This is a genomic window from Pseudomonas sp. PDM05 (assembly GCF_014851685.1).
Classification (GTDB): domain Bacteria; phylum Pseudomonadota; class Gammaproteobacteria; order Pseudomonadales; family Pseudomonadaceae; genus Aquipseudomonas.
Genome location: NZ_JACVAC010000001.1, coordinates 57,295 through 514,695 on the forward strand (window position 1 = coordinate 57,295; position 457,401 = coordinate 514,695).

A 457,401-nucleotide genomic window follows, 5' to 3' on the forward strand; every position below is an offset into this window, starting at 1 on the left:
CCAGCAAACGATGAGCATGGGCGCGTGTTTGCGCCTCTTCGTCGCGGGCGCTGCGGTGCTGACTCAAGGCCGCCCACAAGCCATTGCGGGTGCGCACATGGCGTCCGACCATGACGTTTTCCAGGGCGCTCATTGCATTGAACAGGCGGATATTCTGAAAGGTGCGCGCAATGCCGGCCTCGGCCACCTGATGCACACTGGTGGGCTGGTACTCCCGGCCTTCGAGCTGGAAGCGCCCGGAGTCCGGGGTATACAGCCCCGTCATCACGTTGAAAAAGGTGGTCTTGCCCGCGCCATTCGGGCCGATCAATCCGTAGATCTCGCCGGGCTGGATACTCAGGCTCACGTCGGTCAGCGCCATCACGCCGCCGAAGTGTTTGTTGACCTTGTCGATCTGCAACAGCGGTGCGTTCATCGTGCCACTCCTTTGGGCCACAATCCGGCGGGTCGGTACAGCATCGCGAGAATCAGCGCCAGGCCGTAGAACAGCTGGCGGATGATCTCCGGGTCCACCAGCACCTGGCCGAACAGCGCCTGTTGCAGCGGCCCCATGCTGGCGCGCAAGGCTTCGGGCAAGGCAGCGAGCAGTACGCAGCCAAGAATCACGCCCGGGATATGCCCCATGCCGCCCAGCACCACCATCGCCAGCACGGCGATGGACTCGTTGAGGGTGAAAGACTCGGGCGAAACAAAGCCCTGGAACGACGCAAACAACGCACCGCTCACCCCGCCAAACGCGGCGCCAATCGCAAACGCCAGCAGTTTGAGGCGCACGGTGTTGATGCCCATGGCCTGGGCCGCGTCTTCGTCTTCACGGATCGCTACCCAGGCGCGGCCGATGCGCGAATGCTCCAGGCGGATGCAGGCGAACAGGATCAGCAGCACCAGCGCCGCAAACAGGTAGTAATAGAGATACACCGAAGGCAGGCGCAGGCCGAACAGTTCCTGGGTGCGGCCCAGGTTGACGCCGAGCAGGTTGACCGGGTCGACCTGGGCGATGCCCTTGGGCCCATTGGTGATGTTTACCGGGCGATCCAGGTTGCGCAGCAGGATGCGGATGATTTCGCCGAAACCCAGGGTGACGATGGCCAGGTAGTCGCCGCGCAGGCGCAAGGTCGGCGCGCCCAATACCACGCCGCACCCGGCGGCGAGCAACGCGCCCAACGGCAGGATCAGCCAGATCGAGGTGTGCATGCCCGCCGGCAACCACGCCGCCAACACGGGAAACTGTTGCAGCAGATGGGGCGACGAGAGCAGCGCGGCGAGGTAGGCGCCCACCGCGTAGAACGCGATGAAGCCCATGTCCAGCAGCCCGGCGTAACCGACCACGATGTTCAACCCGAGGGCGAGCATGATGTACAGCAGGGCAAAATCCAGGGTGCGCACCCAGGTGTTGCCGCCGGCGTGGCCGACGATCCACGGCGCCAGCACCAGGGCCACGGCGAACAGCAGCAGGCCCAGGCTCGCGCGCTGGTTGGGGGTCAGGGCGTTGATCATGCGCGGCTCGCCAAACGTTCACCCAACAACCCGGAAGGACGCAATACCAGCACCGCGATCAACACGATGAAGGCGAACACATCCTGGTAATTACTGCCAAACACGCCGTTGGTGGCCGCGCCCAGATAGCCGGTACCGAGGGCTTCGATCAACCCCAGCAGCAAGCCGCCCAGCATGGCGCCCTTGAGGTTGCCGATGCCACCCAGCACCGCAGCGGTGAAGGCCTTGATGCCCGGCAAGAAGCCCATGTAGAAATGCGCGCTGCCGTAGTTGCTGGCCATCATGATCCCGGCGAGTGCTGCCAATGCGCCGCCGATGGCAAAGGTGATGACGATCACGCGATTGGGGCTGATGCCCATCAGGCTGGCGACTTGCGGGTTCTCTGCCACGGCGCGCATGGCGCGCCCGAAGCGCGTGCGCTCCACCAGCACCAGCAGCGCGGCCATCACTGACAGGGCGATGGCAATCGTCGTCAGCGCCGTGACGTTGGTGATCGCCGGATGCGCGCTGGCGCCGGGCAACACTTCAATCGGCTCCAGCGGCAACAGTTGCGGGAACATCTGCGGGTTGCGGGTCCACACCAGCATGGCGATGGTTTGCAGCAGCAACGACACACCGATACCGCTGATCAACGGCGCCAGACGTGGGGCATGGCGCAGGCGACGGTAGGCGACACGTTCGATCACCACCGCGAGAACTGCGCAAAACGCCATGGCGACGACAGTGGCGCCGAGCAGCACCAGCACTGGCGGCAAAGCGGGCCAGGTCGCCTGCAACAAGCGGATCACCGACAGGCCCACCAGCGCGCCGATCATCAACACATCGCCATGGGCAAAGTTGATGATGCGCAAGATGCCGTAGACCATGGTGTAACCCAGGGCCACCAGCGCGTAGAGACTGCCCGTCATCAAACCATTGAGCAGTTGTTGGATAAACCCATCCATGAAAACCGTCGACCTCAGTGCGTACAGGGGCGGCACACTAAGCATCTATTCTGTTTTTATCAAATAACAGAAAGTCATATGGTTATATCAAGCTTAAAACAGGCTATTTATGCCGAAAATACGGCACTTATGGCTCTTTATTTGCGAATTTAGTTGGTATTTAATTCAACACATGAATAAATCAGAACAGTTAGCCAATGACCCTCCCCTGCGCGCCGTGCGCACGTTCGAAGCCTTTGCCCGTCATGGCGGGGTGAATGCCGCCGCGCGCGAGCTGGACGTTTCCGCCTCGGCCATCAGCCATCAACTGCACTTGCTGGAAGACTTCCTGCAGCAGCCGCTGACGTTGCGTCAAGGTCGCAACCTGGTGCTTACCGACGAAGGCCGCGAGTACTACCGCGCCATCCGTTCGGCGTTTGCGGTGCTGCGCAGCGCCACCGAACATGTGCGCGAAAAAAGCGCTACGCGCCAGGTGACCATCAGCCTGATCCCACTGTTTGGCATCAACCTGTTTATCCCGCGCTTGGCGAGTTTTCTGAAGGACCACCCGGCACTGGACATCAACGTGACCTATGCCAACCACCGCAGCTACCCGAGCGACGCGGCCGACCTGTCGATCCGTTTCGGCACCGGGCACTGGCCGGGCTATCACAGTGAGCCGCTGATTTCTGGCGCGGTCACGCCCTATTGCAGCCGCGCCTTCCTGGCGCAACACGGGCCGATCGACACGCCCGCGGCGCTGAGTGAACTGCCGCTGCTGCACGACGAAGAGCGCGGCACCTGGGGCCAATGGTTCGAGGCCGCCGAGGTGGATGCCACGGCGTTGAATGGGTTGTTGCTGGAAGACGGCCAACTGGCGCTGACCGCCACCCTCACCGGCCTGGGCTGCGCACTGCTGCGCGAGCCGCTGGTGGCACCGCTGGTGGCCAGTGGCGAGCTGGTGAAGCTGTTTGAACTGGAAGTGAATGATGGCCGCCAGTACTACCTGTGTCGGCGGGCCAACAGTGAGTTGTCGAGCGAGGGCAATGACTTGTATGACTGGATCAAGCGCAGTTTGATTGCCGCCTGAGCCGTGTGAAGATCCGCGTCTTGAATTGAGCCAGAGCCGAATTTAGCTGCTATTGTGCCGCGCTCTGAAAAACCGCCGAACCTGCGAGGAAATGCACGTTGAACACTGACGAAAAAATGACCGGGGACCTGTTCGAGGTGGATAAGCGCCTGTCACTCAAACCCGTGGTGGACTTCAACAGCTACCTGCGCACAGCGTTCGGCGACGGCCCGTGCACCTGCATCCGCTGCACCGCCAGCCAGGGCGATGAAAGCGGCTATGCGTTCCAGCACACCTTTACCTTTGACGGCAAACCCACCCACCGTCGCTTCGCCACCACCTCGGGCAGCGATGTATTGCAGGTGCTGAAGAAGGCGTGGTTGTCGTACACCAAGGCTGAGTTGCCACTCAGTGGCGTACTGGCACTGGAGACGGTGAAGGAGTTTGTCGAGCCGCAATTGCACAAGCGTCTGGTGCCGCTGTTTTTGGCTAGCGAGCTGGTCAAGGAAGTGGACGGTGAGTTGCACATCCAATTGCAGGACTGAACAACCTGAATAATGTCGCAGGGGGTTGGCGAATGCGCTGACGGCGGCGCAGCCCCTCGCCAACAACCAAAATCTGTAGTGAGCGGGCTCGCCCCGCGCTGGGGGGGCGAAGCCGCCCTAAAACCAGACACCTCGGTCTTTCTGATACACCGCGGCGCCTGGGTTTGGGGCGGCTTCGCCACCCAGCGCGGGGCGAGCCCGCTCACTACAAGTTGTTACTTACGGGCGGCCTCCCATTGTTTGAGCAGGTCGCCGTAGGCCACGGTCTCGCCTTTGGGTTTCTCGTTGGCCAGTTTCGGCTTCGGTGCACCCGGCTGGTCGAACCAGTATTGCGCGTCACGCTCGGGGTTCATTTTCGGGCCGCACGTCGTTTGCACCTTGGAACGCTCCAGGCGCGTCATGATTGCGTCTTGCTCCTTGGCCAGGTTATCCAGCGCCTGTTGCGGGGTCTTCTCGCCGCTGGCGGCGGCGGCGATATTGCTCCACCACAGCTGCGCCAGACGCGGGTAGTCGGGCACGTTGGTGCCGGTTGGCGACCACTGTAGTCGAGCCGGACTGCGGTAGAACTCCACCAGGCCACCCAGCTTCGGCGCCAGGTCGGTCATGGCCTGGGAGTTGATGTCGGACTCTCGGATCGGCGTCAGGCCGACGATGGTTTTCTTCAGCGAGACGGTTTTTGAGGTCACGAACTGCGCGTAGAGCCAGGCCGCAAGCTTTTGCTTCTCTGGAGTGGACTTCATGAAGGTCCAGGAGCCTACGTCCTGATAGCCCTTCTTCATACCTTCTTCCCAGTAAGGCCCGACCGGCGACGGCGCCATGCGCCATTTCGGCGTGCCGTCGGCATTCACCACTGGCAGACCCGGCTTGACCATATCGGCGGTAAACGCGGTGTACCAGAAGATCTGCTGGGCGATATTGCCCTGGGACGGCACCGGGCCGGATTCGGAGAAGGTCATGCCCGCTGCTTCCGGTGGCGCATAGGCCTTCATCCAGTCCACGTATTTCTGCGTGGCGAATACGGCGGCCGGGCCGTTGGTGTCGCCGCCACGGGTGACACTGGAGCCCACCGGATGGCAGTCCTCGACGCGAATGCCCCACTCGTCCACCGGCAGGCCGTTGGGCAAGCCTTTGTCGCCGCCACCGGCCATGGAGAACCAGGCATCGGTGAAGCGCCAGCCCAGGGACGGGTCTTTCTTGCCGTAGTCCATGTGCCCATACACGCGCTTGCCGTCGATCTCCTTGACGTCTTCGCTGAAGAATTTGGCGATGTCTTCGTAGGCCGACCAGTTGACCGGCACGCCGAGGTCATAACCGTACTTTTCCTTGAACTTGGCTTTGAGGTCCGCACGTTCGAACCAGTCGGCGCGGAACCAATACAGGTTGGCGAACTGCTGGTCAGGCAGTTGGTAGAGCTTGCCGTCCGGCGCGGTGGTGAAGGACAGGCCGATAAAGTCCTTCAGGTCCAGCGTCGGCGAAGTGAAGTCCTTGCCTTCGTTGGCCATCAGATCGGTGATGGATTCCGTCTTGCCATAGCGAAAGTGCGTACCGATCAAGTCGGAATCGTTGACCCAGCCGTCATAAATGTTCTTGTCGGACTGCATCTGGGTTTGCAGCTTCTCCACCACGTCGCCTTCCTGCAGCAGGTCGTGGGTCAGCTTGATCCCGGTGATTTCACTGAAGGCCTTGGCCAGGACCTTGGATTCGTACTCATGGGTGGTGAGGGTTTCCGACACCACGTTGATCTTCATCCCACGGAACGGTTCGGCCGCCTTGATAAACCACTTGAGTTCCGCCAGCTGCTGCTCGGCCGTGAGGGTGGATGGTTTGAACTCGCTGCCGATCCATTTTTTCGCGGCATCTTCGTACGCATCGGCCCAGGCCGAAGCGCTCAAACCGCTGAGGGCCAAGACGGCGGCCAATGAAATGCTATGTCGCAGCTTATTGTTTTTATCGAACATAGAGACCTCCTGGTTGTTTATTCATAAGGGCACTAGCCCCAACGCATCACGCTCAACAGCCACACCAGGGACAGCGCAGTCGCCACCCAGATGCTCCAGCCGGTGACGCCGATTACCAGCAAATGCAGGTAGGCGCTGCCGAGAAGACCGATAAACAGGCGATCACCACGGGTGGTGCTGATCGGTAAAAAACCGCGCCGGGGGATACTCGGCGAACGCAGTTCCCAGGTGGTCATGCCCGCCAGAATCAGGGCAATGCCGCCGAAGAACAGTGCAGTGGGGGTGGTCCAGGCCATCCATTCCATCATCGACTCCTCAGACCCGGCCCAGGGCAAAGCCCTTGGCCACGTGGTTGCGAACAAACCAGATCACCAGCATGCCGGGCAGGATGGTCAACACCCCCGCCGCTGCCAGTACGCCCCAATCGATGCCCGATGCCGAGACCGTACGGGTCATCACTGCCGCAATCGGCTTGGCGTTGACCGAGGTCAGAGTGCGCGCCAGCAGTAGCTCGACCCAGGAAAACATAAAGCAGAAAAATGCCGTCACGCCGATGCCCGAGCCGATCAGCGGGATAAAGATCTTCACGAAAAACTTGGGAAACGAGTAGCCGTCGATGTAGGCGGTTTCGTCGATCTCCTTGGGAACGCCGGACATAAACCCCTCAAGAATCCACACCGCCAGCGGCACGTTGAACAAACAGTGAGCCAGTGCCACGGCGATGTGGGTGTCAAACAAACCGATCGACGAATACAGCTGGAAGAACGGCAGTAAAAACACCGCCGGCGGCGCCATGCGGTTGGTCAGCAGCCAGAAGAACAGGTGCTTGTCGCCGAGGAAGCGATAGCGCGAAAAAGCGTAGGCCGCCGGTAGCGCCACCGTAAGAGAAATCACCGTATTCAGGCTGACGTAGTACAGCGAATTGAGGTAGCCGGTGTACCAACTCGGGTCGGTGAAGATCACCTTGTAGTTGGCCAGGGTGAAGTCCTGCGGAAACAGCGTCAGCCCGCCGAGGATTTCGGTGTTGCTCTTGAAGGACATGTTCAGCAGCCAATAGATCGGCACCAACAGGAACAGGATGTAGATCAGCAGCGGGATAACCTTGCGCTTGCTCATATCTGCGGCCTCAGCGGTTGGCGTCGGAGTGGGTCATGGCGGTGTAGAACAGCCAGGACACCAACAGGATGATCAGGAAGTACACCAGGGAAAACGCTGCCGCCGGCCCCAGGTCGAATTGACCTACGGCCATCTGGGTCAGCGTCTGACTGAGGAAGGTAGTGGCATTCCCCGGTCCACCGCCGGTCAGTACGAACGGCTCGGTGTAGATCATGAAGCTGTCCATAAAGCGCAGCATCACCGCGATCAACAGCACGCTTTTCATCTTCGGCAACTGGATATGTCGGAACACCGCCCAGGCGGATGCGCGATCGATCCGCGCGGCCTGGTAGTACACATCCGGAATGGCCCGTAGCCCCGAGTAGCAGAGCAGCGCCACCAACGAGGTCCAGTGCCATACGTCCATGACCAGCACAGTGACCCAGGCGTCTGCCGTGTTGGCCGCGTAGTTGTAGCTGATGCCCAGCGCGTTGAGGCTGTAACCCAGCAAACCGATGTCGGCGCGGCCGAAGATCTGCCAGATGGTGCCCACCACGTTCCATGGGATCAGCAACGGAATCGCGAGGATGATCAGCACCAGTGACGACCAGCGGCCCTTGGTCGGCATGGTCAAGGCGATGGCGATGCCCAGAGGGATTTCGATCAACAGCACGCAGGCCGAGTAGATGAACTGGCGCAACAGTGAGTCGTGCAGGCGCGGGTCGAGCAGCACCTGCTTGTACCAATCGGCACCGACGAAGTAGCGGCTGGATTGGTCGAAGATGTCCTGCACCGAGTAGTTGACCACGGTCATCATCGGGATCACCGCACTGAACGCCACCAGCAGGAACACCGGCAACACCAGCCACCAGGCCTTGTTGTTCTGCACCTTGTTCATGGCTGTACCTCCAGCAGGTAGTCGTCGGCGTAGAGCATCAGCCATTGCGCGGGGAAGCTGATGCAGGCCTGGCCTTCCGGCACCGGTTTGTCTTCGGCCAGGCGGACCTTCAACAGCGCGCCGTCGAGGTTGAGGGTGATGATCTTGTAGGTGCCGAGGTCTTCCAGATGAGTGACATCGGCGTGCAGGGCGTCAGGGTTGTACTCATCCCATACGTGGATAAATTCCGGGCGGATACCGACCTGGAGTTTTTTGTAAGGCGTGTTGCTGATGCGCTGTTGAAGCGCCTCGGACAACGGCAGATGGGTGCCAGCAAAACGCACCCCGCCCGCCTCGGCCTGCACCTCGATCAGATTCATCCCAGGGCTGCCGATGAAATAGCCGACAAAGGTGTGGCTGGGGCGCTCGAACAGTTCACGCGGCGTACCGAACTGCACGATCTGCCCGCCGTACATCACCGCGATCTTGTCGGCGAAGGTCGAGGCTTCCAACTGGTCGTGGGTCACGTAGACCATGGTGATATTGAACTGCTCGTGGATCTGCTTGAGCTTGCGCCGCAGCTTCCACTTGAGGTGCGGGTCGATCACCGTCAGCGGTTCATCGAACAGGATCGCCGACACGTCGTCACGCACCAGGCCACGGCCCATGGAGACTTTCTGCTTTTCGTCGGCGGTGAGGTTGCGCGCCTTTTTCGTCAGCAGGTTTTGCAGGTCGAGGACTTCGGCAATTTCCTGCACCTTGCTGTGAATTTTCGCCTCGGCCATGCCCTGATTGCGCAGTGGGAACGCCAGGTTGTCGAACACGGTCATGGTGTCGTACACCACCGGGAACTGAAACACCTGGGCAATATTGCGTTTTTCCGGGGTGAGGTCGTTGACCACTTTGGTGTCGAACAGCACCTGGCCTTCGGAGGGGCTGAGCAGGCCGGAGATGATGTTGAGCAAGGTCGACTTGCCGCAACCCGACGGCCCGAGCAACGCGTAGGCACCGCCCTGCTCCCAGACGTGGTTCATTTCCCTAATTGCGTAGTCCTCAGGACCACTCGGCGTAGGGCTATAGCTGTGCGCCAGGTTCTGCAAATGGATCTCGGCCATCAGGCAACCCTCGCAACACGTCGCCCGGGAGCCTGGACCAAGCAGCCCTGGCTATCGAACACAAACAGTTTATGGGTGGGGATATACACGCGGATCGGTGCGTCGACGTCGTACTCATGTACCCCCGGCAGGTGCAGCACCAGTAGGAAATGTTCGCTGCGCACATGTAGAAAGGTTTCCGAGCCGCTGATCTCGGCGACTTCCACAGTCACCGCCAGCTCCAGGTCATCATCGTTGCTCGGCACCAGGCTGATATGGCTGGGACGCACGCCAAAACGGAATTCGCCTTCACCGATGGGGCGCAAATCGACATTGAGCGGGAAGTGCACAAAATTCGCGAAGCTGACTTCGTTGCCGCTGATGCGCCCCGGCATCAGGTTGATCGGCGGTTCGGAAAACAGCTCGGCAGCCAGCACGCTCTGGGGTTGGTGATAGACCTCGGCGGCCTTGCCGCTCTGAATCACCCGACCTTCGTGAAGGATGGTGGTGGTGCCACCCAGCGCCAGGGCTTCGTTGGGCTCGGTGGTGGCGTAGATGGCGATGGTATGGCGCGCCTTGAACAGCTCGCGCATTTCCTGACGCAGCTCTTCGCGCAGTTTGTAGTCCAGGTTCACCAGCGGCTCATCGAACAGGATCAACTCGGCGTCTTTCACCAAGGCCCGGGCCATGGCCGTGCGTTGCTGCTGGCCGCCGGACAATTCCAGCGGGTGGCGCTGCAGGAATTTCTCGATGCGCAGCATCTTGGCGGTTTCCAGCACCTTGCTCTGGATCAGCTCGTTGGCCATCCCCGCCTGGCGCAAGGGCGAGGCGATGTTTTCGAACACGGTCATGGTCGGGTAGTTGATGAACTGCTGATACACCATCGACACGTTGCGCAGGCGCACCGGCTTGTGGGTGACATCCACGCCGTTCATCAGAATGCGGCCGCTGTCGGGCTTGTCCAGGCCGGCCATCAGGCGCATCAGGCTGGTCTTGCCGGACAGGGTGCGGCCGAGCAACACGTTGAAGGAACCGGCTTCGAAACGCAGGGTGGCGTCGTCGATCCAGGTTTGGCCTTCAACGACGCGGGAGACATGTTCCAGGGTCAATGACATGACACGACCTTTTTTATTATTGGAATGAATCTGGCCATTCGTCAGAGCGAGTTTCGTGCCAAAACTGCAAGTGCTTGATGTATGAGGAAATGGCTTGAATGGGATGTTCGGGAGTGAACAATCCGACTGAACAACTGAACAGTTCGGGGGTTGACAATGAACAGTTCTGAACAACACTCTCTGGGCTTGATTCAATGACCAACCCAGGCAACTTGTGGGAGCGGGCTTGCCCGCGATGACGGTGTATCAGCTTGCATATTCAGTGACTGAACCCGCGCTATCGCGGGCAAGCCCGCTCCCACATCGGGGCTGCGCAAGGCTGTATAAAAATAACAATAAAAGAAGGTCACACCATGGCCGAACCCTTGACTCACGACACCCTTATCCAGGAATCCTGGCGCCGTTGCCGCGCATTCGGCCTGGACCATCAAAGCGCCCCCAGCTTTGATCAACTGCCCGCCGCAGGCATCAGCCAACTGCTCGAAAGCCAACATTCCCTGGTGCAGACCACCCACCAGGAAGTGTTGCCGTACTACGAAAACATCCTGAGCAATTCCAACTGCCTGATCATGCTGGCCGACAACCAGGGCCAGGTGCTGACCTCGTGGGGCACCCAGCGGTTCATCGAGCCGAAACTGGCCCGCGGCTTCAACCCTGGCGCCAGCTGGCAGGAGCGTTCCAGCGGCACCAATGCCATCGGCACCGCGCTGGCCTGTGCCCAGGCGGTGCATATCGAGCACGACGAACACTTCCTCAAGGCCAACCGCTTCATGACCGGTTCGGCGGCGCCGATTTTCGATGCGCAGCGCGAGATCATTGCGGTGCTGGATGTGTCCAGCGACAGCTACCTGCCGCCCTCCCACACCTTGGGCATGGTCAAGATGATGAGCCAGACCGTGGAAAACCGGCTGATCCTCAACCTGTTTCGCGGTGAACACTTCCAACTGACCTTCAACACCGGCCTGAACAACCTCGACAGCCAATGGGCCGGCCTGCTGATCTTTGATGACAGCGGCCAGGTGCTCTCGGCCAACCGCCGTGCAGACAACCTGCTGGGCATCAGCTTGTCGCGGGTAATGATCGACCGTTTGTTCAAGGTGTCGCTGCTGGAGTTGTTGAACCAGCCGGAAGGCTTGCCGTTTTCGTTGCAGGCGGCGGGACGCAATCGGTTCCAGTGCCTGTTGAAACGCCCCAAGCAGATGCCGGTGCAGGCGCGAGTATTCACACAACCCGCAGCGCCAAAGCCGACAGCGGTTGGCCTGAAAACCTTGCACTTCGGCGACCTGCGCGTGGAGAAGGCCGTACGCCAGGCCGAGCGGTTGCTGGAGAAGGACATTCCGCTGCTGATCCACGGCGAAACCGGCGTGGGCAAAGAGGTGTTCGTCAAAGCCCTGCACCAGGCCAGTTCCCGCAGCCAGCAGGCGTTTATCGCGGTGAACTGTGCGGCCATTCCGGCTGAGCTGGTGGAATCGGAACTGTTCGGCTACGAAAAAGGCGCGTTCACCGGGGCCAATCAGAAAGGCAGCATTGGCCTGATCCGCAAGGCCGACAAGGGCACGTTGTTTCTTGACGAGATCGGCGATATGCCGCTGCCGACCCAGGCGCGTTTACTAAGGGTATTGCAGGAGCGTTGTGTGCAACCAGTCGGCAGCAGCGAGCTGTTCCCGGTGGATTTGCGCATTATCTCGGCCACCAACCGCGCCCTGCGCGAATGGGTGCAAGCCGGGCGTTTTCGTGAGGATTTGTACTACCGCATTGGTGGCTTGACCCTGGAGTTGCCGCCGTTGCGCGAGCGCACCGATAAGCAGGCGCTGTTCCAGCAACTGTGGCAACAACACCGCGAGCCGACCCAATGGGCCGGGCTGAGCGCCGAGGTGCTGGCACTGTTTGAGCAGCATCCGTGGCCGGGGAATTTGCGCCAGGTGAGCAGCGTGTTGCAGGTCGCGCTGGCGATGGCCGAAGAGCAGCCGATTCGCGCGGAGCACTTGCCGGATGATTTTTTTGTCGACCTGAACCTGACGCCGCCGCTGCCCGCCAACGAGTTTCTGGATGACAACATCGACCTGAACCAGCGCTTGAAGGCGCTCGGCGGGAACATTTCCCACCTTGCGCGGGAACTCGGCGTCAGCCGCAACACCCTGTACAAACGCCTGCGCCAGAACGAACCCTAGCGCGGCTTGACCACCACCAGCAGGTCGGTGAAGTACTCCACCTGGATCGGCAGGTTATCCGCCAGTGCCGCAAGCGCCGCTGTCGTGTCATCCAGCTTGAACACCCCGGACACCCGCAGGTTGCGCAGGGCCTCGGGATCGAAACGCAGCATCCCGTGGCGATAGCTGGCCAAGGTTTGCAGGACGTCGCCGAGGGGTTGGTCATTGACCTTGAGCAGGCCACGGGTCCAGGCGTCCGCATCGGCATTGCCGGTGGCTTGCGCAGGCTGCGCGTGACCGTGGTCAAGCACCGAACGCTGGCCGGCCATGACCTTGACGCTGTCGCGGCTGTCGCCCTGCACGGCCACGGTGGACTCGATCACCGTGACCACAGTCGTTCCGTCGGCCGCACGCTTGACCAGATAACGGGTGCCCAGTGCCGTCGCCGTGCCTTGGTCGGTGCGCACTACGAACGGTCGCTGCGCATCCTTGGCCACATCGACCCAGAGTTCGCCTTGCAGCAACTCGATCACTCGCTGGTGGCCGTCGAATTTCACGTCCACCGCCGAGTTGCTGTTGAGCTGCAGTTGGCTGCCATCGTCGAGGGCGATCTGCCGGCGTTCGCCGACGCCGGTGCGCTGGTCAGCCATCCACACCGGCAGGTGTTGCAGGCCCAGCCAGGCGCAGAGCACCACGCCGAGCAAACCGACCGCCTGGGCGCCACGCCGGCGTTGGGGCGCAAACGCACGGTTGAGGGCGCGACGCGCAGGCTTTGCCGGCAAGGTGTCGAGGCTGCCCCACAGGCCGCGCATGCGCTCGATGGCGACGGCGTGGCGCGGGTCGGCGTCGCACCATACGCGGAAGGCCTGGCGCTCGGCGTCGCTGACGTCTTCGTCGTGCAGGCGTGTCAGCCAATTCGCCGCTTGCTGGATGATGTGTTCGCAGTTCATTAGAGCGGGTCGGCCCCGTGCAGGCTGTGGTAACAGTGCACCAGGGCGCTGGAGATGTAGTTTTTGACGGTGCTGGAGGAAACGTCCAGGCGCGTGGCGATTTCACTGTAGGTGAGCCCGTCGAGGCGACTTAACAGAAAGGCCTGGCGAGCCTTGGCGGGCAAGCCGGCGAGCATCTCGGCGATGCGTTCCAGGGCTTGCAGCGCGACATGGATCGCCGCTGGGTCGGGCATGCCGGCGTCTTCGCACTGGACGGCGAGGGCCTCCATGTAGGCTTTTTCGATACGGCGACGACGGGCACTATCGATCAGCAAGCGCCCTGCCGTGGTGGCCAGGAACGCCCGGGGTTCCTTGATATGTTGCGGTTCGGCGAGCATGAGGACGCGGATAAACGCATCGTGAGCCAGGTCGGCGGCGTGTTGCGAGCAACCCAGCTTTTTGCGCAGCCAGCCGTGCAACCAGCCGTGGTGCTCGCTATACATTGCCGCAAGGGTCTGCTGACGGGCTGAACCGTCCAGCGTGGCCGGAATGTCATGCATGCGCAAAAGAGTCTCAAATGGGAAATATTACCAATTGCGCAAACAATGCCAGTAAAACGAAGTAGGAGCAAGAACCACTGAGCAGCACCTATCACTGTTGACTGACGGACCGCCATCGCGGGCAAGCCCACAGTTGATTGATGCTGATAGGGAGTGAGTGCTCGGCTGGAGATCGCCCAGGCACTGCTAGTCCCCTGTGGGAGCTGTCGAGCTTTAGCGAGGCTGCGAAGGCGGCGGCACTGCTAGTAGAGGTGTTGGCTGAACCACCGCTTTCACGGGCAAGCCCGCTCCCACAGGTGATTGGGGTTGCTGGGATGTCAGTGTTCGGCTGGAGATAGCCTAGGCACTGCCAGTCTCCTGTGGGAGCTGTCGAGCTTTAGCGAGGCTGCGAAGGCGGTGGCACTGTTGATAGAGGTGTTGGCTGAACCACCGCTTTCGCGGGCAAGCCCGCTCCCACATTTGAGCTGTGTTGCTGGGATGTCAGTGTTCGGCTGGAGATCCCTCTCACACCGCCAATCCCCTGTGGGAGCTGTCGAGCTTTAGCGAGGCTGCGAAGGCGGCGGGACTGTTGGTAGAGGTGTTGGCTGAACCGCCGCTTTCGCGGGCAAGCCCGCTCCCACAGGTGATTGGGGTTGCTGGGATGTCAGTGTTCGGCTGGAGATAGCCTAGGCACTGCCAGTCTCCTGTGGGAGCTGTCGAGCTTTAGCGAGGCTGCGAAGGCGGTGGCACTGTTGATAGAGGTGTTGGCTGAACCACCGCTTTCGCGGGCAAGCCCGCTCCCACATTTGAGCTGTGTTGCTGGGTTGTCAGTGCTTGGCTGGAGATCCCTCTCACACCGCCAATCCCCTGTGGGAGCTGTCGAGCTTTAGCGAGGCTGCGAAGGCGGCGGGACTGTTGGTAGAGGTGTTGGCTGAACCACCGCTTTCGCGGGCAAGCCCGCTCCCACAGGTGATTGGTGTTGGCGGGCTGTCAGTGCTCGGCTGGAGATAGCCCAAACACTGCCAATCCCCTGTGGGAGCTGTCGAGCCCTAGCGAGGCTGCGAAGGCGGTGGCACTGTTGGTGGAGGTGTTGGCTGAACCACCGCTTTCGCGGGCAAGCCCGCTCCCACAGGTGAGCTGTGTTGTTCGGCAGAACGCGTCTGGCTATAGATCTCACAGCCAACGCCAATCCCCTGTGGGAGCTGGCTTGCCTGCGATGACGGTCTGTTAGCCTCAGCGCCAGCTCCAGGACACGCCGGTGTAGATGCCGCGACCATCGCCCGGTGTGGAACGCGCCATGTCTGTGCCCTTGTCGTCGTAACCTGGCGTGACGGTATTGGCGTAGCGACGGTTGGTGAGGTTGCGCAGGTCAACCCAGGCTTGCCAGTCGTGCTTGGGGGCGTCGTAACCGAAGGTTGCACCCAAGAGGGTGTAGGACGCAGTCGTGTAGGAATTGGCATAGTCCACTGCCACTTTTGACGAATGCTCGGTGTTGAAGCTGGTGTAGAAACCGGTCGGATGGCTGTAGCGCAACTGCCCCTGGTAGTAGTGCCTGGGGATGCCCGGCAAGGTGTTGTCGCCGAAGCGCTCATCGTCGCGGTAGTGGAAGTCGCTGAAGGTGTATGCCTGGCGCAGGTCGAGCTTGCCACTGCCGCCGCCGTCCCACAACGGGCTGAGCAGGCTCAGTTCGATGCCTTGGTGGATGGTCGGGCTAGCGTTGTTTTCGGCGACGATGGCGTTGGTTGTGGCAGTCTGCGCCTGGGTTTCGACGGTGAGCAGTTCGTGACGCACTTCGGAGCGGTACAGCGCCAGATCCCACTGACCGAACCAGTGTTCGCCACGCCCACCGACTTCCAGGGTGGTGGCGGTCTGATTTTTCAGGCTGACACCTTCGCGGGCCATGCCGTTGGCCGGTCCGCTCGTAAAGTACTTGTTCGAACCCCAGATCATCGACCACGCATGCGGCGGTTCCACCGAGCGGCTCAGGTTGCCGTAGACCTGCAATTGCGGCGTGAAGTCGTAACGCAGGCCGACCCGTGGCGCGTAGTCCCAATCGTGCTGGCTCAGCGGTGCGTGGGCGTCCGGGTAGGTCACTTCGGTTTCGCGGCGGGTATAGATTGCCGCGAGGCCGGTGGTCAGCCACAGGTCTGGCACCAGCTCCAGGTCGTTGCCGATGTGCAGCACGGTGTCGGAGCCCAGGTAGCTGTAGTCGCGGGTCTTGGTGCCGGGGGCATAGGTTGCGGTGTTGCCGGCCGGTATGCGCACGTATTCCGCACCACCGTTATTGGGCATCGCCTGGGTAGTGCGCAGGCCGATGGTGGTCTTGCTGTCGTGCCCGAACAGCGTGTCCTGGCGGATGTAATTGAGGGTGCTGCTGATGTCGGTGTAGGCGACTTTCAGGCGGATGGTGCCTTCGCGCAGGTCCATCGGGTAATCGTGGTAAGCCAGGCCGAATTCGACGCGGGAGTTGTCGTCCAGCTGCAAGGTGGTCTTGTTGGCGATCCAGGTCGAGCCCGGTTGCAGGCGCTTGGAGTCACGGGCGGCGTTGAGGCTGTTGGCGGCGCGGGGGTCGTGGCTGATCTGGTTGCGCGTCAACTTGCCGGGGGTATCGTTGGTGGTTTCGCGGTAACGGATGTAAAAACGCGTTTCCAATTCCGGGCTGAAGCGGTAGCCGAAGTTGGCGGCGAAGCCTTTGCCGGTGGCTGCGCTCTGGCGTTGGTAGCCGTCGGATTCGGAGTCGGTGAGGCTGATGTAGTAGTCGGCATCCCCCAACACCTGGCCCGAGCTGATCTCGCGCTGGGCGTAACCTTTGCTGCCCACTTCATAGCGCAGTTGCAGTTTGGGCGCATCGTAGCCGGTGCGGGTCACGTAGTTGACCGCGCCCCCCAGGGCCAAGGCGCCCCGGTCGAAACCATTGGCGCCGCGCAGCACTTCGACGCGGCTTTGCCACAACGGGTCTTTCAATTCATAGGGCGTGCCGCCGGGGCCGGTCAGCGGCAGGCCGTCGAACATTTCATACAGGCCCGAGCCATGGGCACCGGGGCTGCGGTTCAAACCCGAGCCACGGATCGACAGTTTGATCCCTTCGTTGTTCGCTGCCTTGGCGTACACCCCGGCCTGGTACTTGAACACGTCCTCGTTGGTGCTCAACCTGCCCTGTTGCACGCTGTCCATGTCGATGTAGTTGGTGCCGCCGGGCACGCTCTTGAGCTGCGCCTCGGCGATTTCGCCGGCGCTGGCTTCGCTGCTGGTGACTTCGACCGGGGCCAGTTGCAGACCTTCGGCGTGCACCAGTGAGCCAAAGGTCAGGGCAGCGAAAAGGAGCGGAGGTTGACGCAGCAACATGGGGTGGGTCCTTGGAAATCGGGGAGGCGAAAATGGCGGGGCCCTGATGGGAAGACAAGGATCGCGCTCAAGTCACGCCTGATCAACCGGGTATTTACCTGTGGCGTACAAGCGATCAGCAATGGCGGCCTGCCAGAAGGAAAGGACCGATCTAACCGCGGCTGAGATTCAGCGTCTGCAACAGCTCATCGGCCTCTGAACCGGGAGGAAACCGTAAACCGTACATTTCATCGGTCGCCAAAATCTCGGCCAGGGTGTCGTGCAACTGCGCCTCTGTCGGCGATTCCCGCAGCAGTTTGTGCGCGGGCAATAACAATTCCGCAGAAACGCCTTGAACGCTCGCGGCATTGATGACGGCAAACAGGATAAATCGCAGGCGAATCTCGCGATCAGTCGGCCAACGCGTTTTTTGCTTACCCAAGGCAGCCACTCATGTTTAAGAAAAGTCCGAGGCTATTGCCGAGCCGAGAGCGTTTCAAGCAGCGTCCGTGCACTTAGGCCCGTTCCTACACCGGAAAGCGAAACAACGTACTGGCTCAGGCCGTTGAACGCGCCCGCGTTGCCTGCCAGCACATCAGCGAGCCCAACGTTACCAGGACTGCGCCTTGCCAGAACTGTGCAGTGAGATGCGCACCCAGCCACACAGCGGCAAATGCCGAAGACAACACCGGCGCAGAGTACGAGGCAGTGGCGAGCAAGGTCAGGTTGCCGCGCAGTATTCCGACGTTCCACAGCGCATAACCGCCGGCCATGGCCACACCGGCCGCCCCCAGTTGCAGGCTGCCATTGAAAGTGAATGCCGGCAGCACTTCGCTGCTCAGCGCGTATTTCAACCAGAGCACACTGGCGGCCAGGATAAAAAACAGCATCACCAGATTTTGCCCGCCGGCGTAGCGTCGGGTGACATTGCAGTAAAGCGCAAAAGTGACTGCACAGCCGAGCGCGAGGCTATAGCTCAGGGGATTGCTGTTCACATTGGCGACGATGGTGGCCAAGGCCAGGCCATCGCCGCTCACCACCCACACGATGCCGAACAACGCCAGCACGGTGCCAGGCAGGATCAGCCAACGGGCCTTTTGCCCATTCATGACGATGGCGAGCAGTACGGTCAGGCATGGCCAGAGGTAATTCACCACACCCAGCTCAATCGCCTGGTTGTGATTGCTTGCGTAACCCAATGCCAGCGACAGGCACAATTCGTACGCCACAAACAGCGCACTGCCCACAATCAGGTAGAACCAGGAGGTGGCGCGCACCCGCGGCCGTCCCAGAAACATCACCAGCAGCACCGCTCCCAGTGTGTAGATCAACGCCGCACCGCCCAATGGGCCGAACAGTTCACTGACGCTGCGGATAAGCCCGGCGGCGGTACTCCACAGGAGAATCGCTACCAAACCGCATGCAGTGGCTGCACGCTCGCTGTTGATCTGCATTGAGGCCTCTTGGGCAAAGCGGATGGGGTGCTAGGCGGCTGAAGCCGTCTATCACGGGGCAATTGGACATTTTTAGCCACAAGGATGTAAAGCAAGACGAGGATAACGCCATGCTTTTTTCCTGCTACGGCGTACGCATGTGGCTCACTGTACCGGCAGAAAATTCATCAGCAACAAGCTCTGCGCATAGTTGACCCCGATCCGCCGGTAGCGCTCATCCAGCAGTTGGGTCAACAGGTCGAGCCGCGCGACGACCTTGCCAAACTCCACGGCAAAACTGAGGTTGCTGCCCTCCTCCGAGATTTCGTTGGAGAACAGCAGCAACACGCCATTGGCATCCTGGCGCTGGCTGAGCAGCCAGGTGGCCTTCTCGATGTTGCGTGCGGCGTTGCTGACGAATTGCGGGTTGATTGAATCGGTGAGGTAAAACTCGGTGCGCCCGCCGTGGGCGGTGACGATCATGCTGCCGATGGCATAGATAAACGCACCGACACGATCGCCGCGAAACTCCGGGCTCAAGGAGTAGCTCAACGCCGCCAGGTCGCGCCGCTCGCCAAGGGCAGGCAACGGGCGACGGTTTTCGATCGCCAGGCGGATTTCCCGGGCCGCGCTCACCGCATCCGGGTATCCCGATTGCCGCCATTGGCTGGGGTTGCGCAGGTAGAGTTTGTTCATCAGCAAATACAGACTTTGCAGATTGGCGCGCATGCCCAGGGTCGCCATGCGATCAACGCTGGTCTGAAAGAACTCATCCGGCTTGCCGTTGCTCAATTGCTTGGCCACATCTCGCGCCTGCTGCTGGCTGCAACCGACAGTACAGAGCATGAACGCGGCAGCCAGTAGCAGAGGCTGACGCGTCCAGCGACGCTTGCATGAAGTAAACAGACGAACTATCGGCACCAGGTCTCGCTCTTGTGACCACAGGGAGTATTTATGTGATGGGGTCAGAGATAGAGCGAGGAAATGCAAAAAAGTGCGATAGGCGCTTGCTTAAACAGCGGCCTCAAGCAACAAGACCGTGGAAGGCCCGGCGCGGAACGTAGGATTGTGCCGGCTCGCCGCGATCATATGGGGCGTGGCGTGGTGGGCTTCGAGCGCAGCTTTGGACGCCCACTTCTCGATCAGCACGAAACTGTCCGGGTTGCCGGAGACGGGGTGCAGGTCATATTGAATACAGCCTTGCTCGGCCCTGACCAGCGGCGCCAGTTGCTCGAACGCTGCCAACTGGTCCGGCCCGCGGCCCGGTTGGGTCTGGATAATCACGACAAGCCGTACTTCATCTGACATGGATAACACCCTTCACTGTGGGAAAAATGAACCGACACAGTACGCCAGCTGACCAGCGAGGCACAGTCCTACAAAAAAGTGCGTATTGCAGGCTTTCCTTTCACGCCGTTTTCACAGACGGAGGCTTATGGTTAATCCAGCTCCTAATGAACATCCCTTTAGCCCGTGCCCCCATCGCGGGCTTTTCTTTGTCTGGGATTTATCAGGCAATGTGCGGCAGCGCCGCGAGCCGGCTGGCCCATCAGCGGCGGATGGCGGCCTACGGTTCCTTGCTCGATGGAAGCGAGGTGACCAGGCCTACGCAGCGATTCAGCATCTGGACGCCGAAGGCTTCGGATACTGCCACGTGTTCTTTTTCGGTGTTGGCAACCTGAACATTTTTTGCCTCTCGAATGAAATAGGCTCGCATCTTTTTTTGCTCATCGGAGGGCTCAGAGTAGGCGTCATCAGGGTAAGTCGGCGTGGGTTGCCCCTTCTGCCGGGCGTACATCACCAAAGTGCCGTCGTTCTGCCAGGTCCGACAGAACGCGATTTCGCCCTCGGTCAACTTGATCTTGTCTCCGTCGCTGCTCCACGCCCAGGTGTTGGAAGCGCAAATCAGGCTGGTGCCGGCGAGCAGGAGGCTGGCGGTCAATCGTTTCATCGGGTGTGATCCTTCACGGTAGAGGGTCGATGCCATCGCGGGGCGCAGTCGTTCGGACCGCGTGTTCGACAGTGGGTTCCGGGCTAACGTGGCAGCGCCTGGATGACATCCGCCGCCATCTTTTGCGCATCCCGCGTTCCATCAATGCGCAACACCTGCGCCGTTTGCTCCGACAACCACCTCTCGTGCCACGCGCGGTTGCGCCCTGAAAAGCCCGGATCGTCATACTGCGAAGCCCACTCCCGAAAGGCCACATGGATCTGGTGCATGTCGCCACCGGGCGCGATCCGATCGCCAAAGCGCTGTTTTTCACGGGCCGCCTGTTGCACATCGAGCCGCGTGGCAAGGTTCTGGCCCAGGGTGGTGACACCTGCGCACGAGGCGCCAGTGATGTAGATCCGCATGTTTTCCTCCGTGAACGAGCGACCAGCCTACAGCAGATCACCGAGGGGGATTGTTCACGGCTAACTACGCCATCCACTTCCGCACGCCTATCAAGGTTCGTATCGTCTTAGAAGCGTTTGAAAAGCCGAAATGGAAAATCCGTAAATGGATGGATGTGCTTTGCTCATTTGTCCAGATTCAGTAGTTCATGCATCCGTTCGCCGATGATTCCCCGCAACCACTTCGCATGAAACTCCATGTTTTCCAGAGAAGTGCCCTGCGCAAACCGGAACTCGAATACCTTGTTCTTTTGTCCCTGAAACACCACGCTAAAATGGCCCTCGCGGTCAAACGCAGCGACCACATAGGGGCAGATGTAAATGATGTCGCTGAATGGCACGCGCCATTGAGTGGGTTTACGTCCGCGCCGAGTGACCGTGAGGGTCAGCAGTCGCTGGTTTTCGTCGAACGTGAAGGCCTCCACGCTAGGCTCAGAAAATATCCACGCAAAGACCAAGCCCATAAGCACGACAAAACCAAGCAGGAACAGGATGAACGACGACGTTGTGAAACTCGACTCATCCCCGGATGGCACGTCCTGCATCGCACCGAGCCCGACAAAAAGCAGTATCGCCAGGCAGAAGGCTGGCAACAGCATAAGCACCGCGGAGCAGAAGCCCAAAATGGCCGAACCGGTGTTGCTAATGGTCAAGAAGTCCGGACCGCTATGCCAAACAGGCGGATGGGCGGCGGTGCTTTCAGTGCTTGGTGCGGCGGGAGGTGTTGCGAAGTGATCAGGTGGACGTTGACGGTTCATCCAGCAGGCTCCAAGGGTGCGGCGTAGACATTTTCGCTGCACTAGCACCGATATATGTAAGGATACTTTCCATCACACGGATGAAAAAAGGAAGACGCCATGGAAGCAGTAGTCCGGCTTGCCAAACTTGCCGATGTCGATGCGATTTTCAAGATTCGAACCAGCGTTCAGGAAAATCACTTATCTGAAGATCAGTTAGCGGATATGGGGATAACACCTGAAGCCATAAGTCAGGCAATTTCAGAGACTCCGTGCGCTTGGGTCGCGCAGGTCTGTGGTGTTCCAGTAGGTTTTTCGATGGTCGATATTGAAGATGGCTGCGTATTCGCGGTCTTCGTCCTACCGGAATTCGAAGGATACGGGTTGGGGCGTAATCTGATGCACAAAGCAGAGTCTTTCCTGTTTCAAAGCCATCAGAAGATATGGCTAGAAACCGCTGAAGCAAGCCGTGCGAGCGGATTCTATAGAAACCTTGGCTGGCAGCCCGTGAAGAATCTAGGGCAAGGGGACATTCGTTTTGAGAAGCAACGGAAGTAAAGCCTGCAAAAGATCAAGATTTTACTCTTGACGACTACCCGAGCTACCAGACCCAGCCTTTATGGCAAGAGCCTACATCTCTAGCGGAAACAGACTACTGACGAGCACACCGAAAAGACCTCCTACTTAAGCATCCGCCTACCGTAGCGGAGCCATAACAATAAAAAGAGGTCATGATCCATGAACGAAGCTACCAGTCTCGCCCGCGTCGCCGTTGTGCAATTCGATCCGCAAGTCGGCACACAAAATCGCCAATCCAACCTCGATAACAGCCTTAGCCTGGCCCTGCAAGCCGTGAACAATGGCGCCAACCTGATTGTGCTGCCGGAGCTGGCCAATACCGGTTACCTGTTCAGCAATCGCCAAGATGCGTTCGAGCATGCCGAGTCCATTCCGGACGGCCCAAGCATCCGAGCCTGGATGGATTTTGCGCGAGACCGGCAGGTATACCTCGTCGCCGGGCTGGCGGAGCGCGAGGGCATGCAACTGTTCGACACGGCGGTGCTCTTGGGCCCGGATGGTTTGATCGGCAAGTACCGCAAGGCCCACCTGTGGAACAAGGAAAAGCTGTGGTTTACGCCGGGAAATCTTGGTTTCCCGGTGTTTGAGACGCCCATCGGCCGTATCGGCTTGCTGATTTGCTGGGACATCTGGTTCCCTGAAGTCCCGCGCATACTGACCCAGCAAGGCGCCGACATCATTTGCAGCTTGAACAACTGGGTGTGGACTCCGCCGCCGCTGTTCGATGAAGCGGGCAAATGCATGGCCTCCTACCTGACCATGACCGCCGCCCATGTCAACAACGTATTCATCGCCGCCGCCAACCGGATCGGTGAGGAACATGGGGGGCGGTACCTTGGTTGTTCGCTGATCGCTGGCACCAACGGTTGGCCAATCGGCAAAGTCGCCTCGCCGAATGAGCAGGCCATTTTGTATGCCGACATCGATCTGTCCAGCGCCCGCAGCGCACCGATCTGGAATGATCTGAACGACCTGCAGCGGGATCGCCGCATCGACCTGTATGACGGCATGCTCGGCTATCGCCACCACCCGTGCCTGCCACGTTGATGGGGGCAGGATCATGGACTTTATCTCGACGAAACCGTCATCGGACTCGGCTGCTCGCCATCTGACGATCCTGATTGCTTTTACACTCGTCACCATCGGAACGATCACCGCACTGTCGGTGATGTATTCATCGTCCGCGCCGGGCTATTGGCCCGCCTATAACGACATGGTAGCCGGCCTGCCTTCACCGACTGCCTGGTTGCGCTGGGTGGTCGGTGATGTCAGCGAAGTGGCGTTTTACAAACATGAGTTTGCATCTATTGGCTTGCTGCTTGGCGGTGCATTCGGTTACTGGACCAGCCGTTACGCCCAGGGCTGGCAGGGTTTCAGCATCAGCTATGGCACGGGTCTTTGGCCTTGGCTGGTGACTAGCTCATTGCTTGGGCTCTTGCTGAGCAATGCACTGTGGGGCTGGACGGTTAGTGCCGAATCCTGGCAGCCCACGTTTGCGGCATTTGTGTCGTTACCGGCGGCCATGGTGTTGCTGTTTGGAGGTGGCTGGAAGGTCACACTGAATGGTGCCCTACTCGGTGCGATTCTAGTGACGCCAAGTTGTCTGTTGTTCGTGAATTACTTATGCCTCCCGTTGGGATTGCCGGTGGTGATCGGGAATGTCCTGGGTATGGCACTGGGCAGCGTGGTGGCGTTTTTGCTGTGTCGGGCATTGCCAGGGTTGGTTAGCCGTAAACCTGAGAGCAGGGTCAATGTCCCCCCTACCACGACCGTTGCTCCACCGGACTACGGAGTTCGCTGGACATTGCGCCGAGTGTTGGCCGACTTTTCGGAAGCGCCGTTTTTTGGCAATGAATGGGCGAGCCTGGGGTTGCTCGCCGGGGTTTTGCTGGCCTATGCGTTGAATCCCTTAAGCCCTGCCTACGGGTCGGGATGGTTGCCCCATTTGGTCACGGGTCAGGCGCTGGCCTCACTACTGGGCGTCCTGTTGTGGCGTCAGCAATGGCGAAAGCGTGGGTGGTATCCGACCTATGTGCCGTTGGTGTCCGTAGTACCTGCGGCGGTGTTGACCCATGGAGGGAGCGCGAGCGTGATTGTGCTCAGTGCTTTGCTGGGAGCGCTGATCGCACCGCCATTGGCCTGCGCGATCGCCGGGAGGCTGCCAAAGCACATGCATCCGTATATTGGCAATGTGTTGTCGATGGCGATCAGTACCGTGTTGATCGTGCCGGTAGTTGGTGCTCTGACTGCTAACTGACTCTGGGGAAATGACGAGTGTCTTTGTCAATGCACTCGTCATCCGGAAGGTCTCAGCCTGCCTGGAAACACCGGGCCGATTCAATCAAATCGCTTCTGCATAAAAAACCGGTTGTATCCAGCGACAGGATAATCCTTAAGTTCTCCAAATAGGCTGAAGCCCAAGCGGCGGTAAAAGTCCGGGGCCTGGAAAGAGAATGTGTCCAGCCAGATACCTTGGCAGCCTTTCTCACGCGCCTGAGCTTCCGCCCTGGCCATCAACTTTGCGCCCAGGCCCTGCCCTCGCGCCGCTTCGGGCACCACCAGCAATTCAACGAATAACCACTGTCCAGAAATTCTCGCGTATAGCCCACCTTGAGTGGCGCCCACGTCATCCTTGATTAAAAGCGCAAACTTTTCAGTTTCGATAAGGCCCGCTTGGGCTTGGTTGTATTCTTTCAATGGAGCCAGAATCGCTTGGTAGTCGACCTCTTGCGGCGCGTCATTCAGCTCTATCCGTAAGCCCACGGGGTTCTCCATTCAAGTAGTTTGTGGTTAAACGACTGCCCAACCATTGCTCCGGTTGCGTTTCGACGACACACGCGACAAAACAATTACGAAAACCAGAGAAAGGAGACAGGGGAGATACGCATCCAGCATCCGCTGGTGTGCAGTTCCCACGACATTCGCCCGAAAACGCGCAAGCGGATTCCAGATATGGGCGATGCCAGCGGCATTGTTAGAAGCCGCCTGACCTCTCTGGACCAAGAAGCCGATCAGGCGCTTATATTTGCCCGCCAATTCGGCAGCAGCGCAGGCACTCTGCGTCATTGGCGCTTAACCGTGCGATTCCCGTGAGGCGAACATTTCATCAGAGATGGAAACCTTTTTAGTGCTTCCGTGACTGGTAAAAGACGCCCCCGAACATTAAATCGTTATTTGGCTTGGCGAAGCACAAGCTCTGACAGACGGGTCTTAACCCGGAAGCAGAATTCACGGATTTGAAATTGATAAGCCGGCATAACCATGTAGTTCAAATCAGGACCCAGCGAGTCTTTGATTTCCATGTATTTTGCAGTCTTGGCCGCAATGCCTTGGTATTCCGCCTCGTATTTAGCGTAAGACGCTTTGTTGTAAACCTTCAAAACATCCAACTCTTTACGGCATTGCTCAGCGCGATTTTGGTTCAAGTTTGTTTCAGAGTCTGACTGATCGGCCTCAGCAGAAGCGTGGGCTTGCGCGCCAGCACTGGCGGCGGGTGCAGCCTCATATCGCACAGTATAGGGTGTCGAAGGTGCGGCTTCAGGTGGAGCTTGTTGTACTACGGCAGGAGGCGGCGTCACTTCTTTAGGTTTTTCTGGAGTTTTCGTAGCGCATCCCGAGAGGGCAAGTCCTACCACTACAACGATGCCACACATTTTATCCATCGGTTCCACCAAAAAGTAATTACGGCTGGCTGAGTCGTTAGGTTCTGGGTAAAAGTAAAAACTCACTCAATGATCGAGTGTAAATTTTCTACCAGCCTCAAGGCGCTCAGCCCCTCTTCCTTGAGTACACAGATGAAGGATAGTAGTAAAAAAACAAAGACATGACGAGAAAAAGCTCGCCAGAAAAGCCACAGAGTTAGTGGGACATTTTCGGTGGGACCAAGCTGCGCATATACCCTGATTGCATCGCGCCTGGTTCCTACATTTGCGAGCATCACCGTCGTCAGTGATCGGGGATGGTGGGCGTCCACGACCACGAGTCTGCAAAGTGTCTGGAGAATTCGGGGCGATTTACTTAGAAACTGCGGGTAACACAGTCAATCAACAACTCGCATAGTTTGCTGTTAAAACGGCCCCAACAGCTCTTCATCGGTGCGCCTCACCATGAAACAACAGTCCCCCGCTCATTCATCCAATGCTTGGTATTGGATCGGTAAACTCACCCCTCCACAGCCAATGCTCACCTCAGTTGTGCGTGAGGCCTTGCTGGCTTCCATGCAAACGAACGCCCTTGTCCCATTGACACTGCTGACGGCCCCCGCTGGTTACGGTAAAACCACGCTGCTGATGCAATCGCACGCAGCCATACGGCAGCAGACACCCAAGGCAATAGTGGCCTGGTTGTCACTGGACGAGTCTGACGCAGACCCCAATCGCTTCCTCGCGTACCTGATCCTTTCGCTGGACCATGCCGGTGTTGCGCTGGCGCACTTGCCGCGCCTGGCAGCCTTGCAAGCCTTGGATGTACAACCACAACGCACGATCCAGGCGCTACTGCGCGCGCTTGCCGAGGAAGATCGGGCGATCACGCTTTTTTTGGATGACTATCACCTTGCCGCCAGCCCGGAAGTGAGTTCGATACTAGGTGTATTAACAGAGCAAGCCGCGTCGGGCTTGCGTTGGGTGGTCGCCAGCAGGACCCGTCCGGACTGGCCGCTGTCACGCTGGAAAGCCAAAGGCTGGGTACACGAGATCAGCGCCCGGGAGTTGATCCTGTCCTTGCACGAGGTGCGTGGCATTCTAGGCAATGGACTGGATGAGAACGACCTATGTCGCGTACACATCGCGACCGAGGGATGGGCCGTGGCAGTGCAATTGGCACGCCTCTGGCGTACCAGCATTGACGGCTCGGTGTATGGCTTGACAGCGTTCTCCGGGGGAGTGACGGACGTTGCGAACTACCTCACCGCGCATGTATTCAACAGCCTGTCCGCGGACTGCCAATCACTGCTGCTACAGACCTCTTTGTTGCAACGGTTCAATGCCGATTTGGCAGATGCGGTGCGCGGCCGCCATGACAGCGCAGACCTCTTCAGGCAACTATCGCACCTCGACACGCTACTGATTCCCCTGGACCCCGAACGCCAGTGGTTTCGCTATCACGCATTGCTACGTGACTTCCTGCGCTTGCGTATCGACAGTCATCAAGCCCAGGCAATTCACCGCGCCGCCGCACATTGGTTGGCGCAGCAACAGGACTGGAGCCAAGCCATTCATCACGCGCTCAAGGCGGGGGACATCCCACTGGCGGTGAACCTGGTGGTCAGCGCAGGCGGCTGGGAACTGGTGCTGCACCATGGCATTCGTTACGCCCAGGGTTTGTTGAGTCAGTTCGACGCCGCTACCTGCAATACCCAACCGGACCTCCTGCTGCTCCAAGCCTACCTGCACGCCAAGCTGGGCGATCACAAATTGTCCACACAGCTGTTGCACCTGGCCCGTGGTTCGGTGGTCGGGGATGCACGACTGGCCCGAGACTTTCATGTTATCCAAACCTTGGCGAATGCTTACCAGGACTGCTTTGAGTGCCTTGATGCTGATGTTACGACGTTCCATAGCAGCCCCTATCCCCTTGACCAGACCCTCGCGCAAGCCACGCTGGAGTGCGTGCACGCACTGGCGGACCTGACGCGCGGCGAGTTGGTTGCGAGCCTGCGCACCATCAGGGACGCTCACGTCAAAATGCGCGTGATCGCCAGCCCGCGTGGCGAAAACTACTGCCGGATCCATGAAGCCCAGGCCCTGGCGTTATCAGGGTCTATCAACGAAGCCGCTACATTGGTGGACGAGGCACTGACATTTGCCGACGGCCATTTTGGTCAGGAGAGTTCGCTGCGGGCCCTGGTCGGCTGCTTCAAGGCACGCCAGCTCTATTGGCAAGGTACTTGGTCCGAAATCCAGCCGTGGCTGGACGACGGCTGGGCTGCATTGGAACACGCCGATGGCTGGCTGGATGTGGTTGCGATGACGGCGGAGGTAGCGTGGCGTTCGCGGTTACGCAGCCATGGGTTGCATGCCGCACTGCAGGAGTTGGACCATGCCGACCACCTGGCGCACGCGCGCCAGTGGCCACGGTTATTGTGTCTGGTACAGGCCTGGCGCATCGATGCCCAGGTACAGAGTGGGCAACTGCATGCCGCTCGCCAAGCGCTCCTGCAGGCCAATCTGGAACAGATTGCAGGTCAGCGCGAAGACTGGCGTAGTCAGGAAGCTGCCAGCCTGGCATTGGGCCGCTTGCGATTGCTCAGCGGTCGCTCGGGCGCCGCATGGACCGACCTTCAACGAACCGCTGAAGAGATGGAGAACAAAGGTCTGCGTCTACCCGCCTGGCGCTTGAGGTTGATGGCCCTGGCCGCGGCGAAAAACGGCCGGCAGCTCCAAGCCGAAGAACTCGACATGGCCCTTGCCCCGATCATGCAGTACGCCCTGCCCGGCCTGTTGCTGGAAGTCGGCCCCAGCCTGCTGCCGGCACTGGAAGCCTACCCCAAACCCACAACACTACTGACCACAGCCATCACGCGACTGCGCGGCTGGCGCTCGCACCCAACGCCGGCGCACATGGCCCTGAGTGGCAAGGAAGCGCAGATACTGGAGCTGCTTGTCAGCGGTCAATCCAACAAGGCCATCGCCCTCGCCCTGGACATCTCCGAGAACACGGTAAAGTTCCACCTCAAACACCTGTTCGCCAAGCTGGGCGTGGACAACCGCACCGCGGCAATCAGCGCTGCAATACGCCAAGGCCACCTCGACACCACGTTCTAAGCCACCAACCCACCCAGGCGGGTAGGTCTTGCCACCTATCGGCCTGCGACCTACCCGCCCCATCTGTGGCCCCCCGCCCAGCGCCCTGCCTAGCATCGTGACCATCAGCAATGAGGGGCGCCATGCCGTCCTTCTCCTGCTTGCGACAAGACACGATCCAGGAGACGAACCGTGCAGAAAAGCCGAAAAACCGTGCGCGTAGCCACCGATGTGGGCGGCACCTTTACTGACCTTGTGTACTTCGAAAGTGATCCCGTCACCGGCCAGCAGACCCTGCGTACGGCGAAGGTGGACACCACGCCACCGAACTTTGCCCAAGGCATTCTCAATGTCATCAAAAAGGCACGGGTAACGCTTTCGGAAGTCGACTTCCTCGCCCACGGCACCACTGTTGTCATCAACGCGCTTACCGAACGGCGTGGGGTCAAGACCGCGCTGATCACCACCCGAGGCTTTCGCGACATCCTGGAAATTGCCCGGGCCAACCGCCCAGACTATTTCAACCTGAAATGGGTCAAACCTGCGCCGTTTGTGCCGCGCTACCTACGCCGGGAAATCACCGAGCGCCTGCACACCGACGGCCGTGAGCGCGAGCCTGTAATACTCGATGAGCTGCCCGCCATCATCGACGCCTTGCGCGCCGATGGCGTGCAAGCCATTGCTATTTGCCTGCTGCATGCCTACGCCAACCCCAGCCACGAGCAGGCGGTATTGGCCGAAGTGAAGCGGCTGTGGCCTGAAGTATCGGTGGTCGCTTCACATCAGATCACCCGTGAATGGCGCGAGTACGAGCGCTCCAGCACCACCGTGCTGTCGGCCTACGTGCAACCGATAGCGGCGCGCTACCTCGATGAACTGGAGGCGGGTCTGCGCAGCGCAGGTTACGAGGCGCCGCTGTATATCATGCAGTCCAATTGCGGCGTTGACAGTGTGGCCCACGCCAGGGACATCCCGATCACCATGGTCGAGTCCGGACCGGCCAGCGGTTTCTGGGCGGCCGCCGAGTTGGGACGCTTGATTGGCGAACCCAACCTGCTGGGGCTCGACATCGGCGGCACCACGGCCAAATGCGCACTGATCCGCGATGGCCAGGTCGCGATCAAGACGGACTACTGGATCGAACGTGACCGCCTCAATGCCGGTTACCCCATCATGGTGCCCGTGGTGGACCTGGTGGAAATCGGCAACGGCGGCGGCTCCATTGCCTGGGTCGACGGGTTTGACAAGCTGCATGTCGGCCCGCAATCAGCGGGCGCCCTGCCCGGCCCGGCGGCGTACGGTAACGGTGGTACCGACATCACCACCACGGATGCCAACCTGGCACTCGGCCGGATCAACCCGGCGTACTTCTGCGGCGGCGAAGTGGTAGCCGACCTACAAGCAGTAGCGGACGGCTTCAGCCTGCTCAGCGAACGCTTGGATCTGCCTGCCGATGAAATTGCCCGTGGTGTGGTGCGCCTGGCCAATAACAACATGGTCAACGCCCTGAAGCTGGTGTCGCTCAGCCGTGGTCACGATCCCCGGGACCTGACCCTGATGGCCTTTGGCGGCGGTGGCGCGCTGCATGCAGTCGCCTTGGCTCAAGAGCTGGGCGTCAAAAAAGTCATCGTCCCGCGCGGCGCCTCAGTGTTTTCAGCCTGGGGCATGACCCTGTCGGACTTACGCCGCGACCTGTTTATCAATCGTTTTGTCGACACCACCCAGCCACAGGCACAGGCGCACACCCAGGCGTTCCTGAACGAACTGATGGCCTCGGCCCGCGAGCAGTTCATTGCCGAGGCTGTGCCCCCGGAACGGGTCGAATTGAAGGTCAATTGCAAGCTGCGCTACCAGAACCAGGAACACTCGGTCGAAGTGCCGCTGGACGCCGATGAACACCTCGAACGTGACTGGGCACACATCGAGCATCGTTTTCACACCCTGTACGAACAGCATTACACCTACTGCCTGGACGCTCCCGTGGAGATCGTCGGCTTCCACCTGGTCGCCATCGCGCAAATTGACAAGCTGATTCCCGAATCGCTTGCAGTGACAGGGCGAACGCTTGAGGCCGCACGCAAGGGCCACCGCGTCGTCGACTACGCAACCGATGGCATCCACGACGCGGCCATCTACGACTACGCCCTGCTGGAACCCCAAATGTGTTTCCACGGCCCCGCCATCATTGAAGACGCCGGCACCACCGTCGTCGTTCATCCACAAAACCGGGTGCATGTGGATCGCTTCGGCAATCTGCACATCACGATCAACGGCTGACGGGAGTCTCGCCATGCATACGCTCGACATCTTCACCCGAGACATTATCCAGAATTCGCTTCAAGCCATTGCTGACGAAATGTTCGTGGCGATGCGCAAAGCTGCCATGAGCCCCGTCATTTATGAAGTGCTGGACATGGGCACCGGCATCACCGACGCCAATGGCGAGATTGCCAGCTCCGGCGCCGGTATCCCGGCCTTCGTAGGCGTGCTGGACAAGGCCGTCAAACAGATCTTGCTGCAACATGCCCGCCCAGGGGAAATCGAAGACGGCGATGTGTTCATCTGCAATGACCCCCACGGTGGCGCAGTCACTCACCTGAACGATGTGGTGCTGGCCATGCCCGTGTTTGCCGAGGGCAGGCGCGTGGCCTGGACCGCGAATATCGCCCACTGGAACGATGTCGGCGGCATGGTCCCCGGATCGATGTCCACTGAGGCTACCGACATCTTTCAGGAAGGGTTGCGCCTGTGCTCGGTCAAGCTGATCAGCCGTGGCCAACCGATCCGCTCAGTGCTGCAGATACTGCGGGCCAACACGCGCATGCCGGATTTCATGGAAGGCGATCTATGGGCTGGCGTAGCGGCGGTGCGCGGCGGGGCCCTGCACCTGCGTGAGTTGACCGCCAAATACGGCACTGACCTGTTTTTGCTGGCGATGCAGGACTTCATGGACCTGGGCGAAAAGGTATCGCGCAAAGCCCTGGCCGAACTGCCCAATGTCAACCTTTCCCTGGTGGAGCCGCAAGACGACGGCAGCCTGTATTCGGTGTCGGTGCAGATCCATGACCGTGCAATGACCGTGGACCTGCGCGACAACCCCGACCAATGCACCGGGCCCACTAACCTCAGCCGGGATGGCGCGGTGGTTGCCGCCCAAATGGCGTTCAAATCCCTGACTGCCCCGCAAGGCATTACCAATGGAGGCACGTTCCGTCCGTTGAATGTGCTGACACGCCCCGGTTCGCTATTCGATGCGCAACTGCCCGCCGCAGAGGGGTTTTACTTTGAAAACCTGATTCGCGTACACGACCTGATCTTGCGCTGCCTGGCCCAGCATTTTCCCGACCGCTTGCCGGCGGGCAATTTCTCCTCGGTATGCGCCACTGTTATCGGCGGCCGGCATCCGGATACCGGTCGGCTGTTTACCCTGGTGGAGCCGGAAATCGGTGGTTGGGGCGCCGAGCCCGGACGTGACGGCAACAACGCCGTTTATTGCGGCCTGCATGGCGAGACCTACAACTGTCCAGTGGAAGTCTGTGAGGCCCGTTACGGCCTGTATGTCGAGCGCATGGCGCTGAATGACGAACCCGGTGGGCACGGCCAGTTCCGCGGCGGGCGAGGCATCTGCATCGACTATCGCGTACGGGCCGATGACAGCTTTCTGACCTGTGGTTACACCCGCTCGGTCGTTCCACCCTGGGGCCTGCAACAGGGCCAGGATGGCACCCCCAATTACGTCGAAGTGCTGCGCGGCGACAACCCGCCGGAACGCTACGCCATGGCCAGCAGCATCCCTCTCAACGCCGGCGACCTGGTGCGAGTACGCACGGGGGCCGGCGGTGGCTACGGCGCACCCGCAGCCCGTGACGCGGCGGCCGTGCGCGACGACTTGAAGAATGGCTACCTCGACGCGCAAACCGCCCGCGCCGTGTACGGCGTCATGCCCTGATCCCAATACACCGCCGTGCGGCGGCTTTCCATGCGTTGACCTAAAACAATAAGAGAGAACCGTCATGTTGCAACTTCCACTCTCGCGCTTCGGCGCTGCGTGCTCGCTGGCGTTGGTGTTGGGCAGCAGCCCTTCAACCCAAGCCGAACAATTCATCGGCTTCGGTCAACCAGGGCTGCCGGGACGCTGGGCTTTGGAAACCTTCCCGGTCTTCAACCGCAACACCGACGGCAATGTACGTGCCGGTGGCAATACGGTGCTTGCGTACTTTTCCGAGACCGGCTTTACCGACACCACCCGCGACCAATTGCAGTTCTGGGTCGGCGCCGTTCCCGGATACGCCAGCACCAACGACGCGAAAAACGTCAGCCCCTGGGGCATCGCCTCACCCAATCTCGGCTTTGCCTACTACTACAACGTGGTCGAGCCCACCAGCGCCTATGGTTCAGAGGACTACACCACGTTCTGGACCAACCCGACGCTGACGGTCGAGTTCCCCAACGGTAACAACGAAGTTGCCGGTTACGGTGCCTTTGCCAACCGCTATGCGCTGAGTTTCAGCCTCGCCAATTACCTGCGTGTCGGAAAATTCGCCGCGACCTTCACCCCAATTGGCATCCATTACGCCGCACGTAACCGCAACACCACAGATCTCGGCAGCGGCGATCCCAAGCGCTTGCAAGGCGGTGTCAGCCTATGGCTGGCCAACGTCGCCGCCGGCTACCTCGTCACCGATGACCTGTGGCTGGGCGCGCATCACGTCTACCACATCAACAATCGAACAGCCTCGGACTATGACGAGTCGCGGGTTGGAAAAATCGGACCGTCGATGACCTACACAGGCTTTTCCCAACAGGGACTCTACCTGTCTGCAAATCTGAATTTCGACTACTACCACAGCGCCAACCTGCCCCATTCCAATGAGCTGACCATGGCGCTGGTGAAGTTTTTCTAGCGCCAATTGGCCCCCTATCCGAGGAAATAACCGATGCAAACCCCAACCCCCACTCCCCCACCACACGATGTGCCGGTGACAGTGCGCTGGCTCAACCCGATTGGTTGCTCGATGTTCGACGCACCGATCGCCGACTTGCTGCACGGCATCAAGCACCCCTCGACACACCTGGAAGTGGTGTCGTTCGATATGCAGCCCAGCCCGACACACCTGGAGTACCGGGCCTACGAGGCAATGACCTACGAGCGCACGGTACGCATTGCCCGCGATTGCGCCCAGCAAAACATCGATGCCCTGGTGATCGGCTGCTTCTACGATCCGGCCCTGGAGGATGCCCGGGAAATCTCCGGCAACTGCCTGGTGGTTGCTCCCTGCCAGGCCAGCCTGCAGATCGCCGACCAACTGGCTAACCGTTATTCGATCATCGTAGGGCGAGATAAATGGATGGAGCAAATGCGCGAGCGCGTTCGCGGCTACGGCTCGGCGGATCGACTCGCCTCTATGCGCGCGCTGGGCATGGGCGTCGATGAGTTCCAGAAAGACCCGGCCCTCACCCGACGCCGAATCATTGAACAAGCGTTTTTGGCGGTCGAGGAAGATGGCGCGGAAGCGATCATTTTGGGCTGCACCATCGAATTCGGTTTCTTCGAACAGGTGCAGCGCGAGGTCGGCGTACCCGTGATCGACCCGGTGGTCGCCGCGTTCAAGATGGCCGAAGCCATGGCGGGGATGAAGCAGCGCTTCGGCTGGAGCCCCAGCCGTGTCGGCAGTTGCGAGCCTCCACCGGAAGCCGAAATCAAAGCCTTTGGCCTGTTTCAGGGCCCGGTGCCCATCGGTAACCGTGTGCAAGCCTAGCCCTAACTTGGAGCAATCCCTATGAGCGACGTCACGCCAATGCCCGCACAAGCCAACTACACCTCCACTCGGCAAGTGGGCGATGTATTCAGAGACGTACCCCTGACCCGCGAGCACCTCAAGTGCTGCTTGGCGCTGTTTTTTGTGTTCGCCATTGAGGCGTGGGAGATGATGATCATCGTCTACACCGCGCCGCTGATCGCCCAGGATTTTTCCCTGGATGCACTTGCCGTCGGCCACCTGATCGGCGCCATGTTCATCGGCATGCTGTTGGGCTCGTTAGTCTGGGGCAAGCTCGCCGAACGTATCGGCCGCAAGGGCGCGGTGGTCTGGAGCCTGGCCATTTACGGCGTGATCTCGTTGGCGAGTGCGTTTGCCCCCGACTACGCCTCGCTCTACGCGTTACGGCTGTTCTCGGGCGTGGCCGCAGTTGGCATGATGGTGGTGACGTTTGCTCACTATCAGGAGCTATTGCCCGTGCGCCATCGCGGCGCGCTGACCGTGTACCTGGCCTCGGGATGGCCAATCGGCATGCTACTGGCACTGGGGGCGACCGTATGGCTGATGCCCTATGGTTGGCGCACAATCATTGCGGTGAGTTCACTGGGTGGGTTGTGGGCTTTGGTGGTGGCGCTCTGGGTGCCGGAGTCGCCGTACTGGCTGGCCAACGCCAAGCGCCAAGCGCAGGCCCGAGCGGTCATCACGCGATTAAGCCGAGGCACCGTGCAAGTGCCTGAGGATTGCCTGCTGCAAGTGGACCAAACGACGTCAGGGCGCCAGCGGGAGCTGTTTTCACCGGCGCTGTTGAGGATCAGTGCGTTGCAGATCCTGGTGAATTTTACGTTCTCCTGGGGTTACTGGGGCTTGCAGACCTGGCTGCCGACGCTGTTGCAACAACGCGGGCTGAGCCTGCCGCAAAGCTACGGTTTTATTGCACTGTCGGCACTGTGCATGATCCCCGGCTACATGGCGGCGTCGTGGCTCACCCATCGTTATGGCCGCAAACACGTCATTATCGGTTTCATCAGTGCCTCGGTGCTCGCTGGCTACGGCTTTGCCAACGCTCAAAGCCTGGAAATGCTGTACCTGAGCAACTTCGCCCTGGCGTTCTTCAGCCTGGGGGCATGGGGGGTGTGGGGCACCTGGATCGCCGAGCTGTACCCGACCCCATTGCGTACCATCGGTTACGGGTGGGCGATTTTCGCGCAACGCGTGGCCAATATCCTGGCACCGTCTTTGATCGGCGCACTGGTGGCTTACGGCGCCTCCTTCAATATGACCACCACCTTTATCAATGCCTTCATGCTGGTAACCGTGTTGCTCGCACTGTTCATTCCTGAAACCGAGGGCAAGGCGTTGGATTAGCACAATGCCCATCGTGCTTTCAGGCATATGTAATCCATCGTGACTGACAGCCCACGCCCTGCCCCCTGCGTTTGAATAACCCCAGACCTCGAGCGGGTCATCCAACCGGATGCCCCATCAAATTGCAGACACGGAATTCACTATGGACAGTCAACAATGGAGTGACGGAGTCACCTTCACCATGCAACGCGGTCCCTTTCAGAACAACGGCGCCACACCTTGGTACACCCGTGTACAGGTAGGCACACCAGGGCAATCCCTGAAGGTGTCGATGGACACCGGAACCAATATCACCTGGATAACCTCCAGCCTGTGTTCGCCCGACCGATGCCAGCACTTCAGCGCAGGCCGGTTTGACCATCAGGCGTCCAGCACCTTCACCTTCACGGATTGCCTGCAACGGCCCTACAGCTTCGGGCCCTGGGGCACGATGCAGGTAGAATCCGGTTCGGATGTATTGACTCTGAACAACACCCCATTGCCCATTCAACTTCTACTGGCGGCAGACTACACCGGAACGCAGTTTCGCCAATTGGACTGGGACGGTGGCATGGGCTTGCCCAGCAGCAGCGCCTATGTCGACGGGAAAAGCTCGTTTGTGTTTCAGGCGTTGATGAATGCTGGAAAAATCGATCCCCATCAACCCTTCGTTGCCTTCGACTGGGACCCTGCTTCGCGTCGGGGCGTGTGCCAGATGGGGGCAGTGGATGCGGCTAAAACCCGTGGTCCGCACCTGTTTCTTCCGTGGTCGCTCTACAGCAAAGTGCGTGGTGTGGAATACATCTGGTCGACCCCGCTGGCGTCCTACACCGTAGGCGGCGACGTCTTGGCCAGGAACATAACCTTCGCGCTGGACTCTGGCTCATCCCAATTCAAAGGGGATGACCGGCTGATGCGCCAGACCCTTGAGCGTATTGCCCAGGGCGGCAGCCCAACGGTCGTCCTGGGCTTCGCCGATGGCGAAATCACCCTGGGTGCCGACCTGTACAACGTTTTGATCGAGGACGGTCCAGACAAGGGTAAAACCCTTCCTCAATTCGAGCCGCTGGGACTGACCGACCTGGTGTTGGTGGGTTCGCTGGTGATGGAGTATTGCTACACCGTCTATGAATATCGTGTGGTGCAATGTCGAGCGGGCACTTACTCACTCGCGCCGGTTGGGATATGGCTGTTTAATCGCCCGCAGGGGCCCCAGATTATCAGCCGCTCATCTTCACGGCGCTTTGAGGCAAAGCCGCGCACGCTTGTCAGTGGAAAGCTGGTGCTCCGCCCGCCCCTAGCGACTGCCCATACAGCGCCGCCGCTTTGCGCCGCCGGCACCTGGAAAAATGACTACGGCTCGGCAATGACGTTGACGGTCACCGGCAATGTCATTACCGGTTCGTATCAGTCATCCACGGGCTCAACGGGCCGATACGCAGTGACGGGTTATCAAGCGAGTACAAGCCCTTCACGGGAAAAAGGGCTGCCTGTGGCATTGGCTATAGACTGGCACTCGCTGGATGAGCAGCAGGCCGACCCGAGTTGGCATTGGGTGTCGGGGTTGTGCGGACAGCTCCATCGGATCGCAGGCGAGGATCGGCTCAATCTATCGCACGTGCTCATCGCCACCGGGGATTTTCCCGATCTGGCTAAACAAGGAGCGTATCTGGACAAACTGAGCTATCGACGGGTTGCAGATGAGGCCATAGGACTACGTCCTATCACCCCCACCTTGGCTTCGGAGCACGACAACCGGTTAAATGGCACTTGGATGGCAGCGCAAGGATATAACCTGAAACTGCACGTTAGAGCGTCAAGCCAGCATGCTTTAGGTTGTGTCAGCGGCACGTTGACGACGCCTACCGGGCGGGTCGAGGTATCCGGTTTTACTGACATCAACGCGAACTCGGGCGGGCTGTCACGGCAATCGGTAAGCCTCGCCGCACCGCAAAAGAGCGGTGAAGCGGTACTGGCCCTGGCGGGTTCGCTGGATCTTCAAGTGGATGAATTGACCTTGCTGGCGCTGCTCACGTCCTCCACAACAGCGTCACAACGTTATGTGCAAACACAGGTCCAGTCGCTCATGTTCAGGAGGACGCTCGGCGCGGGTGCCAATGAAATATAACCAAGCAATCACCGTAGGCTGGAGAGGTCTATGGTGCCGAGGGCAGTCCAGTGTGAGGAATCTGGTCACCCAGGGTTCATCCGTCGCCTCACTAAATAATCCGCTTGGATTCAACCTGGCTTGCTACCGGGCCCATTGGAGGAAACTCCAAACGAAAGCTCGTTCCGGATGAATTGCTGTCTACGCTGACCCGACCACCATGCAACTGCATAATTGAGCGAACGATGGCCAAACCCAGCCCGCCAGAGTCGTCCGGCTGACTACGTGACGGATCGCAACGGTAGAAGCGCTCAAACAGTCGAGGGAGATGCTGCGCTGAAATCGGCTGGCCTTGGTTATGCACAATAATGTCAATCCTGTCCCCTAAAGCCATACTGCTAATGGTTACTGGCGTAGCAGGAGAGCCATAACGCAGCGCATTGGCCAGCAAGTTGGCCAGTGCTCTGCGGATCAAAGCAGGATCAGCACGCAATTGATCATGGGCCTGATTGATCAGCGCGACATCACGTTCTTGTGCAACACCTTCAAAATACTCACACAGTTGCTCCACCAGATCGTGCAGGTTGATGAGTTCATCACTGACACATGCGTGCGACTGCTCGGTGCGCGCGAGAAACAGCATGCTATCGACCATTCGCGCTAGACGCTCATACTCTTCCTGATTCGAAACCAGCAAGTTTTGATAGTCTTCGATTGAACGACAATGCCTCAGGGCCTGCTGGGTGTGCCCCATCAGATTGGTGAGCGGGGTGCGCATCTCATGGGCGAGATCCTCCGAGAATCGTGATAGCTGGGCGAACCCCTCTTCGAGGCGTGCAAGCATCTGATTAAGCGCTTGGCTGAGTGCTTGTAGTTCACTCAGTTCGTTGAACTCATCCAGCCGCAGATGCAGATGGTGTACATCAATTGCGGCAGCGCGCTTCGCCAGTAAGCGCACAGGTCGTAAGCCTCGCTGACTTACCCACCCGCCGAGCACAAAAGCCAGCAGCGCACCGACCGACATCGCGAGCCAGAGCTTGAGTCGGTAAGCCCCCAGCATCTGCTCGCGCTCGCTCAACAACTTGCCAGCAATCAGGGTCAAGCCGCGATCACCTTGCATGACATGCTGCCAGGCAAAGCGTACTGCCACCGAAGAGTTACCGTCACTCAGCTGAGCCTGGGCTACAGCCGGTAACGCGGGCAAGCTCATGCCGACGGGGTTGATTTCGATCAGCACCTGACCTGTGTCATCGATGATCCACAGCAAGTTGTCGCGATTGCCCAGCATATTTTCGTATAGCTTGGGCCGATCTCTGAGTTGCTCGACGCTGATACTGTCGTTGATCAACGCATGCATGCGCTCCAGGCGCCCGAGCAGGGCCTGGTCATCGCGCCAGGCGATTTCTCGCTGTAATGACTGATAAAGATAAAAACCAATGGACCCCAGCAGCAGCGCACTGACTAACGCGAACATGAGCGCCAGGCGCAAGCTCAGGTTACGCGCAAACAGTTTCAGGATTGCACCTCAAGCATGTAACCGATGCCACGCACTGTATGTATCAACTTTAGTGGGTAAGGATCGTCAACCTTGGCGCGCAGTCGTCGGATGGCAACATCGACCACATTGGTATCACTGTCAAAGTTCATCTGCCAGATTTGCGAAGCAATCGAGGAACGCGATAGCACCTCTCCTTCCCTACTGACTAACAGGTGCAACAGGGCAAACTCCTTGTTGGTCAGGGTCAGGCGTTCACCCTGGCGCGTGACCTTACGGCTCAACAGATCCACGCTCAGGTCTGCAACCAGGAACTGTTCGACCTCACGGGGCGGCCCCCTGCGCAGGAGCGTACGTACGCGTGCCAATAACTCGGCATAGGAAAAGGGTTTGACCAGGTAATCATCGGCCCCTGATTCAAGCCCCTTGACCCGATCCTCCACAGAGTCCCTAGCAGTAAGAAAAAGCACCGGGGTTTGCCACTTGCGTCGAATAATCTGAAGCAATTGCCAACCGTCCAGGCCCGGCAGCATGACATCCAGGATGATCAAGTCGAACTCACTTTCCTGCGCCAGATACTGGCCCTCCAGGCCATCTAAGGCGACCTCGACCACGTAGCCCGATTCAGTCAGGGCTTTGTGGAGGTAATCCGCTGTTTTCGCTTCATCTTCAACGACCAGGATACGCATCTTTTTCTCCAGAATTGGAGCATAGGCTAGCGCGCTTGGCCGTTTTGGCACATTACATCTTGGTAATCATGAGGCAATCATTCTGACGGTGCGCACGGGGCATCATGCCTGGCTATGACTCAGCCAGACAAAACAAAGGAAAAAAGCATGCGTATACGCCTGTCAGCTTCATTGCTCAGCTCACTTGCAATGAGCTCTGCGCTCGCCGTTGCAGCCCCGGGTCAAGTTGTGCAGCGCAACGACGTTTCATTGGCAATGGCCAATGATTTGCTAACTACCGCGCTGGCAGCGTGTCACGCCGAAGGCCGCACAGGTGTTGCTGCAATTGTCGACAGTGGCGCAAATCTAGTCGCCTTGCAGCGCGACGATAACGTGGGCCCACACAATACATTAGCCGCCCAACGCAAAGCCTATACCGCCCTATCGACCAAGACGCCTACACGACTGTTGGCAGAGCGTGCTCGCAGTACCCCCGATGCGGAAAACCTCAACACCCTGCATGAGCTATTGCTGCTAGGCGGCGGCGTGCCGTTGATGTTTGAAGGGCAAGTCATTGGCGCGATCGGAGTGGCCGGTGCCGGCGGAGCAGCAAACGATGAAGGTTGCGCATTGGCCGCTATCAACAAAATTTTACCTACCGTCAAAAACTAAGGACATCATCATGACTGGATTGAAAACAATCTTCGCTGGCGTTGTATTGAGTGTCGCATCGTCACTGGCATCAGCGGCAGGAAACCCGCTGAGCGTGCATGTCCTCAACTTACAAGATGGCCTGCCCTCCCCTGGTATCAATGTCACATTGGAAAAACAAGACGGTAAGCACTGGGACATGCTCAACAGCGCTTCGACAAATGAACAAGGTCGTATTCCCGGGCTATACCCCGAAGGTCAGGCTCTGGAGAAAGGCATCTACCGTGTAACCTTCAAGACAGGCGAGTGGTTCAAAGCGCATAAGATTCCAAGTTTCTTCCCTGAGGTACCGGTAATCTTTGAGGTAGACGGTGCCGTTGCGCACTACCACATTCCATTACTGCTCAGCCCCTATGGTTTCTCTACCTATAGAGGTAACTGAGCCTCTAACGGGGGCAGTCCAATGAGCTTGCAAGGTGTCTAGAGAATCCGGGGCGGTTCATTGCTGAGTTTCCCGATCACGATAAAAATGAGGTATACGACCATTAAGGGAGGGCAAATAACTCCACCGATAAGGACGCGCAGAGGAGGCTGGTTGTCGATGCAGCCATGCCAAAATCGCCTCAGCGGCGATAGTCAATGCAAGTTGCTGGCCTGGACATTCATGTCGTCCTGATCCGAAGCTGAAGGTTCGTCGTTGCGTTCGTTTGACCAAGAGTCTATCGGGGTCTGGGTTCGCGTAGGGATCCCTATTGGCTGAAGCGAGTAACACTAGAACGGTATCGCCCGCCTCCAAGACGCTGCCCCCGATAGTGCATCGCTTAGCAACGAATCGCCGGGTGTTTTGCACGGGCGAGTCGTAGCGCGCTACCTCTTCCACCAAGTCTGCAACGAGCATCTGCGTAGGTAGCATGTCTTTAATCAGATCAGGGTTACGATGGAGCGCTACAAGGGTATTGCCGATCAGGCCTGCGGTGGCTTCGCAGGTCTGTGACAACAGGCCGATCAGGTTAGCGATCAATTCATCATGATCTCTCCAGGCGGTGGCTTCGCATCCACTCCAGATATGGCTCAAGAAGCGGCTACTTTCATCGTCGTTGCTCAGCAGCGCGCTGACTAATTGACTAAGTCGGGTGGCCCCGGAATCAGCTTCACCGAGTTGAATTTCGTCGCTTAACGGCGACAGGCAGGCGACAAAATCCCGCGTCAGCCTCGCTACTTCCTGTAGCCGGCTGGATGGAAAGCCTATCAAAGCGGCAATAACGGAAACCGGTAACGTGAACATCAACTCATCTGGGTTTTCGACCGGGTTATCGAGGGTCTCGACCACACGTGACACGATGTCTGCGATGCTATCTGTTTGGACAGAGGCCAAGGCAGGTTCGATAACCATCCTGGGGCACAGGTGCTGTGGGCCTTCGTTCATGCGCATCAAACGACCGAAAATCATTCCTGCCACGCCTTGCGCAATGGCAGGAGGTATCGGCTCGTTTAGCGGACGCACCCGACAGTCTGGATGCCCCAGAATGGCTTCGACAGCTTCGGCACTACTTGCAATCCATAAACGAAGATCTGCATCGAATAGCAGACCGTTTTGTCGCCTGAGACCTGAGTAATAAACGTAGGGATCAGTATGGGTAGCGGCTTCAAAAGGCGTCATTGCGTAAGTCCTGTTCACAAAGAACGGCTACTATCGAGCATCCCTCATGGTGACGATTCGCTCAGGAACGAAATATGGACGCTCGAAGCAATGACACCGCGATTTCTCGGGTAGCCGGCGCTATTGCCGAACCAGCGAGGACGAAAATGCTGTGTTCGCTGATGGACGGCCACGCCCGTACCAGCACCGAAATGGCCGTCATCGCCGACGTCAGTGCGTCCACGGCGAGCGCGCATTTGGCAAGACTAAAAGAGGACGGGTTGGTAAAGTTGCACACGCAAGGCAGGCATCGTTACTACAGTCTGGCTGACGCGCAAGTGGCCCAGGCTATTGAGGCCCTCATGGTGATCAGCCAAAACGCAGCTACACGATATGTGTCCACGACCCCAACCCGATTGCAGTTCGCGCGTACCTGTTATGACCACATGGCAGGAACACTGGCTGTACAACTGCACGATCATTTCATGGAGTCAGGCTGGTTGACCGTGCCAGTTTCCGGGGAGCTGTATCAGCTTACGATGAGCGGCGAAAAAGCCATGACCGGGCTCGGTATCGAGATAGAAAAGGTAAGGGCACAGCGGCGTCGTTTCGCGTGCTCCTGCTTGGACTGGAGCATGCGGCGCCCTCATCTTGCCGGAGCACTCGGAGCGGCTTTTCTACAGACGGTCATAAGCCGCAAGTGGGTTATCCAAGACCTTGATAGCCGGGCACTCGCATTGACATCCAAGGGACGAAAGGAGCTGTCTGGCCTATTCGGGATCATTTTGGAAAACAATGAGAGGGAGAGATCAGTCGCGCGGAATGCGACACCACCCGCCGAACCGGCTCTGCCGGGAGGATAATTACTTATTCCTTCAACTAAGCATCTATCAAGAAGCAGGCATTGCTTCGCGTGCCATATCGAAAATCAAGGTGTATTGGCGGGACGCTTACCTTTTTCTGGATTTAAGCACCACCGGAGCTTCAACATCGAAGGATAGGGATATGAATCACATCTACAAAACGTTTCTACTACCTACGGGTATCGGTATTGCGGTGTTGTGCTCGATGAATGTCGAAGCTATAACGCGGGAAGAAATGCTCAAGCTCAATGCCGCATACCCGCCCGGTAGTGTTATTAGCTGTGAGACGCGGCTTGAAGGAAACGGGAAAAATTTATTGCCAACGCTCCTGAAAACTCGCGCGCACATCAAAGAAAGATCGGGGAACCTGACCCGTACTGATGTGAGCGTAACGTTTGTCCCGCAGGGATCATCAACCACCACAATGACCGTGAATTACCAGTCGCGAGCAACCATGGAAGATGACGGTGAGTTAGTTGATATTGACCCAGATAGCCTAACTGTCTCATTCAGCCCTTCAAATCCAGCCAGCGAGTCCATTGTGGCGAACAAAATGCGCAGTACTCTCCCCCCTACTGGAAGCGATCTAAGGCTATACAAGACGGTAACAATCACCGATTTCCCTTCCTTCATAATCACTCCCCAAGATCAGCCTCCGATCTACTGTTTTAAGGAAGAATAAGCAGTGACACTTTGCATCATCGATGCCGTGTCAGACTTGGAATACGCTAGCCCTTGGTCGATCTGATGGAGTGGTCTGGCATTACTGAGCAGAGCGAGGCGATGACGTTGATTATTGGCGACGCGAACCTGCTGCTGGCACAGCGGACAGGAAATTACCAAGCGGGTTTACAGGAGGATCGGCGCGACCGCGAAGCCGTCAAAATAGAAAAGTTCTGGAACACGTCCACAATAGTTATGGAATACCTATGAAAAGACGCCTCCCGCTTCCCGAATGCCAGAAACACGAAAGCCCCGTAAGAACGGGGCTTTCGTATGAATCTTGGCGGGAAACCAGGGATTCGAACCCTGGGAACGCTATTAACGTTCGCCGGTTTTCAAGACCGCTATGCGAATTCACACGGGCTGATGCCCTGAAAGCCGTCGGCGTTCCATTACTCATGGAAAGCGGTCAGGCTACAGACCGCATTCTGCAGGGGGTACGTTTTGAGTTTGGGAACCGTGTTTGCCCTCCTAGGCATCCTGTCGAATGAAAGCAAGCCACAGAATTGCCAAAGATTTACGAAATACATCGTGAATGCTTTCGGCCGACCCTGTTGAAAAAGTTAGCGTGCCCAAAACGCTGGAATATTGATGGATGAAAACATCTCGCTTGCACGCTCCTTCGTGAAATCAGACTCCTGAACCTACTACGCAAAACTCAGATTTAAATCTCAGGCGCGTACTTTTCTCGCGCAGAATTCGAAGCCGACTGTTTTCAATAGAATCGGCCGAGAGCTGACGCTCAGTGAAAATGGAAAAGCTTTGGTATCAGGGCGGAGGCCTTCTCTCTGTCGGCCTCGTATAGGCCGCACAATGAAGCTTGGTCGGTGAGATTGTGCAAGTTGAAATGGTTATAGAGCGCTTGGCCTAATTTCTGACGCGTAAAGCTCCCTATGGCCCACCGCCGGGTAAACCCCTCATAAGCGGCGCGTCCGATCTGCAGCGAGAAATTGCTTTCCATCTTCAGGCAACCACCGTAAAGGGGCTTAAGCGTAAAAACGGTCTGTCAATCCTTCAAACTCGACGTTTTCACACAGACAGGCGCCTCTCGCCGACGCTGTGTAAAAACGTTTTCGAACGCGACAGGTACTAAGAACCGCACTGAAAATCGCGCATTCGCGCGAAATCTACACCTGTTGACATGCCGATAAAATCCAGATCTGAGGTAGACGAACGCACTTCAATTTTGACGAAGCTTTTTCACACACTCGGGGCCAGAAGCGGACACTCCAAATCGTCTATATGATCAGGGGATTTCATAACAACACTTCGTACCTATCTCCAGATCAGGTAATCTTCGACACGACGTTGCATTGAGCGAACCTGATAGCCTTCCACTATTTAAAGCAAGTAGTCAATTACCAAAAACTACCGCCATTGCTAAAAAGGACTTGCGATTTGAATAAAGATTTGCGTAATGCTATTGAAAAAGGCGAACTTATACTCTTTTTGGGGGCTGGAGCCTCCAGGGACTGCGTAAGTAGAAGCGGCGAAAAAGTCCTTGATGGTTGGGGCCTCGCAAAAAATTTGGCCGAATTTGCGGGTTATGAATATTCTGACGACCCCCTTGACGAAGTATACGCGGCAGTGCGCGCCAAGGAAGCCTCTAGACTAGATCCCCATCTGGAGTCGCTTTTTCGAGACGTCCAACCTTCTCCAGAATATTTGGAACTCACCTCATTCGCATGGCGTCGCATATATACACTTAATATTGACGATGCGCTGGAAACATCCATCCGACAAAACTCGGTCCAAAATCTTAGGGTGCGTCTAGCAACAGACCCGCTGGAAGATCAAGATAACTTCTTTAAAGTTATAGACTTAATTAAGTTAAATGGTAGTGTGGACCGTATTCCTGCGGGTATCATTTTTTCGGCGAGCGATTACGCAAAAGCAACATCTAAATCTTTACCTTGGTACGAGCAATGTGGTTCTGATTTCGTAAGAGCCCCCGTTTTATTCATTGGCACCAAACTCAACGAGCCGTTATTAAAATTTCATATCGAGAGATACAAATCAATTAGCGGCCGCTTTCCGGGTAGAAGCTTCGTCATAACGCCAAATGCAACCGAATTTCAAAAAGCATCGCTAGCCGATTATAATATTGAACATATCAGCGGAACGCTTTCGGATTTTGTTAAATGGCTGAAAATCGAGTTCCCCATACCCCTATCACCATTAAACTTGTCTCTTAAAAGCCTGCCTCACCTGGTAGAACTTTTGAAGTCTACTGACAGTAGGCGTTACATTTCATTGTTCGACCATGTAATACCTGTCAAAAAGAATATAACATCCAATTACAAAACCAATGACACGAAAGCCGAAGCCGCCATCTCAAATTTTTATAAAGGTTTCAAACCTTCGTGGTCGGATATTGTCGATGAAGTGCCCGCAATATTGGACATATTCAAAGAGTCAGATGTCAGATTGCGATCCGAACACAAGAACAACAAACTCCTGCCGCTAATCGGCCCCGCAGGTTCGGGAAAAACGACTCTTCTAATGCAGCTTTGCTTTAACATCTCTCTTACTTCGGATTGGGATGTGTACTTCATAGAGCAGCCCATTAGCCACCTTGCAGAGACTTTGGAGGCAATCGAAAACGCCTCATCGGCAAATAACGTCCTTGTTGCATTTGATAATCTCGATTTCTTTGCGGAGGATCTTAAAGAAATTTTTGCGTCAAAACGCCTTCAGAAAACCATGTTGTTGGGAGCTGAACGTGAAAATATTTGGAAGAAGAAAACGGTTAACAAGCTCCAGGATAATAGTCTGCGACCTGTGCTTGTAGACAAATTTACTGATACAGACGCTGCAAAGATATTAGAAAAGCTGGAACGGTATGGCTCATGGACACGACTTGGTCAACTGCACCCGAAAAAGCGCGTGGCTGAGTTGGTAGACAGAGCACAGAAACAACTTTTGATTGCACTTCTGGAGGCCACATTCGGCCTAGGCTACGGGGAAATAATCGCGAGTGAATTCTCAAGCCTAACAAGCGATGAAGAAAAGCTATGCTTTCTGGTGGTTGGATTGATTACTGACCGAAAACAAGATGCCCCCTCGCCACTAGTTGACAGGGCATTAGCGACTATCGGAATTACTACACCAGCCAATATCTTTTCTACAAGTTTAGCGGGAATCGTCGTCGAGAGATCGGGAAAGCTTTCCGTCCGTCACCCCGTGTACGTTCGCTATGTACTAGACCATTTAGTCGATCCAACGCTAACAGTGAAAGCCCTATCCGCTTTGCTAGAGGCGTTTGCACAATATGACTCACCAGTTATCAAACATGTAGATAAGCTTCAGGCCATTATTTACAAAGCATTAATCAACCACTCTTTCTTGCGTGAGGTTCTGAAAGGGCACAAAAGCCTGGTTACTTCGCTTTATAGGTCTTTAGAGAAAAAATTTGAGCAAGATGGACTATTTTGGCTGCAATACGGTCTCTCAATGAGAGACTTTAGCGAGCACTCAGAATCTCTCGAGAAGCTGAGGATTGCGACTCAAGCTTACCCAATGCCACATACGTTGCATGCTTTAGCGCAGCAACTCCTTATTGTGGCACAGCGCCTTGAAGACAAACAAACTGCACTCACCTTTGCGGAGGAAGCGAAAACCATTCTTGAGAATCTTGACGGCACGCTTGAAAGTGATGACACTTTCCCGGTAGTTACCCTCAGCGAAGGCTATACAAATGTGCTTAGAAAACACGAGACTGAAGCAGTGGCCCGTAATCAAGCTCGTATATTCTCTGAGCGGCTCAAGGGCAGAAAAGACTCTCTTAATGAGGATCAACGTCTAGCTAGAGCATACGAAAAAATGTTCAGATACTCTGCAACGGGCACTTGGATTGACAATGATGAGTTTTAAACATTACGCCATCTTTTGTCCCGTTAGCACGCATCAATGATACCAAAACTGATCAAGGTGCCTGATTAAGTATTTGTGCTTTATCTCTTACCCTTTAGAGATCTCCCTTGTGAAAAAGTTCGGTAGTGTTCAATATAGAAGTTGATACTACCGAGCTTAATTCCAAAAACACCCGTACGTATTTTCGCTGTAGACGATGGCAATATTTCCTTGAGTATGCGCAGGATCAAATTGAGTTCCACGGCTGCATGAGCAATGATTTGTCCCATTTTTTGCACCGCGTTCGGTGTTCGGTGCTCGACATTCCAGAGAAACGGTCCGTCCAATTATGGACAGTATGTAACACTCTCCATAAACGCCGCTACCTCTGCTTCGAGGCATTGAGCAGCCATTCTCGTAGCAATTTCTCAAGCAAGCACCAATTTACTCGGCCACTGCTATGCTTAGCCTTTTAGGCGGAATGACAAACATGGCTCGGGAATATTCACTCTCAGATTTGCTTGAACGAATGTACGAGAATCAGCTGGCGTTGGAAGCAGCTCTGATGGAATTGACCCTCCAAAGCGAAAAGCAAGGCATGAACGAGGTTGGTAACAACGTACGTGGCGCTCTATTCGTGATCGGCGAAAACGCTGGGCACATCAAGCAAGGCTTGGCTAAGCTACGAACTAATCAGTTCTAATAAAGCACACCCCAATTGTGTAGGGGTATGTGGGGGATTTGGGGGGGAAGGCCTGTGGTTGCTGGCTGTAATGCGTGCATACAGACGGTTGCAAAACTGCATAATTAGCATTGAATGGCATAGATTGGCGTGCGGTTTGCCCCATTTTTGCCCCAAAGCTCGACGCTCGTAGCTCCACAGGAACGATCCGGCCGATAATGGATTGGACGTACGCCTCCCTAAAACTCCCGCAGACTCTGCATACAGGTTGTTGTGCACCTGCTCCTGTAGCAATTTCTAAGTAATCACCCTTTGATCAGCCCGCCGCTACGCCCAGAATTTGCGGTCGTATTAGGCATGCGAAGCGGTGGGAAATATTAATTTGTGCGACGGACTGCTTTCGGCCAAAGGAGACCATTCGCACTCGACACTACGCACCTTCTAGCTTGTCTCTTAGAAACTCAATAAACCTTTGGGTTTTCGCCGGAAGCAGGCGCGTTTCGGTCAGTGCATAGACCGACACTGGTGATGCCTGCCATTGCGACAGGACTTTGCAAAGCTTTCCGTCTGCGACGTCCTGCCCCGCGATGCCCTCAGGCAGTAATGCAATACCTAGATCCAACGACGCCAAACGCCTTAGCATACCTACGCTATTGAGTTCGAACCGCCCCCCTACATCGACATCCACGCTCTCGGAGGCGCGTGACAGCGTCCAACGGTCGGCACGTGCGCTACGCATTCGCAGGCATTCATGATTAACCAGGTCGGCTGGGTGCTCAGGCTCGCCGGAAACCTCGAGGTATCGTGGAGATGCATACAGTCCGCGCCCTAAACTCGCGAGTTTGCGAGCGATCAGGTTCGAGTTTGGCGGCTCGCCCATACGGATTACTACATCCACCGGATCGCTGATCAGATCGACCTGACGCGGGCTCAGGTCAAACTCGAAACTGATACCGGGATAGAGCCTGGCGAAGTCTGCAATCAGTGGGGCCAGGTAGACCGTTGCGAAGTCAACCGGTAGCGAAGCTCGCAACAGCCCGCTGGGCCGGGCCAGCATTTCCCCCAGCTGCTCATGCGCCAGACGGGCTTCATCGACGAGTCGTTTACAGCGTTCAAAGTACAACTGACCCGCTTCGGTCGGCTCAATCTTGCGAGTCGTGCGGTGCAGCAGCCGCAAGCCAATCCCTTTCTCCAGCTCACTGATACGTCGCGACAACGTCGAGTTGGGTATCCCCAGCGTTTCCGCCGCACGCGTGAAACTGCGCGCCTTCACCACCTCGACAAACAGAGCCATGTCGTTGAGAAAATCCAAAGCATTATCCCATTTATGGATTAGTTATTTCGATTTTAGGGCATTTATCCCAACTTCGGCTTGATGAATCATAGCCACATCACTTCTGAGGTGCACCGAAATGAAATCTCTTTTTTCCGAAGTCCAAGTAGGACGCTACACCCTGTCTAACCGTATGGTCATGGCACCGATGACCCGCTCGCGCTCCGATGATGCTGGTGTGCCCAGCGAACTGGTTGCCACCTACTACGCACAGCGCGCCACTGCCGGGCTGATCATCAGCGAGGGGGTGTTTCCGGTTGCGCTGGGCAAAGGTTACGTTCGCACCCCTGGTATTGAAACCGCCGAACAAATCGCGGCCTGGAAGAAAGTCACAGATGCCGTGCATGCTCGTGGAGGTCGCATCTTCATGCAGCTGATGCATTGCGGACGGGTTTCTCACCCTTCTTTGCTACCCGAGGGCGCACAACCGCAAGCACCGTCTGCAATTAAGGCCGCTGGCCAGACCTACACCGCCACCGGCTTGCAGGATTTCGTGACACCGCACGCTCTGACCGTCTCTGAAATCGCCGAGGTGGTTGAAGGCTATCGTCAGTCTGCTCGCCGAGCCATTGAAGCCGGTTTCGACGGTGTTGAATTGCACGCTGCCTCAGGCTATCTGCCTGAGCAGTTTCTCTCCACCGGCAGCAACCAGCGCAACGACCGGTACGGTGGCTCGGTTGAAAACCGCACTCGCTTCGTACAAGAAGTGCTCGCCGCCATGGTGAGTGAAGTGGGCGGTGACCGTGTCGGTATCAAGATTTCCCCGGAGATGAACTTCAACGACATCGTTGATGCAAATCCGCAGGAAACCTACAAGTACCTAGTCAAGCAGCTTCGCGGCCTCAAGCTCGCTTACCTGCACGTCGCGCTTTTCGGGGCCAAGTTCGATTACCACGCGGCGCTGCGCCCACTGTTCGACGGCAGCTACCTGATCGGCAGCGGCCTGACCAAAGACAGCGCCGAGTCATTGATCAACGAAGGCAAAGCAGACGCTGCAGTGTTTGGCAGCACCTTCCTGGCCAACCCAGATCTGCCTGAGAGGTTCCGCGCCGACGCGGAGTTGAATACGCCGGATAAGGACACTTTTTACGCCCCAGGTGCAGAAGGCTATATCGATTATCCAACTATGTCCCAAGGGGCCTGAGGAGCTTCGTCATGCAACCCACCGCACGCTTACAGCGCATGAACCACGGCAGCCAGTTTCGGGCATTCAGCCTGCGTGGTGATCAGAATGCGAAACCCATCGACCCGTTTCTCGGCGTAGACCATGCCTGGATCAGCGGACCGACGTTCCCCCCTCATCCTCATGCAGGTTTTTCAGCAGTCTCTTATCTGTTTCTGGACTCGGAAACAGGCATCGACAACCGTGACTCGCTGGGCAACCGCAACGTGATTCAACCCGGTGGTTTGCACTGGACGGCGGCGGGTGAAGGCATCGTTCATGAAGAGGTTCCAGCCCAGCCAGGCAAGACCGTTCACATGCTGCAAATCTTCATCAACCTGCCCGAAGACAAGCAAGCTGATGCACCCTTTGTCTTCAGTGTGGAGGCTCAGGATGTCCCCACTGTTTATTTGGCGGGTGTAAAAATCAGAGTCCCCTTGGGCAACTTCGAAGGACTGGCCTCTCCGCTATTACTGCCTACGGACGTAAGGCTTCTGGACATATCCCTTGAAGCCGCAAGCGAAGTGAAAATTCCAGTGCCAGAAGGACACGTGGCATTCGTTATGCCAATTGACGGCGAGGTCTACGTCGACGGTCGGGCCTTCAACCTGATCGACCCGAAGGCACCAGTCAATCTTCCTCAGGGCGCGGATCGAGTTGTCACCCTGCAAGCGAAGAATGGAGATGCCAAGGCCGTGCTGTTCTCCGGGACTCCGTTAAATCAACCCGTGTATTGGCAAGGGCCCATGGCCCTCGCTTCGATGGACGCGCTGGCCGCAGCAGTCAATGGCTACCAGCGCGGTGAGTTCGGAACACTGCAAGCGCGTTAAGCGATTTATATACCCAAAAACCGGGGTATGTGCCCCATCGTAGTTGCCAGGAGAATCACCATGTCATTCGAAAACTTCAATGCTGATAATGCTGCTTTGCTGCTGATTGACCATCAGGTCGGAACCATGGGCTGGGCTAAATCCATGCCCTTTGAAGAACTGAAGCGCAACGCTCTGATGCTGGCCAAAGCAGCCCGCATCCTGAAGCTCCCCGTGGTACTTACCTCCAGCATGGAAGAGTATGCCCAAGGCCCGCTATTGAGCGAACTGGAAGAGATTCTTCCAACTGAGTTTGCCGGTCGAATCAAACGTATGGGCATCGTCAACGCCATGGACGATGAGAACTTCGCCGCAGCAGTGAAAGCGACAGGCCGCAAGAAACTGATCATTGCAGGTGTAACCAATGATGTTTGCACCGTCTACCCTGCGCTCTCGCTGGTCCGTGATGGCTATGAAGTCCAAGTCGTAGCAGACGGTGGCGCTTCACCCACCGCCATGGCCGATGACATCGCTCTGCGCCGCATGGACAAAGCTGGTGTAACACTGACCACCACCAACCAGTTGATTGCAGAACTGGCTGGCAGTTGGGCAACACCGGAAGGCGGCGAACTGGTTCAAGTGCTTATGGAAGCCTTTGGCGAGTAAGCACGCTTGAAAAGGCCCGGAACGTTCCATTCAGGGTGTCCGGGCCTTTCTCGACAGTTAAAGAATGTGTTTCTGGCGAGACCAGAACGCTGACTTCTCAGGCTATACACAAAGTATTTCTCTCACCTATATATCGCCGATCGCCAAAACACCCTGTTTATGCCCTTAGGGGATAGTCAATGCGAAAAGTCCGCTAATGGCCGAAAGCAGCCGCTACTTACAGGCTACAGACCAGAGCTGATTCAGCTTCGTCGTATAACTCTGGCTCATCATATCGCGGCGCATGCCCCAATCAGGATGTGCGGGTACACCGGCCAAGCGAAGCGTCCCTCTACCCCACCGCTCATTGATCTGGTCCAGAACTGTCATAACCCTAGTCGCCTCTGTGGACTGTGACGTAGCAAACAAATCATCGGTGTACTCACCTGGCTGGCAGAGATTCAGCAACATCACCTCAGCCTTGCTGTACTTAAAACCTGGTCGAAATATCCGATCAAGCGCACCTACCGCCGCTAGAGTCAGCAGCCGCACGTCGTCGGTGGGATATGGCATATCAACCACGACCCCATTGGCATACTTAGCCTCCTCCGGATTGAACATGCCAGTACGGATACACACGCGCACCTTCTTGCAAAGCGAGTTCTGAGCGCGGAGCTTCTCAGAGGCACGCATCATGTAGGTGGCCACCGCCTCCTTGATGGGCCGCAGCTCTGTCAGCCTCATACCGAACATGCGGCTGCAGCAGATCTCCTGCTTTGGCGGATCCGGCTCATCCAGCTCCAAGCAAGGCGTGCCGCCCAACTCTCTAGCTGTCTTCTCGATCACAACGCTGAACTTCTTACGGAGTGTCCACGGATCGGCCTTAGCCAGGTCCATAGCCGACTTGATACCCATGGCATCAAGATGGAGTTTCATCTTGCGGCCAACGCCCCAAACTTCCGCCACGTCCGTATTGCGTAGCACCCAGTCACGCTTAACCGGATCGGTGATGTTGACCACCCCGCCGGTTTGAGACTGCAGGCGCTTCGCGGTATGGTTTGCCAGCTTCGCCAAGGTCTTTGTGTGGGCGATACCAATTCCGACCGGGATGCCTGTGCAGCGAAGCACCTGGGCACGAATCTGTCGGCCCAATGCATCCAATCCACCGATACCCGTCAAGTCGGCAAACGCCTCGTCGATGCTGTACACCTCAACTGCCGGCACCATCGCCTCGATCAGGCTCATCACGCGCTCGCTCATGTCGCCGTACAGCGCATAATTCGAGGAGAACGGCACAATCCCGTGCTCCTTGAGCTTGTGCTTGATCTGGAAATACGGCTCGCCCATTTTGATGAACGGCTTGGCATCGTAGCTACGGGCGATGACACAGCCATCGTTGTTGCTCAGCACCACGATGGGCACCTTCGCAAGATCAGGCCGGAATACTCGCTCGCAACTGGCGTAGAAACTGTTGCAGTCGATCAGTGCAAAGGTCGGCTCTGGCTTAGACATGGCTGCGCACTGTGCTGGTGATCACGCCCCAGATCGACAGCTCGTCGCCTTCGAGAACGTAGCGCGCTGGGAATTTGGGGTTCTCGGAAAGCAGTACCACCTCCTGGCCGCGCTTACATAGGCGCTTGCACACGGGCTCATTGTTGAGTAATGCCACCACCACATGCCCGTGGATCGGCTCGAGGGCACGATCCACCACGGCGAGGTCTCCATCGAAAATCCCGACGCCTTGCATACTTTCACCAGTGATAGCTACCAAGTACACATGAGGCGCACGGATGTTCAAAACCTCATCCAGCGAGATGTGCTGCTCAATGTGATCCGCTGCCGGCGATGGAAAGCCGGCCGGAACCTGGAACGAGCACAAAGGCAGCTTCGCGCCGACTTCAGCGATGGGACCTAAAATGGTAAAGCTCATGGCGCGACCTTTTACAAATACTGTACGAATGTACAGTTAACTTTGCGGAACGCTTGCGGTCAATTTTTCTGTAGGGGATTTCGACAAGCGGAGAGGTGCGTATGTGTGGGCGATTCGTGCAGTACGAAGGGATGGCGATTTTTATCGAAGAGCTAAACCCACAGATAGAGCTGTTCAGTGGGTACGACGCCGTGCCGATCAACCGCTACAACGTCGCTCCAACGACACGAGTGCAAGTGCTTCACACCGCAGAGAATGGCCTGCATATCGATGCAGTCAAATGGGGATGGGCGCCGTTCTGGGCCAAGGGCAAACGCCCCGATCCGATCAACGCCCGCGTGGAGACGGTCACTACGGGCAAGTTTTTCAAGCAACTCTGGCCGAATGGCCGAGCCGTGGTGCCGAGTGAAGGTTGGTATGAGTGGGTCAAAGATCCCGACGATCCGAAGAAGAAACAGCCTTACTTCATTCGCCTGAAAAGTCAGAAACCCATGTTTTTCGGGGCGCTCGCCCAAGTGAGCCTTGGCCTGGAGCCCACCGAAGGAGACGGATTCGTGATCATCACCGCCGCCAGCGACCAAGGGATGTTGCACATCCATGATCGCAAGCCTTTGGTGCTGACGCCTGAGCATGCCAGGGAGTGGCTGGATCCAGGACTTGCGCCAGAGCGCGCTCAAGAAATAGCCACTGAGTGCTGCCAGCCAACCGAGGATTTTGAGTGGTATGCCGTTGGCAAAGAGGTAGGGAACGTGAAACATCAGGGAGCCGAGCTACTGCTCCCATTTTCATCAGAGGATGATTAACCCTGTAAGTGCTGCTCGAGCAGCTGAGCGGCCGCCGGGAAACCTACCCAGGTTGCGTTGTGATCAAGCCCACGACCAGCCAACACAACAGCAGCCAATTCGTTAAGGTCAATATCTCCTCGCGAGGCAGCCGCAAGAAGCTGCGAGGGCAGGACATTCAAATGGTGGGAGGCAGTTTCCATGGGGTTCATCCTTCGTTTGCGTGACCACAGTAACGCTCGACCATAAACACATAGCAAGCCAATCAGATCGAACATGGCGACCATCAAAACAGCCCCCCTAATGCGGCTGGCTCCCAGTTCATGATCACCAACTCCCCACTGACATCGGCCCTTCCCTGCCGCTGGTTGGTAGTGCTGTAGCGAATATCAACGGTTTCAAAATGGAAACCGTCAAAGACCTGCCGAATGTCCGGGTGATCATTGATGCTGACCATGACCTTGCCTTTGCAGCGACGCATAAAGTCAGCCATGCGCTCGTAATTCTCAAAGGGAAAATCCACGCCATACCCGGCGGTCTGCCAGTAGGGTGGGTCCATGTAGTGGAAGGTATGGGCACGGTCGTAGCGCTCAGCACAAGCAAGCCAGGGTAGGTTTTCAACGTAGGTGCCGGACAACCGCTGCCAAGCTGCAGACAGGTTTTCTTCGATCCGCAGCAGGTTGATTGCCGGTCCAGTCGTCGCGGTGCCGAAAGTCTGCCCTGTCACCTTGCCGGCAAAGGCATGGTGCTGCAGATAAAAGAACCGGGCGGCGCGCTGGATGTCGGTCAGGGTTTCAGGACGGGTCATCTTCTGCCACTCGAACACCTGCCGAGAACTGAGCGCCCATTTGAACTGGCGCACGAATTCTTCCAGGTGGTTCTGCACCACGCGGTACAGCGTAACCAGGTCGCCATTGATGTCGTTGAGGACTTCAACCGGCGCGGCCTGGGGACGCATGAAGTACAGCGCAGCTCCGCCCGCAAAGACTTCGACATAGCATTCGTGAGGTGGGAAGAGCGGGATAAGGCGGTCGGCCAGGCGGCGTTTGCCGCCCATCCAAGGGATGATGGGTGTGGACATATAAAAGCAAGACCTTTGCTGTATGGATAAACAGTGCTAGGCTCGCTCCGCTTTGTGCACGAAGCAGGAGCCTTGGCTGGACTTGCAGGAACGATCTGCGGGAAAAGCGGCCAGGAAGGATGTTGACGCATCCTCTCCAGCCGCTCCTTTTACTTGTCGATGAGAGATTTTTACTAAGGCACCTATCCTCCCTAAACATGGTTGTGACGGGTGTATCCTGTATGTATCAGCCTGACATCCATTCAAGACACAGGTAGAATCGCCGCGCCATCACGGGTATGAAAGCTCGTGAAATAGGACCCAGCGCCCAGAGAGTGCGCCAAACGGACGGATCTACACTTGCTCAACAACATCCAGCTTCTACGATTCATTGCGGCCGCTCTTGTCGTGGTCGCTCACGGTGCCATTGCGCCTTTCGGTCTTCCCGCTGAGTTTTACAACACTGGACGATTTGGCGTAGATGTATTCTTTGTTATCAGTGGCTTTATCATCCCCTATATTTTATTTGGAGGATCGCACACTGAAATCTCTAAGGTAAAACTTTCAGGCTGGGATTTTTTTATCCGTCGGCTAGCCAGAATATGGCCCATGTACTTTATTGTTACCTTATTAGTTTTCGTCTGCGTTTATATAGTCGGCAGTGGCTGGTTCAAACCCAACCCTGATTTAGCCTTTGCGTTCAGCTCCGCAAAGCTAAATATGCGATTATTGTTGGAGTCATTGACCTTCACTCATTCGTTTGTGGCCCCGACACTCAATGTTGGATGGACGCTTCAGTTTGAGTTTATGTTCTATACAATCATAGCAATATTGCTGATTGTAGGTGTCAAGCGCTTGGAAAGCTTTGTCATTTCCACCGCAGCCATTATGCTAATTTCCTACTTCATCCTGAATTCAGCTGCAAAGCCATATCTAGACTGGATCGCCCCGGTCAAACTTATCGGCTCATCAATGATGTTTGAGTTTCTATTTGGGCTTGTTCTTTATCGAATTCACTCTGCTGGAGTTCATCTAGCGCGCATTCCTTCTATCATTATTCTAGCGACTGCAATTCCGCTACTGCTCGTGATTCAGTTAAACAATCTGATTCCAGGCTTGAACGGACAAGTTTTCTATAGACCTATTGTTTGGGGGAGCCTAGCCTTCCTGATGGTATGGGCAGCACTGAGCCTGGAAGGTATATACACACCTCCAAAATTTTTGGTACTTCTCGGTGACGCGTCTTATAGCCTATACCTAATTCATTGGATACTGATGCCGTGGGTTGCGCACTTTTTCGACACGCTCGGGCTATATAGCTTGGGGGTTGTCTTTTTCTATGTCGTCTACTTCGCCATCTGTCAGGGTGCCGCTATTGCCCTACACCTGTATGTTGAAAAACCTCTCAACACAGCAATCAGAAAGCACATCCGCTGAACCAACGGCCTGGATGTCTTCCAGGCCGATACCAGGCGACTTTAGGTCATCAGATCATCCTGGCTCAGGGTACTAGAGATCTGATGTACGCCTGGCAAGCACGCAGTGCGATCAATCCTTGATCGCCGGCATCGGTGATTCCGATAATTCGTTGAGCATGCGCTGGGTTAAGTTGGGCTCTTGTGGGGCCATGAACCATGCAGCCGGTGGCGGTGGTGGCTGGCACTGCACAGCTGCCGGTGGCTTCGGTGGCGGCGAGAACGACTGACAGCCGCAGATCAGCAGTAGCCAGGCGATCACGCAGACGAGCCTGCTTCGTTTGCTCATCGGTCAACTCCTTGTAGTGGGTTTCATCGTTGTTGTGCAGGCGCTGCTCCAAGGCGAAGCGCTTGTCCTGCTCTTTGCGTTGCAGGGCGGCGGCGGCTTGGGATAACTCGCCGAGGGTGTCGGCATGGAGCCGGGCCTGGTGCTCCAGCTGCTTGCCGTAGCGCCAGTCTTGGGCGGCCCAGGCCAGGGCAGCAGATCCGGCGGCCAACATCACCAGCAGCAGGCCGACCGCCGCAATCCGATATTGCGTGGGGATCAGGTCGAAGAGACGCATAACACCGCCCTCGCCCTGGCCCACAGTTGCAGCCGATCCTCCAAGCCGTTGAGGCCGCCGTTGATCCGCCGGGTGATGGTGTTGAATTGCTCTTGATCCGCGAGCGCGTTTAATCCGTTTATCGACCAAAACCACGCGGCCGACTCAGCGGCCCATTGCGGCAGTTCGAGCAGTTCCGGCGTGCACAGCAATCGCTCATCGCCGAACAGCGCCAGGCTGCAGCGCAGGTAATTGTCGTGGCCGGTGATCTGGATCAGCCCGCGACCGCGATAGCGTTGGCCGTCGCCATCGGCTGCCGGCGTGTTTCCCAGCTTGGCAGCCAGCGGGCCGGTGTCGTACTTGCTGAGGTACTGATCGCCGCCCAGTTCACGCACGTATTGCAGCTGGCCTGACTCGTGGCCGATCTGGGCGAGGAACGCTGCCTGCCGCTTCGGCGTATCGATCTTGCGGTTGGTCATGGCCGCGTTGAGCGCGGATACAAAAACGCCCGCTTGGCGGCGGGCGTTGGGCATGATGCGTTGGAGTTGTTGCTCGGTAATGGACATCGCTTTTTCCCAGACAAAAAAATACCGCTCGATGGCGGCGGGTGGTGAAGCAGGTACGGCCCGTTACAGCTCCAGGACTTTGACCTCCTTGGACTTCTTCTTTTTATTGCCGGCCGCCTTGGCCTTGCCCTTCTTCCCTGCATTGCATTCGACCGTGGTGCTCCAGCCGGACTGGGTGAACACCTGCTCCACGGAATCGACCAGGAACTCTCCGTCCAAGCCGTCCTTGAAGCCTTGCGCGTTGATCTGCCGTTCTGCAAACAGGTCCGTGCGCCCCACCATCTCCAGCCGCACCTCAGCGGTCGAGCGGTTGAACGCGGCGAGCCGGGCCTTCACCGCTTGCTCGGCGGCGGATTTGTTCGGGTGGATATGGCGGTCGGTGTGAACCGGCGGCAAACCGGCAGGCGCGTCATCGTTGTCCAGGGTCAGGTTGACCAGCTCGCCGGTTTTCTTGTCCTGGTACTTGGCCTTGACGGCCTTCTGAGTGGTGCGGTCGGGGAAGCGGAATTGCCAACGGCTGACGTCGCTGCGCCGGAGAGTGATCGCCGGCAGGCTCTTGCCGCTGGCGGTCTGGCCGCTTTGGCGAGGCAGCACCAGCAGCTTGCTGTCGGCGACCTTGGCTGTGCAGTCGTAGCCTTTGGCGAGCCGGGTGATGAAGTTGTAGTCCGATTCGTTCAACTGGTCGGCACGAGGTATGACCGTGGCAACCGAGCATTCGGGTTTCCAACCATTACGCGCAGCAATGTCGCTGACGATCTTGGACAGCGGAACGTTTTCCCAGCTACCGCTGCGGGTGGTCTTGCCGCTGCCGCGCATATCGCTGGCCTTGCCGCGAATGACTAGGGTTTCGGGCGGGCCGGAAACCTCGACGTCGTCGACGGTGTAACGGCCCACGCGCGCCAGTGCCTTGCTGTCGTAGCCGAGGTAAACCTCGATCCCGGCTCCCTTTTTGGGGAGCGCGACGGCGCCGTCACGGTCATCGATACGCAACTCGAATTCGTCCGACTCCATGCCGGGCTTATCGAGAGTGCGCAGCAATAACAGGCGGTCGTTGATCAGGGCAGTGATGTCTGCCCCATCCGCGACAATTCGAAACGTGGGTTTCATGGTTGGCCCTCAAGATTCAATCCCACAACTGCACCTGCTCGACCGTCGACTGCTCGATGTCGGGGAAGGTAATCAGCAGCCCGGTACGCAACGGTTGCGGCTCATCCGCCAGCAACCGATTGGCAGCCAGCACCGACTCGACCGTGCCGTTGAGATGCCCGTAATGCTGGTAACACAGGGTGTCGAGCAGGTCGCCGTCAGACGTTCTGCATATCATCGCCATAGCGCGTGAACTCCAAACTAAAGGTTTGCTTGCGCGGGATCCCGCCAGCCAGCAGCGCGCCCTGCTCTTCCTCCAGGCTACGCAAGCACCAGGTGCCCAGCACAAAGCCGTAGCCGGTGGTCAGGTTCAAAGGCAGCAATTTGGCACCGATGGAGCGCAAGACGTCGAGTTGCTTGAGCCCGCCCTTGAACGCAGGAAAGATCGCGCCCTTGAGGCTGAGCTTTTCTTCCCCCATCCCCACGGCCTGCTGCGCCGGCCGACGACTGAGTCGCTCTTGCGAGGCCCAGCGAAACTCCGTCTGCCGGCGAAGTTCGTCGAACGCAGCCGTGTCCAGATTGAAGTAGAACGGCTGCGCGTTGGTTTGCAGCGGCTGCAGGATCAGCAGATGCGGGAAGGGTTTGACCGCTTCAGCCATCGGCGTGGCATTGGGCGCCAGGGCGCTGGTGGGCAAGATGTTCGCCAACCGGGGATCGACCTTTCCGGCAACCTGGTTGATTGCCGTCCCGGCGCGATAGGCTTGTTCCTTGAGCGTGCCCATACGTTCATCGATGCCTGACAGCGCGCGAGTCGCTTTGTTGTAGGTTGCCAGCACCGTGCCGACCTTGGATTGCGCAGCACCGATCCCGCGCATGACACGCTGCAGCCTTGCCCCGACCTCAGGTGGAACGCCCGGCAGGCTGGCGATCTCATCGGCTGCGCCGGAGATCTCGCTGATCGCGCCATCCACCGGGCCGATCATGTCGTCAATGCTGTGCCGGCCAGCCTCCCCGGCCTTCACCAGGGATTTGAAGCCGGCATGCAATTGGTCCATATAAGTCATCGCTCCCCCCTAAACATGTGGAGCATCGAACAGATTGCGCCGCGCCTGCTCCCGGCTGAACTCCTCAAACAACTGACGCAGGTGCGGCATCATTTCCTGCGCCAGTTGCCGTGGATCCTTGACGTCTCCCTGCACCGTGACACCCACGGTCGGGGAGAATTGCCATTGCTGATCAATCCGAGGGGGCTCCTGCTTCGCGGCAAGCCCAGCACTGAGCAAGGCGGGAGCAACCGCCGCTGCCGGGGCAGACGCCAACGAACGCGATACGTCCCCTAGGGCTGGCCCAGGTGTGGCAGGCGCCCTGAGCATCAATGGACCTGCCGGCAGCGGCGGCGCCATCTGCGCCAAGCGCGGCATTGGAACCGCACCAGGTGGCGGCAACCGCAACGGCGAAGGCTGAACTGGCAACACCAATCGCTCGGCCGGCGAGTCCGGCCCGCCGAATGCAGCCTTGCCGACTGCACTGCCCAGCTCACCGCCGCCCCAGCTACCAAGGAAGCCGCCGATCAATCCACCGACCACGGTGCCGATCACCGGGACAACAGAACCAATCGCAGCCCCAGCTGCTGCACCGGCCAATGTCCCGGCCAACGTGCCAGCGGCATTGCCATAACCCTCGGCCTTTTCGTCGCGGGTTTCGGCGTTCTGATACGTGTCAGCGGCAATCAACCCGGCCTCGATCAGCGCCATGGGCGCACCGACCTTAGCGAAACCAAGCCCCTTGCCCATCATCGCCTTGGGTGCAAATCGGCTAGCCGTCGCACCAATCGGCGCGGCCGCCGCAGCAGCGCTACCAACAGCCCCACGACCACCGCGACCACGCTTGCCCTTGCCCCGCCGCCGCTTGCCATCCCCGACATCAACCCCACCAGCACCGCCGGAAGGGTTGGTGACGAACACCCGCTGGATCACATTCGGGTTACCCATCAGCGAACCACGGGCCACATTCACCAAGCCCTTGCCAATCTTGATCGCATTGATCGCAGCACCCAGTCCGACCACACCAGCGGCCAGCACCGTCGCCCCGCTGATTACCGTTGGAAACTTGCCAGCCAACTCCCCAAGCCCATACGCTACCTTCGCCAACCCATCCGCAGCCAGGTCAGTCAAAGGCCGCACCGCATCACCAATCCTCGTCATCGACGATTCAATGCCAGCAGTCGCCGTCGCCCACTTCCTGTTGGACGTCTCCCGCGCCTTCGCGGCATCCGCTTCGATCTTGGCCTTGCCATCCGTGCCCTTGATCACCGACATATCAGCCTTGATCTTGTCGCCATATTTGATCTGCGCGAGCAAACCCGCACTGGCACTCTGATCGCTGACAATCGTCGCCAACCCCGCAGCCTCGGTCAGCGCGACCATGGCCTGCGCTTCCTCCGCGCTACCATCCACCGAGCCCTTGATCTTGGCCTTCAGCGCCTCGATCTTCTTGGCCTTGGCCGGATCCTGTTTCTTGATCAACTGCTCGCTGAGCATGATGAACGCATCGACCGGGTTCGCCGCCTTGCCGCTTTTTGTCGCGGCGAGGATCGAGCCGGCCAGGTCATAACCTTCCTTGGCGAACCGCTCCTGGCTGGTGCTACTGATCACTGCGTTGAGCAGGTTGTTCATGTTGGTGGCCGCAGCCGCCGCGTCCTGGGTTTGCGAGAACTGCGATTGCAGGCTGGCACCGAGGAAGCGCACCGCCTCGGGGCCTTCCATGCCCAGGCGCTTGATGTTGCCGAGCATGGCCGGCAGGTACTTGGCCATCTCCTTGGGGCCGAACGCGCCGATGTCACCAGCGGCGGCCACCTGCCCCAGCGAGGCGGCCATGTCAGCCTGCTTTACCCCGGCCTCCTTGAAGGCGTTGATCAGCGTGGCGATGGTTTCGGGCTCCATGCCCTGGCCGTCGATCAAGTCGGCGATCTGCCCGGCGTAACCGGCGGCCACGTCCCAATCAACGCCTTTTTCGATCAAGGCGCCGACCGACTTCGCCAACAGTTGCTGGCTGATGCCCTTTTCTGACGCGACCTTGCTGATGCTTGCTGCAAGCTTGGCCTCATCGCCGGTGCCGGCGGTGTGCGCCCACAACGACATCTGCCGGATCTGCGCCTGGTAATCGCCGGAGACCTTGGTCGGGATCGCCAACGATGCCGTGAGCGCCGCCGCTTTGCCGAGGGAATTCTTCATCCCCTCCTTGCCCTGCTGGATCTGCGTGTGCCCCAGCGCCTTGAGTTCGGCGCCCCGCGCTACCTGGCCGAGGGCCTGGTATTCCTTGCGCAACTTGCCGACTTCAATGCCCTGCTCTTTCAGGGTTTTGAGGTTGCCCTCCAGCTTTCGCAGCAGGTCACCGGCCGAGGCTGAACCGGTGTCGTGGGCTTTTTTCCATTCGTCGCGCAGGCGGATCGTGTCGCCGATGGTGCTTTGCAGCACGCGGGTCTTGGTGCCGGTTTCGCCGAGTTTCTTGATGCGGCCTTCAACGTCCTTGAAGGCGGCGCCGACCGTGGAGCTGACGACGCCGCCGATGACCAGGCCGAGCGCCAGGTTGTTTGCCATGAGAACACTCCAGGCAGGGATGCGGGGCTCAGTCCGTGAGCCACCAGATCATCGTGGAAAAGGGCATGGTCTCGATTTCGTTGGCGGCGAACGAATACTGCGTCGCCAAACGCTTCGCGACCTGTCGCTGCAGGGAGGCGCTAAACCCCGTCATCCTGCACCAGGCGAAAGTAGGCGGCTTGCAGCCGCTGATAGTCCGTCAGCTTGAGCCCCTCCAGATCCTTGGTGTTGGAGTCGGAAAGGTTGGCAAGCAGGATGGTGTCACGCTGATCGTCGTCACCATTGGAGGCAGAGGTCGCGGCACGCACATCGCGCACGGTGGGTGCACGCAACATCAGGCGGTCGAGCTTGATGTCGTTGACGTCATACGCCTTGGACAGCGTGACCACTGCGCCATCGGGGCCAACGACCAGCCAAGTCGGCTTGGCTCCCTTGTCTTCAGGCAAATCGGCATCCATCAGCAACCGCGAATAGCCGGACTGTACGCGGGCATAGTCGGTAAGTTTGAGTCCGTCGATGTCCGTGGTGCCGGCATCCGCCAGGGATGCGAACAACGTCACCTCGCACAGAACGGCGTCGTCGCCACCGATTGCGTCGGAGGCGCGGACCTCACGCAAGGTCGGGGCGCGCAGAGTCAACTGGTCGACCTTTACTCCGTTAACATCGCTGGGGCGCGTCAACGTGATGGTCGCGCTATCCGCCTCGACGGTGAGCCAGGACGGCAGTTTTTTCAGTGCTTTCATGAAAGCTATTTCCCTTTACAGGCCCAGGTCGCGACGAACGCTGGCAAGTTGATCGACGCCGTTGATAACCCGGACGCAGTTGATTGGATCGATTTCGTACATCAGGCGGCCCGCGACTTCGAGCTTGTAATAGCTGACCGCCACGGCGTACTTGAACTCCCCGGCCTCGCCGGCTTTCCAGTCGCCCGGATCAATCTCTTTGAGCATGCCGCGTACAGTGGCGATCACTGCCGTGGTCGCGCCTTTGTACTCCTTGAAGGAACCACGGAACACCGCGTTGAACGCGGTCTGATCGGCCAGACCGTAAAACTTCATGGCCTCCGGACGCGCACCTTTGCCGGAGAAACTGGCTTCCAGTTTCTCCATGCCTTGGTCCATCTCCACCGGGGCGTCCATGCCACCAGCGCGATGCTCTTCGGTTTTCAAGGTGAGCTTGGGGAGCGTCACACTGGTCATCTCCCCATTGAATGCAACGCCGTCGATATGGGCGTTCATGTTGTAGAGCGTTTGCGGAACCATCGGCGGCTCTCCTTTATGCGTTGGTGTCGAGGACTTCGGTCAGCCACTGGTTGGTGACCTCGACCCGGAAGTTGGGGTTTTCTGCCGGCGGCACGTCGGTAAAGCGGATGTTCCAGTACACCTTGCCCTGCTCCAGCTGGCTTGCCGTGTTCAACGTGGGGTCGGCGAACACCTCGAAGTTGATTACCGCGCCCTGGTTTTTCAGGTCACGCATGAACGCCTGGAGACCATTGGTGACGTCGCTGACATAGGTCTTGGTGATCGAGCGGTCGACCGCCCATTTGTGGCCGTAAAGGATCGCGTCCATCACGATGTCCATGGTCCGCACGCGGGTGACGAACGCCCACTTCGGATCGCTGGAACAGGTGCGGTTGCCCCACAGGCGGTAGCCGTCATCGCGGATGATCGTGGTGATCTGCGCGTTGTTGAGCAGGTTGGCCCGGCAGGTTTCGTCGCCGTCAAGGAACTCAATGGGGCGACCAGTGCCGGTGAGGCCGACGAACTCTTTGTTCGACGGCGAGGCCCAGAAGCCATACTCCGAATCGGTCCAGGCAAAGAGCCCGGCGACCCAAGCGGAACTCGGCGCATCGATGGTGGCGCTGAGTGCCGTGTCCCAGTACTGCACGCCCGGATCGACCAGAAACACGCGCTTGCTGCCGAAGTTTTCGCGGTACTCCATCGCGGCTTCGTCGGTGGTGTTGGGGCCGTCGATAATTGCCATGGCCCGCAGCTTGTCGCTCAACGCCACCAAGGCCGTGGCGACGGGCAAGGTCGCCGTGTGTTTGGGCGCAGCCAGCAAACGCGGCTGCGCGTTGAAGCGACTCTTGCCGTCGAGCAGTGCCTGCATGCCGGTACGGGTGCCGTTCGCCAGCACGCCGCCGATGATGGCTGAAGTCTGCGCTGCGGCGTCCTCCACCTTCGCCACACCACAGGCGACGATCACCGCTTTGGCGCGAACGTAGATCGCCTTGATAGCCTGGGTGATGGCCGCATCTGCGCCCCAGGCGGCGACGGCTTCGCTTTCGCGGGTGATCAGCATCAGTTGGTTGGGCAAGGCACTGGCAGCGGGGCCGGGGATGAAGGTGTCGCAAAGGCCGATGATCGACGACGACGGCACGGCGATAGGCCGCGAGCCGGTGTCGACGTTGGTCACGGTGACGCCGTGAAAAAATCCACCTGCATTACTCATGGTTGAACTCCAGAAACGAGAAAGCCCCGCATAAGCGAGGCCGTGGGATGGTTCGGGTTACGTGCAACGGGTAAGAAAACGCCCCGTCAGTGTGGGGCGCTATTCGGTTTGATCGGCGATCCAGGCAGGCGCTGGTGGACGATGCTCATGGCTCGGAAAATCCGGAGATTGAGGCCATTCACGCAGAGCCTGTCGATACGTCAGAAGCTCCGCGAATTGCTCAGTAGTCAGCGTCGTAGGCCGATCAAGGCCCTGCTCGTCACGATGTCGCGTGACCAGCCACTCGGTTGAGGCGACTGCCTGATTACGCCACTCGCGCTCAAACTCAGAGGGCAGTTGCCCATCGTCGACCACTGCCTTCGGCCGCTGGGTCAGCTCCCCGAATTCGCTGAGGTGCCACACACAACTATTGTCCTGCGTCACTTCGTACCAGCGATGATCATCGATCTGGACGGCGTTCGGAAGTATCTCATGCACGCCCTTGATCAACTGAGTGACCACTTCGCGGGCGTCATTTAGAACTAAGTATTTAGCCATGGGACCTCTCAGTAACCGAAGCAGAAAAAGAAATAGACGTTGGCTGCCGCCGAAGAGTCGGCCGAGTAGTGCGGCCGGTTAGTGATTGAAATTGAACTCAACGTGGTTCCGACGGTGGCTGAATTGTTCCCCGTGCCGACTCGAAACGCACCTGGCAATACCGCCGAGGCAGGGAAAGCGATCGGATAGTTAAACGACACGATCGAGCCACTGGGGATTGAGGTCGTCATCCCCCACTGGATGATAAACCCCCCCATCCACGTTGGTAGAACAATGGCGCCATTGGTGCCTTTGATAAGCTGAAAGCCAAAGCGCATCTTCTTTGCCGTAACGGCCTTTGCATCATCGGCTCCCGCATTGACCTCGTCCTGGGTGGCAAGCTGCACAACGCCCAATACGCCTTCTTGCGCGGCCTGCCACAACGCCGTCAAACGCGCGGCTAATGTCGCCGGTGTGACGATCGTTGTAGTCTCCGTTCCAGTGTTTACAGCTGACTGAGCCGCGATTCGGGCAATGCCGGCGACAGACGCCGTAGCCTGCACAACCTTTGCAGCGATGGCCTGCCAGACGCGCAAGGCCGTCATCGGCTTGGTTGTATCCGAACCTTGCTCAGCCTCAGTCTGGCTCGCAGAGATAATTCCATAGCCAGATAGAGTAGTGGGCGCGCCCGTCAGCGCAGAAAATGGCACAGAGTACAAACCCGCACCATTGCCGGTGATGGTGCCACCGATTTCGACCGCGCCGTCCGACTTAATGCGAATGCCCGGCCCAGTGAACCAAGGGTCAGTTCCAAGCCCAATATATGCAACCTTGAAGGCCCCATCCGCACCGCCGTAAAACCCTACCCCCCCCTTAGCCGAAGAGGACGTTCCAGCGAACAGACCGACGGCCCAAGAGGCAGTGCTTCCAGGCGCGGCATAGAGCCTGCTGTTCTCCGTCATCTGAACATTGCCGTACAGAACGCCGCCAGTGTTTGGTAGCGCGTCGGTGATCCCGTGGCCGGCCAGCGTTGTCGGGTTTGTACCTGCGATTACGCGGCCGTACTTGTCGACGGTAAGTTTGTTGTAGGAGCCAGCAACAACCCCGGTGCGACCCGCCGCCATGTCAAAGGACAGCGGGGTCGTACCAAGAACAATAGGCGCGTCAGTCACCAACTGCCAAACGCTGTCGCCGTTGACGGTGCCTGTTTCAACGCTCACGAACAGGCCAGGCGTTACCTCGATACTGGTGTCTGCGTCCAGGGCGCGCTTCCACACGCCCGCTGCGGGAACCACATACAGGCCGTTGTCCTTGGCCTGGGTCTGATTCTTTACCAACACTCGCGAGCCGGCGGACAGCAACACTCCGTCAATTGTCTGTAGGCCGCTCAGCACAATGTTTTCCGTGGTCGCGACCAGTACCGAATGTTTGAAGTCCAGCTTTGCCAGTGCCTCGATAACAGAGGTATCAACATACTCACGGGTTGCCAGCACGACGCTGGGGTCGATTTTCAGCTCAATGTTGGCCGAGCTGCTGACGATCAAGTTGATCCGGATTATTTGGGTCCGGCCTGAGCCTTGGGCAAGCAGCGATTTGTACGTTGGTGCACAGTTGGCGACCGCGACCATGTCGCCGTCCGCGTCATACAGCGCAAGCTCCCGCACCCACCAACCGCCTACGCTCTCGGGGATGATCTGCTCGGCGATGATCACATTAGCGTTGGCCGGATCTACCTTCACCTGGTTCAACGGTGCACGTCGGCGCTCATTGATCAGTTTGGTTTGTGTGCGACTGGGGATAGGGTCGGTGCCGTTGGCATCACCCACGGCCATCTGGGCCAAGATCAAGGACGTACCGAGGGCTGTAGCGTTCGCCAACTTGGCTTCGCCGATGGCAGTGAGGATCGCGAAGAACTGCGTGTTTTGGTCAGTCATGAGTAGATGTCCATCGTGTCGATATGGTGTTCGCAGCCACCGACGCGGTATACGCCGCTGACGTCTATGTCGCGCTGAGTCGGTGGGTAAACGCTGAGTTCGTCGCCCTCGTACACGCTGGCTCCGATAAACACGGTGCCGGCGGTTTCCAGGCTGATCGCCAGGCCGGTCAAGCGCCGACTGACGGGCTTGGCGTCGTCGATCAGGCGCTCCAGTTCCAGGTACATCTCTTCGGTGATGCCGGTGTCCAGCACGCCGACCTTCAAGGCGAAGGTGCCGGGGACGCCTTGGGGATTGGTCTGCCACCACTCGATGACATCGATCAGATACCCGAGCGGTTCAACCACCCGTCGCAGGGCGCCGATGGTGCCCTTGTGTGCATGCACGTAAAACGCGGAACGGATAGCCGAGCGCTTGACGGCTTCCGACCATTTGTTGTCCCAGCGGTCGACCGACCAGGTCCAGGCCAACCAAGGCAACAACTGCGCCGGGCAGGTGTCCGGGTTGTACAGCGTGCGCAACGGGATCTTGGTCTTTTCAGCGAATGCGGCTTCAACAGCGCGCTCCAGCTGCGTGCTGTTAAGGGGTAACAAGCTATTCATGTCATCCCCCAAGAACCACATCGAAGCCGGTGCAATACGCCGCCTGGTATTTGGTCGGTTTCAGGTCGACCCAGTTTTTCAGCTCGACCCTGCCCACACCGCTGATGTGCAGTTGGGCGTCGATACCAGAGCGAGCGACTTCCAGCGCCAGCCGTTTGCGCGGGTTAACCCAGGAGGCAAGACGTTTTTTGGCTTCGGCCAGGATCGCGTCATTTTCCGGCCCGGCGCCGATCATGTGCAGCACGGCGTCGATCCGATACTCCAGGATCTGCGCGCTCTGCACGGTGAGGCGGTCGCCCAGCGGGCGGATGTCGTCGTCACTGAGCTTGGCGTACACCTGATCCAGCAACGGCTGATCCGCCTGACCACTGCCGATCAGGCTGAGCACCGTCACTACCACGACGGCCGGTGATGGGCTTTCCGCCGTGGCGTCAGCCACCAACGCCGACGCGTTGCGTGCGTGGAAAATGTAGCTGTTACGCGGGCCGGCCGTGGTCAGCCCTTCGTACACCAGCTGGATTCGCTCGCGCAGCGCGTCGTCCGATTCCCGCACCTCTTCGACCGGCGGCACCGCCAGCAGGTTGGCCGGTTGAATGACCAGGCGCTGCAGCTTGACGTTGCCCGCGAGCTGATCGAGGTCTTCCTTTTCCGCGTAGGCCAGCAGCAAGGCCTTGGCCGCATCGTTGACCCGCGCTCGGTTCTGCATCTTGCCGTAGGCACCCAGCTCCACCAGCTTGACCACGGGGTCGCTCTCCAGCGCCGCCGACCAGTTGTCGCCCATGAACCCGCGAAACGCCGCAAGCCCTTCGTCGTACAGCGCTTCGTAGTCCAGGGTCTCCAGCACCTGCGGCGCCGGCAACGCCGATAAATCCACCGTGCTCATGCCGACACCTCCAACAACAGGCTTTCGCCCTGATATTCGCCGGTCAGCTTGAAGTCGATGCGGCCACCGACGATGGCGACGACCTGCACCTGTTCCAGTTTCAGCCGCGGCTCCCAGCGACCCAGCGAGCGGGCCACCTCGGCCTGGACAGCGCTTTTCCAACCGCCGTTGACCGGCAGGTCGACGAAGCGCCGGATCTGGCTGCCGTACTCAGGTCGCATCCGTCGACTGCCCACGGGCGTGGCGAGAATGTCCTCGATGGACTGCCGGAGATGGTCGAGCCCGGACAGCGGTTTGCCGGTGCGGCGATCCATTCCGATCATCGGGGTTACTCCTGTACCAGTTCCGGGTGAGCCTTGAGGAACGCGAGCTGCTCGTCGGTGGTGGCCGTCACGTGGGCCTTGGTCACCGCCAGGGTGCTGCCATCGGGCAGGATCAGGGTGCGCGAGGTGAAGAGCGTGTCGCGGAAAACGCGGCTGAGCACCTGCTCATCCTGGGTGTCGGATTTGGTCTTGCTCATGAACGGAGGCTCCTAAAACGAAAAACCCGCTCAAGGCGGGTATGGGTCAGTGTTTGTGGTTCGCCGTGTTGCCACCGGCATCGATGACCTTGCCGGCACTGTTGATGTCGCCGGTCGTGTTCAACGTGCTGTTGATCTGGGTCGCGCCGTCGATGGTGACCACGCCCACCAGGTGGATCTGGCCCGACGCCAACCGCATGCTGTCCGGCGTTATCTCCAGCACCGAGTCACCGACCTTGACCGTGACGTTGCCCGCTGGCAGATCGATGGTGTAGCTGTGTGCCGCCCAGTCGTAGACCAGCGACCCACCGTCATCGAAACGCCAGACCTCCACATGGTCGCGGTTGTCGGGTTGCGCGCCGGCATTGCCGTACAGACCGGCGATGAATGTACCCATCGCCGCCTCACCACTGGGGCTGATCAGTGCGCCCTGCTCGCCCAGGCTCGGCGCCCGCCATTGGCGCGCTTTACCAGCGGCCTGGCTGTGCCAGCGCACCCAGGCGCTGGTCCAGTCGCCCGACTTCACGCGCACCATGGCGGCGGGCAGATCCACCGCCACGACCACGCAGGGCATCACCGTGGAAGCGATCATCCGATCATGTTGCGCCGTGGCGTAGCTCATTCCAGATCCTCCGGTTTGATCTGCCCAACGCCCGGCCCCAGGTCGATGACCAAGGTGCCCGGCGGTTCATCCGGCCACGGCCATTCCTCAACGCCCAGGTAGACCGTCTGATCCCACTCCACCAGCCAGACGAAATAGCCATCCAGCTCGGGCTTGGTCCAGTCCTGGGTGGAGCGCATGAACTGCGCGCAATCCACCTCAAGGCCCCAGCTCTGCCCGCGTAAAAGCACGGCCAGTTGGGAGGCCAACTGCACCGCCTGACGTTGCGGATCCACACTGATGGAGTCGACGACAATCCGCGCTTCGAACTTGCAGGTGAGCGCGGTTTCACCCGTGCCGAGATCCTGCGCGGGCTCCATCTCGGCCATCTCCAGCAGCACCACGGGTGTGGGGAGGCTGGTGTCTGCCGACAAGTCCGGCCAGAACGAAACGCCCTGAAGGCCCGGCAACTGCTCCTGCAGGCGCTGCTCGATGGCCTCATACAAACGGTCGAGGCTGAAAGGTTGATCAGACACGGGCGGTCCCCTTGAGGTACTTCTGCAGTTCAAAGTTGAGTTCTTGCTTGAGGATCTCCAGCAAGCGCTCATCGGCCTGTTTCACCCAGTTGTCGAAGTGCGGCCGCACCTGCTCCAGCGAGACCTTGGCTTTCGCCAGCGGGAAGCGGTTGTCGCTTTCCGCGATGAAGCCGGAACTGCGTCGGCCTTGCGTACTGCCGGGGTAGTCGGCGGCGTCGAAGTGCTTGCTCGACGTGCGGATCCAGATGTCCGGACTGCCGCCATACACCTGCTTGAAGAACGCGCCCTGGTAACGCCGCCCCGCTACCGAAACCCCGGCGCGGGTTTGCCGAGCCTTGCCGATCCTGCTGGCTTCGATGGCGTTGACGCCAAACCACAACTTGCCGCGCATCGCCCCGCCGCTGACCGGGTACGCCCGCAGGCGTTGCCGGACGGCGCCGATGGCGATGCGCTCCTGCTTGCCCACAGCGCGAGCGATGTGAGTGCGCAGCCAGCCAAGCGTCTTGTTGATCGCACGCCGTTGCGCCGCTGCCGCTGCCTTGGGCACCAACTGCCCGAACTCGCGCAACGCCTGGGAGTGCACCGCTGACGGCTGGATGTTGAGCATCCCGCTGTCGCGGGTCTGATGTACGTAGCTGCCGATGCTCATGGGCGCTTCCTCAGGATCAGGGCTACCAGGCCGTTGCCGTTGGGTTCCAGTTGCAGCAGGTCGTAGTCACCGCCGCCGTCCAGGGCTGGCACATCGACCGTGACCCGCAGACCTCTGCTCAGACCTTCCGAATCCTTCACGCGAATTTCGAAGCGTGGCTCGCGGATGGCGGTCTGGACCTTGCCGAACGCCGGTTGCTTCCACGGTGCCGAGAACATGCCCAGCACCGGCTCGGCGCGGCCTTCGATCAAGGCGCTGTCGCCGAGGGTTTCAAACACCACGTCGTCGATGTCGTCGATCAGGTCGCGGAAGGCCACGGTCACATCTCCAGCAGGATCTGCGCCCGAGGTCGTGTGCACAGGTGCAGCGGGTTGGACTGCGCCTCACCGGCCACACCCTTGCCGAACTGCATTGGCTCGATCTTGCTGTAGTACGGGATGCCCTGGGTGTTGACCGTTTCCATGTAGTCAGCCGGTGCGAAGCACGAGATGTACAGGTCTGGCACGCCTTCGGGGATCAGCAGCGCCTTGTCGTCGTGGACGAACGAAACACCCGCCACCTTGCCGCGATAGCGCTCCCAGACGATCCCGCCGAACTCGAAGCTTTCACGCGCATCGCCACGGAGCGCAGCGGCTTGCATGGTGTTGAGGTAGGTGTCTTTGACCGATTTGTGGACGATCAGCTTGTTCCAGAAGTTTTTGCCGCACAGACCACGGGAACCGCTGCTGGTGACGCTACCAAGCGCCTCCTCTTGCATATCCAGCGCTTCGCCGCATTTGACCCGCAGCTCGGTGTCTGGACTGTTCAAGCCCATCGGTAGCTTCTGGCGATTCACACCGAAGGATTTATAAATATCCAACAGGACTGTCTTGCCATCGGCGTCCAGCACTTGCCCGTTCAGAGCGCCCATGCGCTGGAACTCGTGGGTCGCATCCAACTGACGGCGAGCTTTCGCCAAACGCTTGTTGACCACATCCTGCACCGCCTGCAACTCGGTGCGCGTACCGAAGGCGCGGATACCCTGGATCTCATCGGCCTTGATGGTGAAGCGTTCCGGCAAGTGCACGGTGTTGAAAGGGATCAGCGTACGCTTGGTCGCGCCGACCACTAGGCCGGACGTACCACGCTCACCCGCCGGCACCAGGGCCAGGGTGTCGCCGTCCTTCTCGATCTGCACGGTCAGGGTGCTGATGCCCTCTTCGCGGAACAGGCCCAGGCTGCTGATGCGGCCCGGCAGGTATTCCTGGTCATTGATTGCAGCAGTCAACGAGGAGACGCTGAACGCATCGTCTTCAAAAATGGCGATCTCGGCCATGGGGGTACTCTCCAGAAACGAAAAATCCCGCACGCGGCGGGATGGATAAACGGGGATGAGCGTCTTAGCGGACGATCAGGAAATTCGCGGCCAGGGCCTTTTCGGCGGCGAGGTCGAGGCCGGTCAGGTGTGCTTCGCTGACCTCCGCCAAGCGCACCACGGCGCGACCGCGACGGACGACATCCGACTCGCCGAGCGGCCCGTACAGGATCGCGACGGCGTTTTCGGTGCCGTCTTCGGCGGTCGGCTGGTACGGGGCAAACTCGCTGGTGGCGGTGATCAGGCCGAGGATCTGGCCCGGTTCAAGCGCTGCACCGGCCGCGACGTTGATCGCCTCGCGAGAAATATTGCCAGCGCCCTCGGACAGCAGGAACTCACCTGCGTGCATCGATTCGGTTTTCATGCTCTTGCTCCTTTCGAAGATCCGTTCTGCGCCGCCTGACGGGTGGTCCAGATCAAGTGGGTATCAACCTGCTTGGCCTTGACCTTGGGTACAGGGTCGTCGTCCAGTGGCAGGCTGTTGTTGATTTCAAAGCCGCCGCCGCTGCCGACCAGCTTGTCGAACAGCCGCGCACGCACGGCGGCTTCGTCGAGGCCGGCCGTGATGAATTCGCCGGTCAGCTCTGGCAGCCGGGCAGCCACACAGAGACCGTGCAGCGCTTTGGCATTGGTCAGTGCGGCCTGGATCACCGCTTCACTTTCAAGCTTGGTGACAGCGAGCAGCGGATCCACCAGGTTGCTGATGCCCGCTGCTGCACAACCTTGCGTGACCATCAGCGCGAGTTTTGCCGCGTCCAGCACCGGGGCCGGATCGGGCTCCGGTAGCTCGACGTCAGGCTCTTCATCGAGCTGGGCGAGCAATTCAGGCGGGGCATGCTGGAAACGCTGCAACACGCTGCCCTGGCCGAGACAGGCGCTGACCTTGAGGCCGTCGCCCACTTCATCGGCCAAGCCCAACGCCACCGCCTCGTTGGCCGTGAGCCAGGTTTCAGCGTTGACCATGCGTCGCAGTTCGGTTTCGTCGATGTCCGGCGCCTTGGCTTTGTAGGCTGCGATGATCGCTTCCAGGGTCTGGTCCAGCACATCCGCGACGCGGCGGAAGTCTTCGGCATCGCCGCCGGTAAAGGTGTAGGGGTTGTGGATCATCAGCATGGCGTTGGCCGCGATCACCACGCGGTGAGCGCCACACACCGCGACACTGGCCGCGCTGGCTGCCAGGGCATCAATGCGGCCGGTGCAGCGCTCGCCCAGGCGCGACAGCGCGTTGTGGATCGCCAGGCCGTCGAACAGGTCACCGCCGATGCTGTTGAACGCAACGATCACCGGCGACACGCCGTCATCCATGGCGCGCAGATCCTGTACGAACTGATTGGCGGTGACGCCCCAGGCGCCGATCTCGCCATACACGAAGATCTCGATGTCGCGCTGCTCGGCTTCGCCGCTGGCCTGGAGCGTGTACCAGCTTTTGTCCGCGACGGTGACCTGCTTGCCAGCCTTGTCATAAACGCGAGGTTTGGCTTTTTTGCTCATGGTAGTTCCTTGTCATCAATCGTCTCGATGGCATCAAGAGTCGTGTAGTTGAGGCCGAGGCCAGTCGCCCTGACGAGATCGGCGGCGTTTTCCGTGTCGACCGTTTCCGCGTCGTAGCCGGTGCGCAACACCATCTCGCTGCGTGAGGCGAAGCCCGCTTGCACTTCCATCCGCCGCGCTTGTACGTCCTGCACCGGCTGGATGTAGGCCCAGCCTTGCGGCACCCAACGTGTGCGCAGGTACTCGCGTCGACGTTGCGCGTAGTCCGACAGCACCAGAGCGCCAGACAGCACCGCCATGTCCATCCAGGCAGCTCGCACCGGGCGACACAGCTGATGCACGTACACGCCGAATTGCAGCTGCTCCAGGCGGCGCCGGAACTCGTTGAGCACCACACGCAGCGCCCGGTCGTTGACCTCCCGCATGTCGCCGGTGAGGATCTCGTAAGGCGTGCCCGAACCCGCCGCCGCAGCCATCAGCTGCTGACGCATGAAGTCCGGGTAGTTGTTGCCGGCGTCCGGTGGTTTGGAGAACTCCACCTCTTCACCTGGCCCCAGCTCCTGCATGGTGCCGGGTTCCAGGGCGACCATCGGCGTGAAGCCGTCGCGGTCGGTGGTCAGTAGCTGCCCAGTGACAGGATCGCGTGGCGTTTGCCCGCTGTCCGGCGCCGGGCGCTTGATGAAGCCCGCGAACAGATTCGCCACTTCCTGGCGGAACAGCACCGCGTCGTCGTAGTTGTCCAGACTGCGCAGGCGCTTCAACACTGGGGCCAGACGCGGCACACCGCGCAACTGGCCCGGCTCCATCGGTTCGAAGATATGCAGCACCTGCGCTGCCGGCACACGCACCAACTGGTTGTAACCGGCATTCAGCGACGACGAATCGCGGGGATGCGACAGATACATCCAATACGCCACACGCTTGCCGGCCGGGTTGAACTCGATCCCGGCGCGGATCACGTTGCCATTTTTGGCCGTTTCGAATTTGTCGTGAGGGACAAACTCAGGAGCCAGCGCCTGCAGCTGCAGCGGCACCGCCAAACCTTCGCTCGGGCTGCGTGGCCGCAATCGCACAAAGCACTCACCGGCCGTTTCAACGGTGCGCGCCACCAGGGCCTGCATGCCGTAGAAGTCGGTCAGCTCATCGGCGTCCGCTTCGTCTACCCAGTCATCCCACAGCTGCTGCTTGAGCTTGCGCAGCGCCGCGTCGTCCGTGGTCGGCCTGGGCGTGATGCCGGTGCCGATCAGGTTGCTGACGCGCTTGTCGATGACGTTGAACGCATACGGATCATTGCGCACTGCCGCCCGCGAGCGCGCCCGCAGGTTACGCAGGGCCGGGGTGTTGATGCTGTTGATGCCGTTGTCGGTGGCCTCCCAACTGGCCGAACGCCGGCCCTCCCCGGCGCCTTCATAACTGGCCTTGATGTTCGACGGCAGCAAGAATCCATTACGGGTCAGCGTCGGATAATGTCGAGCCATTAGAGTCCCTTGCCTACGTGGGTAAGCCGAACCACGCGAGAGCGCGGCCCGGCGGCTTGGCTCAGCGAGGTGCGGATCTCGTCGCGGGCCTTGAGCAGTTCGTCGATGGAGCGGTACTCCACCGTGCGGTCGCTGTAGCGCACGGTCTTTTCACCGCGTGCGATGGCGCGCTCGATGGCTTCGAGGTGCTTTTGGGTAAACGACATATCAGCGTCTCTTCAGGTAACCGCTCGTGGAGCTGCGGCGTTGTGGGGGTGCGGCAGGTCGCGGTTGGGCGACGGGTTGCGGCGCCGGTGTCGCGGGAGCCTGTTCAGCGAACGTGACACGCTCGGCAGCGACCACCTTTTCATCGAACAAACCCGACTGTGCCAGCGACTGCCTTACCCGCTCCCAGTCGTGTTCCTGGTAGCGGTTGATGCCGAGGTAATGCGCCATCGCCAGGTTGTAAACCATCAGGTCAAGCGCTTCGTTGCGCTCGGCCTTGCCCTTGATCCACTCGATCCGCTTGTGGCCCCGAACGTACTTGGCGACCTTGCGCTCGGCCACGCACTGGGCGAAGAACTCGTCCGGCAGGTCGTTGGCAAAGTGCAGCGCGCCTGGGCCTGACTCGAACGGGTAGCGGTTGTAGATCCAGTCTTTGGCCGTGTCGGTGCCGACAAACCACAGCTCGGCGCCGCCGCGTTCGGTCTGGCCCTTCCAGGTCACGTCGACCATCGACGGCCGCTGAGCAATCACCGGCTTACCGGGCTTGCTCGCGCCCTTGATCGCGAAGATGTTTCGCCAGCGCCGCACGCGGCAGAACTGGTAGACCTCATCGGTGTGGTGACCGCCGGAGTCGACGGCGACTGCGAGAATGCCCAGGCCGACGCCGCACGGGTGCCGATAGCGTTCCTTGAGCAGCTCATCCAGAACCGCCCAGGTGCGTTCGTCCGAAGGGTCGCCCGCGATCACCCGGTGATCAATGACCCAACGCTCCATACCGACGCCCCAGCCCATCGCCATGAACTCCAGGCGGTCGGCCTGCACGTCCACGGAGCCGGTGATCATCATCACGGCGGCAGGCATTGCGCCGAGGGAGAAGCCTTCCCGGCGCGCCCGTTCGATCAGCACCGACGCCTTGGTCTGCTCTTGCGCACTGTCCCAGACCTTCGCCAGGCGGGTGTTGTAGAACACCTGCATGGGCTCAAGGTCGCCTTTGGCCTGGGCCTTTTTCGCCTTCTCGAATTGCTTCGCCAGCGACTTCCAACCCGTCCAACCCAGCGGCGAATACAGCGCGTTGAGGTGGAAGCCGACCGTCTCGCCGTCACCCTTGGCATGGGCGCGCCATTCGCCACGGGCGAGCATGTCGCCCTTGTGGTGTTCCTCGATCAGCACATCGCAGTCAGGCCCGGCGCACTCGTAGTGCACCACGTTGAAGTCCTGGGAGTAATGCAGCCGTTCCCACTCCAGGGTCTGCATGTGCCCGCAGGTCGGACACGGCACGTAGTAGTAACGCTGGTCGCTGCCTTCGAACAGATCGTCGATGCGTGAGGCGCCCTTAATCGTCGGCGAGCTGGAGAAGTAGAACTTGGCGTTGCGGCCAAAGGTACTGCCCCGTGTTTCCGCCAGCTCGATGGGGTCGCCCTCCTCGCCTACGTCAACCTCCCAGCGGTCGATCTCATCGCCGTACACATAGCGCGCCGACAGCTCGGCCAGGTTGGCCGCAGAGCCGGCGGTGGTGACGTACAGCGAGCCGCCTTCGAACTCCTTGGTGTCCATGGTGTTGCGCGAGTCCCGCGAGCGGCTGGCCGCCACACGTTCACGCAGCACCGGGGTGGCCTTGATGGTTTTGCCGATCCGCGATGACACCCGCTTTGCCAGGCCCAGGCTTGGCAGCAGCGTGAGGATGTTCGACGGCACCATGTGGATCAGCGCGCCGATCCAGTTCAAGGCGATCTGGGTTTTCATCAGCTGCGAGGCGACCATGGTGACCACACGCTTGCACGGGTGCGCCGGTGACAAACACCGCATCGGCTCGCGGGCGTACGGCGTGCGCACGGTGCGATATTTCCCTGGCTCGGCGGCGCCGGTATCACGCGGGATACGCATGTACTCGTCGGCCCACTCGTCCACCCACAGGCTGGGGTCTGGGCGCAGCCCACGGAAATACGCCTCACGGTACACCTCGGCGCCGTCAGGTTTTTCCGTCTGCATGGGTTAACTCGTCGGGGTCAGATCGCGTTCAAGGTCGGTAGAGGACATGCGTTCGGCCTCTTCCAGGGAGAGCCGCAGCGCCTTCGTGAGGTGCTGTTCAATTTCCCAAGGGTCGGTCATCGCCGCCAGTTCGGGGGCCAGTTGCGGGGGCATGCTGAGCAGTTGATCGCGCAGCATGCGCCCCGCGTTGTAGGCCCCGGTGGTGACCGCCTTCATGTCCACCAACGAGCCCTGCACCTTGTGGAACTCGGCCTCGGCCAACTGGGCCAGGTAGTACTCGCGGTGTGCGCGGGCCTTCTGGAAGTCCGGTTGCCCACTCTTCGCGCCAGCCGGCTGCGGCGGCGCAGCCGTGTTCGTCGGCTCGACCAAGGGGGACAGTTGGCTGTAAACGTCACGCTGGAGCCGGTCTTGCTGGTGTCGAGCCGCGACGGCGGCCTTGCTGGGGTCGGCGGTTTCGAGGATCAGCGCTTCGGTTGCCAGCACGTCGACCTTCTTGCCGTCCGGCGACAGCACTAGGCGGTTGTTGCCTTTGAGCCAGGTGATGTAACTCGGCGTCCTGCCGATGCGAACCGCGAAAGCGCTTTTAGACAGGAACAGTGGATCCGTCATAAGCCCTCCTTTTCAACGGCTTTTAAATGGAAACCTTTCAATTTCAATGGATTGAATTTCAGTAAGCTGGAAACCCATCCGCTAACGCTTTCCCGCGGGTTTCATGCCCCGTGTCCCTCGAATGCCGCCAGGGTCCCCGGCGACTTTTCGGGGCTTCATTTTGGTGCGACTCGCTGGAGACCAAATATTCCGTGGCCTCCAGCCCATCAGACCTGACCACCACCGGAGGGCGGCACATCGCACACGCCCAACCGCTTGGCGGCCCAGCGTTCGTACAGGCCGATGGCGACATCGGCGCCGGCCATCGCGGTGAGGCAGCCGATGCTCCCCGCCGCCAGCACCGACATGCCCGAGGCGTGCAACAACATCATGGTGGAAAGCCCGCAGACCACGCAGGCCCCGGAGCGGAGCAGCAAGCGGCGAACCAAAGACCAACCGCTCACCCCCGCCTTGTCGGCCCGCCATGCCTCGCCGGAAATCCCGCCAACCAGGGACAGTACGATCACCATCCAGATTGGCATCTCAATAAGCGCTTGCTGCTCGTTCGTCATCGCCCTACCCCATAAACGCAAAAACCCGGCGCAATGGCCGGGTTCAGTGTGGTGGTGTGTCCCGCTGTCTGCGGTCGCACCTATCGAAGATGGGTACTTTTTACAGGTGGATTATCATGGCAGCAAGCAGGTTTTAATGCCACGGAGCAATAAGGGTGCGACATGGGTGTGACGCAGGTACAACGGAGGGACAACGCATTCAATCGGCTATCGCTTCTGGCGCCCTGTCTGACCTGTCCCACTATTTTGAATCGAAGTAGGACAGCTACAGACGCCTAAATTCGGGGCTCTGCCCTACTGTCCTACCTTTTCTTCTTTTTTCTTGTGTATAGAGAAAAATCTAAAAGCACGCGTGCGCGCCATGGGCGCGACTACGTGCCCGCTATGCTCATGTGTGCGTGGGGCGGGTGAAGGTTGGACGGTAGGACAGGCCAACAACAGCGCGGCCTGCGCCTGTCCAACTGCACTAAACGGCAGTAGGACAAGGCAGGACAGTAGGACAAGGGCACGCAGATTGACGCCGAGGGTCATGCAGCCTTCCCCATCAGCATGCCGTCGATGGAGACGTGGGCTTCGTGAAGACGTCGGTAATAGGTCGGCGCACTGCACCCGCAATGCAGCATCTTCTGAGAGAGGAAGCTTTCGTGGTTGCAATAGTGCTCGCGCACGACGACCGACAGCTGCGGCGGCAGGTGCTTGTTGACGATCAGCTCGATGTCGGCCGATTCATCCAGCAGCACCCGACTACCCCGCGTGCCGCGTATCAACTCCCCTTTACACTCCATCAGCATGGCGATCATGTTGCCGCCACTCGGCCCGCCCGCGTTTTCCGGCACAGGCGAATGCAGATCCTGCGCCCACAGTTTGAGCATTTCGTCGATTCGCTTAATCAAAGCAAGGCTCCTCGATCACCGACTGCTGCAACGCAGACGTGCGGCCCCAACCCGCAGGTTTCTCGTAGGCCCATGGCCGTATCCCACTTTTCGGCAATGCCGGCATGCGCCGCTTGCGCCAACCCAGCCGGTGCATGATTGCCCCGACCCGCATCTGCTCGGGCTTGCCCCAATGGCCGACGTCCAGTTTCAGTGCCTGGATCAGGATCTCGTTGCCGGTGGCGGTCTCGCCGATCTGCGACTCTTCCATCCAGGCCAGGATCGGCCCTTCCCATTCGTCGACGACGAAGCGTTCGTCCTGGGCCTCGGCGAACATCTTGGATTCGTCCTTGTTCACCCACCAGATGTCGCCCGCCTCGAAGCAGAACAACGCCTCGGCCCATAGCTGGTCGCGTATCTCACGCAATTGCTCCAGGTCGACCTTGTTGCAGAACACAGGCCAGTAGCGACGGTTGCCCGTGGCGTCCTTGAGGTACTCCTCTTGGTTGGTGGTGCCCACGAAAACACACTGGCGTGGCACGTCGTTCGTTCTGCGGCCGTAGCTCTCTCGGTAGGTGTCGGTTGACGCGGAGAAGAACTGCTTGGCCTTGGTGCTTTCAGCCTTGTTGAAGCTGTCCAGCTCGCCCAGCTCGACGATCCACTTGCCACGAATCGCCTGGAAGCTGTCCTTGTCGCCGAGGGCAAACGGCGTGTCCATGAACCATTCGCCGCCGAGTACGCCCATGGCTGTGGACTTACCGGCGCCCTGCCCGCCTTCGAGGATCATCACCGAGTCGGCCTTGCAGCCTGGGCGCATCACCCGTGCAACTGCGGAGATCAGCCAGCGCTTACCGACCTTGGCCGAGTACTCGCTGGCATTGACACCCAGCACGTCGGTCAGCCAGGTTTCGATGCGGGGCACGCGGTCCCACTCCAGTTTCTCCAGGTACTCGCGCACTGGGTGGAAGGCGTGGTCGTGGGCGACAACGCTGACCGCCTCGATCACATGGGAGGCTTTGACCCGCAGGTTGTATTGCTGCGCGAGCCACTTCATCACGCGCATGTCGTCGATGTCGGCCCAATCGCCTGCACCGCCACCGAAGGGCGCAGAACGCAACTTGACGATCTTGGAGCTGAACACGCTGTAGCCGATGACACCGGCCCAGCGCTCGTCGTTGCCCAGGATCAGCTCGACGTTTTGCATGTGCGCGATCAGGGCGCCGTTTTCGGTACGGGCGAGCTGGTCTTTCCAGCCCCCCGCTGCAGGTGGCTTGACCACCGCCAGCACCTGGCGGCGGACGGCCTCCAAACCTTCAGCGACGTGCAGGTCGTTGAAGTCGGTCCACTTGATCTCGCGCTCGCCGGAAAACACCGGAGCGACTACCTGGCCGCCGACAACCAGCGCGGCGTTGTTGGCCTTTTCTTCGCCAGGGTTCCAGGCATCACCGTTGGGGCGCTTGGTCTTCCAGTCGTCATCGCGGCAGATGATCAGCGGGCAGCCAGGAAAACGCTCGCGCATGGCCTTGGAGACCGGCAGCAGATTGCCCGCGTCGAAGGCGATGGCGACGGTGAGCGAGGTCGCCATGTGCAGGCTTGCGCCGGTGGCGTAGCCCTCACACACCAGCACCGGCTCACCGGGTTCAGGGTGCGGGCCGATCAGGTGGAAAGCGCCTTCCTTCGACATGCCGTAGGGCCAATACGCTTTGTCGCGCCCGGTGTCCTCTTGCTTCGCGGGGAAGATTACCTGCAGGCCGACGATCTGGTCTCGCACGTTGCACATGGGCACCAAAAATGCGCCGGTACGGGGCGCATAGCGGACTTTGAAGCCGACGATCTGCTTTCGATCCAAATAGGCGCTCTTGCCCTTTTCGGGCATGCGCTTGAACAGGCCGGCGGCACGGTTGGCCGCTCGACGTGAAGCGTTGGCCGCGATCTCGGCGGCCTTGCGCTTGGCGTCTTCCTGGCGGGCGCGCATGACTTCGCGCTCTTCCGGGCTCATGCGCCCGGCCTTGACCTTGATTTTTTGGGTGTCGCCGGAGCGCCAGTCACCGAAACTACCGAAGATCAGCGTCTCGTTTTTTTCGGTGCGGTGTTCGTGGATGACGTACCAGCCGTTTTTTTCCTTGCCCTTGTCATGGGTGGTTTTGCAGCGGGTGAGTTTGCCGAATATCAGGGGTTGGGCGGGTTCGAGGCCATAGTCTGCGAACTGATTGAGCACTTCATCGAGCATAACGAGAGGCCCTCAGATCATCAGCAGACTTGCAACCAATGCAAAGCGTGCAACCCGGCTGTGCCAACCGGCGCGCCTCAGGGATGGGTTCTTCACAGTCGTCACAGAACATCAGGGAATGCGGTGCCGCGCTCGACATCAGCGCCAGGCGTGCAGCCACGGCTTGATCGATCCGCTCTTGCACCAGGTCATTTGCAAAATCAGCGATGTCAGCCACGTTCCGTCCCCCGAGTTGTCTGGTTGACGTATTTGGCGCGGTTGAACATCCCCAGCAGCCCCTGAATGCCGCGAAACACCTGCAGGCGAATCTCGGCCAGTTCCTGATCACTCACAACGCCATCGCCAATGCTCTTGGCCCAGGTGTCGGCCAGATCGGCCACCTGCCGGAAGTAGCCGGCAATCCCGGTGGTCAAGGTCTCAGGCATGTCGCTGGTGTAGGTTTCAGCCAGCTCCTGCCAGGTCGTATCACCGACCAGGGCATGCACCGCGTCGAGGATGCGCCGGTCCTTGGTCAGTTCGAGGATCTCGCCGAACTCTTGAATGTTGACGGCGTGGGAGGGATGGGTGGGAGACAGCTTGTGCTGCAAGGTGGTGGCATTGCGGCCTGTGGTGGCGGCGATTGCGGCGGCACCGCCGGGATAATCCCGTGCGGCGTGGTACAGGGCTAATTCGAGCGTCAGGACTTCCTTTTGCGCTCTATCAACACAGCTTAAAGCTACTCGGCTCATGGCATTAATCCTACTAAGTTGCCAGTGCCCCGCGACATGCAGTGGTGTTACATTTGCCGCGTGGCTTGAAAGGGCCCAAACGCCGGCCAGATCTTAGGGATCGAAACCGGCACCGTGCCGAGGCGAACAATCCGTTGTTCACCTCTGGCGCAACAGCTGCCTAATCTGTGGTGGAAAAGGCAGCAACCCAAGACATCCGTGTCTTGGCAGCGCGATAAAGGGAGGTGGTTTGCATGTGGTGTGCCCTCCTACCTTCGTCGCGACCCGACAGCACTGTGGTGGTGTGTGCCGGGAGGAACTGGGCGGCCCTTGGGTCGCCTTTTTTCTGTCTACACTACCTGCCTCACTGCCGAAGTCTCAGTGATGCCGAAATGCTCTAAAACATCAGTTAGCGAGACGTATCCATCACTCTCACGACTCAAGGACTTTATCAACGAGACACTGGGGTCCTTGCTTGCGTACTTGACGTGAAGCCGTAGGTAACTCACCGCTATCCCACAGCGCTCTGCATAAGCCTTTAAAGCACCAGAATCTAACTGATTAATGTATTCGCGTAATTTCATGATTCACCTCTCGGCCAAAAATTAACCCATTGGGTTACTTTTATCAACACCAAAAAGGATATTCACCTGAAAGGTTAATCAAGCGAGAATTGAAAAATGAAAATTTCCGATACCCGCTTACAAAATTTCCGCAGGCTCCTGAGCGACAGGAACCTTCGCTTAACAGATATTGCCGAGCTCTTAGGCAAAGCACCTGCACAGGTGAGCGCGTTTGGTGGAAAAAATCCAACAAAAGGAATTGGCGACCGGATAGCTAGGGAGATTGAAAAAGCTCTAAACCTGCATAGCGGGTATCTCGACATGCCATTTGGGCTAAACGAGTTCAATAATGCGACGGTACTGAGCCACACAGGTCGCAAGCTTCCTGTCATAGGTTCAATAGCTGCGGGTGCATGGTGTGAGTCCCACGGTAGCTTCGATCCCTCTGAAGCCGAAGAATGGATTGATGCACCAGGACCGGTAGGCCCGCGTGCATTTATCTTGCGAGTTGAAGGGATGAGTATGGAGCCAAAATTTATTGAAGGAGACAAGATAGTTATAGACCCGTCTCTTGAGGCATTACCGGGACACTTCGTTGCAGCAAAGCGTACAAGTGATCAAGCAGCCACGCTAAAGCAACTTAAGCAAGAGGGCGGCGAACAATATTTATTTGCAGTCAACCCTGACTGGCCAGAAAGAATTATACGTATGACAGAAGAGTGGACAATTTGTGGTCGTGCCAGATGGAAAATATCCGACCTATAAATCACTCCAGCACGCCACTATAAAACTAAAGAAGCATCCTTATACCACGACCAATGAATCACGCGGCAAAATGGCAATCTCGCCCAAAAATAGATAAGTATGAATCACCGCCAGCCTAGCCTCTTGCGCAGAAACATCAACATGCACGCCCTTACAGGTCTTTTCATAAATAGCATCTAACCGAGCAGCTAAAAACTCTAGCTCTGAGTTCAATATAGCTTCATTACTACTGCTATCAGTCCGCTCAGCCATGTAGGCCAGAAGCCTGTTTTTATACTGTTCCTCCCCAACTTTTCTTGGCTTACCTTTAGAATCCAGCCAATCCTTAGTGCTTGCCGGAAAAAGAGAGTCTGCAACAGTCATCAACAAGCGTCTGCAAGACGTAAGTGCCGCGGTCCGTGACTCAATAGAGTCATCAGCGATACGCTCATTTATCGCCACGATTTTCTCAGCGGCCTTAGGGCAATGGGCGCGCACGAAGCTGTCAATCTCGTGCCTAGCACCTTCAAAGATGTCTTGTGCTGCATCCCCTAACTCTAACGCAAGATACATATCAGTCGCATAATTATGTATTCCAGCGATGTAGGAGACGAATAACGACTTATAATTAGTATAGATATTTTTATTATTTGTTTGAATCTTAATCTGCTGATCAAGCATTTTCTCAGTAGCATTTTTCTCGAGAAAATCTTTTACGGCCCCCACAGCGACTGGTGAAAAACTATCGAGTGTAACTTGAGCGCCATAAACTCGCGCTTCTACCTCAGACAGACTGTGAGTCCTATAGGTCCCTTCACTTAAATTATATCGACCAGAGGAAATTGCATATTTCTCACAGCTTTCCAAACTTTTAAAATTGAAATCTGAGGGATAACCTTTCGTTTCATAATCCAGCCAGAGCTGTGCATCTGTATCTCGCATCAACCTGGCTAGCCTCTTAGCTCGCATTAGAATTTTATCAATTGATAGTGAAGATGTTTCTAAATCGTCTAAGAGAGCTGAAGCTACCGATCGTGCTTCACTTATCCTTGTGCTTCTATCAGTCATACGGACCCCACAGTCAGTCAACCCAAATCCTTCGACATCATGATGACATCATAAAAAAACAAAGGGTAGTGAACGCCGAAACGCAAAAAAAACACCTCAAAGGTACTTTCTCTTGACATGTTAACCTTATGGGTTATTTTTACCTCACTCTTCCACCACAGAGCGAGGCAACACCATGCACACCACAGCCACCCTGCACGTCCACCCGGCCGCTGCTAACCCCTCCCGCATCTTCGAAATCCGCCGCCTGGCACAAGACTGCGGCTGCGCCTTCATCGCGTCAAAACCCAAGCTGAAACAGCGCTCCGCACCTGCTCCATTCAATCCGAACGGCGGAGGGCAAGCGGCATGAGTAAGTACAAACTCGACAACCGCACCCTGGCCCTGCTCAAGGCCCAGGTCAGCCTGACCGAAACCTTCAACCACCTTCTGCGCATCGAGACACAGCGCCAGGTCCTGTCCTTTCGCCTGAAAGTCGAACGCCGCATTGCCGACACGCACTTCACCGTTGAGCTGGGCAGCGAACGCCACACGCTGACCCTGACCAACAGTAAGAAGATGCACCTCAAGCTTGCAGACTTCATTGAAGAGATCGTCAACGGGCCTTCCAACCCTGCCGAAGCACCTGTCACGCCGCACGCTGATCGCCGTTACGGCGTGTTTGAAACCGAACACAGGCAACAGGTTTTCGATCTGGTGCGAACCGGCGGCGCACTCAGTCTCGACATGGGTTTTGAGCAACCGATCAACCTGGCGATCCACCGCAACAAATCCCGCGCCGGCATCACCACCATCATGAGCATCGGCGTCAGAAAGCCGCGCTCCAAGTGCTTCACGGTGTACGGCAGCGATGTGGAGATCTATTCCATGGTCGCGGAATCCATCACCCACCTGGCTGCCGTGGCGACTCCCGCCGCGCATGCAGCCTAGGAGGTCGCGATGGAGCGTAGCCTTGAAAAAGCCGCCAAGTACTTCGGCCTGACACGCCCAAAGCTGATTGCACTAATGCGCGAAAAAGGTCTGCTGAACGACCGCAACCTTCCGGCCTTCCCGGTGCGGGATCGCGAGTACCTGCGCGTCAAAGACAGCAACTGGTATCACGAGACCGCCGGCATGCAGTACAGCCAGTCGACTAAGGTCCGACAAGCCGGTATCCGCTGGCTCGCCGACCAACTGGGGCTCGAGCTGCCAGCCATCCCGGCAGACAACCGTGACGTGGCCTAGGGAGTACGCCCGCCAGATCGTCGCCATGCGCACACGCGAGGAGCGCAACGCTGCGCTCCTCGAAGTGCCGGAACATCTGCGGGAGCTGACCAAACGCCATTGCTTGAACGCCTGGAACCACCCTTCACGACTCAAACGCAAGGAGGCCGCAGCCCATGAGCAACAACAGCCAGACACCGCTACGACTGCAACCAGCGCCGGATAGCGCCACCGTCGAGATGCTGCACCAACTCTTCGGCGACGTGCTTATCCCCCTGGAAAAGCTGCGCGTGCATTACTTCAAGAACCTCAACGAAAAAACCTTCACCGAGGCGATCGCCAACGGGCGTATTCAACTGCCGGTGACCACCCTGGACCACAGCGTCAAGGCGATCCGGTATGCCCACATCAAACACGTCGCAGCACTGATCGACATCCGCGCTTACCGAGCAGACGAAGACATGCCGCGACCACAAAACGATTCAACAGAGCAAGACCAGTAACCCAGACAGCTGCCACCACCAGCCACGAAACTACCAGGAGCACACCACATGACTGCAATTCAAATTTGCGTACTGATCAGCCTCATTACCGCCGCCGCAATCCTCTATTGGGCCGGCTACCGAGGCGGCCTCAGTGACGGTAAAAATGACGGTTACGAAGAAGGCCATTCTGACGGTTTCACCATGGGGCAGGACGATGCCTCAGCCGCGTACGCACGCTCTATCGAAAAGGTGTCGACGCGTTGCCAGCGTCTTGAACAAATATTGCACCGGGAACCAAAAGACCGCTTAGACCTTCTCGCCATAGCAGAAAAGCTCAAGCTGGCCGCTGATACCTTCCGAGCGGTTAAAGCAGAAAGCCAGGCATCACAGGCCCTTGCCTTGCGTGACAAAGCCTTGAACATGGCTGCAGGGCTGGACTCCTTCTTTCAGGAGGACGCGGCATGAGCCAGGGCATCCAAACACTTCGCCTGACACCTCAAGCCGCCGGCGCACTGCAACAGCAGCACACCAAGGCGAACCAGGAGCTGCGCGCACTGACACGCTACAACAAGGAACTCGACCGCCAGTTGAAAGCACTGATCGGCCACGACGCACTGCGTCAGCTGCACAAAGCCACTGCCAACGCCCTGCTGCTGGCCGATCTTGTGAGGGAAGCCGCATGAACTGGATCCTCACCTCCACCGGCAAACGCTTCGACCTGTTCGAGCCCGACGCAGACATGATCGACCCACGGGACATCTCGCACTCGCTGTCCCACCTGTGCCGCTTCAACGGCCACACCCGCGAGTTCTACAGCGTGGCCCAGCACAGTTGCATCGTCGCCGAGCTGGTGCCGGAAGAGCACAAACTCGCGGCCCTGCTCCACGACGCAACTGAGGCGTACTTGGGTGACATGACGCGGCCACTCAAGCAGTGGATGCCCGATTACCAAGGCTTCGAGAATGTCGTCTGGCAGCGCGTTTGCGAGCGCTTCAACCTAGCCCTCGAACTGCCCACCTGCGTGCACCGAGCCGACCTGATTGCACTGGCGACAGAGCGCCGCGACCTCATGCCAACCGATCCGGCTATTTGGGATTGCTTGGTTGGCATCGAACCCATGGCCGAAACCATCCGCCCATGGCCTGCCGCAGAAGCCCGACTCACCTACCACCAGCGCCTGATGGACCAACTCGCTATCGAACACCGGAGGAAAGCGGCATGAAGAACCACCAGGACAACAACAGCACCCTGCCCGCTTTGCTCCGCACAGCCAGTGGTGGCGACGCGCTAGAAACAAACAGTCTCTGCTGCGTAGCAGCAGGCATTTCTGCTCCTATCAGCGCCAATGCCGAGGCACTTATACCCCACATAAAGCTGCGCGGGGCAGCGCTCGCTGATGCAACGCTAAACGCTCAGGAACGCCCGCTCGCGCAGCCTGCCATGGGGTATACGCAGCATTCACCCACCAGAACTATAGAAACTGAAATTTTCTCTGACGAAGAACTGGCCGACCTGACTGGATACAAGCAGCGTGCCCATCAACGAAGATGGCTCAACGACCGCAATTGGGTATTCGTTGAGAGCCGTGGTGGCCGCCCATTGGTCGGGCGCATGTACGCTCGTATGAAACTTGGCATGACCAGTCCAACGTCCGCAGAACAGAGCACACCGCCGCTGAGACCAGCTTGGACACCTGACTTCTCCAGGGTGAACTGAGATGCGACCTCGAAACACTGAAAACAGGGACTTACCGCCGGGAATGGTGCGGAGAAAACGCCCTCGCAAGAACGGTAAAGTGTGGGTTGGTTATTACTACAGAGACTCAACGGGAAAGGAGATACCGCTTGGGGGAGACTTGAGCAAAGCCCGATTGAAGTGGGCAGAGCTTGAGTCCAAGGAAAAGCCAGCCGATCTGACGATGATGAAGGGGATCTTTGATCGATACGTCCGCGACGTCATTCCTAAAAAAGGCGAGCGTACCCAGAAGGACAACCTAGCCGAGCTAAAACAATTGCGGCCCATGTTCGACGGGGCGCCCATCGACTCAATCACACCAGCCAGTATCGCCGGATACCGCGACGCCCGTACCGCCAAGGTACGGGCCAATCGGGAAATCGCCCTACTCTCCCACGTGTTCAACATGGCGCGCGAATGGGGCCTGACCGAGCGGGAGAATCCGTGCCAGGGCATCCGCAAGAACAAGGAAACACCACGTGATTACTACGCCAACGCCGCGGTTTGGGATGCGGTCTACGGGATGGCTGAGCCGGAACTCAAGGAAGCCATGGACCTGGGCTACCTGACAGGCCAGCGGCCAGCAGACGTGATCGTCATGCGCAGGGACGACGTTGAGGGCGATTACTTCTTGGTCACGCAAGGCAAGACAGGGCTGAAGCTAAGGATCCTGATGTGCACAGAGGAGGGAGAAAACAGCTTGGGTAGGTTGATTCGGGAAATTACGGAGAGGAATGCCGGTCACCTCTCGAAGTACTTGCTGATAAACAGGCACGGAAAGCGGATGACGAAGGGAATGCTGCGCTTGCGCTGGGACAAGGCGCGGGAGAAGGCATGTGCCAAAGCAATCGAACAGGGCGATCCGCTGCTCGCCGCAAAGATTGGCGGTTTTCAGTTTCGCGACATCCGACCTAAAGCAGCATCGGAAATCATCGATATTGGCGATGCAAGCTTGCTTCTGGGACACAGCAAGCAGGAGATCACGAAGCGGGTTTACAGGAGGATTGGCGCCACTGCCAAACCATCAAAATAGGCAAAGTTTCGGAACGCCTACCCAAAAGTTTCGGAACGCCTCTGAAAAACCGTCGCGCTCCACCCAAACCCCAAAAACACAAAAGCCCCGCATTGCGGGGCTTTTGTCTGAATCTTGGCGGGAAACCAGGGATTCGAACCCTGGGAACGCTATTAACGTTCGCCGGTTTTCAAGACCGGTGCATTCAACCACTCTGCCAATTTCCCTTTTGCATCACAGGATTAGAATAGACCATCCCGTCTCAGCGGGCGCCATAATACCCGAATGAAACACACTGTCAAACTCTCGCCATCGCTTGTTACAGAGCGTCTGTTATGATCTTTGCGACTGAACGTTTCAAAACTCAAGGAGTGTCGCCATGCGCGAACAGAATTACGCAGTGAATGGCAACGCGCAGGCTGAGCAGCTTGAAGTCAGCCGCGTATTGCGCAACACGTACGGCTTGCTCGCCCTTACCCTCGCATTCAGCGGCGTGATGGCGTTCGTGGCGCAGCAGATGCGTGTTGGTTATCCGAACATTTTTGTCGTGCTGATCGGCTTCTACGGTCTGTTTTTCCTGACCAACAAACTGCGCGATTCGGCCTGGGGCCTGGTGTCGGCGTTTGCCTTGACCGGTTTCATGGGCTTTATCCTCGGCCCGATCCTTAACCGCTACCTCGGCATGGCCGGCGGTGCGCAAGTGGTCAGTTCGGCGTTTGCCATGACCGCACTGGTGTTTGGTGGCCTGTCGGCCTACGTGCTGGTCACCCGTAAGGACATGAGTTTCCTGGGCGGTTTCATCACCGCAGGCTTCTTCGTGCTGCTGGCGGCTGTGGTAGCCGGCATGTTCTTCCAGATCAGCGGCCTGCAGTTGGCGATCAGCGCGGGTTTTGTGCTGTTCTCCTCGGTGTGCATCCTGTTCCAGACCAGTGCGATCATCCACGGCGGTGAGCGTAACTACATCATGGCGACCATCAGCCTGTATGTGTCGATCTACAACCTGTTTATCAGCCTGTTGCAGATCTTCGGCATCATGAGCCGCGACGACTGATTTCAGCCGACACAAAAAAAGCCCCGTATCGAAAGATGCGGGGCTTTCTTGTTTTCAAGGGATCAGTACTGGTTGGGTTCCATCTCCAGGTCCACCTTGAAGCGTTCGGCAATGTCGCGCTGGATACGTAGCGCCAGGTCTGCAATATCGTGCCCGGTGGCGGCACCATAGTTGACCAGCACCAGCGCCTGCAGCTTGTGCACGCCCGCATCGCCATCCCGAAAGCCCTTCCAGCCAGCCTTGTCGATCAGCCAACCGGCAGCGAGTTTCATCTGCCCATCTGCCTGCGGGTAGGCCACAAGATCGGGGTATAAGGCTTGCAGTTCAGCCGCAAGGGCTTGGGAGACCAACGGGTTCTTGAAGAAGCTGCCAGCATTGCCGAGCTCTGCCGGGTCTGGCAGTTTTTCGCGGCGGATGCTGCAAATGGCGCGGCTCACATCGCTCGGTGTCGCCTCGGTGATCCCCTGCCCGGCCAGGCGCTGCTGCACCGGGCCGTAGTCGAGTTTCAGGTGGCTGACGCGGCTCAGGGCGAAACGCACGCGCAGGATCAGCCAGCGCCCGATTTCGTGTTTGAACAGGCTGTCACGATAGGCGAAGTTGCATTCCTCCAGGCTGAAATCCCGCAGCTCGCCGGTTTGGCGATCCAGGGCGGTCAGGCCGGCGAATACGTCTTTGATTTCTACGCCATAGGCGCCGATATTCTGCATCGGCGCGGCACCGACGGTGCCGGGGATCAGGCTGAGGTTTTCCAGGCCACAAAAGCCTTGCTCCAGGGTCCAGAGCACAAAGGGGTGCCAGGCCTCGCCTGCTTCGGCTTCAACGATCACCTGCTGACCATCGTCCTGCAACACCCGAATACCTTGGGTGGCCATGCGCAACACCAATGCCGGTAGGTCCTGGGTCAGCAGCAAATTGCTGCCGCCGCCAATCACCAGCAGTGGCAGCGCCTGTGCGGCGGCGTAGGCCAGGGCCTCACGAACATCGGCGTCACTGCGGGCTTCGGCGAACAGTCGCGCGCGCACGTCGATGCCAAAGCTGTTGAAGGGCTTGAGCGATACCTGCGCAAGCACGTGCAAGGTCATAACCGCCCCTTAATTTCGATCACCAATAGGTCACAGGCTTGCTCGATCAGGTCAAGGACCCGCTCAAAGCCTTGTTCGCCTTCGTAGTATGGGTCTGGCACCTCGTCGACCTCAGCGCCATAGCGGCGCAGGAACAAGTCCAGCTCTGCCTTGCCCTGCCCCGGCTGCAGCGCCTTGAGGTTGCGCAGGTTGCTGTGATCCATGGCCAGGATCAGGTCGTAGCGCGCGAAGTCGGCTCGACCGACCTGCTGCGCACGCTGCGCCGAAAGGTCGTAGCCGCGCGCCAGCGCCGCACGCTGGCTGCGCTGGTCCGGCGGGTTGCCGACATGCCAGTCACCAGTGCCGGCGGACGCGACTTCAACCTGCCCGGCCAGCCCCGCATCGCGCAACTTCTGGCGCAACACGCCCTCGGCCGTTGGCGAGCGGCAGATGTTGCCCAGGCAGACGAACAGGACTTCCATCAGGCCCCCAACAGGCGACGGACGCGCTCAAGGTCTTCCGGCGTGTCAACACCGGCGGGCGGCGCTTCCAGGGCGTCGCCGACGTGGATGCGCACGCCATGCCACAAGGCACGCAGTTGTTCCAGGGATTCGGTGTTTTCCAGCCAGCAGGGGCCCCAGCTGACGAAGTCATGCAGGAATCCGGCGCGGTAGGCGTAGATGCCGATGTGGCGGCGATACGGCACACCCTCCGGCAACGCGTCAGGATGCTTGGCGAAGGCGTCGCGCGCCCAAGGCAAGGTCGAGCGGCTGAAGGTTAGTGCCAGGCCGTTGATGTCGCTGACCACTTTCACCACGTTCGGGTTGAACAGCGTAGCGATGTCTTCAATCGGCTCAGCCAGCGTCGCCATGCGTGCTTCGCCGTGGGCAGCGAGGTTGGCAGCCACCTGGTCGATGACGCTTGGCGGGATCAGCGGCTCGTCGCCTTGTACGTTGACCACGATGGCATCGGGCGCCAGGCCCAGCTGCGTGGCCACTTCGGCCAAACGGTCGGTGCCGGAGTTGTGGTCTTCGCGGGTCAGCACTGCTTCGGCGCCGAAGCCTTGGCAGGCTTCGATGATGCGTGGGTCGTCGGTGGCCACCACCACCCGCTCCGCGCTGCTCTTGCAGGCCTGCTCCCACACCAGCTGGATCATCGGCTTGTTGCCGATCAGTTGCAGCGGTTTGCCCGGCAAGCGGGTCGAGGCAAAGCGCGAAGGAATGACAACGGTAAAGGCGGTGGTCATTTATCCAGGCGCTCATCGGAGGTCAGGGTACGGGCTTCGCTTTCCAGCATGACCGGAATGCCATCACGGATCGGGAAAGCCAGGCCGGCGCCTTTGCTGATCAGCTCGGTTTTGTCGGCGCTGAGCTTGAGCGGGCCTTTGCAGATAGGGCAAGCGAGGATGTCGAGCAGTTTGGTGTCCATGAGTGTTTCCTGGAAAGAAGCGTTTTAAGGCAAGAGACGGGCGGGCAACAGTCGCATCAGTTGCGTGTCGAACCAGGCGACGAACGCCGGCGACGGCACCGCATCCACCGCAAGATACCACCAGTCGGGCCGGGCAAAGGCGCGGCACTTGACCGCGTCCTTCTCGGTCATGACCAGCGGCAATGATGGCGTGAAATTCAAGACCTCTGCGCTGTAGGGCGCATGGTCGGCAAAAGCATGGGGGATCGGCTGCCAGTGTAGCGATTCAAGCGTGTTGAAGAAACGTTGCGGGTTGCCGATGCCGGCAACCGCGTGAACCTGCTGGCCAGACGAAAAATACTCGACCGATTGACGCTCACCGGTCTTCAAGTTGATCAACGCCGTGGGCTGTAGACGGAAGGCAAAGCCATCTTCGCGATCAGCGGCGGCGCCGTTATAGAGCAGCGCATCCACGCTCTCAAGACGCTCAACTGGCTCGCGCAACGGCCCGGCAGGCAGGCAGCGGCGGTTGCCAAGGCCGCGCGCGGCGTCGATCAGCACCAGTTCCAGGTCGCGGGCCAGGCGATAGTGTTGCAGGCCGTCATCGGACAGGATCAAGTCCAGGGTTTCACTGGCCAGCAGCGCCTTGACTGCACGGCTGCGGTCGGGATCGATCATCAGCGGCACGCCACAACGCTGCACGATCAGCAGTGGCTCATCGCCAGCCACTGCACCACTGTGGCTGGCCTCGACCCGCCACGGCAACTGCGGCGGCTTGGCGCCATAACCCCGGCTGACCACCCCCACACGCAACCCGCTGCGACGGCAGTGCTCGATCAACCACAGGATCAACGGCGTCTTGCCGGTGCCGCCCACCGTGATATTGCCGACCACCACCACCGGCACCGGCGATTGATAGATCTCGCCCTCGCCCGCCAGGAAGCGTGCGCGCTTGCCCTGCACGACGCGGCGATACAGCGACTCCAGCGGGCGCAACAGCGACAGCGCCGGGTGCCCTTCATACCAGGCCTTGAGTAAACGATCGGACATGGCCATCAGGGTTGGCTCGCCGCCTCGACGGTACTCATGCGCAGATGGCTGAAACCGAGCTTGCCAGCAGCGTCCATCGCCGTGATCACCGCCTGATGCTGGGTCTTGCCATCGGCACTGATCGACAGCGGCATCTTGGTATCGCCGCCGGATTCTCGCTGCAAGGCATCCATTAGGCTGGCCAGGTCGTTTTTCTCCAGCACCTGGTTATTCACCGAAAACACCCCCTCGGCACTGATGGCGATGTCCAGTTGCTTGACCTGCTGGTCTTCTGCCGGCGAGCCGCTGACCGCTTCGGGCAAGTCGACGCGCAGCTCGGTCTGCCTGGTGAAGGTGGTGGTGACTACAAAAAACAGCAGCAGGATAAACACTACGTCGATCAACGACGCGAGGTTGATGTCGACGTTTTCCCGTTGCTTGCGGCGAAATTTCACGCTCGACCCTCGACCAGATCCACATCACGGTCGCCCTGTACCACTTCCACCAGCTTGATCGCCTCCTGCTCCATGCCCACCACCAATTCATCGATGCGCCGTTGCAGGAAACGGTGGAAGAACACCGAAGGAATCCCGACCATCAGGCCGGCGGCCGTGGTTATCAGTGCCTTGGAAATACCACCGGCCAGTACGGCAGCGTTGGTGGTCATGCCCGAGCCCATGAACGAACTGAAGATGTCGATCATGCCCAGCACGGTGCCCAGCAAACCGAGCAACGGGGCCATGGCGGCAATGGTGCCGAGGGCATTGATATAGCGCTCCAGCTCATGAATGACCCGGGCGGCGGCCTCCTCGATGCACTCCTTCATGATCTCGCGACCATGCTTGGAATTGGCCAGGCCGGCGGCGAGGATTTCACCTAGAGGTGAGTTGGCGCGCAGTTCCTTGAGTTTTTCCTTGTCGAGCTGCTTGTTCTTGATCCAGCCCCACACCTGCCCCAGCAGATGTTCGGGGGTGACGCGACTGGCGCGCAGGGTCCACAGGCGTTCGGCGACGATGCCGAGTGCGGCGATGGAGCTCATGATGATCGGCAACATCATCCAACCACCGGATTTGACCAATTCCCACACAGTGAATGTCCCCTCGAAAAAGTGCGCCACTTTACCATATCGGTTCGTCAGCGGGGTTCGCCGACCTCAGGCTCAAAGGGTAATGCATCACGCCAGAAACGACGTTGACTGCGCGCAACAATCGGCGGTGCGAAGGCGCCCAGTCGCAGACGCACGGCCCCTTGCTCGGCGCTGTCGTAGATCCGGCTACCCAGCGCCTGGTAGCGCTCCAGCACTTGCGGATGAGGATGGCCAAACGCATTGCCACGGCCGCGGGAGATCAACACCGAGCGGGGCGAAAGCCTTTGTACAAAGGGCCAGGACGAAGAACTGCGACTGCCATGGTGGGGTGCCTGCAGCCAGTCGGTCGCCACCGCCAGGGGCGACTCAAGCAAGGCCCGCTCGGCGGCGCGGTCAATATCGCCGGTCAGCAACAGGCGCTCGCCATTGGCCTGGACCTGCAACACACAGGACTTCGCGTTGCCTTCAACCGCGTCCGACCATTGCCACAACTCAAACACCACGCCGTCCCACTCCCAACGCTCGCCGCTCACACATGGCTGGGTCCCGAGAAATGTCGGCAACCTTTCGGTCTCGCCGCCCACTACCCGGCGGATGGCCAACCCACGGGCAACCGCGGCGGCCCCACCGGCGTGGTCGACGTCGGCATGGCTCAGCAGCAGCATGTCCAACCGCCCTACCCCGAGCTTTTTCAACGCTGGCAACACCACGCTGGCGCCCAGATCGGACGCTCCCGAACGCGGCCCCGCATCGTAAAGCAGGGTGTGCCGACGGGTGCGCAGGATCAATGCCTGACCCTGCCCGACATCCAACTGCAGCACCTCGACCTGCCCATGGGGCACTGATTCCCTGGGTGGAAACACCGCCAGCAACAGCAACGGCCAGCCCAGCAGCCGCAACGGCACGCCCTTGGGCAACAGCAACAACACCGCGCCCGACAGACTGATCAGCCAGCAGCCCAGCGGCACCTCGGCCGGAGTCCAGGCCGGCAGTTGTTCCGCCAGCAACGCGAGGCCGCGAAACAGTCCGTCCAACGCAGCACCGGCCAGCCACAATAGATGCTCGCCCACCCATGGCAGCGGCAAGAGCGCAGTCCCGAGCAGCGCCAACGGCAACACCACCAGGCTGATCCAGGGCACCGCGAACAGGTTGGCCAACGGCGCGCTCAGGCTGATCGGCAGCCCCAGCGCCAGCAATACCGGAAACAAACCGAGTGCAATCAGCCACTGCGCGCGGGTCCACGCCTGCCACACACTCCAAGCGCCCAAGCGCCCGCTGAACGCCAGCACCAACACGGCAACGGCCGCGAACGACAACCAGAATCCAGGCTGCAAACTGGCCAACGGCTCCAGCACCAATACCCCATTGAGCGCGAGCAGCAGCGGCCACCAGGCACCCAGATGGCGAAACCGCAAGCGCCACAGCAGCACCAGCCCGACCATCACGCAGGCACGCTGCACGGGCACACCGAACCCTGCCAGCAAGCCATAGCCCAGCGCAGCGGCAAACGCCAAGCCACACGCCCACGGCAGCCAAGGCAGGGCCCGCGGCCAATAGCCGTAGCGCGCCAACCCGGCGACCAGCGCGTAGATCAACCCCGAGAGCAAACCAATGTGTTGGCCGGAAATCACCAGCAGGTGCACCGTGCCGGTGGCTTGCAACACCTGCCAATCCTGGGGCGCCAGTGCCGAACCGTCCCCCAGCACCAACGCCGCCAACCCGGCCTCGCGCCCCTGGGCATCCACGCTCAACAGGCGTTGGCGCACGCTGTCGCGCCAGGCGTTACGCGCAGGCGACAGGCGCATGCCATCCTTTACCGAGCCTGTGGCGCCTATACGATGGGCAAGCAACCAGGCCTCGCGGTCAAAGCCATGAAAATTAAGCAACCCCGCCGGCCGCTTGAGCGTGACCGCCACGCGCCAGCGTTCACCGCTGTGCACCGCCGGCCCAGCGTGCCAGGACACTTGGATACGCTTGGGCAACCGGGCATTGCGCGAGCGACTGTCGGCCAGCTCGAACCGTACACCGCTGCCAGTCTGCTGCGGCAACCCGACGACACGCCCTTCCAGCCAGCGTGTCTGCCCATCCAGTGCTGGCCTAAGGCGATCATCCAGCGCCCACTGCGCACTCAGGCACGCCCAACTCAAGCCGAATAGAAAGAACGCCAGGCAATAGGTGCGAAATGGCAACAACATCAACGCCACCACTGGCATGGCCAGCAGCAGGCCGACCGGCGGCAACACCGGTAAAAAGCGCAGGGTCAACAACCCCAGTGCAAACGCGAACATCCCTGCTCTCATGGATCATCCCTTTCAAGTGATCCATTCAGTCTTAGCCGAGCGCCCGGTACTGCCTTTGATGTTTTGTCACAAAGTCTGAATTTTCTGTTTATAGAATGTGGGCATACTTGCCCCTCGATCTGATCTGGAAGCCTTATGCCTCGGCGCTTATTCAAACGGTACATGCCCGACCCCAGCAGTATCAGGGAACACAAGTCCTTACGATTCCTCGGCACGTTGCTGCATGACCCCAACCTCTGGCATCTCAACCGGCACTCGGTGGCACGGGCCATGGCCGTGGGTTTATTCGCGGCGTTTATCCCGATTCCGTTGCAGATGTTGTTGGCGGCGGTCCTGTCGATCACGGTACGCGGCAACATGCCCATCGCCGTCAGCCTGGTGTGGCTGACCAACCCGATCACCATGCCGGTGGTGTTCTTCTGCACCTATTTGACCGGCGCCTGGCTGATGAATGTGCCGCCACGCAGCCTGCCCGATGACCTGACCTGGGAGTGGATCAGCGGCCAGCTGAGCACCCTGTGGCAGCCGTTCCTGCTGGGTTCAGTGGTGTTGGGGTTGGTGTTGGGCGCGCTGGCCTATTGCCTGACCATGGGCTACTGGCGCTGGTGGGTGGCCCACCAATGGAAGAAGCGCAGACTACGTCGCGCTTGAGGCCTGGCGCGCCTGCAGGCGCAGGTGAATGCGCAGGCCTTGTCCGGTGTTTTGCGCCCACAGGCTGCCGTCCTGACGCTGCACGGCGTTGCGCGCGATGCTCAGGCCCAGGCCAAAGCCGCCGTCGCCGGGCCGCGAGCCATCCAGGCGGGTGAACGGCGCAAAGATACGCTCCAGATCGCGCTCATCGATACCACCGCCCTGATCCTCCAGCCACAAGTGCCAGTAATCCCCCTCGCGCCGCCCATCCAGGCTCACTGCACCTTCGACGGGCGAATGGCGTATGGCATTGCGCAGGATATTCTCCAGGGCCTGGGCCAACGCGTTGAGGTTGCCGCGCACCCAGCAATCGGCGCCCAGCAGGCACGGCAGGCGCGATGCCGGCCAATCACTTTCAAAACAGGCGTTCTCACGCAACATGTCCCACAACGCCTGCACCTGAATGTCTTCCCGGGGCAGCGGCGCACGCTCGGTATCCAGCCAGGCGAGTTGCAGACTGTCCTCCACCAGGCGCTGCATTGCGTCGATCTCCCGGCTCAAGCGCTCACGCAGTTGCGTCAGATCCTGTTCGCTGTCGCACGCCACCCGCAGCCGGCTCAGCGGGGTGCGCAGTTCATGGGACATGTCCCGCAGCAGTTGTTGCTGCAAGACCACCGTGCCCTGCAGGCGTTCGGACATGTGATCAAACGCACGCCCCAATTCGCCCAGCTCATCCTGGCGACTGATGGCCGCCTGGGACAACCGTGTATTCAACTGGTCGGCGCGCCAGGCATTGGCCTGCTCACGCAGTTGATTGAGGGGCATGATCAGCAGGCGATAGAGCCCGATGCACAGCAGCAACGTGAATAAACCGGGGATAACCCCATTGGTCACCACTCGCCAGAACACCTGATAGCGCCCCGGCATAAAACGTTGCGGCAACTCGATCACCAGCGAACCCGCCTCCGGGTTCACCGGGAAGGGAATTTTCAACCACGGCAAGCCTTTCACATGCCGGCTGACCGGCCAGTCCAGCCCACGCAGGAACGTCAGGCGTTGACTTTCCTTGTCGCTCAACGGGTAGCTGCTCAAGGACTGCAAGTCATTGCCAATCACCCCGATCCAGGTGCGCTCACGCGTGCCCATCTGCTGCAGCCACGCATCAACCCCGGCGTGCCCACCGCGGTTCCAGGCCTGCTCGGCACTGACCGCGTAACCACTCAAGGTGATCCTCGCTTCGTCGGACAGGTACTGGTTCTTCTGCTCCATGTACCGACCCCAGGACCAACTGAGCCAGATCATCAACAAACAGAAGGCGATCAACAGGCACGCCAGTTTCCAGAATAACGAGTGCTTGCCCGGCAACCGCTGCAACGGACGTTCAAAGGCCGTCATCGGCACCGCTCAGCACATAGCCCTTGCCCCACACCGTGCGTACTTCGCGCTCGCCGTAGCCAACGGCCTTGAGCTTGCGGCGGATCTGGCTGATGTGCATGTCGAGGCTGCGATCATGGGGCGCATAGCCGCGCTGCAACACGTGCTGATAAAGGAAGGCTTTACTGAGGACTTCTTCACCGTTGCGGTGCAGGGTTTCCAGCAAGCGGTATTCGCTGCGCGTCAGCCCGGCCCACTGCCCCTGATAGAGAACGTCGCACAGCTCGTCGTCAAAACGCAGGGTGGGCGCATCGTCGCGCGGCGGTGAAAGGCTCGGCAAAGGCCGGCGGTCGAGGGCCACCCGGCGCAGGATGGCTTCGATGCGCACGCGCAATTCGACCATACTGAACGGCTTGGGCAGGTAGTCGTCCGCCCCCAGGCGAAAGCCACTGATACGATCGGCCTCGGCGCCCAGGGCCGACATCAGGATGACCGGGATCGAGTGGCTCTGGCGCAAATGCGTGAGGATCGACAAGCCATCCATCCCCGGCAGCAGAATATCCATCAGCACCACGTCGAACGCTTGGTCACGGGCCATTTGCAAGCCCTGCTGACCGTTCTGGCACCACGTCACCTGGAAACCACAGCGCCCCAAATGCTCGTGGACATAGGCGCCGAGCACAGGGTCATCTTCAATGCTCAGGATACTGGGTAGGCCAACTGCTGCGGGATTCATTAGCGTCTGCAAGTCATTCTCAATGGCCGATTATTCAAGATTAACCCGCCGCAGGCAATCGCCATCCGCCCCCCAATGGCCCGAAGATTGCCTCATATCATTAATTTGCAAGATCCGACGCCGCGCAAATGGCTACACTGCGCAGGTGGCGCGGCCCGGATGCTGGCGTGGTTTATCGATAACAGTGTGGTAGCAGGAGAGTGGCGTGCTTAGAAGAATGGGGATAAAAGGCCGCGTACTGTTGCTGACCTTATTACCGACCAGTCTGATGGCCCTGTTGTTGGGGGGCTATTTCACCTGGATGCAACTGTCGGAATTGCAGACCCAATTGCTGCAACGCGGCGAAATGATCGCCGAGCAACTGGCGCCGCTGGTCGCCCCGGCCCTGAGCGCGAAGAACACCGAGCTGCTGGAACGCATCGCCACCCAGTCACTGGAGCAGCCGGACGTGCGCGCCGTGTCGTTCCTCAGCCCGGACCGCACGCCCCAAGCCCACGCCGGCCCGACCATGCTCAACCAGCCGCCCATCGGCAACAGTTCGCACCTGCTGCAACGCACCGGCAACGATGCAACGCGTTACCTGCTGCCAGTCTTTGGCCGTCATCGCAACCTCGCGGGCGAGTTGATCCCCGACGAAGCTGACCGCCTGCTGGGCTGGGTCGAAGTCGAACTGTCCCACAACGGCATGTTGCTGCGTGGCTATCGCAGCCTGTTCGCCAGCCTGCTGTTGATCGCCATCGGGCTGATCTGCACCGCAGCCCTGGCCCTGCGCATCAGCCGCACCATCAACTCGCCGATTGGCCTGATCAAGCAAGCCGTAGCCCAGCTCAAGGACGGCAACCTGGAAACCCGCCTGCCGCCGCTGGGCAGCCAGGAATTGGACCAGCTCGCTTCGGGCATCAACCGCATGGCCGAAACCCTGCAAAACGCCAGGGAAGAACTGCAGCACAGCATCGACCAGGCCACCGAAGACGTGCGCCAGAACCTGGAAACCATCGAGATCCAGAACATCGAGCTGGACCTGGCGCGCAAGGAGGCCCTGGAGGCCAGCCGCATCAAGTCCGAGTTCCTGGCCAACATGAGCCATGAAATCCGCACTCCGCTCAACGGCATCCTTGGTTTCACCCATCTGCTGCAAAAAAGCGAATTGTCGCCGCGCCAGCTGGACTACCTGGGCACCATCGAAAAATCCGCCGACAACCTGCTGGGCATCATCAACGAAATCCTCGATTTCTCGAAGATCGAGGCCGGCAAACTGGTGCTCGACAGCGTGCCCTTCAACCTGCGGGATCTGCTGCAGGACACCCTGACCATCCTCGCTCCTGCGGCCCATGCCAAACAGTTGGAGCTGGTCAGCCTGGTCTACCGCGACACCCCGCTGGCGTTGGTGGGCGACCCGCTGCGCCTTAAACAGATCCTGACCAACCTGATCAGCAACGCGATCAAGTTCACTCGCGAAGGCACCATCGTCGCCCGGGCAATGATCGAAGACGAACAGGAAGACAGCGTGCAACTGCGCATCAGCGTGCAGGACACCGGCATCGGCCTGTCCAGCCAGGATGTGCGCGCGTTGTTCCAGGCCTTCAGCCAGGCCGATAACTCGCTGTCGCGCCAGCCTGGCGGCACCGGCCTGGGCCTGGTGATTTCCAAGCGTTTGATTGAACAGATGGGCGGTGAAATCGGTGTCGACAGCACGCCTGGGGAAGGCTCGGAATTCTGGATCAGCCTGAACCTGCCCAAAACCCGTGACGACCTCGAAGACCTGCCCTCTGCGCCATTGCTCGGGCGCCGCGTGGCGGTGCTGGAGAACCACGAACTGGCGCGCCAGGCCCTGCAGCATCAGTTGGAAGACTGCGGCCTGGAAGTCACGCCGTTCAACAGCCTGGAAAGCCTGACCAACGGCATCACCAGCGCCCATCAGACCGAGCAGGCCATCGACCTCGCCGTACTTGGCATCACCGCCAATGACATCCCACCGGAGCGCCTCAACCAGCACCTGTGGGACCTTGAGCACCTGGGTTGCAAGGTTCTGGTGCTGTGCCCGACCACCGAACAGATGCTGTTCACCCAGTCGGTACCCAACCCCAACAGCCAGCTGCAGGCCAAGCCCGCCTGCACCCGCAAACTGCGCCGTGCCCTGGCCGACCTGATCAGCCCGCGGCCCTCGCGCAGCGAGCCCGGCGAGCCGCTGTCCAGCCGCGCGCCACGGGTGCTGTGCGTGGACGACAACCCGGCCAACCTGCTGCTGGTGCAGACCCTGCTGGAAGACATGGGCGCCAAGGTCCAAGCGGTAGAAAGCGGGTTCGCCGCCATTGACGCGGTCAAACGGGAAACCTTCGACCTGGTGCTGATGGACGTGCAGATGCCCGGCATGGACGGACGCCAGAGCACCGAGGCGATTCGCCAGTGGGAAAGCGAGCGCCACGGTACGCCGCTGCCGGTGGTCGCCCTCACCGCCCACGCCATGGCCAACGAAAAACGTGCCCTGCTGCAAAGCGGCATGGATGACTACCTGACCAAACCGATCAGCGAGCGGCAGTTGGCCCAGGTGGTGCTCAAATGGACCGGCCTGGCCCTGCGCAACCAGGTACCGGAGCGTGCCACCGACGGCCTCGCCCCAGCCGTGAAGCTGCTGGTGCTGGATCATGAAGAAGGCCTGCGCCTGGCCGCCGGCAAGACCGACCTGGCCGCCGACATGCTGGCCATGTTGCTGGCCTCACTGGAAGCCGACCGCCTGGCCATCACCGTGGCCCGCGAAGCCAAGGACCACAACGCGCTGATCGAACGCGTCCACCGCCTGCACGGCGCCACCCGTTATTGCGGCGTGCCGCAACTGCGCGCCGCCTGCCAACGTGCCGAGACCTTGCTTAAACAGGACGATGCAAAGGCCTTGCATGCCCTGGACGAACTGGACATGGCGATTGCGCGGTTGGCGAGCGAAGCGCGGGTCAGCGCCTGAAGCAACGCTTCAGGAAACCGCCTTATGTGGGAGCGGGCTTGTGTGGGAGCCCGCTCCCACAAGGGTCATGTGTTTTCAAATGATTAATCGCAGGGAGCATTTTTTATGCGCGTCATACTTTTCAGCAGCCAGGCCTACGACCGCGACAGCTTCCTCGGCGAGGCGCTACCCTCCGGCGTGGAGCTGCAATTCCAACCCGCCCGCCTCAACCTCGACACCGTGGCACTGGCCGAACACCACGAAGTGGTTTGCCCCTTTATCAACGATGACCTCAGCGCCCCGGTGCTGGAACACCTGGCCAAAGGCGGCACCCGCCTGATCGCGCTGCGCTCGGCCGGTTACAACCATGTCGACCTGGCCGCCGCCAAGCGCCTGGGCCTGACCATCGTGCGCGTGCCCGCCTATTCGCCGCACGCCGTCGCCGAACATGCGGTGGCGCTGATCCTCGCCCTCAACCGCCGCCTGCACCGCGCCTACAACCGCACCCGCGATGGCGATTTCAGCCTGCACGGCCTGACCGGCTTCGATCTGGTCGGCAAGACCGTCGGAGTGGTCGGCACCGGACAGATCGGTGCGACGTTCGCCAAGATCATGGCCGGTTTCGGCTGCCAGTTGCTCGCCTACGATCCGTACCCCAACCCGCAGGTGCTGGCCCTCGGCGCCCGCTACGTGAGCCTGCCCGAACTGCTGGCCCAAGCGCAGATCATCAGCCTGCATTGCCCGCTGACAGCCGACAGCAAACACCTGATCAACGCCAACTCCCTGGCGCACATGCAGCCAGGCGCGATGCTGATCAATACCGGGCGCGGCGGCCTGGTCGACACCCCGGCACTGATCGAAGCGCTCAAGGATGGCCAGCTCGGTTACCTGGGGCTGGATGTGTACGAGGAAGAGGCGCAATTGTTCTTCGAGGACCGCTCCGACCTGCCCCTGCAAGACGACGTACTCGCACGCCTGTTGACCTTCCCCAATGTGATCATCACCGCACACCAGGCGTTTCTTACCCGCGAGGCGCTGTCGGCGATTGCATGCACGACCCTCGCCAACATCGCCGCGTGGGCCGAGGGCCGCACGCAGAACCTCGTTGAAGGATGATCAGCGGTCACATACCAGGCTCATGATGGGCCGGCACCCGTGATAGGATGCCGCGCCTATTTGGAGGATCCATGGCCGAACACGATTTCCGCTTCAGCTTGCTGAGCCCGCAACACACCCTGATCGAATGCCGCGCCCTGGTGCCGGGCCGTTACCAGATCACCGGCAACGGTGGTTCGATCAAGCACGGCGACGTGCTGATCGTCACCCTGCGCGGCAGCAAAACCCTGTCGATGCGCCTCACCGTCGAAGGCGACGCGCGCTACTCCATCCGCCCGGCGGGTCAATGGGTCGCCATGGCCCACGGGCCGAAATTCGGCGAATTGGAAATTCACACCTGGAAGGTCAACTGCGACAGCTGCGACACCGTGCTGGAGTTTGAATTCGCAGTGGAAACCAAGCTGAGCAAAGAGCCGCTGCAACCGGCCGCCAATGCGCGCATCAAGGAGCTGGGCTGGGCCAGCCAGGGCGACAAGCACCGCTGCCCGAAATGCCAGCAGGCCGCACAATGAAAGGCCTGCTTCTGCTCGCCGCCGCAGGTGCGGCCCTCACGGGTTGCGCCGCTGATACGGCCAAGCTCAAGCAGGATCACAGCTACGTGGTGGAATGGATCGGTGAGCGGCCACTGATGGACTACGCGCACCTGACGGTCACCCTCGGCGAGGACGGTCGTGCCTATGGCAACGGCGGCTGCAACCATTGGTTCGCACCGTACACCCTCGAGGGCGACAAGCTTAGCTTCGGCCAGATCGGCAGCACCCGCAAACTCTGCGCCGAGGCCTTGATGGAGCAGGAACACCGCTTCTTCCAGGCCCTGCAAGGCGTGCAGCGCTGGGACATCTCGCCGATCGAGCAAACGCGTTTCTGGCCGGCAGAAGGCAAGCCGATCCGCCTGTGGCTGGAAGAAGGCTGACAGCAACCATTTCAGGATTGAACGAGGTCAAAATGTGGGAGCGGGCTTGCTCGCGAAAGCGGTGGATCAGTCACAGATGTGTTGTCTGATCAGCCGCTTTCGCGAGCAAGCCCGCTCCCACATTGGTTTGGTGTTGTTGCTTTAACCGCGTAGTGCCTTCAGCTTTGCGATCACGCCTTCCGCCGTCTGCTCCCCCATCAACTGTTCACGCACCTTGCCCTTGTCATCAATAATGTAAGTTACCGGCAGCGCCTCGCTGCGCGGTATATCAAAGATCCCTTCCGGGTTCTGCGCCAGCACCGTGAACTTGATCCCCAGCTTCTCGCTGGCGGCCTTCAATTCCTCACCCTGCACATTGTCGAAATTGACCCCGAACACCCCGACGTTCTGCCCTTTCAACTGATCCGCCAGGGCGTTCAGCTCAGGGATCTCGGTACGGCACGGGCCACACCATTCGGCCCAGTAATTGACCACGACCCATTGTTTATCCAAGCGTTCAGCCGCGACTTTCTTGCCGTACTGGTCAACGCCGTAGTCATTGCCGCAGCCGCTGAGTAGCAGGGTTGTGATGATCGCCAATGCACCGATCAGTCGACTTGTCATGGGGTAATCCTTCGTAAAAATGAACGTTGGCTGCGACCTATCGCCTCTTACGGTTTAAGGACGGGACGCTGCGCAGGTAGAATACCTGCCACCTTACGCAAGATGCGACCCGCACATGACCGATCTGACGCTTTATCACAACCCGCGCTGCTCGAAATCCCGCGGTGCGCTTGAACTGCTCGAAGCCCGTGGCCTCACCCCGACCGTGGTGCGTTACCTGGAAACCCCGCTGGACGCCGCGCAACTGAAGGCCTTGCTCGCCAAGCTGGGCCTGAGCGCACGCCAATTGCTGCGCACCGGCGAAGACGAATACAAGACCCTCAACCTGGCCGACGCCAGCCTCAGCGAAGCACAACTGATCGCCGCCATCGCCGCGCACCCCAAGTTGATGGAACGGCCGATCCTGGAAACCGCCGACAAAGCCATCATCGGCCGCCCGCCAGAAAACGTGCTGGAGATCCTGCCGTGACCACACCGTATGTGCTGGTGCTGTATTACAGCCGCAACGGCTCGGTCAGCGAAATGGCCCGGCAGATCGCCCGGGGTATCGAGCAAGGCGGCATGGAAGCGCGCCTGCGCACCGTTCCAGCGATCTCCACCGAGTGCGAAGCCGTGGCGCCGAGCATCCCGGAGGAAGGCGCGCTGTATGCCAGCCTCGACGACCTGAAGCACTGCTCGGGCCTGGCCCTGGGCAGCCCGACCCGCTTCGGCAACATGGCCGCGCCGCTCAAGTACTTCATCGATGGCACCAGCAACCTGTGGCTGACCGGCGCCCTCGTCGGCAAACCGGCCGGGGTGTTCACTTCCACTGCCAGCCTGCACGGCGGCCAGGAAACCACGTTGATGTCGATGCTGCTGCCATTGCTGCACCACGGCATGTTGATCACCGGCTTGCCCTACAGCGAACAGGCATTGCTCGACACCCAAGGCGGCGGCACGCCCTACGGCGCCAGCCACCACGCCGGGCCGGACGGCAAGCGCCTGCTCGATCAACATGAGATCGCCCTGTGCCGCGCCCTGGGCTTGCGCCTGGCGAACACCGCCACATTGCTGGAGAGCGGCCGTGGCCAGAAAGCCTAAGGTCTTGCCGCCCCAGGCGTGGTTGGAGCCACGGGTCAAGGTTGCACGGGCGTTGAGCCTGCTGGCGTTCTTTGGGCTGGTGGGGTTGCTGTGCGGCTATTACCTGTTCGTCGCCGACCTGCACGGCGCACGGCCGTGGGTGATCCTGCTGATCGAACTGGTGCCGCTGCTGTTGCTCGCACCGGGAATGCTGCTGGGCAGTGCGCGCGGGCATTCGTGGATGTGCTTTGCGGTGAACCTGTATTTCATCAAGGGCGCGCTGGCGGCGTATGACCCGAACCGCCAGTGGTTCGGGGTGCTGGAGATGCTGGCGAGCCTGGCGGTGTTTTGTACGGCCTTGCTGTATGTGCGCTGGCGGCATCAGCTCAACCGACAGCTCGCACCTTGACCTGTAGTGAGCGGGCTTGCCCCGCGCTGGGGGGCGAAGCCGCCCCAAACGGTACGCCGCGGTGTATCAGCAAGACCGCGGTGTCTGGATTTAGGGCGGCTTCGCCCCCTGGCGCGGGGCAAGCCCGCTCACTACAGGCTAGTGATTGACGGTGTAGGCCAGCATCATCGACAACTGGCACATCGGCCGCCCACTCTCGGCATGCCACTCATTGAACGCCGCCTGCACCGTCGCCAGGTCCCGCAGGCTGGTGGGTGCCTTGTCGACGATCTTCTGTGCGTTCAACGCCGCCACCACGTCAAAACTCGGCACGAACGTATCCTTGCCGACCATGCGCAAAAAGCGCGGTGCCGATAGACCGCCCAACTGGTGGCCGTGCTTGCTCAGGTACTTCCACAGCCCAACGATGTCGGTCACCGGCCAATCGGCGATAAACGCGCCGAAGCTGCCGTGTTCATGGGCGATGTCCAGGATCATCTGCGCATTGCGCGGCACACTCTTGAGCTTGCCCAGGTGGCGGATGATGCTGGTGTCCTGCATCAGCCGCTCCAGGTGCTCGGCGCCCATCAGCACGACTTTTTCCGGGTCGAAGCCGAAGAACACTTTCTCGAACGCCGGCCACTTGGCATCCACCACGCTGTGTTTCAAGCCCGCACGGAACACCCGCAGGGCCAGGGTCGACAGGTAGCGGTCGTCGCTGATCTGGCGCAACTGCGCCGCAGTATTCGGTACGGGTAGGTGGGCTTCCAGCTCGGCCGCCGAACCGAAGCGGTTCAGACAGTATTCGTGCAGCCACTTGTAATCGCGCATGCCCTCTCCCGGGATTCGAATTGAAAACGGCGCCCGCGAGCGCCGTGTGTCAGAGCATTGAAGTCGCTTAGAGGTTCACTATATTGACGAAACGCGAAGCGGCGCTTTCGTCGATCTTGAGACTGGTGAAATCGAACAGGTTGCGGTCGGCCAACTGCGACGGCTGCACGTTCTGCAGGCTGCGGAAGATGCTCTCGGTGCGGCCCGGTGTCTTGCGTTCCCACTCCACCAGCATTTCCTTGACCACCTGGCGTTGCAGGTTTTCCTGGGAGCCGCAGAGGTTGCACGGGATGATCGGGAATTGCTTGAGGTCGGAGTAGGCCTGGATGTCCTTCTCGTTGCAATACGCCAGCGGGCGAATCACCACGTTGCGCCCGTCATCCGCGCGCAGCTTGGGCGGCATGGCCTTGAGCGAACCGTTGAAGAACATATTGAGGAAGAAGGTCTCGACGATGTCGTCGCGGTGATGGCCCAGGGCCATTTTGGTCGCACCGATTTCATCGGCAAAGGTGTAGAGCGTGCCCCGACGCAGGCGCGAGCACAGCGAGCAGGTGGTCTTGCCTTCTGGAACCAATTCCTTGACCACCGAATAAGTGTCTTTTTCGACGATGTGATACTCGACACCCAGCTCTTTGAGGTAGGCCGGCAGCACATGCTCGGGGAAGCCCGGTTGTTTCTGGTCCATGTTGACGGCAACGATCTCGAACTTGATCGGCGCGACCTTTTGCAGGTGCAGCAGCACGTCGAGCATGGTGTAACTGTCTTTGCCGCCGGAGAGGCAGACCATGACCTTGTCGCCGTCCTCGATCATGTTGAAATCGGCGACCGCTTCACCGGCCAGGCGACGCAGGCGTTTCTGCAGTTTGTTCTGGTTGACTGTAAGAGTGCCCATGGCGCTTGAATCCGCAAAAGGTGTGTGACGAAAAGCGCAGCATTTTACGCAAAAATGCTTCAATGGGCGACGCCGATCCAATGTGGGGGCCGGCTTGCCTGCTCCCACACCGACCATGGCAGTTCCGACAGACTTCACCGCGATTAGGGCCAATGTTTACAGCGCGATTTGCTCTAAAGGCCTTACAGTTATTCCGGTCATCCCTTCCTATACTGCGACTTGAGGTCGCACATATATATCCAGACCTTTCAGGCCAATTGGCCCGTGGGCGCTCCGATGGGGGGCGATGGTAATAACAACAGGAGTGACTGGCATGATCCATCACGTCGTGGGGCTGTTTACCCATCCTGACCAGGAATGGCGGGAAATCCGTGGCGATAAAGAAGAAAGCATCGGCCACATGTACCTCACTCACACGCTGATTCTCGCGGCGATCCCCGCCGTATCAGCCTTTATCGGCACCACCCGGGTCGGCTGGGTCATCGGCAACCGCTCGCCCGTGATGTTGACTCAGGAAAGCGCCCTGTGGATGACCATCATGTCGTACGCGGCCATGCTCGCCGGCGTGGCGGTGATGGGCGCCTTCATCCATTGGATGGCCCGTACCTACGACGCCAACCCCAGCATGTCGCGCTGCGTCGCGTTTGCCACCTATACCGCGACACCGCTGTTTATCGGCGGGCTGGCGGCGCTGTACCCGCACATGTGGCTGGGCATGGTCGTGGGCACGGCGGCGATCTGCTACACGGTGTACCTGCTGTATGTGGGGCTGCCGACGTTCATGAACATCGATCCGGACGAGGGCTTCCTGTTTTCCAGCTCGGTGCTGGCCGTGGGCCTGGTGGTGCTGGTGGCAATCATGGCGTTTACCGTGATCGTCTGGGGCTTGGGCGTTGGGCCTATCTATACCAATTGAGCGTTTCAGACCGTGAGCAAGGCCACCGCAAGGTGGCTTTGTGCGTTATGCATGACCATTCGGCGCCTGAACCATTCGGAAACACACGGCGTTGCGGCATACTGGGCGCCTCTGGAGATAGGTACAGCATGCCCGAGCAACTCAATACCCGCGTCGAAGATTGTTTCCTGCAAGCCGAATCCTTTTTCAAACGAAGCTTCAAACGCCCCCAGGTCAGCCTCAAGCTGCGGGGCCAGAAGGCCGGTGTCGCGCATTTGCACGAGAACCTGCTGCGCTTCAACCCCCAGCTGTACCGTGAAAACAGCCAGCATTTCCTGAAACAGACGGTGGCCCATGAAGTGGCGCACCTGATTGCCCACCAATTGTTTGGCGAACGCATCCAGCCCCATGGCGAAGAATGGCAATTGATCATGCGCGGGGTGTACGAACTGCCGCCGGACCGTTGCCATACGTATGCGGTAAAGCGGCGTCAGGTGACGCGGTATATCTACCGCTGCCCGTGTGCGGACAGTGACTTTCCCTTTTCGTCACAGCGCCATGGGTTGGTGGCTCAGGGGCGGCGGTATTTGTGTCGGCGCTGTCGGCAGACCTTGGTGTTTACCGGGGAGACGCGGGTGGAGTGAAGGCCTCTTCGCGAGCAAGTCCACTCCCACATTGGATCGGTGATCGACATGACAACCCGGCCAAATGTGGGAGCGGGCTTGCCCGCGAAGGCGCCGGATCAGTCAACCAATAACCCTGGCCTGCCGCAAAGCCTCAATACGCTGAATACTGAAGCCCAACTCAGCCAACACTTCATCGCTGTGCGCGCCCACCGCCCCGCCAATATGCCGAGGCGCTGGCAACCCCTCCGAGAACTTCAACGGACACGCCAACTGCAGCTGGGTCGAACCATCGCCCCGGGGCACCTGCCTCAACAATTCCCGCGCCTTCAACTGGGGATGCTCAAGCGCCTCACTCAAACTCAACACGGGTTCGACGCAGGCATCCACCTCGGCAAATAACGCGCACAGCTCCTCAAAACTGCGTTTCTCAAACTCAACCTGCAAAGCCTGCTTGAGCACTTTTTGCCGCTCCGGCTCCGGCGACAAGCCTTGAGCCGCCAACTCCGGCCGTCCCAGCGCCGCACACAGCGACTGCATGAAAGCCGGCTCCAGACTGCCCACCGACATCCATCGCCCATCCCGGGTCCGATAGTAATCGTAGAAACTGCCACCGTTGAGCACGTGGTTTTCCCACGCCGGCTCCACCCCGCACGCCAGGTAGCCCGCTGCCGCCATGGCGTTAAGGCTGAAGGAGCAATCGGTCATGCTCACGTCCAGATATTGCCCCACCCCGCTCTGCTGCCGCGCAATCACTGCCGCGAGCAACCCCACCACCGCATGCAACGAGCCACCGCCCACATCCGCCAACTGCACGCCCAACGGCAGCGGCCCACTGTCCTGGCGCCCGGTGTAGCTGGCCACACCGGACAACGCCAGGTAGTTGATGTCATGCCCGGCGCGGTCCTTGTAGGGGCCGGTCTGACCGTAGCCGGTGATCGACACATAAATCAGCCGGGGGTTGATCGCCTTCAGCGCTTCATACCCCAGGCCCAGGCGCTCCATGACCCCGGGGCGGAACTGTTCGAGGACAATGTCGTAGTCCTTGACCAGCGCCCGCACGATCTCCAGCGCCTCGGCTTGCTTGAGGTCCAGGGCCAGGCTGCGCTTATTGCGATTGAGGTAGGCGTGGCTCGCCGAAGTCCCCCGGTCATGGGGCGGCAGCACCCGCAGCAAGTCCATGCGCGTTGGCGATTCGATGCGCAGCACCTCGGCGCCCATGTCCGCGAGCATCAAGGATGCAAACGGGCCAGGCAGCAAGGTGGAGAAATCCAACACTTTGAGGGACGCCAAGGGACCTGACATGGGCACTCCAATTCCGTTTCGATTGCCCACAGACTAGGCAGCCTTGGTCCTACGGGCAATCGTCAGAACGATCAGCAACAGTGACCGTTTTGATCACGGCGGGCTTTTTCCTGGCGGCGGCTTTATCATTGGCCCACGTTTGCTTGCCGAGTGTGCCATGAAGTTTGCGATAGCCCTGTTTTCCGCGGCCCACGCGCCCTCCTCGCGCCGCGCCTTGCTGTTCGCCCAGGCGGCGTTGGCCGGTGGGCATGAGATTGTGCGGCTGTTTTTCTACCAGGACGGCGTGTACAGCGCGTCCAATAACATCGTCACCCCGCAGGATGAGCAGGACATCGCCCGCCAATGGCGTGAGTTTGTCAGCCAGCACCAGCTCGACGGCGTGGTATGCATCGCCGCCGCCCTGCGTCGCGGGGTGCTCAACACCGAGGAGGCCACGCGTTATCAGCGCAGCGCGGTCAACCTCGATGCACCGTGGGCGTTGTCTGGCCTTGGGCAACTGCACGACGCCGCACAAACCGCCGACCGCCTGATCTGCTTTGGAGGGCCGTGAGATGTCCAAATCCCTGTTGGTGATCAGCCGCCAGGCACCGTGGTCCGGGCCGAGTGCACGGGAAGCGCTGGATATCGTGCTGGCCGGTGGCGCGTTCGATTTGCCCATCGGTTTGTTGTTCATGGATGACGGCGTGTTCCAGCTCGCACCGCACCAGAACGCCAAGGCCGTGCAACAAAAGGACCTCAGTGCCAACCTGCAGGCCTTGGGGCTGTTCGGTATCGACGATGTATTTGTCTGCCGCCACAGCATGGCCGTGCGTGGCCTGACGCCGCCCACCGAGGCGCAACCATTGAGCAACGAGGCGATTTCCCAATTGATTGACCGTTACGACCAGGTGATTACCCTCTGATGTCGACTTTACATGTGGTATCTCACTCGCCGTTTTCCGACAGTCGCCTCGACAGCTGCCTGCGCATCTGCGGCGCCGAGGACGCGATCTTGCTGTGCGGCGATGGCGCCTACGGGCTGCACGCCCCCGCCCTGCATACCAAGGGTGTGAAGGTGTTTGTGCTGGCCGAAGACATGCAGGCGCGCAACCTGCCATTACCCGACTGGGCCGACAGCGTGGACTATCCCGGCTTCGTGCAACTGTCTATCGACTATGACAAGGTCAACAGCTGGCTATGAACACCTTGACCGTAGGCGAACGCACCTATGAGTTGGACAAGGACGGCTACCTCGTCGACTTGAACGACTGGTCCACAGAAGTCGCCAGCGCCCTGGCTGCCGCCGAAGCGCTCGATCTGACGCCCGACCACTGGGAAATCCTCGAATTGCTGCGCGGCTTCTACGCCGAGTTCCAACTGTCCCCGGCAACGCGCCCGCTGATCAAGTACACCGCCTTGAAGCTGGGCCCGGAAAAGGGCAACAGCCTGCACCTCAACAAACTGTTCAACGGCACTCCCGCCAAACTCGCCGCCAAGCTGGCGGGCCTGCCCAGGCCGACGAATTGCTTATGACCGACTTTGCCCCGCTGACCCTCGAAACTCCCGCCGAACACCCGTTTGCGCTATTCGTGCGCATCCTGGGCAAAGGCAAGCGCGGCGCGCGCAATCTCACCCGTGAGGAAGCCCGCGAAGCCATGGGCATGCTGCTCGACGAAAAAGTCGAAGACACCCAGCTCGGCGCGTTCCTGATGTTGCTGCGCCACAAGGAAGAAAGCCCGGAAGAACTCGCCGGTTTCACCGAAGCCGTGCGCGAACGCCTCAACGCCCCGGCGCTGAACGTCGACGTGGACTGGCCGACCTACGCCGGCAAGAAGCGCCACCTGCCGTGGTTTCTGCTGGCGGCCAAGTGCCTCGCGCAAAATGGCGTACGCATCCTCATGCACGGCGGCGGCGCGCATACCGCGGGCCGGTTGTACACCGAGCAACTGCTGGCAACCTTGCAGATCCCGCTTTGCCGCAACTGGCAGCAGGTCGAAAGCGCTTACCAACACGGGAACCTGGCATTTATCCCGCTGGGCGACTGGGCGCCACAACTGCAACGCATGATCGACCTGCGCAACACCCTCGGCCTGCGTTCGCCGATCCACTCCCTGGCGCGTCTGCTCAACCCGCTGAATGCACGCCTGGGCCTGCAAAGCATTTTCCACCCCGGCTACCAGGGCGTGCACCGCGATGCCAGCGGCCTGCTCGGCGACAATGTGATCGTGGTGAAGGGCGACGGCGGCGAGATCGAGATCAACCCCGACAGCGCCAGCCACCTCTACGGCACCACCGGCGGCAAGAGCTGGGACGAGGAGTGGCCCGCCCTCTCCGCCCAACGCCACGTCAAACCGGCGACCCTGGAGCCTGAGCATTTGAAGGCGCTGTGGCGCGGTGAAGTCGAGGACAGCTACCCGCAACTGGCGCTGATCGCCACCATGGCGCTGGCCTTGCGCGGTCTTGGCCATTCGCGGGAGCAGGCTTTCGTGTTGGCCCAGCAGTACTGGGACGCACGGAACAAATCGATTTAATCGATAATTCACCCGCAGTCTTTGCGCTTTTAAATCGAACCCATCCCTTTAGACTGGGCTCCAACGCTTATTAGTTGAGGAGCCAGTCATGGGTTTGCTGATCGAAGGACGCTGGAAAGACCAGTGGTACGAAAGTAGCGCAGATGGCGCTTTCCAACGTGAACAGGCGCAGCGCCGCCACTGGGTGACTGCCGACGGTTCGCCCGGGCCGAGTGGCGAGGGTGGATTCAAGGCCGAAGCCGGTCGCTACCACCTCTACGTGTCCCTCGCCTGCCCTTGGGCCCATCGCACCCTGATCATGCGCAAGCTCAAGGGCCTGGAAAGCCTGATCGATGTGTCCGTGGTCAGCTGGTTGATGCTGGAAAACGGCTGGACCTTCGACAAGGCCCACGGCTCCAGCGGCGACGCCCTCGACGGTTTTGCCTTCATGCATCAGCGCTACACCGCCGATACCGCCGACTACACCGGCCGGGTGACGGTGCCCGTTCTGTGGGACAAGAAGCTCAAGCGTATCGTCAGTAATGAATCGGCGGAAATCATCCGCATGTTCAACAGCGCGTTCAATGGGCTGACCGGCAACACCCTGGACTTCTACCCCGAGGCGCTACGCCCGAGCATCGACGCACTGAACGAACGCATCTACCCGGCCGTGAACAACGGCGTGTATCGCGCAGGCTTTGCCACTTCGCAGCAGGCATACGAAAGTGCGTTTGATGATGTGTTTGCCGAATTGGATCATCTGGAGCAGCACCTGAGCGACCATCGCTACCTGGCCGGCGAGTTCCTGACCGAAGCGGATGTGCGCCTGTTTACCACGCTGATCCGTTTTGATGCGGTGTATTACGGGCACTTCAAATGCAATCTGCGGCGGATTGCGGATTATCCGAACTTGTCGAACTGGCTGCGGGAGTTGTATCAGTGGCCCGGAGTGGCCGAGACGGTGGATTTTGCGCATATCAAGGGGCATTACTACGCCAGTCACCGCACGATCAATCCGACGGGGATTGTGCCCAAAGGCCCGTTGCAAGTATTTGATACCCCGCATGATCGCTTGAAATTGAAGGGCAACGCAGTTTGGAGCTGATCCGGGCTGCTCGCTGAACTTGAAGGCCTCATCGCGGGCAAGCCCGCTCCCACATGGAATGCGATCCCCTGTGGGAGCGGGCTTGCCCGCGATGCTTTTAGGTTTCAGACCTGGGACTGGGCGCCTTCAAACCACTTGAGCTTCTCGCGCAACACCACCACTTCACCGACGATCACCAGTGTCGGCGCATGCACTTCATGCTCCGCCACCATGCGCGGCAAGTCGGCCAGGGTGCCGGTAAACACCCGCTGGTTGGACGTTGTGCCTTGCTGGATCAACGCCGCCGGGGTATCGGCTGCGCGTCCATGCTTGATCAGCTGTTCGCAGATGATCGGCAAGCCGATCAAGCCCATGTAGAACACCAGGGTCTGCGACGGCCCCACCAGGTCATGCCAGGGCAGGTCCGAAGTCCCGTCCTTCAAATGCCCGGTGATGAAGCGTACCGACTGCGCATAGTCGCGGTGAGTCAGCGGAATCCCGGCATACGCCGCGCAGCCGCTGGCCGCCGTGATGCCCGGCACCACTTGGAACGGGATGCCGTGGGCCGCCAATTCTTCGATTTCTTCGCCACCACGGCCAAAGATGAACGGGTCGCCACCTTTAAGGCGCAACACGCGCTTGCCTTGCTTGGCCAAGTCCACCAATTGCTGGTTGATCTGGTCCTGGGGCACGGCGTGGTCGGCGCGACGCTTGCCGACGTATACGCGCTCGGCATCACGGCGGCACAGTTCGAGAATCGCTGGCGCGACGAGGCGGTCGTACAGCACCACATCGGCTTGCTGCATCAGGCGCAGTGCGCGGAAGGTCAACAGGTCCGGGTCACCAGGACCGGCGCCCACCAGGTAAACCTCACCCGGCGCATGGGGCGGCTTGCCGTTGACTTTCTCCACCAACAAACGCTCGGCTTCAGCACCCTGCCCGGCCAATTGGCGATCGGCAATCGGGCCCTGGAACACCTCTTCCCAGAACGCGCGACGTTGCTGCACATCCGGGTACAAACCTTTGACCTGGGCACGAAAGCGCGCCGCCAACCCGGCCAATTGGCCGTAGGTGGACGGAATCCAGGTTTCCAGCTTGGCCCGGATCAGCCGCGCCAGTACCGGCGCATCGCCGCCACTGGACACCGCGATCACCAAGGGCGAGCGGTCGACAATCGCCGGGAAGATCACGCTGCACAAGGCTGGCGCGTCCACCACATTGACCGGCACGCAACGGCGCTTGGCGTCGCTGGACACTTGCGCGTTCAGTGGCTCGTCGTCCGTTGCCGCGATGATCAGGGTGCAACCGTCGAGGTCGGCCTCCTGATAACCGCGCAAAATCAGTTCCCCGCCACTGCCCAGTACCAACTCGCGGAGTTGGTCTTCGATCTGGGGAGCAACCACCCGCAGCAACGCACCGGCGTCGGCCAGCAGCCGGGATTTGCGCAAGGCAATCTCCCCGCCACCGACGACCAACACACGACTGCCGCGCAGGTTATGAAACAGCGGCAGAAATTCCATTTAGCCGATGACCTCAACGCCCGCCATATAAGGCTTGAGCACCTCGGGTACGCGGATGGAACCGTCTGCCTGCTGGTAGTTTTCCAACACGGCCACCAGGGTACGGCCTACCGCCAGGCCCGAACCGTTGAGGGTGTGCACCAGCTCCGGCTTGCCGGTTTCCGGGTTGCGGAAACGCGCCTGCATGCGGCGGGCCTGGAAATCGCCGCAGTTGGAGCACGACGAGATCTCGCGGTACTTGTCCTGGCTCGGCACCCACACTTCGAGGTCGTAGGTCTTCACGGCGCTGAACCCCATGTCGCCGGTGCACAACGCGAGTACACGGTACGGCAGCTCCAGCAGTTGCAGGACGCGCTCGGCGTTGGCAGTCAGGCCTTCGAGGGCTTCCATCGAGGTCGACGGCTCGACGATCTGCACCATCTCGACCTTGTCGAACTGGTGCTGGCGGATCATGCCGCGGGTGTCGCGACCCGATGCACCGGCTTCGCTGCGAAAGCACGGCGAGTGGGCGACGAACTTCAGTGGCAGCGCTTTGGCGTCGAGGATCTCGCCGGACACGATGTTGGTCAGCGACACTTCGGCCGTCGGGATCAGGTACAGGTCGGCTTCGCCTTCGCGGCTGATCTTGAACAGGTCTTCTTCGAATTTCGGCAGCTGGCTGGTGCCCATCAGCGCCGGTGCCTGCACCAGGTACGGCGTGTAGGCTTCTTCGTAGCCGTGCTCGGCGGTGTGCAGGTTGATCATGAACTGCGCCAGGGCGCGGTGCAGGCGGGCCACGGGGCCGCGCAGCAACGAGAATCGCGCGCCGGACATCTTCGCGGCGGTTTCAAAGTCCAGGCCGCCGGTCAGTTCGCCCAGGGCGACGTGGTCCTTGATCTCGAAATCGAAGGCTTTTGGCGTACCCCAGCGGCGCACTTCAACGTTGCCGTCTTCGTCTTCGCCCACCGGCACGGATTCATGCGGGATATTGGGGATGCCCAGCAGGATCGAGTCCAGTTCGGTCTGGATCTTGTCCAACTCGACTTTACCCTCGGACAGCTCAGTGCCCATACGCTCGACGTCCGCCATCAACGGCGCAATGTCTTCGCCGCGCTGTTTGGCCTGACCGATGGATTTGGAACGCGCATTACGCTCAGCCTGCAGTGCTTCGGTGCGGGTCTGGACGGTCTTGCGCTGTTCTTCCAGCGCTTCGATGCGCGCAACATCCAAGGCAAAGCCACGGGATGCCAGGCGGTCCGCTACGTCCTGAAGGTTGCTACGTAACAGTTTGGAATCGAGCATGTCGGTCTCTCGTTTATCAAAGTTTGGTCAAGGACAGGCCGGCCCAGGTGGCGAGCAGCCCGCCGAACACGCTGATACCCAGGTAACCGAAGGCTACCAGGGCCTGCCCGCTTTCCAGCAAGCGCAGCGTATCCAGTGAAAAGGATGAAAAGGTCGTCAGACCGCCTACAAAGCCGACAATCAAGCCGGCGCGAATTTCAATCGGTACTTCCGGGCGCAACAGGAACCAGCCGTACAACAGCCCGATAATCAAGCAGCCGACCAGATTGACCGCCAGGGTCGCCGCATAAAAATGCTTCGGCCAGTTGGCGCTGACCCAAGTGCTGGTGGCGAAACGCAATAATGTACCAGCGATGCCGGCTGCGGACACGGCAAGAATCGTCTTGAGCACTACTTTCTCCGCTGTTTGGGGCTGAGTCGATCAAGTTGGGCGAGGTGATTGAGCTTTTCCCCGATCTTCAGCTCCAGGCCACGGGGCACCGGCTGATAGAGCGCCAGCGGTTCAAGCGCGTCGGGGAAGTAATCTTCGCCGGCCGCATAGGCGTCTGGCTCATCATGGGCGTAGCGGTATTCATCACCGTAGCCCAATTGTTTCATCAGCTTGGTCGGCGCGTTGCGCAGGTGCAGCGGCACTTCCAGGGAGCCGTATTCGGCGGCGGCGCGCAGGGCGGACTTGAAGCCCATATACACCGCGTTGCTTTTTGGCGCACAGGCCAGGTAGGTGATGGCCTGGGCCACCGCCAGCTCGCCTTCCGGGCTGCCGAGGCGCTCCTGCACCTCCCACGCCGCCAGACACAAGCTCAGCGCCCGCGGGTCGGCGTTGCCGATGTCTTCACTGGCCATGCGCACGACGCGACGCGCGAGGTACAACGGGTCGCAACCACCGTCGATCATGCGCGCGAACCAGTACAGCGCACCGTCCGGGTTGGAACCGCGTACGGATTTATGCAGCGCGGAAATCTGGTCGTAGAACGCTTCACCGCCCTTATCGAAGCGTCGGCGCGTGTCGCCGAGCAGGCTTTGCAGCAGGTCGACGCCAATCTCGCTGCCGTCTTCGGCCAGGTCGGAGGCGTTTTCCAGCAGGTTGAGGAAACGGCGCCCATCACCATCGGCGGCAGTGAGCAGGATCTTGAAGCCTTCGTCGCTGACACTCAGCCGGCGCTTACCCAGGCCCTTGTCTTCGCTCAAGGCACGGTGCAGCAGCTTTTGCATCGCCGCTTCGTCCAGGCTCTTGAGCACATAGACCCGCGCCCGCGACAGCAAGGCATTGTTCAATTCGAATGAAGGGTTCTCGGTGGTGGCGCCGATAAAGATCAGCGTGCCGTCTTCCACATATGGCAGGAACGCGTCCTGCTGCGACTTGTTGAAGCGATGCACTTCGTCGACGAACAGGATGGTGCGCTTGCCGTATTGCCCGGCCTGCTGTTTGGCGACGTCGACGGCCTGGCGGATCTCCTTGACCCCGGCGAGTACCGCCGAGACCGTTTCGAAGTGCGCATCCGAGACTTTCGCCAGCAACCGCGCCAGGGTGGTCTTACCCACCCCTGGCGGGCCCCAGAAGATCATCGAATGCAGCGCACCTTGCTCCAGGGCTTCGCGCAGGGGCTTGCCGCGAGCGAGCAGGTGTTCCTGGCCGACGTACTCATCCAGGTTGGTCGAGCGCAAGCGCGCGGCCAGGGGTTGAGCAATCGGGTCACTTCGAAACAAGTCCATGGGCAGCGTTTGAAACCTCTGGGCAGATTATTCCTGGATCACGTCGGCACCCTTGGGGATGTCGAACTTGAACTTGGATGCGGCGACCGGCTCGTTGGCCTTGACCCCGGAGAACAGGATGTCGGTGCGCTGGCCGACGCTGTCGATCAGACGCATGTTGTTGATCACGCCGTTGCCGAACGACAGGTGCAGGCTGTCGAACAGCGTGTCCTTGGATTTTGGCTTGAGGGTGAACTCGATCACGTTGCTGGTCTGCTTGGAGGTGATCTCGAAGCTGTCGCTGATCTTCGACACATCGCCCGACAACAGCAGCGCCGGGGTCTGGTTCAGGCGCGGGTCGAGCTTCTTGATGGTTACCTGCTCCAGGTCCGGGTCCCACAGGGTGACTTTCTGGCCGTCGGAGACAATGGTCTGCTCGTTCGGCGCGTCGGTTTTCCAGAAGAACAGGCCAGGACGCTGCACGGCCATTTCGCCAGCGGTTTCCTGCAATTGGGTGCCGCCGCCGTCCAGGGTCAGCTGGGAGAAACGCGCGGTCAGGGTCTTGGATTTGTCCAACAGGTTGGTCAGGCTGGCGACCGAGGCCGGATCGGCGTGCGCCGAAACAGCAGTCAGGGCCAGTGCCGGCAACAACAGCATGCGGATAAGACGCATGGGAGTCCTCATTGAGTAGTCAGGGCGCGCCGTGTGCTGCCACACGGCACGGGATCAGTCGCGCATCTGCCCGGGGGCGATGATTTCACGCGAGCCGTTAGTGTTCATCGCGGTCACGACGCCGGCCATTTCCATGGCTTCGATCATGCGGGCGGCGCGGTTGTAGCCGATTTTCAATTTACGCTGCACGGCAGAAATGGAGGCGCGGCGGCTTTCCAGTACAAAGGCCACGGCTTCGTCGTAGAGGGCGTCGGTTTCCGCATCGTCGTCACCGCCACCGCCGCCGCTCTCGAAGCCGCTGCCGGCTTCTTCGACGCCGTTGAGGATGTCGTCGTTGTATTCCGGGGCGCCACGCAGTTTCCAGGCTTCCACCACACGGTGCACTTCATCATCGGAGACAAAGGCGCCGTGTACACGGATCGGCAGACTGGTGCCCGGTGGCATGTAGAGCATGTCACCGTGGCCCAGCAGTTGTTCGGCGCCACCCTGGTCGATGATGGTCCGCGAGTCGATCTTGCTCGATACCTGGAACGCCATGCGCGTCGGGATGTTGGCCTTGATCAGACCGGTGATCACATCCACCGACGGACGCTGGGTTGCAAGGATCAAGTGAATACCGGCCGCACGGGCTTTCTGGGCGATACGGGCGATGAGTTCTTCAACTTTCTTGCCGACGATCATCATCATGTCGGCAAATTCGTCGACCACCACCACGATGGTCGGCAGCTTGGTCAGCAGCGGTGCTTCGTCGTGGATGCTTTCGCGCTTGTACAGCGGGTCGGCCAGCGGAGTGCCGGCGTCCTGGGCTTCCTTGACCTTGGCGTTGAAGCCCGACAGGTTACGCACGCCCATCTTCGCCATCAGCTTGTAGCGGCGCTCCATCTCGGCGACGCTCCAGCGCAGGGCATTGGCGGCGTCCTTCATGTCGGTGACAACCGGGCACAGCAGGTGCGGGATGCCCTCGTAGATCGACAACTCCAACATCTTCGGGTCGATCATGATCAGCTTGGCGTCATCCGGGCCGGACTTGAACAGGATCGACAGGATCATCGCGTTCACACCCACCGACTTACCCGAGCCGGTAGTACCGGCGACCAGCAGGTGCGGCATCTTCGCCAGGTCGGTGATCACCGGCTTGCCGCCGATGTCGTGGCCCAGGGCCAGGGTGACCGGCGACTTGAAGTTGTCGTATTCCGGCGTCGACAGCACTTCGGAGAAGCGCACGATCTGGCGGTCTTCGTTGGGAATCTCGATACCCACGGTGGTCTTGCCGGGAATCACCTCCACCACGCGGACGCTGGTCACGGCCAGGGAACGGGCCAGGTCTTTCGCCAGGTTGGAGATGCGGCTGACCTTGACGCCAGCGGCCGGCTGAATTTCGTAACGGGTAATGACGGGGCCGGGGTGGATCGAGTCCACCGTCACTTCGACGCCGAATTCCTTCAGTTTGATTTCCAGCAGATGGCCGACAGCAGCCAGCGACTCCGGGGAATAGTTGAGCTGTTTCTTTTCGGCCGGGTCGAGGATCGAGATCGGCGGCAAGGTGCCTTCGACGGCGCTGTCGACAAACAGCGGCGCCTGTTTCTCTTTCTGTACACGAGCGCTCGGCTCGGGGGCCTTGGTCGGCACTGGAGCGATCACCGGCGGCACCTGCTTCTCGCGGTCCGACATGTGCTTGCTCAGGGCCTGTTCGCGCTCGATCAGGCGTTCCTTGACCTTGGCCTGCTCGCGGCGGTCAGGCGTGCTTGGCGCCACCACTTCGTTGACGCGTGTGTCCACCTCACGCAACTGGGCCACCATGCGCTTGCGCTCGACCCGGGCAGCCCACCAGCGATTGGCGGCGCCCTGGAACAGCTCCAGCAGGTCGAGAGTGATCTTGCCGGTCACATCCATCACCTTGAACCACGACAGGTCGGTGAACACCGTGAGGCCGAACAGAAACAGTGCGATAAACATCAGGGTGCTGCCCTGGATATTCAGGGTCTTGCGCGCCAGGTCACCGAGGCTTTCGCCCAGCGCCCCGCCCGCGCCCGCCGGCAGGCCGGTAGGCGCATGGAAATGGATATGCGCCAGCGCCGCGCCGGACAGCACCAGGAACACCAGGCCGATCAGGCGCCAGGAGAACAGCCAGCCGCTCCACTGCCACGGCTCGTGGCGCTGGCGGAAGATCTGCCAGGTCTTGATCGCCAGCAGCAATGGGAAGATATACGCGAAGTAACCCAGCACCATGAACAGGATGTCGGCGCTGTAGGAGCCGGCAGGTCCGCCGAAGTTCTGCACGTCGTCGATCTTGCTGTTGTGGCTCCAGCCCGGATCGTCCTTGCCATAGGTGAGCAAGGCCATCATCAGGAACAGGCACAGCGCGCCGATAGCGATCAGCGCGCCTTCCTTGAGGCGGTAATGCAGGTGCTGGCGCCAGGCCGGCACGACTGCTGCTTTGGGTGTTGCGGCGGATTTCTTCAAAACGGGTCTTTTCCTGCGCCTTTGGCGCGTCCATCTATTGAATGACTGCAACTACTGCCCAATCCGAGCAGCTGAAAAATGAACGAACGTCGTTGATTCTACGTTTAACACTGGGTGATGGATCGATGAAACGGCGATAACGCCACAATGGCCGCATTGTACGGGTTTGTGTCCCCGATGCCACGCCCTTGCCCTTCCCCCAGCAGCATAGACAATTGAAGTGTCACATCAGGGTCAATTTGAGCATGCATTGTCTTTGCTGACAAAGGCTTATGGGTTGTTTTTACCAATCAGCGCAAGCTTGGCAAATGGCCTGCATGGCGCCGACCCGATTACGACCACATCCCCGGCAGAGAGTTGCAGAAACACCTGCTCACGCTAATCCCGACCGCCACCCGATTCGGGCTGGCCCTGGGGCGCTGCGTCGACAATAATCACCGCCACGTGCGGCAGGTTTCATACCTGCCACTCCCCTCCCCTTCCATAAGCCTGGATGTCATGCTGACCTGGTTGCAACGCGATTCCCTGACTTTCCCGCCATTGGCCAAGGCCATGCGCGAACCCAATGGCCTGCTGGCCGCCGGTGGAGACTTGTCGGCCGAACGGCTGGTGCAGGCCTATCGGCACGGTTGTTTTCCGTGGTTTTCGGATGGCCAGCCGATTCTCTGGTGGTCGCCGGACCCGCGCACGGTGATTTTCCCTGAAGAGCTGCATGTATCCCGCAGCCTGGGCAAACTGCTGCGCCAACAACGTTACACAGTGACCTTCGACCAGGACTTCGCCGCCGTGATCCAGGCCTGCGCGGCGCCGCGCGCCTATGCCGATGGCACCTGGATCACCCAAGGCATCCAGAGCGCCTACCTGGAGCTGCACAGGCGCGGTTACGCGCACTCGGTCGAGGTGTGGGACGCTGGCGAACTGGTGGGCGGCCTGTACGGCCTGGCGATGGGGCAACTGTTCTTTGGCGAGTCCATGTTCAGTCGCGCCGACAATGCATCGAAGTTTGGCTTCGCCACGCTTACCCGGCAATTGCAGGCTTGGGGCTTTGTACTGATCGACTGCCAGATGCCCAACGATCACCTGCACAGCCTGGGCGCCCGCGCCATACCGCGCAGTGAGTTCGCAGATTTCCTGCGCAACCACTTGGACCAACCCAACAGCGGACCCTGGGTGGTTTCCTAGGCGACTTTCGCGCACGTGGCTTACACTTGTTTCAAAGGCTATCCCGAGGGTTGATCATGACCGAGCTGGCACGCTTGAAGTTCTATGCCACTCAAGCCCACTCTTGCAGCTACCTGCCCAACGAGCAGGCTACCACTCTGTTCCTCGACCCCAGTCAGCCGATGGACGTGCACGTGTACGCCGACCTTTCGGAAATGGGGTTTCGCCGCAGCGGTGATCATCTGTACCGCCCCCATTGCCAGAACTGCAATGCCTGCGTACCTGCACGCATTCCTGTGGGGCAGTTTTTGCCGGATCGCAATCAGAAGCGCATCCTCAAGCGCAATGCCGACCTGACGGTCACAGCGACCAAGCCGCGTTTCAGTGAAGAGTATTTTGATCTTTACCAACGCTACATCGAACAACGCCATGCCGACGGCGACATGTTTCCGCCCAGCCGCGACCAGTTTTCCACGTTCCTGGTGCGCGACCTGCCGTTTTCGCGTTTCTACGAGTTCCGCCTCGACGGCCAGCTGCTGGCTGTCGCCGTGACCGACCTGCTGCCTAACGGCCTCTCGGCGGTCTACACCTTCTACGAGCCGGCAGAAGAGCGCCGCAGCCTGGGGCGCTTTGCAATCCTGTGGCAAATCGGCGAAGCCCTGCGCCTGGAACTGGAGGCGGTGTACCTCGGTTACTGGATCAAAAACTGCAAAAAGATGAACTACAAGACCCAATATCGCCCCATAGAACTGCTGATTAATCAAAGATGGGTCACGCTTAACTAGAACCCCTTGGCTTAAACACCCTTTTTCGGGCACAATGCACGCCGCTTTTGCCTGGCGCAGTTGCACCGGGCCATTCACTGGATACCGAGGGCTTTACTGCATGTCGAAAGAAGACAGCTTCGAAATGGAAGGCACTGTCGTCGACACCCTGCCCAACACCATGTTTCGTGTGGAGTTGGAAAATGGGCACGTCGTAACCGCGCATATCTCCGGCAAGATGCGCAAGAACTACATTCGTATTCTTACCGGTGACAAAGTGCGCGTCGAGCTGACGCCCTATGACTTGAGCAAAGGGCGCATCACTTACCGCGCTCGCTAAGCAAGTCAATACAAAACGCCCGGTTATGCCGGGCGTTTTTGTGTGCGAGCGGGCTTGCTCGCGAATGCGGCGGATCAGCCAATGAATCTGTTGACTGACACTGCGCATTCGCGAGCAAGCCCGTTCCCACATTTGCTCCTCATGGTTTTCAAGACAGCAAAAAGGCGCCTTTCGGCGCCTTTTTGTTTTATTGCAGCTATCGATCAGGCCATTTCAGCCGTGGTTTCGAACTCGAAGGTCAGCTCGCCATCCTTCAAGTCGATGTGCACCACACCGCCGTGGTCGGACAGTTCGCCGAACAGGATCTCTTCGGCCAACGGCCGTTTGATCTTGTCCTGGATCAGACGCGCCATCGGGCGTGCGCCCATTGCCGCGTCGTAGCCACCTTCGGCCAGCCAACTGCGCGCCGCATCGGTCACTTCCAACTGCACGCGCTTGTCTTCCAACTGCGCCTGCAACTCGGTAAGGAACTTGTCCACCACGCTTTTGATGACCTCGTGACTGAGGCGACCAAACTGGATAATGGTGTCCAGGCGGTTGCGGAACTCCGGCGTGAAGCTCTTCTTGATCACTTCCATCGCATCGGAAGAGTGATCCTGATGGCTGAAGCCGATCGAAGCCCGCGCGGCCGTTTCAGCACCGGCGTTGGTGGTCATGATCACGATCACGTTGCGGAAATCCGCCTTGCGCCCGTTGTTGTCGGTCAGGGTCCCGTGGTCCATGACCTGCAACAGCAGGTTGAAGACTTCCGGGTGGGCCTTTTCGATTTCATCGAGCAGCAATACGCAATGCGGTTGCTTGGTGATCGCTTCGGTCAACAGGCCGCCCTGGTCGAACCCGACATAACCCGGCGGTGCACCGATCAAGCGCGACACGGTGTGACGCTCCATGTATTCGGACATGTCGAAACGCACCAGCTCGATCCCCATGGCCTTGGCCAACTGCCGCGCCGCTTCGGTCTTGCCGACGCCGGTAGGGCCGGCGAACAGGAACGAGCCAACCGGCTTGTCCGGCGACTTGAGGCCCGCACGGGACAACTTGATCGCCGTGGACAGCGCGTCAATGGCAGCATCCTGGCCAAACACAGTGAGCTTGAGGTCGCGCTCCAGGTTACGCAGCAGCTCCTTGTCGGAACTGTTGACGTGCTTAGGCGGAATCCGCGCGATTTTCGCGACGATGTCCTCAACCTGAGCCACATCAATGCGCTTCACACGTTTCTCGACCGGTTGCAGGCGCTGATAGGCACCCGCCTCGTCGATCACATCGATAGCCTTGTCCGGCATGTGCCGATCATTGATGTAGCGCGACGCCAGTTCGGCCGCCGCACGCAGCGCCTCATCGGTGTATTCGATGCCGTGGTGCGCCTCGAAACGCCCCTTGAGCCCGCGCAGGATGCCAATGGTGTCTTCAACCGAAGGCTCGGACACGTCGACTTTCTGGAAGCGACGCGCCAGGGCGCGGTCTTTTTCGAAGATGCCGCGGAATTCCTGGAAGGTGGTCGAGCCGATGCAACGGATATCACCCGAGGACAGCAGCGGCTTGAGCAGGTTGGAGGCATCCATCACGCCACCCGACGCCGCACCGGCACCAATGATGGTGTGGATCTCATCGATGAACAGGATCGCTTGCGGGCGTTTCTTCAGTTCGCCGAGCAATGCCTTGAAACGCTTCTCGAAATCGCCACGGTACTTGGTCCCGGCGAGCAATGCGCCCAGGTCCAGGGAGTAGACGACGCTATTGGCCAGCAGGTCCGGCACCTGGTTATCGACGATACGCTTGGCCAGGCCCTCGGCAATCGCGGTTTTACCCACGCCCGCCTCGCCCACCAGCAACGGATTGTTCTTGCGACGACGCGCGAGGATCTGCGCTACGCGCTCGACTTCAAGCTCACGCCCCACCAGCGGATCGATCCGCCCCTGGCGCGCCAGTTCGTTGAGATTGCTGGCATAGGCATCCAGTGGATTGCCCGAAGAAGAAGACTCACCGCCCTCGTCGTCCTGCATATCCTGCTCACCCTCGGAATGATCGCCGTGCCCAGGCACCTTGGAGATACCGTGGGCGATGTAGTTGACGACATCAATACGGGCAACGCTCTGCTGCTTGAGCAGGAACACTGCCTGGCTTTCCTGTTCGCTGAAGATCGCCACAAGCACATTGGCGCCCGTGACCTCACGCTTACCGGAGCTCTGCACGTGGAAAACCGCACGCTGAAGCACCCGCTGGAAGCCCAGGGTCGGCTGGGTTTCACGGTCTTCATCGTGGACTGGAATAAGTGGCGTTGTGGAGTCGATAAACTCCTGCAGGTCATGCTTGAGTTTGTCGAGGTTGGCGCCGCACGCACGCAAGACGGTGGCGGCAGCTTCGTTATCCAAAAGTGCCAGCAGCAGGTGTTCGACGGTCATGAATTCATGACGTTTCGAACGAGCCTCCTTGAAGGCAAGATTGAGGGTGACTTCGAGCTCGCGGTTTAACATAGCTTCACCTCATACCCAAGTGGTCGGCGTTAACCGTCCTTCTCGATTTCACAGAGTAGCGGATGCTGGCTTTCCCTGGCGTACTGGTTGACCTGCATGGCCTTTGTCTCGGCGATGTCGCGGGTAAACACTCCACATACTGCCCGTCCTTCTGTATGAACGGCCAGCATTACCTTGGTCGCCAACTCGCGGTTCAGGTTAAAAAACACCTCGAGCACTTCGACGACGAAATCCATCGGTGTGTAGTCATCATTGAACAAAACCACCTTGTACATCGGCGGCGCCTGTAGAGCAGGCTTGGCCTCCTGAACAGCAATGCCTGCAGAACCGTCGTCGTCATGTTCCTGATCCGGGCGATCCTGATTGAATGTTAGTCGAATCTGGCTGTTTGCATGCATGGAAAGAAAGGTTCGTCAGTGGTTCAAATACAGTGGTGGGGGCGACCTGTCAGAATTTCAACTCTGACCGACTGGTCGCCTTGACTATCGGCAAATCGGTGTTACAACCAATAGAACCCACAGTGGGTAAAAAAGGTCCGCGCAGTCAACCTTATTTATTCGGGTTAGGACGGATAAACTGGATGATACTCCAGTGATGGAGTCTGGTGCAGAGGGATATGGAGATGGCAAGCGGTAAGGTCAAGTGGTTCAACAATGCCAAGGGATACGGCTTCGTCAACGAAGAGGGCAAGAGTGACGATCTTTTTGCCCATTACTCAGCAATCACCATGGAAGGTTATAAAACGCTGAAAGCCGGCCAACCTGTGAGTTTTGACATAATTCAAGGACCTAAAGGGCTGCACGCCGTAAACATCTCTGCGGTTACGGCGGATACCCCTGCAAAACCTGCAACAACCACGGCTCATAAAGAAAAGAAATTAACGGCCTAACCGCCACTGAGCCTGGAGGTTGCAGTAAAAAAAACGGCCATCCCACTCAAACCGGGATGGCCGTTTTTTGTATGCCAGCCTTTTACATATGCGAAATCAACGCATCGCCAAAGCCCGACGACGACACCAACTTCGCCCCTTCCATCAAGCGCTCGAAATCATAGGTCACAGTCTTGGCCGAAATCGCACCATTGGTCCCCTTGATGATCAGGTCTGCCGCTTCCGTCCAGCCCATGTGGCGCAACATCATTTCCGCCGACAGGATCAGCGACCCCGGGTTGACCTGATCCTTGCCCGCGTACTTGGGCGCGGTGCCGTGGGTGGCTTCGAACATCGCCACGGTATCGGACAGGTTGGCGCCCGGCGCAATACCGATACCGCCCACCTCTGCCGCCAGGGCGTCGGACAAGTAATCGCCGTTCAGGTTAAGCGTGGCAATCACATCGTACTCAGCCGGGCGCAGCAGGATCTGCTGAAGCATGGCGTCGGCAATGGCATCTTTAACCACGACATTCTTGCCAGTCTTTGGATTCTTGAACTGCATCCACGGGCCGCCATCGAGCAGCGTGGCACCAAACTCCTCAGCTGCCACTTCATAGGCCCACTCCTTGAAGGCCCCCTCGGTGAACTTCATGATGTTGCCTTTATGCACGATGGTCAGGGAGTCGCGGTCGTTATCCACGACATACTGAAGCGCTTTACGCGCCAGACGCTTGGTGCCCTCTTTGGACACCGGCTTCACACCGATCCCGCAATCCTGGTCGAAACGGATCTTGGTAACGCCCATTTCCTCCTTGAGGAACTTGATGACCTTGATCGCTTCCGGAGAACCGGCCTTCCACTCGATACCGGCGTAAATGTCCTCGGAGTTCTCGCGGAAGATGGTCATATCCACATCTCCCGGCTTCTTGACCGGGCTCGGCACGCCTTCGAACCAGCGCACCGGACGCAGGCACACATACAGGTCGAGCTGTTGGCGCAAGGCCACGTTCAGCGAACGGATGCCACCGCCGACCGGCGTGGTCAACGGCCCCTTGATGGAAACCACGTAATCCTTGACCGCATCCAGGGTCTCCTGGGGCAGCCAGGTGTCCTGGTCGTAGACTTGAGTCGCCTTCTCGCCGGCATAAACCTCCATCCACGAGATCTTGCGCTTGCCGCCGTAGGCCTTTTCAACAGCTGCGTCGACCACCTTGATCATCACCGGGCTGATGTCGACGCCGATACCATCACCCTCGATAAAAGGGATGATCGGGTTATTAGGAACATTGAGAGAATGGTCTGCATTGACGGTGATTTTGTCGCCGACGGCTGGAACCTGAATCTTCTTGTATCCCATGCTGAACTCCATCTTTGGATTGAACATCTGGCTGCGCTCGAGCCTACTCCAGATACATGACGACTGAAACCTCACGCCACGGTCATTTGCGTCGAAAACAGCACATTTAGTCGTCTACAAGCCTGAAATCTAAGGCAAATTCGCCAATCTTGAGCACGCCATACGACTTTGGGCGCAATGGGGTACCTGCGACCTTTAGACCAATGGACGACACACCTTTTGTATGAAGGCTCGGCGTAAGCATAGCGACCTATGTATAATGCCGCCGCTGACCCAAGAGTCACGACGGCGGACCGCTCTAGAACACAGCCTTCCGCTACAAAGCAGGACTATTACAATAGCCCACCCGCTTGACGCTCGACTGATGCAACCCAACATCACCGCGAAGAAACCTCGACATTTCGCTCATGGATGACTTTGAACGAACGCGCTCCACCCGGCGCATCTCGAGTTTCTGCGCACGCTTTCAGCAAAGAAGAGAGTTAATCCGAATATGCCCACCCGCTCGAAGATCATCTACACCTTCACCGACGAAGCCCCGGCCCTCGCCACCTATTCACTGCTGCCTATCGTAGAGGCCTTCACCGCTTCCGCTGATATTGCCGTGGAAACCCGCGACATCTCCCTCGCCGCGCGCATCCTCGCAAGCTTCCCCGAGCAATTGGGCGCCAAGGCCATCCCGGACCACCTCGCCGAACTGGGCGACCTGGCCGTTACGCCTGAAGCCAACATCATCAAGCTGCCTAACATCAGCGCCTCGACCCCGCAGCTGCAAGCCGCGATCAAGGAACTGCAGGCCCAGGGCTACGCCCTGCCGGACTACCCGGAAACCGTAACCACCGACGCGGAAAAAGAAACCCGCGCACGTTACGACAAGGTCAAGGGCAGCGCCGTGAACCCGGTACTGCGCGAAGGCAACTCCGACCGCCGCGCACCGCTGTCGGTCAAGAACTACGCACGCAAGCACCCGCACAAAATGGGCGCCTGGGCTGCCGACTCCAAGTCGCACGTTGCCCACATGAACAGTGGCGACTTCTACGGCAGCGAAAAAGCCGTACAGATCGAAGGCGCCGATGCTGTCAAAATCGAGCTGATCGCCCAGGACGGCACCGCCACTGTCCTGAAGGAAAAGACTTCGGTACAGGCCGGCGAAATCATCGACAGCGCCGTATTGAGCAAGAATGCACTGCGTTCGTTCATCGCCGCTGAAATCGAAGACGCCAAGAAACAAGGCGTGCTGCTGTCGGTCCACCTCAAAGCCACCATGATGAAGGTCTCCGACCCGATCATGTTCGGCCAGATCGTTGCCGAGTTCTATAAAGACGCCCTGGCCAAGCACGCCACCGTGCTGGAACAGATCGGCTTCAACCTGAACAACGGCATCGGCGACCTGTACGCTCGCATCAAGGCCCTGCCGGCCGACCAGCAGGCGCAGATCGAAGCTGACATCCAGGCGGTCTATGCCGCTCGCCCTTCCCTGGCGATGGTCAACTCCGACAAAGGCATCACCAACCTGCACGTGCCGAGCGACGTGATCGTCGACGCCTCGATGCCAGCCATGATCCGTGACTCCGGCAAAATGTGGGGCACCGACGGCCAGCTGCACGACACCAAGGCCGTGATCCCGGATCGCTGCTACGCCACCATCTACCAGGCCGTCATCGAAGACTGCAAGGCCCATGGCGCTTTCGACCCGACCACCATGGGCAGCGTGCCAAACGTTGGCCTGATGGCGAAGAAAGCCGAAGAGTACGGCTCCCACGACAAGACCTTCCAGATCAAGGCCGACGGCGTAGTCCGCGTCACCGACAGCAAGGGCAACCTGCTGATGGAACAGAAAGTCGAAGCCGGCGACATCTTCCGCATGTGCCAGACCAAAGACGCGCCGATCCAGGACTGGGTCAAACTGGCCGTCAACCGCGCCCGCGCCAGCGCCACTCCAGCGATCTTCTGGCTGGACCCACAGCGCGCGCACGACGGCGCCGTGATCGAAAAAGTCCAGACCTACCTGAAAGACCACAACACCGAAGGCCTGGACATCCGCATCATGTCGCCGGTCGACGCGATGAAGTTCACCCTGGAGCGCACCCGCAAGGGCCTGGACACCATCTCGGTGACCGGCAACGTGCTGCGCGACTACCTGACCGACCTGTTCCCGATCATGGAACTGGGCACCAGCGCCAAGATGCTGTCCATCGTGCCACTGATGAACGGTGGCGGCCTGTTCGAAACCGGCGCCGGCGGCTCGGCCCCGAAACACGTGCAACAGCTGGTGGAAGAAAACTTCCTGCGCTGGGATTCCCTGGGTGAGTTCCTGGCCCTGGCGGCCTCCCTTGAGCATTTGGGTGTGACGTACAACAACCCGAAAGCCCTGGTACTGTCCAAGACCCTGGACCAGGCCACCGGCCAGTTCCTCGACAACAACAAGTCGCCATCGCGCAAAGTCGGCAACATCGACAACCGCGGCAGCCACTTCTACCTGGCACTGTACTGGGCTCAAGCCCTGGCAGCCCAGACCGAAGACACCGCACTGCAAGCGCAGTTCGGCGAACTGGCCAAGACCCTGACCGAGAACGAAGCGACCATCGTTGCCGAGCTCAACGCCGTACAGGGCAAGCCAGTGGACATCGGCGGCTACTACGCGCCGAGCCCGGAACTGACCAGCAAGGCCATGCGCCCAAGCAACACCCTCAACGCGGCGATTGCCAAGTTGAAGTAAGGTTGTAAGGATGCAAAGAAGCCCCGGCCCAGCGCCGGGGTTTCTGTTTGCGGACACCCCCGATTGCATTGAAGAAACCCAATCCAATGTGGGAGCTGGCTTGCCTGCGATAGCTGTCTGCCCACTGAGACAGCTGTAGCTGACCCACCGCCATCACAGGCAAGCCAGCTCCCACATTGACCAGGTTTCTCCGGCCACATCATCCTTGAGACTCGCTTATGACCTGGCAACCCCACATCACCGTCGCCACCATCGTCGAAGACAACGGCCGTTTCCTTATGGTCGAAGAACTCAAAAACGGCCGCGCCGTGCTCAACCAACCCGCCGGCCATCTCGACCCGCACGAAACCCTCACCGAAGCCGCTGTGCGCGAAACCCTCGAAGAAACCGGCTGGGATGTCGAAGCCACCGGCATCGTCGGCATCTACCTGTACACCGCGCCGAGCAACGGCGTGACCTATCAGCGGGTTTGCTTCATCGCCAAGGCTCTCAAACACCACCCCGACTACCCACTCGACGAAGGCATCCTGCGTGCCCGCTGGCTGAGCCGTGACGACCTGCTGGCCGTGCGCGACGACTGGCGCAGCGAGCTGATCATCCGCTGTATTGATGATTATCTGGCCGGCCAGCGTCACAGTCTCGAATTGATCCGCCCTTCTCTTTAGCCTTGAAGGCCCGAGCCTGATAGAATCGCGTCCTTTTTCAAGACACCCGTTGAAACCCTATGCGTGATCCAGCCCCTTCTGACACACAAAAGAAGCGCGTCATCGTCGGCATGTCCGGCGGCGTGGATTCTTCCGTTTCCGCCGTTCTGCTCATGGAGCAGGGTTATGAGGTGGAAGGCCTGTTCATGAAGAACTGGGAAGAAGACGATGGAACGGAATATTGCACCGCCATGGACGACCTGGCGGACGCCCAGGCCGTGTGCGACAAGATCGGCATCAAGCTGCACACCGCCAACTTCGCCGCCGAGTACTGGGACAACGTGTTCGAGCACTTCCTGGCTGAATACAAGGCCGGTCGCACGCCGAACCCGGACATCCTGTGCAACCGCGAAATCAAGTTCAAGGCGTTCCTCGACTACGCCATGATGCTTGGCGCCGATCTGATTGCCACTGGCCACTACGTGCGCCGCCGCGATGTCGACGGCCGCACCGAACTGCTCAAGGGCCTGGACCCAAACAAGGACCAGAGCTACTTCCTGCACGCCGTCGGCGGCGAACAGATCGCCAAGACCCTGTTCCCGGTGGGTGAGCTGGAAAAGCCCGAAGTGCGCAAGATCGCCGAGCAACACGGCCTGGCCACCGCCAAGAAGAAGGATTCCACCGGGATCTGCTTTATCGGCGAGCGCCGCTTCAGTGACTTCCTCAAGCAATACCTGCCAGCACAACCTGGCGAAATCAAAACCACCGACGGTGAAGTGATCGGCCGCCACCACGGCCTGATGTACCACACCATCGGCCAGCGCCAGGGCCTGGGCATCGGCGGCCTGAAAGACGCCGGCGAAGAGCCGTGGTACGTGCTGATCAAAGACCTGGAGCACAACGAGCTGATCGTGGGCCAGGGCAATGAACATCCATTGCTGTTCTCCGGCGCCCTGCTCGCTTCGGAAATCTACTGGGTCAACCCGATCGACCTGAGCACCCCACGCCGCCTGACCGCCAAAGTGCGCTATCGCCAGAGCGACCAGCCATGCACCCTGGAAAAAACCGCTACAGGCTACCGCGCAACCTTCGATGACCCGCAGCGCGCGGTCACTCCAGGCCAATCCGTGGTGTTCTATGACGGCGAAATCTGCCTGGGCGGCGGCGTGATTGAAATCGCCGAAGCCTGGAGCCAAAAGGCATGAGCCCGACCCAGGAGCAATTGACGGCACTGGGCGGGGTTTTCCTCGCCGCTGTATTGGTGGACAAGATCGCCAAGACCGGCCAGGTCACCGAGGCCGGCCTGACCTGCATGCTCGGCAGCCTGCTGATCCGCGACCCCAAGGACACCCTGGAAGTCTACGGTGGCGACGACCTGGCACTGCGCGAAGGATATCGCGCGCTGATCGGCGCCCTGGAACGCGACCCCAGCACCCTGCAGCGCGAACCGTTGCGCTACGCCCTGTCGATGCTCGGGCTGGAGCGTCAACTGGCCAAGCGCGAGGATATGCTGGAGATCATCGGCAAGCGCCTGCCGCAGATTCAGTCCCAGGTGGAACACTTCGGCCCCGCCCACGAAAACGTGATCGCGGCCTGTGGTGCGCTGTACCAGGACACCTTGAGCACCTTGCGCCAGCGGATCCAGGTGCACGGCGACATGCGCAACCTGCAACAACCGAACAACGCCTCGAAAATCCGCGCCCTGCTCCTGGCCGGTATTCGTTCGGCGCGACTGTGGCGCCAGTTGGGCGGTCATCGTTGGCAGTTGGTCATCAGCCGTCGCAAATTGCTCAAAGAGCTTTACCCGTTGATGCGCAACGAATAAGTCGCAGCAACAAGCGTTTTTCAAGCCGTTACGCGTAATACGCCGGTCAGTTGGCGACGGACCGGCGGATTTTTTCATGTATGATACGCGCCCCATTTCGTTGCCCGACTGTCCGAGAACACCCCATGCAGCTCTCTTCGCTCACTGCGGTTTCCCCTGTTGACGGCCGCTACGCCGGCAAAACCCAGGCCCTGCGCCCTATTTTCAGCGAATACGGCTTGATCCGTGCTCGCGTCCTGGTTGAAGTGCGCTGGCTCCAGCGCCTGGCCGCTCACCCTGCCATCAGCGAAGTGCCGGCGTTCTCCGCCGAAGCCAACGCTGTATTGAACACCCTGGCGGAAAACTTCTCCCTGGAGCACGCCGAGCGTGTGAAAGAGATCGAGCGCACCACCAACCACGACGTAAAAGCCATCGAATACCTGCTCAAAGAGCAAGCGGCCAAGCTGCCAGAGCTGGCCCAGGTCAGCGAGTTCATCCACTTTGCCTGCACCAGCGAGGACATCAACAACCTGTCCCACGCACTGATGCTGCGCGAGGGCCGTGATGACGTGATGCTGCCGCTGATGCGCCAGACCGCCAATGCCATCCGTGAGCTGGCGATCCGCTTCGCCGACGTGCCGATGCTGTCGCGCACCCACGGCCAGCCGGCTTCGCCGACGACCCTGGGTAAAGAACTGGCCAACGTGGTGTACCGCCTGGAGCGTCAGATCGCTCAGGTCGCAGCCGTGCCGTTGCTGGGCAAGATCAACGGCGCCGTAGGCAACTACAACGCCCACCTCTCGGCCTACCCGGAGATCGACTGGGAAGCCAACGCCCGCGCCTTCATCGAAGATGAGCTGGGCCTGGGTTTCAACCCGTACACCACGCAGATCGAACCGCACGACTACATTGCCGAGCTGTTCGACGCGATCGCGCGCTTCAACACCATCCTGATCGACTTCGATCGCGACATCTGGGGCTACATTTCCCTGGGTTACTTCAAGCAGCGCACCATTGCCGGTGAAATCGGTTCGTCGACCATGCCGCACAAGGTCAACCCGATCGACTTCGAAAACTCCGAAGGCAACCTCGGCATCGCCAACGCCCTGTTCCAGCACCTGGCCAGCAAGTTGCCGATATCCCGCTGGCAGCGCGACCTGACCGACTCCACCGTACTGCGCAACCTCGGTGTGGGCTTCGCTCACAGCGTGATCGCGTACGAAGCCAGCCTCAAAGGCATCAGCAAACTGGAACTCAACGAGCAGAAAATCGCCGCTGACCTGGATGCCTGCTGGGAAGTGCTGGCCGAGCCGATCCAGACCGTGATGCGCCGTTACAACATCGAAAACCCGTACGAGAAGCTGAAAGAGTTGACGCGTGGCAAGGGCATCAGCCCTGAAGCGCTGCAAACTTTCATCGACGGCCTGGACATGCCAGCCGCCGCCAAGGCCGAGCTGAAACTGCTCACCCCGGCCAACTACATCGGCAACGCTGTAGAGCAAGCCAAGCGCATCTGATCATCGCAAGACCCTTTGAGACGCCCGGCCGCGCCGGGCGTTTTTATTCCAGTCTGAAAAGTGCTTTATTTCAATAGGTTACACATGAATCCTGACATCCCTCTTCAACTTCTGGGCGGCATCACGGCACGGGAATTCCTGCGCGATTACTGGCAGAAAAAGCCGCTGCTGATCCGCCAGGCCATCCCTGACTTCGAAAGCCCGATCGACGCCGACGAACTGGCCGGCCTGGCCCTTGAAGAAGAAGTCGAGTCGCGCCTGGTGATCGAACACGGCGAGCGTCCGTGGGAGCTGCGTCGCGGCCCGTTCGCCGAAGATGCCTTCAGCACCCTGCCCGAGCGCGAGTGGACCCTGCTGGTGCAAGCGGTTGACCAGTTCGTACCGGAAGTCGCCGAGCTGCTGGAGCAGTTCCGCTTCCTGCCAAGCTGGCGCATCGACGACGTGATGATCAGCTTCGCCGCGCCGGGTGGCAGCGTCGGCCCGCACTTCGACAACTACGACGTGTTCCTGCTGCAAGCCCAGGGCAAGCGCAACTGGAAGATCGGCCAGATGTGCAGCTCCGAAAGTCCGCTGCTGCAGCACGCCGACCTGCGCATCCTCGCCGAATTCGAAGAAAGCGCCGAGTGGGTGCTGGAGCCGGGCGATATGCTCTACCTGCCACCGCGCCTGGCGCACTTCGGCATCGCCGAAGATGACTGCATGACCTACTCAGTCGGCTTCCGCGCACCAAGTGCCGCCGAAGTGCTGACCCACTTCACCGACTTCCTCGCCCAATACCTGACCGACGAAGAGCGCTACACCGACGCCGATGCCCAGCCGGTCAGCGATCCGCACCAGATCCAGAGCGACGCCCTCGACCGCCTGAAAAGCCTGCTGGCCGAGCACATGAGTGATGAGCGCATGCTGCTGACCTGGTTCGGCCAGTTCATGACCGAGCCGCGCTACCCTGAACTGGTTGCCGGTGAGGAACTGGGCGAAGAAGACTTCATCAGCGCCCTGCAAGACGGTGCGATCCTGGTGCGCAACCCGAGCGCGCGCATGGCCTGGTCGGAAGTGGACGACGATGTACTGCTGTTCGCCAGCGGCCAGAGCCGTTACCTGCCGGGCAAACTGCGCGAGCTGCTGAAACTGGTGTGCTCCGCCGACGCCCTGCACGCCGAGAACCTCGGCCCATGGCTGGCCGACGAAGACGGCCGCGATCTGCTGTGCGAACTGGTCAAGCAAGGAAGCCTGGGGTTTGCCGATGAATAAGATTCACGTAAGTGTCGCGGACTGGCAAAAGGACATCGCTGAGATACGGCGCATTCGTGAAGCGGTATTTATCGCTGAGCAATCGGTTCCACCTGAGCTGGAATGGGACGCGGACGACGCTGATGCGGTGCATTTCCTCGCATTTGAAGGCGACTTTCCGATTGGCACCGCTCGCCTGCTGCCCAGCGGCGAGATTGGCCGCGTCTCGGTACTCAAGGACTGGCGCGGGCTGAAAGTCGGCGACAAGCTGATGGAAGCGGTGATCGGCGAAGCCGAGAAACGTGGCCAGACCAAGCAGTTCCTCAGTGCGCAGGTGTATGCGGCGCCGTTTTACGAGCGGCTGGGCTTCAAGATCGTCAGTGACGAGTTTCTTGAAGTCGGGATTCCGCATGTGGATATGGTGCGCGAGGGCTGACTCCAGACCGCGCCGCCTGCATCGCAGGCAAGCCAGCCCCCACATTTGACCGAGGCCTCCCCTTGGAATGCGGCCAAAATGTGCGAGCGGGCTTGCTCGCGAAAGCGATATCAGCCGCACTACAAATGCCCTGCACTGCCAGGGCATTTTGCCGTCTACGATTCAACAAGCCCCCCATCCAGCCGACAAACTGGCACTATCCAGCCTAAATGACTCGCAGAGATAACGGACATGTCCCTACGCACCCTGCTCACCGCCCTGCTCCTGACCGCCAGCGTCACGGCCATGGCCGACACCGAAGTCGTCAACCTGAGCAACCGTACCAGCGCCGACCTGCTGCCAGTGGCGCAGAATTTCATTGGCAAGGACGGCACCGTGAGCGCCTACGGTAACCAACTGATCGTCAAGGCAGACCCCGCCAAGATCCAGGACCTGCGCGCCCTGCTCTCGCAGCTCGACACCCCGGCCAAGCGCCTGCTGATCACCGTCGACACCAACGAGAACAACCAGCAGAGCGGCGACAACCAGACCCGCATCATCAGCTACGGCACCGCCAGCCGTGAAGGCGGCGTGCAGCAGATCCAAGCCAGCGAAGGTGTACCCGCACTGATCCAGGTCGGCCAGAGCGTTCCGCTGACCACGACCCAGCCGGATGCCTATGGCCGCCCGCAAAACCAGACCCAATACCGCAACGTAACCCAGGGATTCTACGTGACCGCCAGCGTCACCGGCGACACCGTGCACCTGGCAATCAGTACCAACCGTGACCGCATGAGCCAGGAACGTCCCGATGTAGTGAACGTACAAAGTACCGACACAACTGTCAGCGGGCGCCTGGGTGAGTGGATCACCCTGGCCGGCATCAACCGCGAGACCCAGGCCGACAAATCCTCCACAACCCGCACCTACTCTACTCGGGGCCGCGATGACCTGACTTTGCGGGTCAAGGTCGACACCCTGAACTGAAGCACCAAAAACTGACTGATGAGTCGTCTTAGACTAAAGATGTAGTGCTTGAAAAATAGCACTACAAAACATTTGACGATCCAAAAAAGCATGGGCATGATGGCCTCGCTCCCGCTAATCAGGGGCCCTGGCAAGGGCCTTCGGATCGCGCTCCAAGCTACCCACCCGAGCCGATTCGTGTCTGTACCGCCCACAAGGTGTGTTTGACGAGGTTGCGACTGGAACGAAGTTGTCCCGAGGGACGGAAGCCAACCAGGTAACCCGGCAATACACTGATGGATCGTACAAAGGCCCACGACGCCCGAAGACCGCCCGCAGTTCGCCTCTACCTGCTCAACTCCTCCTTGAGTCAATCGTTCATCCCGTCGCATTCCCCCGCCAGACCCGACATGACCGCCTAGGCTTCTGGTCAGCGAGCAGCCCTGCCCATGCATTGAATGCACGGCTGGAAAACGGATCTTCTAAACAAGACGCGACGAGGTTTACTCCCATGGCACTGACACGCGAACAGCAAATTGCAGCCCTCGAAAAAGACTGGGCTGAAAACCCACGCTGGAAAGGCGTGACCCGCGCTTATTCCGCTGCTGACGTCGTCCGCCTGCGTGGCTCGGTTCAACCTGAGCACACCTTTGCAAAACTCGGCGCCGAGAAGCTGTGGAACCTGGTCACCCAAGGGGCCAAGCCTTCCTTCCGTCCCGACAAAGATTTCGTCAACTGCATGGGCGCCCTCACTGGCGGCCAGGCAGTCCAACAGGTAAAAGCCGGTATCCAGGCGATCTACCTGTCCGGCTGGCAAGTGGCAGCGGACAACAACTCCGCTGAATCCATGTACCCCGACCAATCGCTGTACCCGGTGGACTCGGTTCCAACCGTGGTCAAGCGCATCAACAACTCGTTCCGTCGTGCCGACCAGATCCAGTGGAAAGCCGGCAAGAACCCGGGCGACGCAGGCTACATCGACTACTTCGCACCTATCGTGGCTGACGCAGAAGCCGGCTTCGGCGGCGTACTGAACGCCTACGAGCTGATGAAGAGCATGATCGAGGCTGGCGCTGCGGGCGTGCACTTCGAAGACCAACTGGCTTCGGTGAAGAAATGCGGCCACATGGGCGGCAAGGTACTGGTCCCAACCCAGGAAGCCGTACAGAAGCTGACCGCTGCCCGTCTGGCGGCTGACGTTGCCGGCACGCCAACCATCATCCTGGCGCGTACCGACGCCAACGCGGCTGACTTGCTGACCTCGGATTGCGACCCGTACGACAAGCCGTTCGTCACCGGCGAACGTACCCAGGAAGGCTTCTACAAAGTCCGCGCTGGCCTGGACCAAGCCATTGCCCGTGGCCTGGCCTACGCTCCGTATGCCGACCTGATCTGGTGCGAAACCGCCAAGCCGGACCTGGACGAAGCCCGTCGCTTCGCTGAAGCGATCAAGAAGGAATACCCGGACCAACTGCTGTCCTACAACTGCTCGCCTTCTTTCAACTGGAAGAAGAACCTGGACGACGCGACCATCGCCAAGTTCCAGCGCGAACTGTCCGCCATGGGCTACAAGCACCAGTTCATCACCCTGGCCGGCATCCACAACATGTGGCACAGCATGTTCAACCTGGCGCACGACTACGCCCGCAACGACATGACTGCCTACGTGAAGCTGCAGGAGCAGGAATTCGCTGACGCCGCCAAGGGTTACACTTTCGTGGCGCACCAGCAGGAAGTGGGCACCGGCTACTTCGACGACATGACCACCGTGATCCAGGGCGGCACCTCGTCCGTGACCGCACTGACCGGCTCGACCGAAGAAGAGCAGTTCCACTAAGCACCGCGTACACGGCCACTGCAGCCCGAAGTAAGACCTAACCGCAGTGCCGCACAAAGATCACGCCCCGACCTGTTCGGGGCGTTTTTTTGCACAGCTGAAAATCCGACCGACACAACACCGATCAAAATGTGGGAGCTGGCTTGCCTGCGATGGCGGTACACCAACCACCGCATTCATTTGCTGACACACCGCCATCGCGGGCAAGCCCGCTCCCACAAGGGAAATGCATTCAGCCCGGAGATTTTCGGCAAAACATTGATCCAGAGCGGTATTTGCGCGCGAAAAAACGGTTAAAAGATCCCCGCCGACAACTAAGCGACAATCAAGCAAGTAACGCTAACTTTCCGCGCCGCACGAGAAACATTCGCTTAAACTCCACGCAAACAATATTCATTATCATTTGGCGCATAAAAACTTCGTTACAGGCTAAACAAAACACATTTGATAAAATGCCCGCTAATGCCCGCTACACAAGGGCTACAGCCCCATCGAGGTGCACTATGTCCTTATTCCATCGAATAATTTCGCCATAGGAATTTTACTTGCCCGGTGTTTAGCCATAAAATCACCGCGATTGATTGCAGTGCGACATATCGTCACTGCATCGTTACTTTTTCGAGCTCAGAGACCTTTGCTCTCTGTTAAGGATTTCCAGCATGACCGAAGCGACAGGACTCATGGCCCACAACTGGGGCTTTGCCATTTTCCTCCTCGGTGTTGTCGGCCTCTGCGCCTTCATGCTCGGCGTCTCCAGCCTCCTCGGGTCAAAAGCCTGGGGCCGCAGCAAGAATGAACCGTTCGAGTCCGGCATGCTGCCTACAGGTGGCGCCCGCTTGCGGCTCTCAGCCAAATTCTATCTGGTCGCGATGCTGTTCGTGATCTTCGATATCGAAGCCCTCTTTCTCTTTGCCTGGTCTGTGTCCGTCCGCGAAAGCGGCTGGACCGGATTCGTCGAAGCTCTCGTTTTCATAGCAATTCTGTTGGCAGGCCTTGTCTACCTATTCCGAGTGGGCGCCCTTGATTGGGCTCCGGAAGCTCGTCGTAAGCGGCAAGCGAAGCTGAAACAATGAGGCTTTGGCGATGCAATACAATCTCACCAGGATCGACCCGGATGCTCCTAACGATCAGTACCCCATCGGCGAACGGGAAACCGTCTCCGATCCGTTAGAAGATCAAGTCCACAAAAACATCTACATGGGCAAGCTGGAAGACGTGCTGAGTGGCGCGGTCAACTGGGGGCGTAAGAACTCCCTGTGGCCGTACAACTTCGGTCTTTCGTGCTGCTACGTGGAGATGACCACCGCCTTCACGGCTCCCCATGACATCGCGCGCTTCGGCGCCGAGGTTATCCGGGCATCACCGCGCCAGGCGGATTTCATGGTTATCGCCGGCACCTGCTTCATCAAGATGGCGCCGATCATCCAGCGCCTCTACGAGCAAATGCTTGAACCCAAGTGGGTGATCTCCATGGGTTCGTGCGCCAACTCCGGTGGCATGTACGACATCTACTCCGTAGTCCAAGGGGTGGACAAGTTCCTGCCCGTGGATGTCTACGTGCCTGGCTGCCCGCCTCGCCCTGAAGCGTTCTTGCAAGGCTTGATGCTGTTGCAGGAATCGATAGGCAAGGAACGTCGCCCACTGTCCTGGGTTGTCGGAGATCAAGGCGTGTATCGCGCCGAGATGCCTTCGCAAAAGGAACAGCGCCGCGAACAGCGAATCGCAGTCACCAACCTGCGCAGCCCTGACGAAGTCTGATCCAGCACCGCTTCTTTTATAGAACGAAACCCTGGCTTCATTCTTTACGTTGACCGAAAGCGATAAAAAAACCATGACTACAGGCAGCGCTCTGTACATCCCGCCTTATAAGGCAGACGACCAGGATGTGGTCGTCGAACTCAATAACCGTTTTGGCCCTGACGCCTTCACCGCCCAGGCCACACGTACCGGCATGCCGGTGCTGTGGGTGGCGCGCGCCAAGCTCGTCGAAGTCCTGACCTTCCTGCGTAACCTGCCCAAGCCGTACGTCATGCTCTATGACCTGCATGGCGTGGACGAACGTCTGCGCACCAAGCGTCAAGGGCTGCCGAGCGGCGCCGATTTCACCGTGTTCTACCACTTGATGTCGCTGGAGCGTAACAGCGACGTGATGATCAAGGTCGCGCTGTCCGAAAGCGACCTGAGCGTCCCGACCGTAACCGGTATCTGGCCGAACGCCAGCTGGTACGAGCGTGAAGTCTGGGACATGTTCGGTATCGACTTCCCCGGCCACCCGCACCTGACGCGCATCATGATGCCGCCAACGTGGGAAGGTCACCCGCTGCGCAAGGACTTCCCTGCCCGCGCCACCGAATTCGACCCGTTCAGTCTCAACCTCGCCAAGCAACAGCTTGAAGAAGAGGCCGCGCGCTTCCGTCCGGAAGACTGGGGCATGAAACGCTCCGGCACCAACGAGGACTATATGTTCCTCAACCTGGGCCCGAACCACCCTTCGGCCCACGGTGCCTTCCGTATCATCCTGCAACTGGACGGCGAAGAAATCGTCGACTGCGTACCAGACATCGGCTACCACCACCGTGGTGCCGAGAAGATGGCCGAACGTCAGTCGTGGCACAGCTTCATCCCGTACACCGACCGTATCGACTACCTCGGCGGCGTGATGAACAACCTGCCGTATGTGCTCTCGGTGGAGAAACTGGCCGGCATCAAGGTGCCAGACCGCGTCGACACCATCCGCATCATGATGGCCGAGTTCTTCCGGATCACCAGCCACCTGCTGTTCCTGGGTACCTACATCCAGGACGTCGGCGCCATGACCCCGGTGTTCTTCACCTTCACCGACCGTCAGCGCGCCTACAAGGTCATCGAAGCCATCACCGGTTTCCGCCTGCACCCGGCCTGGTATCGCATCGGTGGCGTGGCCCACGACCTGCCGAACGGCTGGGAACGCCTGGTTAAAGAGTTCATCGACTGGATGCCAAAGCGTCTGGACGAGTACCAAAAGGCCGCGCTGGACAACAGCATTCTCAAAGGCCGTACCATCGGCGTCGCCCAGTACAACACCAAGGAGGCCCTGGAGTGGGGTGTCACGGGTGCTGGCCTGCGTTCCACCGGCTGCGATTTCGACGTGCGTAAAGCCCGCCCGTACTCCGGCTATGAGAACTTCGAGTTCGAAGTACCGCTGGCAGCCAATGGCGACGCCTACGACCGTTGCATCGTGCGCGTCGAAGAAATGCGCCAGAGCCTGAAGATCATCGAGCAGTGCATGCGCAACATGCCGGCAGGTCCGTACAAGGCGGATCACCCGCTGACCACGCCGCCGCCGAAAGAGCGCACGCTGCAGCACATCGAAACCCTGATCACGCACTTCCTGCAGGTTTCGTGGGGTCCGGTCATGCCGGCCAACGAATCCTTCCAGATGATCGAAGCGACCAAGGGTATCAACAGTTATTACCTGACGAGCGATGGCGGCACCATGAGCTACCGCACCCGGATCCGTACCCCAAGCTTTGCCCACTTGCAGCAGATCCCTTCGGTGATCAAAGGCGAGATGGTCGCGGACTTGATTGCGTACCTGGGTAGTATCGATTTCGTTATGGCCGACGTGGACCGCTAAGCATGAACAGCACGCTTATCCAGACAGACCGTTTCACCCTGAGTGAAACCGAGCGCTCGGCCATCGAGCACGAGCTGCATCACTACGAAGACCCGCGCGCGGCGTCGATCGAAGCCTTGAAGATCGTCCAGAAGGAACGTGGCTGGGTGCCGGACGGCGCCCTCTACGCCATCGGCGAGATCCTCGGCATCCCTGCCAGCGACGTTGAAGGCGTGGCTACGTTCTACAGCCAGATCTTCCGCCAGCCAGTGGGCCGCCACATCATTCGCGTGTGCGACAGCATGGTCTGCTACATCGGCGGCCACGAGTCGGTGGTCGACGCGATCCAGACCAAACTCGGCATCGGCCTCGGCCAGACCACTGCAGACGGGCGCTTCACCCTGCTGCCGGTGTGCTGCCTGGGCAACTGCGACAAGGCGCCGGCGTTGATGATCGACGACGACACATTCGGTGACGTACAGGCAGCTGGCGTGACCCAATTGCTCGAGGGCTACCCATGACCCTGACATCTTTCGGCCCGGCCAACCTGATCAAGCGTTCGCCTGAAACCCACCCGCTGACCTGGCGCCTGCGTGACGATGCCGAGCCGGTATGGCTCGACGAGTACCAGGCCAAGAACGGTTACGCGGCAGCGCGCAAAGCCTTCGCCGACATGGCCCAGGACGACATTGTCCAGACCGTGAAGGACGCCGGCCTCAAAGGTCGCGGCGGTGCAGGCTTCCCCACTGGGGTCAAGTGGGGCCTGATGCCCAAGGACGAATCCATCAACATCCGCTACCTGCTGTGCAACGCGGATGAAATGGAACCGAACACCTGGAAAGACCGCATGCTGATGGAGCAACTGCCCCATCTGCTGATCGAAGGCATGCTGATCAGTGCCCGCGCACTGAAAACCTACCGCGGCTATATCTTCCTGCGTGGCGAGTACACCACCGCCGCCAAGCACCTCAACCGTGCCGTGGAAGAAGCCAAGGCCGCGGGCCTGCTGGGCAAGAACATCCTCGGTTCGGGCTTTGACTTCGAACTGTTCGTGCACACCGGCGCCGGGCGTTACATCTGCGGTGAAGAGACCGCACTGATCAACTCCCTCGAAGGCCGCCGCGCCAACCCACGCTCCAAGCCGCCCTTCCCTGCCGCCGTAGGCGTGTGGGGCAAGCCGACCTGTGTGAACAACGTAGAAACCCTGTGCAACGTGCCGGCGATCATCGCCGACGGCGTGGACTGGTACAAATCGTTGGCCCGCGAAGGCAGCGAAGACATGGGCACCAAGCTCATGGGCTTCTCCGGCAAGGTCAAGAACCCTGGCCTGTGGGAACTGCCGTTCGGCGTGACCGCACGCGAGCTGTTCGAGGACTACGCCGGCGGCATGCGCGACGGCTACACCTTGAAAGCCTGGCAACCAGGCGGCGCCGGCACCGGTTTCCTGCTGCCCGAGCACCTCGACGCCCAGATGTATGCCGGCGGTATCGGTAAGGTCGGCACCCGGATGGGTACGGGCCTGGCGATGGCGGTGGACAACACCGTGAACATGGTCTCGCTGCTGCGCAACATGGAGCAGTTCTTTGCCCGTGAATCCTGCGGCTTCTGCACCCCATGCCGCGATGGCCTGCCGTGGAGCGTCAAGCTGCTGATGGCCCTGGAAAAAGGCGAAGGCCGCGAGGGTGACATCGAGACCCTGCTGGGTCTGGTCGGTTTCCTCGGCCCGGGCAAGACCTTCTGTGCTCACGCACCGGGCGCCGTAGAGCCATTGGGCAGCGCAATCAAATACTTCCGCTCGGAGTTCGAAGCCGGTATCGCGCCTACCAGCGCCGCCGTCCCGCCTCTGGCGAAGCCGATCGTAGTCGGCGCGTAACGCTTAAAAAGCGAAGGGTCCGTGCCCTTCGCTTTCTCATGTGCTGACGCCTTGATGGCTGTGTAGATGCACATGAATAACAAGATTCCATTAGCCACGCCCGCTGACAACGGGCCAACGAAGAACTTTGAACCATGGCCACTATCCACGTAGACGGCAAAGCGCTCGAAGTCGATGGGGCAGACAACCTGTTACAGGCGTGTCTGTCACTCGGCCTCGATATTCCGTATTTCTGCTGGCACCCCGCACTTGGTAGCGTCGGTGCCTGTCGCCAGTGCGCGGTCAAGCAATACACCGACGAAAACGACACCCGTGGTCGTATCGTCATGTCCTGCATGACCCCAGCCACCGACAACACCTGGATTTCCATCGATGATGAGGAATCCAAGGCGTTCCGCGCCAGTGTCGTCGAATGGCTGATGACCAACCACCCCCACGACTGCCCGGTCTGTGAGGAAGGCGGTCACTGCCACCTGCAAGACATGACAGTGATGACCGGCCACAACGAGCGCCGTTATCGCTTCACCAAGCGTACCCACCAGAACCAGGACCTCGGCCCGTTCATTTCCCACGAAATGAACCGCTGCATCGCCTGCTATCGTTGCGTGCGCTTCTATAAAGACTACGCCGGCGGCACCGACCTCGGCGTGTTCGGCGCCCACGACAACGTGTACTTCGGTCGCGTTGAAGATGGCGTGCTCGAAAGCGAGTTCTCCGGCAACCTCACCGAGGTCTGCCCGACCGGTGTATTCACCGACAAGACTCACTCCGAGCGCTACAACCGCAAGTGGGACATGCAGTTCGCCCCGAGCATCTGCCATGGCTGCTCCAGCGGTTGCAACATCTCCCCGGGCGAGCGCTACGGCGAACTGCGTCGGATCGAAAACCGCTTCAACGGTTCGGTCAACCAGTACTTCCTGTGCGACCGTGGCCGTTTCGGCTATGGCTACGTCAACCGCGAAGACCGCCCACGCCAGCCACTGCTGGCCAACGGCGGCAAGCTGAGCCTGGACGAAGCGCTGGATAAAGCCGCCGACCTGCTGCGCGGCCGCAATATCGTCGGTATCGGTTCGCCCCGCGCCAGCCTCGAAAGCAACTTCGCGTTGCGCGAACTGGTCGGTGCCGAGCACTTCTACAGCGGTATCGAAGCCGCTGAGCTGGAGCGCATCCGCCTGGTCCTGCAAGTGCTGAACGACAGCCCGCTGCCAGTCCCGAACATGCGCGACATCGAAGACCACGACGCGATTTTCGTGCTCGGCGAAGACCTGACCCAGACCGCTGCCCGCGTGGCCCTGTCGCTGCGTCAGTCGGTCAAGGGCAAGGCCGAAGAAATGGCCGACGCCATGCGCGTCCAGCCATGGCTCGACGCGGCGGTGAAAAACATCGGCCAGCACGCGCTGAACCCGCTGTTTATTGCCAGCCTGGCTGAAACCAAGCTCGACGACATCGCCGAAGAATGTGTGCACGCCGCACCAGACGACCTGGCCCGCATCGGTTTTGCCGTGGCCCACGCCCTCGACGCCAGCGCGCCTGCCGTCGAAGGCCTGGACAGCGAAGCCGTCGCACTGGCCCAGCGTATCGCCGACGCCCTGCTGGCCGCCAAGCGTCCATTGATCATTGCCGGCACCTCGTTGGGTTCCAAGGCGCTGATCGAAGCCGCCGCCAACATCGCCAAGGCCTTGAAGCTGCGCGACAAGAACGGTTCCATCAGCCTGATCGTGCCGGAAGCCAACAGCCTTGGCCTGGCCATGCTCGGTGGCGAGTCCCTGGACGCCGGCCTGCAAGCGGTGATCGACGGCAACGCCGACGCCATCGTGGTGCTGGAAAACGACCTGTACACCCGCACCGATGCCGCCAAGGTTGACGCGGCACTGGACGCCGCCAAGGTCCTGATCGTCGCCGATCACCAAAAGACCGCCACCAGCGACCGTGCCGACCTGGTGCTGCCAGCCGCCACCTTCGCCGAAGGCGACGGTACCCTGGTCAGCCAGGAAGGCCGTGCCCAGCGCTTCTTCCAGGTGTTCGATCCGAAGTACATGGACGCCAGCATCCTGGTTCACGAAGGCTGGCGCTGGCTGCATGCCCTGCGCGCCACCCTGCTGAACCAGCCGATCGACTGGACCCAGCTCGACCACGTGACTGCTGCCACCGCCGCGAGCGCGCCGCAACTGGCCCGCATCGTCGACGCCGCGCCGTCCGCCGCGTTCCGCATCAAGGGCATGAAACTGGCCCGTGAGCCGCTGCGTTACTCCGGTCGTACCGCCATGCGCGCCAACATCAGCGTGCACGAACCGCGTACTCCGCAAGACACGGATACCGCGTTCGCCTTCTCCATGGAAGGTTACTCGGGGTCGGCCGAACCGCGTCAGCAGGTGCCATTCGCCTGGTCGCCGGGCTGGAACTCGCCGCAGGCCTGGAACAAGTTCCAGGACGAAGTCGGTGGTCATATCCGCGCTGGCGACCCGGGCACCCGCCTGATCGAAAGCACCGGTGATTCGCTGAACTGGTTCGCCGCCGTCCCGCGTCCGTTCAACCCGGCCCAGGGCACCTGGCAGGTTGTGCCGTTCTTCCACCTGTTCGGCAGCGAAGAGAACTCTTCCAAAGCCGCGCCGGTGCAAAGTCGCATTCCTGAAGCCTACGTGTCGCTGGCCAAGTCCGAAGCCGACCGCCTGGGCGTCAACGACGGAGCCCTGCTCAGCCTGAACGTGGCCGGCCAGACCCTGCGTCTGCCGCTGCGCATCAATGAAGAGCTGGGCGCTGGCCTGGTTGCACTGCCTAAAGGCATCGCCGGCATTCCAGCGGCGATCTTCGGCAAAACCGTTGACGGTCTGCAGGAGGCAGCGCAATGACTTGGTTCACTCCTGAAGTGATCGACGTGATCATCTCGGTGGTCAAGGCCATCGTGATCCTGTTGGCCGTGGTCGTTGCGGGCGCCCTGCTCAGCTTCGTCGAACGCCGCCTGCTGGGCTGGTGGCAGGACCGTTACGGTCCGAACCGCGTTGGCCCGTTCGGCATGTTCCAGATCGCGGCCGACATGCTGAAGATGTTCTTCAAGGAAGACTGGACCCCGCCGTTCGCCGACAAGGTGATCTTCACCCTGGCACCGGTGGTGGCCATGAGCGCCTTGCTGATCGCCTTCGCGATCATCCCGATCACCCCGACCTGGGGCGTGGCGGACCTGAACATCGGCTTGCTGTTCTTCTTTGCCATGGCCGGTTTGTCGGTCTACGCGGTGCTGTTCGCCGGTTGGTCGAGCAACAACAAGTTCGCCCTGCTGGGCAGCTTGCGGGCCTCGGCCCAGACCGTGTCCTACGAAGTGTTCATGGGCCTCGCGCTGATGGGCATCGTGGTGCAGGTCGGCTCGTTCAACATGCGCGACATCGTCGAGTACCAGGCGCAGAACCTGTGGTTCATCATTCCGCAGTTCTTCGGCTTCTGTACCTTCTTCATCGCTGGCGTCGCCGTGACTCACCGTCACCCGTTCGACCAGCCGGAAGCGGAACAGGAACTGGCCGACGGCTACCACATCGAATACGCCGGCATGAAATGGGGCATGTTCTTCGTTGGTGAGTACATCGGCATCATCTTGATCTCGGCCCTGCTGGTCACGCTGTTCTTCGGCGGCTGGCACGGTCCGTTCGGCATCCTGCCGCAGTTGGCGTTCTTCTGGTTCTTCCTGAAGACCGCGTTCTTCATCATGTTGTTTATCCTGCTGCGCGCTTCCATTCCGCGTCCACGATACGACCAGGTGATGGATTTCAGCTGGCGCTTCTGCCTGCCGCTGACCCTGATCAATTTGCTGGTGACGGCTGCCGTTGTGTTGTTGAACACGCCCGCCGGCGCGGTTCAGTGAGGATTTGACCCATGTTCAAATATATTGGCGACATCGTTAAGGGTACCGGTACCCAGTTGCGAAGCCTGGTGATGGTGTTCGGTCACGGCTTTCGCAAACGCGACACCCTGCAATACCCGGAAGAAGCGGTGTACCTGCCGCCGCGCTATCGCGGCCGTATCGTACTGACCCGCGACCCCGATGGCGAAGAGCGTTGCGTAGCCTGCAACCTGTGCGCCGTGGCGTGCCCGGTGGGTTGCATCTCCCTGCAGAAAGCTGAAACCGAAGACGGTCGCTGGTACCCGGACTTCTTCCGCATCAACTTCTCGCGCTGCATTTTCTGCGGCCTCTGCGAGGAAGCTTGCCCGACCACCGCAATCCAGCTGACCCCGGATTTCGAGATGGCCGAGTTCAAACGTCAGGACCTGGTGTACGAGAAAGAAGATCTTCTGATCTCTGGTCCCGGTAAAAACCCTGATTACAACTTCTATCGTGTTGCAGGTATGGCCGTTGCCGGTAAGCCGAAAGGCGCCGCACAAAACGAAGCCGAGCCGATCAACGTGAAGAGCTTGCTGCCTTAAGGAAGAAAGATGGAATTCGCTTTCTATTTCGCGTCCGGTATTGCAGTGGTGTCCACGCTTCGCGTGATCACCAACACCAATCCTGTGCACGCCCTGCTCTACCTGATCATTTCGTTGATCGCCGTGGCCATGACCTTCTTCAGCCTCGGCGCGCCGTTCGCCGGTGTACTGGAAGTGATCGCCTACGCTGGCGCCATCATGGTGCTATTCGTGTTTGTGGTGATGATGCTCAACCTCGGGCCGGCTTCGGTCGCCCAGGAACGCGTCTGGCTCAAACCCGGCATCTGGCTCGGCCCGGTCGTACTGGCAGCCTTGCTGCTGGGTGAACTGCTGTATGTGCTGTTCGCTCACCAGAGCGGCCAGGCCATCGGCCACACCACCGTAGACGCCAAGGCCGTGGGCGTCAGCCTGTTCGGCCCATACCTGCTGGTGGTCGAACTGGCTTCGATGCTGCTGCTCGCTGCAGCCATCACCGCCTTCCACTTGGGCCGCAACGAAGCCAAGGAGCAATGACGATGCCTGCTATCCCTTTGGAGCATGGTCTGGCGGTCGCCGGCATCCTGTTCTGCCTTGGCCTGGTCGGCCTGATGGTCCGCCGTAACATTCTGTTCGTGTTGATGAGTCTGGAAATCATGATGAACGCTGCGGCACTGGCCTTCATCGTTGCCGGTGCACGTTGGGGCCAGCCGGATGGACAAGTCATGTTCATCCTGGTGATCAGCCTGGCAGCCGCCGAGGCCAGTATTGGCCTGGCGATCCTGCTGCAACTGTATCGTCGCTTCCACACGCTTGATATCGACGCTGCCAGTGAGATGCGCGGATGAACATGATCTTTCTGACTTTCGTATTTCCCCTGATCGGTTTCCTGCTGCTGTCGTTCTCTCGCGGACGCTGGTCGGAAAACCTCTCGGCCCTGGTGGGCGTGGGTTCCATTGGCCTGTCGGCGATCGTCGCCGCCTATGTCATCTGGCAATTCAACGTGGCGCCGCCGGAAGGTGGTCACTACACCCTGGTGCTGTGGCAGTGGATGTCGGTGGAGGGCTTCAAGCCCAACTTCGCCCTCTACGTCGACGGCCTGTCGATCACCATGCTTGGCGTGGTCGTCGGCGTGGGCTTCCTGATCCACCTGTTCGCGTCCTGGTACATGCGCGGTGAAGCGGGCTACTCGCGCTTCTTCTCGTACACCAACCTGTTTATCGCCAGCATGCTGTTCCTGGTACTGGGCGATAACCTGTTGTTCCTGTACTTCGGCTGGGAAGGCGTAGGCCTGTGCTCGTACCTGTTGATCGGTTTCTACTACAGCAACCGCAACAACGGCAACGCGGCACTCAAGGCCTTTATCGTCACCCGTATCGGCGACGTGTTCATGGCCATCGGCCTGTTCATCCTGTTCCAACAGGTGGGCACGCTGAACATCCAGGAACTGCTGGTACTGGCGCCGCAGAAATTCCAGGTCGGCGACTTCTGGATCACCCTCGCTACCCTGATGCTGCTGGGCGGCGCCGTGGGTAAATCCGCGCAACTGCCATTGCAAACCTGGCTGGCGGATGCGATGGCCGGTCCTACCCCGGTTTCCGCACTGATCCACGCCGCAACCATGGTCACCGCCGGTGTCTACCTGATCGCCCGTACCCACGGCCTGTTCACCCTGGCGCCGGACATCCTGCACCTGGTGGGCATCGTTGGCGGCGTGACCCTGGTACTGGCCGGCTTCGCCGCGCTGGTACAGACCGACATCAAGCGGATCCTCGCCTACTCGACCATGAGCCAGATCGGCTACATGTTCCTGGCCCTGGGCGTTGGTGCCTGGGACGCGGCGATCTTCCACCTGATGACCCACGCTTTCTTCAAGGCCCTGCTGTTCCTTGCTTCCGGTGCGGTGATCGTTGCCTGCCACCACGAGCAGAACATCTTCAAGATGGGCGGCCTGTGGAAGAAACTGCCACTGGCCTACGCCAGCTTCATCGTCGGTGGTGCCGCCCTGGCCGCCCTGCCGTTGGTGACCGCCGGTTTCTACTCCAAGGATGAAATCCTCTGGGAAGCCTTTGCCAGCGGTAACCAGAACCTGCTGTACGCAGGCCTGGTGGGTGCGTTCATGACCTCGCTGTACACCTTCCGCTTGATCTTCATCACCTTCCACGGTGAAGCCAAGACCGAAGCACACGCAGGCCACGGCATCTCCCACTGGCTGCCATTGTCGGTGCTGATCGTCCTGTCGACCTTCGTCGGCGCCATGATCACCCCGCCCCTGCACGGTGTACTGCCGCAAAGCGTCGGCCATGCCGGCGGCGAAGCCCAGCACAGCCTGGAAATCGCCTCGGGCGCCATCGCCATCGCCGGTATCCTGCTGGCAGCCCTGTTGTTCCTCGGCAAGCGTCGCTTTGTGACGGCCGTGGCCAACAGTGGCATTGGCCGCTTCCTGTCCGCCTGGTGGTTCGCTGCCTGGGGCTTCGACTGGATCTACGACAAACTGTTCGTCAAGCCTTACCTGGCCATCAGCCATGTACTGCGCAAAGACCCGCTCGACCAGACCATCGGTTTGATCCCGCGCGCCGCCAAGGCCGGTCACACCGCCCTGAGCCGCAGCGAAACCGGTCAACTGCGTTGGTATGCCGCTTCCATGGCTGCCGGTGCTGTGCTGGTTATTGGTGCCATCGTCGTGGTAGCGGTCTGATTATGAACACTGCCAACTTTGCGAACTTGCGAAAGGAAACGAGCCTGTCATGATTCTGCCCTGGCTAATCCTGATCCCCTTTATCGGCGGCCTGCTCTGCTGGATGGGTGAACGCTTCGGCGCCACCCTCCCCCGCTGGATTGCGTTGCTGACCATGTCCCTGGAACTCGCTCTCGGCCTCTGGCTGTGGGCCCATGGCGACTATTCATTTGCTCCGGCACCGGGCGTCGATCCCACCTTCGCGCTTGAATTCAAGCATGTGTGGATCCAGCGCTTCGGCATCAACGTGCACCTGGCCCTCGACGGCCTGTCGCTGTTGATGATCCTGCTGACCGGCCTGCTGGGTATCCTTTCGGTACTCTGCTCCTGGAAAGAGATCCAGCGTCACGTGGGCTTCTTCCACCTGAACCTGATGTGGATCCTGGGCGGTGTGGTTGGCGTGTTCCTCGCCCTCGACCTGTTCATGTTCTTCTTCTTCTGGGAAATGATGCTGGTGCCGATGTACTTCCTCATCGCGCTCTGGGGTCACAGTTCTTCGGACGGCAAGAAAACCCGGATCTATGCGGCGACCAAGTTCTTCATCTTCACCCAGGCTTCCGGCCTGATCATGTTGGTGGCGATCCTGGGTCTGGTACTGGTCAACTTCAACAACACCGGCGTGATTACCTTCAACTACGCCGACCTGTTGAAAACCAAGATGTCCCTGACCACCGAGTACATCCTGATGCTGGGCTTCTTCATCGCCTTCGCGGTGAAGCTGCCAGTGGTGCCGTTCCACTCCTGGTTGCCTGACGCTCACGCCCAGGCACCGACCGCGGGTTCCGTGGACCTGGCCGGTATCTTGTTGAAGACTGCCGCTTACGGCCTGCTGCGTTTCGCCCTGCCGCTGTTCCCGAATGCCTCGGCCGAGTTCGCGCCGATCGCCATGACCCTGGGTCTGATCGGGATCTTCTACGGTGCGTTCCTCGCCTTCGCCCAAACCGACATCAAGCGCCTGATTGCCTTCTCGTCCGTTTCCCACATGGGTTTCGTACTGATCGGCATCTACTCCGGCAGCCAACTGGCGCTGCAAGGCGCGGTGATCCAGATGCTGGCCCACGGTGTCTCGGCCGCTGCCCTGTTTATCCTGAGTGGCCAGCTGTACGAGCGCCTGCACACCCGTGACATGCGTGAAATGGGTGGCGTGTGGTCGCGCATCGCCTACCTGCCGGCGATCAGCCTGTTCTTCGCCGCCGCGTCCCTGGGCTTGCCGGGTACCGGCAACTTCATCGGCGAGTTCCTGATCCTGATGGGGGCCTTCGTGCAGACGCCATGGATCAGCGCCATCGCAACGTCCGGCCTGGTGTTCGGTTCGGTCTACTCGTTGATCATGATCCACCGCGCCTACTTCGGCCCGGCCAAGTCCGACACCGTCCTGCAAGGGATGGATGCTCGCGAACTGATCATGGTGCTCGGCCTTGCGGTACTGCTGATCTACATCGGCGTGTACCCGCAACCGTTCCTGGACACTTCTGCCGCAACGATGCATGGCGTGCAGCAGTGGTTCGGCACCGCCTTCTCTCAACTCGCTTCGGCCCGGTAAGAGCGCTATGGAATTCACGATCCAACACTTTATCGCGCTTGCGCCGCTGCTGATTACCAGCCTCACCATCGTGGTGGTGATGCTGGCTATCGCCTGGCGCCGCAATCACTCACAAACGTTCCTGCTGTCCTGTGCCGGTCTGAACCTGGCCCTGCTGTCGATCATCCCGGCCCTCAAGGTCGCGCCACTGGCCGTAACGCCACTGATGATGGTCGATGACTTTGCCCTGCTGTACATCGCACTGATCCTGGTGGCGACACTGGCCTGCGTCACCCTCGCCCACGCCTACCTCGGCGAAGGCGGCACCGGCTACCCAGGCAACCGCGAAGAGCTGTACCTGCTGATCCTGCTGGCTGCGGCCGGTGGCATCGTGCTGGTCAGCGCACAGCACCTGGCGGGCCTGTTCATCGGCCTGGAACTGCTGTCGATCCCGACCTACGGCCTGGTGGCCTACGCCTTCTTCAACAAGCGTTCCCTGGAAGCCGGCATCAAGTACATGGTGCTGTCGGCCGCCGGTTCCGCGTTCCTGTTGTTTGGTATGGCCCTGCTGTACGCCGAAGCCGGCAGCCTGAGCTTCACTGGTATCGGTCATGCCCTGGCCACCACCAGCATGCCTGCGCCGATTGCCCAACTGGGCCTGGCCATGATGCTGATCGGCCTGGCGTTCAAGCTGTCGCTGGTGCCGTTCCACCTGTGGACCCCGGACGTGTACGAAGGCGCCCCGGCGCCGGTGGCTGCGTTCCTGGCTACCGCGTCGAAAGTCGCCGTGTTTGCCGTGATGGTGCGTCTGTTCCAGATCTCCCCTGCCGCCAACACCGGCGTCCTGAGCGACGTACTGACCGTGATCGCCATCGCGTCGATCCTGTTCGGTAACCTGCTGGCACTGACCCAGAACAACCTCAAGCGTCTGCTGGGTTACTCGTCCATCGCACACTTCGGCTACCTGCTGATCGCCCTGGTGGCGAGCAAAGGCCTGGCCGTGGAAGCCATGGGCGTGTATCTGGTCACCTACGTGATCACCAGCCTTGGTGCGTTCGGCGTGATCACCCTGATGTCCTCGCCGTTCAAAGGCCGTGACGCCGACGCCCTGTACGAATACCGCGGCCTGTTCTGGCGCCGTCCGTACCTGACCGCCGTACTCACCGTGATGATGCTGTCCCTGGCCGGTATCCCGCTGACTGCAGGCTTCATCGGCAAGTTCTACATCGTCGCCACCGGCGTTGAAGCCCACCAGTGGTGGTTGGTTGCCTCGCTGGTACTGGGCAGCGCCATCGGCGTGTTCTACTACCTGCGCGTGATGGTCACCCTGTACCTGATCGAGCCAAACCTGCGTCGCGTGGATGCCGAGCTGCATTGGGAACAGAAGGCAGGCGGCGTGATGCTGTTGGCCATCGCCCTGCTCGCGTTCTTCCTGGGCGTGTACCCACAACCGTTGCTCACTCTGGTGCAGCACGCGGTGTTGGGCGTTTGATCGCTTAGCAAGATGCGGTAAACAAAACGGCGCCTTCGGGCGCCGTTTTGCGTTTTAGCAGTGAGTGCATTCCAATAGGCATTCCTGTGCCCGAATCGTCACACGGCCCTCCGACACTTGAACGGATTGTTCTGACGAATGCGGTCAAAAATGTGGGAACGGGCTTGCCCGCGAATGCGCAGTGTCAGTCACAGATACTTCGACTGATCTGACGCTTTCGCGGGCAAGCCCGCTCCCACAGTTGGTCGGTGTTGATGCGCAGTAGGTAATGCCCTGTGAGAGCTGTCGAGCTTTAGCGAGGCTGCGAAGGCGGTGGCACTGTGGGTGGAGATATTGCCCTCCACCATAGAATCTCCCCCACAGGTCGGTGCTCCCACAGGGGGGACTCGGTGTGGCGTTAGAACGCGATACCGACCTTCACTCCATACTCGTCACGCTTGAGCCTGGTGTTATCTGCCAGTTCCGAATCGTCATCCAGCTTGTACTCGGTACGGGTGTAGTACAGGCCAGCAACCACCGGCAGGTCGCCCTTCTGGTTCATCAGCAGGCTGACCTCCGCATAAGGGTTGGTGCGATCCTTGAGGTCCACGGTATCGCTGCCAAGGCCATCCACCTTGATCTTGGCGCGGCCGTCGAGGGTATGACGGGCACCGGCTTCAACGCGCAAGGTCATGTCGTTGAACTGGTGGTTATAGCCCAGGGCGGCCTTGGCAAATGGCGATTTGCTGGTCAGTTCCAGGTCGTAGTCATTGGAGTCCAGCTCATAGCGGGTCCAGCTGTAGCCGCCACCGACGATCACGTCGACCGAGTTGCGCGCATCCAGCGCGGCACGCCAGCCGAGATCGAGGTCGGCCTGGCCTTCCTTGAGCTTGTTATCGCTTTTTTTGCCGTATTTGGCTTCGACTCCGGCTTGGTAGATGAAGCCGGATTCAGCGGTGAGCTTGTTGCCGAAGTTATAGAACAGGCCCACTTCGGGCATGTCGTCCTTGTCACTGCGGCTGCCGCCTTCAAGCTTGAAATCGTTATAGCTGCCCAGCAGGCCGAAAGTGGAAATCGGTGCTGTGGGTGGTGCGGCAAACACCACGGCCGGCGCTGCGACTAGCGCGAATACCGAGGTGTTCTTGAGGATCGTTCCGAATAGCCTGGACATCGTTTTACATCTCCTTGTCATTTGAACAAATCATTCCGGAACCGATTCGAACCTGAATGTAGGAAAAAGGTTCGAATTGATTTGCTCGAATCTGGAGATAAAACGGTTCAGCGAAGGCTCTATTTCAATATTTTCAGCAACCCGCCAACACCAGGCCCTCAAGTACCGGGCGAAGTTGCGGATGCACTGGCAAGCGAATGCCAAAGGTCTCATGCAGCAACGTCAGCAACTCATCAGCGCTGGCGACCACCTGTTTTTCGCTCGACCTATCCAGGTAATGCACCGCGTAGTGGCCGTTGTTCAGCGTATAGCGTTTGCCCACGGCCAACAGCGCCGCCTTCAACTGGCCCACGAACGGCGACCCCGGATGAGTGGACACGTACCAGTTGCCGATTTCGTAGTCGATGTCCGCCTGCACCTGCAGGTCGAACACATACAAACCACGCCATTGCCCCGCGACTTCGGCCCATAACGTGTAGCTGCCGTCTGCATTGTGCGTCAGCCGATACGGCTCGTGCGCCGTGGCCTGCACGGCCTCGCTGTCCAACTGCAATGGGCTGCTGGGCACCATGCCGCCAAAGCCGACATCGGTGATGTAGCGCACGCCATCTACGGTCACCAGGCTCAAGCGATGGGTGCGTGCGGTGCGCGCATCCGGCGGCCCACCCATCACCACCCGGCCGGTAATGCCGCGTGCGTCGAAACCGAGTTCCTGCAACAGCAACAGGAACATCTGGTTCAACTCATAGCAATAACCACCCCGCCCATCGATCAACACCTTCTGCTCGACACTCGCCAGATCGATGGGCACCGGCAGGCGCAGCAAGGTCGACAGGCTTTCAAAGGCAAACGTGCACACATGGCGCAACTGCAGGTCACGCAGAGTTTGCAGGGTCGGCGCGGGTGGCCTGTCGTAGCCCAGGCGTTGCAGGTACAACTGTCGATGACTCAGGTGGGACATGGCGCACTCCTTGGGCACGTGGCAGAAGCGTCACTATGCCGCGCCGAACGGCGGATTGTCATTTTGAATGAACCTTTTGGAACGCCGCCCTATCCATTTATAACAACACAGGGAGGCAACATGAGTACCGCAAAAATCTACACCATCAACTATCAGCTACACGGCCAACCGAAATCCTTTGTGGTGCGTGCCGAAGTGATGAACAACGCCGAGGCCTGGCACTGGGCGGCAGTGGATGCCGATATTGCCCATGTCAGTCGTGTCGGCCGGGTCGGACATGAACAGGTGAAAAAGACCACACGCCCTTGGGCGGAAAAGTTCGGCATCACCGAGGTGACATGGATCGCGCCGAAGTAAGTAAAAGCCCCGCTGAAGCGGGGCTCTTTCTGTGCAGTGTGCGAAGATGCCCGCCTAAGCCACTGGAGACTGCCCCCGGATGTTCGAGCTCAAACCCTGCGACCCCGTCACCTACCGCCGCCAAACCCGCCGCAGCACACTGATTGTGGCGGTGCTGTTCCTGGCCCTGGCGATGCTCTTGTCCAGCCTCGCGGTGATGCTGTTCGGCGAACCCGGCGGCGACAACTTTCGCTTCAACGTCGGCGGCGTGTTTGCCGGCGTACTGATCACCCTGGCACTGGTGCGCGGTCCTTTCTGGAGCCAAACCTGGCTTGCACCGGCCGTATATGGCTGGCAACTCAAGCGCAGCCTGATGAGCGTGACCAACGTGATGCACAAGGTCACGGAACGCGTGCAGGCGAATGACCCCAGCGCAATCAAGCTGCTGCGTTTCTACCATCTGGGCCTGACGCAAATGCATGCACTGGATGCCAACTCCAGCGCGCAAGTGCAGTTGATCGGCGAGATCGAGGCGCATAAGGCGAAGATGCAGGCACTGGGGATGGATACCGAACAAACCCGTCTCGATCCGGCCTGGTTGGACCACGTCAAGGCAGCCTGAGTCAGCGCGCCCGCCAGCAAAACAACGCACTCAGCGCAATCGCCGCACCGGCCAGGCCAAACACCAGCGGTGCCGAGGCTACCGGCAGCAGTAAACCCGCCAGCAACGGTCCGAGGCCCGCGCCGATGTCACGCCACACGGCATTCGACGCGAGCGCCGAGACGCGCATCGACCCCGGGTTGCGCTCGGCCACCAGGGTGGTCACCAACGGCAGTTGCAGCGCACGCAGCACCAGCACCGCGGCCGCGCCCGCAATCACCCAGTAGCTGGAAAACGCCGTCAGGGCCAAGGCACTCAGGAACGAAAACAGCAGCAACATCGAGGTCGCGCCAAATCGCTGGGCCGCGCGACCGCCCAACGGGCTCAGGAGCATTTCCGAGAGATAACGCAGCGCCATCAAGCCACCGGCGATCAGTACCGCGTCGCCGCCGAGAATCTTCTGCGCCTGGATCGACAGACCGAAAATAAACAACCCATCCAACGCCACGCCTTCGATAAACGACCACATCGCCACACTGTCGGGCCACTTGAAGCGGCGCCCGGTGCTGTGCAGATCATGGCCCGCAGTGGGCAAGCCGCGCGCCATCCACAGGCCCACCAGGCAGGCGCCAGCAAGAATAAGGAAGATCGGCCGCGGCCCGGCCCACAGCGTCAGCCAACCGCCCAGTGGCAGCGCCAGCATCGGCCCCAGGGCGATCACCGCCCGCGAGCGCCCGGCACGGCGTGCGGCACCGGCGGGCTCTGAGGTGGCGAGTACTTGGGTCGACAGGTTCAGCGCGGCAAAACACAGGCCCCAGATCAGCCGCAGCCCCAACAAGGCGGCGAAGCCCGACAGCATTGAATTGCCCAGGGCGCACAGCGTCGCCGCAGCGGCGGCGATCATGCAAGTCAGACGGTCGCCGTTGCGTGCGTAGAAATTCAGCACATGCCGGTAACCGAAAATCCGCACCAGGCGATTGGCCGCCAGCAACACCCCGGCCTGGGCCAGGGTGATGCCAAACGCTTGGGATTCCATTGGCAGCAACAAGTACAGCAGCACGTCACTGGGCAGGCAGAAAGCGAGGGTCAGTGCAGCCCGGCGAGAGGTCGTGTCAGCAGTACGTTGGGCCAGGCTGGTCATAAAACTGAAACATCCCGAAATATCCAGGTCGCCACGGTAGCCTTCCACACGCGTGTTTTACAACGCCCTACCCGGCCTTTTTTCCGTAGGGCAACAGACGCAGGCCGCTGGCCACCGCCCCCACCAAGGCAAAGCCACAGCCCAGCCACAATGCGACTTGCGGGCCGCTGTCGACGAACAGGTGAAAACACAATGCCACCAACGACGCGCCCAACGTCTGCCCAAGCAAGCGTGAAATCGCCACGATGCCACTGGCGCCGCCGCTGCGGGCCAACGGCGCACTGGTCATCAAGGCCTTGAGGTTGGGTGACTGGAAGAAGCCAAAACCGGCGCCACACAACGCCATCCGCCAGCCAATATCGAACGCCGACGCTCCATCGCCCAGGCTGGCCAATGCGGCCATACCGGCACTGAGCAGCAACAGGCCAATGCCGCACAACAGCCCCAGTGACACCCGGTCCGCCAAGCGTCCGGCCAACAGTGCCATCACCGCGACCACTGCCGGCCAAGGCGTCATCAGGAAACCGGTTTGCACCTGGCTATGGCCCAACACCGCCTGGAGCAGGAAAGGCAACGACACAAAGGCCAGGCCTTGGGCACTAAAGGCGCAGATCGCCGTCAGGGACGACAAGGCAAACAGCGGCCGCTTGAACAGATCCAGGGCCAGCATCGGCGCGGGATGCCCGGCCTGACGCCGCAGCAGTAACGCCCCGCAGACCAGTGCCAACGCAATCAACCCCAGCGTCAACGCCCCCTGGGCACCATGCACCGCCGTGCCCAGGCCAAGCACCAACAGGGCGAACAATCCAGCACACAACAACGCCGCGAGGCGGTCGAACGCGTGCCCGGTCATCGGCAAGGTGGGCAACGAACGCAGGCCCAAGGCCAGGGCCAACACCCCCAGCGGCACATTGATCAGGTACAGCCAGTGCCAGGTGGTGACCGACAAAATCGCCGACGCCGCCGTCGGTCCGAGGGTAAACGCCAGCCCCACCACCAGCGAGTTATAGCCCAGGCCACGGCCAAGCATGTTGGACGGGTAGATATGCCGCAGCAACGCGGTATTCACGCTCATGATCGCCGCGGCGCCCAGGCCCTGCACCACCCGCGCGGCGGTCAGGGTCGCCAGCGAACCGGCCAGGCCGCAGAACAGTGACGAGACGATAAACAGCAGCAAGCCACCGAGATACACCCGGCGGTGCCCCAGCACATCGCTCAGCGACGCGAACGGCAGCACGGTGGCGATGATCGCCAGTTGGTAGGCGTTGACCACCCAGATCACCGACGCGGAATCCGTGCCGATGCCCTGCGCCAAAGTCGGTAACGCGGTATTGACGATGGCCGTATCCAGGGTGGCCATGCCGATCCCCAAGGAAATCGCGATCACGGCCGGTAGGCGTTTATTGAGGGGCAACCCATCGGCAACAGAAGACATGAACGATCCGCGCAGGTGACAAAGGTGTCTAGAGTAAGGGCTGCGCGGAGTTTTTTCAGTGGCTGATTACAGGGCTGTCAGCATTTTCATGTTAAGCCGTGCTCAACGCGCCAGCGCGCTCAGGTCCAAACGCCCTTCGTTGATCGGCGGGCACCAGTAATAACCGCCGGTCAACGGCGTGCTGATGCGGTACAGGCCGTCGACAATTCCGTCTTCCAGGCCGCTCATGCGGCGCAGTTGCACTTCAAACGCATCGAAAGAATGGCCGAACGCGAGGAACATCAAACCCGCCTGGCCGTTCTCGGCCCAAGGCATCGAGCGGCGGACCACGAAGGCTTCCGGGGTGAAGCTTTCCTGGGCGGTGCGTTTGGTGTGGGCAGATTCAGGGGCGTCGTCGAGTTCTTCGTTGTCGCCATGGCGGCGACCGATGATGTGGTCGCGCTCCTGGGCCGGCAACGCGGCGAAGCCATCGAGGTCGTGCTGCCATTGCTGGATTGCGGCGAAGCTGGCGCCGCTGTCGGTCAAGGCGGCCTCGACGGCAGCATCGTCGTGGGGGTTTTCGGTACCGTCTTCGTAGTCGGTGAGGTCAAAGCCGGTCTTGTAGCGGAAGCCTTCAGTCGACTGCACCAGGCTGAACGCCGGGGCCAGGGCTTTTTCCAGCGCGCGGCTGCGCAACAGCAGTTCACCGCGATCCACGCCATGCAGCCAGACCCACAGCGCGTGCTGAGTGGACGGGTTGTGGGCGCCCGGGCCGCTGACGACCGGGAACGTACGCAGGCCATCGATTTGCGCGCCGAGCGCAGTCACCAGCGGTTCACCGAAACCGACCACCGCCGAATCCGTCATCTGCACCAGTGCGTCCAGGGCAACGGGCACAGCCTCCAGGGAGGCCACGGCAAAGAACAGATGACGGGCCTGCAAAGGCACCGGTGCGGCAAGAATGCCCGGCTGGTACTGACTCATGTGAACTCCTTCAAAATAAGGCGCGCAGTTTAACCGCCGCGCGCAAGCGTGAGTACAAGAATGCGCACAAGCCTTGCCTTAGAGCCTGTTGATGGGTGACTCTCTAGTCATGTTTTGCAACTATTCCAGGGGTAGCGACATGACCACCAGCAACCTGCTCGCCCAGCTGTTTCCCGCCTCCGCCGCCGAGATTCCCGAGCAATACCGCCTGGCGGCGCCTATTGAACAGCGTGAGTATCTGGTCGATGGCCAGTTGCGGATCTGGAACGGGCCGCTCGCCCAGGTGCAGAGCCCGGTGCAACTGGGTGAAAAACGCGTGCATATCGGCAGCACGCCGTTGCTGGATGCCGATACCGCCCTCACCGCCCTCGAGGCCGCCGTGCGCGCCTACAACCGTGGCCAGGGTGAATGGCCGACGATGCGCGTGGTCGAGCGCATCAGGCACGTCGAAGCGTTTTTGCACCGCATGCGCGAGCAGCGCGACGTGGTGGTCAAGCTGCTGATGTGGGAAATCGGCAAGAACCTCAAGGACTCGCAGAAAGAATTCGACCGCACCTGCGACTACATCACCGACACCATCAACGCCCTCAAGGAACTCGACCGCCGCTCCAGCCGCTTCGAACTGGAGCAGGACACCCTCGGCCAGATCCGCCGCGTACCGCTGGGTGTAGCGCTGTGCATGGGCCCTTACAACTACCCGCTCAACGAGACGTTCACCACGCTGATCCCGGCGCTGATCATGGGCAATACCGTGGTGTTCAAGCCGGCCAAGCTTGGCGTGCTGTTGATCCGGCCCTTGCTCGAAGCCTTCCGCGACAGCTTCCCGGCCGGGGTGATCAATGTGATCTACGGCAGTGGCCGCGAGACCGTCAGCGCGCTGATGGCCAGCGGCAAGATCGACATCTTCGCGTTTATCGGCACCAACAAGGCCGCCAGTGATTTGAAAAAGCTGCACCCCAAGCCGCACCGCCTGCGCGCAGCCCTGGGCCTGGATGCGAAAAACCCCGGCATCGTGCTGCCCGAGGTCGACCTCGACAACGCCGTCAGCGAAGCCGTCACCGGCTCCCTGTCGTTCAACGGCCAGCGCTGCACCGCGTTGAAAATCCTGTTTGTGCATGAAGATGTGGTGGCAGGCTTTATCGAAAAATTCAACAAGAAACTGGCCACGCTCAAGCCTGGCATGCCTTGGGAAGAGGGTGTATCCCTGACACCGCTGCCGGAAGCCGGCAAAGTCGAATACCTCGACGGGCTGGTGGCCGATGCCGCACAGCACGGCGCCCAGGTGGTCAATGAGCACGGCGGTGAAAGCCGCGGTTCGTTCTTCTACCCGGCGGTGCTGTACCCGGTGAACCCGCAGATGCGCGTGTACCACGAAGAACAGTTCGGCCCGGTGGTGCCGATCGTGCCCTACCGCGACCTGGAGACCGTGATCGACTACGTGCTGGATTCGGATTTCGGCCAGCAACTGAGCATCTTCGGCACCAATCCCGAGGCTGTCGGCAAGCTGGTGGACACCTTCGCCAACCAGGTCGGCCGCATCAATATCAACGCCCAGTGCCAGCGCGGGCCGGACACGTTCCCCTTCAACGGGCGCAAAAACTCGGCCGAGGGCACACTGTCGGTGCATGACGCGTTGCGCGTGTTCTCGATCCGCACATTGGTGGCGACCAAGTTCCAGGAGAGCAACAAGGCGTTGGTCAGCGACATCCTGAAAAACCGGGACTCCAGCTTCCTGACGACCGACTACATCTTCTAAACACACCGCTGGCCAGTCTTGTGTGGGGCTGGCTTTTGTGGGAGCTGGCTTGCCTGCGATGCAGGCACCTCGGTCTTTCAGTCAGACCAGGGTGATGCAATCGCAGGCAAGCCAGCTCCCACAGTTGACTGCACGCGTCCTGACTATTGAGGCCATTTTAGTACCAATGAACCTGTCCCTGTTCGCCCGGCGCCTGCTGCGCCCGCTGCTCGACCCGTACCGCCGCTATCGCCACGCCAAACTGATCCACGCCGTGCGCGTATCCATCGGCCTGCTGGCGACGATCCTGCTGACCACCGGCATCAACCTGCCCCACGGCGAATGGGCCTCGGTGACCATGCTCATCGTGATCGGCGGTTTGCAGCACCATGGCAATATCGGCAAAAAGGCCGTGGAGCGTGCCTACGGCACCTTGATCGGCGCCAGTGTCGGCCTGGCGCTGGTGCTGCAACAGGCCTGGTTGGGCCAGCCGTTGCTGACCTACCTGCTGATGTCCGTGGTGTGCGGGTTCTTTTCCTATCACGCCATTGGCAAGGGTGGGTACATCGCGCTGCTGTCGGCGATCACCGTGTTTATCGTCGCCGGGCATGGCGACAACCCTATATCGGATGGCTTGTGGCGCACCGTCGACATCCTCATTGGCATCGTGCTGGCCCTGGCCTTCTCGTTCGCCCTGCCGTTGTATGCGGTGTATTCCTGGCGCTACAACCTGGCCAGTGCGTTGCGTGATTGCGCCGAGATCTATAGCCGGATCATCAGCGGGCGATCGGTCACCGATGATGAGCACTTCAAACTGCTCAATCGCCTGAACGCGGCGATGCTGCAATTACGGTCACTGATGCCATCGGTGTCCAAGGAAGTACGGATGTCCATGACGGAGCTGGATGCGATCCAGCGCCACCTGCGCCTGTGCATCAGCACCCTGGAGATTCTTGGAAACACGCGACCCGATCCTCGGGATGAACAGGCCATGGCGCGCATGCAGTTGATGCTAAAGGCCGAACATCGGCAGATTCGGGTGCAGTTGGTGGGGATGGCGCGGGCGTTGAAGTCGGGGATGACAGAGCGGCTGGAGCGGCACGGCAATATCACGGCAGCAGAGCCTGTGCTGGATACATCGGTCTACGGTGCTCTGGATGGGTATCGGTTGTTGACGTTGCAGTTATTGAACAATGTCGATGCGATGCGTGCGCGGCTAGCAAAAACGGCGATCCGATGGAGCATCTAAACGAGCGAAGACCGGAACAGATACACAAGCATCTGCTCCGGTTCGCCACCTATCAGAAAATAACAAACGTCAACAGATACCCCAATTCGGACGCACTGACTTCACCCCCGGTATAAAGACTCTTACCGTAACGAGCCAGGAAGCCGGAACTGTCAGTTGACCAGAACGCTTGGTGAGCTTGCCCGCGCCAGCTCGCACCACCATAAACATCATAGATTTCCCGAAGCTCACCCAAGCTCGGCAACCGCCCACCTCGGCCACTCGCTTGCTTGACACTCTCCTGATAACCACCACCACCGCCAAAGTCCATGAAGTACTTCACACCCCCTACGCTGACGGTATACCCCAGTACCTTGTTATTGGCATCGGTCACCGTGATGTACGCGCTTCCATTGCCACGGATGCTGACCGCTCCGGTCTGCGCATTTACCCTCGCACACGCTTCATTGTTTGATCGGTAGGTGTAAGGGAGGCGCCCGCCAGTGGCCGCCCGCGTAAAGACACCTGGGCCACTGTGAGGCGGATAGTTCGCGTCATCGCGCCATATCCAGATACGTTGGTTCAGGGTAACTGCGCTGGTATTGATCGAGAGGGCAGCCCCCCGGTGAATGGTCGTGGTGCCTGACGAAGGCTGGGTGCCATATAGCCCTACTGCCCGGAAGGCATAACTACGAACCTGAGCAAGAGCACGAGGATAGCTCCAGTCGCCAGTCGGGCCCACTGGGCGATCAATCAGATGAACGTTGTTTTCGTATAGCCGGACTTGCTGGTTGGCCGTGGCTTTGCCTTTAAGCGTCACGCTAGTGTCGTAGGTCGTCGCATTGTTGGCCAGTTGCCCCCGCGAGTCATGTACGGTCAGAGTCGGCGCAATGAAAGCCAGATGCTGAACGGTGTATGTGCGCACGGGAAACATCACGGCGTCGGTCTTGTCGGCGCTGCGGTCGAAGCTGACCCAGAACATTATCTTCAGCTCCGAAGCATCCTCGAGCGCACGCAATTCAGACACCAATGCCGCGGTATCAATGCCATTCGTCACTCCGTCTTCACCCACAAGTGCACCGTCCAACAACACGCGCATGTAGTCGGGGTCATCAGTTTTTTTGCCGTGATACTCCAGCCAAACCCGTTGCGAAGCGTGGGCAAAGTGCCAGGGGTTTACCATCACCCGTTCCGTGCCGACCAGTGAGCCCGTGTTGAGCGTAGCGCCGTTTTGCCCTTGGATAACCGGCTGCGCAAACGTCGGTGGCAATAGCTCCAGGTTCAGTGCTGGCGACGGTGTGTGCCGTGCGCCGCGGATCAACCAGTACTGCACCGTGATGAACCTTCCACCCGCTTGAATGTTGGCCCCCACCGTTTCGGCCGGCACATCGAAGTCAACCGTTTTGAATGTATTGCCGGGCTTGGTTTCGCAATAGGTCCCGACGCCGTCATCACCGGTGAAACACATTTTAATGTCATCAGAGGGCAGGATCTGCGGCGTCGAAACCCGGACCGTCGCGCCGTGCAGTGCCGCCTCTGCTTGCAACTTGTCGGGGTCTTTCTGCGCTTGCAGCACCTCTGGGCGGAGCAACGTGCCTATCGCCGCACCAACGGTTACTTCAAGTACTTCAGAATGCAACGCACGCGAGCCATTCGCAGGAATCAGGGAGTAACTCAAGCGGATAGTCCCGCCGAGATTGACGTCTGCGTAGTGCCTGTCCAGTGAAAATAGAACAGGTCTACCCGCTGTCGCTGCGCTGAGACGGATTTCATCGTTGGTACTGCCGGTCGGAGCGCTTCCTACCAGGCGCCATTGAAAGAGGTCGCCGACGGCGGTCCTCAGATAAGGCAGTGTGATATCGAGCTGACCAAACAGGTCACGCGGGTCCAAGTTGTCCTGATCATCGACCCTATCGATTTCCGGCCGTGGCATTTCAGCTAATCGAGGGCCGAACTCCACGAACGTCGATTCGGACTCGCGAACGGTTTGCGTGCCCGCCCCCAGCAGGCGGATCACACCATCGTCGACCTTATAGAAAACCCTCACTGGGCCCAATCCAATGAACCGCGAAAAAATGGCGTTAGAGACCGTGCGAAAACGCGTTGGCGGCGGTGGATCGCCTGCGATGTGGCTGACTTCATAGGAGACAATCCCCCCGCCCGGCAAGTAAGCCTCCATACAGAGGGTGACCAGGAAGCCGGGGTCGTAGGGGGTGAAGGACGGGTTGGGATACTCAACGGTGACGAAAGGTTCGCTGGGGTCTACCACGCCCCCCAGGGCTTGCACCACATTGACCGCCGGCATATTCGCAATAGTGCCGGAGATCAGGATCGTCAACGACTGGGAGGTGGCTAATACCGTGCCCAGTGGGAACTCCAGCCGCCAGGTAATCCTCATCGAGCCCTGGATCAACTGCTTGATAATGTCCTCATCCACATTGAAAAAACTCGACCGCCCCGGATTTACCACGGCATCGGGCAACTCCACCTGCAAACTGGAACCATCGCCCCGGGTACCATTCAACGTCACTACGATACGAGCTCCCGCAGGCGTCGAGCTTCCATCTGGCAGCCGACGAGGAGTAACAACCTCGACCCGGAAATTGCTTCCCGCTTCTTCGTCATAGTTGACGGATGTCGCGTCCACAAAGTTGACTTGGAAGTACGCGCGTTCAAGCAGGTCTGGATCTAGCTCGGCTTGCAGGTTCACGGCTTGAGAAAAGTGTTCAACATGCCCCGAGCGATTTTCCACCTCATCAAAAACCTGATAGCGGATAGCGATAAGCCCGCTGCTGGTCCCAATGATCGCAGGGCCGACCTCCACCTCAATCGGTTTCGCGCCTGAAGCATGATCATCATCGAGCTCAAAGATCACCAAATTAATGATTGTGTCCCAGTACAGATACACCCTATCGCGCACACGTTTACCGGGGTAATCAATCGTCAACTTCACACCTAGCGCCGCACGCTCCGGGGTCAGGATTGCACCAGGGGCGGCAAGGTCATCGGGCAAAAATATCCGCAGTTTATCGTGATACCCCAGCGAAGGCTGTTCATCCAAACCAGGCCTTTCCGACTTGGCGAAAACCGTCAGATCGTCCGAGGTACTCGTGGTGCCGGAGCCATTTCGCACGACTCGTGAAAACACCGGAAATATAAAGCCACGCGGAAACCGTTCTTCCTCTATGACAAGCCGGAAGAAGTTATTGGTTTGCTCGCCGGGCCTGACAAAATCCGATGCTAGCGGTATGACATCGTCCACCGCATAAATCTCAAAAGTATCGCCGACGCCTAATCCGGTCCATCGGGAGAGCGTGACAAGCAAATAGGGCTGAAGATGGCGTGCGCCCAAGCCTATATCTGCCCCCACTACACCTAGCACCGGGTTGGAAAAAATCGGCGGTTCAAGATCATTGACGCGCGTGGAACGCTGGTAACAAACAGGCAGATGCGACCGCACCGCTGGTTCTTTAGACATGATTGAACTCCTTGAACGCGGGCCTTCAAGGCCACGAGACAAGGAAATCAGACTCCTGGGGAGTCTTAGCGTCTACCTGTCAGAACTGACAGTCACGACGAGTGGTACTGCATTGCGTGGTCACCTTGCGAGAGTGACATCCGCGCTTTGCATGTGGGTTTACATCTTTTCCTACATATTTTTCACGATTTATTCACATCTGCAGCCGTAGTGTGAAGCCTCATCCGTTACAAATGTTGCATATCAAGCCCGCCGCCCCAGCGGGCTTTTTTTTGCCTCGGATCTGCTTTAACGCGAAGCCTTGGCGACCGGCGCCGCCGCCTGTTCACGAATCGCACGCTGGGTATCCAATACCCGCGCCAACGCGGTTTCAGCCTCGGGGCTCTGTTGCGGGACACGAATGGCCGCCGACACCAGCGTGATCAACTTGGCCATCACCTCGGCATCCGTCGCGGGGCGGCCCAGGCTCATGGAGTTCATCAGCAGGCGCAATTCCGTGCCGGCCATCACCCCGGAAATCGCCTTGAGGGCAAATTGCAGACGCACGCCGAGTTCGTTGCGCGGCAGGTCCGGCAGGGCCAGGGCGAAGGCTTCGAAGAAGCGCTGGAACACCGGCTGGTAATGCACCTTGAGGTATTCCTGGATGAACGGCGAGGTGTCGCTGTAGACCCGGCCGAGGAAACGGATGAACGAGCGGCCTTCGCCACTGGCCGGATCACTGCGTTCCAGGCCCATGGCCGGGGCGAACAGCACGCCGAGCAGGGTGTCGCAATCGAGCGGGCCGTCGGATTCGGCCTCGCAGCGGGCCAGCAGCTCCAGGCGCTGCTCGTTGAGCGGCTCCAGGCGTTGCATCAACAGGGTTTTCATCAGGGAATCCTTGTCCCCGAAGTGATAGTTCACGGCGGCCAGGTTGACTTGGGCACGTTCGGTAATCTGGCGTAACAAAACCGCGTCATATCCGTACTTGATAAAGAGGGCCTCAGTCGCATCCAGCAATCGAGTTTTGGTAACGTTTGGAGCGCTGAGTTTCTTCGCGACCATAAGAGTTCCACGGCGGAAATATTGTTTTAAAAAATAATTTGATTTTTTATACCGGGGCCGCCCGTCGAAAGCAAGTAGTGACACACCGCCATGCTATCCAAAGCCTTTGAAAACGGGGACATGGAGGCGGGTCAAAGGGGTTGATGGGGGCTCGAAAAGGCCGGCGGGGACTTCGTTTCAAAGGGTAAAACCGCTCTACATCCATGGCTGGCGAAGCGCATTGAACGCGGTTACTATTCAAAGAATATTTTAAAAACAAGAAATAAAACCGGTCCATGACGCCTACCCGGCAGCACCCGATCTTGTTACAAGGCTTTACCGGGAGTACGGGGTAGCGTCGAGACTGAAGGCGTAGTCATGATGACAGATACCCCCGCGCACCCAGGCTTGATCTCCCTGCAAGGCATCGGCAAACGCTACCAGTTGGCCGGGCAGCCACTGTCCATTCTCAATGATGTGTGCCTGTCCATCGCCCGTGGCGACAGCTGCGGTATTCTCGGCGCCTCCGGTTCCGGCAAAAGCACCCTGCTCAATATCCTCGGCCTGCTCGACTTGCCCAACTGCGGCAGGTACCACTTCGCCGGCCACGACATCTTCAACGCCACGCCCGATGAACTGGCCGCGATCCGCAACCAGCAGATCGGTTTTGTGTTCCAGAGTTTCAACCTGCTGCCGCGCCTCAGCGCCCTCGATAACGTCGCCCTGCCCCTGAGTTATCGCGGCGTGTCCCGCCATGAATCGGTGGCGCAGGCGCTGCGCATGCTTGAACAGGTCGGCCTGGCCGACCGTGCCCACCACCGCCCCGCCGACCTCTCCGGCGGCCAGCGCCAACGGGTCGCCATCGCCCGGGCGCTGGTGGGCAACCCCTCGGTGATCCTCGCCGACGAACCCACCGGCAACCTCGACAGCAGCACCGCCCAGGACATCATGGACCTGCTCCTGGCCCTCAACCGCGAGCAGCACGTCACCCTGATCATCGTCACCCATGACCCGCAGATCGCCGCACGCCTGGAGCGCAAGATTCTGGTGCGCAACGGCGTGGTGCAAGAGGCCGCGCACCCATGAGCCTGCGGGTCGAGCAGAGCCTGAGCCAACTGCTGCATGAAGCGTTCCTCAGCCTGCGCACCCTGGGCAAGCGCTCGGTGCTGGCGTTGCTCGGCATCGTGATCGGCAGCTCCTCGGTGGTGGCATTGATCAATATCGGCCACAACGCGGCGGTGGATGCGGCGATGATCTTCAAGGACATGGGCACCGACACCCTGATCGCCGGGTTCCCGCCCAAGGGCAGCAACGCGGTGACCATGCGTGCGCGCCTCGACCTCGACGCCGTCCGCCAGGCCGTGCCGGGCATCGCGCATATCGGCGCGCTCAGCCTGTTCAGCGGGCCCGTCGTGTTCCATGGCCGCACCACCAACGCCAACTACGTCGGCAGCACACCGGGCCTGCAAGACGCGATGCGTTTGAGCCTGGCCGAAGGGCGTTTCCTGTCGGCGTTCGACGCCAATGAAACCTACGCAGTAATCGGCGACCAGCTCGTGCAGGCCCTGAGTGCCCCCGGCGACCCGCTGCAAGTGGGAGATCGAGTACGCATCAATGATTACCTGTTCCTGATCGTCGGCATCCTGCAGCGCCAACCGCGCGCGATGTTGATGCCGGTGCAGGGCGGCGAATCGCTGTTTATCCCGGCCGAAGGCATGCGCCGCATCTACGCCACCCCGCAGATCAACAACGTGGTGATCCGTGCCGCGCCCGGCCAGGACATGGAGCACATGGCCGCAGCCGCCAGCGCCGCGCTGCAACCGCAGCTCAGCGAACACAGCGTGGACATCACCGTGCCTCAGCAAATGATCGACGGCATGACCCGGCAAAGCCGCACCTTCGCCTACCTGCTACTGGCGCTGGGGGCGATCTCCCTGGTGGGCGGCGGGGTCGGCGTGATGAACGTGATGCTGATGAACGTGTCGCAGCGCCGCCGCGAAATCGGCATCCGCATGGCCCTCGGCGCGCGTCAGCGTGACATCCGCAACCTGTTCCTGCTCGAAGCCGTGACCCTCACCGCCGTCGGCGCGCTGTGCGGTGCGGTGCTGGGCATGGGCGCCGCGTGGCTGTACGCCTGGCTGTCCGGCTGGGAGTTTGCCCTGGCCGTCGCCGCCCTGCCCCTTGGGGTCGGCAGTACGTTGTTGGTGGGTCTGTTCTTTGGTATCTACCCGGCGGTCTCGGCCTCGCGGTTGCAGCCGGTGGAGGCCTTGCGCGATGAATAAATGGCTCGCCGTCGTCGCCCTGATCAGCCTGCCGTGCATGGCCGCCGACGTGCTGATCAACCCTTCGGCGCCCAGCAGCGCCCGCAGCGTCTCGTTGAATGCCCAGGTCACCGCCCTGACCCTGGGCGATGCGGTGTACCTGGGCCTGCGCAACAATCCGGCGATCCGCAGCGCGTACCTGCAACGGGTGGCGCAGAAGTTCGACCTGCGCGTGGCCGAAGACGTCTTCAGCCCCAAGCTCACCCTCAACAGCTACTACCGCAGCACCCGCGGTTCGGCCGACAACGCACGCAACGCCAACGTGGCGCCGGCCACCAGCCTGCTCGGCGAGTACGGCACGCGCCTGAGCATGGCCTGGACCCAGCAACTGAACAACGCCAATCGCGCCGGCCGCTACCGCAGCGACGGCCTCGACCTGGCGCTGATCCAGCCGCTGATGCGCGGTGCCGGCTGGGACGCCACCACCGCCCCGCTGCGCCTGTCGCGCCTGGCGGAACAGGCCAACCGCCTCAACCTCAAGGCCACCGTGGCGCAGACCATCAGCCAGATCATCGCCACCTACCGCGAACTGCTGCGCGCCCAGGAACAACTGAGCATCGTGCAAGATGCGCTCAAACGCTCCGGCACCCTGCTGGAAGTGAACAAAGCACTGATCAGTGCCGGGCGCATGGCCGAGTTCGAAATCGTGCAGACCGAAGCCGACATCGCCACCCAGCAACTGGGCGTCGAAGAAGCCCGGAACCAGCTCGACACCACCCGCCTGGCGTTGCTGCGCCTACTGGCCCTGGACCTGTCCACGCCGATTCGCGCCACAGAAGCCCTCGAGGCCAGCCCCATGCAGATCGACAAGGGCCAGGCCTTCAACCTCGCGCAAAACCAGCAGCCGGAATACCTCGCCGCCCTGCTCGGCAGCCAACAGGCCGACCTCAACCTGGTGATCGCCAAGGACTCCGGACGCTGGCAAGTGGACCTGGTCGCCGGCGCCAACCAGATCCGTGACGCCTATAACAACGACGCCGGCAGCCGCAACAACCGCACCTGGGACAGCTACGCCGGGGTGCAGGTGCAGATCCCCATCGGCGACATCAGCACGCGCCAGGCCGAAGTGCGCGCGCGGGTGAACGTGGAAGACCAGCAGATCCGCATCACCGACGCCCGCCAGGCCCTGGAGCGCAGTGTCAACGATGTGGTGCGCGACCTCGGCACCCGCTGGCGCCAATATGAAATCTCCCAACGCGCCGTGGAGCTGTCGCGGCGCAAGATCGAGATCGAACGGGAAAAACTCAGCGCCGGGCGCTCCACCAACTTCCAGGTGCTGAGTTTCGAGGCCGATTTGCGCAATGCCGAAAACGCGCAGCTCAATGCGCTGATCGCTTATCTGAACGCCCAGACCCAGCTCGACTTGACCCTGGGCATGACGCTGGAAAGTTGGGAAATCGCCCTCAATGACTACTAATCAAAAACGCCTGCTGGGCGCCGGGTTGATCGTGCTGTTGGTCGGCGCCGGGCTGACCTGGCGCAGCACCGCCGAAAGCCCGGCCACCGCCACCGAGCAATGGCTGGCGGTGAACCCCGAGCCGCTGGTGCATCAGATCGGCCTGGTGGGCAAGATCGAGCCCGACACCACCCTCATCCTCACCGCGCCCTTCGATGGCAATGTCGAGGCGAACCTGGTGGAGCAAGGCCAACGGGTCGACGCCGGCCAGGTGTTGCTGCGCATGGACCCGGCAACCCTCGAAGTGCAACTGCGCGAAGCCCTCGCTGCCCAACTCAAGGCACGTCGCACCGTGCAGGAGATGCAGGACTGGGACAGCAGCCCTGCCGTCAGCCGCGCGCGGCGCAGCCTGCGCACCGCCGAAATGAACGCGGGCAACACCCAGCGCAAACTCAGTGAAAGCGAAAACCTGTTCCAGCGCGGCATCATCCCGCGCAACGAACTGGACGACCTCAAGCAACAGACCCGCCAGCAACAACTCGATCTCGCCGCGGCCCGCAGCGAGCTGCAACAGGCCATCGACCAGGGCAAGGGCGAATACCGCCAGATCGCCGACATGGAACTGACCAACGCCACGGTCAAATACGACGCCCTGCGCACGCTGCTGGCAGGCCGCGAGGTCAAGGCGCCGTTCTCCGGAATCGTGGTGCCCGCCCCCGGCAATACCTCGACGCCAGGCAGCAACAACGCGCCGGTGCAGGCCGGCAGCAAGGTCAACCAGGGTCAGGTGTTGTTTGGCCTGGCGAATATCGAGCGGTTGAAGATCGTCGCCAAGGTCTCGGAGTTGGACATCAACAGGTTGCATCAGGGCCAGGCCGTGGAGGTGCTCGGCGACGGGTTTGATGGCGAACGGCTCAACGGCGTGGTCAGCGTGGTCAGCGGCTTGGCGATTGCCGGTGACAGCCAGGGCAGCGCGCAGTTTGCGGTGAGCTTGTCGATTCCCAAGCTCACGCCACAGCAGTTGCAGCGGGTGCGATTGGGCATGAGTGCGCGGTTGACCATTGTCACTTACAACAATGCACAGGCGATCGTGGTGCCGGCGCAGGCGCTCGTTGGCGGTGAAGTGGAGTACCGGGAGGCGATGGACAAGCCGGTGGAACGGGTCAAGGTCACGACCGGGCAAGCGACGGCGCAAGGGGTCGAGGTCTTCGGCCTAAAACCCGGCTTTATCAAAACCCCCAGATAACCTTGTAGTGAGCGGGCTTGCCCCGCGCTGGGGGGCGAAGCCGCCCCAAATCCCGGCACCTCGGTCTTCCTGATACACCGCGGCGGAGCGTTTTGGGGCGGCTTCGCCCCCCAGCGCGGGCAAGCCCGCTCACTACAGGGTCGGGGTCAGTTTTGCGGCGAGGGCTTTGGCTTGGAGTGCCACGTCGGTGACGGCCGTGCTTTCCCACCACAGCCCCCGCAACGGCGGGCCCATGGCGAACAAACGGCTGCTGACTTGCCCTTGCGAGTCCACCACCGCCCCACCCGCATCTGCCGCAATCCCCAGCGCCAGCGGCCCGGGCTGGATCAAGCCGCGCTTGAGCAATTGCTGTGGCAGCGGCCGGGCCACGCGGCGCCAGTCATATTCGATGCCGCTGGAGTTGATCAGCGCCGCCCCCCGAACCCGAGTGATTGCCTGCTCGCCGCGATAGCGCACGCGAATGCAAACGCCGTCTACCGACGGCTCCAGGCCTTTGTATGACGCCGCCTGAATACGCAGGCGCCCCGCTTCATGCAAGCGCGCCACCAACTGCGCGCTCAACGGCGGTGAGCGGTGGTGATGACTCTCCCACCACGGCCGCACATGCCTCACGAACTGACGCTTTTGCCGCTCACTGGCCTGGCTCCACAACCGGCCGATATGCGCACGCACGGTGTCCAGCGGCGCTTGCCAATCGATGCCCTGGGCCTGTGCGATCCGGCATTGGCGGCGCACCTCGCGCAGCAGTTGCCGAGGGCTGCGCAGGCTAGGGTCTTCGGCGAGAAAATCCACCCAGCCCGGCGGCTGCCGACGCACATGGGGCAACAACCCATGCCGTGAAAAAACCTCGATAGGCCCGCGATGCCCGGCCAGTTCCAGGGACACCACGGCGTCGACCATGGTCAGCCCGGAGCCGATGATCAGCACGGTGGCCTGCGGGTCAATCTGGGTCATGCTGCTCACGTCCCATGGGTCAACCGCCGCCGCGTTCAAACCGCTGGACTCGGTCTGCGGCGTACGCGCCGCCGGAAACATTCCGGTGGCCAGCACCGCAAAGGCGCCGCGCAGTTGCTGGCCGTTATCCAGGGTCAACAACGTCGCCGCTTCATCCACTTGCACATCGACCACTTCGCCGCGCACATGCTCGACCGTCGACGCCGACAACGCCTGGGCCTGCGCCAACCGCTGCTGCGCATACAAGCCAAAGATCCCGCGTGGCGGGAACAGCTCGCTGATCGGCACGCGCTGCTGGTGCGCCTGCGGCCAGCCACCGGCAGCGATGTAGTCGGTGAGCCATTGGGTCAGGTCATCGGCGTTGTCCGGGTCGACGCTCATGCGTGCGGCGTTGCCGTTCAACGTGTGGCCCAGCTCAACTGCGCTGTAGGCCTCACCACGGCCGAGTTCGGCGCGCGGTTCGATCACCAGAATCCGCCGCTGGCCCGGTCGGCGCAGTAGTTGCACCGCGAGCATCGTGCCACTTAGCCCGCCGCCGATGATCAAAACATCGGCGTTGCGGATGGAGTCAGTCATGCCTGTTCGCCTTTACTGTTTACCCAGATAAATGTCGTGCAAGTCGCCCCGCGCCAGCAGCTGCGCCGCGTTGCCACTCAAGGCCACGCGGCCAGTATCCAGCACGTAACCGTGGGACGCATAGGTGAGCGCGACGTTGATGTTCTGCTCGGCGATCAGGAAGCTCACCTGCTGCTCGCGGTTGAGCTGGGCGATGATCGCGAAAATCTCCTGCACGATCATAGGCGCCAAACCCATGGACGGCTCGTCGAGCAGTACCAAAGTAGGACGGGTCATCAACGCCCGGCCGATGGCGACCATCTGCTGCTCGCCACCGGAGGTCAGCCCGGCGCGGGTGTGGCGCTTGGTCTTGAGCCGGGGAAACCAGCTGTAGATACGCTCCAGGTCGTGTTCCATGTCCTGGCGACTCAGGCGCCGCACAAAGCCGCCGCTGCGCAGGTTGTCTTCCACGCTCAGTTGGCCGAACACATGGCGGCCCTCCAGGACGTGAACCATGCCTTGGCGCACGCGCTGGCTGGGGTCGACACCGGCCAGGTCGGCGCCGGCGTACTCAATCACCCCCCGGCTGACTTCGGCGCGCTCGGCGCGCACCAGGCCGGAAATCGCCTTGAGCGTGGTGCTCTTGCCTGCGCCATTGGCGCCGAGCAAGGCGACGATAGCGCCCTTGGGCACGTGCAGCGAAACCCCGGCCACCGCCAGGATCGCACCGTCGTAGATCACTTCGATGTCGTTGACCGTCAGCAGCGACGGGGTGGCGGATGCAGCGGCGGGCTGGTGCATGGTTTATTCATCCCCGGTGCAGGTGCGCGGCGTCAGGCCTTTTTCCTTGGCAAAGGCCGCGGATTTTTCGTCGATCAACGGCCGCAACAGTGCACGGTCGGCCGGGATCCATTCACTGACCAACGTCCAGTTGGCGCCGTCCCATTGCTGTACCCGCGCCGAACCGCCGCCTTCGTGGTCACGGCACGACAGCTTGAGGTTTTGCATCAGGCCCAGGTAGCCCATGTCCTTGAGGCGAGCGTCGTCGATATTCAAGTGCTCCAGGCCCCAGCGGCCTTCTTCGCCGTTGAGCGGGCGCTTGCCGAACTTGGCCTGGGCGGTACGTATGGCTTCCACCGCCACGGCGGCGTTCACCAGGCCCGAGTTGTAGTAGACGCTGCCGAAGTTTTTCAGGTCCTTGAGGTCGCTGTGGCCCTTGTCGAGGATGTATTGCTTGAGGCGTTTGTGGATCTCGAAGTCGGCACCGGCCGGGTAAGGCGTCAGCGCCAGGTAGCCTTTGGCTGAGCTGCCAGCGGGCAACACGTCTTCGCTGGAACTGGCCCAGATGTCGCCGATGATGTGGTCGACCGGAAAGCCGAAGCGTGCGGCAGTCTTCACCGCCACCGGGGTGGAGACGCCCCAGGTGCGCAGGAACACCCAGTCCGGGTTGGCCTGGCGCACCTGGCGCCATTGTGCCGATTGCTCGTTGCCTGGGTCGGCCACAGGGATCTGGATATTTTCAAAGCCGTACTTCTCGGCGAGCAGCTTCAGCGGGCCGAGGGTTTCGCGACCATAGGCCGAGTCGTGGTAGACGGTGGCGATCTTCTTGCCCTTGAGTTTGTCGAACCCGCCCTCGCGCTGAGCAATGTAGTTCACCAGCGTCGACGCCTCGCTGTAGAAGGTCAGCATCACCGGGAAGTTGTACGGGAACACCGTGCCGTCGGTGGCCTCGGTGCGCCCGTAGCCGAGGGTGATCAGCGGGATCTTGTCCACTTCCGCACGCTCGCTCAGGGCATACGCCGCCGGTGCGCCGTTGGGCTGATACACCGCCACCGGCGCGCCATCCAGGCCGTTCTTGAAGCGCTCGTAGCACTCGATGCCTTTCTCTGCCGTCCACTCGGTCTCGCACTCTTGCCACACCAGCTTGACGCCGTTGATACCGCCTTCGACCTCGTTGATATAGCGCAGATAGTCGATCATCCCGGCCCACACCTGCACGCCGCTGGACGCATAAGCGCCGACGCGATAGGTCGCCAGGGGCATAAATTGCTGATCGGCCGACGCCACGGCCTGGGGCACAGCACCGGCCAATGCCGCCAGTGCAAAGGCAGCACCGGCGAAAGAACGTTTCAAGGATGCACGCATGAAGGATTCTCTTGGGAAGTTAGAAGCGCAGCGGCCACTGCCGCACACGGTCACGCAGGTTGTGCAACAAGCGAATCAAGCCCTCGGGTTCCTTGATCAGGAACACGATGATCAACACGCCAAAGATGATTTTTTGCAGGTTCTGCAACTGCCCCTCATCCACCGCGCCGCCGAACAGCGCCTGCCCGGCATGACTGAGGAAAATCGGCAGCAAACTGATAAAGGCCGCACCGACAAAGTTGCCGGCGATGCTGCCCATACCGCCGATAATGATGATGAACAGGATCTGGAATGAGCGATTGATGTCGAAACTGCTGGCGCTCGCCGTGCCCAGGTAGGCAAAGGCCCACAGCGCACCGGCGATGCCGAGGTAGAACGAACTGACGGCAAACGCCAGGCGCTTGTAGCGCACCACCGGGATGCCCACCACGGCGGCGGCGGTGTCCATGTCGCGGATCGCCATCCAGTTGCGTCCGACCTGGCTGCGCACCAGGTTGATCGCGGTCCAGGTCAACACCACCACCGTCACCAGCGTCAGCAGATAGCGGCCCAGCGGCGTGTTGAGGTCATGGCCGAACAGCGCAAGCTTTGGCGCGGAGATGGTCCCGGAGGACCCGTAGTTGTAGAACCAGGGGAATTTGACGAACAGCCACTCCAGGAAAAACTGCGCGGCCAAGGTGGTGACCATCAAATAGAAGCCCTTGATCCGCGCGCTGGGCAGGCCGAACAACAGCCCGACCAGCGCGCTGATAATCCCACCGCCCAGCAGCGCCACCGGCAAGCCCAGTTCCGGCAGACGCAGCAGAAAGCCATAGGTGGCAAACGCGCCGACGGCCATGAAACCCGCCGCGCCCACCGAAGTTTGCCCGGTGTAGCCGGTCAGCAAGTTCAGGCCAAGCCCGGCCAGCGACAACACCAGGAACGGAATCAGGATCGCGTTCAGCCAGTAGTCATTGCCCCACAACGGCACCACGATAAACGCCAGCGCCAACAGGCCGATCAGGCCCCAAGGGAGGCGCCGCTGGGTCAGCACCAACGGCGCGAAGTGTTGCGCAACAGGGATCGACATGGTTTCAGACTCGCTCGATGGCGCGCTCGCCGAACAGGCCGGCGGGACGGATATACAGGAAGGCCAGGGCCAATACGTAGGCAAACCACGGCGTGATGCCGCCGCCGATCAACGGGCCGATATACACCTCGGCGAGGTTCTCCGCGGCACCGACAATCAGCCCGCCGACAATTGCCCCGCCAATCGAGGTAAAGCCGCCGATGATCAGCACCGGCAGGGCCTTGAGCACCACCAGCGACAGCGAAAACTGCACGCCCTGGCGCGCGCCCCACAACAGCCCGGCGACCAGCCCGACCACCCCGGCCACGGCCCAGACGATCTGCCAGATGCGGTTGAGGTTGATACCGATGGACAGCGCCGCCGTGGTGTCATCCGCCACCGCGCGCAACGACACACCGATGCGGGTCTTGTTGAACAACAGCGCCAACACCGTCACCAGCACCACCGCCACCGCCGCCGCGATCAGGTCAAACTGGCTGAGCATCAGCGGGCCGACGAACAGCGGCACATCGTCGATGCCCAGATCCAGAGCGCGCACCTGCGAGCCCATCAGGCCCTGGGCGAGGCCTTCGATGATGAACGAGAGGCCGAGCGTGGCCATGAACAAGGTGATCTGCGAACGGTTCACCAAGGGCCGCAGCACCAGGCGCTCGATCAGCAGCGCACCGAGGCTCATCACGATCACCGTGAGCAGCAACGCCAGGGCAAACGGCACCCCCTGATCATGCAGGCTGACGAAGGTCAGCGCGGCGAACAGCAGCATCGCGCCCTGGGCAAAGTTGAACACGCCGCTGGCCTTGTAGATCAGCACAAAGCCGATGGCGACCAGCGAGTACATGGTGCCGGCGAGCAGGCCGCCGAGCAGGGTTTCGAAGAAGAACGTCATCAGTGGGCCGCTCCCAGGTAGGCCGCGATCACTTCGGGGTTGGCTTGCACTTGCGCGGGCGTGCCGTCACCGACCTTACGTCCGTAGTCGAGCACCACCACGTGGTGGGACAGGCCCATCACCACGCCGATGTCGTGTTCGATCAACACCACGGTGGTGCCCAGGTCACGGTTAACGTCGGCGACGAAACGTGCCATCTCCTGTTTTTCCTCGGCGTTCATGCCGGCCATGGGCTCGTCGAGCAGCAACAGACTGGGCCCGGCGATCAGCGCCCGGCCCAACTCCACGCGCTTTTGCAGGCCGTAGGACAGGTTGCCCACCAGCACATCGCGGTGGGCTTGCAGTTCGAGAAATTCGAGCATGCCCTGGGCGCGTCGGCGGAACGTTTCGGCCTCGCGGCGTGCGCGGGGCAGGCCCAGGGCTTGCTCAATGAACGTGCTGTGCATATGCCGCGAGAGGCCGGTGAGGATGTTGTCGAGCACGCTCATCTTCTTGAACAGCGCGTTGTTCTGAAAGGTGCGGCCGATGCCGCGGCGCGCCGCACCCAATGGGTCGATGCGGTGAAAGTGCCGGTCTTCGAAGACGATCTCGCCGGCATCGAAGCGATACACGCCGTTGAGCACATTGAGCAACGAACTCTTGCCCGCGCCGTTGGGCCCGATCAACGCGCAGATCTCACCGCGCTGCACGTCAAAGGACAAGGCATTGATCGCCTTGACCCCTTTGAACGACAGCGAGATGTCGCGTACCTGGAGAATGGTTTGGCTCATGCGATGTCCCGTTTGAATTCAGCCAGCCACGTAGGCGAAGCGGTGGCTTTGAGGGGTTGCCAGATGTAGGCCAGGCGCTGGAAACCGAGCAGCTTGCGCACGCGGTTTTTCAGCAGCCGGCGCAGGCCGCTTTGCGGGTGCGCGATGGCCCACTCGCACAAGCGTCGACGCCAGGTGCCGTGGGGCGCCAGGCGGCTTTCGATTTCATCGGCCAGCAGTTGCAAGCAGGTGGCAGACAGCAACAGGCCGGTGGGCGCCACTTCGCGCCGATCACGTTGCGCCGAGGCCAGGCTTTCCGGGAAAGCCAGGCCATGACCACTGTTCAGCCATTGCTCCAGCACCACGGTCAGGCCGCCCCGCCAATGGGTGCCCTCTTCGCTCCACAGCGCGGTTTCACCGCTGGGTTGCCACCAGCGCGTGAGGTGTTGCGCCGGATCGACCGGGCCGAGCAGTTGCGCGAAGTCCAGCGGATTGAACGATGCCCAATGCCGATGCTGGCGACCGGGTGCATACACATGGGTGGGACGGATACGCCACAGCTGTTGCTGCACCGCGTCGGGCTCCAGGTCATCGGCCAGGGTCAAGACTTGCCCGCCGATGGACTGGGCAGCCAGGGCCAGCAGCAACAGGTTCGGCTCGAACGCGCCGCTCAAGGCCAGGCGCGACTGTTCGCTGAAGCCCTGTTGGCGCAAGCCGTCCGCCAGACGCTCGACATCGCGCAACGCGTCGATCCAGCGCCACGCATGCCACTGGCCCAGGCGCTTGTGGCGCAAGGCCGTATGCAGCGGTGTGATCTGTGCCCAGTGCTGCAGTTGTTCAAGGGCCTTGGGCAGGTTGCCGAGCAGCTCGGCGGGCCATTCCACGGCCAGCGGGCGTTTTAGTTCATGCACGCTCATAGGGATTACTCCTATTGGTAGTCAAGCGTGCGGTGGTCCGCTGGCCGATATGGATCAAACAATGAAGATCAACTGTGGGAGCTGGCTTGCCTGCGATGGCAGACTGTCAGTCGATGCATTTGTAGCTGACCCACCGCTATCGCAGGCAAGCCAGCTCCCACAGGGATCGGGGTGTGTCTGTTAGAGGGTGGTGGCCTTGAGATCGCGGTAGCTGGCGCCGGGGTGGTTGGCGCCCAACCGCGCGCCGTCGCCAAACAGCTTTTCGCGCAGCGTGCCCTGGGCATATTCGGTCTTGTACACACCGCGCTTCTGCAACTCCGGCACCAGCAACTCCACGGCGTCGATAAAGGTTTCGTGGGTCAGCGCATAGGCCAGGTTGAAGCCGTCCACATCGGTCTCTTCCACCCACTCCTGCAACAGGTCCGCCACGGTCTCGGGGCCGCCGACAAACAACGGGCCAAAGCCACCAATGCCAACCCAATCAGCCAGTTCATTGGGCGTCCAGACCTTGTTCGGGTCGGCGGTGGAGAAGGCTTCAACCGCCGATTGAATGGCGTTGGTGTGCACGTGCTTGAGCGGCTCATCCGGCTTGAACTGGCTGAAGTCGATACCGGTCCAGCCGGAGATCAGCGCCATCGCGCCTTCGTAGCTGACGTAGGATTTGTATTCGTCGAACTTGGCCTTGGCCTTGGCATCGGTCTCGCCGACGATCACCGTCTGCAAGTTGAAGATCAGGATTTTCTTCGGATCACGCCCGGCTTCTGCGGCACGGCGGCGGATGTCGGCGACGGTCTTTTTCAGCAGCACCTTGGACGGCGCAGCGACAAATACGCATTCGGCCTGTTCGGCGGCAAACTGCTTGCCGCGACTGGACGCACCGGCCTGGTAGAGCACCGGCGTGCGCTGCGGCGACGGCTCGCACAGGTGAATGCCGGGCACCTGGAAGTGTTTGCCGACATGGCGGATCTCATGGATTTTGCTCGGGTCGCTGAAGATCCGCCGCTCGCGGTCGCGCAACACCGCACCCTCCTCCCAACTGCCTTCCCAGAGTTTGTAGCAAACCTCCAGGTATTCCTCGGCGTAGTCGTAGCGGGCGTCGTGCTCGGTCTGGGCTTTCTGGCCGAGGTTCTTGGCGCCGCTTTCCAGGTAGGAGGTGACGATGTTCCAGCCGATACGGCCCTTGGTCAGGTGATCGAGGGTGGAGAGACGCCGCGCAAACGGATACGGGTGCTCAAAGGACAGCGAGGCCGTAAGGCCAAACCCCAGGTGTTCAGTGACCAGGGCCATCGGCGCGATCAGCGACAGGGGGTCGTTGACCGGCACTTGGGTGGCCTGGCGGATCGCCGCTTCACCGTTGCCCTGGTACACGTCGTAGATCCCCAGCACGTCGGCGATGAACAGGCCGTCGAACTTGCCGCGCTCAAGGATCTTGGCCAGGTCGGTCCAGTATTCCAGGTCCTTGTACTGCCACGAACGGTCACGCGGGTGCGCCCACAAACCGGGAGACTGGTGGCCGACGCAGTTCATGTCGAAGGCATTCAAGCGGATTTCACGGGACATCACAGCACTCCGTTGAGGTGGTAGTTGCCGACGATCTGGTACTTCGCGCGCAACGGATCATCCAGGGTCGAGGGCAGCGCGGTGCGTTGGCCGGTGAGTTCGAATTCGGCGTTGCTCGCGGCGATCAAGGCTTCGGCGGCGGCGATCTGCGCTTCGGTGGCCGCCACCGGGCCGGGATGGGTTTCGGCGCGTTCCAGCAAGGCGGCAGCCACGTCCACGCGGATCTGCAAGTCGCCGAAGCGGCTGATCACATAAGGGTCTTCGCTTTTCTCGACATGGCGGCGGGTGCTGTCCAGCAGTTGGCGCGCAAGGTTCAATGCGGTCATGGGTGAGTTCCTCAGTTCCAGGCGTGGCGCGCAGGTTTCACGCCGTTGAGCACGAAGTTGCCGATCAGGTGGTATTTCCAGCGGGCCGGGTCGTGCAGGGTGTGGGTGCGGGCGTTGCGCCAGAAGCGGTCGAGGTTGTGCTTGCCAGTGACCGAGCGGGTGCCGGCCAGTTCGAACAGTTTGCTGCTGGCCAGCAAGGCGGTTTCGGCGGACAGCACTTTGGCCTGGGCGACGACCAGCGAGGCGTGGGCGACGCTGTCTTCGCTGGGTTCGGCGAGGGCGTGGTCGACGGCGCGGCCGGCCTTGGCGAGGATGGCTTCGGTGCCGTGCACACGCCATTCCAAGTCACCGATGGCGGCGATGGTGAACGGGTCTTGCCAGCCGTACTCCTGCTGGCTGTCGATCCACGGGCGCGCCTGGCGGGCGAAGATTTTCGCTTGCTCAAGGGCCCCGAGGGCGATGCCGGTGTCGACCGCCGCCTGGATGATCTGCGAGATCGGGCCGTTGGCGGTGGGCTGGTCGAACGCTTGGTGCGCAGGGATGACGGCAGACAGGGGCACGCTGACGCCATCGAGGGTCACGCCGCCGCTGGCGGTGGTGCGCTGACCGAAGCCGTCCCAGCTGTCGATTACGTTCAGGCCCTGGGCATCACGCTCGACGAAGGCGATAAATGCCTGACCCTTTTCGTTATTGGCGACGGTGGGCACGATGTGGGCGAACAGCGCGCCGGTGCAGTAGAACTTTTCGCCATTGATTTGCGCGCTGTCGCCATGGAAGCGGATTTGCGTATCAAAGGTGCCGGCGTTTTTGCTTTTGGCTTCGGAGAACGCGTTGCCAAAGCGATAACCGGCCAGGACCTTGCCGAAGTAGTAACGCTTTTGTTCCTCGCTGGCGGTTTGCAGCAGGATGTCGACCACGCCCAGGTGGTTTTGCGGGATCTGCCCCAACGACGGGTCGGCGGCGGAGATCAGCTTGATCACCTCGGCCACGGTCACATAAGACACCTCGGCGCCGCCATAGGCCTTGGGAATGGTGATGCCCCACAGGCCGCTGGCAGAAAATTCTTCAAGCTCGGCGACGGGCAGGCGTCGCTCACGGTCGCGCTCGCTGGCCTCGACGGCAAAGCGTGCCGCCAGGCGCGTGGCGATCTCGATGGCTTGCGCGTCCGAGCGGATGATATGGGCAGGGTGTAAAGGGTGGGCAGACATGGGCCGACTCCAGGCTCCGATGGGATAACGGAGTGATTGCAGGAGTCGTGCCGGAATGTGATTGCCCGTAAAGTCGGGTGGTTTCCTGGAAAAAAATGGAGCAACACACAATTAAAATCAGCAAACTGTCTAACGAGTGTTGCTCCAGCAACAGTCTTACTTATGTTGAGTACAACGTGAAACTCACCCTTTTCGAAGTTTTAATCTTCGACGCTATACAACGCTTGCGCTGAGTAGTCGTTATTGTTGACGATATAGCTGGCAGTCGCTTGCGTTGTGGGAGATGCAAAGAGCGCATCGTACAATACAAATTCAATCATCGTATTGACATCAGTGACTGTCGCGCTCGAGAAAAACCCCCATTGGCCGTCAGTAAGGATCTGAACATTAACCTGGTCACCAATTGCGATCCCTGGATATAGCGGGATGACGAGCCGTGCTTTGTTACCCACTATTACTGCACGAGAAATAACATTGCCACTAGAGGGCACAATAGAGGGCGCAGGCAGTAAGGCTGAGCGAGATACTAGAACTCCGTTCATTAACATATCCTCTTTGATTAAAGTTGACGACACGCCCCCCACCGCATTCGGAATGAATATGGATTATAAAGTCACTGCACAAGAAGCCAAGACAGTGAAACTAGAGCGCCCACCGAATATAAACAATCAATTCAAAAGAAATAAGCTGTGAAATCTGCCAGTTGACAAACTAAATAACGACGTTCCGTACAAACTTCACGGCGACATCCCCATCATTGCGATAGGTGTGAGGCTGATGACTGGCGAACATGAAAAACTCGCCGGCGCCGATGCGGTTTTCTACGCCAGCCACGACCAGGGTCAGGCTGCCCTCGAACACAAACAGTTGCTCACTCCAGCCTTCGAGGTCGGGGTCCGGGCAGTAACGGTCGCCGGGCTCCAGGCGCCATTCCCACAGCTCCACTTCACGCCGCGCCGTGGCCTTGGCCAGCAACACCGCCTTGCTGCCGTCGATCTCACCGGCCCAGGCCAGCTCGTTGATGCGGCTGTGGTCGCGCACGTCCGGGGCCTGGATCAGGTCGCTGAACGCCACGTCCAAGGCTTCGGCCACGCGGTCCAGGGTGGACAGGCTGACATTCTTCTCGCCGGCTTCGATGGCCACCAGCATGCGCCGGCTGACTCCGGACTTTTCCGAGAGCGCGGTCTGGCTCAGGTCGGCGGCATGGCGCAGGCGGCGCACGTTCTGGCTGACGTGTTGCAGGACCGAGGCCCGTTGTGGATTTTCTTTGTGCACTATATTGCTCAATGGGTGGGTGTGCGCAGTATACTGCCCAGCGTGCGGCGCATTGTGCGGTCCGTGCCTTCCCCTTGCAAGACCGAGCCGCCATGACCACCGCCAAATCCCCCTCGCGTTTCAACCGTTTCAGCAAAGCCGAATGCATCCTGGTGTTCATCACCATGATCTGGGGCGGCACCTTCTTGCTGGTGCAACACGCCATGACCGTCAGCGGCCCGATGTTTTTCGTGGGCCTGCGCTTTGCCGCCGCGGCGATTGTGGTGGGCTTCTTTTCCTTGCGGACCTTGCGTGACCTGACCTTGTTCGAGTTCAAGGCCGGGGTGTTTATCGGCGTGGCGATCATGTTTGGCTACGGCTTGCAGACCATTGGCTTGCAGGCCATCCTCAGCAGCCAATCGGCGTTTATCACCGCGCTGTACGTGCCCTTTGTGCCCTTGCTGCAATGGCTGGTGCTGGGCCGGCGTCCAGGGTTGATGCCAAGCATTGGCATCATGCTGGCGTTCACCGGCTTGATGCTGTTGACGGGGCCTGCGGGCGCATCGTTGAACTTCAGCCCCGGCGAAATCGCCACATTGATTGGTGCAATAGCCATAGCCGCCGAAATCATTTTGATCGGCGCCTATGCCGGGCAGGTGGATGTGCGCCGGGTTACGGTGGTGCAACTGGCAACGGCCTCGGTGCTGTCGTTCATGATGGTGGTGCCGATGGGCGAGGCCTTGCCGGGGTTTTCGTGGTTGCTGCTGTTCAGCGCGGTCGGCCTGGGCTTGACCAGCGCGGTGATCCAGGTGGCGATGAACTGGGCGCAGCAGAGCGTTTCGCCAACGCGGGCCACGCTGATTTATGCCGGGGAGCCGGTGTGGGCCGGTGTGGTCGGGCGGATTGCCGGGGAACGCTTCCCGCCGATCGCAATGGTGGGGGCGGCGTTGATTGTGTTGGCAGTGATAGTGAGTGAGATGAAGAGGAGCAGCTCGAAAGTCGCCAATACCGAGAGCGCCGTCGAACCGGAAAGCCAGGGTTGATGCATGAGATTCAAGCTACAAGCTGCAAGAAATGTAGGCCCGACTACTCTCTTGTAGCTTGCCGCTTGTAGCTGCCTTCAACTGCTCCTGTAGGATCCTGCCACATGTTGCCGTTTGGTGATCGAGAAAGCGGCACGTATGATGCATCCCAAACTCCCGCAGATTAGAAGCCTATGTCCCTGATAGTTCTACTGCTGCTGCCGTTTCTTGGCAGCTGTCTGGCAGCCTTGCTGCCGCATAACGCACGTAACACCGAATCCCTGCTGGCCGGCCTGGTGGCCCTGGTCGGCACCGTTCAAGTCGCCCTGCTCTACCCCCAGATCGCCCACGGTGGCGTGATCCGCGAAGAATTCATGTGGTTGCCCAGCCTGGGCTTGAACTTCGTGTTGCGCATGGACGGGTTTGCCTGGCTGTTCTCGATGCTGGTACTGGGCATCGGCACGCTGGTGTCGCTGTATGCGCGCTATTACATGTCGCCGGACGATCCGGTGCCACGCTTCTTTGCGTTTTTCCTGGCCTTCATGGGCGCGATGCTCGGGCTGGTGATCTCCGGCAATCTGATCCAGATCGTGTTTTTCTGGGAACTGACCAGCCTGTTCTCGTTCCTGCTGATCGGCTACTGGCACCACCGCGCCGATGCGCGACGCGGTGCCTATATGGCGTTGATGGTCACCGGCGCCGGCGGTTTGTGCCTGCTGGCGGGCGTGATGCTGCTGGGGCATATCGTCGGCAGCTATGACCTCGACCAGGTGCTGGCGGCGGGCGAGCAGATCCGCGCCCACGCGCTCTACCCGATCATGCTCGCCCTGGTGCTGATCGGCGCGCTGAGCAAAAGCGCGCAGTTCCCCTTCCACTTCTGGCTACCCCACGCGATGGCGGCCCCCACACCGGTGTCGGCCTACCTGCATTCGGCGACGATGGTGAAAGCCGGCGTGTTCTTGCTGGCCCGCCTGTGGCCGTCGCTGTCCGGCAGCGAAGAATGGTTCTACATCGTCGGCGGCGCCGGCGCGATCACCCTGCTACTCGGCGCGTACTGCGCGATGTTTCAAAACGATCTCAAGGGCCTGCTGGCCTATTCCACCATCAGCCACCTCGGGCTGATCACCCTGCTGCTGGGCCTCAACAGCCCGCTCGCCGCCGTCGCTGCGGTGTTCCACATTCTCAACCACGCCACCTTCAAGGCTTCGCTGTTCATGGCGGCGGGCATCATCGACCACGAAAGCGGCACCCGTGACATTCGCAAACTCAGTGGTCTGGTGCGTTTGATCCCGTTTACCGCGACCCTGGCGATGGTCGCCAGTGCGTCCATGGCGGGCGTGCCGCTGCTTAACGGTTTCCTGTCCAAAGAGATGTTCTTCGCCGAAACCGTGTTCATCTCGGCGACCAAGTGGGTGGAAATCACCCTGCCGGTGATCGCCACCATCGCCGGTACGTTCAGCGTGGCCTACGCGCTGCGCTTCACGGTCGATGTGTTCTTCGGTCCGACAGCCACCAACCTGCCCCATACGCCACACGAACCGCCGCGCTGGATGCGCGCGCCGGTGGAACTGCTGGTGTTCACCTGCCTGCTGGTGGGGATCTTCCCGGCGCAGATGGTCGGCTCGATCCTCGCTGCCGCCGCACTGCCCGTGGTGGGCGGCGTGCTGCCGCAGTACAGCCTGGCGATCTGGCACGGCTGGAACGCGCCGATGATCATGAGCCTGGTGGCGATGTCCTGCGGCGTGGTGCTCTACCTGTTGCTGCGCAAGCAACTCAAGCGCGGGCGCTTCGATTACCCGCCGATCATCAGCTACTTCAACGGCAAGCGCGGCTTCGAGCGCTGCCTGGTTGTGATGATGCGCGGTGCACGCAAGATCGAAAAACGCATCAGCACCAAACGCCTGCAAACCCAGCTGTTCCTGCTGGTGTTGGCGGCGGTGGTCGCAGGCCTCATCCCGATGCTGCACAGCAGCCTCAGCTGGGGCGACCGGCCGAAGATCCCCGGTTCCATCGTGTTCGTTACCTTGTGGCTGCTGGCGATTGCCTGCGCCGTCGGCGCCGCGTGGCAAGCCAAGTATCACCGGCTGGCAGCCCTGACCATGGTCAGCGTGTGCGGCCTGATGACCTGCATCACGTTCGTGTGGTTCTCCGCGCCGGACCTGGCCTTGACCCAACTGGTGGTGGAAGTGGTGACCACCGTGCTGATCCTGCTGGGCTTGCGTTGGTTGCCACGGCGGATCGAAGAGGTTTCGCCCCTGCCGGGCAGCCTGCGCAAGGCGCGGATTCGCCGGGTGCGCGACTTCCTGCTGTCCACCGTGGTAGGCGGCGGCATGGCGTTGCTGTCCTACGCGATGCTGACGCGCCAGACGCCCAACGATATTTCCTCGTTCTACCTCAGCCGCGCCCTGCCCGAAGGCGGCGGCAGCAATGTGGTCAACGTGATGCTGGTGGACTTCCGCGGCTTCGACACCCTCGGCGAAATCACCGTGCTCGGCGCCGTGGCGCTGACGGTGTACGCGCTGCTGCGACGTTTCCGCCCGTCCAAGGAAAGCATGCAACTGCCCGCGCAACAGCGCCAGTTGGCCCCGGACGTAGCCACTGACCTGGTCAACCCGCGCCAGGCCAGCGACACCGCGCTGGGCTTCATGATGGTGCCCGCAGTGCTGGTGCGCCTGCTGCTGCCGATTGCGCTGGTGGTGTCGTTCTACCTGTTCATGCGCGGCCACAACCAACCGGGCGGCGGGTTTGTCGCCGGGCTGGTGATGTCGGTGGCGTTCATCCTGCAATACATGGTCGCCGGTACGCAGTGGGTCGAGGCGCAGATGAGCCTGCGGCCGATGCGCTGGATGGGCTTCGGCCTGCTGTCGGCGACGCTGACCGGGCTGGGTGCGCTGTTTGTCGGCTACCCGTTCCTGACCACCCACACCTGGCATTTCAGCCTGCCGCTGCTGGGCGACATTCATGTGGCCAGCGCGCTGTTCTTTGACGTCGGCGTGTACGCCATGGTGGTCGGCTCGACGCTGCTGATGCTCACCGCCCTCGGTCACCAATCGGTGCGCGCACACAAACCAAGCAACCAGGCCAAAGTGGTTGCCGCAACGGAAGGAGCCGCCTGATGGAAGAAGTCATCGCAATTGCCATCGGGGTCCTCGCGGCCTCCGGTGTGTGGCTGATCCTGCGGCCACGGACATTCCAGGTGGTGATGGGCCTGTGCCTGCTGTCGTATGGGGTCAACCTGTTCATCTTCAGCATGGGCAGCCTGTTTATCGGCAAGGAGCCGATCATCAAGGACGGCGTGCCGCAAGACCTGCTCAACTACACCGATCCGCTGCCCCAGGCCCTGGTGCTGACGGCCATCGTAATCAGCTTCGCCATGACCGCGTTGTTCCTGGTGGTGCTGCTCGCCTCCCGGGGCCTGACCGGCACGGACCACGTCGACGGCCGGGAGCCCAAGGAATGAATTGGGTCAACCAACTGATCATCGCGCCGATTCTGCTGCCGCTGCTCACCGCTGCACTGATGTTGATGCTCGGCGAAAAACGCCGGCCGCTGAAAGCCAAGATCAACCTGTTCTCCAGCGTGCTGGGCCTGGGGATTGCGGTGCTGTTGCTGTACTGGACGCAAAAAGGCGGCCCCGGTTCGATTGGCGTGTACCTGCCGGGCAACTGGCAGGTGCCGTTCGGCATCGTGCTGGTGGTGGACCAACTGTCGGCGCTGATGCTGGTACTCACCGGCATCATCGGCGTGAGCGCGCTGCTGTTCGCCATGGCCCGCTGGGACCGTGCCGGCACCAGTTTCCATGCCTTGTTCCAGGTGCAGATGATGGGCCTGTACGGCGCCTTCCTCACCGCCGACCTGTTCAACCTGTTCGTGTTCTTCGAGGTGCTGCTGGCGGCGTCCTACGGCCTGATGCTGCACGGCTCGGGCCGCGCGCGGGTGTCGGCGGGGCTGCATTACATCGCAATCAACCTGCTGGCCTCGTCGCTGTTCCTGATTGGCGCGGCGATGATCTACGGCGTCACGGGTACGCTGAACTTTGCCGACCTGGCGCTGAAAATTCCGCTGGTGCCGGAGGCGGATCGTGGCCTGCTGCATGCGGGCGCGGCGATCCTCGCCACCGCGTTCCTGGCCAAGGCCGGCATGTGGCCGCTGAACTTCTGGCTGGCTCCTGCCTATTCCTCGGCGAGTGCGCCGGTAGCGGCGATGTTTGCGATCATGACCAAGGTCGGCGTATACACCGTGCTGCGCTTGTGGACGCTGCTGTTCTCCGGCCAGGCCGGTGCGTCGGCGCTGTTTGGCGGTGACTGGTTGGTGTACGGCGGCATGGCGACCATTATCGGCGCGGCGCTGGCGATGGTCGCGGCACAACGGCTGGAGCGCATGGCCAGCTTGAGCATCCTGGTGTCGGCGGGGATCTTGCTGTCGGCCGTGGGTTTCGCCCAGCCGAGCCTGACGGCAGGCGCGCTGTTTTATCTGGTCAGCTCGACCCTGGCGTTGAGCGCGCTGTTCCTGCTGGCGGAGTTGATCGAGCGTTCGCGTTCGGCCAACGACTTGCCGCTGGATGAGGAAATCGATGCGCTGCCCAAGGCCATGGAATCCCTGCATCCGCGTCCGGGGGTGAACCTGGATGATGAACAGCAAGCCGTGGTCGGCCAGGTGATCCCCTGGACCATGGCGTTCCTCGGCTTGAGCTTTATCGCCTGCGCGTTGCTGATCATCGGCATGCCGCCGTTGTCCGGGTTTATCGGCAAGCTGAGTTTGCTCAGCGCGCTGATCAATCCACTGGGCCTGGGCGTGAGCGTCGACGCGCCGATCCGTCCGGCAGCCTGGGGCCTGGTGGTACTGCTGGTGCTCTCTGGCCTGGCCTCATTGATCGCGTTCGCGCGCCTGGGCATCCAGCGCTTCTGGACGCCGGAAGAGCGCCCCTCGCCGCTGCTGCGCCGCTATGAGTGCGTGCCGATCTTCTTCCTGCTCGGGTTGAGTATCCTGTTGACCTTCAAGGCCGAACCGCTGATGCGCTACACCCAGGCCACGGCCGTGAGCCTGAACAACCCCGAGCACTACGTGATGGCGGTGATGGCCACGCGTCCGGTGCCGAGCCCCGAAGCGAAGAGCGCCGCGCTGGAGGTGCAGCCATGAAACGCCTGTTCCCTGCGCCGTGGCTGTCGTTGGCTCTGTGGTTGTTATGGCTGGTGCTGAACCTGTCGGTGAGCCCCGGCAACCTGCTGCTCGGCGCGCTGCTGGGCGTTCTCGCGCCGTTGCTGATGGCGCCGCTGCGGCCGTTGCCGATCCGCATCCGCCGTCCCGGGGTGATCATCCGCCTGTTCTTCGTGGTCGGCCGCGACGTGATCGCGTCCAACCTGCAAGTGGCCTGGGGCGTGCTGACCTGCGGCACGCGCCCACCGCGTTCGCGCTTTATCAAGATCCCCCTGGACCTGCGCGACGCCAACGGCCTCGCCGCGCTGTCGATGATCACCACCGTGGTGCCCGGCACCATCTGGTCGGAACTGGCGCTGGACCGCAGCATCCTGCTGTTGCACGTGTTCGATCTGGAGGATGAAGCGGCGTTTATCGAGCACTTCAAATCCACCTACGAGCGGCCCCTGATGGAGATCTTCGAATGAGCGCCCTGCTCTCCAATGCGATCCTGTTCAGCCTGTTCCTGTTTTCCCTGGCCATGGTGCTGACCCTGGTGCGCCTGTTCAAGGGTCCCTCGGCCCAGGACCGGGTCCTGGCGCTGGACTACCTGTACATGCTGGCGATGCTGATGATGCTGGTGCTGGGCATTCGTTACGCCAGTGACACCTACTTTGAAGCGGCGCTGTTGATTGCGCTGTTTGGCTTCGTGGGCTCGTTTGCCCTGGCGAAATTCCTGCTGCGTGGCGAGGTGATTGAATGATGCCGTTATGGGTGGAAGTGATCGTGGCCGTGCTGCTGGTGTCGAGCAGCGTGTTCGCCTTGATCGGCGCAATCGGCTTGTTGCGCATGAAGGACTTTTTTCAACGCATGCACCCGCCGGCGCTGGCTTCGACGTTGGGCGCGTGGTGTGTGGCATTGGCGTCGATTGTGTACTTTTCGGCACTCAAGTCCGGGCCGGTGTTGCACGGCTGGTTGATTCCGATTTTGTTGTCGATCACGGTGCCGGTGACCACGTTGCTGCTGGCGCGCACGGCGCTGTTCCGTAAGCGCATGGCGGGTGATGATGTGCCTGCCGAAGTCAGCAGCCGCCGCTGATCGCTCAAGTGAACACAGTATAAATGTGGGAGCGGGCTCCCACATTTGGTTTTGTGCTAGGCGAAAGATCGAATTCTCGCCGCCAGTTCTGCCAACCCGTCATCATCCGCGCGCCCATGATCATGGGACGAGATATAGCCCTCATACACCTCGAAAAACTTGTCCACCTTCGAACTCAAGGGCTTGAACGTACTGTCCGACCCTGTGCCATGCATGGGGAACAACTTCGCATGCAGGTGATCTACGCCATAGCCCTCCATGATCAGCCCCGTACGCGCCACATCGGGAAACGCCCGGTCGATCTGCAAGGCCGTCTTCTTCGCCGCCACCGCGAGCGCGGCCAACACTTCGTCCGACTGGGCAAACGCATAGCTGCCGTAATGCTGCTTGGGGATCACCACGCTGAAACCCGGGGTGTTGGGGAAAATCGAGAGGAAGGCCATGTGCTGGTCGTCTTCCCAGAGGATGTGGGCTGGGGAGGTTTTGCGGACAATGTTGCAGAAAATACAATCCATTTTAATCGCTGCCATTCTAGTCATGGGATGGGTTGACGCAGCCATCTAAAGCCACGATTCGGTAGGCGTCAAAACAAATGGAAACTTTCCGAAATGTCCTAGGCCTTTTGTACCGTCGCCATTTTTATTAAGTAATAGGCCATGCATGGGTGCCTGGGAACACCAAGGCTTTGAATCTGAGTGGGTGGGCACATTTAGATTGGGGGTCACCAATGGATCGGTGGCGCAGCCGAGTAAAAAACCACAGAATTTTCCGACAGTGTTTAAGGGTTGTCCCTCGGAAGATGGCTGCCTAATCTTCGGCAGTCGCTGCAAATTCAGCGACCGGGTTTCGCAGCCCGGTTAAACTCTAGACGCACAGCGTCCACCTCAGATAGCGGGCGCTTTTTTATGCCTGATGTCATGGCGGCTGTGCGCGGGATACCTTCGGGTATGCCGGGTGCCTAGAGTCCCGGTCTGCGAACCCGCGTACAGCTGCCACCCTAGTATCGTTTCGCAGCGATGGGAGGCAGCTCCAATACTCTAGGAGCTTTGCCATGATTAAAGACAGTCCAAATCCGCCGTTAGATTCAACCGCGTTTCACGCCTCTGCTCATCGAGCAATTAACCAATATCTGAACCCCTCTGAAAACCCGCAGCCATCTGCTGAGGGCGACAACCTGTTTACCGTACGCGAAGGACTGGACGTCGAGACGCTGTTGGTCAACGCGTCAGAGGATCTAGCGTGGGTTCGTGCGTTGGCAAGCCATTTGGCTTTCGAGATCGATGGCAATCCTCGCAGCGTGGCACTGGGAATGTGTCGGATGCTGGAAGGAATCCAATTGATGGTGGATAAAACACTAAGCCTCAAAGACGAGCCCATTCACAGATCAATCTGAAGCCGAAGAATTTGCAAAGCGGGCACGGTAAAAACTGTGGGAGCGGGCTTGCTCGCGAATGCGGCGTGTCAGTCAGCACATGTGTGACTGATACACCGCATTCGCGAGCAAGCCCGCTCCCACATTTGGATTGTGGTGTGCCTGGCGAAAAAAAAGCCCCGAACCAGTCGGGGCGTTTTTTATTCAGCCTTTAGCAATCAAGCCTGATCAGCCAAGCGCCACGTCGTCCCACCCTTGCCGTCTTCCAACACCACGCCCATGGCGGTGAGTTGGTCACGGATACGGTCGGATTCCGCCCAGTCCTTGTTGGCCCGTGCGTTCAGGCGCGCCTGGATCAGCGCATCGACTTCAGCCGCATCCACACGCCCTTCGGCGCCGGCCTGGAGGAAGTCATCGGCTTGCATCTGCAACACGCCCAGCACGCTGGCCAGTTCTTTCAGGCGTGCGGCAAGGCCAGCGGCGGCGTCGAGATCGCTCTCGCGCAGGCGGTTGATCTCGCGCACCATCTCGAACAGCACGGCGCAGGCTTCTGGGGTGCCGAAGTCGTCGTTCATCACCTGGGTGAAGCGCTCAACGAACGCTTCGCCACCGGCCGGAGCAACCACCGGCAAGCCTTTCAACGCGTGGTAGAACCGCTCCAGGGCGCCCTTGGCGTCCTTGAGGTTGTCTTCCGAGTAGTTGATCGCACTGCGGTAGTGGCTCGATACCAGCAGGTAACGCACCACTTCCGGGTGATACTTTGCCAGCACGTCGCGGATGGTGAAGAAGTTGTTCAAGGACTTGGACATCTTCTCGCCATTGATGCGAATCATGCCGCAGTGCATCCAGGCATTGGCGTAGGTCTTGCCGGTGGCGGCTTCGCTCTGGGCGATTTCGTTTTCGTGGTGCGGGAACTCGAGGTCGCTGCCGCCGCCATGAATGTCGAACGTCTCGCCCAGGCAGCAGGTGGACATCACCGAGCATTCGATGTGCCAGCCCGGCCGCCCGGCGCCCCATGGCGATTCCCAGCTCGGCTCGCCCGGCTTGGTGCCTTTCCATAGCACGAAGTCGAGCGGGTCTTGCTTGGCTTCATCCACTTCGATACGCGCGCCGATGCGCAGGTCTTCGATTTTCTTGCGCGACAGCTTGCCGTAGCCCATGAACTTGGCGACGCGGTAGTACACGTCGCCATTGCCCGGGGCGTAGGCGTAACCCTTGTCGATCAGGGTCTGGATCATCGCGTGCATGCCCGGGATGTGGTCCGTGGCGCGTGGTTCCATGTCCGGCTTGAGGATGTTGAGGCGCGCCTCGTCCTCGTGCATCGCGGCAATCATGCGCTCGGTCAGCGCGTCGAACGACTCGCCGTTTTCATTGGCGCGGTTGATGATCTTGTCGTCGATGTCGGTGATGTTGCGCACGTACGTCAAGTCATAGCCGCTGAAACGCAACCAGCGGGTGACCAGGTCGAAAGCCACCATGCTGCGGCCGTGGCCGATGTGGCAGTAGTCGTACACGGTCATGCCGCACACGTACATGCGCACCTTGTTGCCATCCAGCGGCTTGAAGACTTCTTTGGTCTTGCTGAGTGTGTTGTAGATCGTTAACACGACAATTCCTTCTCTCTAGGCAAAGCCGGTCAGGCCTGCCTGATCACTGGCCCCACGAATCACGCAAGGTCACGGTACGGTTGAATACCGGAGCGCCTGGTTTCGAGTCCTTGATATCCGCGCAGAAGTAACCTTCGCGCTCGAACTGGAAACGGTCTTCCGGCTGTGCTTCGCCCAACGAGGGTTCGGCACGACAACCAGTGAGTACTTGCAGGGAGTCAGGGTTGATGTTGTCGAGGAAACTGGCGCTGTCTTCCGCCTTTTCAGGGTTCGGCGAACGGAACAGGCGATCGTACAGACGCACTTCGCACTCGATGCTGGCGGCGGCCGGCACCCAGTGGATCACGCCTTTGACCTTGCGGCCTTCCGGGTTCTTGCCCAGAGTTTCCGGGTCGTACGAGCAACGCAGTTCGACGATGTTGCCATCGGCGTCCTTGATCGCTTCGTCGGCACGGATCACGTAGCTGCCACGCAGGCGCACTTCGCCATTCGGCTCCAGGCGCTTGTAGCCTTTTGGCGGCTCTTCCATGAAGTCATCGCGGTCGATGTAGATTTCACGGGCGAACGGCAGCTTGCGCACGCCGAGTTCTTCTTTCTGCGGGTGGCGCGGCAGTTCGAGGTGGTCGACCTTGTCTTCCGGGTAGTTGGTGATCACGACTTTCAGCGGACGCAGCACGCACATGGCGCGTGGGGCGTTCGCGTCGAGGTCCTGGCGGATGCTGAATTCGAGCATGCCGAAGTCGACCACGCCGTCGGAACGGTTGGTGCCGACCATGTCGCAGAAATTGCGGATCGAAGCCGGCGTGTAGCCACGGCGGCGGAAGCCCGACAGTGTGGACATGCGCGGGTCATCCCAGCCATGTACGTGCTTTTCATCCACCAACTGCTTGAGCTTGCGCTTGCTGGTGATGGTGTAGTTCAGGTTCAGGCGGCTGAACTCGTACTGGCGCGGGTGCGCAGGAACCGGCAGGTGCTCCAGGAACCACTCGTACAACGGGCGATGGCTTTCGAACTCCAGGGTGCAGATCGAATGGGTGATGCCTTCGATGGCGTCCGACTGACCGTGGGTGAAGTCGTAGTTCGGGTAGATGCACCACTTGTCACCGGTCTGGTGGTGATGGGCGTGGCGGATGCGGTACATGATCGGGTCGCGCAGGTTCATGTTCGGCGAGGCCATGTCGATCTTGGCACGCAGCACGCGGGCGCCGTCCGGGAACTCACCGGCACGCATGCGTGCGAACCAGTCCAGGTTCTCTTCCACCGAACGGTCGCGGAACGGACTGTTCTTGCCCGGCTCGGTCAGGGTGCCACGGTATTCCTTGGCCTGTTCCGGGCTCAGGTCGTCGACGTAGGCCTTGCCGGCCTTGATCAGCTCGACGGCCCAGTCGTGCAACTGGTCGAAGTATTGCGAGGCATAGCGCACTTCACCGGACCATTCGAAGCCCAGCCACTTCACGTCGCTTTCGATGGCGTCGATGTATTCCTGGTCTTCCTTGGCCGGGTTGGTGTCGTCGAAACGCAGGTGCGTGACGCCACCGAATTCCTGGGCCAGGCCGAAGTTCACACAGATCGACTTGGCGTGACCGATGTGCAGGTAGCCGTTTGGCTCAGGCGGGAAACGGGTGACGATCTGCGTGTGCTTGCCCGAATCCAGGTCCGCCTGGATGATCGGGCGCAGGAAATTGACCGGGACGGCAGGTCCGGCCTTGGAATTCGAGGTAGGGTCGACAGTGGGCTTGCTCATAGGATCCTTGAACAGACAGGTACGTGGCCGGTTGAGGCCAGATAAAACAAAGCGCTCATAATAGCCGAAGCGGTCAAGACACTGACAGGCCACGACCCAAAACTGCTGCTTTAATTACTGCTTTAATGACGAACGCGATAAAAAACCACCTCGAAATTCCTGCCGGGCACGCTAAACTGCGCGCCTTGGCCGAAGTTTCGCCAAACCGGTAAGGCGCTAGGGCGTCCGTACCTACGAATTCCTTGAAAGAGAAACGACCATGACTCAAGTCAAACTGACCACCAACCACGGTGACATCGTCATCGAGCTGAACGCCGAGAAAGCGCCGATCACCGTCGCCAACTTCATCGAGTACGTAAACGCCGGCCACTACGAAAACACCGTTTTCCACCGTGTCATCGGCAACTTCATGATCCAGGGCGGTGGTTTCGAGCCAGGCATGAAAGAAAAGAAAGACAAGCGCCCAAGCATCCAGAACGAAGCGGACAACGGCCTTTCCAACGACAAGTACACCGTCGCCATGGCCCGTACCATGGAGCCGCATTCGGCCTCCGCGCAGTTCTTCATCAACGTGGCCGACAACGCCTTCCTGAACCACAGCGGCAAGAACGTGCAGGGTTGGGGTTACGCGGTATTCGGTAAAGTCACCGAAGGCCAGGACGTCGTTGACAAGATCAAAGGCGTACAGACCACTGGCAAAGCCGGTCACCAGGACGTTCCGGTAGAAGACGTGATCGTCGAGAAAGCCGAGATCGTTGGGTGATATTGCTGATTTCAGATTTGCATCTGGAAGAGGAGCGCCCGGATATAACCCGGGCGTTTCTGGATTTACTCCACGGCCGCGCCCGTGGCGCCCAGGCGTTGTACATTCTGGGGGACTTCTTTGAAGCCTGGATTGGCGACGATGGGATGACCCCTTTCCAACGCTCGATTTGCGCAGCCCTGCGCGAACTGAGCGACAGCGGCACCCCGATTTTCATCATGCATGGCAACCGCGACTTCCTGATCGGCAAGGCGTTCTGCAAAGCTGCAGGTGCCACCTTGCTCAAGGACCCGAGTGTCGTGCAACTCCATGGCGAGCCGGTGCTGTTGATGCACGGCGACAGCCTCTGCACCCGCGACGTCGGCTATATGAAGCTGCGGCGTATCCTGCGCAACCCGGTCGTGCTGTTTATCCTGCGCCACCTGCCCCTGCGCACCCGCCACAAACTGGCGCGCAAGCTGCGCAGTGAAAGCCGTGCACAGACACGCATGAAGGCCAACGACATTGTCGACGTCACCCCCGAGGAAGTGCCACGGGTAATGCAGCAGTTCGGCGTACGCACCCTGGTCCACGGCCACACCCACCGCCCCGCCATTCACAAGTTGCAGATTGGCGAGCAAGCGGCCAAGCGCATTGTGCTGGGGGATTGGGATAAACAGGGTTGGGCGTTGCAGGTGGATGAGCAAGGGTTTCAGTTGGCGGCGTTTGATTTCGTCAATCCGCAACTGGCGCTGCCTGGCGCCTGAACCTCAAACACCACTGATCCAATGTGAACACCGATCCAAATGTGGGAGCGGGCTTGCCCGCGATAGCGGGGGGCAGTCAACTCATGTATCGACTGAACCACCGCTATCGCAGGCAAGCCAGCTCCCACAGGGGTTTGCATTCCACACTCGCGTTTTGTGCCTACGACTCATCAGCCAAAAATATCTGTGAAGGCAGCGTGAAACCGCGCAGCTTGAGCAGTGCCAATGGCCCTGCATCCAGTTCGGTGCGCAGATGCCAAGTCAGGTCGATACCGTCAGGCGCCTTGAGCTCCATGCGATAGAGGCTGTCGCCATCGTCCAATGGCGTGACGCGGGCTTTTTCCAGCAAACGGATCAGCCCCCAGGTGCCTTGGTAATCACCCAACAGGCGTTCGCCGGCATGCACACTGGTCCAGCTCAGGCTCACCCCGGGGTAATCGCTATGGCCTGGCCAGTTGAAGCGCTGCCAACGTTCTTTTTGGTTGAAGTAGTGGTGTTTTTCGCCATTGAGAACAAAGGTGGTTTGCACCACGTCTCTGACCGCCTTGCCCTGGAGCTCGAAGCTCAGCCCCATGCCACCGTCGGTGTAGAGCACGTCCGCCAAGTTGCTGAGCTGGTTGATGGCTGACAGAAACTGCGGATTGAAACGCAAGCCCTGGCTATGCAACGGATCGACCACCCAGCGATTGCCCTCCTTGCGCAACACGCCGCTCAGTTGATGCTGCAAGAACTGCTCGATCCGCCCTGAGTCGGCACGAATCATTTGTCCCAACATCGGCAACGAGGCGTCACTGCCTGTGGCGGCAAACGGGTAGCGGCTGGCAAACGCGCTGTGCCAGGGCGTCACGATCGCGCGTTGCCACTGGCGGTTAAGACTCGCCGCTGAAGGTTGCAGCACCCGCTGCCAGGCCTGGTCCATTGGACGCACGAACAGCGCCTCGCCGAACCCGGCCCACTGCGTACCCAGGCTGGCAGCAATCAGCCTGCCGTAGGACTGGGTGTCGGTCAGATCGATACTTTTTCCCTGGAAGACCGTTTGCGCCAGGGTCTGGGTCATGGCCTGCGGGTCCGGGGCGTGACTGACTTGCTGCAGTTTCAGGCGAGCGCGGGTGATTTGGGTGAGAAAAGCATGCAAGGAGAGCTTGCTACCGTCGTCGTTGCTCATCAGTGAAAGCAGCGGACCGAAAGTGGCATCCAGGGGGCCGCTCGGCTCATGCGTCAATCCGTCGGTCACCGGCGTCTCGTCCCGGCCGATCAACTGTTGCGCCGACTGGATCAGAGAGTCTCCAAGTGTCCGGCCACGGTGACTTGCATGCGCTTGGTACGCCACTGTGCTCATCAGTGCAATCAATGGCGACTGGCGCACATCGCTCATCAACGTCAATTGGTCGATGACATCGGCCATCCGTTCGGATTGCTGCCAGCGCAGACTGTTGAGGAAGTCCAGCCACGCGCGGGCATAGTCCTGGAAGTAGCGCTCGGTAAGACGCTCGCGCAGTTTTTCTGGCGTCAGATCGGGATCAACATCGATGGGCTTGTCGCTGAGCACCCAGTCGATTTCCTCGCGTCGAGCGCTGGCAATATCGTCAATGACTTGGCGCACATGGCCCTCCCAGGCTTGGCGGGTGAACACCCCCGCGACCCTGGCGTCGGTGGAAAACAGTGCCAATGCATCGGTATCGGCGACCATCTGGTGCAGGCTCAAGTCCGGCGAATGATTGGCGGCGGCATCGAGCACCTGTTGGTACAGGCTGGCTTCGGCGTTGCGTCGACCCAACTGGCCTAGCAAGACCTGCCGGACCTGAGCGACCCGCTTCCAGTCAGCCGCGATGCGCCACTCGGGATGTGCAGCCAACTGCACGCTGTAGAACTGCCAAAGCGTCGGCGACAGGCTCTGCCAAATACCGGGTGACAAACCGGCGCGCAGCGGCTCAGCCTCGCTCAAGGTCTTGGCCAGGAAGACAGAATCGGTTTTTTCCGGGCGGGCCATCATCAGGTAAGCCTTGAGTTGATCGTAGGCAACACGGGCGTAGCGGGCGCGGTCCGGGCTGTCCGGTGCAAGGTTGATCAACGTGTCGAGTTGGCGTTGCAAATTCTCGACCGCCGGGTCGCGCATCAATCGGTTATTGCTTTCGACGTAGTGCGGCCAAAGGGTTTCAAGCAAGGCTTGGTTCTGGTTCAAGCCAAAACGTTGATACCACGGCGTGCCGTGCTCGGCGCGGTAGTCCAGCCGGGCGAGGACGCGAGTCAGCTCGTTGAGGGCCTGAAATTGCTGGTCGCCTTGAGCCGATTGCTGCAACGCAGCGAGCGACGCGTGTGCTTGAGCGACCTGCGCGCGGTTACTGGCGAAGGACAGCCACAAGCCCATTGCCCAGACCAGCATCAGCATCATCGTCACGGCGTAACAGACGCGAGCGGCGCTCCAGCCCACTCGGCGGCGTACGGGTTTGTCCGCCAGTACGCCGTTCCAGGCGGGGTCCTTCGGCCAATAATGGCCCGTCGGCTCACGCTGCACCGGCAGGCTGAACCACACACCACGCAGGGGCACTCCACGGGCGGACGGGCCCAGCAACGGCGCAAGCGCCTGGCGCCACCGGGTCATGCCTTCGACCTGCAAATCGCGAGACAGCCGGAGCAGGAAATCATGGGTAGTCTGATCATGCATCTGCGCCAGACCTGCTTGACGCAGGGGCTCGATCAAGCCTTGCAAGCACGCTTGCAGGGCGCCGATGGTCAGCTTCGTCGGCAACACACTGCCAACCGGCTCGACTCTGCGCTGGGCCTGCGGCCATGGGCTGGCACAGACTTGCCACAGGTGCAGGGGAATCTGCCAGCGCAACTCACGGGACAGTTCGCACAAGTGCCGAACGCCCTCACCCATCGCGGCATCATCGAGGCTTTGCTCCCTGCCCAGCGCCCAGACCACAGCGTCAAACGCACGCTGGCGGCTCAACTCGCGCCACTGTGCAAGGGCTGCCTTGTCCAGCCCGCAATTGACACTGCCACCCCATAACAACACTGTGCCCTGCCCTTCCAGCCAGTTTTGTGGCGTCAAGCCAGGGGCGATAGCGTTGATCTGATCCGGTTCGCCAAACACTAAAAACCAGCGGACTTTGCTGCGCCAGAAGTACCCGTGCTGGGTGCGAAGAGACTTGCGTAGCGCCTCCAGCCACGGTTTTTCTTCAGGCTCGACAGGACTCGGAAAAGCCCCCCAGGGTTCAGCCACTGTCGCCACCAACCCCGTTGCCCAGCCAACCGCAACACGGTCCCAAGCCAATACAATCAGCGGGCAAAACCAGCAAAGCGCGAGCCCGATGAACAGGCCTCGGAGTGCCAGATCCTTGAGCGCCAGCGCGGGCCAAGCGAAATAGTCACGGCACAATGCGTAGAGCACGCAGCCGAGCATGACCAGCAACCACGCGACCACCAGATAACCCAACCCCATGCCGACCAAAGAGGCCTTACGTCCACCCTTAATGATTGCCATGAGGTACCACCACTCCAATCGCCAGTCGTTTCTCGGCGTCCTGACTCAACCAGCCGCAGGGCTGAGCTGCCACCTTCGCCTGCAACAGCGCCAGCGACATACCGATGAAAGGCGCCAGGTTCCCCAGCAGGCCCCAATGCATGCTCAGTTGGTGCTCGGCTGCGCACCAGCCTCCCTGCGCAAACGTTAGCTGGCTGGTTGCATCCAATGCCAAACAGCTGGCCGGCGGCCCATCAAGGCCGGCATAACATTGCACCTGCGCGCACAGTTGAGCCGGCGACTCATGCGTTTCGCTCAATAGATACTCAGCTCGATGCAACACCTGCCTGCCTTGCCGATCCACCACCCACAGAAAGCCCGCTTCGCCTGGCTGCTCAGGGTCTGAGGCGCGTTCCAAAGACACCACGCCGGCGCACAAGAACCAATCCCCCGCCTCCTGGCAGCGCGGGTAAAAGCCTTCAATCAGCGCATCGAGGTCGGCCAGATCGGCCAATGGCACGCGAGTATCGGGCAGCCTCACGCCGGCCTTGGCCAACTGTTGAGTGAACGCGCGCTCGCTGCCCGTATCACCCGCCCAGGCAACGCCGCACAACCTTGGCCAGCGCGCAGATAACTCAGGAAGTGCAAGGGTCAACCGGGCAAGGTGGCGGGCCAAGGCAGGGCCGCGTTCGGTGAGATTGCTCAGTGACAATCGACACCGTAGCGCAGGCTGCGTCGCCCCCGGTATCAACGACGGTTTCGGGACGGGCGTGGCGGCCATCAGCCCGCGGTACTGCGCCTGCTCGTCGCCCGCCGGCCCGAGCAACAACACCTGTTGCACCGGCAACCCCAAACCACGCCGCCGCCACCAGCGCTGCAGGTCGCCATCACGGGCGCGGCGGTACACATCCGTCTGGAACTGAGCGATCTGCCAAACCAATACACGCAGCGCCAATACCAACGCCCAACTCAATGGCAGCACTGCACCCCATAACCACAGTTCTACCTGAGGCTGGCCTTCGGGCCAGAGCGCAAACAGGGCTGCCGCCTGCACGCTCAAGAGCACCAGCAACGCCAGCCACCAGCCTCGCCAATGGGGTGCTCTCGGCGCAATAACCTGCGGATACAGCGGCGGCCGAGTCATGGCGACACCCCCATCGATGCAGTAGCAAGCGTGCTCACCAAACGGCAGCCGCACTCACATCGGTGCCCGTGCAGCGCCACAGGTTTGCCGTCCATTGTGGAACCCGCAGTGCCTTCACTGATTTTGTTCAGGCCGTGCTTTTTACAGCGGACGGGGTCGCCCATGCAGGCCACCGGTTTGCCGAAGGCCAGGAAATGGCCTTGCAAAACCTCGCCGCCAAAGGGCTGCAAAGGATCACCGAGACGCACTAAAGGCAACATCAGGCCACCTCCCCGTCGATCCCAAACAAGCTGCCCGCCGCGCGCAACATGGCAGTGGTGCGTTCCAGGCGCTCGGCCAGATCCTCCTGGGCGATTTGAGTTTTCAGCTCGGCGGCCACCAAACCGATGTGCGCGGTTGGCTTGAGGATTTGCTCGGCCCCCGGCAGGAACGGCACCACCAGGCCCGTGGCCTTGTCGATAACCTGATAACCGATGGTCGCGCCGCTGATACCGGCGGCAAGGCCACCCAGGGCATTTTTTCGCTTGATGCCATACACCGTGGCCCCAACCACCATCGCCACACCCAGCATCCGCCCCGCCACCACCACCGGGGAAAGCTCGCGGCTGTTTTCATTGCCGAAATAGGTCATGCGGTAAAAAAAGTAACCGGCCCACAGCTCACGGGTTTTCAGCGCATCGTGCATGAACCAGGCGCGCGAGTCGTGGACTTGATCGTCGAACAGCGCGACCAGCAGGGCCATATTTTCTTCCGTACTGGGCGTACCTCGGTCATCCCGGAACAGCTGTTTGCAACGTCGCTCGCCCGCCGCCTTGAGTGCGGCGTGGTCCTTGGCTTCGTCATCTTCGTTGAGCAGGTAGATCGCGTCGCGCAGCACCACGTCCAGCACGTAACCCTTCAAGCTGGTTTGTTCGCGTTTGCTGCCGGTGTAGTCGGCCTTGAACTCGGCAGCGGCCTGACTCAGTTGGGTCTGGTCGATCTTCGGTTCGTAGATGGGCGGGCCCGGGAAGGTTTTGGCCGCATCAGGGGTTTGCTCGCGGTGTTTTTTGAGAGCCCTTTTCAGCGCTTCGTAGTGCTCGCGTTGTTGGCCCTCATCGTAGGCCGTGGTCTCGTGGGCTTGAGTGAAGAAGGGTTGGTGTTTGTAGCTGTCGTTGGCAAAACGGCCGACGCGCCAGCCGGTGATCCAGCCCAGTTGGTCGGCCAGGGTGTCTTCGACAGTGGTGGTGAGCTGGATGGGTTGGTAGGACCAGGGGGGAGTGGCGGTGGGTGGGTCGCAAGGGATGCCTGGGAGGGTTTGGCGCCAGGCGTTGAAGCGTTCGATAACGAGGGGGCTGATATCGAACTCCTCTTTTGTGTCCGGCCCCAACCTCCGCCAAGATTCGTTGCGCTGCAAGCTTTCAGGCAATGCCTGCTCCGGAACCTGCAACGGTGCGCCCGCAGCGAAGGCTTCGGCATACAGGTCGTGCAAAGCGATCTGTGAAACTAGTTCATTGGTACCACCGCGTGCCTTGCCCTGATCATTTTTTGGGTAGCCGCCCCCCACATCGGAATGAACGCCGGGGTAGACCACTTCGATGGTGTTGGCTGGGTACTTGCCATCCTCATTGCGTATCGAATCCAGCGGGAAACACGAGCGCTGTTCGAATCCCGCGACGAAATGGCGGCAGCACTTGACCAGATCAGGGAAACGTTGGGCGTCGGGCAATAACTGAGTGTTATCGGCCCAATCCATATGCCCTGCAAAAAACGGCGCGGCGTGAGCGATGCCGACCGAGGCCACGGTATCCAGCAGGCCGAGAAACTCGACGCTGATTGGCAGACCAATCAGGCTTTGTTCGGGGCGCTCGGCGCCTTCTGGGGTGTCGAATAGCTGGCTTAGCCAAGAGACAAAAGTGCGGGCCTCTGCGGCGCCTCGGGAGAAACCGTATACGAAGAGTTTGATTCCCAGAACCTTGGGCTGCGCTACCGGCACGCGGGCTTTCAAAGGGGCAAGCAGGCTGGTCATTACGGAGCGACGATTGCTTGTGCCAAGGGTACTCATCAAGGGCGTAGACCACGTGCTCATTTTGGTGACAGCTTCTGCACAGTCATCCTGCAACAATCGATTCCTGGTCAACGCCCAATGCAACGCATCAGCGATGGAGACCAACGCCCAGTTGATGCGATCCTCTCCACCGGTGGCGTACTTCAACCCCTTCTCGCTGTAATCCAACTCGCCTACTTCCGGAAATGGAGTGCCAACACCGGGCATGTAGTAAGAGTAATAGCCGCTCTTTTGGGCCTTTGGACCTTGAAGCGATGCATGAAATAGTTTAGCAATATTGCTAGGGTGATCCTTTTGAGTGTCGTTATTTTCGTTATTATTGGTTCCATCGAAAAACAAACTTACGTGCAAGCTGTGGCAACATTCAAAACGTTGGCTTCTTCCTTGGGAATCGCGCTGCCGGCAAAAATACCTCTCTTCAGCCATCTGCTTATTATAGTTCTCGCTTACCCTTACCGCGTCAGTTGGCAATCGACCACCGAGAGGAAAAACAGGTGGACCAAAAGCGTTGTCTTTTGAGTTGTTTTTTAATTCGGGCATACAGCTGGCTCCTGCATATCAAGTGGTTCTTGGATCGGATAGCTTGGGTGACCATATACCCAGCACGAGGTCGTCACCTCCACGCGATTACAGGTCAAAAAATGAACATTCAGACTGCAAGATTTTTTTTCAGGCCACTCCGGAATGGCAACAACAGCTCTATAAACCCTGTAGTTCTCAGCGTGCCTTGCATAAACCTCGTGAAACTTATTCGACGTAACAGATGGCATTTCTGCGGATGAATTAGGATCAACCTCCCACTCAACCTCCACTTCCAACCCCGGCCGCCACTTAACCGGCATAATGATGCAACACGAACTCCCCCCTCCGCCGTGCGCTCTATACCCATTCACCGAAAACCAATTAATCGCAGTACCTTCAACATGATTGATCGCTGCTATATTCCCGGCCACCATTTTATTTTCAGTAAACGCACACCCCAACAACACTAAAGTCGCCAGGCCGCCCCCCATAAAACCAAAGCAAAGCAAGCATCTCTTCAGGCTCATAACCTGCTCCTTACACACTCACTCAAATTACCAATATAATTTTATCGACTGACCACCAAGACTTACGAGTCGGAACAAAAACGTTATCCTTTGAGTTACTTTCTAATTGGGGCATACAGCTGGCTCCTTCATATCAAGTGGTTCTTGGATGGGATAACTTGGGTGACCGTACACCCAGCACGAGGTCGTCACTTCCACTCGCTTACAAGTCAAAAAATGAACATTCAGACTACACAATTTTCTTTCTGGCCACTCCGGAACATCAACGACTGCGCTGTAACGTCGGTAATTGGATTTATGCTTGACCATAAAGGCTTTGAACTCATTCGTTCCTATCGGAGGCGTAGCAACATCGCTGTTCGGATCAACCTCCCACTCAATATCCATCTTCAACCCCGGTCGCCACTTAACTGGCATAATGATGCAACACGAACTCCCTCCTCCGCCGTGCGCCCTATAGCCATTCACCGAAAACCAATTAATCGCAGTACCTTCAACATGATTAATCGCTGCTATATTCCCGGCCACCATTTTATTTTCAGCGAACGTACACCCCAACAATGTAAGAACCAATAACCCACACAGGCATTTCAAAACCGCGCTTATCTTTCCAATAAAACACACTACCGACCTAAGCAACGAGAAAAACAAACTCTGCCCCCTAAAAAAATTAATCATGAAACGCGTCACTTCACACATACAACTGGCTCCTTTGCGCGCCTAGGTTCTTTGATCGGATAATCTGGTCGACCATATATCGCGCAAGCAGTAGTAACTGCAACGCGATTGCAAGTTAAGAAATGCACCTTTAGGTCGCAAGATTTTTTTTCAGGCCATTCCGGAATGGCAACAACAGCTCTATAAACCCTGTAGTTCTCAGCGTGCCTTGCATAAACCTCGTGAAACTTATTCGACGTAACAGATGGCATTTCTGCGGATGAATTAGGATCAACCTCCCACTCAACCTCCACTTCCAACCCCGGCCGCCACTTAACCGGCATAATGATGCAACACGAACTCCCCCCTCCGCCGTGCGCTCTATACCCATTCACCGAAAACCAATTAATCGCAGTACCTTCAACATGATTGATCGCTGCTATATTCCCGGCCACCATTTTATTTTCAGTAAACGCACACCCCAACAACACTAAAGTCGCCAGGCCGCCCCCCATAAAACCAAAGCAAAGCAAGCATCTCTTCAGGCTCATAACCTGCTCCTTACACACTCACTCAAATTACCAATATAATTTTATCGACTGACCACCAAGACTTACGAGTCGGAACAAAAACGTTATCCTTTGAGTTACTTTCTAATTGGGGCATACAGCTGGCTCCTTCATATCAAGTGGTTCTTGGATGGGATAACTTGGGTGACCGTACACCCAGCACGAGGTCGTCACCTCCACTCGCTTACAAGTCAAGAAATGAATATTCATACTGCACGACTTTTTTTCCGGCCATTTAGGAACATCGACTGTAACTCGGTACTGTCGAAATTTAGCCTTGTGACTGGCCCAGGCGTCCTCATCAAATCCAAACCCGATTGTTTTTCTTTTTATTTTCGCAAAGCGATCAGGATCAACCTCCCACTCAACATCCACCTTCAAACCCGGCCGCCATCTAACCGGCAAAATAATGCAACACGAGCTCCCTCCTCCGCCGTGCGCCCTATAGCCATTCACCGAAAACCAATTAATTGCAGTACCTTCAACATGATTAATCGCTGCTATATTCCCGGCTACCATCTTATTTTCAGCGAACGTACACCCCAACAATGTAAGCACCAATAACCCACACAGGCATTTCAAAACCGCGCTTATCTTTCCAATAAAACACACTACCGACCTCAGCAACGAGAAAAACAAACTCTGCCCCCTAAAAAAATTAATCATGAAACGCGTCACTTCGCACATACAACTGGCTCCTTTGCGCGCCTAGGTTCTTTGATCGGATAATCTGGTCGACCATATATCGCGCAAGCAGTAGTAACTGCAACGCGATTGCAAGTTAAGAAGTGCACCTTTAGATCGCAAGATTTTCTTTCTGGCCATTCCGGAAGATCAACCGTAGCACTGTAATGCCGATATTTGGCTTTGTGCTTAACTTGTTCAGCCCTATAGCCATCACTCCCCAACGGCGGCCACTTCGAATAAGCATAAGGATCCAAGTCGACTTCCCATTCAACATCCACCTTCAACCCCGGCCGCCACTTAACCGGCAAAATAATGCAACACGAACTCCCCCCTCCGCCGTGGGCTCTATAGCCATTCACCGAAAACCAATTAATTGCCGTACCTTCAACATGATTAATCGCCGCTATATTCCCGGCCACCATTTTGTTTTCGGTAAACGCACACCCCAACAACATTAAAACCGCCAGGCCGCACCCCACAAAACCCAAGCAAAGCAAGCAACGCTTCAACCTCATAACCTGCTCCTTACATACTCATGAAAATCACCAAAATAATTTCCCCGACTGGCCTTCAAGGCTAATGAGTAGAACAAAGAGAAACGCTGCTCCCGGCCTCCAAGTGCTTGATAAAACTCTCCGCTGTTCATTAACTCCTGCGCATCGCTGATACACCCCATCAACTCGAACTGTTCGTCGCTCAATTCCAGAAAAGGTGAAACGTGAACGGCGCTCTTTCCACCCAATGCATGTCCCTTGAGCCACTGCATTTGCTCATCTCGATCAAACCAGCCCCAAAAAAAAGCCAGTTGCCGAAACTCAGTGCGTTGTTGGTCGGTAAAAATCGAAGACATCAATAAGGGAAAGCTGCGCGGGTCGTAGTAACGCAACAGGCCGGCTTTACCGCCCCAGCGGATTTGCGAAAGTGCTCGCAGCGCGTGACTCAGGGTTTCAAAGGCCAGCGGCGAGATCACCACCAACACGCGTGCGTCGGCTGCGCCGTGAGTCAGTAGTTCCTCCAGCCAGGCTTTATGCCGCCAATGGGTCAAGTCCAGGCGCATCAATAGGGGGGCCTGGTCCAACATGTGTTCCTCGGGGGTTCCCGTGAACAGTGAAAACCAGGGGATCGCTGGCCTTATTTGCTCCAGCGCCCCGATAAGGTCGGTGTGCCAGGCGGCCTGATCAAATAGCAGATCTACAGAGTGCACACCGGCGGTGGCACATACGTGTTCGACCTGGTCCTGCCATGGGATAGGTGCTGACATGTCACTCTCTCCTGATCAACCTTCACGCATCAAAAGGGTGATGGCCTTTGCGCGTGCTCTCTTAAGGCAGTCCTCACACACCGACTGCGGCAACTCACGCAACGCAAAGCTCAGGCCCGCAGGCCCCTCCCACACATGCTGCCCCTTGAGGAGCAACTTGCCTGGGCTGTGGATGTCGATTGCGCCACTCGGGTGAATCCGCAGGTAACCGCCACCACACCCCAGGGTGATGCCGTTCCTGGCGGTCAGGTGCACTTGCCCCTGCACCGACTGCACGCTGATGTCCTGCTGTGCGATCAAATTGAGCAAATCACCGTGGGACTCGATTTCCAGCGGTCCCTTGCCCGAGACCAGGCGCATGCCGTGCTGCTGAGCGAGCAGGGAAATGCCTTGGTTGGCGTGAGCCGAGAGCTGCCGGGCGGCGGCTAGATGGATGTCGTCGCGGCTTTGCAGGTACAGCGCGTCGCCGCTTTTGAGCAGCAGGCTGGACGGCGTAACCGCGCCAATACCTTGGGGAGCGCTGAGCAGGATGGCCGGGGCTGCCAGGTCTTTTGCGTCAGCCTGCAACTGCTGTAAACCGTTGATGGCCGGTTGAGGGCTTCGGTGGGCCTGGGCGATGGTCTGCCAGTCGGCCATTTGCTGCGCAGCCCCCTGTATCAGCTGCGTGGCCGGGTCCATCGCCAAGACCGCGCCAGAGGCTTTGCTCTGTTGATCCGCACTGATCAGCAGGCCTTTTGCGGCCCGCATCGCGCCCCAGCCGTCAGTGCGCAGTTCGAACCCCTCGCCGCGCTTGTTCTTTCCGGCATCTACGATATGACCGAGGTTTAGCTGGCTCTTGCCGCTGTATTCGGTGCTGAGCTTGATGTGCTCCTCACCCCGGGTGTCATCCATGCGCAATTTGTTATTGGCCGGCGTGCGCAACACATTGCGTTTGTAGTTGCGCAGGGTGACGTGATCAGGGCGTGCGCTGTCGTGCAGGGCGTGAGCGATATAAGGGCGGTCTGGGTCACCTTGCTCGAACGCCACGGCCACTTCGGTGCCCGCGATCAGTGGCAGGTGCAAGCCGTGAGTATCCCCCGCATAAGGCCGGGCCAGGCGCAGCCAGAGGCTCTCCTCGCCGCGCGTCCAAGTGTCGCGATCAAACAGGAAATTGACCTTGTAGCGCCCCTCCAGGTCGATATGCGCGTAAGGGTCGTTCACCCCCGGGTTGGAGACACGAGCCGGGACGGTGCCGGCGATACTTGGCTTGGGTTGCAACGGCGGTCGGTAACATACGGTTTCCGAATAGGGGATGGCGTCGAAGCTGACCTCAAGGCTGCGATCGCGGGCAGCACGGGTTGTCAGTTGGGTGATCACCACCCTGGGCATGAACGCCTTGGGCGCGCCGCCGGTAATGGTCAGTACCTGGCCTGGCGCCAGCGTTGCACTGGTGCTAAGCCCGCTGAGCCGGGTCTGGTTATTGAGGTAGCGTTCATGCCGCAGGCGCGCGTAGCTATAGCCGCTTTCGGTGGGCAGGTCCTCGTCAGTATCCAGCCTGTTCCCGAGCACGCTGTAGGGTTCGGCATAGTGGTATGCCTCGCCATAAGTGGTGGTGGCACCACGGGTCTGGTCGATGTCGCCGTCGAGACACGCATTGGCATCCCGGTATTGATAAGCGCGAACGTTGACGTGTTGCTCTACAACCTGATGGTGGGTTTGCAGTTTCCACACACAGTCCTGATCGCTGCCAAGCCCGGAGGGCGGTCGATAGGGCAACTCGACGTCGAACTGGTAGTAACGCTGGTGATCGTGAAACTCCACGACATCAAGATTCAATCGCTCATCGCGAACGAAGCGATACCAGATGCCAACGTCGGCCAGCAGCCGTGAAATAAAGGCCAGATCACTTTCGTCGTACTGCATGACCTGCTCGCGCCTGGGGTAGTCGCGCAGCAGTTGGAAGTAAAAATCCTGCCCTTCAAAACCGTGACGGCTACGCAGGATGTGCTCAACGATCTGCGGCACGGATTGCTGCTGGTAAATGCGAAATTGCTTGCCCTGCGCCAGCAGCGCCAGACGTGGTTCGAGGATGATTTCGTAGCGGCCTTCATCACTGGAACCAGACAGGCGTTTGAAGCCGGTGACAACGCCGGTCAGGGTGCGAAGTGGCTTGTTTTTTGGAGGTGGCTGCCAAACCAGGACAGGCTTGGGCGGCAAGGAAAAAAGGCTGAAAGTTGCGGGTTTGCCCAGCACTCGGTCGACCGCCAGATCGCGCTCGGTGCAGGTGAATTCGATGTGGTACTTGAAGGGACGGCTCAGCCGCTCTTCGCCGCGAAAAGCCAGCACGTCGAGCAACGGATCGACACCGTAGACCCTGAGTCTGTGTCGGCTGTGATCAAAGAAAGCGCTCGGCAGTACGCTCGTATTCATACCTTGTCATCCCTGGACGGTGCGAAAGTCCAGAGAGTAAAGATTTGTTATCGGCGAATAATGTCGGAAAGGTCCTCTTTAAAAGCAGGGCACTTCCCAACCTATAGCGTCAGTTGCCGATGTGAACACAGATCCAACTGTGCGGGCTTGCTCGCGAAGGCGGTGTGTCAGTCAACCAAGGCATCGACTGAACCACCGTCTTCGCAGGCAAGCCAGCTCCCACAGGGGATTGCATTCCACATTTCGTGGATCAGTGCCCGGAAGCCGCCGGCCCCGCCTTCGCCGTAAACGGCGGCTTCGCCAGCCACACCAACAGCATCAACCCCATGAACATCCACCCCAGCAACGTGAAGTAATCCACGGTGGACATCATGTATGCCTGGCTGGTGAGGATCTGGTCCAGCTGCGTGTAGGCTTTCTGCCCTGCCCCGCCCAAGGCATCCAGCGCATTGCGTGTGGCCGAGTCGTAGGTGGTCATGTTTTCACTCATGTAGGCATGGTGCTGGTCTGCGCGGCGAATCCAGATCCAGGTGGTCAGCGACGCCGCGAAGCTGCCACCCAGGGTCCGCAGGAAGGTCGCCAGGCCGGCGCCGTCGGCGATCTGGTGCGGCGGCAGGTCGGACATGAGGATGCTTAAGGTCGGCATAAAGAACAGCGCCACGCCGATGCCCATGAACAACTGCACCAGGGCGATGTGCTGGAAGTCCACCTCATTGGTAAAGCCTGCCCGCATGAAGCAGCTCAAGCCAATTGCCAGGAACGCCAGGCCCGCCAGCAGACGCAGGTCGAACTTGTGCGCGTACTTGCCCACGAACGGCGACATCAACACCGGCAGGATGCCAATCGGCGCCACCGCCAGGCCGGCCCAGGTGGCGGTGTAGCCCATCTGGGTTTGCAGCCATTGCGGCAGGATCAGGTTGATCCCGAAGAAGCCCGCATAACCGAGGATCAACACGATGGTGCCGATGCGGAAGTTGCGGTGCGCGAACAGCTTCAGGTTGACCACCGGGTGTTTGTCGGTGAGCTCCCAGATAATGAACACCGCCAGGGCAATCACCGAAATCGCCGCGCCGATGATGATGAAGTTAGATTCGAACCAGTCCAGGTCATTGCCCTTGTCGAGGATGATCTGCAAGGCGCCCACACCGACGATCAAGCTGAGCAACCCAACGTAATCCATCGGTTGGTGGCTGGTGACCACCGGGCGTTTCTTCAGCTGCGAACGCACCACCATCACTGCAAAGATGCCGATCGGCACGTTGATAAAAAAGATCCACGGCCAGCTGTAGCTGTCGGTGATCCAGCCACCGAGGATCGGCCCGGCAATCGGCGCCACCACCGTGACCATCGCCAGCAACGCCAGGGCCATGCCGCGCCTCGCCGGCGGGTAGACCGCGATCAGCAGCGTCTGGGTCATCGGGTACAACGGCCCCGCGACCAGGCCTTGCAGGACCCGGAAGGCGATCAGCTCGGGCATCGACGTGGAAATACCACAGAGGAACGACGCCAGCACAAACAGGATGGTTGCCCACAGGAACAGCTTCACCTCGCCAAACCGGCGGCTGAGCCAGCCGGTCAGCGGCAAGGCGATGGCGTTGCTCACCGCGAAGGAGGTGATGACCCAGGTGCCCTGCTCCGAACTCACGCCAAGGTTGCCGGAAATCGTCGGCAACGCCACGTTGGCGATGGTGGTGTCGAGCACCTGCATAAAGGTCGCCAGCGACAGGCCAATAGTGGCCATCAACAGGCTGGGTGGCGTGAAGGAGGCGTTATTGCTCATCAGCGTTGCACAGCCTTGGGCGCGGCGATGCTGTTGTCATGGATCAACTGGGTGATCATGGCATCGGCCTCGGCGAGCTGGCGGTCATACACGTTGGTGCTGAACGAGGCTTTTTGCGGCGCCTGTTGCGCCAGCACCGGGCCGCTCTGGTCGTGCAGGTCAACGCTGACCTGAGTCGACAAGCCCACCCGCAGCGGGTGCTTGGCCAGCTCGGTGGCGTTGATGTGGATGCGCACCGGTACCCGCTGCACGATCTTGATCCAGTTACCCGTGGCGTTCTGCGCCGGCAGCAAGGCAAATGCACTGCCGGTGCCCGCGCCGAGGCTATCGATGGTGCCGCTGAATTTCACGTCACTGCCATAGATGTCCGACTCGATGTCCACCGGCTGACCGATGCGCATATCGCGCAGCTGGGTCTCCTTGAAGTTGGCGTCGATCCACAGTTGGTTCAGCGGGATCACCGCCATCAACGCGGTGCCTGGTTGCACGCGCTGGCCCAGTTGCACGGTGCGCTTGGCGACGTAGCCGGTGACCGGCGCGATCAGGGTGCTGCGCGCATCGGTCAGGTAGGCCTGGCGCAGTTGCGCGGCAGCGGCTTGCACGTCCGGGTGGGAGCTGATCACGGTGTCATCCACCAGCGCGTTGGTGGTTTTCAGTTGCTGCTCAAGGTTGGTCAGGGCGTTCTTCGCGGCGGTCAGGCTGTCGCGGGCGTGGGACAGTTCTTCCTGGGAAATCGCGCCACCCTGGGCCAGGGTTTTACGCCGGTTGAAGTTGTCCTGGGCGGTTTGCACGTCGGCTTTCTGCGCGTTGACCTGGGCCTTCATGCCGTCGACGTTGCTGTACAGGCCGCGCACCTGGCGCACGGTGCGGGCCAGGTTGGCCTGGGCACTTTGCAGGCCGACGGCGGCGTCGTTCGGGTCGAAGTTGACCAGCACCTGGCCTTCGTGGACCAGGTCGCCATCGTCGGCGCCGATGCTGACCACGGTGCCCGTGACCAGCGGGGTGATTTCCACCACGTTGCCGTTCACATAGGCGTCGTCGGTGCTTTCGCTGAAGCGACCGTAAAGTTCGTGCCAGGCCCACACGCCGACGACGCTGAGGATGACGATCAGCGCCAGGCCGATCAGCATCACTTTGCGTTTGCGGGGGTTGTTGTCTTTCGGTTGTTCGGTTGCGTTGGTGTTTTCGGCAGTGGCCATGACAAGTACCTCAAATTATTCCGTGCGTGTGGCTGGGGTGGTCGCTGCCACGTTGTCGGCGCTGTAGCCGCCGCCCAGGGCCTGCATCAGTTGAATCGAAAGATCGATCTGCGCGGCGTTCAGCGTCGCCAGCTGGCGCTGGGCCTGCAGCAATTGCTGCTCGATGCTCAGCACATCCAGGTAGTTACCGATCCCGGAGCTGTAGCGCTGTACCCCGGTGTCGTACGACTGCTGGGCAATGTCCGCGGCATGTTGCTGGGCCTGGATCTGCCGGCCGGTGTCGCGCAGTTGCGAAAGGGTGTTGCCGATATCGCCCAGGGCTTGCACCAGGGTTTTGTTGTACTGCGCCACCGCCAGGTCGTAGTCGGCGTCGCGGGCATCGAGGTCGGCGCGCAGGCGGCCGCCGTCGAAGATCGGCAGTGAGATCGTCGGTGCAATGTTGAAGAAGCGGCTGGCCGACCCGAACATCGCATCGCCCAGCAACGACTCGGCCCCAGCGCTCGCGCTCAGGTTGAGGTTGGGGTAGAAGCGCGTCTTGCTGGCATCGATGTTCCTGCCTGCCGATTCGACCCGCCAGCGTGCGGCGATCAGGTCCGGGCGCCGCCCCAGCAGCTCGGCCGGCAGCACCGAGGGCACGGCGACCGCGCTGGGTTTCAGTACGTTGGGCCGGGCCAATTCATTGCCACGGTCCGGGCCTTTGCCGAGCAACACGGCCAGGGCGATCTTGGCGCTTTTCAGCTGTTTTTCCGCGTCGATCAGTTGCGACTGGGCGCTGGCTTCCAGGCTTTCGGTCTGCTGGTACTGGTATTGGCTGTCGATGCCCGAGTTCAGCCGGCGCTTGCCCAGGTCGAGCATCTGCCGGGTGCGCTTGAGGTCGTCATTGGCCAGGTCGCGCACGATATGGGCCTGGCCCAGATCGCTGTAGGCCTTGGCCACATTGGCGGCCAGGGTCAGGCGCGCAGCCTGCTGGTCGACCTGGGCGGCACGCGCCTCGCCCAACGCCGCTTCCCAGGCCGCACGCTGGCCGCCCCAGAGGTCGAAGGTGTAGTTGAAGCTGGCGCCGATATTGCGCACGGTCGAGTAGGCATCGCCCTGCCCGCGTGGGTCCTGGTCTTTCGCCAAGCGCGAGCGGGTCACACCGGCGCTGGCATCCAGGGTTGGCATACGCGCCGCGTCGGCGGCGTAGGCGGCGGCTTCGGCCTGGTGGGCACGGGCGCTGGCCACTTGCATGTCCGGGCTGTTTTGCAGGGCTTCCTGGATCAGGCCGTCGAGTTGCGGGTCGCCAAGGCTTTTCCACCAATCGGCGCTGGGCCAGGCGGCACTCGACAGGGTCACGTCGCTCAAGGTCTTACGCGTTTGCAAAGTGCCGGCGTCGAGGCGTTTGCCTTGGGTGTCGAGGCCGCTGTAGTTGGCGCAACCGGCCATGCTCATGGCCACCAGCACCAGGCTGAGTGCACGTATGTTCATTCTTTACCTACCCGCTGGATGACGATGGCGTCACCGGCAGCTACCAGAATTTTCTTGAGAATCCGCTCCAGGGTCTGCAGTTCGCCGGGCTCCAGGGCCCCGGCCAACTCGTTCATCGACTGGGCGCCGATGTGCGGCAGCATGTCGGCCAGGCGCTGGCCGTCTTCGGTGAGCACCAAGCGCACTTGGCGCCGGTCCTGCTCGGAACGCTGGCGCGCGAGCAAGCCTTTCTGTTCCAGGCGGTCGAGCATGCGGGTCATGGAACCGCTGTCCAGGGACAGGTGGCGGCACAGCTCTGCCGGGGTGTCCACGTCGAACTGGGCAATGATGATCAACACCTTGAACTGCGCGGCAGTGACGCCGTACGGCTCCATATGGGTGTCGATAATACGGTCCTTGAGCAGCGCCGCCCGGCCAAGGAGCAGGCCGAGGTGGCAGTTGCGAAAGCTGTCAGGGGTGAAGTGGGGCATCGGAAGTCACCTTATTACTGCCTAGGCAGTGAATGTATGACAAGATGTTACTGCCTAGGCAGCGAATGTCAAAAGAAATTATTAGCTTGCTTGGTAATTGGCGGATGAATGGTGGGGTTCTAAGGATTGCCTGATGGGGTGTGACGCCTTCGCTGAGTAATCTGAGTAGCCTTTTGGCCAGTCGACACCCTCCTTCCCATGACTTCCTTAAAACAGTTTGCTTGCCTCGCGGTCGTCACGCCGGCGGGCGCACCTCGATGATGGATGTCAGCGCCAGCTACAGCCAGGGCCGCGGGCGAGACGTTTGCACGGGTGCTAGTTCCGATCCCAACGGCAAGGCACTGGCCTTGGTCGAACAGGATACCGGCACATTGGTAATCCAATGGGGCGAGCAGCAGTGCCAGGCGAGCTATGCGTTAGGGGAACGCAACAAGGCGCTCAATTATGAGCGGGTGGACTTGAAGTGCGCCCCACAACTTCAGGAACACCCATAACTAAATGTGGGAGCTGGCTTGCTCGCGAATGCGGTGTGTCAGTCAACAGATTCATTGGCTGATCCACCGCATTCGCGAGCAAGCCCGCTCCCACATTTTTTACTGTGTATGACTCAAAAGTCGCGTTTGTAGAAGATGTCCAACGAGCTGGCCACGCCACTCGCCACTTCCAGGTACACCTTCTTGCTCAACAAATACCGCAGCGCAATCGTGCTCGCCGGCTCAAACACCCCCACCCCGTAGCGCAGGCTGAGTTTCTCGGTGATCTTGCCGCTGGCCACCACCGCCGTGGTGGTACCGCTGCCTTGGGTGTCGAGTTCAAAGTCCTGGATACCCAGGTTCTTCGCCAGGTCCGACGTAACCCCGGCGCTGCCCATCAAGCCCAGCCCCAGTGCGGCTTGGGCAAGCATGTTGTTGTCTTCGCCGGTGGTGGTCAGCGGACGCCCCAGCACCAGGTAGGACAACGCCTGCTCCTGGCTCATGGCCGGCTCGGAGAAAATTTGCGTGGTGGGCTGCTCGGCGCTGCCGCTCAGACGGATACCGGCGATGATGTCGTCGGTCTTGCGGATCGCTTCGATGTCCAGGTACGGCTGATCCAAGGGGCCTGCGAACAGCAACCGCGCGCGACGCACATCGAGCTTCTGCCCATAGGCACGGTAGCGGCCATCGTTGAGCCACAGCTCGCCACGGGTGTCGAGGTTGTCGCCGATGTGCACGTGCCCCTGCACTTTGGCGGTGAGGCCAAAGCCGGAGAAGTTGAGCTTGTCTTCGCCCACCGCCACATCAATGTCCATCGCCATGGCCATCGGCGGTTTGCCCTCTTCGGTCTGGCTGCCAATGATCACGGTGTCGCCGGAGACCTTGACCGTGGACGGCGGCAACTCCCGCACGGTGATGTCACCGCGTGGGATCTGCACCTTGCCGGCGATGGCCAGCTTGTCATCCTTGAGGCTGATTTTCAGGTCGGGCGCCACTTCGAGCACGGCGTAAGGCTCCACCGTGACCGGCAATTGCGAGCCTTGCAGGCTGAGGTCCACCGCCAGGGCGCGACCCCAGTCGATCCGGCCCTTGAGGCTGCCCTGCCCGGCCTTGCCACTGCGCCAGCCACCGTTGAGTTGCACGCTCTCGCCAGCAATCAGCGCCTGCACGTTGAGGCCCTCAAGGCTGATCGGCAGTTCCGGGCCGGACACTTCGCCCCCCACCAGATTGACGTTGCCGTTGACCTGCGGCGCGAGCAGGCCACCGGAGATACGTCCGTTGCCGTTGAGCTTGCCGCTGAGGGTTTCCACCATCGGCACAAACGGCCGCGCCACCGCCAGATCCAGCCCGACCAGGCTGAAGTTGCCGGTGATCGGCTTGTTTTTCGGCAATGGATTGATCTGCGCCTGTACCGTCAGTTCACCGAGTTTGCCGCCATGGAAGTTCAGCTGGGTGTCGATGCGCTTGGGGTTGAGGGTGGTTTCCAGCTTCAAGGTGTCGTAGGGGAAGTCCAACCACTGGTCTTTGTCCTTCACGCGCAAGGTGCCGCTGCCGGCATCCACCGCGATCACGCCCTTGGGGCCGCTGTTGGGCAGGTCCAGTTGCAGGTCGGCGTTGAGCATGCCCTGCCAGGCGAAGTCCTTGGGCAGAAACGCCGCCAGGCTGTCGATGGGAAATTGCTTGAGGTGATAACGCAGCTTGGGCTCGGGCATCAGGCGCTGATCCTCACCGCACAGGCTGGCAGAGCCGGACACCCAGCAGTGCGCGGCGAAGGTCAACTTGCCGTCGGCCATGCGTTCGATTTTCGCCGGGGCTTGCAGCTTCCAGTCCTGGCCGCCGGCTTGCACATTGCCACTGGCCAGGCGCCCGCGCCAGTTGCCTTTGTCGAGGTTGCCGTCCAACGCCAGGGCGAGCCTGACCAGCGGGCCGGCCAGGTCGAGTTGGACCTTCTGGTTCTTGATGTCGCCTGCGGCGCTGGCGGTCAGGGTGCCGACCTGGGTGTCACCGGATTGGATGCCGCTGCCCTTGAGGTCGATCTTCGCGCGCTGGGCGCTATCCAACGTGGCGTCGAGGCTCAGGCTTTGCAGGCGATTGTCGGCAAAGGCCAGTTGCTGGCCCTTGAGGCCGAGTTTGCCTTGGGGCGCGTTGAGGCTACCGGCCACGTCGAGACGCCCGTTGATTTGCCCCCGCAACTGCGGCCACAGCTGGGCCAGGCGCGCCAGCTTGATGTCGATCTGCCCGGCGAGGCGTTGTTGCAGGCTGCCGCTGCCGTTGATGCGGTTGTCGCCCAGGCGTATGTCCAGGTTGGCCAGGGTCCATTGATCAGCGGCACCTTCGGCCTTGGCCGCGAGTACGGCGGTTTGCCCACGCAGGCGCCCCTTGAGGTCAAGGTCGGCGTTCAGCTTGAGCTGCTCGTTCTTGAACTCGCCCTTGCTGCGCAACGGTCCGGCGAGGGTGCCGGGCAGTTCCGCGACCCAGTAAGCCGGGTTCAGCGCCGACAGGTCGAGTGCGGTGTCCCAGGCGATGCCGTCGGCGAACTGCACGTTCAAGTGGCCTTCGGCCTTGCCTTGGCCGGCGGTGAGCTTGAGTTCGGGCAGGAAGATCTGCTGGAGGTCGCCACTGAACGGCGTGACCACATTGAACTTGCCGGCGGGACCGTCGAGGTCGGCCTTGAGGTTGCCCAGGTAGTTGCCGTCCTTGTAGGAAATCTCACCGTTAAACGTACGCAACGCCACCTGCGGTTCGTCGATCACTGGGTACAGGCGATGCCACGGGAAGTCCAGCCAATCGATCTTGGCGTCGGCGCTGAAGCCTTGCTGCCAATCCAATTGGGCCGTGAGCTTGAGGCTTTGTTTATCGCCTGCCGTCAGGTCCAGGCCGGCGATCTGCGCGCCCTTGGCGTCGACCTTGCCTTGCAGCAGCAGGTCCACCGGGCCTTTTTCCGCGGGCAGTACGGCTTTGCCCAGCAGTTGGTAGCCGCTTTTCAGGTCGCCCTTGGCCGTGAGCTCGAGTTGATTGAGTTGCAGGGTGTCGGGCAAGTCGGCGCTGGGCTTGAAGCCATCGGCGGTGATCCGCACCTGCGCCGGGAGGTTGTCCGCCAGGGGTTGCAGCTCGCCGTTGAGCTTGGCGGGCAGGTAACCGCTGCTGTCGGCGTCGAGCTTGAGGGTCTTGAGCAGGTCGCCCTCGACTTTCAGCGCGACAGTCCAGGGCGCGCCGCCTGGCGCGTAAGGCAGGCTCAGGTTGCCGGCAACGCTCAATGGCCAATCGCCGGTGGGTTGCAGCAGGCCAGCCAGATCCAGCACCAAATCGTCGCGTTGCAGGTGCACTGAATCGATCTGCATGCCTGCGACGGTCCAGTGCGCGGCCAGTTGCAGGCCCTTGAGTTCTTCGCTGCCGTTGAACAGCAGGCTGCCGACACGAACGTCGCCCAACTGGATCGCCACGGGCAGTTTCAACTCGGGCAATTGGATCGGCCCGCTGCTTTGCTCGGTGGAGGGTGGAAATTGCAGGCTGACCTGCTCCACGTCCAGTTGGTTGACACACAATGTCATGCGCAACAGGCACGCGGGCGACCAATCCAATGTCGGCGCCTTGAGCTCGACGCGGCTGCTGTCCTGTTGCCACAACAGGTGATCGGCGCTCCAGCGACCACCCAGATGGCCCTGGAAATTCTCCACGGTCAAGCCCGGCACACGGCCCAAGGCCCAGCGGCTGCCCGCCTGGGTGCCGAGTACCGCCCACAGGGCCAGCAACAGCACGGCGAGGATCGCCACCACGGCCAGGCCCGCTATTTTCACACCACGCATCACAACTCAGGCCCCATGGAAAAGTGCAAACGAACGCCGCCCGGATCTTCGAGGGCATGGGCCAGGTCTAGGCGGATCGGCCCCACCGGCGAAACCCAACGGATGCCGACGCCCACGCCGGTCTTCAAGCTGGGCATTTCCAGGGTATTAAACGAGTTGCCCTGGTCGATAAACGTTGCGATCCGCCATTTCTCGGCGATGGAATATTGATACTCGGCGCTCAGGGCCACCATATAGCGGCCGCCAATGCGGTCGCCACGGTCGTTTTCGGGGGACAACGTCTGGTACTCGTAGCCGCGCACGCTCTGGTCGCCACCGGCAAAGAAACGCAGCGACGGCGGCACTGATTTGTAGCCATTGGTTGCACTGCCGCCGACCTGGGCGCGCGCGAGGAAGCGGTGGTTGTGCCACAAGGTGGTCAGGCCTTTGACCATGGCCGTGCCGTAAAGCAGGTTGGTGTCGGAGCCCAGGCCTTCTTTGGCCACCTTGGAATCAAATTGCAGGCGGTAGCCGTGGTGCGGGTCGATGCGGTTGTCGCTGCGCAGGTAGGAATAGCTGATGCCCGGCATCACCAGGTTGCTGAGGCCGGAATCATTGCCCAGGCGATATTCTTCGCGCTGGTATTTGAGCGAGATCACCCGGGTCCAGCCGCTGGGCAGCTTGCTGTGCCATTCGGGGCCGAGGGTGAGCAATTTACTCAGGGTGTCGGTGTTGGCCAGTTCTTCGTTCTGATAGCCACCGGCGAAGCGCAGTTTGTCGGTGAGGGGCGGGTCCAGCGGGATGTCGTACCACAGCCCGACGTTCTGCCGAGGTGCCGACAATTCGGCTTCCCAGCCGTAACTGTGGCCCTGGGGGTTGACCCAGTGACGTGTCCAGTTGGCCTTGCCACGTGGGCCGACGTCGGTCGAGAAACCCAGGCCAAGGCCCATGGTGCGTGGTTTGCGGGTCTGCAGTTGCACGGCTACCGGAATCACATCGTTGGCCGAGGCGGCGGGCGCGGCGTCCACGCGCACGCCTTCGAAAAAGCCGCTGGCTTGCAGGTTCTGGTTGAGCTCGGCGATCAGTTCGGAATCGTAGGGAGCGCCGCTTTTGAACGGCACCATGCGTTGCAGCAGTTCTTCGTCGAACGGCGTGTCGCCCTTGAAGTTGACCTGGCCCAGGGTATAACGCGGACCGCTGTCATAGATCAGTTCGATGTCGGCGACACCCGCCTTAGGGTCCACCGCGAGTTTCTGGCTGGTAAAGCGCCCACTGAAAAAGCCGTAGCGCGAGGCCTGGTTCTGGATCAGACGCTTGGCGTCTTCGTAATGGCCGTGGTTGAGCACGGCGCCGGGTTTGAGGTCGTCGCTGGCGGGCACGCGAAATGCCTTGAGGTTCGCGGCCTGGCCGTCGACCCGAATGATCACGTCGCGCAAATGCACCGGTTCGCCGGGGTCGATGGTGAGGATCAGGCGCGGGTTCTTGCCGCCCTTCACGTCGCTCTCGATCTGTGGCTGGTAGAAGCCCAAGGCCTGGGCCGCTTTACGCGCCTGCTCCTCGGCGCCACGGCTGAACCGCAGCAAGGCCTCTTCATCACGATCGCCCACCCCGCCGATGTAGCCTTCGATGTTGGCTTTCAACGCGTCGTTTGAGGGCTTGATGCGCACGTCCAATTCGCTTTGCGCCAACGCGCCGCAGCTTGTGAACAGCAGAATCAAGCCGCTGGTAAATCTTCCTGGAAACTTCATAGGCGCGGATGCTACACGAGCTTGGGAGTTTCTTAGAACTCGGATGAATCTGAAAAATTCTGCGCTAAGCCGTTGCAGCATGTAACGCCTGGGGATTGGGGTGGAAAAAAACATGTTCCAGCACAGGTCCTACGGCGACTTCACCAATCTCCTCATAGCCCTGGCGTTTATAGAACTCCAGATAGCGAGAATTCCCAGTGTCCAGCACCACACCGGATGAGTGTGGGTCTTCGGCGCACCAATTGTGCACCGCCTCCAGCAGTTGCTCGCCGTAGTGTTTGCCCTGGAATTGCGGGTGAATACCCAACAGCGGCAGCATATGCACCGCCTCGCCGGGCAGACAGGCCAGCACCGCGTGGTGGTAGTCGAGGTAACGCCGGGTGCCACGCACCCCGGTGCTCAGCCACATGCGGATCTGCCAGGCCCAGCTCTCGGTGATCCCCAGGCGGCGCTGCGGGGGGGCGATCAGCGCGATGCCGATCAGGCGGTCGTTGACGAACAGGCCGATGGCGGGAAGTTTCTGGAAAAAATGCTGCTTGACCAGTTCACGCACGGTGGCGCGTACCCGCTGTTCATAACCGGGACGTTCGGCTTCGAAGATGTAGGCGAACGTCGGCTCATGCCGATAGGCCTGGTACAACAGGGAGCGGGCCTCGCGGGAATAGCCGCTGTTGAGCAGGCGAATTTCGGCGGTGGCAGTGGACGTGTCCGGCATACAGTTGATCTCCCTGGGCGCCATTGAAAAGGATGGCGTTCTTATGGGTACGAACCTACGCGACTCCAGTCGTTCCCAGACATTAGCAGTGCATCCATCCTACCGCCACGCTGGCCCCCGCCCGACTTGTCGGCTAGCATCGCCCTTTTGCCCAGACTGGACTGCCGACCATGAAAATCGTCTCCTTCAATATCAATGGGCTGCGCGCCCGCCCACATCAGTTGGCGGCGCTGATTGAAAAGCATCAACCGGATGTGATCGGCCTGCAGGAAACCAAGGTCCACGACGACCAGTTCCCCCTGGCCGAAGTGCAGGCTCTTGGCTATCACGTGTACTACCACGGCCAAAAAGGCCACTACGGCGTGGCCCTGCTTTCGCGCAAGCCGGCGTTGAGCCTGCACAAAGGTTTCGCCAGCGATGAAGAAGATGCCCAGCGCCGTTTTATCTGGGGCACTTTCGCCGACGAGCACGGCACTCCGATCACCATCATGAACGGCTATTTCCCACAAGGTGAAAGCCGCGACCACCCGACCAAGTTCCCAGCCAAGCAGCGCTTCTATGAAGACTTGCAACAGCTGCTGGAAAGCCAGTTCAGCAATGACCAGCCGTTGGTGGTGATGGGCGACATCAACATCTCGCCGGAAGACATCGACATCGGCATCGGCCCGGACAACGCCAAGCGCTGGCTGAAAACCGGCAAGTGCAGCTTCCTGCCGGAAGAGCGTGAGTGGATGGCGCGCCTGAAGAACTGGGGCCTGGTGGACAGCTTCCGTCACCTGAACCCGGATGTGGCCGATCGTTTCAGCTGGTTCGACTACCGTAGCCGAGGGTTCGAGGATGAGCCCAAGCGCGGGCTGCGGATTGACGTGATCATGGCCTCCAATGGCTTGCTGTCACGGGTCAAGGATGCGGGGGTGGATTACGAATTGCGCGGGTTGGAAAAGCCGTCTGATCACGCACCGATCTGGCTTGAATTGAGCTGATCTCAGGTTGCACCCAGGCAACCCGTGGGAGCGGGCGGGTGTGGGAGATTCTATGGTGGAGGGCAACATCTCCACCAACAGTACCGCCGCCTTCGCAGCCTCGCTAAAGCTCGACAACTACCACAGGGGATTGGCAGTGCCTGGGCGATCTCCAGCCGAGCGCCTATTGAGCATCAACACCACTCAACTGTGGGAGCGGGCTTGCCCGCGAATGCGGTGGGTCCGTCAGTGCATATTTTTCTGACATTGCGCTTTCGCGGGCAAGCCCGCTCCCACATTTTCGCCCTGTGAACACCTGTCATATTTACGCAATCTTACTGACTTATTCTCGCGGCACTCCCTTTGGCCCAAGAAGGTGCCGGCATGCGGCTGCGCGCTCTGTTCCTGCTGACTCTGTTTCCCCTCCACGCGGTGTGCGCCGCCCTGCCCGTTCCCGATCAAGGCCCTGCTTTGCGCATCCAGGGCTCCAACACCATTGGCGCGGCACTGGGGCCGGCGTTGGTCAAGGGGTTGATGGAGCACCAGGGCTTGCAAGCGGTGCACAGCGAACCCGGCGACGGCGCCAATGAGCTGCGGGTGCTGGGCAAGAATCGCCAAGGCAAAACCGTATTGATCGAGATCGCCGCCCACGGCTCCAGCACCGGGTTTGCCGCGCTGAAAAAATCCAGCGCCGACCTGGCCGCGTCATCCCGCCCGATCAAGGACAGCGAACTGGTCGACCTCGAGCCCCTCGGCGACCTGAAAAGCCCCGACGCCGAGCAGGTCATCGCCATCGACGGCCTGGCCATCATCCTCAACCCACAGAACCCGTTGGCCAGCCTGAGCACCGAGCAACTGGCGCAGATCTTCAACGGTGAAGTGACCTCCTGGGAGGCCTTGGGCGGTGTCGGCGGCGCCATTCATTTATATGCGCGGGATGACCAGTCCGGCACCTACGACACCTTCAAGGAACTGGTGCTGCGCCTGCGCGGCAAACCGCTGGCGGCTTCGGCCAAACGCTTCGAGTCCAGTGAACAGCTGTCCGATGCCGTGAGTCAGGACCCCCAGGGTATCGGCTTTATCGGCCTGCCCTATGTGCGCCAGGCCAAGGCCGTGGCGATTGTCGATGGTGACTCGCAGTCGATGTTGCCGCTCAACAGCCTGATCGCCACCGAGGACTACCCACTGTCGCGCCGACTGTTTTTCTATCTGCCGCCGTCCAGCCATAACCCGTGGGCCAAGGCGCTGGTGGACTTTAGCCAGAGCAGCAAGGGCCAGGCGATTGTCGCCGCCAACGGGTTTATCGCGCAGCAGGTGCAGGCGATGGCCGTGGAACCGCGCCCGTCGATGCCTGAGGACTATCAACGCATCGCCCGTGAAGCCCAGCGCCTGACCGTGAACTTTCGTTTCGAAGAAGGCAGCGCCAGCCTGGACAACAAGGCACGCCAGGATTTGCAGCGAGTGGTGGCGTATCTCAAAGGCCACGACAAGCTCGACCGCCAAGTCACCCTGGTGGGCTTTGGCGATGCCAAGAATGACCCGCAGCGTGCGGCGCTGCTGTCGAAGTTGCGGGGCATGGCGGTGCGGCGCGAGCTGGTCAAGAGCGGCGTGGTGCTGAGGGATATTCGCGGGTTTGGCGCGCAGATGCCGGTGGCGGCGAATACGGCGGATGAGGGCCGGATCAAGAATCGGCGAGTGGAGGTTTGGGTGTATTGAGGCTTGGGGATGGTGTTGTAGCGACTGGCCTCATCGCGGGCAAGCCCGCTCCCACATTTTGAATGTGTTCACAAATCAAAGTGTGGGAGCGGGCTTGCTCGCGAATGCAGGCGACTCGGTCCTACTTACTGCCCGCTGCGCATCAACTCCCGGGGCACATACTTGCCAATCTCGAACTCGCCAATCGCCGCCCGGTGCACTTCATCCGGCCCATCGGCCAGGCGCAGGGTGCGTTGCATGGCGTACATGTAGGCCAGCGGGAAGTCGTTGGACACCCCCGCACCGCCATGGATCTGGATCGCGCGGTCGATCACCTTCAACGCCACGTTCGGCGCCACCACCTTGATCTGGGCGATTTCGCTTTTCGCCACTTTGTTGCCCACGGTGTCCATCATGTACGCCGCCTTCAAGGTCAGCAGGCGTGCCATGTCGATCTCCATGCGTGAGTCGGCAATCTTGTCGATATTGCCGCCCAGGCGCGCCAATGGCTTGCCGAACGCGGTACGGCTGACCGAGCGTTTGCACATCAATTCCAATGCGCGCTCGGCCATGCCGATGGAGCGCATGCAGTGGTGGATACGGCCTGGGCCAAGGCGGCCTTGGGCGATTTCGAAGCCGCGACCTTCGCCGAGCAGGACGTTTTCGTACGGAACCCGCACGTTGTCGAACAGCACTTCGGCGTGGCCGTGGGGGGCGTCGTCGTAGCCGAATACCGGCAGCGGGCGCACGATCTTCACGCCAGGGGTGTCCACCGGCACCAGGATCATCGAATGCTGCTGGTGGCGCGGTGCGTCGGGGTTGCTCAAGCCCATGAAGATCAGGATCTTGCAGCGCGGATCACAGGCGCCGGAGGTCCACCATTTCTTGCCGTTGATCACCCATTGGTCGCCCTGGCGCTCGGCGCGGGCGGCCATGTTGGTGGCGTCGGATGAGGCCACGTCCGGTTCGGTCATGGCGAAGGCCGAGCGGATCTCACCGCGCAGCAGGGGTTGCAGCCAGCGTTGTTTCTGCTCTTCGTTGGCGTAGCGCACCAGCACTTCCATGTTGCCGGTGTCGGGGGCGGAGCAGTTGAACGGCTCCGGACCCAGCAGGGAGCGGCCCATGATTTCGGCCAATGGCGCGTATTCGAGGTTGGTCAGGCCGGCACCCAGCTCGGATTCCGGCAGGAACAGGTTCCACAGGCCTTCGGCTTTGGCCTTGGCTTTCAGCTCTTCCATGATCGCGGTGGGCTGCCAGCGGTCGCCTTCGCTGACCTGGCGTTCGAACACCGGCTCGGCGGGGTAAACGTATGCATCCATAAACGCAGTGACGCGTTCACGCAGTTCCTGAACCTTGGGCGAATAGGCGAAATCCATGAGCAGCTCCCTTCTCTGAGAGGTTGTTTAGGTCATGCAATCGATGCTAGAACAGCGTTGATAATTTACCTAGCCTATTCTCGGCGTGTATTAACATTCATCACCGATATATGATCGACGTATGACCACCTAACAATAAGAGCGCAACGAAATGAATCTGAGCAAGGTCGACCTCAACCTCTTTATCGTCTTCGACGCGATCTACACCGAAGCCAACCTGACCCGCGCCGGGCAGATCGTGGGCATCACCCAGCCGGCGGTGTCCAACGCCCTGGCGCGTCTGCGCGAGACCTTCAACGACCCGCTGTTCGTGCGCACCGCCCAGGGCATGGTGCCCACACCGATGGCACAGAACATCATCGGCCCGGTGCGCAATGCGCTGTCGTTGTTGCGGGTGTCGGTGCAGGAAAGCCGCATCTTCAACCCGCAGCAAGCGGCCAAGACCTACCGCATCAGCATGACCGACCTCACCGAAGCGGTGATTTTGCCGCCGCTGTTCCAGCGCCTGCGCCGCCTGGCACCCACGGTGGTGATCGAGAGTTTCCTGTCCAAACGCCGCGAAACCACCAAGGAGCTGGCTGCCGGGCGTCTGGATTTCGCCGTGGACGCGCCACTCAACACCGACCCCCAGGTGCGCCACGTCAAGCTGATGGAAGACCGCTACGTGTGCGCGATGCGCAAGGGCCACCCGCTGGCGGGCAAGGACAAGCTGACCCTGGATGATTACCTGGGGCTGACCCACATTCATATCTCCAGCCGCCGCAACGGTTTGGGCCATGTGGACCTGGCACTGGGCAAGATGGGCTTGCAACGCAAGATCGCCCTGCGTTCCCAGCATTATTTGATGGCGTCGCAGGTGTTGCAGCAGACCGACATGGTCATGACCGTGCCCGAACGCTTCGCTCGCCGTCATGAATTGCACTGGTTCAACCTGCCGGTGAACGACGTGCCGCCGGTGGAAACCCATCTTTACTGGCACGAAAGCACTGACCAGGACCCGGCGAACCGCTGGATGCGCGAGCAGATGATCGAGTTGTGCCAGCAAGTGACGGCGCACGAAAAGAAATTGGATGGCAAGCAGGCTTGAGTGGTCTTTTTGTGGCAAGCGCTCTTGCTACGGACGGCGACCTGCTTGACGTTAACGTCAAGCAGCCATTAGCTTAGCGTCCAAGACTTCTTCCTGGGCACCGCCATGAGTACCACCTACAGCATCTCCGACCTCGCCCGCGAGCTCGACATCACCACCCGCGCCATTCGCTTCTATGAAGAACAAGGTCTGCTGGCCCCGGAACGCCGGGGCCAGGAGCGCATCTACTCGGCGCGGGACAAGGTCAGCCTCAAGCTGATCCTGCGTGGCAAGCGTATCGGCTTTTCCCTGGCCGAATGCCGCGAACTGATCGAACTCTACGACCCCACCAGCGGCAACCACATCCAACTCAACAGCATGCTCAGCAAGATCGCCGAGCGCCGTGAGCAGTTGGAGCAGCAACTGCTGGACATCGAACAGATGAAACTGGAACTGGACACCGCCGAAGAGCGTTGCACCCAGGCCCTGGCCCACACCATGAGCCAGGTTGGCCATTGACCAGAAGGTAACTGCCATGTCCCTCCCCTCCCATGTGCGCCTGGTGGAAGTCGGCCCGCGCGACGGTTTGCAGAATGAAGCCCAGCCGATCAGCGTGGCCGACAAGGTCCAACTGGTGGACGCGTTAAGCGCCGCAGGCTTGAGCTATATCGAAGTCGGCAGCTTTGTCTCGCCCAAATGGGTGCCGCAGATGGCCGGGTCGGCCGAGGTGTTCGCGCAGATCCAGCGCAAGCCCGGCGTAACCTACGGCGCGCTCGCGCCGAACCTGCGTGGTTTTGACGATGCGCTGGCCGCGGGGGTGAAGGAAGTCGCAGTGTTCGCGGCGGCATCCGAGGCGTTTTCCCAGCGCAATATCAACTGTTCCATCAGCGAGAGCCTGGAACGTTTCGCGCCGATCATGGCCGCGGCCAAACAGCACGGCATCAGCGTGCGTGGTTATGTGTCGTGCGTGCTGGGCTGCCCTTACGAGGGCGAGATTGCGCCGGAGCAAGTCGCCGCGGTCGCACGGGAGTTGTATGCCATGGGCTGCTACGAGGTGTCCCTGGGCGACACCATCGGCACCGGCACGGCGGGGGCCACGCGGCGGTTGTTCGAGGTGGTCGGCGCGCAGGTGCCACGGGACAAGCTGGCCGGGCATTTCCATGACACCTATGGGCAGGCTGTCGCGAACATCTACGCCAGCCTGCTGGAAGGGGTCCATGTGTTCGACAGCTCTATCGCGGGCCTCGGTGGCTGCCCCTACGCCAAGGGCGCCAGTGGTAACGTCGCCACCGAAGATGTGCTGTACCTGCTCAACGGCCTGGGTATCAACACCGGTATCGACCTGCAGGCATTGATTCGCGCGGGTGAGCAAATCAGCCACGTGCTGGGTCGGCCGACGGGGTCGCGAGTAGCCAAGGCGCGTAGGGCCAGTTGAGTAGCGTAGCCGTGACAATGTGTTACCGCCCGACTACACATCGAGTAACACGGGAACATATTTTGTCGCATTAGCCGTAGGCTGTTGCCCACACAAAAAACCAAGTCATTGATTTTAAAGGATTTTCAAAAGTTGGCACGGCTCCTGCTATCTCTATGGCATAACAAGAATAAAAAGCGCCAAACCTAATAAAAATAAGACGAAACGACTCTGACATAACAAAAACAACACGGCAGAGACGCAGCTAACAGATTTTTTTGGAGAAGATGTGCTTCGCAGGGAACGGCATCGCCGAAACCCGCGACCAGTAGAGAACAATAAAACTACCTTCAGGTAGCTACCCACTGGTTGGATCGCGTACGAAGAAGCAGATCAGCGCTCAAAAAAATACGTTTGCTCTTGACCCCGGATGGGGGTCGCCAAAAACAGCGGTAAAGGGTAACGGTTACCAAAAACAACAATAGACCGCCCCTCAATAATAAAAAAAGAGCACGTAACGACAAATTAAAGGGGACCTTTGGGTCCCCTTTGTGCTTTCTGCGATTCAGCGATTTGCCTGACACCGCGCTATTCAAAATGTGGGAGCGGGCTTGCCCGCGAAAGCGGCGGATCAGGCAACACACCTGTAGCTGACAGACCGCTATCGCAGGCAAGCCAGCTCCCACATTGAGCCTCACTGCGACGGGGGCTGCATGCGCAACTCTTGCATCGAAATCTCGCGCATCCGGAATTTCTGGATCTTGCCCGTCACCGTCATCGGAAACTCATCCACGAATTTGAAATGCCTGGGCGTCTTGAAGTGCGCAATGCGGCCCTTGCACCAGGTTTGCAGCTCCAGCGCGTTGGCCACATGGCCGGGATGAAACTTGACCCAAGCGACGATCTCTTCGCCGTATCGCTCGTCGGGAATGCCGATGACCTGCACGTCTGCCACCGCCGGATGGGTGAAGAAAAACTCCTCAAGCTCACGCGGATACACGTTCTCTCCGCCACGAATGATCATGTCCTTGTTGCGCCCGGCGATGCACACGTAGCCGTGGGCGTCCATGCTTGCCAGGTCGCCCGTATGCATCCAGCCAGCGTCGTCGATCGCTTCGCGGGTGGCGTCGGGATTGTGCCAGTAGCCGAGCATGACGCTGTAGCCACGGGTGCAGAGTTCGCCGATCTCACCGCGCGCAACCGTGTTGCCGTCGGCGTCGATGATCTTGCTTTCCAGTTGTGGCTGGGTGCGGCCAACCGTGGTCACGCGGCGCTCCAGGTCGTCATCCGCACCGGTTTGCAAAGACACCGGGCTGGTTTCAGTCATGCCGTAGGCTATCTGCACCTCGCTCATGTGCATCTCGCTGATCACCCGGCGCATCACTTCGATGGGGCAGGTGGCGCCGGCCATGATGCCGGTGCGCAGGGTGGACAGATCAAAGTCGCCAAGCTGCGGATGATCGAGCATGGCGATGAACATGGTGGGCACGCCATACAAGCCGGTGGCACTTTCTTCGGCGACGGCAGTCAGGGTCAACAGCGGGTCGAAGCCATCATTCGGGTAGATCATGGTGGTGCCATGGGTGATGCAGCCCAGGTTGCCCATGACCATGCCGAAACAGTGATACAGCGGCACAGGGATCACCAGGCGATCCTGCGCGGTCAGGCCCAGGCTTTCGCCGACCATGTAGCCATTATTGAGGATGTTGTGGTGACAGAGGGTGGCACCCTTGGGAAAACCGGTGGTGCCGGAGGTGTACTGGATATTCACGGCCTGATCGAAGCGCAGGCTGGCCTGGCGAGAGTGCAACTGTTCGGGCGGGATACCTGCCCCGAGCGCCGCCAACTGCGACCACGGCAGGAATCCCGACGGCGGGCTGGGGTCGAGACTGATCATGCCACGCAGGTCCGGCTTCAAATCCTGCAGCATCCCGTGGTAATCGGAGGTCTTGAACGCCCCGGCGCACACCAGCCACTGACAGCCGGATTGCTTGAGCACGTATTCCAACTCGCTACTGCGATAGGCCGGGTTGATGTTGACCAGGATCACGCCCAGCTTGGCGCTGGCGATCTGGCTGATGCACCACTCGGCGCAATTGGGCGCCCAGATCCCCAGGCGGTCGCCGGTCTGCATGCCCAGGGCGAGGAAGGCCCGGGCGTGCAGGTCAACGGTTTCAGCGAGTTGGCGCCAGGTGTAGCGACGTTGTTGATGGCGCACTACCAGGGCTTCGCCATCGGGAAACTGTGCAGCGGTTTGATCAAAGGCCTGGCCAATCGTCATGGCCAGCAAGGTCTTGTCCTGAGAACCGCGGCTGTAGCTCAGATTCGGTTGTTCCATAACGACCCCTATTGTCTTTTTTGTTAGGTTGACGTTTACGTAAACTACGATTGACAGCGCCTTAACGCAAGCTTACGTTAACGTAAAGGTGAGCGCCCTCCTCCCGGCGTTGAACCCACACAAAAACAACGCTCACATTAAGGTGCCTGTCCATGAGTTACCCGTCCCTGAACTTCGCCCTCGGCGAAACCATCGACATGCTGCGCGACCAGGTGCAGTCCTTCGTCGCCAAGGAAATCGCCCCCCGCGCGGCACAAATCGACAGTGACAACCTGTTCCCCGCCGACCTGTGGCGCAAGTTCGGCGACATGGGCCTGCTTGGCATCACCGTCCCGGAAGAATACGGCGGCGCTGGCCTGGGCTATCTGGCCCACGTGGTGGCCATGGAAGAGATCAGCCGCGGCTCGGCTTCGGTGGCGTTGTCCTACGGCGCCCATTCCAACCTGTGTGTGAACCAGATCAACCGCAACGGCAATCACGCGCAGAAACTCAAGTACCTGCCCCAACTGATCAGCGGCGAACACGTCGGCGCCCTGGCCATGAGCGAACCGAACGCCGGCTCCGACGTGGTCTCGATGAAACTGCGCGCCGACAAGCGCGGTGACCACTACGTGCTCAACGGCAGCAAGACCTGGATCACCAACGGCCCCGACGCCAACACCTACGTGATCTACGCCAAGACCGACCTGGAAAAGGGTGCCCACGGCATCACCGCATTTATCGTCGAGCGCGACTGGAAGGGTTTCAGCCGCAGCAACAAATTCGACAAGCTGGGCATGCGCGGCTCCAACACCTGCGAGCTGTTTTTCGATGACGTCGCGGTGCCCGAGGAAAACATCCTCGGCGTACTCAACGGCGGGGTGAAAGTGCTGATGAGCGGCCTGGACTACGAACGCGTAGTGCTGTCCGGCGGCCCCACCGGGATCATGCAAGCGTGCATGGACCTGATCGTGCCCTACATCCACGACCGCAAGCAGTTCGGCCAGAGCATCGGTGAATTCCAGCTGATCCAGGGCAAGGTCGCCGACATGTACACCCAACTCAATGCCAGCCGTGCCTACCTTTATGCCGTGGCCCAGGCCTGCGAGCGCGGCGAGACCACGCGCAAGGACGCCGCCGGCGTGATCCTCTACAGCGCCGAACGCGCCACGCAGATGGCCCTCGACGCGATCCAGATCCTCGGCGGCAACGGCTACATCAACGAATTCCCCGCCGGCCGCCTGCTGCGCGACGCCAAGCTGTACGAAATCGGCGCCGGCACCAGTGAGATCCGCCGGATGCTGATCGGCCGCGAACTGTTCAACGAAACCCGCTGAGGGAGCGCGCCATGGCCACCTTGCATACCCAGCTCAACCCGCGCTCGGCGGAATTTGCCGCCAACAACGCGGCGATGCGCCAGCAGGTCGATGCCCTGCACACCCTGCTCGCCCACGTCAGACAAGGCGGCGGCGCGCAAGCCCAGGAGCGGCACACCTCACGCGGCAAACTGCTGCCGCGCGAGCGCATCAACCGCCTGCTCGACCCAGGCTCGCCCTTCCTCGAACTCAGCCAACTCGCCGCCCATCAGGTGTATGGCGAGGACGTACCCGCCGCCGGCGTGATTGCCGGGATCGGCCGCGTGGAGGGCGTCGAATGCATGATCGTCGCCAACGATGCCACGGTGAAAGGCGGCTCCTACTACCCGCTCACGGTGAAAAAACACCTGCGCGCCCAAACCATCGCCGAGCAAAACCGCCTGCCGTGCATCTACCTGGTGGACTCCGGCGGCGCCAACCTGCCGCGTCAGGATGAAGTGTTCCCTGACCGCGAGCACTTCGGGCGGATCTTCTTCAACCAGGCCAACATGAGCGCCCAGGGCATCCCGCAGATCGCCGTGGTGATGGGCTCGTGCACCGCCGGCGGCGCGTATGTGCCGGCCATGGCAGACGAAGCGATCATGGTGCGCCAGCAAGCCACTATCTTTCTCGCCGGCCCTCCGTTGGTAAAGGCCGCCACGGGTGAAGTGGTGAGTGCCGAAGACCTCGGCGGCGCCGATGTGCACTGCAAGATTTCCGGGGTGGCCGACCACTACGCCGACAACGACGAACACGCCCTTGCGCTGGCCCGGCGCAGCGTGGCCAACCTCAACTGGCGCAAACAGGGCGAATTGCTGCAACGCACGCCCGTAGCGCCGTTGTACAGCGGCGAGGAACTGTATGGCGTGATCCCCGCCGATGCCAAGCAGCCGTTCGACGTGCGCGAAGTGATCGCACGGCTGGTGGACGGCTCGGTGTTCGACGAGTTCAAGGCGCTGTTCGGCACCACCCTGGTGTGCGGCTTTGCGCACCTGCACGGCTACCCGATAGCGATCCTGGCGAACAACGGCATCCTGTTCGCCGAAGCCGCGCAAAAAGGCGCGCACTTTATCGAGCTGGCCTGCCAGCGCGGCATTCCGCTGCTGTTTTTGCAGAACATCACCGGTTTCATGGTTGGCCAGAAATACGAAGCCGGCGGCATCGCCAAACACGGCGCCAAGCTGGTCACGGCGGTGGCCTGCGCCAAGGTGCCGAAGTTCACGGTAATCATCGGCGGCAGCTTTGGTGCGGGTAACTACGGCATGTGCGGCCGCGCGTATGACCCACGGTTCCTGTGGATGTGGCCGAACGCCCGCATTGGCGTGATGGGCGCCGAACAGGCCGCCGGGGTGCTGGTGCAGGTCAAGCGCGAGCAGGCCGAACGGGCCGGCAACGCCTTCAGTGCCGAGGAAGAACGAGCGATCAAGCAGCCGATCCTCGACCAGTATGAAACCCAGGGCCACCCCTACTATTCCAGCGCACGCCTGTGGGACGACGGTGTCATCGACCCATTGCAAACCCGCGACGTGCTGGCCCTGGCCCTCTCTGCTGCGTTGAATGCCCCCATCGAGCCGAGCCGCTTCGGCGTGTTCCGCATGTAAATGGAGCTGTACCCATGAGCGATTTCAATACCCTCGAACTGATCACCGACAGCCGTGGTTTCGCCACGCTGTGGCTCAGTCGTGAAGCCAAGAACAACGCGTTCAACGCCGAGATGATCCGCGAACTGATCATCGCCCTAGACCGGGTACAGGGCGATCCAACCCTGCGCTTCCTGGTGTTGCGCGGGCGCGGCAGGCATTTCAGCGCAGGCGCCGACCTGGCCTGGATGCAGCAGTCAGCCGAACTGGATTACCACACCAACCTGGACGACGCCCGCGAACTGGCGGAGCTGATGTACAACCTGGCCAAGCTGAAGATCCCGACCCTGGCGGTGGTGCAAGGCGCGGCCTACGGCGGCGCGCTGGGCCTGATCAGTTGCTGCGACATGGCGATTGGCGCCGATGATGCGCAGTTCTGCCTGTCGGAAGTGCGCATCGGTCTGGCCCCCGCGGTGATCAGCCCATTCGTGGTCCAGGCCATCGGCGAACGTGCGGCGCGGCGCTACGCCCTCACGGCCGAACGCTTTGGCGGCCAGCGCGCGCGGGAAATCGGCCTGCTGGCGGAAAGTTATCCGGTGGCCGACCTCGACCTGCATGTCGAACTGTGGATCACCAATCTGTTGCAAAACAGCCCGGCGGCAATGCGCGCCAGCAAGGATTTGCTGCGTGAAGTGGGCAACGGCGCCCTCACCCCGGCGTTGCGGCGCTATTGCGAAAACGCCATCGCACGGATTCGCGTGAGTGCCGAGGGCCAGGAAGGCTTGCGTGCCTTCCTGCAAAAACGTCCGCCCAGCTGGCAAGCACAGGAGCCGCGCCCATGAGTCCATTGACCACCGTACTAGTGGCCAATCGCGGTGAAATTGCCTGCCGCGTCATGCGTACCGCCAAGGCCATGGGCCTGACCACCGTGGCCGTGCACAGCGCCACCGACCGCGATGCGCGGCATAGTCGCGAGGCGGATATTCGGGTCGACCTGGGCGGCAGCAAGGCCACCGAGAGTTACCTGCAGATCGACAAACTGATCGCCGCCGCCCAGGCCAGCGGCGCCCAGGCGATTCATCCGGGCTATGGCTTCTTGTCGGAAAACGCCGCATTTGCCCGTGCGATTGAGGCCGCAGGCCTGATCTTTCTCGGCCCGCCCGCCTCGGCCATTGATGCGATGGGTAGCAAATCCGCCGCCAAGGCGCTGATGGAAACCGCCGGCGTGCCGCTGGTGCCGGGCTATCACGGCGCCGCCCAGGACCTGGAGACCTTCCGCGACGCGTGCGAGCGGATCGGCTACCCGGTATTGCTCAAGGCCACTGCCGGCGGTGGCGGCAAGGGCATGAAAGTGGTCGAGGACGTCAGCGGGCTCGCCGACGCCCTCGCCTCCGCACAGCGGGAGGCCTTGTCGTCGTTCGGCAATGGGCAGATGTTGGTCGAGAAATACCTGCTCAAGCCACGCCATGTGGAGATCCAGGTGTTTGCCGATCAGCATGGGCATTGCCTGTACCTCAACGAGCGCGACTGCTCGATCCAGCGACGCCATCAAAAGGTCGTCGAGGAAGCCCCGGCGCCGGGCCTGAGTGTTGAACAGCGCAAGGCCATGGGCGAAGCGGCGGTGCGTGCGGCCCAGGCCATCGGTTACGTGGGGGCTGGCACCGTGGAATTTCTGCTGGATGCGCGCGGCGAGTTCTTCTTCATGGAGATGAACACGCGCCTGCAAGTGGAACATCCGGTGACCGAAGCGATCACCGGCCTCGATCTGGTGGCCTGGCAGATTCGCGTCGCCCAGGGCGAAGCGCTGCCCATCACCCAGGAACAGGTGCCGCTGATCGGGCATGCCATTGAAGTGCGGCTATATGCCGAAGACCCGGCCAATGATTTCCTGCCGGCCACCGGCCACCTGGCGCTGTACCGCGAATCCGCACCAGGCCCTGGGCGCCGGGTAGACAGCGGCGTCGCCCAAGGCGACAGCGTGTCGCCGTTCTACGACCCGATGCTCGGCAAGCTGATTGCCTGGGGCGAAGACCGTGAACAGGCGCGCCTGCGCTTGTTGAGCATGCTCGATGAATTTGCCGTCGGCGGGCTCAAGACCAACCTGGGCTTTTTGCGACGCATCATCGGCCATCCGGCGTTTGCCGCGGCGCAGTTGGATACCGGGTTTATCCCGCGTTATCAGGATGCACTGCTACCGGAGCCAGGCGAGTTGAGCGATGCATTCTGGCAGGCGGCCGGCGCGGCCTTCATGCAGAGCCTGCCCAAGGCTGATGGGCCGTGGGCCGACACTCGCGGCTTTCGTGCCGGGCTGCCGGCCGAGGTCTCCCTGCATTTGAGCTGCAATGGCCAGGATCGGCTGGTGACACTGGCGACAGACGCGCCGCAGTTAAGCGGCGAACAGTTGCTGATCGAACACCAGGGCGTGCGGCGCGCCCATCTGGCCGTACGCAGCGCCGACACCCTGTACCTGCGCTGGGACGGCGAGATGCATGCGGTCAGCCTGTTTGACCCGATTGCGGCGGTCGAAGCCGGTCAGTCGCACCAGGGCGGCCTCACGGCGCCGATGAACGGAAGTATCGTGCGGGTGCTGGTGGAGGTCGGCCAAACCGTCGAGGCTGGCACGCAATTGGTGGTGCTGGAGGCGATGAAGATGGAACACAGCATCCGCGCGCCCCAGGCCGGGGTGATCAAGGCACTGTTCTGCGAAGAAGGCGAAATGGTTGCCGAAGGTTGCGCGCTGGTGGAGCTCGCCACGGCGGACTAAAACTTCACCGTGGCCTGCACCACCACGCCCAGGATGCGGCAATCCGCGCTGAACAGCTGCTTGGGATAGGTGGGATTGAGCGGCACCAGGTACAACTGGCCGCTCTCTTGCACCAACTGACGGAAGGTGGCCTGGGGGCTGTCGGCCCATTGTGCGACCACCAGCTTGCCCGGTTCGGCGGTGATGGCCGGGTCCACCAGGATCAGCATGCCCGCGCTGATGCTCAAGCCGCTGGGCGCGGTCATGGCGTCGCCCGTGACCGGCAGCCAGAAGGCAGCGCCCCGGGCGTGGTAATCCGTCGGTTCGAAGCGTGGCGCGGCATAGGTCCCGCGCTCCTCGCGCACTTCACACAGGCCTTTCCAATCGCTGACCGGGTAGCGGAAATACGGGTTGTACTTGCCGGTCGCGGCCGGCGCTTCAGCGCTGCGTTCGCGAATGTGCAGCGTCACCTCCAGGTCACCCAGGCCCAGCTCGGCCAGCACCCGATTCATATCTGCCACGCGCGGCGTGCGACGCTTCGTCAACCAGTGGCCGACGCCCCCCTGGCTCATGCCCAGGCGCTTGGCCAGTTCGGTTTGGGAGACCTTGGCGTCTTCCATGTTGGCTTTGACCAACGCTATCCATTTATCCATGGGGCCTGAGCATACGGCAGGCATATTCCAGGGCAATAAACAGTTTGTAGTAATCCATAAAACGACATAAATACGATACGTACTATCATCGGACATAAGGTTTTCGACCCCCACACGGAGTACCGCCCCTTATGACGACAAGCCAGTATTCACTGCCCAACACAACCGAAACCGACGACCCGCTGGACATGCGCAGCAGCGGCGCCGCCCAGCGCGCGCTGGACTATTACTTGAAAGAAGATATGTCGACATCGATCCAGGACGACATCCTGTTCCGCGTCAAATCCGGCATCAGCCAGGAGGAAGCACTGGTGCATGCCTCGGACTTGCTGCGCAGTGCGGCCGCCACCGCGTATGAATCGGCGAACAGCCATCAAGGCAACCAGCGGGACCTGGCGTTTTCAGTGGTGTATTTGATTGATATGGCAAAGGCGATGGTGGAGCGGTCGTTGCAGGTGCCAGAAGCCCAGGCGAACGTTTAGCGGGCACGCGGGAAAAATATTTCTATCCCACGGATAAAAACATTTGACTTGCAAATGATAATGATTATTATTGGACCCAGCTGATCGCGAGATCAGTCGATAGACCAAGGGACCTTAGGTCGGACTCTTGGAATATCTCCTCATCAGGCTAATCACGGTTTTTGACCCGGCTCTTTGGCCGGGTCTTTTTTTTGCCAGTTTCCCTGGCATGGCTTCAGGCTAATGAAGACTGTGTGTTGCTTGATGGCGCGCATGGTAGCAAAAGACCATCGCGAAAAGAAAGCCGAACGAACGCCCTGCGTCGGATCTCTGCGAATTAGCGCTTGAGAATCAATCTCATAGATTCTAAGCTGCTGCGGCGTCATGGACGACGCCCCCCTTCTCCATGCAACAATTTTGCATCAAGATTTTGCCCGACTCCTGTGTAAGATACCTGCCACAACACTCATACTCAGGCAATCAGACTATGACCGTGGCCTTGACCTCCATCCGGATCAGCACCGACTTCGACAGTGGCAATATCCAGGTGCTCGACGCCAGCGATTCCTATCAGTTGTTGCTCGCCATCAAACCCGACACCCGCAGCCCGCATTTCCAATGGTTCCACTTCAAGGCCGAAGGCATGCATGTGGGCCACACCCACACCTTCCGCCTGAGCAACGCGAGCCAGTCTTCCTATAAGCACGCGTGGAGCGGCTACAACGCCGTGGCGTCCTACGACCATATCAACTGGTTCCGCGTGCCAACGCGTTTTGATGGCGACCTCTTGCACATCAGCCTCGAAACCCGTGAAAAACACGCCTGGTTTGCCTATTTCGAACCCTACAGCCGTGAGCGCCACGACTGGCTGATCGAACAGGCCCTGACCCGTGCGGGCACCCAGTTGCTGGCCACCGGAAAAAGTGTCGAAGGCCGCGACATTCAGTTGCTGCGCCGTGGCAAAGGCGGCGAAGGCCGACGCAAGGTGTGGATCATCGCCCAACAACATCCCGGCGAACACATGGCCGAATGGTTCATGGAAGGCATCATCGAACGCCTGCAACAGGACGGCGACAGCGAGCTGAAAAAGCTGCTGAAAGTCGCCGACCTGTACCTGGTGCCCAACATGAACCCTGACGGTGCATTCCACGGCCACTTGCGCACCAACGCCATGGGCCAGGACCTCAACCGAGCCTGGCAAAGCGCCAGCGAAGAACTCAGCCCGGAAGTCTTCTTCGTCCAGCAACAGATGGAGAAGTACGGCGTCGACCTGTTCCTCGACATCCACGGCGACGAAGAAATCCCCTACGTGTTCACCGCTGGCTGCGAAGGCAACCCAGGTTACACGCCGCGTATAGAAGCCTTGGAAAAACACTTTCGCAGTCACCTGAGCGCCCTGACCCGCGACTTCCAGACCACCCACGGCTACACCCGCGACCTGCCGGGCGAAGCCAACATGACCCTGGCCTGCAATGCCGTTGGGGAAAAGTACGACTGCCTGTCGCTGACCCTGGAAATGCCGTTCAAGGACAACGACGACGCGCCCAACCCGCACACTGGCTGGTCGGGCAAACGTTCGATGCAGTTGGGCAAGGACGTGTTGAGCACCGTCGCCGACATCGTCAGCGTTTTGCGCTGACGCCTGTCATGCTGCGCAGCACGCCATCGCGGCGGATCAGCCCGTGGAACAACGCCGCCGCCAGGTGCAACAGCACCGTCAGGAACAACAGGTAGGCGAGAAAGCCATGGGCCTTGCGCAGCACCGCGAACAACGGTGCATTTGCCGCCACCAGCGCGGGCAATTGCACCGAGCTGCCGAGCATCACCGGGTCGCCGGCGGCCGAGATCATCGCCCAGCCCAACAGCGGCAACACCAGCATCAACCCGTACAACACCCAGTGGGACGCCTTGGCCGCCAGCACTTGCCACATCGGCAAATCGGCAGGCAACGGCGGTTGGCGCGTGGAAAAGCGCACCACCAAGCGCACGATCACCAGCGCCAGAATCGCTATCCCCAACGGCTTATGCAGGTGGATCAACCATTCGTGCCGCTGCGACACTGACGCCGCCAGCCCCGCGCCGATAAACAGCATGGCGATGACCATCAGCGCCATCAGCCAGTGCAGCAAGCGCGCCAATGGCGCAAAAAACCGCGGTTGAGTATTCATGGCTTCGACTCCTGAGGGGCACGGTGCAGCGGGCTGACTTCACCGGCACGGCGCAGATATGAACTGGCATACGCCGCCGAACGTGCGGCCAACAGCGGATCATTGGAGGCTTCGATACCGCTGGGCAAAATCAGCGGGTCGAAGTTGATGTCGCGACAATCGCCGTTCGCTTGCGGCTGGCTGCTCTGCAACACCAGCGTCCCGGCGTTCAGCACCTTGTGCGCGCCTGCCCAGGTCTTGCTCGCGTCGTCCAACGGGTCGCCGGGGTTGGCCAGGGCCATGTTCAACTGCCAACGCAGGGGGCCAGCGCCTAGCCGCTGCACCAGGTCCTGCTCAAGAAAATCAGGCCCCGCCGGCGCGGTATCACCCGCTGCATCCTGACTCAGCGGCACCATTGCCCAACGCACGGCCTGGCGCTTGCCATCGGCGTCCACCAGATAAAACGCATTGATCCCGTTGTAGGTTTCGGTCGCATAGCTGGCCGATGGCTTGGCCGTCTTGACCCACGCCAGAAACGCCGCCGTCTCCGGATGCGTGGCGAAAAATGCGGGCATGCTCGACGGGTTCGGCTTGCCGGTAGCCGGGTCCGGCGCGCCGGCCTTGAGCAGCGCGTAAAACGCCTCGGGCGTACCCACCGGGAATACCGGCATGCTGTTCATCCCGGTGCGCCATTGCTGGCCGTTGGCCTGAGTGAATTGCACGGCAAAACTGCGGATCGGCACACTGCCGTCCGGCGCATACGGGTTGCCGCTGGGCAAGGCAAAACGGCCGATGACCGGAGTCTTGGCCGCGCTGAATACCTGTGCGCTGGAATAGGCACGTGCCTCGGGGCTACTTTCGAAATAACCCGCAACGCATACGCCCTTGGCATGGTTACGCCGGAAACCCGGGTGCACACCGTTGTTGGTTTCCAAGGCATTCACCAAGGTTTTCGGACGCAGGCGTTGTGGGTCGAGCGTGCCGTTGACGTAGGCAAACGCCCCGGCCACCAGCGCGACCACGGCACCGATACCGGCGAGTCGCGCGATCAGGCTCGCCGTACTCAACGGGGGACGGGGTGGTGATGAGTGATCTACCATGAAGGAACTCCAGGGCCAGGGGCCTCAGGGGGGATGGAACATAAGGTCGGAGCATTAGGACGAACGCCAACCGCCTCTATTCCCTGGCCAACGACTTAATTTTCCGGCCCCGGGAATAACCGCCAACGCCGGACGTCTCTCTAGTCCCAGCGCAATGACCAGCCAGAACTCCATGCATGAACTCGACGCAGCGTTACGTGAACTCATCCCCAGGCTACGGCGCTTTGCCGTGTCCCTGACCCGTAACGCCAGCAGCGCCGACGACCTGGTGCAATCGACCCTGGAACGGGCGCTCACCCGCTGGGTCGGCAAGCGCAGCGAAGGCGATTTGCGTGCGTGGCTGTTTTCGATCCTCTACCGGCAGTTCCTCGACGCTCACCGGCGCACCCGACGCTATGCGCGCATGCTCGAATTGTTCACCGGCCGCGAGGAGGCGCAGCCGTCGGTGGAACGCACGGTGATCGCCCAATCCACCCTGCAAGCCTTCGACCTGCTCAACACCGAGCAGCGGGCCCTGCTGCTGTGGGTCTCGGTCGAAGGCTTGAGCTACAAGGAAGTCGCCGACATCCTGGAGGTGCCCATCGGCACCGTGATGTCGCGTCTGTCCCGCGCGCGCCAAGCCTTGCGTCAACTCAGCGATGGCGAAATTGCCAGCCCTTCCCTGCGGATACTCAAATGATCAGCCTGCCCCCCAGCGAACGCGATTTGCATGCCTACGTCGACCACCAATTGGCGGACAGTGACCGGCGCCTCCTCGACACCTGGCTGGCCGCCCACCCCGACGTCGCGGCCCAGGTCCACGCCTGGCAGCAGGACGCACAGTTGCTGCGCGCCGCACTCGGCGCAGCCCTGCAACAGCCGAGCAACCCCGCGCTGGACCCGGCGCTGATCCGCCAACGCCGCAAACGCCAGACCCGCCGACACTTCGCCACGGCGGCGCTGCTGTTGCTCGCCGTCAGCCTCGGCGGCATCGGCGGCTGGCAGGCCCGCGAAGCAACGCAAACGCCCCTGCTGCCCATGGCCGACGCCATGCAGGCGTATCGCTTGTTTGCCAGGGACGGCGTGCTGCCCGCCGACTATCACGTGCAGGACGGCGGCAGCATGCAAGCCTGGATCGACCGCTACTTCAGCCAAGCCAGCCGCCTGCCGGACTTGAGCGCAGCCGGCTACACAGCGGTCAGCGGGCGTTTGCTCACGACCGACCAAGGCGCGGCGGCGATGGTGTTGTATGAGGATCAACAAGGTCGGCGCATCAGCTTCTATATTCGCCCGCCGGGCCCGGACAACGGTTTCCTGCCCCGTGGCAGCCGCAGCGCCGATGGCTTGCAGGCCGAGTACTGGTCCGGCGGCGGCTACAACTATGCGATGGTCAGCCCAGAGGGCGAACCCACCACGGCACTGCTGAAGTTCTAGAAGCCCCTGCCCACAGTCACGTTGCGCAAGTCGATACCGGCCGGCGGCGGGAGCGGCCATCTGCTTTTGCGATCGCTGGCCAGCGCATTTTGTATTGGTTAAATTGGCGCGCTTTCCCGCAAAATAGCGCCCCTCACTAGACGGAACCCGCCCCATTGGCCCTACCCAACACCCTGCGCCGTTTATTCGCCAAGCCTGCCGCGGCCGAGGTTGACGAGGTGTCTGCGTATTTTCAGGACAAGGCCCAACGCCAGGGCTACACCCTCAGCCCCAGCCAGCAGCAGGTCATCGAACGCATGACGCTGCTGGCCGGGGCCTTGCAGCAAGCGGGGCCAGCGCCGCGCAGCCTGTATCTGCATGGCGCCGTGGGACGCGGTAAAAGCTGGTTGCTCGATGGTTTTTTCCAGGCACTGCCCCTGGCCGAAAAGCGCCGCGTGCACTTCCACGATTTTTTTGCCCGCCTGCACCAGGGTATGTTCCGCCATCGCCAGCAGCCCGACGCCCTCGCGGTGACCCTGGATGAATTGCTGGAAGACTGTCGCGTGCTGTGTTTCGACGAATTCCACGTCCATGACATCGGCGACGCGATGCTTATCACACGCCTGTTCAAAGCGTTGTTCGAACGGGGTGTGCTGGTACTGGTGACCTCCAACTACGCGCCGGCGGGGCTGCTGCCGAACCCGCTGTACCACCAGCGGTTCAAGCCGGTGATCGAACTGATCGATGCGCGCATGGACGTCATGGAGGTCAACGCGCCCCAGGACTACCGTGGCTTGGCGCAAAATCACGACCAACAGCGCTTCACCCAGGGCCGCTTCGTGTGCCCGGGCAGCCCGGCACAACGCCAGGCACTGAGCTTGCCAGCGGCCGATTGCGCCGCCCTCAGCCTGACCGTCGGCACCCGCCAGCTGCGAGTCCGTGGCCACGAGGGGCGCACCATCGCCTTTACCTTCAACGATGTGTGCGAGCAACCCACGGCGGTGCTGGACTACCTGTTGCTGTGCGACGACTTCGACCACTGGATCATCGACGGCCTGCCGGAGCTGGCGGAGTGTCCGATTGCCGTGCAGCAGCGTTTTATCAATCTGGTGGACGTGCTCTACGACAAGGACAAACACCTGATCCTGATCGGCGAACAACCCCTTGCCCACGCGTTGCGCGGCCAGGCCATCGACCTCTCTCGCACCGTCAGTCGCCTGGGGCAATTGCAACAGAGCGACGCGTAACCGTTATCATGGGCGCCGCTTGCGTCCCCACCGCCCAGAGACTGCGCCGTTCATGCATACCCTCGCCCAACTCAAGGCCGGCCAACTGGCTGGCATCACGCGCCTGGACCTGTCCTGCGGGCTGACCGAATTCCCCCGGGAAATCTTCGCGCTGGCCGACTCCCTGGAAATCCTCAACCTCAGCGGCAACGCCCTGAGCCACCTGCCTGAGGACCTGCACCGCCTGCCGCACCTGCGCGTGCTGTTCTGCTCGGACAACCGCTTCACCGAACTGCCGCCATGCCTGGGCCAGTGCGCCAAGCTGAGCATGATCGGCTTCAAGGCCAACCAGATCACGCAGGTGCACGCCGCCGCACTGCCGCCACTGCTGCGCTGGCTGATCCTCACCGATAACCAGATCAGCCAATTGCCCAGCGAATTGGGACGGCGCCCCTTGCTGCAAAAACTGATGCTGGCCGGCAACCAACTGACGCACCTGCCGGAAAGCCTGGCCGACTGCCACAACCTCGAACTGCTGCGCATCGCCGCCAACCGCTTCACCCGCCTGCCGCAATGGCTGCTGACGCTGCCAAGCCTGACCTGGCTGGCGTATGCCGGCAATCCGGTGGAAATGGCGGTGGAGCTGCCTGGCGATGACAGCACGCCGAATATCCCCTGGTCCGAACTGGAGCTGGCCGAAGTGCTGGGCGAAGGCGCCTCGGGGGTGATCCATAAGGCGCTGTGGAAAACCACGGGGCAATCCGTCGCGGTGAAGCTCTACAAAGGCACCATCACCAGCGACGGCTCGCCCCTGCATGAGATGCAAGCGTGCATCGCCGCCGGGCTGCACCCCAACCTGATCAAGGTCGAAGGTCGCGTGATCGGCCATCCTGAGGGTCAAGCGGCGCTGGTGATGGACCTGATCGACCCGAGCTACCGCAACCTCGCCGCCCTGCCGAGCCTGGCCTCGTGCACCCGTGACATCTACGCACCGGGCACCGTGTTCAGCCTGGAGGTGGCGTTGCGCATGGCACGGGGCATCGCCTCGGTCGCCGCGCATCTGCACCGGCATGGCATCACCCATGGTGACCTGTATGGCCACAATATTTTGTGGAATGAAGCCGGTGATTGCCTGCTTGGGGATTTTGGCGCGGCGTCGTTCCATGCCACGACGGATACCGAGGAGACCCGGGCGTTGCAGCGCATTGAAGTGAGAGCGTTTGGGGTGCTGTTGGGAGAGTTGTTGGCGCGGGTCGAGACCCGGGTGAGTGACGAGCTGATCGGGTTGCGCGAGCGTTGCTGCCAACCTGATGTGCTGGCGCGTCCAGGTTTCGCAGAAATCGAAACCTTGCTAAGCGCTATCGGACACCACTAACCCCATGTGGGAGCGGGCTTGCCCGCGAAAGCGGTGTGTCAGTCAAAGGTGTTCCAACTGATCCCGCGCTTTCGCGAGCAAGCCCGCTCCCAGATTTCGGATTGCATGTGGTCTGCTGGAATCAGCCAGCCAGGCCGACGAACATGTCCTGCACGTCGTCGTGGTTGTCCAGGCCTTCGAGGAAAGCCTCGACTTCGGCCATCTGCTCATCGCTCAAACCGCTCACCGGGTTCTTCGCGAGGTAGCCCAACTTGGCCGACAACACGGTGAAACCCTGCTCCGGCAGTGCTTTCTGTACCGCATCCAGGTCAGTGGTCTCGGTGATGAACAGGGTGGTGCCCTCTTCTTCACCGGCTTCGAAATCCTGGGCACCGGCTTCGATCGCGGCCATTTCAGGATCAGCGTCCGGCGTGTCCGCCGAGGCTTCGATCAGGCCGACATGGTTGAAGTCCCAGGCCACGGAGCCGGAAGCACCGAGTTGGCCCTTGCGGAACGCCACGCGGATTTCCGCCACGGTGCGGTTGATGTTGTCGGTCACGCACTCGACGATCAGCGGCACCTGGTGCGGCGCGAACCCTTCGTAGGTCACGCGGTGGTACTGCACGGTTTCACCCAGCAGGCCTGCGCCTTTCTTGATCGCGCGGTCCAGGGTTTCCTTGGGCATCGAGGCCTTTTTGGCCTGTTCCACCACCAGACGCAGGTGGGCGTTGGTGGAGGTGTCGGCGCCGTTGCGGGCAGCGATGGTGATTTCTTTCACCAGCTTGCCGAAGATCTTGCCCTTGGCATTGGCTGCCGCTTCTTTATGTTTGACTTTCCACTGTGCGCCCATGACTCACTCTCTTCTGTCCATCGCGCCCAAACGTCTACTGGCGGGCGCTTTGGGGGCAGAGTTTATAGGGCAAAAACGCAACGTTCCACCAAAAAACCGTCAGGGCGCCAACTCGAAAAATGCCTGGATCAAGCGCAATGAGCGACGCCGCTCCAGGCAGCCGAGCAGATGGCGGTTGACCAAGCCGTCACCTTGCAGGGGAATCGCCCGCACCCGTGGGTCGGGGCTGACTTCCATCGACGACACCACCCCCACGCCCAGTTCAGCGGCGACGGCCTCGGTCACCGCCTCGCGGCTGTCCAGTTCCAGCAACACCTTGGGCTGCACAGCGGCCGCCTGACAGGCCTCATCAAAAGTGCGCCGGGTGATGGAGGTCGGCTCACGCAGCACCATGATCACCCCGTGCAACTGCTCCAGCGCAATGCCCTCGGGCTGCATCGCCCAGGGGTGGCTGACCGGCACCAGCGCGCAGATCCGCGATTCACTCAACGCTTGCAGATGCAGGCCGTTGCGCGGTTCCACTTCGGTCAACACCGCCACATCCGCGTGCTCCGAGAGTAACGCCGCCAGGGTTTCCTGGGCGTTGCCCAGGCGCAGGTTGACGGTGATGCCGGGGTAGCGCGCACGCAGGCTGGCGAGCATCGGCATCACCAGATGCGGGCCGTCGGCCGCCACTTCGAGGCGCCCGCTGAGCAACTGGCGATTGGCCTCCAGCATCGTCTGCGCCTCGTCCACCAGGCCGAAAATCGCCCGGGTGATCGCCGCCAAACGTGCGCCCTCTTCGGTCAATTCCACCCGTCGCGCGGTACGGCGCAGCAAGGGGATCTGGTAGTGCTCTTCCAGGGCCTTGATGTGCCCGGTCACCGCCGGTTGGCTGATAAACAGCCGCGCCGCCGCCCGGGTAAAGCTGCCCTCGCGGGCCACGGCATCGAATGCACGCAGTTGGAACAGGTTCATGGTTATCGGCCTCACTGATAGCTCGCATAACAACAAACAATTTGATTGATAACAAGCCAAACTGCAATTTAGGCGCCGTAGCTTGAATCGATGGCTTGACGAGGATTTGCAATGACCGCGCCTGTACTGCTCACCCCCGGCCCCCTGACCACCTCTGCCCGCACCCGCCAGGCGATGCTGGTGGACTGGGGTTCCTGGGATGAGCGCTTCAACCAACTGACCGCCAGCGTCTGCGAGCAATTGCTGGCGATCATCGACGGCGCCGACAGTCATCACTGCGTACCGTTGCAGGGCAGCGGCACCTTCGCCGTCGAAGCCGCCATCGGCACGCTGGTGCCCCGCGAGGGCAAGGTGCTGGTGCTGATCAACGGCGCCTACGGCAAGCGCCTGGCGAAGATCTGCGACGTGCTGGGCCGTGCCGTCAGCACCTTTGAAACCGCCGAAGGCCAACCCACCACCGCCACCGATGTCGACCGCCTGCTGCGCGCCGACCCGCGCATCAGCCACGTTGCCTTGATTCACTGCGAAACCAGCACCGGCATCCTCAACCCGCTGGCCGCGATCGCCGACGTGGTCAAGCGCCACGGCAAGCGCCTGATCATCGACGCCATGAGCTCCTTCGGCGCACTGCCCATTGACGCCCGCGCCGTGCCGTTCGATGCGCTGATCGCCGCCTCGGGCAAGTGCCTGGAAGGCGTGCCGGGCATGGGCTTTGTCTTTGCCGACAAACAGGCCTTGGCCGCCGCCCAGGGCAACTGCCACTCCCTGGCGCTGGACCTGTTCGACCAGCACGCGTACATGGCCAAGACCGGCCAATGGCGCTTCACCCCGCCGACCCACGTGGTCGCCGCACTGCATGAAGCGCTGGTGCAATACGCCGAAGAAGGCGGCCTGCGCGCACGCCATCAACGCTATGCGCGCAATTGCCAGGCGCTGCTGGACGGCATGGCCGACCTGGGCCTGCGCAGCTTTCTGCCGGCGGCGATCCAGGCGCCGATCATCGTCACGTTCCACGCCCCGCACGACCCGCGTTACCAGTTCAAGGACTTCTACGAACGGGTCAAGGCCAAGGGTTTCATCCTCTACCCCGGCAAATTGACCGAAGTCGACACCTTCCGCGTCGGCTGTATCGGCCATGTCGACACCCCGCAAATGCGCGCCGCCATCACCGCCATCGGCGACGCACTGCGTGCCATGGGCATCACCCCTTCCTCTATTGGATCGCCAGCATGAACTATCAGACCCCCAACACCCTCCAGGCCGTGATCCTCGACTGGGCCGGCACCGTGGTCGACTTCGGCTCCTTTGCGCCCACGCAGATCTTTGTCGAGGCATTTGCCGAGTTCGACGTGCAAGTCTCCATCGAAGAAGCCCGCGGCCCGATGGGCATGGGCAAGTGGGACCACATCCGCACCCTGTGCAACCTGCCGCAGGTGGCCGAGCGCTACCGCCAGGCATTCGGGCGCACGCCAACGGATGATGACGTGACGGCCATCTACCAGCGCTTCATGCCCTTGCAGATCGAGAAGATCGCCGAGCACTCGGCGCTGATCCCCGGCGCCCTCGACACCATTGCCCGGTTGCGCTTGCAAGGGCTCAAGATCGGTTCCTGCTCCGGCTACCCCAAGCAGGTGATGGACAAGGTGGTCGCGCTGGCCGCCACCAACGGCTATTACGCCGACCATGTGGTCGCCACCGACGAAGTGCCCAACGGCCGCCCCTGGCCGGCCCAGGCCCTGGCCAACGTGATCGCCCTGGGCATCGATGACGTGGCCGCCTGCGTGAAGGTCGACGACACCGTGCCGGGCATCCTCGAAGGCCGCCGCGCCGGGATGTGGACCGTCGCGCTGACCTGCTCCGGCAATGCGCTGGGCCTGACCCATGAGCAGTTCCGCGCCCTGGACCCGAGCACCTTGGCCAGTGAACGCACGCGCATCGAAGCACTGTTCGCAGGCTCGCGCCCGCACTACCTGATCGACACCATCGCCGAGTTGCCAGCGGTGATCGCCGAGATCAACGCACGGCTGGCCCGTGGGGAAATTCCGCAAGCTCAATGATAGAGGTCAAGACAACGGCATTTACCCCAGGCAAAGTGCTCAAAACCGGCATACAGTTAAGTCACTGCGTCACCGAAGAACGCAATGCTGTTCCGTGAAGAAACTGTAGCTGTGGCGAGGGTGCTTGCTCCCATTGGGGCGCGAAGCGGCCCTGAACAGAGGGACTGCTGCGCAGCCCAACGGGAGCAAGCGCCCTCGCCACAGGTTTGCCCTGATGAGTGAGGAACACAGCGATGCCGTGGAAAAACTCCGATACGCGTTACAGCACCATGTCGATTGCGTTGCACTGGTTGATGGTGGTGCTACTGGCGGTGGTCTACGCCTGCATTGAATTGCGCGGCCAGTTCCCCAAAGGCAGCGGGGCGCGAACCCTGATTGTCGAGATGCACTTCATGTTGGGCCTCACCGTGTTTGTGCTGGTGTGGCTACGCCTGTTTGCACGCAGCCTGGGGGTGGCGCCGAAAATTGTGCCGACGCCGCCGAAATGGCAGAGCCTGTTGGCGACGCTGATGCACGTCGCGCTGTACGCACTGATGATTGGCATGCCGATCGCCGGTTGGCTGGTCGTCAGTGCCGAAGGGCACTCGGTGATGTTCTATGGCATTGAATTGCCGCCGTTGATCGCGGAGAACAAGGCACTGGCCAAAGAAATCGAGGGCTGGCATGTGTGGTTCGGCAAGGTCGGGTATTGGTTGATTGGGTTGCATGCATTGGCGGGGATTTTTCACCATTACATCCTGCGCGATAACACGGCCTTGCGCATGATACCCGGCAAGCGCGCTACCCCATGAAGCCCCGGCGGCCCTGAAGGCCGCCAGTGTGGATGAAGATCAGGCGGGTTCCGGGCCGAAAACGCCCGGCTTCGATCTGCTGCTTCAAGGCCAGCAGCGCTTTGCCGGTATAGAGCGGTTCCAGGGGCAGGCCGCAGGCCTTTTCTGTTTGCTCGATAAAGTCCAGCAGCAGCGGATCGACCTTGGCAAAACCACCTCGGCTGGCGTCCAGCAGTTCATAACCGCCCTGCACGATAGCCTCCACGTTCTGCGCCACACCATGGTCGTCCGGTACCGCCATAGCGCCGTACACCGGGTGCGCGCCCGCCTCCGCCAATGCCAATCCGGCCAACGTGGTGCCGGTGCCCGCCGCCAGCCACCAGGCGTCGTAGTCGGCCCAGCCCAGCACGTGCAACTGCGCGCGAACCTGCTCGATGAGCACGCCGCAACCTGTTGCACCGGCGAGCCCGCCGCCACCTTCGGGCACCGCATGCAGATCGGGATATCGCTCACGCCACGGCGTCCAGAACCCCGGCTCATGCCGCGCGCGATAGCCGCCATAACCCAGCCAGTGCAGTTGCATGCCGAAGGCTTTCAGGTCGAGTACGGTGGGCGTGTCCTGGGGATGGCCGCGCAGCAGGCCCACAGTCGGAAAACCAAAGCGCTTGCCCGCCGCCGCCAGCGCATGCAGATGGTTGGAGTAGGCGCCGCCCAGGCTGATGATGCCTTGGGCGTTGTGCGCCTGCGCCAGGTGCCCGCTGAGCTTGAACCACTTGTTGCCGCTGATCAGCGGGTCGATGCGATCCAGGCGCAGCACGGCCAACTCGACGCCTTGCAGCCAGTCCAGGCGCAAGGGCTCAAGGGGAGCGTGGGGAAGCCAGTCAAACGGGCCCATCAGGTGCATCTCTGTGCGCAAAGGGCCCGTAGTCTATGTGCCTTACAGCTCGGCGGCCAGTCGCGAGCCCTGGTTGATCGCGCGTTTGGCGTCCAGCTCGGCCGCCACATCTGCGCCGCCGATCAGGTGCACATGCTGGCCCGCTGCGAGCAAACCGTCCTGCAACTCGCGCAGCGGGTCCTGGCCGGCGCAGATGACGATGTTGTCCACCGCCAGCACCTGGGGCTCGCCCTCGGCGCCGATGCGGATATGTAAACCTGCATCGTCGATCTTCAGGTATTCGACGCTGTTGAGCATCTGCACCTGCTTGTTCTTCAGACCGGTGCGGTGGATCCAGCCGGTGGTCTTGCCCAGGCCGTCGCCGACCTTGGAGGCCTTGCGTTGCAGCAGGAACACTTCACGCGCCGGCGCATGCACTTGCGGCTTGATCCCGGCTACACCACCACGGGCCTGCAACTGGGTGTCGATGCCCCACTCTTTCCAGAACGCTTCGCGGTCAAGGCTGGTGGACACACCCTGATGCACGAGGAATTCCGAAACGTCGAAACCGATACCGCCCGCGCCGATCACCGCCACGCGCTTACCCACCGGCTTGCGTTCCAGGATCACATCCAGGTAGCTCAACACCTTGGCATGCTCGATGCCCGGGATCGCCGGGGTGCGCGGCGCAATGCCGGTGGCCAGGATGATCTCGTCGTAACCGCCGGCTTTGAGTTGCTCGACGTCGACGCGGGTATTGAGGCACACCTCCACATGGGTGGTTTGCAATTTGCGCTTGAAGTAGCGCAGGGTTTCGAAGAACTCTTCCTTGCCCGGTACACGCTTGGCGATATTGAACTGGCCGCCGATTTCGCTGGCGGAATCGAACAGCGTCACCTGATGCCCCCGCTCGGCGGCAACCGTCGCCGCAGCCAGACCGGCAGGCCCGGCGCCCACCACCGCGATCTTCTTGATCTGCTTGACCGGCAGGTAGTTCAGCTCGGTCTCGTAGCACGCCCGCGGGTTGACCAGGCAAGTGGTCAACTTGCCGCCAAAGGTGTGGTCCAGGCACGCCTGGTTGCAGCCGATGCAGGTGTTGATTTCATCGGCACGTCCAGCGGCGGCCTTGTTGACGAATTCCGGGTCGGCCAGGAACGGCCGCGCCATGGAGACCATATCGGCATCGCCTTCAGCAAGGATCTGCTCGGCGATTTCCGGGGTGTTGATACGGTTGGTGGTGATCAGTGGGATCTGCACCGCGCCACGCAGCTTGGCGGTGACTTTGCTGAACGCGCCACGCGGCACCTTGGTGGCGATGGTCGGGATCCGCGCTTCGTGCCAGCCGATGCCGGTGTTGATAAGCGTCGCACCGGCCTGCTCGATGGCTTTGGCCAACTGCACGATCTCTTCCCAGGTGCTGCCGCCTTCTACCAGGTCGAGCATCGACAGGCGGAAAATGATAATGAAGTTCGGGCCTACCGCCTCACGCACACGGCGCACGATTTCCACGGCCAGGCGCATGCGGTTTTCGTAGCTGCCGCCCCAACGGTCGGTACGGTGGTTGGTGTGGGCGGCGAGGAACTGGTTGATGAAGTAGCCTTCGGAACCCATGATTTCCACGCCGTCGTACTCGGCGACCTGGGCCAGCAACGAGCAGTTGACGAAATCCTGGATCTGCTTCTCGATGCCCTCTTCATCCAGCTCCTTGGGCTTGAACGGGTTGATCGGCGCCTGGATCGCGCTCGGTGCAACCTGCTTGGGGCTGTAGGCATAGCGACCGGCGTGGAGGATCTGCATGCAGATCTTGCCGCCGGCATCGTGCACGGCCTGCGTCACGATCTTGTGCTTTTGCGCCTCGTCGTCGGTGGTCAACTTGGCCGCGCCGGCATACACCCCGCCTTCATCGTTCGGGCCAATGCCGCCGGTGACCATCAGGCCCACGCCGCCACGGGCGCGCTCGGCGAAGTAGGCCGCCATGCGCTCGAAACCGCCGGGTTTCTCTTCCAGGCCGGTGTGCATCGAGCCCATCAAGGTGCGGTTGCGCAGGGTGGTAAATCCCAGGTCCAACGGGGCCAACAGGTGCGGGTAGGCAGCAGCGGTCATGGTACAGCTCCACAACGGATCATCACGGGACGTGGCGCACTCGAACGGTGTGCCATCGGTTTATGTCCCACAGACTAAGAGGCACTGGACTACGGCTCAATGACCGAAACTGACAAGTTATTGATCCAAATGCGCAGCGCCCCTTGGCAAGCCGCCCCATGGGCCCTACCCTAGTCGGCGAACCCTGCACACGGTCTGTTGTCTGTTGCCCCATGCGTAAACTTCTAGCTTTTACCGTCTCCCTGGCCCTGGTTGCCGCCGTCGCCACGTATCTGGTCTGGACCCAGGAGCGCCCTGTGGCGCATTACCTGTCGGACCTGCGCATTACCCTTGCGGTGAACGAAGGGGTGCCGGCCGATCGTGGCAACCTGCTGGGCATCCAGCCGGAATTGTTCCCTGCCGACTACCAGAGCCTGGAACGCCTGCACCTGAAGCTGGCGGCCTATCTGCAAAATGCCCGGGATCAGGGGCTGATCAACCACAAGACCATCGTGGTGCTGCCGGAACATATCGGCACCTGGCTGATGCTCACCGGCGAAAAAAATGAGGTCTACCAGGCCCTGCACGCGAAGGATGCGATGAACTGGCTGTCGGCCAGCAACCCCCTGCTGTTCGCCCGTGCCTGGATCAGCGCCACCGGCGACAACCGCATGGACGATGCCTACCTGCGCATGAAAGCCTCCGGCATGGCGCGGGACTATCAGTTGGTGTTCGGCGGTTTGGCCAAGGAGTTCGGCGTCACCCTGGTGGCCGGCTCCATTGCCCTGCCCAACCCGAGTGTGAGCCAGGGGCAACTGCAGGTCGGCCATGGCGCGCTGTACAACGCCAGCCTGGTGTTCAGCGCCGAAGGCCTGCCGGTGGGCCAGCCGCAGCGCCAGCTCTACCCGATCTACGATGAGCGCGGCTTTATCACGCCAGGCGATGAGAACGTCGTCAGCGTGGTCGACACCCCGGCCGGCCGCCTCGGCGTGCTGGTAGGCAGTGACAGTTGGTATCCGGACAACTACCGCAAACTCAACGAACAAGGCGCGCAACTGATCGCAGTGCCGGCCTTTGTGCTCGGTCGCGATACCTGGGACCGACCGTGGCGCGGTTTCAAAAGCGTGTCGACACCGCCGGAAATCAGCCTCAAGCCCGAAGAACTCAGCGAAGGCGAGGCCTGGCGCCGCCTCACCCTGATCAGCCAACAACCCATCAGCCAGGCAACCGCCGGCATGAGCGTGTTTTTGCGCGGGCAATTCTGGGACCTGGGCACCGCCGGCCACAGCTTCCTGAGCGACAACGGGCAGATCAGCGCCGACGGTGAAGCCCGTGGCGCGCGCATGTTGAATGTCTGGCTGTGAAACCGGTGCGCCTGGGGGATCTGTCGGTGGGCTTTGTGCACACCCTGGCAGATGCCATTCAAAGCCACGGCCTGGACCCGCAACCGCTACTGCTGCAATACGGCCTGGACCCTGCGCGCCTCGCCGAAGCCGGTGCGCGGTTATCGATCCCCCGTTACATGCGCCTGGGCCACGCGGCCATCCAGCTCACTGGCGACCCGAGCCTGGGCCTGCGCATGGGCCAGCTCAGCCGGCTGAGCCAGGCGGGCCTGGCCGGGGTCACCGCCGCCCAGGCGCCCAACGTTCGTGAAGCCGCACGCACGCTGACGCGTTTTGAAGCGTTGTACGGCTCCAACTATCGCGGGCAATCGAGTTTTCATGAGGACGCCGAAGGCGCCTGGCTGCGCTTCTATTCCATCAGCCCCTACAACGCCTATAACCGCTTTGTGGTGGATTCGATCATCGCCGGCTGGCTGCACCAGCTATCGAGCCTGGCCCAACAGCCGGTGCAGGCACAACGCATTGAAATCGAATTTGAAGCACCGGACTACAGCGAACAATACAACCGGCTGGGCGACAGCCCGGTGCAGTTTGGTGCCGCGTCGAATCAGCTGCGCCTGAACCAATCCACCCTGGCCCTGCGCAATCCACAGCATTGCCCCAGTACCTGGCATTTGTTGTTGCAATTGTGTGAACGGGAATTGGAGCAATTGACCCGCACCCGCAGCCTGCGCGAGCGCATTACCCGGTTGCTCGGGCCGATGCTCAATGGCGGCCGGGAACCCGACCTGGAAGAAGTGGCGGCACGCTTGAAGCTGCCGACCTGGACATTGCGCCGCAAACTGGCCGACGAAGGTACCCAGTTCCGCGCGATTCTCAACGACACCCGCCGCGACCTGGCCATGACCTACATTCGCGATACGGAGTTGGCGTTCGGCGAGATCGCCTACTTGCTCGGGTTTGCCTCGGCCCAGGCGTTTCAACGGGCGTTCAGGCGATGGAACAACCAGACCCCAGGGGAATTTCGCCGCAGTCAGCGGCATTCCGCCTGAAGTCGGTCTTACAGCTCGGTGGCATCGTCTGCGGGTTCCAGCGGGTCCAACTCAATCGCGCGATACTCGAGCAGTTCTTCCTGGTAGTCGTCCATGCTTGGCTCCTTGTCTGATTGAAAGCGGTTGCAGATAAATGACCTGCCTGACCAGCCTAAAGTGCCGTTATGACGAAAAAAAGTCAGCGTCATGACGTTCCTGCACCTCAGGATTAAACGTAGCAGCGTTGTGTCGATTTAGCACTTGGGGTTTTAGTTGCAATTGCAATTATATGTGAAACTCCATTAGGGTACGGCCATCCGTCTTCAGGGAGCCCACCCATGCCCGCCTCTACTGCCCACGCCGCACAACTTTGCATCGCGGCGCTCGATAGCGCCGCGCACTCGCACAATTCGCCGCTATACACGGTGATGTCCATGGCCAACACCCTGGAATCGAGCAGGCAGGCCTGGGTGATTCGCGCTCAGTCCCGCTCGCGGCGGGTAGGCAGCTGGCCCACCTGGTTCGCGCGCAATACCGCGGAAAAACCGCTGCTGTACCTGCACAGCGCCGCGTCGTCGGCGCAATTGTGTGCGCTGTCCGGGCAGACGGCTCAGCGCGGCATTCTGTGCAATGACATCGAAAACCATCCTTCCGCCTGGCCCAAGGGCGCACAACCGTCCTTGCCGTTGTGGCTCGCCACCAACCCGCATTGCATGCCGTACGATCCGGCTTCGGGCGCAGAAACCCGGGCGATTGTGCTGGCGGGGTTGCAGGCACTGTATGTCGACGGCAAACCTGGGTTCTATTACCTGGCGCTGCATGATCAAGACGGTGCGCGCACCTTGAGCGAGCAAGACCGTGAGGACGCGCTCAAGGGCATGTATCCGCTACAGCGAGGGCATACGGGAGATGTGCGCTTGCTCGGCGCCGGTCAGGCGCTTGAAGAGGTCGTCCACGCCGCGCGGCTGCTCAAGCAAGATTGGAATATCCGCGCACAACTATGGAGTTGCCCCAGCTACACGCGCCTAGCCCGTGAAGCGGCAGGCGCTGAACGCTGGAACCGCCTGCACCCCACAGCGCCCCGGCGCGGTTGCCACTTGCGCAGTTGCCTGTCGGGGAGTGACGCGCCGGTGATCGCTGTCACAGGTTACCCGCAGCCGATCGTTGATCAGTTGGCGGGGTATGTGGATGCCCGGTTTGTACCGCTGGGGGCGGGAACGGTGCAGGCTTCGGCGCCGAGTCGGTATTGGATTGTGGTGGCGGCGCTCAGGGCTTTGGCCGATGAGGGGCGTATAGATTCACAGCAGGTAGAAACGGCAATGGCCCGCTATCCACTGTCATGAAGTGGACTGCAAGGTTCTTCAGGTCTTGCTGCGACTGCGCACTGCCAACGTGGCCGTGCGCTCCAGGGTATCGGCAAACACCTGGCGCTGCTCCGGTTCAATTTGCGACAGGAACAACTCATCCACCGTGCTTTCGTAGATCTTCCACATTTTCTTGCGCAGCACTTTGCCCGCCTCCGTGATGGTGGCGAATGACCCGCGGCCATCGCCGTCAAAACGCGAACGCACCACCAGCCCGTCTTTTTCCAGGCGGTCCACCAGCCGCGTGAGGTTGTAGCGCTCGATGGCCAGTACATCCGCCAGTTCATGCATGCGGCGGGTGCCCTCGGGGCCGCTTTCCAGGCCCCACAAGGCGTCGTACCAGGCATACGCCGGCAATCCGGCAGCGGCCAGGCGCCGTTCGATTTCACGGATGACGGTCCTGTGGGCCCTGACAAAACGGAACCATACATCCGGCTCTTTCGACGACATGCAACACCATCCGGGGAATTTCAAGAAGGTTGCAATAGTAGCTCATCCCGCGTTAGATTCGGCCATGTAGTTGTAATTGCAACTATATGGCCGACACTCCCACAAAGAGCCCGCCACCTGACATCCACCTACCCTGGAGCCTCACATGTCCCCGAACAACGCAGTCAGACACGACGACGACCCACAGGAAACCCGCGAGTGGCTGGAGTCCATCGAATCGGTGTTGTCCACCGAAGGCCGCCCGCGCGCCCACTACCTGATCGATCAGTTGCTGGATTTCGACGTTGCGCGCCACGGTGATTTCTACGGACGGGTGACCACCCCCTACGTCAACACCATTGCGGTGGACCGCCAATTGCCCTACCCCGGCAACCTGGCCATCGAGCGGCGCACCAATGCCTACATCCGCTGGAACGCCATGGCCATGGTGTTGCGGGCGGGCAAACACTCCGGTGTCGGTGGGCATATCGCTACCTATGCGTCAGCCGCTGTGCTGTATGACGTAGGTTTCGACCACTTCTTCCGTGGCCGAACCGACACTTTTGACGGCGACCTGGTGTACATCCAGGGCCACTCCTCACCCGGCATCTATGGCCGCGCCTATCTCGAAGGCCGCATCAGCGAGGCGCAACTGGACAACTTCCGTCGCGAGGCCGGTGGCGAGGGTATTTCCTCGTATCCGCATCCACGACTGATGCCGGATTTCTGGCAATTTCCTACGGTGTCCATGGGCCTCGGGCCGATCACCGCGGCGTACCAGGCGCGCTTTATGCGTTACCTGGAATTACGCGGCCTCAAGCAGCACCAGGGCCGTAAAGTCTGGGCGTTCCTGGGCGACGGCGAGATGGACCAACCGGAATCCCTGGCGGCCATTTCCCTGGCCGGGCGCGAGAAACTCGACAACCTGATCTTTGTCGTCAACTGCAACCTGCAACGGCTGGACGGCCCGGTACGCGGCAACGCCAAAGTGATCCAGGAATTCGAAAGCCTGTACCGCGCCGCCGGCTGGAACGTGATCAAAGTCATCTGGGGCGGCGGCTGGGATGCCCTGCTGGAGAAAGACCAGACCGGCCTGCTGCGCCAACGCATGATGGAATGCGTGGATGGCGACTATCAAAACTACAAGTCCCAGAACGGCGCCTACGTGCGTGAACATTTCTTCGGCAAATACCCGGAGCTGCTGGCACTGGTTGCAGATATGTCCGACGACGACATCTGGAAGCTCTCACGAGGCGGGCATGATCCGGACAAGGTCTATAACGCCTACGCCGCCGCCATGCGTCACACCGGCCAACCCACGGTGATCCTGGCGAAAACCGTCAAGGGCTTCGGCATGGGCGAAGCCGGCGAAGGCCAGAACATCAATCACCAGCTGAAGAAAATGGGCGCTGATGCCGTGAAGGCGTTTCGCGACCGCTTCGACCTGGAAGTGGCCGACGAACAACTCGCCGAGATTCCCTACATCAAACCTGCCGCCGACAGTGAAGAGGCGCGCTACTTCGCCGCCCGCCGCCAGGCGTTGGGCGGCTATGTGCCTGCGCGTCACAGCGCCGTGGAGTCGCTGCAGATCCCTGAGCTATCGGCCTTCGGCGCCCAGCTCAAGGACACCGGCGAGCGCTCGATTTCCACCACCATGGCCTTCGTGCGCATTCTCGGCACGCTGCTCAAGGACCCGCACCTGGGCAAACTGATAGTGCCCATCGTGCCGGATGAATCGCGCACCTTCGGCATGGAAAGCCTGTTTCGCCAGATAGGCATCCACTCTGCCGTCGGACAGCTCTATACGCCGCAGGACGCCGGGCAATTGAGCTACTACAAGGAGAGCAAGGACGGGCAGATCATGCAGGAAGGTCTGAACGAGTCCGGCGCGATTTCCGCATGGATTGCGGCGAGTACGTCCTACAGCAACCACGGTTTGATGACCGTGCCGTTCTACATTTTCTATTCAATGTTCGGCTTCCAGCGCATCGGTGACCTGGCCTGGGCAGCAGGCGATGCGCGGGCACGGGGTTTCCTGCTGGGAGCCACCGCCGGACGTACTACGCTGATGGGCGAAGGCTTGCAGCATGACGATGGTCACAGCCATATCCTGTCGTCGGTGATTCCGTGCTGCGTGTCCTACGACCCAACCTTTGCCTACGAGCTCGCGGTAATTATTCGCGAGGGCATGCGGCGCATGTATGTCGAGCAGGAGGACATTTACTACTACATCACCCTGCTCAACGAAAACTACCCGCACCCGGCGATGCCAGACGGTGTGGAGGATGGCATTCTCAAGGGCATTTACCCGCTCACCCAACACGCGCAGGCCCAGGTACAACTGATGGGCAGCGGTTCGATCCTGCGGGAAGTGATTGCGGCTGCCGAGTTACTGGAGAAGGATCTCTCCGTGCACAGCACTGTGTGGAGCGCGACCAGCCTCACCGAACTGCGCCGTAACGGGCATGAGGTGGAACGCTGGAACCTGTTGCACCCGCAGAGCGAGCCCCGAGTGAGCTATGTCGAACAATGCCTGGCCGGTCAAACCGGGCCGGTGGTGGTGGCGACGGACTACATGAAATTGTTTGCCGATCAGATTCGCCCGTTCGTCCCCGGCCGCCGCTTTGTTGCCTTGGGCACCGATGGCTTTGGGCAATCGGATACGCGGGAAACCTTGCGTGCGTTCTTCGAGGTGGACCGCCACTTCATCGCACTGGCGGCGCTCAAGGCGCTGGCGGATGACGGCGTGATCGGTCGCGATAAAGTCAGTGAAGCGATCAGACGCTACGGGATCAACGTCGACAAGGCCAACCCCGTGACGGTCTGATTTACGGCGCCGGTGTCGGCAGGGGCGCAATTGCTTCTGTTGGTGCCGGTAGCGCCGGGTTGCTGGTCGCCGGTGCGGCGGCAGGCTCTTGCTGCGGCGCAATCGGCGCGGGCTCCACAGGCGGCGCAAGTGGCTCTGAAACGGCAGGCTCTTCCTTCGGCGCCTCGACCTTCTCGGCAGCCGGAGCGACTTTAGGCTCTGGCACGCCCAAGTCAGCTTTCGGCTGCTCGGGAATATGCTCGGCCTTTTTCACTTCCTGGGGCAGGAACACATCCACCAGCGCAAAGTAACGCTCGTAGAACTTCGGCGCCGAGACGGTCTCGCTTGCGACTTTGACCATCGAGTCATCGGTGGAGCCAATCGGCATCGACACCGAACCCAGCACACCAACTCCCAGGCTCGCGGAGTTGTTGACCTTCTTCAGCGCGTAGCGATCCTGCAAGGCGTTGGCGAACATCGTCGAGTGGTTGGTGCCTTTGCCATCATCGGCGCACACCACGTTGAAGCTGATCTGCAGATGGGTCTCGCCGGTCTGCTGGAAACTCTTGTTACCCACCACCAACTTCGGATCGCTGCTGGTGATGATGTAGCCCTGGCTGAGCAGAGCGCGTCGCGCCGCTTCGCACGCCGCCACATCACTGACCGGATAGGATCGGGAAAAGGTGCCGGAATCGTCGAAATTCTCATGTTCATAAATAGCGGTCTTGGGTGACGAGCAGCCCGCGGCGCCCGCCAGCACCAGCGCCAACCCAAGGCTGCGCAAGTGAAATGATGTCGACATTGAAAATCCTGAGCAAAACAGTTCGGGCGGTATTGTGCAACAGAACGAGGCCTTGGCGCGCGCATTCCTGTCGGTAAAACCTCACAGCCTTACGTCTTGGGCCCCGCAGGAAAAAGCCCTGCGCACATATGATCAATAAATACGCGCAATTTGGCCGAGGCGTGGCGACTTGATGGCCACAGCAGCCAGAAACTGCCACGGTGTTCCAGGTAGTCATCCAGCACCCGCTGCAAGCACCCTTCCCGCACGGCGTGGTTGACCATGTAATCGGGCAGGCAGGCGATGCCCAACCCCTCGTGCACCACATGGTTGAGGGACTCGATGGTGGTGCTGACCAGCGGTGCACGCAGGATCGGTTCTGCCGCGCCGGCTTCGAGGCGCAAGGGCCAGGGCTCCAGCTTGCCGGTCGCACAGAACTTGTGCCGCAGGCACGCGTGATCGTTCAAGTGCCGCGGCTGTTGTGGGGTGCCGTGTTCCTGGAAATACGCCGGCGTACCCACCAGCACCAGTTGGTAATGCCCCAGGTGGCGTGCCATCAGGCGCGAATCTTCCGGCTTGCCGGTGCGAATCACCGCGTCGAACCCTTCCTCGATCACATCCACCATGCGGTCGGAAAAATCCACATCCAGCTCGATCTGCGGATAGGCCCGCATGAAGTCACTGAGCACCGGCATCAATAAACCGCGTACCTGCGGCACACTGATGCGAAGTTTGCCCCGAGGCGTGGCGCTGGCGTCGGTCAGCTCGCGCTCGGCGGCCTCGACTTCAGCCAGGATGCGCCGTGAACGCTCAAGGAACAGCGCCCCTTCGGCGGTCAAGGTGATACTGCGCGTACTGCGGTGGAACAGGCGCACACCGAGACGCTCCTCCATGCGTGCGATGCTTTTGCCTACAGCCGAGGAGGAAATCCCTAACACTCGACCGGCAGCGGTAAAACTGCGGGCGTCCGCCACCTGCACGAATACCGAAAGGCTGCCCAGACTGTCCATGATGTGGCCCTCAATTGCGGACACTGATGTCCGATAAGTTCGGAACCTTAGCCTGTTTTTCCGCCACCCACAGCCCCCTACCCTGTCTCCTGGCCTTTTGCAGGGATACAGCGTTATGACATCACTTACCGAGTCCACCCCGACAGCCCAGCATGATGGGTTGCCGCTGGGCGGTTTATTGGCACTGGCGTTTGCCGGATTTATCACCATCCTCACCGAAGCCATGCCCGCCGGGCTGCTGCCACAAATGGGCGAAGGCCTGGGTGTGTCACCCGCGCTCGTCGGCCAATTGGTCACGCTTTACGCCTTGGGTTCCTTGCTCGCGGCCATCCCGCTGACGATGTGGACCCGTGGCTGGCGCCGACGGCCATTGCTGCTGGTGGCCATTGGCGGCTTTGCCGTGGTCAACAGCATCACCGCATTCTCCAGCCATTACGGGCTGACCCTGGTGGCGCGCTTTTTCGCCGGAGTTTTCGCTGGGTTGCTCTGGGCGTTGCTGGCGGGTTACGCAAGCCGGATGGTCGCGCCACATCTGCAAGGTCGAGCGATTGCCTTGGCGATGCTGGGGGCACCGCTGGCGTTGTCGCTGGGGGTCCCCGCGGGGACTTCGCTCGGCACCGTCGTAGGCTGGCGCCTGAGCTTTGCGATCATGACCGGGCTGACGCTCGTGCTGCTGATCTGGGCCCGCTGGACCTTGCCGGACTTTGCCGGGCAAACCGCAGGCAAACGCCTGGGGTTGCGTCAGGTACTGACCCTGCCCGGGATTCGTCCGGTGTTATGGGTAACGTTTACCTACGTGCTGGCCCACAACATTCTCTATACCTACGTCGCCCCGTTGTTGGTGCCCGCCGGACTTGCGGACGAGATTGACCGCGTACTGCTGGTGTTCGGCTTGGCCGCGCTGTTGAGCATCTGGCTGACGGGCGTGTTGATCGATCGCTGGCTGCGCAAGCTGGTGCTGACCAGTTGCGCGTTGTTCGGGCTGATCGCCCTGGCGCTGGCATTCTGGATCACTTCGCCGAGCGTGATCTACCTCTGCGTGGCCTTGTGGGGCCTGGCGTTCGGTGGCCTGCCAGCCCTGCTGCAAACGGCACTGGCCAAGGCAGCCGGCGACTCGGCGGATGCCGCACAATCGATGCTGGTCACCGTTTGGAACCTGGGCATCGCGGGTGGAGGATTGGTCGGTGGCGTGTTGTTGCAAGGCTCGGGCGTGATTGCATTTCCATGGGCGGTGGTGGTGTTGATGCTCCTGGCTCTTTGCAAACGCCCATGAAAAAGCCCCCGGTCTTTTCAGGCCGAGGGCTTTTTATTCAAGCGGGCATCAGAATTTCTTGATGTCAGCCTGGGTTTCCAACTGCTTGCGGTACGCAGCAAAGTCCTGCTGACCACTGCGGGAAGCGAGGAAGCGGCGGATTTGCGCCTTTTCTTCGTCCGTCGGGGCAACAGCCTCGTTGACGCCGTTCAAGCGCACGATCACCAGGCTACCGTCAGCCAGGGTCACGGTGGTAAAGGTCGGCTTGTCCTTGGCCGCAGGCTTTGGCATGCGGAACAGGGCTTGCAGCACGGCTGGGTCGATAGATTCCTGATTGCGGGTGGCCGCTTCAGTCACTTTCCACGCCTGGCCGTCGATGGCTTGATTCAGCGGGGTCTTGCCATCACGCAGGCTGGCGATCAACTCGTCAGCGTGAACCTTGGCCGCCGCACTGGCACGTTCCTTGGTCATCTGGGCGCGAATCGCCGCTGCAACGCTTTCCAGCGGCAGTTGCGTTGGCTTCAGATGCTCTTTGGCACGCAGTACGATGATGGTTTCCGGGTCCAGTTCGATGGCGCTGCTGTTGGCACCCTCATCCAGCACTTCCGGGCTGAACGCTGCGGTGATCACGGCACGGTTGGCCGTAATGCCTTCGCCACCTTCACGGCCAAACGGCGCGGAGGTGTGCACGGTCAGCTTCAGGTCGGACGCTGGCTGGGCCAGGTCGGAGGCTTCGAATGCCGCATCTTCCAATTGCTTGGTCGCTTCGACAAAACGCTGCTCAACCTGTTGGGTCTTGAGGTCGCGGGTCAGCTTGTCTTTCAGGCTGGCAAACGATGGCACTTGAGGTGCTTCAACGCCCAACAGCTTGATCAGGTGCCAACCGAAGGTCGAACGAACCGGCGCCGACACCTGATCCTTGTTCAACGCGTACAAGGCAGTTTCGAAGTCTGGATCGTAGACGCCAGGACCGGCAAAACCGAGGTCGCCGCCGTTGTTGGCCGAACCGGGGTCCTGGGAGAACTCCTTGGCCAGGGCTTCGAACTTCTCGCCCTTGGCCAGGCGCGCCTGGACGTCTTCGATCTTCGCCTTGGCTTGCGCGTCGGTGACCTTGTCGTTGACTTCAATCAGGATGTGCGCAGCACGACGCTGTTCAGCGAGGTTGGCGGTTTCTTTCTGATAGGCAGCCTGCAGATCTTCGTCCTTGACGCTGACTTGATCAAAGAACGATGCCTTCTTCAGCTCCAGATAGTCGATGACCACTTGGTCCGGCGTCATGAACTCTTTGGCGTGCTGGTCGTAGTAAGCCTTGACCTCATCGTCGGTGAGCTTCACCGCGGCCGGGTTGGCCTTGATATTGACGGTGGCGAAATCGCGGGTCTGTTTTTCCAGACGGGCGAATGCCAGCACTTCGGCATCGGTGACGAAACCGCTGCCGGCGATACCTGCGCGAACCTGGCCGATGAGCATTTCCTGGGTCAGCATCTGACGGAATTGCATACGGCTGTAGCCCAGCTGACGGATCACCTGATCAAAGCGCTCGGGGCTGAACTTGCCATCCACCTGGAACTCGGGAGTCAGCAGGATCGTTTGATCCAGTGCCGCCTCGGAGAAGCCGAACTTGGAGTCGGCAGCGCCTTGCAGCAACAGCTTGCGATCGATCAGCCCCTTGAGGGCCGCTTCGCGCAGCAGTTTTTCGTCCAGCAGTGAAGCATCGAAATCCTTGCCCAGCTGTTGCATCAGCTGACGGCGTTGCATGTCGACGGCCTGGCTCAATTCGGTTTGAGTAATCTCTTCACCGTTGACCTTGGCCACGTCCTGCTTGTTGTTACCCGATGCCTGGAAAATGGCCTCGATACCGGTGAACGCCATCAACGCGACGATGATCCCGATAATGGTCTTGGCAATCCAGCCTTGTGAATTGTCCCTGATATTTTGCAGCATGCGTCCCCCAGAAACGGTTGAACTTCAAAAATTGGCAACCGTGGAGCGTGGGTAGAGTACGGATATAAGAAAGGCGCATCCAAGGATGCGCCTTCTCGCAACTGGCGGAGCGGACGGGGTTGGTATCTGCCCCCGGCTTGGCGACCCGATGGATACATGGGTCTGCTGCCGCTCCGCTGCCAGGTCGAACCTGCGTTCGACCCGGGTAGGTAAAGGCTGGATCGAAGCTTAGTTAACGGCTTCTTTCAGGGCTTTACCGGCTTTGAAACCTGGTTTCTTGGCAGCAGCGATTTGCAGTGCTTTGCCAGTCTGTGGGTTACGGCCAGTGCGAGCTGGGCGGTCGGTCACAGAGAAAGTACCGAAGCCTACCAGTACTACGGAGTCGCCGGCCTTCAGAGCGCCAGTGACGGATTCGATTACTGCATCCAGCGCACGGCCAGCAGCAGCTTTCGGGATATCAGCGGATGCAGCGATAGCATCAATCAGTTCCGACTTGTTCACTCTAAGTCCCCTTATATATCTATTGAGTATGATTCTAAGTTTTTTGGTAAACAGCAAAAATCAGTGCTGAATGGCCTACAGACACTTATAAGAGCCGCTTTATAACAAGGGCTCTAAAAAGCTGTCAAGGAAGCCCCCAGGCTTATTCGCATTAATGCGTGCTAATTCTTTCCTTGGAATCAGACTCGCGCTTTTCATCCTTTGCGACTATCTCCGGAGCCACATCCGGCAAGGGCTCCGGCGCGTATTGCAGCGCAATTTGCAGGACCTCGTCAATCCATTTAACCGGTTTAATCTGCAGATCCTGCTTGATGTTGTCAGGAATTTCCTTCAAGTCGCGAACATTCTCTTCAGGAATGATCACGGTCTTGATCCCGCCACGGTGTGCCGCAAGCAATTTCTCTTTCAAGCCACCAATGGCCAGTACCTGACCACGCAAGGTAATTTCGCCGGTCATGGCCACGTCAGCTCGCACAGGAATACCAGTCAACGCCGACACCAGGGCCGTGCACATGCCTACACCTGCGCTAGGACCATCCTTCGGGGTCGCCCCTTCCGGCATGTGGATATGCGTATCGTGCTTCTCGTGGAAGTCCAGGGGAATCCCCAGGCTCTTGGCGCGGCTGCGCACCACGGTCTGTGCGGCGGTGATGGATTCGACCATCACGTCACCCAGCGAACCGGTCTTGATCAGCTGGCCTTTGCCAGGGATCACCGCGGCTTCGATGGTCAGCAATTCGCCACCCACCTGGGTCCACGCCAGGCCGGTGACCTGACCGACTTGATCCTGCTGCTCGGCCAGGCCGTAGCTGAATTTACGCACGCCGAGGAAGTGTTCCAGGGAGTCAGCCGTGACCTTCACCGAGAAGCGTTTTTCCAGTGCATGTTCCTTGACCGCCTTGCGGCAGATCTTCGCGATCTGGCGCTCCAGGCCCCGTACACCGGCCTCGCGGGTGTAATAACGCACGATGTCGCGGATGGTCCCGACCTCGAATTCGATCTCGCCCTTCTTCAGGCCGTTGGCAGAAATCTGCTTGGGCGCGAGGTATTTGACGGCGATGTTGATCTTCTCGTCTTCGGTGTAACCCGGCAGACGAATCACCTCCATCCGGTCCAGCAAGGCTGGCGGGATGTTCATGGAGTTGGAGGTGCACAGGAACATTACGTCAGACAGGTCGTAGTCGACTTCCAGGTAATGGTCGTTGAAATTGTGGTTCTGCTCAGGGTCGAGCACTTCGAGCAAGGCCGATGCCGGATCGCCACGCATGTCGCTGCCCATTTTGTCGATTTCATCGAGCAGGAACAGCGGGTTGCGCACACCCACCTTTGTCATCTTTTGAATCAATCTTCCTGGCATCGAACCGATGTAAGTACGGCGATGACCACGGATTTCCGCCTCATCACGCACGCCACCGAGGGCCATGCGCACGAATTTGCGGTTGGTCGCATTGGCAATCGATTCGGCCAGGGAGGTTTTACCCACACCCGGTGGACCGACCAGGCACAACACCGGACCACGAATTTTCTTCACGCGCTTTTGCACCGCGAGGTATTCGAGGATGCGTTCTTTGACTTCCTCAAGACCGTAGTGGTCGGCATCAAGGATGTCTTCGGCACGGGCCAGGTCCAGGCGCACTTTGGTCTGGGCCTTCCAAGGCACCTGCACCAGCCAGTCGATGTAGGAACGAACCACGGTGGCTTCGGCCGACATCGGCGACATCTGCTTGAGCTTGTTCAACTCGGCAGTGGCCTTGGTCAGGGCGTCTTTAGGCAGGCCGGCGGCATCGATGCGCTTTTTCAGCTCCTCGATTTCGTTGTGGCCTTCCTCGCTGTCGCCGAGCTCTTTCTGAATGGCCTTCATCTGCTCATTCAGGTAGTACTCGCGCTGGCTACGCTCCATTTGTTTCTTCACACGACCACGGATGCGCTTCTCGACCTGCAGCAGGTCGATTTCGGCATCCAGCAGCGCCAACACGTGTTCAACACGGGTCGACAGGTCGATGATTTCGAGGATGTCCTGCTTCTGCTCGATCTTCAGCGCCATGTGCGCGGCCATGGTATCGACCAGGCGGCTTGGCTCATCAATGCTATTGAGGGACGACAGGACTTCAGCCGGGACCTTCTTGCCCAACTGCACATACTGCTCGAACTGCGAGAGCAGGCTGCGTACAAAGACTTCGGATTCGCGCTCCGGCGCTTCGACTTCGTCGATCAGCGCCACTTCAGCGCGCAGGTGGCCGTCCACCTCCATGAAGCGCTCGACCGCACCGCGCTGCTCGCCTTCGACCAACACCTTGACGGTGCCATCAGGCAGCTTGAGCAATTGCAGGACAGTGGCAATGGTGCCGACGCGATACAGGGCATCTTCGCCCGGATCATCATCAGCGGGATTCTTCTGGGCCAACAGCAGGATTTGCTTGTCGCCCGTCATCGCGGCTTCGAGCGCCTCGATTGACTTCTCGCGCCCCACGAACAGCGGGATAACCATGTGCGGATAGACGACGACATCACGCAACGGCAGGAGAGGCAATTCAATGGTGGTCTTCATGATTTCGCCTCTATGACAGATGAAAAATAAGCTTGAAACCAAGATGGGGGCTGCATGCAAAAAAAACAAGCTTAATGCCAGCAGGAAAACGCAGGAAAAATCCCGCAATTAAAAGTGAGTGCAAAAACAAAGGGGCCCCTAGAGGCCCCTTGTTTGTAAAGCAACTGCAAAACGCTTACGCGTCTGGCGCAGCCTTGGCAGTCGGCTCACTGTTTTCGTAGATATACAGTGGCTTGGACTTACCTTCTATAACGCTTTCGTCGATCACCACTTTACTCACCTCGGACTGCGAGGGGATTTCGTACATGGTGTCGAGCAACACGCCTTCCAGGATAGAACGCAGACCACGTGCACCGGTCTTGCGCTCCAGCGCCCGCTTGGCCACCGATTTGAGCGCGTCGGTACGGAACTCGAGGTCCACACCTTCCATCTCGAACAGCTTGGCGTATTGCTTGGTCAGGGCGTTTTTCGGCTCGGTGAGGATCTGAATCAGCGCAGCCTCATCCAGCTCGTCCAACGTCGCCAGGACCGGCAGACGACCAACGAATTCCGGGATCAGACCGAACTTGACCAGATCGTCAGGCTCGACTTCACGCAGGGACTCGCCAACCTTCTTGCCTTCTTCCTTGCTGCGTACTTCCGCACTGAAACCAATACCACCACGGGTGGAACGTTGTTGAATTACTTTTTCCAGACCAGAGAACGCGCCGCCACAGATAAACAGGATGTTACGCGTATCAACCTGTAGGAATTCCTGCTGCGGGTGCTTGCGGCCGCCTTGTGGCGGTACAGAAGCAACTGTGCCTTCGATCAGTTTCAACAGGGCTTGCTGCACGCCTTCACCGGAAACGTCCCGGGTGATCGACGGGTTGTCGGACTTGCGCGAGATCTTGTCGATTTCGTCGATGTAGACAATACCCATCTGGGCCTTCTCTACGTCGTAGTCGCACTTCTGCAGCAGTTTCTGAATGATGTTCTCGACGTCTTCACCCACGTACCCAGCCTCGGTGAGGGTGGTGGCGTCGGCGATGGTGAACGGAACGTTCAGCAGGCGAGCGAGGGTTTCTGCAAGCAGGGTTTTACCCGAGCCTGTAGGACCGATCAGCAAGATGTTGCTCTTGCCGAGTTCGACCTCGTCACCTTTCTTGTCACGCTGGTTCAAGCGCTTGTAGTGGTTGTACACCGCTACGGCCAGAACCTTCTTTGCACGCTCTTGACCGATGACATACTGGTCAAGGATGCCGCTGATTTCTTTAGGCGAAGGCAATTTATGCGCACTGCTCTCGGCCTGGGCTTCCTGCACCTCCTCGCGGATGATGTCATTGCACAGGTCGACGCACTCGTCGCAGATAAACACCGAGGGGCCGGCAATCAACTTGCGCACTTCATGCTGGCTTTTGCCACAGAAGGAGCAATAGAGCAGCTTGCCGTTGTCCTCGCCGTTGCGGGTGTCAGTCATTCGTTCGATCCAAATCCGATAGGCTTGCAACACAAGATGAAGGCTTATGCGGGCTTTTTCAAGCCCGCAAGTGGTCGGGCATGCCGACCAGCCCTATTTTGAGCGGCTTAATTAAGCTGGGCGACGGTCAATCACTTTGTCGATCAGGCCATAGGCTTGCGCGGCTTCGGCACTCATGAAGTTGTCACGGTTGGTGTCGCGCTCGATTTCTTCCAGGGTGCGTCCGCTGTGCTTGGCCATCAGCGTGTTGAGACGCTCACGGATAAACAGGATTTCCTTGGCATGGATCTCGATGTCCGACGCCTGGCCTTGGAAACCGCCCAGTGGTTGGTGAATCATCACGCGCGAGTTCGGCAGGCAGAAGCGCTTGCCCTCGGCACCCGCGGTCAGCAGGAATGCGCCCATGCTGCAGGCCTGGCCAATGCAGGTGGTCGACACGTTCGGCTTGATGAACTGCATGGTGTCGTAGATCGACATACCCGCCGTCACCGAACCGCCTGGGGAGTTGATGTAGAGATGGATGTCCTTGTCCGGGTTTTCGGCTTCAAGGAACAGCAGCTGCGCACAGATCAGGTTGGCCATGTAGTCCTCTACGGGGCCAACCAGAAAGATCACTCGCTCCTTGAGCAGGCGCGAGTAGATGTCGTAGGCGCGTTCGCCACGAGCGGACTGCTCTACAACCATCGGGACCAGGCCGCCAGCGGCCTGGATATCAGAGTTCTGCTGAATATAGGAATTACGGAACATGCTCTGCAGTTACTCCCAAATAGTCATGTCTTGAAAACGCATAAGCCAGCGCGAGGCTGGCTTATGGTTGTATTTCCAACGAGTTGGACAATCAGTCGGCTTGTGCTGCTTCCGCCGGTTTGACTGCTTCTTCGTAAGAGACCGCTTTATCGGTCACCTTAGCCTTCTGCAGAACAGTATCCACAACTTGTTCTTCCAGCACAACCGAACGTACTTCGTTCAGTTGCTGGTCGTTCTTGTAGTACCAAGCCACGACCTGCTCAGGCTCCTGGTAGGCCGAAGCCATTTCCTGGATCATTTCGCGAACGCGATCTTCGTCAGGCTTGAGCTCGAACTGCTCAACCACTTTTGCCACGACCAGACCCAGCACAACGCGACGCTTGGCTTGTTCTTCGAACAGCTCGGCCGGCAGTTGATCAGGCTTGATGTTGCCACCGAACTGCTGAACCGCTTGAACGCGCAGGCGATCCACTTCGTTGGACAGCAGGGCCTTAGGCACTTCGATCGGGTTGGCGGCCAGCAGACCGTCCATGACCTGGTTTTTCACCTTGGACTTGATAGCCTGGCGCAGCTCGCGCTCCATGTTCTTGCGAACTTCGGTGCGGAAACCTTCCAGGGTCGCTTCCTTGATGCCGAATTGAGCGAAGAACTCTTCGTTCAGCTCTGGCAGCTTAGGCTCGGAAACACTGTTGACGGTCACGGTGAACTCGGCGGCTTTGCCAGCCAGGTCCAGGTTCTGGTAGTCAGCAGGGAAAGTCAGGTTCAGAACACGCTCTTCGCCGGCTTTAGCGCCAACCAGACCGTCTTCGAAGCCAGGGATCATGCGGTTGGAGCCCAGCACCAGCTGAGTACCCTTGGCGGAGCCGCCAGCGAATACTTCGCCGTCAACCTTGCCAACGAAATCGATGTTCAGCTGGTCTTCGTTCTGAGCGGCGCGATCGGTCACTTCAAAACGGGTGTTCTGCTTGCGCAGGATTTCCAGCATGTTGTCCAGGTCGGCATCGGCCACGTCAGCGCTCAGGCGCTCTACGGCGATACCTTCGAAGCTGGCAACTTCGAACTCCGGGAACACTTCGAATACGGCAACGTATTCCAGGTCCTTGCCAGCTTCCAGGGACTTAGGCTCGATCGACGGCGAGCCAGCAGGCTTCAGGTTCTGCGCTTCTACGGCTTCGTAGAAGGAAGCCTGGATCACGTCACCCACAGCGTCCTGGCGCGCATCAGCACCAAAACGACGCTTGATTTCGCTCATTGGCACTTTGCCTGGACGGAAACCAGCGATCTTGGCCTTCTGGGCAGTCTGCTGCAGACGCTTGTTGACCGCAGTCTCAATACGCTCTGCCGGCACGGTAATGCTCAGGCGGCGCTCGATAGCAGTAGTATTTTCAACAGAAACTTGCATGGATATTCCTCGTTGCACAGACGTTAGCCGGCCATTTCCGACCCCAATCAAGGGCATGCATTCTAGAGGGTCAAACTCAAGAAGTCACCCTACTGCAAATACGCCCGAAAACAGCCGGCAATTTATCGGTACGAAGGCACTGATGCACCCCGCCCCGGTGACAAATACACCCCATCACGCCAGGGCTCTGCGTCGCCCCTTCTATATATAGAAGAGGTCGTCATCCACCCCCCCTGACGGCCCACCCCGCAAACAGGGCAAGCAGACAGTGCGGTATCATCGAGACACATAAATACGATGAAACGCCCTGCCGTTGCGGCCCAGCACCTGCAGCCGCGAAAACCAGAACCGCTAAAACCAAAAAAGGCGCCAGACTGTTAAATCTGGCGCCTTTCGAATATGGGGTGGACGAAGGGGATCGAACCCTCGACAACGGGAGTCACAATCCCGTGCTCTACCAACTGAGCTACGCCCACCATATTGCATTAACAAAGAACTCAAACATCTTCTTTGTTGAACCTCACCTCACCTTGCGGCAGGGCGACGCCTTGAAATTGGTGCGGATGAAGAGACTCGAACTCTTACGCCTCGCGGCGCTGGAACCTAAATCCAGTGTGTCTACCAATTCCACCACATCCGCGCTGGAGCTCTTAAAGCAAAGGCGCCAGACGATTAATCTGGCGCCTTTCAAAATATGGGGTGGACGAAGGGGATCGAACCCTCGACAACGGGAGTCACAATCCCGTGCTCTACCAACTGAGCTACGCCCACCATCTAACGCTACTTGTGCCAAAGCTGCCTAATGGCGCACCCGGCAGGACTCGAACCTGCGACCATCCGCTTAGAAGGCGGATGCTCTATCCAGCTGAGCTACGGGCGCCTTGTTAATCTGTACTCTTGGAGGATTACAAACTAAGTGCTTCCAGCCTTGCAGAACAACACTCTATTCTGCTCGACCTTCTTAACCAGTGCTAGGCTGTGCCCGACAAGTGCGACGAATAGTATAGACGCCTCGGAAAGCCGTCAAATCTTTTTTGAAAAAAATTCATTTTATTTAAGGGGTTAGGGCAATTTGCAGACCAAGCGCCTTTGCCCTCACGCTGTGGCATGCGAGAATGCGCACACATTTCTTCCCCCTCTCGATGGTTAATCACGCGTAATGACTGCACAACTTATCGACGGCAAATCAATCGCCGCCAGCCTGCGCCAGCAGATCGCCAAACGCGTCACCGAGCGTAGCCAGCAAGGCCTGCGCACGCCTGGCCTCGCGGTGATCCTGGTCGGCAGCGATCCTGCCTCTCAGGTTTATGTCTCGCACAAGCGTAAAGACTGTGAAGAGGTCGGCTTTATTTCCAAGGCCTACGACTTGCCTTCCGACACCACCCAACAGGCCCTGACCGACCTGATCGACAGCCTTAATGACGACCCGGCAATGGACGGCATCCTGTTGCAATTGCCGCTGCCCGAGCACCTGGACGCGTCCAAGCTGCTGGAGCGTATCCGCCCGGACAAGGACGTCGACGGCTTCCACCCCTATAACGTCGGCCGCCTGGCCCAGCGCATCCCGCTGCTGCGCCCTTGCACCCCCAAAGGCATCATGACCCTGCTGGAAAGTACCGGTGTCGACCTGTACGGTCTCGACGCCGTAGTCGTGGGCGCCTCCAATATCGTAGGTCGCCCAATGGCCATGGAACTGCTGCTGGCCGGCTGCACCGTGACCGTCACCCACCGCTTCACCAAGGACCTTGCCGGCCACGTCGGTCGCGCCGACCTGGTGGTGGTTGCCGCCGGCAAGCCAGGCCTGGTCAAGGGTGAGTGGATCAAGCAAGGCGCCATCGTCATCGACGTCGGCATCAACCGCCAGGAAGACGGCAAGCTGGTCGGCGACGTGGTCTACGACACCGCCCTGCCCCGCGCCGGCTGGATCACTCCGGTGCCAGGCGGCGTCGGCCCGATGACCCGCGCCTGCCTGCTGGAAAACACGCTGTATGCGGCAGAAACCCTGCACAGCTAATAACCAGCAGCACTGAAAAAGCCCTGCCTTATCGCAGGGCTTTTTATTGCCCGGCATAAAAACCTTTTTTTCTTAGTTTTTAAGCACTTTCGTCTGGTTCTCGAAGAACATTCGACAGTTTCTGATCCATACTTCTAGAATGTAACGTAATTTTTCAAAGCACCCGTTTTCCAACGGTATTTCCTTACTTCTTAGCGAGTTCATCCGCGTGAAAATTCGTCTCTCCATCGCCAGCCTATTTTTTGTATTTACAGGCACCTTCGCGCACGCCGCCGAGACCACCCAGGCCCCGCGCGACACCTCCAAACTGCAGATCGCTTCCGGCAGTGCCATGCTCGTGGATCTGCAGACCAACAAAGTCATCTACTCCAGCAACCCCGACGTGGTGGTGCCGATTGCCTCGGTGAGCAAGCTGATGACCGGCCTGATTGTGCTCGAAGCCAAGCAGAACATGGACGAATACATCGACATCAACATCAAGGACACGCCAGAAATGAAAGGCGTGTTCTCCCGCGTGAAGATCGGCAGCGAAATGCCGCGCAAAGAAATGCTGTTGATCGCCCTGATGTCCTCGGAAAACCGCGCCGCCGCCAGCCTGGCCCACCACTACCCGGGCGGCTACCCGGCGTTTATCGCCGCAATGAATGCCAAGGCCAAGGCGCTGGGCATGACCAGCACCCACTACGTCGAGCCTACCGGCCTGTCGATCCACAACGTATCGACTGCCCGCGACCTGAGCAAATTGCTGGCCGCCGCGCGCCACTACCCGATGCTCAGCCAACTGAGCACCACCAAGGAAAAGACGGTGTCTTTCCGCAAACCCAACTACACCCTGGGTTTCTCCAACACCGACCACCTGATCAATCGCGCCAATTGGGACATCAAGCTGACCAAGACCGGCTTCACCAACCAGGCCGGCCACTGCCTGGTGCTGGTGACCAGCATGGGGAATCGTCCGGTATCGCTGGTGATTCTGGATGCCTTCGGCAAATTCACGCACTTTGCCGATGCCAGCCGCATTCGCAACTGGGTCGAGACCGGCAAGAGCGGCTCGGTGCCGGATGTAGCGTTGCGCTACAAGGCCGACAAGAATCTGAAAAACCGCCCGAACGCGGCAGAAGTGCGCCGCTAAAAGAATGTGGGAGCGGGCTTGTGTGGGAGCGGGCTTGCTCGCGAATGCGGTGTATCAGATACAGATACCTCAGCTGACCCACCGCATTCGCGAGCAAGCCCGCTCCCACATCCCACACAAGCCTGTTCCCAAATAAGGTTCGCGGCGTCCTGCTTTACTTTGTTTCTGCCAACACCTTGAGCGCCTGCGCCGCCGCCCGCTCCTGCCCGGCCTGGGCCGTGGCATTCGCCGCCTCACGCCAGCGCTGCGCGTCCACCTTGGCAGGCAACTGGCTTGGCCGTTGGGTGAGGATCGCCCAACTCCCGGCGCTCTTCCACTTCGATTCAAACTCGCTGAAGCTCATCAACAGGCGCCGGTCCATCCCGGAGCGCAGCAGCACCGTGCTTTTCTGCTGATTGAACCCCACCACGACCACGTACCGTGCGTCAGACCACAGGCTGCCGCCAATCCGCGCCATCACCGGGTAACCGGCTGCAACCTGTGCCAGCACCGCCGTCAGCTGGGTATCCAGCGGATACACCATCAACCCGTACTCACGCGCCAGCACCTGCATGTTGCGCTCCAGGTCCGCCTCGCCGCCCGGCAAGCGCAGCGGCTTATCCAGCAGACCCGGTGTCATGACAATGCCTTGTTGCGACAGCATGCTGGCCAGAGCAGCAGGGCCACTCTGATACGCCTCGCTGCGGAAAGTCGGCACGCCATTGAGCTCGACCCGCTCCGGCAGGCCCGGCAGTTTCGACGGGTACCCGGAACAGGCCGCGAGCCCCAGGGCAAAGGCCAGCAACAAGGATGTTTTTACGTTCGACCGTAACCGCAATTTTTTACTCTCTTGATCAACTGCCGGTAAGGGCCCTGATCATAGGGCGCTCCGCCACGCGGGTATAGCCTCAGGCGTCAGTTAAGCGTGCGGCATAGAGCAAACAAGTTGGACGGACACGACCATTGGTCAATAGCAGGCAACCGCCAGGTAGCTAGACTGTCCATTGAGAAGACTGTGTGTGCCCCGAGCGGGGCGAAAGGAGGCCCTGATGAGCCTTGCAACGACGATAATCCTGTTGATCTGCGGTTGGCTGGCCGTTGCCGCCGCCATGTTGTGGGGGGTGCTGCGCATTGCCCGTCGACACCACCCCCACGCCAAACCCGCCAAGCCCCACAAGGCCGCGGTGCACCACGCCTAACCAGGCATGCAGCTGAAATCCTGGGTCGCGGCAACTTCCTTGCCGTGGCCATCCTTCAGCGACGCGCGCACGGTAGTGCCCAGGCTCGACTCCACCAGGGTGTAGTGCTCACCGGCCTTGAAATTCTTGTACTCGAGCCGCCCCTGGCAGTCCTGCTGATTGTCGTCGCCCGGCTCTTCCTCGTACAACGTCACGTCCAGGCGATGGTCGCCCGGTGTCACTTCAAAAAAGCGCCCATCGTCCACGCGCTTGCCATCCACGCGTTCGGCCATCAGGTCATTCGGCGCTTCTTCCTTCAATCCAATCCATGCTTCGCTCGGGTCCGCCTTGGGGATCGGGCCGGCGCACGCCGACAACAACAGCACGGCACCGAGGGCTGGAATCAACAACAGAGGTTTAAGTGACATGGCAGGGCTCCAAAAAAGACGATGTGTCCGATGGGTTACAAGCTTGCGGAGCCGACCTGTGTTGAACAAATGAATACGCATGAAACGATCTTCAGCCCCTTCCTAAATGTTCCTTCACCTGGCTGAAAGGCGCGTGTTAGGTGGGTCGGGCAAGACTGCCGGGGTTTGCAATCCTGCTCCTTTCGGAGGTTCACGCATGCTCGGGCTGGTAAAGACCGCACTGCAAAAGCCGTACACGTTTATCGTGTTGGCCATATTCATCTGCATCATCGGGCCGATGGCGGCCCTGCGCACCCCCACGGATGTGTTCCCCGACATCGGCATCCCCGTGGTCGCCGTGGTCTGGCAGTACAACGGCTTGTCGCCGGATGCCATGGCCGGTCGGGTGATCTACACCTACGAACGCTCCCTGAGCACCACTGTCAACGACATCGAACACATCGAATCGCAATCGCTGCCCGGCATGGGCATCGTCAAGATCTTCTTCCAACCCGGCGTGGACATCCGCACCGCCAACGCCCAAGTGACCGCCGTGTCACAAACCGTGCTCAAGCAGATGCCACCCGGCATCACGCCGCCGTTGATCCTCAACTACAGCGCCTCCACCGTGCCGATCCTGCAACTGGCATTCTCCAGCCCGAGCCTGTCGGAAGCGAAGATCCGCGACCTGGTGCAGAACAATATCCGCCTGCCCCTCAGCGCCCTGCCCGGCCTGGCCATGCCCACGCCCATGGGCGGCAAGCAACGCCAGATCACCCTCGACCTCGACCCGCAGGCACTGGCCGCCAAAGGCCTGTCGGCCCAGGACGTGGGCACCGCCCTGGCCCTGCAAAACCAGATCATCCCGGTGGGCACCGCCAAACTCGGCCCCAACGAATACACGATCCTGCTCAACAACAGCCCCAAGGCGATCGATGAACTCAACGACTTGCCGATCAAGACCGTCGACGGCGCGCTGATCACTATCGGCCAAGTCGCCCACGTGCGTGACGGCTCGCCGCCCCAAACCAACATCGTACGTGTCGACGGCCACCGCGCCGTGCTGATGCCGGCCCTGAAAAACGGCAGCATCTCGACCCTGTCGATCATCGACGGCATCCGCCAGATGCTGCCGCGCATCGACGAGACCCTGCCGCCCTCGCTGAAAACCTCGCTGCTGGGCGACGCCTCGGTGTTCGTCAAGCAATCGGTGGGCAGCGTGGCACAGGAAGGCATCATCGCCGCCCTGCTGACCAGCGCGATGATCCTGCTGTTCCTTGGCAGTTGGCGCTCGACCCTGATTATCGCCGCGTCGATTCCCCTGGCCGTGTTATCAGCCATCGCGCTACTGGCCGTCAGCGGGCAAACCCTCAACGTGATGACCCTCGGCGGGTTGGCATTGGCGGTGGGGATTCTGGTGGACGACGCCACCGTGACCATCGAAAACATCAACTGGCACCTGGAACAAGGCAAGGCGGTGAAGACCGCGATCCTCGACGGCGCCGCGCAGATCGTCGGCCCCGCGTTCGTCTCGCTGCTGTGCATCTGCATCGTGTTCGTGCCGATGTTTATGCTGCAAGGCATCGCCGGTTACCTGTTCCGGCCGATGGCCCTGGCGGTGATCTTTGCCATGGCCAGCTCGTTCATCCTCTCGCGCACCCTGGTGCCGACACTCGCGATGTTTTTGCTCAAGCCGCACACGCCGGAACCGGGCGCGGGTCATCACCCGGAAGACGAGTTCATCAACCACCACGAGGGTGAGCAACACGCCAAACCGCGCCATGCCGCGCTGCAAGCGGTGCTGAATTTCCAGCAGGGTTTTGAGCGCCATTTCTCGAATATCCGCGACACCTATCACAGCCTGCTGCTGTTGGCGCTGGGCAATCGCAAGCGCTTTATCGTCGGCTTCCTGGCCTGCGTGCTCGCCTCGTTCCTGCTGCTGCCAAGCCTGGGCCAGGACTTCTTCCCGGCCACCGACGCCGGCGCCCTCGCCCTGCACGTGCGCCTGCCGCTGGGCACGCGCATCGAAGAAAGCGCCGCCGCCTTCGACCGCATCGAAGCGCGGATTCGCGAAGTGATCCCAAGCGACGAACTCGACACCATCGTTGACAACATCGGTATCCCGCTCAGCGGCATCGACATGGCCTACAGCAGCAGCGGCACCATCGGTCCACAGGACGGCGACATCCAGGTCAGCCTGAAACCACACCACGCGCCCACCGCCGACTACGTGAAAAAACTGCGCGAAGCCCTGCCGCAAAGTTTCCCTGGCAGCCACTTCGCGTTCCTGCCTGCCGACATCAGCAGCCAGATCCTCAACTTCGGCGCCCCGGCCCCGCTGGACGTGAAAATCTCCGGGCGCAACGATGCAGAAAACCGTGCCTATGCGGTGGAACTTGAACGCCGCCTTCAACACGTACCCGGCATCGCCGACCTGCGTATCCAGCAGTCCACCGGCTACCCGTCGTTGCAAGTCAATGTCGACCGCCTGCGCGCCAATGGCCTGGGCATCACCGAGCGTGACGTGACCAACAGCATGGTCGCCTCCCTCGCCGGCAGCTCGCAGACCGCGCCGACCTTCTGGCTCAACCCAGCCAACGGTGTGTCGTACTCGATCGTCGCGGCGACCCCGCAATACCGCCTCGACAGCCTGCCATCCCTGGAAGCCTTGCCGGTCACCGGCGCCGACGGTCAATCGCAGATCCTCGGCGGCGTGGCGGACATCTCCCGCGTGCAAAGCCCGGCGGTGGTGACCCACTACAACATCGAGCCGACCCTGGACCTCTACGCCAACGTACAAGGCCGCGACCTCGGCGGCGTAGCGCGCGACGTGCAAAAAGTGCTGGATGACACCGCGTCGATGCGCCCCAAAGGCGCGACCATCAGCCTGCATGGGCAGATCGACGCATTGCATGAAGCCTTCAGCGGTTTAAGCCTGGGCCTGCTCGGTGCGGTGGTGCTGATCTACCTGCTGATCGTGGTCAACTTCCAGTCGTGGGCCGACCCGTTCGTAATCATCACGGCATTACCGGCCGCTCTCGCGGGGATCGTATGGATGCTGTTCCTCAGCGGCACCTCGTTGTCGGTGCCGGCGCTCACCGGCGCGATCCTGTGCATGGGCGTGGCCACCGCCAACTCGATCCTGGTGGTGAGCTTCTGCCGCGAACGCCTGGCCGAACATGGCGATGCGCTCAAGGCCGCGATGGAGGCCGGTTACACGCGCTTCCGCCCGGTGTGCATGACCGCCCTGGCGATGATCATCGGCATGTTGCCACTGGCCCTTTCCGAAGAACAAAACGCCCCCCTTGGCCGAGCGGTGATCGGTGGATTGATCTTCGCCACCATCGCCACCCTGTTGTTTGTCCCCGTGGTCTTCAGCCTGGTCCACGGTCGTCACCCTACTCGCGCAGTTGCTGGAGAAACCCCACATGTCGCCTGATCACAAACCCTCGCGCAAGCGTCTGATGCTCATGGGTGTCGGCGGCCTGACCCTGGCCGCCCTGCTGGTCGCCAACGGCCTGCACGCCCGCACGTTACATGAACAAGCGGTGACCGCCTGGACGGAAACCGCTGCCATTCCCCAGGTGCTGGTGTTCCAGCCACAACAGAACGCCGCCGGCGATACCCTGCGGTTGCCGGCGCACCTGGAAGCGTGGAGCAAGGCGCCGATCCACGCGCGGGTCAGCGGCTATTTGAAGGACTGGAAAGCCGACATCGGCACCCAGGTCAAGGCCGGGCAGGTTCTCGCCGAAATCGACAGCCCTGACCTCGACCAGCAACTGGCCCAAGCCCATGCACGACTGGTGCAGGAACAAGCCAACGCACGCCTGGCGCAAACCACCGCCACCCGCTGGCAAAACCTGCTGGCCAGCCACTCGGTGTCACGCCAGGAGGCCGACGAAAAAACCTCCAACGCCGCCGCCGCGAAGGCCAACGCCGACGCCGCCGCCGCCGACTGCGCGCGCCTGTCGGCCCTGGCCAGCTACAAGACCATCCGCGCACCGTTCGCCGGCACCATCACCGCCCGCAACACCGACATCGGCCAGTTGATCAAGGCCGATACCGACAGCGATCCGGAGTTGTTCAACATCGCCGACACTCACCAACTGCGCCTGTATGTGCCGGTGCCGCAGAACTATGCCGCGGTGATCCACCCGGGCCTTGAAGCCCAACTGACGGTGCCCGAGCATCCAGGCCAACACTTCAAGGCACGGCTGATCGGCGACTCCACCGCCATCGACCGCCGCTCCGGCACCCTGCTCGCACAGTTCGTCGCCGACAACCCCAACGGCGAACTGCTGCCCGGTGACTACGCCGAGGCGACGCTGCCGATTCCGGCCGACACCCACGGCGTGAGCATCCCGGCCAGTGCGCTGATCTTCCGCGCCCAAGGCACTCAGGTCGCGGTGCTGGATGCGCACAACCACGTGCACCTGCAAACCATCCACATCGGCCTCGACCTCGGCGAACGCCTGGTGATCGACCAGGGCCTCAAACCCGCCGACCGAGTGGTCGACAATCCGCCCGACGCCCTGCGCGAAGGCGATCCGGTGCAACTGGCGGACGCCAGCGGAGGTGCCCATGCGCCCAAGGCTTAACCCCCTCGCCGCCTTGATGCTGCTGACCTTGCAGGGCTGCTCCATGGCACCGACCTACCAGGTGCCCTCGGTCAACCTGCCGGCGGGCTATCGCGAACAGACCCGCGATGGCCCATGGCACAGCGCGCAACCGGCCGACACATTGGCGCCGGCATGGTGGAAGCTCTACAACGATGCGCGCCTGAACGACCTGCAACAGCAACTGCTCAAGGCCAACCCGGACCTCGCGGCGGCACTGGCCCACTTCGATGCGTCCCAGGCATACGCCAGCCAATTGCATGCCGGGCTGTTCCCGCAAATCAGCGCCAGTGCGCAGCCACTGCGCCAACGGCAATCCGACTCGCGACCGCTGCGGGGTAGCACCCAGCCATCGGTGTACAACAGCAATACCGCCGGGTTTTCGTTGAGCTACGACTTGGACCTGTGGGGCAGAGTCCGCAACCAGGTCGCCGCCGGCGATGCCCAGGCACAGGCCTCTGGCGACGACCTGGCAGTGGCGCGCTTGAGCCTGCAGCATCAGTTGGCGAGCTTGTATGTGCAGCTCAACGGGCTGGATGCACAGGCACGCATTCTCAACAGCTCGCTGGAGGACTTCAGCCAGGCATTGCAACTGACCCGCAGCCGCTATGAAGGCCAGATCGCCTCGGAACTGGACCTGACCCGCGCACAAAACCAACTGGCCGAAGCCAAGGCGCAATTGGATGACATCCACGGCCAGCGCAACCTCACTGAGCATGCGATAGGCGAATTGGTCGGTGTGGCGGCCAGCGATTTCACGCTACCGCCGAGCCCACAGTTGATCGCGCTGCCGCAGATCCCAACGCAGTTGCCCAGCCACCTGCTGCAACGTCGCCCGGACATTGCCGCAGCAGAACGGCGGGTGTTCGCCGCCAACGCCAATATCGGCGTGGCCAAGGCGGCGTGGTACCCGGATTTCAGCTTGACCGGCTTGATCGGCGGGCAGACCCAAGGCGTCGGCAACCTGCTTTCGGCAGGCAATCGCTATTGGGCGCTGGGGCCGCTGGTCAACTTGCCGATCTTCGACGGTGGTCGCTTGAGCGCCAATGAACGCCAAGCCAAGGCCGAATTCGAAGAAGCCTCGGCGCAGTACCGCAGCCAGGTGTTGAGAGCCGTGCGTGAAGTCGAAGACAACCTGGCGCAACTAAGGGATTTGCAGCAGCAAGCCCAGGATGAACAAGCCGCGGCAGACGCGGCGCAGCATACCCAAGCGCTGGCGATCAACAGCTACCAGGCGGGCGCCGTGAGTTATCTGGATGTGGTGACCGCCCAAACTGCCGCGTTGCAGGCGCAGCGGACATTACAGGCGGTGCAAACGCGGCAGTTGCAAGCAAGTGTCGGCCTGCTCACCGCCCTCGGCGGCGGCTGGCGCAACACCTTGTAGTGAGCGGGCTTGCCCCGCGCTGGGGGGCGAAGCCGCCCTGAATCCAGGCACCTCGGTCTTTCAGACACACCGCGGCGTCCCGTTTGGGGCGGCTTCGCCCCCCAGCGCGGGCAAGCCCGCTCACTACAATCAGGCGGCGAGTTTGCCGTTGGCGATAGCGGCGGAGGCGGCAACCATTGCGCGCAGCAACACCGCACAGCCCGCCGCCAGATCATCCGGGGCAGCATTTTCGATTTCGTTATGGCTGATGCCCCCTTCACACGGCACAAAAATCATCCCCGCCGGGCCCAGCTCGGCGACGAAGATCGCGTCGTGCCCTGCCCCGCTGACAATATCCATGTTCGACAGGCCCAACCCGTTCGCCGCATCCCGCACCGCGTCCACGCAGCCCTTATCGAAATACAGCGGCGGGAAGTCCGCCGTCGGTACCATCTCGAACGTCAGGCCATGCTTGGCACAGGTGTCGTCGATCACCTGGCGCACCTGGGCAATCATCGAATCCAACCGCGCCGGTTCCAGGTGACGGAAGTCCAGGGTCATGCGTACTTCGCCAGGAATCACGTTGCGTGAACCGGGGTAAGCCTGCAGGCAACCCACCGTCCCACACGCATGAGGCTGATGCCCCAACGCCGCGGCATTCACCGCGGCGACCACGGCTGCCGCACCGACCAGGGCATCCTTGCGCAGGTGCATCGGCGTCGGCCCCGCATGGGCTTCAACGCCGCGCAACTTCAGGTCGAACCACTTCTGCCCCAACGCGCCGAGCACCACGCCGATGGTCTTTTTCTCGTCCTCAAGAATCGGCCCCTGCTCGATATGTGCCTCGAAATAGGCGCCAACCTTGTGCCCGCTCTCCGGCCGTGTACCCGCGTAACCAATGGCATTCAACGCATCGCCGACCGAGACGCCATCGGCATCCTGCTTGGCCAGGGTATCGGCCAAGGTAAACTTCTGCGCAAACACTCCCGAGCCCATCATGCACGGAGGAAAGCGCGAGCCTTCTTCATTGGTCCAGACCACCACTTCCAATGGCGCTTCGGTTTCCACCTTGAGGTCATTGAGGGTGCGCAGGACTTCCACGCCGGCGAGCACGCCGAAGCATCCGTCGAACTTGCCACCCGTGGGCTGGGTATCGATGTGGCTGCCGGTCATCACCGGGGGCAGGTTGGGGTTGCGACCAGGGCGACGGGCGAAGATGTTGCCGATGCCGTCGACCGTCACCGTGCAACCGGCGTCTTCGCACCATTGCACGAACAGGTCGCGGGCCTGGCGGTCGAGGTCGGTAAGAGCCAGGCGACACACGCCGCCCTTGGGCGTGGCGCCGAGCCTGGCCAGGTCCATCAGCGACTGCCACAGGCGGTCACGGTTGATGTGCTGATGGGGCGATTGCAGAACGTCGAGGGCAGCGTTCATTGGGGATCTCCTCAGGCTACATTTCTTATGGATTGAACCCTTTGCAACAGTGAAAAGAGGTCAAGTCTTGACGGCAACCGGACTGGCCCCGCGCTTGGCATTCAAGCCGTAATACAACAACCCGCCCAACGCCGAGCCGGTAAACCAGCCGTAGCTGTAGAACCAGCTGAACGCATCGCTGCCCAACGACAGCAACGTCAGCACCACCGGCACGCCAAACGCGATAAACCCGCTCCAGTTCCACGCCGGGTACACGTCATCGCGGTACAAACCGGCAAGGTCGAGTTGTTGTTTGCGGGTGATGAAGTAGTCCACCACCATGATCCCGGCGATCGGTCCCAGCAGGCTCGAATAGCCGAGCAACCAGTTGGAGTAGACGGTCTCCAGGCTCACATCGGAAACGATCAGCCCGAGCTTTTTCAGCAGTTCATGCCCCATCAACACCAGCCCCACCAACCCGGTGAGAATCACCGCCGTGGTGCGGTTGATCAGCTTGGGCGCGATGTTCTGGAAGTCATTGGTCGGCGAGACAATGTTCGCCGCCGTATTGGTGGACAGGGTCGCGATGATGATCAGCAACATTGCAATCGCCACCCACACCGGGCTCTGGATATGCCCGATCAACGTCACCGGGTCGGACACACTCACGCCGACCAGTTTCACCGACGCCGCGGTCATGATCACGCCGAGGGCGGCGAACAGGAACATGGTCAGCGGCAGGCCGAAGATCTGCCCGAGGATCTGGTCTTTCTGACTTTTCGCGTAGCGGCTGAAGTCAGGAATATTCAGCGACAAGGTGGCCCAGAAGCCCACCATTGCGGTCAGGCCGGCCATGAAGTAACCGGTGAGGCTCGCGCCTTCCGGGCGTTTCGGCGGGATCGCCATCAACTCGCTGATGGACACATTGGGCATCGCCCACACCAGCAAACCAATCCCGACCGCCACCAACAGCGGTGCCGAGAGGGTCTCCAGGCGCTTGATCGACTCGGCGCCGCGCAGCACCACCCAGAGGTTCAACGTCCAGAAAATCATGAAGCCGATCACCTCGCCGGTACCCCCGAGGGACTTCCAGCCCTCGAAAACCGAGCCCAGGAACAGGTGGATCGCGAGCCCGCCAAACATCGTCTGGATACCAAACCAGCCGCACGCCACCAGCGCGCGGATCAGGCACGGTACGTTGGAGCCAAGAATGCCGAACGACGAACGCAGCAACACCGGGAATGGAATCCCGTACTTGGTGCCAGGAAAGGCATTGAGGGTCAGCGGGATCAGCACCACGATGTTGGCCAGCAAAATCGCCATCAGCGCCTCGCCCACCGACAAGCCGAAATACGCCGTCAGCACGCCACCCAGCGTATAGGTGGGCACGCAGATCGACATGCCGACCCACAGCGCGGTGATGTGCCATTTGTTCCAGGTTCGTTCATGCACCTTGGTCGGTGCCATGTCGTGGTTATAGCGCGGGCTGTCGAGGACGTCGGGGCCGGCGTCGAGTTCGTACAGGCCGTTGCGTTCAATGACTTGCGATCTGTTCTGTTGCATGGCCGCTCCACGGTTTTTTCGAATTATTGTTGCTCACCCAGCGTGTTGCGCCGGATGGCCGGAGTACCTCGTAAACAACATGACATCACGGGCCCGGCCAGCCGCCACTGCACTCAATAACCGTGCCGACCACTGCCCCGCTACCCGCACCGCTTATATAACCAACTGATGTTTATCAGCTTTCCGATTGAACCCAGGGTACTTGCCAGGTTACTCAGGCTAAATACTCTGGAAGTTGCCCGAACTGTCAGGACTCAATCTGGTGCAACACAATTATTTTTATTTCCTAGCGCCGTCAAGCGGCATATCTCAAGCGTCTGATTTGCAATAAGAAATGTTGCTCAATTTATGAACCTGTCAAGTGCGTCAAAACGGTGAACACACGCTTCATTTTGGTGATTGTTGTTTTTTATCTTTAAAAATCATGCACTTAAACACGATATAAGCTTATGTAAATTCTGCTTGCCCAATCGAAAAACTCGGGCTAGTTTCTATTCCTGTCACCGATGACAGGAATAAACCACTCATCGGCAAGCAGCATTACAACACTTAGAACTGGCACAAGCCGGTCAAGCCTGTGAGGAACTCGACATGTCGCTGTTGATCCGTGGCGCCACCGTTATTACCCATGATGAAAGTTACCGCGCCGATGTTTTATGCGCAGGCGGTCTAATCCGGGCTATTGGTACAAACCTGGATATACCCGCCGGCACTGAAATACTCGACGGCAGCGGCCAATACCTGATGCCCGGCGGCATCGACCCCCACACCCATATGCAACTGCCCTTCATGGGCACCGTGGCCAGCGAAGATTTTTTCAGTGGCACGGCGGCAGGCCTGGCGGGGGGCACCACCTCGATCATCGATTTTGTAATTCCCAACCCGCAGCAGTCCTTGCTCGAAGCCTTTCACCAATGGCGCGGCTGGGCGGAAAAATCCGCCGCCGACTACGGCTTCCACGTGGCGATCACCTGGTGGAGCGAGCAGGTCCGCGAAGAGATGGCCGAACTGGTCAGCCACCACGGCATCAACAGCTTCAAGCACTTCATGGCCTACAAGAACGCGATCATGGCGGCGGACGACACCCTGGTCGCCAGCTTCGAGCGCTGCCTGGAACTGGGCGCGGTGCCCACCGTGCACGCCGAAAACGGCGAGCTGGTGTATCACCTGCAACGCAAGCTGATGGCCCAGGGCATTACCGGGCCGGAAGCGCATCCACTGTCGCGCCCCTCCCAGGTCGAAGGCGAAGCGGCCAGCCGCGCGATCCGCATCGCCGAAACCATCGGCACACCGCTGTATCTGGTGCATGTCTCCACCAAAGAAGCGCTGGATGAAATCACCTACGCCCGTGGCAAAGGCCAGCCGGTGTATGGCGAAGTCCTCGCCGGCCACCTGCTGCTGGACGACAGCGTCTACCGCCACCCCGACTGGCAAACCGCCGCGGGCTACGTAATGAGCCCGCCGTTCCGCCCACGCGGGCATCAGGAGGCGCTCTGGCAGGGGCTGCAATCGGGCAACCTGCACACCACCGCCACCGACCACTGCTGCTTCTGCGCCGAGCAAAAAGCCGCCGGGCGTGACGATTTCAGCAAGATCCCCAACGGCACTGCCGGTATCGAAGACCGCATGGCGGTGCTGTGGGACGAAGGCGTCAACAGTGGGCGCCTGTCGATGCAGGACTTCGTTGCGCTGACCTCCACCAACACCGCGAAGATCTTCAACCTCTACCCGCGCAAAGGCGCGATCCGGGTCGGCGCGGATGCCGACCTGGTGCTGTGGGACCCCGAGGGTACGCGGACGATTTCCGCCAAGACCCACCATCAACAAGTCGACTTCAACATCTTCGAAGGCAAGACCGTGCGCGGCGTGCCGAGCCATACCATCAGCCAGGGCAAGCTGGTCTGGGCTGATGGCGACCTGCGCGCCGAGCGCGGTGCCGGGCGGTATGTGGAGCGGCCGGCGTATCCGGCGGTGTTTGAGCAATTGAGCAAGCGGGCTGCGTATTCCAAGCCAGTGGCTGTGAACCGCTGATATCGCCTTCGCGGGCAAGCCCGCTCCCACATTTGACCGCGTTCGCCCAGGCAAAACGGGGTCGCATGTGGGAGCTGGCTTGCCTGCGATGAGGCCAGTGCAGACAACAAAAATGCCCGCCAGAGGCAATTGAAAAAAAGTGAGGCCAAACCCGTGATCCAGACCCTGACCCACCTCCCCCATCCCACCGAGGATGGACCCACCCTCGCCAGCCACTTCACCGACCTGGCACCGCCCCTCAACGCCCGCCAGGCCCAACTGGAAGCCTCGCGCTGCCTGTACTGCTACGACGCGCCGTGCGTGAACGCCTGCCCCAGTGAGATCGACATCCCGTCGTTCATCCGCAATATCCACACCGACAACGTGCAAGGCGCCGCGCAGAAAATCCTCTCGGCCAACATCCTCGGCGGCAGCTGCGCCCGGGTTTGCCCCACCGAAATCCTGTGCCAGCAAGCCTGTGTGCGCAACAACGCCGAGGAATGCGCCCCCGTGCTGATCGGCCTGCTGCAACGCTACGCCGTGGACAACGCGCACTTCAGCGAACACCCGTTCCACCGCGCGGCGTCCACCGGCAAGCGCATCGCCGTGGTCGGCGCCGGGCCCGCCGGTCTGGCCTGTGCCCATCGCAGCGCCCTGCACGGCCATGACGTGGTGATCTTCGAAGCCCGGGAAAAAGCCGGCGGCCTGAATGAATACGGGATCGCCAAGTACAAACTGGTGGATGACTTCGCCCAGAAGGAACTGGATTTCCTCCTGCAGATCGGCGGCATCGAGATCCGCCACGGCCAGCGCCTGGGCGACAACCTCACGCTGAGCGACCTGCACCAGCAGTTCGACGCAGTGTTCCTCGGCCTCGGCCTGGCTGCCAGCAAACAACTGGGTCTGCCCCATGAAGATGCCCCCGGCCTGCTCGCCGCCACCGACTACATCCGCGAACTACGCCAGGCCGATGACCTCACCCAACTGCCCCTGGCTGACCGTTGCATCGTGCTTGGCGCCGGCAACACCGCCATCGACATGGCCGTGCAGATGGCCCGCCTCGGTGCCCGCGATGTAAACCTGGTGTACCGCCGTGGCCTGGCGGACATGGGCGCCACCCAGCATGAGCAGGACATCGCCAAAGCCAACCAGGTGCGCCTACTGACCTGGGCCCAACCCGAAGAAGTCCTGCTGGATGAACAAGGCAACGTACGCGGCATGCGTTTCCTGCGCACACGCCTGGAAAACGGCCGCCTGCACCCCACCGGCGAAACCTTCGAACTGGCCGCCGATGCGATCTTCAAAGCCATCGGCCAAGGCTTCGACAACGCGGCGCTGCACGATCCACTGGCCCAGCAACTGCAACGCGTCGGCGAGCGGATCTTTGTCGACGAGCAGCTGCGCACCAGCATTCCCGGGGTGTATGCCGGCGGCGATTGCGTCAGCCTCGGCCAGGACCTCACCGTGCAGGCGGTGCAACACGGCAAGCTGGCAGCCATTGCCATGCACGCCCAACTCATGCTGAACATGGAGGCTGCGTAATGGCCGATCTCTCGATTGTGTTCGCCGGTATCAAAGCCCCCAACCCATTCTGGCTGGCCTCTGCGCCACCCACCGACAAGGCCTACAACGTAGTCCGCGCCTTCGAAGCCGGCTGGGGCGGCGTGGTCTGGAAAACCCTCGGTGAAGACCCGGCGGCGGTCAACGTGTCGTCACGTTACTCGGCGCACTACGGCGCCAACCGCGAAGTGCTGGGCATCAACAATATCGAGCTGATCACCGACCGCTCCCTGGAGATCAACCTGCGGGAAATCACCCAGGTGAAAAAAGACTGGCCCGACCGCGCGCTGATCGTCTCGCTGATGGTGCCGTGTGTGGAGCAATCCTGGAAAAATATCCTGCCCCTGGTGGAAGCCACCGGCTGCGACGGTATCGAGCTGAACTTCGGCTGCCCCCACGGCATGCCCGAGCGCGGTATGGGCGCAGCGGTCGGCCAAGTGCCGGAGTACGTCGAGCAGGTGACGCGCTGGTGCAAGACGTATTGCTCACTGCCGGTGATCGTCAAGCTCACGCCGAACATCACCGACATCCGCGTGGCGGCGCGGGCGGCCTATCGCGGCGGCGCGGATGCGGTGTCGCTGATCAACACCATCAACTCCATCACCAGCGTGGACCTGGAGCGCATGGTCGCCCTGCCCGTGGTCGGCAGCCAAAGCACCCACGGCGGTTATTGCGGCTCGGCGGTCAAGCCGATCGCGCTGAACATGGTCGCTGAAATTGCCCGCGACCCGCAGACCCAGGGCCTGCCGATCTGCGGCATTGGCGGTATCGGCAACTGGCGCGATGCGGCGGAGTTCGTGGCCCTTGGCTGCGGCGCGGTGCAGGTGTGCACGGCGGCGATGCTGCACGGGTTCCGGATTGTGGAAGAGATGAAGGACGGGCTATCGCGGTGGATGGACAGCCAGGGCTACAAGAGCTTGCAGGAATTCTCCGGGCGGGCGGTGGGCAATACCACGGACTGGAAGTACCTCGACATCAACTACCAGGTCATCGCCAAGATCGATCAGGCGGCATGCATAGGTTGCGGACGTTGCCATATTGCCTGCGAGGACACCTCGCACCAGGCGATTGCGAGTTTGAAACAGGCGGATGGCACGCACCTATACGAGGTCATCGATGACGAGTGCGTGGGCTGCAACCTGTGCCAGATCACCTGCCCGGTGGCGGACTGCATCGAGATGGTGGCGATAGACACCGGCAAGCCGTATTTGAATTGGACGCAGGACCCGCGTAATCCTTATCGGGAGGCTGTGTAGTCCTTTAAGCCGCCTTCGCGAGCAAGCCCGCTCCCACATTCAACCGCATTCCTCCAGATAAAATGCGGTCCACTGTGGGAGCGGGCTTGCTCGCGAAGAGGCCCTCAGCCCCACCACAAAAATCAGGGCTCCAACCCAATCCCGCGCAAAATCACCCCGGTCACCGTCTGGATCGCCCGCTCGAACTGCATATCCGACAACGGCTGGTGATCATTCAGAATCTTCACCTGGTGATCAAAGTCCGCGTAGTGCTGGGTCGACGCCCAGATCATGTACAGCAGGCTCGACGGTTCCACCGGCAGGATGCGCTTGTCCTCCACCCACTGGCGAATCTTCGCCTCTTTCATCTTGGCCCAGTCGTACAGGCTGGTATCCAACGCCTCACCCAGTGTGGGCGCGCCGTGGATGATTTCGTTGGCCCAGACTTTCGAGCCATACGGCCGCGTGCGCGAGCGTTGCATCTTGGCGCGGATGTAGCTGCTGAGCACCACGCGCGGATCATCGAAGGTCTCGAAGCTCAGGGCGTCCTGCTTCCACACTTCCAGCAGGTCGAACAGCACCGCGCTGTACAGCTCGCTCTTGGTGGTGAAGTAGTAGTGCAGGTTGGAACGCGGCAGTTGCACTTCTTCAGCGATGTCGGCCATGGCGGTGCTGCCATAGCCCTTTTCGGCGAAGATCTTCTCTGCCGCCAGCAGGATTTTCTCGACGTTGACCCGACGAATGCCAATCTTGTGATTGCCCATGAGGGCTCCCCGACAACAACATGGGTTAGAGACTACCACCGGCTCTAGATCGCGGCGACAGGCCATACCGAAACTTCGTACACTGCCCGCTTCTCCCCGTTGATTGGTATTGAACAATGTTGATCAAAAAGACCCTGACCACCCTTACCCTGCTCGCTTCCCTGCTGGGCGCTTCGGCGGCCTTTGCCCACGCCCACCTGAAAAGCGCCACGCCCGCCGCCGACAGCACCGTCGCCGCGCCCGCCGACCTGCGCCTGACCTTCAGCGAAGGCGTCGAAGCCACCTTCACCAAGGTCTCCCTGAGCAAAGACGGCACCGAAGTCGCCATCAAGGGTCTGGCAACCCCGGACAAGGACAAGAAAACCCTGGTGGTCACCCCTGCCGCGCCGCTGGCTGCCGGCAACTACAAGGTGGTGTGGAACGCCGTATCGGTCGACACCCACAAGAGCAACGGTGAATACAGCTTCAAGGTCGGCCAATAAGCCATGGCGACGCTGTTGGTGCTGTGCCGTTTCGTGCATTTCATTGCGGTGCTGTTGATGTTCGGGGCCTGCGTGCTCAAGCCCTGGCTGCTCGGCAACGAAGTGCAACCGGCGCTGGACCGGCAACTGCTGCGCAGCACCCGGGCACTGGCCTGGGTCGCGCTGTTGTCTGGGATCACCTGGCTGCTGCTGATCACCGCCAGCATGGCTGGCAGTTGGGACGCGGCATGGCAACCGACCACCGTCGAGTTGGTGCTGGGCAAGACGTTTTTTGGCCAGGTGTGGGTGTGGCATCTGCTGCTCAACCTGTTGCTGCTGAGCGCATTGATCAAACCCTGGCCGACGCTGCGCCTGCCGCTGATCGCGTTGCTGCTGGCCACCCTCGCCCCCGTGGGCCATGGCGCGATGCTCGATGGGCTCAGCGGGCGCCTGCTGATCCTCAATCAGGTGGTGCACCTGGCCTGCGTCGGCGCCTGGCTCGGCGGTTTGTGGGTGCTGGTGTTGATCCTGCGCCAACCCCAGGGCTATGCGCTGGAGCCGATCTTGCGGCGGTTCAGCGGCGTGGGCTATGGCTTGGTCGCAGGATTGTTGGTGACCGGGTTGATCAACGTACGCGTGCTGACTGGTCAGCTATGGCCAACGCCGCTGTTCAGCGGTTTCGCGTTGATTCTGCTGATCAAGGTGATGCTGGTGCTGGGCATGCTCGCCCTGGCGCTGTTGAATCGATTACGAATCGAACGCTGTGACGAACGCCAAGGCAGCCTGAAGGCCAGTGTGCTGCTGGAGTGGCTGCTGGGCATTTCAGCGGTCGCCGCCGTTTCCCTCCTCGGCACCCTGCCGCCGATGGTCATGACCCAGTAGCCCCCTCAAGTCGAACATCAATCCAAATGTGGGAGCGGATTGGTGTGGGAGCGGGCTTGCTCGCGAATACGGTGGATCAGCCAATACACCTGTAACTGACACACCGCTTTCGCGAGCAAGCCCGCTCCCACACTGAACCGTGCCCATTCTGTAAACGGTGGCGAGCCAGGTCATCGTATAACTTCTGATTGACAACCCCCATAAATGACGCAAATACTCAGCCCGATGTTGTACGACGACGTACGACAAATAATAAAAACAACAAAGCAAGGGAGCTCCACTGTGAGTCAATTCGCCCGCAATTCCTGCGTACGCCTGGGCCTTGTCAGCCTCGGCAGCCTGATCGTCAACCTGCCCCTCGGCGCCCACGCCGACGGCTTTCTCGACGACGCCAAGGCCACGCTCAACCTGCGCAACGCTTACTTCAACCGCAACTTCACCAACCCGAGCAACCCCCAGGCCAAGGCGCAAGAGTGGACGCAGAACTTCATTCTCGACGCCAAGTCCGGCTTCACCCAAGGCACCGTGGGCTTTGGCATTGACGTGCTAGGCATGTACTCGCAGAAGCTCGACGGCGGCAAAGGCACGGGTGGCACCCAATTGTTGCCGATCCACAGCGACGGCCGCCCGGCCGACAACTTCGGACGCCTGGGCGTGGCGCTGAAAACCCGCTTGTCGAAGACCGAACTGAAGGTCGGCGAATGGATGCCGGTGCTGCCGATCCTGCGCTCCGACGACGGCCGCTCCCTGCCCCAGACCTTTCGTGGCGGCCAGCTCACCTCCAATGAAATCGCCGGCCTGACCCTCTACGGCGGCCAGTTCCGTGGCAACAGCCCACGCAACGACGCGAGCATGGAAGACATGTTCATGAACGGCAAAGCCGCGTTCACCTCCGACCGTTTCAACTTCGGCGGCGCCGAATACAGCTTCAACGAAAAGCGCACCCAGGTCGGCCTGTGGTACGCCGAACTCAGCGACATCTACCAGCAACAGTACCTCAACCTCACGCACAGCCAGCCCGTGGGCGACTGGACCCTGGGCGCCAACCTCGGTTTCTTCACCGGCAAGGAAGACGGCAGCGCCCTGGCTGGCGACCTCGACAACAAGACCGCTTTCGCCCTGCTCTCGGCACGCTACGGCGGCAACACCTTCTATGTGGGCCTGCAGAAACTCACCGGCGACAGCGCCTGGATGAAGATCAACGGCACCAGCGGCGGCACCCTGGCCAACGACAGCTACAACGCCAGCTACGACAACGCCAAGGAAAAGTCCTGGCAGGTGCGGCACGACTTCAACTTCGTGGTGCTTGGCGTGCCGGGGCTGACGCTGATGAATCGCTACATCAGTGGCAGTAACGTGCACACCGGAACGATCACCGACGGCAAGGAATGGGGCCGCGAGTCGGAACTGGCCTACACCGTGCAAAGTGGCGCGCTGAAGAACCTGAACGTGAAATGGCGAAACTCGACCATGCGTCGCGACTTCAGCAACAATGAGTTCGACGAGAACCGACTCTTCATCAGCTACCCGATCTCACTGCTGTAAACATTCACGTCGAACCCGCCTGTGCAACCAACGCAAATCCCCCTGTGGGAGCGGGCTTGCTCGCGAAAGCGGTGGATCAGTCAGCACACCTGTAACTGACACACCGCTTTCGCGAGCAAGCCCGCTCCCACACTTGAATTGCATTCGCCGCGAGGAGCGTTGACAAGCCTGGGAATCTGTAACGATACTTTGACCTAGTCATACGACAACCTACAACAACAATGGAACGCCCATGACCACGACCACTCCCGCTCCCTTCAACCGCCTGCTGCTCACTGGTGCCGCCGGTGGCCTGGGCAAAGTCCTGCGTGAACGTCTGCGCCCTTATGCCCGCGTACTGCGCCTGTCGGACATCGCCGAGATGGCCCCGGCCGCTGACGAAGCCGAAGAAGTCCAGCCCTGCGACCTCGCCGACAAACAAGCCGTGCACCAGTTGGTGGAAGGCGTCGACGCCATCCTGCACTTTGGCGGTGTATCGGTGGAGCGCTCCTTTGAAGAGGTCCTCGGCGCCAACATCAGCGGGATTTTCCATATCTACGAAGCTGCACGTCGGCATGGGGTCAAACGTGTGATCTTCGCCAGTTCCAACCACGTGATCGGCTTTCACAAACAAGGTGAAATCCTCGACGCCCATTCGCCCCGTCGCCCGGACAGCTACTACGGCCTGTCCAAGTCCTACGGCGAGGACATGGCCAGTTTCTACTTCGATCGCTACGGCATCCAGACCGTGAGCATCCGCATCGGCTCGTCGTTCCCGCAACCGCAGAACCGCCGCATGATGCACACCTGGCTAAGCTTCGATGACCTGACCCAACTGCTCGAACGCGCGCTGTACACGCCAAACGTCGGCCACACCGTGGTCTACGGCATGTCGGATAACCTCGACACCTGGTGGGACAACCGCTACGCCGCACACCTGGGCTACGCGCCCAAGGATAACTCCGAAGTGTTCCGCGCCCAGGTCGAAGCCCTGCCACCGGTGGCCGCCGATGATCCGGCCAAGGTCTACCAGGGCGGCGCCTTCTGCGTGGCCGGGCCGTTCGGGGACTGACCCATGAGTGCAGAACTGATTGTCGACGCCCGCAACGCCGTAGGCGAATGCCCGGTGTGGGTGCCCGCAGAAAACGCGCTGTATTGGGTGGACATCCCCCACGGCGGCCTGCAACGCTGGAGCGCCGCCAGCGGCCACGTCGCCGCCTGGAAAGCCCCGCAGATGCTCGCCTGCATTGCCCGCACGACGGCGGGCAACTGGGTCGCCGGCATGGAAAGCGGCTTTTTCCAGCTCACCGCGCACAACGACGGCAGCCTCGACAGCACGCCCTTGGCCCGCGTCGAACACCCCCGCGCGGACATGCGCCTGAACGATGGCCGCTGTGATCGCCAGGGCCGCTTCTGGGCCGGCAGCATGGTGCTGGACATGGGCTTGAATGCGGCCGCAGGCATTCTGTATCGCTACACCGCTGGCCAGGCGCCCCATACCGAACTGGACGGTTTCATCACCCTCAACGGCCTCGCCTTCAGCCCCGATGGGCGCACGATGTACGCCTCGGACTCTCACCCGTTGGTGCAACAGATCTGGGCATTCGACTACGACATCGACAGCGGCACGCCATCCAACCGCCGCCTATTCGTGGACATGCACCAGCACCCCGGCCGCCCCGACGGCGCCGCAGTGGACGCCGACGGTTGCTACTGGATCTGCGCCAACGACGCCGGGCTGATCCACCGTTTCACCCCCGACGGACGCCTCGACCGCTCCCTCAGCGTCCCGGTGAAAAAGCCCACCATGTGCGCCTTTGGCGGCAGCCGGTTGGACACACTGTTCGTCACCTCGATCCGCGATGACCAAAGCGAACAGTCGCTGTCGGGTGGCGTGTTTGCCCTCTATCCTGGCGTGCAGGGTTTGCCCGAGCCGACTTTCACCCTCTGACGGGACAGCCCTGATGATCGAACTCAAAGACGCCCTCACCCGCCTCACCCTGGCCCCCGCCATCGGCGGCAGCATCGTCAACTGGCAGGTCATCGCCACCGGCCAGCCGTTGTTGCGCCACAGCGATGAGCACGCCGTGAACAGCGGCCTGCCGGGCAAACTGGGCTGCTACCCACTCGCGCCCTGGTCCAACCGCATCGCGGCAGGCGGCTTCAACAACCCCGACGGCTGGCTGGCCCTGCAACCCAACAGCCGCACCGACCCGTTGCCGATCCACGGTTCGGCGTGGCAGCAGGCGTGGCAGGTGGTCAGCCAGTCGGCGGATGAAGTGGTGATGCAGGTGTTGTGCGACACACCGTTCGCCTATCGCGCCGAGCAACGCTTTGGCTTGCGGGACGGTGAGTTGAACATCGCGTTAACGGTCACGCACCTGGCCGAGAAAGCCGCGTGGCATGGCTTGGGACTGCATCCGTATTTGCCCCGCACAGCCGGCACGCGGTTGCGGGCCAAGGCTTCGCAGGTGTGGCTCAGTGATGCGGCGAAACTGCCCACGGGCCTGGCGCCGGTGCCAGTGGATTGGGATTTCCAGCAGTTGAAAGGCCTGCCCGACGGCCTGGTCGACAACGGCTTCTGTCACTGGGATGGGCAGTGCCGCATCGAGCAACCGGACCTGGGTTACGCCCTGGAATGCCAGGCCAGCGGCGCCGATTACTTCCTGCTCTACTGCCCGCCGGGGTTGGAGTTCTTTTGCATCGAGCCGGTGAGCCACCCGGTGAATGCCCATCATCTGCCCGGCAAGCCGGGGTTGAAGTTGCTGGAACAAAACCAGTCGGCACACCTGTCATTCAAGCTGAAATACCTTCCAACCGGGGGAGCGGGCTTGCTCGCGAATACGGTGGCGCAGTAACTCATTCAGCGCCTGGCACACCGCTTTCGCGAGCAAGCCCGCTCCCACAGTTTTGCTCGCTGTTGTGTCAGTGTCACGGTGGGCTGTTTTTGAGGCGCCCTGCGGTGTCGATACTGACTACAACGGACAACCCCGGCCTCAGCCGTTCGCTCTCGGCCTGATCCGCATCCACCGTAATCCGCACCGGCACCCGCTGGGCAATTTTCACAAAGTTGCCGGTGGCATTGTCTGCCTGCAACAGGCTGAACTCCGACCCGGTGGCCGGTGAAATATGCTGCACCGTGCCATGAAACTTGCGGTGGTTCAGTGCATCCACGGTGAACGTCACGGGTTGCCCCACCTGCACGTTGTCCATCTGGGTTTCCTTCATGTTTGCGATCACCCACAACTGCGGCGGCACCAGTGCCATCAGTTGCGCGCCGGAGTTGACGTAGGCCCCCAGGCGCACGCCAATCTGCCCCAGCTGGCCGTCACGTGGTGCGGTGATGCGCGTGTTCGACAGGTCGATCCGCGCCAGTTCCACGGCTGCATCCGCACTCGCCACCGCCGCTTCCAGGGAACCGCGATTGACGATCACCGTCTGTAAATCCTGCCGCGCGATTTCCAGGCTCGCCTGGGCCTGGGCCACCGCCGCGAGGGTCTGCGCGTTCGCGGCACGGGTCACATCCAGCTCGCGCCGGGACACCGAACCATCGCTGATCAGCTCTTCATTGCGGCGCAAATCCGCGGTGCTCTTGCGCGCCTGCGCCTCGCTGTCCGCCAACGCCGCCTGGCGCAGCTTGATGGTGGCTTCGGCGCTGTTGCGTTGCTGCACCACGTTGGCCAGCGACGCCTTCTGCACCGCCAACTGTGCCAGCGCCTGGTCGAGGCGTTGTTTGTAGATGCGATCATCCAGGCGCACCAGCAGGTCGCCGGTCTTTACGTATTGGAAGTCCTGCACCGGGACTTCAAACACGTAGCCGCTGAGCTGCGGCCCGATGATCGTGACCTGCCCGCGCACCAGGGCGTTTTCGGTGGTTTCCACTGCACTGCTGAACGGCGGCAGTTGCCAGGCGTAAAGCACGATCAGCACGCCGACAATGGCAATCGCGGCAAAGCCCAGGGACGAGATGATCCGCACCCGCAGCGGGCGCAGTTCGGTGGGCACCGCGCCCGGCGGCGTGCTGCCTTCGGGGGTGGCGGCGATGGCGGTGGTGGTCGTGGTTGAAGGTTCGGTCATGTAGGTGCGCCGCTGGGTTGAACGGGAGTGGCTGCTCGAGTGGTACTCATCAGCCACAGACTGCGGATAAAGATCCAGATCATGGTCAGCATCGCGATGATCGCGATCAGCATGAACACATCGTTGTAAGCCATCACATTCGCCTCACGGGTGGCCGCCGTCGCGAGACTGCGGATGCCCATGAGGTTGCGCAACTCAGGGTCGGCGATCACACCACCGTAGGCCGAGCCACCGCTCGCCACCCGCGCGGCCACACGGGGGTCCAGCAGGGTCAGGTGTTCGACGATCATGCTCGAATGAAACTTCTCGCGCACGATCTGGAACGTCCCCAGCAGCGCCGCGCCGATCAGGCCGCCGAGGTTCTGGCAAATGCCGAACATCACTGAAAAGCTCACCAGATTGCGTGGGTTGGCCAGCACGTTCTTGGTGCCCAGCACCATGGTCGGCCCAAGGAAGAACGTGCCGCCGAAGCCTAGCAGGAACTGGCTGATGTACAGGTTCTGCGGGCGGGTCAGGTTGCTGGAGAAACTGTCCATCACCGAACCTGTGGCCATCAACGCCAGGGAAATCACCAGAGGCATCAGCAGATGCGCCGGGTTGATCGTCAACGCGCTGACCGCAAGCCCGGCAATCGCCCCGGCCAGCATCACCAGGTACAGCGTGTGCATTTGCTGGTAGCTCATGTTCAGCACCTGCATGAACCCCACAGCGCCGGTGGACTGCTCGGACAGCACCATGCGGATCAGGATCACCGCCAACGCCAGGCGGATCATCACCCCGCTGCCCAGCCAACGGGTCATCAGCATCGGGTTGGCGCGGTTATGCTCGATGGCCAGGCCAGCCATGATCAACACCAGGGAACACGCCGAGGCGACGCCGATCCACGGCGCTTCCAGCCACCAGTCGATCCGGCCCAGGGACAGCACCGCACACAGCAGGGCCACGCCGCTGGCCAAGAGGGCGAAGGTCAGGAAGTCGAGTTTTTCGAAGGTCTTGAAACGATCACCAGGCGGCAACTTGAGCAGGAACACACAGCCCAGGCAGATCAGCGCCAGGCCCAGTTCGAACAGGTACAAGCCGCGCCATTCGGCAATTTGCAGCAAGTCCTCGGAGAACAAACGCGCCAGCGGCAACGCCAGTTGTGCCGTGCCCAGGCCCAGCACCAGGGATTTCAAACGCCACTTGGCCGGGAAGGCCTGGATCATGTAATACAAGCCCAACGAACTCAGCGCCGCGCCGACCATGCCGTGGGCCGCCCGCACCGCAATCGCCGAACTGAGGTCGTTGACGAACAAGTGCCCGAAGGTCACCAGCGCGTACAGCACCAGGAACACCTCGGTAAACGCACGCAGGCCGAACTGCTGGCGGAACTTCACCAGCAACAGGTTCATGCACACGTTGGTCATCACATAGGCGGCGGGCAGCCAGGCCATTTCCGCAGTGGTCGCACCGAGGGCGCCTTGCAGGTATTGCAGGTTGGCGATGACCAGCGCGTTGCCCAAGCCGCCGGTGATTGCCACCAGCACGCCGACCAGTGCGAACAGCCAGCGCTTGGGCGTCGGGTGCAAGGGGGTGGACGGCGAACCGGGCAGGCTCGGCCGCTCGTGGGGCTGCCAGGTACGGGGGGTGTATTTGTCCATTCAACGACTCAGGTAAACCGGTACTCAGAGACAGTAAACCTGAGCGAAGTTCATCTTGCCATCGAGAAGGTACAAATGATGACTGAAGTGTGCACCAGAAAAAATGTGGAAGCAGGCTTGTGTGGGAGCGGGCTTGCTCGCGAATGCGGTGGATCAGTCACTACATTTGCTGACTGACACTGCGCATTCGCGAGCAAGCCCGCTCCCACATTAGACCTGCGGCGTGTTCTGAGTCAGATCCAGCCCAGCCAGCTCCAGTAAGTGGCAGCGAACACCAGCATCAAGCCATAGCCGATCAGCGTCACCAGAATCCCCACCTTGGCAAACTGCCGCGCCGTAAACGTCCCGGTGCCCAAACACACCATATTCTGCGGCGCATTGATCGGCAGGATAAACCCGTAGCTCATTACAAACCCCAGCAACATGGTCATGCCCAACCGACTGAATTCGCCAGGCAAGGTCTGCAACACCGCAATCAAAATCGGCAGCAACGCCGAGGTCAGCGCCGTGGCACTGGCGAAGCCCAAATGAATCAGGATCAAAAACGCCCCCAGGATCGCAAACACCCCCAGCGGCCCGACTTGATCCAGGCCGGTATGCGCCACCACCTGGGAGCCCAGCCATTGCCCGGCCTGGGTGGTCAGCAGCGCGGTGCCCAGGCTGATGCCCACACCAAACACAATCACCGTGCCCCACGGAATGCGCGACTGCACATCCTTCCAGGTCATCACCCCAAGCCCCGGCAGCAGCAGGAACACCAGCCCGGCGTAAGTGGTCGAGGTGGTGTCGAAGTTGTGCAGGCGCCCTTCGGTGGCCCAGGCCAGCAGCAACAATACCGACACGCTCAGCAGGCGTTTCTGCGGCCCGGTCATCGGGCCGATGTCCACCAGTGACTGGGCCACCGCCTCCTTGCCACCGGGAATGCTATCGGTCTCCGGCGGCAGCAGCTTGAGCACCAGGAACAACAGCACCGCCGACATGATCAACGCCCACGGCGCCCCGGCGATCAGCCAGTCGATCCACGACACGCGTTGGCCAAGCATCTTGTCCATGAAACCGACGGTGAGCAGGTTCTGCGCCGCAGCAGTCTGGATGCCGACGTTCCAGATACTGGTGCCCTGGGCCACCACGATCATGATCGCGGCGGCGATGTTCGAACGCTTGTCCACGCCGAATGCAGCGATCACGCCCATCATGATCGGCACCACACAGGCACTGCGCGCCGTGGCGCTGGGCACCACCAGGCTGAGCAGGATGGTCACGGCAATCGCCCCCAGCAGGATGCGCCGGGTGCTGGTGCCGACCCGGCTCAGCGTCACCAAGGCAATGCGCCGGTCCAGGCCAGTGTGGGTCATGGCCGCCGCGATAAACAGCGCACCCGCCACCAGCGCCAGCGCCGGGTTGGAGAACCCGGTCAACGCCATGCTGATGGCCGGGCTGGTGCCGATCAGATGCGCAGGGTCTTGCAGCGACGGCGCAGTGCCCAACAGGAACGCCATCAGCGACGTGATCATGATCGCGCTGGCCTCGTAGGACACCGCCTCGGTGATCCACACCACTACGGCAAACGCGAGGATCGCCAGCATGCGATGCCCGGCCACCGGCAAATCCGCCGGCAGCGGCAACAGCAGCACCCCGGCCATCACCAGTACGGCGATGACCAGGCCCAAGGGCAATTTGAAGGGTGCAGCGGTTGTCGCGGGGGCGTTCATGGCGGGCTCCGTCAGCCTCTAAATCAGGCCGCAAGCATGGCCCAAATTGCCGCACCCGGTGTTGACGGGTATCAATCGCTCCCACAAGGGCTTGGGTTTACGGTTCAACTGAGCAGTTGGCTCAACACCGCCCGCAGCTTGCCGGGCTTGACCGGTTTGTTCAGCAACGGCGCTTCCAGCCGACGCAAGGCGCGACGGCATTGGTCGGTGCGGTCGGCGGTGATGATCACCGCGGGGATCTTGCAGGCGAAATGCTCGCGCAACTGCTTGACCACCTCGCAGCCGACCACGCCGTGGTCGAGGTGATAGTCGGCGAGGATCAACTCCGGCGCCCTGCCCTGCAACGCCGCCATCGCACCGGCCTGGTCGGTGGCGGTGAGCACTTCGCAACCCCACTGTTCGAGCAGCGCGCTCATGCTTTCGAGGATGCTGGTTTCGTTGTCGATCACCAGCAAGCGCCGCCCCGGCAGCGGATTGCCGGTGGTCGGTTGTACCGGCAGTTGGCTGATCGCCAGGGGCATCTCGGCACTCAGCGGCACTTCGATGCTGAACATCGAGCCGCGCCCCGGCCAGGAGCGCACGGCAATCGGGTAGCCAAGGATCTCGGCGATCCGCTCGACAATCGCCAAGCCCAACCCCACCCCCTTGCGATCCGCTGCACGGCCGACATCCAGCTGGTTGAACTCAAGGAAAATCGCCTCCAGCCGATCCGCCGCAATCCCGCGCCCGGTGTCCCACACCTCCAGGCGCAGGCAATCGCCCCGGCGTCGTGCGCCGAGGAGGATGCAGCCGTCGTCGGTGTAGCGGCAGGCGTTGCTGAGAAAGTTACGCAGAATCCGCGTCAACAAGCGCAGGTCGGTGCGCACCGCGTAATGCCCGGTGTGCACGCGCAAATTCAGCCCGGCCGCCTGGGCCACCGACTGGAATTCCGAGACCAGCGGCGCGAACACTTCATCCAGGCGATACAGGGCCACATCCGGCTTGACCGCCGCCTGGTCGAGTCGCGAGATGTCGAGCAGGTCGGTGAGCAGATCCTCGGCGCCTTCCAGCGCCTGGTGCGTGCGTTCCACCAGTACCCGCTCGACATCGGGCAACTGGCGCTCACGCAAGGTGGCGATCAAAAGCCGTGCCGCGTTCAGTGGTTGCAGCAGGTCATGGCTGGCGGCGGCGAGGTACTTGTCCTTGCTGCGGTTGGCGGCCTGGGCGGCGTCGCGGGCGTCGCGCAGATCCTGTTCGATCTGTTCGCGCTGGGCGATCTGCTGCTGCAGGTTGTGGTTGGCTTCCAGCAATTCATCGGTGCGTGCGGCGACGCGCTGCTCCAACTCGTCGTTGAGGCGGATATAGCGCTTGCGCTCGGCCTCCAGCTCATCCAGGCGTGCGGTCAGCTCCGGGTAGTGACTCTTGCGCGCCGACTGGTCGCCCAGCCCCAGCAGCGCAGACAGCGCGCGTTGCGGGTCGTCAGAGTGCTTCGCCATAAACGACCTCAACATCACGCTGGCTCGACGCGCGCGGGTTGGTGAGGATGCACGGGTCATCCATTGCATGCTCGGACAAAAACGGAATATCCGCCACACGTACCCCGTGCAGGCCGAGGGTTTCGTGGAAACCGATCGCGTGCTTCAACGCGATCAGATGCTCCACCAATCGCCCGCAGATCTGCCGGTGGTTGAGGCCCCGGCAGTCGATGCCGAACGTCTCGGCAATCACCTGGAAACGCTCCGGCGCCGAGCTGTAGTTGAACGCCACCACATGCTCCACCAATACCGCGTTGCACAGCCCGTGGGGCAGGTCGAGGAAGCCGCCGAGGCTGTGGGACATGGCATGCACCGCGCCAAGGATCGCATTGGAGAACGCCAGTCCGGCCTGCATGCTGCCGAGCATGATCTTCTCGCGCAGGGCGATGTCGGTGGGGTTGGCGATCATCTGCACCAGGTTGCCGTTGATCAGGCGCATGGCTTCCAGGGCATGGGGATCGGTCAGCGGGCCATGGCCGGTGGAGACGAACGCCTCGATGGCATGCACCAGCGCGTCGATGCCAGTGCAGGCGGACAGGAACGGGTCCATGCTCGCCGTGGTTTCCGGGTCGATCAGCGACACATCCGGCACCACCGCCTTGCTCACGATGGAAAACTTCATGCGCTCCTGCTGGTTGGAAATGATCACGAACTGCGAGACATCCGCCGAGGTGCCGGCGGTGGTGGGGATCAGGATCAGCGGCGGGCTGGGCACGCGGATGGTGTCCACGCCTTCGAACTCGAGAATGCTGCGCCCGTGGGCGACCACGATACCGATGGCCTTGCCGCAGTCCATCGGGCTGCCGCCGCCGATGGCGACGATCACGTCACAGTGGTTTTCACGGTAGACCTCGGCGCCGGTCATCACTTCTTCAACGCGGGGGTTGGGGGACACGGCGGAGTACAGGCAGTAATCGATACCGATGGCTTGCAGGCTGGCTTCGACGTCGGCGACCCAACCGGCGGCGATCACCCCGGGGTCGCTGACCACCAGCACCTTACGCGCGCCGAAGGTCTTCGCGTAATTGCCGACGTTGTGCCGGCAGCCGGCGCCAAAAATGATTTCAGGCGAGACGAATTTACGCAGGAGGCTGAGGTTTGGGCTCATTGGAAAGCCTGTTTTTATTATTTTGGAAGGATGGGCTCCACACTAACCGATCCGGGGGCGATTGCAATCAGACCAAAGAGTCATGTCCAAGACCAGTACAGCCGTTACATGAATCCCCGCGGACCCGACGTGGGCTACAACAGCACAAAAAACCGGATCAACGTGACCTGGCAAAGCCCAGCTTTTAGCCCCTGACCAGCTCATCGAGTGGGTCAGGGGGCTCTTTCTCCACAAGCTCTTCGTAATTGGCAGGTTCTGACTTCAAATCCCCCGGGACCCAACTGCCATTTAGCTGTTTGTAGCTGCGGGCTCTATACGGATGCAAAATCACTACGTCTGCAATGTCTTTTTGCAGGTTCTTCTCTTCATACCAAACACTGCCGCACTCTCCACAACCCCAGAAAGGTAGGGTTTGCTCATTAATTGAATCCACCCAGCCGGCACATTGAGTTATCGGACACCGATAACTGGCTACATGGCGTGACACTTCAGCTGTTTCTTGCGCTTTAACATATTGGGTAGAGGAACCACAGCGAGGGCACTCGACCATGATGAAGCCCTGGCCTTTGGCAACAAGTGGTGCGACAAATTTCTGCTGTTGCACGTCAAGTACAAACGCCTTCTCGCACACCTGGCAACGTACCTTTTTAATTGAGTCCATATGGATTTTCCCCTTCCGGATACCAATGCAAGGCCTTGCTATTATTTTTATGGAAGGCCTTATCCATGAGAACCAAGTTGTTTTGACTGTTATCGCCGCCTCGGAATATTGGCTTTTTATGATGCACGTCAAAGCCCTCAGGGACTTGGCCTTTCGTCAGCCTGTCTACTCCAGACTGGCCATATTTTTGAATCGATTTGGGATCTTTTGCCATTTTTTTCAAATACCGTTCCTTAGCGCCGCCTTTTTTTCCGAAGTTTGCACGTATTTTTTTGATCTCACTTTTCGTTCTCTTGTGATAGCAGGTTTCAAGACCCCAAGGGTCAATCCACATAAATGGGTTAGGTGTGTACTGATAGAAATTGATTCCCCCTGACAACCCTATCGGATCCGGCGTCGTAAACCGCCCCACATCCGGGTCATAAAACCTGAACGTATTGAAGTGCAGCCCCGTCTCGCGATCCAGATACTGCCCCTGGAACCGCAGGTTCTGTTCTTCAATGTAGTCAGGCTCACGTACCTCTTCCAGCGTGCTGCCCCACACCCGATAGGTCGCGCTCCAGACCTTATGCTCGTCGGGTTCAGTCAACTGCTCCGGCAAGCCGTTGAGGTCGTTGTGCACTTCGATCAGCCGGTGCTCGGCGTCGTAGGTGAAACGTTGCAGGCCACGCAGAGCACTGCGTTTTTCGATCATTCGATCGAAGCCGTCGTAGCGGTAGCGCTTGTCCTGGTAGGTCAGCGACTTGTTGTACCTTCAAGTAAATTGAATGAAAAAATAGCCACCCACATCGCCGTTTTTCATCTTCTTCGCTCGATTATCGGCAAAAACATAGCCGATACCTCCACCGAATATCCCTTCATGACGGGGACTCACTTTAGCGATATCAGCGTCGGCTACCTGAGCCAAAAAATAATAGCGAGGGCTTTCACTCAAGGGACCTTGCAGACATGCAGGACGACCTAGAGCTTTGCTGATACCCGCACCACAGTCCAAATCCTCCAGCTCCTCCTCCATTTCTTCTGACGTCAGTGGCTGTTGGGCAATATACGTTCGCGGAATAAGGTCAACCAAGGTTGAGGTGTTAGTTCAGTCGTCGCCAGCGTGTGAAGTAGCACACAGCTACGGCCAAGTTTAAGTTTCTCCATCTCGCTTTGTTGATGCACCGCCAACTGGCGTACCGAAGACCGTGTGTAGTTTTCGTCTTTTCGCTCAACACAGATAAACGCCGTCAGTGCCATTTCAGCAGGTATAAATGGGACGTCCAGGAACGTCGAGGTCATTGTTATCACCGGAAGCATCAGTTGACCGGTTTGTGGATCTTTAGGCCAAAGATCAAGGTCTGTCAGCCACGCTCCTCCGCCTATTTGTCCAAGGTTGCGGTCTTGCTCTGAGAGAATGATTTGAGTGATGCCCATAGCCCTTGGTCCTTTAGAAACAACCTTTTCGTTTCGCGAATGAGGCGGCCGAACGCCTCGCTGTTCTGGCCTGCTGTTGAGTGATGATGCCCGTTTTGACCAGTGCATTGTGTATGGCTCCCCCGGTCCGCTTTAATGTCTCATATCAGGCACATGTAAAAGTCATAACCAAAATGAAACTCGCAGACAGGCGATTTGAGCCTGCACCAGATTTTCTCTGACTATAAGTTAAGATAAAACAGCTCCACTTCTTGCGGATCTTCGGCAGTTTTCAAGACAGCTTTATATTTTCCCTCAAGGTCTTGGATTAGCCCTCCAACACTCAGCAAATAGAGAGCAGGATAATCAGTAGAGGAGCGGATCCATTCGCCTGAATCAACCTCATCAAACCATCCCTGCGCTAGCCCAATACTACTCAGCAACTGCTCTTTCCAGTCAGCTCTTTCCTCGAGCTTTTCGAATGAATAAAGCCATATTGAAAATCGGTCATTGAAGCGCTCAAGCGTTTCTCCAGGGCTTTTCAGTGCCCGCCAATCGGTCAGTTCGACGACAACGTGGTTAGATGTGCGTATTTTTATAGTCTGCTCGATAATGGATCGCGACCAGCTTTCTGGATATGTAAACCTTTCGTCTCTAAGCGCTTTATCAAGAACAGTGTTGACGCCCGCCATCAAAGCCGGATCGGAAAGCTGGAGCGTCAGATGAAGAGAAAACCACCCCTTATTCTTGGACAAATTCATCGTATAGCGAAAGGTCCGACCACTTTCGCTTAGCCTTTCAAAACATCGTCCTTTTTTTAGCACATACCCACATTCAGCAAACGGCCCTGCTAAAAACGAAGTGAGTATTTTCAACACATCCTTTACGGTATCAGTCATTACAACAGCCTCCAAAGTGGAACCCTAGCCTCACTTACAGTGACACCTTTTGTACTTTTTCCAGACCGTCCAAATATACCTTCCCCATCAGAGATCACTTTATCTTTTGCAAGCTGTGCGTTCGACCTTACTGCACCGCCGGATTTAACTTCAACCGAAACAACTTTTCCTGACTTGTTGTTTCTTATCAAAATATCAACGTAGCGTCCTCGCCCGGCACCTGGCGTTTTGACATAAACCTGTGTACCAAGAACGGTCACATTGGGGTTATTCAGTAGTTTTTGATGTACCAGATATTCAGCTGCCTTACCGTTGGTTTTGTTCTGCTGACGCTGTGCTGAAGAACACGTCCAACCCCAGGGATCGATCCACCCAAAAGGGTTTGGTGAGTACTGATAGAGATTCAGGCCACCCGCCAACCCAACCGGATCAGGCGTCGTAAACCGCCCCACTTCCGGGTCATAAAACCTGAACGTATTGAAGTGCAGCCCCGTCTCACGATCCAGGTACTGCCCCTGGAACCGCAGGTTCTGTTCTTCAATGTAGTCAGGCTCACGTACCTCTTCCAGCGTGCTGCCCCACACCCGATAGGTCGCGCTCCAGACGTTGTGCCCGTCGGTTTCAGTCAACTGCTCCGGCAAGCCGTTGAGGTCGTTGTGGTAGTAGCGGATCTTCTGTTGCGGACCGATGCCATCGACTCGCGCCAACGGCTCGTAGCCTTCGTCTACGTAGACGTAAAGGCTGGTCTGGCGGTGTTTATGCTCCTGCAACAGGCGCAGGCCATCCCAGGTGAAGCGGGTTTCGCCCAGCAGACGACCGCTGCTGTCCCGCTCGGTTTTGGCGATGCGCCGACCCAGTGGGTCGTAGGTCATGTGCACCACATTGCCGCTGGCGTTGTGCACTTCGATCAGCCGGTGCTCGGCGTCGTAGGTGAAACGTTGCAGGTCACGCAGAGTACTGCGTTTTTCGATCATTCGACCGAAGCCGTCGTAGCGGTAGCGTTTGTCCTGGTAGGTCAGTAGCTTGTTGTGCCTCACTAAGCCGGCACTAGACTGTGCCCCGTCCAACAAGTTGGCGGCAGCGTCGTAGCCGAAGGTTTCCAGCTGGCCTTGAGTGCTGTCCTGACTAGCGATAATCCGGCCGGTTGCGTCGTAGTGCAGCAGTTGGCGTTGACCGCCTTCCAAACGACCGATCAGATTGTCAGCCGGGTCGTATTCGAAAGTCTTTTGTTGGGCTGGTGGCAACTGTCGGGGCTGGCCTGCCGGGCTGCGTTTGCGCGAGCGCAACCGACCGCAACGGTCGTATTCGCTGCGGGTGGTGATCTGGCCTTGGGTACGCAGGACTTCGCGGTGCAGGCGGTCGCGTTCGAAGTCGCTGATGACCTGGCCGTCCAGGTTGATCTGGTGCAGGTGGCCGCTGCCGTAGTGCAGGCGGTTGAGCCAGCGGCCATCGGGCAGTTGCGTCTGGCTCAAGTTGCCGAGTTCATCATAGTGGTGTTGCAGCTTGCCGGTTGCACTCTGCTCGCACGTCAGTTGGCCTAGCGCGTCATAGGCAAAACCCAGTGCTTGAGCATTGCCTTGCCGGTCGGTGGTGGTGACGTCGGTGAGTTGGTCCAACGCGTCGTAGGTGTATTCGGTTCGGCCCTCGTCAGTCTCCTTGACCCGCATACGCCCAACAGCGTCGCGTTGCAGGCGATGCACGATAGGAGATGCATCATCCAGCGGGACGTATTCGACCGAGACCACGTTATCCAGCGCGTCATAGGCATAACGCCGCACACTGCCATCGAGGTCTTGCTGTTGCGTGAGTCGATCACCCTGGTCCCAGGCGAAGCGATAGTGCTCGCCGTTTTCGTTGGTCAGGGTTTGCAATCGACCGTAGGCATCGTGCCGATATTCGATCTGGCGGCCATGGGCATCGATGCGCCGCACCAGCTGCCCGCGCCGATCATATTGGTAGCGGGTAGTGTGGCCCGCCGCATCGGTGTAGGCGCTCAACTGACCACTGGTGTTGCGCAGGTAGTGTTCGATGTAACCGTAGGGCCTTTCGATTTGAAGCAATCGGCCGCGGCTGTCGTGTTGATAACGCTGGCGTTCACCGACTGCATCGATAACGGTTTGTAAATGACCTCGACGGTCGTACTCGAACCTTGTGGCATAGCCCGAACAATCGACCTGTTCAAGCAACTGCCCGGTTTCATTCCAGCGTTGGGTCTTGTGCTTGCCCGTGGCGTCGATGATCTCCACCACCTGTCCAAACCCATCATGGTGATAGCGCGTGACGTGCCCCAGCGGGTCGGTTTCACTGAAGCAATTGCCGCGTTGATCGTATCGATACTGCCAGCTGTGGCCGGCTGCATCGGTTTCAACCAATGGCAGCGACCAGTGTTCCAGCCACACCGTCGATTCAATACGGCCCAGCGGATCTTGTGTGTTGCACAGGTTGCCGGATTCGTCGTAGCCGAATCGCCACTGGCCACCCAGAGGATCGGTAGCCCCCAACAACTGGCGCTCTTCATTCCAATCGAACTGCCAGGTGTGCCCCAGGTTGTCGGTGTATTCGGTGATCTGGTACTGCGGGTTCCACTTGCGGGTGCTGACCCGTTGCAAGCCATCGGTAATCCGCGTAAGCCCGACTAGCAGGTCGTAGTCAAACTGATAATCGTCGCCCTCATCGGTCCAGTGCCGTACCACTCGCCATTCACGGTCGTCCACACAGGCCCATTGGTAAAAGCAGCGCAGGCCGGTGGGCAGTTGGTGTTCGACCATGCGCTGGCCGCTGTCATAGGCGAAGCGGCGCTGAACATGCCCATCGGCATCGCGCACGGCTGCGAGATCGCCGCGCGTGTCGTAGGTATAGCTGGAGAGCGTTTCACGACGGTGATCGGGGTACAGGCGCTCGATCTGTTCGACACGGCGGGGCCATTGCTGGCTGTAGCTCAGCTCGATTCGCACAACGCCAAAGGTATCGCGCAACTGGCTCAGGCGGCCCTGATCGTCATAGTCGAGGAAAACGCGGTTGTCATTGCGATCTCCCCACTGGCCCAAGCGCAAATGCGCAGGGTTGTCCGGTGTGGGTTCGAACAGCCGATACAGCCCGTCGACACGCTCAATCAGCAGGTGGCCGCTGGCATGGCGGCGTACGCTCAAGCCTTCGCCGGCGCTGAACACCGCAGCACCTAGCGGGATCACGCCCATGTCGATCTGCCGAGCCTGCTCGTCGGTGTAGATCAGCCGTTCGCCGCCTTCGGGATGCGGGCCCATTTCGACGAAAACCTCATAGGCCACACTCCAACTCGCACCGAACAGACCGTTACGGCGCTCATCCCGGCTGCTGTAATAACGCTGCCACTCGATTGGCAACAGGCCAGGCAATGCAAAATCCAGGTCGTCGTCACCGTCGAGAATCTTCGCCCCCGTGGCGCAGTGCACCGGGTTGGGCGAGCCGCGCACTGCTGACGCAAGCGCGTTGCTCACCTGCCCTGTGCCCCACGACACCAACCCACCCACCGTCATACAGGGCAACGTGCTGAAGAACTTCGCCCCACCACCGCGCAATGCCAACAACGCCGTTACCGCCAGCCCTACACCCGGCGTCTTGCCGCTGCGAATCTCACGCACCACCACCGGCGCGCCGCCGATGACCACGTTGGACGAAATCTGCACCTTGCCCACCGTGGCTTCGCAGGTGCTTCTGTCCCCACTGCGTACGGCGGGCTGGCCGTTGATGAATACCTTGCTGGAACCTTCGGCGAGGTACTGCTCCGGCATGGGCGGGTGTTTAGTGCAGTCGACGGTATCGGCAGGACAAGGCACAGCGCCCGCCACCGGCGCAGCGACCGTAGGGCGCCAGAGCTGAGAGAAAAAACCTTCGGCGATATCCAGATAAGTCGGTTCACTGCCCGCTTCTGGCACGGCGGCGGCGACTTTCCCGGCCGCCCGCGCAGCAGGCTTGCCGTTGATAAACACATCCGGCGAACCGTTGCTGATGAATGCATCGATGACGGGTGGGAAGAGTGCGTTGGCGAAAGACTCACATAATCGCGAAAGGCCTTTATCGGCGCCGCTTGCACCCATGCCGAGCCCGACCACCACACCGACCACGGCCCCCAGCACAACGCAGCCCAGGCCACCTGTCGCCACGCTGATGCCGGTTGCAGCCACAACGGCCGCCGTGGCCAGTGCCGTCACGGCCACCGTCGCCGCAACTTCCAGCACGCCGCCCAACACGTCCGCCAGCATCGAGCTGTGCAACAGCGCGTCGCCCTCGCGGGCAGCCCACAGCGTATCCGTCATGCGCAACAGTCCCTGTCCGAAAAGGCAGGATCAAATCACGCAGTGCCGTTATTTCTCAGGTGAGACTTTCCGAGGGGGTCGTAGGACGGGTCCCAAAGACCGCTTGAGCACCGGCCAGCACGAGACTGGCCGGCGGTAGATCAACGGCTGGCGAAGTACATGGTCACTTCAAAGCCGATACGCAGGTCGGTAAACGCGGGTTTTTTCCACATGGGACGTTCCTCTTGTTGTGCCGGAAGATTCCGGTCGGGTCATTAATGCATGGGGGGTATGGGAGGCGAATGCTACTTTCGAAGGAGTTCGCGCACTGCAATAGTCTCAGGCATACAGGGAACCAAATGTGGGAGCTGGCTTGCCTGCTCCCACAGGGGACTGCATTTCAAGCCTGGAGGGTTAGAAGAACCCCAACGGATTGATGTCGTAGCTCACCAGCAGGTTCTTGGTCTGCTGGTAGTGATCCAGCATCATCTTGTGGTTCTCACGCCCCACACCCGACTTCTTGTACCCGCCAAACGCCGCATGCGCCGGGTACAGGTGGTAGCAGTTGGTCCACACGCGGCCGGCCTTGATCGCGCGGCCCATGCGGTAGGCACGGTTGATGTCGCGGGTCCACAGGCCGGCACCCAGGCCGAATTCGCTGTCGTTGGCGATCGCCAGGGCTTCGGCTTCGTCCTTGAAGGTGGTGATGCCCACCACCGGGCCGAAGATTTCTTCCTGGAACACGCGCATCTTGTTGTGGCCCTTGAGCAGGGTCGGCTGGATGTAGTAACCGCTGGACAGGTCCCCCTCCAGACGCTCGGCCGCGCCGCCGGTGAGCAGCACCGCGCCTTCTTCCTGGGCGATTTTCAGGTACGAGAGGATCTTGTCGTATTGCTGCTCGGACGCCTGGGCGCCGACCATGGTCTCGGTGTCCAGCGGGTTGCCGCGCTTGATCTTGACGATCTTTTTCATCACCTCGGCCATGAACGCGTCGTAGATCGACTCCTGCACCAGCGCCCGCGACGGGCAGGTGCACACTTCGCCCTGGTTGAAGAACGCCAGCACCAGGCCTTCGGCGGCCTTTTCGATGAACTGTGGCTCGGCGCTCATGATGTCTTCGAAGAAGATGTTCGGCGACTTGCCGCCCAGTTCCACGGTCGACGGGATGATGTTCTCGGCGGCCGCATGCATGATGTGCGCGCCGATGGGCGTCGAGCCGGTAAAGGCGATCTTGGCGATGCGCTTGCTGGTGGCCAGCGCTTCGCCGGCTTCGCGGCCAAAGCCCTGGACGATATTCAGCACGCCCGGTGGCAGCAGGTCATTGATCAACTCGGCAAACACCATGATCGACAGCGGCGTCTGCTCGGCCGGCTTGAGCACGATGCAGTTACCCGCGGCCAGCGCCGGGGCGAGTTTCCAGGCCGCCATCAGCAGCGGGAAGTTCCACGGAATGATCTGCCCGACCACACCCAATGGCTCGTGGAAGTGATAGGCAGCGGTGTGTTCGTTGATCTCGGCGGCGCCGCCTTCCTGGGCGCGGATGCAGCCGGCGAAGTAACGGAAGTGGTCGGCAGCCAGAGGCACGTCGGCGTTGAGGGTTTCGCGCACGGCCTTGCCGTTGTCCCAGGTCTCGGCCACGGCCAGTACTTCAAGGTGCTGCTCGATGCGGTCGGCGACTTTCAGCAGCACCAGCGCACGGTCCTGGGCCGAGGTCTTGCCCCAGGCGTCGGCGGCGGCGTGGGCGGCGTCGAGGGCCTTGTCGATGTCGGCGGCGCTGGAGCGTGGGAATTCGGCGATGACTTCGCCGGTCACCGGCGACGTATTGGTGAAGTACTTGCCATCGATCGGCGCGACAAATTCACCGCCGATGTAGTTGCCGTAGCGCGCCTTGAAGCTGACGATGGCGCCTGGGGTGCCGGGTTGTGCGTAGATCATGATGAGGCCTCTGTCGGGGTCCGGGCCTGTTGGTCAACAGGCGATGAGCCGATAGTAAAGAGCCCCCGCTACCGGGCGAATGCGCCGTTGGCAGGGGGGCTATGGTCATTTGGTCGTAGAACTAGTGCTTGGCCACCAGTTCCTTGGGCAACTTGAAGGTCCAGAGCATGCCGCCCTGGTTGAAGTCCTTCACGCGCTTGGCCACTTCACCGCCCCACAACGGCACTGCGCCACCCCAGCCGGAGACCACCGAGACGTACTGTTCACCGTCCATGTCCCAGGTCACCGGCGAGCCGAGCACGCCGGAGCCGGTCTGGAACTCCCAGACTTTCTCGCCGGTCTTGGCGTTGAACGCTTGCAGGAAACCTTCCGGCGTGCCGGTGAACACCAGGTTGCCCTTGGTGGTCAGCACCCCGCCCCACAGCGGCGCGAAGTTCTTGTGGCGCCACACTTCCTTGCCGGTTTTCGGGTCGATGGCGCGCAGCACGCCGATGTAGTCCTCGTTCAACGGCTTGATGGTGAAGCCCGCACCGAGGAACGCCGCGCCTTTCTTGTAGGCGATGCCTTCGTTCCAGATGTCCATGCCCCACTCGTTGGACGGCACGTAGAACAGCCCGGTGTCGCGGTTGTAGGCCATTGGCATCCAGTTCTTCGCACCGAGGAACGCCGGCGCTACGAACACCGAAGTGCCCTTGGTTTCACTGCCCGGCGCGCCGGGGCGGCTGGCTTCGTTGTAGATCGGCCGACCGTTTTTATCCAGGCCGGTGGCCCAGGTGATCTTGTCCACGAACGGGAAGCCACGGATGAATTTGCCGTTGGTGCGGTCCAGCACGTAGAAGAAGCCGTTGCGGTCGGCGGTAGCCGCCGCTTTGATTTCCTTGCCGCCTTCGGTGTAGTTGAACGAGATCAGCTCGTTCACGCCGTCAAAGTCCCAACCGTCGTGGGGGGTGCTCTGGAAGTGCCATTTGATGGTGCCGTCGTCCGGGTTCAGCGCCAGGCGCGAAGACGAATAGAGGTTGTCGCCCGGGCGCAGGTGGGAGTTCCACGGCGCCGGGTTGCCGGTGCCGAACAGCAGCAGGTTGGTTTCCGGATCGTAGTAGCCGCCCAGCCACGGCGCCGCACCGCCGGTCTTCCACAGGTCGCCGGGCCAGGTCTTGCCCGCCTCGCCGCCGGAAATACCGTTCTCCACCGCCTTGCCGTCCTTGTACACGTAGCCCATATGGCCTTCGACAGTCGGACGGGTCCACAGCAGGTCGCCGTTTTTCGGGTCATAGGCTTCGATCTTGCCGACCACGCCGAACTCGCCACCGGCCACGCCGGTGATCAGCTTGCCGTTGATCACCAGGGGCGCGGCGCTGATGGAGTAGCCTTCCTTGTGGTCGGCCACCTTCTTGCTCCACACCACCTTGCCGGTGTCCTTGTTCAACGCCACCAGCTTGGCGTCAAGGGTGCCGAAGAACACCAGGTCGCCATACAGCGCCACGCCACGGTTGATCACGTCGCAGCACGGACGGATGTCATCGGGCAGGCGCGCGTCGTATTGCCAGAGTTTCTTGCCGGTGCGCGCATCCACCGCGAACACCCGCGAATAGGAACCGGTGAGGTACATCACCCCGTCCTTGACCATCGGTTGCGCCTGCTGGCCGCGCTGTTTTTCACCGCCAAACGAAAACGCCCAGACCGGGCGCAGGTCCTTGACGTTGTCCACGTTCAGCGTATCCAGCGGGCTGTAGCGCTGGCCCTGCACGCCGAGGCCGTTGGTGACGATCTGCTCGGGGTTTTTCGGGTCCTGGAGAATGTCCTGGTCGGTCACGGCGGCCAGGGCCTGGCCGGATAACAGGATGGCACCGAGCAACACACTCAAGGCGAAGGGTTGGCGGCGTGCGGGTTGGGTCATGACGGCTACCTCTGCGGTTTTTTGTTATACCCGGGAAATTTTCCCGGTCTGGTGCAGATTCTTGGGCGCAGGGGCCGTCGTCACAATTGACCGCAGTATCGAGTTTGCTAGTTCCTTAGTAGCGGGTGCATCTGTTCGCGCTCGTAGCCCGGGTACAGGTGGCTGACGCTGCGGATCAATTCATAGCGGCTCAGGCTGATGGCGGCGAAGCGCTCGGGGATCGGGCTGCGGATCATCTCGGTCATGTCGCTGCCGTTGGCGGCACCGTCGCGCAACAGTTGATCGAGCCAGGTCAGGTAGTCGCGCATCTGTTCGAAGGGTTGCGCATCCGTGGCGATCGGGCCGTGACCGGGCACCACCAGGGTCCAGGGCAACCCTTGCAGAGTGGTGATGTCGGCCAGCCAGGCGGCGAGTCCGGGGCTGTTGGGGGTGGTCAGGGCGCGTTGGTAGAAGACCAGGTCGCCGGTAAACAATACGCCGGTGCTCTGGTCAAGAATCGCCAGGTCGGCGCCGGTGTGCCCGGTCAGCGCCAGCAGGCGCAGATCATGATTGCCGAAGCTGCGCACACCGGGCTCCAGCACTTGGCCCGGCAACACCACTTCTGTGCCGCGCATCCAGTCGCCGACCATGCGATAGAGGTTTTCCGCCATGCTGTCGCCTTGCTCGTGCAACAGCTTTGTGGTGTTGGCCAGGGCGCCAATGGGCACATCCTTGAACGCCTGATTGCCCAAGGCGTGGTCGGGGTGATGATGGGTCAGCAACACCTGGATCACCGGTTTGGACGTGACACTGGCGATGGCCTGGCGCAGCGCTTCGCCGTAGCGTCTGGACGGCCCGGTGTCGATCACCACCACGCCCGCCTCGGTGACGATAAACGCCACATTGACGATATTGCCGCCATTGGCCTTGGCGAAATTCTCGGTGCTGCCTTCCAGCAGCCAGGTGCCTTCGGCGATCTGCCGGGGTTTGAGGGCATAGTCCATGTCGGCCATGGCGGGCAGGCTCAGGGCCAGGCATAACAACAGTATCCAGCGCATGCCGCGCTCCTTCTGGTCAGGGGATGGCCGCGTCGAACTCGTTGCCGCTGTTGTCGCGCAGCACCAGGCGCGTCTGCCCGGCGCCCTCAATATCGAAGGCCAGGTTGGGGTTCTCGCTGACCGCCGGGAACAGCTCCAGCTCGGCCATGACCTGGCCGTTGTCCCCAAGCAGTTGGGCGTGGTTGAGGTAAAACTCGGGGATGCCGCTGACCATGCCGTTGTCCATCGGATGCGCGATCTGCACACGCACGCGGCTGTACTCGCCACGGGGGTAACGCCCGCCGAGTACCTCGCCGATATGCTCTTCCCACCCTGGCTGGGTGCGCACCACGCTCGGCGCGGTGCAGCCGCCGCCGGCGGCGTCGATCAGGGTCGAGCCGACGTGCCACACGCCGTCATCGGTCAGCACGGCGGCGCGCAGCGGCGTGGCCTGCTCGATGCGGATGCGCAGCGACAGCCAGGGCAACACCCCGGCCTTGGGCTGAAAGTCGACGATTTTGGGCAGCGGGTTCAGCTCGGCCCAGGCGAAGATGCGCACCACCCTGCCCTTGAAGGCCCGCGCATCGATTTCCAACGGTACCTGCCGCGCGTCTTCGGCGAACGGCGGCGCCAACAGCTTGACCCGCTCGTCGAACACGAACGGCGCGTCGTTCAGGAACTGCTTGTGATAGAACGCCCACATCACCGACGGCACCGGATCGACCTCACTGGCGGGCGCTGCCAACGGCAACAGGCAGGCCAGTAACACCGTCAGGCGCCAGTTCATTGGTACATCTCGGGCACTTCGTAACGCAGGCCGTAACGGCTGTAGATCGCTTGCAGGCTGCCATCGCGGATCAGGCCTTCCAGCGCTTCCTCCACGGCATAGGCCAGTTGCCGATTGCTTTCATGCACCGCCATGCCGATCTCCCAACGTTGCCGCCCCATGTTCGGGTAAGCGTTTTGCGCCAGGGCCAGTTGCGGGTCGTTGGCCTGATGCACCTGCCAGTCAATCTCGCCACGCATCGCCATCACCGCATCGATCTCCCCGGCCTTCATCGCCGCAAAGGCCTGGGGCACGTTGGGATAGTGACGGGTCTTGCGCGCCAGCATGCCGTTGAACACCGAGGTCAGGTAAAACGACGGCACGCTGTCGACTTCGACACCAATGGGGTGTTCCTCGAACACCGCCACGCTGGCGACCTTGTCCAGGCGGCGGCGGTCGTACGCCACCTGCCATTGTTCGTTCTGGTACGGCCCGAACATCACCACATGGCCGTTTTCCAATTCACCCTGGTCGTTGCGCCGCTGCGCGTATTCGTGGTCGTAAGGCGCGCGCAGCATCAGGTCGGCCAGTTGCTGGTTGTGCAACGGGCTGCCGCGCCAGATGTAGTCGCGCAGGTCGTCGTCGAGCTTCTCGCCGGCCGGCGCCCAGATCAGCTTCAGTTGCACGCCCAGGGCCTTGGCCAGCGCCTGGGCCAACTCCACGTCCACCCCGCGCGGGGTGCCGCCGTCGTCGAAACTGTAGGGGGCAAAATCCTTGTACACCGCCACCTTCAACTCGCCGGCGGCGATCATCTGGTCATAGCTGCGCACCTGGGCCTGTGCCGCCTGGCAGCACAGCAAGGCCAGGCCGAACACGACGCTGAGCAGGCGCATGGCTTACTCCTCGACGCGCACGGAATCCAGGTACGTACGCACCGCCCACAAGGCTTCCTGGCTCAGGTAGTCGGCCATTTTCGGCATGTATACACGGCCATCCCGCACCGCACCGTGGCGCACGCGCTCGACAAACCACTCATCCCCGGCGTCGCCTTCGTCGAGCATGCGCAGGTCGGGGGCGATGCCGCCGGACTTGGCTTCCAGACCGTGGCACGCGGCGCAGTTCTGGTTGTAGGCGGAGGAGCCGATTTCGACGGCCCTGTCGTGTTCAGGGGACTTGCGATACGGGTTGTTGGCGGCCCAGCCATCGGCGTCGAGCGGTACACCCGTATCCTTGATCGGCGTCAGTCCTTTGGTCTCCACAGCCTGGGGCACCACGTTGCCATGGGCCCAGACGTTACCCACACCGATCACACCCACCAACAAGCCGGCCACGAGCAAGGCATTGCGTTTTGTTGTCATTATTTTTGTCCTCAGGATTGCACGCAAACCTCATTGCAGAGGCTATGGCAACCATCTTAGGAACCCGCAGTCCCGCGCCGTATGCTGCTTTGGTGGTCGCGTCCTACTCCCTTGGTAGTAGGGCTTGTGGGGCACGTCCAAATCAGCGGCGGTTCGGGAAGTCTTCCCGGCAACAGCGGGAAATTTTCCGTATCCAGCCAGCGCCTCGGCGCACCACCCTGTGCAGGCCAAAACCTCAACTGGGAACTGCAAACCATGACAATAAGATCGCTCCCCTCCCGCTCCCCCGTAAGCCTTGCCGTGCAAGCCTTTTTGCTGGTGGGCAGCCTGTCCTTCAGTGCGGCAGGTTTTGCCGCCGCCGAACCTGCCGCCAAGCAAACGCGCAACGTCACCTGGGAAGACATCGCCAACGACCACCTGACCACCAAGGACGTGCTGCAGTACGGCATGGGCACCAACGCCCAGCGCTGGAGCCCGCTGGCCCAGGTCAACGACAAGAACGTATTCAAGCTCACGCCGGCCTGGTCTTACTCGTTCGGCGATGAAAAACAACGCGGCCAGGAATCCCAGGCCATCGTCAGCGACGGCGTGGTCTACGTCACCGGCTCGTACTCCCGCGTATTCGCCCTCGACGCGAAGACCGGCAAACGCCTGTGGACCTACAACCACCGCCTGCCAGACAACATTCGCCCGTGCTGTGACGTGGTCAACCGCGGCGCAGCGATTTTCGGCGACAAAATCTACTTCGGCACCCTTGATGCGCGCCTGATCGCCCTCGACAAAAACACCGGCAAAGTGGTGTGGAACAAGAAGTTCGGCGACCACGCCGCCGGCTACACCATGACCGGTGCCCCCGTGCTGATCAAGGACAAGGTCAGCGGCAAGGTGCTGCTGATCCACGGCAGCTCCGGCGATGAATTCGGCGTGGTCGGCCAGCTGTATGCGCGCGACCCGGACACCGGCGAAGAAGTGTGGATGCGTCCGTTCGTGGAGGGCCACATGGGCCGCCTCAACGGCAAGGACAGCACCCCGACCGGCGACGTCAAGGCACCTTCGTGGCCGGATGACCCGACGACCGAAACCGGCAAGGTCGAGGCCTGGAGCCACGGCGGCGGCGCACCTTGGCAGAGCGCAAGCTTCGATGCCGAGACCAACACCATCATCGTCGGCGCCGGCAACCCCGGCCCGTGGAACACCTGGGCGCGCACGTCCAAGGACGGCAACCCCCACGACTTCGACAGCCTCTACACCTCCGGCCAGGTCGGCGTCGACCCAAGTACCGGGGAAGTGAAGTGGTTCTACCAGCACACACCAAACGATGCCTGGGACTTCTCCGGCAACAACGAACTGGTGTTGTTCGACTACAAGGGCAAAGACGGCAAAGTGGTCAAGGCCACCGGCCACGCCGACCGCAACGGTTTCTTCTATGTGGTGGACCGCAACAACGGCAAGCTGCAAAACGCCTTCCCGTTCGTGGACAACATCACCTGGGCCAGCCACATCGACCTCAAGACTGGCCGCCCCGTCGAGAACGAAGGCCAACGCCCAGCCAAACCGTTGCCGGGTGAAACCAAAGGCAAGCCGGTGGAGGTGTCGCCGCCGTTCCTCGGCGGCAAGAACTGGAACCCCATGGCCTACAGCCAGGACACCGGCCTGTTCTACATCCCGGGCAACCAGTGGAAAGAGGAATACTGGACCGAAGAGGTCAACTACAAGAAGGGCTCGGCGTACCTGGGCATGGGTTTCCGCATCAAGCGCATGTATGACGATCACGTCGGCACCCTGCGGGCGATGAACCCCACTACCGGCAAGGTGGTGTGGGAGCATAAGGAACACCTGCCACTGTGGGCCGGCGTGCTGGCGACCAAGGGCAACCTGGTGTTCACCGGCACCGGCGACGGATTCTTCAAAGCCTTCGACGCGAAAACCGGCAAGGAGCTGTGGAAGTTCCAGACCGGCAGCGGCATCGTCTCCCCGCCGATCACCTGGGAACAGGATGGCGAGCAGTACATCGGCGTGACCGTCGGCTACGGCGGCGCGGTGCCGTTGTGGGGCGGCGACATGGCCGAGCTGACCAAGCCGGTGGCACAGGGCGGGTCGTTCTGGGTATTCAAGATTCCGAGTTGGGATCTGAAAACCGCCCAACAATAACCCTTACAAGGTGGCCGTAGTGAGCGGGCTTGCCCCGCGCTGGGCGGCGAAGCCGCCCCAAGACCAGACACCTCGGTCTCTCTGAAACACCGCGGCGGACCGTTTGGGGCGGCTTCGCCGCCCAGCGCGGGGCAAGCCCGCTCACTACAAAGGTATCGTGATGAACTATTTGCCCGTATTGCTCCTGATCGCTGTCTGCGTGGCCCACGCCGATGACGACGCCCCGCTGATCATCAACGGCTGCACCCTCGCCGAACACAGCCAATGCCCCGGCGCCAACCTCAAGGGCGCCAACCTGCGCAACCAGAACCTCAGCGGCATGAACCTGGCCGGCGCCGACCTGCGCGATGCCGACCTGCGCCACGTCAACCTCGACCTGGCCAACCTGGAAAAAGCCCAACTGCAAGGCGCCAACCTCACCCGTGCCAGCCTGCAACAGGCCAACCTGCGCCTCGCCGACTTCAGCGGCGCCACCTTGATGGCCGTACAAGGCTGGGGCCTGTTTGCCCAGGGCGCGCAATTTGAAAACGCCAACCTCAGCGCGGCCTATCTGCAATTCGCACGACTGTCGGGGGCGAAGATGCACAAGGCCAACCTGCGTGCGGCAGACCTGGAAATGACCTGGCTGAGCAAGGCAGAGCTGCAAGGGGCAGATTTGAGCGATGCCAATTTGCAGGAGGCCAAATTCGGGGAAAGCAATCTGGAGAAGGCCACCCTTACGGGTAGCCGCCAGCACTATGCGAACTTCCAGGATGCGAATATGGAGGGCTGCAAGGATTGCCCCACCACCTGGGATCGTTAGCGCACCGCAGATCTATAGGTGTGTGAGCTTGTGTGGGAGCGGGCTTGCTCGCAAATGCGGTGTGTCAGTATCAGATGTGCTAGCTGACCCACCGCTTTCGCGAGCCCGCTCCCACATGAGGCCGGTGTGCATCAGAGAGAACTCGTCACCCCGCCACCCGCACCACCCCCATATCAATCCCCACATGCACCAACTCCGCATGGGAACTCACCTGCAACTTGCTCTTGAGCAAAGTCAGGTGGTTGGACACCGTCTTGCTGCTGATACTCAGCTGTTCGGCAATCTGCCGCGCCGGGGTGCCTTTGGCGAGCATCAGGAAAATCTCCAACTCCCGTGGTGTCATGCTGTGCAAACGCGGGTCGGTGGGCTGGCAGGCGAGTTGGGTTGCCAGGGGTTGTTCAATGTAGGCGTGGCCATCGAGGATGCGCCGCACCGCTTCGATCAACACCTGGGGCGCCGAGCTTTTGGTCAGGTAGCCCGCCGCGCCGGCGTCGAGCGCCTGGCGCACCAATGGCAGTTCATCGTGCATGCTGAAAAACAGCACACGCAGTTGCGGCAAGCGCTGGCGCAGGCGCCGGGTGGTTTCCAGGCCGCTGATGCCGGGCAAACCGAAGTCCATGATCACCAGATTCGGCACCGCCTCGTGTACCCGCGCCAAGGCTTCTTCGCCGCTGGCCGCCTCGCGCACTTCAATGGCCGGCAACAACGCGCGCAACAAACTGGCATAACCCTGGCGAACCACGGCGTGGTCATCCACCAACAGAATATTCATGACGCCTCCACAGGCATGTCCAACGCCAGCGCCCAACCGGCGCCGGGATGACTGATGATCTTCAATTCGCCGCCCAAACAGCGCGCACGTTCATACATCGAATGCAGGCCCACACCGCGCCGCTGAGGCTGCTGCGCGCCGTGGCCGTTGTCGCGCACCCACAGGCGCAGGCGCGTACCGCGATGCTGCAAACGCACGCGCACCTGGCTGGCACCGGCGTGGCGCACGATGTTGGTCAAGGCTTCCTGGAGCAAGCGATACAGGTGGGTCTTGTCGGCCGGGGACAGCGGCGGCAGCGCCTCGCTGACCTGCAACTGGCAGTCGATGCCATGGCTGGCACGCCATTGCGTCACCAACATGCCGAACGCCTCGGCCATCGGCAGGTGTTGCAGGGCCACCGGGTAAAGGTCGTGGACCAGTTCGCGAAAGCCCTGCTGCAAGTGGTCGCAGTGTTCTTCCAGCAGATGCACGGTACGCGTCAGCGTGGCGGGTTGATGGGCGATCAGCGGCAACAGGCACACCTGGGCGCGAATCCCCGCCAGGTACTGGCCGAGGTCATCGTGCAGGGTCTGGGCCAGGCGGGTGCGCTCTTGTTCCTGCACCGCCAGCAGGGTTTGGGTCAGCCGGGTGTTGTCGGTGCGCGCCTGTTCGAGGGCATCGGTCATGCGGTTGAAATGCCGCGCCAGTTGCTGCGCCTCCGGCACCCCGGCGCCGCGCAGGCGCACATTGAGACGGCCGCTGCACACGTGCTGCAGGGCCAACAGCAATTCGTCCAGCACGCCCATGCCACGGCGCACCGCCCAGCGAATGGTCAACAGGCTCAGGGCCAATGCCAGCGCACACAGGCCCAGCAGTTGCTGCAAGGAATCCCAGACCTCATCGATCTCGTCACGCGGGTCGACGCCGATGGACACGCGCCGGCCATCGGCCAGGTCGAGCACCTCGGCACTGTGGCGCGCCTGGGCAAACAGCAGGCGCCCGAGCCACGCATCCAGCCCCTCTTGCTCCGGCGCGAGCGGGGTTTCATCTGCGCCCAACCAGTGCACGCGCACATGGCGCAGGCTGGCCGTGAGGCGTGGTTGCAGGCTGGCCGGATCGCGCACGGCGGTTTCACTCAGGTAATGCACCACCGCTTCGGCCGATTGCAACTCGCGCTCCACATCCGCCAGGGCCTGATGCATCAGCAACGCCGTGCAGGCGCAGGTGACCAGCGCGAAGAAACCGCACACCCACAGGTTGATCCGCCACAGCGCCGACATGCCTAGCGCGCCAGCACAGTCGGCACGAGCGCCGCCGAGCGCGGTGCGTGGGGTCGGTCGATACCGATCAGGCTGACGATCAGCAGGAACGGCAAGAGCAACGCCTTGATAATTCGCATGATCGTGCAACCCCCGCAGCGGATACTGGAGCCCCATGCTAAAACCGCACCGCGTGCGGCGGGCTACTACCTTGGTACTGCCCCAGCGCTACTTTCTGCATATTTGCAGGGGTAACCGGGCTTTATATGCTGGCGCCAACTGTCTTGGAGTGCCTTATGCGCCAGCTCGCCCCTTTCGCCGTGACCTGCCTGCTGGCACTCACCTGGGCTACCGCCGGCCAGGCCGCCGAGGCACCGTTGCAAGTGCAGATCGGCTACCTCGGCTATCGTCCGGACCCGGGGCCGTTGCTGTCCAACGTGATTGCCGAACCCACCGATGCCGGGTTGCGCGGCGCCGAATTGGCGATCATCGACAGCAACAGCACCGGCGCCTTTCTCAACCAGCGCTACAGCCTGATCGACGCAACAGTCGATAACCCCGAAGACCTGCTTGCCGCCGCGCAGAAACAACACGACCAAGGCCTGCGCCTGTTTGTCGTCAACGCCCCCGCCGCCAGCCTGCGCCAACTCAGCGCCGCACTGCCCGACAGCCTGCTGTTCAACGCCGGCAGCCCCGATGACAGCCTGCGCAGCACCGACTGCCTGGGTAACGTGCTGCACAGCCTGCCCAGCCGGGCCATGCTCGCCGATGCGCTGGCGCAATTTCTGGTGACGCGCAAATGGCAGAAGGCGCTGCTGATCGTCGGCCCCACCGCGGACGATCAAGCCTACGCCGCCGCCCTGCGCCGCGCAGCCAAGCGTTTTGGCCTGCAACTGGTGGCGGAGAAAGCCTGGCGTTTCGACAACGACCAGCGCCGTAGCGCCCAGGCCGACATGCCGTTGTTCACCCAGACCGCCGAATACGACGTGGTGCTGGTCGCCGACGAGCGCGGCGACTTCGGCGAATACGTGCCCTACCAGACCTGGTACCCGCGCCCGGTCGCCGGCACTCAGGGCCTGACGCCCACCGGCTGGCACAAGAGCGTCGAAACCTACGGCGCCGCCCAACTGCAAAAACGCTTCGAAGCCCTCGCCGGACGCTGGATGAACGACCGCGACTTCGCCGCCTGGATGGCCGTGCGCAGCGTCGCCAGTGCAGTGAGCAAGCTGCGCGAGGTCGACCCGATGAACATCCGCCAGCTGGAGATCAGCGAGCAGTTGCCGCTGGACGGTTTCAAGGGCCGCAAGCTCAGCTATCGCCCGTGGAATGGCCAACTGCGCCAGCCGATCCCCATCGTGCAACCCCGTGCACTGGTGAGCACCTCGCCCCAGGACGGTTTCCTGCACCCTTTCAACGAAATGGACAGCCTGGGCTACGACAAACCCGAGGTGACCTGCCGCTTTCCCTGAACACACAACAACAATAAGGAATACGCCATGCGCCGCACCCTGCTCTCCTGCGCCCTGCTGCTTGCCGCCGGACACGCCGTGGCCGCCACGGCCTGGGTCTCCAACGAGAAAGACAACAGCCTGAGCCTGATCGACATGCAGACCCTGCAAGTCACCGACACCCTCAAGGTCGGCCAGCGCCCACGCGGCCTGCTGCTGTCCCATGACAACAAGCTGCTGTACATCTGCGCCAGCGACTCGGACCGCGTGCAGGTGATGGACGTGGCCACGCGCAAGATCGTCAAGGAGCTGCCCTCCGGCAAAGACCCCGAGCAATTCGCGTTGCACCCCAACAACCGCTGGCTGTACGTCTCCAACGAAGACGACGCGCTGGTCACCGTGATCGACACCGAGACCGCCAAGGTGCTCGGCCAGATCAACGTCGGCGTCGAGCCCGAAGGCATGGCCGTGAGCCCCGACGGCAAGTGGGCGGTGAACACCAGCGAAACCACGAACATGCTGCACTGGATCGACACCAGCACCCAGACCCTGGCCGACAGCACCCTGGTGGACCAACGCCCGCGCTTCGTCGAATTCAACCATGACGGCACGCAACTGTGGGCCTCGGCGGAAATCGGCGGCACCGTGACCATCCTGGATGTGGCCAGCCGCGCAATCCTCAAAACCCTGACCTTCAAGATCAAAGGCGTGCACCCGGACAAGGTGCAGCCGGTGGGCATCAAGCTGAGTGCCGACGGCAAATACGCCTTTGTCGCCCTCGGCCCGGCCAACCATGTGGCGGTGATCGACGCCAAGACCTACGAGATCCTCGACTACCTGCTGGTGGGCCGTCGTGTGTGGCAGCTGGCATTCACCCCGGATGAGAAACAGTTGCTGGCCACCAACGGCGTGAGCGGCGACGTGTCGGTGATCGACGTGGACAGCCTCAAGGTGCTCAAGTCGGTCAAGGTCGGGCGCTATCCGTGGGGCGTGGTGGTCACGCCATGAACGCGCTGGACGCCAGCGCCATCAGCTTCTCCTACGGCGCGCGCCAGGCGTTGCGCGAGGTGAGTTTCAGCCTGGCGCCCGGGCGTTTTGCGGCGTTGCTAGGGCCCAATGGCGCGGGCAAATCGACGTTGATTGCGCTGCTCACGCGCTTGTATGACTTGCAGGCCGGCGACATCCGCGTGGGCGGGCATTCATTGCGCGAGGCGCCGCGTGAGGCGTTGCGCCAACTCGGCGTGGTGTTCCAGCAAAGCACCCTGGACCTGGATTTGAGCGTCGAACAGAACCTGCGTTACCACGCCGCGCTGCACGGCCTGTCGCGGCGTCAGACCGGGTTGCGGGTGGAGGCCGAACTGGCGCGCCAGGCCCTGGGCGAGCGGCGCCGGGAAAAGGTCCGCGAACTCAATGGCGGCCACCGCCGCCGCGTGGAAATCGCCCGCGCCCTGCTGCACGAGCCGCGCCTGCTGTTGCTCGACGAAGCCAGCGTCGGCCTCGACCCGGCCAGCCGCCTGGCGCTGAACCAACACGTGCGCACGCTGTGCCTGGAACAAGGCATCAGCGTGCTGTGGACCACCCATTTGCTCGATGAAGTGCAGGCTGACGACGCCTTGATGATTTTGCATCGGGGCCGCCTGGTGGCCAGCGGGCAACTCGACCACCTGCTGCTGGAGCAAGGCGACGACCTGAGCGGTTTGTTCGCACGACTGACCCACGCAGAGGTGGCGGCATGAACGCCTACTGGCAGTGTTTCAGCGGCATCGTCCTGCGCGAATGGCTGCGTTTTGTCTTGCAGCGCACACGGTTCCTCAGCGCCCTGGTGCGGCCATTGCTGTGGCTGCTGGTCTTCGCCGCAGGCTTTCGGGCAGCGCTGGGCATCTCGGTGATCGAACCCTACGACACCTACATCCCCTACGAGGTGTACATCATCCCGGGGCTGGCCTGCATGATCCTGCTGTTCAACGGCATGCAGGGCTCGCTGTCGATGGTCTACGACCGTGAGATGGGCAGCATGCGCGTGCTGCTGACCAGCCCGCTGCCGCGCACGTTTTTGCTGTGCAGCAAGCTGCTGGCGACCTCGTTGATTTCGCTGTTGCAGGTCTACGGGTTCCTGGCGATTGCCTGGGTGTATGGTGTGCAACCGCCGGCCCTGGGCTTGCTGATCGCCTTGCCGGCGCTGTTGCTGGTGGCGTTGATGCTCAGCGCGCTGGGCTTGCTGCTGTCCAATGGGATACGCCAATTGGAGAACTTTGCCGGGGTGATGAATTTCGTGATCTTCCCGCTGTTCTTCCTGTCGTCGGCGCTCTACCCACTGTGGAAGATGCGCGATTCCAGCGAGTGGCTGTACTGGCTGTGCGCGGTCAACCCGTTCACCCACGCGGTGGAACTGGTGCGCTTTGCCCTCTACCAACGCTTCGCCGGCCTGGCCCTGCTGGTGTGCCTGGGGCTGACCGTGGTGTTCACGGTGCTGGCGGTGCTGACCTTCAATCCGCAGCATGCCGCCCTGCGCAAAAACGGCTGATCTACTCCTTTAGTACTGGTTTTCGTGTCTATCGTCGCATTCCCAAGGCAGCGGGACTGACGTGTAATGGCCGCATAACGATAAGGATTGACCTGCCATGCTGCCCGCCCGACTGCCCCTGCTGGCCTTGCTGTGCCTGCTCTGCGCCAACGCCCAGGCTGAGGCGCCGTTGTTTTCCACCGACGGCTACCGCATCAGCCTGTACCGCAGCCCCACGCCGGCACAGGCGCCCGGTGCGACCATCGTCGACACCCCTGCCCTGCAAGCCCTGCTCACCCAGACCCCGGCGCCGGTGTTGATCGATGTGTACCGGCGCCAATACCTGCAAGGCCGCTTCATCGAAGACCAGCCCCACGCCAACCTGCCCGGCAGCCACTGGCTGGCCAATACCGGCGACGGCGACCTCACGCCCGAATGGCAAAGCTACTTCGCACGCCACCTGTACACATTCACCGGCGGTCAGCTGACCCGGCCGTTGGTCTTCTACTGCCGCTCCGATTGCTGGTTGAGTTGGAACGCGGTAAAACGAGCCGCCAATCTGGGCTATACCTCGGTGTATTGGTATCGCGATGGCCTGGATGCATGGGAAGCGGCAAAACTGCCAGTGATGGCTGCGACACCCGAGCCCTTTCAATAAAAAACCACAACAAGAAGGTGAACGGCCATGTACAAAATCCTGATTGCCGACGATCACCCGCTGTTTCGCGAGGCGATCCACAACGTCATCAGCGACGGCTTTCCCGGCAGCGAAGTGATGGAAACCGCCGACCTCGACAGCGCCCTCGCGCTGACCCAGGACCACGACGACCTTGACCTGATCCTGCTGGATTTGAACATGCCCGGCATGCACGGCCTCAATGGCCTGATCAACCTGCGCAACGAATCGCCGACCATCCCGGTGGTGATCGTCTCGGCCGAGCAGGACAAGCAGATCGTGCTGCAAGCCATCACCTACGGCGCCGTGGGGTTCATCACCAAGTCGTCGCCGCGCCAACAAATGACCGAAGCGATCCAGCAGATCCTCAACGGCAACGTATACCTGCCGCCCGACATCATCCGCACCCAGAAAAACCCCAGCCAACGCCGCATGAACGACACCCCGGGCTTTGCCCCGGAGCTGCTGCAGGCGCTGACCCGCAAGCAATTGCTGGTGCTGGAGCGGATGACCAAGGGCGAATCGAACAAGCAGATCGCCTACACGCTGGAGATTGCCGAAACCACGGTGAAGGCCCATGTGTCGGCGATCCTGCGCAAGTTGAATGTGCATAACCGGGTGCAGGCGATTCTGAGTGCCGGCGATATCGACTTCGGCTCCTACCTGCGCCGCTGATCCCCCTGCCCTATGGAGATCCACTGTGGGAGCGGGCTTGCTCGCGAATGCGGTGGGTCAGTCACTAGATTCATTGACTGACCCACCGCATTCGCGAGCAAGCCCGCTCCCACATTTTGATCTGCGTTTTGTCAGGGGCGGCCGAGTAAGTGACTCATCGCTGTCTTTAACTTCATCGGCCGCACGGGCTTGTGCATCAACGTATGCCCCAACTCACGAATCTGCTGCTTGAGTTCATTGCTGTAGTTGGCGGTAATCATCAACGCCGGGATCGCAGTGCCGCGCCGGGCGTTGATGCGGGCCACGGCGTCGACGCCGTTCTGGTCGTCGTCGAGGTGGTAGTCGGCGATCAGCAGGTCCGCCTCGGCATGGTAGTTGTCCACCTGCCGGGCCAGGTCCTGTTCCGACAAGGCGGTGGTCACCCGGCAACCCCAGCCTTCGAGCAAGGTGCGCATGCCCGCGCAGATCGCCGCGTCGTTATCCAGCACCCACACCCGCGCGCCCTGCAAACGTTCCAGCAGCGCTTCGCTCATGCACGGCATCGGCAGCGACTTGGGCGCGGTGGCGCTGAGCGGCACTTCCACGCTAAACATCGAGCCCTTGCCCGGCCAGGATTTGACGCTGATGCGATGGCCAAGGATTCCGGCGATTTTCTCGACGATGGCCAGGCCCAGGCCCAGCCCGCGATCCTGGTCCGGGCGCTGGACGTCACCGCGCTTGAACTCCTGGAAAATCTCCTCCAGGCGCTCCTCGGCAATGCCCATGCCGCTGTCCCACACCTGGATCAGCAAACGCTGCTGCTGGCGTCGGCAGCCCAGCACCACACGGCCCTGGTAGGTGTAGCGCAGCGCGTTGCTGAGCAGGTTGCGCAGGATTCGTGCGAGCAGCTGGATGTCGCTGCGCACCAGCGCCGAGCAGCCGACAAAGTGCAGCTCCAGGCCTTCGGCGCGGGCCAGTTCGGTGTATTCGGCGGCGAGGTTTTCCAGCAGTTCGCTGAGGGCGAACGGCGCCATGTCGGCCTTGATCACCCCGGCGTCGAGTTTGGAAATATCCACCAGGGTGCCCAGCAGGTTTTCCACGTCTTCCAGGGAGTTGCTCACGTTGCGCACCAGGGTTTCGCTGGGGCGCTCCAGCAGTGCGCTGGTAAACAGGCGTGCGGCGTTGAGCGGTTGCAGTAAGTCATGGCTGACGGCGGCGAGGAACTTGGTTTTCGACAGGTTGGCCTTTTCCGCCTCTTGTTTGGCTTCGCGCAGGCGGGTTTCCATGCGTCGGCGCTCGTCGATTTCCTGCAACAACTGATCGTTGAGCGCAGTCAGTTCCGAGGTGCGCTGGGCCACGCGCTGCTCCAGGTGCTGATAGGCCTGGTGCAGGGCCTCGGCGGTGCGGCGGCGTTCGGTGATGTCGCGGATCAGCACGAAGATCCCCACCACCTCGCCACTGGCGAGCAGGTTGGGCACGTAGGAGCGCAGCATGTAGCGCTCCTGGTTGTTGATGTTGGTTTCGGCGAATTCGAAGGTCACGCTCTCACCCGCCAGGGCGCGGGCGACGTAAGCGTCGAGGCGCTGGCAGTGCTGCTCGCTGTGCACTTCGCGCAGGCTCTGGCCGAGCATCATGCCGCGCGGCCAGCAGTACCATTCTTCGTAGACTTTGTTGGTGAACTCGTAGACCAGGTCGGCGTTGAGGTAGCCGATCAGCGCCGGCACGTTGTCGGTGATCAGACGAATCCAGCGTTCACTTTCCTGGGCTTTTTGCGCCGCGGCCTGCTCGCCGCGCAGGGTTTCGGCGCGCAGCCGCGCGTTGATCAGCAGGTGGTTGCTGGCCTTGAGTTCGGCCATCGCCTGGTTCAGCGCGTCGGTGCGTTCGCGCACCTGTTCGGCAAGCACCACCGAATGCTGGAACGTGGTGTACGGGTTGTTGCCCTGGGTCATGCCGGATTCGATGCGCTCGATCAGGGCCGCGTTGATCCGCGCCAATTTGTGATTGGCCTGTTGCAGCTGGGCGACCTGGGCGCGCAGTTCAGCGTCGGCCACGGGCAATGGCGACCCCGGTGAAGGTCTGGTTGATGTGCATGCCATTGAACTGTTCTCCGTAGGTATTGAAGCCCAGCACCCGTCTCTCGCGCAGGTAATTGCCGATGTGTTCGAGGTCGCCGTTGTCTTCCAACTCCATGCGGCGCAGGAAGCAGTCGCAGCCGATGGTCAGCAGCAGGTCGCCGAGGCGCGTGTGCAGGCCGTCGAACAGGCTTTGCAGGTTCGGCAGGATCGGCCCGGGCCGCATCACGGTGAGCACGATGCCGTTTTCCACCGCACAGTAGAAACTCAGGCTGAGGTCTTCGTGCACTTGCTGGATAGCGCGTACGTAGTACTGGTCGTGGATACGCACTGCCAACGGGTGAGCGGCGAAGACGCGGTGGTCGAGGTCGGCCACGGCTACGCCGATGTGCCTGGCGTATTCTTCGGCGGCCGGTTCGGCGTTGAGTTCGAACACCCGGCGTGACGGGCTGTCGGCGCCGGTCACCACCAGTTTTTCGGTACGCGGCAGGATGTGGTGGGTGGTGAACACCTCGAAATCCAGCCAGGTATTGACCAGCACCACCACCGCCGCGCCGCTGTGGAACACACCATTGAAGTACACGTGGGTGTGGGTGAGGAAGTTGTCGTCGCCGGCCGAACCGCCGAAGTGCGGGATGTCGCCCAGGGCCGCGCTGAGGGCGGCGAGGACCATTTCTTCCCGGCTCGACAGCCCGTCGAGCAAGGTCAGCGCGAAGGTGTTGCCCTTGATCGGCGCCAGGGTGTTGCTGCGACAGCCGCCGACCAGGCGTTCGACCATATCCTGGGCACCGATCAGGCTGAAGTGCTCGACTTGATCGATCAGCTCGGTGGCGATGGAAAAGTGCGCGTGGTTGAAGCCCATCGCGGTGATGCAGTTGCGTCCGTAACCCTGGGGCGTGATCTCGCCGGCACTGGTGCAGCCGACCACGCGCACCTTGCCGAAGCACTGTTGCAGCGCTTGGCCAAGGGCCTGCAGGTCATAGGACGCAGAGCAGAAAAACAGCACGAAACCCAGGTACGGGTGCAGCAACTGCCGGGCCAACTCTTCGGCGGCCTGCCCGGCATCGGTGGCCTGGGACATGGCACTGACTACGCCTTCACTGTTGTGCATCGTTGGTTCCCCCTCTAAGGCGTCAGTGTACGAAGGCCGAGGGGTGGGCCCTATGCTACTTGGGTACTGGGTGGGGGGATGCGTTGGGATGAATATCTCAAGATCACTGGAGATCAACATGTGGGAGGGCTTTTTGTGGGAGCGGGCTTGCTCGCGAAGGCGGTGGATCAGCCACTGAATCTGTTGACTGACACTCCGCTTTCGCGAGCAAGCCCGCTCCCACACAAGCCCGCTCCCACATTTATGACTGCGTTACCAAGTCAAGACAGCACCTACGGCAAAGGTGTCGGTGTCTTCATTCTGCGCATTGGTGTCATGGCCCTTGATCTGGAATTGGTTGTACTCCGCCACCAGCTTCAGGTTGGCATTCACATCATGGAACAGCGCAATCCCACGGGTTTCATAATCCGCGCCGCTGCCGACCACGCCATTGCCGTCGTCCTTGGTCTTGCCATAGGACAGCGCCAGACGGTTCTTGCCCAGTTTGTACGAGCCCTGCACCAGGTAGCCGTTGCTGTCGACATTACGCAACGTCGCCTCCCCGGCGTTGTTGGTGAAGAACGGGTTGATGCCCTTGGCCTGGAACCCCGAGCCGGTCAGCGACAAGCCGCCCATCTTGGCCTGCACGCCGTAGCCAAGGCCCTTGGAGGTGACGCTGGCGACGTTGGAGTCGGTGTTGTCGGAAGTCTGGTAGCTGCCGTTGAGCCAGCTGTAGATCTTTGCGCCGCCGACGTCGAACTGGTAGGTGATCTCGCTCTCGGTGCGCGGGTTCTTCTGGTAGGCCTTGCCCAGGGCACTGCTGTCGTTGGTGTCGACCGGGTCCAGGATGCCGACGGCGACGCGCAGGCCGTCCATCACCGGGGTGCGGTAGGTGATCTGCGAGCTCGGGAACGGGTACGGGTAGCCACTACCGATGTTGCCGAACGACACGCCACCGCCGTCCACCAGGCCGAGGCTGTCGCTGACCTGGCCGTAACCGGCGAGCAACTCATCGAGCAGGATGTTGGAGCGGGCGAACAGGCCGAAGTCCTTGCCGATCAGCACTTCGCCCCACTCCGGGTTGGCCACGGTGCCGTAGAACTGGCGCACGTCGATGGCGGTGTCGGTGCCGTTGGTTTCGCTGTCGTTGATGGTCACCCAGAACGAAGCGCGGGCGCCGAGCTTGAGGTCGTCGACCTGCTTGCTCATGTTGAAGCCCAGGTAGTTGGGCAAGAAGCCCATCTTCACGCGGGCCTGGCGGCGGTCGTACTTGTCACCCGCGCGGTCGACGTCGCTGTTGACGTAGAAGGCGTTGATGTAGCCGTCGGTGGAAAAGGTGGTTTCGTCCTTGTCGTACAGCATGATTTCGGCGTTGGCCAATGGGCTCAGGCCGAGGCCGACGATGAAGGCAGGCAACAGACGCAGGGGGACATTCTTATTGTTATGCATGGCGCGCTCCGCAACGGGGACTTGATGTCGGAGGCGATTATCGAAACCCCGCAAGCCACGGCCTACGCTGCCTTGGCCTTGGTTTGCGGGTGCTTTGGGCGGGCCGCGGGTGCCCGGCAAGTTCGGCGTAAGCCAGGCCCGGCACTTAGTGCGTAAGACCGGCCTTGATCAACATGCCGACCGCCACCAGTACACAGAGGCCGGCAAACCCGACCTGCAAGGTGCGCGCAGGAATCACCGAGCACAGGCGCCGGCCGGCGAGCATGCCGACGATGCTCGCGCCGATAAACACCCAGCCCACCGATTCGATCCGCACCCCGGCATGGAATGAGCCCGCAACGCCGATCAACGAGATCAGGCTGATCACCATCAACGAGGTGGCGACGATGCCGCGCATCTGTACATCGGTGAGCTGCTTGAACGCGGGCACGATCAGGAAGCCGCCACCGACGCCGAGCAGCCCGGAGACAGCGCCTGTCACCGCGCCCAACGCCGCCAGGGTCGCACTGCATTTGGCGGTCCAGGCCAGGCGTCCGGTCTGCTGGTTGAGCATGCAGTTCTTCTGGCCCCAGGATGAGGTGCCGTGATCACTTGGCCCAGGCTCGGTTTTCTCGCGCTGCAACATGCGCCAGGCCACCAGCACCATCAGTGCGCTGAACAGGCCCATCAGCACGGCTTCCGGCAGTTGATGGGCGAGGAACACACCCACCGGCGAAAACAACGCGCCCAACAAGGCGATCAGCAGCGCGGCGCGGTAGCGCACCAGGCCGTGGCGCAGACCGTCGATCGCCCCCACCGCCGCCGCCGCGCCCACCGCGAGCAAAGACACCGGCGCGGCCTGGGTCATGCTCAGGCCCAACCCCAGCACCAGCGCCGGCACCCCGAGGATGCCGCCGCCCGCGCCGGTCAGGCCCATCACCAGGCCCATCAATAATCCCAACACCGTGGCGAGCAGCATTCAGTCCACCTTGCTCAGACGGGTCAGCCATTCACGGCCCTTGAGCATGCCGTTCCAGTAGAACCACGGCAGCAACGTGGCCTTAAGGAACCACATCGAACGGCGTGCACGGGTCGGGTCCAGGGCAAAGGTCGGCAACAGCTTGCCGCCGTAGCCGAACTCGGCGAGCACCACCTTGCCCTTCTCCACCGTCAACGGGCACGAACCATAGCCGTCGTACTTGAGCGGCAGCGGCGCCTGTTGACGCAGGGCCAGCAGGTTCTCGGCCACCACCACGATCTGCTTGCGCACCGCCGCAGCGGTTTTGGCGTTGCTGGTGGAGCACACGTCACCGAGGCCGAAGATATGCGGGTAACGCAGGTGTTGCAGGCTGTGGGGGTGCACTTCGCACCAGCCGGCGGCGTCGGCCAGCGGGCTTTGGCGGATGAAATCCGGGGCGACTTGGGGCGGGACCACGTGCAACAGGTCGAAGAATCGTTCTTCCACCGTGACGGTGCCGTCAGCGTCGTGCACCTCGAACCAGGCTTTGCGGGCCGGGCCGTCGACCTTGATCAGGTTGGACCTGAAGGTCAGGCGGGCGTTGTATTTCTCCACGTACTTCATCAGCGGCGGCACGAACGTCGGCACGCCGAACAGCGCCATGCCGGCGAGGTTGAATTCGACGTCGATGTTGTTCAGGTCGCCCTGCCTGAGCCAGTGATCACAGGACAGGTACATGGCCTTCTGCGGCGCGCCGGCGCATTTGATCGGCATGGCGGGCTGGGTAAAGATCGCCTTGCCGCCCTTGAGTTGCTGCACCAGTTGCCAGGTGTAGGCCGCGTGTTCGTAGCTGTAGTTGGACGTGACGCCGTTGTGCCCGAGGGTCGCTTGCAACCCTTCGATTTGCTCCCAGGCCAGGCGCAGGCCGGGGCACACGATCAAGTTTTGCCAGGTGACGCGCTGGCCGCTGTCGAGGACCAGGGTGCGCTCGTTTGGCAGCAGTTCACTGACGGCAGCCTGAATCCAGGCAACGCCATTGGGCAACACATCGGCCAGGGGCCGGCGGGTCTTGCGCACGTCGTAGGCACCGCCGCCCACCAGGGTCCAGGCGGGTTGGTAGCAATGGTAATCGTTGGGTTCGATCAGGGTGATGTTCAGGTGGGGGTCGCGCTTGAGCAGGCTGGCCAGCAGGCCGATGCCTGCCGAGCCGCCGCCGATGACTACGATATCGCCACTGATGGTCGGTCCCCAGTGTTGGTCGGTCATGGTCTATTGCCTTTTTTTATTCAATGCACACAAGGGGCGCTGCCGGATGGCGTCACGCCCAACTTTTGATGACCGCGCCGCAGTACAGGCCGGACAGGGTCTTCATCACTTGGATCACTTCGTGACTGGCCAGCCCGTAGTAGATGTACTTGCCTTCCCGGCGGGTGGCGACCAACCCTTCATCACGCAGGATGCCCAGCTGCTGCGACAGTGTGGGCTGACGCACGCCGGTCATGGTTTCCAACTCGCCGACATTGCGTTCGCCCTGGGTCAGTTGGCAGAGGATCAGCAGGCGGTCTTCATTGGCCAGCGCCTTGAGCAATGAACAGGCCTTGGACGCCGATGCGCGCAACTGGGCGACTTCGCCTTCACTCAGAGTAGATTCCATTTGCCTCGGGTCCTTTGCGTCACTTAAGCTCAAAACATTATGTGAAAACGTAAACTGATTGTAACCACTTTTTTCTCCACCGGGGACAGCCGCCATGCCAGCGTTGATTCAAGCCTTTCTGGACGAGGCATCGTCGACCTACACCTACGTCGTCTATGAAGACCACGGCAGCCCGTGTGCCATCGTCGACTCGGTACTCAATTACGACCCGGCATCGGGGCGTACCGATACCACCCAGGCCGACAAGGTCATCGCCTTCGTGCGCGAGCAGGGCTTGCACGTGCAATGGCTGCTGGAAACCCACGCCCACGCCGATCACCTGTCCGCCGCGCCTTACCTGCGGCGCACCCTGGGCGGCAAGATCGCCATCGGCCAGTGCATCAGCACCGTGCAGGGTGTGTTCAAGAACCTGTTCAACCTGGAGCCGGAGTTTCGCGCCGATGGCTCGCAGTTCGATCATCTGTTTGCGCCGGATGAGGTGTTTCATATCGGCAACCTCACGGCCCAGGCCCTGCACGTGCCGGGGCATACGCCGGCGGACATGGCCTACCTGATCGATGGCCGGCTGATCCTGGTGGGCGACACGCTATTCATGCCCGACGTCGGCACCGCCCGCTGCGACTTTCCCGGCGGCGATGCGCGGCAGTTGTATGGGTCGATGCGCAAGTTGCTGAGCTTTCCCTTGGAAACTGAACTGTACGTCTGTCATGACTACCCACCGCAGGGCCGCGCGGCGAAATGCCTGACGACCGTGGCGGAACAACGGGCCGGGAATATTCATGTGCATGACGGGGTGGATGAGGCGCAGTTTGTGGCGATGCGCACCCAACGCGATGCGGGCCTGGGCATGCCGACCCTACTGCTGCCGGCGATCCAGGTGAATGTACGGGCGGGGAATATGCCGCCGGCGGAAGACAATGGGGTGGTGTATCTGAAAATCCCGCTCAACCAGCTCTGAATCGATGTCACTCAAAATACGACGTCTTGGAGGGGGCAAGCCCCGACCACAGTTCGTCGACGTGCTTGAAGCCCCACTCCTCGGCATTTTCCCGGCCGACAATCTTGTCGCTTTGTTCGGCCAGGTTCACCACAACCTGGGGAATCGGCAAGCGTGAACGTGCAGAGAAAAACACCTTGACCCTGGGGGTGAGCAGCGATTTCGGGCTTTGTTCGACCACCACGCCAATGCGCCCACTCTCCAGGCGCACCAAGGCGCCGACGGGATAAATCCCTACGCAGCGCACAAACGCCTGGAACACCTGATCATCGAAATGACCTTTCCATTCCGCCATTTTCCGGATCGCGTCGGCGGGCCCCCAGCCGCGCTTGTAAGGGCGCTCCGAGGTGATCGCATCGTAGACGTCGCATACCGCCCCCATCTGGGCGAACAGGCTGATCTGCTCTTGCAGCAAGCCATTGGGATAACCGCTGCCGTCAGATTTTTCGTGGTGATGCAGGCACACATCCAGCACCAAGGCACTGATCTGCGGGCAGAGACGCAGCAACCGGGCGCCTTCCACCGGGTGCTGGCGGACGGTGTGAAACTCCACCTCGGTAAGCCCGGCCGGCTTGTTCAAAATCGCCTCGGGAATCATCATTTTCCCCACATCATGAAACAACCCCGCCAGCCCGGCTTCCTGGACCAGCTCCGCAGAGAGATCCAACTGCCGTGCCAGCGCGATCATCAAGCCACTGACCGCGACGGAGTGCATGTAGGTGTATTCGTCGGCCTTTTTCAGCCGCACCAGGCTGAGCAAGGCATGGGGATGGCGCAGCATGGACTGCGAAATCTCTTCCACCAGGCCGGCCACATGATGCACATCCACCGCCCGCCCCATGCGCAGGTCGCTGAACATACTGACCACTGCACGTTTGGCGACCGCACACACCCTCACTGCGCGCGCGACCTCCGCCTTTGTCTCTGCCGGAGTCGGTTCCACCGGGCGCGTTTTGACCGGGCTGCTGAGCGTAACCTGGGCCGGTCGGGCGGGCGGCGGCGTGTCGCAGCCTTTGGCAGTGTCTATCCAGACCCGCTGGACCTGCGACGTCAACAAACGCTGCAGGTCGTCTTCGCGGTCCAATAAAAAGCTGCTCTTCCAGAACCCGTGGCCGATCCACGGGCCATCCAGTTTATGAAGGTACATGCCCAGGCTGACCTGAGAACACGCAATGCATTTGAGCATCTATAACCCCCCCCAAGGCTTGACCCGCTACATGATCAACTCACGGCGAACTTCGCGACGATCTGCTTGAGGTCCACGGCGAGTCGGGACAGTTCCTGACTGGCCACCGACGTTTGCCCGGCCGCCGACGAACTCTGGATGGACAGGTCGCGGATGCTGATCAGGTTCTGATCGACGGACCGGGCAACATGGGCCTGCTCTTCCGAGGCCGTCGCAATCATCAGGTTGCGCTCGTTGATGTCGGTAATGGCCTGGGTGATCTGGGTAATGGCCACGCCGGCTTCATGGGCGACCTTCAGCGAATCCACCGCTTCGTTGCGATTGAGGACCATGGACGCCACCGCCTCGCTCGAACAGGCCTGGATTTTCGCAATCATCTGTTCGATTTCCTGGGTCGACGTTTGCGTTCTGTGGGCCAGCGCCCGCACTTCGTCGGCCACTACCGCAAAGCCCCGGCCCTGCTCCCCGGCCCTTGCCGCCTCAATCGCCGCGTTCAAGGCGAGCAGGTTGGTCTGCTCGGCGATGGAGCGAATCACTTCGACCACCCGGGCAATGTCCTGAGCCTGCTTGGCCAGGCCTTCGACTTCCACGCCGGTCTGCTGCACCGTGGCACTGAGTTTTTCGATCGAGGCGATGGTTTGCGTGACGCGCTGCTGGCCCACGCTTGCCGAGCGCTGGGAGTCTTGCGTCGACTGGGAAGCGGAAACCGCATTCCTCGCGACTTCCTCCACTGCCGCCGTCATCTCGTTGACCGCCGTCGCCGCCTGGTCGGTCTCCATGCTTTGGCGTTCGATGCCAGCGGTGGATTCACGGGTGATTGCACTCATTTCTTCCGCAGCCGAAGCCAACTGCCCGGATGCCTCCGAGATATGCTGCAAGGTGCTTTTCAGGTTCATTTGCATGGTGGCAGTCGAGCGTTGCAGCTCGGTCAGTTCGTCCTTGCCGTTGATGGCAATCGCCACGCGCAAATCACCGTCGGCGATTTTGCCGGTCGAGATCATCAGCTCACGCACCGGGCCAATGATGCTGCGGGCAAACAACCGTGCGACGACCACCGCGATCAATACCGAACTGGCCATCAGCACCCAAGTGAACAAGCGGGCCGCATCGTGTTCGCTCGCCGCGACTTGCACGGCCGCCTTGGACCCCTGTTCATTGAGCACAATCAGGTCATTGATGGAGCCCTGCACTTCACGGGCGATAGGGCCGTTGACGTCGCGCAGGTACACCGACATTTGTTCCGGGGAAAACGTGGCGGCTTGCGCGAGGAATTCATCCATTTTCTGGCTGTAATTCTTGATCTCGCTGAGTGCGTCGTTGTACTTGGCTTGCTCCTCGGGGCTCGACACCATCGGCGCATAGCTTTCGGCAATCTGCAGTACTTCGGCGCGAACAGCCTTGAGTTTTTCCAGGGAGGCCGGGTCCTTGTCAGGGAACTCCATGGCGTAACGACGCAGATCCAGGCGAAGTTTGTAGAACGTGGAATCTATCTGGCCCGCCAGGCGAATACTGGGCAGCCAGTTACTTTCGATTTCAACCGTCGACGAATAAACCTTATCGACTTTTATCAGCGTCATCGCGCCCTGTATTAACAGCAAGAAACAAACCACACCGAAGCACAATGTGGTACGAAAGTTCAACTTCAAGGATCTCATGGACATCGTGGCTCACCCTTCCCCTTGGTCGCATGGGACACGACCTGACGGGTTTAACTTTGTTTAAAAGTATGTGAAAAAAGCGTGAGCCGTCATGCAATTTTTTATTAATTAGCGCGAATAAAAATGACCCATATCATTGCTTAGCTAAACATCAGATTAAACGCGACTGCCTTGTGCCGATATTCACACCATCAGGCCATCGCGCGGTAACGGCAGCGCAGTTTTATAACGCACTTGTTTAAGGGCAAAACTGGAGCGGATATTCGCCACGCCCGGCACTTTGGTCAAAAAGTCCATCATGAAGCGCTCCAGTGACTGGATCGTCGGTACCAGCACCCGGATCAGATAATCCGGGTCACCCGCCATCAGGTAACACTCCATCACTTCCGGCCGATCCGAGATCGCGCCTTCAAACTGCTGCAACGCCAGTTCGTTCTGCTTCTCCAGGCTCACATGAATAAACACATTCACGTGCAGCCCCAACAAATCCGGGTCCAGCAGCGTGACCTGCTCGCGGATCAAGCCCAACTCTTCCATCGCCTTGACCCGGTTGAAACACGGCGTGGGCGACAGGTTGACCGAGCGGGCCAGGTCGGCGTTGGTGATGCGGGCGTTCTCCTGCAAGGCGTTGAGAATGCCGATATCGGTACGGTCCAGTTTGCGCATGAGACAAAATCACCTGTTTATTATGTTTATGCAGTTTTTTTATCCGCAAATGATCGCGAGCGCAACGAAACACAGATAAATATTCTCCTACGCCCCGCCTATGATTGTTGTAGGACAAGATTTCCCCTACCCGGGGTCTGACTGTCAGCTAGCGCGCCCACTACAAGAAATTCACAAGATAGAGCGTAGAAAGCCATGACCCAGCAGTACGAACCACTGCGCCTGCACGTTCCCGAACCCTCGGGCCGCCCAGGCTGCAAGACCGACTTCACGTACCTGCGCCTGACCGACGCCGGCACCGTGCGCAAACCCGCCATCGACGTAGAACCCGCCGACACCGCCGACCTGGCCAAGGGCCTGATCCGCGTGCTCGACGACCAGGGCCAGGCCCTCGGCCCGTGGGCCGAAGGCGTGCCAGTGGAGATCCTGCGCAAAGGCATGCGCGCCATGCTCAAGACGCGCATCTTCGACAACCGCATGGTGGTCGCCCAGCGTCAGAAAAAAATGTCGTTCTACATGCAGAGCCTTGGCGAAGAAGCCATCGGCAGCGCCCAGGCCCTGGCCTTGAACATCGACGACATGTGCTTCCCCACCTACCGCCAACAAAGCATCCTGATGGCCCGCGAAGTGCCGCTGGTGGACCTGATCTGCCAACTGCTGTCCAACGAGCGCGATCCGCTCAAGGGCCGCCAGTTGCCGATCATGTACTCGGTCAAGGAATCCGGTTTCTTCACCATTTCCGGCAACCTCGCTACCCAATTCGTACAGGGCGTGGGCTGGGGCATGGCCTCGGCCATCAAGGGCGACACCAAGATTGCGTCCGCCTGGATCGGCGACGGCGCCACCGCCGAATCCGACTTCCACACCGCCCTCACCTTCGCCCACGTGTACCGCGCGCCGGTGATCCTCAACGTGGTCAACAACCAGTGGGCCATCTCCACCTTCCAGGCGATTGCCGGCGGTGAAGCCACCACCTTCGCCGGACGCGGCGTCGGTTGCGGCATCGCCTCCCTGCGCGTGGACGGCAACGACTTCATCGCGGTGTACGCCGCCTCCGCCTGGGCCGCCGAACGGGCGCGGCGCAACCTGGGGCCGACGCTGATCGAGTGGGTCACCTACCGTGCCGGTCCGCACTCCACCTCGGATGACCCGTCCAAATACCGCCCGGCCGACGACTGGAGCCACTTCCCCCTCGGCGACCCGATTGCACGTCTCAAACAGCACCTGATCAAGATTGGCCAGTGGTCCGAAGAGGAACACACCGCAGTCAGCGCGCAGCTGGAAGCCGAAGTCATCGCCGCGCAAAAAGAAGCCGAACAATACGGCACCCTCGCCGGCGGCCAGATTCCAAGCGCCGCGACCATGTTCGAAGACGTCTATAAAGAGATGCCGGAGCACTTGAAGCGCCAGCGTCAAGAGTTGGGGGTCTGACATGAACGATCACAACAACAGTATCGAAGTGGAAACCGCCATGACCACCACCACCATGACCATGATCCAGGCGCTGCGCTCGGCCATGGATGTGATGCTCGAACGTGACGACAACGTGGTGGTGTTCGGCCAGGACGTCGGTTACTTCGGTGGCGTGTTCCGTTGCACCGAAGGTTTGCAGGGCAAGTACGGCAGCTCGCGGGTGTTTGACGCACCGATCTCCGAAAGCGGCATCATCGGCGTCGCAGTGGGCATGGGCGCCTACGGCCTGCGCCCGGTGGCCGAGATCCAGTTCGCCGACTACGTCTATCCCGCCACCGACCAGATCATCTCCGAGGCCGCGCGCCTGCGTTATCGCTCGGCCGGCCAGTTCACCGCGCCGCTGACCATGCGCATGCCTTGCGGCGGCGGCATCTACGGCGGCCAGACCCACAGCCAGAGTATCGAAGCGGTGTTCACCCAGGTCTGCGGCCTGCGCACGGTGATGCCGTCCAACCCCTATGACGCCAAGGGCCTGCTGATCGCCTCGATCGAAAACGACGACCCGGTGATCTTCCTCGAGCCCAAGCGCCTGTACAACGGCCCGTTCGACGGCCACCACGACCGTCCGGTGACGCCGTGGTCGAAACACCCGCAAGCGCAAGTGCCGGACGGTTACTACACCGTGCCGCTGGACGTGGCCGCCATCGTGCGTCCGGGTTCCGCCGTGACCGTGCTGACCTACGGCACCACCGTGTATGTGTCGCAAGTCGCCGCCGAAGAAACCGGCATCGACGCCGAAGTCATTGACCTGCGCAGCCTGTGGCCGCTGGACCTGGAAACCATCGTCAAGTCGGTGAAAAAGACCGGCCGTTGCGTGGTGGTGCACGAAGCCACCCGCACCTGCGGCTTTGGCGCCGAACTGGTGGCGCTGGTGCAAGAGCATTGCTTCCACCACCTGGAAGCGCCGATCGAACGCGTCACCGGCTGGGACACCCCCTACCCGCACGCGCAAGAGTGGGCGTATTTCCCAGGGCCGTCCCGTGTGGGCGCGGCGTTGAAACGGGTCATGGAGGTCTGAATGGGCACGCACGTAATCAAGATGCCGGACATTGGCGAAGGCATCGCAGAAGTTGAACTGTCGGTGTGGCATGTGAAAGTCGGCGACATGGTGGTTGAAGACCAGGTGCTGGCGGATGTGATGACCGACAAGGCGATGGTGGATATTCCCTCGCCGGTGCACGGCAAGGTGATCGCCCTCGGCGGCGAGCCGGGTGAAGTCATGGCCGTGGGCAGTATTTTGATCAGCATTGAAGTGGAAGGCGCGGGCAATGCCAAGGACGCGCCGGTGATAAAGGAGGCGCCCAAAGCGGCGCCCGTGGCACCTGTGGTAGAAGCCAAGCCCGCGCCGGCTGCCGTTGTCAGCAAACCCGCGCCGGCACCTGTTTGCCGTGCAGCCGACGAACGTCCCCTGGCCTCCCCGGCCGTGCGCAAGCACGCATTGGACGCCGGGATTCAGTTGCGCCTGGTCCAGGGCACCGGCCCGGCCGGGCGAATCCTGCACGAAGACCTCGACGCCTACCTCCAACAAGGCACAGCGAAGGCTTCAGCCACCGCCAACCCCTATGCCGAACGCAACAGCGAAGAGCAGATCCCGGTGATCGGCATGCGCCGCAAGATTGCCCAGCGCATGCAGGACGCCACCCGCCGCGCCGCGCATTTCAGCTACGTGGAAGAAATCGACGTGACCGCCCTCGACGAGCTGCGTGTGCACCTCAACGAAAAACACGGCGCCACACGCGGCAAGCTGACCCTGCTGCCATTCATCGTGCGTGCCATGGTTGTTGCGCTGCGCGATTTCCCGCAGATCAACGCGCGTTACGACGACGAAGCCCAGGTCATCACCCGCCTCGGCGCGGTGCATGTGGGCGTCGCCACCCAGAGCGACGTCGGCCTGATGGTGCCAGTGGTGCGTCACGCTGAAGCCCGCAGCCTGTGGGGCAACGCCGAGGAGATCGCGCGTTTGGCCACCGCCGCGCGCAATGGCAAGGCCAGCCGTGACGAGCTGTCCGGCTCGACGATCACCCTGACCAGCCTGGGCGCGTTGGGCGGCATCGTCAGCACGCCGGTGCTGAACCTGCCGGAAGTGGCCATCGTCGGCGTCAACCGAATCGTCGAGCGGCCGATGGTGATCAAGGGCCAGATCGTGGTGCGCAAGATGATGAACCTCTCCAGCTCCTTCGATCATCGCGTGGTCGATGGCATGGACGCGGCGCAATTCATCCAGGCCATTCGCGGCCTGCTCGAACAACCCGCCAGCCTGTTTTTGGAGTAAGTCATGCAAACGTTGAACACGACGCTGCTGATTATCGGCGGCGGCCCCGGCGGTTATGTGGCGGCGATTCGCGCCGGCCAACTGGGCATCCCGACCATCCTGGTAGAAGGCCAGGCGCTGGGGGGGACTTGCCTGAATATCGGCTGCATCCCGTCCAAGGCCTTGATCCATGTGGCCGAGCAATTCCAGCAAACCGTGCACCTCAGCCAAGGTTCGCCCCTGGGTATCGATGTGGATGTGCCGACATTGGACATCCGCAAAAGCGTGGCATGGAAGGACGGCATTGTTGACCGCCTGACCACCGGCGTTGCCGCACTGCTCAAGAAACACAAAGTGCAGGTGATCCACGGCTGGGCCAGCGTGGTCGACGGCAAGACCGTCGATGTCGGCGACCAGCGCATCCGCTGCGAACACCTGCTGCTGGCCACCGGCTCGAAAAGCGTCAACCTGCCGATGCTGCCGATTGGCGGGCCGATCATCTCGTCCACCGAAGCCCTGGCACCGACCCGTGTGCCCAAGCGGCTGATCGTGGTGGGTGGCGGTTACATCGGCCTGGAACTGGGGATTGCCTACCGCAAGCTTGGTGCCGAGGTCAGTGTGGTCGAGGCGCAGGATCGTATCCTGCCGGCCTATGACGCCGAGCTGACGGCGCCGGTAAACGAATCCCTCAAGCAACTGGGGATGAAGCTGTACCTCAAGCACAGCGTCACCGGGTTTGCCGACGGCCGCCTGCAAGTGCGTGATCCGAACGGCGAGACCTTGTCACTGGGCACCGATCAGGTGCTGGTCGCCGTTGGTCGCAAACCCAACACCCAGGGCTGGAACCTTGAGGCGCTGGACCTGGAGATGAACGGCGCCGCGATCAAGATCGACCAGCACTGCCAGACCAGCATGCGCAACGTGTGGGCCATCGGTGATGTAAGCGGCGAGCCGATGCTGGCGCACCGGGCCATGGCCCAGGGCGAAATGGTCGCCGAACTGATCAGCGGCAAGCATCGTGAGTTCACTCCGGCAGCGATCCCGGCGGTGTGTTTTACCGACCCGGAACTGGTGGTGGTCGGCAAGACCCCGGATGAAGCCAAGGCCGCAGGCCTGGACTGCGTCGTGTCGAGCTTCCCCTTCGCCGCCAATGGCCGGGCGATGACCCTGGAGTCGAAAACCGGCTTCGTGCGGGTGGTGGCACGCCGCGATAACCACCTGATCGTCGGCTGGCAAGCGGTTGGCGTCGGCGTGTCCGAGCTGTCCACCGCCTTTGGCCTGAGCCTGGAAATGGGCGCGCGCCTGGAGGATGTGGCGGGCACGATCCATGCCCATCCGACCTTGGGCGAAGCAGTGCAGGAAGCGGCGTTAAGAGCCTTGGGCCACGCGCTGCACCTGTAAAACCGCCCCCCCTGTGGGAGCGGGCTTGCCCGCGAATACGATGGATCAGTCAATAAATTTTGCGCCTGACACACCGCATTCGCGAGCAAGCCCGCTCCCACACCAAGCCAAGAATGAAGTATTGTTGCGCCCATTCAGAAAAAAACCGACTTGACCAAAGATAGAGGGTGTCATGGGTAACGAAAGCATCAATTGGGACAAGCTGGGTTTTGACTACATCAAGACCGACAAGCGGTTTCTCCAGGTCTGGAAAAACGGCGAATGGCAAGAAGGCACCCTGACCGACGACAACGTGCTGCACATCAGCGAGGGCTCCACTGCCCTGCACTATGGCCAGCAGTGCTTCGAAGGTCTCAAGGCCTACCGCTGCAAGGACGGTTCGATCAACCTGTTCCGCCCGGACCAGAACGCCGCCCGTATGCAACGCAGCTGCGCCCGCTTGCTGATGCCGCATGTGCCGACCGACGTGTTCATCGACGCCTGCAAACAAGTGGTCGCGGCCAACGAGCGGTTCATCCCGCCGTACGGCAGCGGCGGCGCGCTGTACCTGCGCCCGTTCGTGATCGGCACCGGTGACAACATCGGCGTGCGCCCCGCGCCGGAGTTCATCTTCTCGGTGTTCTGCATCCCGGTCGGCGCCTATTTCAAAGGCGGCCTGGTGCCCCACAACTTCCAGATTTCCACCTTCGACCGCGCCGCGCCACAAGGCACCGGTGCCGCCAAGGTCGGTGGCAACTACGCCGCCAGCCTGATGCCAGGTTCGGAAGCGAAGAAAGCCGGTTTCGCCGACGCGATCTACCTGGACCCGATGACCCACTCGAAAATCGAGGAAGTCGGTTCGGCCAACTTCTTCGGGATCACCCACGACAATAAGTTCATCACGCCGAAGTCGCCTTCGGTACTGCCAGGCATTACCCGCCTGTCGCTGATCGAACTGGCCAAGACCCGCCTGGGCCTGGAAGTGGTCGAGGGCGAAGTGTTCATCGACCAGCTGGACCAGTTCAAGGAAGCCGGCGCCTGTGGTACCGCAGCGGTGATCTCGCCGATCGGTGGTATCCAGTACAACGGCAAGCTGCATGTGTTCCACAGCGAGACTGAAGTGGGTCCGATCACCCAGAAACTCTACAAAGAGCTGACCGGCGTGCAGACCGGTGATGTTGAAGCGCCAGAGGGTTGGATCGTCAAGGTCTGAAAATGACCTGATCCTGCTGCTCCAAAAGGCCCATTTACTGCTGAAGGTAAATGGGCCTTTTCATTTCCCTGGATCACTGGACGTCTGAACACCTGTGAGATCTGACAGTAGACGCTAAAAATCGTCGAGCCTAATTTGCAACTCTCTAGCTGATAAGACGAGGAGTGACTCATGGCCAAGTACGAACTACGTGTTTCCAGTGAGGATTTTGAAGGGGACGGCAGTAAAGAAATCGTGATGGAGACGTATATCAACAAGAATCTTGATTGGGCTGTCTACGCGTCATCCAGTCAGCAAAACGGCGTTTATGATACGGCCTCCTCTCCTGACGACGTCGACGGTGACGGGGATTACGATGATGACGACAAAAAACTGTACTTGGACGTCGCCAATGCGTTTGCCAAGATGACCGCCTACGCCATCAAGAAACGCAAAAAAAGGACTGGGAAGTAAACCGTACACGGCATGACCAGTTTGCCTTCGGTCATGCATCTGAAACCTTGATGTTTTCTAAAATCTTCTTGCCCATACTGACCCGCGGCTCTACCCCATATCCCAGGGTTTCATAAAACCCCGTCACCGCCTCATTCCCGCCGGATATCTGCAGGTTGATCTTCATGCAACCCAGGGCCGTCAACGCCTGCTCCGCATGGCGCACCAGCGAAGAGCCCAAGCCATGGCGCCGATAGTCGGCGTGTACCGCCACCGAATACAGCCAGCCGCGATGGCCGTCGTAACCGGCAAGAATCGTCCCGATCACGGCCTTCTTATCCGTGGCCACAAAAAACAGCCCATCGTTGACCGCCAGCTTCTTATCGATCGCCAGGGTCGGCAGGTTGTGCGCCGTGTCATACCCAAATGCCTCCTGCCACAACGCCACCACCTGCGCCCGGTGCTGGCGGTCGCGATACGGCCCGATGGGGTGGCGCGACAGCAGCGTCTTTTCCATTACCAGCGTCCGCTCGTTGCCGTGATAGACATCGCGCACGGTGTGAAAACCCAGCTTGGTATAGAACGGCTCGGCCGTCAGTGAAGACGGCACGTTCAATACCGTCACCCCGGCTTCTCGGGCGCGCCGTTCGATCTCGTTCATCAACAACCGGCCAATGCCCTGCCCTTGCAGCGCCGGATTGACGAATACCGAACGCACCACATTGGCGTCCAGCGCCGCCGTGGCGACGATGACGTCGTCCTGCACCGCCACCAGCACCACCCGGCGCGTCAGCAAGGCCAGGACTGCATCGGGGGTGAAGTTGCTCGCGACCCGGGCGATCACGTCTGCCGGGTAATCCTTCGCGTTGCTGCTGTGCAGGGCAGCCAGGATGACCTGGCTGATGCCCTCGGCATCGGCGGGTTGGGCGAGACGAACGGCGGTAGGCATGATTCCTCCTGGCTGACGGCGTTTTAGCAAACGCCACAATACCAATGTGGGAGCGGGCTTGCTCGCGAATGCGGTGTGTCAGTAACGGATGAGCTGGCTGATCCACCGCATTCGCGAGCAAGCCTGCTCCCACATTTTTGATTGCATTCCAGAGCTGGCAGCCGATTCGGTCGCGCCACCTCCCCTTTCAGCTTTCCCGGCTGAGCCGCCCCCTCGTTTCAGCCGGGATTCATCCCGCACAACCCACAAAATAGTCCCACAGCTCAACCTCATGGATTCGTGCACCCATGCAAACCACCAACACCGTCTTGATGATTCGCCCGGCGCGCTTTGCCTTCAACCCGGACACCGCGATCAACAACCGTTTCCAACGCCAGCCCGCCGACCCACTGAGTGCACAGCAGAAAGCGCTGGAAGAGTTCGACGGCTATGTCGACACCCTGCGCCAGCACGGTGTCGAAGTGCTGGTGGTGCAGGACACCCCGGCGCCCCACACCCCCGACTCGATCTTCCCCAACAACTGGTGGAGCAGCCACGCCGACGGCAGCCTGGTGCTGTACCCGATGGAAGGCCAGAACCGCCGGCTGGAACGCAACAAAGGCGTGCTGCAAGTGCTGGAACAACGCTTTGCGATCAACAGCACCATCGACCTCAGCCACCTGGAACAACAGAACATCTTTCTCGAAGGCACCGGCAGCATGGTGCTCGACCGTCAGCACCGCATCAGCTACGCCTGCCACTCCGGGCGCACCCATCACGACGCCCTGCGCCAGTTCGCCGAGCGCCTCGACTACCAGCTCTGCGTATTCCACGCCGTCGACCGCCACCACGCGCCGATCTACCACAGCAACGTGATGATGAGCGTCGGCCGCGACCTCTCGGTGGTGTGCCTGCAAGCCCTGCCGGATGCCGACGAACGCCTGGCCCTGGAACGCTCGCTGCGCGACACCGGCAAGGACATCCTCGCCCTCGACTTCGACCAGCTCGAAGCCTTCGCCGGCAACATGCTCGAAGTCCACGACCGCGACGGCCAACCGCTGCTGGTGATGTCGGCCAGCGCCTGGGGTGCCCTGCAGCCGGCGCAGCGTGCGCATGTGGAACGCCACACCCGGCCGGTGGTGGTGAATATCGACAACATCGAACGCATCGGCGGCGGCAGTGCCCGCTGCATGCTGGCGGAAGTGCATCTGCCAGCCCGTCCCTCATTTCAATAAGGAGTCTTGCCATGACCCGTTACATCGACGTCAATGACCTCAGCTACCTGGTGTCGCAAAAAGGCCTGCAAACCTGCATCACCGAAATGGCCGAGTACATCCGCGCCGACTACCTACGCTGGCAGGACTTCGAAAAGTGTGCACGCCTGGCCAACCATTCGCCGGACGGTGTGATCGAGTTGATGCCGGTGTCGGATGCCTCGCTGTACGCCTTCAAGTACGTCAACGGCCACCCGAAAAACACCCAGGCCGGCATGCTCACCGTGATGGCCTTCGGCGCCCTGGGCGATGTAGACACTGGCAAACCGGTGCTGCTGGCGGAAATGACCCTGACCACCGCGATCCGCACCGCCGCCACGTCGGCGCTGGTGGCGCGCTACCTGGCGCGGGACAACAGCCGCAGCATGGCGCTGATCGGCAACGGCTCGCAGAGTGAATTCCAGGCCCTGGCCTTCCACGCCATGCTCGGCATCAATGAAATCCGCCTGTTCGACATCGACGCCAAGGCCACCGCCAAGCTGGCGGCCAACCTCAAGGCGTTCCCGGCAATCAAGGTGATCCTGGCCAGCAGCGTGGCTGACGCAGTGAAAGGCGCGGACATCGTCACCACTGTCACTGCCGACAAGGCCTACGCGACCATCCTGACCGACGACATGATCGAACCGGGCATGCACCTCAACGCCGTCGGCGGCGACTGCCCCGGCAAGACCGAGCTGGACCGACGTATCGTCGAGCGTGCCCGCGTGATCGTCGAGTACGAGCCGCAAAGCCGTATCGAAGGTGAAATCCAGCACATGCCGGAAGATTCGCCGGTGACCGAGCTGTGGCAAGTGATCAACGGGCAAAAACCCGGCCGCGAAAACCCACGCCAGGTCACTTTGTTCGACTCGGTGGGTTTTGCCATCGAAGACTACTCGGCGCTGCGCTACGTGCTGGATGTGGCCACCGCCCTGGACGTGGGCAGCACCCTTGAACTGGTGCCGGACCTGGCCGACCCGAAAGACCTGTTTGCGCGTCTGGCCCAGCCGGTCGCACAGCAGAAAAAGCGCGCCTGAGACCGCTCTGGCCTGCCGCTTTGCGCAGAGGGTGGGCCAGATATTCAAGGAGCAAAAGCCGATTCAGCGGGTGTCACAGCCGATTCCGCTGCATTGCCTGTTTTAACAGCGCAATTCGCGCTTTATGCGAGGGGTAAACGACACAAAAAACGCACCACCATGAAGCATTCTCTCCGCCAACAAGAACGATTTGTTTCAACTCATTTACTGCCCTGACATCAATTACAAAATATAGGGACTACACCATGACTCCACTGCGATCACTCTTCGCTGCGTTGCTGTTGCCACTGTGCGCCACCGCCGCCCACGCCCAGGAGTGGAAAGAAATCCGCTTCGGCGTCTTCCCCGAATACCCGCCCTTCGAATCCGTGGCCGCCGACGGCAGCCTGCAAGGTTTCGACATTGATCTGGGCAACGCCATCTGCGCCAAGCTCGAAGTCAAATGCACCTGGGTGCACAACGAATTCGACGGCATGATCCCGGCCCTGCGTGCGCGCAAGTTCGACGCCATCATGTCGTCCATGGCCGTGACCCCGGCCCGCGAAAAAATCATCGACTTCACTGACCGCCTGTTCCTCAGCCCGACCTCGGTGATCACCCGCAAGAGCGCCGACTTCGGCGATACCCCCGAGTCGTTGAAAGGCAAGCAAGTCGGCGTTCTGCAAGGTTCGCTGCAAGAGGCCTACGCCCGTGCACACCTGGCCAAGCTCGGCGCGCAGATCAAGGCGTATCAGTCCCAGGACCAGAACTATGCCGACCTGCAGAACGGCCGCCTTGATGCGACCCTGACCGACAAGCTCGAAGCCCAACTCAACTTCCTGTCCAAGCCGGAAGGCGCCGACTTCAAGACCGGCCCGGCGTTCAAAGACCCCACCCTGCCGCTGGACATCGCCATGGGCCTGCGCAAGAACGACCAGGAATTGCGCGCGCTGATCAACAAAGGCATCGCGGCGGTGCAAGCGGATGGCACCTACGCACAGATCCAGAAGAAATACTTCGGCGATCAGGACATCTACAACGAGTAAGCCAACACCGACCCTGTGGGAGCGGGCTTGCTCGCGAAGGCGATGTGCCAGACACACATCCAGTGACTGACACTCCGTCTTCGCGAGCAAGCCCGCTCCCACAGGGGGATATCTGTGCCCTTCAGAGATACTCCCTCCATGAACGAATTCCTAAACTTGCAAGGCTACGGCCCCATGCTCGCCCAAGGCGCGTGGATGACGCTCAAGCTGGCGTTCCTCGCCCTGGCCCTCAGCCTCGTCCTGGGCCTGATCGCCGCTGGCGCCAAGCTGTCCAGCGTCAGATGGCTACGGGTGCCGGCCACGCTGTACACCACGCTGATCCGCAGCGTGCCGGACCTGGTGCTGATCCTGCTGATCTTCTACAGCCTGCAACTGTGGCTCAACGACCTGAGCGAAATGGCCGGCTGGGATTACTTTGAAATCGACCCGTTTACCGCCGGGGTGGTGACCCTGGGCTTTATCTACGGCGCGTATTTCACCGAGAACTTCCGCGGCGCGATCCTCAGCGTACCCGTCGGCCAACTGGAAGCGGCCACCGCCTACGGCCTGAGTCGCTGGCAGCGCTTCCATCTGGTGCTGTTCCCGCAACTGATGCGCTTTGCCCTGCCGGGCCTGGGCAATAACTGGCTGGTGCTGCTCAAGTCCACCGCGCTGGTGTCGATCATCGGCCTGTCGGATCTGGTCAAGGCCGCGCAAAACGCCGGCAAGACCACCAACGAGCCGTTGTATTTCCTGATCCTCGCGGGCCTGGTCTATCTGGTGATCACCACCCTGTCCAACCGCATCTTCAAGCGCCTCGAACGGCGCTACAACCTCGGCATCAAGGGGATGGCGCGATGATCGAACTGTTCCAGCAATACGGCCTGGCCTACCTGTTCAGCGATGGCGCGGGGTTGTCCGGCGTGGCCATGACCCTGTGGTTGTTCATCATCTCGGTGGTGTTCGGCTTTTGCCTGTCGATCCCCCTGGCGCTCGCGCGGGTCTCGGAGCACTTCTGGCTGCGCTGGCCGGTGGAGGTCTACACCTACCTGTTTCGCGGCACACCGCTGTATATCCAACTGCTGATTTGCTACACCGGGCTGTACAGCCTGGAAGTGGTGCAGGACAACGCCCTGCTCAACCAGTTTTTCCGCAACGCGCTGAACTGCACCCTGCTCGCCTTCGTGCTCAACACCTGCGCCTACACCGTGGAAATCTTCGCCGGGGCGATCCGCAACATTCCCCATGGTGAAATCGAAGCGGCCCGCGCCTACGGCCTGCACGGCTGGCGGCTGAACCTGTTTGTGGTGGTGCCCGCCGCACTGCGCCGCGCATTGCCGGCCTACAGCAATGAAATGATCCTGATGCTGCACGCGACGTCCCTGGCGTTTACCGCCACCGTCGCCGACATCCTCAAGGTGGCCCGCGACGCCAATGCCGAGACATTCCTCACGTTCCAGGCCTTTGGCATCGCCGCCCTGCTCTACATGCTGCTGTCCTTTGCACTGGTGGGCCTGTTCCGACTGGCCGAACGTCGCTGGATGCGCTTTCTTGTTCCTACCCGAGGCTAACCCATGAATCAGTCCGCGCAGGCCCTGGCCGCATACCCTCTGGATGTACCCGTGGCCAAAGCCGCCACCGCCGCCGTCAAGCTGCAAGTCGAAGGCATCCACAAACGCTATGGCGAACACGAGGTGCTCAAGGGCGTGTCCCTCAACGCCCGCAACGGCGACGTGATCAGCCTGATCGGCGCCAGCGGCTCGGGTAAAAGTACGATGCTGCGCTGCATCAACTTTCTCGAACAACCCGACGCCGGGGTCATCACGCTCGACGGCATCAGCATCGAAATGCAGCAAGGTCGCGCCGGCACCCGCGCGCCGCACCAGGCCCAACTGCAAAACCTGCGCACGCGCCTGGCCATGGTGTTCCAGCACTTCAACCTGTGGAGCCACATGACCGTGCTGGAAAACATCACCATGGCCCCGCGCCGGGTACTGGGCGTCAGCGCCGCCGAGGCGGAAAAACGCGCGCGGATGTACCTGGACAAGGTCGGCCTGCCGGGCCGCGTCGCCGATCAATACCCAGCCTTCCTGTCGGGCGGCCAGCAACAACGCGTGGCGATTGCCCGCGCCCTGGCCATGGAACCGGAGATCATCCTGTTCGATGAACCCACCTCGGCCCTCGACCCGGAACTTGTAGGAGAAGTCCTCAAAGTCATACAGACGTTGGCTGAGGAAGGTCGTACCATGCTGATGGTCACCCACGAAATGGGCTTTGCCCGCCAGGTGTCCAGCCAAGTGCTGTTCTTGCACCAGGGTCGTGTCGAGGAACAAGGCGGCGCCGAGATCCTTGACCACCCCAAGAGCGAACGCTTGCAGCAATTTCTTTCCAACCGTTTGAAGTGAAACCCATGGATACCAAGGCCAACGGACCCCATACCTCCCCTGCGCTGGATCGCATCGATGAAGCCATCATCGAAGTGCTGCGTCACCAGGGGCGCATCACCTACGAAAAGCTCTCGTCGCTGGTGCACCTCACGCCCAGGCCCTGCCTGGAACGGGTGCGCAAGCTGGAGCGACGCGGGGTGATTCGTGGGTACGGGGCGATCATCGATGTGCAGATGGTCTCGCCGGGGCTGTCACTGCTGGTGCTGGTGGCCTTGTCCAACCAAAGCGGGCGCTCGGCGCAGAAGGCGTTTGAAGCCTGTGTGAAAAACTGCCCGCAGGTATTCGAATGCCAGCTGATCAGCGGGCCGTTCGACTACAGCCTGCGCATGCGCTGCCGGGACATGGAGCATTACCGGGTGCTGACGGAGACCTGGTTGAACAATGACGAGTTGCATATCGATAAGTTGGTGGCGCATCCGGAGTTGGCCGTGGTCAAAAACACCGCTACAGAGCTGACCTGAAAGGCAACTCACCAAACACTGCATAGCCCTTGTGGGAGCGGGCTTGCTCGCGAAAGCGGTGTATCAGCCAAAGATGTTTCGACTGACGCACCGTATTCGCGAGCAAGCCCGCTCCCACACAAGCCCAATCCCACACAAGCCCGCTCCCACATTTTTATGCGTGCCCGCTTGAAATTCGTTTACCAGGTTTGGCGCCAATCAGTTTGGCCTGCCCGTCCTTCTGCTTGCCCGTGCGCGCCTCGCTGATCAACCCCGGGATCAACTTGCCCTCCGGCAGGTTCTTCCAGAACCGACTGGGCAAATGCCCCTCCATCACCTTGGGGTTCAAGCGCGCCGGATTGAAGATATGGCTGTAGTAGGTCAACCACATCTCACTGTGGGGGTCCTCGACATTCTGCGCCAACTGCCGCCACGCCTCGGGGCATTCACGCTGGTGGATCAGCTGCTCACCGTCGTAATACACCCCGTCCAACGGCGTGGCGATCATCCAGCGATGGCGCCCCATGCGCCCGACAAAATGCTGGCTGGCAGATTTCAAGATGTCGTGTGCCGGTTCATGCCACGCCACGTACTCCGGCAATTCGGGCCCAGCCCCGGCCGGCAGCGCCACAAAGCGCACAAACGCATGCAAGTGGTGCGCCTCTCGGCTGACCTGTTTGATCCGCCGCTGCAACTCGCTGCCCAATTTGTCCCCCGCCAGCATCGCCGTACGGTCGCCATGACTCACGCGCCATAACACTTCATACAACAGGCTCCAACGCTGCTCGCCGTGATAGCAGGCGGCCGACTCGAGCAATTCGAGCAGCGCCTTGGGCACCCGCGTCTGGAACGGCCCAAGCCCTGCGGGGATCGGCTCGTCAGTGGCAAACAGGTCGGCCACCTCGGCTTCGCCCCAGCTTACCTGGCTGGGATCGACCTGATGGCTGAGCAGCCAGCGCGCCTGGTCGCGCCAGGTGCTGAACAGGTTGTCGCATTCCAGGCTGATCATCCCCACAAGCCCATTTGCTGCGGCTGCGGACGATCACGCAATTGCTCGCGCAGCAGCACGCTGGTGCTGTCGGCCTGTTGCGGGTGGTAGTCGCTGGTGATGAAAAACGGCTTGGCCTTGGCTAACACGCAGCGCATGCGTGCGAGGTCTTCGAAGCGGATCTTGCGTTCACGGCGCAGGTCCACCAGCCGTTGGGTGGTGCGCAGGCCAATGCCGGGAATGCGTGCGATCAAGGTCGGTTCGGCGCGGTTGAGGTCGAGGGGGAAGACGTCGCGGTTTTCCAGGGCCCAGGCCAGCTTGGGATCAATATCCAGGGCCAGGTGACCGGGCCCCTTGAACAGTTCGGTGGCGTTGAAGCCGTAGCTGCGCAGCAGGAAATCGGCTTGATACAAGCGGTGCTCGCGCATCAGCGGTGGCGCGGCCAGGGGTACGCTTTTCGGGCTGTTGGGGATGGGGCTGAACGCCGAGTAGTACACGCGGCGCAGCTTGAAGCTGCCGTACAACGCCTCGGCACCATGCAGGATGGTGCTGTCGTCGGTGTCGTCGGCGCCGACGATCAGCTGCGTGCTCTGCCCCGCTGGCGCGAAACGCGGCGCGCGCGGCTCGTTGAATACGGTCTGCTCGCCGGTGTAGATGGTCTGCATGGCCTGCTTGATCGACACGATCTTTTTTTCCGGCGCCAGGGTCTGCAGGCTGGCTTCGGTGGGCAACTCGATGTTCACGCTCAGCCGGTCGGCATAGCGCCCGGCCTCGGCGATCAGCGCCGGGTCGGCATCGGGAATGGTCTTGAGGTGGATGTAGCCCCGGAAATCATGCTCCTCGCGCAGCAGTTTGGCGACGCGTACCAACTGTTCCATGGTGTAGTCGGAGGAACGGATGATGCCGGAGCTGAGAAACAGCCCGCTAACGCAATTGCGCCGGTAGAAATCCAGGGTGAGGGTCACCACCTCCTCCGGGCTGAAGCGTGCGCGGGGCACGTCGCTGGAGCGGCGGTTGACGCAGTATTGGCAGTCGTAGAGGCAGAAGTTGGTGAGCAACACCTTGAGCAGCGAGACGCAGCGCCCGTCCGGTGTGTAGCTGTGGCAGATGCCCATGCCATCGGTGGAGCCCAGCCCGGCCTTGCCCTCGGAACTGCGCTTGGGCGCGCCGCTGCTGGCGCAGGAAGCGTCGTACTTGGCGGCGTCGGCGAGGATGCTGAGTTTTTCGATCAACTGCATGGAAGGCTACCGATACTGGTTTTTTGTACAGTATCAGCAGCCCCCCTATGTCACAAGTGCAGCCTGTCAGCTCGCGGTAGCGAGCAGCAGGTCCTTCACCGAACGCTCCTGGCCACGGCTGCGGTCGTTTTCGTGCAACGACGCGGCAATTTCATCGGCACGGATCGGCAGGACCGACAGCAGCGTGTCGCTCAAACCATGGCTGGCCTGGCTGAAGCCCTGGATATAAATGCCGGCCTTGCAGCGCTCGTCGGTGACGATGCGGTAATCGCGGGCCACTTCGAAGTCGCCCATGTAGGCTTCCAGCGGTGCCAGCAAGGCGCGATGGGTCTGGCGCTCGTAGCCGGTGGCGAGGATCACCGCATCGTAGTGGTTGACGCAGGTTTCGCCGTTGGCGTTGTTGCGCAGCACCAGTTCGATACCCAGCGGGCCAGCCGTGGCTTTTTCGACCACGGTCATGGTGCGGAACGCCTGGCGCGCGATACCGGAGACTTTCTGGCGGTAGAAGATGCCGTAGATGCGCTCGATCAGGTCCAGGTCCACCACCGAATAGTTGGTGTTCTGGTACTCGGCGACCAGGCGTTCGCGCTCCTCGCCCACCTGCTGGAACACCAGGTCGGTGAACGCCGGCGAGAACACTTCGTTGACGAACGGGCTGTCATCCGCCGGCTTGAGCGCCGAACCGCGCAGGATCATGTCGACTTGCACCGACGGGAAGCCGTCGTTGAGGTCGATGAACGCCTCGGCCGCGCTCTGGCCACCGCCGATGATCGCGATACGCATCGCCTTGCCGTCGATGCAGGGCTGCTGGGCCATGCGCTCCAGGTACTGGGAATGGTGGAACACCCGGCCGTCACCCTTGAGCGCCTTGAACGCCTCGGGAATACGCGGCGTGCCACCGGCGCTGACCACCACCGAACGGGTGGTACGCACATGCTGCTCGCCCACTGCGTCGCGGGAGATCACGCGCAACGCTTCAACCTGCTGTTGATGCAGGATCGGCTCGATGGCCAGCACTTCCTCGCCGTAGCGCGCCTGGCTCTGGAACTGCCCGGCGACCCAGCGCAGGTAGTCGTTGTATTCCATGCGGCACGGATAGAAGGTACCCAGGTTGATGAAATCCACCAGGCGCCCGTGGGTTTTCAGGTAATTGACGAAGGAATAAGGGCTGGTGGGGTTGCGCAGGGTCACCAGGTCCTTGAGGAACGAAATCTGCAGTTCGCTCTGGGTCACCAGGGTATTGCCGTGCCAGCGGTAGTCCGCCTGCTTGTCGAGAAACAGCACGTCGAGTTTGCCCTGGGCTTTTTCGCGCTCCTGCAGGGCGATGGCCAGCGCCAGGTTCGAAGGGCCGAAACCGATACCGATCAGGTCGTGAACCGCGGGCGAAGCAATTGCCTGTGTCATTCCAGTGTCCTCTGGATAAGCCCCTTGGCGGTGGGGCGGGAATACCTTCAAGACCTGCACAACAGGTCGTGTGTTGATAGGAAACGAGGACAGTGAAAAAAAATTTAACCGATCAGCGCTCAGTGTGCGTCCCACTCGCGCATCCGTACCCGGCAGTGCTTCATCGCGTTGACGATGTGTTTTTCCACGAGGCTGCGGGAAATCCCCAGGCGCTCAGCGATTTGCGGGTGGGACAGGCCGTCGAGCTTGCGCAGCAGGAAGCTGTCGCGGCAGGCCTTGGGCAGTTCCGCCAGGGCCCGCTCCACCATCGCCAGGCGCTGCTCGTGGGCGTGGCTGGCGTGGGGCGATGAGTTGGCGAAGCGCCCTTCGGTGTCCAGCACTTCCAGCGGCTCGACCTGGCGCAACGCGTTGCGGCGGTGCCCGTCGATCACCAGGTTCAGCGCCGTGCGGTACAAAAACGCGCGTGGCTGGTCGATCGGCGTGTCGCTGGAGCGCTCCAGCACCCGGACATAAGCGTCATGCACCACATCCTCGGCCACCTGTCGGTTGCCCAGCTTGGCGTTGAGGAAACACACCAGCTCGCGATAGTAGTTTTCCAACATGACTCCCGACCGCCGGAAGAGGCGGCATCCGTTCCTTGTGCACTGTAAGAAAAGATACCCAAACGATGATGGCAGTTTGGGTGCGTGCAATTTATAGTAATTCTCATCTACTTTTAAAGAAGTGTTGTACCAACGGACGTTTTTTTAACCCATGGAGCTGTAACCGCTTGTGTAACCGCCTAAATCCCCGCGCAATCCCCTCGTTTAACAGTCAGCTCTGCGCAACTGCGCCCCGAACTTCCCTGGCTGGAACCAAAGCATGAAACGCTCTCGACCCGCCCGACGCGCGCTGCTTGTTGTCGCGTGCCTGATCCCCGTCATCGGCGTTGCCGCCTGGCAAGTGCTGCCCTCGGACCGCGACGCCCTCGCCACCGTCACCGTGACCCGCGGCAATATCGAAAACAGCGTCACCGCCCTCGGCACCCTGCAACCGCGCCGCTATGTGGACGTAGGCGCCCAGGCGTCGGGGCAGATCCAGAAGATCCACGTCGAAGCCGGCGACCATGTCAAGGCAGGCCAACTGCTGGTGGAAATCGACCCGTCGACGCAAAAAGCCAAGCTTGACGCCAGCCGCTACGGCATCCAGAACCTCAAGGCGCAGTTGCAGGAACAGCAGGCCCAACTGGCACTGGCGCAGCAGAAATACCAGCGCCAGCAACGTCTGACGGCCGGCAACGCCACCCGCGAAGAAGACGTGCAAACCGCCAAGGCCGAGCTGAGCGCCACCCAGGCGCGGGTGGCGATGTTCCAGGCGCAGATCCTCCAGGCCCAGGCCAGCCTGCGCAGCGACGAAGCGGAGCTGGGCTACACGCGCATCTATGCGCCGATGGACGGCACCGTCGTCGCGGTAGACGCCCGTGTCGGCCAGACCCTCAATGCGCAACAACAGACCCCGCTGATCCTGCGCATCGCCAAGTTGTCGCCGATGACCGTGTGGGCGGAAGTCTCGGAGGCCGACATCGGCCACGTCAAACCGGGGATGACTGCGTATTTCACCACCCTCAGCGGCGGCAACCGGCGCTGGACCAGCACCGTGCGGCAGATCCTGCCGATCCCGCCCAAGCCGCTGAACGAAACCCAGGGCAGCGGCAGCCCCAGCAGTTCCAACAAGAGCGGCAGCGGCCGCGTGGTGCTGTACACCGTGCTGCTGGACGTGGACAACAGCGACCACGCGCTGATGGCCGAGATGACCACCCAGGTGTTTTTTGTCGCCAGCCAGGTCAAGGATGCCCTCACCGCCCCCGTCGCCGCGCTGCAGGGTACAGCGAACGCCGATAAACAGATCGCTCGTGTGGTCGCCAAGAACGGCCGTATCGAGGAACGCGAAGTGCGCCTGGGTATCAGCGACCGCCTGCGCGTCGAAGTGCTCGACGGCTTGAACGAAGGCGATCACCTGCTGATCGGCCCAGCCGACGGCAACGGGGGTTGAGTTGGCCACGCCCCTGATCGAACTCAAGAACATCCGCAAATCCTACGGCGGCGGCGACAGCCCGCAAGTCGACGTGTTGCGCGGCATCGACCTGGCAATCCACGCCGGGGAATTCGTCGCGATTGTCGGCGCGTCCGGCTCGGGCAAATCGACGCTGATGAATATCCTCGGCTGCCTCGACCGCCCCACTGCGGGCGACTACCTGTTCGCCGGAGAAAACGTCGCGCACCTGGACGGCGACGCGCTGGCCTGGCTGCGCCGCGAGGCGTTCGGCTTTGTGTTCCAGGGCTACCACCTGATCCCGTCGGGCTCGGCCCAGGAAAACGTCGAGATGCCGGCGATCTACGCCGGCATCAGCGCCGCTGAACGCCACGCCCGCGCCAAGGCCCTGCTCACCCGCCTGGGCCTGGCCGAGCGCACCGGCAACCGTCCGCACCAACTCTCCGGCGGCCAGCAGCAACGGGTGTCGATTGCCCGCGCGCTGATGAACGGCGGCCATATCATCCTGGCCGACGAACCCACCGGCGCCCTCGACAGCCACAGCGGCGCCGAGGTGATGACACTGCTCGACGAACTGGCCAGCCAGGGCCACGTGGTCATCCTGATTACCCACGACCGCGAAGTGGCGGCGCGCGCCAACCGCATCATCGAGATCCGCGACGGCCAGATCATCAGCGACTCGGCCAAAGACGCCAGCTACGTGCCGGCGGTCGCCAACAGTGATGCCTTGCAAGCCGTGGACCTGCGCCAGCGCCTGGTCGACGGCGCCGAGCACAATGGCGCGTGGAAGGCCGAACTGGTCGACGCCGTGCAGGCCGCCTGGCGGGTGATGTGGATCAACAAGTTCCGCACCGCGCTGACCTTGCTGGGGATCATCATCGGCGTGGCGTCGGTGGTGGTGATGCTGGCGGTGGGCGAAGGCAGCAAGCGCCAGGTCATGGCGCAGATGGGCGCGTTCGGTTCCAACATCATCTACCTCAGCGGCTCGTCGCCCAACCCGCGTACGCCGCTGGGCATCGTTACCCTCAACGATGTGGCGGCACTGGCGGCGTTGCCCCAGGTCAAGCGCATCATGCCGGTCAATGGCAGCGACGCCGGGATCCGCTTCGGCAACCTCGACTACCTGGCATACGTGGGCGGCAACGACATCAACTTCCCGGAGATCTTCAACTGGCCGGTGGTCGAGGGCAGCTACTTCACCGAGGCCGATGAGCGCGCCGGGGCCACCGTCGCGGTGATCGGCCATCGCATCCGCGAGAAGCTGTTCAAGGATCTGCCGACGCCGATCGGCCAATACATCCTCATCGAAAACGTGCCGTTCCAGGTGATCGGCGTGCTCGCGGAAAAAGGCTCCAGCTCCGGCAACAAGGACAGCGACGACCGCGTCGCCATCCCCTACACCGCCGCCAGCGTGCGCCTGTTCGGCACCTATAACCCCGAATACGTGGCGATTGCCGCCGCCGATGCGCGCAAGGTCCACGAAGCCGAGCGGGCCATCGACCAGTTGATGCTCAAGTTGCACAACGGCAAGCGCGACTACCAGCTGACCAACAACGCGGCGATGATCCAGGCCGAGGCGCGCACGCAGAATACGCTGTCGCTGATGCTCGGTTCGATTGCCGCGATCTCGCTGCTGGTGGGCGGTATCGGTGTGATGAACATCATGCTGATGACCGTCCGCGAGCGTACCCGTGAAATCGGCATCCGCATGGCCACCGGCGCCCGCCAGCGCGACATCCTGCGCCAGTTCCTCACCGAAGCGGTGATGCTCTCGGTGGTCGGCGGCCTGTTCGGCATCGCCCTCGCGCTGCTCGTCGGCGGCGTGTTGGTGCTGGCCGAAGTGGCCGTGCAATTTTCCCTGGTGGCGGTGTTCGGCGCGTTTGGCTGTGCGCTGGTCACCGGTGTCATCTTCGGCTTCATGCCGGCCCGTAAAGCTGCCCGGCTCGATCCGGTTAAGGCGTTGACCAGTGAATAAACCGTCCCTTTACCTGCCCGGCCTGTGCCTGTTGCTCAGCGCCTGCGCCGGCCAGCCGCCGGCTGTCGACAGCGGCATCGCCGCACCCGCCGCCTGGCAATATGCCGAACGCGAGACGGCGCAGGCCAGCAATGCACGGTGGTGGACGCAGTTCGGCAGCCCGCAGCTCAACCGCTTGGTCGAGCAGGCGCGCCGCGACAGTTTCGACGTCGCCGCCGCCATGGCCCGCGTGCGCCAGGCCCAGGCCAGCGCGGTGATCGCCGGTGCGCCGCTGCTGCCCGAGGTGAAGTTCAACCTCACCGCCAGCCGTGAACGGCTGTTGCGCGGCAGCGGCAACTCAGACCTGAACGCCACTGCGAGCAACAACACCGTCAACAGTTACGACACCAACTTCACCGCCAGCTATGAACTGGACTTCTGGGGTGGCCGCGCCGCCGCCCGCGACAGCGCGGTGCAGACCTTGCGCGCCAGTGAGTTCGACCAGGCCACAGTGGAGCTGACCCTGCTCGGCAACGTCGCCGACCGCTACGCGCAGACCCTCGCCGCACGCCAGCGCCAACAGATCGCCGCGCTCAACCTGGCCAATGCGCGCAACGTGCTCGACCTGGTGCAGACCCGCTACGACGCCGGCTCCGCCACTGCCCTGGAACTGGCCCAGCAGAAAAGCCTGGTGGCCAGCCAGCAACGGCAATTGCCGTTGATCGAGCAGTTGGCCGAAGAGTCGCAGATCACCCTCGCCGCCCTGCTCGGCCAACCCGTGCAAGCCGTGGACCTGGGCAACGAAACGTTCCAGGCCCTGACCTGGCCGACCATCGGCAGCGGTGTGCCGAGCCAGTTGCTCAGCCGGCGCCCCGACCTGGCCCAGGCCGAAGCGCAACTGGCCGCCGCCAGTGCTGACGTCACCGTTGCCCGCGCCGCCATGCTGCCAACCCTGACCCTTGGCGCCACACTCGGCAGCGGCGCCTACAAGGCCAACGAAATCCTGCGCAGCCCGTTCTACACCCTGACGTCCGGCCTGATCGCGCCGATCTTCAACAATGGCCGTTTAAGCGCCGAGCGCGACAAGGCCCGCGCACGCCAGGATGAGCTGCTGCAAAGCTATCGCGGCGCGATCATCAACGGCTTTGCCGATGTGGAAAAATCCCTCAGCAACATCACCCGCCTCGACCAGCAGCGCCACTGGCAAACCGAAGAACTGCAACAAGCGCAGACGGCCTTCCAGATCGCTCAAAGCCGCTACCAGGCAGGCGCCGCGGACTTGCTGACGGTCCTGGAAACCCAGCGCACCCTGTACGCGGCCCAGGATTTGAACGTGCAGTTGCGGCTGTCGCGCGTACAAGCCAGCATCGCCCTGTACAAAGCACTGGGGGGCGGCTGGGAAAGCAATATCCGATAAACAAAACTCCATTTCCTTACAGAAGTTGTCTGTTCGCCCTACATTTTTTGACCCGGGGTCCTTGGTAAAAAAGCCGCTATCTCACGGCTGCCCGGGACCTCTTGATGACTGTTGTAAAACACCTGTTCTGCGCCTGCCTGTGGCTGACGGCAAGCCTTGCCCATGGTTTGCCGCTGATCAGCCCCACCGCCATCGACTGGCAACTGGACTGCCGCCTCCCCGCCTTCGCACACTTGGCTCCCGACGTGCTTGAGCGCACCCAATGCGGCATCGTCACCGTGCCGCGCAACCACGCCGCGCCCCGGCAAGGTAAACTGCGCCTGTACCTGACCCGCGTCGGCGCCCGCGACCCGCTGAGCCGCCAAGGCGTGGTGTTCGCCCAACCCGGAAACAGCCCCCAGACCAATCACAGCGGCACCTTCGCCATCCTCCTGGCCGGCAGTTGGAGTGCCCATTCCACCCAGGCCTATCGCACCCTGCTCAATCGCTACGATGTGGTTGAACTCACCCCGCGTGATCTCAACCAGGAGAGCGGGGTCGAAAACGCGGCACGGGACATGGAGTTCGTCCGCGCCCAACTTGAAGAGACCCAGCTCAATTACCTCGGCAGCGCCGACGCCACACGCCTGGGCAGTCGCTACGCGGCGCTGTTTCCCGAGCGGGTCGCGCGCATGGTGCTGGTCAACGCCGAGCGTGGCGAGGCGAACCTTACGCAAGTCGAGCAACTGCGCCTCAAGGCACCCCCCAAGTCTGAGGCCAGTGCATGCGTGATCCGATGGGTCGGCGACTTCCTCGCCTTCGGCAAGCAGCCGCCACCTGCCACCCAGTGCCTCGACAAAGGCGATTGGGAGTAGCGCACCGTTTGCGACCTGTTGCCGCTGAAAACGACACCTTGCGTTGACGCTCCAGGCTAATCGTTATTAAGTGCTATTTATCCGCATTAATACGATAAATCGACGCCATGCTAAGCCGCCCGCTGAAACGCAAACGCCAGAAGCTGTCCGACGTGATTGTCGAGTCGGTCAAGCGCTCCATCGTCACCGACGCCTTGAAGCCCGGCGATCGTTTGCCCACCGAGCGTGAGCTGATGGAAAGCTTCCAGTGCTCCAAAGGCTCGGCCCGCGAGGCGCTCAAGGCCCTCGAGGTCGAGGGTTTGGTGAGCACGCGCACCGGGCCCAGCGGCGGTGCATACCTCAACCAGGCCGGCACCGAACCGGCCAGCCGCGCGTTGCGTAACTATCTGCACTTTCAGCATCTGGATGGCGAGCAGGTGTACCAGTTGCGCAAGGTCATCGAAGTGGAACTGGCGGTCTCGGTGCTGGGGCGCTTGAGCGAAGATGACTACCAGGCCCTGCAAGACAACGTGGATTTCTGTAGCGCACCGGAAGACAGCGAGGCCGGTCAACGCGAACAGCGCCTGGCTGAACTGGAGTTCCACAACCTGCTGGCCAAGGCGTGCCCCAACCCGTTGCTGAGTTTCATGGCGCAGTTCCTCAATGATCTGCTGCGCGACCTGGTAGTGCTGAAAAAGGCCTACAAACCCAAGCGCAAGCAGTTCGACGCCGCCAACCTCGACTATCACAAACAGTTGCTGATTGCCTTTCGCGCCGGTGATGAAAGCGCGGTGCGCGGTTTGATGCATGAACATATGTGCGATGCCGAACACCACATGACCGCGCTTGAAGGCCAGGTCAGCCCGCATTTTCTACTGGAGTTCGATCACCGCCCCTAAAGACAACACAGCTTCCACATTTTGACCGCATTCCAACCAACACTCGCGTCATCCAATAAATAACAGGCCTGCCCACAGGCCCTTGCTCCACCGTATCGCCCTTGCCGCTCCTGCCAATAACTAAACCAGGGAGTCACCCCATGCAGCGTCGTACGTTATTGAAAGCCAGCCTTACCTTCGCCTCCGCCCTCAGCCTCCCGCTGAGCGTGCGCCACGCATTCGCCGCCGAGCCCTTTACCTTTTACGGCCTCAAGTCCATGTCCGGCGCCTTTGCCAGCTATGGCAAGTTTGCCGACATGGGTTCGCGCCTGGCGGTGGAACAACACGCCACCCTTCTCGGCCGCCCGCTGAACTACAAGGTCATCGACACCGAAGGCAACGCCGGCAAGGCCGTGCGCAAGGTGCAGGAAGCCATCCAGCAGGACGGCGCGCGGTTCTTCCAGGGCTGCACATTGTCGTCGTCGGCGCTCGCGGTGGCCAAGGAAGTGGACAAGGTCGGCGGCGTGTTCATGACCCCGGTGGGCGCCGATGAAGTCACAGGCAAGGATTGCAATCACGCGACATTCCGCTGGTCGGTGCCCACCTACGGCGCGATTCGCGAAACCATGCTGCCGCTGATCAAGCTGCTGCCGGACGCCAAGCGCTGGTACACCATCACCCCGCAATACGTGTTTGGCGAAGCGCTGCTCGAAGGCGCCAAAAGTGTGCTCAAGGACAGCGGCCTGGAACACATCGGCAATAGCTATCACTCGTTGCAGGAACAGGAATTCTCCGGTTACCTGACCAACGCCATCGCCGCCAAACCCGATGTGCTGGTACTGCTCAACTTCGGCAGCCAGTCGTCAAACACCCTGCGCCAGGCAGTGAACTTCGGCATCAAGCAGCGCATGAAAGTACTGCTGGTATGGTCCGCCGGCCTCGACCAGTTCCAGGAACTGGGCAGCGACATCCTTGAAGGCGTGTACCTGGGCGCGCAGTACTGGCATCAGGTCGACACCCCGCTCAACCGCGAACTGGTCAAGCTGACCCAGGCCAAATACGGGATCAACCCCACCTACCCGCTGGCCGCCGACTACATCAGCACCAAGGTCATGCTAGACACCATCGTCGCCACCGGCAGCTTCGACGGCCCGACCGTAGCCAAGGCCATGCAGGGCCTGAGCTTCGATGGCCCGACCGGCAAGGAATCGATCCGCGCCGGCGACCACCAGGTGATCAAGGATTACTACCTGCTCGTCGGCAAAGCCGCCAGCGAGATGGCCGACAAGGACGACCTGGCCAAAGTGCTCAGCGCCGGCCAATCCTTCCCGCCAGTGGGCGCCACGGGCTGCACGCTCGCCTGACCCCCTGAATATTGCAGGCAGGGCCGCGCAAGCGGCGTCCTGCCGAGGGTTCCTGCATGCTTAATCTTTACCTGTTCCAGATCCTCAACGGCCTCGGGCTGGGGATGATCTACTTCCTCATCGCCGTCGGTCTGACCATCATTTTCGGCCTGCTCAACTTCGTCAACTTTGCCCATGGCGCGTTCTTTTTGCTCGGTGCCTACATCTGCTACACCGCCGTGAGCCTCACCGGCAACTTCTGGCTGGCGCTGCTGATCGCGCCGCTGGTGGTGGCCGCTTTGGCGTGGGTGATCGAGCGATTATTGATCCAGCGCATCTATCACTTGCCGCACATGTTCCAGATCCTGGTGACCTTGGGGATAGCCCTGATCATCCAGGAGGCCAGCGTGATGATCTGGGGCCCGGTGGGCAAAAGCGTCGCCGTGCCGGAACTGCTGCGCGGGGTGCTGGTGATCGGTGACTTTGTGTACCCGCACTATCGCCTGTTCCTGATCGGCTTCTCCGGGCTGGTCGGCCTGGGCCTGTGGCTGCTGCTGGAACGCACGCGCTTCGGCGCCCTGGTGCGCGCCGGCAGTGAAAGCACCGAGACCGTGTCGCTGCTGGGCACCAATATTTTCCGTTTGTTCTCGATGACCTTCGCCCTCGGCGTGGCCCTGGCCGGTGTCGCCGGGGTGCTGTTCGCCCCCTTGCGCGGCGCACAGCCCTTTGTCGGCCCGGAAATTCTCGGCGTGGCCTTCGTGGTGGTGGTGATCGGTGGCATGGGGTCGTTCAGCGGTGCGCTGGTCGGCGGTTTATTGGTCGGCGTGGTGCAAAGCCTGATGACCACACTCTGGCCCCAGGGCGCGAGCCTGATGATCTACGGCGCGATGGCCGTGGTGATTCTGGTGCGCCCTTACGGCCTGTTCGGGAGAGCCTGACATGAGCGAGAAAAATCCCCTGCCGTTTGCCAAGACCCAATCCCGTGCGATGTTGCTGTGGGTGCTGGCCGTACTGATCGGCCTGCCGCTGATCTTGCCTTCGGCGACCCTGGCCACCGAGATCCTGATCTTTGCCATGGCCGCCCTCGCCTGCAACCTGCTGCTGGGCTATACCGGGCTGCTGTCGTTCGGCCAGGGCATCTTCTTTGGTGCCGGGGCATATTGCGCGGCGCTGCTGATGCTGCATTTGCAGATGGGCCTGTTCACTGCGTTGCTCGGCGCGGCCGTGGCCGGTGGTTTCCTGGCCTTGTTGGTCGGCGCCCTGGCGATCCGCCGCACCGGCATCTACTTCGTGATGCTGACCCTGGCTTTCAGCCAGATGGCCTACTTCGTCGCCTACACCCTCAGCGACTGGACCGGCGGCGACAACGGCCTGCTCAGCGTGCCGCGCCCGGAAATCCGCGTCGGTGACACTGTGCTGCTATCCCTGGCCGACGCCCGCGCCTTCTACGGCTTTGTGGCGGTGCTGTTCCTGCTGATCTTTATCGGCGCGCGCCGGGTCATCGCCTCGCCCTTTGGCAGCACGCTGATGGCGATCCGCGAAAACGAAACCCGCGCCGCGGCGATCGGCTACGACACGCGTCACTTCAAGATCCTGGTGTTTGTGCTGTCCGGCGCAGTCACCGGGATCGCCGGTGCGCTGTACGCGATGCTGCTGCACTTCGTGCCGCTGTCGAACATCGACCTGGCGATGTCCGAGAACATCCTGATCATGACCATCGTCGGCGGCACCGGCTCGCTGTTCGGCTCGTTGCTGGGTGCCGGCTCCATCGTGCTGCTGGGGGATTTCCTCTCCGACTTGTGGCCACGCTGGCTGATGCTACTGGGGGTGATCCTGATCCTGGTGGTGATCTTCATGCGCGGTGGTTTGTGGGGCGGCCTGGCGTCGCTGTTTGAAAAAGTGCGCGGCGCTCGCAAGCCCGCAGTGGTGGCCAAGGAGGAAGTGCTATGAGCATCCTGCTGGAAACAGAGAACCTGGAACTGGCCTACGGCGCCTTCCATGCGGTGAACGGCGTCAACCTCAAGGTCGAAGCCGGCACCATCCACACCATCATCGGCCCCAACGGTGCGGGCAAGACCAGCCTGTTCCATTGCCTCACCGGCGAGCGCCAGGCCACCGCCGGGGCAATCCATTTCGACGGCAAGAACCTGATGCGCAAACCGGCCCACGGCCGCGTCGGCCTAGGCATGGCGCGCTCGTTCCAGTTGACCAGCCTGTTCCAGAACCTCAGCGTGCGCGAAAACCTGCGCCTGGCCGCCCAAGGCCGTGACGGTGCGCGGGCGCTGAACTTCTGGCGCCGTGTCGACAGCAAACGCGAGCACCTGGAGATGGCCGACCAGGTCTTGGAACGCCTGCAACTCACTGCCCGCGCCGACACCCTGGCCGGCGAGTTGTCCCACGGCCAGCAGCGGGTGCTGGAGGTGGGCATGTCGATCTGCTCCAAGCCCAAACTGTTGATGCTCGACGAGCCCACCTCGGGCATGGGCATCGATGACATTCCGATCATGACCCAACTGATCAGTGACCTCGGTCGCGACCACACGGTGCTGCTGATCGAACACAACATGAGCATCGTCATGTCCATCAGCCAACGCATCACGGTGATGAGCCACGGGCAGATCCTGGTGGAAGGCACGCCGGAATTCGTGCGCGCCGATGAACGTGTGCGCACTGCGTATCTGGGGGAAGCCGCCTAATGCTGATCGTCGAGAATATCCATTCCTACTACGACAAGAGCCACGTGCTCGAAGGCGTGTCGCTGAGCGTCAACCCTGGTGAGCTGGTGACGCTGCTGGGGCGCAACGGCGCGGGCAAGACCACTACGTTGCGCAGCATCCTCGGCATCATCTGCCCGCGCCAGGGCCAGATTCACTTCAACGGCCAGGCGCTGGTGGGGCAGAAGATTTTTGAAATTGCGCGCCAAGGCTTGGCGCTGGTGCCGGAGAACCGCGGGATCTTCCGTTTGCTCACGGTCGAGGAAAACCTGCGCATCGCCGCCCGCAAGACCAGCCGCTGGCAGCTGGAAGACGTGTACGGCATGTTCCCGCGTCTCAAGGAACGGCGCAAAAATGCCGGGCATGCCTTGTCCGGCGGCGAGCAGCAGATGCTCGCCATTGCCCGCGCCCTGCTCAATGACCCCAAGTTGCTGATCCTCGATGAACCCACCGAAGGCCTCGCCCCGGTGATCGTCGACGAATTGGTGAAGATCCTGCGCAAGATCAAGGACGACGGCCTGCCGGTGCTGCTGGTGGAACAGAACCTGATGGTCTGCGACAAGCTCGCCGACCGCCATTACGTACTCGAACAGGGCCGCGTGGTCTACGAAGGCAGCGCCGCCGCCTTCCGCGCCGACCCGAGCATCAAGAACCGCTATTTGGCCCTGAGTGCCTGACCGGAGAATGCAGATGAACAGTTTTGCGCAACCGCTCCAGAGCAACGCCCCGCTGATCAACCGCGACCGCTTGTGGCAGTCGCTGATGGACCTGGCCCAACTCGGCGCCACGCTAAAAGGCGGCGTGTGCCGCCTGGCCCTCACCGACCTCGACCGCCAGGCCCGCGACCTGTTTGTGCAGTGGTGCGAAGCGGCCGGGTGCAGCGTCAGTGTGGATGCCATCGGCAATATCTTTGCGCGCCGCGCCGGACGCAATCGCGCCCTGCCCCCGGTGATGACCGGCAGCCATATCGACACCCAACCCACCGGCGGCAAGTTCGACGGCTGCTACGGGGTGATGGCCGGACTGGAAGTGATCCGCACCCTGAACGATCTGAAGATTGAAACCGAAGCGCCGATTGAAGTGGTGGTGTGGACCAACGAAGAAGGCTCGCGTTTTCCGCCGTGCATGATGGGTTCCGGCGTGTTTGCCGGGAAATTCGATTTGCAGGAGACCCTGGCCAAGCTCGATGACCAGGGCCTGTCGGTGGGTGCCGAATTGCAGCGCATCGGTTATGCCGGTTCCCGCGCGGTGCTGGGCCACCCGGTGGGGGCGTATTTCGAAGCGCATATCGAACAAGGCCCGGTGCTGGAAGATCGCGCCACCACCATTGGCGTGGTCATGGGTTGCCTGGGCCAGAAGTGGTTCGACCTGACCTTCACCGGCGTCGAAGCCCACGCCGGGCCGACACCGATGCACTTGCGCAAGGACGCACTGGTCGGCGCTGCCGAGGTGGTCAGTGCAGTCAACCGTATCGCCCATCAACAGCAACCCCACGCCTGCGGCACGGTGGGTTGCCTGAGCCTGCATCCGGGTTCGCGCAATGTGATTCCAGGCCAGGTGCACATGACCCTCGACCTGCGCCACCTGCATGCCGACAAGCTGCAAGCCATGGTCGACGAGGTACGCGGTGTGATCGAAGCCACGGCACAACAGCACGGCCTGGCTTATGAGCTGACACCGACGGCCGACTTCCCGCCGCTGGACTTCGACCCGGCCTGCGTCAACGCCGTGCGCGACGCTGCGCGCAGCCTGGGCCTGAGCCATATGGACATCGTCAGCGGCGCCGGGCATGACGCGATTTTCGTCGCGGAACTGGGCCCGGCCGGGATGATCTTTGTGCCGTGCGAAGGTGGTATCAGCCACAACGAAATCGAAAACGCCGCGCCGGATGACCTGGCGGCGGGCTGCGCGGTGTTGCTGCGGGCCATGGTCAATGCGGCGCAGGGGGATCGGGCATGAGCGATATCGGGCAACTGACGGCGGTGCAATTGCTGGAGCATTTTCGCGACAAGACCCTGTCGCCGGTGGAGGTCACCGAGGATGCATTGCTGCGTATCGAACGCTACAACCCGGTGGTAAACGCCTACTGCCATGTGGACCCGCAGGGCGCGTTGCACGCTGCGCGCGCCTCGGAACAACGCTGGTTCAAGGGCCAGCCGTGCGGCGCGCTGGACGGTGTACCGGCCTCCATCAAAGACCTCACGCTGACGCTCGGCATGCCGACCCGCAAGGGCTCGCGCACCTCATCTGCCGACGGGCCGTGGGACGTCGACGCGCCCTTCCCGGCCTTTATGCGCAAGGCCGGCGCGGTATTGCTGGGCAAAACCACCACGCCGGAATTCGGCTGGAAAGGCGTCACCGACAACCCGCTGTACGGCATCACCCGCAACCCGTGGGACACGCGGACCACGGCGGGTGGTTCGTCCGGCGGCGCGGGGGCGGCGGCGGCGTTGAACCTGGGGGTGTTGCACCAGGGCAGTGATGCGGGCGGCTCGATCCGTATCCCCTGTGCGTTTACCGGCACGTTCGGGATCAAGCCGACCTTTGGTTATGTGCCGCAGTGGCCGGCCAGTTCCATGACGATTCTGTCGCACCTGGGGCCGATGACCCGCACGGTGGAAGACAGCGTATTGATGCTGCAAACCATCGCCCAGCCGGATGCGCGGGACGGTTTGAGCGGTGCGCCGAGGACTGCGCCGTGGCTGACGCCAGGGGCGGACTTGAAGGGCTTGCGGGTGGCGTACAGCCCTGCGTTCGGCTACGTGGACGTGGACCCGCAAGTGGCTAAAGTGGTCGCCCAGGCGGTTGAGGGGTTGGTGCGATTGGGCGCCCATGTCGAACAGATCGACCCCGGTTTCAGCGACCCGCTGGAGGTGTTCAGCACCCTGTGGGCAGCCGGGGCCGCACGTTTGACCGGTTCGATGAGCGACGCGCAAAAACAGCTCTTGGACCCCGGCCTGCTGCGCATCGCGCAACGGGGCGAACGCTTGAGCCTGGATGACTTCAGCGCGGCCCTTGAAGCGCGGGCGGCGTTGGTAGCGCGGATGGCTGCGTTCCACCAACATTACGACGTGCTGGTCTCGCCAATGATGCCGATCACCGCATTCGACGCCGGGCACGACGTCCCGCCGGGCTCCGGGTTGCAGGAATGGACCGAATGGACACCGTTCACCTACCCCTTCAATCTCACCCAGCAACCGGCGGCGTCAGTGCCCTGCGGGTTGGCGGCGAATGGCTTGCCGGTGGGGTTGCATGTGGTCGGTGCGCGGTTTGCCGATGATGTGGTGTTGCGGGTTTGCCAGGCTTATTCAAAGGCATTCCCTACCCAGCACCCGCAAGCCCCAGTAACCCCGCCATGAAATGCAATTGAATGTGGGAGATTGGCAGTGCCCGGGCGATCTCCAGCCGAACACTCACTCCCCATCAACACCCATCAACTGTGGGAGCGGGCTAGCCCACGAAAGCGGAGTGTCAGTCACAGAATTATTGACTGATCCACCGTCTTCGCGAGCAAGCCCGCTCCCACACAAGCCCGCGCCCACAGTTCTGAGCGCATTCCACTACAATGCCCCCATTCATTCTCCGGGGCTCCCATGGACATCGAACTGGCACGCACCTTCCTCGAAATCACCCGCTGCGGCAGCCTCGCCGCGGCGGCCGAGAAACTGCACGTTACCCAGACCGCCATCACCGCCCGGGTCAAAAGCCTGGAAAGCCAGCTGGGCAGCACGCTGTTCATCCGCAACCGCGCCGGCGCGCGCCTGACCGCGGATGGCGAAGCGTTCGTGGTCTACGCCAACCAGTTGCTGCAAACCTGGGAAGCCGCGCGCCGCGATCTGCCGTTGCCCGAGGGCTATCGCAACGTGCTGCACATCGGTGGCGAGGTCAGCCTGTGCAACCCGTTGATGCTCGGCTGGGCCCAGGCCCTGCGTGAACACATCCCCGGCCATGCGCTGCGCACCGAAGTGCGCGAAGGCGAATACCTGCTGCGCCAGCTGGAGCTGGGGGTGCTGGATGCCGCCCTGGTGTTCCAGCCGCAATACTGGCCGGGGTTGCAGGTGGAACAGGTGCTGGAAGAAAAACTGATCCTGGTGCAACTGGCCAGCAACCCGGTGCCCTACGTGTACATCGACTGGGGCCCAGGCTTCCGCCAGCAACACGACGCCGCCCTGCCGGACAGGGCACGCGCCGCGCTGAGTTTCAACCTGGGCCCGCTGGCCTTGCAGTACATCCTGGAAAACGGCGGCGCCGGGTACTTCCGCACGCGGGTGGTACAAAGCTACCTGGACAGCGGCGTGATGCAGCGTGTGGCGAAGGCGCCGGAGTTCAGTTTCCCGACGTATCTGGTGTACTCGCGGGCACGGGATTCGGCGGTGTTGCAACACGCGCTGGAGTTGCTGCGGGGCGTGGTCAAGGCCGAGAGCGACTGGTCGCAACGCTGGGACCCGGTACTTTGAAACACACGTGCGACCAGCAGAATGTTCAGGCCGGGCTACGCTCCAACACCACAAAAACAGCCAGGAGTCGGCATGCGTACCCGCTCACGAAAACGGCGTCACCTGCTGTTTGTGTTGCTGCTGGGTGGTGGCGTTCCTGCTGCTGACGGCTTCCTGCTCAGCGGTTTGCATGACGGCCGGAAAGTGAGTTACCACTTCTGCCAAATGCCGCCGATGATCATGACAACTATCCAAATGTAAGAAATGCGATAGGGCCACAACGCCCATCGCTTGAGCGCTATGGGAACTGATGCAAGTTCGGCCTCTGAAACTAGCCCTGCCTTCAAATAGGGCTTTGGATTCGAGAGGAAATCAATCATCAGCCCCATGCGATGGAATCTGTCGATCCGCTGGTTTTTTCCCCAGAAACGCTTATGCCTTCGAACCTTTTCGTTTTCACTGAAGTATTTTTCCAACTCATCGAGCTTTCGATACTCCGCAAATAACATCAGCCCCAAAAGGATGAATACGCCGGCCATCAATACAATGCTGTAGATAAGAAAAAACGACATTGTTAAGCCCGCTCCGGTTCAAAAATCAAAACGCCATCGACCTCTACAACTTTCCCCCCCAGAAAGGCACCGCTATCACCCATCCTGTCACCGCCTAAATACCCTCCCCCCGCTCCCCCAATAACTGCGCAGACCAGTTCACTCTGTCCTTTCATCGCCACACCCAAAGCGACTGTACATAGGCGACGCGCAACTTTTGCACCTACCGCTCCGAACCAAGCAGCCCCCGCCCCACCACACACGCCTCCTTGATCTCCAATCCCGCAGCCCCGACATCCATCGCCAAACCCACATACGTGCCCTTCCCCAACCACTTCGACACCTGCGCAATCGCCCCCATGCGCTTGGCATAGCCATCGATCTCGCCCTTGTGCAAAAAGCTCTTGGTGGAAATCCCCAACACGTTCTTCAACGACTGATTGCCACGCAACCCCGTGCCAAACCGCGCCGCGCCACGCAGTTGTGTGTCGAGCAATTCAAACAACACCTGGCGCTGGCGGATAAACGTCTGACGGTTCAAGCCACCGGCCTTCAAGCGCTGATGCAACTGCTCGATGTCTTCCAGCGTGCGCAGCACTTCATCCAGGTGCCGCGCCCACGCCGAGGTCGTGCTGCCGACGCCTATCGAGCCGTACGAAACACATACGCGACCAGCAGAATGTTCAGGCCGGGCTACGCTCCAACACCACAAAAATAGCCAGGAGTCGGCATGCGTACCCGCTCACGAAAACGGCGTCACCTACCATCTGTGCCAGATGGCCCAGATGACTGCTGCAAAAAACCAAATTCCCGCTAAGCGATAAGGCCACAACACCCAGCGTTTGAGGGCTAGAGGAACAGAGGCCAGTTCGGCTTCGGTCACGAGGCCTGCTTTCACAAAGCGCTTTGAGTCAGATAGGAAGTCGACCATCAGCCCCATCCGTTGAGACTTGTCTATCGGCTGGTTCCTTCCCCAGAAGCGCTTATGTTTGCAAACCTTTTCGTTTTCACTGAAGTAGCTTTCCAGCTCGTCGAGCTTTCTATATTCCACAAAGAGCATCAGTCCCCAGATAACAAAACACCCACCCATCAACACGATGCTGTAAGCGAGAAAAAATGACATTGTCATGCCCCCTCTGGCTCAAAGATGAATTGGCCATCGACCTCTAAGACTTTCCCCCCCAAAAAGGCACCGGTATCGCCGAAAAATGAGCCTCCTGCATACCCTCCTGCAGCACCGCCAATAATTCCACAGGCCAACCCACTGCGCTCCCTAAGCCCTACCGCCAACACGATCCTGCATGCACTACGAGCAACCTCTGCGCCATACCTCCCACCAAACGAAGCCCCCGCCACACTCCCCGCCAACCGCCCACTCTCCACATACTTCGCCTGCCGACACTGCGCCTCCCGCCCCACCACACACGCCTCCTTGATCTCCAATCCCGCAGCCCCGACATCCATCGCCAAACCCACATACGTGCCCTTCCCCAACCACTTCGACACCTGCGCAATCGCCCCCATGCGCTTGGCATACCCATCGATCTCGCCCTTGTGCAAAAAGCTCTTGGTGGAAATCCCCAACACGTTCTTCAACGACTGATTGCCACGCAACCCCGTGCCAAACCGCGCCGCGCCACGCAGTTGTGTGTCGAGCAATTCAAACAACACCTGGCGCTGGCGGATAAACGTCTGACGGTCCAAGCCACCGGCCTTCAAGCGCTGATGCAACTGCTCGATGTCTTCCAGCGTGCGCAGCACTTCATCCAGGTGCCGCGCCCACGCCGAGGTCGTGCTGCCCACACCTATCGAGCCGTAGGTCAGCAGGCTTTGCAGCAGGTCATAGTCATTGATCACGGCTGTGCCGACCGATGCTTTTTGCTCCAGCTCGCGCCGTACTTCTTCGGCGCGGCGCATCAACCAGGCTTCCTCTCGGGAGCAGCTCACGCTGTAGGCGTCGGGAATCACCACCAATTGCCCCGGCGTCACCAAGCCGTGGCGCAGGTGGTGGTTCAACACGTCAAAATGGTCCGAGCGCTGGCGGCTCAGGCCGTGGCCCATCAAGCGGGTTTTCAAACTGGTGAGATCGATGGTTTCGCGGTTGATATAGCCCTGCGCCATGCCCTGCATCCCGAATCCAATGGAGATGGCGTCGAAATATAAGCAGGCACTGCCGCCCCGGACACAAGCCCAGGGGGCGACCATTCAATTTGGGAAGCGGCCTACATAGGCGCAGAAACAGTGCTGACAGAAACCAGCCTAATAACCGGTCATTTCCAGGTAACCCACCCCACCGTCGAACTGCACCGGTCCTTCCCAGTAGGGAATGCCAAGGTTCATCCAGGCGTTCGGGTTGAGCGCCGTTGGGGTGATGTCCAGCTGTTTGCCGGGAATGTTCAGTGACCAGCGCGTGGGAATCGTGCGCCCGTCGAGAGTGGTGGTCGCCAACGGTGTCAGTTGGATGTCGGCGTTGTGCAGGGTCTGGACCTGGCCCCGCTGATCGATCCAGGTGCCGGTGAGGTAACCCGCGCCGTCCTGCTGACGCACGCGGAACAGCATCAACTGTTCACCGCTGTCCAGGTGCAGGGAGAACCAGTCCCAGCCGGTCTGGCCCGCGGCGAGGGGTTGGCTGCTCCATTCGCGGTCGAGCCACGCGGGACCGCTGACCTGATAGGTGTGGCCGTCGATGCTGACGCTGCCGCTGGCGCGGAAAAACGGTTGGCTGTAGTAGTACGACGCCTGGCCCTGGTCGGATTTGCGGCTGTAGCCCTTGTCCCCTTGCAACACCAGCGGGCGGCTGGAGGTCAGGTGCAGGTCATAGGCGAACTGCGCGCCACTGGCCTTGAGTCGCATGTCGGCCAGTGGGCTCGCGGCGCCAGGTTGGCTGGCGAAATCCCAGTCGTCGATCCACGCATTGAACGGCACCGCCTGCGCGCCGGCCTGGCCGACGCCGCCGCGGGCGTAGCGTTCGGCGGCATAGTGGCGCGTGGCGGACGTGACGGCGGCGTGTCCCAGCCAAACCGCCGAATCGTGCCAGCCGGGCTGCGTCGGCCCGGCCTTGAGCGCATTGCGAAACAGCGTCCATTGCACGCCGAATTCATTGCCCTGGGCGTCCTTGAGGTTGGCGGTGACGTACCACCACTCGATGCGAAAACCGTCGTGGGGGCCATGGTCGCCAGGAAAGCTGAACACCCTGCCGGGCACCACCTGGGCAAAGTCCGCCGCCGCGCTGCCCAGGCCGGCGAAGCTTTGCTCGGGCGCCGGGACTTTGTCACACGCGCCCAACAGCAGCAAAACCGCGAACAACGTCGCTCTAATCTTCATGGGCAAAGGTCCTCAACAAGTCCGCCGGGCGACTGCGGTACAGCTGCCACAACGGCCAGGCCGACGCCAGCAAGGTGGCCAGCAGCGCCAGCGCCAGCAACTGCGCAAGCTGCCACGGGAACACCTGCAACGGCAGGCGCCAACCGAACGCCTGCACGTTGATCACCGCATCCAGGCACCACGCCAGCAACTGCCCCAGGGGCACGGCGAGGACCAGCGTGAGCACCGCCAACAGCCAGGTCTGCCCCAGGTTCAACAGCATCAATTGCCGCCGTGTCACGCCCAGCGCCCAGAGCGGCGCGAGTTGGCCGAGGCGGCTCTGGCTCTGGGTCAACAGGCTGATAAACAGCGCCACGCCGGCGACGCCGAGGGTCAGGCTGTTGAGCGCCGCAGTGGCGGCAAAGGTGCGTTCGAACACCTGGCTCGACCAGCCCTTGAGTTGCTGTTGATCGACGATGCGACTGTCCTCCAGGGCAAACCCGCGCTGCACTTCACGCACCAGCGGCGGCACATCCTGTGGCAACACCCGCAGGTTGAAACGTGCCGGCGCCAGGGTCGGCCAGTGCGCCAGCAGGTGCTTGGCATTGACCAACAGATGGCCCTTGGGGTTGCCATAGTCGGCATAAATCCCCACCAGGACGGGCGACCAGACGCCTCGGGGTGTGGGAATACTGACCGTATCCCCCAGTTTCACCGACAGTCGCCGCGCCAATTGCTCGCTGAGCATCAGGCTGTCGCCTTGCAGCAAGCGGTCCCACGGCGCGCTCGCAGCCTCGAGCAACGGCCAATGCTGGCGATAGGTCGAGTCGTCGACCACACCGAACAGATCCGCCGGCCAACCGTGCAATTGCACGGCGACCTGCCAGGTCGGCAGTACTGCCTGCACCAACGGCTGTTGCGCCAGCCAGGTGTTGAGCTGTTCGGCTTGCGCCGGGTTTTGCGGATTGAGGTACAGCTCGGCCGTCAGGCGTTGCTCCAGCCAGTTGTTGAACGTCTGGCGGAACCCCGAGGTCATGGAGCCCGCGCCGATATTGGCCGCCAGGGCCAATAACAGTGCCATCAACGCCAGGCTCAACGCGGGCAGCTGTTGGCGGCAGTCAGCGAGAAACCATTGCCCCAGCACCGAGCGACTGCGCCCCAGCACGGCCTTGAGCACGCCATTGAGCATCACCGGCAAGCCCAGCGCCGCCCCCAGCAGCAAGGCCGCCATCAGCACAAAACCGGCGGCCAGGCTGTCGCCCAGCAGCAGCGCGAGCAACGCGATCAACAGCGCGGCGGCGGCGACCCAACCCTGGCGGCGCAACCAGCGCCCATGGGCGTCGTGCCAGGCTTGGGCATTGGCCAGCGCCAGCAAGGGCAAACGTGCCGCCCGCCACACACTACTGGCGCCGGCAAGCAGCGCGCCGAGCAGGCTCAAGCCCAGCCCGGCGGCCCACCACCACGGGCTCAGGCTCAGTTGGCCAGCGACTTCGGCGCCATAGAGGCCCCGCAAGCTCGCCGCCACATCCGGCAGCAGCAGGCTCGCCAGCACATAACCGCTGGCCACCCCGAGCACGCCGCCGAGCAAGGACAATACGCCCAGTTCCACGGCCAGGCTGAGGATCAGTAGCCGCGCACTGACCCCGCAGGCGCGCAAGGTGCGCAACAGGCCACGACGTTGCTCCAGGGCCAGGCCGATGGCGGCGTGCACGATAAACAGCCCCACCACAAAGGCCAAAAAGCCCAGGGCATCGAGGTTCAGGTGAAAGCTCTCGGTAAGGCGCGACAAGTTGTTGTCTTCGCCCTGCCTGAGTTGCAACCCGGCGGGTGGCGTGGGCTGGGCGGCGGCGTAGGCCTTGTCCAGCAGCAAGCGCGACAGACGCCCGGGCATGTCCAGCAAGGGCTGGGCGAAGCCGATGTCGGTCAGCAGCACGCCGGGGGCCATGTCCTGCCGGACCTGCAACGGCGCCAGGCGATGTCCGTTGGTGGTCAACGGCTGGTCGCCCTCCTGCAACCCGAGGGCATGCAGGGTTTGCGGCGCGATCCAGGTACGCCCCGGCGGCTCGAAGAACGCCAGCATCTGCGCCTGGCTCAAGCGCTGGCCCGCCACCGCGCCGCCGCCCGGCAGCGACAACGGCTCGATGCCCATTAATTGCAGGCGCGTGTCTTCATGCCCCTGGAGCTGCACCCGCCCCTGCACCACCGGCGACACCGGCCACCCCATCCGGCGCAACTCGGCGAACAGCGCCTGGGGGAAACTCGCCCCATCCGGCGCGCTCAGGCTGGCCTGGGGCTCGCCGCCGATCAATTGGCTGGCCCGCGCGTAACTGTCCCGCGCCTGGCTGTTGAGGGCCTGCACCCCGGTCAGCAACGCCGTGGCCAGCCACAACCCGGTCAACACGCTGAAAAACTGCACGGGATGGCGCCGCCAGTGGCTCAGCAGTGCGCGCAAGACCCAGTAAAACACCGCCATCTCAAACAGCGCCCGCCGGGACAACCCGGCCACGGTGCAGCACCACTTGACGCTCCAGGCGTGCGGCGATGCGCGAGCTGTGGGTGACCATCAACAGGCTGGTGGGGCTGTCGCGCAACAGGTCCAACAGCAATTGCAGCACCTCATCGCTGGTGGCTTCGTCGAGGTTGCCAGTGGGTTCATCGGCCAACAGCAGCGCCGGACGCGACGCCAACGCCCGCCCCACCGCGACGCGTTGCTGCTGGCCGCCGGAGAGCTGTTCGGGATAACGCTTGAGCAAGTCGCCCAGGCCCAGGCGTTCCACCAATTGCGCTTGCCATCGCGGGTCAAACCGCCCGGCCAGGCGCGCCTGGAAGGCCAGGTTGTCGTCGACGCGCAGGCTGCCGATCAGGTTGAACTGCTGGAACACCAGGCCGATTTCGGTGCGACGCCAATCGGCCAGTTGTGCCTCACCGAGTTGATCAAGGCGCTGCTCACCGACGCGGATGCTGCCGCTATCCACCCGATCCAGACCGGCCACCAGATGCAACAAGGTGCTCTTGCCGCTGCCCGACTCGCCCATCAGCGCCAGGCTGCTGCGCGCCGGCAGTTGCAAGTCGACCCCGCCCAGCACCGCCAGCGGACCTTGCGGGGTTGCGTAGCTTTTAAAGACACCTTGCACCTGCAACATGGGAGCACTCACCAAAGGACTGAAATCGAGAATAACGGTTGGCCGATGGGCTCACGCAAATTTTTCACATGGATTTCACCGGTTGCCTACCCATCGCCCTCTAAATTGCCCATCACACGCCAAATACCTGCAACTTTTCCGCCGGTAGCAATGGCAACTTCTAGCACTCACATGTTCAGCGAAAAGACAGCAGCCCTGTGCCACGCTCCAGTTCCACTACGGGCTTCTATTTGTAACGTTGCGCCTGTTTGATTTAACACTGCCAACAGTGCCCATGGTGATTAGTGTGGTTGACCTTACTCTGACCAAACCGCGCTCAATCCGAGCCGTTATCAAACGCCTGCGAAGGCTCTGGATCGGCATTGCGGCCGTCGGACTGATGCTCACCGGCGCGATGTTATGGCCGTCGTCACCGCCCGATCTGGGCGTCGGCAGCCGGCTGCTCAGCTCAGGCCTGTTGGCCCATTGGCACAGCGGCGAGGTGATTGTGCTGGTGCGCCATGAAGAGCGCTGCGACCGCTCCGCCAATCCTTGCCTGGGCCCTCCCGAAGGCCTGACCGTGAATGGCAGCCAACAGGCGGTAAAACTCGGCAAAGCCTTTAATTCATTGGGCATGGAGGCCAGCGACATCCTTGCCAGCCCGGCCGTACGAACCGCCCAGACGGTGCATTTCATGTTTGGCAAAAGTGAGTTCAGCTCAGGCGAAAGAGCCATCTGCGGCGCGGCCATGGGTGAAGAAATGCTCAGCCACAAACTGCCTGGCCGCAATCTGGTCTTCGTCACCCACAGCGGCTGCATCGCCGACTTCGAAAAGACCCTGGGTTTCCCCCACGCAACGTTCCCCGAGTACGGCAGCGCACTGTTCGTGCAGGTGCTGGCGAACGGTAAGTTCAAGGCTCTGGGTATCGTCAACAACCAGGATTGGCCCGCCGTGCTCAAGCAACTCTAGAACTTAAATACTTACCTCCCCAGCCCATGTTCAGCAAAACGACAGCCAACTTCTGGCATGTTTAGTTGTGCCTGTTAGTTAAGGACGTCATGAATATTTTCAGTGACTTAGTGGAAACTTCAGTGTTTTACGCTATGACTTTCATACCCTCTCCCGCTTGCCTAGAACGTCAAGGAGCGACGTTTTCATGACCCGATTCAAACCCCTGCCGCTGCTGTTGCTGGCCGTTGTCGCATTCTATTTGTTACCCCTGGGCCTGCACGGTTTGTGGATCCCGGATGAAACCCGCTACGCCCAGATCAGCCAGGAAATGCTGCTGAGCGGCAACTGGGTCACACCGCACTTCATGGGCGTGCGTTACTTCGAAAAACCTGCCGCCGGCTATTGGCTGATCGCCCTCGGCCAGGCGATGTTTGGCCAGAACCTGTTCGGTGTGCGCATCGCCTCGGCCTTGACCACCGCCCTCAGCGTGCTGCTGGCCTATCTGATCGCACGGCGGATGTGGAACGATCCACGCAAGAGCCTGACCTGTGCGCTGCTGTACCTGAGCTTTGGCCTGGTCGCCGGGCAAGCCGGGTACTCCAACCTCGATCCGCAATTCACCTTCTGGGTCAACCTCAGCCTGGTCGCACTGTGGTTTGCCCTCGACAACACCACCACCCGTGGTCGCCTGGCCGCGTGGACAATGTTGGGCGGGGCCTGCGCCATGGGCTTCATGACCAAGGGTTTCCTGGCCTGGGCGCTGCCGGTGCTGATCGCCGTGCCCTACATGCTCTGGCAGCGGCGTCTGGGCGAGTTGTTGCGCTATGGCCCGCTGGCCATGGCGGTGGCGCTGCTACTGTGCCTGCCCTGGGTATGGGCGATCCATGTGCAAGAACCGGACTACTGGCGGTTCTTTTTCTGGAACGAACATGTCCGCCGCTTCAGCGGAGCCACCGCACAACACGCCCGGCCGTGGTGGTTCTTCCTGCCGATCATGGTGGTGGCGTGCCTGCCCTGGGCTGCGCTATTGCCGGCCACCTTGAGCAAGGCCTGGACGCAAAAACGCCAGCCGGCGGTGGGCTTTCTTGCGCTGTGGTTGTTGTTGCCGCTGTTCCTTTTCAGCCTGAGCAAAGGCAAGCTGCCCACCTACATCATGCCGTGCCTGCTGCCGCTGGCGTTGTTGATGGGGCATGCGCTGAGCGACCTGGTGCAACGGGGCAAATCGCGCTCGATCCGCGTCAACGGCATGCTCAACTTTGGCATCGGCATGGCGGCGATGGTGGCGCTGATCTACCTGCAAATCACCAGGCCGCCGTATGGCAACAGCCACGCGGAGATGTTCAGCCTGTCGCTGATGTTCATCGTGCTGCTGGGCTGGATCCTCACGAACCTGCTGCAAGCGTTCCGCCCGCTGACGCTGTGGGCGATGCCGGTGCTGGGCATCGGCTTGCTGGTGGTGCTGTTGCCGGCGAGCATGCCGGCGCAAGTCACCGACAACGAAATGCCCGACCAGTTTGTGCTGGAGCACCTGGACGAACTCAAGCAAACCAGCGCCTTGCTCAGCAACGAATTGGAAAGTGCCAGCGCTCTCGCCTGGCGCCTGCAACGGCCCGAAGTGGGGTTGTATGAGACCGAAGGCGAGCTGCGCTATGGCCTGCAATATCCGGACAGCGCGCAACGCAAGATCAGCCTGGACCAGGTTGAAGACTGGCTGAAGGACGCCCGCCGCAAAGGTTCGGTGGGCGTGCTGATCCGCGTCGGCAGTACCAGTGAAATGCGTCAAGCCGGGCAACTGCCCCTCGGTGGCAAACGGTATGACAAGGGCTACCTGCAACTGATCATTTATCCGAAGCTGCCATGAACCAGCGATTCACAGAGAAACACGGCGCCCTGCTGCTCCTGCTGGCGGTCACGGCATTGATGCTCTTGCCGGGCCTTGGCGGCCGTGACCTGTGGGGCCCGGAAACGCGCTGGGCCGACATCGCCTTGCACATGCTGCAAAGCGGCGACTACTTCGATCCCTACCTCAAGGGCGTGCCTTACTACGACAAGCCCCTGCCCTCCTACTGGCTGATCACCGGCCTGGCCCACGTGATGGGTGGCCTGGGCCCGTGGTCGTTGCGCCTGCCGTCGGTGCTGGCGGCGTGGTTGAGCGTGTGGCTGGTCTACCTGATCGGCGCACGCCTGCTGCACAAGGGCACCGGCCTGCTTGCAGGCTGGATGCTCGCCACCACCTTCTACTTCATGTTCTGGGCACGGGTCGCCACCGCAGATGTGCTCACCGTGTGCGGCGTGCTGGCGGCGGTGTGGTGGTATTGGCGCGGCCCGGATGACACGCGGCTGGGACGCTACACGGTGTTTTTCCTGCTACTGGCATTGACGTCCCTGTTCAAAGGCTTGATCGGCTTTGTGCTGCCGGGCCTGGTGCTGCTGCCGCACCTGCTCAGCGAACAACGCTACAAACGTCACCTCAACCTGCGCCTGCTGCTGGCGCTGCTGATCGCCGCCGGGGTGTATGCGGTGCCGTTCGTGCTGTCGCACTTCTACGGCACGCCAACCTATGGCCAAAGCGGCCTGGCCCTGGTGTTCCGGGAAAACGTAGTGCGCTTCTTCGACCCCTTCGACCATATGGGGCCGATCTATACCTACCTGATCTACCTGCCCGCCTACACCTTGCCCTGGACACCCTGCTGGCTGCTCGGCCTGTGGCTTGCCCTGCGCCATTGGCGCACCACGCCACCCAACGTGCGCTGGCTGGTGTGGGGCCTGGGCCTGCTGTTCATCTTCTTCACCGCCAGCGGCAGCCGCCGCAGCTATTACGTGCTGCCGCTGGTGCCGTTTGCCCAACTGCTCGGCGCCTGGTGGCTGCAGGAACACCTGTTGAAAAAACCGGCCGCCCGGCCACGCTGGCGCACAGGGTTTGGCATCGCTGCGGGCCTGTTGCTGCTGATACTTGGCGTGGCGTATCCCTGGACCAACGGCAACGGCGGCGTGACCCGCTTCGCCGAAGACGTGCGCGCCGAAGCCGTCAAACGCGCGCCTTGGGAGCAATGGCAAATGGTGCTGGTGGAAGTCGACAATAAGCTGCCGATGTACCTGCAAAACGGCGGCAAACCGTTCTACTACGTGGCCCAGGACCAGGACTTCCCGCGCCAGGGCGACAGCGCCGCGTTCATCGCCTGGCTGGACAAAACCAGCGGCCGGCACTTCGACCCGCAGCACACCCTCATCGTCGCGCAATTCAGCAAAGACGACCCGACGCCGTTGGCGTACCTGGGGGCGGATCACCAGGTGATCGTCACCCAACCGGATAACGGCGAGCGCATGTTCAAGAAACGTGAGGAAGGCAGCGTGGCGTTTCTGCCGGGGCGTTAATACGCCCCTTTCGGCAGGCTTGTAGCATGGATAAACGCTTCATCCAGCGTGCTGGCGCCATAGGCCGTCATAAAGCCGTGCCCATCGGTGAAGTGATTGAAGCAATGCGCGCGAGCAACGCCATCGGCAAGCCGTTGGCGTCGCGGTGCAATTGGGTACGCAACGCATCGCGGCGGGCCACCAGTTGCTCGACTGCGCGCTGGAGCAGCACGGGCTCCAGTGGGCCGGTCAGGTCGACGTAGCCGCCGATGTTGTAGAGCGGCGAATCGCCCTGGCGCAGTTGGTCGAGCCAGATGTCCCGTTGGGCGGGAGGGGAAAAGGCTGCATAAGATCCTTCTCATGGAGGTCTGGCACTGGCCGCGCAGAGCGGCCCACTACGGAGAAATTGCCGGATTTGAGCATGGGCCCCCGGGACTGTCTGTCAGCCGAAACCCGGACATTCAAATGGATAGCAACGGGGTTGGCGAACGACTCAGTGCTGAAACGATTAAATAGTTGTAGGAGATTGGCTACATCTTCCCGATGTCGATGAGCAACGGATGCTCTCAAAGAAAATATTTTCCATTCACTTTCAATTACTTAATTAATAAACGAGGTAATCCATGACTTTTTTTCGGCGGAATTGCCTGTCAGAAACGTCGAATTAATGACGTTATTTTTATGGCAGCTTCTGTCACGCATTTCCGCTACATACGCAGGACAAATCCCCTGGTTGAATGGATTTTCGAGCGCCGATGACTGTTCTGGAAGAACGGATGGCCCCGAACCCGCCAGGGTGTCCGCTGACGGTTTTTGACATCAAGGATGAGATGGCTATGAGTTTGACGCTGAGCATTGGCACCCCCGAGAGCCCGCATTTCTATGCCGAAATGGGTGAGTTGATTGCCAGCAGCGGCCACGGGGATTTTGCCGCGAACATGCTGCATCTGGTGGACAAGTGGGTGCCGATCCATTTGGTGGACCTCAGCGAATGGACCCTCGACGAAGCGCGCGACACGGTGCTCGACATCAAGTTGCTGGGCAGCGCCGGGATCAAGCAGGCTTTGTCAGCACCGCAGATCGTGCACCCGCCCAACGACCATCCCCTGCTGCGGGACATGTTGCACATGCAAGACCCGCTGCTGATCCAGATGAAGGCCAAGGCCCACAGCGCCCATCCCCGGGGTGGTTCGCACCAGTGCAACCTGGTGTCACGCCAGGGCAACCGGCGCTGTGTGATTTCGTTCTACCGCCCACCGACCCAGCGCGGGTTTTCCCTGACCGAGTTGTCGTTTCTCAAATGCCTGTCGGACACCCTGCTGCCGCTGATGGAGCGCCACGCGCAGATCCTGCGCCAGGCCCCCGCCGTCGACAGCGAACCGGCCCCCACCTCTCTCGAGCAGTCGCAGTTGCAACGTGAGTTCTACAAGCGCCTGGCCCTCAGCGAGGTGACCCTGTCGGCGCGCGAGCAGGAGGTGTGCCTGGGCCTGTTGACCGGCGGCACCGTGCCGCAGATGGCAGAAAAACTCAGCGTGAAAAACAGCTCGATCGAAACCTACCTCAAGCGCGCCGCCGCCAAGCTGGGCGTGAGCGGCCGGCATGGTTTGGCCAAATGGATGGTGGGCGCCTGATGCACAACCTCAGATTCTCCACGCTGGCCCTGGCCTGCCTGCTGGGCGCTGGTGGCCGAGGTCAACCTGTACACCGCGCCGGGCGGCGCGTGGGGCGTCACAGCCCCGACTGCCGCAACCGATACTCCCCCGGCGTCAGTTGCGCATAACGCAGGAAAAACCGGCTGAAATACGCCGGGTCCTTGAACCCCAGCTGGTAGCAGACTTCATTCGCCGAGCTGCCGGTAAACAGCAGCAGGCGCTTGGCTTCCTGCATCACCCGCTCCAGGATCAGGCGCTTGGACGGCAGGTCGGCCAGGCGTCGGCACACCTCGTTGAGCCTGGCCGGCGTGACGCCAATCGCCTCGGCGTAGCGGGCCAGCGGCCAGTGTTCCAGGTAGTGGGCTTCGATCAGTTCGTTGAAACGATGGAAGATGCGCAGGTCTTCATGCCGCGTCGGACGTGCCGGCAGGGAGTGGGCGCACAGACGCAGCAAGCGGATCATGATCAACCGCGTGAGGCTGTCGAGGGCGGCGGCGCGCCCTGCCCGTTCGGCGTTGATCTCGCTGCACAGTTCTTCGAAGAGTTGATCCAGGCCCTGGCTGTCAGGCGCCAATGCGACGCAAGCCGAGCCTGAGGCGAGGCTGGGGTCGGCATCGATCAATGCCCATACCAACTGCTGGCGCACCGTCAGCACGTGCCCATCGGCGTCCGCTTCAGTGACAAAGGCGTGGGGCACCGTCGGCGCCGTGAGGAAAAACATCGGCCCCGATTCGACGTACTGGCGATCGTCCAGATACACCCGCACCACGCCGCTCTTGACGTAATGCACCTGGAAAAACCGGTCATGCCGATGCACCGGCATGTTGCGCCCGAAAAATCCCGCCAGGTTGGCCAGCCGGTCGTAATGCACCTCGGCGTCGCTGTAACGCTGGTCGTAGACCTGCCCGATGTTGATGTTGGGGATCGGCTTCACGCTGCTCTCTTCTTGTTGTTTTACCGCTGCTGGATTTTGCCACGCTTGACGGTAGTTAACATATTAAATATAACGTTAACACATGAACGATCTGCCGCAAGGTCGGCGCGATTGTTCGAGGCGGGCCGCGACAGGCCCTTCTCCCCACGGCCACTCAAACAAAAAGTACAACACTATGAGCACCGTCAATTCCATCGCCAGCCGCGAGCTGGCCGAGCACGATCGCACCCATCGTTTAGTCACCTGGCGCCTCATGCCGTTGCTGCTGGTGTGTTACCTGTTCGCCCATCTGGACCGCATCAACATCGGCTTCGCCAAGATGCAGATGAGCAGCGATCTGCACTTTAGCGACACGGTCTACGGCTTCGGCGCCGGGTTGTTTTTTATCGCCTACGCGCTGTTTGGCGTGCCCAGCAACATCGCGCTGGACCGCGTCGGGCCGAGGCGCTGGATCGCCAGCCTGATGGTGGTGTGGGGCCTGTTGTCCACCGGCATGTTGTGGGTGGAAAGCGCCCGTGGCTTCTACGTGCTGCGCTTTTTGCTGGGGGTGGCCGAGGCCGGGTTTTTCCCGGGGATCCTGGTGTTTCTCAACCGCTGGTATCCGGCACGCCGACGTGCCCAGGTCACCGCGCTGTTCGCGATTGCGGTGCCGATGGCCGGGGTGTTGGGCGGGCCGTTGTCGGGGGCGATCCTCGAACACTTCCACGACGTAGGCAACCTGCGCGGCTGGCAGTGGATGTTCCTGATCGAAGGCGCGCCCGTGGTGCTGTTGGGGTTGGTGGTGCTCAAGTGGCTGCCGGATGGTTTCGACTCGGTGCCGTGGCTGAGCGCCGCGCAGAAGCAGCAACTGCACGCGCAACTGCGCAGCGAAGAACAACGCAAGACCATCACCTCGTTCAGCGGCATCCTGCGTGACCCGCAGGTGTGGCTGCTGGTCGCGGTGTACTTTGCGGTGATGCTGGCAGTGAACACCCTGGCGTTCTGGATGCCGACCCTGATCCACGGCGCGGGCATCGGCCGCGACAGCCAGGTCGGCCTGCTCAGCGCCGTGCCGTACCTGGCCGGGTGTTTTTTCATGATCGGCTGTGGGCGCTCGTCCGACCGCTTGCGTGAACGCCGCTGGCACCTGTGCGTGCCGCTGTTGATGGCGGCGCTGGGCATTGCGGTCGCCGGGCTGGCGCCGGAAAACCCGCTGCTGGTGATGGGCGGTCTGGTGCTGGCAGGCATGGGCGCGAGCGCCGCGTTGCCGATGTTCTGGCAACTGCCGCCGGCGTTTTTGTCCAACACCACCCAGGCGGCGGGCATCGCGATGATCAGTTCGTTCGGCAGCGTGGCTGCGTTCCTCGCACCGTACCTGATCGGCTGGATGCGCGATGCCACCCAGAGCGCCAGCCTGGCGCTCTACGTGCTTGCGCTGTTCATCGCGCTCGGCGGTTTGCTGGTGCTGCGCACCCACGCCGCCATCGTCAATCCGCGCTAGCGCTTGATGTTTTTCAGGTCATCGAGCAGGCCCAACAGGGTCTGCAATTTCTCGTCGCCCAATTCATCCTGCAAACGCTGGTAGTTGGCTTCCATGCACGAGCTCATGGCCTCGAAACTTTCCCTGCCCTTGTCCGCCAGGGTCACCAATACGCGGCGCTGGTCCTGCTCGGCCTTGCGGCGATGCACCATGCCGGCGGCTTCCATGCGTACCAGCACGCCGGTCATGCTCGGTTTGAGGATGCAGGCCAGTTCGGCCAGCTGGTAAATCTCCAGCTCACCGTGCTGTTCGAGGATGCGGATGATGCGCCACTGCTGCTCGGTCAGGCCGTGCTCATTCAGGGACGGGCGGAAAAAGCTCATGGCGGCTTCGCGGGCTTGCAACAGGATCAAGGTCAGGGACTGGCGAGGTTTGAGCATAGGGATCAGGGTCACGATGGATTTGATTAATAATTTAACGAAACTCTAGCATTCCCTGCCGGCAAGTGCGCGCTATACGTTTGGCGCGTGCTGCCGGTGGCGCCCAGAATCAAAACTCCGGGCACGCAGGATCAAGACTTCCACCCCGTCAGGGCCCTTAATGGAGGCATCCGCTTTAGCGCCTTCCTTCACCTTTCAGGCTGCGCCATGATCAACATCGAAACCCCCACGTATTACACCGCCACCAAGAAGTACAACCTGAGTTTCCCGACCCTGGAGCAGGACATCGACGCCGACGTCGTGGTGATCGGCGGCGGTTTCTCCGGGATCAACACGGCCCTGGAGCTGGCCGAAAAAGGTTTCACCAATATCGTCGTGCTGGAAGCGCGCTACCTCGGTTTTGGCGGTACCGGCCGCAATGGCGGGCAGATCATGGCCGGCATCGGCCACGACCTGGAGAAGATCAAGAAGGACGTGGGCGAAGACGGCCTGCGCCAGGTGTTCGAGATCAGCGACCTGGGCGCCGACATCATCAAGCACCGCATCGCCAAGTACAACATCGACGCGGATTTCTGCCACGGCTACGGCTACATGGGCTTCAACGCCCGCCAGGAAAAAACCCTGCGCGCCTGGGAGAAGGATTTCAAGTCGATCAACAGCCAGCACGAGATCCGCTTTCTCGGCGGCTCCGACGTGCAGCAGATCATCGGTTCCAAAGCCTACACCAGTGCCCTGCTGCACATGGGCGGCGGCCATGTGCACTCATTGAACCTGCTGCTGGGCGAAGCCACCGCGCTGGCCAGCCACGGCGTGCGGATTTTCGAGAACAGCCCGGCGCTGGAGGTCAGCTACGGCGAACGCATCACCGTGCGCACCGGGCGCGGTTCGGTGCGGGCCAGCAAGCTGCTGTGGGCCTGCGACAGTTTCCTCAACAAACTGGAACCGCAGCTGCACCGTTCGACCATCAACACCTATGCGTTCCAGATGATGACCGAGCCGTTGCCCGAAGAATTGATCCAGCGCATCAGCCCGATTCGCGGGGCCTACAGCGACATCCGCCCGGTGATCGACTACTACCGCGTGACCAATGAAAACCGCCTGCTGTTCGGTGCCGCAACGCCGCTGGTGGAGCATATTCCCGGCGATCTCAAGGCGTGGAACCGCCACCTTATGCTGAAGATTTTCCCGTACCTCAAGGAGGTGAAAATCGACCTCGCCTGGGGCGGCCCGATGGCGTGCAGCCCCAACCTGTTCCCGCAGATCGGCACCTTGCCGGGGCGCAGCAATGCGTTTTTCGTGCAGGGCTATTCCGGCTTTGGCGTGACCCCCAGCCACATCATCTGCAAGGTCCTGGCCGAAGGCATGAGCGAAGGCTCGGCGCGCTATGACCTGCTCAGCTCAATCCCGCGCCCGACCATTATCGGCAAGGACGCCATCCGCCCCTTGCTGCTGACGGCGGGCAAATCCTGGCACCAACTTTCCGGCTATTGGAACGGGCGCCGCTAACTATTTTTTACTCATCAGGAGCAACTGCCATGACCCTTACCACCCTCAAGCACAATATCCAGCTGTCCGAACTCGACGCCTGGGGCAGCGTGGCCGATCTCGGTTCCGAAATCCTCGAAGGCGAAGTGCGTGCCTTCGGCAAAATGACCTTTGGTGCACCTACCGACGCGATCAGCAGCGCCTACTTCGGCACGACACAGGGCAAGTTCCGCATGGTCTATCCGTTCAATGAGCAGGCCACCGTCGTGACCGGGGAAGTGGTCCTCACCGACGAGTCCACCGGCCAGTCCACACGCTTCAAGACCGGTGACAGCTGGTTCGTCACCCAGGGCACGCCGGTGTTGTGGGAAGTGGTCAGCGAGAGTTTCGTCAAACACTACTTTGCCGTTGCCTGACAACCCCTTCGCTCCTGGGACGCCCCCTGACTCTTGTAGTGAGCGGGCTTGCCCGCGCTGGGGGGCGAAACCGCCCCACATCCAAACACCGCGGATTACCTGACTCACCGCAGCGGTCTTATTGGGGCGGCTTCGCCACCCAGCGCGGGCAAGCCCGCTCACTACAATCAGAGCCAGGTGGCGTCCCAGAGTGAATAGTCGCCTAGGCGTTCAACCAAACCAGCCCGCAACGGGTTGGCCACGATATAACGCGCCATAGTGCGAATATCATCTTCCACACGCACAGCCCTATCGTAATAACCGGGTTGCCATACACGCGCTTGGCTTTGTCGACACCTGTTGATCGTCAGCGTACTGCGCGACTTGATACGACGTACCACGTCGCCCAGCGTCTGCTGCTTTAGCTCAAACAGCCAATGAAGATGATCCGGCATGATGACCCACGCCAGCGAGTCGACCAGACCAAGCTCGTGCACCTGGCGGAACTCGGCCACCAGTAGGCGACCGAGGAACAGGTCGGCGAACAAGCGCTGGCGGTGGTGAGTGACAATAGTGATGAGGTAGCTGCGTCCATGCTCCGAGTAGCGGCCGTGACGCAGACGATGGGTTTGAGGTGTTGAGCGCAATCCGTTGCTCCTGGGCAAAGTCCCTAAGAGCATTAACACTAGCCAGCGATTTACAGCCAACCAGCCCCACATAGTGACCAAATACGTCTGTCGTGAACGGGCTTGCCCCGCGCTGGGGGGCGCAGCCGCCCCAAACCCAGGCGCCGCGGTCCTCCTGAAACACCGCAGCGGTCTTATTGGGGCGGCTTCGCCACCCAGCGCGGGCAAGCCCGCTCACTACGGCGTCTTACAAATGCGCTGGTCTAGCCCGCCGCCTGCATCCGGCTCGAACGGAAATCCTTCGGCGACACTTCAAACTGCTTCTTGAACGAACGACTGAAATGCGCCGAGTCGGTAAAGCCCCATTTGTAGGCGATCGAGGTGATCGACTCGCTGCGCAAGAACGGGTTGGTCAAATCATCCGCGCTGCGTTTGAGCCGTGCACGCTGGATGTAGCGGCAGACGCTGTCGTCCTGCTCCTCAAACAACCTGTACAAGTGGCGCACCGAGATGTTCAAGCGGTTGGCCAGGCCGATCGGGCTCAGACCCGGTTGGCTGAGTGACTCGTCAATGACCTTCTGAACATAACTGCGCAGATTGTTGCCGTGCAACGACGCCACGCCCTCGCGGCCGTCATCGCCCTGCTCCAGCGCCGAGCCCAGCAGCGAGACAAAAGCCGATTGCAGGGCCTCGACTTCACCGCCGCCATCCTCTGAGTTGTCCTTGCACAGTTGATCCATCAGCACATGCAACATGCGCCCGCAGGCTTTGGTCGAGGAGATCTTGCCGAACGCACGCCCATCGCCCCCCAGGTGTTTGCACACATCGGCGCGCGACAGGGACAGCGAGGCGTGTTCGATCAGGCCGAAGGGGATGATCTCAATGGAGCCCACCGAGTCCATCAGCAGCATCTCGCCAGGCGCCAGCTGCAGGGTCTGGCCGTTCTGTACGATCTGCGAGTAACCGCTGCGCTGGCTGACCAGGAAACAGTCCTGGTCGTTGTCGTGGTCGGCGTGGTGCGCCGGGCGCTTGATCAGCCCGGCATTGGTGCGCAGCATGGCAAGGCCGCGCGGCAAGTTGCTGATCTCGCCGATGAACAGCGAGCGGTTGAACGCCAGTTCCGTATCGAAATAGCCGCACGCGGCGCGCAGCTCCCGATTCCAAGTGTCCAGCCCGTCGTGTGCACGCTGAGGGATGCTCATGGGGTGTCTCCGCAATGGCTTTTTTTTGTTGTTCTCGAGCAATAGTTAACATGTTAGCTATATGCGCGCAACAACAACCTGTCTGCCCATTACGGTTGCACTAATGATGCCAATCAGCGGCTCGACAACAGCCGTTGCAGGCCCGCCAGGCTGGCGAGCAGATGCTCGCGCTGCACAGCGCTCAACGCGATGTACCGCCGGAACGCCGGCAGGCGATTGACCACCTCACTGCCGCCCATATGCTCCAGGCGCACGCACCATTGCCCGCCTTGCAGGTCGATGCGCAGGCGCTTGAAGTCCAGGGGCATCAGCGCCGCGAACAACGCCGCATCCGCCTCGATGCACGCCTGCAGCTCACGCCCCAGCGTCGGGTCACCGCCACGCTGACGCACGCGCATCCCGCTGCGCCGAATCGCGCCGCCATGGTGCACCTCCAGGCATGCCATGCCCTGCGTCGCAGCAGGCACGCGCAGTACAAATTCGGTCAGCACCAGGTGCATCAACAACTGTGATTCGGTGCGCTCGACAATCTCGAACGCCACGCCATCCACCTCAAGCTGCGCCAGCCCGAGGTTGCGCCGCAAACGCTCAAGGGTCAGCCCCGGGCGATAGCCCGACGGCGCTCGATCGGCGCGAAACAGCTCAAACAGCTTTTGCCGCAAAGTCGCTATAACCATGGCCAGCCTGCTCCGCGTGATAACTGAATTCCTTGGCCAACACCTCTTCCACCGAGGCGGGCTTGAACGGGTTGACCCTCTGCACCACCAGGGTCCAGAACAACGCATACAGCGCCGTACCGCCGAGCATCACGCTGAACGGCACGTAGATATCGGCCGGGTTCATTCCCGGTGGCGTGATGAACCACATGCCCAGCAGGATGCCCGCACTCGACACGACCTGCGGCAGCGGGAACCACGGCGAGCGGTACGCTCGTGGCAGATCCGGGCGACGAATGCGCAGGATCACCACCGACAGCGTCACCAGCAGGTAGGCGAAGCTCCAGGCACACACCGCCGCCAGCACCAGGTGCATGATGGTGTCGGTGTTGCCGCCCAGATACAGCGCGTGCAGGCACGGGATCAGCATCGCCACCAGGATGCACAGCAGCGGCGTCTTGAAGCGCGGGTGCAAATAGGTAAAGACCTTGGGCAGCGCGCCGTCCACCGCCATGCCGTAGAGAATCCGCGGCACACCCGCCATCAGGGTGTTGATGGTCGCCGCACCGGCAAACAGAAACCCGATGCCCAGCCACAGCGGGCCGACCTGCCCCATCACCTGCTCGGCGAACCTGGGGATGGCCATCGGGGTGTCCAGCAGGTGCACGCCCGAGGCGGCGTCGAGCACTACGTTTTCCACCTGGCGCTTCATCGCCGCGCCATAGATGAACATGCACGACGCCACGCCCATCAGCCCGAGCATCATCGCGCGCGGCATCACCTTGGCCGACTGGCGCAAGTCCGGCGCCAACGGCGTGACAAACTCGCAGCCGACAAACATGAACATCGCCATGCCCACCAGCGACAGCACGGTGATCACGTCGGTGCCCACCAGCGACACACCGAACCAGCCATCCAACTGCACCGCCGGCGCGGCAATCAGGCCGAGGACGCCGAAGACCATCAGGGTGGTCCACATGCCAAAGGTGAGGATGATTTCCGCACGGCCAAACGCGCTGACACCAAACGCGTTCAGCACGCCGAACACCAGCACGAACCCCACCCCCAGCAGCCACGAGCCACCGGCCGACTCGGCCAGGGTATTGAGGTGTTCGAAGTTCACCAGCGCCATCACCCCGGCGAGGATGGTCTCGGCCGTGCCGGCAAACACATGCACGATCAGGTAGGCGGACAAGGTGCCGGTGATTGCGAAAAAACGCCCCATACCGCAGTTGATGTAGTCGTACACCGAGCCGGTGGTGGGCAGGATGGCGGCGGCTTCGGCAAAGGTCGTGGCCTGAGCCAGCATCATTATCACGGCGATCAGCATCGCCAGGGCAAACGCGCTGCCGCCGATGCCGAAGCCCATGGTGGCGGTGAGAATCACCGGGCTGGCCATGATCAGGCCGATGGTGCTGGCCAGCGCGGTGGGGAAACCTACCGTGCCCCGGTTGAGGTGCGCGGTGAGTCGGTCATTGCTCGACATGGTGGGGTCCTCGAAAGCGGTTTTCTGGAATGTGTCGGCACTCTGCGCCCCACCCGTGTCGAGCGTCTTGCCCCTGTCTGCCGCCGCTTTTGTTGCTGCCTGCCACCGCGTGTGGCGTGGCGGCCAGGGTCAATTGCCTGGCACGCAGAGGAAAGACTTACGCCTGCGCGCTGGCCCTAATGCGCCCTCACTCTTAACCAAGATGGGGACAATAACAATGGTGCACACCCTGAAAAATCGCGGCCTTGGCCTGGCGTTCGCGCTGCTGGCGGGCCATGCGCAGGCGGTCGAGCTGTATGCCGATGCCGACAGCAAAGTCACCGGCAACTTTCTCGCCGTGTACGGCCTGTTCAACAGCCCGAAAAACTATGATGGCCGCAGCGGTGGTTCCACCTGGCGTGAAGCGTTCATCAAGTACGGCCTGAGTGTCGAGCAGAACCTGGGCAGCTTATGTGGCGTCTACGGCACGGCGAATCTGGTGAGTTCCGGCACCTGGGGCGATGGCGACGCGTCCGGCGTCACCACCGGCCGCGAGCGCACCACCAAGTTTGACGAAGCCTTCGCCGGCTGGCGCTCCGGTGAGCTGTTCCCGGTACTGGGCAAGGACGGCGCGGACCTGTCGTTCGGCCGCCAAGTGCTGATGCTGGGTGATGGTTTCATCCTCAACGACGACGGCCCCAACCTCGGCAAAGGCGTCGGCGATGGCCAGTTCAATCGCGGCGGCGCCTACTACATCGCCGCGCGGCACGCCTTCGACAAGACCGCCGTGCTCCGCCTCGGCGGCAAGGACGGCGTGCACGGCAGCCTGCTGTGGTTCAAGTCCGACAACCCGGCCCAGGCCATGACCGAAATGGCCGCCGGCACTCTGGAATACAGCGCTGCACCCGGCACCCTGGGGCTCACCTATATGCATGGCATCGATGTGGACGAGCGCTACGCCACCGATGTACAGCGCCAGCGCAAGGGCATGAACCTCTACAGCCTGCGCGGCGCGGGCAATGCGGGCCTCGACAACGCGCACCTGGCGTTTGAACTGGCGCGCCAGGACCGTCGCGACAGCCAGCAAAACGCCGGTTACGCCGAAGCGGGCTATACCTTCGCCGACCTGCCGTGGTCACCCGACCTGACCTACCGCTACGCACGCTATTCAAAGAACTGGGACGCGATGTTCAGCGGTTTCAATCGCGGCCTGGGCACCTGGGTCCAGGGCGAAGTGGCGGGCAATTATTCCGGGCCGTTCAACACCAATACGACGGTGCAGCACGTGGGGCTCAAGCTCAAGCCGAGGGAAAACCTCACCCTCGGTGCGCTGTTTTTCGACTACAGCACCGTCAGCACCCGTGGCCAGTTGAACCTGGATGGCCGCGAGCTGGACCTGTACGCCGAATGGGCGGTGAACGAACACCTGATCATCACGCCGTTGCTGGGCCTGTATAAGCCCAACAAGGATGCCGAGACCGGCGGCAACCAGGTCGGTGGCAACGGCACCAACGTCTACAGCCAGTTGGTGGTCGCCGTGCCGTTCTGAACGGCGCAGGCAGGCACAGGCAGGAAACCTGGCAGGCACAGTCAAGCCACCGAGGGGGGCCGTTGGTTAACCTCGGCCTTTCCTTTGTGAACTGCCAGGAACCTGCCATGAGCGATACTCCGCTGCTGCCTCAAGTCGAAGCATTTTTGCGTCGCGACCACGGGCTGTTCATCGACGGCGCCAGCGTGCGCAGCCATTCCAGCCAGACCCTGGCCGTGGTCAACCCGGCCAACGGCGAGGTCATTGCCCATGTGGCCGATGCCGACCTCAGCGACATCGACGCCGCCGTGGCTTCGGCCAATCGCGGCTTCGCCCAATGGTCCCAGGCCGCCCCGGCAACACGCGGCCAGGTACTGCTCAAGCTCGCCGACCTGCTGGAGCGCAACCGCGAAGAACTGGCGCAGATCGAGACCTGCCAGTCGGGCAAGATCATCCAGATCGCCCGTGCGTTCGAGGTCGACCAGGCCGCGCACTTCCTGCGTTATTACGCGGGTTGGGCCACCAAGATCAGCGGCCAGACCATCACCCCGTCACTGCCCTCGTTCAACGGCGAGCGCTACACCGCCTTCACCCTGCGCGAGCCGGTGGGCGTGGTGGTGGGCATCGTGCCGTGGAATTTCTCGACCATGATCGCCATCTGGAAACTCGCCTCGGCGCTGGTCACCGGTTGCAGCATCATCATCAAGCCCAGCGAATTCACCCCGCTGACCATCCTGCGCATCGCCGAGCTGGCGATTGATGCCGGGCTGCCGGTTGGCGTGCTCAACGTGCTGACCGGCGGCGGCCACGTCGGCAAGGGCCTGGTGGAACACCCCGACACCCACAAAGTCTCCTTCACCGGCTCGGTGCCCACCGGCATCGCCGTGGGCCGCAGTGCCATGGGCGCCGGCCTGACCCGTGCCACCCTGGAACTGGGCGGCAAGAATGCCGCCGGGTTCCTGCGCGATGTGGACGTGGACAAGGCCGTGGACGGCATCTTCGAAGCCGGTTTCCTGCACGCCGGGCAGATCTGCGCAGCGGCCGAGCGTTTCTACGTGCACCGCTCGCAGCTCGACGCCGTACTGGAAAAACTCAAGCAGCGCCTCAGCCGCCTGACCATCGGCTCGCCCCTGGACGAACGCACTGAATTCGGCCCGGTCACGCACCATCAACACCAACTCAAACTCCTCGGCTACATCGCCCAGGCCCGCGCCGAACACAACACCATCATCCACGGCGGCACCCTGCTCGACCGTCCCGGCTGCTACATCGAACCTACCGTGATCCTCGCCAACCATGCCCACGACACCCTGCTCAACGAAGAAACCTTCGGCCCCATCGCGACCTTTTTGCCTTATGACGACGAAGACGAACTGCTCGCACTGATGAACAGAGGCCCCTACGGCCTCAGCGCCAGCCTGTGGACCAACGACCTGGGCAAGGCCCTGCGCATGGTCCCGGCGATCAACGCAGGGACGTTGTGGGTGAACATGCACACCCTGCTCGACCCGGCGGTGCCGTTTGGCGGCAACCGGTCCTCGGGGGTTGGGCGGGAGTTTGGCGCAGCGTTCATTGAGGATTACACCGAGCTCAAATCGGTGATGATCCGCTACTGACCCCCATCTTTGGTAGTGAGCGGGCTTGCCCGCGCTGGGGGGCGAAGCCGCCCCAAATCCAGGCACCTCAGTGTTTCTGATATACCGCGGTGGCCCGTTTGGGGCGGCTTCGCCCCCCAGCGCGGGGCAAGCCCGCTCACTACGAGGCATTGGGGTGGGGGCTGGGTTGTGGCGACGTCCAGGCTACCAACGCCCTGTTCCCAGACTGAACGGCGAAAACTCTGCAAACTGCCAGCGCAACGCCAACGCCGCCGGGCGCTTGACCACATGTTCCACGGTCAGCGTCCACAAGCGTTGCGCGCCCTCGAACTCTGCCACCTGCGGCCCGTCGAGAATCAGCGCGGTACGCCCGGCCACCTGCAGCACGTCCCCGGATTCAAAGTCGATAAACAACAACCCCGCCACCGGGTTCAGCTGCAAGTTGCCCAGGGTGTTGAAGAACAGGTTGCCGGCAAAGTCGGGGATGGTCAGCACGTCTCCCTCGACCCGCACGAAGCCGGTGTTGCCGCCACGGTGGGAGACGTCCACCGAGCGTTCGCCATCGGTGTCCACGTAGCTGGCGACGAAGAAGGTGTCGGCGTTGCGGATCAGCGTTTGTGCGCGCTCATCCAGGCTGTCGGAGCGCTCGCTCTGTACGCCGGGTTTGCGCGCAACCCCATCGACCGGGCGTACCTGGATGTATTTGGGACAGTTACCGAACGAGTGCACCACCGCCACCGAGAAACCCTCGTGATCAAGGCTGCCAATCCGTCCGTTCATGCGGTTGCGGCGCCGGGTGTTGAGATCGATCCCCAGCACCCCCACCGCCGCCCCTGGATAAAACCCCGCGCGGGCCGGGTCGTTCAAGGGCGGCAGGCTGTCGACCTGCAAGGTCTGCGGGTCCGGCGAGTGGGCGAACCCCGGCGCGCCTTCCACCATCGTCGCCCACGGGATGCCCTGCGCGTCCACCACGCCCAGCAGCAGGTAGGGCAACAACGGATAAAAATCTCGGTGTTGCTCCGGCAAATGGTCACGGATCACCTTGGGCCCGACCACCGCCATGCGGTCGGCCACGCCAACGGCGGCTTGCATCTGCCGTTCACCGGCATGCCAGGGGGAATGTTCGATCGGGTTCATGGCGAGCACCTCAGGTTGTATGTGCCGATGCTGCGCCCCTCTCGCCTGCGAGGGAATCACCACCCCAGGCAATCCACTATTACGCCAGCTGAAATGCCGGATGCTCGCGCAATGCCGCAACACAGTGATCGACAAAACTGCGCACGCGCATCGGTGCGTTGCGGCCTTCGCGGTACACCACGTGCACTGGCAACGGTGCCTGCTCATACGCCTGCAACACCCGGCGCAATTGGCCGTTATGCAGGTGCTCGTGCAGCGGATAGCTCAGGCAGCGCACCAGGCCTGCACCCTGCAGCGCCGCATTGATCGCGCCTTGCACGGTGGCGCAACTCAAGCGTGCGCGAGTCTTGAGCGGGTAGCCGGGAAACCCCCAATCCACCTGCTCGGCATTGGCGATCAGCCGATGCTGCTTGAGGTCTCGCGGATGCCGGGGTTCGCCGTGGGCGTTGAGGTAGTCGGGGCTGGCACAGAGGATTTGCCGCACCTGCCCCAGCGGCCGGGCGATCAGTGACGAGCTGGGCAGCTCACCCACAAGGATCGCCACGTCCAGCCCCTCGTCGTGCAGGTTGGGGTAATAGTCGTGGTAGCGGGCATTGAGGCGCACCTCGGGATAGCGCTGCAGATAGTCGGCCAACACCGGCGCCATCACATACCGGCTGAACAGCAACGGCAGGAACACCCGCAGATTGCCCTGGGCCTGCACATGCAAGCCCTTGGCCGATGCCTCGGCGGCATCCACGGCGGCGAGCAGGCGCAAGCAGTCAGCCAGGTAGGCGCGGCCGGCGTCGGTGAGGCTTACCCCCTGGGTGCTGCGCTCAAGCAATGCCACGCGCAGGCGCGCTTCCAAACGTGCAACCGCGCGTACCAGGGTCGGGCCCGAGACCTGAGCCCTGCGCGCCGCCGACGCCAGGCTCGGCTGCCCGGCCAGCGCGGCGAACAGCTGCATGTCGCGATAGCGCTCCATCAATTGCGCCGGTTCAGGGCGGCGTCCTGGCCCAGGCGCTCGCCCAGAAAATCCACAAAGCTGAGGATCTTGGCCGGCACCCGGGCGCTCTTCTGGAACACCACCTGGATCGGCAGCGGCGCCGGTTCAAAGGCTTGCAGCACGATCTCCAGTTCCCCCGCCGCCACCAGCGCCGCGACTTGATACGACAACACCCGCGTCACGCCCCAGCCGAGCCGCGCCAGGTTGATCGCGGCGTTATTGGCCGAAACCACCAGGCGCGGCTCGATGGGCACGCTGAGCGGCTGGCCGGCGTCGACAAACGTCCACTCACTGACCAATTGGCTGGACGACGACGTGGCGATCTGAGCGTCACGCAACTGCGCCGGATGCGACGGCCGCCCATGCCTGTCCAGGTACCCCGGCGCCGCACACACCACACGCCGCACTTCACCGACCTGGATCGCCTGCTGCCCCGGTTCGTGCAGATGACCGATGCGCACGGCCACGTCGACACCTTCGTCGGTCATGTTGACCACGCGGTCGACCAGCAGCGCGTTGATCGTGACCAAGGGAAAACGGTCCAGATACGCCCCCAGCACCGGCGCCACATACAGTTCGCCAAACAGCACCGGCGCAGTCACCGTGAGGTGGCCACAGGGGATCGAATAACTGCCCGCCGCAGCCTCTTCGGCTTCATCCAGTTCGGCCAGGATGCGCCGACAGTCTTCCAGATAACGCTGGCCCGCCTCGGTCAGGTGCAGGCTGCGCGTGGTACGCGCCAGCAATTGCGTGCCAATGCGCGCCTCCATGGCGGCGATGGCCCGCGTCACGCTCGGTGGCGAGGTGTTCAAGCGGCGTGCGGCGGCGGCGAAGCCCTGCTCCTCGGCCACCGCGAGGAACACCTGCATTTCGTGGAATCGATCCATTGTTGATCCTTCTGTGGCTTACACACGTGCTGCCTCGCCAACGGTGTCGACTTCAGGCCTGTTGTAGGCCGGCCGCCGTGCGCGGCATGCCGACAAAACCTGGCAACGCCTCGATGCTGGCCAGCCAGGCGCGCACCTGAGGGTAGTCGGCCAGCGACACATTGCCTTCCGGCGCATGGGCGATATAGGTGTAGAAGGCAATATCGGCGATGCTCGGCTGGTCGCTGGCGAGGAAGCGGCTTTGGCTCAGTTGCTGCTCCACCAGCTGCAGCAAGGCATGGGCTCGGCTGATGGCGTCAACCGTATCGATCTGGGCGCCAAACACCACCGCCAAACGCGCAGAAGCCGGACCGACATGCAGTTGACCGGCAGCCGCCGACAACCAACGCTGCACACGGGCCTGGCCCACCGGATCGCTGGGCAGCCATTGGCCTTTGCCATATCGACTGGCGAGGTACACCAGGATCGCATTGGAGTCGGCCAGTACCGTGCCGTTGTCATCGATGGCCGGTACCTGGCCAAAACTGTTGATCGTGGCGAGGAAGTCCGGCGCCTTGTGTGCGCCGTGCTTGAGGTCCACCAGGATGAATTCGGTGGGCAAGCCCAGCAGGGACAGCATCAGCTCGACTCGATGGGAGTGGCCGGACAACGGGAAACCGTACAGTTTGATCGCAGGCTGGGACATGAAAGGCTCCAAAAAGGGGTAATCGACGCCACACATGTTCCACCGCGCCCCGGATCGTTGGAATCACCAGGATTCACAATCCAGCATTTCACCCGGCGAAACAATCATTCACCAAACAATTCCACGATCAGGTTGAACAAGGTGGTCTTGACCGCGCTGTCCAACTCGGTCCAGGCCAGGCCGGTGGTGGCTTGGAACGTCCCCAACTGTAACTGGCGCGCCACGCAATTGGCCGGCAGCGCCCGCGCCGCCTGCTGCGGCAACACCCCCACGCCCAGCCCGGCGGAGACCAGTGCGAGCATGGTGGTGAACTCCCCCAACTCGGAGGCGATCTGCAAGGGCATGCCCACGGCCTGGATAAACTCGTCGTAGAAGCCCGGCGCATAACGTCGCGCCAGGATGTACACCGGCACCTGGAGCAGGTCGCCGGGGTGGATCGACGCTTGTGCCGCCAAGGGATGATCCGCCGGCAAGGCCACGCAGAAATGCTCGTGCAGCACCGCTCGGGTCTGCACCCCGGGGTGGGCGGCGGGCAGGCGCATCAGGCCGAAATCCAGCAGGCCCTGCTTTAGCGCCGCAGCCTGATCGGGCCCGGGCATGTCCTTGAGTTCCAGTTCGATGCGCGGGTAGCGCTGGTGCACCGCGCGGATCAACTGCGGCAACAGGTGCGGCAGCACCGACGACACAAAACCCAGGCGCACCCGGCCGATTTCACCGCGATTGGACGCCCGCGCCGCATCCGCCGCCCGCGCCGCCTGGTGCAGGGTGGCCTGGGCTTCCGGCAGAAACGCGCGGCCAGCGTCGGTCAAGGTCACCGAGTGGCGATTGCGGTCCAGCAGGCGCACGCCCAGACCACTTTCCAGCACTTTGATCTGCATGCTCAGCGCGGGCTGCACGATCGCCAACTGCGCCGCCGCACGGCCGAAATGCAGCTCCTGGGCAAGCACCACAAAGGCGCGCAAGTGCTTCAGCTCCATAAATTTTCCATGGTTATCACGAATATTGATCAGCCCATCACAAATGAAAATTGGACGCTGCCGCGCCCCTGCGTTGAAGTAACACCCCGTCATACACGATATGACAGGGCTTGGCCTATAACAATGAGAACAAGGAGGCACCATGCTCGGCATGGCTAACGACACTTATCTGCTACTCGATGCACTGGTCACGATTATCGGATTGATATTGTTGATCACCCACCTCAAGGTCCACCCCTTTGTTGCCCTGACCGTGGCCGCGGGTTTCTTGGGGCTCACCTCCGGCATGCCCGTGGACAAGGTGATGAAAGCCTTCCAGGACGGCTTTGGCGGCGTGCTGGGGTTTGTCGGCATCATCCTTGGCCTGGGCACCATGCTCGGCAAGTTGATGGCCGATTCCGGCGGCGCCGACCAGATCGCCCGCACCCTGATCCGTGCGTTCGGCAAGCGGCGGGTGCACTGGGCGATGATGTTTTCGGCGTTTCTGGTGGGCATTCCACTGTTTTTTGAAATCGGCTTTGTGCTGCTGATCCCACTGGTGTTCATCGTGGCGCGGCGCACCGGGCTGTCGCTGATCAAGGTCGGCATGCCGCTGCTGGCCGGGTTGTCGGTGGTGCACGGGCTGGTGCCGCCCCATCCAGGCCCGTTGTTGGCCATCGGCATCTTCGGCGCAGACATCGGCAAGACGATTTTCTACGGGCTGATCGTCGGCCTGCCCACCGCGGTGATCGCCGGGCCGCTGTTTGGCAACCTGATCTCGCGCTATGTACCCGGCACGCCGTCGCCGGAATTGATGGAACAGTTGGCCAAGGAATCCTCCGGTGAAAACCTGCCGGGCTTTGGTATCACCGTCACCACCATCCTGTTGCCAGTGGTGCTGATGCTGCTCAAAACCTTCGCCGACGTGGCCTTTGCCGCCGACAGCAGCTTGCGGGTGTGGATGGACTTTATCGGCCATCCCATTACCGCCCTGCTCGCGGCCTTGTTGCTGGCGTTCTACACCTTTGGCGCGGCGCGGGGTTTCTCGCGCGAACACCTGAGCAAACTGCTGGATGCCAGCCTCGCGCCCACTGCTGCGATTGTGCTGATCGTCGGCGCCGGTGGTGGTTTCAAACAGATGCTGGTAGCCAGCGGCGTGGGTGATGTGATCGGGCATATGGCGGTGCGTGCCGAGATTTCGCCGATCCTGCTGGCGTGGCTGGTGGCGGCGGTGATTCGCGTTGCGACCGGCTCTGCCACTGTCGCCACCATCACCGGCGCGGGCATCGTCGCCCCGGTGATCGGCTTGCTGCCTGGCGTCAACCGCGAGCTGCTGGTGCTCGCCACCGGCGCCGGTTCGCTGGTGCTGTCCCATGTCAACGACGCCGGTTTCTGGCTGGTGAAGCAGTACTTCAACATGACCGTCGTCGAAACCTTCAAGACCTGGACGCTGATGGAGACCGTGCTCTCCTTCGCCGCCCTGGGGTTCATCATGCTGCTGTCGTTGGTGGTGTGAAGCGTTAGGAGAGTGATCCCATGCAAAACGTTCTAGACAACTTCCGCCTCGATGGCCGCCTCGCGCTGGTCACCGGCTCCAGTGCCGGTATCGGCCTGGCGATTGCCCGTGGCCTGGCCCAGGCGGGTGCGCGGGTGGTGCTCAACGGGCGCAACCGCAGCACCCTGTGCGACGCGGCGGCCATGCTCACCCTGGAAGGCCTGGAGGTGCACACCCAGGCGTTTGATGTGACTGACAGCGCGGCGATCCAGGCCGCCGTGACCGATATCGAAGCGCGTCTCGGCCCGCTGGACATCTTGGTCAACAACGCCGGCATGCAACGGCGCGGGCCGCTGGAAGACTACAGCGAGCAGCACTGGCGCGAACTGCTCAGCACCAACCTCGACAGTGCGTTTCTGGTCGGCCAGGCGGTGGCGCGGGTGATGATTGCGCGCAAGCAGGGGCGCATCATCAATATCTGCTCGGTGCAAAGTGAGCTGGGCCGCCCCGGGATCGCGCCGTATGCGGCGAGCAAGGGCGCACTGAAGATGCTGACCAAGGGCATGGCCATCGATTGGGGCCCCCATGGGCTGACGGTCAACGGCATCGGCCCCGGCTATTTCAAGACCGAGTTGAACGCCAACCTGGTGGCCAACCCCGAGTTCAGCGACTGGCTGGTGCAACGCACGCCGAGCCGACGCTGGGGTGACGTGGCCGAACTGGCCGGAGCGGCGGTGTTCCTGGCCAGCGATGCGGCCAGTTTCGTCAACGGTCATATTCTGTATGTCGACGGTGGCATCACCGCGCAGCTGTAATTTTGGAGAATCTCATGCACGCCATTGTCTGCCACGCTTCGAAAGACCTGCGGGTCGAGCCCCAGGACGAACCCCAGGCCCTCGCCCCCGACCAGTTGCGCGTGCGCATCGCCCGGGGCGGTATCTGCGGCTCGGACCTGCATTACTACCAGCACGGCGGCTTCGGCACCGTGCGCCTGCGCGAGCCGATGGTGCTCGGGCATGAAGTCTCGGCGGTGATCGATGCCGTGGGCAGCGACGCCGGCACGTTCAAGGTTGGCCAGCGGATCGCGGTATCGCCCTCGCGCCCGTGCGGCGCTTGCCGCTATTGTCACCAGGGCCTGCCCAACCATTGCCTGGACATGCGCTTCTACGGCAGCGCAATGCCCTTCCCGCATATCCAGGGCGCGTTTCGCCAGAGCCTGGTGATCGAGACCCATCAGGCCCACCTGCTCGCCGACGGCGTCAGCCTGGCCGAAGGCGCCTTGGCCGAGCCATTGTCCGTGGGGTTGCACGCGATCCAGCGCGCCGGTGCCGTGTTCGGCAAACGCGTGCTGGTGACCGGCTGCGGGCCCATCGGCAACTTGCTGATCGGCAGCCTGCGCGCCGCCGGTGCCGCTGAAATCGTCGCGGTGGACTTGTCCACCAGCGCCCTCGCCTGCGCCGAAAAAATGGGCGCCACGCGCACCCACAACATCGCCGACGGTGCCGATGCGCTCAAACGCTACACCGCGCAAAAGGGCTATTTCGACGTGATGTTCGAAGTCTCCGGCAGCGCCCAGGCCCTGCGCAACGGCCTGGAATGCATCGCGCCACGGGGTGTGCTGGTCACCGTCGGCCTGGGCGGCGACGTGACCCTGCCACTCAACCTGCTGGTCAGCCGCGAAATCGACCTGCGCGGCACCTTCCGCTTCCATCCTGAGTTCGCCCAGGCCGTGGACCTGCTCAACCGCCGGATCATCGACGTCACCCCGGTGATCTCCCACACCGTGCCATTTGGCCAGGCGGTGCAGGCGTTTGAGCTGGCGGCGGACAAGAGTCAGGCGATGAAAGTGGTGTTGGATTTTGGGGTGTCGGATCGGGATTGAGTTCTACTCACCCGCGACCAAATACACGCCCTGAGCCTCAAGCATGCGAATCCTGCGATAGTCCGCCTCGACCACCGCAGGGTTGGCATGCACGAGATAGACCGTACCCGGCTGGCTGAACACATCATGAGTCGCACCTATCTGCTGCCCGTTCTCGACATAAAACACCGCATCGAAAAACGACTCGAGCTTAAGCAGCTCAGTCAGGAACAGGTCTTTATCAAAATAGCCTGCCGAACGGTTGATCAAGCACACGTTGTAGGTGTGTTGCAAACGTCGATAATCGAATGCCCTTGTCAACAATTGCACGAACATGTCGGGTTCGGTAATCGATAAAACCACCGCCTCAATTTGCCCAAGCCCCGTGGTCTGGGCGGACACATCCGGGCGCAAGATACCGTCGGTCCTTGCGGCAATTTCCACCAGTTTTGGCCCTTCCTCCGTAAACATCACCTCGGCGTGGCTCGGGCCGTTGCGGATACCCAGGCAGCGCACCACGGCTCGGGTGTAGTCCACCAGTATCGGATAGACCACAGCGTCGGGCTCGATCAGTTCATCAATGTCATAGACAGTGCCGCCCTCTTTGACACGCTGTTTTTGGTACCGCACGACTTCAGTGACTAGCTGCTGCCCCTCTAGCGAGACCATGTTCACCACATACTCCGACCCTGCCAGATACTCCTGGATCAGTACCTGCGAGTTGGGAATATTGAGTTTGTTCGTCGTTCCCAGCAGCTTTCCCACAGCCCTCTCGCAGTCAAGCAGGGTGTCACAGATATACACACCATCAGCGCCTGCACTTTCAAGGGGCTTGATGACCACCGGAAAACGCCCGTGATGCCTGATCCAGTCTTGAGCCAGTTCCCATGTGCCTGCGATGAACTGGCGCGCAGCGGGGAGTTGTGCATGGGTCACGCATTGGATCATGTCGTACTTGTTGCGACGGGCGCTGGTTTTATCAAAGTCATTGCGGTAAGGCAGTCGCAGCCGTTCATTCAACTGGTCAGCCAGCAATACACCGGTTTCGGCGCCGGCAATAATAAACTGCGGTTCGAAACGCTCGACACTTGCAAGGGTTGTGGCGAAATCGGCGTTGACGATCATTTGCTCATACAGCGCCTGATCAAAGCCTTTGTAGTAATAACCGTCCAAGTCGCCCGACGAGGCCACATGCATCAGTACACAGCCCTTTTCACTCAAGCGCCTGGCTACAAATTTCCCGGATGAAAAACCATCGACTACGACGACCCTGATCATGGTGTACCCCTCTTGATTGCATACAACGCACGCCCCAACAGCAAAAGCACGATGATGCCGACCGCGGTGACACTCGCCATGGAAAACGCCACCCTTGTATCCAGGTACTGGAGCAACAGTACAAACACCGGGAGGGTCAGCAACACCAGAGACACGTGAATTGGCGTGAGGTAGTAAATGGTTTTCTGGATCAGGAAAATCGGGAGCAAGTGCCCGACCACGACCAGAATCATCATCGGCACTATCAATTCCCTATCCAGCGCAAAGCCTGCGCCTGATACGGGAATGGCGACGACACAAACAACAATCATCGCCACGTTCCTGACGGCCAGAATTTCGTAGACTGACCATTGGCGCGCGAACATGTCCTTCGAGAAAACCGTATACATCACTGTGCCCAGTGCGCAGACGATCACGGCAACAATGCCCGACAAGCGTTGTTCCAGCGTGGTGTTGACAATACCGCTGTCCCCGGCAAAGGCGTTGAACAACATGATCCCCACCGAGATAAGCACCAGGCATGAAACCAGTGCATCTGCGAAGGCAGCCTTGGCACTGCGTTTTTTGACGAGGGACATGATCAGGGTAAGCGCAGGACCGCAGGCGACCGAAGCAACGCCGACCACCGCTGGCTCCAAATAACGCAAGGCGTAAAACAGGCCGCCCCAGTTGAGCAGCACGGAGACGTTGATGATGACGATGAGCTTCCAATCGGCTTTGAGTTTGGACCGCAAGGAAGCCGAATCGAAATACAACGCGAGTGCCAGAAAAAAGCCAGCAGAAGTAACGAAGCAGTAGAACAACACCAACTGCGTAATGAGGGTTTGCGTGATAAATGCCACGTAGACATCGAACGCGGCGCTTAGCAGGCTGAACAACAATCCAATAAAAACGCCTTGTTTGAGCACGTCGGCACACCCGTTTTGTTGTTAGTTTCGCAACCTAACAAATCAGGTGTGGATTAAATACTGACCGAACGGCTAGGTAGGGCGGGCTGTCACCGCTCTTCGAGCCGCTCCCGCAAAAACCGATGCCCCACCGAAAACAACCGTCGATACGTCAACAGCACCGCCCCCACCGTGCCCAGCGCCGATGATGCAGCAATCAGGAACATGATCACGATCTGATACCGCACCGCATCCGCCGGGCTTTCTCCTGCCAGGACCTGGCCGGTCATCATGCCGGGCAGGCTGACGATGCCGACGACGGTCATCTGGTTCAGCGTCGGGATCATGCCCGCGCGCACGGCTTGGCGGATGGCGTCTTGGGCGGCTTCCCAGCGTGAGCCGCCGAGGGCCAGGATCATTTCGATGGTGTTGCGCCCCGAGGTCAGTTCCTGGGTCATGCGCTCGATGCCCAGGGACACGCCGGTCAGGGTGTTGCCAAGGATCATCCCGAGGATCGGGATCGCGTACTGCGGTTCGTACCACGGGTGGATACGGATCACCGCGAACAGCCCCACCGCCGTGACCAGCCACGAGCTGCCCCACACCGACAATATGCTGTCGACCCGCTGGCCCTTGTACGTGCGCCGCCCGCGCCCGGCGGCAGAGATGCCGGCGATCAAGGTCATGGCGCACATCAACGGCAGCACCACGTACCAGTAGGCGAACTCGAACACCCAGCCCAACAGATAACCGATGGCCAGCAGTTGCACCACGGTGCGCACTGCCGCCCACAGCAGTTGGCGGCCCAGGCCCAGGCGCAGCAGCAGCGACAGCGCGCCGTTGATCAGGATCAGCGAGGCCGCGATGCCCAGGTCGAGGGCCGTGAGGTTCTGGTAGTTCATGGCTGGGTGGCTCCGCTCAGAACGCCCGCGTTCATGTGCAGGTGGATGTTGCTCATGCGCTGCGCCTGGTCGGGATCATGGGAAACCCAGATGCAGGCACGGGACTTGTCGGCGCAGAACCAGGCGTCAATCAGCGCTTCCACTTCGCGGGACGAGGTGGGATCGAGGGCGGCGGTAGGCTCATCCAGCAGCAGCACTTCGGGATTGAGTTGCAGGGTGCGGATCAGCGAGACGACCTGGGATTCGCCACCCGATAGGTCAGCGGCGTTCTTCGACAGAAAATCCGCTGCCTTGCCAGCGTGGCCCAACAGGGTGGTAACCGCGCCCAGGTCGAAGCTGCGATTGCGCGAGGTCTTGAGGCTGAACGGGAAGCGCAGGTTGTCTTCCACCGTGCCTTCGAGCAACGCCGGGCGCTGGGACAGGTAGCTGACATGGCAACGGTAATGGGGAATCTCGGCGTTGCTGATCGGTTGGCCGTTCCACAGGATTTGCCCGGAACTGGGCGCGTCCAGCAGGGCCAAGGCACGCAGGAAGACACTTTTGCCAGAGCCGGAGGAACCGGTGATGGAGACACGATCGGCTGCGTTCAAGATGAAATCGGTGGGCTGGAGCAACGGCACCTGGCGGCGCTCGTCCATGCGCGTGAGGGCGCGGGTTTCGATCAGTGCGCTCATGGACGCGGGGTTCCTTTCGATTCGGTTAAGCGCAATGGTGCCCCACGGGCTATACGGGGTCAAAATGTGGGAGCGGGCTTGCCCGCGAAAGCGCTGGCTCAGCCACTGAGCCTGTATCTGACACGCTGCATTCGCGAGCAAGCCTGCTCCCACCTCTGGATCTTGATCGATCAGCGTGTTGCACACCCCGACGATCCTGCCTATATTCCTCGCCTGGCGCCTTCTACGCCACCTTCCGCGGAAAGGGCTGCGCCCAGGACACTGCAACACCCTTATTTTTCTACGACTCCCGACCTTAAAGCGGACAAGGTTCAGACAAGGAGCTCGTATGTCCCAGCACTTCAACACCGACGGTCGCCTCAACCTTGAGCAACAGCGCAAGCGCGCCAAGGAACTGCTGGCGCGCCTCAAAGCCCAAGACTCCAGCGCCACCCTGTCCCAGGCGCAATGGGCGATCGCCAAGAGACTGGGCTTCAGCAGTTGGCCCAAGCTCAAGGCCCATGTCGACGCCATCGACTTCGCCGCCCGCCACCCCGACTTCGCCGCCAGCGATGAAGCCCGCACCACCCACTGGCGCTGCGGCAATGACATCGCCCACAGCCTGCAGCTGGCCGGGTTCAAGGGCCGGTTCCAGATGCTCAGCGACCCGTTGTGCATGGGCCCGGTGCGCGACCTGCCCACTGATGATTACCAGGCCCTGCGCGCGGCCTTTATCAGCCAGGCGTTTGCCCTGGACCAGAACGAGGCCACGCGCCGGCTGGCCGACGAATACCTGCAACTGGAAGCCTTGGCCCACGCCGAACACAGCGTGCTGTGGTGCGAAGCCGACGCCTACGACCAACTGTTCCTGATTCGTGCATTGGCAGGCCTGGAGCGGGTGCCAAAGAAACTGGAGCTGATCGAGGTTGACCGCATACCCGGTGTGCAGCGCTTTATCGGTATCGGCCAATTGGCGCCCGACCTGCTTGCATGGCTGTGGCCGCAACGGCGCATGATCGATGAGCAGGCCGTGCAACTGGCCAAACAAACGTGGGCCGCGTATTGCGATAGCGCGCCGATCAAATGGGCGCAGCTGGCTCACGGCACTCACTCGGCCCTGCCGTTTTTGGCGCCCGCATTGCTGCGGCAGTTGCAGGAGTTGCCCGGCGCCCGCGATGGCTTGTCGCTGACCGAGCGCCTGACCCTGAGCTACCTTGCCGAAGCCGGGCCAAAACCTGCGGGCCGGGTGTTCGCCGAGTTGATGGCCAAGCGCGAACCGCTGCCGTTCCTGGGGGACATGATGTTCTATGCGCTGTTGCGGCCGTTGATCGATGGGGCCGAACCCTTGCTGACGGAAACTCCAGCAGGATTGGCGCTGACCGAATTGGGCCGGGCGGTGCTCGATGGACAAGCGTATTGGCTGGAGCATGCCAGTCATGAGCGGTGGGTAGGTGGTACACGGGTCACACCCGGCCAACCGCATTGGGTGATTGACGCAAACCTGCACCCCCTCTGGCGCCACCCCTAAGCGCTTGCCCGCGCTGGGGGGCGAGACCACCTGGCAGGTGAAATACGCTTACGACTTTGCCTCGGTCGGCGTACCGGGCCAGAACTTCATGGGCATGTTTTAGCTACACGTGGTGATCGGCTGGCAGACGCCATCGTGCACGCGATCCGCCAGCAACTGCGCCAGTTCGATCAGTTGCGCGCTACACCACCTGGGTCGGCGATTACGCTACTGTACTGGCGCGACGAGGGTGAATCCGCAAACGACGGCCACCTGTTGCACGGCGCGGTTGTCCGCCACCTTAAAATTTCGAGGCTGATTGTTCATGCGTAATCTGATGTTTTCCGGCGTGTGCCTGCTTTCCACCGCCCTGATCGGCTGCCAGCAGCAACCACCCGCGAACGACCAGTTGGACGCAGTACTGTGGACGCAAACGTCGATCGAGCACGAGCTGATTTACCGCCAGGTCTTCGCCAGCGCCACGCGCCAGCTGGATACTGCCCTGGCCGACCCGACCTGGGACGCCCTGGCGCTGCCGCCGCGAGACCTCGCCGGTTTGCCGCCGGCCGTGGTGGTCGACATCGACGAAACCGTGCTCGACAACGTGCCGCTCAATGCGCGGGACATCCTCACCAACCAGGTCTACTCCTACGACCGCTGGAACACCTGGGTCGACCAGGCCAAGGCCCAGGCCCTGCCGGGTGCCGTCGAGTTCTTGCAGGCGGCGGACAAGAAAGGCATCACCGTCTACTACATCACCAACCGCGAACACAGCCAGGTCCAGGCCACGGTCAACAACCTGCGCCTGCGCGGTTTTCCGGTGGCGCACAACGAACAGGTGCTGGCCGCCAGCACCCCGACCGGCGGCTGCGAACAGGCTGGCTACGGTAAGAACTGCCGACGCCAATGGGTCGCCAGCCATGCCCGCGTGCTGATGCTGGCCGGGGATTCCTTCGGCGACTTCGTGCAGGCCGAACACAACACCCTGGCCGACCAACGCAAGGCCGCCGCACCGTACCTGGCCTGGCTCGGCCAGCGCTGGTTCCTGCTGCCCAACCCGACCTACGGCAACTGGTACAGCGCGCCCTATGGCGACCAGGAAAAACTGCCCTTCGAACGCAAGCGCCAGCTCAAGCAACAGGCGTTGCACCTGGAAAATTAGTTGTCAATTCTGGCGCCCGGATGCGTTGTCGATAGGGATGCAGACGCGGTATCCGGGCACGCGGTGAGGTGTCAGGCCTTTACGTTCTGCCGGATATTCCACCCAAACTTCACCGGCCCACCGTCCTTGGCACCGTCGGCCTTCTGCGGCTGGTAGCTGACATCCACGGTGGCGAAATTCAAGGCGATGCGGTCGTAGAGCAGATCATCCTTGCTTTCTGCGCTGGTGCTGTAAGACACCACCATGACTTCCTTCAACGTAATCACCAAGTACTCCACCGGGCTGGAGCCGCCCGCCTTGCGCACCACCAACCGCGCTTCGGGGTAATGTTTGCCGCTGGCGCAGGCCATCATCAGGTTGGGGCTGGATTTATCCAGCGGTTTGCTCAGGTTCAGGTTGTTGATATCGACCTTGCCCGCACCGCCCCCCGTACCCGAATGCATCGAACCCGTCTGCGACAACCCCCACGCCCATTCGGTGATGTCGATCTCGTCGCGGTGCGCCTGGTCCCGTGACTCGCCCTTGATATCGCCCAGTTTCAAAAACATATCGACGGCCATGTTGGCTCCCTGTCCTTAGTCAGCGCCGGAAATGGCGCGGGGCGAACTTTTCCTGATCCGACACGAGGGCCACAAGCCGCCACAGCAGGATCGGGAAGCGCCTGTCGGCAAACACCGAAACTTCCGACATTCATTTGCGCCAACGCGTCTTTAACCTCTCAACTCCCGAAAAACCCAGGAGTTAAGGAATGACGACCTCCCTGTTCAAAGATGGATTTCCCTCGGCCCACCGCACCACGCGCCAGCGAATTGAAAGCAGCATTGACCTGCGTCGACTGTTCTGCGCCATCGACGCCGACCCTGCGCTGATTGGTGCGGGGGTGGTGTATATCGATGAAGATTTCAATGTGCTGACACTGCGCGAGTTTCAAGCGGTGTGCAGTGTGCAGGTGAAAAAGGTGGTGTTGCGTGAGGCGCCGAGGGCGGTGGGGCCGGTGGAGTTCAAGCGGATGTTGGAGCATGAGCCGCGGGAGTCGAAGTTGGTCGCGGAGGCTTTGAAAACGGCGGTGATCTGTACAGGGGCGATATTGAGTTGGATCGTAGTGTCAAGTGGAGTGGCGTTCATGCCCTTTACAGCGGGAGCGAGTGTGGTGATTACATTTATCGGCCAGGCCGCCCTGGCTGCCAGCATCACCCAATGCGTTGCCGGGTTGGGTCGAACCAGCGTTGAAGCGTTTGCTCCGCAATACCTTGATCAATTGGACAACGACGCCTGGTATCAGGCCGTTGAGGCAGCACTGGATACCATCGCATTACTGGGCGTCGCCACCTCAGTAGTGACCACTATCCGAACAGTAAACACAGCAACCAAAGCCACCGGAAAGCCACTCAGAAAAGTCTTGAAAGGCCTGAACCGCCAAGAACGCGCAAAACTGAATGATGAATTGCTCAGGCTTCAGGACCCTCGATTAACCCCAAAAATCCTCAAGGTGAAACAGGCCAACAGAGCACTGCCGAAACGAATCAGTGCCACAGAAATGCAACTTGCTACTGCCCATCACATAAGAGAAGCCTTGGCGGCCGCAGTGGGTTTTGCTAGCAGCTCAATGCCGGGAAACATCAAGGCGTTGGCAATCGGCATCTACGAGGAGGCCAGCCAATGAGCAAGCATAAAGCAGCAAGAGAACTTGGCGAATTCAACATGGATGAAGCATGGAAAGATTGGAAAACGATGACGCCCGAGGAGCTCGCTTGCACATACCTCTACCTTGAAAACCCACTAAAATTCAGGAGGCGTTATGCGCTGGTGATCGGGGCCGATGTACTTGCCGGCTGTTTCACGATAGCGATGACTGCCGTCTTACTGTTGGTGACGTTTCTCTCGGTACTTCCAGAAGACCGTGCAATCAAAATTTCTTTCTTCGGCAGCCTCGTAGCAGGTCTTGTCCTGTTTGTTTCAAAGATTCAGGTGACCTACGGTCGAATCCACTTGGTATGGATGAGTGTCGGCATCTATGTAATCTGCTTACTGACATCCCTACCTGCAATAGCGTACCGTCCGCCGCTTTTTCTCTACTTCATGGCCCTGCTCAGCCCCCTGATCGGCCTACTCATCCTCAACAGCAACCGCAGCCGCGAACTGCGCCACAAGATGGTTGAACTCCGACACAAGCGCGAACACATCATCGCCACCCTGAAAAAACAGGGCAAATGGAAAGGGTGGTAAAGGCCGCGCTCACGCCGTTGGAACTAGTTATGCACCAACCGCCTGCAAAGGCTTCACCCCCCGCGCCGCCGTATGCCGATTGACCGGCACCGGCAACCCCAAGTGCCCGCGCAAGGTGCTGTGACTGTACTCACTGCGGAACAAACCGCGCGCGCGCAATAGCGGCAGAACTTGATCGGTAAAGCGCGCAAAGTCATCCGGCGCACCGACGTGGATGTTAAAACCATCCACCGCCCCCTCGACAAACCAACGCTCGATCTCATCGGCCACGGTCTCTGGCGAGCCGACAAAACTGGAGAACGGCTTGGCAAACCGCAACGCCGCCTGGCGCAAGGTCAGGCCCTGGTCGCGGGCGACTTGTTTGATATTTTCCGCGTGGCCACGATAGCCGTTGCTGCCCAGGTCGCCCAGTTCCGGGAAAGGTTCGTCCAGTGGGTACTGGCTGAAATCGTGGTAGTTGAACGGCCGCCCCAGTTGCACCAGGGCCTTGTCCAGGTCCAGCGCGCCGTTGCGTTCCCGGTCGATGGCCTGGGCCTGCTCGTCGGTGTCGGCAATGATCGGCGAGATGCCCGGCAGGATGGTCACGTGATCCGGATTGCGCCCCGCAGCGGCGGTGCGTTGTTTGATGTCGCGGTAGTAGGCCTGGGCGTCCTCGAAATTGCCCACACCGGCAAAGATCCCCTCGGCGTAACGGGCCGCCAGGCTGCGCCCGGATTCGGAAATGCCAGCCTGGAAGATCACCGGCTGGCCCTGGGCCGAACGCGCAATATTCAACGGCCCGGTCACTGAAAAAAACTCACCGTGGTGATCAAGGCGATGCTGGCGCTGCGGGTCGAGGAACACCTTGCTGCGCTTGTCACGCACAAACGCGTCGTCTTCATAGGAGTCCCACAGGCCCTGCACCACCTGCAGATGCTCGGCAGCCCGGCGATAACGCTCGGTGTGATCGATATGTTGCTCACGGCCGAAGTTGCCGGCGGCGCCTTCCAGGCCGGTGGTGACCACATTCCAACCGGCACGGCCGCCGCTGATATGGTCCAGGGACGCGAACTGGCGCGCCACGTTGAAGGGTTCGGTATAGGACGTGGTCAAGGTCGCCACCAGGCCGATGTTCGAGGTGGCGCCGGCGATGGCCGACAGCAGGGTCAACGGCTCCAGGCGGTTGAGAAAATGCGGCGCCGAATCCGCGGTGATGTAGGGGCTGTCGACGATGAACACCAGGTCGAACTTGGCCGCTTCCGCCTGCTGCGCCTGGGCGCGATACCAGTCGATATCGACGCTGGCATCGCCGGGAATTTGTGGGTGCAGCCATTCGTTCTGCGCAGTGCCGACACCGGTGAGAATGGCGCCGAACTTGAGTTGCCGGGATGTTGTGGACATGAAAGTGCTCCTGAAATAGATGGATATCACTGGAGAAACCGGATCAGAAATGTGGGAGCGGGCTTGCTCGCGAATGCGGTGGTTCAACTGGAACAGCTTTGACTGATACACCGCTTTCGAGAGCAAGCCCGCTCCCACAGTTTTTTACCGAGTGAGTCAGTGGGTTCTCGCGGCGATGGCTTCGACTTCAACCAAGGCACCGGGCAGTGGCAGTGCCACCACCTGCAAGGCCGTGCGCGCCGGTTTGTTCGGTTGCTCCTGTGTACCGAAGAACTGCGTGTAACCCGCCTGCAAACCGGCGAAGTCGAGCTTGCCGCCGGTCTCTTCGGCGCCGACCAGAAACACGCGCAACTGCACAATGTCACCGAGGTCCAGGTCTTGCTGGCGCAGGATCGAGCGAATCTTGTTGAACACTGAAACGGTCTGCACCTCAGTGTTGCCGTAAGCCGCTGGGGTGCCCGCCGGGGCGTTGGCATCGTGCAGGTCGGGCAAGGTGCCGCTGACGAAGATCAAGCTGGCCGACGCCGGTACGGTGACGGTCTGCGAGATCGGGAAGTGGCCGACGCTGGTCCGTTGAATGCTGTCGCTCATGGTGATGCTCCTCAAGAAGCGGCAAGCGCCGCGCGGTGTTGTTGCTCAGTGATCCGTTCGGCCAGTTGCGCGACCACATGCCGTGCCGAATTCGCCGCCGATTCCTGCCAGATACCCACGCCGCTCTGCACCAGGCCGTCACCGGCGACGTACACGCGACCGAAACCCGCTTCGAGCAAGGCGCTGGCCTCGGCCGCAAAGTGTTCGCGTTGCAGCCACGGGCCTTCGCTATAGGGGATCTGTTCCCAGGACACCGCCAGCGGGTGGCGCAGGTGTCTGGAATAGCCCGGGTGCAGCAACTCCACGGCTTCTTGCGAGGTGGCGTACTGTTCCTCCAGGGCTTTGGCGCCAAACCGGTCGGCCCCCTCGCCGGTCACATAACCCGCCACCAATAAACCGTCGCGGGTGTTGAGGTCGTTGCTCGGGTACCACAGCAGCCGCGCCGGGTGCTCGATCCACGACAGGCCGCCATAGGTGCGGTAGTCGGTCTCCCAGAAACGCGGCGACTGCCACGCGACTTTGGTCGCCTGGTCGCTGCGGGTGCTGAGCAAGGCCGCCTTGACCGGGTCGCTGAAGTCGGTATCCAGCTTGGCCAACAGCGGCAATGGCAGGGTCGAGATCAAGTAGTCGGCGCGTACCACCTGCTCGCGGCCACTGTGTTGGTCGTGATACGTCACTGCCACGCCGTCTTCCAACTGGCGGATCTGGCGCACCTGGGCGCCGAGTTGCACGTGGTCGCGAACCCGGGCGTAGAACGCATCGGTGATGCGGTCCATGCCGCCGACCGGCTGGAACATGGTCGCCGAAAATTCCGGGAATTCGGTGTGCAGCAACGCGCCCCACAACTCCGGGTGCAGCAGTTGATCCAGCGCCAACGGGCTGCGCGCAGCCGGCAACGCGCCGGGGTGCGCCGGGGAGTCCAGGTGCCCCGAACGAATCGTGCCTTCGAATGCCAGCGCTTGCGAAAGGTCGCCATACACCTGCAAAAACGCCAGCAGGCGCGTGCGTTCCTCGCGACTCAACACATCATCGAGGGCATCGCGCTGCACGGCTTTTGCCAGCAGGCCGGACAAGTGCCCGCGCGTATCGTTGAGCGCCTGGCCGACGCTGAACGCCGGTTTCTCCAGATCCGGCCGTACCTGGGCACCATGGCTGCTGTTGACCAGCACTTCCAGGGGCACCCCCAACTCACTGCAATAGTCGAGGATCGTGCGGTGCTGGCTGGGAATCCGCGCAGGCCCGGCGTTGAAGTAGTGGCCCTGATCAAACCCGGCGGTTTGCGTGCGGCCGTCCTTGTAGTCCACACGGTCGCCATGGCGAATGGTCCAGGTGCGGCCGCCGACCCGGTCGCGGGCCTCCAGCACTTGCACAGTGAACCCGGCGCGGCTCAGTTCCAGCGCGGTGACCAGACCGGCGATCCCGGCGCCCAGCACCAGCACACGGGTGCCCTGCCCCAGGCCGTCCTTGAGTTTCAGCGGTTGCGGGCGGCGGTGCGACGAAGGCCCCAGGCCCAGCGCCGCCAGCGCATCCTTGACCGCCTGCTCACCGCCCACCGCAGCAATACTCGACAGTGCTTCACGTCGTGTCAGTCCCATGCTCGCTGCTCCTTAATCCGGCAGGCCGGGTGGGTTGATCAGCGACTTGTCGACACGCTCCACGTCCAGGCCCCAGCGTTGCAGCACCTGTTCGTATTGGCCGCCGGCAATCGCGCTTTCCAGGGCGGTATGGATCGGCTTGACCAGGCCGTTGTCCTTGCGCGTGGTCACGGCGATGTCGGCCTGCAACGGCCAACCGCCGTTGACGGTGCCGACGCGCTTGATGCCGCCGGTGATCGCGGCCGAATAGGCGTACACCGAGTTCGGCCCGAACAGCGCGTCACTGCGCCCGGACTGCACCGCCAGTTGCGCGGCGGCCTGGTCGTCGAAGTACTGCAACAGCGCGGGCTTGATCCCGGCCTTTTCATTCGCTTCGTTCCAGGCCAACAGGACTTTCTCCTGGTTGGTGCCCGAACCAACGATGATCTTCAACCCGGCGATGTCCGAGGCCTGCTTGATCGCGTTGATCTTGCTGGTGCTCTTCACATAAAAGCCGAGCACGTCCTGGCGATAGGTGGCGAAGTCGAAACGTTTCTTGCGCGCCTCGGTCACGGTGACGTTGCTGATCACTGCATCGTATTTGCCCGAGCTGACGCCCAGCGGCCAATCTTCCCAGCTGGTCTGCACCACGTTGAGTTGCAGGCCAAGGCTGTCAGCGACCAACTGCGCGGTGTCGGCCTCGCTGCCGATGGTGGTCTTGTCATCGCTGGCCAGCAAAGCCAGGGGCGGCCCGGCCACGCCGGACACGGCCACGGTGAACTTGCCGGGCTGGGCGAACTTGAAGCCCGGCGGGATTTGCGCGATGGCCGCCTCGTTACGCGGCACATGGATGCGCACGCGGTCGGGGCTGAGGTCGACCTGTTGCACGGCGAACGCGCTTTGCGCGGTACTGACGGCCAGCGCCAGCAGGGCCACACGGGCAGTAGAGATAAACATGGGCAGTCACTCCTTGAGCTAAAGCACCTTGCCGAGAAAGGCCGCGGTGCGAGGATGTCGGGGTTGGCGGAAAATCTGTTCGGGCGGGCCTTCTTCGATCAACTGGCCGTCGCAGAGGAACACCACGTGGTCGGCGACTTCGCGGGCAAAACCGATTTCGTGGGTGACGATCACCAGGGTCACGCCGAGTTGGGTCAGGCCCTTGATCACGTCGAGGACCTCGCCCACCAGCTCCGGGTCGAGGGCTGAAGTGGGTTCATCGAACAGCAGCACTTTCGGGTCCAGGGCCAGGGCGCGGGCGATGGCCACACGTTGTTGCTGGCCGCCGGACAGCTGGCGCGGGTAGGCGTCGGCCTTGTCCGCCAGGCCGACCTTGGCCAGCAGCGCCGACGCCCTGGCCTGGGCCTCGGCCTTGCTCCAGCGCTGGTGGGCCAGGGGCGCTTCGGCGATGTTTTCCCAGGCGGTGAGGTGCGGGAACAGGTTGAAGTTCTGGAACACGAAGCCGACGTCGATGCGGCGTTTGAGGATTTCGCGTTCTTTCAACTCGTAGAGCAGGTCGCCCTTGCGCCGGTAGCCGACGTATTCACCGTCGATGGTGATGTGGCCGCTGTCGATCTTTTCCAGGTGATTGATGGTGCGCAGCAAGGTGGACTTGCCCGAGCCCGATGGCCCGAGAATCACCGTGACCTTGCCGGGGTCGATGGTCAGGTCGATGTCTTTCAACACCTGTTGATTGCCAAAGCGCTTGCCCACGCCCTGGATTTGAATACGACCGGCGCGGGCTTCACTCATGGGATTTCTCCTTGAGCCAGCGCGTGATGCGCTGCAACGGCGTGGGCGGCAGCACCCGCGCAGTGCCACGGGCGAAGTAGCGCTCGACGTAGTACTGCGCACTGGTCAGCACGGTGGTGATGATCAAGTACCAGACCGTCGCCACGATCAGCAGCGGGATCACCGCCTGGGTGCGGTTGTAGATGACCTGCACGGTGTAGAACAGCTCGGGCAAGGCCAGCACGTAGACGATGGAAGTGCCCTTGACCAGGCCGATGATCTCGTTGAAACCCGACGGCAGGATCGAGCGCAGCGCCTGGGGCAGGATGATCCGGAACACCCGCCGCGACGCCGGTAACCCGAGGGCGGCCGCCGCTTCGTGCTGGCCTGCGTCCACACCGATCAGGCCGCCACGAATGATCTCCGCCGCGTAGGCCGCCTGCATCAGGCTCAAGCCCAGCACCGCCACGGTGAATTGGCTGAGCACGTCCACGGTGGACCACTCGGCGAACACCAGGTCTGTGAACGGCACGCCCAGCACAATGTGGTCATACAGGTAGGCGAAGTTGTACAGGATGATCAGCACCAACAGCGCCGGCATCGAGCGAAAAAACCAGATGTAACCCCAGGCCAACGCGGCCAGCAGCGGCGAGCCCGACAGCCGCGCCAGCGCCAGGCCGGTGCCGAGGAGCATGCTGAACAGCGTGCTCAGCAGCGTCAGCAACAACGTCTGGCCGAGGCCACGCAGCACCGACGGCGAAAAGAACCACTGGCCGAACACGCCCCACTCCCAACGCGGGTTGGTGGCCAGGGAGTGCACGATGCCGAGCAGTACCAACGCGGCAAAGATCGACCCGGCCCAGCGCCAGGGATGCCGCGCGGGGACGACTTGCAGGGTCTTGATCGGAGTGGCGACACGCGCCGTGCGGACCGGGCTGGCGTGCTCGATCAGATCATAGGGTTTGGCGACGATGGGCATGTTCTCTTCCTCGCGGGTTGTGGCCTTAGAAGGCGTAAGTCAGCCGGGTGTAGTAGTAACCGCCGGTAAAACCGAAGGGCGAATAGGTGCCGTAGCTGCTGACCATGGTGCTGCTCGGCACGCCTTGTTTTTTCGGGTAGACGTCAAACAGGTTCTTGGCGCCGACGGCGACGTTGAGGTCTTTGGTGAGGTTGTAGCCAAGGTCGAGGTCGGTGATCCACTTGGCGCTGTAGACCCGGTCGAGGCTGCGGTCGGCGGAGACGTTGACCTCCTTGTAGGAGCCGTAGCGGGTCAGGGCCAGGTTGAGGTTGAAGCGCTCGATGCTCCAATCGCCGCCGAGGATCAGCTTGGTGCTCGGCTGTACGCCGGTGATCAGGTTGCGCGCCTGGCGATCCATCAGGTCGTAGGAGGTGCCGAGGATCGTGGTGGACTCCTTGTAGTTGAGGATCCTGGTCTGGTTCCAGTTGAATGCGGCGGTCCACTTCAGCGAACCGTATGCACCGAGGTCCTGGTTGTAGTTGCTGACCAGGTCGAGGCCCTTGGTACGGGTGTCGGCACCGTTGATGAAGTACTGGCCGCCGGAGGTGGAAGTGATGCCGTTGCCTTGCAGGACTTGGGTGATTTGCGGACCGAGCAAGGTGCCGGTGAGGGTGATGCGGTCGCGCAGGTTGATCACGTAGGCGTCGGCGGTGAAGCTCAGGCGGTCGGTGGGTGTGAGGGTGAAACCGAGGCTGAAGTTGGTCGAGCGCTCGGGTTTCAACTCTTGTGCACCGAGGGCCTGGGCGGCGGCCGAACCGACCGGCAGCACACCGTAGTTGATCGACTGATACACCCCGTCCACCACGCCATAGGTGGTGGAACGCGCACTGAACAGGCTGTTGGCCAGGGACGGCGCGCGGAAGCCATTGCTCACCGTGGCGCGCACGGCGAATTGTGGGGTGAAGTCATAACGGGTGGTCAGCTTGCCGCTGCGCGTGGCGCCGACGCCCTGGTTGTAGTGTTCGTAACGCAACGCGGTGCCCACGTACCAGTCCGGCACCGGGTTGAAGCCCACGTCCACATAGCTGGCCAGGCTGTTGCGCGAGGCGGTGGCTTCTTCATCCGGCGAAATGCCGTTGGTGACCTGCGCCCCGGACGACGCGCAATTGCCCGGGGCCACGCAGTAGCCGCCGTTGGCGTAGGACGCATAGTCACCGGCCTGCACCTCATAAGTGTCGCGCCGGTGTTCGAAGCCGTAGCTCAGGTCCAGCGGCTTTTGCAGGCCAATGTCGAAGCCGCGCTTGAAGTCGAGGTTGGTGGTCAGTTCGGTGGAAATCCACGTGCCCGAGGTGAAGTGATTCGGCGTGGCCTCGCCCAGGGACGGGTTCTGGTTGTGGGTGGTGCCCTGCTCCGCGTCGTTGCGCCCGTAGGTGGTGGACAAATCCCAGTCCCACTCGCCGACGGTGCCTTTGCCACCGAAGGCGGCCTGGAAGTCGTCTTCGTCGATAAACCAGGTCGGCGTGTAGCCGCCGGGGTAGCCGTTGGGGCCGGTGGTGATGGTGTTGGTGATGGTCGGCAGGCGGAAGTTCTGGCCCTGCTCGGCCTTGCGCCGCGAGTAGGTGGTAAAGGAATACAGGCTGAAGCTGTCATCGAGCGGCAGCTCGGCGTTGTAGCCCAGGGTCAGCAGATTGGTCTTGGGTGTGCCGTAGCCGCCGTAGGTAGAACGCCCCGCCTGCTCATGGGCCTGGGCGTAGGTGTAACCGTTGGCGCTGGCCTTGTTGTCATCGTTCTGGCTGCGCGCATCAAGGGCCAGTTGCACAATGCCGCCGTTGCCGATTTCAAAACCCTTGTTGAGGCTCTGTTGCACGGTCTGTTTCTTGCCGTCGTAACCCAGGCCTGCGTTGGTCACCGAGGTGCCGCTGGTGTCGGCCTTGAGGATCACGTTGATCACCCCGGCGATGGCGTCCGAGCCATATTGGGCGGCGGCGCCGTCACGCAGGACTTCCACATGGTCGATGGCGCTGATGGGGATCAGGTCAAGGTCAGCCGGCGCGGCGCCGGTGTTGATCCCGTTGATGTTCAGGGTGGCGCTGGTGTGGCGACGCTTGCCATTGACCAGCACCAGCACTTCAGCGGCGCTCAGGCCACGCAGGTTGGGCGCGCGGGCGATACCGCTGGCGTCCCAGCCGGTTTTTTCCGGCAGGGTCAGCGACGGGATCACCGCACTCAGGGCTTCCATCAAACCGGGCTTGCCGGTGTTCTGCAATTGCTTGGCGCTGACCACATCGATCGGCACCGCGCTGCTAGTGACAGTGCGCTGCTCGGCGCCACGGTTGCCGGTGACCACTACGGTCGAAAGGGTGCTGTCATCCTGGGCCTGGGCGGCGTTGGCCAGCATTGCCAGGGCCAGTACGGCGGTGGGTGTTAGCGCTTGCTTCATAGCCATTCCTGCTTATCCAAATCGCGAAGTCGGGCAGCCACGCGGTCGTGCGTGGTGCTCGTTTTTTGGGGGGTGTGGCGGCGATTGGGGGCTAAGGCGCGTGCGGGGTGTGAATCGGCAACATACGTTGAATTCCCTTCCAACGATTCTGCTACGGGCATGATTACCCGGTTATGGGAGCAGAATCTGAATCACGATGAGTACCATCCGAGGTCAGGGGTAGGCTGTTGCGATCAAACATAACGGAATGGGTTTTGAAAATATAATGCTGTTTTGGTCTAAGCTAATATTCTTGTATTTCATTATTTATGGATTTTTTATACATATAAATGATGTTTTTGAGTGCATATCCATTGCTGCGATAACGGCGGCTCACTTTTGAAAAGCGCAAACCACAGTTCCATCTGAATACATGGAGATCCAAATGTGGGAGCGGGCTTGCTCGCGAATGCGGTGTGTCAGTCAACTCATTCATTGGCTGATCCACCGCATTCGCGAGCAAGCCCGCTCCCACAGTTTTGACCCCGTTCAACCCGCACATACCGAGACGCCGGGTTAGCCGCACTGGGTCTAGGCGAGGTGCCGAGTGTTGGGGCGTGACCACTCGGCCTGTTGCGGATGCAACCTACATCCGCCTAGGAAGCATCTGACTTCTCGCGTCTGCCCTTCACGCCTTAGCGTGCGTGTCCCTGCCAAGCAAAGGACATCGCCGACATGCGCCGCTATTGGATTACCAGAGGAGCCAAGACCACCGCCGGGGGGACCGTGCTCAGCGGGTTGCAGGGCTATGCGATCAGGGGTGTAGACATCGCCCTCGAAGGCCATCCGGTGTCTTGCCCGGTGTGCGCAACCACTGGCGTCATTGCGTGCATCGGCCCACGTCTGAGCCAGAACGCGCACGGGCGAAAGGTCGCCCTTTCGGACGATCTGTGCGACTGCCAATGCGACCCGCCACCGCGCTTGATTGCCGACCAGTTCGAGCGTTATCAGACCATCACCGAAACAGCCTCTGCACAGGCCCGAGTCACGCCAGAACCCGCCTCCCTAGCTCGTGCACCAGGCTCCCGGTCATCCGCTGCGCTGCTCAACGACCAGATCGAGTCAGCCTGCGAGCGCGCCTGGCGGTTCTATCAGAAACAAGCCGAAGACCTCATCGCACCGCACGGCAAACTGATCGCCGATCCCAAGCTGCGCAATCGCGTTATCAACGCGGCCTACGCGCAGCTCTGGCAACTGGATCAGCGCTTTCAATGGGCCGGGCTTGCGGCATTTGCGTCCAAGCAAGTGGGGTGTGGCCTGCTGCATGCGTCGGACGCCATCGAGAAGATTCAGGCCGAATATGAAGCAGCCGAGCAGTTGCGCAGAAGTGCCAGGAGTGGGGTCTTCGGGCTGTTCAGTGCCGAGGGGCGCGAACGCCGCGCGCGACTGCAGGCGTACGAGCAGCGGCTGCGCGAGTATGAACAGGCGCAGCGCAACAACCCTGTGCCGGGGCTTGATTTGAGACGGGTCGGTGACGGCTTGTCGGCCGTGCAGCAGCTGTATCAGCACGTGTATGAACGTTTGGCGCTAGGCAATACCACGTTGTTTTTGGATGTATTTCCGTTGCACGCGTTCTACAAGGATCGGGGGTTGGCGTTGTTGGAGCGGTGTTTGCCGTTGCGTAAAAATATTCATGCCGATGGTCAGGCGGCGGTGTTGTGGCCGGTTGGGCAGGAGACGCTTGAGTTCGGCGCTGACCACGACGAGATCCTGCAATCTTTCCGAGCGATTGACGCCGGTAATATTGCTGAAGGGGTTGAGCATCTTGCGTGGCATGAACAACAAAACATCCTCCAACCGACACTCTATAACGACCCCAAGCTGGTAGCCCTACTGCGCAGCAACCACTTTTCATACATTACCGATATACCATCCGGAGTAGCGCAAGCTATCGAACTGACACTGGCGAGCCAGTGCAAACCATTTGATGACGAGCGCACCGTCGGTTTCAGCAAAAACCCTTTCGCTAACCTGGCAGCTATAGGGCAGCGCATGCAGTTCGTCCTGAAAGCGGCTACGCAGTTTGACAACTTGTTGAATGGCACCGAGCGTCATCAGTTAGAACGGGCACTTGAAGACATCGCTGAAGGTCGAGGTGTTCGATGAGCAGGCTCCCAAAGGGAAGCAGCCGATATGCCGTACTAGTGATATTGGCGGGTGTTTTGCTGCTGGGGATCACCCGCTTTTTTTTCAGCGATCCGGAAATTGCATTGGTGCTAGGAGAGCCTTGGGAGCAAATGCGTCGACGCTCTAGTGCCCCGATTGATCCCGCCATACCTGGGCACTCCTGGGGCCGCCTTGCGAAATCCGATGCTCACCTTCGTTTTATTGACCCTGAATACGGGTTCACAACGCCCAAGGCTCGCTTCTTTACGGTGAGTTTCGACAGAAATGAACGGGTCCGCGGTATCCGTATGTCCCCCCAAGTCGAGCCCCTTGTACTCGACGACACACTAAAGGTTGTTCTTGACCTACAAGAACAATGGCGCAAGGGCGGCTGGGTGCCCATCAGGGTCCGGTACGATCCGCCGATAGAGAACACCCCTGAATGGCGTACTCGATTGCGCGAGCGCCATTCGAACAATGTTTCGTACTGGCATGCAGGCCAGAAGTACCAAATCAGGCTGGGAGTGCGTCGTTTCCAGGACGACAGGCGCCGTGACGAGGAGCGTTTTCTCATAACACTGAGCTTGGGCAAACCATGGACTCAGCCATGAGCAGCAAGCCATTCGCCAACTTGGCCGATACGGATATACCCACCGAACCAAAGCTATCGCCCGGTGCATCTTCAATTGGACGGCCGCAGCAACTGCATCTGCTGACGATAATCATCCGTCACCTGCCGCGCCTGGCTGCCGCTGGTAATCACCCTTGGTGTGATCAACACAATCAGCTCGGTACGGTCCTTGGACTTGCTGGTGTTGCCGAACAACCAGCGCAAGCCGGGGATTTTGCCGAGGTAGGGCACCGCACTCACGGATTCGGCGTTGTCCTGCTTGATCAAGCCGCCGAGCAGCACGGTCTGGCCACTCTGTACCGCCACCTGGGTGGAGACCGAGCGCGTGGAGATGCGCGGGTTGCTCTGCGTGTCGCTGGCCGCTTGGGTCTCGGCATCGCTGACCTGCTGCTGAATGTCCATGTACACCAGGCCACCCGGGTTGATCCGTGGCACCACGTCGAGGATCACCCCGGTCTGGACGTATTCGACGCTGCTCAGGGTGGTGTCCGAGGTGCCGGTGTTCACCGTGGTCTGGCTGATGGGAATGTTGTCGCCCACCTGGATCTGCGCCGGCTGGTTGTTCATCACCACCAGCGAGGGCGCTGACAGCACCTGGGTGCGGCCGTTGGTTTCCAACGCATGCAAGGCCACTTGCAGGTTGGAGCTGACAAACGAGTAGAACAACGAATCCGTCGCCCCCAGCCCTGCCCCGCCGCCGCCCAGGGCGCCTTGGCTGCCGGCGGTGTTGGCCACGGTGGTGCTGGCGGAATTGCCCGCCAGGCGCCCCAGGTACCACTGCACCCCGAGGTCCAGTTCACCGCTGAGCTTGACCTCGAGAATGCGCGTCTCGATCTGCACTTGCAGCGGCGGGTTGTCGAGGCGTTTGATCGCCGATTCGATTTCTTTCCATTGCACCGGACGCGTGCGTACCAGCAATTGGTTGCTGCTCTTCTGCGCGGTGATGCGGGTGCCGGCGTCGAGGCTTTTGGCCGGGGCGTCCTCAGTGGCGCCCTGCTCGGGATTGTCCTGGTCGGACTCGGGTGCCTGCTCCTCATCATCGGCAACAGACGGGTCGTTGTTCAGATTGTTGCTCAGGCCGCCGGGCGTGCTGCCCGACGTGCTGTTGGTGCCTGGCGACGACAGGGTCGCCGTGCGCAAGCCCGGCGCGACCTTGGCCGGGGCATCATCCTTGATCGCGCCGGTACCGTAGATCTGCCGCAGGTATTTGGCGAGGTCGGTGGCCTTCATGTTGCGCACGTCGTACACGTACATCTGCGGCTCGTTGCCGCCGCCTTCGTCGATGGTATGAATCCAGTCACCGACCTCACTGAGGTACTGCGGCTGCGACGAGATCGCCACCACCGAGTTGGTCCGTTCGATCGGCAGGAAGCGCACCATGCCGGCCAACGGCATGCCACTGTCGGGGCCGAACATTTTTTGCAGCTCGGGCATCAACTCGGCCACCGACGCGCGCTGCAAGCCGAACACACCCACCGACATGCCTTTGAGCCAATCCACATCAAAGGTGTCGATGGTGTCCTGGTAGTTGGCCAACTCCTCCGGCGTACCCGCCAGGCTCAGCACGTTGCGCGCCGGGTCCACCAGCAGGAAGGCATTTTCCCGGGCGAAGGGCTTGAGCAGTTTCTGCATCTCGGTGGCGGAAATGTAGCGCAGCGGGAACAGCCGCGCCGACAAACCATTGGACGGCTGTGCAACACGCATCTGCGGCACCAGCTTGCCCGCCACGGCTTGGTTGGCGGGCAGGATCACATAGCGGTTGCCCTGTTTGATCATCGCGTTGTCGGTCCAGGACAACAGGGTCTCGAGGATCGACAGTGCCTGCTGCTTGTTCACCGGTTTGGAGGTGGAAAAACTGACGTTGCCTTTCACACCCTGGGCGATGCTGTAGTTCTCGTGCAGCAGGTCGCCCATCACGCTGTTGATCACCGCTTCGATGGGCTGGTCGGCGAAGTTGAACACAATGTCGCCGCCGCTCTGCTGCGCCGCTGCCGCCGTCGTGGGTGGGCGCACGAATTGCTGGTTGCCACGGATCAACTGGCGCTGCGGCGCAGCCTTGGCCTGTTGGGTGTCGGCCGCTACCGCCGGCTCACTGGCCGGGTCCTGCGGCGGACGTTGTGAGCCGGTGCCCTGCATCGCCTCGTGCATGAGCGCGTCATCGGCGTCGAGGTGGTCGGGCAGTGAGCCGCAGCCACCAAGGGAAACGGCAGTGGCCAGGCAAAACGCGGTGGTACGCAATGTATCGATCAAGGGGTGGGCTCGTGAGGAAGAGTAATCGGGGGGGTGGTCGATGGCGGCGGCAGACGCAGGGCCTTGAGGCTCAAGGTTTGCGTGCGGCCATCGAGGGCGAAGTGCGCTTCGCGGGGTGTCAGGTGTTCCAGGAGCCAGCCGTTGGGCAGGGCCTGGCCTTGGTGGATTTTCAGCGCGGGGCCGTCGGCCGGCTTGAGCAGCGCCACGCGCAGCTCGCCGTCGAGAACAATGCCGGTCAACACCAGGCTCGACAGGCTCGACGCCTGCGCCTGGCCAACCGCGCGATCAGGGCTGCGATCGGGGCTGAACAACGGCGTCTGCCAGGTGCCGGCCAGGCTTTCCAGGCTCGCCTGCGGGGCGGCCAGCACCTTGGCCGCCGCGGTGCTGCGCGCGCTCGGCGCGGGTGCCGGCAGCCACTGCGGCGCGTCGCCGATGCTGCTCAAAATGCCAAGCATCAACAGGCCCAATGCCGTCGACAAACCCAGCAAGCCCCACTCGAGGGGGCGCAATACCGGAATCATCGGGCCACCTGTCCGGCGCCAGCCGGTTGCAGATAACCGCGCACCAGCAGGTGCACCACCAGCTTCCCGGCGCCACCGCTGGCCGGCGCATCGGCGCGGCGGCGGATGCTCATTTCATCCACGAACAGGAACGGCCGCTGGTATTCCAGGGCATGCAAGATGGCGGTCAGCGGTTCGATGGCGCAGTCCAGGGTCAGGCTGAGCTTGACCTGGCGGTACGGCTCGCTGTCGTCCTGCTCCGGGGTGATCGGCATGCGCTGGGTCAACTTGCAGCCGCCGCCGAGGCTGACCTGGCTGCTGATCAGGTCGGCGACGCGTTGCATCAAATCGGCGGCCACGGCGCTGGGGTCGTCACCGGGCAACAGGCTGGTGCTGCTCGCCGGGTCCTGGCGCGCCTGCTCCAATTGCTCACGCAACGACGCGCCCTGCTGCAACAGCCCGGCGTAACGTTGCTGCTGTTCGCGCAGTTGCTCGGCGCGCTCGCCCATGTCGCGCAGCGGGCCGGCGAACCAGCTGTCGATCAACAGCCAATACGTCGCGCCCAGCACCAGGGCCAGCACCAACAGCGCGGCGCCGCGACGTTCACGGGGTGTCAGGGGTCGGCGCATCGTTGGCCTCCTGGTGCAAGTGGGCGCGCAGGGCAAACTGATCCTTGCCGGTTTGCGCATCGGGCTGGATCACCCCTTCGAACCTGGCGTTTTCCAGGCTGCGGCACGCCTTGATCCGGGTGATCAAGGCGCTGGCCTTGGCGCTTTGCCCGGAGAGCGACACCTCGGCGCCATCGGTGATTTCCAATTGCTCGATCCAGGTGTCGGCGGGCAGGCAGGTGGTCAACTCGTTAAGCAGTGCCGCCAAGGGCGGCTGGGCGGCTTTGCGGCGGGTCAGGTAGTTCGCTGCACCGCGGGTATTGAGCAGTTGCTGACGCAGCTGCTGGACCTGGGCCACCTGGTGTTTTTGCTGCTGGACGCTGGCGTGCATCACATCCAGCACGCGCTGGCGGTCGTTGAGCCACAACAGCATCGCCGCAATCACCAACGCCGCGCACAGCCACGGCAGGCTGCGTTGCAGGCCCTTGCCGCGGGCGCGCTGGCGTGGCCGCAACGGCGCGGGCAGCAGGTCGATGCCCAGGCCCGGCACATCGACCTGATGGGGATGCAAACCCAGGGCTGCGCAGTCGAGCAGGATCTGGTCGAGGCGTGTGCGCTGGATCGCCACCAGCGTCACTTTGAGGTGCGTGCTGGTGCGCCGCTCCTGGTGTGCGACGAAGTACAGTTGCTCGGCGTCGAACGGGGTGAAACGGTCAAGTTCATAACCGACCACCGCCGTCAGGTTGCGGGCCGCCGCCAGCGGCAGTTGCAGGCTCTGCACCAGCACCGTCGAAGGCGCAAGCAGCAACACCTGGCGCACATTCTCGGGCACCGGCCCTACCGGCGCCGTCAACGGCCAGGGGTAGCTGCGCTCAGGTGGCTCGTGCGCCAGCAACCACGCCGGCAGGCAGCCGCGCAGTTCGTTGAGCCACAGGCGCCAGCCTTGCAGCAACAGGCTGCCGCGCCAGCGCTGGGCAATGGGTTGAGCCCACTGCTCAAGTTGCGCCAAGGGTTTGGATAACGATCGATTCATTCTTGCCAACGCAACACCCGATACGGTTGTGCGCTTCCCTCCGATGGGCTCAATAAAACGGTGACTTGCAACCGCGCGTGGTAACCGCCAGGGCGTTCTGCCCGGCTGCTGATCACCAGCACTTCGCCGGGATCAGCCCCCACCGTGCTTTGTTGCGGCAGGTTCAAGGCCTTGCGCAGCAGTGTGCTGGCGAAGGCGGGATCGGGCCGGTCCAGGCCGCTCCATAAAGTGATCTGCGGCACCAACCGGCTGTACAGCGCCTGGGTCATGCCCGGCAACTGACGCAACTCTTCAACCACCCGGAACGGCGCCACACCTTGATTGCGGCGGGTTTCCAGGTCCTTGGCCAGGCGCGCAGCCTGGGCCGCGGAAGCGCCGCAGGCCAAGGCCACGCGGGCGAAATCAGCCGGCTCGGCACTGTTCAGATACAACTTGCCGCGCTCGCTGCGCAGGCTTACACGCAACTGCGCGTCGTCAAATACCAACGGCATTTGCCGCCCATCGGCGACCCACTGTTTGCGCTGCAGCGGATCAGCCAGCGCCTGCATCACCAGCGCGACGCCCGCCTCCGCCGCCAGCACGGCCTGGGTGTGCTGGCGATGCCACGTCGCCTGGCGCGTCTGCAGTTGCACCCACCCGGCCAGGCCACCGAGCAACAGGCTGAGCAACGCCAGCACCCACAGCACCAGCAACAAGGCCACGCCGCGTTGCTGCTTCATTGATCCGACGCTCCGCCGGACAGGTTCAGACGCAGCGCCACCACCTGGCTGACCCACGGCACCGGCCCGCCGACCGTGGCGTCGATACGCACCGCGTAAGGCAGGCGCTTGGTCCACGGCCATGTGCTGATCCAACCAGTGGCCTGGCCTTTGGGGGACACGCCGCGATAACTGAATTGCAAGGCCTCGACATCGCGCAGCAGCACCTGCGGCTCACTGCGCGCGGCCGGCACGCTGACCTGGGCGGTGGATTCAAAGCGCGCGAACGCCACCTGCAAGTCATCGCCGTGCAGTTGCAGGGTGAAGCGCTGAATTCCACCGCCAAGCACCCCAGGCAAGGTCGCGACAAACTGCAGGCGCTGCGCCGCGCCGACAAAAAAACCGGGGGTCTGGCTGTCGTCTTCGGTCACGTCCAGTGGCAGCGCTTCGCTGATCGCCGTGCGCAAAAACTGCTGCGCGGCGCGCATTTCATCCAGGCTCACCGTGTAGCGCTGGGCCTTGAGCACCGCACGGTTGGCACCCAGCAACGCGCCGCCGACCAGGGTCAGCAGCACGCCGAGCAAGCTGAGCACGATCATGATTTCGAGCAAGGTAAACCCCTGCTGGCGCCGGTTCATAACGGCACCTTGTCGCTGGCGGCGCGCAATTTCAGCGTGCTGAACTGCGCCTGGCGCGGCCCTTCGCGCACCGTCAGATCGAGGCGAAACAAACGCGGCTGGCCCAGGCGCGTGGGTTGCTGGGCGATGTGCAAGTGCCAGGCGATGCCCGCCAGGTTGCCCTGGCGGATGCCACTGGCCAGCGGCCCCGCCGCTTCCTGATCGAACACGCTGAGCGCCGCGTGGGTCAGGCGATCACTGTGCTGGACCTGCAACAACGACCGCGCGCTCTGGCCAAACGCGACCAGCAGCACCGTGCTGCAGATCGCCATGAGCATCAGGGCGGCGAGCATCTCCAGCAGGGTGAACCCCGCCTGGCGCTTCATGGCAACGCCTTGGATTGCACGCTGCCGGTCAGCCAGCCGATGTCGATGCGCCAACGCCGACTGCCACTGGCCAGCAACAGGTTGCCGCCGGTGGAGCTGCCATCCGGGTAGAACGCCACTGCAGCGCCCACTTGCTCGGCGGTGTGCAGGGTCACTTGCAGGTCGGCCGGCCAGTGCCTGGGTGGCCGGTCGGGGGCCTGCACGCTCAACCCACGCAGATCAAACACAGTCGTGGCGGTGTGCCCGCTGACAATCGCCCGCGCCCGCGTGCTGCGCAGGGCATCGACGATCTGCCCGACCGCCTGGCGCTCGCGGGCGGTCTTGAGCCCTTGTTGCAGGCCAAACCCGAGCAACCCGGCGGCGATGCTGATCAACACGATCACCACCAGCATCTCCAGCAAGGTAAAGCCGCGTTGAGGGTTGGGCATGGTCGCGGGTTATTCCCAGTTGCCCAGGTCGGCGCTGTAGCCTTCGCCGCCGGGCTGGCCGTCCTGGCCGAAGAAGATCAGGTCGAACGCACCGTGCTCACCGGGAAAGCGATAGCCGAAGGCATGCCCGAACGGGTCCTTGAGGTCCGACGGCTTGGCGTACGGGCCGGCCCAGCCTGCGGCATTGGCGGGCTTGTCGACCAGCTGTTGCAGGGTCTTGGGCGGTGAGCCGACGTCCAGCCCATAGCTTTCGATCTTCATGCCCAGGCTCGCCAATTGCGCCTTGCCCGCGCCGTATTTGCCCTTGTCAACATTGCCGCCGACCTGGCGGACCACAATGGTCGCGACGATGCCCAGCAGCACGATCACGGCGAGCATTTCCAACAGGGTGAAGCCGCTTTGGCGGCGTGCAGGTTTCAAGCGCATGGGGGTGGGTCCTCGGGGGTTCATATATTGCTGGTCAGGCTCATCAGCGGCAGCATGATCGCGAGCATGATCACCGCCACCAGCACCGCCATGACCACGGTCAGGGACGGCACCAGTGCGGCGAGCAGGCGGTCGATGCCGCGTTTGGCTTCAACGTCGAACACATCGGCGACCTTGAGCAGCATGCTGTCCAGTTCACCGGCCTGTTCGCCGACTTCAATCATTTGCAGGGCCAGGTCCGGCAGTAGCGGCTCGGCGCCGAACGCGCTGGCCAGGGTGCCGCCGCCTTTGACCGACTCGGCCGCCTGGGCGACCTGGGCTTGCAGCGCGCGGTTGGTGCAGACCTGGCGCGCGATCACCAGCGCTTGCAGCAAGGCCACGCCATTGCTCAACAAGGTGCCGAGGGTGCGGGCCAAGCGTGCGGCTTCTACGCGCTGCAACAGCGGGCCGATGACGCGGATGCCAAGCACGCGGCGGTCGTAGCGTTCACGCCGTTGCGGGTTGCGCAGGCGCGCGGCCAGGGTCCAGATCGTCACGATAGCCCCGGCCAGGACTGCCAGGCCCCAGGCGCCGAGGAACTGGCCGAGGCCAAGGATCACTTCGGTAATCAACGGGATGGGGACACCGAGGTCTTTGAAGATCGGTACGAACTGCGGCACCACGTAGGCCAACAGCAGCGCCAGCGAACCGAGCACGCCCACCACCAGGAACGCCGGATAGATCAACGCGTTGATCACCTCGCCCCTCAGGAGCTGGCTGCGCTCCAGGTAGTCGCTGAGCTGACGCAGGGTGTTTTCCAATGCACCACCGGCCTCACCGGCGCGGACCATGCTCAGGTACAGCGGCGAGAACTGGCTGCCCTCTTCTTCCAGGGCCTTGGATAACGGTTTGCCGGCCTTGACGTGTTCGCGGATTCGCTCGATCAAGGCGCGCATCTGGGGCTGGCCGGGCTGCTTGAGCAGGATGCCCAGCGAGCGTTCCAACGGTTGCCCGGCGCCCAGCAGCGTGGCCAGTTGCTGGGTGAAACTGACCAACGCCGCCGCCTTCAACTGGCCGCGCCCCAAGGCCTGGCGCAGGCCCTGGCTGCCCGCCGGCGCAATCTGCAACAACAGCAGGCCGCGCTTGTGCAGGGCGGCGACGGCAGCGGCCTGGTCCTTGGCTTCGAGGGTGCCGTTTTGCACAGCGCCCTGGTTGTCGAGGGCGCGGTATTTGAACAGGCTCATGTGCCGTCGCCCCGCGTGACGCGCAGCACTTCTTCCAGCGAGGTCACGCCCGCCACGGCCTGGCGCAGGCCCTCTTCATGCAGGGTGCGCAGGCCGCTGCGGCGCGCGGCGTGTTCAAGGGTGGTGGCGTCGGCCTGGCGCATCAGCAGGCTGCGCAGTTCGTCGTTCATCACCAGCAATTCGGTGATTGCGCTGCGCCCGCGGTAACCGCCGCCGGGGGCATCGGCACGCGGGCGGTAAAGCCGGATCGGACGCGCATCGGTAAAGCGATCCAGGCCGTGTTCGGCGATCAATTCGGGCGGTGCGTCAAAGGCTTCGCGGGTGGCCGGGTCGAGACGGCGGACCAGGCGCTGGGCGAGGATGCCGTTGACCGTCGAGGCTATCAGGTAGCTTTCCACGCCCATGTCGAGCAGCCGCGTGATACTCGCCGCCGCGCTGTTGGTGTGCAGCGTCGACAGCACCAGGTGGCCGGTCAGCGACGACTGGATCGCGATGCGGCAGGTCTCCAGGTCACGGATCTCGCCGATCATGATCACGTCCGGGTCCTGGCGCACGATGGAGCGCAGGGCTGCGGCGAAATCCAGGCCGATGGCGGGCTTGACCTGGATCTGGTTGATGCCTTCGAGCTGGTATTCCACCGGGTCTTCGACGGTGATGATCTTGCGTTCGGCGGTGTTGAGCCGCGACAACGCGGTGTACAGCGTGGTGGTCTTGCCCGAGCCGGTCGGCCCGGTGACCAGCAGGATGCCGTGGGGTCGTTCCAGCACCTGCAAAAACGCGTCGAGACGCTGGCCGTCGAAACCCAGGCTCTGGAAATCGAACTGCACGGTCTGGCGGTCGAGCAGGCGCATCACCACCGATTCGCCAAAACTGGTGGGCACCGTGGACACCCGCAAATCCAGCTCCTTGCCCTGGATGCGCAGCATGATGCGCCCGTCCTGGGGCAGGCGGCGCTCGGCGATGTCCAGGCGCGCCATGATCTTCACCCGTGAAATCACCGCCGCCGAGGAGCTGGACGGCGGCGCTTCGGCCTCGTGCAACACGCCGTCGATGCGGTAGCGCACCTGCAACTGGTTTTCGAAGGGTTCGATATGAATGTCCGACGCCCGATGTTCCACGGCGCGTTGCAGGATCAGGTTGACCAGGCGGATTACCGGCGCTTCGGAGGCCATGTCCTTGAGGTGTTCGATGTCTTCCAGCGCGCCACCCTGCTCGTCGAGGTTCTCGATCAGGGTGCCCATGGCCGAACGGCCCTGGCCGTAGTAGCGCTCGATCAGCGTGTCGACTTCATTGCGCGGGCCGATGGCCAGCCAGATCGGCACCCCACAGGCATAGGCCAGCGCCTGGAACGGGTACGCCTGCGCCGGGTTGGCGGCCAGCACGCTCAAGCCGTCATCGCGCCACCCCACCGGTACCACCTGGTAGTGGCGCATGAAGCGTTCGGTGAGGCTGGGCAACGGGTCCAGCAACGGTGGCGCGGCATCGGCGAGCAACAGCGGCGCGCCGATCAAGTCGGCCCAGGCCTTGGCCAGTTCGACTTCGGAGACCAGCCCCAGGCGGGTCAACAGGCTGAGCAACCCGGCCTCGTCAGACTCCTGGGACAAGCGCCGGGCACGCTCCAGGTCGACGGTTTTCAAACCGGCATGCTGCATCAGCCAGGCGCACACCTGTTCGGTGGTCGGGATGGGCATCTGGCAGGCATCGACGGGCGTTGCGGGACTTGGCATGAGCAGCTATCTGAGGGACTAGGTAAAAACCCTTGTGGGAGCGGGCTTGCTCCCACAAAGAGAGGGGCGCAGCCGTTAGTTAGAAGCCTTCGGCGCGACCTGCTGGCCATTCAGCGGGCGACCGCCGCGAGTGGTTTCGGCCTTCTGCTTTTTGACCGCCTTGGCGTCGTGGGCCTGGGTGATCACCGTGGAATCGGTGGCGCCGGACTTGGCATCGGCGTCGGTGGATTCAGCCGCCATGGCCGCGCCACTCAGTGCAACACCCAGGACTACACCGGCACTCAACAGGGATACTTTCATCGATTTTCTCCAGATCAAAAAACAGCGATTTGCTCGAGTGGCGTCTTGAATCGGCTCAAGACCCTACACCAAAGCGTTGTATATGACAGCACGTATAAAACATGGCCTTTTAGAACTACCGCGCAAAGCCACTAGTTCGCCATTGCTGCATATATTTTCTTAAACCAATCGACTGGTAGGTTTAGCCTTAGTTCAAAATCGTAATGAAATATTTCTTATTTCACGCAAAAAATAGCTTTTGTTTGACAGATAACCGCAAGAATTGCCTTAATTATGGCGTTTCCGCGATTCAAAATGCCATCCCGCAATATCACCAAGACATCACCCACAACAATAATTAATACAATTATTAAACTTATAAAACTGCGAAATCCGCCAAGTAATTGCAATTAGCCATCGGTTAAACATTGCGATCAAGGCGAACTATTGCCCGTAAAAAAGTGACGAGCGTGCTGTATGCGACGCACGTCTTCACGCCCTATTTTCAACACACCGCTGTTCGGAGAAACCCCATGAATAAACGCAAGATGATCGGTGCGCAGTCGGCGTTCGCCCTGCTGGCGCTGGCCGTGTCCCACGCGCACGCGGCGACCAGCCCGGCGCTGAATGAAGGCATGGTCAGCCGTGCCGAAAAGGCGGCAGACAAGACCCTGGCGAAGATGACCACGGAAGAAAAACTCGCCTACATCGGCGGCATCGGTGGCTGGGATGTGAAGCCGCTGGGCCAGTACGGCGTGCCGCAGATTCACGGTGCCGATGGCGGCGTCGGCGTGCGTTACACCAGCGAAGGCAATGCCCAAGGCGTGGTGTACCCGTCCGGGCCGAACCTGGCGGCCAGCTGGAACCCGCGTCGCGCCATCGACCTGGGCCGCGCCCTGGGCTACGACACGGCCAGCGGCGGTTACCAGTTCGTCACCGGGCCTGGCGTGAACCTGTACCGCATGCCCTACAGCGGGCGGGCGTTCGAGTACCTGTCCGGCGAAGATCCGTTCCTTGGTGCCAGCCTTGGTCCGGCGTTGATCAACGGCATTCAGTCGCGCGGGGTGTGGGCCAACGCCAAGCACTACGCGGCCAACGACCAGGAAAGCAACCGCTTCCACCTCGACGAAATCATCAGCGAGCGCGTGTTGCGCGAGATGACCTTGCCGCCGTTCGAGTCCGCCTCGAAGAACAGCAAGGTGGCGATGATGATGTGCGCGTTCCAGAAGGTGAACGGCGAGTTCGCCTGCGAGAACTCACACCTGATCCACGACATCCTCAAGACCGAATGGGGCTACCCGGGCTTTGTGCAGAGTGACTACAACGCCGTGGTCAACGGCCTGCCCGCCGCCCAGGCCGGCACCGACCTGGACATGATGGGCTACCAGATGAACAGCACGGTGCTCAAGCCGTTCCTGGACAGCGGCGAGCTGAGCGGCGCGACCCTGGATGACAAGGTGCGGCGCATCCTCAAGCAGGTCTACCTGTACAAGTTCGACAGCAAGGCACCGCTGACCAACCACAACATGAACAGCGCCACCAGCAACCGCGTGGCCCTGAATGCCGCACGCGAAGGCATCGTGCTGCTGAAAAACCAGGCCAACCTGCTGCCACTGGACGCCAAGAAAGCCAAGCGCATCGCCGTGGTCGGCAACCTCGCCAAGTATGCACCGCCGACCGGTTTCGGCAGTGCCAACGTGATGGCGGCCAACTACATCAGCGAACTGAGCGGCTTGCAGCAATTGGCTCCGGGCGCCAAGGTCGAGTTTATCGACGGCCTGTCCCTGGACCCGAGCGCCTCGGTCTGGACCCACACCGACAGCGCCGGCAACCGCGTCAAGGGCTTGCAGACCGAGTTCTTCAGCAACACCAACTGGTCCGGCGACGCGGCTGCCAGCCGCACCGACACCCACGTTGATCTGGACTGGTCCACCGACAGCCTGCCGGTCAACGGCGACACCGCCGCCACCTCGATCCGCTACAGCGGCCAGGTCACGCCAACGGTCAGTGGCGAACAGGTGTTCAAGATCCGCGCCGACGGGGCCGTGCGCCTGTATGTCGACGGCAAGAAGATCCTCGACAACGGCGACGGCAAACCCCTGCCGAACAACAGCATCCCGCCGACCATTCCGGTGTTCGCCAAGGTCAACCTGCAAGCGGGCAAAGCGGTGGACATCAAGCTCGAATACTCGCGCCGCAACGGCTACCTCTCGACCATGGGCGGCCTGGTGGGCGTGCAGATGAGTTGGGCCTCGCTGGTGGCACCAAAGGATCTGGCGCAGTACGACGCGGTCCTGGTGGCGGCCGGCAACAGCAACGAATACGAGGGTGAAGGTTTCGACCACAGCTTCGATTTGCCGGAGTTCCAGAGCCAGTTGATCCAGAGCATCGCCAAGGTCAACCCGCACACCGTGGTGACCCTGCACGGCGGCACTGGCTTGAAGATGAGCGACTGGATCGACCAGGTGCCGGCGGCGCTGCATGCGTTCTACCCTGGGCAGAACGGCGGCCAGGCGTTGGCGGAGATCCTGCTGGGCAAGGTCAACCCGTCGGCCAAGCTGCCGATCAGCATCGAGCGCAACATCGAAGACAACCCGATCTACGCGACCTTCCCGAGATTCGACAACCAGGAAACCCTGGCCGAGATGAGCTACAAGGACGACCTGTTCCTCGGCTACCGCGGTTATGAGAAGAAAGGCATCAAGCCGCTGTACCCATTCGGCTATGGCTTGTCGTACACCACCTTCGGCTACAGCAACATCAGCGTGACCCCTGGCGTCGCGGTGGCAGGTGCGCCGATCAAGGTGTCGTTCGACCTGTCCAACACCGGCAAGGTCGCGGGGGCGGAAGTCGCCGAGCTGTACGTGGGCCAGAACCATCCGAAAGTCGAGCGAGCGCTCAAGGAGCTCAAGGGCTACAAGAAGGTGTTCTTGAAGCCGGGCGAGAGCAAGCGCGTGACCATCGAACTCAACGACCGCTCGCTGGCCTACTACGACGTCAAGAGCAAGCAATGGGTAGTGGATGCCGACAGCTTCAACCTGTCGGTGGGCGCGTCCTCCCAGGACATCCGCCTGAACGCCAAGCTGGTCAACCCGTTCCGCCAGGAACTGTCGACCACCACCAGCAACCCGCTGCCGCGCTCGGCGCTGAACTCGACACTGCGTGAATTGCCCCAGGTGAAGACCGGAGGGGTGCTGCATCAGAATGAAAATGATGACAGCGACACCAGTGCAGGCGACGGCTATGACATGAGCGACGACAGCGCACAAGGCAGCGCTGCCGCTAACTGATCCCTAAGCACGGTTGCTTTTTTGTGGGAGCGGGCTTGCTCGCGAATACGGAGTGCCCTTCACCGCATAAGGGGACTGACCCACCGCTTTCGCGAGCAAGCCCGCTCCCACATTTTGATCTCCATACATCAGCTGATATCAGGGCCTGATCGCGGCTTCGACACGGGCGATATAGCTATCGAAGCGCGCCACCAGGTCCACCTGCTCGGGAAACCGCAGCCACTGGATCTGCAAGCCATCCATCATGGCCAGGATTTCTTCCACCAGCCCGGCCAGATCCACGTCCTCGCGCACCTCCCCCATCGCCACCAGCTCGGCGAACTGCCCCTGCATGCGTTGGTGAATCGCCGTGTAGCGCGCCTGGAACCAACCCCACGCCGGGTGGGAATCCAACAGGCTCTCGGCATTCAAGATGGTAAACGCACGCACCACCCCCGGTGCCGTGGCATTCGAACGGTTGATCGCCCGCAAGCTGCCGAGCAAGCCGGACAACGATTTCTCCGCACGCACTTGATCGGCAATCCGCTGATTGACCTCGTCGCGTCGTTGCAATACGCCCATCAACAACGAGATCTTGCTGGGAAAGTGATGCAGCAAGCCGGCCACGGAGATACCGACGATCGCCGCCACCTGGGCCATCGAGGCACCGCTGTAGCCTTCCAGGGAAAACACCTGCAAGGCCGCGTCCAGCAGTTCTTCGCGACGTTTTTCGCCCTTGGGCGCGCGACGGGTCTTGGGCGTGGGTTCGGTCATGGCAGCGTCCTTGAGCTTTCCCGTTCGATCAGGCGGCAGTCCAACAGGTTCAACCGTTGTACCTCATCCTCCAGCGGCAGCACACCCAGGCTTTCCAGCACGCGGGTGGCGGCGAGTACACCGATCTCCAGCGCGGGTGGCTTGATGGTGCTGAGGCTCGGCAGCAGCATTTCGGCGAAGGGGTAGTCGCCAAACCCCAGCACGGCGCAGTCCTCGGGGATTCTCAGCCCGGCGCGTTGCCCCGCCAGCAAGCCTCCGGCGGCGAGGTTGTCATTGGCGAAGAAAATCCCATCGGGCGGCGTGGCGTGGCTCATCAGCACTTGCATTGCCTGCTTGCCCGCTTCGAACGGCGCAAGGCCGGCGTCGGGGGCGAAGGTCCAGGGCTGCACGCCCAGTTCGCTCAGCGTCGCAGCAAACCCCTCGCCCCGTTCCATCGCGCTGAAATCCCCCGCCACACTGTTGTGCACGAAGGCGATGCGCCGGTAGCCCTGGGCATGCAGGTAGCGCGCGGCCGTGACGCCCACCGCGTAGTGGGAAAAGCCGATCTGCAACGGCTCACGCTCGGGTACGTAGTCCCAGGTTTCCACCACCGGGATGTCGGCGTCGGCGATCATCTTTTCGGTGGTCGCGCTGTGGAAGCGGCTGGTCAACACCAGCGCTGCCGGCGACCAGCCGAGAAACGCGCGCACCGCGCTTTCTTCCTGTTCGGCGCTGAAGTAACTCGACGCCAGCAACAGCTGATACCCGTGGCGACTGAGGGTGTCGCTGAAGCCCTGAATCGTATTGGCAAAAATCGGCCCGGAGATGTTCGGGATCACCATCGCCACGATCCGCCCCCGCGCGGACGCCAGCCCGCCAGCGACCAGGTTGGGCACGTAACCCAACTCGGCCACCACCGCGGCAATGCGCTCGCGGCGCTCTGGCGAAACCTGCTCCGGCTGGTTGAAGTAACGCGACACGGTAATCGCCGACACCCCGGCCTGGCGCGCCACGGTGTTGAGGGTGACGCGTCCGGCGCCACGGCGTTTGCGCGGTTTGTCTTCGCTCACGGGGAAATCCTGCTAGAAACCAAAAGGCATATAGGACTAATTTTTCAGTATTTGACGTTCTAAACCAGCCCCACCAATAATGCCGATGTTAGCGCTAACAAAGCGCGTTGTCTGCTACTCGCTCGAGCGAATGCCAAAGACGAATTCACAGGCGCTGCAGGTTGCGCAACAGCAGCGGTTCAGGGCATTTTTTTTGAGCGGGCACAGCATGTATCACTTCCCACGGCATACCCATCTACTGTTTCTCGCAGGTCTTACGGCACTCCCGGTGCCCGGCGCCTTTGCGGCCGATGAGCAGGAACCGACGCTCAAATCCGTGACCGTCACCGCCACTCGCCGCGAAGAATCGCTGCAAAAAGTCCCGGTGGCGGTCTCGGTGCTGGACGGCGAGCAACTGGAGCGCGACAACCGCAACGGCGTGGCGAGCATCGCGCAACAGGTGCCGTCGCTGAACTTCCGCACCGGCGCGTCGAACAAGGACACCTCGCTGTTCGTGCGCGGCGTGGGCACCATCTCCACCTCCCCCGGCGTCGAGCCGACGGTGGCCACGGTGATCGACGGCGTGGTCTACGCCCGTCCCGGCCAGGCCACCCTCGACCTGCTCGACCTGGAACGCATCGAAGTACTGCGCGGGCCCCAAGGTACGCTGTTCGGCAAGAACGCCTCGGCCGGCGTACTCAACATCACCAGCAAGGCGCCGACCGCCGAGACCCACGGCTATATCGACCAGTCCTACTACAGCGGCAACGAAAGCCGCACCCGTTTCGGCATCGGCGGCAGCCTTGTCCCGGATGTGCTCAAGGGCTCGGTCAGCACCTTGTTCGGCAGCTATGACGGCAACGTCGACAACCAGCACAACGGCCAGGAGGTCAACGGCTACAACCACCAGGGCATTCGCGGCAAGTTGGAGTTCACCCCCAACGACGCCGTGAAACTGACCCTGATCGCCGACTACATGCAGTCCCACGACGATGCACCGAACGGCGTGGTCAGCAAGTCCCTGACCCCGGCGTTCGCCAACGCCCTGGGCCCGGTGCGCGCCTCCAGCGACAACCGCGACATCAACACCGACACCCGCAGCCATGTCGAAGACACCAACAAAGGCCTGTCGGCCCAACTGGACTGGAACCTCGGCGACTACACCCTGACCTCGATCACCGCCTGGCGCGGCTGGGACAACACCCAGTACCAGGATGGCGACCGTCTCGGCACGGTGACCGCCGCGTTCCCCGGCACCGCCGACAAGGGCCAACTGGAGTTCAACCAGTACTCCCAGGAGCTGCGCCTGGCCTCGCCCAAAGGTGAATTGCTGGAGTACGTCGGCGGCCTGTTCTACATGCACGGCAAGGATGAAGAAACCTACCAGCGCACGTTGACCACCACCACGCGCACCGACCGTGGCATTGCCGACTACAGCACCACCAACGACAGCTACGCGGTGTTCGGCGAGACCACGCTGAACTTCACCTCACGCTTTCGCGGCATCGCCGGCCTGCGCTACACCCACGACGAGCTGAAATACGATCACCGCCGCGTCTCCACCTCGGCCACCACGGTCAGCGGGATTCAACCGGCCACCTCCAGCTCCGGCTCGGTGGATGAAGACGGTTGGTCAGGGCGCCTGGGCGTGCAGTACGACATCAGCGATACCGTCACCAGCTACCTGACCTACTCGCGCGGCTACAAAGGCCCGGCCTACAACGTGTTCTTCAACATGCAACCGCGTGACACCGACGCGCTCAAGCCCGAGACCTCCAACACCTGGGAAGCCGGGATCAAGGCCAGCGCCTGGAACAACCGCCTGACCACCAACCTCGCGGTGTTCCACAGCGACTACGACAACTACCAGGCGAACTTCTTCGACACCGTCGCAGGCCAAGTGGTGACCCGTTTGATCAACGCCGGCAGCGTCAGCACCGAAGGCGTCGAGCTGGATTACGCCTTGCAGGCCACCCAGCAACTCAAGCTCTCCGGCGCCCTGGCCTATACCCGCGCGCGCATCGACGAGTTCGCCTGCCCGGCGGGTGCAGCGGCAACCTGCAACGTGAATGGCAAGCCACTGCCGTACAGCCCGGACTGGAAAAGCTACGTGCGCGCCGACTACAGCATCCCGCTGGATAACGGCCTCGACATCGAACTGGGCACCGACTACAGCTGGCAGAGCGAAGTGCAGTACGACATCAGCCAGAACGTCGACACCAAACAAGGCGCCTACGGCATCTGGAACGCCAGCGTCGCCCTGGCCGACTACAGCAACGGCTGGCGCGTCGCCCTGCTGGCAAAGAACCTCGCCGACAAGTCCTACTCGCCGATGCTCGCCAGCGGCGGCAACTACATCTACCGCGCCGTACCCCGTGACGATGAACGTTACTTCGGCGTGCAACTGCGCAAGGATTTCTAGCATGAGCCGTCAACTCAAACTCGGCGCTTTCCTCATGGCCACCGGGCACCACGTTGCCGCCTGGCGTCACCCGGATGTTCCGGCGAATGCCGGGCTGGATTTCGCCCAGTACAAACACCTGGCGCGGGTCGCCGAAGCGGCGAAGTTCGATGCGCTGTTCGTCGCCGACAGCGTGGCGGCGGCAACCGGCGCGATTGCCAGCCACATGGCGCGCTCGGATCATTTCGAGCCGCTGACCTTGCTCTCGGCGCTGAGCGCGGTGACCGAGCATATCGGCCTGATCGCGACGGCGACCACCACCTACAACGAGCCGTACCATGTGGCGCGCAAATTTGCCTCGCTGGATCACCTGTCCGGCGGGCGTGCGGGCTGGAACCTGGTGACCTCGGACGCCGCCGCCGAGGCGCAGAATTTCGGCCGCGACGAACACCTCGGCCACGCCGAGCGCTACAGCCGCGCCCGCGAGTTTCATCAGGTGGTGACCGGGTTGTGGGACAGCTGGGAAGACGACGCCTTCGGGCGCGACAAGGCCAGCGGCAACTACTACGACCCGGCCAAACTGCATGTACTGGAGCATGTGGGCGAACACTTCAGCGTCAAGGGCCCGCTGAACGTGGCCCGTTCGCCTCAAGGCCAGCCGGTGATCGTACAGGCCGGCTCTTCCGAGGCCGGTCGTGACCTGGCGGCGCAAACCGCCGAGGTGGTATTTACCGCGCAGACTTCGCTGGAAAATGCCCAGGGGTTTTATGCCGATCTCAAGGGGCGCCTGGCGCAATACGCACGTGAGGCCGACTCGCTGAAGATCATGCCCGGCGTGTTTGTGGTGGTCGGGCAGACCGAGGCCGAGGCGCAGGCCAAGTTCGAGGCGTTCCAGGCGTTGGTCGAGCCCGAAGTCGGCGTCGCATTGCTGGGGCGCATGCTCGGTAACTTCGACCTGTCCGGCTACCCGCTGGATGGCCCGCTGCCGGAGCTGCCACTGACCGACAGCGGGCAGCGCAGCCGCCAGCAGTTGCTCAGCGACCTGGCCTTGCGCGAAAACCTCACACTGGCCCAGTTGGGCCGACGGATCGCCGGTGGTCGCGGGCACTACAGCCTGATCGGCACCCCCACGCAGATCGCCGATGAGCTGCAACGCTGGTTCGAACAGGGCGCGGCGGATGGCTTCAATATCCTGGTGCCGCACCTGCCCGGTGGCCTCGAGGATTTCGCCCAGTGGGTGGTGCCCGAGCTGCAACGACGCGGCCTGTTCCGCAGCGAATACAGCGGCACGACCTTGCGGGAAAACCTCGGTTTGGCACGCCCTGAAAACCGTTTCAAAAAGGACCGCGCATGAAAATTCCCGCCCTGCTGCTGGCCTTGCTGGCCGTGACCCAGACCGCCCTGGCCGCCGACCCCGCCACCCTGCGCATCGGCTACCAGAAAGGCTCCATCGCCCTGGTGCTGGCCAAGGAACACGGCCTGCTGGAACAACGTTTCCCAGAGACCGCCGTGAAGTGGGTCGAATTCCCCGCCGGCCCGCAGATGCTTGAAGCGCTCAACGTTGGCGCACTGGATGTGGGCTCCACCGGAGACATCCCGCCGTTGTTCGCCCAGGCGGCGGGTGCCGATCTGGTCTATATCGGCGCTGAACCGCCCAAGCCCAGTGCGGAAACCATCCTGGTGCGAGACGACAGCCCGCTGCATTCGGTGGCGGACCTCAAGGGCAAGAAAGTCGCGTTCCAGAAAGGCTCCAGCTCCCACAACCTGATCCTGCGTGCACTGAACAAGGCCGGGCTGAGCTACAAGGACATCCAGCCGGTGTACCTGCCGCCGGCCGACGCGCGTGCCGCGTTCGAACAAGGCAGCGTGGATGCCTGGGCGATCTGGGAACCCTACTCGTCCCTGGCCCTGAGCCAGAGCCCGAGCCATGTGCTGGCCAACGGCGAGGGGCTGGGGTTGTCGGGGCCGGTGTATACCGCGCGGCGCGAGTATGCCAAGGCGAATGGCGCGTTCGTGCATGATTTATTGAATGAGCTCAGCGCCGCCGAAGCGCTGACACGCAGCCATCGCAAAGACAGTCTGAAAGTGCTGACCGGCTTTATGGGCCTGCCGGAGAACGTGATCGCGCGGTACATGGACAATCGCCCACCGTCACCGATCCTGCCGATTGACGAGAAGATCCTCCAGGCGCAGCAGGCGACGGCGGATCTGTTCTACCAGAACCACCTGTTGCCCAAATCCATCGACGTGAAAAAAGCCGTGGAGAACAACTGAAATCAACCTGTGGGAGTGGGCTTGCTCGCGAATGCGGTGGGTCAGCCAATACATGTTGTGACTGACACTCCGCTTTCGCGAGCAAGCCCGCTCCCACATTTTGATTGGTGTGCACCCGTTAGAAATCGACAGTGGCCGAGAGCAGGTAGGTGCGCGGTGTCGCCAATGTCAGGCCTGGCTCGCTGTCGTCCGATGCACCGGCCGAGCTCCAGTAGCGTTTATCCGCGACGTTTTCCACGTTTGCGCGCAGGGTCACGTGTTTGTCGTCCACTTTGAAGGCATACCGCGCGCCCACGTCGATGCGGTTCCAGGCGTCGATTTCCTTGACGTTGGATTGGTCCAGGTACTGCGAGCTGGAGTGGATGCCGCGGCTGGTCAGGGTCAAGCCTTCCAGGCCCGGCACATCCCACTCGGCGCCAAGGTTGACGTTGTATTTGGGGGTGGCCGGGGCGCGGTTGCCGTCCCAGGCGCCGTTGGTGGTGTCTTTGAGTTTGCTGTCGATATACATCACGCCGCCAAGCAAACGCACACCCTTGAGCGGTTCGCCGAACACACTCAGTTCTGCACCGGTGTTCTCGCGCTTGCCGTTGGGCCCGAACAGCCGCGTGGTGGCGTTGGTTTCATAGGCCGGTTGCTTGATGCGGAACACCGCTGCCGTCACGGCGACGGCACCGGCGTCGTATTTGGCTCCGACTTCAACCTGGCGGCTGATAAACGGCGGGAAGATATCGTCGCTGTTGCGCGATGTGGTCGGCGCGATCTTGCCCTGGCTCAGGCCTTCCATGTAGTTGGCGTACAGCGACAGCCGGTCGGTGGCCTTGAACAGTAGGCCGCCGGAGGGCGAGACCTTTTCTTCGTCGTAGCCGGTCTTGCCTTTGACGCCGTTGCTCCAGTCAGTCACCTTGACCCGCTGCCAGCGTGCGCCGAGGGTCAGCAGCAGGCGGTCGTCAAAGAAGCCCAGGGTGTCGGACAAGGCCACGCCGCTGAATTTGTTCTCGGTATAGACCTTGGCGTCCTGGCGCGTGGCCGTGGACGGTGTCGGGGTTTGCACCGGGTTGTAGAGGTTGCTGGAGGCCGTCGCGTACCGCGCGCCGCCGTTGGTGAAATCCATGTCGAAGTAGCTGGCGGCCAGGTTGACCTCATGGCTCACCGGCCCGGTATGGAACCAGTTGCGCACGCCCGCCGTGTAGGTGCGCACATTTTCATCGCGGGTGAAGTCACGGGGCAGCACGCTGAAATCGCCGGCGGCGTTAGTGACGGAGACCGCGTGACGCAGGAAGTCATGGTTGCTTTTACGCGCACCGAAGCCACCGTAGAGCATCACGTTGTCGCTGAGGTCGTACTCGCCGTTGACCGTGCCAAAGGTGTCGTTGGTGCGCGCCTTGCTCCAGGATTGCGCATAGTTGCGGCGCACATCGTTGGCGCTGGGCACCGGCGCGGCGGCGGCGACTTGCACGCGTTCCTGAGGGGCGTCGGTGTCGCGCTCGGTGTGGCCGATGTCGGTGGAAAGGCGCAGGCGCTCGCCACGGAAATCCAGGCCGAGCACGGCCATTTCACGGTCGACGCTCTGGTGATCCCATTCGGTGTCGCCGGACTGCTTCACGCCGTTGAAGCGGATGCCGAACTTGTTGTCCTCGCCAAACCTCCGGCCCACATCCACTGCACCGCCCGCCTGGCTTTCGGAAGCCCAGGTGCCGGTGAACGAGGTGATGTCCTTGTCGGTGGCGCGCTTGGGCACTACGTTGATCCCGCCGCCCACGCTGCCACGGGGCGAGATGCCGTTGATCAACTGGGTCGGGCCTTTGAAGATGTCGACGCGGTCGGCCATTTCCATATCAATGCTGTAGGTCGGCAGCACGCCGTACAGGCCGTTATAGGACACATCACTGTTGAACAGGCTGAAGCCGCGGATGGTGAATTGCTCGTAGCGCCCACCGGCCGGGTTGGTGGCGCGTACCGATGGGTCGCTGGCGATCAGTTCGCCCAGGGTGCGTGCTTGCTGGTTCTTCACCGCGTCGGCGGTGTAGGTGGTGATGCTGAACGGGGTTTCCATGAAGTCCCGCGTACCGAGGATGCCCTGGGCGCCACGCCGCGCCACTTGGCCACCGGCGTAGGTGTCGCCGTCGTACAGGCCGGTGGTGCCGAGGATCGAGGTCGGGGCCAGTTCCAGGCTGCTGCCATCCGGTGCCGGGATGAGCATGTAGGCTGAATCGCCGACGGGTTGCAGTTGCAGGCCGGAACCTTGCAGCAGGCGTGCGAAGCCCTCCTCCACGGCAAACTCGCCGGACAAACCACTGCTGCTGCGCCCGCTGACGAGTGCCGGGTCCACCGACAGGTTGACCCCCGCCAGCCCGGCAAACCGGGTGAGCGCCGCGCTCAGGCTACCGGCGGGTACCTGGTAACTGCGGCGGGCGTCGTCGGCGTAGCTGACAGTGGCGAATAGCGGGCCGGCGCTGAGGCTCAGCAGCAGGCTCAGGTTGAGCAAGGGGCGGACTACGGGCATTGAAGGAAGCTCTCGATGATGTGCACTTACCTCAAATGACCGGTGACGCGAAAAAAAGGGACAGACTATTTCAATTATTTTTCATCCCGCGCCAAATACCTCGCTGTGTTAGCGCGCCCTATGTAGTGAGCGGGCTTGCCCCGCGCTGGGGGGCGAAGCCGCCCCAAATCCAGGCGCCTCGGTCTTTCTGATACACCGCGGTGCCTGGGTTTAGGGCGGCTTCGCCCCCCAGCGCGGGGCAAGCCCGCTCACTACAAGGTCGTCAGGGGGCACCAGAGACCGATTTGGGGCGGCTTCGCCACCCAGCGCGGGCAAGCCCGCTCACTACAGGTCGTCGGGGGTCACCAGAGGGCGATATGGGAGTCGGCCCTCGGCTCGGTGCCACCGCATAGCACGCCGCTGACCGGATCACGCAGGATGATCTGCCCGCGCCCGTAATCGGTGAGGTCGCTGGCGATCTGCACCTGATGCCCCCGCCGCGCCAGGGCATTGGCCAGGTCGCGGGAAGCGCCCTGCTCGATACCGACCTTCATGCCGCCCAACCATTGCCAGCGCGGCGCATCCAGCGCCGCTTGCGGGTTGAGGCCGAAGTCCAGCAGGTTCATCACCATCTGCACATGCCCCTGGGGCTGCATGTAGCCGCCCATCACGCCAAACGGCCCGAGAGCTTCGCCGTCTTTGGTGAGGAAGCCGGGGATGATGGTGTGGAAAGTTTTTTTGCCCGGTGCCAGGCAGTTGGCGTGGGTCGGGTCGAGGCTGAATTCCTGCCCACGGTTCTGCAACGCGATGCCGCTGTCGGGCAGTACCACGCCGGAGCCGAAGCCGTGGTAGTTGCTTTGGATGAACGAGACCATGTTGCCTTCGGCATCCGCCGTGGCCAGGTACACCGTACCACTGGCGTGGGGATCGCCCGGCGTGGGCGGCTGGGCGTGTGCGCTAATCTGGGCACGGCGGCGGCGGCTGTAGTCGTCGCTGAGCAGATCCGCAACGGCCACGCGCATGTGCAGGGGGTCGGTGATGTAGTGCAAGCCGTCGCTGTAGGCGAGTTTCATCGCCTCCAGCTGGCGGTGCCAGGTCTGCTGGCTGTCGCGGTGATCGAAGCTGAAGCCTTCAAGGATTTTCAGCGCCATCAAGGCGACCAGGCCCTGGCCGCTGGGGGGGATTTCCCAGACGTCGACGCCGCGATAGTTGATGTGGATCGGTTCGACCCACTGGGCGCGGTAGTCTTGCAGATCCGTGGCGCGCAGGTAGCCGCCCGTGGCCCTGGAATGCGCATCGAGACGTGCAGCCAAGGCGCCGCGATACAGGCTTTCGCAACGGCTGGCGGCGAGTTCCTCAAGGGTACGCGCCTGGGCCGGGTTGTGGAAAATCTCCCCCGCCCGGGGTGCGCGGCCATCGATCAGGAAAGTGTCGAACCAGGCGTCCAGCACTGCGTCGCGATGGGGGCTGAATTCGTCCAGCGCGCTCTGCCATTGCTGGGCGACCACCGGCGACAGCGGGAAACCGTCACGCGCCAGGCGAATGGCCGGTTGCAGCAACGCGGCAAACGCCAGCTTGCCGAAGCGTTGTGACAGCTCGGCCCAGGCCGACGGGCAACCGGGTACGGTGACCGGGGTCCAGCCGTACAACGGCATTTGTTCGTGCCCTGCCGCCTTGACCGCCTCGACACTCAAGGCCGCCGGCGCATGGCCGTTGCCGTTCAGGCCGTGCAACTGGCCCTTGCACCACACCAATGCAAACGCATCGCCGCCCAGGCCGCAGCCGGTGGGTTCAACCACGGTCAACGCCGCCGCCGTGGCAATCGCCGCGTCGATGGCATTGCCCCCCTGTTGCATGATTTCGATACCGGCCTGGGCCGCCAGCGGCTGGGAGGCAGCGACCATGCCGCGCCTGGCGAACACACTCTGGCGTTGCGACGGATAGGGGTACTCGTGAGCAGAAAATTTCAACATGGCAAAGGCTCTTCCACACAAGGTTTGAAGTCATAACACGCGGCTGAGAAACGCTTGGGTCCGCGGGTGGCTGGGGTGGCTGAAAATCTGTTCCGGCGGCCCCTGTTCGATCAGTTCGCCCTGGTCGAGCACCACCACGCGGTCGGCCACTTCACGGGCAAATCCCATTTCATGGGTGACCACCACCATGGTCATGCCCTCCTCGGCCAACTCCTTCATCACTTGCAGCACTTCGCCGACGGTTTCCGGGTCGAGGGCGCTGGTGGGCTCGTCGAACAGCATGGCCTGGGGTTTCATCGCCAGCGCACGGGCAATCGCCACGCGTTGTTGCTGGCCGCCGGAAAGCATCGACGGGTAGTGACTGGCCTTGTCCGCCAGGCCGACCCGCGCCAGCAAGCCACGGGCCTGTTCGAGGGCTTCGGCACGCGGTGTGCCGAGCACGTGAATCGGCGCTTCGATGATGTTTTCCAGCGCGGTCATGTGCGGGAACAGGTTGAAGCGCTGGAACACCATGCCGATGTCGCGGCGCTGGCGGGCGATGTTGCGTTCTGAGTCGCGCACCAGGCTGCCGTCGCTGCGTTCGCGATAGCCCATGGCGCGGCCGTTGACGCGGATGCGTCCGCCCTGGATGTCTTCGAGCAGGTTGATGCAGCGGATAAAGGTGGTCTTGCCCGAGCCCGAGGCGCCGATCAACACCACCACTTCACCGCGCCGCACGTTCAAGGAGATGCCCTTGAGGATCTGCAGGTCGCCGAACGACTTGTGCAGGTCCTGGGCTTCGATGATCAGTTCTTCACTTTTATGCGCCATGGTCAACGTCCCCTCAGCAGTTTCAAGGTGCTGCGCCCGAACATGCGGCTGGACGCGGGCGGTGGCCCGGATGGCCGGTCGGACTGGCCGAAGCGCGCCTCCAGCCAGCGCTGGAAGAAGCCCCACAGGGTGGTGAGCATCAGGAAGTAGATAGCGACCACCAGGTACAACTCGAACACACGGAACGTCGCCGAGGTGACCATCTGCGTACTGAGCAGCAACTCTTGCACGCCGATCACGCTGACCAGGGTGGTGTTCTTGAGCATCACGTTGAACTCGTTGCCCAGGGGCGGCACGATCACGCGGAACGCCTGGGGCAGCACGATGCGCCGCATCAACTTGGCAAAGCCCATGCCCAGGGAACGCCCGGCTTCGTACTGGCCCTTGTCCACCGCACCGATGCCGGCACGGATGATCTCGGCCATGTACGCACCTTCGTTGAGGCCCAGGGCAATGATGGCCGCCTGGATATTGCCGGGCACGATCAGGCCGAACAGCTCGATGTCTTCGAAGCGGAATAGCCCGCCCGCCGCCAGCGCCGTATACAGAAACACGATCTGCACCAGCAGTGGCGTGCCGCGCATCAGCCACACATAAAAGCGCACCGGCAGGTGCAGCAGCGGGTTCCTCGACAGCCGCAACAGCGCCGCCGCCAACCCCAGCACGCAGCCCAGCAGCATGGCCAACACGCTGATCAGGCAGGTCAGCCAGAGCCCGGTGAGGTACACCCCACTGGGCTGCAACAGGTACTGCCAGAACACATCCCAATTGAAGTTCATGGTGGCAAACCTCAGTCGAGTGTGTCGCTGCTGACATGCCATTTGTTCAGCAATTGCGTGTAGCTGCCGTCGCTGCGCATGTCGCTGATCACCTGCTGCACGGCGGCGGTGAGCTGTGGATCGTCCTTGCGCATGCCCAGGCCGGTGAGGATGCGACTGAACGCCGGCACGCCTTCCTGGAACAGGTCGGGGGCCATCGCCGCGTAGTAGCCGGCGGTTTCCACGGTGGTGCCGTAGGCGTCGACCTGATTGATGCGCAAGGCCTGGAACGCATCGGTGTCGGTGTTGTACACCACCAGCTTCATCGGCGGCTTGCCGGCCTTGGTCAGGTTGTCGTTTTGCGTGTCGAGCAGGGTCTTGATGGTGGAACCGTTGAGCACCGCAACCTTGTGCGCCGACAAGTCATCCAGGGTCTTGATGCCCTTGGGGTTGCCCTTGGGCACCACCACCGACTGGCTGGAATACATGTAGTTGACGATGTCGATCACTTGGCGCCGCTCGGGCTTGTCGAACAGTTGGTCGACGATCATGTCGCACTGCTGGGCGAGCAACGCCGGCACCAGGCCGGAGAACGGGATCACGCGCCACTGCACCTGTTTGTCGCCCAGGCGCCTGGCGATTTCCAGGCCCAGGTCAACGGTCAACCCGCGCGGTTTCTGCGTTTCATCGAAGGACACCAGGGGCGGTGAATCCATCCCCGAGCAGTAGGTGAGTTTGTCGACTTTCTGCAAGCGCTCCGGCACCTGGGGCGCGGCAACGGCCCATGGTGTGCAGAGCCCGAGGGAGAGAGCCACCAGCAAGGCGCGGCGTTTATGCATGACCAGACACTCCAGTTCGTTGAATAACGGGGCAGGACTCAAAGTCAAAACATGGGCGGGCTTGGGCCCGCCTCTGATTATTGTTCCGATTGCAAAAACTGGATCAGCGCCGGCATGGTGCCTTCGATGTGCTCGCGCACCACGGCTTCGGCGCGGGCGGCGTCACCGGCGCGGATGGCCGCGAGGATCACCGCGTGTTCCTGGCGGGCGCTGAGGGGTTTGTCGCCGTGTTGCAACCACAGGCGCATGGGGGCTTCCACCAGCGAATAGAGCGCCGAAATCTGCTTCATCAAGCGCGGGCGACCGCTGAGGCTGCACAGGTATTCGTGGAAGGCGCGGTGGCGACTGACCCAGGCGGCGCTTTCGTCGCGGTAGTCGTCCATCTCGTCGAGCATGCGCTCCAGGGCGGCCAGTTGGCGTTCGCCGATACGGC

421 protein-coding genes, 5 tRNA genes and 6 pseudogenes (2 of these 432 cut by a window edge) are annotated in these 457,401 nt (G+C 61.2%); 191 read left to right on the forward strand and 241 right to left on the reverse strand.

What is annotated here, in order from left to right:
- The 3 genes in view from IB241_RS00250 to IB241_RS00260 are tightly spaced (each overlapping or abutting the next) and all read right to left on the reverse strand, a layout consistent with a single transcriptional unit that may run on beyond the window.
- On the reverse strand, window positions 1-415 hold the 5' portion of the coding sequence (locus IB241_RS00250) for an ABC transporter ATP-binding protein (protein ID WP_192296437.1). It extends 359 nt beyond the left edge of the window; only the first 415 of its 774 coding nucleotides appear in the window; it begins with the start codon at window positions 413-415; its stop codon lies beyond the left edge, outside the window.
- Window positions 412-1,497, reverse strand: a complete 1,086-nt coding sequence (locus tag IB241_RS00255) for a branched-chain amino acid ABC transporter permease (RefSeq protein WP_192296438.1) — start codon at window positions 1,495-1,497, stop codon at window positions 412-414. The genes IB241_RS00250 and IB241_RS00255 overlap by 4 nt, the downstream gene beginning before the upstream one ends.
- Complete coding sequence (locus tag IB241_RS00260; protein ID WP_192296439.1) at window positions 1,494-2,441, reverse strand: branched-chain amino acid ABC transporter permease; 948 nt, start codon at window positions 2,439-2,441, stop codon at window positions 1,494-1,496. Before IB241_RS00260 ends, IB241_RS00255 begins: the two co-directional genes overlap by 4 nt.
- A 172-nt stretch (window positions 2,442-2,613) precedes the next feature.
- Here IB241_RS00260 and IB241_RS00265 point away from each other — a divergent pair, with 172 nt between their 5' ends.
- Complete coding sequence (locus IB241_RS00265) at window positions 2,614-3,510, forward strand: LysR substrate-binding domain-containing protein (RefSeq protein ID WP_192296440.1); 897 nt, start codon at window positions 2,614-2,616, stop codon at window positions 3,508-3,510.
- A 98-nt stretch (window positions 3,511-3,608) separates the two neighbouring features.
- Complete coding sequence (locus IB241_RS00270) at window positions 3,609-4,034, forward strand: hypothetical protein (RefSeq protein WP_192296441.1); 426 nt, start codon at window positions 3,609-3,611, stop codon at window positions 4,032-4,034.
- A 215-nt stretch (window positions 4,035-4,249) separates the two neighbouring features.
- Here the strand turns inward: IB241_RS00270 and IB241_RS00275 are convergent, their stop codons facing one another.
- From IB241_RS00275 to IB241_RS00300, 6 genes are read right to left on the reverse strand one after another with little or no spacing between them, the layout of a single operon-like run.
- A complete protein-coding gene (locus IB241_RS00275; protein WP_192296442.1) occupies window positions 4,250-5,992 on the reverse strand; it encodes an ABC transporter substrate-binding protein in 1,743 nt (580 codons plus the stop codon).
- 32 nt (window positions 5,993-6,024) lie between these two features.
- Window positions 6,025-6,297, reverse strand: coding sequence for a DUF2160 domain-containing protein (locus IB241_RS00280; protein WP_192296443.1), 273 nt, complete (start codon window positions 6,295-6,297; stop codon window positions 6,025-6,027).
- Window positions 6,298-6,307: 10 nt separating this feature from the next.
- Complete coding sequence (locus IB241_RS00285) at window positions 6,308-7,108, reverse strand: carbohydrate ABC transporter permease (protein ID WP_017735079.1); 801 nt, start codon at window positions 7,106-7,108, stop codon at window positions 6,308-6,310.
- Window positions 7,109-7,118: 10 nt separating this feature from the next.
- Complete coding sequence (locus IB241_RS00290) at window positions 7,119-7,985, reverse strand: carbohydrate ABC transporter permease (protein ID WP_017735078.1); 867 nt, start codon at window positions 7,983-7,985, stop codon at window positions 7,119-7,121.
- Window positions 7,982-9,079 carry an ABC transporter ATP-binding protein gene (locus IB241_RS00295; RefSeq protein WP_192296444.1) on the reverse strand — a complete coding sequence of 366 codons (1,098 nt, stop codon included), beginning with the start codon at window positions 9,077-9,079 and terminating at the stop codon, window positions 7,982-7,984. The genes IB241_RS00290 and IB241_RS00295 overlap by 4 nt, the downstream gene beginning before the upstream one ends.
- A complete protein-coding gene (locus tag IB241_RS00300) occupies window positions 9,079-10,173 on the reverse strand; it encodes an ABC transporter ATP-binding protein (protein ID WP_192296445.1) in 1,095 nt (364 codons plus the stop codon). Before IB241_RS00300 ends, IB241_RS00295 begins: the two co-directional genes overlap by 1 nt.
- A gap of 353 nt (window positions 10,174-10,526) precedes the next feature.
- Here IB241_RS00300 and IB241_RS00305 point away from each other — a divergent pair, with 353 nt between their 5' ends.
- Window positions 10,527-12,344 (forward strand): sigma-54-dependent Fis family transcriptional regulator, encoded by a 1,818-nt coding sequence (locus IB241_RS00305; protein WP_192296446.1) that lies wholly within the window; start codon window positions 10,527-10,529, stop codon window positions 12,342-12,344.
- Here IB241_RS00305 and IB241_RS00310 read toward each other — a convergent pair.
- From IB241_RS00310 to IB241_RS00355, 10 genes are all read right to left on the reverse strand, one after another.
- The gene (locus IB241_RS00310) at window positions 12,341-13,273 is read right to left on the reverse strand and encodes a FecR family protein (RefSeq protein WP_192296447.1); all 933 of its coding nucleotides are present in this window, start codon (window positions 13,271-13,273) and stop codon (window positions 12,341-12,343) included. The genes IB241_RS00305 and IB241_RS00310 overlap by 4 nt on opposite strands.
- Window positions 13,273-13,812 (reverse strand): sigma-70 family RNA polymerase sigma factor, encoded by a 540-nt coding sequence (locus IB241_RS00315; RefSeq protein WP_192297209.1) that lies wholly within the window; start codon window positions 13,810-13,812, stop codon window positions 13,273-13,275. The genes IB241_RS00310 and IB241_RS00315 overlap by 1 nt, the downstream gene beginning before the upstream one ends.
- A 1,212-nt stretch (window positions 13,813-15,024) precedes the next feature.
- Window positions 15,025-17,136 (reverse strand): TonB-dependent receptor family protein, encoded by a 2,112-nt coding sequence (locus tag IB241_RS00320; protein WP_192296448.1) that lies wholly within the window; start codon window positions 17,134-17,136, stop codon window positions 15,025-15,027.
- A 151-nt stretch (window positions 17,137-17,287) separates the two neighbouring features.
- Entirely contained in the window at window positions 17,288-17,557 is a 270-nt protein-coding gene (locus IB241_RS00325; RefSeq protein WP_192296449.1) for a hypothetical protein, read from the reverse strand.
- A gap of 115 nt (window positions 17,558-17,672) precedes the next feature.
- Window positions 17,673-18,569, reverse strand: coding sequence for an aromatic amino acid DMT transporter YddG (yddG, locus tag IB241_RS00330; RefSeq protein WP_192296450.1), 897 nt, complete (start codon window positions 18,567-18,569; stop codon window positions 17,673-17,675).
- Between the two features lie 144 nt (window positions 18,570-18,713).
- On the reverse strand, window positions 18,714-19,394 hold the full coding sequence (locus IB241_RS00335; RefSeq protein ID WP_192296451.1) for a hypothetical protein: 681 nt from the start codon (window positions 19,392-19,394) through the stop codon (window positions 18,714-18,716).
- Between the two features lie 165 nt (window positions 19,395-19,559).
- The gene (locus IB241_RS00340; RefSeq protein ID WP_192296452.1) at window positions 19,560-19,856 is read right to left on the reverse strand and encodes a putative quinol monooxygenase; all 297 of its coding nucleotides are present in this window, start codon (window positions 19,854-19,856) and stop codon (window positions 19,560-19,562) included.
- Window positions 19,857-20,115: 259 nt separating this feature from the next.
- The gene (locus IB241_RS00345; RefSeq protein ID WP_192296453.1) at window positions 20,116-20,499 is read right to left on the reverse strand and encodes a hypothetical protein; all 384 of its coding nucleotides are present in this window, start codon (window positions 20,497-20,499) and stop codon (window positions 20,116-20,118) included.
- An 83-nt stretch (window positions 20,500-20,582) separates the two neighbouring features.
- The gene (locus IB241_RS00350) at window positions 20,583-20,903 is read right to left on the reverse strand and encodes a hypothetical protein (RefSeq protein ID WP_192296454.1); all 321 of its coding nucleotides are present in this window, start codon (window positions 20,901-20,903) and stop codon (window positions 20,583-20,585) included.
- Window positions 20,904-21,067: 164 nt separating this feature from the next.
- Window positions 21,068-21,700, reverse strand: a complete 633-nt coding sequence (locus IB241_RS00355; protein ID WP_192296455.1) for a hypothetical protein — start codon at window positions 21,698-21,700, stop codon at window positions 21,068-21,070.
- A 99-nt stretch (window positions 21,701-21,799) separates the two neighbouring features.
- Here IB241_RS00355 and IB241_RS00360 point away from each other — a divergent pair, with 99 nt between their 5' ends.
- The 3 genes from IB241_RS00360 (at window position 21,800) to IB241_RS00370 (ending at window position 24,515) form a co-directional block, all read left to right on the forward strand.
- Window positions 21,800-22,237 carry a GNAT family N-acetyltransferase gene (locus IB241_RS00360; protein WP_192296456.1) on the forward strand — a complete coding sequence of 146 codons (438 nt, stop codon included), beginning with the start codon at window positions 21,800-21,802 and terminating at the stop codon, window positions 22,235-22,237.
- Window positions 22,238-22,417: 180 nt separating this feature from the next.
- The gene (locus tag IB241_RS00365; protein ID WP_192296457.1) at window positions 22,418-23,305 is read left to right on the forward strand and encodes a nitrilase family protein; all 888 of its coding nucleotides are present in this window, start codon (window positions 22,418-22,420) and stop codon (window positions 23,303-23,305) included.
- A gap of 13 nt (window positions 23,306-23,318) precedes the next feature.
- Window positions 23,319-24,515 (forward strand): hypothetical protein, encoded by a 1,197-nt coding sequence (locus tag IB241_RS00370; RefSeq protein ID WP_192296458.1) that lies wholly within the window; start codon window positions 23,319-23,321, stop codon window positions 24,513-24,515.
- A gap of 80 nt (window positions 24,516-24,595) precedes the next feature.
- On the opposite strand, the gene IB241_RS00375 is transcribed toward IB241_RS00370, so the two are convergent.
- Window positions 24,596-25,021 carry a GNAT family N-acetyltransferase gene (locus tag IB241_RS00375; RefSeq protein WP_192296459.1) on the reverse strand — a complete coding sequence of 142 codons (426 nt, stop codon included), beginning with the start codon at window positions 25,019-25,021 and terminating at the stop codon, window positions 24,596-24,598.
- A gap of 407 nt (window positions 25,022-25,428) precedes the next feature.
- Window positions 25,429-25,986 carry a hypothetical protein gene (locus tag IB241_RS27435; RefSeq protein ID WP_225595198.1) on the reverse strand — a complete coding sequence of 186 codons (558 nt, stop codon included), beginning with the start codon at window positions 25,984-25,986 and terminating at the stop codon, window positions 25,429-25,431.
- Window positions 25,987-26,592: 606 nt separating this feature from the next.
- On the opposite strand from IB241_RS27435, the gene IB241_RS00385 reads away from it, so the two are divergent.
- From IB241_RS00385 to IB241_RS00415, 7 genes are all read left to right on the forward strand, one after another.
- Window positions 26,593-29,022 (forward strand): LuxR C-terminal-related transcriptional regulator, encoded by a 2,430-nt coding sequence (locus IB241_RS00385; RefSeq protein WP_318652578.1) that lies wholly within the window; start codon window positions 26,593-26,595, stop codon window positions 29,020-29,022.
- A gap of 171 nt (window positions 29,023-29,193) precedes the next feature.
- Window positions 29,194-31,278 carry a hydantoinase/oxoprolinase family protein gene (locus tag IB241_RS00390; RefSeq protein ID WP_192296460.1) on the forward strand — a complete coding sequence of 695 codons (2,085 nt, stop codon included), beginning with the start codon at window positions 29,194-29,196 and terminating at the stop codon, window positions 31,276-31,278.
- Window positions 31,279-31,291: 13 nt separating this feature from the next.
- Complete coding sequence (locus tag IB241_RS00395) at window positions 31,292-32,950, forward strand: hydantoinase B/oxoprolinase family protein (protein WP_192296461.1); 1,659 nt, start codon at window positions 31,292-31,294, stop codon at window positions 32,948-32,950.
- Window positions 32,951-33,014: 64 nt separating this feature from the next.
- Entirely contained in the window at window positions 33,015-33,905 is an 891-nt protein-coding gene (locus IB241_RS00400; RefSeq protein WP_192296462.1) for a hypothetical protein, read from the forward strand.
- Window positions 33,906-33,938: 33 nt separating this feature from the next.
- Complete coding sequence (locus IB241_RS00405) at window positions 33,939-34,760, forward strand: aspartate/glutamate racemase family protein (protein ID WP_192296463.1); 822 nt, start codon at window positions 33,939-33,941, stop codon at window positions 34,758-34,760.
- A gap of 21 nt (window positions 34,761-34,781) precedes the next feature.
- Window positions 34,782-36,125, forward strand: a complete 1,344-nt coding sequence (locus tag IB241_RS00410; RefSeq protein WP_192296464.1) for an MFS transporter — start codon at window positions 34,782-34,784, stop codon at window positions 36,123-36,125.
- 142 nt (window positions 36,126-36,267) lie between these two features.
- Window positions 36,268-38,232, forward strand: coding sequence for an avidin/streptavidin family protein (locus tag IB241_RS00415; protein WP_192296465.1), 1,965 nt, complete (start codon window positions 36,268-36,270; stop codon window positions 38,230-38,232).
- Between the two features lie 91 nt (window positions 38,233-38,323).
- On the opposite strand, the gene IB241_RS00420 is transcribed toward IB241_RS00415, so the two are convergent.
- Window positions 38,324-39,727, reverse strand: coding sequence for a heavy metal sensor histidine kinase (locus tag IB241_RS00420; RefSeq protein ID WP_192297212.1), 1,404 nt, complete (start codon window positions 39,725-39,727; stop codon window positions 38,324-38,326).
- Entirely contained in the window at window positions 39,724-40,395 is a 672-nt protein-coding gene (locus IB241_RS00425) for a heavy metal response regulator transcription factor (RefSeq protein WP_192296466.1), read from the reverse strand. The genes IB241_RS00420 and IB241_RS00425 overlap by 4 nt, the downstream gene beginning before the upstream one ends.
- Before the next feature lie 147 nt (window positions 40,396-40,542).
- On the opposite strand from IB241_RS00425, the gene IB241_RS00430 reads away from it, so the two are divergent.
- Together IB241_RS00430 and uraH are read left to right on the forward strand one after the other, a co-directional pair.
- Complete coding sequence (locus IB241_RS00430) at window positions 40,543-41,046, forward strand: GlcG/HbpS family heme-binding protein (RefSeq protein ID WP_192296467.1); 504 nt, start codon at window positions 40,543-40,545, stop codon at window positions 41,044-41,046.
- 10 nt (window positions 41,047-41,056) lie between these two features.
- Entirely contained in the window at window positions 41,057-41,467 is a 411-nt protein-coding gene (gene uraH / locus IB241_RS00435) for a hydroxyisourate hydrolase (protein WP_192296468.1), read from the forward strand.
- Between the two features lie 57 nt (window positions 41,468-41,524).
- Here uraH and IB241_RS00440 read toward each other — a convergent pair whose 3' ends face one another.
- A complete protein-coding gene (locus tag IB241_RS00440; protein WP_192296469.1) occupies window positions 41,525-42,685 on the reverse strand; it encodes a cytochrome P450 in 1,161 nt (386 codons plus the stop codon).
- A 74-nt stretch (window positions 42,686-42,759) separates the two neighbouring features.
- Here IB241_RS00440 and IB241_RS00445 point away from each other — a divergent pair, with 74 nt between their 5' ends.
- The 5 genes from IB241_RS00445 to IB241_RS00465 all read left to right on the forward strand — a co-directional run bounded on the left by IB241_RS00445 (window position 42,760) and on the right by IB241_RS00465 (window position 48,805).
- A complete protein-coding gene (locus IB241_RS00445; protein WP_192296470.1) occupies window positions 42,760-43,527 on the forward strand; it encodes an ArsR/SmtB family transcription factor in 768 nt (255 codons plus the stop codon).
- Between the two features lie 142 nt (window positions 43,528-43,669).
- The gene (locus IB241_RS00450) at window positions 43,670-44,209 is read left to right on the forward strand and encodes a hypothetical protein (protein WP_192296471.1); all 540 of its coding nucleotides are present in this window, start codon (window positions 43,670-43,672) and stop codon (window positions 44,207-44,209) included.
- Window positions 44,210-44,262: 53 nt separating this feature from the next.
- Window positions 44,263-44,460: a hypothetical protein gene (locus IB241_RS00455; protein WP_192297245.1), complete on the forward strand. Its 198-nt coding sequence runs from the start codon at window positions 44,263-44,265 to the stop codon at window positions 44,458-44,460.
- 1,188 nt (window positions 44,461-45,648) lie between these two features.
- Window positions 45,649-48,123, forward strand: a complete 2,475-nt coding sequence (locus IB241_RS00460; RefSeq protein ID WP_192296472.1) for an SIR2 family protein — start codon at window positions 45,649-45,651, stop codon at window positions 48,121-48,123.
- A 469-nt stretch (window positions 48,124-48,592) separates the two neighbouring features.
- Window positions 48,593-48,805, forward strand: coding sequence for a hypothetical protein (locus IB241_RS00465; RefSeq protein WP_192296473.1), 213 nt, complete (start codon window positions 48,593-48,595; stop codon window positions 48,803-48,805).
- 409 nt (window positions 48,806-49,214) lie between these two features.
- Here the strand turns inward: IB241_RS00465 and IB241_RS00470 are convergent, their stop codons facing one another.
- Complete coding sequence (locus IB241_RS00470; protein ID WP_192296474.1) at window positions 49,215-50,096, reverse strand: LysR family transcriptional regulator; 882 nt, start codon at window positions 50,094-50,096, stop codon at window positions 49,215-49,217.
- Window positions 50,097-50,196: 100 nt separating this feature from the next.
- On the opposite strand from IB241_RS00470, the gene IB241_RS00475 reads away from it, so the two are divergent.
- From IB241_RS00475 to IB241_RS00485, 3 genes are read left to right on the forward strand one after another with little or no spacing between them, the layout of a single operon-like run.
- Window positions 50,197-51,261 (forward strand): alkene reductase, encoded by a 1,065-nt coding sequence (locus IB241_RS00475; protein WP_192296475.1) that lies wholly within the window; start codon window positions 50,197-50,199, stop codon window positions 51,259-51,261.
- A gap of 11 nt (window positions 51,262-51,272) precedes the next feature.
- Window positions 51,273-52,109, forward strand: coding sequence for a pirin family protein (locus tag IB241_RS00480; RefSeq protein WP_192296476.1), 837 nt, complete (start codon window positions 51,273-51,275; stop codon window positions 52,107-52,109).
- Window positions 52,110-52,169: 60 nt separating this feature from the next.
- Entirely contained in the window at window positions 52,170-52,754 is a 585-nt protein-coding gene (locus IB241_RS00485) for an isochorismatase family protein (RefSeq protein WP_123332497.1), read from the forward strand.
- A gap of 213 nt (window positions 52,755-52,967) precedes the next feature.
- Here the strand turns inward: IB241_RS00485 and umuC are convergent, their stop codons facing one another.
- Together umuC and IB241_RS00495 are read right to left on the reverse strand one after the other, a co-directional pair.
- On the reverse strand, window positions 52,968-54,245 hold the full coding sequence (umuC, locus tag IB241_RS00490; protein ID WP_192296477.1) for a translesion error-prone DNA polymerase V subunit UmuC: 1,278 nt from the start codon (window positions 54,243-54,245) through the stop codon (window positions 52,968-52,970).
- Window positions 54,238-54,663, reverse strand: coding sequence for a LexA family protein (locus tag IB241_RS00495; protein WP_192296478.1), 426 nt, complete (start codon window positions 54,661-54,663; stop codon window positions 54,238-54,240). Before IB241_RS00495 ends, umuC begins: the two co-directional genes overlap by 8 nt.
- Before the next feature lie 101 nt (window positions 54,664-54,764).
- Here IB241_RS00495 and IB241_RS00500 point away from each other — a divergent pair, with 101 nt between their 5' ends.
- Window positions 54,765-55,466 (forward strand): SOS response-associated peptidase family protein, encoded by a 702-nt coding sequence (locus IB241_RS00500; protein ID WP_192296479.1) that lies wholly within the window; start codon window positions 54,765-54,767, stop codon window positions 55,464-55,466.
- Here the strand turns inward: IB241_RS00500 and IB241_RS00505 are convergent.
- Window positions 55,463-55,648 carry a hypothetical protein gene (locus IB241_RS00505; RefSeq protein WP_192296480.1) on the reverse strand — a complete coding sequence of 62 codons (186 nt, stop codon included), beginning with the start codon at window positions 55,646-55,648 and terminating at the stop codon, window positions 55,463-55,465. The genes IB241_RS00500 and IB241_RS00505 overlap by 4 nt on opposite strands.
- A gap of 83 nt (window positions 55,649-55,731) precedes the next feature.
- Window positions 55,732-56,526, reverse strand: coding sequence for a DNA adenine methylase (locus IB241_RS00510; RefSeq protein WP_192296481.1), 795 nt, complete (start codon window positions 56,524-56,526; stop codon window positions 55,732-55,734).
- Between the two features lie 339 nt (window positions 56,527-56,865).
- On the opposite strand from IB241_RS00510, the gene IB241_RS00515 reads away from it, so the two are divergent.
- On the forward strand, window positions 56,866-57,942 hold the full coding sequence (locus tag IB241_RS00515) for an acyltransferase family protein (RefSeq protein ID WP_192296482.1): 1,077 nt from the start codon (window positions 56,866-56,868) through the stop codon (window positions 57,940-57,942).
- 64 nt (window positions 57,943-58,006) lie between these two features.
- On the opposite strand, the gene IB241_RS00520 is transcribed toward IB241_RS00515, so the two are convergent.
- The 32 genes and pseudogenes from IB241_RS00520 to IB241_RS00670 all read right to left on the reverse strand — a co-directional run bounded on the left by IB241_RS00520 (window position 58,007) and on the right by IB241_RS00670 (window position 83,971).
- Window positions 58,007-58,543 carry a lysis system i-spanin subunit Rz gene (locus IB241_RS00520; RefSeq protein WP_192296483.1) on the reverse strand — a complete coding sequence of 179 codons (537 nt, stop codon included), beginning with the start codon at window positions 58,541-58,543 and terminating at the stop codon, window positions 58,007-58,009.
- The gene (locus IB241_RS00525; RefSeq protein ID WP_192296484.1) at window positions 58,525-59,088 is read right to left on the reverse strand and encodes a glycoside hydrolase family 19 protein; all 564 of its coding nucleotides are present in this window, start codon (window positions 59,086-59,088) and stop codon (window positions 58,525-58,527) included. The genes IB241_RS00520 and IB241_RS00525 overlap by 19 nt, the downstream gene beginning before the upstream one ends.
- A 63-nt stretch (window positions 59,089-59,151) precedes the next feature.
- Window positions 59,152-60,195, reverse strand: a complete 1,044-nt coding sequence (locus IB241_RS00530; RefSeq protein ID WP_192296485.1) for a phage late control D family protein — start codon at window positions 60,193-60,195, stop codon at window positions 59,152-59,154.
- Between the two features lie 16 nt (window positions 60,196-60,211).
- The gene (locus tag IB241_RS00535) at window positions 60,212-60,418 is read right to left on the reverse strand and encodes a tail protein X (RefSeq protein ID WP_192296486.1); all 207 of its coding nucleotides are present in this window, start codon (window positions 60,416-60,418) and stop codon (window positions 60,212-60,214) included.
- Window positions 60,393-61,238, reverse strand: coding sequence for a phage tail protein (locus IB241_RS00540; RefSeq protein WP_192296487.1), 846 nt, complete (start codon window positions 61,236-61,238; stop codon window positions 60,393-60,395). Before IB241_RS00540 ends, IB241_RS00535 begins: the two co-directional genes overlap by 26 nt.
- Before the next feature lie 9 nt (window positions 61,239-61,247).
- On the reverse strand, window positions 61,248-63,773 hold the full coding sequence (locus tag IB241_RS00545; RefSeq protein ID WP_192296488.1) for a phage tail tape measure protein: 2,526 nt from the start codon (window positions 63,771-63,773) through the stop codon (window positions 61,248-61,250).
- Window positions 63,774-63,913: 140 nt separating this feature from the next.
- On the reverse strand, window positions 63,914-64,231 hold the full coding sequence (locus tag IB241_RS27445) for a phage tail assembly protein (RefSeq protein WP_225595217.1): 318 nt from the start codon (window positions 64,229-64,231) through the stop codon (window positions 63,914-63,916).
- Window positions 64,232-64,243: 12 nt separating this feature from the next.
- Window positions 64,244-64,516, reverse strand: a pseudogene (locus IB241_RS27450) (phage tail assembly protein); the annotation flags it as partial.
- Between the two features lie 15 nt (window positions 64,517-64,531).
- Window positions 64,532-65,035: a phage major tail tube protein gene (locus IB241_RS00555; protein ID WP_192296490.1), complete on the reverse strand. Its 504-nt coding sequence runs from the start codon at window positions 65,033-65,035 to the stop codon at window positions 64,532-64,534.
- A 13-nt stretch (window positions 65,036-65,048) separates the two neighbouring features.
- Window positions 65,049-66,224, reverse strand: coding sequence for a phage tail sheath family protein (locus IB241_RS00560; RefSeq protein ID WP_192296491.1), 1,176 nt, complete (start codon window positions 66,222-66,224; stop codon window positions 65,049-65,051).
- A gap of 99 nt (window positions 66,225-66,323) precedes the next feature.
- Entirely contained in the window at window positions 66,324-66,761 is a 438-nt protein-coding gene (locus IB241_RS27455; RefSeq protein WP_225595200.1) for a phage tail assembly chaperone, read from the reverse strand.
- An 8-nt stretch (window positions 66,762-66,769) separates the two neighbouring features.
- Window positions 66,770-68,674 (reverse strand): phage tail protein, encoded by a 1,905-nt coding sequence (locus tag IB241_RS00570; RefSeq protein ID WP_192296492.1) that lies wholly within the window; start codon window positions 68,672-68,674, stop codon window positions 66,770-66,772.
- Window positions 68,671-69,276 (reverse strand): phage tail protein I, encoded by a 606-nt coding sequence (locus IB241_RS00575; protein ID WP_192296493.1) that lies wholly within the window; start codon window positions 69,274-69,276, stop codon window positions 68,671-68,673. The genes IB241_RS00570 and IB241_RS00575 overlap by 4 nt, the downstream gene beginning before the upstream one ends.
- 1 nt (window position 69,277) lies before the next feature.
- Window positions 69,278-70,159, reverse strand: a complete 882-nt coding sequence (locus IB241_RS00580; protein ID WP_192296494.1) for a baseplate J/gp47 family protein — start codon at window positions 70,157-70,159, stop codon at window positions 69,278-69,280.
- Entirely contained in the window at window positions 70,156-70,482 is a 327-nt protein-coding gene (locus tag IB241_RS00585; RefSeq protein WP_048729104.1) for a GPW/gp25 family protein, read from the reverse strand. Before IB241_RS00585 ends, IB241_RS00580 begins: the two co-directional genes overlap by 4 nt.
- Window positions 70,483-70,487: 5 nt before the next feature.
- Window positions 70,488-70,679, reverse strand: a complete 192-nt coding sequence (locus IB241_RS00590; RefSeq protein ID WP_192296495.1) for a hypothetical protein — start codon at window positions 70,677-70,679, stop codon at window positions 70,488-70,490.
- Window positions 70,680-70,725: 46 nt separating this feature from the next.
- On the reverse strand, window positions 70,726-71,301 hold the full coding sequence (locus IB241_RS00595; RefSeq protein WP_192296496.1) for a phage baseplate assembly protein V: 576 nt from the start codon (window positions 71,299-71,301) through the stop codon (window positions 70,726-70,728).
- Window positions 71,298-71,816, reverse strand: coding sequence for a hypothetical protein (locus tag IB241_RS00600; RefSeq protein ID WP_192296497.1), 519 nt, complete (start codon window positions 71,814-71,816; stop codon window positions 71,298-71,300). Before IB241_RS00600 ends, IB241_RS00595 begins: the two co-directional genes overlap by 4 nt.
- Entirely contained in the window at window positions 71,809-72,465 is a 657-nt protein-coding gene (locus IB241_RS00605) for a hypothetical protein (protein WP_192296498.1), read from the reverse strand. Before IB241_RS00605 ends, IB241_RS00600 begins: the two co-directional genes overlap by 8 nt.
- Complete coding sequence (locus IB241_RS00610; protein WP_124527932.1) at window positions 72,462-72,782, reverse strand: hypothetical protein; 321 nt, start codon at window positions 72,780-72,782, stop codon at window positions 72,462-72,464. Before IB241_RS00610 ends, IB241_RS00605 begins: the two co-directional genes overlap by 4 nt.
- Before the next feature lie 2 nt (window positions 72,783-72,784).
- Complete coding sequence (locus IB241_RS00615) at window positions 72,785-73,780, reverse strand: major capsid protein (protein WP_192296499.1); 996 nt, start codon at window positions 73,778-73,780, stop codon at window positions 72,785-72,787.
- Window positions 73,781-73,844: 64 nt separating this feature from the next.
- A complete protein-coding gene (locus IB241_RS00620; protein ID WP_192296500.1) occupies window positions 73,845-74,183 on the reverse strand; it encodes a head decoration protein in 339 nt (112 codons plus the stop codon).
- Window positions 74,180-75,310: a head maturation protease, ClpP-related gene (locus IB241_RS00625; RefSeq protein ID WP_192296501.1), complete on the reverse strand. Its 1,131-nt coding sequence runs from the start codon at window positions 75,308-75,310 to the stop codon at window positions 74,180-74,182. The genes IB241_RS00620 and IB241_RS00625 overlap by 4 nt, the downstream gene beginning before the upstream one ends.
- Window positions 75,307-76,788, reverse strand: a complete 1,482-nt coding sequence (locus tag IB241_RS00630; RefSeq protein ID WP_192296502.1) for a phage portal protein — start codon at window positions 76,786-76,788, stop codon at window positions 75,307-75,309. Before IB241_RS00630 ends, IB241_RS00625 begins: the two co-directional genes overlap by 4 nt.
- Complete coding sequence (locus IB241_RS00635; protein WP_192296503.1) at window positions 76,788-76,994, reverse strand: phage head-tail joining protein; 207 nt, start codon at window positions 76,992-76,994, stop codon at window positions 76,788-76,790. Before IB241_RS00635 ends, IB241_RS00630 begins: the two co-directional genes overlap by 1 nt.
- Before the next feature lies 1 nt (window position 76,995).
- Window positions 76,996-78,981: a phage terminase large subunit family protein gene (locus IB241_RS00640; protein WP_192296504.1), complete on the reverse strand. Its 1,986-nt coding sequence runs from the start codon at window positions 78,979-78,981 to the stop codon at window positions 76,996-76,998.
- Between the two features lie 3 nt (window positions 78,982-78,984).
- On the reverse strand, window positions 78,985-79,590 hold the full coding sequence (locus IB241_RS00645) for a terminase small subunit (RefSeq protein WP_192296505.1): 606 nt from the start codon (window positions 79,588-79,590) through the stop codon (window positions 78,985-78,987).
- A 206-nt stretch (window positions 79,591-79,796) separates the two neighbouring features.
- Window positions 79,797-80,141, reverse strand: coding sequence for a phage holin family protein (locus tag IB241_RS00650; RefSeq protein WP_192296506.1), 345 nt, complete (start codon window positions 80,139-80,141; stop codon window positions 79,797-79,799).
- Between the two features lie 527 nt (window positions 80,142-80,668).
- On the reverse strand, window positions 80,669-81,034 hold the full coding sequence (locus IB241_RS00655; protein WP_122539656.1) for a hypothetical protein: 366 nt from the start codon (window positions 81,032-81,034) through the stop codon (window positions 80,669-80,671).
- Window positions 81,027-83,243, reverse strand: a complete 2,217-nt coding sequence (locus IB241_RS00660) for a VapE domain-containing protein (RefSeq protein ID WP_192296507.1) — start codon at window positions 83,241-83,243, stop codon at window positions 81,027-81,029. Before IB241_RS00660 ends, IB241_RS00655 begins: the two co-directional genes overlap by 8 nt.
- On the reverse strand, window positions 83,233-83,460 hold the full coding sequence (locus IB241_RS00665; protein ID WP_192296508.1) for a TraR/DksA C4-type zinc finger protein: 228 nt from the start codon (window positions 83,458-83,460) through the stop codon (window positions 83,233-83,235). The genes IB241_RS00660 and IB241_RS00665 overlap by 11 nt, the downstream gene beginning before the upstream one ends.
- Window positions 83,453-83,971: a phage regulatory CII family protein gene (locus tag IB241_RS00670; protein ID WP_192296509.1), complete on the reverse strand. Its 519-nt coding sequence runs from the start codon at window positions 83,969-83,971 to the stop codon at window positions 83,453-83,455. The genes IB241_RS00665 and IB241_RS00670 overlap by 8 nt, the downstream gene beginning before the upstream one ends.
- 659 nt (window positions 83,972-84,630) lie before the next feature.
- Here IB241_RS00670 and IB241_RS00675 point away from each other — a divergent pair.
- Entirely contained in the window at window positions 84,631-85,278 is a 648-nt protein-coding gene (locus IB241_RS00675; RefSeq protein WP_192296510.1) for a LexA family protein, read from the forward strand.
- 39 nt (window positions 85,279-85,317) lie between these two features.
- Here IB241_RS00675 and IB241_RS00680 read toward each other — a convergent pair whose 3' ends face one another.
- Complete coding sequence (locus IB241_RS00680; protein WP_192296511.1) at window positions 85,318-86,325, reverse strand: hypothetical protein; 1,008 nt, start codon at window positions 86,323-86,325, stop codon at window positions 85,318-85,320.
- Window positions 86,326-86,673: 348 nt separating this feature from the next.
- Between IB241_RS00680 and IB241_RS00685 the strand changes: the two genes are divergently transcribed.
- The 8 genes from IB241_RS00685 (at window position 86,674) to IB241_RS00725 (ending at window position 90,780) form a co-directional block, all read left to right on the forward strand.
- Window positions 86,674-87,255 (forward strand): hypothetical protein, encoded by a 582-nt coding sequence (locus IB241_RS00685; protein WP_192296512.1) that lies wholly within the window; start codon window positions 86,674-86,676, stop codon window positions 87,253-87,255.
- A gap of 9 nt (window positions 87,256-87,264) precedes the next feature.
- A complete protein-coding gene (locus IB241_RS00690) occupies window positions 87,265-87,549 on the forward strand; it encodes a phage antirepressor KilAC domain-containing protein (RefSeq protein ID WP_058411124.1) in 285 nt (94 codons plus the stop codon).
- A 155-nt stretch (window positions 87,550-87,704) separates the two neighbouring features.
- Window positions 87,705-88,031 carry a pyocin activator PrtN family protein gene (locus tag IB241_RS00695; RefSeq protein WP_192296513.1) on the forward strand — a complete coding sequence of 109 codons (327 nt, stop codon included), beginning with the start codon at window positions 87,705-87,707 and terminating at the stop codon, window positions 88,029-88,031.
- 48 nt (window positions 88,032-88,079) lie between these two features.
- Window positions 88,080-88,478: a hypothetical protein gene (locus IB241_RS00700; RefSeq protein ID WP_192296514.1), complete on the forward strand. Its 399-nt coding sequence runs from the start codon at window positions 88,080-88,082 to the stop codon at window positions 88,476-88,478.
- A complete protein-coding gene (locus IB241_RS00705; RefSeq protein ID WP_192296515.1) occupies window positions 88,475-88,696 on the forward strand; it encodes a hypothetical protein in 222 nt (73 codons plus the stop codon). The genes IB241_RS00700 and IB241_RS00705 overlap by 4 nt, the downstream gene beginning before the upstream one ends.
- Window positions 88,693-89,235 (forward strand): phosphohydrolase, encoded by a 543-nt coding sequence (locus IB241_RS00710; RefSeq protein WP_192296516.1) that lies wholly within the window; start codon window positions 88,693-88,695, stop codon window positions 89,233-89,235. The genes IB241_RS00705 and IB241_RS00710 overlap by 4 nt, the downstream gene beginning before the upstream one ends.
- A 251-nt stretch (window positions 89,236-89,486) precedes the next feature.
- Window positions 89,487-89,729: a DUF4224 domain-containing protein gene (locus tag IB241_RS00720; RefSeq protein WP_192297214.1), complete on the forward strand. Its 243-nt coding sequence runs from the start codon at window positions 89,487-89,489 to the stop codon at window positions 89,727-89,729.
- Window position 89,730: 1 nt separating this feature from the next.
- Entirely contained in the window at window positions 89,731-90,780 is a 1,050-nt protein-coding gene (locus IB241_RS00725; protein WP_192296517.1) for a tyrosine-type recombinase/integrase, read from the forward strand.
- Window positions 90,781-90,895: 115 nt separating this feature from the next.
- Here IB241_RS00725 and IB241_RS00730 read toward each other — a convergent pair.
- A tRNA-Ser gene (locus IB241_RS00730) sits at window positions 90,896-90,986 on the reverse strand.
- Between the two features lie 152 nt (window positions 90,987-91,138).
- Between IB241_RS00730 and IB241_RS00735 the strand changes: the two genes are divergently transcribed.
- Window positions 91,139-91,810, forward strand: coding sequence for a Bax inhibitor-1/YccA family protein (locus IB241_RS00735; protein ID WP_192296518.1), 672 nt, complete (start codon window positions 91,139-91,141; stop codon window positions 91,808-91,810).
- Window positions 91,811-91,872: 62 nt separating this feature from the next.
- Here IB241_RS00735 and murB read toward each other — a convergent pair whose 3' ends face one another.
- The 8 genes from murB to IB241_RS00775 are packed head-to-tail and all read right to left on the reverse strand — an operon-like array spanning window position 91,873 to window position 98,694.
- Entirely contained in the window at window positions 91,873-92,892 is a 1,020-nt protein-coding gene (gene murB / locus IB241_RS00740) for a UDP-N-acetylmuramate dehydrogenase (protein ID WP_192296519.1), read from the reverse strand.
- Window positions 92,889-93,353, reverse strand: coding sequence for a low molecular weight protein-tyrosine-phosphatase (locus tag IB241_RS00745; RefSeq protein WP_192296520.1), 465 nt, complete (start codon window positions 93,351-93,353; stop codon window positions 92,889-92,891). The genes murB and IB241_RS00745 overlap by 4 nt, the downstream gene beginning before the upstream one ends.
- Window positions 93,353-94,117: a 3-deoxy-manno-octulosonate cytidylyltransferase gene (kdsB, locus tag IB241_RS00750; protein WP_192296521.1), complete on the reverse strand. Its 765-nt coding sequence runs from the start codon at window positions 94,115-94,117 to the stop codon at window positions 93,353-93,355. The genes IB241_RS00745 and kdsB overlap by 1 nt, the downstream gene beginning before the upstream one ends.
- A complete protein-coding gene (locus IB241_RS00755) occupies window positions 94,114-94,299 on the reverse strand; it encodes a Trm112 family protein (protein WP_192296522.1) in 186 nt (61 codons plus the stop codon). Before IB241_RS00755 ends, kdsB begins: the two co-directional genes overlap by 4 nt.
- A 24-nt stretch (window positions 94,300-94,323) precedes the next feature.
- Complete coding sequence (lpxK, locus tag IB241_RS00760; RefSeq protein WP_192296523.1) at window positions 94,324-95,334, reverse strand: tetraacyldisaccharide 4'-kinase; 1,011 nt, start codon at window positions 95,332-95,334, stop codon at window positions 94,324-94,326.
- Complete coding sequence (locus tag IB241_RS00765; RefSeq protein WP_192296524.1) at window positions 95,334-95,762, reverse strand: ExbD/TolR family protein; 429 nt, start codon at window positions 95,760-95,762, stop codon at window positions 95,334-95,336. Before IB241_RS00765 ends, lpxK begins: the two co-directional genes overlap by 1 nt.
- A complete protein-coding gene (locus IB241_RS00770) occupies window positions 95,759-96,394 on the reverse strand; it encodes a MotA/TolQ/ExbB proton channel family protein (RefSeq protein WP_185706715.1) in 636 nt (211 codons plus the stop codon). Before IB241_RS00770 ends, IB241_RS00765 begins: the two co-directional genes overlap by 4 nt.
- A gap of 47 nt (window positions 96,395-96,441) precedes the next feature.
- Window positions 96,442-98,694 (reverse strand): DNA internalization-related competence protein ComEC/Rec2, encoded by a 2,253-nt coding sequence (locus IB241_RS00775; protein WP_192296525.1) that lies wholly within the window; start codon window positions 98,692-98,694, stop codon window positions 96,442-96,444.
- A gap of 135 nt (window positions 98,695-98,829) precedes the next feature.
- Between IB241_RS00775 and IB241_RS00780 the strand changes: the two genes are divergently transcribed.
- Window positions 98,830-99,345 carry a DUF2062 domain-containing protein gene (locus IB241_RS00780; protein WP_192296526.1) on the forward strand — a complete coding sequence of 172 codons (516 nt, stop codon included), beginning with the start codon at window positions 98,830-98,832 and terminating at the stop codon, window positions 99,343-99,345.
- Here the strand turns inward: IB241_RS00780 and IB241_RS00785 are convergent.
- Both IB241_RS00785 and IB241_RS00790 read right to left on the reverse strand, forming a co-directional pair.
- The gene (locus IB241_RS00785; protein ID WP_192296527.1) at window positions 99,331-100,719 is read right to left on the reverse strand and encodes a sensor histidine kinase; all 1,389 of its coding nucleotides are present in this window, start codon (window positions 100,717-100,719) and stop codon (window positions 99,331-99,333) included. The two genes, IB241_RS00780 and IB241_RS00785, sit on opposite strands and share 15 nt — an antisense overlap.
- Window positions 100,706-101,434, reverse strand: a complete 729-nt coding sequence (locus IB241_RS00790; protein ID WP_192296528.1) for a response regulator transcription factor — start codon at window positions 101,432-101,434, stop codon at window positions 100,706-100,708. Before IB241_RS00790 ends, IB241_RS00785 begins: the two co-directional genes overlap by 14 nt.
- Window positions 101,435-101,639: 205 nt before the next feature.
- On the opposite strand from IB241_RS00790, the gene IB241_RS00795 reads away from it, so the two are divergent.
- The 4 genes from IB241_RS00795 (at window position 101,640) to IB241_RS00810 (ending at window position 106,401) form a co-directional block, all read left to right on the forward strand.
- On the forward strand, window positions 101,640-104,393 hold the full coding sequence (locus IB241_RS00795) for a response regulator (RefSeq protein WP_192296529.1): 2,754 nt from the start codon (window positions 101,640-101,642) through the stop codon (window positions 104,391-104,393).
- A gap of 105 nt (window positions 104,394-104,498) precedes the next feature.
- Window positions 104,499-105,488, forward strand: a complete 990-nt coding sequence (locus IB241_RS00800) for a 2-hydroxyacid dehydrogenase (RefSeq protein ID WP_192296530.1) — start codon at window positions 104,499-104,501, stop codon at window positions 105,486-105,488.
- Window positions 105,489-105,559: 71 nt separating this feature from the next.
- Window positions 105,560-106,000: a hypothetical protein gene (locus tag IB241_RS00805; protein ID WP_192296531.1), complete on the forward strand. Its 441-nt coding sequence runs from the start codon at window positions 105,560-105,562 to the stop codon at window positions 105,998-106,000.
- Window positions 105,997-106,401: an META domain-containing protein gene (locus IB241_RS00810; RefSeq protein ID WP_192296532.1), complete on the forward strand. Its 405-nt coding sequence runs from the start codon at window positions 105,997-105,999 to the stop codon at window positions 106,399-106,401. Before IB241_RS00805 ends, IB241_RS00810 begins: the two co-directional genes overlap by 4 nt.
- A 141-nt stretch (window positions 106,402-106,542) precedes the next feature.
- Here IB241_RS00810 and IB241_RS00815 read toward each other — a convergent pair whose 3' ends face one another.
- The gene (locus IB241_RS00815; RefSeq protein WP_192296533.1) at window positions 106,543-107,004 is read right to left on the reverse strand and encodes a TlpA family protein disulfide reductase; all 462 of its coding nucleotides are present in this window, start codon (window positions 107,002-107,004) and stop codon (window positions 106,543-106,545) included.
- 115 nt (window positions 107,005-107,119) lie between these two features.
- On the opposite strand from IB241_RS00815, the gene arsC reads away from it, so the two are divergent.
- Genes arsC through IB241_RS00830 form a run of 3 tightly spaced genes read left to right on the forward strand, consistent with a single transcriptional unit; the run spans window position 107,120 to window position 108,472 of the window.
- Window positions 107,120-107,473, forward strand: coding sequence for an arsenate reductase (glutaredoxin) (gene arsC / locus IB241_RS00820; RefSeq protein ID WP_192296534.1), 354 nt, complete (start codon window positions 107,120-107,122; stop codon window positions 107,471-107,473).
- Window positions 107,470-108,084: an NAD(P)H:quinone oxidoreductase gene (gene wrbA / locus IB241_RS00825; protein WP_192296535.1), complete on the forward strand. Its 615-nt coding sequence runs from the start codon at window positions 107,470-107,472 to the stop codon at window positions 108,082-108,084. Before arsC ends, wrbA begins: the two co-directional genes overlap by 4 nt.
- Window positions 108,068-108,472: a DUF2069 domain-containing protein gene (locus IB241_RS00830; protein WP_192296536.1), complete on the forward strand. Its 405-nt coding sequence runs from the start codon at window positions 108,068-108,070 to the stop codon at window positions 108,470-108,472. The genes wrbA and IB241_RS00830 overlap by 17 nt, the downstream gene beginning before the upstream one ends.
- 138 nt (window positions 108,473-108,610) lie before the next feature.
- On the opposite strand, the gene IB241_RS00835 is transcribed toward IB241_RS00830, so the two are convergent.
- Both IB241_RS00835 and ttcA read right to left on the reverse strand, forming a co-directional pair.
- Window positions 108,611-109,282, reverse strand: a complete 672-nt coding sequence (locus IB241_RS00835) for a DNA-3-methyladenine glycosylase I (RefSeq protein ID WP_192296537.1) — start codon at window positions 109,280-109,282, stop codon at window positions 108,611-108,613.
- Window positions 109,283-109,349: 67 nt separating this feature from the next.
- Window positions 109,350-110,174 (reverse strand): tRNA 2-thiocytidine(32) synthetase TtcA, encoded by an 825-nt coding sequence (ttcA, locus tag IB241_RS00840; RefSeq protein ID WP_192296538.1) that lies wholly within the window; start codon window positions 110,172-110,174, stop codon window positions 109,350-109,352.
- A gap of 313 nt (window positions 110,175-110,487) precedes the next feature.
- Here ttcA and IB241_RS00845 point away from each other — a divergent pair, with 313 nt between their 5' ends.
- Window positions 110,488-111,090 (forward strand): Yip1 family protein, encoded by a 603-nt coding sequence (locus IB241_RS00845; RefSeq protein WP_192296539.1) that lies wholly within the window; start codon window positions 110,488-110,490, stop codon window positions 111,088-111,090.
- Between the two features lie 128 nt (window positions 111,091-111,218).
- The gene (locus IB241_RS00850; RefSeq protein WP_192296540.1) at window positions 111,219-111,713 is read left to right on the forward strand and encodes a SprT family zinc-dependent metalloprotease; all 495 of its coding nucleotides are present in this window, start codon (window positions 111,219-111,221) and stop codon (window positions 111,711-111,713) included.
- A 102-nt stretch (window positions 111,714-111,815) separates the two neighbouring features.
- On the opposite strand, the gene IB241_RS00855 is transcribed toward IB241_RS00850, so the two are convergent.
- Window positions 111,816-112,997: a CaiB/BaiF CoA transferase family protein gene (locus IB241_RS00855; protein WP_192296541.1), complete on the reverse strand. Its 1,182-nt coding sequence runs from the start codon at window positions 112,995-112,997 to the stop codon at window positions 111,816-111,818.
- Window positions 112,998-113,154: 157 nt separating this feature from the next.
- Between IB241_RS00855 and tusD the strand changes: the two genes are divergently transcribed.
- The 6 genes from tusD to IB241_RS00885 all read left to right on the forward strand — a co-directional run bounded on the left by tusD (window position 113,155) and on the right by IB241_RS00885 (window position 116,591).
- Window positions 113,155-113,547, forward strand: a complete 393-nt coding sequence (gene tusD, locus IB241_RS00860) for a sulfurtransferase complex subunit TusD (RefSeq protein WP_192296542.1) — start codon at window positions 113,155-113,157, stop codon at window positions 113,545-113,547.
- Window position 113,548: 1 nt separating this feature from the next.
- A complete protein-coding gene (tusC, locus tag IB241_RS00865) occupies window positions 113,549-113,899 on the forward strand; it encodes a sulfurtransferase complex subunit TusC (protein ID WP_122489804.1) in 351 nt (116 codons plus the stop codon).
- Entirely contained in the window at window positions 113,899-114,177 is a 279-nt protein-coding gene (gene tusB / locus IB241_RS00870) for a sulfurtransferase complex subunit TusB (protein WP_192296543.1), read from the forward strand. Before tusC ends, tusB begins: the two co-directional genes overlap by 1 nt.
- Window positions 114,174-114,509 (forward strand): TusE/DsrC/DsvC family sulfur relay protein, encoded by a 336-nt coding sequence (locus IB241_RS00875; protein ID WP_192296544.1) that lies wholly within the window; start codon window positions 114,174-114,176, stop codon window positions 114,507-114,509. Before tusB ends, IB241_RS00875 begins: the two co-directional genes overlap by 4 nt.
- Window positions 114,506-115,507 (forward strand): glycosyl transferase family protein, encoded by a 1,002-nt coding sequence (locus tag IB241_RS00880; protein ID WP_192296545.1) that lies wholly within the window; start codon window positions 114,506-114,508, stop codon window positions 115,505-115,507. The genes IB241_RS00875 and IB241_RS00880 overlap by 4 nt, the downstream gene beginning before the upstream one ends.
- Before the next feature lie 88 nt (window positions 115,508-115,595).
- The gene (locus tag IB241_RS00885) at window positions 115,596-116,591 is read left to right on the forward strand and encodes a glutathione S-transferase family protein (protein ID WP_192296546.1); all 996 of its coding nucleotides are present in this window, start codon (window positions 115,596-115,598) and stop codon (window positions 116,589-116,591) included.
- A 104-nt stretch (window positions 116,592-116,695) separates the two neighbouring features.
- Here IB241_RS00885 and cysG read toward each other — a convergent pair whose 3' ends face one another.
- Genes cysG through IB241_RS00915 form a run of 6 tightly spaced genes read right to left on the reverse strand, consistent with a single transcriptional unit; the run spans window position 116,696 to window position 124,198 of the window.
- Window positions 116,696-118,090, reverse strand: coding sequence for a siroheme synthase CysG (cysG, locus tag IB241_RS00890; RefSeq protein ID WP_192296547.1), 1,395 nt, complete (start codon window positions 118,088-118,090; stop codon window positions 116,696-116,698).
- Window positions 118,091-119,371, reverse strand: a complete 1,281-nt coding sequence (serS, locus tag IB241_RS00895; RefSeq protein WP_192296548.1) for a serine--tRNA ligase — start codon at window positions 119,369-119,371, stop codon at window positions 118,091-118,093.
- Window positions 119,372-119,387: 16 nt separating this feature from the next.
- Window positions 119,388-119,762 carry a fluoride efflux transporter CrcB gene (gene crcB / locus IB241_RS00900; protein ID WP_065872076.1) on the reverse strand — a complete coding sequence of 125 codons (375 nt, stop codon included), beginning with the start codon at window positions 119,760-119,762 and terminating at the stop codon, window positions 119,388-119,390.
- Window positions 119,762-121,084, reverse strand: coding sequence for a replication-associated recombination protein A (locus IB241_RS00905; RefSeq protein WP_192296549.1), 1,323 nt, complete (start codon window positions 121,082-121,084; stop codon window positions 119,762-119,764). The genes crcB and IB241_RS00905 overlap by 1 nt, the downstream gene beginning before the upstream one ends.
- Window positions 121,085-121,111: 27 nt before the next feature.
- Complete coding sequence (gene lolA, locus IB241_RS00910; RefSeq protein ID WP_192296550.1) at window positions 121,112-121,735, reverse strand: outer membrane lipoprotein chaperone LolA; 624 nt, start codon at window positions 121,733-121,735, stop codon at window positions 121,112-121,114.
- 54 nt (window positions 121,736-121,789) lie between these two features.
- Window positions 121,790-124,198, reverse strand: a complete 2,409-nt coding sequence (locus IB241_RS00915) for a DNA translocase FtsK (protein ID WP_192296551.1) — start codon at window positions 124,196-124,198, stop codon at window positions 121,790-121,792.
- 498 nt (window positions 124,199-124,696) lie between these two features.
- On the opposite strand from IB241_RS00915, the gene aat reads away from it, so the two are divergent.
- The 3 genes from aat (at window position 124,697) to infA (ending at window position 126,463) form a co-directional block, all read left to right on the forward strand.
- Window positions 124,697-125,380, forward strand: coding sequence for a leucyl/phenylalanyl-tRNA--protein transferase (aat, locus tag IB241_RS00920; RefSeq protein ID WP_192296552.1), 684 nt, complete (start codon window positions 124,697-124,699; stop codon window positions 125,378-125,380).
- A 56-nt stretch (window positions 125,381-125,436) separates the two neighbouring features.
- Window positions 125,437-126,144, forward strand: coding sequence for an arginyltransferase (locus tag IB241_RS00925; RefSeq protein ID WP_192296553.1), 708 nt, complete (start codon window positions 125,437-125,439; stop codon window positions 126,142-126,144).
- 100 nt (window positions 126,145-126,244) lie between these two features.
- Complete coding sequence (gene infA / locus IB241_RS00930) at window positions 126,245-126,463, forward strand: translation initiation factor IF-1 (protein ID WP_002553999.1); 219 nt, start codon at window positions 126,245-126,247, stop codon at window positions 126,461-126,463.
- A 203-nt stretch (window positions 126,464-126,666) separates the two neighbouring features.
- On the opposite strand, the gene clpA is transcribed toward infA, so the two are convergent.
- Both clpA and clpS read right to left on the reverse strand, forming a co-directional pair.
- Window positions 126,667-128,937 carry an ATP-dependent Clp protease ATP-binding subunit ClpA gene (gene clpA, locus IB241_RS00935; protein ID WP_192296554.1) on the reverse strand — a complete coding sequence of 757 codons (2,271 nt, stop codon included), beginning with the start codon at window positions 128,935-128,937 and terminating at the stop codon, window positions 126,667-126,669.
- A gap of 29 nt (window positions 128,938-128,966) precedes the next feature.
- Entirely contained in the window at window positions 128,967-129,335 is a 369-nt protein-coding gene (clpS, locus tag IB241_RS00940; protein WP_005789091.1) for an ATP-dependent Clp protease adapter ClpS, read from the reverse strand.
- Between the two features lie 218 nt (window positions 129,336-129,553).
- Between clpS and cspD the strand changes: the two genes are divergently transcribed.
- On the forward strand, window positions 129,554-129,826 hold the full coding sequence (cspD, locus tag IB241_RS00945) for a cold shock domain-containing protein CspD (protein WP_305391087.1): 273 nt from the start codon (window positions 129,554-129,556) through the stop codon (window positions 129,824-129,826).
- A gap of 82 nt (window positions 129,827-129,908) precedes the next feature.
- Here cspD and icd read toward each other — a convergent pair whose 3' ends face one another.
- A complete protein-coding gene (gene icd / locus IB241_RS00950) occupies window positions 129,909-131,165 on the reverse strand; it encodes an NADP-dependent isocitrate dehydrogenase (RefSeq protein ID WP_192296556.1) in 1,257 nt (418 codons plus the stop codon).
- Window positions 131,166-131,658: 493 nt separating this feature from the next.
- Here icd and IB241_RS00955 point away from each other — a divergent pair, with 493 nt between their 5' ends.
- From IB241_RS00955 to nuoN, 22 genes are all read left to right on the forward strand, one after another.
- Window positions 131,659-133,884 (forward strand): NADP-dependent isocitrate dehydrogenase, encoded by a 2,226-nt coding sequence (locus tag IB241_RS00955; RefSeq protein WP_192296557.1) that lies wholly within the window; start codon window positions 131,659-131,661, stop codon window positions 133,882-133,884.
- Between the two features lie 218 nt (window positions 133,885-134,102).
- Window positions 134,103-134,549 carry an NUDIX hydrolase gene (locus IB241_RS00960; protein ID WP_192296558.1) on the forward strand — a complete coding sequence of 149 codons (447 nt, stop codon included), beginning with the start codon at window positions 134,103-134,105 and terminating at the stop codon, window positions 134,547-134,549.
- Window positions 134,550-134,608: 59 nt separating this feature from the next.
- Window positions 134,609-135,733: a tRNA 2-thiouridine(34) synthase MnmA gene (gene mnmA / locus IB241_RS00965; RefSeq protein ID WP_192296559.1), complete on the forward strand. Its 1,125-nt coding sequence runs from the start codon at window positions 134,609-134,611 to the stop codon at window positions 135,731-135,733.
- Window positions 135,730-136,353, forward strand: a complete 624-nt coding sequence (gene hflD, locus IB241_RS00970; protein WP_176999529.1) for a high frequency lysogenization protein HflD — start codon at window positions 135,730-135,732, stop codon at window positions 136,351-136,353. The genes mnmA and hflD overlap by 4 nt, the downstream gene beginning before the upstream one ends.
- 125 nt (window positions 136,354-136,478) lie before the next feature.
- Entirely contained in the window at window positions 136,479-137,849 is a 1,371-nt protein-coding gene (purB, locus tag IB241_RS00975) for an adenylosuccinate lyase (RefSeq protein ID WP_010209589.1), read from the forward strand.
- Between the two features lie 84 nt (window positions 137,850-137,933).
- Window positions 137,934-139,100, forward strand: coding sequence for a cupin domain-containing protein (locus IB241_RS00980; RefSeq protein ID WP_192296560.1), 1,167 nt, complete (start codon window positions 137,934-137,936; stop codon window positions 139,098-139,100).
- Window positions 139,093-139,515, forward strand: coding sequence for a GNAT family N-acetyltransferase (locus IB241_RS00985; RefSeq protein WP_192296561.1), 423 nt, complete (start codon window positions 139,093-139,095; stop codon window positions 139,513-139,515). Before IB241_RS00980 ends, IB241_RS00985 begins: the two co-directional genes overlap by 8 nt.
- 231 nt (window positions 139,516-139,746) lie before the next feature.
- Window positions 139,747-140,481 (forward strand): secretin N-terminal domain-containing protein, encoded by a 735-nt coding sequence (locus IB241_RS00990; protein ID WP_192296562.1) that lies wholly within the window; start codon window positions 139,747-139,749, stop codon window positions 140,479-140,481.
- A 490-nt stretch (window positions 140,482-140,971) separates the two neighbouring features.
- The gene (aceA, locus tag IB241_RS00995) at window positions 140,972-142,297 is read left to right on the forward strand and encodes an isocitrate lyase (protein ID WP_192296563.1); all 1,326 of its coding nucleotides are present in this window, start codon (window positions 140,972-140,974) and stop codon (window positions 142,295-142,297) included.
- A gap of 659 nt (window positions 142,298-142,956) precedes the next feature.
- Window positions 142,957-143,370, forward strand: coding sequence for an NADH-quinone oxidoreductase subunit A (locus IB241_RS01000; protein WP_003219575.1), 414 nt, complete (start codon window positions 142,957-142,959; stop codon window positions 143,368-143,370).
- 10 nt (window positions 143,371-143,380) lie between these two features.
- Window positions 143,381-144,055, forward strand: a complete 675-nt coding sequence (locus tag IB241_RS01005; protein ID WP_012724951.1) for a NuoB/complex I 20 kDa subunit family protein — start codon at window positions 143,381-143,383, stop codon at window positions 144,053-144,055.
- A gap of 73 nt (window positions 144,056-144,128) precedes the next feature.
- Window positions 144,129-145,913, forward strand: coding sequence for an NADH-quinone oxidoreductase subunit C/D (nuoC, locus tag IB241_RS01010; protein WP_192296564.1), 1,785 nt, complete (start codon window positions 144,129-144,131; stop codon window positions 145,911-145,913).
- A 2-nt stretch (window positions 145,914-145,915) separates the two neighbouring features.
- Window positions 145,916-146,413 carry an NADH-quinone oxidoreductase subunit NuoE gene (gene nuoE, locus IB241_RS01015; protein ID WP_192296565.1) on the forward strand — a complete coding sequence of 166 codons (498 nt, stop codon included), beginning with the start codon at window positions 145,916-145,918 and terminating at the stop codon, window positions 146,411-146,413.
- Window positions 146,410-147,765 carry an NADH-quinone oxidoreductase subunit NuoF gene (gene nuoF, locus IB241_RS01020; protein WP_135307454.1) on the forward strand — a complete coding sequence of 452 codons (1,356 nt, stop codon included), beginning with the start codon at window positions 146,410-146,412 and terminating at the stop codon, window positions 147,763-147,765. Before nuoE ends, nuoF begins: the two co-directional genes overlap by 4 nt.
- A gap of 134 nt (window positions 147,766-147,899) precedes the next feature.
- Window positions 147,900-150,614: an NADH-quinone oxidoreductase subunit NuoG gene (gene nuoG / locus IB241_RS01025; RefSeq protein ID WP_192296566.1), complete on the forward strand. Its 2,715-nt coding sequence runs from the start codon at window positions 147,900-147,902 to the stop codon at window positions 150,612-150,614.
- Window positions 150,611-151,618 (forward strand): NADH-quinone oxidoreductase subunit NuoH, encoded by a 1,008-nt coding sequence (gene nuoH / locus IB241_RS01030; RefSeq protein ID WP_017137518.1) that lies wholly within the window; start codon window positions 150,611-150,613, stop codon window positions 151,616-151,618. The genes nuoG and nuoH overlap by 4 nt, the downstream gene beginning before the upstream one ends.
- An 11-nt stretch (window positions 151,619-151,629) precedes the next feature.
- Window positions 151,630-152,178, forward strand: coding sequence for an NADH-quinone oxidoreductase subunit NuoI (gene nuoI, locus IB241_RS01035; protein ID WP_003174725.1), 549 nt, complete (start codon window positions 151,630-151,632; stop codon window positions 152,176-152,178).
- A 9-nt stretch (window positions 152,179-152,187) separates the two neighbouring features.
- Window positions 152,188-152,691, forward strand: coding sequence for an NADH-quinone oxidoreductase subunit J (nuoJ, locus tag IB241_RS01040; protein ID WP_017527176.1), 504 nt, complete (start codon window positions 152,188-152,190; stop codon window positions 152,689-152,691).
- Window positions 152,692-152,693: 2 nt separating this feature from the next.
- On the forward strand, window positions 152,694-153,002 hold the full coding sequence (gene nuoK / locus IB241_RS01045; RefSeq protein WP_003174727.1) for an NADH-quinone oxidoreductase subunit NuoK: 309 nt from the start codon (window positions 152,694-152,696) through the stop codon (window positions 153,000-153,002).
- Window positions 152,999-154,852 (forward strand): NADH-quinone oxidoreductase subunit L, encoded by a 1,854-nt coding sequence (gene nuoL / locus IB241_RS01050; protein WP_095015610.1) that lies wholly within the window; start codon window positions 152,999-153,001, stop codon window positions 154,850-154,852. Before nuoK ends, nuoL begins: the two co-directional genes overlap by 4 nt.
- A gap of 49 nt (window positions 154,853-154,901) precedes the next feature.
- Window positions 154,902-156,434 (forward strand): NADH-quinone oxidoreductase subunit M, encoded by a 1,533-nt coding sequence (gene nuoM / locus IB241_RS01055; protein ID WP_010209575.1) that lies wholly within the window; start codon window positions 154,902-154,904, stop codon window positions 156,432-156,434.
- Between the two features lie 7 nt (window positions 156,435-156,441).
- Window positions 156,442-157,905, forward strand: coding sequence for an NADH-quinone oxidoreductase subunit NuoN (gene nuoN / locus IB241_RS01060; RefSeq protein WP_192296567.1), 1,464 nt, complete (start codon window positions 156,442-156,444; stop codon window positions 157,903-157,905).
- Window positions 157,906-158,302: 397 nt separating this feature from the next.
- Here the strand turns inward: nuoN and IB241_RS01065 are convergent, their stop codons facing one another.
- Entirely contained in the window at window positions 158,303-159,055 is a 753-nt protein-coding gene (locus IB241_RS01065) for an outer membrane beta-barrel protein (RefSeq protein ID WP_192296568.1), read from the reverse strand.
- Window positions 159,056-159,188: 133 nt separating this feature from the next.
- Entirely contained in the window at window positions 159,189-160,016 is an 828-nt protein-coding gene (locus IB241_RS01070; protein WP_192296569.1) for an arylamine N-acetyltransferase family protein, read from the reverse strand.
- Between the two features lie 120 nt (window positions 160,017-160,136).
- Between IB241_RS01070 and IB241_RS01075 the strand changes: the two genes are divergently transcribed.
- On the forward strand, window positions 160,137-160,373 hold the full coding sequence (locus IB241_RS01075; protein WP_135288835.1) for a DUF6555 family protein: 237 nt from the start codon (window positions 160,137-160,139) through the stop codon (window positions 160,371-160,373).
- Between the two features lie 79 nt (window positions 160,374-160,452).
- A complete protein-coding gene (locus tag IB241_RS01080) occupies window positions 160,453-160,974 on the forward strand; it encodes a DUF3087 family protein (RefSeq protein ID WP_192296570.1) in 522 nt (173 codons plus the stop codon).
- A gap of 1 nt (window position 160,975) precedes the next feature.
- On the opposite strand, the gene IB241_RS01085 is transcribed toward IB241_RS01080, so the two are convergent.
- From IB241_RS01085 to IB241_RS01095, 3 genes are all read right to left on the reverse strand, one after another.
- Window positions 160,976-162,094 (reverse strand): MFS transporter, encoded by a 1,119-nt coding sequence (locus IB241_RS01085; RefSeq protein ID WP_192296571.1) that lies wholly within the window; start codon window positions 162,092-162,094, stop codon window positions 160,976-160,978.
- 67 nt (window positions 162,095-162,161) lie between these two features.
- Window positions 162,162-163,529, reverse strand: coding sequence for an MFS transporter (locus tag IB241_RS01090; RefSeq protein WP_192296572.1), 1,368 nt, complete (start codon window positions 163,527-163,529; stop codon window positions 162,162-162,164).
- Window positions 163,530-163,631: 102 nt separating this feature from the next.
- Window positions 163,632-164,492, reverse strand: a complete 861-nt coding sequence (locus IB241_RS01095; protein ID WP_192296573.1) for a Dyp-type peroxidase — start codon at window positions 164,490-164,492, stop codon at window positions 163,632-163,634.
- Between the two features lie 139 nt (window positions 164,493-164,631).
- Between IB241_RS01095 and IB241_RS01100 the strand changes: the two genes are divergently transcribed.
- Both IB241_RS01100 and IB241_RS01105 read left to right on the forward strand, forming a co-directional pair.
- Window positions 164,632-166,248: an NADP-dependent glyceraldehyde-3-phosphate dehydrogenase gene (locus IB241_RS01100; protein ID WP_192296574.1), complete on the forward strand. Its 1,617-nt coding sequence runs from the start codon at window positions 164,632-164,634 to the stop codon at window positions 166,246-166,248.
- Between the two features lie 166 nt (window positions 166,249-166,414).
- Window positions 166,415-167,476 carry an FUSC family protein gene (locus IB241_RS01105; RefSeq protein WP_192296575.1) on the forward strand — a complete coding sequence of 354 codons (1,062 nt, stop codon included), beginning with the start codon at window positions 166,415-166,417 and terminating at the stop codon, window positions 167,474-167,476.
- A gap of 52 nt (window positions 167,477-167,528) precedes the next feature.
- On the opposite strand, the gene IB241_RS01110 is transcribed toward IB241_RS01105, so the two are convergent.
- Window positions 167,529-170,933 (reverse strand): hypothetical protein, encoded by a 3,405-nt coding sequence (locus IB241_RS01110; RefSeq protein ID WP_192296576.1) that lies wholly within the window; start codon window positions 170,931-170,933, stop codon window positions 167,529-167,531.
- Window positions 170,934-171,221: 288 nt separating this feature from the next.
- Entirely contained in the window at window positions 171,222-171,974 is a 753-nt protein-coding gene (locus tag IB241_RS01115) for a TetR/AcrR family transcriptional regulator (RefSeq protein ID WP_192296577.1), read from the reverse strand.
- Window positions 171,975-172,331: 357 nt separating this feature from the next.
- Here IB241_RS01115 and IB241_RS01120 point away from each other — a divergent pair, with 357 nt between their 5' ends.
- From IB241_RS01120 to IB241_RS01135, 4 genes are read left to right on the forward strand one after another with little or no spacing between them, the layout of a single operon-like run.
- Window positions 172,332-173,039 (forward strand): ABC transporter ATP-binding protein, encoded by a 708-nt coding sequence (locus IB241_RS01120; RefSeq protein WP_192296578.1) that lies wholly within the window; start codon window positions 172,332-172,334, stop codon window positions 173,037-173,039.
- A complete protein-coding gene (locus tag IB241_RS01125; protein WP_192296579.1) occupies window positions 173,036-174,235 on the forward strand; it encodes an ABC transporter permease in 1,200 nt (399 codons plus the stop codon). The genes IB241_RS01120 and IB241_RS01125 overlap by 4 nt, the downstream gene beginning before the upstream one ends.
- Window positions 174,228-175,691, forward strand: coding sequence for a TolC family protein (locus IB241_RS01130; RefSeq protein ID WP_192296580.1), 1,464 nt, complete (start codon window positions 174,228-174,230; stop codon window positions 175,689-175,691). The genes IB241_RS01125 and IB241_RS01130 overlap by 8 nt, the downstream gene beginning before the upstream one ends.
- Window positions 175,681-176,916, forward strand: a complete 1,236-nt coding sequence (locus IB241_RS01135; protein ID WP_192296581.1) for an efflux RND transporter periplasmic adaptor subunit — start codon at window positions 175,681-175,683, stop codon at window positions 176,914-176,916. The genes IB241_RS01130 and IB241_RS01135 overlap by 11 nt, the downstream gene beginning before the upstream one ends.
- A 132-nt stretch (window positions 176,917-177,048) precedes the next feature.
- Here the strand turns inward: IB241_RS01135 and IB241_RS01140 are convergent, their stop codons facing one another.
- The 12 genes from IB241_RS01140 to IB241_RS01195 all read right to left on the reverse strand — a co-directional run bounded on the left by IB241_RS01140 (window position 177,049) and on the right by IB241_RS01195 (window position 188,560).
- Window positions 177,049-178,446: an FAD/NAD(P)-binding protein gene (locus tag IB241_RS01140; protein WP_192296582.1), complete on the reverse strand. Its 1,398-nt coding sequence runs from the start codon at window positions 178,444-178,446 to the stop codon at window positions 177,049-177,051.
- 12 nt (window positions 178,447-178,458) lie between these two features.
- Complete coding sequence (locus IB241_RS01145; RefSeq protein WP_192296583.1) at window positions 178,459-179,226, reverse strand: ABC transporter ATP-binding protein; 768 nt, start codon at window positions 179,224-179,226, stop codon at window positions 178,459-178,461.
- Between the two features lie 3 nt (window positions 179,227-179,229).
- A complete protein-coding gene (locus IB241_RS01150; protein ID WP_192296584.1) occupies window positions 179,230-180,570 on the reverse strand; it encodes an ABC transporter substrate-binding protein in 1,341 nt (446 codons plus the stop codon).
- A 19-nt stretch (window positions 180,571-180,589) separates the two neighbouring features.
- On the reverse strand, window positions 180,590-181,639 hold the full coding sequence (locus tag IB241_RS01155) for a branched-chain amino acid ABC transporter permease (protein ID WP_192296585.1): 1,050 nt from the start codon (window positions 181,637-181,639) through the stop codon (window positions 180,590-180,592).
- Window positions 181,640-181,643: 4 nt separating this feature from the next.
- Window positions 181,644-182,525 carry a branched-chain amino acid ABC transporter permease gene (locus tag IB241_RS01160; protein WP_192296586.1) on the reverse strand — a complete coding sequence of 294 codons (882 nt, stop codon included), beginning with the start codon at window positions 182,523-182,525 and terminating at the stop codon, window positions 181,644-181,646.
- Window positions 182,525-183,295, reverse strand: coding sequence for an ABC transporter ATP-binding protein (locus IB241_RS01165; protein WP_192296587.1), 771 nt, complete (start codon window positions 183,293-183,295; stop codon window positions 182,525-182,527). The genes IB241_RS01160 and IB241_RS01165 overlap by 1 nt, the downstream gene beginning before the upstream one ends.
- On the reverse strand, window positions 183,292-184,191 hold the full coding sequence (locus tag IB241_RS01170) for an AMP-binding protein (RefSeq protein ID WP_192296588.1): 900 nt from the start codon (window positions 184,189-184,191) through the stop codon (window positions 183,292-183,294). Before IB241_RS01170 ends, IB241_RS01165 begins: the two co-directional genes overlap by 4 nt.
- Window positions 184,192-184,371: 180 nt before the next feature.
- On the reverse strand, window positions 184,372-185,751 hold the full coding sequence (locus IB241_RS01175) for an LLM class flavin-dependent oxidoreductase (RefSeq protein ID WP_192296589.1): 1,380 nt from the start codon (window positions 185,749-185,751) through the stop codon (window positions 184,372-184,374).
- Window positions 185,751-186,077, reverse strand: coding sequence for an acyl-CoA dehydrogenase (locus IB241_RS01180; RefSeq protein WP_192296590.1), 327 nt, complete (start codon window positions 186,075-186,077; stop codon window positions 185,751-185,753). Before IB241_RS01180 ends, IB241_RS01175 begins: the two co-directional genes overlap by 1 nt.
- Window positions 186,078-186,088: 11 nt before the next feature.
- Window positions 186,089-187,285 carry an SfnB family sulfur acquisition oxidoreductase gene (locus tag IB241_RS01185; protein WP_192296591.1) on the reverse strand — a complete coding sequence of 399 codons (1,197 nt, stop codon included), beginning with the start codon at window positions 187,283-187,285 and terminating at the stop codon, window positions 186,089-186,091.
- A 200-nt stretch (window positions 187,286-187,485) separates the two neighbouring features.
- Window positions 187,486-187,827 carry a hypothetical protein gene (locus IB241_RS01190; protein WP_192296592.1) on the reverse strand — a complete coding sequence of 114 codons (342 nt, stop codon included), beginning with the start codon at window positions 187,825-187,827 and terminating at the stop codon, window positions 187,486-187,488.
- 169 nt (window positions 187,828-187,996) lie between these two features.
- Complete coding sequence (locus IB241_RS01195) at window positions 187,997-188,560, reverse strand: helix-turn-helix domain-containing protein (RefSeq protein ID WP_192296593.1); 564 nt, start codon at window positions 188,558-188,560, stop codon at window positions 187,997-187,999.
- Between the two features lie 92 nt (window positions 188,561-188,652).
- On the opposite strand from IB241_RS01195, the gene IB241_RS01200 reads away from it, so the two are divergent.
- The 7 genes from IB241_RS01200 (at window position 188,653) to IB241_RS01230 (ending at window position 195,795) form a co-directional block, all read left to right on the forward strand.
- Complete coding sequence (locus IB241_RS01200) at window positions 188,653-189,582, forward strand: DMT family transporter (RefSeq protein WP_192296594.1); 930 nt, start codon at window positions 188,653-188,655, stop codon at window positions 189,580-189,582.
- Window positions 189,583-189,755: 173 nt separating this feature from the next.
- On the forward strand, window positions 189,756-192,677 hold the full coding sequence (locus tag IB241_RS01205; protein ID WP_192296595.1) for a monovalent cation/H+ antiporter subunit A: 2,922 nt from the start codon (window positions 189,756-189,758) through the stop codon (window positions 192,675-192,677).
- On the forward strand, window positions 192,677-193,021 hold the full coding sequence (locus tag IB241_RS01210; protein WP_003192163.1) for a Na+/H+ antiporter subunit C: 345 nt from the start codon (window positions 192,677-192,679) through the stop codon (window positions 193,019-193,021). Before IB241_RS01205 ends, IB241_RS01210 begins: the two co-directional genes overlap by 1 nt.
- Window positions 193,018-194,700 (forward strand): monovalent cation/H+ antiporter subunit D, encoded by a 1,683-nt coding sequence (locus tag IB241_RS01215; protein WP_192296596.1) that lies wholly within the window; start codon window positions 193,018-193,020, stop codon window positions 194,698-194,700. Before IB241_RS01210 ends, IB241_RS01215 begins: the two co-directional genes overlap by 4 nt.
- Window positions 194,697-195,185: a Na+/H+ antiporter subunit E gene (locus tag IB241_RS01220; RefSeq protein ID WP_192296597.1), complete on the forward strand. Its 489-nt coding sequence runs from the start codon at window positions 194,697-194,699 to the stop codon at window positions 195,183-195,185. The genes IB241_RS01215 and IB241_RS01220 overlap by 4 nt, the downstream gene beginning before the upstream one ends.
- Window positions 195,182-195,460 carry a K+/H+ antiporter subunit F gene (locus tag IB241_RS01225; protein WP_105522735.1) on the forward strand — a complete coding sequence of 93 codons (279 nt, stop codon included), beginning with the start codon at window positions 195,182-195,184 and terminating at the stop codon, window positions 195,458-195,460. Before IB241_RS01220 ends, IB241_RS01225 begins: the two co-directional genes overlap by 4 nt.
- Window positions 195,457-195,795 carry a Na+/H+ antiporter subunit G gene (locus tag IB241_RS01230; RefSeq protein ID WP_192296598.1) on the forward strand — a complete coding sequence of 113 codons (339 nt, stop codon included), beginning with the start codon at window positions 195,457-195,459 and terminating at the stop codon, window positions 195,793-195,795. Before IB241_RS01225 ends, IB241_RS01230 begins: the two co-directional genes overlap by 4 nt.
- Window positions 195,796-195,851: 56 nt before the next feature.
- Here IB241_RS01230 and IB241_RS01235 read toward each other — a convergent pair whose 3' ends face one another.
- A complete protein-coding gene (locus tag IB241_RS01235) occupies window positions 195,852-196,310 on the reverse strand; it encodes an HIT family protein (protein WP_192297215.1) in 459 nt (152 codons plus the stop codon).
- A gap of 536 nt (window positions 196,311-196,846) precedes the next feature.
- Between IB241_RS01235 and IB241_RS01240 the strand changes: the two genes are divergently transcribed.
- Complete coding sequence (locus tag IB241_RS01240) at window positions 196,847-197,188, forward strand: DUF6124 family protein (RefSeq protein ID WP_192296599.1); 342 nt, start codon at window positions 196,847-196,849, stop codon at window positions 197,186-197,188.
- Between the two features lie 197 nt (window positions 197,189-197,385).
- Here IB241_RS01240 and cysS read toward each other — a convergent pair whose 3' ends face one another.
- Together cysS and IB241_RS01250 are read right to left on the reverse strand one after the other, a co-directional pair.
- Window positions 197,386-198,774 carry a cysteine--tRNA ligase gene (gene cysS / locus IB241_RS01245; RefSeq protein ID WP_192296600.1) on the reverse strand — a complete coding sequence of 463 codons (1,389 nt, stop codon included), beginning with the start codon at window positions 198,772-198,774 and terminating at the stop codon, window positions 197,386-197,388.
- A 43-nt stretch (window positions 198,775-198,817) separates the two neighbouring features.
- Window positions 198,818-200,518, reverse strand: a complete 1,701-nt coding sequence (locus IB241_RS01250) for a glutamine--tRNA ligase/YqeY domain fusion protein (protein WP_192296601.1) — start codon at window positions 200,516-200,518, stop codon at window positions 198,818-198,820.
- A gap of 259 nt (window positions 200,519-200,777) precedes the next feature.
- Between IB241_RS01250 and IB241_RS01255 the strand changes: the two genes are divergently transcribed.
- Together IB241_RS01255 and lpxH are read left to right on the forward strand one after the other, a co-directional pair.
- A complete protein-coding gene (locus IB241_RS01255; RefSeq protein ID WP_010209496.1) occupies window positions 200,778-201,281 on the forward strand; it encodes a peptidylprolyl isomerase in 504 nt (167 codons plus the stop codon).
- Window positions 201,278-202,027, forward strand: coding sequence for a UDP-2,3-diacylglucosamine diphosphatase (lpxH, locus tag IB241_RS01260; protein WP_192296602.1), 750 nt, complete (start codon window positions 201,278-201,280; stop codon window positions 202,025-202,027). Before IB241_RS01255 ends, lpxH begins: the two co-directional genes overlap by 4 nt.
- A 160-nt stretch (window positions 202,028-202,187) precedes the next feature.
- Here the strand turns inward: lpxH and IB241_RS01265 are convergent, their stop codons facing one another.
- The 15 genes from IB241_RS01265 to IB241_RS01335 all read right to left on the reverse strand — a co-directional run bounded on the left by IB241_RS01265 (window position 202,188) and on the right by IB241_RS01335 (window position 220,229).
- Complete coding sequence (locus IB241_RS01265; RefSeq protein WP_225595203.1) at window positions 202,188-205,514, reverse strand: ImcF-related family protein; 3,327 nt, start codon at window positions 205,512-205,514, stop codon at window positions 202,188-202,190.
- Window positions 205,501-206,493, reverse strand: coding sequence for a hypothetical protein (locus tag IB241_RS01270; RefSeq protein ID WP_192297217.1), 993 nt, complete (start codon window positions 206,491-206,493; stop codon window positions 205,501-205,503). Before IB241_RS01270 ends, IB241_RS01265 begins: the two co-directional genes overlap by 14 nt.
- A 140-nt stretch (window positions 206,494-206,633) precedes the next feature.
- On the reverse strand, window positions 206,634-206,897 hold the full coding sequence (locus IB241_RS01275) for a PAAR domain-containing protein (RefSeq protein WP_192296603.1): 264 nt from the start codon (window positions 206,895-206,897) through the stop codon (window positions 206,634-206,636).
- Window positions 206,897-209,221: a T6SS phospholipase effector Tle1-like catalytic domain-containing protein gene (locus tag IB241_RS01280; protein WP_192296604.1), complete on the reverse strand. Its 2,325-nt coding sequence runs from the start codon at window positions 209,219-209,221 to the stop codon at window positions 206,897-206,899. The genes IB241_RS01275 and IB241_RS01280 overlap by 1 nt, the downstream gene beginning before the upstream one ends.
- Complete coding sequence (locus tag IB241_RS01285) at window positions 209,209-209,730, reverse strand: DUF3304 domain-containing protein (protein ID WP_225595204.1); 522 nt, start codon at window positions 209,728-209,730, stop codon at window positions 209,209-209,211. The genes IB241_RS01280 and IB241_RS01285 overlap by 13 nt, the downstream gene beginning before the upstream one ends.
- 102 nt (window positions 209,731-209,832) lie before the next feature.
- A complete protein-coding gene (locus IB241_RS01290; RefSeq protein ID WP_412547857.1) occupies window positions 209,833-210,336 on the reverse strand; it encodes a DUF3304 domain-containing protein in 504 nt (167 codons plus the stop codon).
- Between the two features lie 80 nt (window positions 210,337-210,416).
- Entirely contained in the window at window positions 210,417-210,902 is a 486-nt protein-coding gene (locus tag IB241_RS01295) for a DUF3304 domain-containing protein (protein ID WP_192297220.1), read from the reverse strand.
- A gap of 138 nt (window positions 210,903-211,040) precedes the next feature.
- Window positions 211,041-211,550 carry a DUF3304 domain-containing protein gene (locus IB241_RS01300; protein ID WP_412547858.1) on the reverse strand — a complete coding sequence of 170 codons (510 nt, stop codon included), beginning with the start codon at window positions 211,548-211,550 and terminating at the stop codon, window positions 211,041-211,043.
- Window positions 211,551-211,630: 80 nt separating this feature from the next.
- The gene (locus IB241_RS01305) at window positions 211,631-212,158 is read right to left on the reverse strand and encodes a DUF3304 domain-containing protein (RefSeq protein WP_192296605.1); all 528 of its coding nucleotides are present in this window, start codon (window positions 212,156-212,158) and stop codon (window positions 211,631-211,633) included.
- Window positions 212,155-212,904 carry a DUF4123 domain-containing protein gene (locus IB241_RS01310; protein ID WP_192296606.1) on the reverse strand — a complete coding sequence of 250 codons (750 nt, stop codon included), beginning with the start codon at window positions 212,902-212,904 and terminating at the stop codon, window positions 212,155-212,157. The genes IB241_RS01305 and IB241_RS01310 overlap by 4 nt, the downstream gene beginning before the upstream one ends.
- A gap of 15 nt (window positions 212,905-212,919) precedes the next feature.
- Window positions 212,920-215,313: a type VI secretion system Vgr family protein gene (locus IB241_RS01315; protein WP_192296607.1), complete on the reverse strand. Its 2,394-nt coding sequence runs from the start codon at window positions 215,311-215,313 to the stop codon at window positions 212,920-212,922.
- Between the two features lie 250 nt (window positions 215,314-215,563).
- Window positions 215,564-217,093 carry a DHA2 family efflux MFS transporter permease subunit gene (locus tag IB241_RS01320; RefSeq protein WP_192296608.1) on the reverse strand — a complete coding sequence of 510 codons (1,530 nt, stop codon included), beginning with the start codon at window positions 217,091-217,093 and terminating at the stop codon, window positions 215,564-215,566.
- Window positions 217,093-218,292 (reverse strand): efflux RND transporter periplasmic adaptor subunit, encoded by a 1,200-nt coding sequence (locus IB241_RS01325; protein WP_192296609.1) that lies wholly within the window; start codon window positions 218,290-218,292, stop codon window positions 217,093-217,095. Before IB241_RS01325 ends, IB241_RS01320 begins: the two co-directional genes overlap by 1 nt.
- 15 nt (window positions 218,293-218,307) lie before the next feature.
- Window positions 218,308-219,759, reverse strand: coding sequence for an efflux transporter outer membrane subunit (locus IB241_RS01330; protein WP_192296610.1), 1,452 nt, complete (start codon window positions 219,757-219,759; stop codon window positions 218,308-218,310).
- A complete protein-coding gene (locus IB241_RS01335) occupies window positions 219,756-220,229 on the reverse strand; it encodes a MarR family winged helix-turn-helix transcriptional regulator (RefSeq protein WP_192296611.1) in 474 nt (157 codons plus the stop codon). Before IB241_RS01335 ends, IB241_RS01330 begins: the two co-directional genes overlap by 4 nt.
- Window positions 220,230-220,543: 314 nt before the next feature.
- On the opposite strand from IB241_RS01335, the pseudogene IB241_RS01340 reads away from it, so the two are divergent.
- A pseudogene (locus tag IB241_RS01340) lies at window positions 220,544-220,723 on the forward strand (hypothetical protein); the annotation flags it as partial.
- A 113-nt stretch (window positions 220,724-220,836) separates the two neighbouring features.
- On the opposite strand, the gene IB241_RS01345 reads toward IB241_RS01340, so the two are convergent.
- The 3 genes from IB241_RS01345 to IB241_RS01355 form a co-directional block, all read right to left on the reverse strand.
- Window positions 220,837-224,508: a translocation/assembly module TamB domain-containing protein gene (locus IB241_RS01345; protein WP_192296612.1), complete on the reverse strand. Its 3,672-nt coding sequence runs from the start codon at window positions 224,506-224,508 to the stop codon at window positions 220,837-220,839.
- Complete coding sequence (locus tag IB241_RS01350; protein ID WP_192296613.1) at window positions 224,508-226,235, reverse strand: autotransporter assembly complex protein TamA; 1,728 nt, start codon at window positions 226,233-226,235, stop codon at window positions 224,508-224,510. Before IB241_RS01350 ends, IB241_RS01345 begins: the two co-directional genes overlap by 1 nt.
- Window positions 226,236-226,299: 64 nt before the next feature.
- Entirely contained in the window at window positions 226,300-226,950 is a 651-nt protein-coding gene (locus IB241_RS01355) for a GNAT family N-acetyltransferase (RefSeq protein WP_192296614.1), read from the reverse strand.
- A gap of 170 nt (window positions 226,951-227,120) precedes the next feature.
- Between IB241_RS01355 and xthA the strand changes: the two genes are divergently transcribed.
- Window positions 227,121-227,933, forward strand: coding sequence for an exodeoxyribonuclease III (gene xthA / locus IB241_RS01360; protein ID WP_192296615.1), 813 nt, complete (start codon window positions 227,121-227,123; stop codon window positions 227,931-227,933).
- 363 nt (window positions 227,934-228,296) lie between these two features.
- Window positions 228,297-229,628: a substrate-binding domain-containing protein gene (locus IB241_RS01365; protein ID WP_192296616.1), complete on the forward strand. Its 1,332-nt coding sequence runs from the start codon at window positions 228,297-228,299 to the stop codon at window positions 229,626-229,628.
- 125 nt (window positions 229,629-229,753) lie between these two features.
- On the opposite strand, the gene IB241_RS01370 is transcribed toward IB241_RS01365, so the two are convergent.
- Window positions 229,754-230,983 (reverse strand): acyl-CoA dehydrogenase, encoded by a 1,230-nt coding sequence (locus IB241_RS01370; RefSeq protein ID WP_192296617.1) that lies wholly within the window; start codon window positions 230,981-230,983, stop codon window positions 229,754-229,756.
- Between the two features lie 151 nt (window positions 230,984-231,134).
- On the opposite strand from IB241_RS01370, the gene IB241_RS01375 reads away from it, so the two are divergent.
- The 3 genes from IB241_RS01375 (at window position 231,135) to IB241_RS01385 (ending at window position 233,484) form a co-directional block, all read left to right on the forward strand.
- A complete protein-coding gene (locus tag IB241_RS01375) occupies window positions 231,135-232,070 on the forward strand; it encodes a LysR family transcriptional regulator (protein ID WP_192296618.1) in 936 nt (311 codons plus the stop codon).
- A 105-nt stretch (window positions 232,071-232,175) separates the two neighbouring features.
- Complete coding sequence (locus IB241_RS01380; RefSeq protein WP_017737716.1) at window positions 232,176-232,568, forward strand: MerR family transcriptional regulator; 393 nt, start codon at window positions 232,176-232,178, stop codon at window positions 232,566-232,568.
- Between the two features lie 16 nt (window positions 232,569-232,584).
- The gene (locus IB241_RS01385) at window positions 232,585-233,484 is read left to right on the forward strand and encodes a hydroxymethylglutaryl-CoA lyase (protein WP_192296619.1); all 900 of its coding nucleotides are present in this window, start codon (window positions 232,585-232,587) and stop codon (window positions 233,482-233,484) included.
- Between the two features lie 673 nt (window positions 233,485-234,157).
- Here IB241_RS01385 and IB241_RS01390 read toward each other — a convergent pair.
- Window positions 234,158-235,801: an AMP-binding protein gene (locus tag IB241_RS01390; protein WP_192296620.1), complete on the reverse strand. Its 1,644-nt coding sequence runs from the start codon at window positions 235,799-235,801 to the stop codon at window positions 234,158-234,160.
- A gap of 152 nt (window positions 235,802-235,953) precedes the next feature.
- Between IB241_RS01390 and IB241_RS01395 the strand changes: the two genes are divergently transcribed.
- From IB241_RS01395 to IB241_RS01410, 4 genes are read left to right on the forward strand one after another with little or no spacing between them, the layout of a single operon-like run.
- Entirely contained in the window at window positions 235,954-237,117 is a 1,164-nt protein-coding gene (locus IB241_RS01395; protein WP_192296621.1) for an isovaleryl-CoA dehydrogenase, read from the forward strand.
- Between the two features lie 11 nt (window positions 237,118-237,128).
- Window positions 237,129-238,736 carry a carboxyl transferase domain-containing protein gene (locus IB241_RS01400; protein WP_192296622.1) on the forward strand — a complete coding sequence of 536 codons (1,608 nt, stop codon included), beginning with the start codon at window positions 237,129-237,131 and terminating at the stop codon, window positions 238,734-238,736.
- A 14-nt stretch (window positions 238,737-238,750) separates the two neighbouring features.
- Complete coding sequence (locus IB241_RS01405) at window positions 238,751-239,557, forward strand: gamma-carboxygeranoyl-CoA hydratase (RefSeq protein WP_192296623.1); 807 nt, start codon at window positions 238,751-238,753, stop codon at window positions 239,555-239,557.
- Window positions 239,554-241,479: an acetyl/propionyl/methylcrotonyl-CoA carboxylase subunit alpha gene (locus tag IB241_RS01410; RefSeq protein ID WP_192296624.1), complete on the forward strand. Its 1,926-nt coding sequence runs from the start codon at window positions 239,554-239,556 to the stop codon at window positions 241,477-241,479. Before IB241_RS01405 ends, IB241_RS01410 begins: the two co-directional genes overlap by 4 nt.
- Here IB241_RS01410 and IB241_RS01415 read toward each other — a convergent pair.
- Complete coding sequence (locus IB241_RS01415; protein ID WP_192296625.1) at window positions 241,476-242,111, reverse strand: LexA family protein; 636 nt, start codon at window positions 242,109-242,111, stop codon at window positions 241,476-241,478. The genes IB241_RS01410 and IB241_RS01415 overlap by 4 nt on opposite strands.
- A 131-nt stretch (window positions 242,112-242,242) precedes the next feature.
- Between IB241_RS01415 and IB241_RS01420 the strand changes: the two genes are divergently transcribed.
- On the forward strand, window positions 242,243-242,593 hold the full coding sequence (locus tag IB241_RS01420) for a DUF6124 family protein (protein ID WP_192296626.1): 351 nt from the start codon (window positions 242,243-242,245) through the stop codon (window positions 242,591-242,593).
- Window positions 242,594-242,745: 152 nt separating this feature from the next.
- Here the strand turns inward: IB241_RS01420 and IB241_RS01425 are convergent, their stop codons facing one another.
- Window positions 242,746-242,958, reverse strand: a complete 213-nt coding sequence (locus IB241_RS01425) for a hypothetical protein (RefSeq protein ID WP_192296627.1) — start codon at window positions 242,956-242,958, stop codon at window positions 242,746-242,748.
- A 101-nt stretch (window positions 242,959-243,059) separates the two neighbouring features.
- On the opposite strand from IB241_RS01425, the gene IB241_RS01430 reads away from it, so the two are divergent.
- Window positions 243,060-244,211, forward strand: a complete 1,152-nt coding sequence (locus tag IB241_RS01430; protein WP_192296628.1) for a M14-type cytosolic carboxypeptidase — start codon at window positions 243,060-243,062, stop codon at window positions 244,209-244,211.
- Here IB241_RS01430 and IB241_RS01435 read toward each other — a convergent pair.
- Together IB241_RS01435 and IB241_RS01440 are read right to left on the reverse strand one after the other, a co-directional pair.
- On the reverse strand, window positions 244,195-244,740 hold the full coding sequence (locus IB241_RS01435; RefSeq protein ID WP_192296629.1) for a cytochrome b: 546 nt from the start codon (window positions 244,738-244,740) through the stop codon (window positions 244,195-244,197). The genes IB241_RS01430 and IB241_RS01435 overlap by 17 nt on opposite strands.
- Complete coding sequence (locus tag IB241_RS01440; RefSeq protein ID WP_192296630.1) at window positions 244,737-245,819, reverse strand: catalase family peroxidase; 1,083 nt, start codon at window positions 245,817-245,819, stop codon at window positions 244,737-244,739. Before IB241_RS01440 ends, IB241_RS01435 begins: the two co-directional genes overlap by 4 nt.
- A 172-nt stretch (window positions 245,820-245,991) precedes the next feature.
- Between IB241_RS01440 and IB241_RS01445 the strand changes: the two genes are divergently transcribed.
- From IB241_RS01445 to IB241_RS01460, 4 genes are all read left to right on the forward strand, one after another.
- Window positions 245,992-246,498, forward strand: coding sequence for a sigma-70 family RNA polymerase sigma factor (locus IB241_RS01445; protein ID WP_192297222.1), 507 nt, complete (start codon window positions 245,992-245,994; stop codon window positions 246,496-246,498).
- The gene (locus IB241_RS01450; protein ID WP_192296631.1) at window positions 246,495-247,232 is read left to right on the forward strand and encodes an anti-sigma factor family protein; all 738 of its coding nucleotides are present in this window, start codon (window positions 246,495-246,497) and stop codon (window positions 247,230-247,232) included. The genes IB241_RS01445 and IB241_RS01450 overlap by 4 nt, the downstream gene beginning before the upstream one ends.
- A gap of 173 nt (window positions 247,233-247,405) precedes the next feature.
- A complete protein-coding gene (gene zapE / locus IB241_RS01455) occupies window positions 247,406-248,458 on the forward strand; it encodes a cell division protein ZapE (protein ID WP_412547859.1) in 1,053 nt (350 codons plus the stop codon).
- Between the two features lie 52 nt (window positions 248,459-248,510).
- The gene (locus tag IB241_RS01460; RefSeq protein ID WP_192296633.1) at window positions 248,511-249,812 is read left to right on the forward strand and encodes a protein kinase; all 1,302 of its coding nucleotides are present in this window, start codon (window positions 248,511-248,513) and stop codon (window positions 249,810-249,812) included.
- Between the two features lie 121 nt (window positions 249,813-249,933).
- Here the strand turns inward: IB241_RS01460 and IB241_RS01465 are convergent, their stop codons facing one another.
- Both IB241_RS01465 and IB241_RS01470 read right to left on the reverse strand, forming a co-directional pair.
- Window positions 249,934-250,641: a YebC/PmpR family DNA-binding transcriptional regulator gene (locus IB241_RS01465; protein WP_192296634.1), complete on the reverse strand. Its 708-nt coding sequence runs from the start codon at window positions 250,639-250,641 to the stop codon at window positions 249,934-249,936.
- A gap of 99 nt (window positions 250,642-250,740) precedes the next feature.
- Window positions 250,741-251,598, reverse strand: a complete 858-nt coding sequence (locus IB241_RS01470; protein WP_192296635.1) for a LysR substrate-binding domain-containing protein — start codon at window positions 251,596-251,598, stop codon at window positions 250,741-250,743.
- A 111-nt stretch (window positions 251,599-251,709) separates the two neighbouring features.
- On the opposite strand from IB241_RS01470, the gene IB241_RS01475 reads away from it, so the two are divergent.
- The 3 genes from IB241_RS01475 (at window position 251,710) to IB241_RS01485 (ending at window position 254,446) form a co-directional block, all read left to right on the forward strand.
- Entirely contained in the window at window positions 251,710-252,831 is a 1,122-nt protein-coding gene (locus IB241_RS01475; protein WP_192296636.1) for a 2-aminoethylphosphonate--pyruvate transaminase, read from the forward strand.
- The gene (phnX, locus tag IB241_RS01480) at window positions 252,828-253,655 is read left to right on the forward strand and encodes a phosphonoacetaldehyde hydrolase (protein ID WP_192296637.1); all 828 of its coding nucleotides are present in this window, start codon (window positions 252,828-252,830) and stop codon (window positions 253,653-253,655) included. The genes IB241_RS01475 and phnX overlap by 4 nt, the downstream gene beginning before the upstream one ends.
- A 233-nt stretch (window positions 253,656-253,888) precedes the next feature.
- A complete protein-coding gene (locus IB241_RS01485; protein WP_192296638.1) occupies window positions 253,889-254,446 on the forward strand; it encodes a cytochrome b in 558 nt (185 codons plus the stop codon).
- Here IB241_RS01485 and IB241_RS01490 read toward each other — a convergent pair.
- Entirely contained in the window at window positions 254,436-255,320 is an 885-nt protein-coding gene (locus IB241_RS01490; RefSeq protein ID WP_192296639.1) for a 1-aminocyclopropane-1-carboxylate deaminase/D-cysteine desulfhydrase, read from the reverse strand. The two genes, IB241_RS01485 and IB241_RS01490, sit on opposite strands and share 11 nt — an antisense overlap.
- A gap of 42 nt (window positions 255,321-255,362) precedes the next feature.
- Window positions 255,363-257,402, reverse strand: coding sequence for an NADPH-dependent 2,4-dienoyl-CoA reductase (locus tag IB241_RS01495; protein ID WP_192296640.1), 2,040 nt, complete (start codon window positions 257,400-257,402; stop codon window positions 255,363-255,365).
- Window positions 257,403-257,614: 212 nt separating this feature from the next.
- Here IB241_RS01495 and IB241_RS01500 point away from each other — a divergent pair, with 212 nt between their 5' ends.
- Both IB241_RS01500 and IB241_RS01505 read left to right on the forward strand, forming a co-directional pair.
- Window positions 257,615-258,745 (forward strand): carbon-nitrogen hydrolase family protein, encoded by a 1,131-nt coding sequence (locus IB241_RS01500; protein ID WP_192296641.1) that lies wholly within the window; start codon window positions 257,615-257,617, stop codon window positions 258,743-258,745.
- Window positions 258,742-259,776, forward strand: coding sequence for an AraC family transcriptional regulator (locus IB241_RS01505; RefSeq protein WP_192296642.1), 1,035 nt, complete (start codon window positions 258,742-258,744; stop codon window positions 259,774-259,776). The genes IB241_RS01500 and IB241_RS01505 overlap by 4 nt, the downstream gene beginning before the upstream one ends.
- An 8-nt stretch (window positions 259,777-259,784) precedes the next feature.
- Here the strand turns inward: IB241_RS01505 and IB241_RS01510 are convergent, their stop codons facing one another.
- Window positions 259,785-259,964 carry a hypothetical protein gene (locus IB241_RS01510; RefSeq protein WP_192297246.1) on the reverse strand — a complete coding sequence of 60 codons (180 nt, stop codon included), beginning with the start codon at window positions 259,962-259,964 and terminating at the stop codon, window positions 259,785-259,787.
- Between the two features lie 129 nt (window positions 259,965-260,093).
- Between IB241_RS01510 and IB241_RS01515 the strand changes: the two genes are divergently transcribed.
- A complete protein-coding gene (locus tag IB241_RS01515; RefSeq protein ID WP_192296643.1) occupies window positions 260,094-261,098 on the forward strand; it encodes a transketolase-like TK C-terminal-containing protein in 1,005 nt (334 codons plus the stop codon).
- A gap of 18 nt (window positions 261,099-261,116) precedes the next feature.
- Here IB241_RS01515 and IB241_RS01520 read toward each other — a convergent pair whose 3' ends face one another.
- Window positions 261,117-261,569: a MarR family winged helix-turn-helix transcriptional regulator gene (locus IB241_RS01520; RefSeq protein WP_192296644.1), complete on the reverse strand. Its 453-nt coding sequence runs from the start codon at window positions 261,567-261,569 to the stop codon at window positions 261,117-261,119.
- Between the two features lie 145 nt (window positions 261,570-261,714).
- Here IB241_RS01520 and aceE point away from each other — a divergent pair, with 145 nt between their 5' ends.
- Window positions 261,715-264,375 (forward strand): pyruvate dehydrogenase (acetyl-transferring), homodimeric type, encoded by a 2,661-nt coding sequence (aceE, locus tag IB241_RS01525; RefSeq protein WP_192296645.1) that lies wholly within the window; start codon window positions 261,715-261,717, stop codon window positions 264,373-264,375.
- Window position 264,376: 1 nt separating this feature from the next.
- Here the strand turns inward: aceE and IB241_RS01530 are convergent, their stop codons facing one another.
- Together IB241_RS01530 and IB241_RS01535 are read right to left on the reverse strand one after the other, a co-directional pair.
- Window positions 264,377-265,156 (reverse strand): DUF2242 domain-containing protein, encoded by a 780-nt coding sequence (locus IB241_RS01530; protein WP_192296646.1) that lies wholly within the window; start codon window positions 265,154-265,156, stop codon window positions 264,377-264,379.
- Between the two features lie 89 nt (window positions 265,157-265,245).
- Window positions 265,246-266,145 (reverse strand): LysR family transcriptional regulator, encoded by a 900-nt coding sequence (locus IB241_RS01535; RefSeq protein WP_192296647.1) that lies wholly within the window; start codon window positions 266,143-266,145, stop codon window positions 265,246-265,248.
- Window positions 266,146-266,260: 115 nt separating this feature from the next.
- Between IB241_RS01535 and IB241_RS01540 the strand changes: the two genes are divergently transcribed.
- The gene (locus IB241_RS01540) at window positions 266,261-267,418 is read left to right on the forward strand and encodes an MFS transporter (RefSeq protein WP_192296648.1); all 1,158 of its coding nucleotides are present in this window, start codon (window positions 266,261-266,263) and stop codon (window positions 267,416-267,418) included.
- 48 nt (window positions 267,419-267,466) lie between these two features.
- On the opposite strand, the gene IB241_RS01545 is transcribed toward IB241_RS01540, so the two are convergent.
- From IB241_RS01545 to IB241_RS01590, 10 genes are all read right to left on the reverse strand, one after another.
- Window positions 267,467-269,341, reverse strand: coding sequence for a SurA N-terminal domain-containing protein (locus IB241_RS01545; RefSeq protein WP_192296649.1), 1,875 nt, complete (start codon window positions 269,339-269,341; stop codon window positions 267,467-267,469).
- 228 nt (window positions 269,342-269,569) lie between these two features.
- Window positions 269,570-269,842: an HU family DNA-binding protein gene (locus tag IB241_RS01550; protein ID WP_003174819.1), complete on the reverse strand. Its 273-nt coding sequence runs from the start codon at window positions 269,840-269,842 to the stop codon at window positions 269,570-269,572.
- Window positions 269,843-269,993: 151 nt separating this feature from the next.
- Window positions 269,994-272,390, reverse strand: coding sequence for an endopeptidase La (lon, locus tag IB241_RS01555; RefSeq protein ID WP_192296650.1), 2,397 nt, complete (start codon window positions 272,388-272,390; stop codon window positions 269,994-269,996).
- A 175-nt stretch (window positions 272,391-272,565) separates the two neighbouring features.
- Complete coding sequence (gene clpX / locus IB241_RS01560) at window positions 272,566-273,849, reverse strand: ATP-dependent Clp protease ATP-binding subunit ClpX (protein WP_003238279.1); 1,284 nt, start codon at window positions 273,847-273,849, stop codon at window positions 272,566-272,568.
- A gap of 111 nt (window positions 273,850-273,960) precedes the next feature.
- Window positions 273,961-274,596 carry an ATP-dependent Clp endopeptidase proteolytic subunit ClpP gene (gene clpP, locus IB241_RS01565; RefSeq protein WP_071487154.1) on the reverse strand — a complete coding sequence of 212 codons (636 nt, stop codon included), beginning with the start codon at window positions 274,594-274,596 and terminating at the stop codon, window positions 273,961-273,963.
- 91 nt (window positions 274,597-274,687) lie between these two features.
- The gene (gene tig / locus IB241_RS01570) at window positions 274,688-275,998 is read right to left on the reverse strand and encodes a trigger factor (protein WP_192296651.1); all 1,311 of its coding nucleotides are present in this window, start codon (window positions 275,996-275,998) and stop codon (window positions 274,688-274,690) included.
- 400 nt (window positions 275,999-276,398) lie between these two features.
- Window positions 276,399-276,474: transfer RNA gene (locus tag IB241_RS01575), tRNA-His, on the reverse strand.
- Window positions 276,475-276,553: 79 nt separating this feature from the next.
- Window positions 276,554-276,638 (reverse strand) — tRNA-Leu (locus IB241_RS01580).
- 55 nt (window positions 276,639-276,693) lie between these two features.
- Window positions 276,694-276,769, reverse strand: a tRNA-His gene (locus IB241_RS01585).
- 32 nt (window positions 276,770-276,801) lie between these two features.
- Window positions 276,802-276,878: transfer RNA gene (locus IB241_RS01590), tRNA-Arg, on the reverse strand.
- 279 nt (window positions 276,879-277,157) lie between these two features.
- Here IB241_RS01590 and folD point away from each other — a divergent pair.
- Together folD and pbpG are read left to right on the forward strand one after the other, a co-directional pair.
- Complete coding sequence (gene folD, locus IB241_RS01595; RefSeq protein WP_192296652.1) at window positions 277,158-278,012, forward strand: bifunctional methylenetetrahydrofolate dehydrogenase/methenyltetrahydrofolate cyclohydrolase FolD; 855 nt, start codon at window positions 277,158-277,160, stop codon at window positions 278,010-278,012.
- Window positions 278,013-278,220: 208 nt separating this feature from the next.
- Window positions 278,221-279,144, forward strand: coding sequence for a D-alanyl-D-alanine endopeptidase (gene pbpG, locus IB241_RS01600; RefSeq protein ID WP_192296653.1), 924 nt, complete (start codon window positions 278,221-278,223; stop codon window positions 279,142-279,144).
- Window positions 279,145-279,298: 154 nt separating this feature from the next.
- Here the strand turns inward: pbpG and IB241_RS01605 are convergent, their stop codons facing one another.
- Complete coding sequence (locus IB241_RS01605) at window positions 279,299-279,961, reverse strand: peptidase C39 family protein (protein ID WP_192296654.1); 663 nt, start codon at window positions 279,959-279,961, stop codon at window positions 279,299-279,301.
- A 211-nt stretch (window positions 279,962-280,172) separates the two neighbouring features.
- On the opposite strand from IB241_RS01605, the gene IB241_RS01610 reads away from it, so the two are divergent.
- Window positions 280,173-280,322 carry a hypothetical protein gene (locus IB241_RS01610; RefSeq protein WP_192296655.1) on the forward strand — a complete coding sequence of 50 codons (150 nt, stop codon included), beginning with the start codon at window positions 280,173-280,175 and terminating at the stop codon, window positions 280,320-280,322.
- Here the strand turns inward: IB241_RS01610 and IB241_RS01615 are convergent.
- Window positions 280,319-280,729, reverse strand: coding sequence for a hypothetical protein (locus tag IB241_RS01615; protein ID WP_192296656.1), 411 nt, complete (start codon window positions 280,727-280,729; stop codon window positions 280,319-280,321). The two genes, IB241_RS01610 and IB241_RS01615, sit on opposite strands and share 4 nt — an antisense overlap.
- 196 nt (window positions 280,730-280,925) lie before the next feature.
- Between IB241_RS01615 and IB241_RS01620 the strand changes: the two genes are divergently transcribed.
- From IB241_RS01620 to IB241_RS01630, 3 genes are read left to right on the forward strand one after another with little or no spacing between them, the layout of a single operon-like run.
- Window positions 280,926-284,147, forward strand: coding sequence for an efflux RND transporter permease subunit (locus tag IB241_RS01620; protein WP_192296657.1), 3,222 nt, complete (start codon window positions 280,926-280,928; stop codon window positions 284,145-284,147).
- Window positions 284,137-285,306, forward strand: a complete 1,170-nt coding sequence (locus IB241_RS01625) for an efflux RND transporter periplasmic adaptor subunit (protein ID WP_192296658.1) — start codon at window positions 284,137-284,139, stop codon at window positions 285,304-285,306. Before IB241_RS01620 ends, IB241_RS01625 begins: the two co-directional genes overlap by 11 nt.
- Entirely contained in the window at window positions 285,290-286,708 is a 1,419-nt protein-coding gene (locus IB241_RS01630; RefSeq protein WP_192296659.1) for an efflux transporter outer membrane subunit, read from the forward strand. Before IB241_RS01625 ends, IB241_RS01630 begins: the two co-directional genes overlap by 17 nt.
- A 129-nt stretch (window positions 286,709-286,837) precedes the next feature.
- Here the strand turns inward: IB241_RS01630 and IB241_RS01635 are convergent, their stop codons facing one another.
- Together IB241_RS01635 and IB241_RS01640 are read right to left on the reverse strand one after the other, a co-directional pair.
- Window positions 286,838-288,121 (reverse strand): Zn-dependent hydrolase, encoded by a 1,284-nt coding sequence (locus tag IB241_RS01635; protein ID WP_192296660.1) that lies wholly within the window; start codon window positions 288,119-288,121, stop codon window positions 286,838-286,840.
- A 60-nt stretch (window positions 288,122-288,181) separates the two neighbouring features.
- The gene (locus tag IB241_RS01640; protein ID WP_192296661.1) at window positions 288,182-289,663 is read right to left on the reverse strand and encodes an NCS1 family nucleobase:cation symporter-1; all 1,482 of its coding nucleotides are present in this window, start codon (window positions 289,661-289,663) and stop codon (window positions 288,182-288,184) included.
- A gap of 591 nt (window positions 289,664-290,254) precedes the next feature.
- Here IB241_RS01640 and hydA point away from each other — a divergent pair.
- The 3 genes from hydA (at window position 290,255) to preA (ending at window position 294,489) form a co-directional block, all read left to right on the forward strand.
- Window positions 290,255-291,694: a dihydropyrimidinase gene (hydA, locus tag IB241_RS01645; protein ID WP_192296662.1), complete on the forward strand. Its 1,440-nt coding sequence runs from the start codon at window positions 290,255-290,257 to the stop codon at window positions 291,692-291,694.
- Between the two features lie 153 nt (window positions 291,695-291,847).
- Window positions 291,848-293,215 carry an NAD(P)-dependent oxidoreductase gene (locus IB241_RS01650; RefSeq protein WP_192297223.1) on the forward strand — a complete coding sequence of 456 codons (1,368 nt, stop codon included), beginning with the start codon at window positions 291,848-291,850 and terminating at the stop codon, window positions 293,213-293,215.
- Window positions 293,215-294,489, forward strand: a complete 1,275-nt coding sequence (gene preA / locus IB241_RS01655) for an NAD-dependent dihydropyrimidine dehydrogenase subunit PreA (protein ID WP_192296663.1) — start codon at window positions 293,215-293,217, stop codon at window positions 294,487-294,489. Before IB241_RS01650 ends, preA begins: the two co-directional genes overlap by 1 nt.
- A gap of 122 nt (window positions 294,490-294,611) precedes the next feature.
- On the opposite strand, the gene IB241_RS01660 is transcribed toward preA, so the two are convergent.
- Window positions 294,612-295,232 carry a TetR/AcrR family transcriptional regulator gene (locus IB241_RS01660; protein ID WP_192296664.1) on the reverse strand — a complete coding sequence of 207 codons (621 nt, stop codon included), beginning with the start codon at window positions 295,230-295,232 and terminating at the stop codon, window positions 294,612-294,614.
- A gap of 116 nt (window positions 295,233-295,348) precedes the next feature.
- Here IB241_RS01660 and copC point away from each other — a divergent pair, with 116 nt between their 5' ends.
- The 6 genes from copC to IB241_RS01690 all read left to right on the forward strand — a co-directional run bounded on the left by copC (window position 295,349) and on the right by IB241_RS01690 (window position 300,957).
- On the forward strand, window positions 295,349-295,714 hold the full coding sequence (gene copC / locus IB241_RS01665; protein ID WP_192296665.1) for a copper homeostasis periplasmic binding protein CopC: 366 nt from the start codon (window positions 295,349-295,351) through the stop codon (window positions 295,712-295,714).
- Between the two features lie 3 nt (window positions 295,715-295,717).
- Window positions 295,718-296,575 carry a copper homeostasis membrane protein CopD gene (gene copD, locus IB241_RS01670; protein WP_192296666.1) on the forward strand — a complete coding sequence of 286 codons (858 nt, stop codon included), beginning with the start codon at window positions 295,718-295,720 and terminating at the stop codon, window positions 296,573-296,575.
- Between the two features lie 282 nt (window positions 296,576-296,857).
- Window positions 296,858-298,120 carry an OprD family porin gene (locus IB241_RS01675; RefSeq protein ID WP_192296667.1) on the forward strand — a complete coding sequence of 421 codons (1,263 nt, stop codon included), beginning with the start codon at window positions 296,858-296,860 and terminating at the stop codon, window positions 298,118-298,120.
- 232 nt (window positions 298,121-298,352) lie between these two features.
- Window positions 298,353-299,171 carry an NAD-dependent epimerase/dehydratase family protein gene (locus IB241_RS01680; protein WP_192296668.1) on the forward strand — a complete coding sequence of 273 codons (819 nt, stop codon included), beginning with the start codon at window positions 298,353-298,355 and terminating at the stop codon, window positions 299,169-299,171.
- 3 nt (window positions 299,172-299,174) lie between these two features.
- Window positions 299,175-300,050, forward strand: coding sequence for an SMP-30/gluconolactonase/LRE family protein (locus IB241_RS01685; protein ID WP_192296669.1), 876 nt, complete (start codon window positions 299,175-299,177; stop codon window positions 300,048-300,050).
- Between the two features lie 13 nt (window positions 300,051-300,063).
- Window positions 300,064-300,957 (forward strand): aldose 1-epimerase, encoded by an 894-nt coding sequence (locus tag IB241_RS01690; protein ID WP_192296670.1) that lies wholly within the window; start codon window positions 300,064-300,066, stop codon window positions 300,955-300,957.
- Between the two features lie 73 nt (window positions 300,958-301,030).
- On the opposite strand, the gene IB241_RS01695 is transcribed toward IB241_RS01690, so the two are convergent.
- From IB241_RS01695 to pedF, 18 genes and pseudogenes are all read right to left on the reverse strand, one after another.
- A complete protein-coding gene (locus tag IB241_RS01695; protein ID WP_192296671.1) occupies window positions 301,031-302,176 on the reverse strand; it encodes an HlyD family secretion protein in 1,146 nt (381 codons plus the stop codon).
- Window positions 302,173-303,816, reverse strand: a complete 1,644-nt coding sequence (locus IB241_RS01700; RefSeq protein ID WP_192296672.1) for an MFS transporter — start codon at window positions 303,814-303,816, stop codon at window positions 302,173-302,175. The genes IB241_RS01695 and IB241_RS01700 overlap by 4 nt, the downstream gene beginning before the upstream one ends.
- Before the next feature lie 233 nt (window positions 303,817-304,049).
- On the reverse strand, window positions 304,050-305,528 hold the full coding sequence (locus IB241_RS01705) for a DASS family sodium-coupled anion symporter (protein WP_192296673.1): 1,479 nt from the start codon (window positions 305,526-305,528) through the stop codon (window positions 304,050-304,052).
- A gap of 104 nt (window positions 305,529-305,632) precedes the next feature.
- On the reverse strand, window positions 305,633-307,003 hold the full coding sequence (locus tag IB241_RS01710) for a hybrid sensor histidine kinase/response regulator (protein WP_192296674.1): 1,371 nt from the start codon (window positions 307,001-307,003) through the stop codon (window positions 305,633-305,635).
- Window positions 306,987-308,150: an alcohol dehydrogenase-like regulatory protein ErcA gene (gene ercA / locus IB241_RS01715; RefSeq protein WP_124528356.1), complete on the reverse strand. Its 1,164-nt coding sequence runs from the start codon at window positions 308,148-308,150 to the stop codon at window positions 306,987-306,989. Before ercA ends, IB241_RS01710 begins: the two co-directional genes overlap by 17 nt.
- 184 nt (window positions 308,151-308,334) lie before the next feature.
- Complete coding sequence (locus IB241_RS01720) at window positions 308,335-308,811, reverse strand: hypothetical protein (protein ID WP_192296675.1); 477 nt, start codon at window positions 308,809-308,811, stop codon at window positions 308,335-308,337.
- 301 nt (window positions 308,812-309,112) lie between these two features.
- Window positions 309,113-309,562 (reverse strand): annotated as a pseudogene (locus IB241_RS01725) (RHS repeat domain-containing protein); the annotation flags it as partial.
- Between the two features lie 3 nt (window positions 309,563-309,565).
- A complete protein-coding gene (locus tag IB241_RS01730) occupies window positions 309,566-309,826 on the reverse strand; it encodes a hypothetical protein (RefSeq protein WP_192296676.1) in 261 nt (86 codons plus the stop codon).
- Between the two features lie 11 nt (window positions 309,827-309,837).
- On the reverse strand, window positions 309,838-310,227 hold the full coding sequence (locus IB241_RS01735) for a hypothetical protein (protein WP_192296677.1): 390 nt from the start codon (window positions 310,225-310,227) through the stop codon (window positions 309,838-309,840).
- A gap of 221 nt (window positions 310,228-310,448) precedes the next feature.
- Window positions 310,449-311,105, reverse strand: a complete 657-nt coding sequence (locus tag IB241_RS01740) for a hypothetical protein (RefSeq protein WP_192296678.1) — start codon at window positions 311,103-311,105, stop codon at window positions 310,449-310,451.
- Entirely contained in the window at window positions 311,105-315,400 is a 4,296-nt protein-coding gene (locus tag IB241_RS01745) for an RHS repeat-associated core domain-containing protein (protein WP_192296679.1), read from the reverse strand. The genes IB241_RS01740 and IB241_RS01745 overlap by 1 nt, the downstream gene beginning before the upstream one ends.
- 140 nt (window positions 315,401-315,540) lie before the next feature.
- Window positions 315,541-315,612 (reverse strand): pyrroloquinoline quinone precursor peptide PqqA, encoded by a 72-nt coding sequence (pqqA, locus tag IB241_RS01750; RefSeq protein ID WP_020289857.1) that lies wholly within the window; start codon window positions 315,610-315,612, stop codon window positions 315,541-315,543.
- 181 nt (window positions 315,613-315,793) lie between these two features.
- Window positions 315,794-317,314 carry an aldehyde dehydrogenase family protein gene (locus tag IB241_RS01755; protein WP_192296680.1) on the reverse strand — a complete coding sequence of 507 codons (1,521 nt, stop codon included), beginning with the start codon at window positions 317,312-317,314 and terminating at the stop codon, window positions 315,794-315,796.
- Window positions 317,315-317,435: 121 nt separating this feature from the next.
- A complete protein-coding gene (locus IB241_RS01760) occupies window positions 317,436-319,211 on the reverse strand; it encodes a PQQ-dependent methanol/ethanol family dehydrogenase (protein ID WP_192296681.1) in 1,776 nt (591 codons plus the stop codon).
- 107 nt (window positions 319,212-319,318) lie between these two features.
- On the reverse strand, window positions 319,319-320,248 hold the full coding sequence (locus IB241_RS01765; RefSeq protein ID WP_192296682.1) for a quinoprotein relay system zinc metallohydrolase 1: 930 nt from the start codon (window positions 320,246-320,248) through the stop codon (window positions 319,319-319,321).
- 16 nt (window positions 320,249-320,264) lie between these two features.
- A complete protein-coding gene (locus IB241_RS01770) occupies window positions 320,265-321,014 on the reverse strand; it encodes a quinoprotein dehydrogenase-associated SoxYZ-like carrier (RefSeq protein ID WP_192296683.1) in 750 nt (249 codons plus the stop codon).
- The gene (locus tag IB241_RS01775) at window positions 321,011-321,886 is read right to left on the reverse strand and encodes a substrate-binding periplasmic protein (RefSeq protein WP_192296684.1); all 876 of its coding nucleotides are present in this window, start codon (window positions 321,884-321,886) and stop codon (window positions 321,011-321,013) included. Before IB241_RS01775 ends, IB241_RS01770 begins: the two co-directional genes overlap by 4 nt.
- A 3-nt stretch (window positions 321,887-321,889) precedes the next feature.
- Window positions 321,890-322,351 (reverse strand): cytochrome c-550 PedF, encoded by a 462-nt coding sequence (gene pedF / locus IB241_RS01780; RefSeq protein WP_192296685.1) that lies wholly within the window; start codon window positions 322,349-322,351, stop codon window positions 321,890-321,892.
- Window positions 322,352-322,606: 255 nt separating this feature from the next.
- Between pedF and exaA the strand changes: the two genes are divergently transcribed.
- Both exaA and IB241_RS01790 read left to right on the forward strand, forming a co-directional pair.
- Window positions 322,607-324,502, forward strand: a complete 1,896-nt coding sequence (exaA, locus tag IB241_RS01785; RefSeq protein WP_192296686.1) for a quinoprotein ethanol dehydrogenase — start codon at window positions 322,607-322,609, stop codon at window positions 324,500-324,502.
- A gap of 160 nt (window positions 324,503-324,662) precedes the next feature.
- Complete coding sequence (locus IB241_RS01790) at window positions 324,663-325,304, forward strand: pentapeptide repeat-containing protein (protein WP_192296687.1); 642 nt, start codon at window positions 324,663-324,665, stop codon at window positions 325,302-325,304.
- A 145-nt stretch (window positions 325,305-325,449) separates the two neighbouring features.
- Here IB241_RS01790 and IB241_RS01795 read toward each other — a convergent pair whose 3' ends face one another.
- Window positions 325,450-326,076 carry a response regulator transcription factor gene (locus IB241_RS01795; RefSeq protein ID WP_192296688.1) on the reverse strand — a complete coding sequence of 209 codons (627 nt, stop codon included), beginning with the start codon at window positions 326,074-326,076 and terminating at the stop codon, window positions 325,450-325,452.
- A complete protein-coding gene (locus tag IB241_RS01800) occupies window positions 326,073-327,335 on the reverse strand; it encodes a HAMP domain-containing sensor histidine kinase (RefSeq protein ID WP_192296689.1) in 1,263 nt (420 codons plus the stop codon). The genes IB241_RS01795 and IB241_RS01800 overlap by 4 nt, the downstream gene beginning before the upstream one ends.
- Before the next feature lie 275 nt (window positions 327,336-327,610).
- Between IB241_RS01800 and IB241_RS01805 the strand changes: the two genes are divergently transcribed.
- The 6 genes from IB241_RS01805 to IB241_RS01830 all read left to right on the forward strand — a co-directional run bounded on the left by IB241_RS01805 (window position 327,611) and on the right by IB241_RS01830 (window position 332,616).
- Window positions 327,611-328,783 (forward strand): ABC transporter substrate-binding protein, encoded by a 1,173-nt coding sequence (locus tag IB241_RS01805; RefSeq protein WP_192296690.1) that lies wholly within the window; start codon window positions 327,611-327,613, stop codon window positions 328,781-328,783.
- A gap of 27 nt (window positions 328,784-328,810) precedes the next feature.
- Complete coding sequence (locus IB241_RS01810) at window positions 328,811-329,770, forward strand: YVTN family beta-propeller repeat protein (protein WP_192296691.1); 960 nt, start codon at window positions 328,811-328,813, stop codon at window positions 329,768-329,770.
- Entirely contained in the window at window positions 329,767-330,498 is a 732-nt protein-coding gene (locus IB241_RS01815; RefSeq protein ID WP_192296692.1) for an ABC transporter ATP-binding protein, read from the forward strand. The genes IB241_RS01810 and IB241_RS01815 overlap by 4 nt, the downstream gene beginning before the upstream one ends.
- Window positions 330,495-331,286 (forward strand): ABC transporter permease, encoded by a 792-nt coding sequence (locus IB241_RS01820; protein WP_192296693.1) that lies wholly within the window; start codon window positions 330,495-330,497, stop codon window positions 331,284-331,286. Before IB241_RS01815 ends, IB241_RS01820 begins: the two co-directional genes overlap by 4 nt.
- Window positions 331,287-331,383: 97 nt before the next feature.
- On the forward strand, window positions 331,384-331,923 hold the full coding sequence (locus IB241_RS01825) for a PQQ-dependent catabolism-associated CXXCW motif protein (protein ID WP_192296694.1): 540 nt from the start codon (window positions 331,384-331,386) through the stop codon (window positions 331,921-331,923).
- Window positions 331,924-331,950: 27 nt separating this feature from the next.
- A complete protein-coding gene (locus IB241_RS01830; RefSeq protein WP_192296695.1) occupies window positions 331,951-332,616 on the forward strand; it encodes a response regulator transcription factor in 666 nt (221 codons plus the stop codon).
- Window positions 332,617-332,747: 131 nt separating this feature from the next.
- Here the strand turns inward: IB241_RS01830 and IB241_RS01835 are convergent, their stop codons facing one another.
- The 6 genes from IB241_RS01835 to IB241_RS01860 form a co-directional block, all read right to left on the reverse strand.
- On the reverse strand, window positions 332,748-334,691 hold the full coding sequence (locus tag IB241_RS01835; RefSeq protein ID WP_192296696.1) for a NahK/ErcS family hybrid sensor histidine kinase/response regulator: 1,944 nt from the start codon (window positions 334,689-334,691) through the stop codon (window positions 332,748-332,750).
- Complete coding sequence (gene nosP / locus IB241_RS01840) at window positions 334,633-335,778, reverse strand: nitric oxide-sensing protein NosP (RefSeq protein ID WP_192296697.1); 1,146 nt, start codon at window positions 335,776-335,778, stop codon at window positions 334,633-334,635. The genes IB241_RS01835 and nosP overlap by 59 nt, the downstream gene beginning before the upstream one ends.
- A gap of 252 nt (window positions 335,779-336,030) precedes the next feature.
- A complete protein-coding gene (locus IB241_RS01845; protein ID WP_192296698.1) occupies window positions 336,031-337,206 on the reverse strand; it encodes a porin in 1,176 nt (391 codons plus the stop codon).
- A gap of 145 nt (window positions 337,207-337,351) precedes the next feature.
- On the reverse strand, window positions 337,352-338,164 hold the full coding sequence (locus tag IB241_RS01850; protein ID WP_192296699.1) for a sulfite exporter TauE/SafE family protein: 813 nt from the start codon (window positions 338,162-338,164) through the stop codon (window positions 337,352-337,354).
- Entirely contained in the window at window positions 338,165-339,409 is a 1,245-nt protein-coding gene (locus IB241_RS01855; RefSeq protein ID WP_192296700.1) for an FAD/NAD(P)-binding oxidoreductase, read from the reverse strand.
- A gap of 52 nt (window positions 339,410-339,461) precedes the next feature.
- Window positions 339,462-339,797, reverse strand: coding sequence for an ArsR/SmtB family transcription factor (locus IB241_RS01860; protein ID WP_071487178.1), 336 nt, complete (start codon window positions 339,795-339,797; stop codon window positions 339,462-339,464).
- 94 nt (window positions 339,798-339,891) lie between these two features.
- Here IB241_RS01860 and IB241_RS01865 point away from each other — a divergent pair, with 94 nt between their 5' ends.
- Entirely contained in the window at window positions 339,892-340,755 is an 864-nt protein-coding gene (locus tag IB241_RS01865) for an MBL fold metallo-hydrolase (RefSeq protein WP_192296701.1), read from the forward strand.
- A 7-nt stretch (window positions 340,756-340,762) separates the two neighbouring features.
- Here IB241_RS01865 and IB241_RS01870 read toward each other — a convergent pair whose 3' ends face one another.
- The 3 genes from IB241_RS01870 to bkdR form a co-directional block, all read right to left on the reverse strand.
- Window positions 340,763-341,980, reverse strand: a complete 1,218-nt coding sequence (locus IB241_RS01870) for an HD-GYP domain-containing protein (protein ID WP_192296702.1) — start codon at window positions 341,978-341,980, stop codon at window positions 340,763-340,765.
- 35 nt (window positions 341,981-342,015) lie between these two features.
- Window positions 342,016-343,641, reverse strand: coding sequence for a methyl-accepting chemotaxis protein (locus IB241_RS01875; RefSeq protein ID WP_192296703.1), 1,626 nt, complete (start codon window positions 343,639-343,641; stop codon window positions 342,016-342,018).
- A 180-nt stretch (window positions 343,642-343,821) separates the two neighbouring features.
- Complete coding sequence (gene bkdR, locus IB241_RS01880; RefSeq protein ID WP_192296704.1) at window positions 343,822-344,304, reverse strand: Bkd operon transcriptional regulator BkdR; 483 nt, start codon at window positions 344,302-344,304, stop codon at window positions 343,822-343,824.
- A 195-nt stretch (window positions 344,305-344,499) separates the two neighbouring features.
- Here bkdR and IB241_RS01885 point away from each other — a divergent pair, with 195 nt between their 5' ends.
- From IB241_RS01885 to IB241_RS01910, 6 genes are all read left to right on the forward strand, one after another.
- Window positions 344,500-345,735 (forward strand): 3-methyl-2-oxobutanoate dehydrogenase (2-methylpropanoyl-transferring) subunit alpha, encoded by a 1,236-nt coding sequence (locus tag IB241_RS01885; protein ID WP_192296705.1) that lies wholly within the window; start codon window positions 344,500-344,502, stop codon window positions 345,733-345,735.
- A gap of 1 nt (window position 345,736) precedes the next feature.
- Window positions 345,737-346,795: an alpha-ketoacid dehydrogenase subunit beta gene (locus tag IB241_RS01890; RefSeq protein WP_192296706.1), complete on the forward strand. Its 1,059-nt coding sequence runs from the start codon at window positions 345,737-345,739 to the stop codon at window positions 346,793-346,795.
- A complete protein-coding gene (locus tag IB241_RS01895; RefSeq protein ID WP_192296707.1) occupies window positions 346,796-348,049 on the forward strand; it encodes a dihydrolipoamide acetyltransferase family protein in 1,254 nt (417 codons plus the stop codon). It begins immediately after the preceding gene.
- Window positions 348,050-348,052: 3 nt separating this feature from the next.
- Window positions 348,053-349,429: a dihydrolipoyl dehydrogenase gene (gene lpdA / locus IB241_RS01900; RefSeq protein WP_192296708.1), complete on the forward strand. Its 1,377-nt coding sequence runs from the start codon at window positions 348,053-348,055 to the stop codon at window positions 349,427-349,429.
- A gap of 172 nt (window positions 349,430-349,601) precedes the next feature.
- Window positions 349,602-350,621: a branched-chain amino acid aminotransferase gene (locus IB241_RS01905; RefSeq protein WP_192296709.1), complete on the forward strand. Its 1,020-nt coding sequence runs from the start codon at window positions 349,602-349,604 to the stop codon at window positions 350,619-350,621.
- Between the two features lie 171 nt (window positions 350,622-350,792).
- Window positions 350,793-351,074, forward strand: coding sequence for a hypothetical protein (locus IB241_RS01910; protein WP_192296710.1), 282 nt, complete (start codon window positions 350,793-350,795; stop codon window positions 351,072-351,074).
- 31 nt (window positions 351,075-351,105) lie between these two features.
- Here IB241_RS01910 and IB241_RS01915 read toward each other — a convergent pair whose 3' ends face one another.
- A complete protein-coding gene (locus IB241_RS01915) occupies window positions 351,106-352,002 on the reverse strand; it encodes a GNAT family acetyltransferase (protein WP_192296711.1) in 897 nt (298 codons plus the stop codon).
- Window positions 352,003-352,289: 287 nt separating this feature from the next.
- Here IB241_RS01915 and ctlX point away from each other — a divergent pair, with 287 nt between their 5' ends.
- The 7 genes from ctlX (at window position 352,290) to IB241_RS01950 (ending at window position 358,183) form a co-directional block, all read left to right on the forward strand.
- Window positions 352,290-353,216, forward strand: coding sequence for a citrulline utilization hydrolase CtlX (ctlX, locus tag IB241_RS01920; protein WP_192296712.1), 927 nt, complete (start codon window positions 352,290-352,292; stop codon window positions 353,214-353,216).
- An 11-nt stretch (window positions 353,217-353,227) separates the two neighbouring features.
- The gene (locus IB241_RS01925) at window positions 353,228-354,271 is read left to right on the forward strand and encodes an ornithine cyclodeaminase (protein WP_192296713.1); all 1,044 of its coding nucleotides are present in this window, start codon (window positions 353,228-353,230) and stop codon (window positions 354,269-354,271) included.
- Window positions 354,272-354,516: 245 nt separating this feature from the next.
- The gene (locus IB241_RS01930) at window positions 354,517-355,296 is read left to right on the forward strand and encodes an ABC transporter substrate-binding protein (protein WP_192296714.1); all 780 of its coding nucleotides are present in this window, start codon (window positions 354,517-354,519) and stop codon (window positions 355,294-355,296) included.
- 138 nt (window positions 355,297-355,434) lie between these two features.
- Window positions 355,435-356,136, forward strand: a complete 702-nt coding sequence (locus IB241_RS01935) for an ABC transporter permease (protein WP_192296715.1) — start codon at window positions 355,435-355,437, stop codon at window positions 356,134-356,136.
- A complete protein-coding gene (locus tag IB241_RS01940; protein WP_192296716.1) occupies window positions 356,133-356,846 on the forward strand; it encodes an ABC transporter permease in 714 nt (237 codons plus the stop codon). The genes IB241_RS01935 and IB241_RS01940 overlap by 4 nt, the downstream gene beginning before the upstream one ends.
- A 3-nt stretch (window positions 356,847-356,849) precedes the next feature.
- A complete protein-coding gene (locus IB241_RS01945) occupies window positions 356,850-357,680 on the forward strand; it encodes an ABC transporter ATP-binding protein (RefSeq protein ID WP_225595206.1) in 831 nt (276 codons plus the stop codon).
- A gap of 5 nt (window positions 357,681-357,685) precedes the next feature.
- A complete protein-coding gene (locus IB241_RS01950; protein WP_192296717.1) occupies window positions 357,686-358,183 on the forward strand; it encodes an Lrp/AsnC family transcriptional regulator in 498 nt (165 codons plus the stop codon).
- A gap of 154 nt (window positions 358,184-358,337) precedes the next feature.
- On the opposite strand, the gene IB241_RS01955 is transcribed toward IB241_RS01950, so the two are convergent.
- The 4 genes from IB241_RS01955 to IB241_RS01970 all read right to left on the reverse strand — a co-directional run bounded on the left by IB241_RS01955 (window position 358,338) and on the right by IB241_RS01970 (window position 362,394).
- A complete protein-coding gene (locus IB241_RS01955; RefSeq protein ID WP_192296718.1) occupies window positions 358,338-359,171 on the reverse strand; it encodes a TIGR03915 family putative DNA repair protein in 834 nt (277 codons plus the stop codon).
- Window positions 359,168-360,388 (reverse strand): putative DNA modification/repair radical SAM protein, encoded by a 1,221-nt coding sequence (locus IB241_RS01960; protein ID WP_192296719.1) that lies wholly within the window; start codon window positions 360,386-360,388, stop codon window positions 359,168-359,170. Before IB241_RS01960 ends, IB241_RS01955 begins: the two co-directional genes overlap by 4 nt.
- Before the next feature lie 66 nt (window positions 360,389-360,454).
- Window positions 360,455-361,792 carry a lysine N(6)-hydroxylase/L-ornithine N(5)-oxygenase family protein gene (locus tag IB241_RS01965; RefSeq protein ID WP_192296720.1) on the reverse strand — a complete coding sequence of 446 codons (1,338 nt, stop codon included), beginning with the start codon at window positions 361,790-361,792 and terminating at the stop codon, window positions 360,455-360,457.
- A gap of 119 nt (window positions 361,793-361,911) precedes the next feature.
- Window positions 361,912-362,394 (reverse strand): sigma-70 family RNA polymerase sigma factor, encoded by a 483-nt coding sequence (locus IB241_RS01970; protein WP_192296721.1) that lies wholly within the window; start codon window positions 362,392-362,394, stop codon window positions 361,912-361,914.
- Window positions 362,395-362,653: 259 nt separating this feature from the next.
- On the opposite strand from IB241_RS01970, the gene IB241_RS01975 reads away from it, so the two are divergent.
- The 13 genes from IB241_RS01975 to IB241_RS02035 all read left to right on the forward strand — a co-directional run bounded on the left by IB241_RS01975 (window position 362,654) and on the right by IB241_RS02035 (window position 377,419).
- Window positions 362,654-363,823, forward strand: coding sequence for an efflux RND transporter periplasmic adaptor subunit (locus IB241_RS01975; RefSeq protein ID WP_192296722.1), 1,170 nt, complete (start codon window positions 362,654-362,656; stop codon window positions 363,821-363,823).
- Between the two features lies 1 nt (window position 363,824).
- Complete coding sequence (locus IB241_RS01980) at window positions 363,825-365,798, forward strand: MacB family efflux pump subunit (RefSeq protein WP_192296723.1); 1,974 nt, start codon at window positions 363,825-363,827, stop codon at window positions 365,796-365,798.
- Window positions 365,791-367,194 carry an efflux transporter outer membrane subunit gene (locus tag IB241_RS01985; protein ID WP_192296724.1) on the forward strand — a complete coding sequence of 468 codons (1,404 nt, stop codon included), beginning with the start codon at window positions 365,791-365,793 and terminating at the stop codon, window positions 367,192-367,194. Before IB241_RS01980 ends, IB241_RS01985 begins: the two co-directional genes overlap by 8 nt.
- A gap of 104 nt (window positions 367,195-367,298) precedes the next feature.
- Entirely contained in the window at window positions 367,299-368,048 is a 750-nt protein-coding gene (locus IB241_RS01990) for an alpha/beta fold hydrolase (RefSeq protein WP_192296725.1), read from the forward strand.
- 107 nt (window positions 368,049-368,155) lie between these two features.
- Window positions 368,156-368,926, forward strand: a complete 771-nt coding sequence (locus IB241_RS01995; protein WP_192296726.1) for a FadR/GntR family transcriptional regulator — start codon at window positions 368,156-368,158, stop codon at window positions 368,924-368,926.
- A 140-nt stretch (window positions 368,927-369,066) separates the two neighbouring features.
- Window positions 369,067-370,269: an ABC transporter substrate-binding protein gene (locus tag IB241_RS02000; protein WP_192296727.1), complete on the forward strand. Its 1,203-nt coding sequence runs from the start codon at window positions 369,067-369,069 to the stop codon at window positions 370,267-370,269.
- A 56-nt stretch (window positions 370,270-370,325) separates the two neighbouring features.
- Window positions 370,326-371,186 (forward strand): branched-chain amino acid ABC transporter permease, encoded by an 861-nt coding sequence (locus tag IB241_RS02005; RefSeq protein ID WP_192296728.1) that lies wholly within the window; start codon window positions 370,326-370,328, stop codon window positions 371,184-371,186.
- A gap of 1 nt (window position 371,187) precedes the next feature.
- Window positions 371,188-372,198, forward strand: a complete 1,011-nt coding sequence (locus IB241_RS02010) for a branched-chain amino acid ABC transporter permease (RefSeq protein ID WP_192296729.1) — start codon at window positions 371,188-371,190, stop codon at window positions 372,196-372,198.
- Complete coding sequence (locus IB241_RS02015) at window positions 372,195-372,944, forward strand: ABC transporter ATP-binding protein (protein WP_192296730.1); 750 nt, start codon at window positions 372,195-372,197, stop codon at window positions 372,942-372,944. The genes IB241_RS02010 and IB241_RS02015 overlap by 4 nt, the downstream gene beginning before the upstream one ends.
- Window positions 372,944-373,639, forward strand: a complete 696-nt coding sequence (locus IB241_RS02020) for an ABC transporter ATP-binding protein (RefSeq protein ID WP_192296731.1) — start codon at window positions 372,944-372,946, stop codon at window positions 373,637-373,639. The genes IB241_RS02015 and IB241_RS02020 overlap by 1 nt, the downstream gene beginning before the upstream one ends.
- Before the next feature lie 13 nt (window positions 373,640-373,652).
- On the forward strand, window positions 373,653-374,921 hold the full coding sequence (locus IB241_RS02025; protein ID WP_192296732.1) for a Zn-dependent hydrolase: 1,269 nt from the start codon (window positions 373,653-373,655) through the stop codon (window positions 374,919-374,921).
- On the forward strand, window positions 374,918-376,321 hold the full coding sequence (locus IB241_RS02030; protein WP_192296733.1) for an amidase: 1,404 nt from the start codon (window positions 374,918-374,920) through the stop codon (window positions 376,319-376,321). The genes IB241_RS02025 and IB241_RS02030 overlap by 4 nt, the downstream gene beginning before the upstream one ends.
- Window positions 376,322-376,555: 234 nt before the next feature.
- Window positions 376,556-377,419, forward strand: coding sequence for a LysR family transcriptional regulator (locus IB241_RS02035; RefSeq protein WP_192296734.1), 864 nt, complete (start codon window positions 376,556-376,558; stop codon window positions 377,417-377,419).
- Window positions 377,420-377,607: 188 nt separating this feature from the next.
- On the opposite strand, the gene IB241_RS02040 is transcribed toward IB241_RS02035, so the two are convergent.
- From IB241_RS02040 to IB241_RS02070, 7 genes and pseudogenes are all read right to left on the reverse strand, one after another.
- Window positions 377,608-377,970 (reverse strand): hypothetical protein, encoded by a 363-nt coding sequence (locus tag IB241_RS02040; protein WP_192296735.1) that lies wholly within the window; start codon window positions 377,968-377,970, stop codon window positions 377,608-377,610.
- 2 nt (window positions 377,971-377,972) lie between these two features.
- Window positions 377,973-378,610, reverse strand: a pseudogene (locus tag IB241_RS02045) (hypothetical protein); the annotation flags it as partial.
- Window positions 378,611-378,709: 99 nt separating this feature from the next.
- Complete coding sequence (locus tag IB241_RS02050) at window positions 378,710-379,072, reverse strand: hypothetical protein (RefSeq protein ID WP_192296736.1); 363 nt, start codon at window positions 379,070-379,072, stop codon at window positions 378,710-378,712.
- A 2-nt stretch (window positions 379,073-379,074) separates the two neighbouring features.
- Entirely contained in the window at window positions 379,075-380,070 is a 996-nt protein-coding gene (locus tag IB241_RS02055; RefSeq protein ID WP_192296737.1) for a hypothetical protein, read from the reverse strand.
- A gap of 138 nt (window positions 380,071-380,208) precedes the next feature.
- Window positions 380,209-381,273 (reverse strand): lipocalin-like domain-containing protein, encoded by a 1,065-nt coding sequence (locus IB241_RS02060; RefSeq protein ID WP_192296738.1) that lies wholly within the window; start codon window positions 381,271-381,273, stop codon window positions 380,209-380,211.
- On the reverse strand, window positions 381,263-383,725 hold the full coding sequence (locus IB241_RS02065) for an ABC transporter permease (RefSeq protein WP_192297225.1): 2,463 nt from the start codon (window positions 383,723-383,725) through the stop codon (window positions 381,263-381,265). Before IB241_RS02065 ends, IB241_RS02060 begins: the two co-directional genes overlap by 11 nt.
- 1 nt (window position 383,726) lies before the next feature.
- Window positions 383,727-384,395, reverse strand: coding sequence for an ABC transporter ATP-binding protein (locus tag IB241_RS02070; protein WP_192296739.1), 669 nt, complete (start codon window positions 384,393-384,395; stop codon window positions 383,727-383,729).
- A 274-nt stretch (window positions 384,396-384,669) separates the two neighbouring features.
- Here IB241_RS02070 and IB241_RS02075 point away from each other — a divergent pair, with 274 nt between their 5' ends.
- The 3 genes from IB241_RS02075 (at window position 384,670) to IB241_RS02085 (ending at window position 388,701) form a co-directional block, all read left to right on the forward strand.
- Window positions 384,670-385,344 carry a histidine phosphatase family protein gene (locus IB241_RS02075; RefSeq protein WP_192296740.1) on the forward strand — a complete coding sequence of 225 codons (675 nt, stop codon included), beginning with the start codon at window positions 384,670-384,672 and terminating at the stop codon, window positions 385,342-385,344.
- 187 nt (window positions 385,345-385,531) lie between these two features.
- Window positions 385,532-387,187, forward strand: coding sequence for a lipid IV(A) 4-amino-4-deoxy-L-arabinosyltransferase (gene arnT, locus IB241_RS02080; RefSeq protein ID WP_192296741.1), 1,656 nt, complete (start codon window positions 385,532-385,534; stop codon window positions 387,185-387,187).
- On the forward strand, window positions 387,184-388,701 hold the full coding sequence (locus IB241_RS02085) for an ArnT family glycosyltransferase (RefSeq protein ID WP_192296742.1): 1,518 nt from the start codon (window positions 387,184-387,186) through the stop codon (window positions 388,699-388,701). Before arnT ends, IB241_RS02085 begins: the two co-directional genes overlap by 4 nt.
- Here IB241_RS02085 and IB241_RS27460 read toward each other — a convergent pair.
- A pseudogene (locus IB241_RS27460) lies at window positions 388,698-388,802 on the reverse strand (ABC transporter ATP-binding protein); the annotation flags it as partial. The gene IB241_RS02085 and the pseudogene IB241_RS27460 sit on opposite strands and share 4 nt — an antisense overlap.
- A pseudogene (locus IB241_RS02090) lies at window positions 388,796-389,028 on the reverse strand (condensation domain-containing protein); the annotation flags it as partial. The pseudogenes IB241_RS27460 and IB241_RS02090, both read right to left, overlap by 7 nt.
- Window positions 389,029-389,516: 488 nt before the next feature.
- On the opposite strand from IB241_RS02090, the gene IB241_RS02095 reads away from it, so the two are divergent.
- Window positions 389,517-390,311, forward strand: coding sequence for a helix-turn-helix transcriptional regulator (locus IB241_RS02095; RefSeq protein ID WP_192296743.1), 795 nt, complete (start codon window positions 389,517-389,519; stop codon window positions 390,309-390,311).
- A 97-nt stretch (window positions 390,312-390,408) separates the two neighbouring features.
- Here IB241_RS02095 and hpaA read toward each other — a convergent pair whose 3' ends face one another.
- Complete coding sequence (hpaA, locus tag IB241_RS02100) at window positions 390,409-391,266, reverse strand: 4-hydroxyphenylacetate catabolism regulatory protein HpaA (RefSeq protein WP_192296744.1); 858 nt, start codon at window positions 391,264-391,266, stop codon at window positions 390,409-390,411.
- 175 nt (window positions 391,267-391,441) lie between these two features.
- Between hpaA and IB241_RS02105 the strand changes: the two genes are divergently transcribed.
- Window positions 391,442-392,746, forward strand: a complete 1,305-nt coding sequence (locus IB241_RS02105; protein ID WP_192296745.1) for an MFS transporter — start codon at window positions 391,442-391,444, stop codon at window positions 392,744-392,746.
- Here the strand turns inward: IB241_RS02105 and hpaR are convergent.
- A complete protein-coding gene (hpaR, locus tag IB241_RS02110) occupies window positions 392,743-393,165 on the reverse strand; it encodes a homoprotocatechuate degradation operon regulator HpaR (RefSeq protein WP_192297227.1) in 423 nt (140 codons plus the stop codon). The genes IB241_RS02105 and hpaR overlap by 4 nt on opposite strands.
- Before the next feature lie 207 nt (window positions 393,166-393,372).
- Here hpaR and IB241_RS02115 point away from each other — a divergent pair, with 207 nt between their 5' ends.
- Entirely contained in the window at window positions 393,373-394,671 is a 1,299-nt protein-coding gene (locus IB241_RS02115; protein WP_192296746.1) for an NAD(P)/FAD-dependent oxidoreductase, read from the forward strand.
- Between the two features lie 29 nt (window positions 394,672-394,700).
- Window positions 394,701-395,066, forward strand: a complete 366-nt coding sequence (locus IB241_RS02120; RefSeq protein ID WP_192296747.1) for a cupin domain-containing protein — start codon at window positions 394,701-394,703, stop codon at window positions 395,064-395,066.
- A 167-nt stretch (window positions 395,067-395,233) separates the two neighbouring features.
- On the opposite strand, the gene IB241_RS02125 is transcribed toward IB241_RS02120, so the two are convergent.
- The 4 genes from IB241_RS02125 to IB241_RS02140 all read right to left on the reverse strand — a co-directional run bounded on the left by IB241_RS02125 (window position 395,234) and on the right by IB241_RS02140 (window position 399,015).
- Complete coding sequence (locus tag IB241_RS02125) at window positions 395,234-395,692, reverse strand: REP-associated tyrosine transposase (protein ID WP_192296748.1); 459 nt, start codon at window positions 395,690-395,692, stop codon at window positions 395,234-395,236.
- A 242-nt stretch (window positions 395,693-395,934) separates the two neighbouring features.
- Window positions 395,935-396,873, reverse strand: coding sequence for a transcriptional regulator FeaR (gene feaR / locus IB241_RS02130; RefSeq protein ID WP_192296749.1), 939 nt, complete (start codon window positions 396,871-396,873; stop codon window positions 395,935-395,937).
- Between the two features lie 113 nt (window positions 396,874-396,986).
- Entirely contained in the window at window positions 396,987-397,550 is a 564-nt protein-coding gene (locus IB241_RS02135) for a DUF3156 family protein (protein WP_192296750.1), read from the reverse strand.
- The gene (locus IB241_RS02140; protein WP_192296751.1) at window positions 397,516-399,015 is read right to left on the reverse strand and encodes an APC family permease; all 1,500 of its coding nucleotides are present in this window, start codon (window positions 399,013-399,015) and stop codon (window positions 397,516-397,518) included. Before IB241_RS02140 ends, IB241_RS02135 begins: the two co-directional genes overlap by 35 nt.
- Window positions 399,016-399,232: 217 nt before the next feature.
- Between IB241_RS02140 and IB241_RS02145 the strand changes: the two genes are divergently transcribed.
- Together IB241_RS02145 and IB241_RS02150 are read left to right on the forward strand one after the other, a co-directional pair.
- Window positions 399,233-400,543: a hypothetical protein gene (locus IB241_RS02145; RefSeq protein WP_192296752.1), complete on the forward strand. Its 1,311-nt coding sequence runs from the start codon at window positions 399,233-399,235 to the stop codon at window positions 400,541-400,543.
- Window positions 400,544-400,650: 107 nt separating this feature from the next.
- Window positions 400,651-402,138: an aldehyde dehydrogenase family protein gene (locus IB241_RS02150; protein ID WP_192296753.1), complete on the forward strand. Its 1,488-nt coding sequence runs from the start codon at window positions 400,651-400,653 to the stop codon at window positions 402,136-402,138.
- Between the two features lie 183 nt (window positions 402,139-402,321).
- Here the strand turns inward: IB241_RS02150 and IB241_RS02155 are convergent, their stop codons facing one another.
- From IB241_RS02155 to IB241_RS02175, 5 genes are all read right to left on the reverse strand, one after another.
- Window positions 402,322-403,254, reverse strand: coding sequence for a pyridoxamine 5'-phosphate oxidase family protein (locus IB241_RS02155; RefSeq protein ID WP_192296754.1), 933 nt, complete (start codon window positions 403,252-403,254; stop codon window positions 402,322-402,324).
- Window positions 403,255-403,333: 79 nt separating this feature from the next.
- Entirely contained in the window at window positions 403,334-404,218 is an 885-nt protein-coding gene (locus tag IB241_RS02160; protein WP_192296755.1) for a LysR family transcriptional regulator, read from the reverse strand.
- Window positions 404,218-405,126, reverse strand: coding sequence for a LysR family transcriptional regulator (locus IB241_RS02165; RefSeq protein ID WP_192296756.1), 909 nt, complete (start codon window positions 405,124-405,126; stop codon window positions 404,218-404,220). Before IB241_RS02165 ends, IB241_RS02160 begins: the two co-directional genes overlap by 1 nt.
- A 52-nt stretch (window positions 405,127-405,178) precedes the next feature.
- Window positions 405,179-405,811: a glutathione S-transferase family protein gene (locus IB241_RS02170; protein WP_192296757.1), complete on the reverse strand. Its 633-nt coding sequence runs from the start codon at window positions 405,809-405,811 to the stop codon at window positions 405,179-405,181.
- Window positions 405,812-405,915: 104 nt separating this feature from the next.
- Entirely contained in the window at window positions 405,916-406,788 is an 873-nt protein-coding gene (locus tag IB241_RS02175) for a LysR family transcriptional regulator (RefSeq protein WP_192296758.1), read from the reverse strand.
- Window positions 406,789-406,930: 142 nt separating this feature from the next.
- Between IB241_RS02175 and IB241_RS02180 the strand changes: the two genes are divergently transcribed.
- From IB241_RS02180 to IB241_RS02190, 3 genes are read left to right on the forward strand one after another with little or no spacing between them, the layout of a single operon-like run.
- A complete protein-coding gene (locus tag IB241_RS02180; protein WP_192296759.1) occupies window positions 406,931-408,283 on the forward strand; it encodes a GntP family permease in 1,353 nt (450 codons plus the stop codon).
- A gap of 20 nt (window positions 408,284-408,303) precedes the next feature.
- Window positions 408,304-409,077, forward strand: coding sequence for a glucose 1-dehydrogenase (locus IB241_RS02185; protein WP_192296760.1), 774 nt, complete (start codon window positions 408,304-408,306; stop codon window positions 409,075-409,077).
- Window positions 409,078-409,091: 14 nt separating this feature from the next.
- Entirely contained in the window at window positions 409,092-410,144 is a 1,053-nt protein-coding gene (locus tag IB241_RS02190; protein WP_192296761.1) for an L-idonate 5-dehydrogenase, read from the forward strand.
- Window positions 410,145-410,147: 3 nt separating this feature from the next.
- On the opposite strand, the gene IB241_RS02195 is transcribed toward IB241_RS02190, so the two are convergent.
- The 4 genes from IB241_RS02195 to IB241_RS02210 form a co-directional block, all read right to left on the reverse strand.
- Window positions 410,148-411,401, reverse strand: coding sequence for an ATP-grasp domain-containing protein (locus IB241_RS02195; RefSeq protein WP_192296762.1), 1,254 nt, complete (start codon window positions 411,399-411,401; stop codon window positions 410,148-410,150).
- Window positions 411,398-412,309, reverse strand: coding sequence for an EamA family transporter (locus tag IB241_RS02200; protein ID WP_192296763.1), 912 nt, complete (start codon window positions 412,307-412,309; stop codon window positions 411,398-411,400). Before IB241_RS02200 ends, IB241_RS02195 begins: the two co-directional genes overlap by 4 nt.
- Before the next feature lie 89 nt (window positions 412,310-412,398).
- Window positions 412,399-413,190: an ABC transporter permease gene (locus IB241_RS02205; protein WP_192296764.1), complete on the reverse strand. Its 792-nt coding sequence runs from the start codon at window positions 413,188-413,190 to the stop codon at window positions 412,399-412,401.
- Window positions 413,187-413,864, reverse strand: a complete 678-nt coding sequence (locus tag IB241_RS02210) for an ATP-binding cassette domain-containing protein (protein WP_192296765.1) — start codon at window positions 413,862-413,864, stop codon at window positions 413,187-413,189. Before IB241_RS02210 ends, IB241_RS02205 begins: the two co-directional genes overlap by 4 nt.
- A 328-nt stretch (window positions 413,865-414,192) precedes the next feature.
- Between IB241_RS02210 and IB241_RS02215 the strand changes: the two genes are divergently transcribed.
- Together IB241_RS02215 and IB241_RS02220 are read left to right on the forward strand one after the other, a co-directional pair.
- Complete coding sequence (locus IB241_RS02215; RefSeq protein WP_192296766.1) at window positions 414,193-415,371, forward strand: DUF1835 domain-containing protein; 1,179 nt, start codon at window positions 414,193-414,195, stop codon at window positions 415,369-415,371.
- A gap of 304 nt (window positions 415,372-415,675) precedes the next feature.
- Window positions 415,676-416,512 carry a 5'-nucleotidase, lipoprotein e(P4) family gene (locus IB241_RS02220; RefSeq protein ID WP_192296767.1) on the forward strand — a complete coding sequence of 279 codons (837 nt, stop codon included), beginning with the start codon at window positions 415,676-415,678 and terminating at the stop codon, window positions 416,510-416,512.
- Between the two features lie 71 nt (window positions 416,513-416,583).
- Here the strand turns inward: IB241_RS02220 and IB241_RS02225 are convergent, their stop codons facing one another.
- A complete protein-coding gene (locus IB241_RS02225) occupies window positions 416,584-417,072 on the reverse strand; it encodes an Hcp family type VI secretion system effector (RefSeq protein ID WP_192296768.1) in 489 nt (162 codons plus the stop codon).
- A 188-nt stretch (window positions 417,073-417,260) separates the two neighbouring features.
- Here IB241_RS02225 and IB241_RS02230 point away from each other — a divergent pair, with 188 nt between their 5' ends.
- On the forward strand, window positions 417,261-418,175 hold the full coding sequence (locus IB241_RS02230) for an NAD synthetase (protein ID WP_192296769.1): 915 nt from the start codon (window positions 417,261-417,263) through the stop codon (window positions 418,173-418,175).
- Window positions 418,172-418,738: a hypothetical protein gene (locus tag IB241_RS02235; RefSeq protein ID WP_192296770.1), complete on the forward strand. Its 567-nt coding sequence runs from the start codon at window positions 418,172-418,174 to the stop codon at window positions 418,736-418,738. The genes IB241_RS02230 and IB241_RS02235 overlap by 4 nt, the downstream gene beginning before the upstream one ends.
- A gap of 27 nt (window positions 418,739-418,765) precedes the next feature.
- Here the strand turns inward: IB241_RS02235 and IB241_RS02240 are convergent, their stop codons facing one another.
- The 7 genes from IB241_RS02240 to IB241_RS02270 form a co-directional block, all read right to left on the reverse strand.
- Entirely contained in the window at window positions 418,766-420,118 is a 1,353-nt protein-coding gene (locus tag IB241_RS02240) for an LLM class flavin-dependent oxidoreductase (protein WP_192296771.1), read from the reverse strand.
- Window positions 420,119-420,274: 156 nt separating this feature from the next.
- Window positions 420,275-420,709 carry a RidA family protein gene (locus IB241_RS02245; RefSeq protein ID WP_192296772.1) on the reverse strand — a complete coding sequence of 145 codons (435 nt, stop codon included), beginning with the start codon at window positions 420,707-420,709 and terminating at the stop codon, window positions 420,275-420,277.
- Window positions 420,710-420,720: 11 nt separating this feature from the next.
- Entirely contained in the window at window positions 420,721-422,304 is a 1,584-nt protein-coding gene (locus IB241_RS02250) for a flavin monoamine oxidase family protein (RefSeq protein WP_192296773.1), read from the reverse strand.
- Between the two features lie 12 nt (window positions 422,305-422,316).
- Entirely contained in the window at window positions 422,317-423,240 is a 924-nt protein-coding gene (locus IB241_RS02255; protein WP_192296774.1) for an ABC transporter substrate-binding protein, read from the reverse strand.
- An 18-nt stretch (window positions 423,241-423,258) separates the two neighbouring features.
- Window positions 423,259-424,032 (reverse strand): amino acid ABC transporter ATP-binding protein, encoded by a 774-nt coding sequence (locus IB241_RS02260; RefSeq protein WP_192296775.1) that lies wholly within the window; start codon window positions 424,030-424,032, stop codon window positions 423,259-423,261.
- On the reverse strand, window positions 424,025-424,990 hold the full coding sequence (locus IB241_RS02265; protein WP_192296776.1) for an amino acid ABC transporter permease: 966 nt from the start codon (window positions 424,988-424,990) through the stop codon (window positions 424,025-424,027). The genes IB241_RS02260 and IB241_RS02265 overlap by 8 nt, the downstream gene beginning before the upstream one ends.
- 25 nt (window positions 424,991-425,015) lie before the next feature.
- Window positions 425,016-427,409 carry a TonB-dependent receptor plug domain-containing protein gene (locus tag IB241_RS02270; protein WP_192296777.1) on the reverse strand — a complete coding sequence of 798 codons (2,394 nt, stop codon included), beginning with the start codon at window positions 427,407-427,409 and terminating at the stop codon, window positions 425,016-425,018.
- Between the two features lie 714 nt (window positions 427,410-428,123).
- On the opposite strand from IB241_RS02270, the gene IB241_RS02275 reads away from it, so the two are divergent.
- Together IB241_RS02275 and IB241_RS02280 are read left to right on the forward strand one after the other, a co-directional pair.
- Window positions 428,124-429,554, forward strand: coding sequence for a PAAR domain-containing protein (locus IB241_RS02275; protein WP_192296778.1), 1,431 nt, complete (start codon window positions 428,124-428,126; stop codon window positions 429,552-429,554).
- Entirely contained in the window at window positions 429,551-430,165 is a 615-nt protein-coding gene (locus IB241_RS02280) for a hypothetical protein (protein ID WP_192296779.1), read from the forward strand. The genes IB241_RS02275 and IB241_RS02280 overlap by 4 nt, the downstream gene beginning before the upstream one ends.
- A 71-nt stretch (window positions 430,166-430,236) precedes the next feature.
- Here IB241_RS02280 and gspD read toward each other — a convergent pair whose 3' ends face one another.
- The 12 genes from gspD to IB241_RS02340 form a co-directional block, all read right to left on the reverse strand.
- Window positions 430,237-432,435: a type II secretion system secretin GspD gene (gene gspD, locus IB241_RS02285; RefSeq protein WP_192296780.1), complete on the reverse strand. Its 2,199-nt coding sequence runs from the start codon at window positions 432,433-432,435 to the stop codon at window positions 430,237-430,239.
- Complete coding sequence (locus IB241_RS02290) at window positions 432,432-432,956, reverse strand: general secretion pathway protein GspN (protein ID WP_192296781.1); 525 nt, start codon at window positions 432,954-432,956, stop codon at window positions 432,432-432,434. Before IB241_RS02290 ends, gspD begins: the two co-directional genes overlap by 4 nt.
- Window positions 432,953-433,564, reverse strand: a complete 612-nt coding sequence (gspM, locus tag IB241_RS02295) for a type II secretion system protein GspM (protein ID WP_192296782.1) — start codon at window positions 433,562-433,564, stop codon at window positions 432,953-432,955. The genes IB241_RS02290 and gspM overlap by 4 nt, the downstream gene beginning before the upstream one ends.
- Window positions 433,539-434,576 carry a PilN domain-containing protein gene (locus IB241_RS02300; protein ID WP_192296783.1) on the reverse strand — a complete coding sequence of 346 codons (1,038 nt, stop codon included), beginning with the start codon at window positions 434,574-434,576 and terminating at the stop codon, window positions 433,539-433,541. The genes gspM and IB241_RS02300 overlap by 26 nt, the downstream gene beginning before the upstream one ends.
- Complete coding sequence (locus tag IB241_RS02305; protein WP_192296784.1) at window positions 434,573-435,295, reverse strand: general secretion pathway protein GspK; 723 nt, start codon at window positions 435,293-435,295, stop codon at window positions 434,573-434,575. Before IB241_RS02305 ends, IB241_RS02300 begins: the two co-directional genes overlap by 4 nt.
- Window positions 435,292-435,912 carry a prepilin-type N-terminal cleavage/methylation domain-containing protein gene (locus IB241_RS02310; protein ID WP_192296785.1) on the reverse strand — a complete coding sequence of 207 codons (621 nt, stop codon included), beginning with the start codon at window positions 435,910-435,912 and terminating at the stop codon, window positions 435,292-435,294. The genes IB241_RS02305 and IB241_RS02310 overlap by 4 nt, the downstream gene beginning before the upstream one ends.
- Window positions 435,909-436,277, reverse strand: coding sequence for a prepilin-type N-terminal cleavage/methylation domain-containing protein (locus tag IB241_RS02315; protein ID WP_192296786.1), 369 nt, complete (start codon window positions 436,275-436,277; stop codon window positions 435,909-435,911). Before IB241_RS02315 ends, IB241_RS02310 begins: the two co-directional genes overlap by 4 nt.
- On the reverse strand, window positions 436,274-436,705 hold the full coding sequence (locus IB241_RS02320) for a type II secretion system protein (RefSeq protein ID WP_192296787.1): 432 nt from the start codon (window positions 436,703-436,705) through the stop codon (window positions 436,274-436,276). The genes IB241_RS02315 and IB241_RS02320 overlap by 4 nt, the downstream gene beginning before the upstream one ends.
- 9 nt (window positions 436,706-436,714) lie before the next feature.
- Window positions 436,715-437,131, reverse strand: a complete 417-nt coding sequence (gspG, locus tag IB241_RS02325) for a type II secretion system major pseudopilin GspG (RefSeq protein WP_192296788.1) — start codon at window positions 437,129-437,131, stop codon at window positions 436,715-436,717.
- A gap of 20 nt (window positions 437,132-437,151) precedes the next feature.
- Window positions 437,152-438,354, reverse strand: coding sequence for a type II secretion system inner membrane protein GspF (gspF, locus tag IB241_RS02330; protein ID WP_192296789.1), 1,203 nt, complete (start codon window positions 438,352-438,354; stop codon window positions 437,152-437,154).
- On the reverse strand, window positions 438,351-440,081 hold the full coding sequence (gene gspE / locus IB241_RS02335) for a type II secretion system ATPase GspE (RefSeq protein WP_192296790.1): 1,731 nt from the start codon (window positions 440,079-440,081) through the stop codon (window positions 438,351-438,353). The genes gspF and gspE overlap by 4 nt, the downstream gene beginning before the upstream one ends.
- 75 nt (window positions 440,082-440,156) lie before the next feature.
- Window positions 440,157-440,381: a hypothetical protein gene (locus IB241_RS02340; protein ID WP_192296791.1), complete on the reverse strand. Its 225-nt coding sequence runs from the start codon at window positions 440,379-440,381 to the stop codon at window positions 440,157-440,159.
- Between the two features lie 512 nt (window positions 440,382-440,893).
- Between IB241_RS02340 and IB241_RS02345 the strand changes: the two genes are divergently transcribed.
- Window positions 440,894-443,650 (forward strand): beta-glucosidase, encoded by a 2,757-nt coding sequence (locus tag IB241_RS02345; RefSeq protein WP_192296792.1) that lies wholly within the window; start codon window positions 440,894-440,896, stop codon window positions 443,648-443,650.
- A gap of 138 nt (window positions 443,651-443,788) precedes the next feature.
- Here the strand turns inward: IB241_RS02345 and IB241_RS02350 are convergent, their stop codons facing one another.
- Both IB241_RS02350 and IB241_RS02355 read right to left on the reverse strand, forming a co-directional pair.
- A complete protein-coding gene (locus IB241_RS02350) occupies window positions 443,789-444,403 on the reverse strand; it encodes a TetR/AcrR family transcriptional regulator (protein WP_192296793.1) in 615 nt (204 codons plus the stop codon).
- Window positions 444,400-445,452 carry a LacI family DNA-binding transcriptional regulator gene (locus tag IB241_RS02355; protein WP_192296794.1) on the reverse strand — a complete coding sequence of 351 codons (1,053 nt, stop codon included), beginning with the start codon at window positions 445,450-445,452 and terminating at the stop codon, window positions 444,400-444,402. The genes IB241_RS02350 and IB241_RS02355 overlap by 4 nt, the downstream gene beginning before the upstream one ends.
- A 208-nt stretch (window positions 445,453-445,660) precedes the next feature.
- On the opposite strand from IB241_RS02355, the gene IB241_RS02360 reads away from it, so the two are divergent.
- From IB241_RS02360 to IB241_RS02370, 3 genes are read left to right on the forward strand one after another with little or no spacing between them, the layout of a single operon-like run.
- Window positions 445,661-447,853, forward strand: coding sequence for a TonB-dependent receptor (locus tag IB241_RS02360; RefSeq protein ID WP_192296795.1), 2,193 nt, complete (start codon window positions 445,661-445,663; stop codon window positions 447,851-447,853).
- 1 nt (window position 447,854) lies between these two features.
- Complete coding sequence (locus IB241_RS02365) at window positions 447,855-449,186, forward strand: LLM class flavin-dependent oxidoreductase (protein ID WP_192296796.1); 1,332 nt, start codon at window positions 447,855-447,857, stop codon at window positions 449,184-449,186.
- The gene (locus tag IB241_RS02370) at window positions 449,183-450,106 is read left to right on the forward strand and encodes a sulfonate ABC transporter substrate-binding protein (RefSeq protein WP_192296797.1); all 924 of its coding nucleotides are present in this window, start codon (window positions 449,183-449,185) and stop codon (window positions 450,104-450,106) included. The genes IB241_RS02365 and IB241_RS02370 overlap by 4 nt, the downstream gene beginning before the upstream one ends.
- 118 nt (window positions 450,107-450,224) lie before the next feature.
- Here the strand turns inward: IB241_RS02370 and IB241_RS02375 are convergent, their stop codons facing one another.
- The 6 genes from IB241_RS02375 to IB241_RS02400 form a co-directional block, all read right to left on the reverse strand.
- Window positions 450,225-452,609, reverse strand: a complete 2,385-nt coding sequence (locus tag IB241_RS02375; protein WP_192296798.1) for a TonB-dependent receptor — start codon at window positions 452,607-452,609, stop codon at window positions 450,225-450,227.
- 341 nt (window positions 452,610-452,950) lie between these two features.
- Window positions 452,951-454,561 carry a gamma-glutamyltransferase family protein gene (locus IB241_RS02380; protein ID WP_192296799.1) on the reverse strand — a complete coding sequence of 537 codons (1,611 nt, stop codon included), beginning with the start codon at window positions 454,559-454,561 and terminating at the stop codon, window positions 452,951-452,953.
- 30 nt (window positions 454,562-454,591) lie between these two features.
- On the reverse strand, window positions 454,592-455,371 hold the full coding sequence (locus IB241_RS02385) for an amino acid ABC transporter ATP-binding protein (protein ID WP_192296800.1): 780 nt from the start codon (window positions 455,369-455,371) through the stop codon (window positions 454,592-454,594).
- 2 nt (window positions 455,372-455,373) lie between these two features.
- Entirely contained in the window at window positions 455,374-456,150 is a 777-nt protein-coding gene (locus IB241_RS02390) for an amino acid ABC transporter permease (RefSeq protein WP_192296801.1), read from the reverse strand.
- Window positions 456,151-456,161: 11 nt separating this feature from the next.
- Window positions 456,162-456,968, reverse strand: a complete 807-nt coding sequence (locus tag IB241_RS02395; RefSeq protein WP_192296802.1) for an ABC transporter substrate-binding protein — start codon at window positions 456,966-456,968, stop codon at window positions 456,162-456,164.
- A 77-nt stretch (window positions 456,969-457,045) separates the two neighbouring features.
- Window positions 457,046-457,401 carry the 3' portion of a GntR family transcriptional regulator gene (locus IB241_RS02400; protein WP_192296803.1) on the reverse strand. Its footprint extends 313 nt past the window's final position, so only the last 356 of its 669 coding nucleotides appear in the window; the start codon falls outside the window, past its right edge; it ends in the stop codon at window positions 457,046-457,048.

What these genes read in the sequence shown, in the direction of transcription:
- IB241_RS02150 (WP_192296753.1), top strand. Translation starts at nt 400,651, where the DNA reads ATGAGCGATACTCCGCTGCTGCCTCAAGTCGAAGCATTTTTGCGTCGC.
- IB241_RS00545 (WP_192296488.1), bottom strand. Translation starts at nt 63,773, where the DNA reads ATGGCAAACAACCTGGCGCTCGGCCTGGTCATCGGCGGCGTCGTCAGC.
- IB241_RS01530 (WP_192296646.1), bottom strand. Translation starts at nt 265,156, where the DNA reads ATGTCGACATCATTTCACTTGCGCAGCCTTGGGTTGGCGCTGGTGCTG.
- IB241_RS27455 (WP_225595200.1), bottom strand. Translation starts at nt 66,761, where the DNA reads ATGGCTAAATACTTAGTTCTAAATGACGCCCGCGAAGTGGTCACTCAG.
- IB241_RS01845 (WP_192296698.1), bottom strand. Translation starts at nt 337,206, where the DNA reads ATGCATAACAATAAGAATGTCCCCCTGCGTCTGTTGCCTGCCTTCATC.
- IB241_RS00415 (WP_192296465.1), top strand. Translation starts at nt 36,268, where the DNA reads ATGGACAGTCAACAATGGAGTGACGGAGTCACCTTCACCATGCAACGC.
- IB241_RS01355 (WP_192296614.1), bottom strand. Translation starts at nt 226,950, where the DNA reads ATGCCGGACACGTCCACTGCCACCGCCGAAATTCGCCTGCTCAACAGC.
- IB241_RS00585 (WP_048729104.1), bottom strand. Translation starts at nt 70,482, where the DNA reads ATGATCGGAATGGATCGCCGCACCGGCAAACCGCTGTCCGGGCTCGAC.
- IB241_RS01465 (WP_192296634.1), bottom strand. Translation starts at nt 250,641, where the DNA reads ATGGGCGCACAGTGGAAAGTCAAACATAAAGAAGCGGCAGCCAATGCC.
- IB241_RS00335 (WP_192296451.1), bottom strand. Translation starts at nt 19,394, where the DNA reads ATGCTCTGTACTGTCGGTTGCAGCCAGCAGCAGGCGCGAGATGTGGCC.
- IB241_RS00735 (WP_192296518.1), top strand. Translation starts at nt 91,139, where the DNA reads ATGCGCGAACAGAATTACGCAGTGAATGGCAACGCGCAGGCTGAGCAG.
- IB241_RS01105 (WP_192296575.1), top strand. Translation starts at nt 166,415, where the DNA reads ATGAACCTGTCCCTGTTCGCCCGGCGCCTGCTGCGCCCGCTGCTCGAC.
- ctlX (WP_192296712.1), top strand. Translation starts at nt 352,290, where the DNA reads ATGCAAACCACCAACACCGTCTTGATGATTCGCCCGGCGCGCTTTGCC.
- gspG (WP_192296788.1), bottom strand. Translation starts at nt 437,131, where the DNA reads ATGCGCTTGAAACCTGCACGCCGCCAAAGCGGCTTCACCCTGTTGGAA.
- IB241_RS01810 (WP_192296691.1), top strand. Translation starts at nt 328,811, where the DNA reads ATGCGCCGCACCCTGCTCTCCTGCGCCCTGCTGCTTGCCGCCGGACAC.
- IB241_RS00495 (WP_192296478.1), bottom strand. Translation starts at nt 54,663, where the DNA reads ATGAGCTTTACCATTTTAGGTCCCATCGCTGAAGTCGGCGCGAAGCTG.
- hpaR (WP_192297227.1), bottom strand. Translation starts at nt 393,165, where the DNA reads ATGCTCAAACCTCGCCAGTCCCTGACCTTGATCCTGTTGCAAGCCCGC.
- IB241_RS00590 (WP_192296495.1), bottom strand. Translation starts at nt 70,679, where the DNA reads ATGAGCAAGACCAAATCCGACACCCAGGATGAGCAGGTGCTCAGCCGC.
- IB241_RS01005 (WP_012724951.1), top strand. Translation starts at nt 143,381, where the DNA reads ATGCAATACAATCTCACCAGGATCGACCCGGATGCTCCTAACGATCAG.
- nuoI (WP_003174725.1), top strand. Translation starts at nt 151,630, where the DNA reads ATGTTCAAATATATTGGCGACATCGTTAAGGGTACCGGTACCCAGTTG.
- IB241_RS00845 (WP_192296539.1), top strand. Translation starts at nt 110,488, where the DNA reads ATGATCCATCACGTCGTGGGGCTGTTTACCCATCCTGACCAGGAATGG.
- IB241_RS01795 (WP_192296688.1), bottom strand. Translation starts at nt 326,076, where the DNA reads ATGAATATTCTGTTGGTGGATGACCACGCCGTGGTTCGCCAGGGTTAT.
- IB241_RS01815 (WP_192296692.1), top strand. Translation starts at nt 329,767, where the DNA reads ATGAACGCGCTGGACGCCAGCGCCATCAGCTTCTCCTACGGCGCGCGC.
- IB241_RS02305 (WP_192296784.1), bottom strand. Translation starts at nt 435,295, where the DNA reads ATGAAGCAGCAACGCGGCGTGGCCTTGTTGCTGGTGCTGTGGGTGCTG.
- IB241_RS00980 (WP_192296560.1), top strand. Translation starts at nt 137,934, where the DNA reads ATGAATCCTGACATCCCTCTTCAACTTCTGGGCGGCATCACGGCACGG.
- IB241_RS01745 (WP_192296679.1), bottom strand. Translation starts at nt 315,400, where the DNA reads ATGACGGATACGCTGTGGGCTGCCCGCGAGGGCGACGCGCTGTTGCAC.
- nuoL (WP_095015610.1), top strand. Translation starts at nt 152,999, where the DNA reads ATGAACATGATCTTTCTGACTTTCGTATTTCCCCTGATCGGTTTCCTG.
- kdsB (WP_192296521.1), bottom strand. Translation starts at nt 94,117, where the DNA reads ATGACCACCGCCTTTACCGTTGTCATTCCTTCGCGCTTTGCCTCGACC.
- IB241_RS01765 (WP_192296682.1), bottom strand. Translation starts at nt 320,248, where the DNA reads ATGCGCTGGATACTGTTGTTATGCCTGGCCCTGAGCCTGCCCGCCATG.
- IB241_RS01255 (WP_010209496.1), top strand. Translation starts at nt 200,778, where the DNA reads ATGACTCAAGTCAAACTGACCACCAACCACGGTGACATCGTCATCGAG.
- aceA (WP_192296563.1), top strand. Translation starts at nt 140,972, where the DNA reads ATGGCACTGACACGCGAACAGCAAATTGCAGCCCTCGAAAAAGACTGG.
- IB241_RS00575 (WP_192296493.1), bottom strand. Translation starts at nt 69,276, where the DNA reads ATGAATAGCTTGTTACCCCTTAACAGCACGCAGCTGGAGCGCGCTGTT.
- IB241_RS02235 (WP_192296770.1), top strand. Translation starts at nt 418,172, where the DNA reads ATGAGCAAGCATAAAGCAGCAAGAGAACTTGGCGAATTCAACATGGAT.
- IB241_RS01705 (WP_192296673.1), bottom strand. Translation starts at nt 305,528, where the DNA reads ATGAACGCCCCCGCGACAACCGCTGCACCCTTCAAATTGCCCTTGGGC.
- IB241_RS02215 (WP_192296766.1), top strand. Translation starts at nt 414,193, where the DNA reads ATGTCCCAGCACTTCAACACCGACGGTCGCCTCAACCTTGAGCAACAG.
- IB241_RS01690 (WP_192296670.1), top strand. Translation starts at nt 300,064, where the DNA reads ATGATCGAACTCAAAGACGCCCTCACCCGCCTCACCCTGGCCCCCGCC.
- IB241_RS01680 (WP_192296668.1), top strand. Translation starts at nt 298,353, where the DNA reads ATGACCACGACCACTCCCGCTCCCTTCAACCGCCTGCTGCTCACTGGT.
- IB241_RS00695 (WP_192296513.1), top strand. Translation starts at nt 87,705, where the DNA reads ATGAGCAACAACAGCCAGACACCGCTACGACTGCAACCAGCGCCGGAT.
- IB241_RS00850 (WP_192296540.1), top strand. Translation starts at nt 111,219, where the DNA reads ATGCCCGAGCAACTCAATACCCGCGTCGAAGATTGTTTCCTGCAAGCC.
- IB241_RS00635 (WP_192296503.1), bottom strand. Translation starts at nt 76,994, where the DNA reads ATGTCGTTTACCCAAAAGCACCTCGAAGCCATCGAGCGCGCCATCGCA.
- IB241_RS01370 (WP_192296617.1), bottom strand. Translation starts at nt 230,983, where the DNA reads ATGGATTTCGCCTATTCGCCCAAGGTTCAGGAACTGCGTGAACGCGTC.
- IB241_RS00535 (WP_192296486.1), bottom strand. Translation starts at nt 60,418, where the DNA reads ATGGCGATGATATGCAGAACGTCTGACGGCGACCTGCTCGACACCCTG.
- IB241_RS01915 (WP_192296711.1), bottom strand. Translation starts at nt 352,002, where the DNA reads ATGCCTACCGCCGTTCGTCTCGCCCAACCCGCCGATGCCGAGGGCATC.
- IB241_RS00605 (WP_192296498.1), bottom strand. Translation starts at nt 72,465, where the DNA reads ATGAGCATCGGCAGCTACGTACATCAGACCCGCGACAGCGGGATGCTC.
- IB241_RS01965 (WP_192296720.1), bottom strand. Translation starts at nt 361,792, where the DNA reads ATGACACAGGCAATTGCTTCGCCCGCGGTTCACGACCTGATCGGTATC.
- IB241_RS01365 (WP_192296616.1), top strand. Translation starts at nt 228,297, where the DNA reads ATGCGGCTGCGCGCTCTGTTCCTGCTGACTCTGTTTCCCCTCCACGCG.
- IB241_RS01170 (WP_192296588.1), bottom strand. Translation starts at nt 184,191, where the DNA reads ATGAGCGTGCATGAACTAAAACGCCCGCTGGCCGTGGAATGGCCCGCC.
- IB241_RS01630 (WP_192296659.1), top strand. Translation starts at nt 285,290, where the DNA reads ATGCGCCCAAGGCTTAACCCCCTCGCCGCCTTGATGCTGCTGACCTTG.
- ercA (WP_124528356.1), bottom strand. Translation starts at nt 308,150, where the DNA reads ATGAGCCCAAACCTCAGCCTCCTGCGTAAATTCGTCTCGCCTGAAATC.
- IB241_RS01390 (WP_192296620.1), bottom strand. Translation starts at nt 235,801, where the DNA reads ATGGAACAACCGAATCTGAGCTACAGCCGCGGTTCTCAGGACAAGACC.
- IB241_RS00925 (WP_192296553.1), top strand. Translation starts at nt 125,437, where the DNA reads ATGACCGAGCTGGCACGCTTGAAGTTCTATGCCACTCAAGCCCACTCT.
- IB241_RS02310 (WP_192296785.1), bottom strand. Translation starts at nt 435,912, where the DNA reads ATGAACCGGCGCCAGCAGGGGTTTACCTTGCTCGAAATCATGATCGTG.
- IB241_RS00480 (WP_192296476.1), top strand. Translation starts at nt 51,273, where the DNA reads ATGCAACCCACCGCACGCTTACAGCGCATGAACCACGGCAGCCAGTTT.
- IB241_RS02365 (WP_192296796.1), top strand. Translation starts at nt 447,855, where the DNA reads ATGAGCCGTCAACTCAAACTCGGCGCTTTCCTCATGGCCACCGGGCAC.
- IB241_RS02245 (WP_192296772.1), bottom strand. Translation starts at nt 420,709, where the DNA reads ATGAGCGACAGCATTCAACGGACCAGCGTCGGCCACTTCCCGATCTCG.
- tusD (WP_192296542.1), top strand. Translation starts at nt 113,155, where the DNA reads ATGAAGTTTGCGATAGCCCTGTTTTCCGCGGCCCACGCGCCCTCCTCG.
- IB241_RS00855 (WP_192296541.1), bottom strand. Translation starts at nt 112,997, where the DNA reads ATGTCAGGTCCCTTGGCGTCCCTCAAAGTGTTGGATTTCTCCACCTTG.
- IB241_RS00680 (WP_192296511.1), bottom strand. Translation starts at nt 86,325, where the DNA reads ATGACTGATAGAAGCACAAGGATAAGTGAAGCACGATCGGTAGCTTCA.
- IB241_RS00685 (WP_192296512.1), top strand. Translation starts at nt 86,674, where the DNA reads ATGAGTAAGTACAAACTCGACAACCGCACCCTGGCCCTGCTCAAGGCC.
- IB241_RS01620 (WP_192296657.1), top strand. Translation starts at nt 280,926, where the DNA reads ATGCTCGGGCTGGTAAAGACCGCACTGCAAAAGCCGTACACGTTTATC.
- IB241_RS00700 (WP_192296514.1), top strand. Translation starts at nt 88,080, where the DNA reads ATGACTGCAATTCAAATTTGCGTACTGATCAGCCTCATTACCGCCGCC.
- copD (WP_192296666.1), top strand. Translation starts at nt 295,718, where the DNA reads ATGGCGACGCTGTTGGTGCTGTGCCGTTTCGTGCATTTCATTGCGGTG.
- IB241_RS00505 (WP_192296480.1), bottom strand. Translation starts at nt 55,648, where the DNA reads ATGGAAACTGCCTCCCACCATTTGAATGTCCTGCCCTCGCAGCTTCTT.
- IB241_RS00450 (WP_192296471.1), top strand. Translation starts at nt 43,670, where the DNA reads ATGAATCACATCTACAAAACGTTTCTACTACCTACGGGTATCGGTATT.
- IB241_RS00660 (WP_192296507.1), bottom strand. Translation starts at nt 83,243, where the DNA reads ATGCTCGATGAAGTGCTCAATCAGTTCGCAGACTATGGCCTCGAACCC.
- IB241_RS01140 (WP_192296582.1), bottom strand. Translation starts at nt 178,446, where the DNA reads ATGACTGACTCCATCCGCAACGCCGATGTTTTGATCATCGGCGGCGGG.
- IB241_RS02380 (WP_192296799.1), bottom strand. Translation starts at nt 454,561, where the DNA reads ATGTTGAAATTTTCTGCTCACGAGTACCCCTATCCGTCGCAACGCCAG.
- IB241_RS01700 (WP_192296672.1), bottom strand. Translation starts at nt 303,816, where the DNA reads ATGGACAAATACACCCCCCGTACCTGGCAGCCCCACGAGCGGCCGAGC.
- lolA (WP_192296550.1), bottom strand. Translation starts at nt 121,735, where the DNA reads ATGCGTCTTATCCGCATGCTGTTGTTGCCGGCACTGGCCCTGACTGCT.
- nuoE (WP_192296565.1), top strand. Translation starts at nt 145,916, where the DNA reads ATGAACAGCACGCTTATCCAGACAGACCGTTTCACCCTGAGTGAAACC.
- IB241_RS02350 (WP_192296793.1), bottom strand. Translation starts at nt 444,403, where the DNA reads ATGACCGAACCCACGCCCAAGACCCGTCGCGCGCCCAAGGGCGAAAAA.
- IB241_RS01200 (WP_192296594.1), top strand. Translation starts at nt 188,653, where the DNA reads ATGACCACCGCCAAATCCCCCTCGCGTTTCAACCGTTTCAGCAAAGCC.
- IB241_RS00780 (WP_192296526.1), top strand. Translation starts at nt 98,830, where the DNA reads ATGCCTCGGCGCTTATTCAAACGGTACATGCCCGACCCCAGCAGTATC.
- IB241_RS02095 (WP_192296743.1), top strand. Translation starts at nt 389,517, where the DNA reads ATGAGTTTGACGCTGAGCATTGGCACCCCCGAGAGCCCGCATTTCTAT.
- IB241_RS01520 (WP_192296644.1), bottom strand. Translation starts at nt 261,569, where the DNA reads ATGTCGTCGAAAGAGCCGGATGTATGGTTCCGTTTTGTCAGGGCCCAC.
- IB241_RS00315 (WP_192297209.1), bottom strand. Translation starts at nt 13,812, where the DNA reads ATGCATGACATTCCGGCCACGCTGGACGGTTCAGCCCGTCAGCAGACC.
- IB241_RS00985 (WP_192296561.1), top strand. Translation starts at nt 139,093, where the DNA reads ATGAATAAGATTCACGTAAGTGTCGCGGACTGGCAAAAGGACATCGCT.
- IB241_RS01435 (WP_192296629.1), bottom strand. Translation starts at nt 244,740, where the DNA reads ATGAATACTCAACCGCGGTTTTTTGCGCCATTGGCGCGCTTGCTGCAC.
- ttcA (WP_192296538.1), bottom strand. Translation starts at nt 110,174, where the DNA reads ATGGGCACTCTTACAGTCAACCAGAACAAACTGCAGAAACGCCTGCGT.
- IB241_RS02315 (WP_192296786.1), bottom strand. Translation starts at nt 436,277, where the DNA reads ATGAAGCGCCAGGCGGGGTTCACCCTGCTGGAGATGCTCGCCGCCCTG.
- IB241_RS01280 (WP_192296604.1), bottom strand. Translation starts at nt 209,221, where the DNA reads ATGCCCGAATTAAAAAACAACTCAAAAGACAACGCTTTTGGTCCACCT.
- IB241_RS01635 (WP_192296660.1), bottom strand. Translation starts at nt 288,121, where the DNA reads ATGAACGCTGCCCTCGACGTTCTGCAATCGCCCCATCAGCACATCAAC.
- IB241_RS02165 (WP_192296756.1), bottom strand. Translation starts at nt 405,126, where the DNA reads ATGGATCGATTCCACGAAATGCAGGTGTTCCTCGCGGTGGCCGAGGAG.
- gspM (WP_192296782.1), bottom strand. Translation starts at nt 433,564, where the DNA reads ATGCGCCGACCCCTGACACCCCGTGAACGTCGCGGCGCCGCGCTGTTG.
- IB241_RS02040 (WP_192296735.1), bottom strand. Translation starts at nt 377,970, where the DNA reads ATGTCGTTTTTTCTTATCTACAGCATTGTATTGATGGCCGGCGTATTC.
- IB241_RS00405 (WP_192296463.1), top strand. Translation starts at nt 33,939, where the DNA reads ATGCAAACCCCAACCCCCACTCCCCCACCACACGATGTGCCGGTGACA.
- nuoF (WP_135307454.1), top strand. Translation starts at nt 146,410, where the DNA reads ATGACCCTGACATCTTTCGGCCCGGCCAACCTGATCAAGCGTTCGCCT.
- IB241_RS01090 (WP_192296572.1), bottom strand. Translation starts at nt 163,529, where the DNA reads ATGTCTTCTGTTGCCGATGGGTTGCCCCTCAATAAACGCCTACCGGCC.
- IB241_RS01265 (WP_225595203.1), bottom strand. Translation starts at nt 205,514, where the DNA reads ATGGCAATCATTAAGGGTGGACGTAAGGCCTCTTTGGTCGGCATGGGG.
- IB241_RS01155 (WP_192296585.1), bottom strand. Translation starts at nt 181,639, where the DNA reads ATGTCGATCCCTGTTGCGCAACACTTCGCGCCGTTGGTGCTGACCCAG.
- IB241_RS02265 (WP_192296776.1), bottom strand. Translation starts at nt 424,990, where the DNA reads ATGCCCATCGTCGCCAAACCCTATGATCTGATCGAGCACGCCAGCCCG.
- IB241_RS01075 (WP_135288835.1), top strand. Translation starts at nt 160,137, where the DNA reads ATGAGTACCGCAAAAATCTACACCATCAACTATCAGCTACACGGCCAA.
- IB241_RS00410 (WP_192296464.1), top strand. Translation starts at nt 34,782, where the DNA reads ATGAGCGACGTCACGCCAATGCCCGCACAAGCCAACTACACCTCCACT.
- IB241_RS02345 (WP_192296792.1), top strand. Translation starts at nt 440,894, where the DNA reads ATGAATAAACGCAAGATGATCGGTGCGCAGTCGGCGTTCGCCCTGCTG.
- IB241_RS01740 (WP_192296678.1), bottom strand. Translation starts at nt 311,105, where the DNA reads ATGACTGATACCGTAAAGGATGTGTTGAAAATACTCACTTCGTTTTTA.
- IB241_RS01790 (WP_192296687.1), top strand. Translation starts at nt 324,663, where the DNA reads ATGAACTATTTGCCCGTATTGCTCCTGATCGCTGTCTGCGTGGCCCAC.
- IB241_RS02185 (WP_192296760.1), top strand. Translation starts at nt 408,304, where the DNA reads ATGCAAAACGTTCTAGACAACTTCCGCCTCGATGGCCGCCTCGCGCTG.
- gspF (WP_192296789.1), bottom strand. Translation starts at nt 438,354, where the DNA reads ATGAGCCTGTTCAAATACCGCGCCCTCGACAACCAGGGCGCTGTGCAA.
- IB241_RS01160 (WP_192296586.1), bottom strand. Translation starts at nt 182,525, where the DNA reads ATGACGTTCTTCTTCGAAACCCTGCTCGGCGGCCTGCTCGCCGGCACC.
- IB241_RS01425 (WP_192296627.1), bottom strand. Translation starts at nt 242,958, where the DNA reads ATGACGCCGCAGCAGCTTAGAATCTATGAGATTGATTCTCAAGCGCTA.
- nosP (WP_192296697.1), bottom strand. Translation starts at nt 335,778, where the DNA reads ATGCACAACAGTGAAGGCGTAGTCAGTGCCATGTCCCAGGCCACCGAT.
- tusC (WP_122489804.1), top strand. Translation starts at nt 113,549, where the DNA reads ATGTCCAAATCCCTGTTGGTGATCAGCCGCCAGGCACCGTGGTCCGGG.
- IB241_RS00290 (WP_017735078.1), bottom strand. Translation starts at nt 7,985, where the DNA reads ATGAACAAGGTGCAGAACAACAAGGCCTGGTGGCTGGTGTTGCCGGTG.
- IB241_RS01490 (WP_192296639.1), bottom strand. Translation starts at nt 255,320, where the DNA reads ATGGGCCCGTTTGACTGGCTTCCCCACGCTCCCCTTGAGCCCTTGCGC.
- IB241_RS00790 (WP_192296528.1), bottom strand. Translation starts at nt 101,434, where the DNA reads ATGAATCCCGCAGCAGTTGGCCTACCCAGTATCCTGAGCATTGAAGAT.
- IB241_RS00620 (WP_192296500.1), bottom strand. Translation starts at nt 74,183, where the DNA reads ATGAAAACCGAATCGATGCACGCAGGTGAGTTCCTGCTGTCCGAGGGC.
- IB241_RS01415 (WP_192296625.1), bottom strand. Translation starts at nt 242,111, where the DNA reads ATGGATAAATGGATAGCGTTGGTCAAAGCCAACATGGAAGACGCCAAG.
- IB241_RS00675 (WP_192296510.1), top strand. Translation starts at nt 84,631, where the DNA reads ATGAAAATTTCCGATACCCGCTTACAAAATTTCCGCAGGCTCCTGAGC.
- IB241_RS02020 (WP_192296731.1), top strand. Translation starts at nt 372,944, where the DNA reads ATGCTGATCGTCGAGAATATCCATTCCTACTACGACAAGAGCCACGTG.
- IB241_RS02255 (WP_192296774.1), bottom strand. Translation starts at nt 423,240, where the DNA reads ATGTTTATCTCTACTGCCCGTGTGGCCCTGCTGGCGCTGGCCGTCAGT.
- IB241_RS02260 (WP_192296775.1), bottom strand. Translation starts at nt 424,032, where the DNA reads ATGAGTGAAGCCCGCGCCGGTCGTATTCAAATCCAGGGCGTGGGCAAG.
- IB241_RS02210 (WP_192296765.1), bottom strand. Translation starts at nt 413,864, where the DNA reads ATGAGCGCACTGATCGAAACCCGCGCCCTCACGCGCATGGACGAGCGC.
- IB241_RS00705 (WP_192296515.1), top strand. Translation starts at nt 88,475, where the DNA reads ATGAGCCAGGGCATCCAAACACTTCGCCTGACACCTCAAGCCGCCGGC.
- IB241_RS00340 (WP_192296452.1), bottom strand. Translation starts at nt 19,856, where the DNA reads ATGTCAGATGAAGTACGGCTTGTCGTGATTATCCAGACCCAACCGGGC.
- IB241_RS01960 (WP_192296719.1), bottom strand. Translation starts at nt 360,388, where the DNA reads ATGCAGTTGATCGAAAAACTCAGCATCCTCGCCGACGCCGCCAAGTAC.
- IB241_RS01885 (WP_192296705.1), top strand. Translation starts at nt 344,500, where the DNA reads ATGACCCAGCAGTACGAACCACTGCGCCTGCACGTTCCCGAACCCTCG.
- IB241_RS01180 (WP_192296590.1), bottom strand. Translation starts at nt 186,077, where the DNA reads ATGACCGCATTGAACCTTGCGCGCCAACTGCTGGACAGCACCCGCCGC.
- icd (WP_192296556.1), bottom strand. Translation starts at nt 131,165, where the DNA reads ATGGGATACAAGAAGATTCAGGTTCCAGCCGTCGGCGACAAAATCACC.
- IB241_RS01095 (WP_192296573.1), bottom strand. Translation starts at nt 164,492, where the DNA reads ATGAGTCAGTACCAGCCGGGCATTCTTGCCGCACCGGTGCCTTTGCAG.
- IB241_RS01345 (WP_192296612.1), bottom strand. Translation starts at nt 224,508, where the DNA reads ATGCGTGGTGTGAAAATAGCGGGCCTGGCCGTGGTGGCGATCCTCGCC.
- IB241_RS00530 (WP_192296485.1), bottom strand. Translation starts at nt 60,195, where the DNA reads ATGAAACCCACGTTTCGAATTGTCGCGGATGGGGCAGACATCACTGCC.
- IB241_RS01460 (WP_192296633.1), top strand. Translation starts at nt 248,511, where the DNA reads ATGCATACCCTCGCCCAACTCAAGGCCGGCCAACTGGCTGGCATCACG.
- IB241_RS02375 (WP_192296798.1), bottom strand. Translation starts at nt 452,609, where the DNA reads ATGCCCGTAGTCCGCCCCTTGCTCAACCTGAGCCTGCTGCTGAGCCTC.
- clpX (WP_003238279.1), bottom strand. Translation starts at nt 273,849, where the DNA reads ATGACTGACACCCGCAACGGCGAGGACAACGGCAAGCTGCTCTATTGC.
- IB241_RS02300 (WP_192296783.1), bottom strand. Translation starts at nt 434,576, where the DNA reads ATGAATCGATCGTTATCCAAACCCTTGGCGCAACTTGAGCAGTGGGCT.
- IB241_RS00520 (WP_192296483.1), bottom strand. Translation starts at nt 58,543, where the DNA reads ATGCGTCTCTTCGACCTGATCCCCACGCAATATCGGATTGCGGCGGTC.
- IB241_RS01615 (WP_192296656.1), bottom strand. Translation starts at nt 280,729, where the DNA reads ATGTCACTTAAACCTCTGTTGTTGATTCCAGCCCTCGGTGCCGTGCTG.
- IB241_RS01125 (WP_192296579.1), top strand. Translation starts at nt 173,036, where the DNA reads ATGAGCCTGCGGGTCGAGCAGAGCCTGAGCCAACTGCTGCATGAAGCG.
- IB241_RS00345 (WP_192296453.1), bottom strand. Translation starts at nt 20,499, where the DNA reads ATGAAACGATTGACCGCCAGCCTCCTGCTCGCCGGCACCAGCCTGATT.
- IB241_RS00300 (WP_192296445.1), bottom strand. Translation starts at nt 10,173, where the DNA reads ATGTCATTGACCCTGGAACATGTCTCCCGCGTCGTTGAAGGCCAAACC.
- infA (WP_002553999.1), top strand. Translation starts at nt 126,245, where the DNA reads ATGTCGAAAGAAGACAGCTTCGAAATGGAAGGCACTGTCGTCGACACC.
- IB241_RS27445 (WP_225595217.1), bottom strand. Translation starts at nt 64,231, where the DNA reads ATGGATGCCGATTTGCCTGAAGACAAGGGAGCCAAGCCGACTTGGCTG.
- lpdA (WP_192296708.1), top strand. Translation starts at nt 348,053, where the DNA reads ATGCAAACGTTGAACACGACGCTGCTGATTATCGGCGGCGGCCCCGGC.
- IB241_RS02075 (WP_192296740.1), top strand. Translation starts at nt 384,670, where the DNA reads ATGGTGATTAGTGTGGTTGACCTTACTCTGACCAAACCGCGCTCAATC.
- IB241_RS00650 (WP_192296506.1), bottom strand. Translation starts at nt 80,141, where the DNA reads ATGACGAACGAGCAGCAAGCGCTTATTGAGATGCCAATCTGGATGGTG.
- nuoN (WP_192296567.1), top strand. Translation starts at nt 156,442, where the DNA reads ATGGAATTCACGATCCAACACTTTATCGCGCTTGCGCCGCTGCTGATT.
- aat (WP_192296552.1), top strand. Translation starts at nt 124,697, where the DNA reads ATGCTGACCTGGTTGCAACGCGATTCCCTGACTTTCCCGCCATTGGCC.
- IB241_RS01295 (WP_192297220.1), bottom strand. Translation starts at nt 210,902, where the DNA reads ATGGGGGGCGGCCTGGCGACTTTAGTGTTGTTGGGGTGTGCGTTTACT.
- IB241_RS01695 (WP_192296671.1), bottom strand. Translation starts at nt 302,176, where the DNA reads ATGACCGAACCTTCAACCACGACCACCACCGCCATCGCCGCCACCCCC.
- IB241_RS01275 (WP_192296603.1), bottom strand. Translation starts at nt 206,897, where the DNA reads ATGTTGCCTTTAGTGCGTCTCGGTGATCCTTTGCAGCCCTTTGGCGGC.
- IB241_RS02240 (WP_192296771.1), bottom strand. Translation starts at nt 420,118, where the DNA reads ATGTCCACAACATCCCGGCAACTCAAGTTCGGCGCCATTCTCACCGGT.
- IB241_RS01640 (WP_192296661.1), bottom strand. Translation starts at nt 289,663, where the DNA reads ATGCAACAGAACAGATCGCAAGTCATTGAACGCAACGGCCTGTACGAA.
- IB241_RS01935 (WP_192296715.1), top strand. Translation starts at nt 355,435, where the DNA reads ATGAACGAATTCCTAAACTTGCAAGGCTACGGCCCCATGCTCGCCCAA.
- IB241_RS01850 (WP_192296699.1), bottom strand. Translation starts at nt 338,164, where the DNA reads ATGCTGCTCGCCACGGTGTTGGGATTATTGATGGGCCTGGTGATGGGC.
- IB241_RS01085 (WP_192296571.1), bottom strand. Translation starts at nt 162,094, where the DNA reads ATGACCAGCCTGGCCCAACGTACTGCTGACACGACCTCTCGCCGGGCT.
- IB241_RS01970 (WP_192296721.1), bottom strand. Translation starts at nt 362,394, where the DNA reads ATGTTGGAAAACTACTATCGCGAGCTGGTGTGTTTCCTCAACGCCAAG.
- nuoJ (WP_017527176.1), top strand. Translation starts at nt 152,188, where the DNA reads ATGGAATTCGCTTTCTATTTCGCGTCCGGTATTGCAGTGGTGTCCACG.
- IB241_RS02015 (WP_192296730.1), top strand. Translation starts at nt 372,195, where the DNA reads ATGAGCATCCTGCTGGAAACAGAGAACCTGGAACTGGCCTACGGCGCC.
- IB241_RS02025 (WP_192296732.1), top strand. Translation starts at nt 373,653, where the DNA reads ATGAACAGTTTTGCGCAACCGCTCCAGAGCAACGCCCCGCTGATCAAC.
- nuoC (WP_192296564.1), top strand. Translation starts at nt 144,129, where the DNA reads ATGACTACAGGCAGCGCTCTGTACATCCCGCCTTATAAGGCAGACGAC.
- IB241_RS00835 (WP_192296537.1), bottom strand. Translation starts at nt 109,282, where the DNA reads ATGCGCGATTACAAGTGGCTGCACGAATACTGTCTGAACCGCTTCGGT.
- IB241_RS01190 (WP_192296592.1), bottom strand. Translation starts at nt 187,827, where the DNA reads ATGAACGGAGTTCTAGTATCTCGCTCAGCCTTACTGCCTGCGCCCTCT.
- IB241_RS01210 (WP_003192163.1), top strand. Translation starts at nt 192,677, where the DNA reads ATGGAAGAAGTCATCGCAATTGCCATCGGGGTCCTCGCGGCCTCCGGT.
- IB241_RS01865 (WP_192296701.1), top strand. Translation starts at nt 339,892, where the DNA reads ATGCCAGCGTTGATTCAAGCCTTTCTGGACGAGGCATCGTCGACCTAC.
- IB241_RS01070 (WP_192296569.1), bottom strand. Translation starts at nt 160,016, where the DNA reads ATGTCCCACCTGAGTCATCGACAGTTGTACCTGCAACGCCTGGGCTAC.
- IB241_RS01305 (WP_192296605.1), bottom strand. Translation starts at nt 212,158, where the DNA reads ATGAGGTTGAAGCGTTGCTTGCTTTGCTTGGGTTTTGTGGGGTGCGGC.
- IB241_RS00955 (WP_192296557.1), top strand. Translation starts at nt 131,659, where the DNA reads ATGCCCACCCGCTCGAAGATCATCTACACCTTCACCGACGAAGCCCCG.
- IB241_RS02145 (WP_192296752.1), top strand. Translation starts at nt 399,233, where the DNA reads ATGGTGCACACCCTGAAAAATCGCGGCCTTGGCCTGGCGTTCGCGCTG.
- IB241_RS00670 (WP_192296509.1), bottom strand. Translation starts at nt 83,971, where the DNA reads ATGAGCCGAGTAGCTTTAAGCTGTGTTGATAGAGCGCAAAAGGAAGTC.
- IB241_RS01735 (WP_192296677.1), bottom strand. Translation starts at nt 310,227, where the DNA reads ATGGGCATCACTCAAATCATTCTCTCAGAGCAAGACCGCAACCTTGGA.
- IB241_RS01720 (WP_192296675.1), bottom strand. Translation starts at nt 308,811, where the DNA reads ATGGACTCAATTAAAAAGGTACGTTGCCAGGTGTGCGAGAAGGCGTTT.
- IB241_RS00525 (WP_192296484.1), bottom strand. Translation starts at nt 59,088, where the DNA reads ATGTCCATTACCGAGCAACAACTCCAACGCATCATGCCCAACGCCCGC.
- IB241_RS01335 (WP_192296611.1), bottom strand. Translation starts at nt 220,229, where the DNA reads ATGCCCCACTTCACCCCTGACAGCTTTCGCAACTGCCACCTCGGCCTG.
- IB241_RS01910 (WP_192296710.1), top strand. Translation starts at nt 350,793, where the DNA reads ATGGCCAAGTACGAACTACGTGTTTCCAGTGAGGATTTTGAAGGGGAC.
- IB241_RS00310 (WP_192296447.1), bottom strand. Translation starts at nt 13,273, where the DNA reads ATGAACTGCGAACACATCATCCAGCAAGCGGCGAATTGGCTGACACGC.
- IB241_RS00815 (WP_192296533.1), bottom strand. Translation starts at nt 107,004, where the DNA reads ATGACAAGTCGACTGATCGGTGCATTGGCGATCATCACAACCCTGCTA.
- IB241_RS01405 (WP_192296623.1), top strand. Translation starts at nt 238,751, where the DNA reads ATGAGCGATTTCAATACCCTCGAACTGATCACCGACAGCCGTGGTTTC.
- IB241_RS00260 (WP_192296439.1), bottom strand. Translation starts at nt 2,441, where the DNA reads ATGGATGGGTTTATCCAACAACTGCTCAATGGTTTGATGACGGGCAGT.
- IB241_RS01895 (WP_192296707.1), top strand. Translation starts at nt 346,796, where the DNA reads ATGGGCACGCACGTAATCAAGATGCCGGACATTGGCGAAGGCATCGCA.
- IB241_RS02395 (WP_192296802.1), bottom strand. Translation starts at nt 456,968, where the DNA reads ATGCATAAACGCCGCGCCTTGCTGGTGGCTCTCTCCCTCGGGCTCTGC.
- IB241_RS01165 (WP_192296587.1), bottom strand. Translation starts at nt 183,295, where the DNA reads ATGAGCCAAACCATTCTCCAGGTACGCGACATCTCGCTGTCGTTCAAA.
- IB241_RS01325 (WP_192296609.1), bottom strand. Translation starts at nt 218,292, where the DNA reads ATGGCCACTGCCGAAAACACCAACGCAACCGAACAACCGAAAGACAAC.
- IB241_RS00595 (WP_192296496.1), bottom strand. Translation starts at nt 71,301, where the DNA reads ATGAGCTACGCCACGGCGCAACATGATCGGATGATCGCTTCCACGGTG.
- nuoM (WP_010209575.1), top strand. Translation starts at nt 154,902, where the DNA reads ATGATTCTGCCCTGGCTAATCCTGATCCCCTTTATCGGCGGCCTGCTC.
- IB241_RS00465 (WP_192296473.1), top strand. Translation starts at nt 48,593, where the DNA reads ATGGCTCGGGAATATTCACTCTCAGATTTGCTTGAACGAATGTACGAG.
- IB241_RS00640 (WP_192296504.1), bottom strand. Translation starts at nt 78,981, where the DNA reads ATGCAGACGGAAAAACCTGACGGCGCCGAGGTGTACCGTGAGGCGTAT.
- tig (WP_192296651.1), bottom strand. Translation starts at nt 275,998, where the DNA reads ATGCAAGTTTCTGTTGAAAATACTACTGCTATCGAGCGCCGCCTGAGC.
- phnX (WP_192296637.1), top strand. Translation starts at nt 252,828, where the DNA reads ATGAACTATCAGACCCCCAACACCCTCCAGGCCGTGATCCTCGACTGG.
- yddG (WP_192296450.1), bottom strand. Translation starts at nt 18,569, where the DNA reads ATGCAGATCAACAGCGAGCGTGCAGCCACTGCATGCGGTTTGGTAGCG.
- IB241_RS01800 (WP_192296689.1), bottom strand. Translation starts at nt 327,335, where the DNA reads ATGTCGGCGCTGTGGCGGATCAACCTGTGGGTGTGCGGTTTCTTCGCG.
- IB241_RS02035 (WP_192296734.1), top strand. Translation starts at nt 376,556, where the DNA reads ATGGACATCGAACTGGCACGCACCTTCCTCGAAATCACCCGCTGCGGC.
- IB241_RS00365 (WP_192296457.1), top strand. Translation starts at nt 22,418, where the DNA reads ATGAACGAAGCTACCAGTCTCGCCCGCGTCGCCGTTGTGCAATTCGAT.
- IB241_RS01185 (WP_192296591.1), bottom strand. Translation starts at nt 187,285, where the DNA reads ATGTCTGCCCACCCTTTACACCCTGCCCATATCATCCGCTCGGACGCG.
- IB241_RS02085 (WP_192296742.1), top strand. Translation starts at nt 387,184, where the DNA reads ATGAACCAGCGATTCACAGAGAAACACGGCGCCCTGCTGCTCCTGCTG.
- IB241_RS01990 (WP_192296725.1), top strand. Translation starts at nt 367,299, where the DNA reads ATGACTGTTGTAAAACACCTGTTCTGCGCCTGCCTGTGGCTGACGGCA.
- IB241_RS02220 (WP_192296767.1), top strand. Translation starts at nt 415,676, where the DNA reads ATGCGTAATCTGATGTTTTCCGGCGTGTGCCTGCTTTCCACCGCCCTG.
- IB241_RS01000 (WP_003219575.1), top strand. Translation starts at nt 142,957, where the DNA reads ATGACCGAAGCGACAGGACTCATGGCCCACAACTGGGGCTTTGCCATT.
- IB241_RS01115 (WP_192296577.1), bottom strand. Translation starts at nt 171,974, where the DNA reads ATGGTCGCGAAGAAACTCAGCGCTCCAAACGTTACCAAAACTCGATTG.
- IB241_RS00255 (WP_192296438.1), bottom strand. Translation starts at nt 1,497, where the DNA reads ATGATCAACGCCCTGACCCCCAACCAGCGCGCGAGCCTGGGCCTGCTG.
- IB241_RS01925 (WP_192296713.1), top strand. Translation starts at nt 353,228, where the DNA reads ATGACCCGTTACATCGACGTCAATGACCTCAGCTACCTGGTGTCGCAA.
- IB241_RS02195 (WP_192296762.1), bottom strand. Translation starts at nt 411,401, where the DNA reads ATGATCAGGGTCGTCGTAGTCGATGGTTTTTCATCCGGGAAATTTGTA.
- IB241_RS00540 (WP_192296487.1), bottom strand. Translation starts at nt 61,238, where the DNA reads ATGACTTATATGGACCAATTGCATGCCGGCTTCAAATCCCTGGTGAAG.
- IB241_RS02180 (WP_192296759.1), top strand. Translation starts at nt 406,931, where the DNA reads ATGCTCGGCATGGCTAACGACACTTATCTGCTACTCGATGCACTGGTC.
- hydA (WP_192296662.1), top strand. Translation starts at nt 290,255, where the DNA reads ATGTCGCTGTTGATCCGTGGCGCCACCGTTATTACCCATGATGAAAGT.
- preA (WP_192296663.1), top strand. Translation starts at nt 293,215, where the DNA reads ATGGCCGATCTCTCGATTGTGTTCGCCGGTATCAAAGCCCCCAACCCA.
- IB241_RS01820 (WP_192296693.1), top strand. Translation starts at nt 330,495, where the DNA reads ATGAACGCCTACTGGCAGTGTTTCAGCGGCATCGTCCTGCGCGAATGG.
- IB241_RS01240 (WP_192296599.1), top strand. Translation starts at nt 196,847, where the DNA reads ATGATTAAAGACAGTCCAAATCCGCCGTTAGATTCAACCGCGTTTCAC.
- IB241_RS01830 (WP_192296695.1), top strand. Translation starts at nt 331,951, where the DNA reads ATGTACAAAATCCTGATTGCCGACGATCACCCGCTGTTTCGCGAGGCG.
- IB241_RS02275 (WP_192296778.1), top strand. Translation starts at nt 428,124, where the DNA reads ATGCGCCGCTATTGGATTACCAGAGGAGCCAAGACCACCGCCGGGGGG.
- IB241_RS00355 (WP_192296455.1), bottom strand. Translation starts at nt 21,700, where the DNA reads ATGAACCGTCAACGTCCACCTGATCACTTCGCAACACCTCCCGCCGCA.
- IB241_RS01110 (WP_192296576.1), bottom strand. Translation starts at nt 170,933, where the DNA reads ATGTCTAAAGAACCAGCGGTGCGGTCGCATCTGCCTGTTTGTTACCAG.
- IB241_RS01940 (WP_192296716.1), top strand. Translation starts at nt 356,133, where the DNA reads ATGATCGAACTGTTCCAGCAATACGGCCTGGCCTACCTGTTCAGCGAT.
- IB241_RS01710 (WP_192296674.1), bottom strand. Translation starts at nt 307,003, where the DNA reads ATGGCGAAGCACTCTGACGACCCGCAACGCGCGCTGTCTGCGCTGCTG.
- IB241_RS01475 (WP_192296636.1), top strand. Translation starts at nt 251,710, where the DNA reads ATGACCGCGCCTGTACTGCTCACCCCCGGCCCCCTGACCACCTCTGCC.
- IB241_RS00960 (WP_192296558.1), top strand. Translation starts at nt 134,103, where the DNA reads ATGACCTGGCAACCCCACATCACCGTCGCCACCATCGTCGAAGACAAC.
- IB241_RS00305 (WP_192296446.1), top strand. Translation starts at nt 10,527, where the DNA reads ATGGCCGAACCCTTGACTCACGACACCCTTATCCAGGAATCCTGGCGC.
- IB241_RS02270 (WP_192296777.1), bottom strand. Translation starts at nt 427,409, where the DNA reads ATGAAGCAAGCGCTAACACCCACCGCCGTACTGGCCCTGGCAATGCTG.
- IB241_RS02320 (WP_192296787.1), bottom strand. Translation starts at nt 436,705, where the DNA reads ATGCCCAACCCTCAACGCGGCTTTACCTTGCTGGAGATGCTGGTGGTG.
- IB241_RS02225 (WP_192296768.1), bottom strand. Translation starts at nt 417,072, where the DNA reads ATGGCCGTCGATATGTTTTTGAAACTGGGCGATATCAAGGGCGAGTCA.
- IB241_RS01330 (WP_192296610.1), bottom strand. Translation starts at nt 219,759, where the DNA reads ATGAACATACGTGCACTCAGCCTGGTGCTGGTGGCCATGAGCATGGCC.
- IB241_RS00440 (WP_192296469.1), bottom strand. Translation starts at nt 42,685, where the DNA reads ATGACGCCTTTTGAAGCCGCTACCCATACTGATCCCTACGTTTATTAC.
- IB241_RS00810 (WP_192296532.1), top strand. Translation starts at nt 105,997, where the DNA reads ATGAAAGGCCTGCTTCTGCTCGCCGCCGCAGGTGCGGCCCTCACGGGT.
- IB241_RS00395 (WP_192296461.1), top strand. Translation starts at nt 31,292, where the DNA reads ATGCATACGCTCGACATCTTCACCCGAGACATTATCCAGAATTCGCTT.
- IB241_RS00990 (WP_192296562.1), top strand. Translation starts at nt 139,747, where the DNA reads ATGTCCCTACGCACCCTGCTCACCGCCCTGCTCCTGACCGCCAGCGTC.
- IB241_RS01760 (WP_192296681.1), bottom strand. Translation starts at nt 319,211, where the DNA reads ATGACCCAACCCGCACGCCGCCAACCCTTCGCCTTGAGTGTGTTGCTC.
- IB241_RS00350 (WP_192296454.1), bottom strand. Translation starts at nt 20,903, where the DNA reads ATGCGGATCTACATCACTGGCGCCTCGTGCGCAGGTGTCACCACCCTG.
- IB241_RS01310 (WP_192296606.1), bottom strand. Translation starts at nt 212,904, where the DNA reads ATGTCAGCACCTATCCCATGGCAGGACCAGGTCGAACACGTATGTGCC.
- IB241_RS00885 (WP_192296546.1), top strand. Translation starts at nt 115,596, where the DNA reads ATGGGTTTGCTGATCGAAGGACGCTGGAAAGACCAGTGGTACGAAAGT.
- nuoG (WP_192296566.1), top strand. Translation starts at nt 147,900, where the DNA reads ATGGCCACTATCCACGTAGACGGCAAAGCGCTCGAAGTCGATGGGGCA.
- IB241_RS00285 (WP_017735079.1), bottom strand. Translation starts at nt 7,108, where the DNA reads ATGAGCAAGCGCAAGGTTATCCCGCTGCTGATCTACATCCTGTTCCTG.
- IB241_RS01385 (WP_192296619.1), top strand. Translation starts at nt 232,585, where the DNA reads ATGTCCCTCCCCTCCCATGTGCGCCTGGTGGAAGTCGGCCCGCGCGAC.
- purB (WP_010209589.1), top strand. Translation starts at nt 136,479, where the DNA reads ATGCAGCTCTCTTCGCTCACTGCGGTTTCCCCTGTTGACGGCCGCTAC.
- IB241_RS01440 (WP_192296630.1), bottom strand. Translation starts at nt 245,819, where the DNA reads ATGGTAGATCACTCATCACCACCCCGTCCCCCGTTGAGTACGGCGAGC.
- IB241_RS00805 (WP_192296531.1), top strand. Translation starts at nt 105,560, where the DNA reads ATGGCCGAACACGATTTCCGCTTCAGCTTGCTGAGCCCGCAACACACC.
- IB241_RS01540 (WP_192296648.1), top strand. Translation starts at nt 266,261, where the DNA reads ATGACATCACTTACCGAGTCCACCCCGACAGCCCAGCATGATGGGTTG.
- IB241_RS00630 (WP_192296502.1), bottom strand. Translation starts at nt 76,788, where the DNA reads ATGGCTCGACATTATCCGACGCTGACCCGTAATGGATTCTTGCTGCCG.
- IB241_RS01835 (WP_192296696.1), bottom strand. Translation starts at nt 334,691, where the DNA reads ATGGCATGCACATCAACCAGACCTTCACCGGGGTCGCCATTGCCCGTG.
- IB241_RS01410 (WP_192296624.1), top strand. Translation starts at nt 239,554, where the DNA reads ATGAGTCCATTGACCACCGTACTAGTGGCCAATCGCGGTGAAATTGCC.
- pedF (WP_192296685.1), bottom strand. Translation starts at nt 322,351, where the DNA reads ATGACAACAAAACGCAATGCCTTGCTCGTGGCCGGCTTGTTGGTGGGT.
- IB241_RS01230 (WP_192296598.1), top strand. Translation starts at nt 195,457, where the DNA reads ATGATGCCGTTATGGGTGGAAGTGATCGTGGCCGTGCTGCTGGTGTCG.
- IB241_RS01135 (WP_192296581.1), top strand. Translation starts at nt 175,681, where the DNA reads ATGACTACTAATCAAAAACGCCTGCTGGGCGCCGGGTTGATCGTGCTG.
- IB241_RS00560 (WP_192296491.1), bottom strand. Translation starts at nt 66,224, where the DNA reads ATGAGTAATGCAGGTGGATTTTTTCACGGCGTCACCGTGACCAACGTC.
- IB241_RS01890 (WP_192296706.1), top strand. Translation starts at nt 345,737, where the DNA reads ATGAACGATCACAACAACAGTATCGAAGTGGAAACCGCCATGACCACC.
- IB241_RS01175 (WP_192296589.1), bottom strand. Translation starts at nt 185,751, where the DNA reads ATGTCCCGTGAAATCCGCTTGAATGCCTTCGACATGAACTGCGTCGGC.
- cspD (WP_305391087.1), top strand. Translation starts at nt 129,554, where the DNA reads ATGGAGATGGCAAGCGGTAAGGTCAAGTGGTTCAACAATGCCAAGGGA.
- IB241_RS00710 (WP_192296516.1), top strand. Translation starts at nt 88,693, where the DNA reads ATGAACTGGATCCTCACCTCCACCGGCAAACGCTTCGACCTGTTCGAG.
- IB241_RS01315 (WP_192296607.1), bottom strand. Translation starts at nt 215,313, where the DNA reads ATGAATACGAGCGTACTGCCGAGCGCTTTCTTTGATCACAGCCGACAC.
- IB241_RS02230 (WP_192296769.1), top strand. Translation starts at nt 417,261, where the DNA reads ATGACGACCTCCCTGTTCAAAGATGGATTTCCCTCGGCCCACCGCACC.
- IB241_RS02000 (WP_192296727.1), top strand. Translation starts at nt 369,067, where the DNA reads ATGCAGCGTCGTACGTTATTGAAAGCCAGCCTTACCTTCGCCTCCGCC.
- IB241_RS00475 (WP_192296475.1), top strand. Translation starts at nt 50,197, where the DNA reads ATGAAATCTCTTTTTTCCGAAGTCCAAGTAGGACGCTACACCCTGTCT.
- IB241_RS01250 (WP_192296601.1), bottom strand. Translation starts at nt 200,518, where the DNA reads ATGAGCAAGCCCACTGTCGACCCTACCTCGAATTCCAAGGCCGGACCT.
- bkdR (WP_192296704.1), bottom strand. Translation starts at nt 344,304, where the DNA reads ATGCGCAAACTGGACCGTACCGATATCGGCATTCTCAACGCCTTGCAG.
- IB241_RS00880 (WP_192296545.1), top strand. Translation starts at nt 114,506, where the DNA reads ATGACCGACTTTGCCCCGCTGACCCTCGAAACTCCCGCCGAACACCCG.
- IB241_RS00485 (WP_123332497.1), top strand. Translation starts at nt 52,170, where the DNA reads ATGTCATTCGAAAACTTCAATGCTGATAATGCTGCTTTGCTGCTGATT.
- IB241_RS01215 (WP_192296596.1), top strand. Translation starts at nt 193,018, where the DNA reads ATGAATTGGGTCAACCAACTGATCATCGCGCCGATTCTGCTGCCGCTG.
- IB241_RS01350 (WP_192296613.1), bottom strand. Translation starts at nt 226,235, where the DNA reads ATGAAGTTTCCAGGAAGATTTACCAGCGGCTTGATTCTGCTGTTCACA.
- IB241_RS02060 (WP_192296738.1), bottom strand. Translation starts at nt 381,273, where the DNA reads ATGAAGATTAGAGCGACGTTGTTCGCGGTTTTGCTGCTGTTGGGCGCG.
- IB241_RS01235 (WP_192297215.1), bottom strand. Translation starts at nt 196,310, where the DNA reads ATGGATTGTATTTTCTGCAACATTGTCCGCAAAACCTCCCCAGCCCAC.
- IB241_RS00905 (WP_192296549.1), bottom strand. Translation starts at nt 121,084, where the DNA reads ATGGACTTGTTTCGAAGTGACCCGATTGCTCAACCCCTGGCCGCGCGC.
- IB241_RS02105 (WP_192296745.1), top strand. Translation starts at nt 391,442, where the DNA reads ATGAGCACCGTCAATTCCATCGCCAGCCGCGAGCTGGCCGAGCACGAT.
- IB241_RS01545 (WP_192296649.1), bottom strand. Translation starts at nt 269,341, where the DNA reads ATGCTGCAAAATATCAGGGACAATTCACAAGGCTGGATTGCCAAGACC.
- IB241_RS01450 (WP_192296631.1), top strand. Translation starts at nt 246,495, where the DNA reads ATGATCAGCCTGCCCCCCAGCGAACGCGATTTGCATGCCTACGTCGAC.
- uraH (WP_192296468.1), top strand. Translation starts at nt 41,057, where the DNA reads ATGACTGGATTGAAAACAATCTTCGCTGGCGTTGTATTGAGTGTCGCA.
- IB241_RS01130 (WP_192296580.1), top strand. Translation starts at nt 174,228, where the DNA reads ATGAATAAATGGCTCGCCGTCGTCGCCCTGATCAGCCTGCCGTGCATG.
- IB241_RS00555 (WP_192296490.1), bottom strand. Translation starts at nt 65,035, where the DNA reads ATGGTTCCGCAAACGCTCTACAACATGAACGCCCATATCGACGGCGTT.
- clpS (WP_005789091.1), bottom strand. Translation starts at nt 129,335, where the DNA reads ATGCATGCAAACAGCCAGATTCGACTAACATTCAATCAGGATCGCCCG.
- IB241_RS02205 (WP_192296764.1), bottom strand. Translation starts at nt 413,190, where the DNA reads ATGAACTACCAGAACCTCACGGCCCTCGACCTGGGCATCGCGGCCTCG.
- IB241_RS01945 (WP_225595206.1), top strand. Translation starts at nt 356,850, where the DNA reads ATGAATCAGTCCGCGCAGGCCCTGGCCGCATACCCTCTGGATGTACCC.
- aceE (WP_192296645.1), top strand. Translation starts at nt 261,715, where the DNA reads ATGTCCCCGAACAACGCAGTCAGACACGACGACGACCCACAGGAAACC.
- arnT (WP_192296741.1), top strand. Translation starts at nt 385,532, where the DNA reads ATGACCCGATTCAAACCCCTGCCGCTGCTGTTGCTGGCCGTTGTCGCA.
- IB241_RS01495 (WP_192296640.1), bottom strand. Translation starts at nt 257,402, where the DNA reads ATGACCGCTGCTGCCTACCCGCACCTGTTGGCCCCGTTGGACCTGGGA.
- IB241_RS01470 (WP_192296635.1), bottom strand. Translation starts at nt 251,598, where the DNA reads ATGAACCTGTTCCAACTGCGTGCATTCGATGCCGTGGCCCGCGAGGGC.
- IB241_RS02170 (WP_192296757.1), bottom strand. Translation starts at nt 405,811, where the DNA reads ATGTCCCAGCCTGCGATCAAACTGTACGGTTTCCCGTTGTCCGGCCAC.
- IB241_RS01755 (WP_192296680.1), bottom strand. Translation starts at nt 317,314, where the DNA reads ATGATCTACGCACAACCCGGCACCCCAGGCGCCATCGTCAGCTTCAAG.
- IB241_RS01375 (WP_192296618.1), top strand. Translation starts at nt 231,135, where the DNA reads ATGAATCTGAGCAAGGTCGACCTCAACCTCTTTATCGTCTTCGACGCG.
- IB241_RS01610 (WP_192296655.1), top strand. Translation starts at nt 280,173, where the DNA reads ATGAGCCTTGCAACGACGATAATCCTGTTGATCTGCGGTTGGCTGGCC.
- IB241_RS00580 (WP_192296494.1), bottom strand. Translation starts at nt 70,159, where the DNA reads ATGAGCACGGTGGATTTATCGGCGTTGCCGGCGCCGCAGGTGCTGGAG.
- IB241_RS01535 (WP_192296647.1), bottom strand. Translation starts at nt 266,145, where the DNA reads ATGGACAGTCTGGGCAGCCTTTCGGTATTCGTGCAGGTGGCGGACGCC.
- IB241_RS01730 (WP_192296676.1), bottom strand. Translation starts at nt 309,826, where the DNA reads ATGGAGGAGGAGCTGGAGGATTTGGACTGTGGTGCGGGTATCAGCAAA.
- IB241_RS00295 (WP_192296444.1), bottom strand. Translation starts at nt 9,079, where the DNA reads ATGGCCGAGATCCATTTGCAGAACCTGGCGCACAGCTATAGCCCTACG.
- IB241_RS02135 (WP_192296750.1), bottom strand. Translation starts at nt 397,550, where the DNA reads ATGGTTATAGCGACTTTGCGGCAAAAGCTGTTTGAGCTGTTTCGCGCC.
- IB241_RS02175 (WP_192296758.1), bottom strand. Translation starts at nt 406,788, where the DNA reads ATGGAGCTGAAGCACTTGCGCGCCTTTGTGGTGCTTGCCCAGGAGCTG.
- IB241_RS00500 (WP_192296479.1), top strand. Translation starts at nt 54,765, where the DNA reads ATGTGTGGGCGATTCGTGCAGTACGAAGGGATGGCGATTTTTATCGAA.
- murB (WP_192296519.1), bottom strand. Translation starts at nt 92,892, where the DNA reads ATGACCTTGCACGTGCTTGCGCAGGTATCGCTCAAGCCCTTCAACAGC.
- IB241_RS01770 (WP_192296683.1), bottom strand. Translation starts at nt 321,014, where the DNA reads ATGAACTGGCGCCTGACGGTGTTACTGGCCTGCCTGTTGCCGTTGGCA.
- IB241_RS02360 (WP_192296795.1), top strand. Translation starts at nt 445,661, where the DNA reads ATGTATCACTTCCCACGGCATACCCATCTACTGTTTCTCGCAGGTCTT.
- lon (WP_192296650.1), bottom strand. Translation starts at nt 272,390, where the DNA reads ATGAAGACCACCATTGAATTGCCTCTCCTGCCGTTGCGTGATGTCGTC.
- IB241_RS00755 (WP_192296522.1), bottom strand. Translation starts at nt 94,299, where the DNA reads ATGGACACCAAACTGCTCGACATCCTCGCTTGCCCTATCTGCAAAGGC.
- IB241_RS02160 (WP_192296755.1), bottom strand. Translation starts at nt 404,218, where the DNA reads ATGGAGCGCTATCGCGACATGCAGCTGTTCGCCGCGCTGGCCGGGCAG.
- IB241_RS01660 (WP_192296664.1), bottom strand. Translation starts at nt 295,232, where the DNA reads ATGGGCAATCACAAGATTGGCATTCGTCGGGTCAACGTCGAGAAAATC.
- IB241_RS01955 (WP_192296718.1), bottom strand. Translation starts at nt 359,171, where the DNA reads ATGATCAGCCTGGAATGCGACAACCTGTTCAGCACCTGGCGCGACCAG.
- nuoH (WP_017137518.1), top strand. Translation starts at nt 150,611, where the DNA reads ATGACTTGGTTCACTCCTGAAGTGATCGACGTGATCATCTCGGTGGTC.
- hflD (WP_176999529.1), top strand. Translation starts at nt 135,730, where the DNA reads ATGAGCCCGACCCAGGAGCAATTGACGGCACTGGGCGGGGTTTTCCTC.
- IB241_RS00510 (WP_192296481.1), bottom strand. Translation starts at nt 56,526, where the DNA reads ATGTCCACACCCATCATCCCTTGGATGGGCGGCAAACGCCGCCTGGCC.
- IB241_RS01515 (WP_192296643.1), top strand. Translation starts at nt 260,094, where the DNA reads ATGCCCGCCTCTACTGCCCACGCCGCACAACTTTGCATCGCGGCGCTC.
- IB241_RS00430 (WP_192296467.1), top strand. Translation starts at nt 40,543, where the DNA reads ATGCGTATACGCCTGTCAGCTTCATTGCTCAGCTCACTTGCAATGAGC.
- arsC (WP_192296534.1), top strand. Translation starts at nt 107,120, where the DNA reads ATGACCGATCTGACGCTTTATCACAACCCGCGCTGCTCGAAATCCCGC.
- IB241_RS01080 (WP_192296570.1), top strand. Translation starts at nt 160,453, where the DNA reads ATGTTCGAGCTCAAACCCTGCGACCCCGTCACCTACCGCCGCCAAACC.
- IB241_RS00360 (WP_192296456.1), top strand. Translation starts at nt 21,800, where the DNA reads ATGGAAGCAGTAGTCCGGCTTGCCAAACTTGCCGATGTCGATGCGATT.
- IB241_RS00725 (WP_192296517.1), top strand. Translation starts at nt 89,731, where the DNA reads ATGCGACCTCGAAACACTGAAAACAGGGACTTACCGCCGGGAATGGTG.
- IB241_RS00370 (WP_192296458.1), top strand. Translation starts at nt 23,319, where the DNA reads ATGGACTTTATCTCGACGAAACCGTCATCGGACTCGGCTGCTCGCCAT.
- IB241_RS01320 (WP_192296608.1), bottom strand. Translation starts at nt 217,093, where the DNA reads ATGAGCAATAACGCCTCCTTCACGCCACCCAGCCTGTTGATGGCCACT.
- gspE (WP_192296790.1), bottom strand. Translation starts at nt 440,081, where the DNA reads ATGCCAAGTCCCGCAACGCCCGTCGATGCCTGCCAGATGCCCATCCCG.
- IB241_RS01445 (WP_192297222.1), top strand. Translation starts at nt 245,992, where the DNA reads ATGCATGAACTCGACGCAGCGTTACGTGAACTCATCCCCAGGCTACGG.
- IB241_RS02340 (WP_192296791.1), bottom strand. Translation starts at nt 440,381, where the DNA reads ATGAAAGTATCCCTGTTGAGTGCCGGTGTAGTCCTGGGTGTTGCACTG.
- IB241_RS01380 (WP_017737716.1), top strand. Translation starts at nt 232,176, where the DNA reads ATGAGTACCACCTACAGCATCTCCGACCTCGCCCGCGAGCTCGACATC.
- IB241_RS00775 (WP_192296525.1), bottom strand. Translation starts at nt 98,694, where the DNA reads ATGAGAGCAGGGATGTTCGCGTTTGCACTGGGGTTGTTGACCCTGCGC.
- IB241_RS02390 (WP_192296801.1), bottom strand. Translation starts at nt 456,150, where the DNA reads ATGAACTTCAATTGGGATGTGTTCTGGCAGTACCTGTTGCAGCCCAGT.
- IB241_RS00875 (WP_192296544.1), top strand. Translation starts at nt 114,174, where the DNA reads ATGAACACCTTGACCGTAGGCGAACGCACCTATGAGTTGGACAAGGAC.
- IB241_RS01855 (WP_192296700.1), bottom strand. Translation starts at nt 339,409, where the DNA reads ATGACCGACCAACACTGGGGACCGACCATCAGTGGCGATATCGTAGTC.
- IB241_RS01685 (WP_192296669.1), top strand. Translation starts at nt 299,175, where the DNA reads ATGAGTGCAGAACTGATTGTCGACGCCCGCAACGCCGTAGGCGAATGC.
- IB241_RS01225 (WP_105522735.1), top strand. Translation starts at nt 195,182, where the DNA reads ATGAGCGCCCTGCTCTCCAATGCGATCCTGTTCAGCCTGTTCCTGTTT.
- IB241_RS00445 (WP_192296470.1), top strand. Translation starts at nt 42,760, where the DNA reads ATGGACGCTCGAAGCAATGACACCGCGATTTCTCGGGTAGCCGGCGCT.
- IB241_RS02065 (WP_192297225.1), bottom strand. Translation starts at nt 383,725, where the DNA reads ATGGCGGTGTTTTACTGGGTCTTGCGCGCACTGCTGAGCCACTGGCGG.
- IB241_RS02120 (WP_192296747.1), top strand. Translation starts at nt 394,701, where the DNA reads ATGACCCTTACCACCCTCAAGCACAATATCCAGCTGTCCGAACTCGAC.
- IB241_RS01930 (WP_192296714.1), top strand. Translation starts at nt 354,517, where the DNA reads ATGACTCCACTGCGATCACTCTTCGCTGCGTTGCTGTTGCCACTGTGC.
- IB241_RS00400 (WP_192296462.1), top strand. Translation starts at nt 33,015, where the DNA reads ATGTTGCAACTTCCACTCTCGCGCTTCGGCGCTGCGTGCTCGCTGGCG.
- IB241_RS01430 (WP_192296628.1), top strand. Translation starts at nt 243,060, where the DNA reads ATGACCGTGGCCTTGACCTCCATCCGGATCAGCACCGACTTCGACAGT.
- IB241_RS02280 (WP_192296779.1), top strand. Translation starts at nt 429,551, where the DNA reads ATGAGCAGGCTCCCAAAGGGAAGCAGCCGATATGCCGTACTAGTGATA.
- IB241_RS00320 (WP_192296448.1), bottom strand. Translation starts at nt 17,136, where the DNA reads ATGTTGCTGCGTCAACCTCCGCTCCTTTTCGCTGCCCTGACCTTTGGC.
- IB241_RS01805 (WP_192296690.1), top strand. Translation starts at nt 327,611, where the DNA reads ATGCGCCAGCTCGCCCCTTTCGCCGTGACCTGCCTGCTGGCACTCACC.
- IB241_RS01905 (WP_192296709.1), top strand. Translation starts at nt 349,602, where the DNA reads ATGGGTAACGAAAGCATCAATTGGGACAAGCTGGGTTTTGACTACATC.
- IB241_RS01420 (WP_192296626.1), top strand. Translation starts at nt 242,243, where the DNA reads ATGACGACAAGCCAGTATTCACTGCCCAACACAACCGAAACCGACGAC.
- copC (WP_192296665.1), top strand. Translation starts at nt 295,349, where the DNA reads ATGTTGATCAAAAAGACCCTGACCACCCTTACCCTGCTCGCTTCCCTG.
- IB241_RS01625 (WP_192296658.1), top strand. Translation starts at nt 284,137, where the DNA reads ATGTCGCCTGATCACAAACCCTCGCGCAAGCGTCTGATGCTCATGGGT.
- IB241_RS01775 (WP_192296684.1), bottom strand. Translation starts at nt 321,886, where the DNA reads ATGCGCCTGCTCAGCGTCGTGTTCGGCCTGGCCTTGCTGTGCTGCCAG.
- IB241_RS00690 (WP_058411124.1), top strand. Translation starts at nt 87,265, where the DNA reads ATGGAGCGTAGCCTTGAAAAAGCCGCCAAGTACTTCGGCCTGACACGC.
- IB241_RS02140 (WP_192296751.1), bottom strand. Translation starts at nt 399,015, where the DNA reads ATGTCGAGCAATGACCGACTCACCGCGCACCTCAACCGGGGCACGGTA.
- umuC (WP_192296477.1), bottom strand. Translation starts at nt 54,245, where the DNA reads ATGTCTAAGCCAGAGCCGACCTTTGCACTGATCGACTGCAACAGTTTC.
- cysG (WP_192296547.1), bottom strand. Translation starts at nt 118,090, where the DNA reads ATGGAATTTCTGCCGCTGTTTCATAACCTGCGCGGCAGTCGTGTGTTG.
- IB241_RS01065 (WP_192296568.1), bottom strand. Translation starts at nt 159,055, where the DNA reads ATGTCCAGGCTATTCGGAACGATCCTCAAGAACACCTCGGTATTCGCG.
- IB241_RS01510 (WP_192297246.1), bottom strand. Translation starts at nt 259,964, where the DNA reads ATGACGCTGACTTTTTTTCGTCATAACGGCACTTTAGGCTGGTCAGGC.
- IB241_RS01485 (WP_192296638.1), top strand. Translation starts at nt 253,889, where the DNA reads ATGCCGTGGAAAAACTCCGATACGCGTTACAGCACCATGTCGATTGCG.
- IB241_RS00785 (WP_192296527.1), bottom strand. Translation starts at nt 100,719, where the DNA reads ATGACGGCCTTTGAACGTCCGTTGCAGCGGTTGCCGGGCAAGCACTCG.
- IB241_RS01950 (WP_192296717.1), top strand. Translation starts at nt 357,686, where the DNA reads ATGGATACCAAGGCCAACGGACCCCATACCTCCCCTGCGCTGGATCGC.
- IB241_RS02070 (WP_192296739.1), bottom strand. Translation starts at nt 384,395, where the DNA reads ATGTTGCAGGTGCAAGGTGTCTTTAAAAGCTACGCAACCCCGCAAGGT.
- IB241_RS01995 (WP_192296726.1), top strand. Translation starts at nt 368,156, where the DNA reads ATGCTAAGCCGCCCGCTGAAACGCAAACGCCAGAAGCTGTCCGACGTG.
- IB241_RS01395 (WP_192296621.1), top strand. Translation starts at nt 235,954, where the DNA reads ATGAGTTACCCGTCCCTGAACTTCGCCCTCGGCGAAACCATCGACATG.
- clpP (WP_071487154.1), bottom strand. Translation starts at nt 274,596, where the DNA reads ATGTTCCGTAATTCCTATATTCAGCAGAACTCTGATATCCAGGCCGCT.
- IB241_RS00425 (WP_192296466.1), bottom strand. Translation starts at nt 40,395, where the DNA reads ATGCGTATCCTGGTCGTTGAAGATGAAGCGAAAACAGCGGATTACCTC.
- lpxK (WP_192296523.1), bottom strand. Translation starts at nt 95,334, where the DNA reads ATGGCCATGTCCGATCGTTTACTCAAGGCCTGGTATGAAGGGCACCCG.
- IB241_RS01975 (WP_192296722.1), top strand. Translation starts at nt 362,654, where the DNA reads ATGAAACGCTCTCGACCCGCCCGACGCGCGCTGCTTGTTGTCGCGTGC.
- IB241_RS01870 (WP_192296702.1), bottom strand. Translation starts at nt 341,980, where the DNA reads ATGCTCAAATGCATTGCGTGTTCTCAGGTCAGCCTGGGCATGTACCTT.
- xthA (WP_192296615.1), top strand. Translation starts at nt 227,121, where the DNA reads ATGAAAATCGTCTCCTTCAATATCAATGGGCTGCGCGCCCGCCCACAT.
- IB241_RS02050 (WP_192296736.1), bottom strand. Translation starts at nt 379,072, where the DNA reads ATGTCATTTTTTCTCGCTTACAGCATCGTGTTGATGGGTGGGTGTTTT.
- exaA (WP_192296686.1), top strand. Translation starts at nt 322,607, where the DNA reads ATGACAATAAGATCGCTCCCCTCCCGCTCCCCCGTAAGCCTTGCCGTG.
- mnmA (WP_192296559.1), top strand. Translation starts at nt 134,609, where the DNA reads ATGCGTGATCCAGCCCCTTCTGACACACAAAAGAAGCGCGTCATCGTC.
- IB241_RS01145 (WP_192296583.1), bottom strand. Translation starts at nt 179,226, where the DNA reads ATGCACCAGCCCGCCGCTGCATCCGCCACCCCGTCGCTGCTGACGGTC.
- IB241_RS00800 (WP_192296530.1), top strand. Translation starts at nt 104,499, where the DNA reads ATGCGCGTCATACTTTTCAGCAGCCAGGCCTACGACCGCGACAGCTTC.
- IB241_RS00625 (WP_192296501.1), bottom strand. Translation starts at nt 75,310, where the DNA reads ATGAGCAAAAAAGCCAAACCTCGCGTTTATGACAAGGCTGGCAAGCAG.
- IB241_RS00280 (WP_192296443.1), bottom strand. Translation starts at nt 6,297, where the DNA reads ATGGAATGGATGGCCTGGACCACCCCCACTGCACTGTTCTTCGGCGGC.
- IB241_RS01285 (WP_225595204.1), bottom strand. Translation starts at nt 209,730, where the DNA reads ATGAGCCTGAAGAGATGCTTGCTTTGCTTTGGTTTTATGGGGGGCGGC.
- IB241_RS01120 (WP_192296578.1), top strand. Translation starts at nt 172,332, where the DNA reads ATGATGACAGATACCCCCGCGCACCCAGGCTTGATCTCCCTGCAAGGC.
- IB241_RS01205 (WP_192296595.1), top strand. Translation starts at nt 189,756, where the DNA reads ATGTCCCTGATAGTTCTACTGCTGCTGCCGTTTCTTGGCAGCTGTCTG.
- IB241_RS02385 (WP_192296800.1), bottom strand. Translation starts at nt 455,371, where the DNA reads ATGGCGCATAAAAGTGAAGAACTGATCATCGAAGCCCAGGACCTGCAC.
- IB241_RS02030 (WP_192296733.1), top strand. Translation starts at nt 374,918, where the DNA reads ATGAGCGATATCGGGCAACTGACGGCGGTGCAATTGCTGGAGCATTTT.
- nuoK (WP_003174727.1), top strand. Translation starts at nt 152,694, where the DNA reads ATGCCTGCTATCCCTTTGGAGCATGGTCTGGCGGTCGCCGGCATCCTG.
- IB241_RS01400 (WP_192296622.1), top strand. Translation starts at nt 237,129, where the DNA reads ATGGCCACCTTGCATACCCAGCTCAACCCGCGCTCGGCGGAATTTGCC.
- IB241_RS00265 (WP_192296440.1), top strand. Translation starts at nt 2,614, where the DNA reads ATGAATAAATCAGAACAGTTAGCCAATGACCCTCCCCTGCGCGCCGTG.
- serS (WP_192296548.1), bottom strand. Translation starts at nt 119,371, where the DNA reads ATGCTCGATTCCAAACTGTTACGTAGCAACCTTCAGGACGTAGCGGAC.
- IB241_RS02005 (WP_192296728.1), top strand. Translation starts at nt 370,326, where the DNA reads ATGCTTAATCTTTACCTGTTCCAGATCCTCAACGGCCTCGGGCTGGGG.
- IB241_RS01860 (WP_071487178.1), bottom strand. Translation starts at nt 339,797, where the DNA reads ATGGAATCTACTCTGAGTGAAGGCGAAGTCGCCCAGTTGCGCGCATCG.
- IB241_RS01220 (WP_192296597.1), top strand. Translation starts at nt 194,697, where the DNA reads ATGAAACGCCTGTTCCCTGCGCCGTGGCTGTCGTTGGCTCTGTGGTTG.
- IB241_RS02250 (WP_192296773.1), bottom strand. Translation starts at nt 422,304, where the DNA reads ATGGGACTGACACGACGTGAAGCACTGTCGAGTATTGCTGCGGTGGGC.
- IB241_RS01500 (WP_192296641.1), top strand. Translation starts at nt 257,615, where the DNA reads ATGCGTAAACTTCTAGCTTTTACCGTCTCCCTGGCCCTGGTTGCCGCC.
- IB241_RS00570 (WP_192296492.1), bottom strand. Translation starts at nt 68,674, where the DNA reads ATGACTGACCAAAACACGCAGTTCTTCGCGATCCTCACTGCCATCGGC.
- IB241_RS02290 (WP_192296781.1), bottom strand. Translation starts at nt 432,956, where the DNA reads ATGATTCCGGTATTGCGCCCCCTCGAGTGGGGCTTGCTGGGTTTGTCG.
- IB241_RS01100 (WP_192296574.1), top strand. Translation starts at nt 164,632, where the DNA reads ATGACCACCAGCAACCTGCTCGCCCAGCTGTTTCCCGCCTCCGCCGCC.
- IB241_RS01875 (WP_192296703.1), bottom strand. Translation starts at nt 343,641, where the DNA reads ATGTCCATGAGATCCTTGAAGTTGAACTTTCGTACCACATTGTGCTTC.
- IB241_RS02190 (WP_192296761.1), top strand. Translation starts at nt 409,092, where the DNA reads ATGCACGCCATTGTCTGCCACGCTTCGAAAGACCTGCGGGTCGAGCCC.
- clpA (WP_192296554.1), bottom strand. Translation starts at nt 128,937, where the DNA reads ATGTTAAACCGCGAGCTCGAAGTCACCCTCAATCTTGCCTTCAAGGAG.
- IB241_RS00645 (WP_192296505.1), bottom strand. Translation starts at nt 79,590, where the DNA reads ATGACGGATCCACTGTTCCTGTCTAAAAGCGCTTTCGCGGTTCGCATC.
- tusB (WP_192296543.1), top strand. Translation starts at nt 113,899, where the DNA reads ATGTCGACTTTACATGTGGTATCTCACTCGCCGTTTTCCGACAGTCGC.
- IB241_RS02115 (WP_192296746.1), top strand. Translation starts at nt 393,373, where the DNA reads ATGATCAACATCGAAACCCCCACGTATTACACCGCCACCAAGAAGTAC.
- IB241_RS01150 (WP_192296584.1), bottom strand. Translation starts at nt 180,570, where the DNA reads ATGCGTGCATCCTTGAAACGTTCTTTCGCCGGTGCTGCCTTTGCACTG.
- feaR (WP_192296749.1), bottom strand. Translation starts at nt 396,873, where the DNA reads ATGAGCATCCCTCAGCGTGCACACGACGGGCTGGACACTTGGAATCGG.
- folD (WP_192296652.1), top strand. Translation starts at nt 277,158, where the DNA reads ATGACTGCACAACTTATCGACGGCAAATCAATCGCCGCCAGCCTGCGC.
- IB241_RS02010 (WP_192296729.1), top strand. Translation starts at nt 371,188, where the DNA reads ATGAGCGAGAAAAATCCCCTGCCGTTTGCCAAGACCCAATCCCGTGCG.
- IB241_RS00615 (WP_192296499.1), bottom strand. Translation starts at nt 73,780, where the DNA reads ATGGCCGAGATCGCCATTTTTGAAGACGATGCGTTCAGCGTCTCCTCG.
- IB241_RS00745 (WP_192296520.1), bottom strand. Translation starts at nt 93,353, where the DNA reads ATGGAAGTCCTGTTCGTCTGCCTGGGCAACATCTGCCGCTCGCCAACG.
- IB241_RS02055 (WP_192296737.1), bottom strand. Translation starts at nt 380,070, where the DNA reads ATGGCGCAGGGCTATATCAACCGCGAAACCATCGATCTCACCAGTTTG.
- IB241_RS02155 (WP_192296754.1), bottom strand. Translation starts at nt 403,254, where the DNA reads ATGAACCCGATCGAACATTCCCCCTGGCATGCCGGTGAACGGCAGATG.
- IB241_RS00275 (WP_192296442.1), bottom strand. Translation starts at nt 5,992, where the DNA reads ATGTTCGATAAAAACAATAAGCTGCGACATAGCATTTCATTGGCCGCC.
- IB241_RS02370 (WP_192296797.1), top strand. Translation starts at nt 449,183, where the DNA reads ATGAAAATTCCCGCCCTGCTGCTGGCCTTGCTGGCCGTGACCCAGACC.
- IB241_RS01825 (WP_192296694.1), top strand. Translation starts at nt 331,384, where the DNA reads ATGCTGCCCGCCCGACTGCCCCTGCTGGCCTTGCTGTGCCTGCTCTGC.